Below are 461373 nucleotides of genomic sequence, written 5' to 3'. Positions count from 1 at the left end.
GCCGCCGGCAGCACGCTAGCCGATACGCTTACCTTCCTCCCCTACTAGCATGCCGCTCTTCTCTTTTGCAGAGTTGCTGCCAGCCCGGTACCGAGTGCAGCCGCAGCGACTGATAAGAAACTTACTCCCCGCGCTGCTCAGGCGACCGAAAATGCTGGCCTGGCTCTATGCTCTGCATGAACCGCTGCAGGCTACCTACTTGGCTTTCGCGGAGCACGTTCGGCGCAGTGCCACGGAGCTTAGCTACAACGGGCAGACAATGCTGCTGGAAAAAGCTTTGAATGATCGGTTTGATCCGGTTTTTCGGCGGATCCGAATCATTAACTCCGATACGGAGCTGAGCCCGATCTACCTCAACTACGTGAGCGAGTTGCAAGAAATGCCGGTGACTTACTACGTGGTGGAGGATATGCCGCTACTCAAGGTGAATAACTGGCTGGAATACGTTTCGCAAGTGGGTTTTGTGGTACAGGTGCCCCGCTCCCTGCGACCACAGGAACCGACAGTGCAGGCCAGAATAAAGCAGTTAAAAATCAGCATGATCCGTCACGCTATCACTTACATCTAAAATGAAACAATTACTTTTTGATACCGGCGGCCGGCCGATTGCGCTCGATGATTTCGATGTGCTGCAGAGCGAGGTATATACCGCCGTTACGGCCGTGCTAGCCGGAGCACCCCCAATGGCCTTGAGCGGCTTAAGTGTCACCCGCCGACCGAACAACCGTGGGGATATCACCGCTGGCTATATGTGGCTCAACGGCCGGATACAGCGCTTTGAGGGGCAAACGGATGTGCAGTTGCCAGCGGAAATTGTTTTTATCGGCAACGATGAAACTGATTATCGAGCCTACCAGACCGGCGGCAGCAAACCCTGCATGACGGAGATGCTCTACACAGCGCAGCCGCTGGGCACCTATCCGGCCAACGTGGAGAAATTGGTTGTGAGCGGCTCACCGGAGCTCACTTATGCGAAGTGGCTGGAAAGCAAACAGCGCACCTTAGGAGAAGTGCAGTGGCTAGCCTCACACAATGGTGGGCTGTATTCAGCTACTGGCCTTGGTTATGCCGATGGTCCGGCCCGGGGGTGGGCCTTGTGCAACGGCCAAAACGGCACGGCGGATCTGCGCGCCCGCTTTATTGTCGGCTTGTTTGAGGCTCACAACGACTATTCCCAAGTAGGCAAGAAAGGCGGCGCGGAGCGAGTGACGCTGAGCATAGAGCAGTTGCCGGCACACAGTCACGGCATGGAGCAAGCCGGGGAGCACACCCACGGCCTTAAAAGCCGCGGCTCTGACGGCAGCAGCCCGCTCGCTAGCCGGGGCAACAACCCTACTTCGGATCAAACCATCCAAACGGAGAAGGCCGGCAACCACACCCACGTCATCAACGAAACCGGCGGCAATCAGGAACACGAAAACCGGCCGCCTTTCTACGTGCTTGCCGCTCGGCAGTGGGTTGGATTATAAAGCCGCACTTTGTTACTAGCATAAGTAAGCTTTGCAAGGCACAACAAAGCCTCAGCAACTGCTGAGGCTTTATGCTTTTATAGACTATTTATTCCTTGATTAGTTAAATTAAGTTAGTATTCGCCTTCTTATTGTGAAGCTATGGCTATCCCACCCCTCTACGCCTTTAATCGACTAAACCTGCTAGAGCAGTTATCCATTGTTTTTACGGAAGGCACCTACTTAGCTATGCGTAGGGGAGAAAAGGAGGATAGGGTCAACCTCTACCACCTAGGCAGTTTCTTTGCCGAGGTGTATTACGACCCACAAGCCAATCACTTGCACCAATGCCGCACCTTCGTGAGCACCGCTCCACTGGAAGCCTACACCGATCAGATCCGGTTGCCGAACATATAAAAAGCCCCAACGATGCCGGGGCTTTTTCAGTGATATAATGATGCATCAAGCTGCTATACAAATTATGGGGAGGTAGGCGGTGGATTATTTCCCGACCATCTGTTAATGGCAGCGTCCACTATCTTATCAAGCTTCGAGGCCTCCTTTTTTTCCTTGTCATCTTTTTTGAAGAAGTAAGCATAGACTGCAAAAATCATGAAGGCAAACGTTCCATTGGCAGCTGCCCACTTAGTTGCTTCAAGCTCTGTGTTGCTCATGATGTACTTTTCCATAGACCGTCCAAACCAATACATTGCAAATAGGGCCAGTACAAATTGCATGAACTTGTTAAAAGCCTCTATAGCCATACTGAGTAAGATCTTATAAACCTCAAGCTTTGCCTTGGTAAGAGCCACGTTTAATGCACATTAAGCTTATAGAATTCCTCTACGTGGCACTCCTCAAGCGCAAACTCATACTTATCCTCTTCAAGTGCTTCACAATTCGAGCAATATATCACGCGTGGTAACTCTTCTCTGCTACCAGCGGTAATGATCAACCTTCCTTCATTAGGGCACTCGACACCGAAGCGCTTAACAAAAAGCCCCTTTTGCACCGCTTTCTCACAGAGATACTTTGCCACAAACTTAGGCACGCCATAGAAGCTACGGACTTGTTCCACGTAGATTCTATTGGGGTCGGTGTGCTCAAGTATGTTCAGCCGGTTCTGAACAAACCTTCCAATGAAAGACCTATCAATTATTTCTAAGAATTTCATTGATAATGTTCCAGGTTTGGTCAGGATGCTCTGGGTAGGTAGAGGTACGTAGAATACCCTTGGAAGGGTCAACCGTGAACTTGCGGCTGAACTGATCTTTATCGCTTATCGGCTGAAAGATGGTCCTGCTTAAAGGCCGAGTTATGATGTCTTTGAAATCTTCAGGCAAGTCCTGTTTTACTGTACATTGCTCGTCCATGGCTTTCGTAGTCATCGACTTGTCACCTCTATAACTGACCGAAGTGGCATCAATAGAGTTCCCATTCCAGAGAGCTTTCACCCCTTGGTTTAGGTCGCAAACGCTTATCGTGTTGCTCTGTCTAAATACGGCAAGAATATCCTGAATAAAAACATCCTCTGTATTACGCCGCTGGATTTCGATTAGCTTTTGTTGCTTAGGCACCTCCATATAAGAGGAAGCACTACGTTCTAAGATGGTCGCCTGGATTACCACATCTTTTCGATTGACAACTATTCTCGTCGGCTGGTAAAGCTGCATTGTGAATTGCTCGCCGGGAGGAAATAGAGCCAAATCGTATTCAACTACAGGCAGGCACCAGAAAATGTAGCTGTCGTCTTGTTGCAGGCTGCTTATGACCTGCATCGGTAGCGCATCGATATCGAAATTTCCGCGGTTGAATTTTGAGCCTAGTCGGAAAAAATAGTTGTGCTGCCTAGTCAGGCCGATGTTATCTACCAGGAAAGCCTTAATAGAATCGGCTGAGTATTTAGCTGCAATCTCAGGAAGCATCTCAGCTTGAATGGTGGCCTCCACCTCAAACTGACCCTTAACAACTTTTACTGGAAACAATTTGAGCAGTCGCTCATGCAACTGGGAAGCTGAATTCATAGAAGTGTGTAGTGCTAGGGCAAATGATGGTCTCCCAGAACGTTTTTGGAGAGAAGTTATCGCACTGTTGTACTGATGTTGTACCTGAATGAAAAAACCCCGCTGTAAGAGGTTGACTTATAGCGGGGTTCTTTACTTAATAAGAGGTGACGGGCGGATTCGAACCGCCGTAGGAGGTTTTGCAGACCTCTACCTAGCCACTCGGTCACGTCACCGGATTGGGGATGCAAACTTACACCTTAATCTGACTTATGCCAAACCTGAAGCGGTATTTCCCAAGTTTGACATGGTAAGGCACTGTTTTTCTGGCAGAATAAAATCTTGAAAATTTCCTTTACCTACTGCTATAGACACAAAAAAGGCCCCGGAATTCTCCGGGGCCTTTCCACTGCAAGAAGCAAGCTTAGCTTATTCTTCGTCTTTTTTGTCGGCAGCGTCATCGCTGTCGAGCAAGTGCTTGGCACGGTCTACTACGTCGCCAGCTACTTCAGTTACTTTATCGAAGGCAGCGGAGGCAGCACCAGTAACGGCAGCCAGGATACCACCTTCAGTTGCAGGAGCTTCGGCAGCGGGGGCAGCCTCAGCGGCAGGAGCAGCTTTGGAAGCTAGCTTCTGCTCGCCAACCTGACGCTCCGTACCCATCATCTTGTCGCGCAGAGCCGACAGAGCATCCAGGTCGCCGAGGGTCGACTTCTCAGCAGCAGGCTGCTTCTTGAGGTCGGTCAGCTTGCCTTCGCCTTGCGTAGCGGTTGGAGCCTGACCAGCGGGGCCTTTCTTCTTGAACTTGGCAGCACGCGTGTCTTCTTCCTGCTGTTGGTTGTAAACAGCAGTGTGCGACAATACGATGCGGCGGTCATCCTTCGAGAACTCAACCACGCGGAAGTCCAGCGACTCACCGTTCTCAGCGTTGCTACCATCTTCCTTCACCAGCGACTTCGGATACGCGAAGCCTTCGATGCCGTACGGCAACTCGAGCACAGCGCCACGGTCGTTTTTGTCGGTGATGGTCGCCTTGTGTACCGAACCAGGAGTGAATACCGTCTGGAACGTATCCCATGGGTTTTCTTCCAGTTGCTTGTGGCCTAGGGCCAAGCGACGGTTAGGCACGTCCAACTCGAGTACAAGCACGTCCAGACGGTCGCCTACTTTCACTACTTCCGAAGGATGCTTGATCTTCTTGGTCCACGACAAGTCAGATACGTGCACGAGGCCGTCAACACCTTCTTCCAGTTCTACGAACAGGCCGAAGTTGGTCAGGTTACGCACGAGGCCGTTGTGCGAGGTGCCCACAGCGTACTTGGTGGCGAAGTCGCCACGAGTCCATGGGTCTTCGCTCAGCTGCTTGATGCCGAGGCTCATCTTGCGGTCTTCCCGGTCGAGCGTCAAGATCTGCGCTTCTACTACGTCGCCCTGCTTGATGAAGTCCTGCGGGTTGCGCAGGTGCTGGCTCCAGCTCATTTCCGAAACGTGGATGAGGCCTTCCACGCCAGGGATGATTTCCATGAACGCGCCGTAGTCGGCTACGTTTACGATGCGGCCTTTCACTTTCGAGCCTACGCCCATGTCGGCAGGCAGCGAATCCCATGGGTGGGCGGTCAGCTGCTTCAGACCGAGGCTGATACGCTTCTTGGCTTCGTCGAAGTCCAATACTACGATGTTCAGCTTCTGGTCGAGCTGCAATACTTCGCTCGGGTGCGCAATGCGGCCCCACGAAATGTCGGTGATGTGCAACAGACCGTCAACGCCACCAAGGTCAATGAACACACCGAAGTTGGTCATGTTCTTGATAACGCCTTCCAGGATCTGGCCTTTCTCCAGGTTGTTGAGGATGGCTTCGCGCTGCTTCTCGAGGTCTTTCTCGATCAGGACTTTGTGCGAAACTACCACGTTGTCGAAAGCAGCGTTGATTTTCACTACTTTCACTTCCATCCGACGACCAACATAAATGTCGAAGTCACGGATAGGCTTCACGTCGATTTGCGAGCCGGGCAAGAAAGCTTCAACACCGTCCAGGTCCATGATCAGACCACCTTTGGTGCGACGCTTCACTACGCCTTCAAGAATGGTGTCATTCTCCAGCGCGTCGTAGATAGACTTCCAAGCCTGCTTGATCTTCGCCTTCTTGCGGCTCAGGATCAGCTGACCATTCAGGTCTTCTTGGTCTTCGATGAATACCTCTACCTCGTCACCGATTTTCAGGTCGGGCAGGTCGCGGAATTCAGTGATAGACACCAAACCATCGGACTTGAAGCCGATGTTCAGGATTACGTCGCGCTCGGTGATACCCACCACAACGCCTCTTACTACTTCTTCTTCCTGTACGGTAGTCAGCGTATTGCCGTACATCTGCTCCATTTCGGCACGCTGCTCGGGGGTATAGTTACCACCGAAGCCTGACGCCCCTACATTGTCCCAGTCGAAGTTATCTGCTACTTCAGCCATTTGTTGCTTGTAGCCCTGCTGTACACGTCCGGCTCAGGGCCAACTCCGGAACGCGTTTTTACTTGATACACAGCATGAAAGCGCCGGCCCGCCACCCTGACGGGGCGGCAAAGATAAGCAATTTGAAGAAGAGATGGAAAGGAGATAGTAGCTCCGGTTACAATACTTGCCAAACCTTACTTAGTGGCATGGCAAACGATGCTGTTTTTTATTTCATCTATTGTCTCCTTAATGGAAGATATGTGCTTACTTCTTCCAAAGAAAAAGTGGAATCTAGTATTATTCTTCACTATTGTAATCTGGCGAAAATACAAGCAACGCTGTATTTCATAAGCACTTATGTCTACACTGCCTTTGTTGAATCAGTATCAACGGAAAGGATTATGCACCCAGGATTTTTGTCCTTTATTGCTTCTACTTCATACTTAGGCACAAGACGGAATTCGCCTTTTGGAGCAACATCTATATGTATAAAACACCCTTCATTATCTATGCTATCCGAATCCATGTTAAGGCTCGCTCTATCCCTGCTTGTGCTTACTATTTCGTTACTCACTGTGTAACCACATTCTTGGCAATCAGATCCGAATGCCCAAAGTTTCTTCTGGTACTTCCAGCTAGCTGGCACCTGCATAGATACCCATGCTTTATCAACCTTGGGATTGCCAATAGTAACCGTCCTGTACTCCTTGTTACGGCAGCTAGTAGTGATTATAAGTAAGGATATTAAAAGGAGCCTTTGCATCACTGTAAATAGAAAAGAGGACTGCAATAACTACTGCAATCCTCTTCTAACTAAACTAATTACTTGCTCTTAAACTTGCTTACGCCCGGCCCATTTCGCGTAAGTGTGCTACGTGAGAGGCTACGGCGTAGCGCATCTTCGGGTACTCGTTGTACTCCACACCAAACTCCAGACAAGCCTGCCGGATGATTTTATTGAGGGCAGGATAGTGGATGTGAGAGATGTTAGGAAACAAGTGGTGCTCCACCTGGAAATTGAGGCCGCCTACCAACCAGCTGATGACTTTGCTATCGGTAGCGAAGTTAGCAGTGGTTTTAATTTGGTGGATAGCCCATTCATCTTCCAGCTTGTTGGTGATTTCGTGCGGGATAGGAAAGGCTGCGTGCTCGACGGTGTGCGCCAATTGAAACACGATGCTCATGGTGAATCCAACAACTGTGGCAAATACCAAGAAACCAATTATCCAGGCAACGAAGCCGACGGTATAGATGGGCAGGGCAACGAACAGGAACAAGTGCAGCGCCTTGAAACCCCAGAACACGCCTTGGTCGGAAGCCGTCATTTTCTTGATAGGCATTTCCCCGATTTTGCCTTTGAAGTACTTCTGGTAGTCCATGAAGAAAATCCAGGCAATGAAGAGCAGGGCGTAGAAAAACCAGAAGTAGAGGTGCTGGAAACGGTGGAAACGGTAGCGCGTTTGGGTGCTGCTCAGGCGCAACCATGGTTGTGCGTCGAGGTCGTCGTCTACGCCGTCCACGTTGGTGTACATGTGGTGGATGAGGTTGTGCTTCATATTCCACATGAAGCTGTTGCCGCCGAGCACATTAAGCGTGAACGAAGCAAACTGATTAACCCATTTCGACTTGCTGAACGAGCCGTGGGCGCCGTCGTGCATAACGTTGAAACCAATAGCTGACCCCACGAGGCCTAGCAGGGCGCACTCCAGAAGTGCCAGCCAAGCGGGAGGCGTCAGGAAAACCAGGTGCAGGTACACGGCCACGAACGAAACCGTGAGGATGATGGCTTTGGCAAACAAACGGGAGTCGCCGGTAGTGTCTTTGCCTGCTTCAGCGAAGTAGGCATTGGTGCGGAGTTTCAACTCCTTATGAAAGGAGCGAGAAGCCGCGAACTTAGGTGCTTGCATATGAAGTGATGATGAAGGAATCCTGCAAAGGTATGTCCCTCTAACGCTAGCTCATCCGGAATCGTCCATAAGCCCCGCATTTTGCACAATGGCAATACCCCGGCCTATGTTTTTGTTGCTCCCTACTAATCGATTTTTCTACAGCATAGCACTGATACCCAATAAGAACACACCAGCAAGGACTACCTCGCGCCCTGATTTTAACAAGAAGTACCTATGCATAGTCACCGCTATCTTATCGGCTAGCGGTGACTTACCTCTGCCCCTCCTATTGGCAAATTGGGTTTCAACAAGGGGCGCAATTGGTCTAGCGGCACAAACAGCCGAAGCTCGCCTTGAGCGTACGAAGCAATTTCATAGGGAGTGTAAATGAAAACTACGCCGCCACTCGTCAGATATAGGTTATGGCTAACAGGCATTTTCTTCACGAAAAGAAAGTCATCGAGCTTAACGGAGGCTGGTTGATGCAGCACGCGACGCACAGCTTGCTCAAGCAAAGTGCTAAGCTGGGCATCAGAATTGGGGCGAAAAATATCGGAAAAGCGTAGGGCGCGGCCGGTACGAGTATCGAAGGTAACGGCGCTGGTGCCGTAGTTGCCGTGGGCACCACCCGTGTAGCTGTACGTGAAAAACCCAAGGCTCAGCAGATTCTGCTGATTCCAGAGCACGTGCGTGGCCGCTTGGTCTTCGTAACGCAGCATGTAGTCGTACGAGGGAGCACTGCTACTGGTGTCGGGCTCCGCGGGTCTATCCTTGACAAGGTCAGCAACGCTTAGTTGGTACTCTTTTTTGAAGGCGCTAGCCTGTTGCTCCCAAAATTGCTCTACCGAGGCTGGCGCTGCTTTGGTATCCAGGGTATCGCCGCGCAGACCGCGCAGGATACCAGTGGCTAAAGCGCTGCGCGCTGATTCGGGGCCGTTGGTAGGTATTAGGGTGTGCAGGCTAGTGTGTCCGTGTGGTGACTTAGGCTGGTTAGGATACGCCGCCACCGAATCGGTGAAATAGCGCGAAATGAAGGATATACTGCCTGGCAAATCAACTTCGCGCAATTGCACGGGCTGCCCGGCTCGGTTGCCTAGGAGTTCCTTGCCATTGATATGCAGCCGCCAAATTGGCCCGTTGGAATTTTCGTCTTGCAGCTCAAGGCTTTGGTCCCGCACCACCACACTGTCCGGCGTAATAAAGGCGTCGTAGTCGGAGCCTAATTCGTAAGGTTGCCCATCAGGACCACTGTAGGAACCTACAAAGCTGGCGGCGCTGCGGCCTCCGTAGCCCGCGGGCAGCATTTGGAGGTGTAGCGTGATAGTTTCGGGGCCGAGCGTGCCGCGGTAGCACCGGTACCAAGTGCCAGGCGAATCTTTGGGTGGTACGATGGCCGCCTTCTGATCGAGTTGCGTGGCAATGCTTCCAGAATCAGTTTTGGATTGGCAGGCAGCCATCAGCACACCTAGCAGCAAGCTGGAAATACGGAGAGGTGATAAACAGCTCGTGACAGGTAAGCTCATCTGTACTGGATAAGTAGGAAAGATATGTGCAAGATATTGTTCTAAAAATACCTCAACAGCATATGCTGCGTATGTACCAACATCTTTCAGCGCTTATTTTCAAAATTCTCTCCTCATGAGCTACATCAAAGTCGGCCAAGACGCCAACGGTGAAGACATTAGATTGCATTACACCGACCAGGGCCAAGGTACGCCCGTTGTGTTGATTCATGGCTGGCCGCAAAACCACGAAGCTTGGACCTATCAACTAGGCGAGTTGCCCAAACACGGCCTACGCGTAATAGCCTATACGCGCCGTGGATTCGGAAACTCCTCGAAGCCGTTTGAGGGATACAATTATGACACGCTGGCCGACGATTTGAAAGCCGTACTTGACACGCTGGACCTGCAAAACGTAACGCTGGTAGGCTTCTCGATGGGTGGTGGCGAAGTGGCCCGCTACATGAGCCGCCACGGTGGCGCCCGCGTAGCCAAAGTGGCCTTCGTGTCGGCGGTAACGCCCTATCTGCTGAAGACCGACGACAACCCCGACGGAGTTCCGCAATCGGTGTTCGACGAGATTCAAGCCAACATCGCCAAAGACCGGTTCGACTTCCTGCAGTCGTTCAGTAAAGACTTCTACGGCGTTGGGGTCCTCAACAAGCCCGTTAGCCAAGCCGTTCTCGACTGGTCGTTTGGCATGGCTTCACTCGGCTCACACCAAGCTACTGTGGCCTGCGCCCACGCCTTTGCCGAAACTGATTTCCGTCCTGACCTGGCCACTATCAGTGTTCCGGCCCTAGTGATTCACGGCGACGAAGACAAAACGGTGCCAATCAAAAACAGCGGCGCCCGAATGACTGAACACCTGAAACAAGCGAACTACCTTGTTTACGAAGGAGCCCCCCACGGCCTCTTCATCACCAACAAAGACCAACTGAACCGCGACCTGCTGGCTTTCGTCACCGGTTCGTAGGCGCCACACCCCAGGACTGTTACTTACGATGATGGTTCTATAGCAACAAAATGCCCTTGGCTTCTCACATAAAGCCAGGGGCATTTTTGCATACCAGCTATTTTAACTGGTTTAGGTTAAGGTAGCCTGGTGTTCGTAGCTGATTTTCCAGCACAGTCAGTTGCGTAGCAGTAGCATAAGCCTTTGTGCTTGTGCTACTGCTACACAGCTAACCACTTGTCTATCTTTTCCCGTACACGTTTTATTCTAAAGTACAGGCAAAAAAAAAGCCGGTAAGCAATGCTTCCGGCTTAATTATTCAGATAGGCGTGCCAGTTATGGTCGATGGTACCGGCGCTGAGTTTGAGGAAACCAGATAAGGTCGGTTTCTTCGGTTGCTGCCGAATTGTGAGGCCGGCTTCCTGCGGGGTACGATGCCCTTTGGCATGGTTGCACCGGGAACAAGCGGTAAGCAAGTTGCCCCAACTGGAGTCGCCGCCACGGGAGCGGGGTAGTACGTGGTCAAGGGTCAAGTTTTTGGTAGAACCGCAATACTGACACTCGAAATGGTCACGCTTCATAATGTTGTGCCGGCTTAGGGCAATGCCTTTGTACGGCACGCGCACATACCGTTGAAGCCGGATGATGCTTGGCTTAGGATACGACTTGCTGACTGTGCGCAGCACGCCATTCTCTGAGTTGGCAATCATCTCAGCTTTATCCAGAAACAACAGCACAAAAGCCTTCTGCACACTGCACAGCGTAATGGCTGTGTAGTCACCATTGAGAACTAGGACTTTTTGATCCATACGCTTAACTAGAGAGTAATCATCGTGTACAGCGAAAGCTAGATGATTCTAAGCGTATTAACAATAGCCAGAAACTTTAGTTTCTAATCCATATCCTAGTTGATCGGCTGAGTTCCAAATGCTCGTTACTAATTGGTATATATCGTTTTAACGGCTCTGAAGACCCAAAAAGCCCGCAGAAATGAGCTATTCGCTTAAGATGCGCTTTATCAGGCGCAGCTTATGGGAATATTTCTGCCGGTCGCGGTTGAAAATACCGTTGTGGTCGAGGGGGTCAATGCGCACTTCGCCGCTGGCGTGGATAATTTGCTGCTCGTCGAGCAGCAGTCCTACGTGCACGATGTTGCCTTCGGCATTGTCGAAGAAGGCGAGGTCGCCGGGTTGAGTTTGGGCCACAAAGTGGACCGTTTGGCCGAGGTTGATTTGCTGGCGCGCATCACGCGGGAGTTGCACCCCAATAAGGCCGTAGAGCTGCTGCATCAAACCCGAGCAGTCGATACCGAACAGACTTTTACCGCCCCATAGGTAAGGCGCCTTTAGATAGACCAGCGCCATTTTCTGAAGTAAGCGCAGGCGACCATCAACGGAACCGTGCGGGCCGTGGCCGTTTTGCGGATTGGTAGCGGCCCCGTTGTAGAACAGCTGCCGCTCTCCGATGCGCAGGGTCATGCCGTCGAAAAAAGGCAGGCGCGAGCCGAGCTGCACCGGAATCCGGGTGGCGGGGTCACTTACCATCTGCACGACATCGAGGGTGCGTGGGTGGTCCTGGGCGTGCCAAGCGGCCAAATACTCAGGCGTTACGGGCGTGTGTTGCTTGCCATCCATCCAGCCCACGTACTGGTCGGCAGCGGTGCGAACTTGCACCCATTGGTTCTGGACCAGCAAAATAGAATAACACTCTCCGAAAATTAATTGCGTAACAATTTCGGCTTTGTCCGTAGGCTCGGCGCGTACCGGCACGACGCTCAGCGCGCAGATTCCGTGTTCCAAGGTATTGATGTGGTATAATGGCAGATCGGTGGAACGAGAGCAGTGATTTTCACAGAGCCTACCCGCAACCTGTAGTATTCAGCGCGAAGCTCCTTTTTTAAGCTGAACTCGCCAAGTATCTTCCACAAATTCACTGCTTCATAAAACTGGCCTAATACTCCCGAGCGCGGTCTAGCTCGCGTTTCTGGTCTTTCTCTTTGATGCTGTCGCGCTTATCGAACAGCTTCTTGCCTTTCGCCAACGCAATTTCCAGTTTCGCAAAGCCCCGGTCGTTGACGAACATCCGGATGGGAATGATGGTAAGGCCCTGCTCCTGGCTTTTGTTGTTGAGTTGGGTTAGCTCGCGCTTGTTGAGCAGCAGCTTGCGGGGCCGGGTGGGCTCGTGGTTGTTGTAAGTGCCGGCTGTGTATTTGGCAATAGTAAGCCCGTGCACCCACAAGCTACCGTCGGGCTGAAACACGCAGTAGCCGTCCTGAATCTGCACGCTGCCGTCCCGGATGCTTTTGATTTCAGTGCCTTGCAGCATAATACCGGCATCATACTTCGCCAGGAAAGCATATTCGTAGGAGGCGCGGCGGTTCAGGATGTTGACGCGCTTGGGGGTATCTTCTTTCTTACTCACGATGGTTCGGGTGTTATTTCGCGCAGGATTTTGCAGTGCTGGGGTGCTACTACAGCTTCTGGCGCAACTCTTGGAAACGGGCTTGCAGCTTGCCTGCATCCACAATGCGCTGACCGGTGCGGCCGGTAGCTAGTAGTCGCTCGCCTACATAGGCTTGTACGTGGCAAGTTAGTTCGGCGCCTTCCAGTCGTTCAAAAATAGCTTGAATTTCCACGGTTTCCCCTTCAAAGGCCGGCGCTCGGTGCTTGATGGTCAGCATCGTGCCGATACCCGCCTCTCCTGCTTCCAGCATCAACTCGACAAACTGTCGGCTGGCCCATTCCAGTGCTTGGCCCAAGGCAAACGTGCTCAACACCGGCTGAATCAGCTTGCCGTTAAGAACTGCAAAGTCCTGCGGCCCGACCACAAACGAATAAACCTGTATGTCGCCGGGCTGGAAAGGGTTGCGCATCGACCTTATTTAAATGAATGCTCTTTCTGATATTATTTGTCATCCATACTCCCCGCCTGTCATCCTGAGCGGAGCAAAGGACCTTATTAGGGTTGAACAAGACGTTGCTCCCCTTGCGCAGACGGGATAAGGTCCTTCGCTCCGCTCAGGATGACAGGCGGGGGAGTATTGAGGAAGCTATTGGGTGGCAACTCAGAAAGCTAAGCCAACTTCAGCCGAGGGTCGGAGCTAACTAATTGCGAGGCAAAATCGCCGGCTTGGTATTGGAAATGGGCCGTCATGGCGACCATGCCGGCATTATCGGTGCAGAACTGGAACGCGGGAATGAATACCTGCCAGTTTTGAATAGCCGCTTCGTCTTGTAGGGCTTGGCGCAGGCCGGAATTGGCAGCCACGCCGCCGGCAAGGGCTATTTGCGTAAGCTGGTGGTCGGCGGCGGCGCGGCGGAGCTGCCGCAGCAGCGTCTGGATGATGGTGTACTGGATGCTGGCGCAGAGGTCCGCTAAGTTTTCTTGGACGAACTCCGGGTTCTTGGCAGTTTGCTGACGCAAAAAGTACATAACGGCCGTTTTGAGGCCGCTGAAGCTGAAATCGTAGCCCGGCATGGCACCCACAGGGAACGGGAACCGGGTGGGGTTGCCTTCGCGGGCCAGCTTGTCGAGGTGGGGGCCGCCCGGATACGGCAGGCCGAGTTGTTTGGCGGTTTTGTCGAAGGCTTCGCCGGCTGCGTCGTCAATGGTTTGGCCGATGATTTCCATATCCATTGCGCTCCGCACAATTACGAGTTGCGTGTGGCCACCACTCACGGTAAGGCACAGAAACGGAAACGCGGGCCGTGGCTCTTCAATAAAATGCGCCAGAATATGAGCCCGCATATGGTTAACGGCAATCAGTGGCTTGCCGAGGGCCAACGCCATGGTTTTGGCAAACATGCCGCCTACCAGCAACGACCCCAACAGCCCCGGACCTTGCGTGAAAGCCACGGCGTCGAGGTCTTGTTTTTCAACGCCTGCTTTATGCAATGCGGCCGTCACGACCGGAATCAGGTGTTGCTGGTGGGCGCGCGAAGCCAGCTCGGGCACTACGCCGCCGTATTGTTCGTGTATTTGCTGGGTAGCCACCACGTTGGACCGGATTTCACCGTCTACCATTACAGCAGCGGACGTGTCGTCGCAGGAAGATTCGATGGCGAGAATAGTGGGCATGATATAGTACTGTGAACGTAGCCAGTGGGTAATAAAGGGCCGGATTTTCAAATTGCCGAAGCATGACGGCCCTAGCTTCCGGAGGCTATAGGCAGCCTCATAGACGGAATCCAAGACAAAGTTCGTTTAAAACCTTAAACCAACGCTGCTTCATCTAGTCAGAAGCTTAACCAAAGACGGCGTGGTATCGTTCTTGCGGCAGCGGTAGCCCGGCCGTATGCGCTTTTAGGTAAGCAACTACTAACCTGTATCTTCGCTCCTTCTGCTCTCTTTCAGCTGTTTCGCCCGTGCCTCGTTTCGTCTCCATCTTGCTTAAAGTGCTGCTAGTCTTGGTGCTAGTAGTGACGGTGGCAGTGGTGGGCACGTTGGTGGCATTGCGAATTCCGAGCGTGCAGACCCGGCTGGTGCAACAAGCCGCCAGCATCCTGACCGACAAGTTGGGGCAAAAAGTGATAGTGGGGCGAGTAGACGTGCGGCCGTTTTCGCGGGTGCTGCTGCAAGGCGTACGGGTGCTCGATCGGCGCGGTGGAGAGCTGTTTAATATCGGGCGTGCTGATGCTTCCATCAGTTTGTTTAGCGTTTTCGACCCCTCGCACCTGCACATCAGCAACCTCACGCTGGAAGAGCCGCGCTTCGCCCTGGTTACTTATAAAGACCAGCCCGACTCTACTACCCTCACGCAGTTCATACGCGCCGTGCGCCGCCTAGTCGGCCCTTCCGATACCACCAAGGTCAGCAAGAAGCCCTTCGACTTTAAGATTGAAACCGTTAGCCTGCGCAACGGCCGCTTCATCCTGGAAAACCAAGTCAAGCCCCGCGCCGCTTATTACGGCCGCTCGATGGATTATGCGCACATGCAGATCGACAGCATCTACGCCGATGTATCGGAAATTCAACTGCACGGCGACACTATTCATACGCAGATAGATGGTTTACGCGCGGTAGATTCGCCTTCCGGCACCCGCCTGCGGGAGCTGACGGCCAACATGACCTACACCAGCAAGTTCTGGGAATTTACGGGCTTGAATTTGCGCGTAGGCAACAGCCAGATCAGCAACTACTTGCGCTTCGAGTACAAGCGGTTCCTCAACTTCACCAGCTTCAACGACTCGGTGCGGGTGGTAGCGCGGCTGCAACCTTCGCGCCTTTACTCCGACGACATTGCCCAATTCGCGCCCCAACAATCGGTGCGCGACCTGAAAGAAACGGTGCTGATTTCGGGCGAGGCTACGGGCTACGTGCGCGACTTTCACACCAAGAACCTGGATATCCGCTACGGCAAAAACACGCACGTAGTCGGCAATATTGGGGTGGAAGGGCTGCCCAATTTCAAGGAAAGCTTCGTGGAAATGAAGCTGCAGCCATCGGTGGTTGATGGGCGCGACATCCGGCGCTATATCCCGGCTTCGGGCTGGCCGTATGTGCAGCGGCTGGGGCTAGTAAAGCTGAAAGGGCAATTCCTTGGATTCTATAACGACTTCGTAGCCAACGGTTCGTTCGACACCGCGCTAGGTTCGGTGGTATCCGATGTCAACCTGAAATTTAAGACTGACCCGCGCCTTTCTTCTTACGAAGGCGACATTCGCACCACTAATTTCCAGCTGGGCAAGCTGCTGGGGCAGGAAAAGGTGGTGCGCGACATCACCATGAATGGCCGCGTGCAAGGCGTGGGCTTCTCGCCCGAGGGTGCCCGCGTAACGGCTCGCGCCACCGTGCAGAGCATTTGGCTGAATGGCTACCGCTACCGCAACATCACCACCGACGGACGGTTTAGCCGCGAATCATTCACGGGCCGCTTGGCCGCCAACGACCCGAGCCTACAATTCGATGCCAACGGCACCGTCGACCTCAACAAAGCCACGCAAGCCTTCGACGTGCGGGCCCGCATTCGCCGCGCCGACTTGCGCGCGCTGGGCCTCACCAAACAAAGCGTAACGGTGGCCACCAACGCCGACGTGAAGTTCCGGGGGTTGCGCCTCGACGACCTGCTGGGCCGCGTCATCCTGCGCAACACGCGTTTAGGCTACGCGGGCCGCACCGTAGCTCTGGATACATTCGACGTGCTCAGCCAACGCGCAGCGGGGCAGCGCCAGCTTACGGTTCGTTCGGAAGTCCTCAACCTAACGGCGAACGGCAACTACAACTTTACCGAAGTAATTCGGAGCGCCCAAACCCTACTGACCGAGTATGCTCTGAACTTCGAGAGCGACGATGCGGCCATTGCCAACTACTACCGCCGCAAGCGCCAGCTGCCAATCCGGGAGTACGCCATTGCCTTGGACTTGTATCTTAAAAAGCCGAATCCGGCGTTGCAACTGTTCATGCCCGGCTTGCAGGTGTCGAACTACTCGCGCATCGACGGTTCGTTCCGGAACGGGCAGACTTCGATCTTCCAGCTCGGCGGCAGCTTCGATACGTTGCAGATTGACAGCATCCGCACCTACCGCACGGCCTTCGACTTCACTACCTCCAAGCTGCCTTATCAGCCCGAAGTTCTGGCGCAAGCTAGCGTAACCTCGGAGCGCCAGATACTGCCCACTTTAGGCAAGACCGAGCGGTTCTACGTGGAAGGCGTGTGGGACCAGGAGCGCATCAACTTCTCGACGGCTCTGGCCCAAACCAACACCACCAACCGGGCGCAGATCAACGGAGCGCTGTCGTTTCTGCCGAATGCGGTGCAAGTGGTGTTCCGGCAATCGGGCGTGAACTTGTTGGGCAAGGACTGGACTATTGCGCAAGACAACGCCGTGGTGATTTCCAACAAGGGCAAGGAGGTTGATATTCAGCACCTGAGCTTGAGCAACGGCCCGCAGAGCATCAGTGCCCAAGGCTTTATTTCGCAAGACCCAAGCAAAGAGCTGAAGCTGACGGTGAAGGATATGGAGTTGGAAACTCTCAATTCGCTCACCAAACAGAACATGACCGGCCGCGTAAACGCCCAAGGCACCATGAGCGGCGTCTACGGTCCGTTGGCCATCAACTCCACCCTTTCGGTTGATTCGATGAGCCTGGACAACGTGCTGATTGGGAACGTGACCGGGCAAAGCAATTGGGATAACCGCGCCAAACAGGCCCTCGTGGACTTGGATGTGCTCCGCAACGACCAGCGCGTGGTACGGGTGGCGGGTAGCATTGCGCCGAGCCAGGAAGAAGAGCAACTCAATCTAACGGCCGTACTCGATACGGCCCCCGTGAAGCTAGCCGAGCCTTTCCTCAAAACGCTGTTCCGCGACTTAGGCGGCACCGCGGTGGGCACTTTGCGCCTAGCGGGCCGCTTCAATTCGCCCCGCCTCACTGGCAGTATCGACGTTACGGAAGGGCAGCTCACGTTTATTTACTTGAACACCACCTACACCTTCTCCGACCGGATTCGGTTTACAGAAGACCGGATTGCGCTACGTGATATCAAGATGCGCGACCCGCTTGGCAACACCGGCACCATCACCGGCGACATTTTCCACGACGGGTTTAAGAATATGCGGCTGGACTTGGATGCCTCGTTCCGCAAGCTGTTGGTGCTCAACACCACCCGCAAAGACAACCAATTGTACTTCGGTACGGCCTATGCCACGGGCACGGCCCGCGTCAATGGCCCGTCGACCAACCTGGTAGTGAATGTGCAAGCCAAATCCGACCCCGGCACGCGCCTTTCCTTACCGCTCGACAACGCTGCCAAAGCCGAGCAGGCCAGCTACATCCGCTTTGTGAACCGCAACCTGCTCGACACGGCCCGCACACCCGTGCCGGTGGGTGTGCAGGATAAGATTGACTTGTCGGGCATCCGGCTGAACATGAACCTGGAAGTAACACCCGATGCCTACGTGGAAATTCTGCTTGATGAAAGCACCGGCGACGTTATTCGGGGCACCGCGGCGGGCCGATTGCGCCTCAACATCGATACCCGCGGCGACTTCAACATGAGCGGGCAAATCGAGATTGTGCGCGGGGCTTACAACTTCACGTTGCAGGGGCTCGTCAACAAGGAATTTGTGGTGCGGCCGGGCGGTACCATCGTCTGGAACGGCGACCCACTGGCCGGCGAAATGAACGTGACGGCCGCTTACACCCAACGTACTTCCCTGGCTCCTGCCCTACCCGGCAACAACGCCGTGGTGCCCGTCACGGCCGTGATGAACTTGACCGGGCCGCTGCTGCTGCCGGCTATCAAGCTGAATCTGGAGTTCAATGATATTCCCTCGTCCTTGGAAGGGGATCTGGCGCCGTTCTTATCTTCGTTGCGCAACGATGAGCAGGAACTGAACCGACAGGTCTTTAGCTTGGTGGTGTTCCGGCAATTGGCGCAAGTAGGCTCGTTGTCGTCGGTTACTTCGCTCAGGGGCCAGGACAACGCCTTGGGCAACAGCTTGGGGCAAATTATTTCCACGCAGCTCGGGGCCCTTACTTCGCAGCTTGATCCGAATTTGGAAATCAGCTTCAACTTCAATGGCCTCTCAGCCGAGCAGCTGCAGGCTTTGCAAGTGCGCCTGAGCTACTCCTTCATGAACGGCCGACTGCGCGTAACGCGGGAAGGCGGCTTCAGCAACAGCGCCGTTACAACCAGCGGGGGTACGCCTATATCAGGAGCCAACAACTCAGTTATCGGGGATTTAAGTTTGGAATACGCGCTTCGTACCGACGGCAAGTTCCGGGCGAAACTCCGGTACGAAACCACCCCGCGCGACTACAGCGACATAACTAGCCAGAACCAGGCCCGGGCTGGTATCTCTCTGCTGCACACCGAGCAGTTTGATTCGCTTAACGAGCTGTTTGCGCGCAAGCACCTGCGCCGCCGCGAAACCAACGCCCGCAAAGCCCGCGAGGTCCTTAACATTGACGACGACCCGCGGACAACATTATGAGTAATAGCTGAAAGCCGGCCAAAGCAGTAACCAAGGAAACAGCCTATCGGCGTGCTGACGTTATAATAGTATTGCCAGGCTAAGCATCTGACGTATCAAGCCAGAGGGACTAAAGCACCTCGCGTGCTGATGTTGTAATACTTACCCGTCATGCTGAGCGCAGTGCAACGAAGCCGAAGCATCTCGCTAGTGTAGTAAACCTTAACCTATGCAACGATTCGAGCGAGATGCTTCGGCTTCGTTGCACTGCGCTCAGCATGACAGTCGGCCCCACAACGTCAGCACGCGAGATGCTTCGACTCCGGCTACGCCTACGCTCAACATGACAGGTAGTATTACAACGGTAGCGCACTAGATGATCAATAAGCGCACCATGCCACCACACTGCAGGCTTATAAGCTCGACCAGACCACTCTTTACTTTGAGGGTGTTTCTGTGTTAATCATTGTTAATGGTTGATTTGCTTGAGCCTCTAATCACTCTTACGCTTACCTTTGCCTATCTATGCCCCAAACCCGTCCGACCCGTAAGAAAAAGCTTGGCAGCTATCCGCACCTGATGGTTGTGTTCAGCATTACGCTGGCGTTGCTGGTCATTGGTTTGTTTGGATTGCTCTTGATTCATGCGCACAAGCTCTCCAACCTTGTGAAGGAGAACATCGAAATGCAGGTATACCTGGAGCGCGACTTGCCGGCAACCGAACTGCTACGACTGCAACAAGACTTCTCGCGCAAGCCCTACATTGCCCTCCGCGACCAGAAACCGCAGGTGCGCTTCTTATCGAAAGAGGAAGGAGCCAAGCAGTTCATCGACCAAACCGGCGAGGATTTCAAGAACTTCCTCGGCGACAACCCGCTACGCGACGCGTACATTCTGAAAATCAAGTCCGAGTATTCGGATTCATTGCAGATGGGGCGCATCGAGCGGGAACTGAAAGCCGAGCCGGGTGTGTACGAGGTCCAGTATGTTCAAAGCCTGATTAGCTCCATCAACCAGAATGTGCGCAAGCTCAGCTTGGTGCTGCTCGGCTTTGCCGTCGTGCTTACCATTGTTGTGACGGTGCTCATCAATAACACCATCAAGCTGGCTCTATTCTCGCAACGCTTCCTTATCCGGAGCATGCAGCTGGTGGGGGCCACTTCCTTCTTTATCCAACGACCCTTTCTTCGGCGGGCTACTTGGCAAGGTTTAGCGAGTGGTATTCTGGCTTCTTTGCTTTTGCTGGCCCTGCTGCAATATGCCTACTTACAGGTGGGCGACCTACGCATTCTGCGCGACGACCGGCTCATTGGGGCGTTGCTCCTGGTGATGGTCGGCTTGGGTTGTGGCATCGGCTTCCTAAGTTCTTACCGTGCCGTGCGTAAGTACTTGGGCATGTCGCTGGACGACTTGTATTAACTGCTTGTAACCCCCACAGGACACGTTCCTTCTCGAATTTCTTAACTAGACATAATGGAACCTACTCAAGAACCTCGCTTCGCCTTCGGGACGCGCAACTACCGCCTGATGTTTCTTGGGCTGGCTGTGCTGGCCGCTGGCTTCGTTACGATGACACTGGACTCTGCCGACTATGGTGAAGGATTCCTCGGCATCACGCTAGGCCCCATCCTGCTTATTATTGGTTTCCTGATTGAGTTTTGGGCTATTATGGCGCGGCCCCACGGCTACGCTCCTGTAGCGGCCGACGCCACCACCCGCGAAACATTGGCGCAGCAGCCTGCCCCTGCCGCTCCTGCGGCCCCCGCCCCTACTGCTCCTACTTACAAGCGCCCGTAGCTTTGGGACGCGAAGCTCCAGCTTCGCGCATCGTTCACCCGTACCTCGAAGCGCTACTTTGTGGGAGGGGTGGGCACGCCCATCTTCTACGCGGCGCGAAGCTGGAGCTTCGCGCTACACCGCTTCTTTATGAATTACTGGCACGCGCTGCTACTCGCCATTGTTGAAGGCCTAACTGAATTTTTGCCGGTTTCCAGCACCGGTCACATGGTTATAGTAGCCAACCTGCTCGGTATTGGGCAGCTCCCCTTCACCGAAACGTACATCACCTCGATTCAGCTCGGCGCTATTCTGTCGGTGGTGGTGCTGTACTGGCGGCGGTTTCTGCAAAGCGTTGACTTTTACGTGAAGCTAATTGTGGCCTTTCTGCCCTTCGGTTTGTTGGGCTTTCTGCTAAAAGATGTCATCGAGGAGCTGCTGAAGAGCGTGACGGTGGTAGCGGTTTCGTTGGTAGTCGGTGGTATTGTGCTGCTGTTTGTAGACCGTTGGTTTTCGGGCCCGCGCAAGGAAGTTACTACCCCAAGCCTCATGCAAGCCCTCAAGATTGGGCTTTTCCAGTGCATTGCGCTGATACCAGGGGTGTCGCGCTCGGCGGCTACCATCATTGGCGGCTTGACCCAAGGCTTCGACCGTCGCTCGGCCGCTGACTTTTCTTTTTTGCTGGCTGTACCTACTATGTTCGTTATTACGGCATACCAGCTCTACAAAACCTACAAAGTGAGTGCGCCGGGCGCTGAAGACATCAAGCTGCTGCTGTTCGGCAACGTGGTGGCGTTTGCGGTGGGACTGCTCGCCGTGAAATCGTTCGTGAACTTTGTGTCGCGCTTTGGTTTCCGGGCCTTTGGCTTCTACCGCATTATTGTGGGCGTGGTCATTCTGGTGATGATTGGGTTGGGCATCAACCTACAGTTGATTTAAGCGAGAAGATGACAGACGCTTCCTTTCCTCCTTTCGATTTTGAAGCCGGCGAAGTTTTGCTGCTCGACAAGCCCTTAACCTGGACTTCGTTTGATGTGGTGCGCAAAGTCAAAAACACGCTCCGCATCAAGAAAATCGGGCACGCGGGCACGCTCGACCCACTGGCTACGGGACTCCTCATCTTGTGCACTGGCAAGAAAACCAAGGAAATCGACTCGATCCAAGCGCAGGAAAAAGAGTACACCGGCACCTTCCGCTTGGGCCAAACCACACCTAGCTTCGACCTGGAAACGCCCGTAGATGCCGAGTTGCCTTTCGAGCACCTTGACGAGGCGGCCATCCGGGCTGCTACGGCGTCTTTTACCGGTTTGATTGAGCAGACGCCGCCGTTGTTCTCGGCGGTGAAGGTAAACGGCGAGCGGGCCTATGAAGTAGCCCGGCGCGGCGAAGAAGCCGTTATCAAGAGCAAACAAGTCACCATCAAAGCGTTTGAAATAACCCGTTTGGAACTGCCAGAGGTAGATTTCCGAGTGGTTTGCTCGAAGGGCACCTACATCCGTAGCCTTGCCCGCGACTATGGTGCGGCGCTTGGCTGCGGAGCTCACCTCACCAAACTAGTGCGCACGCGCATCGGCGAGTATCAGTTAGCTGAGGCCCTGAACATGGACCAAATAGAAGCGTTGCGCCCGCCGCGCCCCGAAGGATCCCCCGAACGGCCACCCCGGCCGCAAAAGCAGCGGCGGCCAGAGCGCCGGGCTGGCTTGGAGTATTTCAACGCTACTAATGCAGCACCGGAGTTAGACGGTACATCGGAAAACGTTTCCGAATAAACCAGCCGACTATAGTGGGTCTGTTGGCAATATTTCAGTACAACTCCACACCAAATCGGCCGACCTACGCGGTGTCCTACTGTATGCTGCCGGATTCTAGAAGTAGTTCTGGCAGAAGGTTATGCGCTATTGAAAGCTCAGCAGCCTACTAGTCACTCAGGTTCGCTAGCTCCGCAAAGCCTATGTTGGCTGCACCCTGACAAGCGCCGCGCCGTACAGGAGAATCTGCATATTGCAGGCTGTCGGCAATAGCCAGGGCAACGTGGCTACCCGACCGTTTCCAGTAGACGTACTATTTGGTTACTTCAACTCTCAGTTATTATCAAGCAAATGCAAGTTGTTCGGGACCCGGCGCAGTTTCCACACCTTCAAGGCCAAGCGGTTGTTACGAGCGGCACATTTGATGGTGTGCACCTCGGGCACCAGCAAATCCTGCGGCGGTTGCAGGAAGTGGCACAGCAAAGCGGTGGCCCCTCGGTGGTTATAACGTATTGGCCCCACCCCCGCTTGGTGTTGGACCCGCCGCTCTCCCACCCGAACCCACAGGACCTGCATCTGCTTAGTACTCTTGAGGAGCGCATCAAAAGGCTGGAAGATTTCGGCATTGATTACCTGCTTATTATCCCCTTCACGCAAGAATTTGCCTCCTGGACTTCCGAGGAATACATCCAAAATATCCTGCTGCGCACGGTAGGTACCAGTAAGCTAGTTATTGGCTACGACCACCGTTTCGGCAAAAATCGAGAGGGCGGCTTCGACTACCTCAGCCAAAATGCCAACCGCTATGGTCTTAGCGTAGAAGAAATTCCGCGCGAAGACGTAGATGCCGTGGGCGTGAGCAGCACCCGCATCCGCCGGGCCCTCGAAAGCGGCGACATTCTGACGGCCAGCCGCTACCTCGGCTACCCCTACGAGCTAACCGGCACCGTTGTGCGTGGCCGACAGCTCGGGCGCACCATCGGTTGGCCTACGGCTAACGTGCAGGTGGAAGAGCCTTTGAAGCTGATTCCGGCCCGCGGCGTGTATGCCGTAATGGCCACCACCGCTGCCGGCACTCACCACGAAGCCATGCTCAATATTGGCGTCCGCCCGACCGTGGGCGGCGACTTAGCGCAAACTATTGAGGCGCACCTGTTGGATTTCAACGGCGACTTGTACGACCAGCAACTCACCCTTCAACTGGTAGCCCGCCTGCGCGACGAGCAGAAATTTGATGGCCTAGACGCGCTAAAAGCGCAACTGAAGCTCGACGCCGAAGATGCCCGCCGGCACTTAGTAGGCGGCTGAATCAGTTCTGTAGCTGAACAACTCATCAAGCCTGCTCTCTGGTGTTACGCTACTTGCTCGTGTTTCTGTGCTGGCTGAGTGGGACAATGGTAGTGCATGCGCAGGGAACGTTGAGCGGCACTATTCGGGATTCTCTCACGCAAAAGCCGCTGGAATTTGCAAGCGTGTTTCTGGCTAGCACCACCTACGGCGCAACCACCAACGCTAGCGGACAGTTTACGCTGGCCGGTGTACCAGCCGGGCCGTACGACCTTATTGTTTCGTATGTAGGCTACAAGCTGCTGAAGCGGACTATCACGGTGCGCAACGGCCCGCAGCCGCTGAATTTGCTGCTTACGCCTTCCAGTCAGCAGTTGCAAGGCGTAACGGTGCGGCCCAACCCTAACCGGGCAAGTGACTATCAAAAATTCGCGGAGACATTTCTGGGGCAGACCAGCTTTTCCAAGCAATGCCGCATCCGCAACCCCGATGCCGTGCTAGTTTCCTATGATACCGAAGCTAATGAACTCACGGCGTCCAGTCCTACCTTTTTGCAAGTTGACAACACGGCACTAGGCTACCGCATCAAATATTACGGCTTGGAATTCACGCTGAATTTCAAACAGCAGTTCGTGTCGTTTTACGGCTGGCCGATTTTCGAGGAAATGAAACCGCGCAACAGTCGGCAGCAGCAACGCTGGCTCGCCAACCGTGCGAAAGCCTACCAAGGCTCCCTAGTGCATTTCTTACGGAGCGTGCACACCAACCAGGTAGCAAGTCAAGGATTTCTGGTGCGGAAACTGCGCATCGTGTCCAATCCGCGCTTCGCCCGCGCCGATAGTCTCCGCAAAGCGCTGTTGCAGGCCCGGCGCAATCAGCCGTTGTCGGCACCGGAAGTAGATTCTGTTGAACGCTGGGTTAAAGTGCCCCGCAGCTTCTCGCTGCTCTACCTCACGGAGCGCCCCATCGACAGTTTGCGCCGGGTTGATGCTAGCGGACGGGTGTGGCTGTGCTTTCGAGATTATTTGCAGGTCAGCTATTTGCGCGAAAGTCCAGACCCGGCTTACCAGTTGCCCCGCCCTGTAGGTGCACCACCTGCTCCGGCCACTAAAGCAGACCGGCAGATTTCGTTGCTTTCCCTCACCAAGCATGAGGCCGAAATATTGCCCAACGGGCAGCTAGTGGAGCCGCTAGCTGTTTTCACGGACCAGTACTGGGGATTCGAGAAAATGGGTGAACTTTTGCCCATCGATTACGCGCCCCCCGTGGCCCCACCACCCCACCGATAATTCCCACTCCACGCTCCTTCCTATGATCAACAAAGTAGTTCCCGACGCCCAAACCGCCTTGCACGGCCTCACCGACGGTATGACGCTCATGCTCGGTGGCTTTGGTTTGTGCGGCATCCCCGAAAACGCCATCCAGGAAATCCTGCGCCTCGGCGTCAAAAACCTTACCTGCATCAGCAACAATGCGGGTGTCGATGATTTTGGCATCGGGCTGCTACTGCAGCAGCGGCAGGTGAAGAAAATGATTTCCAGCTACGTGGGCGAGAATGCCGAGTTCGAGCGGCAGTTGCTTAGCGGCGAGCTGGAAGTGGAATTGTTGCCGCAGGGTACGCTGGCCGAGCGCATCCGGGCCGGGGGTGCCGGTATTCCAGCCTTCTACACCCCGGCGGGCTACGGCACCGAAGTGGGTGAGGGCAAGCCAAGCCAGGAATTCTACGGCAAGATGTATTTGCTGGAAACCTGGCTGAAAGCAGACTATGCCTTCGTGAAAGCCTGGAAGGGCGACACGGCCGGTAATCTTATCTACAAAGGCACGGCCCGCAATTTCAACCCCATGATGGCGACGGCCGGCAAAATCACGGTGGCTGAGGTAGAAGAATTGGTGCCCGCTGGCGAGTTGGACCCCAACCACATTCACACGCCGGGCATCTTCGTGCAGCGCATTTTCGAGGGCAAAAACTACGAAAAGCGCATCGAGCAGCGTACCGTACGGGCTTCAACTAAGTAGTATCTCACGCAGGGTTTGCCGGGCATAAAGCATGAAGTGCTGTTTCACTTAACAGACCATTACGAGGCCTTTTGTTGCTCCTCCCGAAATCAACCTAACAGTCTACTATGAAAAAAACAGCCTTCCTCCTTCTCCTTTCCCTCACATTCAGTGGCCATTCGTACGCTCAGAAGGTAGCCCCAGCCAAACCTAAGAGCAGCAAGTCGCAGACCCTCACGGCCAAACCCGAACAGCTGCCGGGCATCGACCAACTGCTGCAGGAATACACGGCCGCTAACCGGGTTCCGGGTGCCATTGCCTTGGTAGCGCACAACGGTAAAATCATCTACCGTAAAGCCTTTGGCTACGAGGATGTAGAAGCGAAAACGCCGCTCAAGCCCGACGCTATTTTCCGGATTGCCTCGCAGACCAAGGCTATTACCAGCGTGGGCTTGATGATGCTCTACGACGAAGGGAAATTTCAGCTCGATGACCCTATTTCCAAGTATCTGCCGGCCTTCCGCAACCCCAAAGTACTGGCTACTTTCAACGAGAAAGATTCCACCTATACCACCGTTCCGGCCAAATCCGAAATAACCATCCGGCAACTGTTTACCCACACTTCAGGCATCAGCTATCCGGTAATTGGTAGCAAGGAAGCCACTGCTATTTACGCCAAAGCGAATATTCCGAGCGGCATTGGCACGCCGAGTGGCAACTTGGCTACGTCTATGAATGCGTTGGGGGCGCTGCCGCTGATGCACCAGCCGGGCGAAAAATTCACGTACGGTTTGAGCGTGGATGTGCTAGGCTACTTGATTGAAGTGCTTTCCAAGCAGCCCCTCGACCAGTATCTGCGCGCCCGTCTCTTCGATCCACTCGGCATGCGCGACACCTGGTTTTACCTGCCCGCCGAAAAGCAAAATCGTCTGGCAGCCCTTTACACCGAAGACGCCAACAAAGCTACCGTGAAGAGGGGGGTGCAGGGACGCATGACGCCCGACTACCCCAAGGCCGCGGGCACCTACTTCTCGGGCGGCGCGGGTCTTTCGTCCACTATCGACGACTACGCCGTCTTTTTGCAAATGATGCTGAACGAAGGCGAATACAACGGCCGCCGCATTCTGAAGCCCGCCACGGTGCGCCTGATGACCAGCAACCAAATCAGCGACGTCAACCAGGGCGACAATAAGTTTGGCCTCGGCTTCAGCATCACCACAACCAAAACCGCCGACACTTCCGGCCTCTCCGAGGGCTCTTTTGAGTGGGGCGGCATCTTCGGCACCACGTATTGGGTGGACCCCAAGCTGAAAATTGTGGCCTTGCTCTACACGCAGAAATACCCCAACACCACGGCCCGCGACCTAGCCGGGAAATACAAGGTGCAAGTCCGGCAGGCGGTGGTAGGCACTCCTGCTCCTGCTGCATCTGCCAAATAACCCTCTCTCCCCTCTCCCACCCATTATGTTAGACAAACACGGCATCGCCCGGCGGATTGCGCAGGAAGTGCGCGACGGATACCACGTAAACCTTGGCATTGGCATCCCGACGCTTGTGGCCAACTACATACCCGCGGGCATCAACGTGGAATTGCAGTCGGAAAACGGCTTGCTGGGCATGGGTCCCTTCCCTACCGAGGACGAAGTGGACCCCGACCTCATCAACGCGGGCAAGCAAACCGTAACCACTCTACCCGGTTCCAGCCTCTTTTCTTCCGCCGACTCGTTCGGGATGATACGCGGCGAGCATGTGGATTTGACCATCCTCGGGGCCATGGAGGTTTCCGAAAACGGCGACATTGCCAACTGGAAGATTCCCGGCAAGATGGTGAAGGGCATGGGCGGCGCCATGGACCTAGTAGCTTCGGCCAAAAACATCATTGTGGCCATGCAGCACGTAGCCAAAGACGGCAGCAGCAAGTTGCTGCCCGCCTGCACACTGCCCATTACGGGCCTGCACTGCGTCAAGAAAATAGTAACCGAGCTAGCCGTACTAGACGTGACGCCCGACGGCTTTGTGTTGCGCGAACGGGCCCCTGGTGTCAGCGTCGAGCAGATTCGGGCGGCCACAGCTGGAAAGCTGGTAGTGCCCGACGAAGTACCGGAAATGACAGGCGTGTAGCTTATCTACACCAAGTCGTTCTGCTTCATCCGGCGGCTTACCAATGGCATTTGCGTGCTGGCGTTGTAGTACTAACAACTTCAGACCGTCATACTGAGCTTGCCGAAGCATCTCGCGTGCTGACACATGAGTAGTAACCGTCATGCTGAGCGGAGTCGAAGCATCTCGCTAGTGTGGTAATATCCTTCTACCACAACGATTCGAGCGAGATGCTTCGGCTCCGCTCAGCATGACAAATGTATGACAACGTCAGCACGTGAGATGCTTCACCCTGGTTTGATGCGCTATGTGCTGCTCAGCAGGACCGTTTTACTAACAGTTGTTGAAATTTGGGCTTGCTTTTAGCTATTGCTTAGCAAGCATCATAACACCTACTTCTGTGTGCGGCGGTAGGCCTGGGCCATGATGCGCTCGGCCGCCTCGCGGGTGAAGTGCGAAAAATACTTCAGCAGCTGGGCCAATGCAGCAGGAGCCGAGAGCCCGCCCGCGTGAACAGCTTCGGCTAGGTAGTCGGCGAGCGTATCGGGGTGGCCGGTGAGGGCCGGAAACTCGTGGTTGGTTTTGTAGCGCGCCAGAATGTCAACGCGGAGCCAATCGGGCGCGCCGGGCACTTGGGTGAGCAAACGCTCTATAACGAGCTGCACCTCATCCATAAATAAGGTACGGACGAGGCCGGGCGGCGCGGGCACGGCTTGGCCGGCAGCGGCCACTACTAACACGGCCGCCGGCATGGCGGGCTGCCAGCGGTGCACGTCGGGCGGGGCGCATAACCAGGCCGTTGGGGGGAAACTTTCGGGCGAGGCCAGCAGCCGGCCCAACGTCTGGAGACGACGTTCTTCGGGCGGAAGCATAGTGCAAGGTACAACGACCTAACCGGATGGTACCTAACCTACGTAGAGGTGCTATATTCGAGTGCACCAATGCCTCATCGAAAACACTCTTCTTATGCGCCACTGCTACTCTGGTTTTCTTGCTTTGCTGCTGACAACCGCTACCCTTACGGTTCAAGCTCAAACGCCCATCATCATCGACCGCAACGACATGCCCAACGTGGGCGACTCGTTGCGCACCAGTGAAACCCTGACTCTTACGGGGCCGGCCCTTACCCAAACCGGGCCCAACCAAACCTGGAACTACAGCGGTTTGCGGCCCATCAACCAAAGCGTATCGTACTATTCTGGAGTTGGTAGTACCCCAGGTCTGCTGCCAATTGTGTTCGGCGCTTTAGGTGGCGTAAACCGGGCTACCATTGCCAATCGGCAGCCGCTGCCCGCGGTGTTGGTAGCCGCCGGCTTGCCTATCACGGAGGTGTATTCCTTTTTCAACGAGTCGGCTACCAACTACCGGCAGGTAGGCTACGGCGCAGATATTCCGTCGGTGGGTGCGTTGCCGGTTCTTTACCAGAGCCAGGCCCTGCAGGACGTGATATACCGTTTTCCGCTCGTATACCAGCAGCGGGATTCCAGTAATGCTGATTTCTCGGTAAACGTGCCTGGCACGGCCTTTCTGCGGGAACGGCAGAAGCGCGTAAACAACGCCGACGGCTGGGGCACGCTCATCACGCCGTTCGGCAGGTTCGAGGCGCTGCGTGTGGTGAGTACGCTACAAGTCCGCGACAGTGTGTCGTTGCAAGGGCAGCCCGGCCCAGCTATTCAGCGGCCGGTGATGAAACAGTATAAGTGGCTGGCCAAAAACCAGGGCATTCCGCTGCTGCAAGTGATAACGCAGCTTGCGAACGGCCAGGAAATAGTGTCGCTGGTGCAGTACCGGGACATCTATCGGCGCATATCGGTATTGAGTACCCAAACCAAGCTCCCCGAAACGGCGGTGGCAGTATATCCTAACCCTGTGGGGGAAGGAGAATCGTTGCAGCTTACTTTACCGACCTCCGGCCCTGTTTCTGTTACTGCCACCGACCTGACGGGGCGCGTGCTATTTACCTATTCTATTCCGCGCGCTGCCGGCGAAGCCACAGTACCAGCGGCGGCCTTTGGCACGTTTCGGGGGGTGGCTATGCTACGGGTGCAAACCGAAACGGGTGTAGCCATGCGCCGCGTAGTGCGGCAGTAACAGGGTGTAGCTGCCTTGCTATTTTCCTAGCATATCCACCTGTTGGTAGCTAGCAATGGCTTCTACAACACGGTGGTTATGCAAGTGCAAGTCCACACCGTCTGACCCGTCGGGCAGGTTGATAGGAATGCTATGGTACCGGCTCAAGCCAAAGAGCGCCGATTTTTCTTCTATCGGGCCTAGGGCCGACCACGGAACGAGCAATGGCGGATGGCCGAACCGAAAGAGTACCATCACCGAAAGACCAAGGCCGGTGGGTCCGCACCGGATGGTGAGTGCGCCGCGGTAGTTACCGCCAAACCCAACTGCCCCCGCTTTGCGAAGCGTCCCCGACTGCATCGGGAAGCTGGTAGCCGGAGCTTGGCTGACCGCCTCGCTTGCCCGAAAGTAATTGCTCAACCGGTTCCAGCCGTTCAACGAAACAAACCAGCTTATACCAAGCCAGAAAGCCACAAATACGAATGGCAATAAGGCTAGTGCTAAGTACTTGGAAGACGTCATATGGATAAGGGTAAGCAGACAGCAGCCTGCATTTGAAAGTAAGCTATTGTATCCTTACTAGTAGGTAGTACAGCTCGAAACAACTGTAGCCTAGCCCCTTCAGTAACTTTGCACTAACTGAGCGTTTTTGCCACCAAAGTTGTTGTAGGCCCGTATTACAAGCGCCAAGCCCAACAAGTAGGACGCTACTTTTGCATTTCATCCTGACTTTTCTCTGACCTATATGGCAACTATTTCAAACGGTAAAACCAGCGGCAGCCACGCCAAAAAAGTGCCGCACGATAAAAACTCGATAGCGGAGCTTCTGACCCCTACGGCCATTCCAGCCCACAAGCTGGTATTGCGTACGCTGCGCCGCTCCGATTTCAAAGCCATCAAAGGCATTATGGATCAAGTGTATTCCAACATGGAAGGCGCCTGGTCGGCCGATGAGTTTGGCGCGCTGATTCGCAAGTTTCCAGAAGGCCAGATTGGCATCGAAGACAACGGCCGGCTGGTAGCAGCGGCTTTGGCCATCATTGTGGACTACCAAAAGTTCGGCGACAAACACACCTACGCCAAAATCACGGGCAACGGCAAGTTCGACACCCACAACTCCGATGGCGACACGCTGTACGGCGTGGACGTGTTTGTGGACCCCGAGTACCGCAGCTTGCGCCTCGGTCGGCGCCTCTATGATGCCCGCAAAGAGCTCTGCGAGAACCTGAACCTGCGCGCCATGGTGGCTGGCGGCCGGATTCCGGGCTACGCCCAATACGCCAACGAAATGACGCCCGCTAAATACGTGGAGATGGTGCGGAACAAGGAGTTGGTCGACCCCATCCTGACCTTTCAGCTTTCCAACGAATTCTACGTCCGCAAAATCATCCGTGGCTATCTGCCTTATGATTCCGAGAGCAAGGCCTACGCCACGCTGCTGGAGTGGATCAACGTGTATTACGAAGAAGAGGAAAAGCTCATCGGCAACCAGAAAAGCAACGTCCGCATTGGCATTGTGCAGTGGCAGATGCGGGCTACTCGCAGCCTAGAAGACTTGTTGCAGCAAATCGAGTTCTTCGTGGATACGGTGAGCGGCTACAAGGCCGACTGCGTGATGTTCCCAGAGTTCTTCAACGCTCCACTGATGGCCCTCACCAACGAGGATTCGCCGGCGGTAGCTATCCGGGCTATGGCGGCCTTCACGGCGCCTATCAAAGCTAAAATGATGGAACTGGCCGTAAGCTACAACATCAACATTGTAGCGGGCTCGATGCCGGTGTACGAAGACGAGAAGCTGCACAACGTGGCCTACCTCTGCCGCCGCGACGGTACCGTGGACGAGCAGTACAAGCTACACGTTACACCCGACGAAGCCAGCTACTGGGGTATGCGCGGCGGCGACAAGCTGAAGTGCTTCGACACCGACTTCGGCAAAATCGGCATTTTGGTGTGCTACGACGTGGAGTTCCCCGAGCTAGCCCGCATGCTCAGCGACGAGGGCGTGAAGATTCTGTTCGTGCCTTTCTGGACCGACACCAAAAACGCCTACCAGCGTGTGCGAATCTGCGCGCAGGCGCGGGCCATCGAAAACGAGTGCTACGTGGCCATCACCGGCTCGGTAGGCAACTTGCCCCGGGTCGAGAACATGGACATTCAGTACTCGCAGAGCGCGGTGTTCAGCCCTTCCGACTTTGCTTTCCCGCACGATGCCATTGTGGCGGAGGCTACGCCGAACACCGAGATGACCCTGATTGCCGACCTCGACCTGGATTTGCTTAAGGACCTAAACACCTCCGGGGCCGTGCGCAACCTGCGCGACCGGCGCAAAGACCTGTACTCGCTAAGCTGGACCATTAAGAAGACCGACCGTGACGACGAGTTGCTAGCTCAAGGCACCGATGAGCGCCATCCGCGCGTAAGCAAGCGGAAGGCCATTGCCGCTGGGTAATTTTTGTGCATATTGTAGACGTACAATAAACGTCGAAATATGCAACAAGACTACCTCGATCAAGATTACTCCGATGAACCTGTTGAAAAACACTCGGTTTTTGCTGAATTGCTGAACTCGCCGCTGGCCATGCGGTCGGCCAGCACGGGTCAGCGGTTCCTCAACTACATCGTTGATCTTATTACGTTTTACGCCATCATATTTAGCCTTGGTATTGGCCTGGGTATGGTGGTGTCCATTACCGGCGATGAATCGTTGTTCGGTCTGCTGGACAGCCCATTGGCCACACTGGTTTACATTCTAATCATGCTCAGTTACTATTTCATCATGGAGTCGATGACGGGTCGTACAATGGGTAAGATTGCAACTCGTACCCGTGTGGTCATGGAAGATGGATCCAAGCTTACGACCACAGCTGCCTTCCAGCGCACCCTTAGCCGCATCATTCCGTTCGAGGCTTTCACCTTTTTCGGCGGCGGTCCTGGCTTGCACGACCGACTTGCCAAAACTCGGGTTGTGAAGGTTGACTAAGCTGTTATAAGCTAATGCATGTTATCTATTCGTGAAAAAGCCGGTTGGGAACGTTCCCAACCGGCTTTTTCATTGGGTGCCGGTCAACGATTGTCGAATCAACTTTTATTTTCAGTAAACTTCGGCCCCCAGCCCCATTGTCCACTTTTATATAATTTAATTCCCTTTCATGAAACGCATCCTCATTACCGGGGCCAATCGGGGCCTGGGTCTGGAACTCACCCGCCAGCACCTGGAGCGCGGCGACACGGTATTTGCCGCCAGCCGCCAACCCGACACCGCCACCGACCTGCACCAATTGCGCAGCCAATACGCCGACCAACTCCACCTCGTGCAGCTCGATGTAACCGACGAAGCTTCGATTGAGGCCGCCCGGCAAACGGTAGCGGGCCTTGCTGATAGCCTCGATGTGCTGGTTAATAATGCGGGTATTTTTCCGGGTGCAGGTCCCGAGGACCCCGCTAAGCAACACCTCGGCGGTTTGACGGCTGCCAACGCGCTAACCTTCCTGCACGTGAATGCTGTCGGGCCGTTGCTCGTGGCTCAGGCGTTTCTGGATCTGCTGAAGGCGGCTACTAAAGCGCGTATCATCAGCCTTTCGTCGGGCCAGGGTTCTCTCACTTGGAAGGCCTCGGGCGAGCCTTATCATTACTCGGCTAGCAAGGCGGCGCTCAACATGTACATGCGCGCATTGGCAGCTGAAGTAGGCACGTATGGTGTAATTTCGGTGCTCGTAGACCCAGGTTGGGTACAAACCGGAATGGGCGGCGATACCGCTATGCTTCCGCCCGCCGATTCGGCCCGCGGTATTATACGCCTCACCGAGCAGCTTCACGCCGAAGAGAATGGCAGCTTTGTGACTTGGCAAGGTCAGCCTGTACCGTGGTAGCGTAAGCAACAAGCAAGTAGATAATAAAAGAGCTGTTCCGAGAGGAACAGCTCTTTTTTGCGTTCTGCAGCCAGCAAAAAGCTCATGGCAATTCGGGATTTATGAAAATAAAATCAATCCACCCAATGTATAAGCAAGTCCATATCAATGATTTAATGATATTATAGAGATTAATTTATAATTAAAATCCATTTTCTTACAATCTGCTGAGTCTATATAATCGTAAGTAGTACCGTTCACCTTAAACCAAGCTCTATTTCTCCTTTTTACATCTTAATCTCATGCTTGCAAACTTTACTCGCTGGACTAGCGCCTGCAAAGGCGTAGCCCTTGGTACCTTACTAGCTGGCGTTGTTGCGCTGCCGACTGCTGCACAAACTATTTATGGCCTCAGCGGGACTGCTGCTGCCAACACACTAGTATCTTTTAGTGCTACGGCGCCCGGCACGGTTCTAAGCACGCTACCTATCACGGGTACTACACCAGGGCAAACCATCGTCGGCATGGATTTCCGTCCAAACACGGGCCAGCTCTTTGCTATGGGCTACGACGCTACCACCACCGGCGCCAACGCGCAGCTTTACACCCTTGACTTGGCAACGGGCCTGGCCACCAGCGTAGCCCCCGCCATTCGGCTAGAGCTCGGGGATGCGTCGGCCCGCATTGGGTTCGACTTCAACCCCACTGTGGACCGCATTCGGGTAGTAAGCTCTACGTCCGTTACAGCCGGCAACACAACCACTCGCAACAACTACCGCCTCAACCCTAACAACGGCGCTATTGCGGCTACCGATGTCAATCTGGCGTATGCCACCACTGACGCAAATGCTGGCGCTACGCCGGGCGTAGGCGCGGTAGCTTACACCAATTCCTACATTGGCAGCACAGCTACTGTACTCTATGATATCGACGAAACAGTTAGCCGCTTACTAACGCAAAATCCGCCGAACAACGGAACGCTGAACACGGTCGGCACCATCCCTACTTCTACTACGGGTACTGGTCAGAACACGGACTTCGACATCTATTACAACGCTACCAGCGGCGCCAACACCGCCTATCTTTCTACCTCCGTAGCTGGATTTTCTGGCTATAGCGCCACACTCTACACCTTAGACCTGGTAACAGCAGCCACCACCTCGGTGGGAGCAATTGGAGGCGGCTTGATAGATGTGCGTGACATTGCCGTACAAATAGTTCGTCCCGCCACGTTACCCGCTCTAACCGGCCAGCTAGCGTATGCATTAGCTGGCACCAACCTGATTACGTTTGACACGGCCCAGCCTAGCCTAATTCGCACCTCGTTGGGAGTTACACTCCCCACTGGCACGCCCACTACGCAAACGCTGGTTGGCCTCGACATTCGGCCGAGTACCAACACGCTGTATGCATTGGGTTACGATGCCACGGTAGCCAGTCCCGCCGCTAATGCACAGCTTTATCTGATTAACTCGACAACTGGAGCCGCCACGGCTTTTGGATCGGCCATTCGCCTGGAATTAGGTAATGGTAGCGTCGGGTTCGACTTCAACCCCGTTGCCGACCGGATTCGGGTGGTAGGCGCTAACCGCAACAACTACCGCCTCAACCCTACTAACGCTGCTGCGGTTTTGGCTGCCACTGATGCTCAGGTGGCTTACCCCAACAGTACCAACACGCCTAGCATTGGAGCGGTAGCGTACACCAATAGCTTCAATAACACCACAGCAACAACCCTTTACAACTACGACGAGGCGCTCAACCAGCTCAACACGCAGAGCACCAACATCATGGCAGGCACTGATGGTCAGCTAACCGCCGTAGGTACTTCGGGTATTACCATTAATACTACTACTCCCAACGTTGACCTGGATATTTTCAGTACGATGGCGGGCGCCAACACCGCCTACCTGGTAGCTAATACCGGCGCCTCGCCAAATACGGCTCTATACACTGTAGACCTCACCACGGGAGCAGCAACGCTAGTAGGTCCCGTCGGCAACGGTGTAGCAGCCCGTGACATTGCCATAGCTATACCGACTGGTGTGGTAAACTCGAATCGCAAGACGGAGCTGGCAACTGGTTTGTCGCTTTACCCTAACCCGCTGGCCGGTGCTGCCCGCATAACCTTCGGCTTGCCACGCGCTGCTCATGTGGAGCTGACGGTGACGGACGCACTCGGGCGCACGGTTGATACTGTAGATGCAGGCCAACGCGCAGCCGGTCAGCAGTCGGTTGAGTGGAACCGTAAAGGCCAAGCCGCTGGTATCTACTTCTTCCGTCTCAGCTTCGACGGCCAATCTGCTGGCACTCGCCAAGGTGTGCTAACGGAGTAGAAACCTAATTTCAAAGCAACAGAAAAGGCCGGTCCATGATGGACTGGCCTTTTCTGTTTTACGTGCTGCTTCAACCGTTTTGCTTAGCCTTGCATGGCGGCCAGGTGGGCGTGGTCACGCAGGATGGTGCGCAGAAAGGCCTCATCGGGCAATTCGGTGTGAACACCCGTCAAGTCTTTCACTTTGTTTGCCACTTCGTTGAGCAGCAGATAGTTCTTGTGCTCTAAGCCTTTGGAAACCAATTGGCGAATAGTAGCCACATCGTGGTCGGCGAGTTGAGCCGCCTGCGGGAAAACCACTACGTAGTCGTCGGAGGTCATGACGGGAGCTAGTGGGCCGACGCTTTGCCGCGGCCGGGTGCTAACGACTGAGGTGCCAGCGGCCAAGTCGCCGAGGCGCTGGCCCCGCCCGTTGGACGCCACCACGATAACGGCTATTAGCCCACTCATAAAGCCCGTGTCAACGATGCGCAGCACCCATCGCAGCAGGTAGTCGCCGAGGCTAGGCTGCGTACCATCTAGCCGGATGACCTTGATATGCCGTGCCTTCTTGCCCAGGCTTTGTCCGTTGAAAAACACCTCGCATACCAAATGGTAGAACACGACGGGCAGACCTACTAACAACACGAGAATCACGAGCCGCGTGTCGCCCTGTAGTTGCAGGGAGCTGAAGAGCAGAACCCAGGCGACAATCCAGGCAATGAGAATCAGGTTGTCGATAATGGCAGCCAGAATTCGTTCACCAACGCTGGCTACCTCATATTCCAGCGACACATTCTGGGTTGTTTGAACGCGAATTGTACTCATAACAATAAACAGCGAGCGACGACGTGTAAGCGCCGGAATTAATAGTTGAAAAGAATGAAGCGGAGCCGGAAAATTTGCTAATCTTCGTTGATCTGACTTATCTGCAAATTAAAGGTTGCTAGCCAATTGTTGCTTGTTAATTGGTGGTAGATACTAGCTGCTTGTTGGCCGAGTAATAACTCTCCGACAAACCATTTCTTCTACCATTACCGCCCAACAACAATCAGCCAGCAACACTTATCAATCAATTTATGCGTGAAGCGGTATTTCTGCGGCAAAACGAGGCCCGATGGAAGCAATACGAAACGTCGGCCGCTACTACTCCCGACGAGCTAGCCGCCCGGTTTGTAACCCTGACCGACGACTTGGCCTATGCCCAGACCTTTTATCCTAATTCGCCCACCACACGCTACCTCAACGACCTAACGGCCAAACAGCACCAAGTCCTCTACAAAAACAAAACCGAGCATACCAGTCGCTTCAAAGAGTTCTGGGTGCGCGAGTTGCCGCTGCTCGTAGCGCGTCATCATACCCCGCTGGCTTGGTCGCTGCTGCTCTTTACCGTGTTTACGCTGCTAGGCGCCCTATCCGCAGCCTACGACGATTCGTTTGTGCGCGTAGTGCTCGGCGACACCTACGTAAACAAAACACTGGAAAACATCGAGAAGGGCGACCCAATGGCCGTGTACAAGGGCACGAGCGAGACGCCGATGTTTTTGCTCATCACCGTCAACAACATTTACGTTTCGCTGGTAGCCTATGCTATGGGCGCTACGCTTGGGCTAGGAACGGTGTGGGCGTTGTTTCGCAATGGCCTGATGCTGGGTTCGTTTCAATACTTTTTCTACCAGAAAGGGGTGTTGCTACCTTCCCTGCTCACCATCTGGATACATGGCACGCTGGAAATATCGGCCATTGTGCTAGCCGGAGGCGCGGGTTTTGTGATGGCGCGCGGCATGCTGTTTCCCGGTACCTACTCCCGCGCCGCCGCTTTCCGGCAAGCCGCCCGCGACGGTCTGAAGCTGGCTATTGGGTTGGTGCCCATCTTCATGGTAGCCGGTTTTCTGGAAGGCTTCGTGACACGACACACTGAAATGCCCATGGCGCTTAGCTTAACTATTATTGGGCTATCAGCGAGTTTTATTGTCTGGTATTTCATCTTGTACCCCCGGTACCTAAGCCGCCGCTTGCCCGTTCCGACTGCGCCTGGGCTCCTAGGCTAGCCTATTGGCTAGTAGCCCGTTAGGCAAATCATCTTGTCTCCTATCTTAAGGAGCTTATTTGAAATAGTAGATAAAACCATTTCATAACCTTAGTGCACCTATGCAATTAAAATTTACCAAGGAAGAAGACTTTCGCCAAGAGCGTGATTTCGGCGCCAAGATTGGGGCGGCCTTCGAGTTTATAGGCGCTCATTGGCGGCCTTTAGGCAAGTGTTTGACTTACTTCGTGATACCAGCAGCATTGCTGATGGGACTAGCCATGGGAGTATCCCAAAACCAACTGCTTGGCGCTACGCCAACAGATGCTGTTGGCTCGGCCAAGCGTATGCAGGATTTCAGCAATCAATTTTCTAGCCCTTACTACTGGTTAGGAATTTTAAGCTCTGTTATCAGTTCAATACTGCTTGGGGCTACGGTGTATGGATATGTGCTGGTGCGCATGGCACTGCCTCCCGAACAAGAAGTAACACCTCGCTTAGTGGGTGAGCAAATCAGCCGCTTTGCGCTACGCATGTTTCTGTCTACTCTGGCTATGGGTATTCTAATTGCCTTAGGGTGCCTACTTCTAGTTATTCCGGGTATATACCTGGCTATCGGCTTAAGCTTTGTTTGGGCAATTCAGGTACTAGAAAACATTACCGTAAGCCAAGCAATAAGCCGTAGCATCTACTTAGTAAAAGGATACTGGTGGTCCACCTTCGGGCTGCTCTTTATCATGTCCATCATTTTAGGCTTGGTAGCCGCGATTTTTCAGGTTCCCTACATGCTTAGCATTGTCGCCAAGGTGCTACACTGGAGCTTTGTCTCTTCAGATGTGCTGATGGTGGCTAGTAGTATGCTGGCCTCTGTGGGACAAATGCTACTTTACTCGATGCTCTACGTGGCGTTGCTGTTTCAGTACTTCAACCTCGTAGAGAAGAAAGAAGGATTGGGTATGCGCAACCTTGTAGCTAGCCTCGGCAGCGGCAGGGCTCCAGTAGCGTACAACAGCACCTTCCGTCCCGACGACGAAGGCGAATACTAAGGTGTGCCACTGCAAGCTATGAGCACCTAGTTCCAAGTAGATTACATCTGTGTTTTCCGGGTGCTTCCACTGTCTTTTTACTCCTTCTATTCTGTGCGTACTCTTTTTTGTTGCTTGGTTCGGGTTCTGGCTTTGGTGCTGCTATTGAGCGCCCAACCACTCCTGGCTCAACCAGCGCGCAATGCTGCGGCTCCGCCGCGCCCTTTACCCCCCGACCAAACCAGCAACGTAATACTCCGAGCCCCACAAGCCGAGCGGCTGCGTTCTTTCCGGGAGCAGCGCGACTTTCAGTACGTGACCGTGAAAAGTGAATTGAGTGCCTGGGATATGCTGTGGATGCGGTTTTGGCGCTGGGTAGCCGAATTGCTAGAAACCCGCCCTGGCAAGGTGCTTTGGGAATACGGTATTTACGCTGCGCTTATCCTGGCCTTCGTATTCGTGGTGTTGAAGCTGATGCAAGTGGATATAACCCGTGCCTTCGGCCGCGCGCCCCAGCGTGCCCCGCTGTCTTACGACACCGAGTCAGAGGATATTCATGCGCTTGATTTTCAAACGCTACTTCAGGAGGCGGAAGCTACTGGCAACTATCGTCTGGCGGTGCGCCTTGGTTATCTGGAAGTACTCAAGCAGCTCGCCGACCAAGGACTTATCCGGTGGCAACCCGACAAAACCAACCACGACTATCTCTACGAACTGCCTGCTGGCCCGCTAGCCACCGCTTTTCGGGAGCTAACCCGGCAGTTCGACTACGTATGGTACGGGGAACACGACGACCTGACGCCCACGCACTACGCGCAAGCTCGCGCTACGCGCGAAGCCTTCCAGCAACTTCTGGCTAGTCCCCGCCGCGCTGCCTGATCTTCACTTCTATGACAACGTTCCGCTGGTATGTGTTGGGATTGGTGCTGCTGTTTGGGGCTTACGTGGCCGTGGAGTACTACCGCCCCAAACCTCTCGACTGGACCCCAACCTTTCAAAACAAAGACAAGATTCCTTACGGCACCTACGTGCTCTACGACCTGCTGCCCGACATTATGGGCGTAGAAAAGCGCGAAGTTCGGACTATTCGAGTGCCCATCTACAACCAAATTGAAGGTGAGGATGAGCCCGATACCGACCTTGTTGTCGATACGGCTGCTGTGACTGTAGCCTCCGATTCAACCACTGAGGAATACTCCGATGATGAATCAGAAGAATCGGCTTTTAGCGACACGACTACCGCTAGCAATGAAACTGCCTCTACTTCTGCTGAACCGAAAGTAGCTGCTGTAGATACAGCCGGCACCACTTCCGATGATGAAGACTACGAGGCAGGACTAGCAGAAGCAGGATATCCGAAAGCCACTTACGTTTTTGTGGATGATGCCTTCGAGTTGAGTGCTTCCGACTGCCGAGCCTTGCTGCGCCACGTAGCCCGCGGCAACGATGTATTTATTGCCGCCGAGCAATTCGACCGTCATTTCACGGATACTATTGGGTTCCGTACCGCTGCGTTTGTGCCGCGGTTACGTCCACGGAAAGGAAAAGCTACGGCCAGTACCACCTTAGTCGATTCGGTGCGCCTGCTGCTTAGCAACCCTCGGCTAGCCCGTGCGGCAGGCAATGAGTTTCGACTGCCTGCGTTGGGAGCTTCTTATCGTCTGCTGCCCGACAGCGGCATGGCAGCCACCCAATTAGCGGCTGACACGGCTGGCCGAGCCGTGCTGGTACGCGTACCGCACGGCCGCGGCCACCTCTACTTATGCACCGTTCCGCTGGCTTTCACCAATTACTTCGCCCTGCAGCCCAAGACCGGCAACTTCGCTTTCGCTTCCCTTTCCTATTTGCCGACTGGCCGCACAGTGTGGTGGGACGAATACCAGAAGCAAGGGCGCCAAGGCGAACAATCGTTGCTGCGGGTGCTGCTAGCGCATGACGCATTGCGCCGGGCCTTGTACTTGAGCTTACTAGGGGCACTGTTGTTTGTTCTGTTTGAGGCTCGTCGTCGGCAGCGCGTCATTCCTATTCTTAAGCCGCTGCCCAATACGACGCTGCTATTTACGCGCACGGTGGCGAGCCTGTATCGGCAAGGCAATAGCCATGGCGCTATTGCGGAAAAGAAAATCCAACTGTTTTTAGAGCATCTGCGCACTCGCCTTCACGAACCAAGTCTGGACCTGAACGACGATGCCGCCCGGGAGCGGCTAGCGCAGAAAACTGGCATTCCTCGCGCTGATGTCGACGCCTTAGTTAGACGCATCAACTTTTTGCTTACTGCACCTCAAGTTTCCGACGCAGATTTGCTAGCATTAAATAGAGCCCTAAATGACTTCCGAAAAGCGGCATCATAATTATTGCACTATCTACCTAAATTTAACTTTTTTGCTTTATAACTATTCCAAGTAAACGCCTAACACCTACCAATAGGCATAAATAGCAGCTTAATTAAGCAAACTATATGATATTATTTCAACTCTCTTATTTCATCCCTTACTCCGAAATTTCTTCTTGCTTCTAATGGAAAACACATTCAATACCCCAGGCGAATCTTCGGATGCAACGCCTCTGCACGCTGATTCAAGTGGAGAAATTCAGCCAACTACTACAACCACTTCTTCAGAATCAATGGCGGAGACCAGCTTAGAAAGCCTATCCAGCGCCGGAGTGGAAGGCCAAGAAAACGTGCCATCAACCGAGACGTCTGATTCAACAGCTTTTGCTTCGCGCACCAATCTAAGCCACCTAAGCCGCCATGCTGACGCTATCCGGCAGGAGTTGAGCAAGGTGATTGTGGGGCAGCAAGCCTTAGCCGAGCTACTGCTCACCGCCATCTTAGCCGATGGGCACGTGCTGCTTGAAGGAGTACCTGGCGTGGCCAAAACCCTTACGGCCAAGCTGCTGGCTCGCACGCTAGATGTGCCCTTTAGCCGCCTGCAATTCACGCCGGATCTGATGCCTTCCGACGTGTTGGGCACGTCCGTTTTCCGGCCTAACAAAGCGGATTTCGAGTTTCGCCCTGGTCCTATCTTCGCCAGCATTGTGCTCATCGACGAAATAAACCGCGCCCCCGCCAAAACGCAGTCGGCGCTGTTTGAGGTGATGGAGGAACGTCAAGTAACGCAGGATGGCACCCGCTACACCGTACCCGATCCATTTGTGGTGCTGGCCACGCAGAACCCCATCGAGCAGGAAGGCACTTACCGCTTACCCGAGGCCCAGCTCGACCGGTTCCTGTTCAAGCTGAACGTGGGGTATCCAAGCGTGGAAGAAGAAGTAAGCATCTTGCAAGGGCACCACGCGGGTTTTGGGGGCACGCCGCTGGATGCAGTGCGCGCCGTTCTGACGGCCGATGATTTGCGAGGCTTACGCGAGCAAGTGCGTCGGCAACACGTAGAGCCTAAGCTGTTGGAATACATTGCCCGTCTCGTTGGGCAGACGCGCGTCCACAAAGGGCTTTACCTAGGCGCTTCGCCCCGGGCCTCGTTGGCCCTGCTCAATGGTGCCAAAGCCCTTGCTGCCCTTCGCGGCCGCGACTTCGTCACGCCCGAAGACGTGCAGTATTTGGCCTCGCCTGTGCTGCGCCACCGCATTCAGCTCACGCCCGAGCGCGAAATGGAGGGCAGCACCGCCGACGATATTGTGAAGCAGATTCTGCAGCAAATCGAGGTACCACGCTAGGCACTGTCATTGCGTTGACGTCGCATGAACAGTAGGGCTTTACTGAACCGATGAAATCTTTCTTCCTTACCCGCCGCTTCTTTTTCGCACTGACGACCCTGGTTGTGGGGTTGGTAGTGGCGTTTTTTCTACCAGGCTGGTTGGCCCCGGTGCAGTTGGGGCTTGGGTTACTTGTGGCTCTAACCGCCTTGGATGCAGGCCTGCTGTATGCACCAGCCCGTGGCGAGGCCGGACACGTTTTTGGGCGCCGGGTGATGGGCGAAAAACTGGCCAACGGCTCAGAAAACGACATTACTATCTACCTAGAAAACTATTACCGGTTTCCAATTCATACCGAAACAATAGACGAGATTCCACATCAGTTTCAGCGGCGCGACGTGCTGTTTCGGACAGCAATAAAGGCGGGCGAAACCACTGTTATTCGCTACCAGCTCCGCCCCGTGAAGCGCGGCGAGTACGAATTTGGAGCCGTAAACGTCTACGTAGCCTCGCCCCTAGGCTTGGTGCGGCGGCGGTTTCGGTTCGATGATAGCCGGACGGTGCCAGTATACCCCTCGTTTTTGCAGATGCGACAGTACGAGCTGCTGGCCATCAGCAACCGCCTGACCGAAGTGGGTGTGAAGCGTATCCGCCGAGTAGGTCATAGTCTAGAATTCGAGCAGATTCGTCCCTACGTGGCCGGCGACGACCCGCGCAGCATCAACTGGAAAGCCACGGCCCGCCGCGCCACTACTGGCCAGGCGGCCGAAGCGTTGGTAGTGAACCATTACCAGGACGAACGTGCCCAGCAGGTGTACTGCCTCATCGACAAAGGCCGGGTGATGCGCATGCCGTTTAACGGTTTGAGCTTGCTCGACTACGCCATTAATGCCACACTTGTGGTAAGCAACATTGCCATTCTCAAACACGATAAGGCAGGTTTGCTGACATTTTCGCACCAACCCGGCACCATGCTAGCCGCCGACCGCCGGGGCGGGCACATGGGTAAGCTACTTGAGGTCTTGTACCGCCAGCGCACCAAATACCTCGAAACCGACTACGAGCGGCTGTATATTACCGTCAAAACCAACATCCGGCAACGCAGCCTGCTTATTCTGTTCACCAACTTCGAAACACTGAGCGGAATGCAGCGTCAGTTGCCCTACTTGCGCCGCTTCGCCAAAGACCACTTGCTGCTGGTGGTATTCTTCGAGAACACCGAATTGCGGGAGTTTCTGGATGCACCGGCCGAAACCACCCAGGATGTCTATAATCAGACTATTGCTGAAAAATTCGCTCAAGAGAAACGTCAAATTGTGCGGGAACTGAACCGCTACGGTATTCATTCCCTGCTTACGGCCCCACAAAACCTAACGGTAGATACAATCAACAAGTACCTAGAATTTAAGGCCCGGGGCTTGATTTAGAACTAGTAAGAAGGAGGCTTTTAATTGCCAGTGCACTATTCAAGCAAAGTAGTTACTTGTCTTCCCTTGAAGACTATTTGGTCAGATCAAGGGCAAATTCCCGCAACAAGAGGCCCGTATCTTACACAAGCTGACATAAAAGGCATTATTGAATTGCATCCTACTGCTTTTGTAGTTGCTGCTATTGGTAGAAGATTAGAATGGATTAGCCATGACAAGTGCTATTCCTTTTGGAAGCTAGAAGTTAAACAACACATAGCAGATCCTTCTACCAACATCTATCTAGAGTACTATCGAGGCGAGTACGCCTACTTAGCTAGTCAGTGGTTAGAGCCTGATTCGACTAATTTCATTTTGCTAGAGAAGATACATTAACAGCAAGATGCCTCTCACAAAGCTCAGTCGTCGAATGCCTCTAATCGGGCGTTGTCCAGGAGCAGGTTGGCGGTGGTACCGTAGTAAAGAAAGGTGATTGATATGCTGTCGAACTCCTCTTTGGGCGGACGCACATCGAAGTACAAGGTCCGTGGCCAAGCGGGCTCCAAGACGCGTTGGAAACGAATAGTACGCGCCTTCACAATGTCGTTGCCGCGCCGAAACCGTACTACGTATTGGGTCATGCGGTTCAGGTCCCATTCTTTCTGGTCGGCGCGGGCGTCGGCGTAAGCCCGCAGCCACTCAAACTGGCCCGGACGAGCCGGAATCACCCATTCAGTGCTCTGGCGGTGCGTTGAATCCAGCGCCAACGAGCAGTTGCCTAGCAAAGCCGGTGTACCACAGATACCGGGAGCAGGCTGCTCGAAATCCTGCTGCCACAGCACGCGCGTGTTGCGAGCCGTACCCGTAAACTCGGCATTGCTGTCGAGTAGCAGCACGGTTTCGGACGGCACTTGGTAGCGAAACAAAATACGCCACAGATACGCCCGAGTCATTTCGCCGGCCGCCAACAACCCGCCTTGGCCACCCGGTATCGACATCTGCGTAAGCCAGTACCCGTACGCACAGCCTACTATTGCCACAACTCCGTAGGCGGCGGCCCAACGCGGACGCGCCAACAGCCAGCGCAGAGCCGCAGCCATGGGCCAAGCCAGCACCGCGTAACTTTCAATCATAGCTCGCTGCCCTAGGCCGCCGCCGTACGTCCATTCGTTCCAGGCAAACGTGACGTATATAAACAGCACAGTGAACACGAGTATGGACCAGAAGGCCTCTGGTTGCTGACGGCGCAACGGTTGAAACCCAACCAGCGCCGTTAGCATTAGCGGCGAGTACATCAGCCAGCCACTACGGAAACTGAAAATACCGTCCCATAAATGCGGTTTCACCCAGTTGAAACCTTGCTCCTGGTAGCTGTACACTATCCAGTCGCCGCTGGCGTAGTGCCAATACAGAGGCTGAATTGATACCAGTACCCCGCCTGCTAGCACGGCCCCAAGTAGCAGGCGCCATTGCCGCTGCCAGAAGGCTAGCCGCTTGCGCAAAGCCACACCGGTTGGGTTCAAGCCCCAAAGCATAGGAAGCAATACAGCCAGAATTTCGGTAGGGCGAGTCAGCGTCATCAGGCCAATCACGGCACCAATGCTTACTGCTTTCACGAAGCTCGGGCGAGCGTAGAACGAAGGCGTAAGCAGCAACAACACCGCATACCAGCCAAACAGCCAGCTGTGCGTCATGCCTGCGTGGCCAGCACCACTGTACACAATGTAATTGGTACCGAGCAGCAGAATAAGCAAGGTGATTGCCGTGGGCCACTCGCCAAACCGGGGAAGCAGTGCCCGACGTACCAGCCAGAAACTCAGTACCGAAACCAGCAAGCTCGCCAGCTTAACGGCCAACTGATAAGGCGGCGAAAACCCGTCGGCTGGAAAGCCCAATGGCTTAGCCAAGGCATGAGCTACCAAGAAAGAAGGTAGTTCTTGTAAGGCTAACCCTGCCGGGTACTTCATCACGAAGTTTCCACTGCCTTCATGCCGAAACGCCTGATAGAAACTTGGGGTAGGCGCGTATTCTTTGAGAAGCTGGTCACGGAAATTCAGCTCGCGCAAATCGTGGTGCACGAATATGGCTGGCAAGTAGAGATAGTAGCCCGCAGCATCCCAGTTCAGCACCGGCGACGTAGGCCAAGCCTGAGGTGGCGGGTAATACCACCAAGTCATAGTCACCAACAACACTGTGCAAAACCAGCTAACTATCTGGGAAGGAGAACTCATAAACTAGAAGAAAACACCAGAACCTTACCTGAATAGCCGTATTGATGGGCTGCAAATTGGGGAAAGTTAAGTGTCGGACCAACTAGTCGATTAAAGTGTGGCCGGTTGGCTTGCCCTATCTAGGCTGTCATATTTGTGGTTGGCTAGCAGATGCCACTACTGATGAGGAACACTCGATCAGCTGGAGTCTTCACTGCAGCTAAACCATTTTAAGGAGCATGCGTCAGGCGAGAGCTTGCTTGTTGGTTTTTGAATTTTATTAACGCTGCCTGTTCGTTGCTGCTTAACTAGATGAAGCTTGGGCCTAGTCGGGAGCTACTCGGCACGAATGATGCACTGCTTGGCTTTTGATGTGGTTGCTCCCGTATCTTCCGCTGCCTTTCGATACTTGTATTGCCTATGTTCAGCCGAGTTCTTGTTGTTCTGTTTTTGTTTTGGAGTGCGGGTGCTGCAATGCCATTGCTAGCACAGAATGCTCCGGCATCTCGCAACCTGCTTCCTGTACCAACTTCAGTGAGATGGGGAGCAGGTAGCTTAAGCTGGAAAACGTACTTGCGTCCGCGGATACAGGGACCTACTGATACCGCTACGGCAGCGGCCGTGGTGCGCACCTTGTTTCGGCTGCACCGCGACGGCAGTGCGTGGCCGGTAGGCACGAATGTGGTACCTCTCCAAATTAGGTATGGCAAAGTAGGGCGACCAGAAGCTTTTGACGAGGAACGGTATAGCTTGCGCGTAACGCCAATGGGTATCTCCATCGACGCCCCTACAAGCTTGGGTGTGCTGCGGGCACTTGCAACGCTTGAGCAGCTTCCCCAAACTTCCGGACGCCACAGTGAGCTACCAGAGGTCGACATTCAGGATCAGCCCCGCTTTCCGTGGCGGGGTCTATTGATTGACGCATCGCGGCATTTTATGCCGGTGTCACTCATCAAGCGCAACTTAGATGCTATGGCCGCCGTGAAGCTGAACGTGCTGCATTGGCACCTCTCCGATGACCAAGGGTTTCGGGTGGAAAGCAAGGCGCTGCCGCGTTTGCATGAGATTAGCGGACAATACTACACGCAGGCACAAGTGCGCGAGGTGCTGGCTTACGCTGCGGCCCGTGGTATTCGCGTGTTACCAGAATTCGACGTGCCTAGCCATACCATTGCCTGGATTGCGGCCTATCCTCAATTGGCTTCCAACGATTCGATATACACCGTGTACCAGAGTTGGCGGACGGCCAATGTGGCTATGGACCCAACCAAAGAAAGCACTTACGTCCTGCTTGATACCCTGTTCAAGGAAATGACGGCCCTATTTCCTGACCCTTATTTTCATATAGGAGGCGACGAAAACGACGGCCGACAATGGCGGCGCAGTCCGCGCATCATGGAGTATGCCAAGGCAAATGGTATGCTAAAGGCCGATGGCAAAACGCTGGATAAGCACCAACTGCAAACCTACTTTAACCGCCGAGTGCTAGCTATTGTCACGAAGTACAACAAGAAGATGGTCGGCTGGGACGAAATCCTGGGCCCTGGCCTGCCTCAGAATGCCGTCATTCAAAGCTGGCGAGGCAAAAAAGGTCTTAACGATGCGGTCCTAGCGGGACACAGTGCCATCCTTTCTAATGGCTACTACATTGACCTGAACTTTACGGCTGCCACCTACTACGCCAACGACCCGTTGCCAGCCGATACCCCCTTAACGCCCGATCAACAAAAGCTGATTTTAGGTGGTGAAGCTACTATGTGGGCGGAGTTTGCCGACAGTGTGGTAATGGACTCGCGGATTTGGCCTCGCACCGCCGCCGTTGCCGAACGGCTTTGGTCGCCGGCCGCGGCCACCCAGGACGTACCGGATATGTACCGCCGCTTGGCAGCCGTTTCGACCCAATTGGCGGGATTAGGCTTGCAGCACCGTAAGGCACCCATGCAGCTTCTGTCGCAGATGGGCGGTCCTACGTATCGGGTGCCGTTGCGCACGCTGGCGGAGGTGCTGGAGCCGGTGAAGGAATACAAGCGCCATTTCCAAGGCTTCACGTACACGCCCCAGACGCCCCTGAACCGCCTGGTAGATGCCGCTCCGGCTGAATCTGACGTAGCCAGACAGTTCCAGGAGAAAGTGAGTTTTCTGCTTTCCCGTTACGCTCCTGCCAATAAATCTTCACTCAAAGAAGCTGCCACGCGCGATGCACAAACTGCTGTGCGCGACCAACTCAAGCTCTGGGAAGCAAATGATGCACGGCTGCAGCCTTTATTCACTTCCTCCCCTACCCTGCTTGAATACGCTCCGCTTTCAACCCAACTCCGCCAGCTTGCTACCTTGGGCCTGGAACGGTTGCAGCAACTGGAAAGTGGGCAGGCACCCAGCCCAACTTGGTTAGCTGCCGCCCAAAAGCAACTAGACGCCGCCAAAGCACCCGCTGGACAAGCAGAGTTAGCCGTACTACCTGCCATGCGGAAGTTGCTGCAACAAAGCCTGCTGTAATGCATCGACGGCATATTTTCCTGGTGCTCGATTTGTTGTTTGGTGAGAAGGTTGTTGCCTTGTCAGTTAATCATCCAGTATGGATTGTTGGTAGCTCAGTAAACACGCCTGTGGTTCACCAACTATGGCAACAAAGCAAGCAGAATAGGGATAGCAACCTGTCGTTAACCCTCATGAACCGCGTTGAAGGAGTTGAGATGGAGCAGCAGTTCGGGGACTTTCTCTTGACTATTGACGAGCATCATGGAGAGGCCAGCTTCAGCCGTGAGGAGGCTTATACTCAGTTGACTGTGCTAGGGCTACAGCTCACACCTGTAGTAGAGGAAGATCTAGTGGATTTCGAGTTTCAGCTTTTCAGCTTGTTACCCAATGGCTTTTCGGCCTTGAAGAAAGTCGAACCTTCTTAAAGCTGCCTTGGCACTGACCTTTAACGGCAGTACATAACTGTTACTCTACTTCACTGCTTATGCATACTAAAAAGACCCTGCAGCCTAGGCTGCAGGGTCTTTTTAGTATGCATTCAAACAGGGGTGCGGTCTACATTATTTACTTAGAACCACACGTAGCTGCTCTACCTTTCCGCCCCCAATAAGCCGGCAGAAGTAGATACCCACTGGCAGCTCACGACCGTTGAGTGGCACCGTGTATTGCTGGCCAGCACTAGTTGGGCCATCAAATACTGTGGTTACCAAGCTGCCGACGGCGTTGTACACCTGGAGCTTCATCCGTCCCGATTCAGTGGACCGGAAGCGCAACATAGTTTGCTCAGCAAAGGGGTTCGGATAGGCTTCGAACAGTGGCTGAATCGCCGAGCCACTTACAGCTAACGGAGTGCTTGTCTCGGCTTCTATGCTGCTGGTGCGTGTAGTAGTAGCGAGGGTGCTGAACGCACCGCCCCGGATGACAAGGTTGCCCCCAGCCAGCGTTTTCTGTACAGTCTGACTGCCGTTCCACTCGCTGGCAAACCAGAGGTTGCTGCTACCATCCCAGACAGTGATACCAATCTGGTCGGCAGAGCCAGGCTCGCCATCGTCGGTCATATTCAACTGGAGCGTTGCGTTACCTCCTATTGGGATAGGCAGCAACGGGTTGGTGATGTCTTGGATGCTGGCTTTGCCTCCAAACACCGCCTGACCAGTAGTAGCCGTGCTAGGCTGCACCGACAGCGTCTGCATCACGTTGCCCTTTACCTGGTACACGTGCAAGGTATTGTCTGACTGCTCGAACCGACGCACCAATATATTAACCGAGCCTTGCAGGTTCTTGCCGCTCTTATTGTACTTAATGTTGAAGCCAAAGTTGTTTTTGGTAGCTGCAGTGCCCGCTTTGAACCCGGCCGATTGTGCCAGCACGAGGTAGCCGCCGCCCGTAACGAAATCGTTGAGAGGTTTGGAGATAGTTACCACTGGGTCATCGGCGGTGCTGTTGCGCAGGTAGTAGCCATCAACCACAACGCGCACGGTGTACTGCTTGGAATCACTGGTGCCAATGTTAGGCGTCCAGGTGGCTGTGGCCGTGCCCGTCTTGAAGTCGCCGGGGGTTGCTAAGCCGAGCGTAGCGGGCAGCGTAGCTACGGGAGCTGCACTCACATCGTCGTACACTTTGAACGTAACGGTTGCATTGCGAATATCACCAGCAAAGCCGTCGTACGCGGCATCATAGTTGGCACTTCCTCCTGTAGCCGACATGGCCGTAATGTCGCGGACGGTAGCGCTGAGCGTAACAGTAGCCGTGCTAGACGAGATGCTGGCCGTGGAAGCGAACAAGCCGCCTGTATATGTGACGCGGGCATCTTCTTTGTTTACGCTGAAGGTACTGCCGGCGCTGCTACCCAAGAACTCTGGCCCGGCCGCGTAGGCAGCTTGGCTGGTATAAGAACCCGGCGCGCTGCTGGCCGTCCAGGTGTAAAGGGCTACCCCGTTGGCATTGGTGCTGGCGGTACCCACAGCGGTGCCGTTCACTGTGAAGGTGATGGTTTTACCGCTCAAACCAGTCTTGGTGGCTAGGTCGGTCAGGCGTGCTTTCAGCGTCAGTGTATCCGAGTACTGCACCGCAGACCGGGTAAGGTTAGCTAAGGCGGTAGGACGCTTCGCTACGGTTACGGTTTGGGTGGCGGTGGTCTTATTGCCAGCCGCATCGGTGGCCGTCCAGGTAACGGTGGTTACGCCCAGCGGGAATGCAGCCGGAGCATTGTTGGAAACACTCGTGCTACAGTTGTCAAGCGCAACGGCACTTCCCAGGGCCACGTTGGTAGCCGTTGTCTGGTTTAAATCAACCACAGTGCTGATGTTGGCCGGAGCAGTAATGGTGGGTGCCTGCGTATCCTGCACCGTTACGGTAGCCGAAGCCGTGTGGCTGTTGCCTTGCGCATCCGTTACCGTCAGTACAACAGTTTGTGGTCCTAGTTGGGCACAGGTGAAGCTGCTTGGGCTCACCGTCATCGACGAGATACCGCAGTTATCCGAGCTACCGTTGTTGATTGCCGCTGCCGACAAACTTGCTTGGCCTTGGCCGTCCAACTGCACTGTAGCTGGCCGAGTCCGGGCCACTGGAGCTTCGTTGTCGGTTACGGTGATGCTTTGCACGTAGGAAGTGGTATTCGAAGCCGCATCCGTTGCCGTCCAAGTGATGGTGGTGGTGCCCTTCGGGAAGGCCGCTGACAGGGCCAGATTATCACTCCGAACACCCGATACGGTTGCGTCCGTGCAGTTGTCAGTGGCAACAGGCAATACCAACGTTAGCGTGGCCGAGCACGTGCCGGCATCGGTGCCAACAGCTAGGTTGGCTGGCTTATAGCTGAATACCGGCTTTTGCGTGTCAACTACCGTTACGGTTTGGGAAGCGGTAGCTGTATTGCCGCTGCCATCGGTTGCCGTCCAGATAACGGTGGTGGTGCCTTTGGGAAAGGTAGCTGGCGCGTCGTTCGTCACTACTAGCCCCGTGCAATTGTCGGCGGCCGTAGCGGTACCTAGCCATGCACCAATTGCTGCGGTGCAGTTGTCGGTATCGGCCGCTTTCGTTACGGCTACAGGCGCCGAAATAGTAGGCTTCTGCTTATCAGTTACGGTTACGGTTTGTGTGGCTGTGGCCACGTTGCCACTACCATCCCGTACCGTCCACGTAACGATGGTCGAGCCCAGTGGGAAGCTGCCCGGTGCATTGCTGCTGACACTAGCCACGCTGCAATTATCAGCGGTTACAGGGCTGCCCAACGTTACATTGGTAGCTGCGCAGCTGTTCAAGTCGGTTGTTACCGCTACAGCAGCAGGCGCTGTAATCGTCGGATTTTGGTCGTCAGTTACCGTTACCGTCTGGCTAGCCGTAGCGGTGTTGCCGCTACCGTCCGTCACCGTCCAGACAACCGTCGTGGCACCTAGTGGAAAATTGACGGGAGCATTGTTGCTTACCGAAGCTACCGTGCAGTTATCGGCCGTCACTGGCGTACCAAGGCTCACACTTGTAGCCAGACAGCTGTTGCCGTCGGCGCTGACGGCTACGGCAGCCGGAGCCGTAATCGTTGGTTTCTCGTTGTCCGTAACGGTTACAGTTTGCGTAGCCGTAGCCGTATGTCCGGCTGCATCGGTTACCGTCCAGGTGACCGTAGTCGAGCCTAGGGGGAAGCTAGTTGGTGCGTCGCTCGTAACGCTGGCTACCGTGCAATTGTCAGCCGTAACCGGCACGCCCAAGCTCACGCCTGTAGCTGCACACGCACCAGCATCCACCGTCAGCTTTTTAGCAGCGGGCGCTGTAATTGTAGGGGCTTGATTGTCGGTAATGGTTACGGTCTGGCTGGCGGTGGCCGTGTTGCCGGCGCCGTCCGTTACTGTCCAGATTACCGTGGTGCTGCCCAGCGCGAAGTTCGCGGGGGCGTTGTTGGTGATGCTAGCTACGGTGCAGTTGTCGGCCGTAACTGGCGTGCCTAGCACTACTCCGCTGGCCGTGCAACTGTTCAAGTCCGTAAAGGCCGCCACGGCGGCGGGGGCTGTAATCGTTGGGTTTTGATTGTCAGTTACCGTTACGATTTGCGAAGCCGTGGCTGTATTACCGCTGCCATCCGTCACCGTCCAGACAACGGTTGTAGTACCTATAGGAAAACTAGCCGGGGCGTTGCTCCCCACGGAAGCTACGGTGCAGTTATCCGCCGTTACGGGTGTGCCAAGGCTCACTCTAGTTGCCTCGCAGCTGTTGCTGTCGGTGCTACCTGTTACGGCCGCCGGAGCCGTAATAGCAGGCTTTTGCGTGTCCGTGACAGTCACAGTCTGACTGGCCGTAGCGGTGTTGCCGCTGCCATCCGTCACCGTCCAGACTACTGTGGTGGATCCTAGCGGGAAGCTAGTGGGAGCGTCGCTGCTAACACTAGCCACGCTGCAATTGTCGGCGGTTACAGGGTTGCCGAGATTTACGCCGGTTGCGGCGCACGCTCCGGCATCGGTAGTTACGGCTACGGCAGCAGGGGCCGTAATCGTCGGATTTTGATTATCGGTGACGGTCACAACTTGCGTGGCAGTAGCGGTTAGTCCGGCTGCATCCGTGGCTGTCCAAGTAACGGTAGTGGCGCCCAATGGGAAGCTGGTGGGCGCGTCGTTGCTGATAAGTACCCCTGCACAATTATCGGTGGCGGTAGCCGTGCCTAAGCTGGCTGTGCTAAGCAGCCGTCCGCACGAGCCTGCGTCTGCACTTAACACGACAGCAGCTGGAGCTACAATGGCTGGCCGCTGGGTATCTGTTACCTGTACGGTAAAGGTTTTTTCATCAGTACCACAGGAATTCGTCGCCCTTGCCGTTACTGCAGTAGTTCCAATTGGAAATACATAGGGAGACGTAATAACTGCTCCATTTACGCTATACACCACCCCCGGTGTAGGCGCTCCGGTAGCAGTGGCAGCGAAAGAGACAGAAGCACCGCACTGATTAGCATCGTTGCCAACGCTGATATTGGCTGGCACCGTCACTACTGGGGGCGTGTTGATGGTTACAGTTGCCGTACCCGAGCCAGTACCAGGACAGTTGGCATCCGATACAGCTGTTAGGCTGTACGTACTAGTGGCCGTGGGCCTTACCGGCAAGCTAACCGGTGAAGCTGTAATATCCGTTACGGTTGTTAGCGTAGTGCCATTCGTGTACGTTACCGACCAGGGGGCGGTACCCGTGAGGGCCACCCTGAGCGTAGCCGAACCACCCAAACAAACAGGTCCACCCCCACTCAGCGTGGCGGTGGGTGTGGCTCGTACCGTGATAGTGGCGGTGCCCGTTACTGTGCCAGTACAGCCAGCATCCGATACCGACGTTAGACTGTACGTAGTGCTGCTAGCTGTTGGCCTAACTGTGAACGTGTATGACGAGGTGCTGATGTTGTTTATGGTTTGCTGCGTAGTGCCATTGGTATAGGTAACCGACCAGGGAGCCTTACCCGTCAGAGCTACGCTAAGCGTAGCTGAACCACCCGAGCAGATGCTGCTAGTGCCGCTAAGCGTAGCGGTAGGAAGAGCATTGAACGTTAAGGGGACACTGTTTGGACTTGTAGTTGCTCCTGTAGTATTGCCCATCCTGGTCACTACTCGAATCAGGTAGCCGGTACCGGATACTAATGTGGTGGGCAGACTAGTGGCAATAGCGTAGGGACCCGCTGCCCCATTAACAACACTAAGTTCAGTGGGGCTAGTGAAGCTACCGCTGTTGTTTGAAAGCTGAGTGACAAACTTAGTACCATTACCAAAGGAGCCTGAAGCGGCAAAGGAAACTGTAATATTTCCTCCCGCGCACGATGAGGAAAGTGTTACGGTAGGAGTAGTGAGTTGCTGCCCGTAACTTCGGGGCAATAGGGTGAGCAGGCACCCTATCAGCAGTAAGAGCCGAGTAAAGTTCTGATGCATAGGTGGGAGAATAGTGAGTGAAAGCAGTAGGTGAGAATCATGCCCCTCACCTTAATGGGCACAGACAGCTAAGACGTGTGTAATTGGGTTACTACAGGTGTATCACGCTTCATAAATGCAGGCTACACTTGTAGATAGTCATTATATAACCTCGGCAGCAGCTCGCTCTACTTCAACTTGTTAAGAGAAGCTACTGCTTACAGAAATCCATTAAAATCTGATTAAGATTATATACACGAAGCTATGCGTGTTACTACATTTTTTTACTACTCAATTTGAGTATTTATATAAAAAATTTACATATTTGATGATAATTGTAATTCAACCATAAATTGGTTCAATTCTCTACAGCTCTTCGCCCTCAAGCAAATCCCACACCTCTTGACTATTTGCCTGTGTTTCAATCTTCTACTCACACAAACACTTTAGCGCCTCGTTCTATAAAGCGCTCTAAGGTGACCACCTTTGCTCCTGCGCAGATCAACAGCACTCTAGCTTGTCAGCAACGTTACCTTCCAAGCGAGCTGGCCTCTGACTCGACCACCTTGCTAGAAACCGTTTTGGGCATGGTTGATTGTGGGGCGGCAATATTCGACAACAGCCAATCGACGTACTGTTATGCCAGCCGCAGTCTGGAACTGATGCTGGGATACCCGGCCACAACCTACTTGCAAGGCGGCCTGCCGTTTGCCTTTTCCCTTGTGCATCCCGATGATTTACCGGGCTTGATCCATATCCTGGAAAAGGAAGCGCACCTACTGGACGTGCTGTCTGCGGCGGAGCGGCTCGAACACCGCTCCAGCTATGATTACCGCCTGCGCCACGCCGGTGGGCACTACATCCGGGTGTGGCAGCGCAATCAAATTCTCAATCTAGATCAAGCTGGCAACCTGTTGCGTCGGCTTAGCCTGATTACTGATGTTTCCCACTTGAAGCGAGACGACTCGCAGATGCTTAGTCTGTATCAGGGACAAGGCACTCTTGTTAGCTATATCTATAATACTCTGGAGCGCTCCTTCAGCGCGTGCCGTTTTCTGAGCCACCGCGAGCGGGATGTATTACGGTTGCTGAGCCACGGAGGCGGCAGCCAGCAAATAGCTGACACGCTAAACATCAGCGTCCACACGGTCGAAACTCATCGGCGAAACATGCTCACCAAAAGCAATATGCGGGATACGTCCAGCCTTATTGCCTTTGTATTAGCGGCCGGCATACTGTAGCCAGGCCCATCTAGTGCGGCACCTGGTTGCTCTGCTCCTTAAAACAGTACCGACACCTGCATCCGGCCAGTATGCACTACATTCAGGCCCTTGGCTTTGCGGCCGTCGTAAGCCAAGTTGATATTCAAGCCGTTGCTAAGGCGCTGCTCCACGTTCAAATTCCAAGTGAAATTGCTGCCCGGACGTAGGGCGTTCAGGATTTCCAGGCCCACTACCGAATTAGGGTCGCCTTCAAAATTAATCCCCACGTAACGCGTGCTGGCTGTGATGGTGCGCTTGCTTACTTGGCTAACGCGGGTTTCGATACCAAGCTCATCGAAAGTGCCGCGTGCCTCCGTCTCCGGTCCGGTCGGTGCAGTGTTGTTCTTACTAGTCCGCAGATAAGTACCCGTGAAGCGCAACGTACCGTTGGGCTGATAGCTGATTTCGGGAGCCGCTTCGTAGATGAGCAGCCGGAAGTTACGGCTGTCGAGGTAATTGGAAGTGCTTTGCCGAATAGTGCGGGAGGTATTCAAACGGCCCGTAAAGGACTGCGCCAACGTCCGGCGCAACAGCAGACTTTGGGCGGCTAGATTACGGATGTCGGAGCCCTGCGAGAGTAGTACTTTCTGCTGCGTTTGCTGCACGCTTAGTTCCGCCCCAAAAATGGGATTCGACCGATTGAAATACAGCGTATTGCGCAACAGCTTGTTCAAGGAGAGCAGCAATGTGTCTTCAGTTTGAAAAGCAAACGGGTTCAGGCGCGTCGACAGGCTCTTGTCAATCGTGCGCCGGTCCAGCGTGACGGTGCTGATGGTGGAGAAGCGGGCTAGTAGCTGACGCCACCCGCCCCCGTCGCGCCACGTACGCGGAGCCGCAGTGGTCAGGCGGTAGCTAAACCGGTTGGTGAAAGCAATGATGTAGTCGTCGGTGGGCAAATACACTTTGATGTGCGTCCGATAGACGGCATCCGGCGTTTGGGCTTCCAAAAACTCGTCTCGGTCTTCGCGGCCGTTGAAGGGCGCCCTATCACCGCCATAGTAGTGGGTACCTTGGCCGTTGGGCACGGGCAGAAACGTGTAGTCGCGCCGTAGCTCGCGGCCCGTAGCCACCGAGTAGCTCAGTTCCGACCGTATCTGGTTTTGCAGCAAGCTGGCATTCCAATCAATTTTGGTTAGCACCGTGCGCTGACGGGCACTGTCGCGGGCCGCTAAGTCGCGGTAAGTGGCTAGCACGGCCAAATCCTGGCTTTTGCCGAGGCGAGTAGCCATCGTGCCTTGCCAGGTTTGGGCAATGCCCCGGCGCTGCAACTCACTCTGGTTGGTGTTAGGCGTTTGGTCGCGGCGGTATGTGTAGTCGGCGCGGAAACGAGTTTTAGCGGAATCTTGGCTCTGGATGAATAGGTTGTGCTCGTCGAAATAATTGGCCGACGACAGCAACACCGAATCGCCGGAGGGAGCGGCCACGCGGTTCTTATCGAAGCGGTAGGCGTAGCCGGGTATGATGGGGCCCCGTACGTAGCGCGCCGCCGCCTCGCCCCGCGCCCACTCCGACTTGCTGGTGCCGGCCTTGGAATTCAGCAGAAACAAACTCCCCCGTAGTTGGACGCCACCTATCTGCCGGGCCGCGTCCAGCCAGTGCTGCAAGCCGTCGGCCTCGCCCGACCGAAAGCGGCGGCTCAGTCGGTAGTTAACGGCATTGTCGGCATCCTTGGTGGCGCCCACTGCAAAGTTCAGGATGTTATCGGCCCGGGCTTCGCGGCGCGTGGCATTGCCTTGCACGGTGCTGGCTGTGCTCCAGTTGCGGTCAAACTCGATGTCGCGGTACCGGTCAATTGGCGCAAATTCCGGGCTGGTGTATTCGTAGTCGAGGGCGCTGCGGAAGCGGTAGTCTTTCAGGAAGCCCAAGCCCGGCAGTTTGCGGTCTTGTATCACGTAGCCTACCCGCATGGCGTGTCCTTTATCGGACTCTGGCGAAAAACGGTTCAGATCCAGTTCCGACGAAGCCAGATCCACAAATACCGTTGAGTTAGCATCCACTTGATAGCTCGCGCCGGCCGAAATAACCTGTTTTTGCAGGGGCGCGGGCAGCAACCGAATCGGCTGATAGTTACCGAGCTTCGGCCCCACGTACTCGTACACCCGGCCATTGGCGAAGGGGTAGGCTACACTCAACCGATAATCGCCGTTGCCCTGACCGACTTCGGTAAAGCGCACATCGTAGGCTTCACGCAGGGAGTCGGTCAGGTACGTGAATACTTCCACCTGCTGCCCGTCCACTAGCCGCACGTCGCGGGTGTATTGTACCAACTGCCGGTTGTAGTCCCCTTTCTTGCCGCCCGCTACAGCGGCCTGGGCCACGTTTTCGCTGAGGTTGCGTAGGGCTTCCCTATCTAGGCTATCGAGTACGAGGTTGGGCGAGTTATCGGGGTTATCGGCTTCGCGGTAGAAGTTGCCGTGTAATGAAAGTCGGCCTACTTGCTGGTAATGGCTGGCTGAATAGAGGGAGCGGGCGTAGTTAAAATCGGAGTATTCGAAGTCAATCTTGATGCGCGAGTTGTTGGTGATGAGGTGCTGCGGCGAAAACGTGACTTCCGCCTGGTTGTAATCGATAATGTAATCGTTGTCGAAGCCCCGGGTCATCAGCCGGCCATCAAGGTATACCCGCTCTGAATTAGCCAGCACGATGATGAACTGCTCGCCATTGGGCCCACGCAGCCGGTACGGGCCTTGCACGTTCTCGATGGGCGCTACATCGATACTGGCAAATTTGCCCTTGGCCACCCCGCCCGCCACCGTAGTCGAAGACCGAATTGGTCCGTGCCGCCCTTGCTCCACTGTGCTTGCCGTTCCCGATACCACCCCGGCTGGCTCGGTACCCGGTGGCAAAACCTGGCCTGGTGCCGTAGGAAGTATGCTGCTCGGCGCCGCAGTAGGGCTCATAGCCGGCGTTTGGCCTCCATTGGTGATAGTGGTAGTGGAATACGTACCCGGATTGATGCCGGGATAGTTAGGCAACGGCGTTAACTGGGGCGAACTGAAGCCGCTGAGTCCCACGCCCGGCTGCCCCATATTCACTTCCAGAGCAGCGCCCTGCACGTTTTTGTAGAAGCGCAGGAAGTAATCAGGCTTGTTGCGCAGCACCACGTCGCCGGCGGTCAGGTTCCAGCGCTGGCTGGTAAGCGTGATATAAATTCGGTCGAACTCCTGGAGTTGCTGCGTGTTGCCTTCGGGCTGAAACGGAACGCTTTGGTCGCTAATGGCCGCCGTCAGGTTGATATTGTCCGTAAGTTTGCCTTCGAGCTGCAAGTTGAGCGAGGAATTAACAAACACGTTCTGGGAGTTGCCGAAGCTGATGCCGCGCGCCAGATTACCGGTTTTGTTAATGCCCGGCGTGCTCAGAATCTGCTCCTTCACCGTAAAGTCCTGCGCGCCCAAGGTGCGCCGCGGAAAGTCGGTGCTGTCGAGCAAGCCCCGCGGACGACGAAACTGCGGAGCCGCCAGCCGCAACGGTAGCACCCGGTAACACACCAGCACCGAATCAAGGCCGGGCAGTACCAGGTCAGGTTGGTCGGGGTCGGGAGCGGGCACGCGGCGGGGCTGGCTGTAGCGGTACCGATCGGTACGGACATCGTAGGCCACGGCGCGCCCATTAATGCTGACCGAGGAGGGCACCACCGTTAGCGTATCAGACAGGGTAAATTCGGTGAGGTCTTGGTCGGGAGCGAGCCGCACCCATACGCACCGGCGCGTATTGGGCGGCAGCTCGGGCCGCTGTTGGGCCCAAGCGGCGGCCGTGCCAAGCATACAAGTCAGCAGCAGCCAAAAGCGCAGAAAGCGGGGCGTAAAACTGCTGATCATTGAAGGCAATTAAATACAAAGGTAGGCAGGCTCAACAACGTATAAGGCCACCATATTCGTGCCGAGCTCTACTTACCGCTTATGCACTAGCCAGCCATTCACTTAGTTACTTCACACGCTCAGCAGGCTGGGCATTATGCTGCTAACAGATAAACTTTAGATATTCTCATTGCCTTGTTTCCCTTGGCTGGCACCTCTCCGAAACTTCTTGCTTCTTATCTCTTTCCTTAGCCGGCCAGCGGCAGTTCTATGTAAAAAACGGTACCTGTACCTTCTTGCGTCTCAAACCAGATGCTGCCCCCGGCGCTTTCAATACCCCGTTTTACCACCGCTAAACCAATACCGGAGCCCTTCTCTTTTGTGGTGAAGTTGGGCACGAATATTTTTTCGCGAACATCTGCCGGAATCCCGGCTCCATTGTCTTGAATCCCAATCCGCACGCGGCCTTCCGTCTGCAGCTGCAAACAAACTTCAACAACTGGTACCCGGCCTTTGGGCACAGCCTGCAAGGCATTGATAAGCAAGTTATTGAACGTCCGCACCAACAGATTTTCGTCTGCAAACACCATAACTGGCTCCTCCCCTACTGGCATTGTGAGCGTGATGCGGACATCGGGGCGGCTTCCCTGGTGCAACTCCACGCAACGGCGGACCACCTGCACTACATTCAGCCGCGTAGGGCGCATAGCGGGCAGGTTAGTGAAATTGGAAAACGAAGTTGCAATGTCCGTCAGCACATCAATCTGCGTGATTAAAGTCTGGGACACTTTGCCTAAGAGCTCATTGATATTTGGTCGATTATCCTGGATAGCGCGCTGCAGGAACTGTAGGCTCAGCTTCATGGGCGTGAGCGGGTTCTTGATTTCGTGCGCCACCTGCCGGGCCATTTCACGCCACGCCGCTTCCTTTTCCTGCACGGCCAGTTCTTGCTTGCTTTGCTCTAGCTTCAGCAGCATGGTATTGTATTCACGCACCAGCAACCCAATTTCGTCGTTGGACTGATAATCCAACATCTCGTTTTGCCCCGTAAGCGTGGTTTGCTTTAGCTTTTCGGTCAGCAGCTTCAGTGGATTGGTTAGAACCCGGGAAGCCACAAAGGCCAGCACCAAGAACAGGATAAACATCACCGTAAACGTGTTCAGGATGATGGCAATCAAGCCCACTAGTTTGTTGTCGAGGTCTTTTTCGGAGTCGAAGAACGGAATGCCTACGTAGCCTAGTACCGCACTGGCGCGCTCGTCGGCATCGGCGGCAGCTCGTAGGGGCAGATACAGCGTGTTAAACGACAACGAACCCGCCCGCTCTTCAAGCAACACTCGGGGTTTCACTTGCTCTTTCAAGCCAGCCACGGCCTGCGGATTCATCAGTTCCCCTAGCAACCCCGATTCAAAGATGATTGGCTGGCTACTCACCAGCAGGTTACCATGCGAATCGTAGAGGTTGAGGTCGGTTTCGGTTAGTGCCGACACGTTGTCGGCCAAAGCCAAGAGGTCAGCCCGACTAGCCGAATCGGCCAAAAGACGGCTGTTTTCGAGTAGGTTGTCTTGCACAGCCCGACCACGCCGTTCGTAGGTGCGCCGCAAGTCACGCTGATACGAGTTTTTAACCTGACTGATAGTGGCTATGCTTACTACAACCAGCGGGAGCATAATACCAAGGTTCAGGAAAAGCTGAATTTTGGTGCTGAAATTCGTGCGAAATACGTCCAAGTACGCACCCTGCCCCAATAAGTAGAAACCACTGGAAATCAGCACAAAGAAGGCGTGCAGCAGAAACAGAAACGAGAAGTTGGAAAGCCAGTCAGCAAAATCATAGGTGGCAGTGGTTACTACTACCGTGCGCTGTTGCGTTTCGTCGCGCATGGCAAAGTGGTGAAACCGTCCTGCTACCAAGCCACTCTGGTACAAGCGAGGATTCTGATAGAGTTCGGGCGTTAGGCGGTTTACATAGTCATAGTCGCCTTCGCTGTACACCAGCTGGTCGTTTTCGTAGCCGGCATAGCTCAGATCGGCACCTAAGCCGGGCTGAAAAAACTTTTGATCCACCAAGAGCTCCGGCACCACGCTGTAGGTGGTGAGCTTCTTCAAAGTAAGTTCGAGTAGCACGGTAGTACTGCCCTTGGCAGTTGGAACCGTTACAAAGTCAACGTAACGGCGCGTACTAAAAGAATTGCTGCCCCGCACCAGAAACAGATTTAGCTGGTCGGTGCGGGTAGCGGAGCGCAGCAGACGGCTACGCATCTCGGGCAGCGTTTCCGCATCAGGGTCGCCTCCTATTGGTTTGCCAGCAGGATTGAAAATGGAAACGGCTATTTCGTACTTGTCGAAATAGTCCCGCAGGTAGTGCTTCACAATGCGCTGGCGCACCATTTCAGCATTCACAGTTGGGCCTGGCAACATCGTGCGTAGTATCATGGTGCGCAAAAGATGGTCCGCTGCCATTTCATGGCCTCGCTCGTTTAACAGGAACTCCCCCTCCAAATCATTCTCGACGAGCAGATTGCCCGCCAGCGTCTGCTTATTAAGCACAAGTTGCCTATCGAAGTGCTCGAATAAGGCCAACGCTCCCACCGCCGAACTGATACTGAGCATCAGAAACAAAAACAGGTAGGTTTGATACGGTATCATAGCCGCTACGCTGCGCAGACTAGTAAGCCGCAAGAAGAAGAAAAACAATACTGTAATTCCGAGCAGCACATAATCGACTTGCCCTAGCGCTATTCCTAGCGGCAGCATTATTAGCGTGCCTAAGCCTAGTGCTATTACGCCAATACGCCGCGTCTCAACTCGGACAGTAGCTTCAAATAGCTGAGCCAGCACGTAGAAGCCAGCCAAATAAGCTCCCGTATGCAGCACAATAGCCAGACACAGCAGCGCCTTGAAGCCCGAAGCGGAAATGTCCTGCGTGACATCAACAATGATTTGGGAATTGCTGAAGCAGTTGGAGTAGAACTCAAACAACAGTTCTAGCAATCCAAAAAAGCTGAATACTAGTACTGCTCCTAGCATAACCCGCGTGTGCACTTGGGTTACCCGCTCGGGCCACGTTGCCACCCTGTACCGCTGAAACAGCACCAACGCGTAACCGGCCGCAACCGTCAGCAACAGGGCGTTAATGAGCAAGTCGCCGAGCGAAGGAGAAAGCCAGGAAGCTGCGTATACCCGTGGGTTGAAAAGAGAAAGCTCGATAAAGGAAAAAGGCAGGCCAAAATGCAGCAACAAGGCTCGCAGCACTCCTAGCGGTACTACTACCGTCAGGGCGCCAGCTAGCTCGCGCCGCACCCGGAAAAGACGCCGTCCCCATATCACCCAAGCCGCTATGTACAAGCCTAGGCCCAACAACATTAAAGCGAGCGGCAGGTACTTGACCGTCACGGGGTTCGGCTGCAGGCTTTCCAACGAAAACAAATAGTTGCCTTCATTGGAATACAGCTTTGGCAAGTTAGAGCGGCCTCCATCGGCAACTAACCGCAGATTAAGCCCCCGAAATAGTGCCCTCTCAGCTCCTTCGCGCAAATAGCGGTTGCTGATTCCGTAGCTTTCCTCGAGCGGGATATAGGTAAGCACCACGTACGGCCCCGCCACGTGCCGCAATGCTAAGTAGCGGCCAAACTGCATAACCACGAGCTTTTCGTGGAAGTCCTGCTGCGCGTTCGAGCGGTTAGGGCGAACAGTATGATCGGACCAGTATAGTAGCTGAGTGCCTCTGAATATGAAGCAGGGAAAGGTCGTCTGCTCGACCAAGTTCTCGAAGTTAAGCTTGCCCTCTTGCACCTGTGCGGCCACGGCAGCAGCTTCCTGCTCAGCACCGGTTTCGGCATTCATTACCAACCGTTGCAACCGCGCCGCATCTGTACGCAGCAGCACGCCGGGTACCTGCCCATACCTATTGCCTAGGTAGGCTCCTACAAAACATAAAAGAGCGGCCAGCAGCAAAGCCAGCGGCAGAGACCGAAAAAGCTTCAAAAGAAAGAGTATAAGGCAATAGCGCGTCGCATCGCAGAAACTGGCACCCAACAAAAATGCCGCCAAATGGCGGCATTTCCTATTTTCGCTGGTAGAGCTAGCCTATGACGATGGCCTACTTACCAGAGTTGAATCATAACGAATACCGGCGAAGAAGTAAAGCATCACCACCCGTGCGTATCGGAAGAGCAAAGGCGTTAGTGCCACCACAATAGCTGCAACCGCTGTCACGTATACCCACACCGGCGGATCGTTAGCCAGATAGTATAAGAGTACACCCGTAAGAAAAACTATACCGGTGGAGAAGCCATAACTGATGTACATGGCACCCCAGTAGAAACCTACTTCTGGTTCGTAATACTGACCGCAGGCCACGCAGTCTTCATACATCTCATCAAACCTACGCAGATTCCAGGCCGAATACTTAAACAACGGCCCCTGATGGCAGCGAGGGCACTTCTGGGCTACCATTGCCAATAGCACAGAATCAACGGCCGCCATTATTTGCTAATGGCCTTATTACGAGGATGCGTGTTACGATACCAAAAATAGCCAACGGCCCCCATCAACAGATATGGAATGGCGGCCATATACAGGATGCCTTTGTTAAGGCCCGAAAAGTCATAGCCATCCTTTTCTGTACGGGATGATTCTACCTGCGTTTTGCACATTGTGCATTGGGCGCTAACTGCTAAAGGCGCCAAGGTAAACAGCAGGCCTAGCACCACTGCAAAAAACGAGTTTACTACTAGCTTTTTCATACTATTTCCAACAACAGAGAACAGGCAAAGTTTCCTTGCTTACGTGTAGTACGGTGAAATCATGAAATACACGATAACTCCCGTAACCGACACATACAGCCACACTGGAAACGTCCAGCGAGCAATTCGGCGGTGCTTCTCGAACTGCTGCGTGAGAGCGAAATAAAGCGTGAACAGCACCAAGCCCACCGTGACAATAGCTAGCGTAATGTGCGTAAGCAGCAGAAAGAAGTACACGTACCGAATAACTCCTTCCCCTCCAAACTTGGTACTAGCTTCCTGCGAGTGATACACTACGTAAGAAATCAAAAACAGGGAGCTAATCAAGAAGGCCGTACCCATCATGGCACGATGCTGCAACACTTGCTTGTTGCGAATAAAGATGTAGCCAACCACCAAGCAAATTGCCGTTAACGAATTAAGCACAGCATTTAGAGCAGGCAGGAATTTCACTTGTGCCCCCGGAATCCGGAAAGTTTCGGGGAAGTAGTAAAGCACTGCTACCACTAGCGGCACGGCGGCAGCCAATATGCCTAAGGTTACCTTGTACTTGGTGTAGTCGCCGGGTTCGAGAGTCGGCTTACTGATTGTGGTCATAAGTGTAGAGCAGCACGTTGATTTCCGTCATGAGGCGGTCCACATCTTTGGCTTTGGTACCATCATAGATGCCGCGCACGCGCTTATCACGGTCTACGAGGTACAAGTTTCGGCTGTGCACGATACCAGGGGCTACACCACTGGGAGCAGGCAACCGAAACTCCTCGGTAACTAACCGATAAATAGCAGATTTGTCACCAGTAAGGAAAAACCACTTTCCGGCAATAGCTCCGAATTGTTCGGCGTAGCGTCCTAGCACCGCCACCGAATCGTGGGCGGGGTCCACCGTATAAGAAACCAATTTTACGCGCGGTTCGTGCCGAAACTTCTCTTGTATCCGCGCCATTTGACTGTTCATCTGCGGACAAGCACCAGGGCAAGTGCTGTAAAAGAAATTAGCCACATACAGGCCATCGGCTAAATCCTTTTGCGAAACCAAGCGGCCAGATTGCGAGGCCAATTGAAAATCAGCTACCCTATGAAAAACAGTATCGCGCCGCCACTTTCCTTCTACCAGTGTCGAATCGACCCGGTCAGGCAGGAAAGTGGGCAGCGCGTAACGGTTGGCTCCAAACGTGTAGAGAAACACGAAAGCCAGTACTGGGACCAACAACATAAGGCCCAACAACAGGACGTGTTTGGGCCTCATGTAGTTAGTTGAATGCGTTCTGAATAGCTTGGCCGCTGTATGTTCCTTCGGAAACTAAAGCAATCAGCAACCATATGAGAAGCGCCATCGGAATCAGAATAGTCCAGATGAGCGCTTTCACTTCATGCTTTAAGTGCATGAACTCGGCTACAATAAAGAAGGCCTTAAAGATGGTCAGGATGATGAAGATCGAATTGCGAAGCGTACTCGGATCCATTAAGAATACGAATACGAACTCCAGCGCGGTAATACCTACCAAAACAAAAAAGGTCTTCCAGATCCAGCCTACGTTAGGCTTTGGAATCTCCCCAGCTGGTACCGGTTCGGTGTTTGCGTGATTAGCCATTCCTTTGAGCAGTAACTGAGTGATTAAGTAACTGAGTGGGTTTGATCCCAGCCGAATAACTTGGTCAATTACTCAGCTACTCTGTTACTCTTGATAATTAAACGAGGTAGAAGAAGGTGAAAACAAACACCCACACAAGGTCTACAAAGTGCCAGTACAGGCCTACTTTCTCCACCATCTCGTAGTGGCCACGGTTGTGGAAGGTATCGTTTGTAGTAGCGATAAAGCAGTAAACCAAGAGACAAACTCCCGAGAATACGTGCGTACCGTGGAAGCCTGTAATGAAGAAGAACAGGTCAGCAAACAACACTGGACCATACTGGTTCTGCGCTAGGTTGGCCCCATGAAACACAGATCCATCCGCCATCAGCGTACCTTCTGGTGTACCATGGATAAAGTGACTCCACTCCCAAGCCTGTGAGCCAAGGAAAGTAGCGCCAAAGAGGATAGTCCACAGCAACCACTTTTGCACGTCCTGCTTGTCCATACGGTGGCCAGCTTCTACAGCCAACACCATGGTCACGGAACTGAAGATGAGAATCATCGTCATCAATGCCACGAAGCCCAGCGGCACGTTGGCGTGCCCCATACCAGGGAAGGCATTGAATACCTGATCCGGAACAGGCCAATAAGCCGTCGAGAACTTGAATGCTTTACCAGCGGCAGCGTCGAAAGCAGGGTAACGATGGCGAATCAGGCCGTACGTGGTCAGAAAAGCAGCGAACGTGAAAGCGTCCGACAGCAGGAAGAACCACATCATCAGCTTACCATAGCTGGCTTTGAAGGGTTCGTTGCCACCGTCCCAGTTGCCGCTCCGCGGCCGGTCGGTAGCGGAAGAAGCAGTGGTTTGGGGCTGCGTCGTGATAATGGTGGACATAGCGTGCGGGGTAAGACGAAACTAGTGGTTCAAAAGTAGGAACAAATACAAGTACAACCAAAGCCCGCCGAGGAAGTGCCAATAGATGGTCACGTTGCCAATAGAGAGCATCTGCCGCGAATGCACTTGATAGTTAAAGCTTTTGCGTAGTACGCGGAGCAAAAAAATCAACCCCGTAATCAAGTGAAAAGCGTGGACTCCCATCAGCACATACAGGAACGAACCCGACGGATTAGCATCAACGCCACCGAAGTGAATCTTGTTGCGCACCAATTCGCCCCACACGCTCCATTGACCTAGCAAGAATACGAGGCCAAGCACGAAAGTGATTAGAATACCAGTTTGTACACGGCGTAATTCGTCTTTGCGCGCCGATGCGTAAGCCCATTGAATGCTGGCACTACTTAAGAGAATGATGATACTGGTATACAGCAAACCATGAGGTAAATCAAACTCCAACCAGTTGCCTTCTTCACGCCGCACAATGTAGGCGCTGGTATAAGCAGCAAATATCATTGTGCTGCTTACCATCATGAGCCAGAGTAGCACACGCAACGGATGGGTTCCGATGGCGGGCTCTCGGTCTTTAAGAATCTCTAATTCTGATGAATGCATGGCAGAAAATTATATGTTTTTGAGCGACGCTCAGCTTATATGAAACACGTGCGGCAGAAATGTAGTTTGCATTTTCCTCACATTGCTACTGTTTTTTATCGGCTTACATCTTGTCAAGAACCAGCGCGATTTGTACAATGGGCAAGTACAGGAAAGAGCCAAACATAATTCGCATGGCCGCTTTTTTCGTACAAGTGCGCATCAAGTAAAGCGTCTGCATCAAAAACAACACACCGCACAGGACAGCAATCAAAGCTGAGGTTTTGCCCGCCATATTAAACTGCAGAGGCAACAAGCTCAGTGGGATAAGCAGTAGTGTGTAGGTCATGATTTGGAAGGCCGTACGCAAGTCCTTCCGCCCCGGAGACGGAAGCATCTTGAATCCAGCGGCTTTGTAATCGTCATCGAGTACCCAGGCAATAGCCCAAAAGTGGGGGAATTGCCACATGAACTGAATGCCAAACAACACCCATGCTTCAGGCCCTAAAACGCCCGTAGCAGCCACATAGCCAATCAGCGGGGGCATACCTCCTGGAATAGCTCCCACTGCCACACATATCGGCGAAATGGTCTTCAGAGGCGTGTAGATGAATCCGTAGAGGATAAGCGAAATCAATGACAGTGCCGCTGCTAGCGGGTTGAAGTAGTAAGTCAGTATGCCTAACCCCAATACACCCATTAATATCGTGAACACCCATGCCTCAGTAACACTCAAGACTCCTTGAGGCAGCGGACGTTTTGCTGTCCGCTTCATCAGTTTATCGAGGTCTATCTCGTAAATCTGATTTATAGTGTTGGCTGCTCCCGTTACGGCTAGCCCGCCTATCATTACGAGCAAAGCTTTACCCCAATCGAAAGCTTGGACTCCGAGAAGGTACCCGATAGCACTTGAAAATGCTACCGTCAGCGCCAACCGGAATTTTATTAACTGAAAATATGCCCTGGCTTTGGTCATCAGTGGGTAAAACAACGCAACCGGCGGATAGACTCCGAACCGGGCCGCAAAGTTACGCAACAACACTTGCATAAACGGCCTGCGGTTGCGTTTTAGCTTGACGAGCGTAACGGATAATTGTCAAGAACTGTGCACCAAACAGAATAGTAGCTACTGTGAGGTGTACGGGCTGTACAGTGGCTGGCAAGGCTAAGTAGGCAAGCGTTACGCCAGCTATTATCTCCAGCCCTAGTAATCCCATCGTCACAGTAGCTAAGCGCTGCAAGTGTGCATTTCGAGTTTGATAGAGCTGGTACCCCACGTATACGTTGAGAACAAGCAATAGCAGCGAAAAGGAACGGTGCACTTTGAAGATGTTACCTAATTGTTCTACCCAATTAGCTCGATTCAGATAATTGGCAGCTGTAGCCACAACATCTACCTGTTCTCGGACTTGCGTGCCTAGTACTATCTGTCCGAAGGTTAGAAAAGTAGTTATCCACAGCAGTGGAATCAGCTTGCGAGAAACTGCTCTCTGTCCTAGCACAGGGGCAACTTGCCCCTGCTGCGAACGGTCAACAGCATAAATCAGCATAGCTACAATTAGCAAGGCCAAAGCCATGTGTACCGTCACGAGTTCCGGTAGGAGATTAGTAGAAACTACTAAAGATCCTAACCACCCTTGGAAGCCCGTAAGCAGAAAGGAAGCAAAAGCCAGCCAAAATACAGCTCGGTCACGCCGCCAGTAAGGCAGGGCAAGTATTACGGTCAAAAAAATGAATACTCCAATAAGAGCACCAAGCAACCGATTCACATATTCTATCCACGTTTTGGTGGCATTGAAGTCTGTCTCAATAAACTGAGTAGGATGCGCGAATATTTGGCTTGCGACCTGCTTGAAGCCAAGGCGTTCTAGTGTTTTAGCCAGTTTCTGGTTTTTTGCTACTCGTTGCGCGGTATAAATTTCCTTATAACCAGCAGGCAATTCGTTCGCCTGTGTTGGCGGAACCCATGTACCAAAACACTTCGGCCAATCAGGGCAACCCATACCTGATCCAGTGCTTCGAACTATGCCTCCTACTAGAATCAGAAGATAGACAGATATCACCGTCAGGATGCCAAAAAACCGAAAGCGGCGTACAAAAGCAGGTTGAGTCATTTAAGATTTCTTGTTGCTAAAGTTGACATAGAAGTAACAGTTGAAACCAGCTTTTGGTGTCCAGCTTCCTGCTTACAGTTATACAAATCTTTGTGCTTAGGCCAGATAAAATAAAAACGGGCCGCCGTAAGTACAGCGGCCCGTTTCGGGAGTATTGCCATCAGGCAATTATTCGTTTTCGTTCTCGTAAGGCAAGTTCGAAGACTGCGTTTTCGAGTAAGGCACGTTCTGCGGGATGAAATCCTGCTCAGCGCCTGGCTTGCTATAATCGTAAGGCCAACGGTATACAGCAGGAATCTCACCAGGCCAGTTGCCGTGACCAGGTACTACAGGCGTAGTCCACTCCAGCGTAGTCGAACGCCATGGGTTTTCCGTAGCGCGACGACCACGGAAGATGCTGTAGAAGAAGTTGAAGACGAAGATGAACTGCGCGAAGAATGCTAGGATAGCAGCAATGGAAATAAACTTGTTGAGGTCAGCAAACTGGCTGAACATCTCAAACCCGGTCCAAGCATAGTAGCGGCGGGGGAAACCAGCAATACCGACGTAGTGCATTGGCAAGAATACCAGGTAAACGCCGAGGAAGGTGAGCCAGAAGTGAATATAACCAAGCTTCTCATCCATCATACGGCCGAACATCTTTGGGAACCAGTGGTACACACCAGCAAATAGACCAAAGAATGCAGAGCTACCCATTACCAAGTGGAAGTGCGCCACCACAAAGTATGTGTTGTGCATCTGAATATCCAAGGCAGCATTACCAAGGATAATACCCGTTAGGCCACCCGAAATGAACAGCGACACGAAACCGATAGAGAACAGCATAGCGGACGTAAAGCGGATGTTACCGCGCCACAATGTTGCCAACCAGTTGAAAGTCTTTACCGCTGAAGGAACGGCGATGATAAGCGTCAAGAACATGAATACCGAACCCAGGAATGGGTTCATGCCCGTTACGAACATGTGGTGAGCCCACACAACGAACGATAGCAAAGAGATACCAAGCAGTGAGCCAATCATGGCACGGTAACCGAAGATAGGCTTACGAGAATTCGTAGCTAGAATCTCTGAAACCATACCCATAGCGGGCATAATCACGATGTATACCTCAGGGTGACCTAGGAACCAGAACAAGTGCTGGAACAAGATCGGAGAACCACCGGTGTTGGGCAGTGCCTGTCCGGCAATGTAGATGTCAGACAAGAAGAAGCTCGTGCCGAAGCTACGGTCGAAAATCAGCAGCAATGCCGCCGAGAAGAGTACCGGGAAAGCAAGCAGACCTAGGATAGCCGTCAGGAAGAATGCCCAGATGGTCAGGGGCAGTTTGCTCATGCTCATGCCCCGGGTGCGCAGGTTGATAACGGTAGTGATATAGTTAACACCACCCAACAGTTGCGATACAATGAACAAAGCCATCGACACCAGCCACATGGTCATGCCCATGCCTGAACCAGGAATAGCCTGTGGCAAGGCGCTCAGCGGAGGATAAATAGTCCAACCAGCAGCAGCAGGGCCCGTCTCTAAGAAGATCGAGAGGAACATGATAACGCTCGACGTAAAGAAGAACCAGTACGAGAGCATATTCATGAAGCCTGAGGCCATATCACGGGCACCAACTTGCAGCGGAATCAGGAAGTTAGAGAATGTACCTGACAGGCCCGCCGTCAGCACGAAGAACACCATGATAGTGCCGTGCATTGTAACCAGCGAAAGATAGAATTCAGGATTCAGCTTACCAGCTTCTACCCATTTGCCTAGCACCGGTGTCAGCCATGCCATTGTTGACTCTGGCCAGCCGAGTTGAAGACGGAATATGCTAGACAGTGTACCACCTAGAATTGCCCAGAAGATACCCGTAATCAGGAACTGCTTGGCGATAACCTTGTGGTCGGTACTGAAAACATATTTAAATAGCCAATGCTGATCGTGGTGATGATCATCATGCAGCTCATGCTCATGGTGCGTGGTATTCGGCTCGGTTACCCCGATACCTCCTTGCACCTGCGCTTGATTAGGAAGATTAGCAGCCATATATGGAGCGTGCAATTAACTGAGTGAAATTATAGCGAGGCTTTGGTAGCAGGCGTAGCAACCGCAGCAGCGGCTTCTTTTACAACCAGCTTCTCTTCCTTCTGTTTGAAAGAAGCCAAGACATCAGGGTTCTGTTCAGAGAATGACTTCTGCTGAGCATACCAAGCCACATAATCGTCTGGCTCGTCTACTACAATGGTAAATTTCATTGCAAAGTGCCCGCGGCCACAAATCTGGTTGCAAGCAAGCTCATAGTTGAACTTGGAATTGCCTAGCTGTGCACGCATCTCGTCAGTTGACTTAGTAGGCGTGAACCAGAACTTAGTTGGCATGCCTGGTACAGCATACATCTGCACCCGGAAGTGCGGCATGTACACAGCGTGCAATACATCGCGCGAACGAATCTTCAGCAGTACAGGGTGGCCTTTAGGCACGTGGATCTCACCAGGAACGAAGTCATCTAGGCCAGCTTTATCTGACAAATCAAAGCCAAATTCGTTGGTAGCATCAATTAGACGGTAGTTAACTACCCCTAGCTTCATATCACGACCAGGATAACGAACCAGCCAGTTGAACTGCTTGCCCATTACCTCCAGCACAACAGCATCTTTAGGTGCAGGACCGGTAATGCGGGTCCACTCCTTCCAGCCAGCGAATACCAGTGCAGCCATTACAATGGCGGGAATGACCGTCCAGATAATCTCGATTTTGTTGTTGTGTGGGAAGAAATAAGCCCGACGGCCTTCCTGATGCTGATACTTGTAAGAGTATACGAACAGCAAGATTTGAGTCAGTACAAACACTATCCCGATGATGATCATCGTGATCCAGAACATCCGCTCAGTTGCGTGGCCATGCACGGAAGCAATAGGCGGGTTCATTTTGTCGTAATTGTCACCGAACGACCAGGCGAAGGCAGCACCGCCTACAACCATGAAAACAAGCATCAGTATTCCGTTTACACGGTTACTAGTGCCGAACTCACGAGCCGAGCTACCAGAAAAAATTGACGTTAGAATCTGGAGTCGGAACAGCAGGCCGAAAACGACCAACAACAACGCCAGCACCAACAAAATACCAAGAGCAGTCATTCTGTAGAAATTAGAAGAGGAAACTTAGAGCTTAGAGCTTGCCAACCTAGACTAAACAAATAATCTAAACTTTAAGCTCCACAATCTCAGCTCTAAAAATTAAGTGGTATGATGAACGCTTTCGTCCAAGAATGGATGATGTACCGGAACCAACGAAGCCTGAGAAAGGCGTTTGGTCATCAAGAGCAGGAAGCTTCCTAAGAATACAAGTGCAACTCCGAACTCTATTACAAACCCATTATTAGCTTGCATAGTTGCTGGCATGATCATTAAATAGAAATCAAACCAGTGACCTATTAGGATGGCAATGCAAACGATCTTCAACATGATCATTTGACGCTTTGCATCCCGTGTCATTAAGACTAAGAAAGGGAAAGCAAAATTGATGAGTAGGTTGAAGAAGAACAACCAAGTGTACTGACCATTAAACCCACCGAGGCGCTGATTGAAGTACACTGCTTCTTCAGGCAAGTTTGCATACCATATCAGCATGAACTGCGAGAACCACACGTAGGTCCAGAAGATGCTGAAGCCAAACATGAACTTGCCTAAGTCATGTAGATGTCCGGCTTGGATAAACCGCAAATAGCCAGCTTGCTTAAGCAGAATAACGCACAGCGTAGTGGCAGCAATGCCTGATACCCACCATGAAGCAAATACATACCAGCCGAACATAGTAGAGAACCAGTGTGTGTCAATAGACATTACCCAATCCCAAGCTGACATTGACGACGTAACAGCAAACAGAACTAGAAAGAGCGCCGACGTGGTGATGCTTTTGTGGAAATATTCAGTACCACCATTCAGGTCCTCTTGTAGCGATAACGTCCGCAGCTTGTTAGTAAATACCACCCATATTGTGATATAAGAGATAGTACGGATCAAGTAGAAAGGAACACTCAGGAAACCTGATTTACCGGCAATAATAGGGTCGAAATTGGCGCTACCCTTGGTCATAATGCCGGGCAGCGTCCAATGGAAAATGTCATTGTTGATGAGGTTCAACCCGAAAAGAAGCACCAAAATTACGCCTCCAGGTAGAACCCAAGCACTCAGTGCCTCATTAACACGCTTGATCAAAACAGACCAGCCAGCGTAGGCTACGTATTGTATAGCCATGAACACAGTGCCAATCACCGATACCCCAGTGAAGAACACGTTGTTGTGCCACAAGCTAACGAGAAGGCGCTTCATCCATATTGGGCTACCATGATGAGCAGTGCCCTCATGACCAGCACTTGTAGCGCCATGCGCGGCAGCAGCCCCTTCATGAGCTGATTCACCGCCACCCATGGCAGCTAGGATTAGCCCTATTACTAGCAAAACGACGCCAGCAATAATTATAGTAATGAATCTCTTGCGGGTGTTCGACGAAACCTCTAGGTATTCTGCCGTTACGCTTTCTTGATGCGTCAGAGTTGCCATTAATTCTGCGGTTTAGCCGTTTCGCTTGGAAGATTGGTTCCGTTTCTTGCTTCTACGCCGCCCTGTCCGGGTGTTACAGACTCCTTATCAGCTTGCGCCTCTTGAACTGGAGCTTGGTTTTGACCATCAGTTGATTCTGAAGTCAATCCAGAATCTTGGCCTTTAGCTTTCAGAAAGTCAGCCATTCCATCAGGGCCCTTACCTTGCTGCAACATGCGTACATACATGGCAATTCTCCAGCGCTCATCAGGAGCTACCTGCGAGCCATGCGGCATCATCCGGCCTTTGCCCCATTGAATTACATGGTAGATATGCCCGTCGTTCATGTTCTTGTAAGCCCCAGCCGAGTAAGCTGGTACACCTTTGAACTTAGCAGCAACAGGTCCTTGGCCATCGCCTTGTTCACCATGGCAATGTTGGCAGTTACGCGTATAGAGCGTTTGGCCTTCCAGTAGATTCTCTTTGGTGTAAGAGAAAGGGTTTTTCAGGGTCCGCTCAGCAATACCTACACTATCCTTCGGGATGTGCGAGTAATAGTTAAGCTTACCTAGTGGAACAGTGCCAACTACCGGGGTACGCTCGTTAAGCCCCATAGGGTTAACGGTGTTGGTGTTCATCTGCTTCAGCGGCTCATACGGAATTGGGTAATACATTTCCGGAGCATACTCGAGGCCGGGATCATCAGCACGGTTACACCCGGTAGAGAACACCGAAGCAAACACTATAGCCGACGCTTGCAGACCTAATTTCAGCGAATGCGTCATTAGAATTTAGACATTTCTTTTTCATTCACTTCTGAGGCACCATTGGCGCGCAGCAGTTGTGTCAGACGGTTCAAGTCAGTTTTCTCATTCATTTCAATGGCCATCACAAACTTGTCATCAGTAGCCCGTACATCCAAGACTGGCGTTTTCCAGCGAGGATAGAGATTACTAATGGTATAGAAAGTGATAACCATCCCGTGACAGGTGAAAAACACTGTTAACTCAAAAGCCACAGGAATGAAGGCAGGCAATGCAATGTGAGGCTTACCACCAATAATCATTGGCCAGTCAAAACCTAACATGTAGATCTGCATCCATAAGGCAAAAGACAAACCTGTCATGCCCAAGAAGAATGCAGCAATCGGTAACCGAGAGCGTTCTATTCCCAATGCATCATCGATGCCGTGCACAGGGAAAGGAGAAAATACCTCGTAGATTTTCACGCCCGCTTCACGGACGTTTTCAATAGCGTGCAATAGCACGTCCTCGTCTTCAAAGATGCCGAGGGCAAAGCGCTTACTCATGCTTGTTGTAGTTTACGGGTGCCGAAGCTGGAACACCGTGAGTGGCAGGTTGGTGAGCTTGTTCGCTGTGACCGTGGATACCGGTATAAGTCGGACCATTGTCTACAGTATATTTCAGGATGGTCTTCACTTCTGCCATGTTTACTACAGGGAAGAACTTAGCAAAGAGCAGGAACAGCGTGAAGAACAAGCCAAGCGTACCTACATAAATACCGATGTCAATAATGCTAGGCGAGAACATTACCCAGCTGGAGGGCAAGTAGTCACGGTGAAGCGAAGTCACGATGATTACAAAGCGCTCAAACCACATACCGATGTTCACAATAATGGACAACACGAACGTAGCAGGAATGCTGTAGCGAATGCGACGAATCCACACCAACTGAGGCGAGATTACGTTACAGGTCATCATCGACCAGTAAGCCCACCAGTAAGGACCAGTAGCGCGGTTGATGAAGGCGTATTGCTCGAACTCAACTTGAGAATACCAAGCAATAAAGAACTCTGTGATATAAGCTACACCTACAATAGAGCCGGTTACCATCATGATTTTGTTCATGAGGGCAATGTGTTCCAGCGTGATGTAATCTTCCAATTTAAACACCACCCGTGTGATGAGCATCAGGGTGAGTACCATCGCGAAGCCAGAGAAGATAGCACCAGCTACGAAATAAGGAGGGAAGATAGTCGTGTGCCAGCCAGGTACTACTGAGGTAGCAAAGTCCATCGATACAATGGTGTGTACCGATAGTACTAGCGGAGTAGAAACACCAGCCAAAATCAAGGATACTGTTTCGTAACGCGACCAATGCTTGGCCGAGCCCTTCCAGCCGAAGCTCAACAACGAGTAGGCTACTTTAGCAATAGGACCTTTAGCCCGGTCGCGAATGGTAGCGAAGTCAGGTACCAGACCCGTGTACCAGAACACCAGCGACACAGTAAAATAGGTCGAGATGGCGAATACGTCCCAAAGCAGTGGGGAGTTGAAATTCACCCACAGTGAACCAAAGGTGTTTTGGAAAGGGAATACCCAGTAAGCTAACCATGGACGTCCCATGTGAAGCACAGGGAACATAGCCGCGCATATTACGGCGAAGATGGTCATTGCTTCGGCCGCGCGGTTGATAGAAGAACGCCACTTCTGACGGAACAGCAACAATACAGCTGAGATTAGGGTACCAGCGTGACCGATACCAACCCACCACACGAAGTTGGTGATGTCCCAGGCCCAGCCTACTGTTTTGTTAAGACCCCATTCTCCGATACCATACCAAAGCGTGCGGTAGACAGAGTAAAGAAAGACCCCGAGGAAAAAGAGCGCCACGCTTAAGGCAGCCATCCAACGGATGTTGGGTTTAGCTTCTACCTGGCGGCAAATATCTTGTGTGACGTCATGGTACGTTTTCCCCCCGGTTACGAGCGGCTCCCGTACAGGCGATACGTGCTGCATATATTTGTTGGTTTAGTAGGGTTTAGGAACTCGGGAACTGGACTTCTTCTCTGAGCCTAATTTGAAATCCGAGGTCCAAGTCCCTGAGACCCCAAATCTAGCTTAGGCGTTGAATTCCGACTTATCTCTGTTGCGGATCTTAGTCAGGTACGTGATGTTTGGCTGAGTGTTGATAGAATCAATCACTTTGAAGGCCCGCTCACCATCTTCCCGACGCCAGATTTGCGCAACGCGAGTGTTTGGATCGCGCAAATCACCGAATGTAATAGCTTGTGTAGGGCAAGACTGAGCGCAAGCAGTTACTACTTCCCCGTCCTTAGGACGACGCTTTTGCTTTTTAGCTTCCAGCTTAGCAAGCTGAATACGCTGCACGCAGAAGCTGCACTTTTCCATCACACCACGAGCCCGTACCGTCACGTCTGGATTCAGGACCATACGGCCTAAATCCGAGAACATGTGGTTGTTTACATCTTCGAACTTCTCGTTTGAGTAGTACGAGAACCAGTTGAAGCGACGAACCTTATAAGGGCAGTTGTTAGCGCAATAACGAGTTCCTACGCAACGGTTGTAGGTCATCTGGTTGAGACCTTCCGAGCTATGCGTTGTAGCAAGTACGGGGCACACCGTTTCGCATGGGGCGTGGTTGCAATGCTGGCAAAGCATCGGCTGGAAGATAACCGACGGATTTTCGGAAGGGTCTTCCATGGCAGCATAGGTATCTAGCTTGCCTTTGGTTTCGAAGTCTTCCTTGTGGGCATCAGAGCTATAGTAACGGTCGATACGCAACCAGTGCATTTCACGACGGTTAATTACCTCCTGCTTGCCTACTACTGCAACGTTGTTTTCTACCTGACATCCAATCACGCACGAACCGCAGCCGATGCATGAGTTGAGGTCGATAGCCATGCCCCAGTGGTGATTCTTGTACTCGTAATCTTGCCACAGCGAAACCTTGTTCGGCTTCTGAGGTCCTTCTGGAGTGGAAATAGTTTCGTATTCCGTTACCTCCTTAGGATTCTTGATGTACTGAGCTAGAGTAGCCTCTTGCACCACAGCCTTACGGTCCATGATGGTGTGGTGAGTCTGTGTTTGAGCGATTGGAGCAGTTGCACCCGTTTTCTCAAGCTTCACTTCACCTATATAAACAAGGCCATTGTCGCGGCCTACTGTTACGAACGGATAAGCGTTTTCACCAACGTTATCCCCTACCCGACCAGACTTTTTACGACCGTAACCGATAGCAATGCTGACAGTACCTTTGGCTTGGCCAGGCTGGATCAGAACGGGAAGTTCGATTGACTTTCCATTTGAAGTAACCTTGAGCACATCGTTTTGCTCCCACTTATTGGCTAAGGCCATCTCGCGAGGAACAGCCACATAGTTGCCCCAAGTGGCTTTCGATACTGGATCGGGTAGCTCTTGCAGCCAAGGGTTGTTGGCCTCGCAGCTACCAGGGCCAATACCCACTTTTTCGTACAAACACAACTCCACGCCGTTTGGCTTGGGAGCAGCTGTGATGGCTGCAATTGCTTGGTTAACGTCAATAGCTGGCGCTAGCTGAGGCTGCACTGCAGCAGAGAGTGTACCTGTTGCTACACCATCATGAACCGCTTTGTCCCAACCTTTCTGGAAATCACCAGTCAAGACACCACGCCAAGAGTTACGCAGGTAGTTATAATATGTCTGCGGGTTTCCAGCCCATGCAAGTAAGCTATCCTGCGCTTGGCGAGTGCCAAACAAAGGAGAAATAGCTGGCTGTGCTAAGCTTAAGTATCCACGTCTTGGCTCGTAGTCGTTCCACGACTCCAAGTAGTTATGATCTGGACAAGCATAAACGCACAAGGAGCCAGTTTCATCTAACCGGTCATTAAGCGAGATGCTTACTGGCACTTTAGCAATGCCGCTCTTTACTTTCTCAGCTAAAGGATGATCGTAAGCAGGGTTAGCATTGTAAAAGATTACTGCTCCTACAGTGCCTGCGTTCATGTCATTGACAAGACGCAACAGACGGGCATCATCCCCTTGACGAACCAACGAAGGATTTGTCAGGTCTATAGACGTGCCAACATTTCCTAGATTCTGGTTGATAGCAGCTACGAGTGTTTGAATAGCTACATCATTTGAACCGGAAACCACTAGGCTACGGCCACGGGCGGCCTTCAACTCAGCAGCAGCTTGCTTCAGTTGTTTATTGGTGGTATTGCTGCTACCACCAACTATCTCGTTGTAAAGTGCCAAAGTAGTGGCACCCATTTCAGAAGGCTTGATCGGCACGCGGATGTCAGCATTGGCACCCGTCAGCGTCATCATCGTTTCGAACTGATAGTGACGCGACATGCGACGTCTCTCGCTCGAAACTTTGCGGTTGGTAATATACTGAGGAGCAAATTCCACTGGAGAAATCCAGGTTCCTAGGAAGTCAGCCCCTAAGCTTACAATCACGTCTGCTTTGCTGAAATCAAAAGCGGGTAATACGCCTCCGTTTGCACGTAGCAATGCTGATTGCGAATTAGCATCATACATTACGTGCTCAGTATTTGGATAGCGAGCAGCAAAATCAGCAATAACTTTTTTGGTAGTTGGGCTGATAATGGTTGGCGAAACAATAGCAATCCGGCCCCTGGCAGCAGCCAGCTTAGTCCGGATTTCTTGGTCTACCTGGTCTTTCTCAGCAACTCGGCCCTTGATAGCGAAGTTCTGTAGACGTGCTTTATCATACAGGCTCAGTACAGATGCTTGTGCACGTGCCGACAAACCACCACGGGTAACCGGCGACTCTGGGTTGCCTTCCAACTTGATTGGACGACCTTCGCGGGTCTTCACCAAGACGCTGTTGTAGTCGGTACCGTTGAAGTAGGTAGAAGCGTAGAAGTTTGCAATACCTGGATCTACTTCCTCGGGCTTGTTCAGATAAGGAATAGCCTTCCGAACAGGAGCTTCGCAGCTAGCCAGTGTAGCAGCCGCAATGCCAAAGCCCATCAGCTTAAGAAAGTCGCGGCGTGGCGCTACGGATGCATCCGAAGAGGCATGTGATTCTTTTACGGGCAGGAAATCCGCGAATTCGCTAAACGCGTTCTTCACGAATTCCGGCGAGTTCTCTAATTCCTCAATTCCCTTCCAGTACTTGGGCGATTCTTGCATTTGTTATGGGGACTTAGGGTCTTGGGCGAGTAGAGCGCAAATACCGCTCTGTGTTTGATCCCAAGTTTTAAGGCTTATTGTAAGAGCTTTCGTTTAATGAGCCAGCTAGACTAGTAAATGATTATTCACTTAGTCTAGCTGGCCATACCAACTTTAGTAGTGGCACTTCGAGCATTCCGTACCACCATTCGATGATACAGTGAAAGGTGCGCCCCCATTGGCTTGGTCGTGCAACTTCACCAAATTGTTATAGTACGCGTTGCCTTTGGTGTTGAGAGGCGTTTCGCGGTGGCAGTTAATGCACCATCCCATTGTCAGCGGCGAGTATTGATATACTACTTGCATATTCTGGATAGGACCGTGGCAGGTTTGGCACTGAATTCCGCCTACTTGCGTGTGCTGCGAGTGGTTGAAGTAAGCCAAGTCGGGCAGGTTGTGTACACGTACCCACTGAATAGGCTGCTTGCGCTCAATGGCCCGGTAGATCTTCTTAATTTCCTGCGATTCAGTTTTGATCTGCGAGTGGCAGTTCATACAGATGTTGGCCGACGGAATGTTAGCCGACTTGCTCTTGTACACCGAAGTATGGCAGTAAGCGCAGTTGATCTGGTGCTCGCCTGCGTGAAGTTTGTGCGAGAAAGCAATTGGCTGCGTGGGCTGGTAGCCCTGCATCAAGCCAATACCCATGGCACCCTGCACAGACTCATATAATAAGACGAGTGTGAATACCACCCCGGCCCCGATGCGGATGGCCGAAGACTTGTAAAGCTTGCTCCAATCGAAGCGCTGCTCAAGGATCTCAACGTCACGACCGTCCAAGTCTTTGCGACCGCGCAACACATCTTTCATGATGTTTGCGATGATGACGAGCGTTACAACGAGTACAATCAGTACGACTACCAATACAATTAGCAGGATGTCAGCATACTGACCGGCACCAGCGCCTTCACCACCTTCACCAAGTTTAGTATCAGCAGCTGGATTGTCCTTGTTTGTTCCAGCTCCACCACCTGTAGCGGATGCTCCACTACCCTCTTGGGAAGTTACCCAAGCAATGATGGAGGTGATTTCCTGATCCGACAGTTGGAAGCTAGGCATTTGCTGCTTCTGGTACTGGTTGAACAGCTTCACAGCATAGTCGTCGCCGCTGGCTACTACTTTGCTAGAATTCTTGATCCATGGAATCAACCATGAAATCGGACGGCGCTTGGTGATACCTGCAAGCGCTGGACCTACTACCACATCGTTTACAGCGTGGCACTGAGCGCAGTTGCCTTTGAACAGCGCATCGCCAGCTGCAATAGCAGCAGCGTCGCCGCCGCCAGCACCAGGAGTTGCCCCGGCAGCAGGTGCTGCCGCAGCAGCAGGTGAGCCGGCATCTGCACTGCCGGGAGTTACTCCATCTTTACTAACGGCTGGGGCCGCCCCTACTTCACCACCCTGCGCCGAGGAGTTGTTTACGGCAGCAAAGGTCAGAAATAGAGCTAGAAAGAGGTGAGGAATGGAACGAAAGCGAATGCTATTCATAGCACAATTTTACTATAAGGAAAGAAACGCGAGGGGGTGCTTCAAGGCCACAAATGTAGGTCAGGAATCGTAGAGAACAAACCCAATTAGGCTAATTCTCGCCTACCTAACCTTGCTTAGAAGCATTCTAAAAAGCATTTATAACACCTTATTACTATAGGTGTCCTCAAGCGGTCCATCTCCGGCCTCCCTCATACTACCAGCCACAGCCGCTTGTCTTTTAGCTAACCTATTTTGTATCGGGAAGGTTTGCTTCCTGATGCCCAAATTGTTAACAACTAATTTCAAGTAAATATTTTGTGATGGATGGTAAGAGCCATAATGGAAAAGTCGTATCTTTGCCGGCTCATTAATTTTTTCACAATTCAAATTCTACCCCGTCGTAATGGAAGTAAGAAATTACGAGACGGTCTTCATTTTGACCCCCGTGCTAAACGAGGGCCAGGTGCAAGAGACGGTCGAGAAGTTCTCGCAGGTGCTTAAGGAAAATGGCGCCGACATCATCAACTCTGAAGCTTGGGGCCTAAAAAAATTGGCATATCCTATTCAGAAAAAAAATACGGGCTACTACTTCCTCGTGGAGTTTACTGGCTCGGGTAACATCGTGGACACGCTGGAACTAGCCTTCCGCCGGGACGAGCGGGTAATCCGCTTCCTGACTACCGTTTTGGACAAGCATGCTGTAGCCTACAGCCAGCGCCGCCGCAACGGAGAGATGAACCAGCAGAAAGCCCAGAAACAATCGGAAGCTGTAGCCCAGTAATTTAAACAATGAGCCTCGCCAACGAACGTATCCACAAGCAGGATACCCGCAAAAAGTACTGCCGCTTCAAGAAGAACGGCATCAAGTATGTTGACTACAAGGACCCGAACTTCCTGCTGAAGTTCGTGAACGAGCAGGGCCGCATTCTGCCCCGCCGTATCACAGGCACCAGCCTGAAGTTCCAGCGCAAAGTGGCCCAAGCCGTAGCAAAAGCTCGTCACTTGGCTCTCATGCCTTACGTAACTGACTCTTTGAAATAGATGATTGCTAGTTGTTGAATGCTGCTTGTCAAATGGTCGTCTTATCGGCACCATTATCAATCAACATTTCAACAATTGACAATCAACAATTAAAAAATCATGGAAGTAATCCTGAAAGACGACGTAAAGGGCCTGGGCTACAAGAACGACACCGTGAAGGTGAAGCCAGGTTACGGTCGCAACTATCTGCTCCCGCAAGGTTTGGCCATTTTGGCTGATAAGACCAACAAGAAAATTGTTGCTGAGAACATCCGTCAGGCTGCTCACAAAGCCGATAAGGTTAAGAGTGATGCGCAAGCCATTGCCAATAAGATCGGTGACGTGGTGCTCGATATTCCTGCCAAGGTGGGTGAGAGCGGCAAAATCTTTGGTCGCGTAACTACGCTTCAGCTTGCTGAGGCTTTGAAAGCTAAAGGTATTGAAGTTGAGCGCAAGCGCCTTTCGTTCGACCAAGAGCCCGGTTCGGTTGGTGAGTACACCGCAACTGTGGATCTGCACCGCGAAGTGAAGCACAAAGTGCGTTTCAATGTAGTAGCTGAGTAAGCTGCTTCTTGTTAAAAGAAAGCCCGACTGTCTCGACAGCCGGGCTTTTTTGATTAAGTAATTCTGGTGACAGCTTCTAGTATTGAAGTAATTGCTTGGCTTCTTATATAACTATTGGGTAGCTTAAATACCAGAGCAGCACTCTTTGTAATGTGTTTGAGGAAGCTACTTTTTGGCTGAACGCACGATGTTGAGTAGGTTGCCTGTCCGTTGGCTGTTTTTTGCCGTATCTGTTTGGAATGTTCCGCACTGAATTACCTCTTATTCCCGCTCCGCACCAACTGCCTCTTTCGGCACGCGTGCTAACTATTGGCTCCTGCTTTTCCGACACTATAGGAAGTCGATTAGCAGAAACCAAAGTACATACGCTAGTTAATCCGTTTGGTACCTTATTTAATCCTGTGACAGCCTGCAAACTGCTCCGTGCAGCGGCCGGTGAGGAAATGGATTGGCAGCAGCACTTAGTGGAAGCACGTGGACGCTGGCAGAGTTATGATTTTCATGCTAACGTCGGAGCTGATTCGCCGGTAGAACTTCTACAAACCATCCAGCAAACTTCGCGGGACACAGGCGTATTTCTGGTCACGGCCGATGTGGTGGTGCTAACGCTAGGCACAGCCTGGGCTTATCGGCTAAAAGAAACGGACGAGTTGGTAAGCAATTGCCATAAAGTACCCGCCGAGAAGTTTAACAAGGAACTGCTGACTCCTGACGAAATTATCAACGCGGTGGCAGAAACGCACGCGTATTTGCGTTTGCGAAATCCTAAGCTGCGCTTTGTATTAACTGTAAGCCCGGTACGTCATCTAAAAGACACGTTGCCACTCAATGCTGTAAGTAAATCAGTATTGCGGGTAGCTTGTCATTACTTAAGTGAATTACTACCAGATGTATCATACTTCCCGGCCTACGAACTCCTGTTAGATGATTTGCGCGACTACCGCTTTTACGCGGCAGATATGCTGCATCCTTCTGTGGTAGCGGAGGATTACATATGGGAACGTTTTGCACGTACCTACTTCGACGTAGAGTTTGGCCGGTTCCGCAAGGAGTGGGAGTCGGTGCGCCAAGCAATACATCATCGGCCACTATACTCAGGTGCTCCCGAGCATCGCCAGTTTCTGGTTAATACGTTGGAGCGTCTCGAGAAACTTTCTAGGCAGGCAGACATGCGCATGGAGATTCTGGAAATTCGCAAGCAGATACAGAATTTGCCGGTGCCTAAGCCAACGCCAGTGCCTGAACCGGAACCCGAAGATGACGAAGAGCGCATTGATATAGGTGATGAAACGCCCGCTATACCACTTGTGCCGGCAGAGCACACCACTCTGATTGAAGCAATCAGTGACGCGGTTGAAGTGGAAACGGAAGAAACAGAAGAGTTTAGTGAAGCCGAAGCCATGGCGGAAACCATGGAAGAAGTGCCGCAGCCTAAGAAGAAGCGCCGTAACCGTGGTGGTGCAAAGCGCAACAAGAAGAAGCACGCTGCTCGCCTAGCTGAGGAAGCGGCTGCACTAGCTGCTGGAACCACAATCTTAGTTAGTGAAGCAACTATAGTAGCTGAATCGGAAATAAAAGTTGAGGAGCTGGCAGCGGAAGAGACAAATACATCTTCGGTGGTTGCCGTAACTCTCGACCCTGATGCGCCTCTGCAAACGGCTTTGGAACGGCGTAAGCGTGCCTCACGCCGCGGTAGAGGACGCGGCAAGCACTTAACCGAAGTAGTCTCTGAAGCAACAGGTATCCCAACTGATCCTAGCGCACTAGCTCCAGATGCCGTTGAGACACCCAATGTGGCCGATGCTACTTCAGAATCTACAACGGAGGCAGCCTTACCTGATTCTGCGCCACCGATAACGGACCAACCAAGCACCGTTGAACCGACAACTTCTGTAATAACTTCCGGTTTGCAACGGCCAGTTCGTACGGGCCGCTCTGCCAGCGAAGTGAGAGCTGCCGCCCTACGCAAATCACGTCGGCCTGATTCGAGAATCAAAACGTTGTACGCTACCCCACCGGAGACGCCGCCAGGTCCTGTGTCCCCAATTGAGGCAACTTCAGCTGAAGCACCTATTAGCCCCGACGCAGCCCCAGCTTTACCGGTTTCCACTGCCGCCGAAGCCTCAACCCAGTCACAACCTATAGTATCTTCGACAGAGCCACCAGTACCGGTCAAACCGCCAGTTGTCGATGCCATTCCGCCAGTGAAAGGAACGGGAGCGTCCGGCCGATTAAGTGCTTCGGGACATGCTACGCTCAATCGTGAGCCAGTTAGCAAGAACCAAACTCCTCCCCCACCGATTGCTGAAGTCGAAACCCCAGTTGAACCAACAATTGCAAGTCCGGCACCTGAAGTGGCAGCACCAGCAGAAACAGCGCCTGCTCCCACACAAACTAATGAGGAGGTTGCAGCTGCACCAATTGCTGAAGTTGCCCCAGCTGAAACTTCAGCAGAACCTGTTCCGGCCGCATCAGCACCAAAGAAGTCGCGACGTAAACCAGCTAATTCGAAAGCGAAGCAAGAGGATGCTCCCGCTGAGCAATCTGCAACAGCAGAAGTATCTCCGACAGCATCAAACAAGCCTGCTCCGAAGGCTAAGAATAAGAAAGGAGTCGCCGAAAAGTCTGCTTCTGCTAGTCCAGCACCGGAGGATGTCCCAACTCAGCGCCGACGCAAGCCGGCGGCCAAGTCGGTGGCTGCTCCAGAGACTCCCGCGGCTGCGCCTAAACGGCCTGCCCGGACGTCGCGCCGTAAACCTGCAACTCCCGACGAAACGCCAGACGCCTCTTAAATACCACTGAATTTTAAAACCCGGTCCTACTCGACCGGGTTTTGTCTTTCCAACCCCTCCCTGTTATGAGTGCTTCCAAGCAACCTGCTTCCACCAACCGCCTTGCGCAAGAATCTAGCCCTTATCTATTACAACATGCTCACAATCCGGTAGACTGGTATCCGTGGGGCGAAGAAGCGTTGAGTCGAGCTCGAGCTGAACAGAAGCCTATTCTGGTCAGTATTGGCTACGCAGCTTGCCACTGGTGCCATGTAATGGAGCGCGAATCGTTCGAGGATGTGAATATTGCGGCCGTGATGAACCAGCATTTTGTATGCATCAAGGTGGATCGGGAGGAGAGACCGGACGTAGATCAAGTGTATATGGAGGCCTTGCAGGCTATGGGCGTGCAGGGCGGTTGGCCGCTGAACGTTTTTCTGAACCCAGAGGCCAAGCCGTTTTACGGCGGCACCTACTTCTCACCAGGCAACTGGCAACAACTGTTAACTAGCATTGGCCAGGCCTACCAAAACGAAGACCGAAAGCAACTAGACGCTTCAGCCGAGCAATTTGCGCAAGTGTTGCAAGCCAGCGAACTAGAGAAATACCGTATTCCAGCCGCCACAGAAGGTTTCTCGGAAGACGAGTTTAAGTTACTGGTGTATAATCTGGCGGCTAAGTTTGATCGGGAACTGGGTGGCATGAACCGCTCCCCCAAGTTTCCCATGCCAAGCATCTGGCGTTTTTTGCTGCGCACCTATCAACTTAGTGGTAGCCGCCGCGTGTTGGCACAAATCAACCTTACGCTGCGTGAAATGGCCTGGGGCGGCCTCTACGACCAAGTAGGCGGTGGGTTTGCCCGCTATTCTACCGATGCTAAATGGCTGGTGCCGCACTTCGAAAAGATGCTTTACGACAACGGCCAATTGGTAAGCTTGTACGCCGAAGCCTACCAAGTAACCCAAGACAACCTGTACCGGGAGGTTGTGTATGATACTATCAGCTTTCTGGAGCGCGAGCTGACAAGTTCGGAAGGCGGCTTTTTCTCTTCTCTTGATGCCGACAGCGAAGGCGAGGAAGGTAAATTCTACGTTTTTACTAGAGAAGAATTGCGCGATATTCTGGACGATGAAGAACCCTTAGCTGCCAAGTACTACAACTGCACTGCGTTAGGAAATTGGGAGCATGGGCGTAACATTTTGCATCGCCGCGCCTTCAACAACGATTTCGCCGAGGCGCATCAGCTTACCCCCGAGGTATTGAACGAGTTGGTAAAAGGCTGGAAACAGAAGCTGCTGGCCGCCCGCAACCAGCGTGTTCGGCCTGGTCTTGATGATAAGATTCTGACTGGATGGAACGCGTTGATGCTACAGGGCTTGCTGGATGCTTACCGGGCCTTTGCCGAGCCTGAGTTTCTGGCGCTGGCCCTCTGGAATGCACAGTTCATTGAAAACAAGTTGCGCAACGGGGCCGGCCTCTACCGCAACTACAAGAATGGGCGCGCCTCCATCAGTGCTTTCCTGGAAGACTACGCACTGGTTATTCAAGCCTACATCAGCCTCTACGAAGCTACTTTTCAAGAGAGTTGGCTACACGAGGCAGAAGACCTGACGGAATACGTGCTAGCCCATTTTTTTGACCCGACAAAAGAACAATTCTTTTACACCGACGATACCGGCGAGAAACTCATTGCTCGCAAGAAAGAGTTGTTCGACAACGTAATTCCGGCTTCCAACTCGGTTATGGCACACAACCTGCACCGGTTGGGTCTTCACCTCGAAAACAGCCGCTACGCCGATCTAGCCACCGCCATGCTACGCCGCATTCAGGCGCTGGTAGTACAGGAGCCCCAACACCTTACGAACTGGGCCGCGCTGTATGCCACGCATTTGAAACCAACTGCCGAAATTGCTATTGTAGGGCCTGATGCGGCGGTCTTGCGTGAGGAGTTAAGCCGTAAATATCTCCCAAATGCCGTGCTTGCGGGCACGAAAAGCATTAGCGAGTTGCCCTTGCTTCAAGGCCGGGAGGCACGTGAGGGCAAGACCACAATTTACGTCTGCTTCAACCATGCCTGTCAGCAACCTGTGCACACGGTAGCCGAGGCCCTTACCCAGATGTAGGCAGCTGCTCGCACAGCTGGTTTCGGTGTTGGCTATATAGCTGCCTCACCCAACGATTTTATCGGAGGGGGCACAGTGCAAGCACCACCTTGCTATCTTTACCTTCCGCTTTCAGATTGATTTTCCTTTGAGTCTTACGTTCGACTTTGTTCAGCCGCAGCCAGAACCCGCTGCCGACCGTGTCACGCTGTTTGCCGACGTGATTCTGCCGTTGCCGCTGCCCAAGCTCTACACTTACCGCGTCCCCTACGAACTCAACGACCAAGTGGTGATTGGTGGGCGCGTAATTGTGCAGTTTGGGGCCAAACGTACGCTAAGCTGCATTGTAGCGGCCGTGCACGAAACGCCGCCCAAGGAATACCAAGCAAAATACATTCTGGAGTTTATCGATGATGCGCCCGTCGTCACGCAGCCGCAGTTGCAGCTCTTCCGCTGGCTAGCCGACTACTACATGTGCACGCTAGGCGAGGTAATAAATGCAGCGCTGCCATCGGCTTTGAAGCTTAGTTCCGAGTCACGGGTACAGCTCCATCCGGCTTTTGTGCGCGAGGAAAATCCCTATCCGCTCAGCGAGCAGGAAGAGAAGATTGTCGAGACGCTGAGCACTGGTGAGGATGGCAAATCGTTGACTTTTACGGAAGTCGGTGAGTTGCTCGGTATTGCTTCGTTCCATAAAGTTATCAAGAGCTTGATGCAGAAAGATGTGGTCTTTCTCTTCGAGCACATGGCCGATAAGTACGCGCCGAAAGTGGTAAAAAAGGTGCGGCTGGCGCATCACTTTGTGGCCGAAGCAGCGCTAGAGGGCCTATTTGCGCAACTCGCAGCGCGGCCCAAGCAACTCGACGTGCTGATGCGCTACCTTCAGAAGGTACCCGTCTATCAGAACGAATTCACCAACCAAAGTGGCATCGAGAAGGCCTACCTCACGTCGGCCCCCCACCTCTCCCCTTCTGCCGTCAATACGCTCATCAAAAACGGCGTATTAGAGCAGTTCGACGTGATTGTGTCGCGCTTTCCGCTCGATGATGCCACGCAAGCCAACATGCATTTCACCTTAAGCGAGGCCCAAACCGAGGCCCGCGACGAGGTCATGCGCCTTTTTAATACCAAAGACATTGTGCTGCTGCACGGCGTAACGGGTGCGGGTAAAACAGAAATCTATATCGATCTTATCCGCGATGCGCTGGATGGCGGTGGGCAAGTACTGTATCTGCTGCCCGAAATTGCGCTTACTGCCCAAATCGTAACCCGTTTGATGCGGGTGTTTGGCTCGCGTTTGGGCGTGTACCACTCCAAGTTCTCCGACAACGAGCGAGTAGAAGTATGGAATGGAGTGCTGTCGGGACGGTTTCAGGTGGTGATAGGCGTGCGCTCAGCAGTGTTTCTGCCGTTCGACAATCTGGCTTTAGTGATTGTGGACGAAGAACACGAGTCGAGCTATAAGCAGTACGACCCAGCCCCGCGCTACAATGCCCGTGAGGTAGCCTTGATGATGGCCAACTTCCAAGGTGCCAAAACGCTGCTCGGTTCTGCTACGCCTGCCGTCGAAACATTCTACCAAACGCGTACCGGCCGCTATGGCCTAGTTTCGCTTACCAAACGGTTTGGTGAGGCTGGTTTGCCGGAAATTGAGTTGGTAGACACGCGCAAGAGCCGGGAGGCGAAGAAGATGCTCAACCACTTCACGCCGGAGCTGCTGACCGCTATGGAGACTAAGCTTAGTCTCAAGGAACAAGTGATTCTGTTCCAGAACCGGCGTGGCTACTCTCCCTTTATCAACTGCCTAGATTGTGGCTGGATTCCGAAGTGCATGAATTGCGCCGTGAGCCTCAGCTACCACAAACACGCTCATGAGCTACGCTGCCACTATTGCGGCTACCACGACCGGATGCCCGTAGAGTGCCCTGCTTGTGGCTCACGCAACATCAAACCCGTTGGGTTTGGCACCGAGAAGATAGAGGATGACCTCAAGGTGATGTTGCCTGCCGCCAACGTGCAGCGCATGGACCTTGACACTACCCGGGCCAAAAACTCTTATCAGCAAATCATCGGCGACTTCGAACAGCAGAAGACCAACATCTTGGTAGGCACTCAAATGGTGACAAAGGGCTTGGATTTCGCCAATGTGAGCCTGGTAGGAATTATCAACGCCGATAGCATCATTCATTACCCCGACTTCCGGGCGCACGAACGGGCCTTCCAGATGTTTGTGCAGGTTAGTGGTAGGGCCGGCCGGAAAGGCAAGAAAGGCAAAGTCATTATCCAGACCGCCGATCCGCAGCAAATTATCTTCGACAAGGTCATTCGCAACGACTATCTGGAATTTTACGATTACGAAATCACCCAGCGACGCGAGCATGGCTACCCGCCATTCATGCGCGTCATTCGGCTAATTGTAAAGCACGCAGACCAATTGCTCTGTGAGCGGGCCGCCATCCTATTGACTGGCGAGTTGGTAGCCCGCTTGGGCCGCGAGGCCGTGCTAGGTCCCGAAGCGCCGTATATATTCCGTATCCGGAACTTCTACCTGCAAGAAATTACGATCAAGCTCAGCCGCGAGCATACGGTTCTTAAAGCGGCAAAAGCTGATATTCTAGCGGCTATCAACGTGGTAAAGGATGAAAAAGACTACAAGCAAGCCCGCTTTGTAGCCGATGTAGACCCAATGTAGTGTAGGTTAAAAATTAACAGCAAAAAGCCCCGACTGCTTCTGCAATCGGGGCTTTTTGCGAATAGAAATGTTACGACTATAGCTCGTCGAGCAAGTACAAAATGATCAGTACTATACCGATGATGGCAACAATAGCACCTAAAACGTAGATCAAACCTATACCGGTTGCAGCACCAAGAATCTCGATCAGCAAACCTGCCAAAAGTAAAATAACACCTTGGCGAAGTTTGCCTTCAAGCCGGTTTGCACCAGCGGCTTCCGTGTGCTTTTTGATTTTAACTTTTGTGGTAGCCTTGTCTACCTGCTTCAGCATCTTGGCAACGGCTAAGCGTTGCACCAAATTTGGCTTGCGTGGTGCCGTTGTAGCAACCGTTTTCGCTGCTTTTGCCTTGGCTGGTGCTGCTGCAACAGAAGCATTCGTGCGGGTAGTTGCAGGAGCAGTTGCGGCTGGCGCCGCTGCTACAGAACTTTTTGCTGGTGCTTCAACCACTGGCGCCTCGGTAGCTGCTACTTTTTCGCTTGCAGTTGCTGGTGCTGGAACGGTTTTCGTTGTTCCGTAAGTAGCGTGGTAAGGCGTTGTCTTGGGCAACATAGCATACTCAGCGCGATTGCAACTGCTGATACTCAGCGCTACAGCGGCAATAGCCGTCAATTTGGGTAGGATGTTGAAAAGGTGCTTCATAGGAAAGAAAGATTGGTTGAAGGGTTGAAGAACGCAATTATTACGCATCAGACGGAAAACAGACGAAAAAAATAACACGAATGTTACTTCGTTCTAACGGCACCAAGGTTTGAGGCGATGCACTAAAGCTGGTCGAACGCTTCCGCTGGTTAGGATGTTTACTTGAACACGATTTACTTGCACTCGTGCTTATGTCTCATTCCTCTTTCTTCCGGACGGTTACTCTATCCGTCTTTCTGCTACCGGCAGCTTGCACTCAAACTCCGATGGAAAGCTCCGCGGATATGGTTGCAGAACATCGTGTTTCCGTTGAACAAGCCGACCAAGCTGAGGCGCCAGCTGACACTAGTGGCTACCGCTCGGCCCCGCCCCAAGACCCCAATGGCATTGGTAAATATTATCAAGGCCGCCAAATTGCGCACGTCATGGGCCATGAGGGTGCCGAATGGTTGGAGCGCGGCGACCGGCAGGAAGAAGAACGAACCGATGTATTGCTACGCGAGCTAAAGCTGAAACCAACCGACGTAGTAGCCGATATTGGTGCTGGTACGGGCTACTTCAGTTTCCGCATCAGTCCTTTGGTGCCGCAGGGCAAGGTGTTAGCGGTGGATATACAGCCTGAGATGATTAAATACCTCAGCGACCACAAAGCAACCAACAAAGCGCAGAATGTCCAGCCAATTTTGGGTACGGTCCAAAACCCTAACCTCCCGGTTGGGAGCGTCGATATGGTGCTTATTGTGGATGCCTACCATGAATTTGACCATCCACGGGAAATGATGCGCGCAATTCGCAACTCATTGCGGCCCAGCGGCCGGGTGGCACTGGTAGAGTACCGTGGCGAGGATCCAAACGTGCCAATCAAGCGCATTCACAAAATGACTGAAGCTCAGGCCCGCAAGGAAATGGAGGCAATAGGGATGGTTTTTGTGGAAAACATCAAGAGCTTACCACAGCAGCATCTGTTGATTTTCCGAAAATCGTAGTAGGCTTGGCGCCCTCCTTGGTGACCTCAATTGCATCAAGAATTAGTGCTTGAATACGGTCTGCCACCTAGCAGACCGTATTTGTTTCGGGGTATCACGAAGAATCTGCGGCCTCTGACTGATCCGGCTGGTTTCGTAATCTACCTTTGTGGTTATGCCGATTTCCGTTTCTGACCCACGCCAGCTTTCCATCCACGATTACACGTACACACTGCCCGCAGAGCGCATTGCGCCCGAGCCCCTACCCAATCGGGACCAGTCGCGGCTACTCGTGTACCGCAGCGGCGACATTACCGACCAAAGCTTCCGCAGCTTGCCCGAAGAGTTACCTGCGGACACGCTGTTGGTGTTCAATGATACCAAGGTGGTGCAGGCTCGACTGTTTTGCCGCAAACCGAGCGGTGGCCAAATCGAGCTGTTTTGTTTAGAACCGGTAGCGCCGCATAGCGCCATCGAGCTAGCCATGCAGCAAACCGAGGAGTGCGTTTGGAAGTGCTTGGTCGGAAACGGTAAGCGCTGGAAAAGTGGGCTTGTTTCGCTCGACTTCACTGCCCAAGGCCAAGCAGCCACGCTCACGGCCGAACGCCTGGAAGCTGCCGAAGGCTATTCTCTCATCAAGTTTAGGTGGAGCCCCGCCAGCCTTCCGTTTGCTGAGGTACTACGCGGTGCCGGCCATTTGCCACTCCCTCCCTACCTCAATCGGGAGGACACGGAGGCGGATGCAGTCCGCTACCAAACCGTATATGCCACACACGAGGGCGCCGTGGCGGCTCCTACGGCTGGCCTGCACTTCTCGGAAGCGGTAGTTGCCGACATTGCTACCCGAGGCATTACCACTGCTCGTGTAACTCTCCATGTAGGCGCAGGCACTTTCCAGCCCGTGAAAGCCACCCACATGGCCGACCACGCTATGCACGGCGAACCATTTGTGGTGCAGGCCGAGGTGCTGCGTCAGTTGCTAACTCACCGTCCACGGCCGCTAATTGCAGTGGGTACCACCAGTTTGCGCACGCTCGAAAGCTTGTATTGGCTCGGGGTGCAGGCATCCGGTGGCAACTTAACGCTTGATACCTTACCCCATGTAACTCAGTGGGAACCCTACACGCCCGGCTCCGACCTTCCTACTGACGATGCCTTGCAGGCTCTTCTCCAATATTTGGAAGCACAGCAATTAGATGCGTTGCACGCCACCACGCAACTGCTAATTGCTCCCGGCTATCAATTTCGGATGATACAGGGCTTGGTAACCAACTTCCACCAGCCCGAAAGCACGCTGCTTCTACTAGTGGCCGCGCTGCTCGGCTCCGACTGGCGGCGCGTGTACGATCATGCCCTAGCGAATGGGTACCGGTTCTTAAGCTACGGCGATAGTTCGCTGCTGCTACCAAGTGCGCAATAGCTACCTATTATGTTGAGAAATAAATTCGCTAGCGCCTATTTTCTCATGCTTTCTTCATGGGTGTGAGGCTAGATTTCTTTTGTCAATTTCGACATTCTCATCTAACCTCATTCCCAGAAACCATGAAAAAGGTAAGCTTGCTCCTCGTTGCTGTAGCCTGCGCCGCTACCGCATTCGCTCAGAACGAAGTGAAAACCACTTCGAAGAATGAAGCCACTGGAGCTAAAACTGAGAAGAAGACGGAGATGCGTGAAAACGGCACCGCCAAAACCACTATCGTGCACAAAACTGGCCGCACCACTGCCGGCGAGAAAGTGCATAAAGCCCACATGAAAGCGAAGAAAGCCGCCTAGTAACTGTTAGACGCACAGCCTGCAAACCCCTTGGACGTTCCAGCCCAAGGGGTTTTGGTTGAAAAAATGGGCTATTGCAACCTATTTCACTGGACTCGTATAAGGACCGGAGTTCAATTTCCTAACTCCTCCCTAAATCATGAAAAAGATCCTAATGTTGCTCGCGGCTGTAGCTTTCTCAACCGCAGCTTTCGCTCAGGGCGATAAAGTAGTAGTGAAAGACGACGCCACTGGTGCTAAAACCACCGCCACAGTGCGCGACAACGGTACGGTAAAAACTGAGTCTCGCACGGGCCGCACCAAAGCCGGCGAGAAGGTGCACAACACCAAAGAAGACGTGAAAGAAGCTGGTCAGAAAACTGGGACCGTCGTAAAGAAAGGCGCTCAAAAGACTGGCAAGGCCGTGAAAAAAGGCGCTAAAGCTGTAAAAAACAAAGCAGAGGACGTAGTTGACTAGCACTAAAACGCTGCTGGATGCCGGGTTACCCGGATTTCAGCAGGAATCAACATCTGCGACATATAACAAAAAGGCTTGCCAACTGGCAAGCCTTTTTGTTTCACTCAAGAACAAGGAATTCCATCAAAAAAACGTAGCCTACTGACCTACAAAGAACAGCGCGTTGCCAAATAGTAGCTTACCGCCCTGCCAGAATCCGCGGAACAGTGGGTTATCGGCTAAGTAAATAACTTGGCCGCGGCCCATGTCTTGAGCACCAAGCACAAACGTGTCGGTGAGTTTGCGGCGCGCTTTGCGTCCCGCAAAGCCAGCAGCGTAATTGTCACGCTTCAGTACGCCTACATTCCAGCCGCCTTCTCCTAGAAAGCGGTAGTTGAGGGTGTCGCGCACCAACGCATAATAGGTGGAGCCGTAGCCGAAAGCCAACGGGTGGGTGTTGTCGAGCTGCACACGGTAGACGCTGCCTTGCACCCGCTCCCCTATTTGCTCCCGTTCGGCGCTGGCATACGGGCGCAGCAAGCGGTAAGGACTGACCTTCTTGTTGGCAGCCGAATCGGCGGGCTTGGCTTTCAGCAGGAAGTCTTTCTTGCCTGATAGAAAAGCCGCTGCCCCTTCCAGCGCAATAAGCCGGCCACCGCTCCGCACCCAGGCTTTCAAGGCTTCGAGGCTCCGCTCGGGGTAAATATCCTCGTAGTTGCCGTCGGGCAGAATCAGTACATCGAACTTGCTCAGCGGCACCGAGCCAAGATAGTCAACCCCGAGCACGGTAACGGGGTAGCCAATTTGCTGTTCGAAAAAGTGCCACACTTCCCCAAATGCTGAAGGTGAAACGCCTTCCCCTGTAACTACTGCAATGTTGGGTTTGCCGATGCTGCGGACATAGCCGGAACCCAAATCTGCCCCGGAAGTCGAGAAACCGGACTTCACCGCCTGCACCAGCACCCCAACGGAATCGGCTTGGGCGCGAATTAGTTGGTCGAAGCGGGCACCGAGGGACTCATTGCCGGTGCGCGTAATAACGAGCGTTCCTGGCTGATACTTCTGTCCTTCCGACTCGAAGGCTCGGCTGGCCACGCGCACCTTCACCCGCTGCTGCAACAGCCGGCTCAGAAAGCGTACGTCCTGCAAATTGTTCCAGCGTGCTACATACGCGTAGGGCTTGTCGATTGCTGTTTGGTTGGTGACAACCGGGCTTTGCTTGCCTGCCGCTGGTGCATTATCGGCTGTTATTCTCTCTCTGAGAGCATACGCTTTCAGGCCAAACGAATACGGTAAGGCCCACGCCGTGATGTCGTAGGTAAGAGAATCTTCCAGCGCCGGACGAGGCTCGAATAGCACCTTTACCAGCGTCGACTTCGGCTGGTACATGCTGACCACTATGTCCTTGGCTTCTACCTGCACACCTTCTTCCTTGCCCGAGGCATAGTTGAAGCCACGGGTGCGCAAACGGCGCGGCGCATAGCCGTACTGAATCTGCTGGCGCTGCAAGTAGTCAGTGAAAGCTCGCAATTGACCAGGGTCGCCAGCTCCTGCCACCACAAACGCCTTGTAAGAGCCACGGGGTTTAGTGCGGGCGTTGTCGAAATACTTTTGGTACTCGCTTATCAGTTCATCGTGCCGCTCGGCAGCAGCCCGGATGGTAGCCAGGCTGGTGGCGTGGTGGTGCGAAATACGCTGAGCTAGCGTCAGAGTATCGCCGTCGGATTTGGCGTACTGAATACCCGCCCGGCCCGAACCTCCCTGCTCGTAGGTCATGCCAATAGCCCCGTTGAACGACGGATAGGTGTCGCCGTAGCTCGGGTAGAACAGGTCGTAGGTTTCGCGAGTGAAATAGAGCCAGTTGTTTTTGTCGAACACCTGCCGGTTGTAGTCGCCGATGGTGTTTTGAAACTTGCGCTGGAAATCGGTGATGTCCTCGTGATAAGGCTTGGCCGCGGGCGAGAAATAGTACGGGTCGTCGGGGCCCATTTCGTGGAAGTCGGCATGAACCTGGGGCAGCCACTGGTTGTAGAGCGTGAGTCGCTGCCGGCTTTCTTGCTGGGTTTGCCACGCCCAGTCGCGGTTCAAATCGAAGTAGTAGTGGTTGTAGCGGCCACCGGGCCAAGGCTCGTGGTGTTCCCAGGCGTAGGGCGAGGCATTGGGCATAGAGGCGCGGGTGCGGTTGTACCACTGCACGTACCGCTCCCGCCCATCCGGGTTCACGCAGGGGTCGAGCAGCACAACTGTGTTTTGCAACCATTCCTGGGTTTGCTTGTCCTGCGGATTAGCCAGATCGTATAGTACCTGCATCACGGCCTCCGACGACACGGCTTCATTGCCATGAATGTTGTAGCTAAGCCACACGATGGCGGGCTGCTGCCGTTGCTTGGCGCCGCTTTCAAGGCCCGCAAGGCGTAGGTTGTTGCGCCGGATTTCATCGAGGCGGCTTAGGTTTTCGGGCGTGGCCACTTGCACTACTTCCAGCCGGCGGTTTTCGTAGGTCTGCCCGTAATCTTGGCGTTTCATCCGTCCTGGTGAGTGAGCCACTACATGGTCGACGTAGCGCAGCAACTCGGAATGGGGGGTGAAGCGGTTGCCAAGCGGATAGCCTAAGAACTGACTAGGGGTGAGGAGCGGCCCGGCTTCGTTGGCAGTGGCTGATACTTGCTGTGCAACACCTGGTAAATAAGCTAGCGGCAGCAGCAAAAGCAGCAATACTTTCCAAAAACGACTGCCTGCAACCGGCCAATAACATTCAAGCATTAGTGAAGGGTAAGGTGAAAAAATTGGAACAAGCCAAGAAATACGCGATGCAAATAAGGCATATCAAGCCTAAAACAGCGTATAAAAAGCCCGCTAGTCTAAACCGGCGGGCTTTTGTAACTACCAGACTAGCTGGTCTTGCCTTAGAAACGCGGTACGTTGCTGTAATCAAACATGGTATCCTCCTCTTCTTTTTCACGCACTTGATACAGTACGCTTTCGGCTACGCCGCGTCCAAACAAGCTTACGCCTGCATTGAGCACACACAAAGCAACGGTACCAGCTACCACCCAATTGGTCGTAGGTTCACCGCGCTGCTGTTTGGCGGACGCCCATTGCACCAAGCAGGAGCCCAAGCCGATGACCATTAGCCCACTTGGGGCAAACAACAACCATTTTTTCTTGTGGGTCATGATAGAAAAAGAATAGAATAGGTGAGAGTGCAGGGAGAAACCTTCGTCAAGACAATAGGCGAAGATAGCCCAGAACTGCTTCTGCACCGCATCGGCATCCGTTGTTTCCAGTTGTACCTTTGCCGTACGGAGTTATAGCTTTCTCCGTCTAGTCCTGATTTCCTGCCAATATATGTCTACGACCGTTATTGGTCGACCGATTTGCCTCTTTTTTCTCTTGCATGTCTGCTTACCAAGAACTGCTGCGCACTGCCTTTAGCCGCGTGCCCGAACCCGGCCGCTACCTTTCTGCCGCCACCCTAGCTGCCTACACTGATTTCGAGCGTGCTAGCAAGCCAGACCTGCCCTTCCGCTTCGAGCGGGTGCGCTTAGGCGTAGCCATGAGCTTGCTGCAAGTACTGGCCGACCTCGGTGACCATGAAGAAAGCCGGCAGGTTTTGGCGGTGCTGCACCGGGCCCTTAGCGCCCGCTCAACTTCCGAAATCGACACAATTATTCAGAAAGACGCCAAGCTTTTCGATAAGTTCTACACTAATCTCTATGTCAACGAGGAAGGCGAGCAGTTGCTTCACCTCTTCGAGCGCACCCTCGATGCTGATACCAAGCCTCTCATGGATGGGGTTATTCACGAAGCTTTAGGGTTAATTCCCGAGCTAGACTTCGACCACGATGATGAGGACGAAGAGTAAATTTTGCAAGTAGACACCTTCCCAAAAAGCCAGCTTTCACCTCCCACGGAAGCTGGCTTTTTCGTTTGCTTGGGAGCAAGAATAGCTATTAAAGCAGTGCTTTTTTTGTGGCTTTTGATGTTGTGTTTATATACCTATAAGCTGCGCACTGGCTCGACCGCCGCTGCCTGCTATGGCCTACTTTTCTTATCTATATGACGCTCCTTTTTTTGGGCCTGCTGCTACTGCTGGTGGGCTTTAATGCTAGCAAAATTTCTCTGTCGCTGGAACGGTTGCGGGGCGTATTGTTGCTAGGTGGCACCCTGCTGGCCGTGCTTGGGTTGGCGTTGAGCGCTGTGGTACAAATCGAGCCCGGTGAGGTCGGGGTGCAAACGCTATTTGGTAGCATTCAGCCGCGCATTCTGACTAGCGGCTTGAACGTGGTCAATCCTTTGGTCAACGTAACGGAATTCGACACCCGCACCCAGAACTACACCATGTCGGCCCAGCACGACGAAGGTCAGCAAGCCGGCGACGATGCTATCCGTGTGCTTTCCGCCGACGGCCTGGAGGTTGTTATCGACTTGACGGTGCTTTACCGCGTGCGGCCCGACAAAGCCCCGCAGATTCTGAGCACCATTGGTGAGCAGTATCAGGATGCCATTGTCCGCCCTATCACCCGAACCCGTATCCGCGACAACGCCGTTTACTACGATGCTGTGGCGCTGTATTCTACTCGCCGCGACGAGTTTCAGACGCGCATTTTTAGCAGCATCGAGAAAGACTTCAAACAGCGGGGTTTAGAGCTCGAGCAACTTCTGATTCGTAACATTCAACTTCCCGCTTCCGTCAAGCGCAGTATCGAAAGCAAAATTTCGGCCGAGCAGGAAGCGCAAAAGATGCAGTTTGTGCTGCAGAAAGAGCGCCAGGAAGCTGACCGCAAGCGGGTCGAGGCGCAAGGCATTGCCGATTACCAGAAAATCATCAACGCCGAGCTAAGCGACAAGCTTTTGCAATACGAATCCATCAAGGCAAACCAAGCTATTGCCACCTCGGCTAACAGCAAGGTCATCATCATGGGTCAGAGCCGCGGTGCCTCGCCACAGGTGCTGCTAAGCGACAAGTAAAACCTCCACTTCTATAACAGAAAAGCCGCTCCATATACTGGAGCGGCTTTTTTATTGTGCATTAGCCGAAGCTTAATAACCAGGGTTCTGTACTAGGTCAGCGTTTAAATCTGTCTCCCGCTTCGGAATGGGAAGCACTAGAATGTCGCTGGTGATAGAAATCTCTCTCGACGGGGCACTTGAAGTTGCAGGTACAACAAGGTTGGTGCCTGTGCGCTTCAGATCATGAATACGGAAACCTTCGAAAGCTAGCTCCAACTGCCGCTCGCGCAAGATAGCATTGAGAGAAAGAGTAGCTTCCGTGAGAGGCGTTGCACCTGAACGGGTCCGTACACGATTAACGTCTGCTAGCGCAACAGCAAGGTCGCCGGCACGGAATGCCGTTTCGGAGCGAATTAGGTACATCTCGGCTAGTCGAATAATAGGAATATTCTGCCCGTATGCGACCCACTTACCTGAACGTAGTTGCCCATTAGGGCTGTTGTTACCTGTCCCGACATAGATAAGCTGGGAAGTTCCGCGGGCATCAGTAGCCTCGTATTGATTGGCAAAAGCAGTCAACACCTGAACATCACCGCGGCCTTGTTGTCCAATACTCGAAAAGAGTGTGGCCAAGCCCGTGTTGGAAGTACCTGCGTTGTTTTGGTCATTTTGCTGAATCTCCAGCAGAGTTTCCGAAGTGTTCCGACCCGTGAAAACTGATTGCAGCGTTGGCGAAAGCGTCTTGCCGCTACCAGTAATCACGTCGTTGGCCTGCGCTCTAGCCGCTGTGAAATTGCTTTGCTGCAAGTACACTCGGGCTAGCAATGCTTTGGCGGTGAAGCGTGACGCGCGGGTTCCGTTGGAAGCGGGCAGAAGCGTGGCGGCTTGCGTCAGGTCGGTAATTACCTGCGTGTACACTTCCTCCACGGTAGCGCGCTTGCCTAGCACCGAGGCCTCCTGTATGGTTTTAACTGGCACCAAGCTAATTGGCACTCCCAATTGGGCGTTGGTCGCACCGGGGATGTACTGCTTGCTGTACAAACGCACCAGCTCGAAATACATAGCCGCGCGGATAAAGCGGGCTTCCCCCTCATACTGCTTTTTCAGGTTTTCGGTGGCAACTACTGGCAGCGCATCAATCACCAAATTGGCTTGGTTGATGGCTTGGTAGGCAGCTTGCCAAATACTCGATGCTGTGCTGTTTTCGGAATTGGTAGTCCGGCGAGCTAGTTGGCGGAAGTTGGTAAAAGTACCTTGGAAGTTGATGTACCCATCGGCAGCCAAAAGCTCAGGCGCCAGAATCAGGTTGGTGCCATACAAGTTGGAACCACCGATAGATGAGTACAAACCAACTACGGCGCTGGTTACGTTGGCCTCCGAGGCGAGGGCCGTGCTGGCATCAATAGACTGGTATGGGTTGATGTCAAGCTTGTCGTCGCAGGCAGTAAGCCCTAAGCTCAAGCTTAGAACAGCAACCGCCGCTGACCGAAAAAATATCGTCTTCATTGGAAATGTCATTGAAATTAGAAGCCCACGTTGACGCCTACCAGGAAGGTTTTAGCCAGTGGCGGGGTGTAGAAGTCGTGGCCGATTAAGAAGTTGGCAGCACCAGCTGTAGCAGTAGGTCCACTAAAAGCAGCGGTATTTACTTCCGGATCATACCCTTCGTAGTTGGTGATGGTGGCTAGGTTCTGAGCCGACACATACACGCGAGCATTCTGCATAAAGCCTCGCTTCACCAGAGCCTGCGGCAAATTGTAGCCGAGGGTGATGTTCTTCAGCCGCAGGAACGACCCATCCGTTACCCAGCGCGACGATTGTACGGTGCCATTGGCGGCATACAAACGAGCTTGAGGCACATCGGTGATGTCGCCTGGCTTTTGCCACCGCTTTAGCTGATCAACCGTTTGGTTATCGAAATAATCAGCGTTTACGGATTGGTAGATACCAGCCGCATTGTAGATGTCGTTGCCGTACACGAACTGGCCCAGCACGCTCAGATCAAATCCTTTCCAGGAGAACGTATTGGTAATACCACCCGTGTATTTGGGCGTTGGATTACCTACTTTTTGCAAAGCAGCCTCCGCCGCCACATTGGTTGTTGTGCCTTCTGCATTGTAATACAGCGCATCGCCATTGTCAGGATCTACCCCTGCGTACTTCCGACCATAGAACACGCCAATAGGCTCTCCTTGACGCACACTACCTAAGTATTGGCTCTGAATAGGAGCCGCCAAAGAGGTAATCTTGTTGCGGTTGAAGGAGATGTTGAAGTTAGTGCTCCACTTAAACTCCTTGTCGAAGTTGCGGGTGTTCAGAGAGATTTCTAAACCCCGGTTCTGTAAGGAGCCTACGTTCTCGGTAACGCTAGAGTAGCCGTTGCTATAAGCTAGTGGGCGGCTGAGCAGCAGGTCAGAAGTCTTTTTGTTGTAGACATCAACCTCACCTGAAATCCGGTTTTCGAAAATACCGAACTCCAAACCAATGTCTGCTTGGGCTGTGCTTTCCCAGCTTAGTGCAGGGTTACCCACAACGGTGCTTGGGCGAATACCTGCTTGGTCAGCGTATGGCACGGCTGAAAACAAGGCCCGAGAAGCGAAGTTTCCAATCTCAGCATTACCTGTTAAGCCATAGCTAGCGCGCAACTTCAGTAGGTTGATGATGGAGTTACTCTTTAAGAAACCTTCTTCTGATAGTACCCAACCCACTGAGCCAGCACCGAACGTGCCGTATTTGTTGTTGCTACCAAAGCGTGATGATCCGTCGCGGCGCACACTACCCGATAGCAGATACTTGCCTTGATAATCGTAGTTAAGGCGACCAAAGAAAGAAACGAACGAGAAGCCTTCTTGCTCAGATGCCGAACCTGCCGTCTTGATAGCCGCACTGGCTACTTTAGTAAACTCCGAATTCGGGAAGCCACGGCCTTCAGCCGATGTCCCTTGCGTATCGGAGCGCTGGAAAGAGAAACCGGCCAGTGCTTCAATTCTATGATCTTCGTTGATCGTGTGATTGTAGACCGCCGTGTTGTTGGTGGTGTAGTTGATCACCTGCACTTGGTTGCTGTAACCATAGCCTGTATTTCCACCATCCTGCGTACCAGCCGCGCGGTACAAGTTCTCGTTCAAGTTCAGAAAGTCCGCTCCTACCTCTGTACGCAGCGTCAGATCTTTAATCGGCTGATACGATAGGTTGATGTTGCTGAAAGAACGGTACGTGCCAGCCCGGTTTTGACCACGGGCTAGGTCAATCAGGTTGTTGTAATAGAGTGTGTTCCGGTTTAGCTCACCAGTGGTAGGATCGTATTTAGGCTGAATGGGTGGCAATGCATTCAGCTGTACCGGGTTGGAGAAGGCGTTATCGTTGGGCGTCCGGTCATTAACCGAGCGCGTCAGCGACAAGTTGAGTCCTACCCGCAACTTATCGGTGATGGAGTGGTCGAGGTTGATGCGCGCACTACCCCGGCGGTACCGGTTGCCGATGATAATACCGGTTTGGTCGTTGTACGTCGTGCTCAAGTAGAAGCGGGTTTTGGCGTCGCCTCCGCTTACGTTTACGTCGTACTGCGTTACTTTACCGCGCCGGAAAGGCTCGTCAGACCAGCTCTGATCAACATCGGAATTGATGTCGAGGCCAGCAGCTTCAAACTCCTCTCCTATTTCGTAGCCTTCGTTTGCAGCTGCTTCCGTAAATAGCTCTTTGTACTGCGCTGCATTCAAAAACTTACGGCGTCTAGTAGTTTCGCTGGTACCCACGTAGTAGCCTACGTTCACCCGCGACTGGCCAGCGCGTCCTTGCTTGGTGGTCACGAGCACCACACCATTAGAAGCCCGCGAGCCATAGATGGCCGACGAGGCGGCATCCTTTAGAATCGTGATGGATTCAATGTCGTTCGGGTTGAGGTCGGCCAGCGGGTTCAGGGGTTCAGTGTCAGAACCTACATCCTGCGAGGTAACCGGAATACCATCGATTACATACAGAGGCTGGTTGGAAGCCGTAACCGACGAAGAGCCACGAACTCGAATCTGCACTCCAGCCCCAAGTTTGCCACTGCTCTGATTGATTTGTACACCCGGCGTACGGCCCTGTATAGCTTGCTCGAAACTAACAACAGGTACGTTTTCTACATCTTTGCTGCTCAGCTGCGTTACGGAACCCGTAACCTCGGACTTCGCCTGCGAGCCATAACCAATAACTACTGCCTCGCCGAGCGCGACGGCATCTTCCTTGAGCGTCACGCCGACCGTTGTGCGGTCGCCTACTACTACGTTTTGCGTGGTGTAGCCTACAGAGCTAACTACCAGTGTGGCTCCGGGCTGTACAGTCAGGGAGTAAGAACCATCACCACCAGTGCTGGTGCCATTGGTAGTGCCTTTCTCCAGTACAGTTACCCCTGGAATTCCTGAACCGTCGGCGCCAGTTATCCGGCCGGTAATAGCACGGGTCTGGGCCCAAGCTGGTGCGGCCGCTGCAACGGCGCATACCAACGGGATGAATAATTTTTTCTTCATTCAATCTAGCCTCTTGTGGCTTTTTAAAGTGAGTGAGGGTTGCAAAAAAGAAGGTGAGTTGTCGAGTAAAGGCAATGAATTCGAAGGAAGCGGTTTGCAAATTAAGGCCTAAGCATGAAAAAACATCACTCCACTATAAAATACCTATGGAGTAAACACACTATAATCCTTTTTAGAGCTAAAAGGCCTATTTTCAATAAAGTCTAGAATTGGGTTTGCTTGTTCGTCATGCCTACCTTTACTGGCATCATCGAAGCCTCTACAGTTAAGCAGTGGAATCTGCTGTGCACCGTCCTCCTCTTTCTCCCGTGAATGTCTAACCCCATCCAGTACCTGACCACAGCGGCCGAGGTGCAACAAGCCGCCGACATTCTGCGGACTGCCCCCCGTATTGCCATCGATTTGGAGTTCGATGATATGCGGCACCGTTACGGCCGCAACCTGGCCCTAATCCAGATTTTTGACGGGCAGACGCCTTACCTGATTGACCCGCTGCCGCTCACCAATCCAGCGCAAGATCTGGAACCTCTCTTTGCCATTTTGCGCGACCCGGCAGTAGAAAAGGTGTTCCACAGCTGTAAGTCCGATATCCTTCTGCTTGACGAGGTGTATGGGGTGCACGTCCGCCACATCACCGATACCAGCGTGCAGTACACCTTGCTAGCGGAAGCCGATAACAACATCTCCCTGGGCCGCCTGATCCAAGCCGAGCTTGGCATCGAGGTCGATAAAGGCGAACAGAAATCCAACTGGCTGAAGCGTCCTCTTACCGAAGCGCAAATGCAGTATGCCGCCAACGACGTACTGTACTTGTTTGAACTGGCTGATCGGCTGCGCGACAAACTAGCAGCGCTTGGCCGTACGCATTGGGCCGAAGAGGAAAATGCAGCTTTGGAGGATGTACGCTATTCCCGCGACGAGCGGCCCTACCTGCGCATGGCCGGCAAATACCGCATTTTGCCCCAAGAGTTGCCCCTGTTCCGCGACCTGTATCTGCTCCGTGACCAAGTGGCCCGGCAACTAGACCGGCCGCCTTATATGGTATTCGCCAACGAGCGGCTGCCCGAACTGGTCCGGGACTTGCCGCGCAACCTCAATGCTTGGAAAGCGGCCCGTGGCTTGCACCCTGAGCTCAAGCGCGCGCCCTATCTCGACCAATTAGCTGCTCTTTCCGCTGAGGACTTCGTTCCGGCTCCTGAGCCAACTGTGCCCGCCGAGCAGCGCCGTTTTCCTTTCCGCCGCCGCTTATCCGGCGAAAAGGCTGCCCGTGCCGACGCCCGTGAGCAACTACTGACGCAGCTGAAAACGCACATCACCTCCGATATCAACGGCTTCGTAGCCAATTTGGTCCTCTCGAACCGCTTGGTAGCTGATATAGTAGAGCTAGGTGCCGAGCAAGTGCTTCGCCCCTGGCAGAAAACCATCCTTCGCGAGACTGCTCAGCGCCATAACCTCGACTATGAGTCGGTAGCTCAGCCTTTTTAACTCAAAGAAGAAGTTAGACTGACTAGTTTGTAGAAAACACAAAAGCGGCTGGCCAAATGGCTAGCCGCTTTTGCTTTCTATACTGCGCTTCCGGCTTACTCACGTCTCGTCAATCCGAGACAAGCCAACCGTTTCAACTAAGCGTGTAAAAACTATTACTGTGCTTTCGGGGCGCTATTTCTTAGTATGGTCGGCAGAGTAGTTTAAGTCTAGCAGAATACGCAATGGCAGATTCCACACGCATTTGCCTGCGGAGCATGGAAGTAGACACGAGTTGCTTGGAATTAGCAAAATAACGACGCATGGAAACATCGTTGACCAATAGTAATTGAGCGAATTCTCGCCAGCACTATAGAATACGCCTATCCCTCTTTATTTGCAGGGCTTCAATTTTGTCCAAAAGAAACTCTTCAAAATTCTGTTCTTTGCAGGTAAGCAATTGTGTGCTTCTATATCCGTTGCTAGTTGCTCATAATTCCTGCTCCTACTCCCACCCCGAAGCATGTCTTCGTGCTCTATCGCCTATGCTAAGCCACGGTCAAGTTGTCCGATTGATATTTGGATTGAAATTGCGCGAACTACGCCAGGAACGTGGTTTCACTCCAGCTGAATTAGCTCGTGCCTGCGACGTTTCGGTTTCTTATTTAAATGAGATTGAAAAAGGCAAAAAGTACCCCAAAGCCGACAAAATTTTAAGCCTTAGCAAGGTACTAGGCGTCAGCTACGACCAGCTCACTTCCCTAACCCTAAGCCGGCGGCTGGAGCCTATCTCTGAGTTGCTGCAATCGGAAGTACTTAAGGAATTTCCGCTGGAGATGTTTGGGCTAGACCCAGTGCGCATTGTGGAGCTGATTGCGGATGCGCCTGCCAAGATGAATGCCTTCATCAGCACGCTTTTCGAGATTGGTCGTAACTACGAAATGCGACAGGAGAATTTCTTTTTAGCGGCCTTGCGCTCCTACCAGGAGATGCACGACAACTACTTCGAGGACTTGGAGCAGGACGTACGCACCTTCTGCGTTGAGGAAAAGCTAACCACCACAGCCCCCTTCGATACCACCCAACTAGAACGGGTGCTGGTTGAAAAGTACGGCTACAAGCTTAACCGCACCCGGCTTGCCGACTACGCCTCGCTGGGGCGGCTCCGTTCTGTGTTTCAGCCTAAAACGCGCTGCCTGCTGTTACGACCGGGCCTGTCGAAAGCGCAAGAAGCTTTTGTTCTAGGCCGCGAGGTGGCCTTCAACTACCTCGGCCTGAAAGAGCGGCCCTACGTGAATGCCACGTTTCCGGTGCGCTCTTTCGAAGAAGTGCTCAACAACTTCAAGGCTTCCTACTTTGCCGGAGCGCTTTTGATGGAAGAAGAAAGTCTGGTGCGCGACTTGCATCAGTTCTTTGAGTTGCCGAAGTGGCAGCCCGACAGCCTGCAATCCTTGCTCACGCGCTACGATGTGTCGCCGGAGATGTTTATGCAGCGCCTCACCAACTTGCTGCCGCGGCACTTCAACTTGCAGAGCCTGTTTTTCCTGCGTTTTGACCAAGTGCACGCCATGGACGACGGCTACAAACTAAGCAAGGAGTTGCACCTGTCGCGCCTGCACAATCCGCACGGCAACGAGCTACACGAGCACTACTGCCGCCGTTGGGTGTCGATTAGGCTAGTGCAGGAAGCACGGCTGCGGGCGCTTACCGAAGCGCCCGCCTTTGTGCTAGGTGCCCAACGCTCCTGTTATCCCAACAAAGACGAGTACCTGTGCTTGACGCTAGCCCGTGCGGCCGGCCCTACTGAACCAGCCGTGAGCGTAACCGTAGGGCTGCTGTGCGATGATGTCCTACGTCAGAAAATTCAGTTCATTGATGACCCCGCCATCATCCAGAAAACCGTAAACGAAACCTGTGAGCGGTGCCAAATTCCAAACTGCGAAGTTCGAGCTGCCGAGCCAGTGGAATTAGAACGCCGGGCTCGTCGGCGCGAAACCGAAGCCGCCATTGACGCATTGGTTAACGCGGACAGATAAGAATCCAAGTACTTAGTGCCTACTGCCTGGCCTTCTGTGCTGCTTATGGCTTAACTAATAACCTAGGCCTGCATCAGATATTAATTCAGGCATCTTTTTAGCCTACTGGCTATAAAGCTTACGAGTCGGGCTGGCGCTACTTGTCTTCACAACACAGTTATTGCCTCAGCAAAAGCCACAAACAAGTATACCGGAACTGTGCAGACTATTTTTGGGTATAGCCACCCACGCTAGCATCCGTTTCCATCACCAGAATCAATTCCTTTTGCCTAGTACGAACGCCACTAACACCCCGCGCCGCTTGCTTTGGTATGTGCTGCTACTTGCTTTGCTGATAGGTGGCAGCCTATTCTACGCTGCTTGGCGGATGCTTTGGGAGCCCAATATGGCCGTTTCGCCCTACGGTGCAGCTTACCTCTATATCCGAACGGGCACGGGCTATGAGGCTGTACTGGATTCGCTGCGACGTCATGAGCTATTGCGCAACCTAAGCACGTTCGAGTGGCTGGCTGAGCAACGAGGTTACCCCCGGCTGGTACGCCCCGGCCGCTACCGCCTCAACCCAACGTATGGCAACGATGACTTGCTGGATATGCTGCTCCAGGGCAAGCAAGACACCCTCGACTTCACCCTCAATGCCTTCAAGTACAAGCCGCAGCTAACCCGGCAAATCAGCCGACAGCTCGAAGCCGATTCTACGGAACTGCGGAAGCTGCTGAACGATAACACGTTTTTGACTCGCCGCTACCATCTCGACACCACCACCGTGCTGACTTTGTTCTTGCCCGGCCCGTACCGCTTTTTCTGGAACACCTCGGCCCATCAATTCCTGGATTCGGCAGCGGCCATGCATCGTCGGTTCTGGACCAGCCAGCGCCAGCAGCGGGCTGATTCGCTCGGCCTTTCGCCGATGCAGGTACACGTGCTGGCTAGTATCGTGCAGCGCGAAACGGCTATGAAGGAAGATAAACCGGTTATTGCCGGCGTGTACCTGAACCGGCTGCGCCGTGGCATGCGCCTGCAAGCCGATCCTACGTTGCTGTGGGCCATCGGCAACTTTGGGGTGAAGCGGGTGCTCAACAAAGACAAGCTTGTAGACTCGCCTTACAACACTTATAAGCACAAAGGCCTTCCCCCAGGTCCTATTACTTCCGCGAATCGTCAAAGCTTAGACGCAGTGCTAAAGCCCGCTGCCCACGAATACGTATTCTTTTGCGCCCGCCCCGACGGCAGCGGTTATTCTGATTTTGCCGAAACCTTCACCGAACACAAGAAAAACGCCCGCCGCTACCAGCACCGCCTAGACAGTTTAGGAATAAAGCGGTAGGTGATGAAGCTGCGTTTTAAGTGCGTAGTGACGCTGTTAGATACCTGGACTCATAACTTCGCTTGTCACTGCAGCCGATACAAGCGAAGTTGAACAGAATCTTGGCAAGCAGCGCGTTGTAAGGCTAGTGTTTGCACGTAGCCAAGCCCAGTGTACTCGGAATGTTCGAGGAACAGCAACGGCGAGGTAAGCAGCGGCTCCGATAACGCCACCAAGGGTGGCTGATGGCGGAGAGAATCGAAGTTGGGCGAGTTGGTGACGCGCCAATAGGAATCGAGGAGTACGTACGTGAACTGCTGCCTTCGCCACATGGGTAGCTCCTTCTCATTTGTCACCAATGCTACCGTATCAGTGGCTGCTAAGAACGGCCGCAGACCAATGCCGAGGGAACTAGCTACGCGCACTGATCCGGGCGAGCGAGCATGCAGTAACCGGGCCATGGCACCATAGTGGGTTGACGTATAAGCGTAGATTTCACGTTGTATCCGGAACAAGTTGAAGGCTGAGGCTGCTAGCAGCACGCCCGTCAAAAGCCCTATTGTAGCCGGTGTGCTTAGCTGCATACTTTGTATCAGCCGACGCAGCAACAGAAACGTTAGAATATAGAACAGTGGATACACTAGCAACAGGCCGCGCGGTGCCTTCAGCAGCAATGACATACCCACCAGAAAACACGCTGCCCATATTCCCAAGTACGTCGGCAGACTGATAGGAGGCTTCCACCAGGGCTGGCATTGTAGCCAGTGCCGTATGCCCAATACTACTCCACCAGCCAAGCCTGGCAGCAACAGCGGCGACTCGAAGTCCCAGAGGTAACGCAGGTAGTACAGCCCGTCGAAGCGCAAGTGCCCGGTACGACCAGCAGCATTAGTTGCCCCCGGAAACACTAGGTTGTAGTACACAGCCGGCCAACGATACCAAGGCAAGCCCCCCACCGCGCCTAGCAAGCCTAGTACTAGATAAGGCACAAGTAGAATCAGTGAAACACGCCACAGCGCAGCAGGGCGCCATAATAAGCTTTGGCCGTACAGCAGTTCCAACAACACCAGAATCGGCAGTGTAAGCAGAAACTTGTAGTTGACGCTCAGGCCGAGCGCCAGCCAACCTGCTGTCTGCATCAATACCTGTACACTTGGCTGTTGCAACCGTCGGTAGTGAGTTTGCAGCAAACCTACAAACACCAGCAGGCTCATCGAGCCCATTGTAAAGTCGCGGCCCGAAAACGTAAGAAATACCGAAGTGCCCGTGAAAACAAGCAGCAGTGCTGTTTCAACTGCTGTTAAGCGCTGCTGCCTTCCCACAAGGTGTACTAGCCACACTAGCGCTGCTATGGCTAGCATAGCGTTCAGATGCTGGTATACGCGGTAATCGGTGGTGAACCACGCTACAGGCGCTAGTAGCAAGGAAAAAGCGGGGCTGCCGTGGTGAAACAAGTTGCGCAAGTTGCCCTGCGCCACCTCTTGCACGATCTGCCAGTTGCGCACCGAATCGTAATCGGGCAATGCTGCCTCGGTTAGCCCGTATAGCCGCACCGCTACCACCACTGACACCGCCAGAACGGAAGGCAGCAGCACCTTATGTGAAGTAGACAAGGAAATACTGGAGCGCAAAACAGTCAGCTACGAATGAAGCCGCAAGATGCTAGTTTTGCCCGTGAGGTAGATGGCCCACAGCCTGTATCGTTCGCGCATCTGCCACTAAAAAGAGCTGCGGAAGTTCGAGCAAGCAGTTCTCGTCACTATTGCCCACTTACGTAGCTGCTTTATGCGCACCGTCATACAGCGTGTCCGGCACGCTAGCGTCACTGTTGAAGGGCGCATTACAGGTAAAATTGACGCTGGCTTGCTGGTACTGGCTGGCTTCGCTCCCGACGATACACCCGCCGCACTCGATTGGATGGCGCGCAAACTAGTGCAGTTGCGCATTTTCTCGGATGAAGCCGGCAAGATGAACCTTTCGGTACAAGACATTGGGGGACAACTGCTGGTGGTTAGCCAATTCACACTACTAGCCGATGCTCGCAAAGGCAACCGTCCAAGCTACATTGGCGCTGCACCGCCGCCCATTGCCATACCGCTGTACGAGCAATTCGTGCAGCGCTTGGAGCAGCTTCTAGGGCAACCTGTTGCCACCGGTGAGTTTGGCGCCGACATGCAAGTGAAACTGCTCAACGACGGTCCCGTGACCATTGTGCTGGATTCGCCAGAAAAGTGAGGTTACGCAAACCAAGGCCAGCAACTCCGCCTTTTACAACTACTCCCCTCACAACCGCACTTTCCCATGACTATCGAAGAAGCACAGCAAACTGTTGACACCTGGATTCAAACCACTGGTATCCGCTATTTCAACGAGCTAACCAATATGGCTATGCTCACCGAGGAAGTAGGCGAAGTGGCTCGCATCATTGCCCGGCAGTATGGCGAGCAGTCTTTCAAAGAATCCGACAAAGACAAAGTATTGGCCGACGAGCTAGCCGATGTACTATTCGTCGTCATATGCCTGGCCAACCAAACCGGCGTAAACCTCACCGAAGCGTTGCAGCGCAACTTAGAAAAGAAAACCCTCCGCGATGCCGACCGTCACCGCAACAACGAAAAGCTGAAATAAACGAGACTAGTCCATATAAAAAGCGAGGGTGCATTAATCGATGCACCCTCGCTTTTTATATAGACTAGTCTTCAACGCTGCACGGATTGTAAAGCGGCTACAATACGGCCTTCACTATACACCGGCACCACATCGTACTCATCTTGGCGCACACAAAACTCCATGTCCTTATGTGCTTCCAGGTTATTGAGCCGCCGAACATGGGCCGATTTGAGCAGGTAAGTAGCCACGTCGGGTTGCGCCGCCTGCCATAAGTCGAGGGCGGCCAGCGTAGCATCAGAATCCGTGGTATTGAACTCGGCTGCTAAATGATAAGCCAACGCACCACCAAACAGCGTGTCTTCCAAGCAGAAGTTACCTTTCCAGCCTGCACATACCACTACCACGTCTTTCTGCTGACGACGCACGAAATCGGCAACGGCGCTCAGGTTTAGAAAAGCGCCTACTACTACCGTGTCGGCGGTTTGAGACAGGTGTAAGGCGCGGGTGCCATTGGTGGTGGTAATGGCTACGGCCCGGTCGCGCACCGTCACAACTCCATCTAAGTAGCCGAACGGGGAGTTGCCAAGATCCACGCCTTCCATCTGGCGGCCGTCGCGCTCGGCGGCGGTCAGGTAGCCTTTCGCGGCCATAGCTTGGCACTCGGCTACCTCGCTTACCGGCACCAGATGCGTGACGCCTTGCGCAAGCGCCGTTACAATAGAGGAAGTAGCCCGCAACACATCCACTACCACCGCCACCCGACCACGCAGGTCGTAAAGCGTTAGTAGTTCAGGCGAAAAGCAAATATCAAGGGTAGGCATAACTGCTTCAATCAACAGGAACGTCGTGCCGCGCTTGCCGAACCCACTTGGCAGCCATAACCGCTTCTGGGTACGGCACTACCAAAGCGCTTCAGCAAGCGCAACACGACGACCTTTTTTTACTATTTTTTACTATCTAAAGACCAAAACCACTATGCCTCTTCCTCGGTGCCGGGCACAAAAGGCAACTTAACCACCGTGGCTGGATGGTTCTTGCCGCGCACCTGAACAAAGATTTTGCTGCCGGGCGCGCTAAATTGGGTTTGCACGTAGCCGAGGCCGATGCCTTTGCTGAGCGAAGGCGACTGAGTACCGCTCGTTACCTCCCCTATCTTCTCGCCGGCCTCATTTACTAGCTCGTAGTGCCCCCGCGGAATACCCGGGCCATCCATCAAGAAGCCCACCAGCTTGCGGGCAACGCCCGTTTCTTTCTGCGTTTTCAGCTTATCGGCATTGGTGAAGTCCTTGGTGAACTTGGTAATCCAGCCCAAGCCAGCTTCCAGCGGCGAAGTTTCGTCGTTGATATCGTTGCCGTAGAGGCAGTAGCCCATTTCCAGGCGCAGCGTGTCGCGGGCGCCGAGGCCGATGGGCTTCAGGCCGTAGGGCTGGCCAGCTTCCATCACCTTGTCCCATACCTGCCGGGCGTGCTCGTTGGGTACGTACAACTCGAATCCGCCCGCGCCGGTGTAGCCGGTAGCCGAAATAATAACGTTGGGCGCTCCAGCAAACGTGCCTTGCACAAACGAGTAGTACGGAATAGAGCTTAAGTCGGCATCTGTCAGCCCTTGGAGCGCGGCAACGGCTTTGGGGCCCTGCACGGCAAACAAGCTGATTTCGTCTGATACGTTTTCCATTTCCGCCCCGGCGGTGTTGTGCTGCTGAATCCAGCTCCAATCCTTGTCGATGTTGGAGGCATTCACCACCAGGAGGTAGTCTTCCTCGGCTAGCTTGTACACCAACAGGTCGTCCACAATGCCACCTTCTTCGTTGGGCAGGCACGAATACTGGGCTTTGCCGGGCGCCAGCTTGCTGGCGTCGTTGCTGGTTACGCGCTGAATCAGGTCGAGGGCCTGGGGTCCGCGCACCCGAAACTCGCCCATGTGCGAAACGTCGAAAATACCCACCGCGCGGCGCACTGTGCGGTGCTCATCGAGGTCGGAGGAGTAGCGCACGGGCATATTGTAGCCAGCAAAAGGCACCATCTTGGCACCTAGTTGCTGGTGTACGTCGTTCAGGACTACGGTTTTAAGGTCTTCGGCCATTTGTATAGGTTCTTGTTTCGAGGTTTAAGTGCAGTTCCGACGCAGAAAAATTTCCAGATAGTTGTCACACGAGCATCGTAGGTTTTTGGGCACGGTAGAACAACGCGTTGTACTAGGCGGCGAAATTAGCTAATTCTAACGGGCAGGCGGCTACTGTTATCTTTACAAGGAAGCTGAACATTTGCTTTGCAGATAATGTATAGTCAGCTTCGTAGTTTCCTTTCTTTTACTCCTGATTTTGCGCTTGCTTTCAAGCGCTTTTTGCAATGACCGACGAACTGAAGCAAGACTTTGAATCGGGGATGGTGAAGCATTTGCTGTTCAAGTCCAAGCTTCGGTCCTATCTATATGGCAGCAAGATCAACCAGGGCCCTATTCGCGACCCTATGCAATGCGCTTTGGGTCACTGGATTCAAGACCGAGCATTAGGCGCTTACGCTCACTTGGCTGAGTCGCGCGAGCTGGACCGCCTGCATAGGCAAATTCATCACGAAGCTAACCGCCTCATGGATATGCACGACCGTGGCCAAACCGAGCAAGCACTGTCCGGCTTGGGTGCCGTAGAGAAGCTCGCCGACCATATCACCGCCCTGATGCGAACTATGGAGCAGAAGCTGCGTACGGGCCTCTAATTGCCTTTGTCTTTTCGGCTTACCGTTTCCTTCGCCGCCCCGCCTGCATGAAGCTGAAGCTTTCCACCAAACTCTTTGCTGGCTTTCTAGTCGTTTTGTTGCTGTTTGTGGGAGTGGTAATCGTCAATTATCAACTCTCGCGCAAAGTGTTGCGCAATGCCCGCCAAGTGCAGGCCTCGCAGCGCGTCTTCGCCGATGCTTCCATGCTCATGCGCAACATCGTCGACATGGAGACTGGTTTTCGCGGCTATCTGCTTATTGGGAAAGAGGAAGTACTGGAGCCTTACCACCAAGGGGAACGGTACATGCTGAGAAATTTCTCGCAGCTACTCAGCGAGCTAGACCCGGAAAGTCCGCAATACGCTCGTATAGTGCGGGCTCAGAAAATGTTTCGGGAGTGGCTCAACTACTCGCATCTGCTCATAAGTGAGAAGCGCGAAGCGCAACGCCGCTTTGCTGGCCAGGAAGGGCTCGTGGGAGTGGAGCATCGCAAGCTGGCGGAAAGCTTGGAAGGCAAGCTCATGATGGACCAGATTCGGGTATTATTCGCCGGCTTCGATCAGGAAGAGCGTAAGCAACGCATCAAGCAGGGCACTAGGCTGCAAGAGAGCATCACTGAAACCCGGTTTATTTCGGTAGGCATTACGCTGCTCGCCATCTTACTTGGCTTGCTGTGGGCCACCTACATCATCCGGCTTATCGGCCACCGGATTCATACCATGGTCAAGCTTTCTTCGCGCATTGCCGCGGGCCAGTACCGCACCAACATTCGAGATTCGGAGGGCGACGAGCTAAGCGAGCTAACTGCTTCGCTCAACCAGATGGCCATGACCATCGACAACAACATCACGCAGCTGGAACGCCGCAACCAGGAGTTAGACCAATTCGCCTACGTTGTGTCGCACGACTTGAAAGCGCCCCTGCGCGGCATTGAAAGTGCTTCGCGCTGGATTGAGGAGGATATGGGGCAGGATATTCCTGCGCATATCCGGGAGTTTCTGGTGCTGATGCGGGTGCGTGTGAAGCGCATGGAGCAGCTCATTATGGGCATTCTGGATTTGGCCCGCGTGGGCCGCTCGCCCCAAGCCGATGAGCCAGTCTTCGTGCGGCAGCTATTACGCGAAATTATTGATTCCTTGAGCCTACCCGAAGGCTTCAAAGTAGAGTTGCCGTTTTATCTACCCACACTGGTCACCAACCGGGTACAGCTGCAACAGGTATTTACCAACCTTATCAGCAACGCTGCTAAATACCACGACCATCCCGAATCAGGCACCGTGTACATTGCTTGCAGCGAAGACCCGCAGTTTTACACATTTTCGGTAACCGACGACGGCCCCGGCATCCACCCCGACTATCACGAACGAATCTTCGTCATCTTCCAAACCCTCACAGAGCGCGATACCCTCGAAAGCACGGGTGTTGGCTTGGCCATTGTGAAGAAAATAGTGGAACGACAAGGCGGGTCCATTCAGGTTGATTCGAAGGAAGGTGAAGGCGCAACATTCCGGTTCACGTGGCCCCGCCAAAGCCGAACAAGCGCTGAAATCCGAGCTAATAGCACAATATCAACACTAAATTAAGCCTCAACCGTATAGTCGGTAGCCTACGGGTACATTTAGCTCTATTTCTCACCTAACCGACACCTGCTATGCCTAGTATTCTTTTGGTCGAAGACGACCAGATGGACATCATGAACGTGCAGCGCGAATTGCGCAAGAACAATATTGACTTACCTCTTAATATTGCCCGTAACGGTCGTGAGGCACTCAATATGCTGCGTGGCGAAGGTGGTCAGGAGAAGATAGAATTACCTCGCGTGGTGATGCTCGACATCAATATGCCGCGCATGAATGGTCTGGAGCTCCTAGAACAACTCCGCTCCGATCCTGAATTTGTTGGTCTCAACGTGTTCATCATGACCACCTCGGACCTTGATACCGACCGGCTCAAAGCTAAAAACCTAGCCGTTAGCGGCTACATTATAAAGCCTTTAAACTTCGACAAATTTGGCGAAGGTGGCTCAACCGTCGACGGCTTCAGCTTATTCCTAGACTTGCTGATGCTGAAGGATAATCACTGATTTGAACTACTGATGCTTCTGTTGAGGCTTCGATTTAATAAGAAGAAGCCCGTCATGCATAAGCAAGCTTAGCACGACGGGCTTTTTTAAGTCAATACTTCGCTATTACAGCAACCGAAAGCCCATTCGGTGGTGTTCTGTTGTGCCGTGCGCGCGGATAGCAGCCCGGTGCTGAAGCGTTGGGTAGCCCGCATTTTGCTCCCATCCATATTCTGGATGTAGTTCAGCCAACTCTGTCATTCGCTCGTCGCGAAACGTTTTGGCTAGTATAGAAGCCGCTGCAATGTGCCGGTAACGAGCATCTCCTTTGATAAGGCAAGTGTGCTCTATTGTGCTATAAGGTCGGAAACGGTTGCCATCAACGGCTAGATGAGTAGGCTGCACCGACAAAGCCGCAACGGCACGGTGCATAGCCAAGTAGCTAGCTTGGGCAATGTTGATGCTGGAAATTTCGTCGGGCGAGGCTTCGGCAACCGCCCACGCTACAGCTTCTCGGCATATATCAACTCGCAACTCGCTGCGGCGACGGGCGCTGAGCTGCTTGGAATCATTGAGATACTTAGGGCTAAAATCAGGCGGCAGAATAACGGCGGCGGCAAAAACTGGCCCGGCTAGGCAGCCCCGGCCGGCTTCGTCAAGGCCGGCTTCGAGCGGATGACCGGTATGGGAGGCAAGTAACATCCTGCAAAGGTAAAGCAGCTTAAGCAGCACATTATCAAAAAAGGCATCTCCGGGAGCCGTAGCGGCCGGAGATGCCTTTTTCAGGAAGTGTTAAGCGTTATAAGTATTGAGGCTACTTGTGGCTGCCAGCCGTGGAGCCCGTGGTAGGAGGATTCTCGCCACGGCGTAAGCCTTGCTTGTCGCGTGGTCCCTCATCAATTTCATCGTCTTCGTCGCTCGTGACGTATTCGTTGCTAATCGGGCCAAGACCACCCGTATTGGTGCTTAGTTCCGACTCCGCTTGTGCATGCTTAAGGTTGAATAATGGGTCGCCAGGTTCCTGCTGATTTTCCTGATTTTTTGACTTATTAGCCATAAACAACAAAATGCCAACCGGAATGTGAACGGTCGGCTCTTGCTTGGTACGGCGACACGGTACAGCAGGTTGATGTAGAATCTTGGCCTAAGGAAGCGCTTCTGCTGTATAGCTTGAGAGCGACATTAGTGCGTTTTTAGCTCTACAAAAGCTTCTTTCTAGGTACCGGGTTTTGGCGCCTTCCCCGTGCTTTTATTTGCTGCTACAGGTCAGTATACGAGAACCCCTCGACGCAAATAGAACTGAACTTCACAGCACAGAGGGAAAATAAAAGGGGCTGCCGCCTTCCAACGCAACAGCCCCTTTAATATAATTGCGTCGGATGATCATAAAAATCATCCACCCTACTCCTAGGACCATTCCGACGCTGCGCGAGCGAAGCCTTCCTTTCCACAAATACCCACCCGCGCTATAATTGAGTATGACAAAACTACTTACTCTCAATCGGTTATCTACATACTTTTTGGTCAATTGGCCGATTTACCCGGTCAACTAGTGATTCTGCCCGACGGACACCAAAAACAGAGTATGGCCTTACCTTTAGCCTGAATTTCAATCTTTCTATCATCCTACTATGTCTTCCTCTAAACCTCAACTAGACGAAAACCACAATCCTTGGCAAGTTCTTAGCACTGAAGTAAAATATCACAATCCCTGGATAAGTGTCCGTGAAGACCAAGTCGTAAACCCGGGGGGAGGCCGAGGAATTTATGGCGTTGTCTCGATGAAAAACAAAGCATTAGGCATTGTGCCTGTAGATGCTGAGGGCAACACGTGGTTAGTAGGTCAATATCGTTATCCGCTCAACGAGTACAGCTGGGAAATTCCGATGGGCGGTGGTCCGGTAGAACTGGACATACTAGAATCGGCGCAACGTGAGTTACGAGAAGAAACGGGCTTGCTGGCTCGTCGCTGGACCAACATTGCTCGTTTACACACCTCAAACTCTGTTACCGATGAAGAAGGCTTTGTATTTCTGGCCGAGGACTTAGAGCACGGCGAGGTAGAACCAGAAGAAACCGAAGACCTTCGAATTTGGAAGCTCCCGCTAACCGAAGCTGTGCGGATGGTAATGAACAATCAGATAACGGATGCAGTAAGTGTAGCGGGTTTGTTGAAAGCAGAAAAGGTGCTTGCCAGTCGAGTGAGTTAGTAGCAGATGAGCTAGCCTGTGAATAATGCTGTAGTACAGGCTCTGCTTATACGGGTGGCATAATGCCGCATTCAAGCGTTCTGTTCAACAACGTCAGACAACTTCCTAACTTTGCTATATGCGGCACCTTTTGCGCTACATCGGCCATCGACTCTACACCACTTGGGCGACCTTCTGGTTTGTAACGCCGTTTGTAGTCACGTATCCGGTACAATGGGCCCTGAGCCAGAAGCCAGAGTGGCACCGTTATCTGCACAGCCTCAACCGCGGGTGGAGTAGGCTTTTCATCCGGATGTGGGGGATGCCAGTGGATATAGTGCGGAAAAACCCTCTACCTGCTGGCCAGCCCTGCGTGTATGTAGCTAACCATAGTTCTTACATCGATATTCCGTTGCTATTCAAAACCATACCTGGCTGGTTGAATATCATGGGAAAAAAATCGTTGGCTGAAGTACCCGTGTGGGGCCCAATTTTCGGCCGAGGCTATATTGTTGTCGACCGGGACAATGCCATGAGCCGGGGTCGGGCCATGGTGCAGGCTCGCCGCTCTTTGGAAGCTGGACGCTCTGTAATCATTTTCCCAGAGGGCTCTATCTCCAAAAAGCCCGGTGAGCAGTTGGAAGAGTTCAAGGACGGTGCTTTTCAGTTGGCTATTGCAGCCGGTGTGCCTTTGGTCCCGATTACGATGACGCTGAACCACCGTTTCATGCCGGATGTTGGAGGGTTGCGCGTGCGGTACTCACCGCTGCAAATCATCTTACACGAGCCAATTTCTACTACTGGCCTTACGGCAGCTGATGCTCCCGCTCTCAAGAATCGCACTGCCGACATTATTGCCAGTGCTTTTCGGCCGGACGCAGCGGGCATTCCGGAGCGGAGCACTTGGCGCCGCAATACGTTGCCTAGTGTTGCTTCCAAACAAGCTCCAGAAACCTCATCCGAAAAATCTTCTGAGTTGGCTTTACCCAATTCATAAATCTCAACTTATAATTTACCACTCTCTTGAGCACTGACCTCACCACCTTGCGCCAGCTAGCGCACCTCTCCCGCTTAGAACTCGACGAATCGAAAGAGCAGGAGATGCTAGGAGCCCTCAACGAAATCCTGGATTGGGTGGACCAACTGCGTCAACTTGATACCAGCAACGTGGAACCCCTGGTGCATCTGTCGCACGAAATCAACGTGCTCCGGCCTGACGAAGCCCATAACACAGTAAGCCACCAAGATGGCTTGCGTAACGCGCCGCGTAAGGATTCGGATTATTTCCGCGTACCTAAAGTGCTGGACTAACTGCTGGTGCCCACGACTTCTGCTTCCCACGCCACTTCCTGGCGTAGTCCGTTTCTGCTAGGCCTGCTGGTGCTGGCTATTGGGGCTATTCTTTTAGCCATCTATCATTACTTCACTGGCGACGATGCTGCCTTGCCGGTGCAAGCAGTAGCGCAACTCAAGCCTGTGCCCACCACCTTGACAGAGGTGCGCGTGGGCCTCGCCGAATTGCCGCTCCGGGTAAACAGCTACTTGCTTACCCAAACCCACGACATGGTAGGGCCTTACGTCCGTCCGGAGGCAGCGTGGGCGCTGTTGGGCTTGTTTGCAGCGTCGTTAGCTGCTTTTCTGGCCGTAGTCAGTACGCTGGAAAGACCCGCCTTTGTGGCGAGCATGGCAGGAGTTATTTTCCTGCTGATGTCGCTCAATGCCGACTTATTGGGTGTTTTCAATTCACAGGAACAATACTTTCTGATCCTGGCACTGGCGGCGCTAGGTTTGCCAGCCTACGCCTTCCATGCCTTCTGGACGGAGGTGCCGCTAGGCCGCCGCCTGCTTGTTTTCGGGGTGCTGGTTGCGGGCTTGAGCGCCCTACTTCTAGCTCGCTCCAATTTTTCGTCTGACGAAACTGCGTTGCACCTCACCAGCTTTGCTACCCTTGGTGGTGCTGTAATAGTAGGTTTATTAGTGTTGTGGGTAGCATTTGAGAATATTCAGGGGCTGCTGTGGTTCAACACGCAAGCTGAAAATCCTGCCAGCCGCTTCGGATTGCTCCCATTTGTGGCTTCAAGTGTGCTTTACCTAGGCATCTTGGGCATGTACTTGTGGAATGGTGGGGAGTTACTTATTCTGCCAGGTGTACGGTTCGACCCCTTGGTACTACTACTACCGGCTGTAGTGATTGGGCGGTTGGGTTTGCAACGCCGAGCCGCTTCCTACGGCGACTTGGTTCCTTACTGGCCCGCAGCAGCGCACCTCTATCTAATTTTCGTGACGTTAGCGGCCGGCTTTCTAGGGTATGCCTTTGCCACCGCTAACGACCCGCTGTTGTTAGCCGCCCGCCAGTTCACAGCCTTAACGCTGCTAATTGGTGGAACAGCGTTTCTGTTGTATGTACTGGTCAACTTTGGGCCGCTTATCCGGCAGCGGTTGCGCGTATACCGCGTAGTGTACGAGCCACGCCGCCTACCTTTATACGCCGCGTATGTGCTAACTATTGCTGGCTTGGCGGCCTTAGAGTTTCGCTACAACTTCGAGACACTACACCAAGTACAGGCCGGCTACTACAACAACCTCGGCGACCTAACGCGTCTGCAAAGTGAGCTAGATCCTAAAGGCGACGCATTAGCCTTGCTAGCCGAACGGTATTACGCCGAGAGCGACGTGCTCGACGAACACAACCACAAAGCCAGCCTTGGCCGTGCTGCGTTGTATCGGTATCGGCTTCAGCGCCAAAACGAAATCAATATTTTGCGCCGCGCCCTCAGCCGCCGCTCCTCCGAGAAGGTGTCGTTACGCCTGGCAGCTCTTTACAATGAGCCCACTGACTTCTTTGACCGGCTGGCTGCCTTGCGGGAAGGCTTGAAAAGTACGCCAGCCAGCGCCAGCCTCAACAATGACCTCGCCCAGCTCTATACCCGCTCCACCCTCACCGACTCGGTGATGTGGTACTTAACCCGGGCCGAAGCCGCCGCTCCCAACAGTCCGGTAGTACAAGCCAATCGGCTGGCTTATCTGTTGCAGCTCGAGCAGTTTGGCGAAGCGCAGAAACTTGTGCAACAGGAAAACAAGGCGACGGATGCGGCTTGGCAAAGCAACGTATTGCTACTAAGCCAACTGCACCCCAGCAATACGCAATCCGTACCAGCGTTGACGCCCGACGCCGCAGCCAATCTAACTGTACCAGAATTTGCCCGGCTTTACCACGCCACCTTGCGCCAAGTACAGCAGCAGGACACAAGTTACCTAAAGCCTCTTTCCCAGTTGGCACAACGGCCTAGTAATAGCGCTTACTTCGAGCAGCTCACCTTTTTGAAGGCGCTTGTGCAACACTATGGTGGCCGGGCAGTATCTGCCCAAGCCACTTTACTGCCGCTTGCGGTAGGTGCTACTCCTAGCGCGGCCTACTACCAAAACGTACAAGGTTTGTGGTTACTTGAGCAACGAGCTTATGGCTCGGCCGCTACTCGCCTTGCAGAAGCTGGCCGCAACGGATACGCCGAAGCCCGCTTGAATCGGGTCTATGCGTTGGCCCTAAATCAGCAGCTAGATTCAGCACGCGCAGTAGCCCAGGCAGTCGTTCAAGGACCAGATTCCAGCCTGCATCAGCCAGCTCATGGGTTACAGCAGCTACTATCGTTAAATTTTAATTCACAATATGCTACTGCTTCTGATTCCGTAAAAACACAATTCGTTGTATTGCGTGGCAACTCGCCTTATCTTGATACTTTACTACATTATATCGTTAATATAACAAATCCGCGGTACCGTGAAGTAGCTTTGTTGGAGCAGTTGCCTCGTGCGCTGCAGAAGGGCCAGTTGGCCACGGTTCAGCAACTCTTAACGCGCTTCCATCCTGAGCCAACACAGGATAAGACGGCCACCGCTTCCGCTTGGAATGTAGTACGGGGCGAGTTGCTGCTGCGCCAGAAAAAAGCCGCTGAATTGAATCAGTTAGCTGAAAAAGGCTTTTTCCTGCCGATTGATCAACCCAAGCGCCTATACTATCGGGCGGCGGTAGCTGTGTTAGAAAACCAACCGAAACTAGCTCAACAGCTATTCACACAGCTCGTGCGAGAGGCTCCGTTTGAAGAGGCAGGAATCCTCGCCGCAGCCGACTTTTACACCCAGCAGCGCGACTATCAGACAGCGTATTCAACTTTGCAAAGTGCAGTTGAATATAACCCTGAGTCTATTTCTTTACTTAAGGCGTATACGTTAGCTGCTATTCCGATGGGGTTGACAGAGTATGCTACGACCTCCCTCGACAAGCTTCGTACATTGCTTTCACCCCCCGAATACGCTACCTTTCGTACCACTTATGGCGCCCGCCGTGCAACTCAGGACTCGGTGGTCGCTCCCTGGAACTAACCCGGCCGGCTATGCTGCACCCCGTTATCGAAACCCATAACATCTCAAAGATGTATCGTATGGGTACTGAGGAAATTCACGCTTTGCGCTCAGTTACCATCACCATTCAACGTGGTGAGTACGTTGCCTTCATGGGCCCCTCTGGCTCTGGTAAATCTACACTGATGAATATCGTTGGCTGCCTCGATACCCCAACCAACGGTAATTACATACTCAACGGCAAAGACGTAAGCCGTATGAGCGATAATCAGCTAGCTGATGTTCGGAACAAAGAGATTGGCTTCGTTTTCCAGACGTTCAACTTGCTGCCTCGCGCTACCTCGCTCGACAATGTGGCCCTTCCCCTCATTTATGCTGGCTACAGCAAGCCCGACCGGGAAGAGAAAGCCATGCAAGCCCTGCGGAGCGTAGGCCTCGACACCCGTGCCAAACACCGGCCCAACGAGTTGTCGGGTGGCCAGCGCCAGCGCGTAGCTATAGCCCGTGCCCTCGTCAACGACCCTAGTATTATCCTCGCCGACGAGCCTACTGGTAACCTCGACTCGAAGACCAGCTATGAAATCATGGACCTCTTCGAGGCGTTGTATGCCAAGGGCAACACCATTATTATGGTAACGCACGAAGAAGATATTGCCCGCTATGCGCACCGTATTGTGCGCTTGCGCGATGGCCTTGTCGAGTCCGACCAAATAAATACTGACGTAGCCTTGCACCATGAGCAGGCCGCCAAGCAACTATAGCTCAGCACTATTGCCTTTGCTTACCGAGAGTAAGCCGCTCGTCATTCTGACCAAGAAAAGACCTTTTTGTTGTTGGTGTGTTACCTTCCTTTACTTAGCACACTGACGAAGAAAAGGTTTTTCTTTGTTGGCATGACGTTTCCATTTTGGTCGCAAGCGCGGGTTTGAAACGCAATGTTATCTGTGTGGCAATAGCGCTAACTTTTCTTTCATGAAGATCTACACCAAAACCGGCGACCAAGGCCTTACCTCTCTCATAGGCGGGACCCGGGTACCCAAATCCAGTCTACGCATTGACTGCTACGGCACCGTGGATGAACTCAACTCTTATATCGGTTTGCTTCGCGACCAAGATGTAAATGCTACCCGTCGCAGCTTGCTGAAGGAGATTCAGGACCGGCTATTCACTATCGGGGCTTCACTGGCCTCCGACCCTGAGAAGTCGAAAATGAAAATACCCGACCTGCATGACACCGATGTGACGCTGCTAGAGGAGGAAATGGACCGTATGAATGCACAACTGCCGGAACTACGGGTGTTCGTTTTACCGGGCGGTCATCAGTCGGTGTCGTTTGCGCACGTAGCGCGGTGCGTATGCCGCCGCGCCGAGCGGTTGGTGATTCACCTGCGCGAAGATTCGTTTGTGGCCGACTTAGTTGTGATGTACCTGAACCGCTTATCCGACTACCTATTTGTTCTCAGCCGGCAGATGGCCCACGACCTCGGAGCCGAGGAAGTAACTTGGCTGCCTAGAATGTAAATAGTTGCTTTTTAATTTTCGTTCTGTAGGTTCGTAGCAACTAAACGATAACCAGAAACCGGAAACGAGAACTTCATTTACCTCGTTTCAATCGTACCCTAGCTGCCTCACGCAGCCCCCGCTCCCCTCCTACCAAATTCCCATTCCTATCCCTTTTTCTTTGATTTTCATGCTCGACACCCTCACCATCCGGACTCAGCGCACCACGGCCTCACGCCTGCAACAGCTGGACCCCGAACGCCTAGAGTTCGGTAAGACCTTTTCCGACCACATGTTCGTGGCGGATTACCGCGACGGGGAGTGGCAGGACGCGCAAATTGTGCCTTACGGCGATATGCCCGTAAGTCCAGCTAACTCGGCTCTGCACTACGGTCAGTCTATTTTTGAAGGCATGAAGGCCTACAAAAATGCTGATGGTGACATTGCTCTTTTTCGGCCCTACGACAACTTCCGCCGCCTCAATGCTTCGGCCGAGCGGATGTGCATGCCGCTAGTGCCCGAAGAGTTGTTTATGCAAGGTCTAAGTCAGCTTATCCGAGTTGACAACGCTTGGGTACCTGACGCACCGGGTAGTGCCCTCTACATCCGTCCGTTCATGTTTGCCACCGACGGTTTCCTGGGTGTGCGTCCTTCCGAATCGTATCGGCTTGTTATTATCACCTGCCCGGTGGGCCTATACTACAATAAGCCGCTGCGAGTGCGTTTCGAGGAGCGGTATGTACGCTCCGCAGAAGGTGGCGCCGGTTATGCCAAAAACGCGGGCAACTACGGCGCGGCTATGTATCCTACCAAACTAGCGCAGCAGGAAGGCTACAACCAACTCATCTGGACCGATGCTTCCGAGCACCGCTATGTAGAAGAATCAGGAACGATGAACGCTATTTTTGTGGTTGATGGCAAGGTGATAACGCCAGCCCTGAGCACCTCTATTCTGGATGGGGTAACCCGCCGCAGCGTACTTGACTTGGCCCACGATTGGGGCATGCAAGTAGAAGAGCGTAAAGTATCGGCGGTTGAACTCATGGATGCCTTAGCGGCCGGCAAGCTAGAAGAAGCATTTGGAGTAGGCACTGCTGCTACCATTGCGCCTATTGCCGTTGTTGGGTATCAAGGCCAAGACTATGAGTTGCCAACCCCCGGTACCAACAGCTTTTCAACCCGTGCCACGGCGGCCTTACATGCTATCCGCACAGGGCAAGCACCCGATACCCACAACTGGATGGTAGCTGTGTAGTTTTTGCAAGCTACTCACTGCAGGGAAGGACCTCTTACGGATAACCTAGTAGCCTTTTTATGAGGTTACGACGCTATCCATAGGAGGTCCTTCCTCGTGATCAAGCTAACGCTACTAGCCTTTTTTCAGCCTAAGCCACTAATCCGGCTACCTTTGTTTTTCTCTCATACCCATTCACACATACTATATTCCCGATGACCCAAGATCAGGTAAAGGAATTGAAGGGCCGCGCCGAGGCCCTGAGGAGGTACCTTTGACTACGATAATCGCAAAGCTCAAGTAGTAGCTACCGAGGTGCAAACCACTGCCCCCGGCTTCTGGGACGATTCCAAAGCCGCCGAAGCTACCTTACGCGAAGTTAAAGCCATCAAGACCTGGACCGACGACTACGAAGCCGTGCAGCAAGCCGTAGCCGATACCGAGGTGCTTTTCGACTTCTACAAGGAAGGTGAAGTACCCGAAGCAGAAATGCAAGCGGACTACGACGCCACCGTCAAGAAAATAGAGCAGTTGGAGTTCAAGCGTATGCTCTCCGACGAAGAAGACCAACTGTCGGCCATTATTGACATCAACCCAGGTGCTGGCGGCACCGAAAGCCAGGATTGGGCCGAAATGCTGATGCGTATGTACATCATGTGGGCGGAAAGCCATGGGTTTGGTGTACGTCAAATCAGCTATCAGCCTGGCGAAGGTGCTGGTATCAAATCCGCATCCTTGGAAATAGATGGTGATTTTGCCTATGGCTACCTCAAAAGTGAAATCGGCGTACACCGCTTAGTGCGCATCTCTCCCTTTGACAGCAGCGGCCGGCGCCACACTTCGTTCGCCTCGGTATTTGCTTATCCTGTCATTGATGATACCATCAACATCGAAATCAATCCTGCTGATATCAGCTGGGACACCTTTCGGGCGGGCGGTGCCGGTGGACAGAACGTGAACAAGGTGGAAACGGCCGTACGACTTACGCACGCGCCTTCCGGTATCATCATCGCCGTGCAGATTGAGCGTAGCCAGCTTATGAACAAAGAACACGCGCTACGCATGCTTAAATCGCGCCTCTATCAAATCGAGATGGACAAGCGCCACGCCGAGCGCGACAAAGTAGAAGCCAGCAAGAAGCGTATCGACTTCGGTTCTCAAATCCGTAACTACGTGCTCCATCCCTACAAACTCGTCAAAGACCTGCGTACGAGCATCGAGCGCACCGACGTGCAGAATGTGCTAGACGGAGATTTAGACGAGTATATCAAGGGGTACCTGATGCAGAGTTAGCGCATTTATTGATTCACAGCACCTAGCTGAATAATCACCAACAAAAAAGGCTGCCAAAATTGGCAGCCTTTTTTATTCAATAACATTTGCAGTTAACGCTTGTCCCAGAACAACTTGGTCGTTACCACATCTCCTCCAATGGCAGAAGAAGCTACGTTGTAGTTTGTACCATTGACGTTTTGTTCAGCAATTGGATAAGGAAAACGCAATGGAATTTCCGTCAGAGAACGAGTAGATCTTGTCAGCTTAGGCGAATCTAGTCTTCTCCACTCCTTGAACGATTCCGTAGGCTGATTATATAGAGCAATCCACTTCTGGTACCCTATTTTCTCCCGGAAGTCAGCACCTGGTGCAGTAGCGTACGCCACGCCCGGATTAGCTAGATAAGCCGTTGCTTCTGTTGCTGCATTCACTACGTCTGCAGGTGTGTTTGAAGGCCCTGCATAGCTGGCCCACTCAAGAATAGACGCCCTGATAGCTGCATTGTAATGCGATTCAGTTGAGCCTGTTACGGCATACCCTCTTGCCGCGGCCTCAGCCAACATGAACTCAACCTGCGCATACGATATAACCACACCCGGTAAGGTCTGCTCACGAAGCTCGTCGCTAGCCTCCGAATTGGTGTTCTTGTTGTTGGTTGAGCCAGGTATACCTCCAGCGTAAGTTCCCGCCTGGTTTTCGTTAAAGTAGTCATCCAAACGTGGATCAACTATTCCTTGTACGGGGCCTTCTGTACCCTTCAACCGGTTGATGAAAGTGTTAGCACCAACAAAGTCACGCCGCCCACTTCTAACCAAATCCTCAAACAAAGGATTCGTGTTAGGGAACGTACCATTGTACGTCAAATCAATATTATCGGCATTGGAAGTAAGCACATTACCAGCAGCAGCCGCTACCATTGTTCTGGCTTTAGCATCATCAACATCAGCAATAGTAAGTGCCATTCGCAGCTTCATAGAGTTAGCGAACTTCACCCACAAGCCCACATTCCCGTCATTAATCAAATCGAAGCTAGGCGACGAATCACCCAAGCCTGCATTTACCTTAAACTTAGGAATGACAGCATCCAGCCGCGTGATAAGATCGTTGTAGATCGTAGCTTGGTCGTCGTAGGCTGGTAGAGGAGTGTTGATATCTAAAGCTTGTGAATACGGTATGTTACCAAACACTTCTACTAATGTAGTCCAAGTGTAAATTTCCAATACCTCAGCGCAAGCCAATTGGTTTGCCTTAACGTCAGGTGCTAGGTCTGGATCGGCATTAATTACCGTCTTAGCCTCGCGCAAGTCGCGTAGTACATCTCGGTACAAAGCATTCCAGTACAGCCCGTTGATATTACGTGTGTTAATATCATAACGGCTCTCCGTTGGGTAGTCAGTTGCAGCCCAATACTGCACATAGTAACGGAAAGGGTTCAGGTTGGTATTCGCACTATTAATAGTACGAACTAGGTTACGCTCTGCATTAGAAATGAACGACACACCAGGGGCCGTACCAACAGCAGCTCTTTTTGGGTCAACATTATATTCTTCCAGCGAATCCACGCAGGAAGTTGTCAGCGCAACAGCTGACAAAGCAATCAAGATTGATTTTTTCATTGTTGTTTAGAAGCTAAGTCTAACGTTAGCACCAATAGTGCGAACAGAAGGATAGGCGCCAGTCGAGTATCCCTGACCAAAGTTGCCAATGCTGAGTGCATCTTCTGGATCTGCGTCAGGCAGATTCTTATGAATGATCCACAAGTTGCGGGCAACTAACGACAAGTCAATTCCTTTCACCCCTACTCCTCCTACTTTAGACAGAACAGACTTCGGCAAGGAATACGTTAAGGCTACTTCTCTTAGCTTGGCAAAACCAGCATCGTACACAAATGCAGCTGCTGGATTATAAGTAATACCGTAGGCAGTTGATCCGCTTTCGGTGCTGTTGTCAGCACGTACCGTGTTAGGAGTTCCATCTGATTGTACACCGGGGAAAAGTACTCCTCCACCGTCAGCAATCGAATTACGCGACGGGTTTCCTAACTCGTTGAGACCAGCTGTTTCATCAGGCAGGCCACTATCGAGGCCATAAGCCCGGTCAAGCGAATACACCTGGCCACCCTTACGAATATCTACCAAGAAGTACAGAGAAAGCCCTTTGTAGTTGAACGTATTCGAAATACCTCCCGTCCAATCCGGATTCGGATCAGCAATTTCTTCGTTGGCGGTTGGACTCAGCGCATAGTATCCACTGGTACGTACTACCTTCTGTCCGTTCAGGTAAACGAAATTGTTTCCTCTGATAATTCCAAAAGGTTTGCCTACTGTTGCATTTGACGAGACACCGCCCTGGTATGAAGCTAGTTGTATACTCCTTACAAGTTCATCGCCTTCCCCATAGAGGGAAAGAACTTTATTCTTGTTTTTAGTCCAGTTAGCGTTAACCGTCCAACTAAAATTGTCGGATTTGAACGGCGTCACAAACGCTGTCAATTCAATACCTCTGTTGCGAACTTCACCTGAGTTAATGAAACGTGCGTTGTAGCCAGTAGCCGTTGACACGTTTACTGGAATGATCTGATCGATAGTATTTTGCTGGTAAATCGTGGCATCAAAGCCTAAGCGACTCTGCAAAAAGGCCATTTCTACACCAGCTTCGGCACTTTTCGTGCGCTCGGGCTTTAATTGGTTGTTGTTCTTCGTACCTACAACTGAGAACAAAGGCACCAAGCCGAAAGCTGCTGGTTTATCATACACATCATTTACGCTTTGGATAGGAGCTCCTTGTCCTACCTCAGCATAGTTGATTCGCGCCTTACCATAAGAAATCCAGTCGTACTCTTTCAGTACTTCAGAGAAAACAAAGCTGGTTGCTACCGAGGGGTAGATAAAGGCATTGTTGTCTTTAGGCAGCGTAGTGGATTTGTCTCTTCTAGCAGTCAGGTCCAAAAACAACATGTCCCTAAAGCCAAAGGTAGCGCTAGCAAACAAACCGTCTACCCCGCGTTGCTGAGCTACTTCATCAACACCAGGAGTTGGGGCAGTTAATGGCTCAACGCTATTGCTTAAAGTGTAAAGCCCTGGCACTACAAGCCCACCGTTGGTTGCCGACCTAATAAACTCAAACTGTTCCCGACGGATGTTGGCACCAGCCAAGCCTTTGAAACTAACAGCGTCTGTGATGTTTGCCGAGAAGTTACCTATCAAGTCAAGGTTAAGCTCACGGCCCGTACGGTTGTAACGAGTGTAGCTTGGTACACCTACCGATGTTACTGCATAACGTTCGTCCTGCCCTTCATCGTACGAATCAAGCGTTGCACGTCCTAATACGTTAAACCAATCGGCGAATTTGTAAGTAGCCGCAATGTTGCCGAAGGTCCGATAGCGAGAATCTGTTTCGTAGCTCTGCTCACGGGTGAAGTACGGGTTGTTCCAATAGGCACCAGTGGCACCAGGTGTTGCGCTACCTAAATTCCATGTAGCATTTCGCCGCTGGTAATTATAAGCATCCTCCAGATCCTTAATATCAACGTTCGTTTGCCACCATTGCCGGAAGTTAGTCATCAAGTTGTCGCTATTGGCACCGCTATAACCCGTAGCGTAACGACCTCTGCCACTAACCTGCGAGAAATTGACCGAAGCACTAGTGGTCAAGCGTGGCGTCAAATTCAGCGAGCCAGCAAAGTTTACAATGTTCTTGTTTACCTCGCTGTTCGGCAAAATGCCTTTGTCTCGAACACTGTTATATCCGAGTTTGAAATAGCCGTTGTCATTACCGCCATCAATGGCAATGCTGTTGTTTAGCGTTGTAGCCGTTTTGAAAAATTCCGATGGGTCATTTTGCGCAGCAACCCAAGGGGTAGCTTTTCCAAAATTGGGGTTACCAGGGGTGAAAGCAGTCCACTGATAGACAGACCGGCTTGGGTCAAAGCGAGGTCCGTTAGAGGCATCGGCTGCTAGCTGTGCAAGATCAAAAGTGCTGCCATTAACATCGTACTCATCGAAATAGGTGCCATATCCAGCACCATATTCCTTTTGGTACTTAATAAACGTGCTTTTATCAATGCGTCCACCAGTGATACCCGCATTGATAGTTACTCCTAAGCCTTTTCTTCCTTTTTTGGTAGTAATAAGAATTACACCGTTAGAAGCCCGCTCACCATATAGAGCAGTAGCTGCGGCACCCTTCAAAATGGTAGTTGTAGCAATGTCATCAGGGTTGAGGTCCGATGCAGCATTGCCATAGTCATAGCCCCCACCCCCTGTCTGCTGAGTAGCAGTATTGGTGTTGTTGTTGCTGATAGGAACCCCATCAATTACGTACAAAGGCTGGTTATTACCAAACAACGATTTAGTACCCCGGATGGTCACGTTAGTGGATCCACCAAGTGTATTGCTTTGCCGAATGTTAACACCCGCCACCTTACCTGATAAGCCATTAACCGGGTTAGGGTTACGAGCCACCGTAATGCTCTGGCCTTCCACCTGTGTTGCAGAATAAGGCAACGAGTTGCGGGTTCTTTCTACACCTAAAGCAGTTACAACAACTTCGCTAAGTTGCTTGGTATCCGTCCCAAGTCCAACATCTACCGTAGATGCTGTACCTATAGGACGCTCAACACTCGTATATCCGATAAAGCTGAATGTAAGAGTTGTAGCAGTTGCTGGAACGCTCAAAGTGTAGGATCCATCAGCACTTGTGGAAGCGCCAATTGAAGTACCTTTAACAAGTACAGTTACGCCTGGAAGGCCCTGACCAGTAGCTGTATCTGTTACGCGGCCCGTGATATTGCGATTTTGTGCCGCTGCCTGCTGCATCAAGACAGGCGACACTAAAAGCGCACTCAGGAGAAGTTTTCTCATAAAGGTGAGCGTTAGGTGAGTAGAGGTGAATAATTTAAGAAAGTTTATCCCAAACTTAACAAATAATTTGGTTGCTCCCATGCTAAATCCTACTTAAATCAATCCTATCTCTTAATCATACCTACTTATAATCTATTGTAATTCATAGAAATCCACTTACCTGTTATTGCAATAAACTTAATTATTTTAGTAAAAATTTGAAATTAGTACAACTATAGCACTTCATGCATACATAATCTTCAAGAAACATGCCTATAGATTAACACTCTCCAATATCCACAATAAATTGCTTTAAGTCAGCCTTACATATTCTTATGCTAATAGACTTAACACTATGTCGAACTATGTAGGCTAAATAAGCCTAGAATTTATATAAATTATACAATGCTTATACATTAAGATTAAAATCTCTACACAAAGAATTGTATGTAATAATATATACGACTTTAAAGTGCCATGTAATTTCCTTAATATATCTGACAACAAAGCTTAGTCCATAATTAGTATAAATTTATACTAATTATAATTAAAAGTGGTTTAATCTTATGATTAACAAGACAACCCTATTTACTAAGAATAATACAAATCACCCTGAATTTTAATTTATCGGCTACACCTGAATAGAGTACACTTTAATACTATTTTACTTAGTTATTCTAATTTACGTCATATGCTGTTGAAACACAAGCAAGTAATTTATTAAAAACTACTTTGTTACTATTATTTTCAATGGCCTGGAATTCATCCTAATATGGACCACAATACTAGTTGTAACATGTAATTGTATTGCACTTTAACAATATATCAGTAATTGTTTTACCATATTGATTATTAGTATATTTATAATATAGTCATTATATTTTACCCTGGTATTTTATAATAATATATACAATAACATAAAGGTTTAATAAACTTTACAATTATGCTTTCAACTGATATTTTTATTTGAAATAATGATTGTAAATTGGGGTTTAGATTCTTCCCAACAGTTGGTAAAATCGGTCTTTTTTCCTTTTCACTCACACTTTAATACATGAACAAAACCCTACTCATGAGTCCAGTACTCATGGTCAGCCTGTTGCAGCAGGTGTCTGCTCAGGACCGGAGTATTTCTGGAAAAGTCACCGATCGTCAGACTGGTGAAGGGCTACCAGGCGTAACGGTATTGCTAAAGGGCACTACTAACGGCATTTCCACTAATTCTGATGGTTCATACAATTTAAATAATGTACCAGCAAGTGGGGGCACTCTAGTTTTTAGTTCTGTAGGCTACGTTTCTGTTGAGCGTCCTATAGGCTCAGAAAACACGCTTAGTATTGCTTTGGCCACAGACTCCAAGCAATTAAGCGAGGTAGTAGTAACTGCACTCGGTATTGAGAAGGATACGCGCTCTTTAGGCTATGCAACGCAAGAAATCAAGTCAGAGCAAATTTCTCAAAAATCGGAACCCAACGTTCTGAATGCTTTACAAGGTAAAGTATCTGGTGTTACTATCACCAACTCAAGTGGCTTACCAGGAGCTTCTACCAACATCAACATACGAGGGATTACTTCCCTTCAAGGCAGCAACCAACCACTATTTGTTGTTGACGGCATTCCTATTAGCAACAACCTCGACCGCACAAATGGTGGCTCTCTTGGAACGTTAGGTGGTGCACAAACTGCCAACCGCGCAGTTGATATTGACCCTGAAACTATCGAGAGTATCAACATCTTGAAAGGGCCAGCAGCAGCCGCTCTGTATGGTTCGCGAGCCGCAGCAGGGGCAGTTATCATAACGACTAAGTCAGGACGTAGTGCAAACAAGAAGCTAGAAGTTACGGTAACATCTGGCCTAGCCTTGCAGCAAGTTTATGGCATTCCTGATTTTCAGAATGACTATGGCCAGGGTTTAAACGGTATCAACCAGACACAGCTACCAGGCGCCAATGGTCTTCCTTTACTGGGTGATATAAACACAGGTAGCACAGCTTCTTGGGGACCTCGTTTTGGCAGCACGCCTACCATAGAAAATGGTTTGCTCCTTAATGATCGTACCTTACTACCTTATCAAGCTTATAAAGACAATATCAAGGACTTTTACCGCACTGGTCGATTGCTTACCAATGGCGTCAATCTCCGCGGTGGTACTGCTGAGCAAAACTTCGTTCTTGGCGTCAATCATACTGACCAGAAGGGTATTGCAGAATTCAATGAGTTGGAACGCCTCAATATTAATTTAGGAGGTAATACAACATTAATTAATAAGCTCAAGGCTGGTGCTTCAATGAATTTTGCTAGCTCGGATCAGCTGGGCTCAGCAATTGGCAATGGAAGTAGCGCGTTTGGCACTTTGGTTAACGTCCCACGCAGCTATAATCTACAAGGCTTACCTTATAAGAATCCTATTACGGGACGTAGTGTTTTCTTCTCTGGTACTGATAACCCGCTTTGGAACCGGGAATTCGTTCAAACAACTTCGAAACTCACTCGTTTTTTCGGTTCGGCCAATGTGAGCTATGACATCACCCCGTGGTTGAATGTGCTTTATCGTGGGGGTTTAGATACTTATACAGACCGTCGTAAAGGCATCTTTACACCGGGAGCTGCTCGCGTACCGTCGGGGCAGGTGCTCGATGAAGTATACTATCGGAGCGAGTTTACCGGTGACTTCATTGCAACTTTAAAGAAAGATAATATTCTTACAGAAGGCTTGAACGCAAGCTTGTTACTTGGCCAGCAAGTAAATTCTCGCCGCTTTCAACGTATATCATCTCAAGCTGATAACCTGCTCGTCTCGGGCTTTCCGAATTCCTCGGTTGCCTCAGTTTACTCGAATGGAACGGGTGAGGAAACTTCCCTTCGTCGTTTGCTAGGATATTATACCTCTTTGGATTTATCCTACAACAACTACTTGTTCTTGACCTTAACTGGCCGCGTTGACGAGTCGTCTACGCTTCCTAAGAAGAACAATACATTCTTTTACCCTTCTGCAAGTGCTGCCTTTGTATTTACGGATGCGCTTGGGATAGAGTCTGACTTGCTTTCCTATGGCAAAATAAAAGGTGCTGCAGCTCAAGTAGGACGGGATACAGATCCTTATAACTTAAACACCACCTACGCAGTAACGCTCCTAGGCAACAACGTTGCTAGCTTGAACTTTCCCTTAAATGGATTAGGAGGCTTCACTTTGAGCAACACTCAAGGTAATCCAAATCTTAAGCCTGAGTTTACACGCTCATTTGAAGGTGGTCTTAACTTAGGCTTGTTCGCTAATCGCCTGAGTATTGATGCTACATATTTCTACCAGACGAGCCGCGACCAGATTATTCCATTGACGACGCCAGCTTCAACAGGCTTCCTTCAGCGCACAGCCAACGCTGGCCGGTTGGATAACAAAGGCATTGAAGGATTAGTCACCCTTGCTGCAGTAAAGGGCGGTGATTTCACTTGGGATGTTACGCTGAACTATACGCGTATTCGCAACAAGGTTGTCTCGCTGATTGAGGGAGTTGAACGCTCTTCAATCAATGGTAATGCTTTCACTGGTACTATTCCGTCTTTCGTCGTTGGCCAACCCTATGGTGTTATTGTAGGTGGTAAAAAACCAACGTCTCCCGACGGACAATATATTATCAACCCACTTACAGGTCTTTTTGCGCCTGATGTAGCTGGCCAGATAATCGCTAATCCAAACTTCGATTGGCAAGCAGGTCTGAATAATACCTTCAGCTACAAAGGTATAGGTTTGTCGTTCTTGATTGACACCAACCAAGGTGGAGACGTTGTTTCGTTTACAAACAACTTCTACAAGAACAATGGTGCACTAAAAGAAACAGGTGTAGACCGTGAGCTTCCACGGGTTATTCCAGGGGTTATTGAAACATCTAATCCTGACGGAACCAAGTCGTATCGTCCCAATAACATTCAGGTAAGCGCACAAGATTACTGGCGGTCTTTCGGTTTGCAAAGCGACTTAGGAGTGTACGACGCAACGGTATACCGCCTGCGGGAGGTAACGTTGGGTTACACAATTCCTAAACCTGTGTTGGAACGTCTGCCTTTCGGTGGGGTTACTATTTCGCTTTCAGGACGCAACCTATTTTACTACGCACCTAATGCAAACTTCGACCCTGAGTTGAACACGCAGGGCGCTGGTAACATTCGTGGCTTGGATATACAGGGCCCACCAAATGCTCGCACCTATGGTGTAAACCTTCGCTTTACTCTGTAACACTTTTGATAGAAATGAAATACCCTTCTTTTACTCGCTACATTGTAGCAGGAGTTCTGGTCTTTGCTGCTGCTAGCTGCGATAAAGACAAGTTCTTTGGTGATAATCTTAGCCCAAATAACCCCGCCACGGTGCCTCCAGGGGTGCTACTCGCCTCAATAGAGGCAAACACTGCCTTCACTTTTGGTAACACAATTGGCCGGGTAACAGAATCCTTCGTGCAGCATTATGCAGGAGCTGAAGGTATACAAGCCCCTGCTTACGACCGGTATTCAATTCGGGGGGAATTTGACAACGAATGGCAGTTCAACTTGTATGCTGGCTCCCTTGCCGATGCCCAAAATATCATTGACAATACAGCTACCACAGGACCTGTATTCACAGGCATTGCCAAACTTCTGAAAGCCTACAACTTCGGTTTAGTAACCGATTTGTGGGGTGATGTGCCATACTCGCAAGCACTTAAGATTACAGCTTTTGATAAGCCTCGTTTTGACAAGCAAGAAGACATCTACAAAGGGAATTCCAGCCTTGAAATTCAGAGCTTGTTTGACCTAGTACGAGAAGGCTTAGCTGATCTAGAGCAGCCTCCAGGATTAATTGTTCCAACTGCTTCAGACGATCCCATCTATGGAGGTAATGTAACTAAGTGGAAAAAGTTTGGTAATACACTTCTTCTGAAATTTGCTCTTCAAATAAGCAAGAAGGAGCCTGCATTGGCTGCATCCGTTATTAAAGAGGTTCTAGACAAAGGCGCTGGCCTCTATATATCGGACAACGCGGATGATTTTCAACTAGCCTTTGGCACTACTGTAGGAAATACGAATCCGTTTTACTCCTACAATATTACCAACCGTCCTAATGACCAAATAGCTAGTCAGCGCTTTATCGATAGCCTAAATCTGCGCAAGGATCCCCGTTTGCCGCGTTTTTATACCAACTCGCCTGCCAATGCCTTAGCAACCACAACAGACTTTGGCACTTTTACTGGTTTTAACAACGGTGGAAACGGAACTCCAGCAGCTGTAGCAAACCGGTCACGTTACAATACCTATATTCTAGGTGCTAGCGGTGAAGCTCCAGTTCGAATGCTAACTAACTTCCAAACCAAATTTATCTTGGCTGAAGCTGCATTGGTTCTTGGTACTGCTGGTGACCCACAAGCGCTGTTTACACAAGGTATCACTGCATCCATGACTAAAGCAGGAGTGGCAACAACTGATATAGCTGCTTATTTAAGCAATCCGGCTAACGCCCGTTGGGTAACTTTGCCTGGTACAGATGTTCAGAAGCGACAAAATAGAATCCTCACTCAAAAATGGATTTCTTTGCTAGGCAATGGTTACGAATCATGGAATGATTATCGCCGTACTGGTTTCCCACGTTTAGCCCCCGTGGAGAATCCTAGCTCCGACAGTCCAGTTATTCCACGCCGTTTCTTCTATACTCTCACCGAAGCGTCCTCTAACGCCACTCAAATTCCGTCGCCACAGCCGAATATTACCGCGGATGTATGGTGGGCGAGTAAATAAAGTGAGGTTGAGCTTTAAACTGCATTTGTCATGAAAAAGAATATAATTCGCTTTGTTACCCTCCTTCTATTGTCGATAGGCACCTTCTCTTGTGAGAAGGACTATGGCAATAAACTTGGGCCTCTTGAAGATAGTGTTGCTGATATTCCGGTGACTGTATCTAATGCCGCTTACTTTGAGCGAGTACCAATTATCACAACTTCAGTGGCTGCTGGTGGGCGGTTCGATATCACCCTACAAATTCCGGCTGGAAAAGGAAATATCAGGGAGATTACCCGAGTAGCAACTGGTACTACTCTTGCCAATTTAAATTCTTCAGCTCCATTTTCGCTGAATTTTAATACCACCACCCAAACAGCTAGCCCTATTGTAGGCAACGGGAGTAACGAAATTACTTTCTCTACATCACTAGCCGCTTACTCAGCTTACCGTACACGTTTAGCTACAGTTCCTAACTATTCTGCAGGTGTAAATTCAGCAGGCCCAGCTGCTACAGTTGCAATGTTGGGTACTGCACCAAACCAAGTTGTTGACGAGCGTACTCCAACCATTCTGCGGTATTGGTTTCTCATTACTTTGGAAGATGGAACCGAGATTGTCACCACAGAAGTGCGTGTTCGAATTCTGCCCTAGTTGAAGAAGCTTGTTTAGCAAAAAACCCTAATCATATCGATTAGGGTTTTTTGTTATTTCGAATCTGTTAACCTTAGCACTACCTCTTCTCCTTTCTCAGTGGGCTTCTGCAACCAGCTTATTATATTCTCTGCCGCTACCTTAGGCTCTACCAACTTCCCTTGCGCGTGCAAGTGAACGAATTTTGAAGCTTCACTAAAGCTACTTACATCCGCTTCCCGGATGTGCTCCTGCATGGCCGTATCTAGGACACCCGGCGATAAGCTGCGCAAGCGGATTCCGGAACCACGCAATTCTTGCTCTTTTTGAGCGGTGCGAGTGAGGGCGTCGAGGGCAGCTTTAGAAGCGCTGTAGGCTCCCCAGCCATCGACGGCGCGTTGGGCAGCACCGCTGCTGATATTTAGAATGGTGCGCTGAATGCTGGTTTGTGGGCTGTAGGCACTCAGAAACATATTCATCAGCATCGCCGGCGCAATTACATTGACGCTGAAGACAAACTCAAAATGCTCGCTCTTATGCTCGCCTAAGTAACCAATGTCGCCTAGAACTGCGGCGTTGTTGATCAAGGTGATGCTGCTAGCATTGGGGCAGGTTGGAAATACTTTGTGCAGATTGTTTTCAACTGCCGTAATATCTGATAGATCTAAGGGTTGGTGCTGGTACCGCTCGTGCTGGATGGTGGCGTGGCGCGAAACGCCTAGTACGTGCGTATCGGGTTGGCGTAAAACAGTTTCAGCTAGGGCCTTGCCAAGGCCACGGCTCGCTCCAGTAATGATGTAGTAGTGCATCCGTGAGAAAGGTAAAACAGGTGATGCCGCTCAACGGCAAGAAGAAGCCCCGCACTAGATACGCGGAGAGTCAACTTGCTGTTGAGCGGCATCACTTCTTTTACTACTTCAGCAGAAAAGCCTCAGAGAATGTATTGCGATACATCGCGGTTGCGGACCATACTTTGCAGGCGTTCATCTACCAGCTCGCGGGTAATAAGAATGCGGGCATTGGGACCAATAAGGTCGGGAACGTCGAAGAGGATGTCATTGAGCAAGCGGCTCATAACAGTATGCAGACGACGTGCTCCAATGTTCTCGACTTCTGCATTTACTTCGAAAGCTATTTCTGCCAGACGCTCTAGTGCGGAATCTTCGAAAGTCAAAAACACATCCTCGGCTTGCAACAAGGCTTCGTATTGCTTGGTGAGAGCATTTTTTGGGTCTTTGAGGATGCGGAAGAAATCATCCTTAGTCAGGCTTTGCAGTTCCACCCGGATGGGGAAACGCCCTTGCAGTTCGGGAATCAGATCAGAAGGCTTAGCGACGTGGAAGGCCCCGGCCGCAATGAACAAGATGTGGTCGGTGTTGATGATGCCGTATTTGGTGCTTACAGCCGATCCTTCAACTATGGGCAGTAGATCACGCTGTACCCCTTCACGACTTACATCGGGACCTCCGCCGCCTTTGCCGCTGCGGCTAGCCACTTTGTCAATTTCGTCGATGAAGATAATACCGGCGTTTTCGGCTTGGCGGATAGCTTCATCCTTTACCTCATCCATGTCGATGAGTTTGGCTGCTTCCTCATCGAGCAAGATCTTACGGGCCTCGGCAATGGTGACTTTTCGCTTACGGGTTTTCTTGGGCAGCATAGAACCCAGCATATCCTGCAAGCCAGCCAGAGAGGCTTCATCCATGCCAGGGGCACCACCTACTACGCCAATACCAGGAGTACCACCTTGCTGCACCTTGATTTCGATTTTACGGTCATCAAGCTCGCCATTGCGGATTTTCTCGCGAAACTTCTCGCGGGTGCGCTCATTCAATTCGTAATCGGAGTCGGGAACGGTGGTACTATCGGTTAAGCCACCGAATCCAACAGAGGTTTTGCTTACGGCACCGGCGCTACTTACTGGTGGAATAAGAGCATCCAGAATTAAGTCCTCAACGGCTTGCGCAGCCTGCACTTTCACAGCTTCCTTACGGCGCTGCTTTACTTGGTTCACTGATTGCTCCACTAGGTCGCGCACCATGCTCTCTACGTCCCGGCCCACATAGCCTACCTCCGTAAACTTTGAGGCTTCGACTTTGGTGAAAGGAGCGTCGGCAATGGCTGCTAGACGGCGGGCAATTTCTGTTTTGCCGACACCGGTAGAACCTATCATTAGGATGTTGTTGGGCACTATTTCGCGCTGCATGTCCGTGGGGGCATGCAAGCGGCGCCAGCGGTTACGAAGGGCAATAGCTACATGGCGTTTGGCTTCGTGCTGACCAATAATGTATTTATCAAGCTCGGCCACAATCTGAGCCGGGGTAAGAAAGCTGCTGGAATCAAGCATATCAAAAGAGCTTCAACAAAAAAATAGAACAGCGCTCTGCTTAGCTTAGTGCAGAACAGAACACTGGACTTGCAAAACAAAATACAGAGTCAAAACTACTGTGGACTACTGCGTTTTGGTGAACAGCGTGTTCAGGTTGCGGGCTACGGTGAAGTAATTAGCGGCCCCGCTAGCGTGTAGCCCGGCGCGGGTATAATCGAGTTGAAACTGACTAATACGTAACATCACGCCAAAAGAGACACCTGCCCCGCCGCTTGTATTGTCTAACCGCAATTCTCGGCGCTGCAAGTGGTTATAACCTACGCGCACATTCAGATTCTTACCAAGTATCAGTTCCCCTCCAACGGCAAAATGACGGGCAATTTTGTCGCCGAGCGTTTTTTTCTTTTTGACTTCCTCACCGCTCTCGTCGAGCTGACCGCGCTGGTTAGGGTCGAGGTAGACAATGTCGAGCTGCTGGAGGTGATGAGCCGTTAGAGAGAACCGTAGCGGCATGTGCTCAGGCTTAATAGAAGTCCCGATTTGCACATCGAGCGGCATAGGCTCCCGACCAGCGCCAGCATAGGGCTTAAGCTGGTAGCCGACATTGCGCGCCGTTAAGCCTACTGTAAAGTCCTGCTCAGGGTGCTTAAATACAGCTCCCACATCGGCCAATGCTGCCACCGAGTGGTTACCAGCAATGCCGGATATAGCCAACCGAGCCGTTCCAGCCACTGTGAAATTACCTTGCGTGTAAGAATCGGCTACGCTCAGAGCATACTCATTCACTGAGAACTCGCCGAGGGCGTTGCCGGCCGCATCGTACTGCTGGAAACTACCATAGCTCAGGTAACTCAACCCCACACCAAAACGTCCAGCTTTCTCGGTATTGAAAGCATAAGCGGCGGTGCTTTGCTTGATGTCGGCCAGATAGTCAACGAAGCTTAATGCTAGCCGACCATCCATTTCGGAGTTGAGCAGGGCCGGGTTGCTCAGGAACATGGTGGGGTCGGAGTCGCGCGACGATACGTTAACTCCACCTAAGGCGGCGGTTTTGGCACCAGGCGGCAGGTTCAGAAACGAGAAGGCCTGCTGGCCCCCAATCTGAGCCGTTGCGGCCGGGGCAAAACCCATTCCTAATCCCACAGATAAAATAGCAATAGCTCGGCAGTGTAGCAGTCGAATCATAAGAGCAAGATAGCGCGTTTGGGAGGCATTCCAGGGCTAAGACGCTTCTTGGGGTGTTTTATTGCACGCTCCAAACAAGATGCTCGTGCTGGTTTCTGCTAGGTGTACATCGGGTACATCAGCCAGAAACCAGCAAAGCATTTACTGCACTTCCACGCTCGATACTGGAGCGGCTACAGGCTCATCACGAACTACCAATTTCAGCGGGTGCTCGACCAGTTCATCCAGCAAGGCAACTTTTAGCACCTCGTCTACCCGGTCGGCATAGTGCACGGTTACTTCCTTGAGATATTCGGCCGGGATTTCCAGAATGTCCTTACGGTTCTTGCTGCACAAAATAATGTCGCGAATACCAGCACGTTTGGCGGCCAGAATCTTTTCCTTGATGCCACCTACAGGCAGCACCTTGCCCCGCAGCGTGATTTCACCGGTCATGGCCAAGTGGCTGCGGACTTTGCGCTGCGTGAACACCGAGGCAATGCTGGTAAAAATAGCAATACCGGCACTCGGGCCATCTTTCGGCACGGCCCCTTCAGGGAAGTGAATGTGCAAGTCGTATTGATCGAAGAGACGGTAATCAATACCCAGTTCCTCGGCTCGGCTGCGCAAATAGCTGAGCGCCGTAATAGCCGACTCCTTCATAACATCCCCGAGTTGCCCCGACAGCGTCAATTTGCCTCTACCCCGGCTCAGCAGGCTTTCGATAAACAGAATGTCACCGCCTACCGATGTCCAGGCCAAGCCCGTGACGACACCAGCCGTATCATTGTCCTGATAAATATCCCGGTCGAAGATGGCGGGCCCAAGTATTCGCTCAATATCCTTGGGCTCTAGCGCGGCTGGGAAAGCTTCGTTCATAGCCTTGCTCTTGGCGATGTTGCGCACTACCGCGCCGAGCTTGCGCTCCAAGCTACGCACCCCCGATTCGCGCGTGTAGTCGTCGATTACGCGCTGCAACGCCGCCGTGGTTATGGCTACATCTTTGGTGCTAAGGCCGTGGTCGGTGAGCAGTTTGGGCCACAGGTGCTTCTTAGCTATCTGGCTTTTCTCTTCCAGCGTATAGCCCGTCAGGTCGATGATTTCCATCCGGTCACGCAGGGCAGGCTGAATGGTATCGAGCGAGTTGGCGGTGGCAATGAACAGCACCCGGCTCAAGTCGTACTCCACTTCCAGGTAGTTGTCGGTGAAGGTGGAATTCTGCTCGGGGTCTAGTACTTCCAGCAGCGCCGACGAAGGGTCGCCGCGGAAATCGGAAGCTAGCTTATCGATTTCATCGAGTACGATGACGGGGTTGGAAGCGCCGGCTTTCTTGATCTGCGAAATGATACGGCCGGGCATAGCGCCCACGTAGGTTTTGCGGTGCCCACGGATTTCGGCCTCGTCGCGCACACCACCTAGGCTCATACGCACGTATTTGCGACCCAAGGCTTTTGCAATAGAGCGCCCCAAGCTGGTTTTGCCTACGCCAGGAGGGCCATATAAACACAGAATCGGCGCCTTCAGGTCCTGCTTCAGCTTAAGCACAGCTAGGTACTCGACTATGCGCTCCTTCACCTTCTCCATGCCGTAGTGGTCGGCATCCAGAATCTTGCGGGTGCGCTTGAGATTAAAGTTGTCTTTGGTTTGCTCGCCCCACGGCAAGTCCAGCAGAAACTCCACGTAATTAACCGTGAGCGGGTATTCGGCAGCCTGCGGGTTTACGCGGCTCAGCTTATCTAGCTCCTTATTGAAGTGCTTGGCAACAGACTCAGGCCATTGCTTCTGCTTGGCCCGCTGCCGAAACTTGTCTACGTCTTGGTCGGGACCTTCCGAGCCACCTAGCTCGTCTTGAAGCACTTTAATTTGCTGACGCAGGAAATAGTCGCGCTGCTGCTGGTCGATGTCGGTGTGGACCTTGCTCTGGATTTCGTGCTTGATTTCCAAGTGCTGAATCTCCTTCATCATCATTTCCAACAGCAAGGTGCCACGCTCCACTCCATCGTTGATTTCAAGCAGCTTCTGCTTCTGCCCTACTTCCACATTGATGTTAGAGCTCAGGAAATGCGTGAGAAAGGCCGGCGACTCGATGTTGTCGAGCGCAACCTGGGCCTCCTGCGGAATCTCGGGGTTGAGACGTAGCATCTTGGCAGCGGCATCTTTCAAGGACGCTACCAAGCCCTTCACTTCCTTGGTGTTCTTGGTTGGAAAAGTCTCCGAGAAATAATTGACCCGGGCCGTGAGGTAAGGCGTAGCTTGGGTTTGCTCTTCGATATGAAAGCGGCTTTGCCCCTGAATGATGATGGTAGTATTGCCATCGGGCAACACCAGCAGCTTCAGAATCCGGGCCATGGTACCCACCTCGTACAAGTCGGTGAGGCCAGGGTCGTCCTGCTGATTGTTTTTCTGAGCCACCACGCCCACGAGCTTGTCGCCGCGGTAGGCTTTGCGCACCAAACGCACACTTTTTTTGCGTGTAACCGTAACGGGCAGTACTACTCCCGGAAATAGCACGGTATTGCGTACGGGCAACAAAGGCAGCGTAGAGGGGGCCTCCTGCACCTCGAGAGGATTCTCAGGATCGGTTGCCACAATGGATACTACTTCAGCAGGGTTATCGGCCATCAATAAAAAAGACGAAGAAAAAGCGGGGGGAATAGCGGACATAGCAACGTAAAAGAACGAAGAGCAGAAGGCGGTGCCAGAATGACAGGAATATGGTGGGCAACCTCGCTCTTACGCAGGCGAACTTCCGAAGATACTAGTTTGACAAGTGTTGTGCCATGCTGCGCTGGTTAGGCGTTGGCAGGTGTCCCATCAAATAGCTTACCATATACCCGTCACTCCGGCAGATTGGTGACGTTACCATTTGCCAACAAGAATAAGAACGCGAGTACCTGAAAATTCCTATTTTTGAGCTTTACCGCGCCACGCCGTCTGGCTCCGGCGCAATTTATCATTATGCTTCGCTCTCTACGTACATTTTTATTGTTGTTGCTGATTGGATTGCCGGGTGTACTGTGGGCACAAAAAAACACCGCGCCTCTCCGCCAGCGGAAACTTTCGGACCGCACAGCGCGGCAGATTCGGCTGCGGGCCGATGCTACTCCAGTCTTTCCCAATATCAACCGTATTCCCTATTATGAGAACAAGAAGGAACTGCGTGCTATTCAGAAAGCAGAAAAGCGGCGTAATCTAGCGCAAGCTCGCGTATTGTTGGACGCCTACGTGCGCAAGTTCGGCATCGAAAATTTTGCTAAGGACACTCCCCTGCTCTGGCGCTTGGCCCAACTCTGGGAAAAAGCGGGTAAAGAAGAACTAGCTAAGGCCTACTTCCGCCTTGCCCTTAAGCATCACCGCCAAGACATCAAAAAAATTCAGCTCTACTACGACTCACTAGAGCAAAAAACGGCCGACCTGTACGTGCCGTTGAAAACGTATTACGACTTGGTGGAATACCGCAAGGGAATCGTCGCGTTTCGGCCGCCCAAAGGAGTGTACACTAACATGGGCGACGCTATTAATTCGCAAGCCGAGGACTATGGTCCTACCTTGAACTCGACGGCGGGCATGATGCTGTTTTCCTCGAAGCGAAAGATGCGCGGCATCCATGGCGTAATCGACGAAGACTTGTACGTGTCGCGCAAGGACGGCGAAATGTGGACCGAGGCCGAACCGCTGCCCAAACCTATCAACTCGCTTTATAACGAGGGTTCGGCCTGCTTCACCAAGGATGGCAAGACCATTTATTTTGCCCGCTGCGAGTGCCCAAGCTGCCATGGCAACTGTGACTTATTTACTTCTACCTTCAAGGATGGGCAGTGGACTGTACCTAAGAGTTTGGGAGCCCAAGTAAATTCAACGGCGTGGGATTCGCAGCCGACCCTTTCCCTCAACGAAGACACGCTGTACTTCGCCTCCGACCGGCTCGGGGGCTTCGGCTTATCAGATATCTGGTACACCTACAAAAACAAAAACAACCAGTGGGTGAAAGCTGAGAACATGGGCCCTGTGGTGAATACGCGGGAAAGTGAAGTTAGCCCGTTCTACCACCCTCTCTATAATGTGCTGTACTTCTCGTCGCGGGGGCAGTTGCTCAACTACGGCGACTTCGATATCTATAAGACGTACCGCGTGCAGGGCCGGTGGCAAGAGCCCAAGAACATCGGTCCACTCGTGAATGGCAAGGGGTCGGAATACTACTTCACCATCGACTCCGACTCGCAGAACCTGTACTATGCCCGCTCCGAGGAAAAGGACATGAAGAACTTGGACCTCTACTCCTTCCCCCTACCCATGGAGGCCCAACCGCTGGCCACCACGCACATCGAAGGCACCTTGGTTGATTCTGTTTCGCAGAAACCTCTGAACGGCATCGTCACCATCATCGATACCGATGATGGCATCGAGGTAGCCGCTAAGTACCTGCGGCCCGACGGCACCTTCGACTTCGATCTGATTGAGGGCTCGCACTACGTAATGCTGATTCAGAGCCCCGATTTTTTCAGCGTCGAGAAAAAGTTTGAATTGAAAGGCGACACCGTGCTGAAGCTCATGACGAACTCCATCGACTACGGCTTGCCTTTGATTTTCAAAAACATCGAGTTCGACCAAGACAAGGCAGGCATCCGGCCAGCCATGCACCCTACTCTCGACCGTATTGCCCTGTTCATGGTCGACCACCCGGAGTTCCGCCTCAACATTTCCGGCCACACCGATTCGAAAGGCGACCCGGACTTCAACGAGAAACTTTCGCAAGACCGAGCCGAAGCTATTCGGCGCTACATCGAGCAAAAAGGCAAGCTACAACCCAACCGCATCGAGAACCAGGGTTTTGGCAGTACGAAACCGTTGAGGGAAGAAGTGACGGAAGAAGACGCTAAAACCAACCGCAGGGTGGAATTCCGATTGATAAAACCAGATGCCGACAAGAAGGAAGCCGGCGGAGCGGATTGGAAATAAGAAGCGGTACTAAGCTACCGTTTAATGGCAGCTGCGAACAAATAAAAAGAGCCTCTACGTGCTGTAGAGGCTCTTTTTATTTGTTCGCAGACAGGGTATACCCTTTCTACCAAGTAATTTTTTGCTCCTGTTCTCCCTCCCGGAAAAGCACACTTTGCTTCTTTCCACTAGCCTCCAGATTCACAATGTTCATTTGGTCGGGGAAAGCAGAGAGCAGCAAGGAATGGCGCAAGTTGACACTAGTAACCGGCTTAGCCAATTTCACAGTGCAATACAGCCAGTGGGCATCATTTTCTTTTTGCATGCCCAGCAACTGTAATGGCAGTGCCTCTCCTGGCTTGGTTCCAAATACCACTGATTTGCGCAGCAAGTCAGTAGTTAGCTGCGTCACCAGCGGCTTGGGCGACTGATCGAGGTCAATAGAAGCGGAACGACCAGCCGAGAGGGCAGTTTCAAAATCGTCGGTGAATACTTTAAGAGCTATTTCAAGCTGTTGCTTTTGCGCATTGTAGCGCACATCCATAATACTAGCGTGGTAAGCATGCGCCCACGCCGTTAGGGTAGCAGCTAGCAATAACGGAAGCAGGAGCAGTTTGCGGAGCATGAGCGAGAACGGAAGGACAGGTGAACAACCTATTCTACTTCAGAAATACTTTAATCAGCGGCTTGAAGAGAACAAACACCATCAATGCCATAATCATGAGCGTACCCACCTTCTGCGCATTCTCCAGGAACTTGTCGGAAGGCTTACGACCAGCTATCATTTCGTAGAGCAGGAATAGTACGTGACCACCGTCGAGAGCTGGAATGGGAAGCAAGTTCATGAAAGCCAGCACCATGGAGAGGGAGCCGGTAAGCACCCAGAAACGCAGCCAGTCCCATTGCCCACCGTACTGCTGGGCAATTTCCACCGGGCCACCTAGCGAGTCGACAGCGGAGGCTTGACCTTTGAAAATCTTGGTAATGGCTTTTGCCTGCACCGCAATAATGCCGAAGGCATTTTTGATACCGAGCGGCACCGATTCCAACAAGCTGAAGTGGCGCGTGCTATAATGCAGCAACGGCTTCGGCTCGAAGCCCATTTTGCCAGCTGAGGTCACTTTCACAGTAAGGGTTTGCGGCTGGCCGTCGCGCACGATACCCACAGCAGTGGGTTTGCCTGCCTGCGCCAGCAAAGCCTTTTGCAGCTCATCGAAATACTGAATAGGCTGCTCCCCTATACGCACTAGCTTATCCCCAGCCTTCAGACCAGCATCGGCGGCAGGCTGCCCGGATACTACACGGCCCACTACAAATGGTACGCGAGGAGCAACAAATAAACTGTCGCCATTTGCGGTGAGCTTGTCCATAAAGCGGGACGGCAGGTTCAGATCAAGCAGCTTGCCGTCACGCTCAATGGTATAGAAGCTGTTGTCGCCGAGTAGGAAGTCAGGCGAACGTACTTCATCAAACTCTGTGAATGGGCGCCCATTGATTTTCACAATTTTGTCGCCGGTGCGGAAGCCAATTTCGCGGCCGAGGCCGTTGGGCACTATGCCATACCGAGCTTCTGCTGCTGGCAAATAGCTTTCCCCCTGGATATAAGTAAGGAGGGTGAAGACCACAATGCCTGTAATGACATTCATGATGATGCCGCCCAGCATTACAATCAGGCGCTGCCAGGCTGGCTTAGCACGGAATTCGTCGGGCTGCGGCTCGGCTGCCAAAGATTCGGCATCCTGAGTTTCATCGATCATGCCATGAATAGCCACATAGCCCCCCAAGGGGAACCAGCCAATGCCATATTCGGTGCCGCCTACTTTCTTTTTAAGCAAGGCGAAGTTGAGCACATTGGGTAGTGGAAACAGGAAGTCAAAGAAGATGTAAAACTTATCGACGCGAATCTTAAAGTATTTGGCTGCGGCAAAGTGTCCGAACTCATGCAGGCCTACCAAAAGGGAAAGGCCCAGCAACAAGTTGCCGATCATGATAAGGGTTTCCAAGAGGGATTAGGTAATTAGGTGATGAAATGACAGTCTGTTCAGACGGCAGGACAGGTGACAAGGTAATAGATGACGTGTACCGGTATGGAAGCAAGACAACAACAAGAACGCTCCATGCTTGTCACTCTTCACTTAACTACTCGTCAGCTTTTTTCTTGTAACACCTAATACCGCGCCAGCCGTTCCTGCGCTATGCGGCGTGCCTCCTTGTCAGTCTGCACGTAATCGTCGAGCGATGGTTGTGCAAGGTACGAAACGCGCGAAAGGCAGTCCTCTACCAATTCCGACATTTGCAGAAAGCCCACCTCATCGCGCAGAAAAGCCGCAACCGCTATTTCGTTGGCGGCATTTAGCACGCAGGGCGAATTGCCGGCGCGGCCCATGGCGTCGAAGGCGAGGGCCAGATTGCGGAAGGCCGTTTTGTCGGGTTGCTCGAAGGTGAGCTGTGGGTAATCAAGAAAGGAGAAGCGCGGAAAGCTAGCTGGCAGGCGGTGCGGATAGCCTAGTGCGTATTGAATAGGCAGCTTCATGTCGGGAAGGCCGAGCTGCGCTTTTAGGGAGCCGTCTTCGAACTGCACCAGGGAATGAATGATGCTTTGCGGATGCACCACCACATCAATCTGGTCGTCGCGGAGACCAAACAGCCACTTGGCCTCTATTACTTCTAGCCCCTTGTTCATAAGGGAAGCCGAATCGATAGTGATTTTGGCTCCCATATCCCAGTTGGGATGCTTGAGTGCCTGCGCTTTCGTGACAGAGGCTAACTGGTCTCGGGTGCGGCCCCGGAAAGGACCACCCGAAGCTGTCAGGATTATCTTTTCAATGGGGTTACGCTCCTCGCCTACCAAGCACTGAAAAATGGCCGAGTGCTCGGAGTCAACTGGATATAGCCCCACGTTGTATTCTCGCACTAGCTGCGTAATTAGCTGGCCGGCCACAACCAGGGTTTCCTTATTAGCCAGCGCTATGTCTTTGCCGGCTCGGATAGCAGCCACTGTAGGCAGCAATCCGGCATAACCCACCATAGCCGTCAGTACAATATCGGAATCAGGCCGGCCGGCTACTTCGGTGAGAGCAGCAGCGCCAGCCAGCACTTCGGTTTCGGACTGTCCAGCGAGGGCCGTTTTAACAGCCGCATACTTAGTTTCGTCGCCGATTACAACGGCCGCGGGCCGAAATTCGCGGGCCTGTTGAATCAGCAATTCGGCGTTGGAATGAGCCGATAGAACTGCAATAGTAAAGCGAGTGGAATTGGCGCGAACTACGTCCAAGGCTTGAGTACCAATAGAGCCAGTAGAGCCGAGCAGGGTGATGCGTTTGGGAAAGACAGAAGGCATTGATGAGGAAGCTTGCACAGCGAAGGTACGGCAATCCTGTTGGGCCTGCTACTGGTAGCTGATTGAGCTATTGAGTACCACCTCTCTTTATTGCCATTCGCTCCTACTCGAAGCGGTTATTTGCGTTTATTACTTAGCTGTGCTGTGAACAGGTTAGGCCTTGTACAGTAACCAGCAAGCTGACGCAACTCACTACCCAATTCTTTTCGCGTTTTTATTCCACTTGCTGTATTTGCACCTTCTTTCCATTGAATACTACATCCTCCCCTGCACGCTTGCCAGTAAGGGCAGCGGCCACAGGCGCAGCCGCCGATACGGCGAAGTAGTCTTGCCCATCAACTGTAAGCTTTCCGGCGCTAATACTGATATAGAAGCATCCCATGCTGGTGTCCACTAGCGCGCCAGGGCGCACAGCATCGGAAACTACCTCGGGGTTGATGCGTGCTAGCTCTCCTTGCAGCTGGAGGGCCTGCTGAAGCTGCACTGCATTGCGGTTACGTTCTTCCTGGGCCATAGCGCGACCCGTCTCGTACTTGTCGCCGGCACTGCTCTTTGTTTCGGAGTTGGCTGACTCTTGTGCTGTGAGCATAGCCGCTTGCGCTGCCTCAATACGCTCCGCCACGAAGGCAGCGCAAGCAGCGTGAAGCAACGGTTTAATTGTGGATGAAGGTTGTGTCATCAAATATTAGGTAAGAAAGCGTATGCCTACCATACATAGGTACCAGACCAACTTGTTGCATCAAGGTTGAGCTAGTAGGAAACTAGGTGGCAAGCCGACATTCAATTAAACAAGCATAAATAATAGCCTTCTACTTATTGTTGGCCGCTCTGATTGCTGGAAGTAATGCGGCCATCTATAAGGGTAAGCTACCTGTTATCTGCACGAAAACTACATTGCATTTCGCCTCTCCAACATAATGTTATGAGTTGGATATTCATGCAGGCTTGTTGGCTCATTGACACTCTATCGCGCCTCTGAATAAGCGGCTACACACTATCAGTATATCACAATTGCTTTTAAGGTAGCACCCCTACAAAGCCGCATATTTATACGCAATGTTATTTATAACTATTACCAGCAGAAGCCAGATTACAGCCACCTGTATAAATAAAAGAGCCATTAGGAACCTTGCAGATAATAACAGTTATAAAGCTTTTGGTAGCAAGCAAAACAGGATTGTATATTTATAGCTTTATTGAATTATACAATGTCGATTGTTACTACTCCCATTGCTTCTAAAGAAGCTTTGGCATTGCGTCTTCTCACGCAAAATCCTAACCCCGTACTACAGCTTTCTTTTTCGGCTGATGTAGTATACGCTAATCCTGCTGCTGAAAGACTATTGCAATTGATAGCAACTACAGAGGGCACTTGTCCTCGCCAATGGCTGCTTTCCTTAGCACGGCACACTACTGCCAATTCGGCGCAAGATGTAGCGGTTGCAGGGCACTATTACTCACTGACGGTAGTACCAAGCAGCCAGTCCTACTCTTTATATCTCACCGATATTACCGACCGATACAAGGCCGAGCAAAGCCAGCTAGCAGAGCGTGATTTTTTTGAAACGGTGCTTCAGAACTTGCCAACAGGAGTGGCAATTTTTGATCTACACCACCGCTACCAATACGTCAACTTGACGGCAGTACGCAACGACCAGATTCGCGAGTGGATCATTGGCAAAGACAACTTCGAGTACTGCGCCCATTTCAACCATCCACGAACGATGGCTCTGCAACGCGAAGCGAAGTTCAGGCAGGCAATGGAGGAAGGTATAGAGGTGACGTGGGAAGAAACCTTTGAAGGCTCGGCAGGCACCCGCCACTGGCTTCGGCTATTTCAACCCGTGTTCGGCTCCGATGGTAAGCTGCGCCTGATGGTCGGTTCTAGCGCCGATATCACCGACCGCTACTTAGCCGAGCAAGCCATACACCAAGCTCGGCGCGAAGCTGAGGCGGCGGTGCAAGTCCGGGAAACTTTCTTGGCCAATATGAGCCATGAGATTCGCACACCCATGAATGGCGTGCTTGGTATGGCAGGCCTGCTGGCCCGAACTAAACTAGATGCGCAGCAACAGGAGTACCTAACCATTATCCGCAACTCGGGCAACCACCTGCTTGGCGTTTTGAACGATGTGTTGGATATGGCCAAGATTACAGCTGGCAAGCTAGAATTAGAGCACATCCCTTTCGACTTGGTCGATACAATTCGCAACACCACCCAGATTCAGGCATTCAGAGCCACTGAAAAGAGCATCGGCTTTGAACTCACCCTTCCCACCGAACCGCTTCCACTTGTACTCGGCGACCCGCATCGGCTAAGTCAGGTCTTGCTTAATCTGCTCAGCAATGCCATCAAGTTTACCGAACACGGCTATGTGGCGCTACATTGCTATGTACAGGCAGAAGCTGACACTACGCTCACGTTTAATTTTCGAGTTACTGATACCGGCCTGGGCGTAGCAGTAGAAAAGCAAGAAGCAATTTTTGAAAGTTTTGCCCAAGCTTACTCCGACACCACTCGACATTTTGGCGGCACAGGATTAGGCTTAGCCATCAGCAGCCGATTGGTGCAGCAGCTTGGTGGCCACTTGGTGTTGTGCAGCCAGCCCGGCCAAGGCAGTACGTTCAGCTTTACGCTGCCTTTTTCGTTGGCTGGGCCCGAGGTACAGCTTGTAGAAGAACTGGCAGCTGTTCAGCAAGTGGCAGAGTCGGTGCGAGGCTGGCGGGTCCTGCTGGTGGAAGATAACGATGTAAACCGCCAATTGGCGCAATTAGTACTCGAGCAATTCGGCGTAGTGGTTGATGCTGCTCCTGACGGCATGACTGCGTTGAACTTCTTTCAACACACCTTCTATGATGTGGTGCTTATGGATATTCAAATGCCCGATATGAGTGGGTTGGACGTAACAGCGGCTATGCGCCGCCATCCTGAGCCGCTCCGCTCCCGTACCCCCATCATTGCCCTCACAGCTAATGCCTTCCGAACCGACAACGAGAAGTATTTAGCAGCAGGCATGGACGACTGCTTGGCCAAGCCCTTCGACGAAGCGGCCCTGTTGACCAAAATGCTAGCCGTGCGTAAGACGCCACCTTTAGTTGCTACCCCGCTTTTCAACTTAAGCGGACTTTATGAAATGGGGCATGGCAAACTAGATTTCGTGCAGCGAATTCTCGAGCTCTTTATCACCAGCACGCCCATTATAATAGCCAAACTTGAGAAAGCCCACGAAACCGCCGATTGGGTGGCCGTTGCTGCGTGTGCTCACCAACTCAAACCTACTCTAAAGCTATTCCAAGTAGAGAGGCTATTGAAAGTTATCCAAGAATTGGAAGATCCTACCACTCAGGATACGTCCCGCTATGCAGCCACTCAACTCCTCCTTGCCACTCTCCCGGAGCTTCTAGCTCAACTCCGTCAGCACACCGACCTACTGTTCCCGGTCACGACAGTACCTCCAAGTTTTAACTAGCACCGACTAGCTTATCGTACCGACGAATAGGGCCTCGTCCGCAACCGTTCGGCCACGCGCTGTACGGCTTGCGCAAAACGGGCATAATCGAATGGTTTGATTAAGTAATCGGCCACTCCTAACTCGAAGGCGTCCCAAGCGCAGTTTTCGTAAGCAGTAGTCAATACCACTTGAGGAGGCTCAGGTAACAGGCGCAGCATGTCTAACCCATTGAGGTCGGGCATTTCTACGTCTAGAAACAACACGTCAACGCGCCGCTCAGTGCTAAAAAAGTCTAACCCTTCTATACTTCCCGAAAGTGAAGCCACTAATTGTAAGGAGCCACTAAGCCGGATATAATGCTCGAGAGTAAAGCGGTTTATTTCATCATCATCCAATACGGCGCAGGTTAGAGCGGGTAGTGGAGCAGTGTATTTGTGCGTCATTTAACGAGGATATTCTTCTGTGAAAAGAGCAGTTAAGAGAACGGTATTAATCAGCAAAAACAGGTGTGTAATCTGTTCACAGTATTCCTTGTACAAAGATAGGATAATGAAAAGATTATTTACTTTTTATCAGACCAGACTTATCCAGTAAATATTTATGCTTTAAGAGGACATACGCACCAACAATGCGCATCAGATTCAGTGAACTGTCACTTTTTGTTTTTACGCTCGACTAGCTGAGCGCATCAAATGCTGCTAGCACCTGTGTCACCCATTCCTTGTCGTTCGGCTGAATAACCAACACCCGGAATTGGTGCCGCTCCCCTTCTAGACGAACACCTTCTGAATCATCCAGCAGTAAGTCGATACCGAAGCTTGGCGGGTGTTTGGTACAGTTGGCAGCGGCTTCCCGGTTGTGGCGCGGTTGGTTTACTACCCCGTCTAAATAGATGCCGTGCAGCCAGAACAGCTTGCGTATGTACCAGGTGCTCCGGTACGAGGTAGTGTACACCCACACCTGCCATTGGCGCTGACGGCAATACTCTGCCAGCGCCACAATGCCTTCGCGCAGCGGTTCCCCACCTAATAGTTTCGCCCATAGGCGACGCCGAGGCTGTTCCAACGGGAAATCATAGCCACAACGAATCAAGGTATTGTCAAGGTCGAAGGCAATGCGCATGCGATATAAACAGAGGAACGCTGTTTAGAGCATTAACTTGTTTTGGCCTCCCACACTAGCTCGGGGCGAACAGCAACATCCCAATTCAAAAGCATCTGCCCTAAACGGTTGATGGCAGCAACCTCCGCCAGAATAGAAAAGGAAATATAATACCGGTCAGGGTCAGGAGCGCGGTTGTCAAAAACCACTTGTATTGCGGAATGACCACTGGCATCAAAGCAATAGACCGTAAGACCGAAATAAGGATTGTGTAGACTACTACTGTCCTCAAAGACTACCCGATCTGCTACAGTAACCGGGAAAGCAAGCAGCCTCCGCCCAAATTCTTTCCAGGTAGTTAGGTTCCCCAGAATGTAGGTATGCACTTTCTACTGTTCTCCATGAACAGCTACATCGAACGTACAGTGTGTATCGTAGTCTACGGTAGCGCTAAACCTTATTTCTCCGTTTGCCACTGCTATTATTGCGACTATTGAAGCTATTTAGAGAATTCTGCGGTGTGCTCTACACTATTTCTTAAAACAGCTTTACTAAGGCATCACTGCCGTTCCTATTACTAACCAGCTTTGTGTAACCCATCGGCGACTGTTCGGTCGTTGCTGAGGCGCGGCACTTTGTTTTGGCCGCCGAGTTTGCCTAGGCTTTTCATGTAACGCTGAAAGGCGCCCACTGGCAGCGGCGTCAGTTGCAACGGTGCTAAGATGTTGCCGGTAAGCAAATCGTCGTAGTAGACATTGCGGCGGCGCAGGCCCGCTTCCAACGCCGCAGAAAAAGCTGCAACATCGTGCGGAGGCCGCGCAAACTCGATCAGCCACTCGTGGCGCGACGGGATGGCGGGGTCGTCGCTGACGCGGGGTGCCACGGTGAATTCCACCACTTCCACCTCCGGGTGCTGCTGCATGGCCTCGCGCAGTGTTTGCTCTACTTCCTCTCCGATAACATGCTCGCCGAAAGCCGACAAAAAGTGCTTGATCCGTCCGCTCACTACCACCCGAAACGGATATTTCTGCACAAAGCGCACCGTATCGCCGAGGCTGTAACCCCACAGGCCGGCATTGGAATTGAGAACTAACGCGTACTGCTTGTTTAACTCTACGTCGGCCAGGGAAAGGCGGGGCGGATTGGGCTCGAAGAACTGTTCGGCCGGAATGAACTCGTAATAGATGCCCGCGTCAAGTAGCAGCAATAGCCCAGGGTTGCCAGGTTCGTCCTGGAAAGCCAAAAAGCCCTCGGAGGCCGGAAACAGCTCGATGCTATCCACCGGCCGCCCGATGGTATCGAATAACTTTTTACGGTACGGCTCGAAGTTGACGCCGCCGTACACGAACAGATTAAAGTCAGGAAATACCTCTCCTACCGGCCGACCCGTGCGCGCCACAATGCGGTCGAAGTACATCTGCACCCACGGCGGAATCCCCGAAATCAGGGTCATAGGTGCCGCTAGCGTCTCGTCTACAATGCGCGCCAGCTTGGTTTCCCAATCGTCGATGACATTGGTAGCGTAGCTCGGCAGTTGATTGCGGCGCAGGTAGGCCGGCACGTGGTGGTTGACGATACCCGACAGGCGCCCCGTTGGGATACCGCCGACTTCTTCTAGCTCCGGACTCCCTGACAGGAAAATCAGCTTGCCGTCCAAGAAAGTACTTTTACCGGTGCGGCGCACGTAGTGCAACAGGGCATCGCGGGCGCCATTGATATGGTTGGGAATACTGTCTTTGGTAAGCGGAATGTACTTGGCCCCGGAGGTGGTACCGCTGGTTTTAGCCAGATACAGCGGCCGACCTGGCCAGAGTACATTCGCCTCCCCGTGCTTCACCCGCTCGAAATATGGCGCAAGGCCCTCGTAGTCACGCACGGGCACCTGCAGGGCCAAGTCCTGCGCCGACTGGATAGCGCCGAAGTCATGCTCTTTACCGAAAGCAGTGCCGCTAGCTTTTGCCACAATGCTGTGAAGCACCCGCTGCTGCGTGCCAATGGGGTCCTGCTGCCAACGCGCGTATTGGTTGGTAATGTAAGTGGCTAGCGGGCGGCTCAAGGCAGATTTCAGGCCCATTGAAACAGAATGTAGGGATGAGCAGAATGTTGAGTAGCTGAGAAGGAACTGCTAGCCACCGTTCAAAGATAAGGCAAGCTGAAAACTACCCTTTATGCTAGCGCTTATCTATCCTTCGATTTCAGTGTATACCTTCACGACTTCATTTCACCATTCATCAATCCACACATATGATCAATCAACGCGGAAACGCTGTTTGGAACGGCGACATCAAAGGCAGCGGCAATATCACTACCCAGAGCGGAACAGTTTCGGCTCCATACTCGGTAGGCGCCCGCTTTGAAGGTCAAAAAGGCACCAACCCAGAAGAGCTTATTGGCGCGGCCCATGCCGGTTGCTACACCATGTTCCTAACCAGCATCTTAACCAAAGACGGCAAGCAGGTGCAGCAGATCCGTACGGAGTCGAAGGTGACGCTAGACACTTCAGGCGAGGTTCCGAAAATCGTCAAGATTACGCTGACCACCGAAGGGGAAGTCGAGGGTGTTTCGCAGGAAGAATTTCAGCAGTACGCTGAAAAAGCCAAGGCTAATTGCCCTGTTTCGCAGGTTCTGAGTGCCGTTCCGGAAATGGAGCTAGCTTCTGCTACGTTGAAATAACAAAGTAGCGTACCGACACTTCGCCTATCGAGCGGAAAAAGGAATCCCTAGTAAGTAATTCAACGTTCTTACTTAGGTTCGTCTTTTGTCGGGCCGACAACGCTAACTGAGTGCCTTCTAAAACCGGCTGCGCTCCGTGCGTTGCCGGTTTTTCGCTTTCTTTGCCCTTTGTTGCGACCATTTACGCCGCTATGCCTACAGCTTCTACCCGCATTCGTCTCCAACCCGCCAACACTTCCCGCATTCCGTTTTGGGGACAATTATCCTTCGGTCTCATTTGGGTGGCGTATACTCTCACTCTAATCGTCACCGACAGCGGCCTGAACGACATGCATTTTCTGCATTATGTGTTCCTGATTTTCAGCTTGGTGTACATCGGCTACGTGCTTGTACACAACGCCCCCGTGTTTGGTACACAGAGCTATCTGGAATTTACGCCGGGCTACATCGTGCACAAGAATGGCCTATTTCGGCCTAAGCAAGTGTTTGCGGCCGAGGCTATCAACCGCTTGGAGTTAATGCTACAGCAAGTTCGGGTTCATACCAAGGAAGACGGCACCTATACCCTAAGTCTTCGAGAAGTACGGGGCCGCAAACGCAAGCGCCAATTGCGGGAACAGCTCCGCAGCTTTGCTGCCCAATATCAAATTCCGCTGCACGACGCACAGCCGAATCTATAAGACAGACTACTCTTAGGTTTCAGCTCCCAATAAAAAAGAAGGCACTCCATTCGGAGTGCCTTCTTTTTTATTGGGAGGTAGCTAGTACTGGCTATTTGCCAGCAAACTTCTTGCGCAACTCAGCTATCTGATTGCGGAAACTCTTATCGGAATCGATGAGGTCCGAAACGGTCTGCACGGAGTGAATGACGGTGCTGTGGTCGCGGCCGCCGAAGTGATGCCCGATGCTCTTGAGCGAGTGACTGGTGTGTTCTTTGGCAAAATACATGGCCACTTGCCGCGCGGTTACAACTTCCTTTTTGCGGGTTTTGGCTTTCAGCAAATCCAGCGGCACACTGAAGTACTCGGCGCAGGTTTTCTGGATGAAGTCGATGTTTACTTCAGCCTCCACTTCCTCGATGATGTGGCGGAGGGCTTGCTTGGCCATCTCCAAGTCGATTTCGCGGCGGTTGAGGCTACTTTGTGCCACCAGCGAAATCAGCACGCCTTCCAGCTCGCGGACGTTCGTATTGACCGAATGCGCCAAGTATTCCACCACCTGCGGCGGGATGTCGATGCCATCCTGCTGCATTTTGTTTTGAATGATGGCCATGCGCGTCTCGAAGTCGGGGCTTTGCAGGTCGGCGGTGAGGCCCCACTTGAAGCGGGAAAGCAGCCGGTCTTCCAATCCTACCAAGTCGCGCGGGGGCCGGTCGGAAGTCATGACAATCTGCTTGCCGGCCTGGTGCAGGTGATTGAAGATGTGGAAGAACATCTCCTGCGTTTTGTCTTTGCCCGACAAAAACTGCACGTCGTCCAGAATCAGGATGTCAACCAGCAGGTAAAAATTGGCGAAATCCTGCACGGCGTTAGCGCGCAAGCTTTCGATAAACTGGTTGGTGAATTTCTCGGCCGACACATACAGCACGAATTTGTCGGAGTTGCTGGCCTTGATGTGGTTGCCAATGGCTTGCACCAGATGGGTCTTGCCTAAGCCTACGCCGCCATAGATCATGAGCGGGTTGAAGCTAGTAGTGCCCGGCTTGTTGGCCACGGCCAAACCCGCTGAGCGTGACAAGCGGTTGCAGTCACCCTCGATATAGTTCTCGAAAGTATAACTACCGTTGAGCTGCGAGTGCAGATAGTGCCGGTCCACAGCCTTGCTGGCTTCGAAGGGGTTGCGCAGCGTGGTTTGGGTGACCGGTGCCGCCGCTGCGGCCGCTACATTACGCACCGAAGACGACATAGGGCTAGCAGCCAAGGCCGCGGCAGGCGTAGCTACGGGTGCGGGGCCAGCCACCTTGCGAGTAGTAGGCAGGTTGAGGGTGCGGGGCTGGTTCTGGCTGTTGCCCTGGTCCACTACAATGCTATACTCCAGACGCCCATCCGGGCCTAGCTCCTGGTGAATAGCCCGCTTCAGCTCCTCGACGTAATGCTCCTCTAAGAACTCATAGAAATAGGTGCTCGGTACCTGAATGATGAGCACGTTGTTCTGTAACGCAACCGGAACAATGGGTAGAAACCACGTTCGGAAGCTCTGCTCACCAATGGTAGCTTGGATGACGCGAAGGCAGTTGGCCCAGACTGTATGGCAATCCTTCAGCATCAAGTAGTTACGGCAAAAGCAGCAGGTGCGTGAGTGAAATAGAAGAGGCGCGAATGGGCCCCAGAGAGGCCCATTTTTTTTAGAGGGAGACAAAAATGTGGAAAAGTCAGGAGAGAAAAAACCGTTTTTCCACTTGCATTTGTCGAGGTTTTATCAGGCAGCTTGCACGGGCACCACAGAAGCCATGGCAACGCTCGGCCGGCGGGTGCCGCGCTCAAACGTATAGTCGAGGCGGCCCAGGTTGATGCCGGACCATCCTACTTGGTTGATGAGCGTTTGGTGGCCATTGGGTCCTGCTACAACGTCAGGTTTGTCGAGAAACGTATGGGTGTGGCCACCTAAAATCAGGTCGATGCCAGGGGCACCGGCGGCTAGCTTGAAGTCGTCGACTTTGGAGCCCTGGTATTTGTAGCCGAGGTGCGAGAGACAGATAACTAAATCGCACTTTTCGGGGCCGCGCAGTTTGGCTACCATCTCCTTGGCCGTGGCTATGGGGTCGAGGTATTTGGTGGCGCCAAAGTTTTTATCGGCTACTAGGCCGGCCAACTCTATGCCAAGCCCGAACACGCCAATACGGTGCCCGGCCTTCTCGAACACTTTGTAGGGCTGGAAGCGGCCCGCTAAGACGGTGCCCGTAAAATCGTAATTGGAAATCAGGAAAGGGAAAGTGGCGTTGGGTAGCTGCTTCTGCAATCCTTCGAGGCCGTTGTCGAAATCGTGGTTGCCGAGGGTGCTGGCATCGTACTTCATTTCGCTCATGAGCTTATACTCCAGCTCTCCCATGAAGAAGTTAAAATACGGCGTCCCCTGCCAGATGTCGCCGGAGTCGAGGAGGAGCACGTGTGGCTCTTGCTCCCGCACCTGCTTGATGAGCGTGGCCCGGTGGGCCATGCCGCCCATGCCCGCGTACTGCGCAGCATTATCCGGGAACGGCTCGATGCGGGAGTGCATATCGTTGGTGTGCAGGATTACCAGCCGGTTGGCTTTGGTATCGGCTGCGGCTGCCGGTACGCTTAGGCCTAGCAAGCCCATTCCTGCGGCACCTACTCCTGTATGTTTAAGAAATTCGCGACGATTCACTTCGTTTGGTGTAAGTGAGTTGGTATGAAGGAAGTGGAGCTAGCTACTATGCGTAGCAGAGAAGGGTAAGCATCGAACGTAGTCAAGTAATTACTCAACTAGTCGATTTCACTCGGCCTTCCACCTTTGCTTCCACGGGCTTGCCCTGCTTGGTTAGCTCCCGGATCTGGTCGGCAATAGCATTGCGCAGCAGTACACCCGTACCACGGGGCTTAATAGACTTGAAGAACACCATATTGTCGCCACCACCGGCTAGGTAGTCACTGATGGCAATGGTGTAGACGCGGTTCTGAGCGGGGTTGAACGGCTGGTTGCCGATGCGAATGTCGGTGGCTTTGCCATCGGGGCTAACGGTGTACGTCGCGCCAGAGAAGGCCATTTTCACGTGCGCCCCATAGTCGAAGAGCTGTTGCACCACGGCAGCGGGAGCATCTAGCACCACCAATTCGTTTTCGAACGGCATTAGCTCGAACACCGAGCCTAGCGTTACTTGCCCGGCTGGCAATGGGGCCCGCAGGCCCCCGTTGGACATCACGCCTAGATCAATGGGCTGATTTAGCTCACGGCTGGCGCGGGTCCGCTGCAAGTCCGCCACGAAATTAGCTAGCGGCGACTCCCCATTGCTCTTCACCAAGGCACTAGGAGCCGTTCCGATAACCGCCGCCATTTGCTCGGTCACGCGCTGGCGGTAGGGCGCAATAGTGGCCACTGCCGTAGGGTCGTCGGCGAGGGTTTTGCCAACGGGTTGGGCCGTAACGGGCTGCAACGTTGGCTTAGCCACATAGGCAGCCCGCTGGCAGCCCGACGAAAGCGCTAGGGCGGCTAGCAGGCTCAGTGCTGCTGTGCGAGAGAAGAGAAAATGCATCGGAGGTGTGAAGAAGAGGACTGCGGACCACAAAGATACAGCCGCCGCACGGGAGTTGTTCGGATGCTATGTATTTGTAAATCCTAAAGCCGCGAACGAAGGGGACCGGGCTTCGGTTCACGGTGGCTGGTAGAAAACAGCTGCTAGCGAGTCAGATCGTAGCTTAGAAGCACGTACAATCGGTTGACGCGACTACCAAAACCGAGGATGTCGCTAAACCCATCCGAACGCTCGTACCGCACCGAAGCGGCCACATTGCGCTTATCGGGACGGGCAGTAGTCAGACCGACTCCCCCAACCAGTCCCTGCTCGAACCGACGAGACTCAACTACCGGTGTCCAGGGCGCGGGAGGAATTGTTCCCGTTGTTGGCGGATACACATTGCGGGCTTCGTTATCGGCTTTCAATAGATGGTTGAAGCTGTACCCGACTTGCAGAAACGGTTGAATTCTGCCTCTGGGATAGGTGTAGCAAACCAATACAGGAACCCGAATACCTGTCAACTTAGCCCGATACTCACGGCCAAATCCTGTTGCATTGCGATACTTAGGCTCATAGCGTTGGCTCTCATATAGCGTTTCGACTCGCGCCGAAAGTGTTCGGTTAAACCCTATAAGACGCAGATTGAATGCTACTCCTAGTACTGGTTGAATAGCGCTATTACCTCTGAACGTTATCGTTTTACCCGGGTAGTTTTCGTTTAAAACTAGTTGACTTGTCTCGCCCCCAACCACAAAGCCAAGCTGCACTCGGTTTTGGTGGCTCTTACTGGCAGGGGTAGCCGATGGTGCGCCCACACAATCGTTGTAGCGGCGCACAAAACTGGCCAGTTCGTTTAAGCCATAGCGTATGGAGTTGATTGAGGGCTGAAGCACCAAACACTGCTTGGTAGCAGCCGCTAATACGTACCGAAACTCGTCTGACTTTCTTTGGTAAGTGACTCCATTCTCCACTACTCGCCGGGTGCTTTGCAGCAGTTCTTGCACTGGTGCATCTGCGGTAAGCAAATAGTAGTGGTCTTTATCGGCTTGGTCGCGCAGGTATAGCAAGCTAGCTGACCCACGCACAATCACCTCTAGAAAAGAGGGCCGCTTGATGGTGTCGGCTGGGGCATCCAGCAAGGATGGACGTCCCACGGAATCTGCTAACAGCACGGTTTCTGTTTGGTAGACCCGGTCGCCGTTGAACCCGTAACCCCGCAATTGCCGCGGTTGGTATTCCGTAATGGGGGCTCCTTCCGATGCTCTAAAGCGGGCCAAACGGGCGTTGCGCTGTGCTCCTCGAGAATCTACTTCGCCACGCAGTGTATCACCGGAAAGCGGTAATACGTAACCAGGTCGAAAGTTAGTTTGGGCAAGCGCTACGGTGCAGCTCAAAAGCAAGGGCAGTAATAGGAGTAATTTTCTTGGCATTTGTAAGCAACTAGAAATAAAACAACAAGGGCAGAATAATCTTATCCGTTAAAAGCCGGCAAATATAGCCGAACCCTTCTTGTCTCTCCAACTCCCGTATCTGTCCTCGAACCGGTATCTTTAGCCCGCTTCTGCGCTGTTTCTCTTCCCCACCTGAGTTTCGTTATGCCTGACACGCCGCGCCCCGCGTCTGTTTCCTTTTCTGAATTTGAACCTGTAAGCACAGAAGCCTGGCAGGCTCGTATTGCGCGCGACCTAAAGGGCGCGGACCCAGCCCTGCTGCGCTGGCAGACGCCAGACGGCTTCACGCTAGAGCCTTTCTACCACCGCGAAGCCCTGGAGGCGTTGCCCGAACCTGCTGCCCCTCAACTGCGCCCTGGTGCTCTAGGCAATAGCTGGCGCAACGTGCCTACCTACGCGGTGCCAACAGGCGAGCGAGGCCACGCCACCATTCAGCGAGCAGCCGAAGCACTAACCAGAGGCGCAGACGGAGCCCACTTTGTAGTAGCCGATGCCACAACTTTCGATGTGGAGTTTTTGCATGCCCATCTGCCGCTAGACACCACTTATATTGGATACTCGCTTACTGCCGCGCCAGCAGCTTTTGTGCAACGGTTGCTAGCCACAGGCACCACCGAGCTACAGGGATTCTTGCAGCATGACCCCATCAGCAACCATTTGCCCAATGTGAAGGGTCAACTCCAGGAACTGCGGGAGTTGCTTACGCTTACCCAACGCATGCCGAATTTTCGGGCTCTGACGGTGCATGCCGCTTTTTTCGGCAACCGGGGAGCCACTGTTACGCAACAAGTGGCTTTCGCACTAGCCACTGCGGCGGCGTATCTAAGCGAGTTGCCTACCGAGACACTTTCCGTTGCCGACGTAGCAGCAGCTATGCGAGTGCACGTTGCTATCAACCCCAACTACTTTTTTGAAATTGCGAAGCTGCGGGCGTTGCGCCGGCTCTGGGCTACGCTGCTGCACGCCTACGGGCTGCCACCCGAAACAGCTCAGGTGCCAATTTGGGCCGAAACTTCGTCGTGGAGCCAAACCACGCTTGATGCGCACACCAACTTGCTGCGCGTGACGACCGAGGCCATGAGTGCCGTGCTCGGCGGCGCCGACGTGCTCAGCGTCCGCCCCTTCGATTGTCTGTTTCACGACCCCAATGAATTCTCGGACCGGCTGGCGCGCAACCTGTCGGTGTTGCTGCGCGAGGAAGTAGGCTTGGGACAAGTGCAAGACGCGGCTGCCGGTTCTTACTATCTGGAAACCCTCACCGATACCTTGGCCCGCGGAGCCTGGACTTTGTTTCAGAAGATTGAAGGTAAAGGTGGGCTGCCAGGGGCAATTGGCATGGTGATGCAGGAATTGCACGAGGCCGCGCAAGCGCAGTTCCGGCGCATTGCCACCGGCGAGCAAGTGGTGGTAGGTACCAACCGGTTTCAGAACACGCGCGAGCATTTCGACTTCAACCCAAAACGCCTGTTGCGCAGCCGCGAATTCGACTCGACGCGTGCTACCTACCCTTCAGAGGTGCTACGGTTAGCTACCAGCCTGCACTTCGAGCGCCGGGAGAAAAAGCGGAAGCGGGCGGCGGTAGTACTCCTTGGCTCGCACACCAACCAGCTGATTGAAGAGTCGTTTCTGCGGCTGCTGTCCGACCAAGAGCAACCTACTCTGCATGAGTCGCACCCGGTGGGGACGTTGTCGGTGCTGTTTTCTTCTACCGAGGAAGCCACGTTGATGTACGCCACGCCCGAGCAGTTCGGCCGATTTGCGCGCTACATCTACCGAATTGCGGACGACGACTCAACCTTTGTGCCCCCAGTCCTAATTACTGCCGACCTGGCTACCCTACAGGAAGCCGTACGGGTGTTTGGCTTTCAGGAATTCACCGTGCAAGGCTACAGCACCGAGGATGTACTAGCCCGGTTGCAAGGAAAATAACCTACCAGACAACCATATAAAATGTTGTTTCCAGCCTTGCTTCCTCTCGTCCCCTCTTATCTGTCATCCTGAGCTTGCGAAGGACCTTCTCACAGTTGAACGTCAGCAGTTGCAACTACTCGTTCAGCAGGCATAAGGTCCTTCGGCTACCGCCTCAGGATGACAAATAAGAGGGGATAATACATAAGGGCTGATAATGATAAAGGAAAACTGTCTTCTTACCGCAAAAGATGAAACCCGACTTTTCGAGTATTCCTTATAATGCCGCACAACTGCCAGCTGTACCACCGGCTGAAGCTGCTACCAACGTCACGCCCGAAGGCATCGAGCTGAAAAGCTACTATACGGCCGAGGACGTAGCTGGCTTCGAGCACCTCGGGTTTGGGGCGGGTCAGGCGCCGTATTTGCGGGGCCCCTATGCTACTATGTATGTGCAGAACCCCTGGACCGTGCGGCAGTACGCGGGGTTCAGCACCGCCGAAGAAAGCAACGCTTTTTACCGCCGCAACCTCGCGGGCGGGCAGAAAGGCCTTTCGGTGGCGTTTGACTTGGCCACGCACCGCGGCTACGACTCCGACCATCCCCGCGTGGTAGGCGACGTGGGCAAGGCCGGCGTGGCTATCGACTCGGTGGAGGACATGAAGATTCTCTTCGACCAGATTCCGCTGGATCAGATGTCGGTGAGCATGACCATGAACGGGGCGGTGCTGCCCATCATGGCTTTCTATATAGTAGCGGCCGAGGAACAGGGCGTGAGCCCCGACAAGCTGGCGGGCACCATTCAGAACGACATTCTGAAGGAGTTCATGGTGCGCAACACCTACATCTACCCGCCGCAGCCGAGCATGCGCATCATTGCCGACATTTTCGCCTACACGGCGCAGCACATGCCCAAGTTCAACTCCATCAGCATTTCGGGCTACCATATGCAGGAGGCCGGTGCCACCGCCGACCTAGAGCTGGCCTACACCCTGGCTGACGGGCTGGAGTACGTGCGGGCGGGCTTGGCGGCGGGCATGACCATCGACCAGTTTGCCCCGCGGCTGTCGTTCTTCTGGGCCATTGGCATGAACCACTTCATGGAAATTGCCAAGCTCCGGGCTGGCCGGTTGCTGTGGGCCAAGCTGCTCAAGCAGTTCGAGCCGCAGAACCCCAAGAGCTTGGCGTTGCGCACGCACTGCCAGACTTCGGGTTACTCGCTCACCGAGCAGGACCCGTTCAACAACGTGGCCCGCACCGCCATTGAGGCGCTGGCCGCCGCGCTGGGCGGCACCCAAAGTCTGCACACCAACGCCCTCGACGAGGCCATTGCCTTGCCCACGGACTTCTCGGCCCGCATTGCCCGCAACACCCAGCTCTACCTCCAGCACGAAACCGACATCACCCGCGTAGTGGACCCCTGGGGCGGCTCCTACTACGTGGAAACCCTCACCCACGAGCTAGCCAACAAAGCCTGGGCGCTGATTCAGGAAGTGGAAGAACTGGGCGGCATGGCCAAGGCCATTGAAACCGGCTTACCCAAACTGCGCATCGAGGAAGCTTCGGCCCGCAAGCAGGCCCGCATCGACTCGGGCAAGGACGTGATTGTGGGTGTGAACCGCTACCGCCTCACCAACGAGCAGCAGGCCCAGGAGACGCAAATCGAAATCCTGGACATCGACAACGCCGCCGTACGGGAGTCGCAGATTGCCCGCCTCAATACCATCAAAGCGGAGCGCGACACCAAAGCGGTGCAGCAGGCCCTAGCTGCCCTCACGGAAGCCGCCCGCTCTGGCGACGACAACCTGTTAGCTCTAGCAGTGCAGGCCGCCCGGCTGCGTGCTACCCTCGGCGAAATTTCGGATGCGCTGGAAGTGGTATATGGCCGCCACCAAGCCACCATCCGCACGGTATCGGGCGTTTACTCGCAGGAAATGGACTACGACGCAGAATTTGCCAAAGCCCGCCAAGCGGCCGACAACTTTGCCGCCAATGAAGGCCGCCGCCCCCGCATGATGGTAGCCAAAATGGGCCAGGATGGCCACGACCGGGGCTCGAAAATCATTGCCACGTCCTTCGCCGACGTGGGCTTCGACGTGGACATTGCCCCCCTCTTCCAAACCCCCGCCGAGGTAGCCCGCCAAGCGGCCGAAAACGACGTGCACGTGGTGGGCGTGAGCAGCCTCGCCGCCGGCCACAAAACCCTGATTCCGCAGCTCATCCAGGAGCTACAGCAGCTCGGCCGCGAAGACATCCTCGTTATTGCCGGCGGCGTCATCCCTGCCCAAGACTACCAATTCCTCTACGATGCTGGCGTAGCCGGGGTGTACGGACCCGGAACGGTCATAGCCGTAGCAGCACAGGAGATATTGGAGAAGTTGGGGGAGTAAGCAACTTTTGAAATATTTCAACAACTAGAATTTACACACATGGTCACTGAAATTAGTAACTTCAAGTCGTGTACTTCTAACATATAGAAGCAAAAGGGCCCGTTACTAACGGGCCCTTTTGCTTTTACATAGTGGTACGCTTGGTTCAGCCTTCACTTACAGAATACATAGTTGCTGCTTATGCTTTTAAAGTGTTATCCATTCGCCATCAGCGGGCACGTGTACTCGATTTGTTAAGTTGTTTTGCTCTACTAGTTTTTGGATGGTGGCGCGGTCTTCGGTACAGTGGTTGACGGTTTCGGTATGGACGGCGTACACCGTGGCTTGCGGCGCATAGTGGGCTACTTTCACTACCTCAACGGCTGTCATAGTAATGGGGTCTCCTACCAGGAACTGGGCGGCACCGGCATTCAGCACGATGGCAGTGGGCTGGTATTGGTCGAGGGCAGCGCTTACCTCTTCGCACCAGATGGTGTCGCCGGCAATGTAGAGGCGCACTTGCTCGGCCTCCACGACAAAGCCCGAAACCGTACCCATTTGCTGCCCGATTTCGCCGGTGCCGTGCTGGCCGCCGGTGCGGTATAGCTGGATGCCTTCCCAATCGAGCTGCTTTTCAATTGGCTGCACGTTTGTAAAGCCTTGGGCTCGGAGCGTTTCCGTATCGGCGGGCTGCGACAGGATGGGCAAGTGTTTGGCGAGGAGTTCTAGCGTGGTAGCATCCCAGTGGTCGGGGTGCGTGTGGGTGAGCAGCACGGCATCGAGCGAGGTCAGCAGCTGGGGTAGCTCATCGGAGGCGAAAGACAGGTCTACCAGCGGGATGCGCCGGTCGTTGCCGGCGGACATGGGCACTGGGTCGTACTGGAACCGGGGCGCCAGCATAGGATCTACCAGGATGGTTTTGCCGGCCACCTTCAGCAGCAGCGTGGCATGACGAATTAATTGAACTTGCATCGGAAAAGCGGGTTAAGCACTACCTTGACTGGACGCCGCCGTCGTTCATGACAGCTAGCATCCTGCGGGGCCAAAAGTACCCCTACCCCACTCCGGGCTCAAGAAGGTTACCAATTGGTTACCTGTTCACCTTTTCGTTTCCCACTCATGCGCCATACCTACCACGACATCGAATGCTGCGCCGCCAAAGTGGCTCTCGACCAGATTTCCGGCAAATGGAAGCCCATTATCATCTTTCACTTGTCGTCGGGCCCGCTGCGGTTCACCGAGCTGTGGCGAGAGATTCCGCGCGTGTCGAAGAAGGTGCTGTTGGAACACTTGCGCCAGTTGGAAGCGGCCACCTTGGTGGAGCGCACCGTACACAACGGCTTTCCACCCGAAGTTACCTACCACCTTTCCAGCAAAGGCCAAGAGCTAGCCCCCATTCTTCAGCAACTGGAGCAATGGGCCCTAACCCACATAGAAGGCGTGGTGCAGATTTCCTGATCGTACTGCTGGTTACGTATAAAATGGTGCCAGCAATACACTAATGGCTTTTAAGTTGGTGCCCCTCTTCCGGAGGATGTCGTGCATGAAGCGAGGTGAGCCGGGGGTGGGGTGCGCAACGTAACTATACACAAATTAAAAAATCCACTTTAGGCGCCCTTGCAAGCGTACCAACCAATTCAGATTTCATGCGCATCGACGAAATAGACCAAGAAGACGCCGACATCGACTGGTTTGCTACTGATGGGAACGGCCACGTTATCCACGTAGCATCGGGCGGCGGTATACTGCCGGAGTCGGTGGCGGCTTCGCAGGAGGTGCTGCTGGAACTGCACCAGTATTTCCTGATGCTGCCGGAACTTGAGGTGGCGGAGGTAGTGAGTGGCGCGGAAGAAGCGAGCAGCTACCGGAGCGTTGGACGCTATGCCCGACGGGGGCTGTTCTCGTTCGAGAAAACCCACCTGCACGAGCGGGCCGATACGCGCTACCACTTGGTGGCTCGGCCGCTTCGGCCGCTCCTAGTGGCCGAGCTGCCCAAAAACATAGCGCAGCTACTAACTCGAACTCTATTGCCGGGGATAGTGGCAGAACTAGTACAACTAGATAGCGCCACCATCTTATAAACCATACGCCAGCCCGCCCTACAGCGGGCTGGTTTCGTTTGAGCCTGTTGCGGTAGCAAACTGCTTTAACTAGAGTCCTGCTAGCACACCACAAGAAGAGAAGCGCTAATTAGGTAATGGCAACTGCTTTAAGAACAGTGGCAACAAAGGAATATGTCCCTTCGCAGCTGACGACTATTCTCGTACCGCCATCCGGTTCAACTTGTCTGTTCGCCATGAACTCAATGGCTTTTGCTGGAACCGCCACTTACTAGGCAGCGGCTGCTGTAACCATACAAGCCACCCGGTTTGCTGACGCGTTACGGTTGGTTACGTGCATGTAGTGTAGGAAGTGAAAAGGCCAAGGTGTAATGATGTCTTTGCCTATTCCGTTATTTATACTAATTCCAAATAGCTATTGAATTGTTCAGCTAAATGATAGTACTTTGTGCTATCAAGAACAATTCTATATAAGCATGAACAAGTCTTTTTCACTGCGTTGTGGTTTTTGGCTGTGGCTGCTGTTACTGGCAGTCAACTTACATGCTGCCAGCGGGGATTTCGGTACGATAACGGGCCAAGTCCGGCGTAGCGACGGTCAGCCAGCTGGTTTTGTCACGGTGGCCTTGCAAGGCACCAACCAGGGCACCACCGCTGACGAACAAGGCCGCTACCGCCTGGAACGGGTACCAGCAGGCACGTATACGCTGGTAGTGCAAGGTGTGGGCTACACGCCCTACGAGCAGACGGTGGAAGTGAAAGCCGGGCAAAATGCCCCCGTTGCTATACAGCTGGCTGCAAGTGCTACCAACCTAAACGAAGTGACGGTATTAGGCCGCAGCTACACGGCCTATCAGCGCGACGCCACCAACATTGCTACCCGCTCCGAAACCCCCTTGCGCGATATTCCGCAGAGTGTGCAGGTGCTGCCCGAAGCCGTGTTGCGCGACCAGCAGGTACAACTGCTGCAAGAAAGCATCCGCAACTTTGCCGGTATCAACCAGTTTGGGGGCTACAACGACTTTACTATGCGCGGCTTCCGGTCCACGACCGGCAATTTCGCTTACAACGGCCAGCGCCTAGGCGGCTCTTCGTACACGCCCCAGCCTACCTACAATTTAGAAAGCGTAGAGGCTATTAAAGGCCCCGCCTCGGTGCTTTATGGCTTTGCTGCTCCGGGAGGCATCATCAACCAAACCACCAAGCTGCCCGAGGCCACAGCCCGCCGCGAAGTACGCCTTACTTATGGCAGCTACAACCAGCTGCGCGGCGTGGCCGACGCTACCGGCCCGCTAAGTCCGGACGGTAAGTGGCTGTACCGAGTGGTGGCGGGTGCCGAGCGTACCGACCACCAAATGCGCGACTGGAAAACCCGCAACGTCTTTATCAATCCGTCCTTCACGTTTCGTCCCAAGGACGGTACAACGCTTACCCTGACCACTTCCTACTTTCTGCAAAACGAAGATGGCGGCACCTGGTACAACCGGGGCATCATGGCCGTGGAAGGCGACGTGAGCGTGCTGCCGCGCGACTGGAGCCACCACGACTCCAACGACAAAGGGTCTGACCGCATTGCCAATGTGCAGCTGCTAGGCCAGCACCGCCTCTCCGACAAGCTTTCGGTGAACGTGCTGGGCCGCTACAGCTACTATCACTCCATTCAGCAGTACCACCACATCAACCGCCGCAGCTACAACCCGGCCACGCAAACCATCGGCCGCCACTTCCGCGACTTCGACAACGTGACGCAGGATGCTTTCGTGAACGGCTACCTCACTTGGAAGCCGACCACCGGGCCAGTGGAGCACACCATTCTGGCGGGCGTAGACTACGGCCACTCTGCCAACGGCTACGACTATGCGCAGAGCTACGACGGCGTGCCGGGCCTCAACATCTTCAACCCTCAATACGGCCAAACCGACCGCCGGGCCTACCGCGGAGAAGGCTACAATGCCCGCTACGACAACCCCACCAACTTCATTGGGGGCTACGTGCAGGACCAACTCACGCTCACGCCTCAGCTCAAAGCGGTGTTGGGTTTGCGCTACGACTATTACCGCACCACCAGCCTCGACCAGGACCGCACCGAGCAGGTTTCCGACCCCGCGGCAACCGTAGTGCTGACGCGGGACACGTCGTCGGCCTCGGCCTTGGTGCCCCGCGCCGGGCTGGTGTACCAGCCCCTGCCCGAGTTGAGCTTGTACGGCTCTTACAGCCAGAGCTTCGAGCCCCAATATTCCAACCTGCCCCGCGCCGGTGGCCCCTTCGACCCCGAAACCGGCCGGCAATGGGAAGTAGGAGCCCGTACCGAGTTGCTGGGCCGCCGCTTGGTGGGTTCGTTGGCGTTTTACCGCATCCGTAAGGTGAACATTCTTACCACTGACCCCACCGACCCAGACGGGCAACGGCAGATTGCCGGCAACGAAGCGACCAGCAAAGGCGTGGAAGTATCGGTAACGGGCCGCGTGCTGCCCGGCCTGAACTTACTTGCTAATTACGCTTACAACGAAGCGCGCATCACCAAAAACGGCAACCCCGACCAGCCTTATGGCTCGCCCTGGTTCGAGAATGCGCCCAACCACACCGGCAACGCATGGGCGGTGTACACGCTACAGCGCGGCACGCTGACCGGCCTTGGCTTCGGGGGGGGCGCCTACCACGTGGGCAAGCGCTACAGCTTCGACTCTGGCTTCTCGATTCCGGCCTACACCACCTTCGACGCGGTGCTGAACTACCAGCGCCAGAACGTGTCGTTGGCCTTGAACCTGTACAACCTCGCCGACACCCGCTATTACTCGGGCGTCTTTTTCCGGGACATCGTGTGGGTGGGCAACGGCCGCTCATTTCGCCTGACAGCCGGCTACACGTTCTAACTGCTGTTGCATGGCTCGCTCTGCTCTTACCCGCCGCCTGTTTGCGCTGCACAGTTGGCTGGGCCTGCTGACGGGAGGGCTGTTACTGGTGGTGAGTTTGAGCGGGGTAGCCCTGCTTTTCGAGCCCGAACTCGACCACACCCTAAACCCGCACCTGCTGACAGTAGCCGCGCCGCCTGGCGCCCGACCTTCTTTGGACGGGGTGCTGACGGCGGCGCGGCAACGGTTTCCCCAGCCGGCTTACCTGCGCCTGCGGCGTATTTCCGCTACTCCCACAGATGCCATCGAGGTCAGCGTTGACCAGCCCGACCACACCTGGACGCTGGCTTACTTCGACCCATACACAGCTCGCTATCTAGGTCAGCGCAATGCGCGGGCGCATTTCTTCGGCTGGCTGCTAGGCCTGCATTACAGCCTGCTGGCGGGCAAAGCTGGCGAGTTAGTGGTGGCGCTGCTGGGGCTGGCCTTAGTACTGAGTGTGCTCACGGGGGCAGTGGTATACCGCAAGCACCTAACTACCGGTATTGCTGCTCCGGCAGCGCCTCAACTGGAAAAACTGGCGCACCGCTTCCTCTGGTTTGCACCGAATAGTTGGCGTTTGGAGCCTGGTGTTCAACTTGGTGCTGGCAGGAAGTGGCGCGTGGATGCTGCGCGCGGCGTTTCAGCCTAGCACTTACCAGGCTGAAACGGAAGTATCCTTGCAAATTCAGCCAGCTGTAGAAGTGCCGCTCGATACGCTGGCGCGCCGGGCAACACAGGCTGTGCCAGGTTTCGAGCTGCAAGGCATGGCACTACCCAAATCCCCTGCCGATACGGTGGTCCGGGCCCTGGGGCGCCTCACCAGCAGCCCGCTTTACGGGAATTTCAGTGAAACCATAGAGCTGTCAGCGCGGACTGGCCGGGTCCTCGCGGCCCCCGACGTGCGCCAGGCCTCCTTAGGCGAGCGGGCTGAGCTGGTGGCTTTCACCCTGCACTTCGGCCAGTTTGGCGGGTGGCTGGTGAAGGTTTTCTGGGCGCTGGGTGGCCTCTCCCCCGCCTTACTTAGCCTCACGGGCTTTCTACTTTGGTGGCGCCGCCAACCGGCCATCAAACCAACGAGTCAGCGCCCTTCGCAAATCACTCCGCCAACAACTAATGGCATGCGGCCGGTTAGGTAGTAAGCACTGTGCTCTACAGAGTGGGTGTTTGGCGGCGAAGTGAATAACCCTAGTACAGTCTTTCCTGGCACAGCATGCCGCAGCTACCCTAGTTGCCGGCGGGCCAACTGCTTTCCACCACTTCCGCTTGAATTGGCCGGAAAGAAACCTGCTTCTGTACATCGACCAGCTCGGTAGCGCCGGCTTTGCCCCGCAGTTGGTGGCTGCCAAGCAGGGTGAAATGGTATTCCGGATACGCTCCTATCTGCTGATAAAGGCTAGCCGAAATCAGGAACTTGCTACCCAGCGCATTGCATTGCGCCTGAATGCGAGCCGTGGTGTTGAGCACGTCGCCGTGGTAGACTAGCTCGCGGTGCGCCGTGCCAACCAGCACCGTAGTGACGCGCCCACCGTGGGCGCCGGCCTTGAACTCGGGCACCACCCCGTATTTGCGCAAGTAGTGGCCGCGGCGCTCTTCAATGCGGTGCTGCATTTTGAAAAAGCAGTGCAGGCAGTTCGCATGTGCCACACCCAGCTTGGAAGGCCACGTCACCACTACTTCGTCGCCGACGTATTGGTACACCTCGCCCCGGGTAGCCTCAATAGCCACGCTAACATCGGAAAAGAAGTCGCGCACAAAGCGGCTGTATTGGTCGTTGCCGAGGGTTTCGGCCAGGCGGGTTGAGCCTTTCAAGTCCACGAACAGGAAGATGCGGTCTTCGGTAACGGGCTGCTGATAGTGGCCTGCTAGCAGCTGCATCAGGCGGCGGCGGTCCATGCGCAACAGCAACTGGCGCAACAGCGTTGTCACGAATCCCCCAAACAAGTAAATCATGAATACTCGCAGCGCGTTCTGCACTGGGCCGGGAGTCTTGCCCGTGGGCGGTATCCAGAGCTGCGGCAAATCGAGTACGTGAGCCACCCACATAATAGCCCCATAGAGCACGCTCAGCAACAGCAAATGGGCCAAGCCTTGCAGCAGCGTAGCCAGATGCAGCTTCAGGCGCTGCACCAGAGCCGGAAACACCACCACCTCCAACACGCCCAGGATCAGCCCAATAGGGAGGCCAACCAGTGCCAGGAGCAACAGTGCCTGCCGCGGCACCCACAGCAGCAGGGCCATGGCTTCGAGTACCCCAACAAATACCACCCCAATACTTCCAACCGTTTGGAAGACATGGCGTCGCGTGGCCCAAAAACGGGCTCTACGTGCGGCAGAAGCACTGACAGTAGACATAAGCGCACTAAGTTAACCTACAGCGGAGCAGCCGCCACCGCTATGTATCAAGACGAAATTATACCTCAAATACTTGGTATATCAATAAGTGTAGATATAAAAGCAAACAACCCGCCTCATCCGAACGCGGACAAAGCGGGTTGCTACACGAGAAGAACGGCAGCTTAGCTGCGGCGGCCAAAGTCGCGACGGTCGTTGCCGCGCTGGTTGTTCTGGCGGTCGAACATCTGGCGCTGGCGCTCTTGGCGCTTGGCTTCAAGCTGAGCGTATTGCTTCTTCGACAAGGCATCTTTGAGCTTTTTGTCGGTGCTCTCGTGGATGCGTTTGGCTTCGGCTCGCAGTTGGCTGCGGTCGTTGCCGGAGCGGCTACGCAGGGCTTGCATCTGCTGCTGTTGCTCCTGAAAGATCTTCTCGACTTTCGACTTTTGCTTGCTGCTCAAACCAAGTTCTTTGGTCATGGCCTCGATGCGGCGCTGCTGGAATTGGGCACCACGCTCCCCTTTTCCATGCCGATGGTCTTTGTCTTTGTCGTGGTCACGGTCCTGACGCTGCTCCTGGCCAACGGCGGCCGTAGTAGCGGCGAAGGAACTGCTGCCGAAAGAAGCACCAAGGCTGAGAAGAAGGGCGAAACTAAAAAGTTGCTTTTTCATGATGGAGTGGAGTTGAAGTCTGTTTCGAAGGTGTGCTGAACGTTGCGTTCTGAGCTCCTTCATTCAAACCCAATGCCTGTTTGCGCCAAGGTGGGCCACGTTCCATCAAAAGCCCGAAAGAATCGACCAACTACTTAGTTCATTCGACCTTTCGACCTGAGCATAGTGGCCGAAAACAGCGCAGTAGTTTATACAAGATGCAGACCACACAGCTTTCCACCTACGCATGCCTATTTAGGAGGAGCCCAAGCAACCCATAAGGTGACACACGCTAGTAAACAGAACGCCCGCGCCACTCCAACAAGAGCGACGCGGGCGTTGCTGACTTTTCAGCCCTCCCGTTAGGGAATAACTGTGCTACCTGTGGTCGAGAGTGGAATTGTTTCGTGGTGCGTGGCGAGAGTACCGTGGTCTTCGATGTGGGGCGTGGTAAGCCTGGCACTGCTTGTAGAGATGGTGCTAGCTAGCGTGGTGTTACTGGTTGTCGTGCTGTCGGTCGTTACGGCGGCTATCTTCGTCTTGTTGGCGTCGCGCTTGCCAAGCAGCCACCAGGTAGCAGCGGCCGTGGCGGCAGCCAGCAAGGTATTTTTCAGCACGGGGTTGCTGTTGGCGCGGGTGTAGAGGCTGGTTTTCATAACGTAGCCGGGATGGTCGCCGTGTACGTGGCCATCGTCGCCAGCGTGGTGCAGGGCGCCTTGGGGGTTACGGGGCAGTTCGTCGCGCTTTTGCTCTTTGAACATCATTCCCTCGCTCATCTTGTCCATGGCCCGGGGCGCGTGCTTGTTGAAGGAGCTCATCACCTTTCCACCCCCACCGATGTAGATGTCGCGCTCGGGATGCTCGGCGGCGTACAGAATGGCGTTGGCTACTTCTTCCGGCTCGTAAACGGGCGGCGGCAGCTTGGGCTCCTTGTCCATGTAGTTGCGGGCGTGCTGCGGGAAAGGCGTATTAATGGCGGCTGGCTTGATAAGGGTTACCGAAATGGGGGCACCTTCTTCTTCCAGTTCCAGACGCAGCGCATCGGTGAAGCCTTTGATGGCGTGCTTGCTGGCACAGTACATGCCTTGCAGCGGAAAAGCCACATCGGAGGCCACACTGCCCACGTTGATGATGGCGCCGCCGCGCTGCTTGAGGTGCCGGGCGGCAGCCAACGAGCCGTAGTTCATGCCCCAGAAATTGGTTTCAAACAAGCGGCGGTTGTCTTCGTCGCTTACTTCTTCCAAGCGGCCCCAAATAGAAATGCCGGCGTCGTTGACCCAGGTATCGAAGCCACCGAAATGCTGAATGGCCGTTTCAGCAATCCGCTCAATGTCTTCGCGGATGGCCACGTCGGCGGCTACGGCTACTACGCGCGCGCCTTGCTCCTGGAGTTGCTGCTCGATGTGGTGTAGCTCGGTTTCGTTGCGGGCAGCCAGCACAAGCTGTGCGCCTTTTTTGGCGGCCATTCTGGCCGTAGCCAGCCCGATGCCACTACTGGCGCCGGTAATGACAATGGTTTGTTGCTTTAGGGGCTTGAGGTTGGGGGTCATTCGTTTGTTTGTTTACATCGTGAAACCACACATTCCGTTCACAGCTCCGTTACCATACCTACAGGCTAGTGCTGAAGCGGAGTTGACGGGCTACTGTTGCCGTAGCCAATCAAGAAAATTACATACGCAGACCCGGCGACGAAGATATGGCCCAGTTAAGCGTAACAGCTGAGCTTCAGTTATTTGCCAAGCACCTTCATCAGCCACCACCGTTGCTGATATCTTGGTTTCGCCTTTGCTTTCTTCAGAACATTTCCCTTGAAATCCACTTCTGCATCCATCCGCCGTTGGAGGCTGTAGCGCGAAGCTTGTGCTTCGCGTTTTGTGGAACCAGGTTGTGGCCGGGGCCTGACTCAGATCGGGCAATGGCACGCGAAGCACAAGCTTCGCACTACAGCCTCCAACGGCGGATGGATGCTCTGCGTGCAACCTTTGGAGTGCTAGCTACCTACTATTGCGTAGCAAAACCCACTCCGACTACTCGGTAGGCTTCCATCAAAACACTCCTTTTATGCCGTCACAGCCGGAATCACCGCTGCATTTCGTTCGCCCGACTGTCGTTCTTTTCGATTTAGATGATACCCTCTTCGACCACGCCAACACTGCGCGGGCAGCTTTGGCTGTCTCTACAGCAGGCCTACCCGAGTTTCAGGGTGTGGACCTAGAGCAACTGTATCAGCAGTACAGCGAGATACTCGAGGAAATGCATCCGCAGGTGCTGGCGGGGCGCTATAGCTATGAAGAGGCGCGCCGCCTGCGTTTTCAACGGCTGCTCGCGCCGTATGGGTTAGGTGCCTCCAATGCGGAAGCCGAGCAGTTTGCGCACCGTCACTACGGCCACTACCAAAGCCTGCGCCGGCCAGTGCCGGGAGCCTTACCACTGCTGGAGGCCCTGAAACCACACTTCCGAGTTGGGATAGTTACCAACAACCGCACTTCGGAGCAAAAGGAAAAACTGGCGCAGCTCGGCATGACCCACCTGATAGACGCCCTCATCACGTCGGAAGACGTGGGGGCCACCAAGCCCAACCCTCGCATTTATCAGGTAGCGCTGGAGCGCCTACAGGGTAGCCCCGCCGAAGCCGTAATGGTGGGCGACAATTGGCTGGCCGACGTAGTGGGGGCGCTGGATATGGGTATTCGCCCGGTGTGGCTGAACCGCTTCGGCGGCACCCGCGCCCTACCCCACGTCGACGAAATTACCAGCCTTGAACCCCTGTCCGAAGTTCTGTTGAAGATTACGGGGCCGGTGCCCTTGCCCATCGGTGAAGATGCCGACTTCGTCAACAAAGGGTAGCTCTTGGTACAAGCATAGTCTGCGCATCGAGCAAGCAAAAAGATACGCCACATTTGCTTGCCTTACGTATCCTAAGTGTCCTTTCTAAACCCTTTCTCATGAGCAGAGACACTTTTTCCAGTGGCCCCTCGGGCGTATACACCCAAATAAAGCAAGACGGGCAATTCGTAACGGTTGTGAAGCTGCAAGACGGGCTGCCGAACGCTACACCCGAACTGCGGCAGCAACTCATGCAGCAGCTAAATCTGACACCCAACGACTTGCTGCTCGTGCTGCGCTCTGATGGCAGCGAGCCAGACCAGGGCACGGCACAGGACCTCTACGATCAATACCTCTCCACTAATACTGCCGCCGTGGCCGACGTAACGTGGCAGCCTATACCCTAGGCTTCAACTAGCATTACGCAACAACATAAACAGCCCGGTCCGGCAAGTTGCCGGACCGGGCTGTTTGATTTTAAGAGGCTAGGCCTTGGCTCGCCAGTTGTTCTTGGCGGCATCCTCGTCTTCGCAGGGAAGGTTAGAGGAATGGGTTTGAAAGAAAAGCACGTTTTGCGGAATAAAGTCGTCTTTGGCGCGGGCTTGCAGTGAATGTAGTCGAGCTAAAGCATAAGCCCACCGACCTCCCAAATTGGGGCCGGTGGGCTTATGCTTTAACTGTGTCAGGTGTGGCTTGCCGTTTATACTGCCGGTGCGGTACGGTTGCCCCGCAGCATCCGGTCGATGCTCCAAACACCGGGGCCGTGCGCCCAGATGTAGAGAAACACAAAGCAGTACACCACCGCTGGCTCGCCCTGGTTGATGATGGGCAGGAGCCCCTTGGGGGCGTGCGCCATAAAATACGCCACGGCCATGGTGCCACTGGCAATAAAGGCCGCAAAGCGTGTTAGCAAGCCAATAGCAATCAATATACCACCGGCAAACTCGATGATACCGGCCACTCCTATCAGCGAGGCCAACTCCATGGGTGGCTTGTCGCCGGGAACCCCAAACAACTTTTGGCTGCCGTGCATAGCAAAAAGGACTCCCACCACAATGCGTAGCAGGGCAAAAGCATAGGGAGCGAAGCGGGCTACGGAGTCGTTCATAACTACAATCAGCTAGGGTGTTCTTAGATGCTACATGTCGTGTTTATTCTTGAGGCAGTAGACCAAGGGCTACTTCGTTGCCTTGCTGAATAGCCAAGTCGCGGGCCGTGAGGCCGCGCACGTCGCGCAGGGAAGCATCGGCGCCGGCTTGCAGTAATACGGGCACAATGTTGTGGCGGCCGAACAGTGTGGCAAACATGAGGGCCGTGCCATCGTTGCCGTTGCGGGCGTTGAGGTCGGCACCGTGCTCGATGAGCAGCTGCGCTATTTCGGGAAAGCCTTTGAAGCTGACGCCCATCAGGGCGGTGTTGCCGCTGGCATCGTGCACGTTGGGGTTGGCGCCAGCTTCGAGCAGCAGGCGGGTGGCTTCGAGGTGGCCGTCGTAGGCAGCAATAATGAGGGCAGTGAAGCCTTTGCCATCCTGCGTGTTTACGTCGACGCCTTCGGCCAGCATGGCTTTAAGAGCATCTACATTGCCTTTGCGGGCGGCGTCAAACAGCAGGTCTTCGGGACGGGAGGAAGTGAAATCCATGTACGAGCGGAAAAGTTTCTATCAATAGTTGGCGATAATACGATAACCATTGAAAATTGATTGTTTCCCTGGCTTTGTGGCACCTCCGTGGAAAAAGAACCCTGCTACCAGACAAATGCGCAGTTTATGCGTTTAGCAGGTGGTTTATTTTAACACCCATTTCCACATGGATCTGCAACTCACCAACAAAGTAGCGTTAGTTACTGGCTCTACGGCCGGTATCGGGCTAGCCATTGCGCGCCGCCTGGCAGCCGAAGGTGCCGAAATCATCTTGACGGGCCGCACCGAAGCACGCTTGCAAGAAGCCAAGGCCACTATTCTGGCCGAAACACCGGGCGCCACCGTGCGCGGCGTCGCCGTCGATTTCAGCCGCTCCGAGCAAATTGATTACCTGCTCATTCAAGTACCTACCGTGGACATTCTGGTCAACAACGTAGGCATCTTCGAGCCCAAGCCATTCGCTGAAATACCTGACGAAGACTGGCTCCGCTTCTTTGAAGTAAACGTGCTAAGCGGCGTGCGGCTTTCGCGCCAGTATTTCCCCCAGATGCTCGACAAGAAGTGGGGCCGCATCCTGTTCATCTCCAGCGAATCGGGCCTACAGATTCCGGAAGAAATGATTCATTACGGCACCACCAAAACGGCACAGCTAGCCGTGGCCCGCGGACTGGCAGAACTCACCAAAGGCACCGCCGTGACCGTCAACTCGGTATTGCCGGGCCCTACGGCCTCCGAGGGAGTAGAAGAGTTTATTCAGAAAATGTCGGCCGAAGGCAAGAGCAAAGAGGAAGCAGAGCGCGAGTTTTTCCAGAATGCTCGCCCCTCTTCCTTACTCCAACGTTTCGCCACCACCGACGAAGTAGCGAATATGGTAGCCTACCTCGCCAGCCCCTTGGCGTCTGCCACCAACGGTGCCTCTGTCCGGGTAGATGGCGGCGTAATTCGCAGCATTGGCTAAGCTTGCCCTCACACTATTTAGTTTATCCTGCCGTCTTGCTGAACGAAGGAAACGCACCAAAGCCGTAGTATGGTCATGCTGAGCGGAGTCGAAGCATCTCGCTAGTGTGATAAACCCTCTTAGCAGTGCAACGAGTCGAGCGAGATGCTTCGGCTGCGCTCAGCATGACAATAGTATCACAACATCGGCACGCGAGATGCTTCGGCTGCGCTCAGCATGACCGATATAGTTTGGCTACGTCAGCATACGAGACATTTCGGCTTCGTTGCATCCTTGGCTTGATGCGCCACCTGCGCAGCAAGACCGGTAGGATAAACAATGGCACACGCCAGATGCTTCGACTAACAGACGCCATATCAAGCCTGGCGTTTTAGTTGGGTTGCCATGACGGTGCGTGGAATACTTCGATTCCGGTTAGCCTGACGAGAATAGGTTAAAGAGCTTCTGCAGATCAATAAATAAGAATCAGCACCACGGCTACTATCCACAGCAGCATGCCCACTACCGCGGTATTGACGCGTACTTCAGCCGGACGCTTGGGCAAGACTCCTACCACGGCCACCCCCATCAGCACGAAGGGCAACAAAGCCATGGGACCACTGTAAACACCGCCGCCGTAAGGCTCGAAGGGTTCGGGACCATCAGGGGAAGCAGGCGAACTAACTTTGCGGACCACCCGGAGCAGCGGCGTTCGCCACACCGTTACGAACTGGCCTTCGCGGGCCCGGTGGCCAATGGCGCTAGGCAACCGAAACTTGGTGTTGGGCGTGAAGACGTCGTAAGCCATTTGAGGGTTGGCGGCCGATACACTGATCGAAACTATTTGGCGCTCTAGCACCGGCTCGTTGGCATACTCGCGCAGGGGCAGCACCCAATCGAGGGCTAGGAGCAAGCAAAACGCGAGTAGCGCCCAGTTCACCCACCGGGCCTTGGGGGCAGCCCGCGCCAACAGTACTTTAGTTGGATCAGGAGGGCGGACGGGCAGCGCAAACGATTCGGGCTCCTGCTGCATCAGCCGGTCGTAGGCCCAGCGCCGGCGCGGGTCGGCCAGAATCTGGTAGCCTGCATAGGCCGCTTGGAGTCGGTCGTTGAGGGCTGGATCAACGGTGGCCCGACGGTACATGCGGGCGTGCATCTGCCGGTACGCCCGCTCAATTTCAGCTACGGTAGCTGTGTTCGGAACGCCCAGGATATAATAGTAATTCTGCATAAAGTGTAGCTATCCTTCCGAAGTCATAAAGTAAGATGAAACCCTCTCAATGGCAACACTTTATTCGGGCGTTGCGGTTTCTACAATCTTCTTTTTAAAGCTTCAAGAAAGGCCACACACAAAGCGCCCAAACTACCGAGCAGCTAGCCTAGTAGCATCGTGGCTAAGCAGTATCTCTATACTGCATATAATCTAGCCACTACTCCATTAGCCTTTCCAGATACGCTCTTTGGTCCAGCGACCATCTACCCTTAGCAGTGGAGTTCGTGGTTCTAGAACCAAAGAACCGACGCGCATTACCGAATCGAAGCAAGCTACCCTCTACCCTACTGCGCGTAGTAGCTTTCGGCGCAGCCAAGGCCAGTGGGCAGCCCGCACCACTAAGTCTACCAGCCAGGCCTTACTGGCCATAAAACGCATAAATCGGTAGCGCTGAGCCAATTCTCGCCCAATCCACCGCTCTACTTGCTGCGCGTAAGCAGCCAGGAATGCAGCATCAAAGCGCTGAGCCTCGAAGCACGCCTGCACCTGGGCTGCGGCCAATATGCCACTATGTACCGCTTTGTCGATGCCGTGTCCTTGCAACGGATCGATGAGGGCGGCGGCATCGCCGCATAGCAGTGTGCGGTGGCCGTGCACGGGGCGGTTGCTACCGCCCAACGGGAGCCCAAAACCCGTAATAGGTGTGAGAGCCTCGGCCTGGGCAAAGCGTGGCGCTAGGTGCGGATGATTGGCTAGTAGCTCGCTCAGTTCGTGTTTTAGGTTGAGGCGCCGGGCGGCCACTTCCTCCGACAGCACTCCGAAACCTACATTGTACACGCCACCGCCCACCGGGAACACCCAACAGTACCCGGCCCGGTATTCGCGCAAAAAGTAGAAATCCGAAGTGTCTTCGGGGGCATCAGCAACGGCTTTGTAGTAGGCTCGTACGGCGGCGCAATGGTAAGCCCGGTCGAGAGAAGCGTGCGGCATGAGGGAACGAGCCACCACGGAGTTGGCCCCGTCGCAGCCGATGACGAGGGCTGCCCGGAGTGGCGGTTGGGCTGCATCGGCCGACGTTAGCGTGACACCGTGTTTGTCGGTTTGCAGGCTGCGAACAGTGTAGTTTTCCAGTATTTCCGTGTTGGTGTGTCGGCGCACCAGGGTTAACAGGGCTGCATCGAAGTGCAGACGTGGACTGTTGAATGCGGGATTGTGCCAGGCAATACGCAGTTCCTCGCCGCTCGGCGCCAGCAGACGGCTGTGCGTGGTTGGTGCCTGGTGCGAAGCCAGCAGTGTGCGCAGCTCGGTGACGTAACCGGGGTCGAGACGCGCGAGGTGCTTGAGGGTTGGACTGGGTATGGCGTCGCCGCAGATTTTGTCGCGCGGAAATTGTGCTTTGTCTACCAGGGCTACACGCTTGCCGCTGTGGCGTAGGGCCAGCGCGCAAGCGGTGCCCGCTGGCCCGGCTCCTACAATAACTACGTCGTATTCGGTGGTAACGGGCACGGGCGAAGGTACTGCGCCGTTGCGGCTTGTTGCTTGACTCAGGTTAAGAGCGGAACGGGGCTTTGTCTGGTTTCACTTGAGCGTTAGCCGTCAATTGCTTCCTGCAAAAACTCGCAGAAAGGCTGCATGGCACGGAAAACGGTAGGCACGTAGGTATCGAGGTCGAGCTTGCGGGCGGTAGCGTCGGGTACAGAATGGCTTACAATAAAGCTTTTGTGCTTTAGTAGCTCGATTTCGGGGTGGTCGGTTGGGTAGCCAGCGGGAGCCTTTTTCAGCTTTTCACCTTCTACCCCGGCAAAATATTGACGGAACTCCGGTGCTTGCAGCAACTTGTAAAGCGCAGCGCTGTTGTAGTCGATTTCCTGGCGGATACGGGCCAGTTGCTCCTTGTCGGGCTCGTACATTCCGCCTGCCAACAAGGTTTGCCCGTTGGGGCCTAGCTGTACGTAGTAGCCGGGGCTGTTGCTTTTTTTGCCGCCGCCAGAGAAATAGGCGCTGAAATGCGTTTTGTAGGGTCGCTTGTTGCGGGAAAAGCGCACGTCGCGGTAGATGCGGAAGATGCACTGCTTGGGTTCCAAACCCACCAATGCCGGGTCGTGCGCGGCCATTTGCTTCAACCAGCGCCCTACGGCTGCTTCAAATTCCGGCCGCAGTTTGTCGTAGGTGGCTTTGTGGTCCTGAAACCAGTCCCGCTCGTTGTGCTGCGTGAGTTCGGCAAGAAAATCGTAGAGTTGAGGCGTGTTCATGAAAAGTAGTTGGCGGCCATTAGCAAACGAAAAAGGGCCGCGAGTATAAGGCAAAACCAAACATTCCAACCGTTACTGCCGCTTGGCTTGCCGCATTTCTTGCTGCCGCATCGGCATCACATCAATGGTTGAAAACAGGGATGCTGGCGCTACAGGCTCGGTTTCGCGGCGCTTGGCGCCGCCATCCTTGCCGATAAGCAACGCCGTGAAACCGGTAGTTGAAACCCGGAGGTTTTCAGTGAGGTACTTTTTGTCAGCAGGCGAGAGTTGATTGAATAGCACTTCCTGCACCAGCAAGTCGCGGGCATCGAGGTCGGCGCGGGCGGGGGCCAGCAGTTGGCGTTGGCGCAGCAGATCGGCATCCGTGGCTGTGGGCGCGCAAAGTAGCAGCACTCGTTTTTGCCACCGGCTGGCTTTCAGCAGCGTAGTCAGGGAGCTTTTAGGCGAAGTGGTGGTTTGCCCTTTCGCTACAGCAGCGCACAGAAAAACGCCCCCAAGTACAAGCAGCCAGCCAAAAGAAGTGAAGCGCATGGTGACGTGGAAAAGCCAGTGAAGTAGGTATCTAACGTGAAACAGGCCCTAAAGGCTGAGGTTTGCTACTAAGCCTCTCGAAGCCAAGCAGGCACAAGAGGTTAATCAGGGCGCCACTACTTTCAACGCAGTTCCCCTTTTTACGCTGGCGGCAACACTGCTTCCAGCCACTCGAACACCGCTTGGTAAGCGGCAGCCCGCACCGCCGGAGCCGACAGAAACAAGTCGTGGATGCCACCTTCTATGGCTTTCACCGTCACCTTGCTGCCGAGCCGCGGACTTAGCTGGCGGATGTGTGCTACATCGAGCACGATATCAGAACGGTGAAAATCATTAGACCATTTGCGGCCGTAGGCGGTGCGGTCGGAGTGCAGCACCAGTACCGGTAGTTGCAGGTTGAGGCCGCGCCGTATCTGCCGGTGACCGAGCCGGATGGCGCGCAGCCAGCCCGCATTGATTGTGAATACCCGGTTGGGTTTCCATGCCAAGTCGTAGTCCCACTGGCCGCGGTAGGCCCGGTGCAGGCTTTGGCCGTAGGTATCGGAGAGGCTGGCGGGCAGCTTCAAATCGGGCAGAAAGGCGCCGAGGCTAGTTACCAGCGGCACACTCAGCTTTCGATACCAAGGCTGAAACAAGTCGAAAAACGGGCTATTCAAGACCAGCGCCGCCAGGTCAGCCGTTGGGCGGGCCTTGGCATAAAGCGAGATAATCAACCCACCCGTAGAATGGCCGCTGAGCACCATAGTGCTGCTGCCCTCAGCCCGAATAACGGCTAAAGCCGCGTCGAGGTCGTCGTAATATTCAGCTAGGTCCCGGACGTTGTTGGGGCGCTGGTGTCGTAAGATGGCCCGGCCATACTTGCGCAAGTCAAGGGCATAAAAGCGGAAGCCGTGCGCGGCATACTCGGTGGCCATGTCGCGCTGGAAAAAGTAGTCGTTGAAGCCGTGGACGTAGAGGACTGCGCGCGTGGCGGCTGGCGGCTTACGGTAGCGCACAAGTGTAGCCCGCACCGGGCCCTCGTAGTCGGCAGACTGCGGCAGATGGCGCAACTCGAAATCGGGGCCTAGCGGGTCAGGTAAGTAGGTGTCAGGGTCGGGGTCAGGAGAGGAAGCCATGGTAAAGAATACGGAAATAACTGGAAAAAGCTTAGGCAAGACCCGCCGTATCTGTTCACACAACCACCCTTCTTGTTCAGCTAGAGGATGCCGTTACCAGCGGGCAGTACTCTACGCTGCGGGCCCGCTTGGTCTTGCTTTCGATTAGCATCTAGTAGAAAATTGCTGCTCCTTCTTCCGCACTGCCGCGCATACTATTAAAACAATAACTTTCTCATTTTCAATAGCCCATCAATTACAAAGCTTGATTATATACTTCCTGCTATACTAAGGTGCGCTTATAGTCCGTTGAAGACGCAAAAGAAGCTGGCCGACATTTTGCACTGTCTGCTGACGAGCTTCAACTACTCCCCTCTTCATGCGACTCCTTGCCCTGCTGGCGGCGGCCTTGCTGCTAACTTTGTGTGCCCGTTCTGCTGCGCCCCTCATGATGACCGTCGAACCCGATCCGGCATTTCGTGCCCAACAACAGCAGTACCCGCGCGTGCGCGATGCGTATGCCCTGCACGAAGCCAATCTGCACGCGCTGCTACGGCGCAATGGCATTCAGCCAGGACGGCTGGAGCTGTACCTTCGGGCATTCAAGGTGGGTCGGCGGCTAGAAGCGTGGGGCCGCGAACAAGGCACCGGCGAGTTTGTGCTGTTGCGTACGTATCCCTTGGCTGGCACTTCTGGCGCGCTCGGTCCCAAGCGTAAAGCCGGCGACAAGCAAGTGCCGGAAGGCTTCTACGTCATCAACCGCTTCAACCCCGCCAGTAAATACCACTTGTCGCTAGGCCTCGACTACCCCAACACCGCCGACTTGCGCCACGCCGCCCCCGACCCTGGCGGCGACATTTTCATTCACGGCTCCAACGTCACGGTTGGCTGCTTGCCCATCACCGATGCGGGCATCCGGGAGCTGTACGTGTTGGCTACGGAAGCCCGTAGTGCCGGCCAAACCGACATTGCCGTGCACATTTTCCCGTTTGAAATGACTGCCGAAAACCTGGCCCGTCGGGTAGCTAGCCCGCATCTTGGCTTCTGGCAGGGTTTGGTGGCCGGCTATCAGTATTTCGAAGATCATCATCAGCTTCCGGCAATGCATGTAGATGCCCGCGGTGCATACGCAGTGGAGTAGTACGTAGCATCGAGAAAGAGCTTAGCGCTACTGCCTATCTTGCCGCCATGCCCGCTATTCTCACCCCCGACGATTTTCCTATTCCTAAGAACCTTCGCGACTCGGCAGTACTGGTGCCCATTTTTCAGGATGCTGCCGGGGAGCTACACGTAGTAATGGTCCGCCGCAGTAGCTATGGCATTCATGGCGGCCAATTGGCTTTTCCGGGCGGCAAGCACGAGCCCACCGACGCGTCGTTGCTGGCCACGGCCCTGCGCGAGGCCGAGGAAGAGGTTGGGCTGGCACCTGCCAATGTAGAAGTTTTGGCCGCGCTGCCAACCGTAGATGTACCTAGCGGCTTCCGAATTGCGCCGTTCCTAGGCTTGATTAAGCGGCCAGAAGTGTGGCAGTGGCAACAGCGCGAGGTAGATGAAGTGCTGGAAATTCCGCTTCGGCACCTCGCCGACCCTACCCAGCACATCGAAGAAGTTTGGCAGCTCCCCGGGTGGCCCGACCAGCGGCGCGTGGCGTTCTACCGCGTTGCGGGTGGCTACAAGCTTTGGGGGGCCAGCTACCGCATCATCACGCCTCTCATTCAGCCGCTGCTTAATGGCGACTATGTGAAGTAGATGCTTGCAGGTTCCGGCCGCACTATTCCCCCAGACGGAATAGCCCGGCTGTCCTTTCCCAAACTTCCACCGCACCATAATCTGGCACGAAATTGCGTTACTGTGCCGGTATTATCTTTCGACCATGAAACGACTTCTTTTCCTGCTTTTCGCGCTGGTGCCAACGGCTGTTTGGGCTCAGGGCGAGCAAAGCCTCTGGTATTTCGGGCAGCAAGCCGGGTTGAGCTTTCCGGTAGGAGGCGGTGCCCCCACGCCGCTGCTCAACAGCAAAATGACCACCTACGAGGGCTCCGCAGTGGCTACGAATGCTCAAGGCCAGCTGCTGTTTTATACCAATGGCGAGAATATCTTCAACCGCCAGCATACCGTCATGCCCAACGGCCGCAACCTAACGGGCTCTAGCGCCAGCACCCAAAGTGCCCTCATCGTGCCCGACCCTGGTAGCGGCAACGTGTTCTATGTGTTTACTGTGGGCGCCCAAGGCGGCAAGGAAGGCTTGCGCTACTCGGTAGTTGACATGACCCGCGACAACGGCCTCGGCGACGTGCCCCGCGCCAACATCCTGCTTATTTCGCCGGTGGCGGAAAAGCTGAGCGCCGTGCGTCACCAAAATGGCCGCGACGTGTGGGTAGTGGCCCACCGCTGGAACTCCAATGCTTTCGTGAGCTACCTCGTTACGGCCGATGGCGTGCAGGGCAAGCCTATCTTGAGCAATGTAGGTGGGATGCACGCCGGCCCCGGCCGCAATGCCATTGGGGCTATGAAGTTCTCGCCCGATGGCCGCAAAATAGCCGTGGCCGTGTGGCGCGAAGCCAACCGCTACGAGGTATTCGACTTCGACCGCAACACGGGCTTGGTGAAGAACCCCAAGGTTTTCTCGCCTTACCCAGAAGCCTACGGCATTGAATTCTCGCCCGATGGCACCAAGCTTTACGGTTCAAGCAACGGCGAAGGCGGCGGCCAAGCCCAGATATTCCAGTTCGACCTGAAAACCGGTAAAGCAGCCGTTATCGGCAAATCGGCCAACCGCAAAGTAGGCCAACTCCAGCGCGCCCCCGACGGCAAAATCTACGTGGCCCGCGAAGACAACCCCTTCCTCGGCCTCATCACCAACCCCAACGGCGACGCCGCTACCGCTAAGTACGTGGACGACGGCCTCAAGCTCGGCGGCCGCCGCGGCAAACTTGGCCTCCCCAACTTTATTACCGAACCCGGAAAATAAGTGAGTGTAGAGTTATCTTCTACAGCTCAAGACGGTTTATCTAACTAAGCTTTACTGAAAAGCCAAAGCCCTTGCTAATGATACCATCAGCAAGGGCTTTTTGCGCTATACCCGTTATGGCAAAGCTGTTTTACAAATTCTAGGATCTACTGCGTCTTACCGCCAAACTTAAAGCGCAGGAACCCGGCGGCCACAGATATATATGGGTCTTTATTGGCAAAAAGTCCGGCTATGTCGCGGGTGCTGATGCCGCCTTCATAAACGCTGGTAGCAACAGTCAGGCCTAGCGGAATACCGATACCGTAGCCCGCCCCGCCCGATACGCCGCTACTCAGGCGCAGCCAGCTTACGGGCTTGTAGTCGAGGCCCGCGCCAACGAAGGGCGACGTGATGTTGCCCGCCACGTTGTTGAGGGGGAGCGTCACGTCGAGGCCGGTTTCGAAAAACTCGCTGATACGGAAGCCGGCACCCAACCGCATTTTGGTTGGCAGTTTAGCTTTGCGGTCCTGACCGGTCTGGTACTGAAATAGGCTGTCGGTGCCAGAGGCGAAGATTTCAGCGGCTTCCTTGAAAAAGTCGTAGCTCCCCACGCCGGCCGATTTGAGACGCTTCAGCTTCTGGTCGTTGGCCGTAAGCAAGTTGCCTTCCCAGGTCATGTTGCCCATATCCGTAACGGCCGCACCCAACCGCACGATCTTGCCCACTTCCGCCGACAAACCCAGGTCGAAGCCGTTGCCGTGGCCCACGGGTTGCAAGCCGTTGGTGCGGGCTTCGAAGTTGAAATTCGGGTCGGAGGTCAAACTGCCGTAGTTGATATCGAACACCGCCGACAAGGAGCTATACGCCTGCAAGTCCCCGGGCTTCACGCGCACGTCTATGACACCAACCCCTTGGATATAACGGTAGCCTGCCCCAGCAGACAACTGAAACAAAGGCAAATCGACAATGCGCTTACCCCAGGCAATGTTGAACTCATTGAGGGCAGAAAATTGAAGCTTCGTACCATCCAACGCCTCCGATACCAACGGAATGTTGCTGGCACTGGCCGTAGCATAGATAGGAGCATCCCTACCCAGAAACAGCAATTCCGCTGCGTTTCTGTTTAGCTCGACGTGGCCAACGGACCGCACCCGGTTGCTGATGGCAATGCCTCCCAAAGCTGGTATCTGCACGGCTAAGCCCAGCGTTGTTGCGTCGGCATTCAGGTTGAGGGCATTATCGGAGGTGAAGCCGCGGGCTAGCTCCTGCTTCTGGGCCGGCGTTAGCTCGTCGTTGGTGTTGTACACAAAATTGCGCAACTGGTCACGCGTGAGCGACTTCGAGCTTATTCCGGCCCCGAATTCCCCAATGGTAAACGCGAACCGGGCCCCACCTACCCGTCCAAGGTTGGCGGGGTTGATACCAATGGCTTGGTAGTCGGTAGCAAAAGTAGTGGCTACCCCGCCGCGGCCGGTTGCCGTGAAATTGCTTATCTCGTTTTGGGCCTGTACCGAAACCGTAGTTCCTAGTAGAAGGGCCGCCAGTGTGAAGGAGCGAAGCTTATTCACGGCGACGTGCATTTGCGTAAAGTTTGCCATAGCGGAAAAGAACAACCGATTTCTTCAAATGTACTATTATGAGCTAGTTTGCAAGCGTATTACGCTGATACCATTGTTTTATTCCTGCTGAAGCTCCTCTCCGTTCTACGTCTTGATGGCCAAGCGCTTTTCCGTTTCCGAGTACACCAACGGCGTCCTGAGTGGCAACCGTGTCATGCTGAGCCGTGCCATTACACTAGTGGAAAGCACGTTACCTACCGACCAAGCACTGGCCCAGCAGGTCCTCGACGCCGTGCTGCCCCACGCGGGCCGCTCGGTGCGGGTAGGAATTACGGGCGTGCCGGGAGTGGGCAAAAGCACGTTTATTGAGGCGTTGGGCTTGCACCTGGTGAACACCCAAGGCCGCCGGCTGGCCGTGCTGGCCGTCGACCCCAGCAGCCAGCGCAGCGGCGGCAGCATCCTCGGCGACAAAACCCGCATGAATTTGCTGGCTGCGCACCCGCAGGCTTTTATCCGCCCTTCGCCGGCTGGGCGCAGCTTAGGCGGCGTTACGCGGGCCACGCGCGAAGCCATGGCCCTCTGCGAAGCTGCTGGCCACGACGTCATCTTTGTGGAAACCGTAGGCGTTGGCCAGAGCGAAACCGCCGTGCACAGCATGGTTGATTTTTTTCTGCTCCTGATGCTGGCCGGGGCCGGCGACGAGCTGCAAGGCATCAAGAAAGGCATCATGGAAATGGCCGATGCCGTCACCATCACCAAAGCCGACGGCGACAACGAACTAGCTTCCCGCCGGGCCCGCCGCGAATACCAAAACGCCCTTCACCTCTTCCCGCTGGCTCCTAGCGCCTGGTCGCCCGTCGTCACCACTAGCTCGGCCCTGACGGGCGCGGGGGTGCCCGAAGTGTGGGGCATTGTGGAGCAGTACGTGCAGCAAACGCAAACTAGCGGCTACTTCCAGCAGCGCCGGCAGGAGCAAAACCTGCATTGGCTCCACGAAACCATTCGGGAAACCCTCGAAACTCGGTTTTTTGCCCGCCCCGAAGTGCAGCAGCACTTACCCGCCGTGCAGCAGCGCGTACTAAACGGCCAGCAGTCCGCCTTCGGGGCTGCCGCCGAGTTGTTGGGGTTATAGCGTGCTAAGGGCGCGGCCCTAGCAAGTCCCACTTGTTGCCGTAAAGGTCCTGGAACACGGCCACGCTGCCGTAGCTTTCGTGGCGCGGCTCTTCCAGAAACTGCACGCCCCGCGCTTGCATAGCCGCATGATCGGCGGCAAAGTCGGTGGTGTGCAAGAACAGAATCACCCGGCCTCCTGCCTGGTTTCCGATGTGTTGGGCCTGCTCTTCGGTAGCGGCTTGGGCCAGTAGCAGGTGGGTAGCGGCACCGGCGGGCGCCACTACCACCCACCGTTTCCCATTGCCTTGGTTGGTGTCTTCTAGCAGTTCAAACCCTAGTACGTTGGTGTAGTAGGCTATTGCTTCGTCGTAATTACGCACGAGCAGCGTCAAGGCTCCGATGTGTTGGCTCATAGCACGCAAAGGTAGAAGCTGGCGCGCAACGCACACCCCTACCCTTTCTTCGGCCGCAACGCCAGGTAATCGAGGTAGTACAGCACCTTAATGGACACCGAGTTGTTGTGCGGCGTGTTGATGGTGTTGCTTAGGTTGTTGAAGTAAAGCGGTGTCGCCTCGTTGCCAGAGCGGTAGTCGTAGTCGGGGTTGTTGGCGTTTTTCCACACCACGCTGATTTGCGAACCCGGCGCAAACCACCACGAATACACTGCATCGATGTTGAAGGCGTTGTAGGTGTTGTCGCGGTTGCGGCGGTAATCGACCAGTTCCTCGTTGCCGCCGGGCGTGAGGCGGGCAAAATCCTGGTAGAGCACGTTGCTGGTGTAGTGCCGGGTGCGGAACGTGAACGACATGCGGTTGGAGAAGGTGTACGCCATCGACAGCACGTTGGAAACCGTCACCACGTTGCGGCGCCCCAAAATCACCTGGCCAATGAATTCCTGGTCAAGTGGTTCGCCTTCGTCCATGCCGCCGTTTACGTAGCCAATCTGGTTGAGCTTGTAGTCCCACTCGATATTATAGCGGAAGTTGAGCTTGTTGTTGACGCGGTAGCGCGGCGACACTGCAAGACCGTAGCCCATCCGGCGTGGGCGCGGCAGCCGGTCGTCTTCGGCGTAGGTACGAATACCGCCATTCACATCCCAAGCCAGTTTCTTGCGGTAATCCGTCGACATAAAGCCTCCCACGTTGACGCTGCTCGGCACCCGCACATAATACTCGCCGAGCGGGAACACCCGCGGCTCGTAGAAGTCGTTTTTCGTGGGGTCGATATTTATGTTGAAGCCGGTGGTGATGAAGCTCTTGGTGAACGTGGTTTGCGCGCCGCCCGAAATGCTAACGTCTTGGTAGCGCGTGGGTTTATAGAGCAACGACTGCGTGATTTCGCTCCAGGTGTAAAGGTTATTCACCTTCCAAAACGGCTTGTACTTGTTGTAGTTGGCGTAGATGTTCTGGGAGATATTGTTGTTGCCGAACAAAATACCCAGGTCGTTGGGGTTGTAGCGGTCCGACTCGATGCCGTGGTTGAAGCCCCAGGTGAAGGCACCGCTGATTTTGCCGAAGCCTATCTGGTACTTGTAGCCATCTTGGTCGTCGATTTCCTTTTCCGAACCGAACACCTTTCCCCGGCGGCGCGAGTACACAATGCGGCCATCCAGCGCGTACGAGTTTTTCTTGTTGGCGAAGCGAAACAGCCCGCCCGTCACGTTGGCGTCGTAGGTGCTGCCCGCGCGGGTCACGTTGGTATTGATGAGGCTGACGTAGGAGTTGTTTTTCAGACTCTGGTCGAGCACCGCAATGCTGTAGTTGCTGAACGGCTGCGTTTTCACCGACCGTTCTTCCCCGGTTTCGGTGTTACGAATGGTGGCGTACACGTCGTTGCTGAGGGCGTTGAACAACCCCACGCCCAAGCCTTTGCTGGTGCGGCCCGATATTTTGGTGGCATTGAGCAGGCGCGTTTCCGCAGGGTTTTTCACCAGCTTCTCGTCTTCGCCCACGGCTACTTCATAGAACCCAATGGGCGTGGCCCCTACCCGCCGCGAGTAAAACAGGTTGCCTTTGTTGAATAGCTCGGTGCCTTCGGTGAAGAACTGGCGGTTTTCGTTGAACTGCACCTCAAACGGCGACAGGTTGAGTACTTGGTTGTCGCTCTGTACCTGCCCAAAATCGGGTACTAGAGTTGCATCGAGGGTGAAGCTTTCGTTGATACCCCACTTGATGTCGGCGCCGCCGTTGAAGCTGGTCGTAGTGCGGCGCGTGCCTTCCGCGTTCAGCGGGTTGTGGTTCACGTAGCTCGACACATAGGGTGTAAGAGAAAGGCGCAGCGGCGGCTTGATGTCGCGCACGCCCCTCAGCTCGCCCCACTGGTTCACGAAGCCATCCACGGCGGGCCGCACTTCGTTCCAGAAGAAGTCTTGGTTTTCGCGCTTGCGCCGCCGCATGAAGTTAAGACCCCACAGTTGCTCGGTGGTGGCGCTGAAACGAATAGCCGAGTACGGAATGCGCATTTCGGCAACCCAATCGGTGCCTTTGATAGCGGTACGAGAATCCCATACGGCGTTCCAGGCAAAATCTTCGCCGCCGGCTGGCGAGTAGCGGCAGTCCATCTGCACGCCGCCCGTTGTTACGAAGAACCCATAGCCGTTGAGCTTATCGTGGTAGGTATCGAGGAAGATGGCTATGAAGTCGGTATTGCCAAAGTCGTCGCGCGCGGATAGCTCCTGCGGAATGGAATCGGCATTCACGTCGTGCATGATGGCCCCGACGTAGAGGTTGGCGTCGTCGTAGAGGATGCGTACTTCTGTGGGATGTTTTTCGTGCGGACCAGGGTTGGGGCGATTCTGAATGAAGTCGGTGGCCGGGGTGGCCTGTTGCCAAACAGCTTCATCGAGCAAGCCATCGAGCTTGATACTTTCGGTGATGCGCACGGCTTGCAACTGGCGCTTGGGCGCTGGCACTTTGGCGTCAATGGCTTCTGTGGCCTTCGCAGTAGCAGGTTGCTGAGCAAGCCCCGAGTTGGCCAGCAGCATACTGCTCAGCCAAAAAATAAAGACAAAGCAGTGGCGCATCACGACAAAATGGCGAGATAGGAGTGTTTCAAAATGGTAGATTTTCTAAGCCAGTCAACAAGGGCTGGCACCCGGAGTCAGAAGTGAAAAAGCACGTACTCTACTGCCCTATAAAATGAGTATCCTTAATATTTGATGCCATAGATGCAAACGATGGCACAACCGTTGCCTCGCCTACTTATTTGTTGCTCAAAGGTGCCCCTGAATACAAGCCTCGGCGACGCCTACACTCCTCTTTTTGCAATTGGTTACAAGAGGTTCCAACTATTTTTTCGCACTGAACGCTGCTCGCAAAAAAAAGCCGGCCGCTGTTGCAGCAGCGACCGGCGCGGCGATTCACTCACTCACCGTTATGTCAATAGTTGAAGAAGATTTGCTGTTTTTGGAATCCGTAGAGTGCCCTAGCAGCTTGCGGTACTTGTTAGCAAGGGCATCGGGCTGCTTTGCACCGTTTACTGTCAGGCCTTTGCTGTTAAGCTGAAGCGAGAAACTTTTTTCATCCTTGTCCAGCAGGCCATCCTGCCGCAACTCCTCGCGAATCCGGTCGGAATCAATTTGTGGAGGGCGTGGCGCCGCCGGTACGCGAGGCACGGCTGGCGTGCGTGGCGTGATGGGCGTGCGCGGCACGGCTGGTGTACGGGGTACAGCCGGCGTGCGCGGCACGGGAGGCAGCGGCGGGGCCGGAACGGGCGGCATGTCGCTGTAAGCAAAAGTGTTGTTGCTGTTGCTATGCTGCTGAATGTTCATCGAACCAGTAGCACTTAGTTTCCGGCCCATGCGGTCCTCGTACAGCTTCAAATACTTATCCCGCATAGCATCCGACTGCTTGTTGCCATTTGCCGACATGCTTTTTTGGCTTAGAGAAAAGCTGAAGTTGTTAGGGTCCCGGATCAAGCCATCTTTCACTAGCTCACCCGTCAGGGCTTTGTACCAAGCGGCTTGCTCTTTGTCGCGCTTGGCTTGTTCCTTATCGCGCTGCGCCTGTTCCCGGTCGCGACGAACTTGGTCTTGGTCGCGGCGGGCCTGTTCGGCATCACGGTGGGTTTGCTCCCGGTCGCGGTGAGCCTGCTCTTGGTCACGCTTAGCTTGTTCCATGTCGCGGCGAATTTGGTCTTGGTCCTCCTCGACTTGCGCCATCTCTTCGGTGTGCTCCATGCGCAGTTCCTGCAAGTTCTCTTGTAACTGCTGCCGCTCTAGCTGGTTGAGGTTCTGCTTGGACAGTTGCTCTTTCAGTGACTTCTCGGCTGTTTCAAATGACTTTTGCAAAGCTTGGGTGTGCTCACGCAAATCCTGCTCCATCTCCACATATGCCCCTGATTGTGTCAGCGCTAGCTTCGACAGTTCTTCGGCGTCGGCAGCACTTGGTGCTTGGCCTGCTAGCGCCGCCGCTGCCATGCGGTTCGAGAGCGTAGCCATGCGGTCTGATTGATCTTGCTGACCATTTGCTTGGGCTTTGGCGGCGGCGTTAGCTTTCTCCGTTTTGGCCAGTGCCTCGCGATAAGCGGGCAATTCGGCGGCAGGCAGCTTTTTCCCGTCTACGTACACCTCGGAAATAGCACCACTCTCGTCTTTCACTACCACTGTCAGGCCTTTGATTTCGTTGAGGCGGGCCTTGCCAGATTTGGTGAGCAGCTTCGGGTTGGTTTGGGCGTACACCACAACGGTATCATCTACCGCCTTGGTATTGCCGGGCTCATAGCCTGCGTCTTGCGCCTGGCCTTGCAGCTCAACGACGCCTTCGGCTTCTGGCGCATCTTTCACTGCTTCCGCTTCGGCAACCTCGCTATTCACTTCGGGAGACGTAGTCTCGGCCGCTAGAGTAGCGGGGCGGCTAAATGAGGCAGCACTCAACGAAAGCACCGTGCTTACGGTAAGCAACCCAACACTCAATAGCACCACGCAGGCCGCCCAAAAACCATCGGAGAAGGTAGGAGCCGCTGCCCGGTGCTGCACCAGCCGGCGTACGCGGCTTAGCAAGGAACCTGGCTGCCCGGCCGCGGCCATGGCCAGTTCGGGCGTCCGGCTAGCAGGAGCGTGCTGCAAAGCGGCCAGCGAGGCCAACGCCTGTGCCAGCACCAGCGAGTCGCCACAGAGTTCGGTGGCAATGTCGTCGCAGCAGTTTTCGCGCTCGGTCCGCAAACAGCCCGACAGGAACCACACGGCCGGATGATAGAAGAACAGGATTTCGGCTACAGATTGCAGCAGGTTGAACAAATAGTCGCGGCGCATAACGTGAGCCAGCTCGTGGGCCAGAATAGCCTCCAACTCACTTCCTGATAAACCTGAAGCGGCGCTCATAGGAAGTAGCACCACCGGTTTCAACCAACCAATCACCAGGGGGCCCGGTACGAGCCCGGAGGCCAGAATTTGCACGGGCCGGCGTAGGTTGGTGCGGGCGGCCAGCGCGTCGAGGCGCGTCTGCCACTGCTCGGGCAAGGCGGCCACGCGGTAGCGCCGCAGCCGCTGCACATAAGCCAAACCGCCTAAGAAGCGTAGCGTCATCGCCAGCATTCCGAGCAGCCAGGCTACTACCACGAACGGCATGTTACGCTCCAGGTAGAGTTGCCCTTGCGTTAGAAGCTGTTGCAGGCGGCTCGGCTCCTCAGTGGTCACCACCTCGTTGGCAGTGGCTACTACCCCTTCTGGCACCGTCCCGATAGCGCTTTTCGTTGTAGCTACTCCCTCCCCTATCTCAGCAGACAGTACAACTGGTGCTTCGGTTAGTTGAAGCGAAGTATCGGCAGGTTTGAAGGCGAAGTAGTAATAGCCAAACGTGAGGCCGCTCAGGGCCAGCAGTGTAAGCATGGCGCCAGCTGCTACCCGGTAGCGTAAGGCGGCAGCGTGGCGGTGCAGCAGCATAAGCAGCGTGGCGGCCGTAAGAGCCACGAGGGCACCCTGCCAAACTGAGTGCAGCAACGTCCAACCCAAAGCGCGAATCAGCGCCGGCGACCCAAATTGTTCAAGCAGGCTCATCGTTCTGGGGTTTAGAGGTGGAGTTGCCGTTGCGCTGTTCTTCAATTTGGTTGAGCAAGCTTCTGATTTGCGCTAGCTCGTCGGCAGAGGTTGGGTGGTTGCCCAAGGCCTGCATCACCATCTTCATGGCCGAACCGCCGAAAGCGGAATCCACAAACCGGTCGAGCAGCAGGCCCTGCGTTTCCTCTTCCCGAACGGCCGCCCGGTAGACGTGCGTTTTCGAGTCGTCTTCGCGGAGCACCAAGCCCTTGTCGAGCATGAGTTGCAGCAGCTTCAGGGTGGTGGTGTAGCCCACCTCGCGCCGCTGGTTGAGTTGGTCGTTGGTGAACCGAACCGTGCTAGGGCCATGCTGCCACAGCACCTGGAGAATCTCCAGTTCCGATTCGGTCGGTTTAGGGATGGGGGTCTTGCTCATTTCTCCGGCTGTTTAAGTTCTACGAATTGGTTCGTACATCAAACATATACGAAAGTCGTCGTAGATACAAACCTAATGTACGAAATATTTCGTGCAATAGAATTCGGAGCGTGCATTTATGCTGAAAGGAGCAATGAAACGAACTTTAGGGGTAGTGCTTTAACTCTGTCAGGCCAGAGCACTACCCCACCTGTCGACTAGTCGCCGCCGTTGGCGCGCCGCAGCGTGATACCGCCGTTGGTGGTTACCGCCGAAACGAGGGCGCCGCCTTGTCCTAGCTTGGTATCCAGTCCGCGGCCTATCTTGCCAGTTACAGTGATAGGGTAATCCGTGCTGAGGCCACCGTGCACCGTTTGCGTTTTCAGCTGTGCCGAGTACGACTCCGGGATGCGCCACGTGATGCCGCCGTTCGTGGTGGTCACGTCCAAGCCTTTGCCTTCCCATTTGTTGCCGGAAAGACGCACACTTACGCCGCCGTTCTTGGTGGAGCCGTGCACATCGCCACCCAAGTTAGCCAGGGAAATCCCGCCATTATAAGCCTCGAACGTGATAGGCGCCTGTACGCCGTCGATGCTGATGCCGCCATTGTAGGTAGTCAGGGCCAGCGCCGTTTTGCGGGGCACAAATACCTCGTAGCTCACCGACCAGTTATCGTCGCCCGAGCCGGCTTCAGCTCTCAATGTGTTACCACTGCTCTTGATTTGCACATCCTTCACTTGGGCTTGAGCATCTGAGGATCTACCCCAGCTTTGCACCCGAGCCCGCACCCGGACATCGGCGCCATCCCAACCACGAACGGTAATACCCCCGTTGCGGCGGCCATCGATAGTTAGCGTCTGACCAGCGCCGGGAGCCGCCATTGTCAGGTCGCGGATTTCGCAGATGTTCTGGCGCCGGCCATCCGACCAGTTGTCTTCGCAAGTGGATTTGAAGGCCGGGGCGGCCGACGTTTGGGCAACTGCTTGCAGAGCGCCTAGCGCCAACAACGCGGAGGTAAGTAATGCTTTCATGTTCAATTCGCGCTTTGTAGTGGAAAAGAAGGAATGTATTTATTGGGATAACCGGCAGCTGACTTTTGCCGCCTATTGTTTGGGCTTGCGGAAGAAAACGTCGCCGCTGATGGATTCCAGCTTCAGCAGTGGGCCGTTGCCGCTGGCTAGTGCGCCCCGCAGCTGGTAGCCCACAATGGGGTTTTCTTTGCGGTTCTCGAAGGCAACTTCCTGGTCGGTGTATACTTCTCCGCTGATGGTTTTCAGGGCTACAGCAGCACCCTTAGCCGGTGGCCAGCTTACATCCACGAAGCCACTGATCGACTTAGCTTCCAGCGGCCCGGTCAGGCCCACCACGTCGATGTTGCCGCTGATGGTGCTTACACGCACATCGGCGCCAGCAGGCAGCGTTATTTCGTAGTTGATGGTGGTGCATACGCCTGCGCCTTTGGCAGGGCCCTTATCCCAGGAGCCGAAGTAATTGGTAGTCGTTTTGTTGGGTGGACAGTCGCCGGGCTGCGCAGCACGTAGGGCTTCTTTGTCGAGGTCGGCCGTTACGGTTACGGTGCTCTCGGTTTCGCTCAACGAGAGTAGCAGCGCATCGTTGAGCTTGTTCTCATTGATGTTGACGGTAGCCCGCAGGTGCAGCTGCCCATCAGTGGCCGGCCGAATACGAATAACGTCGCCGAACTTCAGGTTCAGCACCACCTGCTGCCCCGCCGCTACCGCAGCTTTTTTCTCGATGACTTTCTGCGCAGAGGCAGACCCAGCCACCAACCCGACCAGCAGGAAAAGAAATAGAAACCGATGCATGATGTAGCGTTTAAGTAGATGGGAAATTGACTAGCACACAGCCTGATTAGGCTTCGACAAGCAGACGCCAGGCCCGGCATCTGGCTGTCGCCTTACTTGGCCTTGCGGACGAAAATGTCGCCGCTGATGGTTTTCAACGACAGGGTAGCCCCGCCGCCCCCGTTGATGTTGCCGCTGATGGTTTGGCCTCCTATCCGGCTCATGTTGCCGGGTCCTTTGCCAAGGTTCAATTCGAAGTCTGTATAGATTTCACCGGAAATAGAGCGCAGAGCTAAGTTGGCTTTGCTGGCCGCAGGCATAGTAATGTCCAGGTTGCCGCTGACCAAGGAAATCGAGCTAGGCTCTTGCCGCATTCCATTGAAGCTGATGGTTACGTCGCCGCTCACGCTGTTGGCCACCACCGGCCCCGACACGTTCACCAGCTTCATGTCGCCGCTTTTCAGCGTGGCCTCAATGCTGCCTTCCACGTCGCGGATGACTAGGTCGCCGCTGTTCCAGTTGGTTTGGGTGAAGACCAGTGCCGTGCGGTGCGGCACCCGAATGCTGTAGGTAGCACCCTGCCGGGAGGCATTCACTACGCGTAGGGTATTGCCGGAGCCAGGCGTCACGGCCAGCCCGAGCTGTGTGTTGTCGACGGCCGAGTTATAAACGGGGCGCAGTCCTTGGGCTTGCTTGGGCGGAGCCTCGTAGCCGTTGCCCCGGATGATGAGTTCGTCGCCGTCGTAGCCTTCCACGGTTACGTCGTTGCCTTGCATTTCCAGCACCACTTTGCGGTCTTGGCGGCTATTGAATTTCGCTTTGAATTCCTGTGCCTGCAGACTAGCACTAGCCGTGAGCAGGGTAACAAAGGTGAGTACTACGATCTTTTTCATGGGTAAAAACGGTGAGTCAAGAGAGGAAGAAAAGAGCTGTTTCGGCACTGCGCACAGCAGGTGCGGGCAGAGGCTGAGGGCACATCCGGATGCACCCTTAGACCTATGTTGCCGGCCGCAACAACCTTAGATGAGTTGGCCTAGGCCACTGGCGGCTTGCTGGCGCACTGCGGGCAGCGCGTCGGATTGCCGTGAGAGCCGCTCCAAGGTTGGCACGGCCCGCTTGTCGCGCAGGGCCACCAGCAACTCAATCAGGGTGATTTGAACATTAGGGTCGTTTTGGTTGGGCAAGGCCTGCACCAGCGCCGGGCCTACTCGGGGGTCGGCGCGAAGGCGGTAGAGGGCTTCGCACGCTGCCAGCCGCACGTTCGGGCTAGGATCGGCATTCAGCGTATTGATAAGCACTTGAATGGCAGGGTCGCCGGGCTGCACCGAGGCAGGCGCCTCTGCCACCAGCTGAATGCGGCGGCTAGCCGTGGCTGGTTGGCTGCTAGCGGCCGTTAGGGTGGCGGCTAGTGTTTCGCCGGGAGCGGGCTGCTGTGAGGCTAATTCTGGCGAAATGCCAGGGCGCAACATCAGGCCAAACAAGGCACCTACCGCAAGTAGGGCAATGCTGGCGGCTATGCGGAGCCAGCGGGCCGTGGGTGTGGGGGCCCAAAAGGCTACCACTTTGGCTTCGGGCGCTTCTGTTGGCTGCGGAGCAACGGCTTTGGGTAGGGCCATCTTCTCCTCAGCCAGTTGGGCGAGAAAGTTGTCGCGGAGTGCCAGCGGCGGCATCGGAAATACTTGGTCGTCGATGCAGGCTAGTAACTCCCGCAGTTCCCGCAGATGGGCGCGGCACGCCTGGCAAGCGGGCAAGTGGGCCTCCACCTGCGCCATTTCCGTGGCCGTTAGGTCCTTTTCTACGTAGCCAGCCAGCAAGGGCGCAATGGCATCGCAGTCAGGAGTGGGAGATGTATGATCAAGAAACTCGTCCATGGTATGTAGTCGGGCTAGGCCCGCGGTTTTCAGCTGAAGTATATTTTGCGCAACGCTTCTAAGGCGCGGTGGGCTTTGACGCGGGCCGCACCAGCGGTACAGCCCAACATTTCTCCTATTTCGGTGTAGTCGAAGCCCTGAAAGCGGTGCAACACTAGGATTTCGCGCTGCTCGGCCGGCAGCAGGTTTAGTGCTTCCTGCAAGGCCTGCTTCTGGTCAGTGGACTGACAATCGGCTTGGGCAATGCGGCTGTGACCAACGGTGCGCTCTACTCCGTCGATGTCGGCGGTGGGTTGCTGACGACGGCTTTTCTGCCAGTGGTCGGCGTGCACGTGGCGGGCTAGTTGGTAGAGCCAAGCCCGCACCGGTTGGCCGGTTTGGTAGCTTGCCCGGTACTTCATGGCCCGGTAGAACACGTTCTGCGTAAGGTCCTGCCCTACTTCCGCATCGCCACCGCTTAGCCGACACAGAAAGCCAAACAGCGGCCCTTGGTAACGCTCAAACAACGGCACCATTTGGTCCAGGTTGTCGGCCTTCACCTGAGCCATCAGCTCTTCGTCGCTTGTAGCAACTACCTGCATTCTAAGTCGAAAGAAACGTGGATGATTGATTTTGCACCGATTACCGGCGGCTCGCCTATTCGTTACAGCCGGTATCATTTATTTTTTCAGAAGTAAGAATACAGCTTTCGCAGAACAGCTAATACTCTGTCGGTCAAGCACAAAAAAACCAGCCTGTGAGAGCTGGTATTTCTGCGTTCGAAGCTGATTGTATTGCAATCATGCGTTGCAACTCTTCCATCGTGCTGTCATTACTGCCACAATCAGAGCGTTATACTAAAGCGTGCTGCTTTTGCCAAAGTAACCGTCATGCTGAGCTTGCCGAAGCATCTCGCGTGCTGACGTTGTACAGATGACGTTACCAAAGTACTTGTCATGCTGAGCGCAGCCGAAGCATCTCGCTCGACTCGTTGCAATGGCAAAAGGGTGTACCACACTAGCGAGATGCTTCGACTGCGCTCAGCATGACACTACAGTATTAACATGGTTGGCATGGCGGGCAAGCAGGTATCTAGGTATTCCTTAATTAATCGCCGCGCTGGCGGTCTAGGGTTACGCGGGCGCGGTGACAAATACCGCCTAGGGGCGGGTTGAATTTCGAGACGCTGACTTGCACGGCTTCGATGTAGGGAAACTCTTCCATCACCCGATCTATGACGCGGTAGCCTAAGTGTTCCAGCAACCGGGCAGGAGCCAGCATTTCTTCAGCTACCACCCGGTAGAGCACTTCGTAGTTTACCGTCTCGTGCAGCCGGTCGGAGGCGCCAGCCGCGTGCAGATCCGTGGTGATGTAAAGGTCAACGCCGTACTTATTCCCGATTTTCTGCTCCTCGTCGTAGTAGCCGTGGAATGCAAAAAACTCCATTCCCTCCAGTGCAATCTGGCCCATGCGGTGAAATTGTGAGATTGTGAAATAGTGTAATAGCAGGCTGATGGCACCGCCTTACAAAGCAACAAAAAAGCCTGCCGTTCAAGGCAGGCTTTTCGCTGTGAGGCACACTAGCCCATGAGGTAACTCACGGCTTGCTTATATCTCGTCGAAGAAAGACTTCTCGGTTGATGCCACGGCAGCAGCCATGCCAGGATGCGTAGAGGGCTCAGGCTGCGTGATTTCGGGGTGGCTAGGGCCAATGGGCTGAATGTCGGGAGCGGTGGGCTCTACGCGTGGCTCGCCGGGTTGAGGCACCGTGGAAGGCTCGGGCTGATAGATACGGGAAGGATCTACCCGACCCGGATTTTCGCTTGGCGAAGGATTAGGCTGAATATCGGGGCCAGGGGTTTGGGCTGGAGCACCCGGATCGGGCTGCTGGCCGGGCTTGGGGTTATAGGCTTGCGGTTCTGTGCGGGCAACAGATGAGCCGTTGAAGGAAGCACCTGAAGCACCCGCTATAGCAGCAGAAGAAGTGGCAGAAGAACTAACGTACATAGGAGCGTCGGACGGGGCTGAGTGGTCTGCAGCATCTATCCGGTTCACTTTTACGCTAGCTGCACGGGAAAGGATGGCCGCCGTACTGGCTTTCGGTTGGGCCCGCGCTTTTTCCACCTTGGCCAGCACATCAGAAGCCATATGGTGCAAGTCACGAACCAAGGTTTCGAGATGCGCTTCTAAGCGTTGGCATTCCTGGCCGAGGCCGTTTACTTCCTTCTTCATTTCGGCAATCGTCTTCTCCGACTGCTGATAGGCTTCCTCTACCACAGCGCGGGCTTTCTGGCGCGCATCGGACAATAGCTGCTCGGCTTTCAGCTGAGCTTCCCGAATGCGTAGCTCGGCGTCGCGCTGGGCTTGCTCGGTGATGCTATTACCCGTGTCTTCGGCGGTTTTGAGGGTGCGGTAGAGGCTGGTTTCCACCTCGCGCATCTTGCTTACGTCTTGGGTAGCGTGGTCGAGCTTCACGCGCAACTCACGGTTTTCGTCGCCCATCCGCTCCCACTGCTGCGAGAGGGTGAGCAGAAACGCCTGCACTTCGTCTTTATCTAGTCCCCGAAAAGCTTTTTCAAAAGTCTTCTGGCGAATGTCGAGGGCGGTAATTTTCATGACTTTGGTATTGAGTACTAAGTAGTGAGTAACGAGCAGGTGGCCGTAATTAAGATAAGACATTCTGCGGGCCTGCTGAAAGCTGGACCTTCAAACGTCGTTTTCGCCACTCTGAACCGACTACTCAGTACTAACCTGCCACACGGCAAGGCTGCGGTCGTCGCTACACGAAACTAGCCGATTCTGCGTTCCCGGCCAAAACAACTTGTTTACGGAAGTGCCGTGCCCGGCGTGCCGCGCCCGGTCCACCACCCGCAGCAAAGCCAGCGTATCAGCATCCCATAGCTTGATGCTCTTGTCCATGCTACAGGTAGCCAGCAGCCGCCCGTCCGGCGAAAACGCCAGGTGGTTGATGGTGAACATATGCGCCACGATGGTTTGATGCTCAATATAATTGGCGGCCACGTTCCACACGCGCAAATGAGCATCGCGCCCCGCCGTGAGCAGGTAGCGGCCATCGGGCGAGTAAGCAGCAGTGAAGACGGAGTTAGTGCTACCACTAATCGTGTGTTTCACAGCCAAGGTATCGGCGTCCAGAACGCGGACGAGCCAGTCGGAGCCCCCTACCGCTAGCTCACCCCGCTCCTCATGCAGCGCGAGGCAGCGTAAGCTTTTATCCGACAGGCGCAGCAAGGATTCCACTTTGAAGTCAGCGGCCCGTAGCACGGCCAGCGTTCCGTCGCCAAGAGCCACGTAGAGGCGCTGCCGAGCTTGGGAATACGCCATGTCGAAGATGGCCATCGGCGGCAAGGCGGTAGCAAAGGCTAGCTTCTTCTCGTCTAGCGCTATGGCTTGCACACCTTGAAAGTTGTGACCGAGCACCAGCAGATTGCGCTGTGGCAGGTGTAGCAGGGCATACACCGAGTTTTCCACCTTTGCTATTAGCTCACCATCCTGCTCGGTGTCAGCAGCATTCCAAGCAGCCACCATTCCATCGGCCCCGCTGGAGTAGAAGGTAGAGGCGCCTGCCGTACCGGCTAAGGTATACACACAGTCGCGGTGCCCGGTGAGGGCGGCGAGTTTCTGAACTTCGGGACGGTGCATGAGTGCCATGCCGCGAAGTTAGCCTCTCCTTGCCATTGCAAGGAGCAGAAACTAAACAAGACCGGAGTGCCAAGCCTGTGCATCGCGAATTGCTGAACGAAACTGTGTTGCCTGACAGCTGTTGCCACGGCACAGTTTCATTCGTTCGACCGTGCGCGAAGCTGGCAATTTGCGCTCCAGCTTACGGACTTGTTTTTCTACGGCAGTTACCTTCGTTGCTATGCCACTACACTCCCTTACGCCCCTCTCCGACCAAAGCCTGCTAGGTTTGTGGCAACTGGAAGAGCCTGCTGAAGCTTTGCTGCACGCCTTACCAGAGCCCAGGCAGTACGCCGCCATCCAGCCCGCGGGCCGCGACGAGACGCGCAGCACGCAATGGTTAGCCGGACGGGCGTTGGCGCACGAGGTGCTACGAGAGTTTACTTCGGACTCCGCTATTCTTCTTAACGATGCGAATGGCCGGCCATTCTTCGAGCAATTGCCCGCATTCGCCGTTTCTTTGTCGCACTCAGGCCAGTGGGTGGCCTGTGTGGTAGCTACCCAAGGGCATGTTGGCACAGATGTTGAACTAGTACGCGACAAAGCGCAAAAGTTGGCGCCGCGGTTTCTATCGGAAGCCGAACGGGCCGACGCTGGCGACGAAACAGCGAAGCACAGTCTCTATTGGAGTGCCAAAGAGACGATTTATAAGCTGCACAGTCGCCGGGGCTTGGTGTTCAAAGAGCAGATTCTGCTCGACCCGTTCAAGCTGCGGGAGGCCGGTGTACTGACGGGACACCTGCTCCTAGAAAACTCTCGCAGCGAACACCAAATTCATTATCAGCGCCTCACTCCCGATTACGTGCTAACTTACGCACACAGTGAAATTGTGAAGTGGTGAAGTCGAGTTTTGATGTTCTGCTTTCTTTTACCAGAATATCAAACTCAATTTTCACCTGAACAGCAAGCGCACAATTTTACTTTTCACCATCTCACTCCTTCTCATGTCCTTTCGCCGAGTTTCTATAATTGCTGCTGCGGCCCTGCTGTTTTGTACAGTTGCTGTAGGTGTAGCCCGCGCCCAAGGCGACCGTACAGTTAGCGACTTCAGCTTGAAAAACGGCGCCAACGCAGAAGTAGCGTTGCGTAGCTACGCAGGCAATAAGGCGGTTGTGGTTGTATTCGTTAACCCGAATTGCGCTTTTACACGGCTTTATCAGGCACGCCTTGCGGCACTAAGTTCAAAGTACAGTGGCAATGGAGTGCAGTTTCTATTCATTGAAGCGCCTATTAACCTCGATGCCAGCGCCGAAGCAGGAGCCAAGGCAGCGGGTGCCGATTTGCCTTTGCTCAGTGACGAAGGCCAAAAAGTAAGCACATTGCTAGGAGCTTCTAAAACACCCGAAGCAGTGGTATTGCAACCAGTAGGCAGTGGCTTTGCCGTGCGCTATAAAGGGGCAATTGATGATAACCCACAGATGGAGGGCTTTGCGAAGGAACACTACCTCCAGCAAGTCCTTGACAACCTCCTCGCCGGACGCCCCGCGGGTGTTCCAGACAAACGCGCCGCCGGCTGCCTGATCAAGCGTAACTAACATTCAGCTCAGGTTCTGAAAAGCAAAAGCCCTTGGCCAAGTAGTTGGTCAAGGGCTTTTGCTTTTCAGAACCTGAGGATACTTAACGGAAAACTGTGTGCCTGATTTGCGGAGGCGCATTTACTCCTCGCTCTGTGACTCGTCAGGGGCAGCTGATTGCTCTTCCGTAAGGATAGCCAACAGCTTGTTGACTTCGGCAGCTTTGGCAGGCTCCTGTAGCTTTTCGAAACTCAATTGCAAGTTGCGCAAAGCCCGACGCACTATATCGATGTGCGAGCAGGGCTCATAGAAAATGTCGTTGGGCGTGAGGTTGAGCTGCGCTACGTAATGCTCGATGTCGGTGCGCGACAACACGAGGCCACGGTTGTAGCAGTTGATGTAGAACGGCTCCACGTCGAGGTTGTCGAGGCGGTAGGTGAGCACGAATAGATTGGGCAAATTCACGCCGTAGATAGGCAGATTCAGCCGCTGCGCCACCAGCAAATAAATAACACAAAGCGTGAGCGGGTTGCCGCGCCGAGTTTCCAACACCCGCTGCAACATGGAGTTGGCTGGCGAATGAAAGTTTTGGGTGTTAGCCGCAAACTTATGCGTCTTGAACAGCACATAGTTCAAGGCCTGCACCTGGTCGGCGGGGTGCATTTCGGGTTTGAGCAAGGTCCAAACCTCGAAGCGCAATTGCTCGATAGCGCGGTTGAGCACCTGCAAGTCGGCATCGGGATACTGGTACGAATTCAGCAGCCACATCCCTTCAATCAGGTTCTCGCTGCCGGAGTCGCGCCATACGCGTAGGCGCTGCTGCAAGCCTTCGAACTGCAACCTGTGTATCAGGTCTTCCAGCCGCTGCTGCTGCTGCGAATCAAGGGTTTCTTCCCATGACTCCTCTAGAAAGGGAATCAGGCTTTCCCCAAGCGTTTGAATTTTCTCCTGAATCTGCGGCGCAACTTCGGGGTCGTCGAGCAGGGAGATAAGTGCCTTAATTTCTTTGTTGGTCATGTAGCAATAAGGGGTGCCAAAAGGCAGAAGCGGCAGAAGTAACAAATTAAAGCATCCGACACGGTATCACCGCGGTCAGCTGCCTGGGTTTAACAGTACCCAAGGGGTGGATTGTTCAATTTAAAATAGGTTTACGACATATCGAAAAAAGTGGCACAGAGCTTCCGCATTGTAGGCCCTAAGGCACTCTATATGTGCGAATTTGGTAATGAGGTATTGCTTGCATCAGGCCTCACGCACCCTCAGCCCAACAGATACAAAAGGCTTGCTGTGCTTGCCGCAAGAGGATGCAGCAGGCACAGCAAGCCTTTGTGTAAGTACAATAGATTTTACAAGGCGAGCTAACAAACTGCCTTACTTGTGACGTTTGTTGTGGCTACGACTTACCTCAGACAACAAGATCAGTGAGTAATGCGAGTTGCAGCCCGCACTACCCCTGAATAGCTAGTAGGCTTGTTTCCTATAGCACCTACCAGCTGTTGCTCACTCTCCTATTTAGCCAAGGCACGCAATGCCGCACCGGAAAGTTGCACCTGGGCACTGTCGCTGAACTGCCAGCGTAGTCCGGGCAGCGCCACGTCGTTTGCCACTAACTTGCTTCGTTCTCTCACTCGCACATCCGTAGCACCTAGCAGGTTGTCGGCGCTCAAATCCAGTTCGGCGGTACTACCCGCCGTATTGCCTACTACTGCGCGCAATTGGCCGAGGTGGTTTCCAGCTAGCACCACGTGCGAAGTATGGTTTTGCATCACCCGTAAACTGTCTTGCGTGAAGCCTTTTATCAATAGCAGGGTCCCGTTTACATCGTTTTGCTGCTTGGTGGTTTGGGTGCTGCCAGCCCGCGTGTAGATGGTGCTAGCCGTCAGCAGGTTGAGGCGTGGGCAGCGCACAATAACAGCGTCGCCTTGACCCAGATACTCTTCTTTTTCGGGGTAGTTCAGCGCGAGCGTGAGTTGGCTGTTCTGTTGCTTCACCTGCACATATTGGGCAGCGTCCTTATTTATGTAAACTGCAAAAGGGCCGGATTCCACGCGTACACGCATCGCACCAGCCGCGGGCACATCCAGAATGTTGAAGTTGCGCAACGGCAACGCTTTGTAGTTGCTTAGCGGGTCTTTGAAGGCTCCGCGCTGGTACTCGGCCCGTAGGGCGGCATTGTAGGTGGTGAGCGAACCTACCAACAGTACGCCAGCGGCAGTTAGAAACTTAAGGCTGTTTTTCATGAGTGCAGAGTGGAAGCGGGTTCAGGATGTTCGGCCAGAAATTGGGTGTAGCGCTCTTGCACTTCAAGCAGGTCCACGCCTAGCAGCCGAATAGTGCGAAAGAAAGTAGGCAGCTCCTGCTGCAAAAAACGAGCTTTGCGCTGCTCCTGCACGCGCTGCGGCCCGTCGGGCGACACAAAAAAGCCGATGCCACGCTTGTTGTAAATCACTTGTTGGTTTTGGAGGTGCTCGTACGTGCGCATCACCGTATTAGGGTTCACCTGCAAGTCGCCAGCTAATTCCCGGACCGACGGAATTTTGTCGTCGGGCGGCCATTGCCCCCGCAGAATATGCTCGCTCACATACCCGGCTATTTGCAGGTAGATGGCTTCGTTTTCGTTGAAATCCATACAATTAATAAGCTTCCGCTAGGCTATAGTTGCTTTTCGGTTAGGCGGGCGTAGGCACCTGCCCACAGCAATAAGGCTAACACCAGCGGTAGCAACACAAACAGTGCAGGGTGGGTAGTTGGCAGCGCCAAGCTGAACAGTTGGCCGCCTTCGGCTATTCTCACACTGCTAAACGGCAGCGTTGGTGCAATGCCTGGCGTCAGCAGTCGCTTCAGCACTTGGAAATTTAGTAGCGTCAGCGCTCCACCCAACCCAAACACGACAAAAGCCATTCTGATGACGTGCTGCCGCTTGAAATAGATGGCGCACCACAGCGCCGCCGCATGCAGCACGGCGTAGCGCAGCAATGCTTGCACTAGGTAGTGCGGCTCTTCGGAAAAACTAAGTAATTGACGAGGGTAGCCAGCGGCTCCTAATTGCAGTGTCAGGGCGTCCACAGCTAAAAAAACAACTGTGTACACCACCATAAATACCGGCAGTGAATACAGCCATACCACCAGGTACTTTTCGAGGTGCGAGGCTGGCAGCAGCAACGCCGGAGCTGCCCGGCTCTGGTCACCTATGGCCGCGAACACCGCGGCCGTAAACATGGCGCCGGCCGACAGCAGTCCATATTCAAACAAAACCAGCTGCACAGCCGGGTGCAGCGGCCGGCCGCCTAAGTAGGTCACTCCGCCTAACACCGCAACCACTCCCCCTACCAGCACGGCCACTCCCATCAAATAAGCGCGCAGGTGCTCGGCGGTATGCCTGCGCAACAAGCGCGAGAAGCGCGAAAAATCAAAGTGCTGGTTCATGGGAAGGCTGCAATAAATGGTTGGCTAGGGCAGTATTGTCGCTGATTAGAGCGTTGAAAAGCAATTCTAAATCAACCCGGCTTGGCAGCCCGTCGGGGTTGGGCCAGATGCCATGCTGCCCGCGTACGGAGGATTCTACATAAATCGGGCTGTCAGCTTCGTTAGGGCGGGCTATGCCGAAGCGTAAGCGTTCCGCTAATTCGTCAATGCTATGGTTGAGCACAATCTGGTGGTTGTGTACCACCACTACGGTATCAATTAGGGCGTCGAGGTCGCGCACTTGGTGGGTCGAGATTATCACGCACCGCTCTTCTCCTAATGTCGAAGCCACAATTTTGCGGAACTGCGCTTTCGAGGGTATATCGAGGCCGTTAGTAGGCTCATCGAGTACCAACAGGCTAGTATTGGAAGCTAGAGCAAAGGCAATCATAAATTTTTTCTGCTGCCCGTACGATAACGCATGCAATCGGCTTTGGGCTGGCACCTCTAGTTCGCGTAGGCAAGTATCTAGCTGAGCCCGATTGAAACGTGGATAGAACGGTGCCGTGCTGCCCACAAATTGCTCGATTGTTAGGGCAGGTACATATACTTCTTCAGGCAAGAAGAAAAGGTCCGATAACACGTCGGGCCGACGCTCAGCCGACGGCTGCCCATGTACGGTGCACGTTCCCGACCACGGAAAAGCCAGCCCCACCATACACTTCAGTAGCGTAGACTTGCCCGCGCCGTTTTTGCCTAAGAGCCCATAAATGTGCCCACGCTTAAGGCTTAGGCTCAGTTCCTCGAAGAGTGGTGCTCGGCGAGAGTACCCAAATCGGAGGTTCTGGATAGTAACCATACGCTTATTGTTTTAGTGTACTATGTATCTAATACACCATAAACGTACAGCCTATATCTTGAATTGCAAATTTTATTTGCGCTTTCCGATTTTAACTATTGAGGGCACATATCAACAGAGGCCCTCACGACGTTCTCTATAGCTCAACAAGCAGGAGCAACACCGCACATCATTGCAACCACATGCGCTTGCTGTCTATTTTCCTATCCGGCATGCCGAAGTCTGCTGGAAGTTTCTGCTGCTCATTTATGAACGCAGCCCCCGTATTCAAGCTCAGTGCTGAATATGGGGGCAGCGTAGAAGCTAGCCAATGATGTTCCGGCTAGAGCTAGACAAATACATGCAGTTGTTTCCGGATAGACCTGCGTGGCAATGGAGAGCTGCTAGAAGCATTTGCGCAAACAGCTTCTAGCTTTAGCTGATTAGCCTAACAAGCCGGCAAGTCCCTTCACATTCAGCCGGGCAAACTTCTTCACCCGTTCAAACTTAGCCGCCACTTCTGCCAGTTCCTCATCCTCAGGCAGCTTAGTAGGAACGTGCGTTTTCAGTAGCTCGAATATGGAAGCCGCTATATCCATATAGCCGAGGATCAACAGATACAACTGCTTCTTTTGGTCTTCGGAATAGCCTTTGGTTCGAATGGCTTTTACCAGCGTGTCAAGCTGTGTGGTTTCGTCGCTGTAGAGGTCACGAAGAGCATTGCGGGATTTAGAAAAGTCATCTTGCTGCTCCTGAGTTGCTGCGTGCAAAGCAAAAGGGAATTCATCGACAAAGGCGGTAGCCGCTGAGAAGCTTTTCTCAGCATTGTACACAGCCGCTAAATGCTTCTGCAAGCTAGTCCACAGGCCAGTTCGGGCTTTTTCGAAAGCGGCGGTATTCTGATCGGTCACGTTTGGTTGGCATCAGGATGGGTGGCAAAGGTACAAGGCAAGTCTTGCCAAACGCCAATGGCCTGCCGCGCTAGGTTGTGTGGGCAGGCCGAAGAACTACTAAAACGTTGTTTATGCGGTTGCTTGTGCAATGGGTAGTATCTTATCTATCGCCACTCAAATTTGAAATCAAACCTGAATCACGCCCACATTATATGCCTTTTCAATCGGGGCATGATTAGCCATGGAGATACCTTGCGAAATGACCTTGCGGGTTTCCAGCGGATCAATAATGGCATCCACCCAAAGTCGAGCGGCGGCATAGTAGGGCGAGAGTTGTTCGTCGTAGCGGGCTTTGATGCGGTCCAGCAGTTCTTTCTCGGCTTCTGGCGTGATGACCTCTCCTTTGGCTTTAAGCGAGGCTACCTGAATCTGAAGCAGTGTGTTGGCGGCGGCGGCTCCGCTCATTACGGCTAGTTGGGCGGTGGGCCAGGCCACAATGAGCCGCGGGTCGTACGCCTTGCCGCACATGGCGTAGTTGCCGGCCCCGTAGCTGTTCCCAATTATCACCGAAAACTTAGGCACCACCGAATTACTCATGGCATTCACCATCTTGGCGCCGTCCTTGATGATGCCGCCGTGTTCGGATTGCGAGCCAACCATAAAGCCCGACACGTCGTGTAGGAACACCAGCGGGATGCGCTTCTGATTGCAGTTCATGATGAAGCGCGCTGCCTTATCAGCCGAGTCGGAGTAAATAACGCCGCCCATCTGCATGGCGCCTTTTTTGGTCTTCACGATTTTGCGTTGGTTGGCTACAATGCCCACGGCCCATCCATCAATGCGTGCCAGCCCGCAAAGTAGCGTCTGGCCGTAGAGGTCTTTGTAGGGCTCAAACTCGGAATCGTCAACCAGCCGCCGGATGATGTCCATCATGTCGTAAGGCTTCACCCGGTCGGCGGGTAGCAAGCCGTAGATTTCCTCGGGCTTCTCTTTAGGTGGTGCGGGAGTCTTGCGCGAGAAGCCCGCCGTAGCGTGTCCGCCCATCTTGTCGAAGATGTTGCGGATGTGGTCGAGGCACTCCTCATCATTAGCGAACTTGTAATCCGTGACGCCCGAAATTTCGGAGTGAGTGGTTGCGCCGCCTAGAGTTTCGTTGTCGATGGTTTCGCCGATAGCCGACTTCACCAGATACGAGCCCGCCAGGAATACCGAGCCGGTGCCGTCCACAATCATGGCCTCGTCGCTCATAATGGGCAGGTACGCCCCACCGGCCACGCACGGCCCCATAATGGCGGCCAGCTGCACGATGCCCATACTGCTCATTACGGCGTTGTTGCGAAAGATGCGGCCGAAGTGCTCTTTATCAGGGAAGATTTCGTCCTGCATGGGCAGGTACACCCCCGCCGAATCGACGAGGTAGATGATTGGTAACTTGTTTTCGATGCTGATTTCCTGAGCCCGCAGGTTTTTCTTGGCCGTAATCGGAAACCAAGCTCCTGCTTTCACGGTGGCATCATTGGCTACGACCACGCACTGCCGACCCTGCACGTATCCTACTACCACGACCACTCCGCCACTCGGGCAGCCGCCTTCTTCCTGGTACATTCCCTCCCCCGCAAAAGCTCCTATTTCGATGGTTTCTGAATCTTTGTCGAGCAGGTAGTCAATTCGCTCCCGGGCAGTGAGCTTGCCTTTGGCTTTGTGGGCAGCAATGCGTTTCTCGCCGCCACCAAGTTGTACCTTCTTTAAGCGTTGGCTGAGTTGAAAATTTAGTTGTTTGAGTAGGTCGTCGTTTTTGTTGAATTCGAGGTTCATGCGGGTGGGAATGGGTAGGTTGTGAAGTGGCACTAGAGTAATGAGCTTATTGCTTTGCTTACGCGGCAAAAAAATGCAGGCGCATTACTCTATTGCTTCCTTACCAAAGGGTAGGAAACAAGAAATCCGCCTGTTGGGGCGGATTTCAAAGGTAGAGAATGTGGGTCGGTTCTGCGCCGCTTTAGGCCTATGGTTACTTCTGCACAGCCGAGTCAGAAGGTTGTAGAGTAGGTGTAGAAGTAACCTTCTTGGTTTCCACTTCCACTTCTCCATTATGCTTCTTTTCAACTTCTTTCTTCACCTTTTCCTTGCCGCCACCAAACACCGAGAAGTGAACGTAGCGCTTAGGATTAGCTTGGAAGTCAGAAAGCAGCGAGTTGGTGCTGGCAGCCGTGGCGTTAAGGTTATTGTAGAGCGAGTCGTCGTTCATAAGCTTGCCCAACGAACCTTTCTGGTCGTTCAACGACCGGTTCAAGGTGGTCATTGTTCCTTGCGCCTCCGTCATAGTGGCGTTCAGCTTGCGCATGGCGGGCCCAACGGGTGCCCCTTTGAGCGAATCGCTGAGCTGGCTGAAGTTGGCGGCAATCCGGTCGAACTTTTTGGTGGTCACGGCCAGGTCGGAAGTCAGCTTGGCCATGTTGCTCGTAATCTGGTTGATGTTGCGTTGGTTCATCACCAGCAGGTTGCGGAGGGCCTCAGTGCTGCCCTGTGCATTCAGCAGCGTAGCCTGCAAACTCACACGAGCATCCTTGTTCAAGAAGCTGTTCACTTTAGTCAGCGTCGAATCGACGGTGCCGAGGACCGGTAGGGCCTTGGCCTGGAACGCGTCTGTGATGCTGGCTACGGTATAAGACTTCAGCTCTTCGCCGCCATCGTACACCTTGGAATTTTTGCCGAGGAACAGCGTAATGGTCTTAGAGCCCAGCAACGAGCCGCTTAGGCTAGCCACTGTCGAGTCTCCGACGGTGATACCTTTCTGCAGTTCCACGGCTACTTTGATTCGGTTGGCTTGCTCAGGCATTAGCCGCATTTCCTTGACCTGCCCTACTTTGATACCGTTCAGTATCACCGGATTGCCTACCGTAAGACCATCTACGTTGTCGTAGGTGGCATAGTAGGTGCGGTCGGAGGAGAGCAAATTGGCCCCTTTTAGGAAATTGAATCCTAAAATCAGGGCCGCTAGAGCCACAATGCCCAATAGGGCCACTTTTATTTCTTTCGCCACGATAGTCTATCGTTAGTGATATGCAGAGAGAACTGGCCACGACAGGTGTAAAAACGGCTATTCCCCGTTCATCACCTCCAGTTCATTTTTGTAGTCGCGGAAGGCCCGGTAGATACCTGAAGCCATATACGCTTGGCCGGCTTTATCGTTCAGATACTTCTCTTCAGTTCGGTTGGTAAGAAAGCCCGCTTCGATGAGAACGGAAGGCATAGTTGATTTCCAAAGCACCAGAAATCCCGCTTGTTTCACACCCCGCGAAGGACGTTTAATAGTCGTACGGAATTGGCGGTCAACTTTCTGCGCAAACCGGATACTATTTACGATGTGCGCGCTCTGATAGAGGGAGAATAGAATATGGCTTTGAGGAGAAGTAGGGTCAAAGCCGTTGTAACGCTCTTTATAGTTGTCTTCTTGCAGAATAACGGCGTTTTCCCGCTTGGCCACTGACAGGTTAGCATCCGTTTTGTGCGGGCCCATGGTCCAGACTTCAGTACCGTAGGCAGAAGGCGCAGCGGCGTTGCAATGCACGGAGATAAACAGGTCGGCGTTGTTTTTATTGGCAATGCCCGCCCGGTCGGCTAACTCTACAAATACATTGGTTTTGCGAGTGTACACCACTTTCACACCAGGCATGCTATCTTGAATCAGGCGCCCAAGCTCCAACACGATTTTCAACGCCACATCGGCTTCCCGGGCACTTACGCCCGCGCAACCACGGTCTTTTCCGCCGTGGCCAGCGTCGAGAACCACTGTCCGCAACCGGTACCCCGTGGGCATGGTAGGCAAGACAGGCCGAGGCTCCGGAGCCTCGGGCGCTACTGCGGCCGGCGAGCCGGAAAAACACAACATGCCAACTAGGCACAAGGCGACAATATTCCGCACAGTTTTCGTTAGTGAAGAGCAGCGACCCGCTACCTTTGCAAACCGCCACAAAATAAACGAATAAAATCACGTGGCCGTACTCGAGCCTTTGTCCGACACAAGTATTATTTTCTTTATCAGGCCACTATGCCGGATTATCCGGCTCCTGGTACTATGGATTATTCTAGGGTTCCTAGCATTTCCTGCCTTGGCCCAAACGCCCACTCGACGCCCCGGCGCCGATGTACGCTCCGACGTGCGTACCCCGCCGCCCGTGCTGCGTCCTGATACCATTCGGACGACGCGCCGGGCCGGTACTAACGTTGCCACTGACACAGCCGGAATAGTCCGCCGGTCAGGTACCGATTCGTTGCAGCTCTCGACTGGCTCCAAGCGCAAAGGCGACGTGGAAACGACTGTGAAGTATGCAGCCAAGGACTCTATCCGCTTCAACGTGCAAGAGAAAAAGGCCACGCTCTATGACAAGGCCAACGTCGACTATGGCGAAGTATCCTTGAAAGCAGCCGTAATTACGGTAGACTACAGCAAGAACCTAATCAATGCTGAAGGAGCACCTGATTCCACCGGCAAGGTGCAGGACAGGCCCATTTTCAAGAACGGGGCAGAGAACTATCAGGCAGGGCGTATTAACTACAACTTTAAAACCAAGAAGGGTAAGATTGCCGAAGCCGTGACGCAACAAGGCGAAGGCTACGTGCACGCTGATGTCATCAAGAAAAACCAGTACAACGAAATCTTTGGCCGCAACGGGCGCTACACCACGTGTAACCTAGAGCATCCGCACTTCTTCATCAATGCCTCTAAGATGAAGATGATTCCGGGTGAGAAAGTGGTAACGGGACCGTTCAACCTCGTTATCAGCGATATTCCGTTGCCGTTGGGCTTGCCCTTCGGCTATTTCCCCTCTCCTAGTAAGAGCCGGGCCTCGGGCCTTATAATTCCCACCTTCGGTACTTCCACCGATCGGGGCTTTTACCTACGCAACGGCGGCTACTATTGGGCCGCCAGCGACAATATTGGCCTGCGCCTCACGGGCGACGTTTACTCAGGTGCTGGCGAGAAGTTTGGGGGCTGGCGCGGCACGTCTGAAATGCAGTATATCAAGCGTTACAGATACAGTGGCTTGCTCAGCTTCGAGTTTTCGTCGCGCCCTGCCGAGCAACTTTCCTCTGATGAAGGGGTTAACACGAATCCATTTTTCCGCCGGCCTCGCAAGCCACAAACCTTCTGGTTAACCTGGAGCCATGCGCCCACGCCCCGTCCGGGTGGCGGCCGTTTCTCAGCCAGTGTACGGGCGGGTAGCTCCGACTTCAACCAGCAAAACGCATTCGACCCCACGCGTTACCTGGCGCCAGCGTTTAACTCAACTGTTAGTTATAGCAAGCAGTTACGCAACGCTCCAATCAACTACGCCATCAACGCAAGTCAGAGCCAAAACGTCCAGACGGGTACTATGGACTTCACCCTGCCTGATATTACGGTCGGTGTAGCCCGGCAATATCCTTATCAGTGGTTAGGCCTATCACCTACCGGCAAATTTTACGAGCAATTCGCTTTTTCCTACACGTTGAATGCTCAAAACCGTCTTACCAATACACAGCCAGCCCGGACACTCGGCGGTGGCATTCCATTGCTTGGCGGCGCTAGCACAAGTTCGGTTTTCCCTATTCAACTCAAGAATATTGATAGGTTACTTAGCAATGCGCAAACTAGCATCCTGCACCAGTTTCAAATTTCGCTTGGCAGCTATAATATCCTGAAGTTTATCAACCTCGCTCCATCGGTCAATTACAATCAAGCTTGGTACCTTAAGAAACTTAGCTATAGATATGACTCTGTAGCTCAAGCAGTCCGAATTGACACACTGAGACAATTCACCACTGTAGGCGATTTCTCTAGTGGATTCGGAGTGAACTTTGGCACTAATATCTATGGGTTGTTTCAAATAAAGGGCAAAAAAATAGAGGCAATCCGGCACAAGGTTACGCCGAACATCAGCATCAATTATGTACCGGGAAGAAAAGGCGGCAGTTCCGCGCAAATAATTAAAGGCCTCCCTTATTATGGTGTAGCCCGCAATACGCCTGATAACAGACTACCCGTTGGAGCAAGACGAGATTCAATTACTGGCTTTATATATGATGAGCGTTTTTACTCTTATTATCAAGGGTTCACAGGCGCGCCTTCTAGTGTCGGCTCCGATGCAGCAGGCACAATAGGGTTTTCTTTGCAGAACGCTGTGGAAATGAAAGTGCGTGATAACAATGACACGACGGGTACCACACCATTCAAAAAAGTTAGCTTGATTGATGGGTTGGACTTAAACTTCAGCTACAATTTTCTTGCTCCTCGTAACGTCCCTCGGCTTTCACCTATCAGTACTACGTTCCGAACTCAGGTGGCACGCAAGCTTAACCTTTTGGTGAATGCTACTTTCGAGCCTTATCAGCGCGATTCATCTGGCACTATCATCAACAGGTACCTCTTCGATCAAAAGGGTAATCGTCGGTTAGCTCGCCTTGCTAGTAGCAGTTTGTCACTGAACTATCAGTTCAACCCGAGCCAAAAGCCAGGACGTAAATCCAACATTCGCCGTGATGTAGCGCCCGCCAACGACCCAGCCCTGGGCGGCCCAATTCCAATCAACCCGTATGAGGATTATGTGGACTTCGAATTGCCTTGGGAATTGAACTCCGGCTTCACGGCCAATTACACCGATCCGGGTCCGCGTCCTAGCCGCGGCACCTACATTCGCCCTCGCTCACTCGCTTCCGCATCGCTGAATTTAAGCGGCTCGGTGAAACTCACAGCAAATACGCGGGTAGGCTACACCACCAACTACGACTTTATCAACCAGACCTCGGCTTTCACCTCGCTCGATATTTTCCGCGACTTGCACTGCTGGCAGATTACGGGCACATGGCGGCCGTTCAAGGGTCCTGCTCAAGGCTACTTCGTGACGATTGCCGCTAAATCGTCGCTACTACAGGACCTGAAGCTGAACCGCAACCGCACTTTCCTCAACCGCTAGTAAATGCGGCTGAGAGCGAATTGATACAAGAAAGGATAGAGTACTTATAGTGGGGCACTGATGCCAGGGGCGGGAAATGCTAGAATTTCGACACTTTTGTCCGGAATTTCAGTCCCTGCATCAGCTACCTCTAATCATTCTCAAATGTCGCAGCACAAAGAAGTCAAACTCGTGACCACGCACCAGTTGCTGGCCATGAAACGGCGGGGCGAAAAAATTTCTATGCTCACGGCCTACGACTTTTCGATGGCGACTATCCTAGACGGCGCGGGCATCGACGTGCTTTTAGTTGGCGATTCGGCGTCCAACGTCATGGCTGGCCACGAAACCACCCTGCCCATTACGCTCGACCAGATGATCTATCACGCTTCGTCGGTGGTGCGCGCCGTGAAGCGGGCTTTCGTAGTCGTTGATATGCCGTTTGGCTCCTACCAAGGAAATTCTTCGGAAGCACTGCGTTCTGCTATCCGCATCATGAAAGAATCGGGCGGGCATGGCATCAAGGTGGAAGGCGGCGCCGAAATCAAGGATTCTATTACCCGGATTCTAACTGCCGGTATTCCAGTAATGGGGCACCTTGGCCTCACCCCGCAGAGTATCTATAAGTTTGGCACCTATACCGTGCGGGCCAAGGAAGACGCGGAAGCGCAGAAGCTTATTGAAGATGCCGTTTTGCTGGAAGAGCTTGGGTGCTTTGCCGTAGTATTGGAAAAAATTCCGTCGGCATTAGCCAAGCAGGTAGCCGAGAAGCTCACGATTCCCGTAATTGGCATCGGGGCCGGCCCCGATGTGGATGGACAAGTCTTGGTTGTGCATGACATGCTAGGCATTACCAAAGAGTTTAAACCGCGTTTTCTGCGTCGCTACGCCGACTTAGGTGACATCATGCACAATGCAGTGCAGCGTTATATCGAGGATGTAAAAAGCCGGGACTTTCCTAGCGCCGAAGAAGCTTATTAATTGCGACAACCATCTATATCAATGAGTAGCAAGCATCTATCGATTGATATATTCCGTGCAAACATGCGCCGAAATTTGGCTGTTGCTCACTGTTCAATGCTGATTATTTACTAGTGAATCGTCCGAACCTGTGGTCGGAACGGAAGGAAATTCTGTTCGAAGACAATCATCTGCTCGTTATTAACAAGCCAGCCGGTCTGCTCGTGCAGGGCGACGCTACTGGCGACGAACCTCTTTCTGCAAAGGCCGAAGAGTACTTGCGCTTCAAGTACAAAAAGCCAGGTGCCGCCTTCATTGGAGTGGCGCACCGCATTGACCGCCCCGTGAGTGGCATTGTGATACTGGCCAAGACCAGTAAAGCTCTGAGTAGGCTGAATGAAATGTTTCGCGACAACAAGATTCACAAAACCTACTGGGCCCTAACCGGCAAATGCCCCGAGCCTACGAGTGGGCACCTCACGCATTGGCTCGTGAAAGATCCTATTCGGAATACCACCAAAGCCTATACCGAGCGCCACGGGCAAGGCCAAAAGTCTGACCTCGACTATACCGTTCTAGGGCAAGCAGGCACCCGCTACTTAGTAAAAGTAAACCCCGTTACCGGCCGGCCGCATCAAATTCGGGTGCAGCTCTCTACAGGATTGGGCACGCCTATAGTTGGTGATGTAAAGTATGGGTTCTTGGCCCCGTTACCTGATGTGAGCATTGCGCTGCACGCTCGGCAACTAGAACTACAACACCCGGTTACCAAAGAAGATATGACCTTTGTGGCCCCGTTGCCCGACATGCCCCACTGGGAAGCTGCAACTGCGTACTACTAAACTTCTTTTTTCCAGTTCCTAATAAGTGCTGCATATCAATGTGGTTGGCCCAAGCAAGGCTAGAAAGCTATAGCGTTTGAAACTTTGCACGGTTTAGCTGCAAATAAAACCCTAACAACATTTTGGCCTTTCCATCCCGGAAATTGCACTCAGCAGATACTGGCCGTAGTTTTGTAAAAGCGCTTCTGAACTAAAGCATTGCATTTGGGCTTTGCCACCTGAAGCGCCTGCTCCCGACTTCGACCTTCACATATTTCTACTATGGCAATTCTCGTCTTTTTTGTTGCCCATTACTACTTGTCGCTGTTTACGCAGACGTTCTATCTGCACCGCTACGCAGCGCACAAAATGTTCACCATGAACAAGTTTTGGGAGCGGTTTTTCTTCTTGTTCACATACATCTGCCAAGGCTCTTCGTTCTTGTCGCCGCGGGCTTATGCGCTGTTGCACCGCATGCACCACGCCTACTCCGACACCGAGATGGACCCCCACTCGCCGTTGTTTTCTTCTAACGCCTTCTCGATGATGTGGAAGACCAAGAACATTTACAACGATGTGTTGAACCGCAACTACGCTGCCGCCGAGCGTTTCGAGGGCGATTATCCGGAATGGAAGTTGATCGAGAACCTAGGCGACAAGTGGTTTTCGCGCTTGGGCTGGGGCACCGCTTACGTGCTGTTCTATATCAACTTTGCTACGGCGTGGTGGCAGTATCTGCTGCTACCGATTCACTTTCTGATGGGTCCAATTCATGGAGCTATTGTGAACTGGGGCGGCCATAAGTACGGCTACCAAAACTTCGACAACCACGACCACTCGAAAAACACGCTGGCGCTAGACTTCCTGGCCTTCGGTGAGTTGTTCCAGAACAACCACCATAAGTTGCCCATGCGTGTAAATTTCGGTGTGAAGTGGTGGGAGTTTGATCCTACGTACATGTTCATCTGGACTATGGACAAAGCAGGCATCATCAAAATCAAGCGTAAGCAGAAAGCGCAAAAGATGCGGGTAGCTGCCTAAGTCTCTTGTTAAGTATAAGCTCATATTTTAGAATCCCTTGGCGCCCCGGTGTCAAGGGATTCAGCTTTATAGACGAGAGCGAAGCCAAAAATCTGGTCGTTTTACCTGCTAACAGGCGACGCTTCGGCACAGGTACAGAGTTAATTCAGAGGCGGGCTTTCACGGTGTGAAAACTGTGCTTACCTTTGCACCTCATTTTTCAATCAGACGCACGAGTTGCGTCGCTTAACCAACCCGGTTTATGGCAGTTAAAATCCGCCTCGCCCGTCGTGGCCGCAAAAAGGCCGCTCAATTCGACATCGTTGTTGCTGACTCTCGCTCCCCGCGTGACGGCCGCTTTATCGAGAAACTTGGCACCTACGACCCCAACACGAACCCTGCTTCTATCAATTTTGATGGTGATAAGGCTTTCGATTGGATCATGAAGGGTGCACAACCTACCGACACTGTTCGGGCTATGCTCTCTTACCGTGGTGTGCTCTACCGCAAGCACTTGCAACTAGGTGTTATCAAAGGCGCTATTTCGCAGGAAGTAGCCGACCAGCGCTACACCCAGTGGAAAGAGCAGAAAGACGCTAAGATCGAAACCAAGCGTACTTCGCTCGGCACCGCGAAAGATGATGCTCGCGTAGCTCGTCTGGCTGCTGAAACCAAAGTGAAAGAAGCTCGTGCTGAGGCGCTGCGCAAGAAAAACACGCCAGCTCCTGTTGAAGCTCCTGCTGCCGAAGGTGAAACCACCGACGCTGCAGCTTCAGCCGAAACCACTGAGGAAGCCGGCGCTTAAGCTTTTTGCTGGTAATCGAGGGAGAGGTGATTAGGAATTGAGTGATTGGAATGCGCCGGCTTCTGATTGCTCGCTCCTAGTCACCTCTCCTCATTTCTCCGAAACCTCTACCTTATGACCCTCGACGACTGCTATTTGCTTGGCTCCATCGGCAAGCCCCACGGCCTGAAAGGGTTTGTCATGGCTTTTCTGGATGTAGATGACCTCGATGCTTACCGCAAAGTGAAATCGGTATTGCTGGAAATGCCTACCGCTCCCGGCAAGCTGACCGCCTATGATGTGGAAAAGCTGCAGCCCCAGGCTGAAAACCGGGTTTTGCTAAAGCTAAAAGGAATCGAGCGGATAGAAGACGCCGAGCCCCTGCGCAACGCCAAGCTTTACCGCCCACTCGAAGCGTTGCCTCAATTGGAAGAAGATCAATTTTACTTCCATGATGTTATTGGCTTCACGGTAGTAGACGAACAGTTAGGTGAGCTAGGTGTAGTAGAAACCTTCTACGAGCTACCCCAACAGGACTTGCTGGCCATGCGCTACAAGGGGCAGGAAGTTTTGATTCCGGTGGTAGACGAGTTGATTTCTCGCGCCGACCAAGAGGGCAAGAAACTATATGTGCAGCTTCCTGAGGGCTTGCTCGACGTGTATCTCACGCCACCTTCCCGTGAGCGGGACGAGCCCGACGAATTCGACGAACCATAGTTTACTCCCATCCCGCTTGCTATGCGTATCGACATCGTGACGTGCCAGCCCGATTTGCTGGTTAGCCCCTTTGCACACTCTATTGTGAAGCGTGCGCAGGATAAAGGGCTAGCCAAAATTCATCTGCACGATCTGCGCCGCTACGCTATCAACAAGCACGGACAAATCGATGATTATGTGTTCGGCGGCGGGGCCGGCATGGTATTGCGTGTGGAGCCTATTGCAGCCTGCTTCGATGAGCTCCTAGCCCAACGCAGCTACGACGCTGTCATTTACATGACCCCCGACGGAGAGACCTTGCGGCAGCCGCTAGTCAACCGCTTGTCGTTGGCTGGCAATTTGCTGATCCTTTGTGGTCACTATAAAGGCGTAGACGAGCGAATCCGGCAAGCCTATATCACCCACGAAATTAGCGTTGGGGACTATGTCTTGAGCGGTGGCGAGCTGGGCGCAGCGGTGCTGGTTGATGCTGTGGTGCGCCTATTACCAGGTGTTCTCGGCAACGAGGAATCAGCACTGAGTGACTCGTTTCAAGACAACCTGCTGGCACCGCCGGTGTATACCCGTCCGGCAGAATGGCGTGGGCAGGAAGTACCCGGGATTTTGCTTTCCGGCAACACTCCCCAAATAGATATCTGGCGGCACGACCAAGCACTGGAACGAACTCGGCAGCGCCGTCCAGACCTTCTACAAGAGTAAAATAGTGGCTTTATGAAATAGCGTATTTGCTGCTCTGCTAACGCAGTTCAAATAAACTATGCCGATTGAGTGGCAAACTCACAATTTCATGAAGTTGCAGTTTCACAATTTCAAAACAAAGCGCTATATTTGCGCCTCCTTACCGAAACCATAGACGGCGCGGCCGTCCTTTCAAAGTTTTTTCAGCCATGAGCGTACTACTCGATTTTATTCAGCAGGAATCCCAGGAGCGCCGCGCCAGCTTCCCTAGTTTTGCTGCCGGCGACACCATCAACGTCCACGTAAAGATCCGCGAGGGCAACAAGGAGCGCATTCAGCAGTTCCAAGGTGTTGTTATTCAGCGCAAGAACCCTAACTCCAACGGTGAGACCTTTACCGTTCGTAAGATTTCCAACCAGATCGGTACCGAGCGTATCTTCCCTCTCCTGTCGCCTAACATCGACAAGATCGAGGTAATCCGTCGCGGTAAGGTACGTCGGGCTCGTCTGTTCTATCTGCGTGGCCTGTCGGGCAAAGCTGCTCGTATCAAAGAGAAGCGCTTGAACATAGCAGAGAAAGTAACTGCTTAAGCTCGATAGCAATCAATAAAAAGCCGGCCTGCTCCTCATCGAGCAGGCCGGCTTTTTTATTGATTATCTCAAATCACTCTAGCGACTAGAGGAATCCTGCTGCAAGTCTTCTTCAGCTGAAGTTTGTGGGCTTTGCACTTGCTTGGCAGCTTTCAGTAATGTCTCGCCTAGCTTAGTAACTCGCTCTGAAGTATTCGGGTTATCAGCAAAAATAGCAGCCTTGATGGTATTTTCGCCGAGACGTCCTAGGAGTTGGCCTACCAACTTGGAGTCGATAGATCCGCCACCGAAGTGAGCCTTTAGCGCTTGCAAATCAACCACTATCTGGTGCAGTTCGGGATTGTTAACGTCTTTTACATCTTCTATCCAGCGTTGCAGTGCGTTGTCGAGGCCGGCGCGATTCGCTTCTTCGAATAAATCACCGCTCAGGATTTTGCTGGTACCGTCGAGGTGGTTCTGGTGCTGGGTGTCGTCTTTGGGCTGTTTGTGGAAGGACATAGCGATGTGATTGGGCCGCCGAAGCGGAGTTGGAAAGTACTGCCTGTGCAAACGGTGGGCACTTGGCAAAGGTTGTAGCGCAGCCATACGCAACAGATAGTTACTTTCGTTTCAGTATCGTCCCGTTCCTTGTTGCCTCGTATGAAAAAACTTATAGTCGGCTTCTGGCTGATTGCGCTGCCCTTGCTGACGTTTTCGCAGCCCACAGCCAAACCTGTGGCCCCTGCCGCCTATTGGCAGCAACAGGTCAATTATTCGATTGATGTTACACTGGATGACAAGCAGCACGTGCTTACGGGCCGCGAAGAGTTGGTATATACCAACAACTCGCCCTCAGCATTACCTTTCATCTGGTTTCATTTGTGGCCTAATGCTTACCGTGACGATAACACTGCATTTGCTCGGCAGCAACTCCGCAATCAAAGCCGCAAATTTCATTTTTCCACTGCCCAGCAACGTGGTTTTATCGACCAGCTTGATTTTCAAGTAAACGGCCAGCCTGCCAAGTTGGAGTATGACCCCGAAAGCCCGGACATGGCCAAGCTATTGCTGCCACAGCGGCTAGCTCCCGGCGCCAGCGTCACAATTACCACGCCCTTTCGGGTAAAAATTCCTGATTCCTTCTCGCGCTTTGGCCACGTAGACCAGAGCTACCAGATTACGCAGTGGTATCCCAAACCAGCTGTCTACGACCGGAAAGGCTGGCATCCCATGCCTTATCTCGACCAAGGCGAATTTTACTCGGAGTTTGGTTCGTTTGATGTTCGGATTACGCTTCCCGCCAATTACACGGTGGGCGCTACCGGCGTGCTGCAGAACCCCGAGGAGCAGACTCGCCTCGACCAATTGGCAGCGGCCACAGCACTCAAGAAAACTGCCGCTGACTTCGGCGACGACCTAGACTTTCCAGCTTCTGCTACTGAAACTAAAACGCTACGCTACGTGCAAGACCGTGTGCATGATTTTGCCTGGTTTGCAGATAAGCGATTCAACGTGCTGAAAAGTGGCGTGACACTGCCCTCGGGTCGACAGGTGGCCACGTGGGTGCTGTTCACCAACAAGGAAGCTACCAAGTGGCAAAAAGGCCTGCAGGACGTCGACTCGGCCGTGGTGTACTACTCGCGCTGGGTAGGTGAATACCCCTACAGTGCGGCTACGGCTGTAGATGGCGCCCTGAGTGCCGGTTCGGGCATGGAGTATCCTATGGTAACCGTCACGCAGCCAGAAGCTATTGTGCATGAGGTGGGTCACAATTGGTTCTACGGCATTCTGGCTTCCAACGAGCGAGATTTTGGCTGGATGGACGAAGGCGTGAATTCTTATGTAGAGAACCGAGTGGCCGAATTGCATGGCGAAAGTGGAGGCATTTTGGCAGGGTTGCCCACCACGGGTACGGGAGCCCGACTCTTAAGTACCGATGGCCTCCCTAACGCAGCACTCAGCCAGATTCCTTACCAAGCAGTAGCTAGTCGAGGCCTTGACCAGCCAATAAGTAACATCACTTCTGCTGATTACGGTAAGCTAAACTATGCCATCATCATGTACAGTAAAACAGCCTCTCTGCTGAAATACTTTGCAGCTTACTTGGGGCAAGAGAAGTTCGATGCTGCCATGCAGGCCTACTACGAGCAGTGGCAATTTCGCCATCCTTACCCTGAGGATATGCAGGCTGTATTCGAGCAAACGACCGGGCAGAAGCTTGCCTGGTTTTTTGGGCCTATGCTTACTGGCACCTACCGCTATAACGCCGTAATAGCCAAGTCGAAGGAAGAAAAAGGGCAGCGCAAAGTATTGATTCGCAACGACTCTCCTACCCCGTTTCCGTTCCCAGTAGCTACGCTCGATGCGCAAGGCAAAGTGCTAGAAACGCAATGGACCAAGCCCTTTACCAACACCGATGAAGACGACAGCGCCGTATTGCGGTTTCGGGAGGAAGGAGTTGCTGCCATTGTTGCCGATCCGGAGTACCTCACCCCCCAGCTGAACCGCCGCGACGACCACCTTCGAACTACCGGTCTTCTGCGTGCCTTAGAGCCCGTGAAGCTACGCCCCGCGATAAGTCCCGAGCGTTGGGATCGGGCGGCGATTAACTGGTTACCGGTATTCGGGGCTAATACATCAGACAAGTTTATGCTGGGTGCTGCTTTCTACAACAGCCCTATCAACGTCAAAAAGTTCAGCTACCTAGCTATGCCTATGTACAGCTTCAACCGTAAAGAGCTGAACGGTATTGGAGTTCTGAACCTGAATATTTTGCCGGTTCAGTTCACGCGCCGGGCAGTGCTAGGTGTGGTAGTACAGCGCTTCGAACGCTACCGCAAAGTGGAACCTAGCTTGACGCTGCAGTTGCCCCACACGGCTTTCGACAAGCCGCAGCACACGGTGAAGCTGGCCAACACGGCCATTTATACCCAGGACAACCGCGTTACGGCGAGTATACAGTCGCTGGAGTATGGCGTAGGCATCAGCAATGCTATTCGGCGTTGGAATGGGCATATCGAACTCAACTACTTCACTCCTGACCTTTCAGAAGACAACGAGCGAACGGTAGCAGCCTTAGTGCGGGCTGAAGTAAAGCATACACGTTACTACTCTCCGAAGAAAACTTTCTCAGTGCGCCTGTTTGGAGGCAGCTTCTTGCAAAAGGCGAACGAAACGCCCTTTGCTATGGGCTTGAGCGGCAGCTTCGATTATCGGCGCCAAACTATGTTCCTTGACCGGCAGCAGATGTCACCCAGCTTAGCAGCCCAAGAACATCAGTTTGATGACAGAGACGGTGCTTTCAAAGCGAATGTGCCCGTTGCAAGTCGTCGTTGGCTTACCACGCTCAATCTGCAGGCTGATCTGCCCGTGACCCCGTTCGGGCTCTTCGCCGATTTTGGAGCCACCAAGGAGAAAAACCAAGTAGTAGCAGACCGCAACCCGCAGCGCTTGTATTATGATGCTGGTATAAGCTTGCCAATTTTGAATCGGGCTTTGAGTTTTTACTTTCCAGTGGCAGGCTCTCAATATAGCAACGGCTTCCCGGCCAACCGCAAGGACTTCACTAACCAGATTCGCTTCGTACTGCGTCTCGATCAACTAAACCCTTTTCGGTTACTTGATGAGCAACTAGCGCAGTAGCGTATTCCTCTTGTTTCACTTGTCTAGCATGCGCTATACCGCTGGCCTCTTTAAAGCGGCGTTGCTTAGTGGTTTCTTTGCCAGCTGCACTCCCCACTATGAGGACTTACCCACCTTCTCGGCGGAGCGGAAGCTGTTGCAAGTGGTAGTAGAAATGCCAGCCGGTACCAACCACGCTCGCCGCTACGACCCCACCAGCCACGAATTCGTGCCAGTCCGCCGGGCCGGCCTCGAACTAGTTGCTGAGTTTTTACCGTGTCCCGGCAACCAGGGCTTCATACCAGGCACACGCTTGGGTGCAGCTGCTAATCCATTAGCGGCACTTGTGCTTATTGAAACCCAACCAACTGGTACGGTACTGGAAGTATTACCCATAGGATTGCTTACGCTCGACGACAATGGGATACTGAAGCCGATAGTGCTGGCGGTACCAGCCCGGCCTAGCCAGCAGATATTGCCTGATGTAGTTTCGTGGCATGACCTAACCAGCCGCTACCCTGGCGCTCAGGAGGTTATTCGTCAATGGTTTCTGCATCAAGGGCGTCTTGGCGAAATACGTGTTGTGAGTTGGAAGGACGAAAAGGCTGCCGAACAGCAAGTGAAAGAAGCTATGAATTAAACCGTAGTTGGCATTGAAGGAGAGCTTCTTTTAAAAATTAGCACTTATTAAGCTATTAAATGAGCGGCCTTTCTTCTGTTAGCATACTACGGCCACTGATTGAATAGTACTAAATGTGAGGCTCACTAAAATCCCCTCGGAGGCATTGTAGTAAAACAAGAGAGCCGCTCCCATGGAAGCGGCTCTCTGGATAATATTAAGTACAATTTGATGGTAGGCCAGCAGTTCTCTTGTTGTTACTACTCAATCTTGTTCATGCGCTCTTTTACAGCCTCGAGTGCTACGCGCATATTCACAATGTCGGCGCGAGCAGCTTCTTGCTCTTTGAGGTTCAAGTCTACTTGGTTGTTGTATTGTAGCAGTTCAGCGGCGTTCTGAGCCAATTGCTGCTGGATTTCAACTTTCTTCAACTTGTTCTTCTCGATGTCTTTCTTGATGGCGTCAGACTTCTGAATTACTGCCATGTGGTTGTTCTGCGACGATACCAACGACTTCTCAGCTTCAGCTACTTGAACAGCAAGGTCTTCGCGGTACAGCATCCGAGCGAAATCTTTCAGGTACTTCTCGCTAGCTTTCCACTGCACAGGAGTGGCATCTTTGCTCAGGTAAGCGTTACCCAAGTCAACAGACCACCAAACTGATGTACCGGTTGGAGTAGCATCTACTTTGCTGATTACGCGAATAGGGGTTTTCGAAATGTCTTCGATAACAACACCTTCTAGCTGGTAAATACCTTTATCGGCTTTTACTTTATTGCCAAACTGCGCATCAAGCTGCTTCTTCCAGGATTCATCAACGCGCTTGCTGTCCAACTGAATGGTTACGCGCTGGCCTTTACGGGGAATCCCTTTGATAGCCATATCCGTTTCATCAACGGGTGATTTCTGTGCGTAGCCAGTCGCCGTCAGCACAAAAAACAACAGGGAGAGGAGTACGCCTTTTTTCATGTGAATGAGGTAATTAGTGGTACGTGAGTCTCGTTTAAGTCCGATTTTTATATTTCGACTCTTCAAATTTAACTACTCCTAATACATCTCACTACGCTCTGGAATGTTTTTTTTCGCCTAAATGATCTTTTATTAAATAGGTTATATCACATGTTGCTAAACTGACAAAAATGCTATTTATGGAGCCCCATTTACCTCATCTTGTAAGAGCATAAATCACAAAACAAAATCAACCCCTCACGGTTTCTCTCTCCTATGCCTGTAACTGTCTGCCGAAAGGAACACTTCAATGCCGCACATCGTCTGCACAATCCAGCTTGGAGCGACGAGCAGAACCAACGTGTGTTTGGCAAATGCAACAACCCCCACTACCACGGTCATAACTACGAGCTTATCGTACGCCTGACCGGGGAAACCAACCCGGAAACCGGCTACGTGTACGACATGAAGCGGTTAAGTGACCTCATTAAACGCGAGATTCTCGATACCTTTGATCATCGGAACCTGAATCTGGACACAGAGGAATTCCGTGAACTCAATCCAACTGCCGAGAACATTGCGGTTGTTATCTGGAACCGGTTGCGTACGCACTTAGATCCGCAGCTGAGCCTCTCGGTTACTTTGTATGAGACCGAGCGAAACTTTGTAGAATATCATGGATAAATCCGTGCCTACCCCGGCTGGGGGCACCCCACCCGTCGATACCCACCTGTCGGCCGATTTACGCACTCCTCTTCGCCCCGATGCCTTTGCCCTTACTGACGAGGAAAAGATAGCAGGCATAACCGAGCACTTTCGCGAAATCATGCACCTGCTAGGCCTCGACTTGACGGACGATAGCTTAGCTGGTACGCCGCGCCGCGTGGCTAAGATGTACGTGCAAGAGTGGTTTCGCGGCCTTTCGCCCGAACATCGGCCTGAGGTGCGGCTTTTCGACAACCGCTACCAATATGGCCAGATGCTGGTGGAGCGCGATATCACACTTTTCTCGTGCTGCGAGCATCACTTCGTTCCTATTATCGGCAAGGCCCACGTAGCGTATTTGCCCGGCGAGCATGTGGTAGGTTTAAGTAAGCTTAACCGCGTAGTGCAGTACTACGCCCGCCGGCCACAGGTGCAGGAGCGTCTAACTCGCCAGATTGCGGAAGAGCTAAAGCAAGCCCTCCATACTGATAACGTGGCCGTACTTATTGAGGCCGACCATTTGTGCGTGATGAGCCGAGGTGTAAACGACACGAGCAGTTCCACGCTTACAGCTGAGTATGGTGGTGTTTTTGGTGAAGATGCAGCCCTACGAGCCGAGTTTTTGCGTTTGATTGGCAAATGAGTTTTTAAGGCAGATTGCAGGTTTTTCTGGTTTTAGTTATAGGTTGCCGTAGTTTTTCAATCCAGGCCCTAAAAGCTGCTTTTTGCGCTACAACTACACACCTACAATAAGCTCCCTACGCCATGTCTCGTAAAGTCCTCATCAGCGGTGGTACTGGTATGATTGGCACCCGTCTTGCCGAGATGCTTATTGATGCGGGCTACGAGGTAGCCTTGCTTAGCCGGCAGCCTAGTACTGGCCACTACCGCAGCTTTCGCTGGGATCTGCGAGCAGGCACTATCGACGAAGCCGCTATACCATACGCTGATTACGTCATTAATTTGGCGGGTTCTAGCGTTTCGGATGGCAAATGGACGGAAGAGCGAAAGCACGAAATTCTCACGAGCCGCTTGGGCGGGACCGCCTTGTTGGCGCGTGAACTGGCGAAAGACGGGCACCATGTACGAGCGTTTATTTCAGCTTCGGCCATTGGTATATATGGAGACAGTGGCGACCAAGTGGTGAACGAAGAAACGTCTCCGGCGTCGGCCACCGACTTTCTGGTGGATGTTTCGCAGCGCTGGGAGTTAGCGGCTCACGATGTAGAGCGCCTCGGTATCCGCACCATTATCACTCGTATTGGCATTGTGCTGAGCCCGGAGGGAGGGGCGCTGGTGCCACTGGCGCGCACGGTGAAGATGATGGCAGGGGCTCCACTTGGCACAGGTCGGCAGTACATGTCCTGGATTCACCTCGACGATCTGTGCCGCCTGCTAATGCAGATGCTGGAAGAACCGCAGTGGCACGGCACTTACAATGCAGTGGCGCCCAACCCTGTTACCAACAAAGAATTCACTGAAACCTTGGCCAGTGTGCTGCACCGCCCGTTGGTGCTGCCGAAGGTGCCAGAGTTTGCCTTGAATTTAATGATGGGCGAGATGAGCGAAATTGTGTTGGCCAGCCAACGCGTCAGCGCCGAGAAAGTACTCCGCCAGGGCTTCACGTTCGAGTACCCCCACCTGAAGCCGGCATTGGAGTCGTTCTATGAAGAGGAGTAGCGGTAGCTAATGCGCACGTTACTTCGAGCACTGCTGTGTTTGCCTTTGCTCTATCTGCTGTACCTGAACTACCGGCTGTATTATCAGCCGCAGATAGAACCAGTTGCGGGCAGACCACTTAATCAGGATTTGCTGGGCCAGCTACGCTTCCTGAAAACCCCCATGCACCAAGGAGCCGGGGAGGATATGCAAGAGCTATATCCGGAAGGCTTCGTGTATCTCAACGCCCTCTATGGTCTGAGCTGGGTGGAACTGGCGGGCGGCCTGCCCGATAGTTCAATGTTACGTCATGAGGCGTTAGGAGAAACCGCCTGGGCCATGCGAGCTATTCTGTCACCAGCTGGGCGCGCCATATTTGAGCAGGATCTGCCACTGCCCTACGGTGCTTATTATCGAGGTTGGTCTACCTATGTGTTGGGCCGCTACCTGGCTGCGCAAACTTCCGCTGAGCGGACTGCCGCCGACGTCAAGCTGTTCAAGCAGAATTGCACGCAGATAGCGCAGGCTTTGGCTGTAAGCTCTACTCCCTACCTCGAGTCGTACCCGGGTGCGGCATGGCCTGCCGATGGAATGATGTGCCTGGCGGCCCTGGCGTGCCACGACCGAGTACTACCGCCACAGTATCAAGCAACTATTCGGCAGTGGCTAACCGTCGTGGACACACGCCTCGACTCGTTGGGCATGATTCCGCACAAAACAGATGCGCGCACGGGCAAGGTGCAACAAGCAGCTCTTGGCGCGTCGCAAAGCCAACTACTCAATTTTCTGTACGAAATAGACTCCACCTACGCCCGGCGGCACTTCCGGCTGTATCGGCACCATTTTCTTACCTCTCGTTTTGGTTTGCCAGGCATGCGCGAATCGGCACAGGAAGCCGACAATGCGGAGCATATCGACTCAGGGCCAGTGCTACTCGACGTGGGTGGAGCGGCATCTATTGTAGGCCGACGCGTTATGCAGCGCTATGGCGACACGGTCACTGCCGTTGGCTTACGCAATAGTATAGAGGCTTTTGGTATGCCTTTTCAAATCAGTGGCCAGAAACGCTACCTTTTCGGCCAGTTACCTATTGCGGATGCCTTCATTGCTTGGAGCAATTCCCTTGAAGTAAATCGGACTATGGGTACTTCTCCTTGGTGGCGCATCCGTTTCCAAGGGCTTTCTGCGCTTCTGGCGACCGGGCTGCTGACTGCGTTATATATGCTTCGCCGCAGGCCAGTTAGCAAGTGAAGCCTCAAGTGGTTTTACTAGTTGAGTTGAAGGCAAATTAGCTGCTTTGCAACCCTATAGTAGCAGTCAGGCTCGTGCTATTATGAAATACGCTCTACTTCTCTCAACCGCCGCGCTCCTAGCCGCGGTTACCTCCTGCCAACCTGAGAAAAATGCTCCCGAACCTGCTTCTCAGCCAGCAGCCTGTGCGCTCGTACCCGATGCAGGCCTGTGCTACGCAGCCTTTGTGCGCTACTATTATGACCCTAAAGACAAAAAGTGCAAGCCATTTACTTGGGGTGGCTGCGGTGGCGTAGTGCCGTTTACTACCCTGCAGGAGTGCCAGGACTGTGGCTGTAAGTAACCGAATTTACAGGCTATCAGGCACGGGCACGGCGCCACTGTTGAGGTTCTCCAGCAGGTTGTCAACTACAATGGTATCGACGGCTTCTGCCTGACGACGGCGCGGTTGCTCGGAAACGCACTGGTAGCGGCGCGTGATTTTGCCGGGATACTTGGGGAATGGGCCCATGGTAATGCCGAGGTCGGAATCTTCGTACACTTTTTCCATGTATTTGCCGAAGATAGGCAGCGCCGTACGGCCACCTTCGCCCTGCTGAGAACCTTGGAAGTGAATGCTTCGGTCCTCCCCTCCTACCCAAACACCAGTAACCAAGTCTTTGGTAACGCCCATGTACCAACCATCGGAATAGTTGGAGGTGGTGCCGGTTTTACCCCCAATTTGGTTGTTCTTCTTCCACAGCTCATACTCCCACAGCGCCTGCGAGGTACCACCAGGCTCGTCCATGCCGCCGCGCAGCATGTAGAGCATCAGCCATGCCGTTTCGGGTGAGATGGCGCGCCGCTGCTTAGGGTCGAATTGCTTGATGACGTTGCCGTTGCGGTCCTCGATGCGCGTAACAATCATCGGGTCCGATTGGAAGCCTTGGTTGACGAAGGTGCTGTAAGCATTCACCATTTCGTACACGCTCACGTCGCCGCCCGAACCGAGGCCGATGCTAGGCACCGGCAGCAGAGGGCTTTTGATACCTACTTTGTGGGCATACTTGGCCACGTTGTCCCACCCAACCCGCTCGGTAAGTTGCGCGGTAACCGAGTTCACGGAGCGGGCCATGGCTTGGCGCAGCGTCATGTTAATGCCCGTGTATTCGCGCGTTACGTTGTCGGGCTTCCACTCCATGTCCTTGCCGTTCTCGACATAGTTGATGGTCACCCGCTCGTCCCGGATTCGGTCGCAGGGCGCATAGCCATTGTCGATGGCCGTGAGGTAAACGAACGGTTTAAAGGTGGAACCCGCTTGGCGCTTGCCTTGCTTGACGTGGTCGTACTGGAAGAACCGGTAGTTGAGGCCGCCCACCCACGCCTTAATTTGGCCAGTGAAGGGGTCCATGGTCATCATGCCGGCGTGCAGGAAATGCTTGTAGTACGCCAGCGAATCAAGCGGGGAAAGAAGCAGCGTGGTGTCCCCGTCGCCTTTCCAGGTGAATACTTTGGTGGGATGCTTGCGATGCAGCGCCGAGTCGAGGAGAGCGGGCTGGCCTTTGTAGCGCTCGGCCAATTCCTTGTACTGCTCGGTCCGCTTCATTTGGGTTTCAATGAAGTTGGGAATTTCATTGCCTTCCTCATCCACCCACGGGTTCTTATCCCGGTTTTTCCAAAACCTATCGAACTGCTGTTGCAGCCGTTTCATGCGGTCCTGCACCGATTCCTCGGCGTACTGCTGCATCCGCGAATCAATAGTGGTGTAGATTTTCAGCCCGTCGCGATACATGTCGTAGCCGTTCTTCTCGCACCACTCATTCACGAACTGGCTGACAGCCCCCCGGAAATACGTGGGCGGCCCATCGATGTGCTGCTCGAATTGATACTTGAGTACAATAGGCTGCTGCTGAAGCGCGGCAACTTCGGCGGCGGGCAGTACACCAGCTTGCCCCATACGCGTAAGCACTAGGTTGCGGCGTTTGCGGGCCGCATCGGGATGGAAGCGTGGATTGTAGGCGGTTGGGTTGTTGAGCATGCCAACCAGTGTGGCCGCTTGCTCAGCCGTGAGGCTGTCGGGGGAAGTGCTGAAGAAGGTTTTGGCCGCTACCTTAATGCCGTACGCTTTCGAGCCGTATTCTACCGTGTTGAAATACATCCGCAGAATCTCTTCTTTGGTATAGCGGCGCTCCAATTCCACGGCCGTAAGCCACTCCTTGGTTTTGCTGATCAGCGTGCTTACCCCCGGGATGTAGCCCAAGCCCCCACGGGTTTCGCCCCGACGGGTTTTATAGAGGTTTTTGGCAAGCTGCTGGGTGATGGTAGAGCCGCCACCGCTGCGGTTGCCGGTTGCTACCCCGGCCGCGGCGCGGCCCAACGCGGTTAGGTCGATGCCGGAATGCTCGTAAAAGCGGACGTCTTCGGTGGCAATAAGGGCCTTGATAAGGAGAGGCGAAATCTTGTTCAGCGTTACCGGCACGCGGTTTTCGCGGAAATATTTGCCGATCAGTACGCCATCGGCAGTATAGATTTCCGAGGGCTGCTCCACCTTGGGGTCTTCTAGTTCTTCTAGGCTCGGCGACTTGCCGAAGAGGAACATGAAGTTCATGCTCACCAAAATAGGATAGAGCAAAAACGTGCCGACGCCCAACACAAATAGGGCCCAAAAGGCACGCGTAACACGGTTCGACCAAGGCCGGCGCGGTCGGGTTGTGGGGTTTGTTTTCGGCAGTTCTGGAGCGGACATTCAGAGCAGATTGGGCGGCGGCGTCCTGGGGTGACAGGTCAAGAAGTGGTAAATATACCAGTTAGGCGCGGGCCGGCCTGCCGTTTTTGTTGTTTTGCCATATTACTCAACCCGTTATCAAATGCTATAGTTCTGGCAAGCAGACTTTTACCATTCTAGCATTCGGTCTGGTTTCTATACAGCTTCCAACGAAACCATAGCCTCGCGCAGTGTGCTAGCGCGCCATACATATTCTAGAATTCTCAATCCCACATCAACACCCAAAGTAGAAGCATCCACGCTGCTACTATACCTATTGCAGTGGCTCCAATAGCTGCCAGGTGCCACAGCAAGCGCCAACCGGGATGCTGCATATGCATGGCCACTTGCCACAGCCATATAATACCTATTGGCGGCAAGGCCACAAGGCAAAGCATAACTATCCAGTCGGCTACCGTTGTGGCGCCAGGCGTATGTGGGAACAGCTCTTTTTCCAACTTGATGCTCATAATAGCACCCACCAGCAGTGCGAGTACCCACCACAAAGAAGTAGGCAATTGGCGCAAGGCGCGAGCGGCAAAGGCTTGAAGTTCACTCATTATATGCTGATAGGAATAAACATGAGATGATAAACCCTCTTACTCGACACCACCTGATCCGCCGACGCCAGCGCCGCTGAACAGCATAATTACACCTGCGACCAGAACAAGAGAAGCTAAGTGAAACAGCACGCTCAACAGTAGCACAAAGCCGCGCTTGAGTTCTTCCTGCTTACTAAGGCGGGGACTTTGCCACATGGGCCTTGTTACCCACCACAGCACTACCCCATTACCGAGTGGCAATGCCACTTGTAGCCACGTGAATAACTCGTCGAACCCGCCGGTATGTAGCTGTGGCCAAAATTGCGGCAGCATCCACCACACCCACAGCACGGCGCACACGGCTATAAGAATGGCTAACGCCCGCCCGCTTGAGGGCAAATCCATTGTTACGCGTTGGTGGCTAACTATAGTTTTCGACTCGATTTCCATAACAGAAAGTCTTTGATTGCGGGTAAAACTTGGCAGCATGCTGGTTGCTGAAATCGTGTTTTAACCAAAGAAGCTGTCGCCGTCGGTCCGAGGCGGGAAGTCCATGGGCACGAATAGCAGGAACAGTAGTATCAGCACCGGTATAAGCACCTGGGCCACGCCAAACAGCAGAAACACCAGCCCCGACAGCTTTAGCAGACGTCGTTTTCCATTATTATTCTCAAGTTGCTTGCCAGCGCGCCAGAGTAGTCGCCACGCCAGGAACGTGAAGAGCACCTGACAACTTATCCCTATTGCACCAATCAAGTAGCTTCCTAACGGGAAATAGCGCCACAGGCTAAACAGGCATAAGCTACTTAGCCAGCTTAGCCCACCCAATGCCACAACCCATCGAAAGAGCCGCTCGGTACGGGTAACTTCGGGTGGAGACAGAACCTCATGCAAGCTCATGCGTATTGCTCAGCTTTTATTGCCTGGTAGAACCCAATTTCTTGGCGCAGTGCTTCCACGTTCTGCGAAGCGTATTTTGTCAGAGACCAGTGCAGAACACAACTAGTACGACGGCCCCGCCGGAAGTGGGTTCTGAGTTGGGGCCACAACTCAGGCGTTAGCAGAGCAAAAGCCAGAAAGCCGATACACGTTATAGAATAGTCGCCGTTGCCAAGCATAAAGGCCCTGAGCAATAACTCGTCTTCAGGGGTCATATTGTAGTCGAGCAGCACATGCTTGAGGTCATGGTTTTCGTAGTGCGGAATCAGCTGCAACTTGTGCTGGTGCAGAATATCGGCCACTCCACGACCCAAGGTGCCAGAAGGTAAGCTCTGCAAGTACTCTGATTGATTTTGGATATTCTGCGCACCATAGACCCGCCAGAAAATCGGAATCAGAAAAGAAGTTTTGGCGTGCTCAATGGTCTTGCGAGCAAAGCGCTGGTATAGGTTCAATCGGGCAGGTTGCAGAATAGCGTTCATAGAAGTGACATTTTGAAAATGTGAAGTGAGAAGGCCGGCTACTTGCCGAGTAGCGCCTCAAACCCCTGTGGCGACCAAAGCATCATCAGGAAAAACACGGCGCCTAGCAGCAACAGCAGCAGTAGGCTGCTGACGGGCAGCACGGCCGTCAGCAGGCGTTGGCGGCGCGAAATAGGGTCGGCGGCACGTTCCTGCCATGTAAGCAAGGTGGCTAGCGCCGCTACGTCGCCGACACAAACAAGCAGCCCCACAATGGTGAGGGAGAATTGGATAAGCATTGTAGAAGGAATGATTAAGGTAAGTTCCTAGCTGAACCACATTTCAATGCCAGTATCTATCCGGCGAGAACAGTAGCAACAGCAGCCACAACAGAAGCACTACTGAACAGAGTGCTTGAAAAAAGAACAGCACAATCCACCAGAAAAGGGCTACTATTCCAACCCCTTTTAGAAGATCTGGCTTCGCGTAGAGCAAGCCTAAGCCCTTGTCTACTACATGCTTCCAGATTAGGCCGTGAATGACCAAGGAACTGATGAAAAAGAAGACTTCCTTGAATGCGTTGCTTGACGCGGCCGCCGGCAATTGATAGAACAGGCCGTATAGAATGCACAGCCACCCAGACGCGCAACTGACTAGCCAGCATCCACTCGAAACCAACCACTGATTCAGACTTAGTGGTTTTCCGAATGGACTACTCATGACCGTTCAACTCCTGGTAGGCCTGCCAGTCGGCGTAGGTGTAGCTGGGCCAGTGGCGCGCAGCTTGCAGCGCCTTGAACTCTCGTAGCCGCTGCTGAAGTTCTTGGGTAGCATCAATAGGTTCGAGTTTGGTCCAGGCACCGCTGTAGGTTTCGTGTACCAACTGGCGCTTCGGCAGTACATCTTGGTTGGCGGCCAATATGGGAAGCACTCGGTCGGGCATATCAAGTAGGAAACCGTAGTCGAGCACCTGCAACTCCGGGCGCAGGTTGTAGCGCGCAATCCAGATTTCCCAGTTGCCGCAAGCCAACCCCACCATAAGCGCGTAGGCGGCCAGGGCGTTGAGGCGCACCAAGGAGTACGTGGAGCGCCGCTGCCAGATTTTGAGCAACACGGTGACTAAGCCAAATAAGGTCAGCAGCAGGAAACCATACACGCCAATGCGCTTATAGGCCAAGCCCGTGTATAGAATGTAATAGTAATTGCGCAGTCCTACTGACACGGCCAGCACCACGTTTTGCAATACCCACACCGTAGCAAGCCAGCGCAACACCGGCAGACCTTTCTGGTAGAAGTTGAGGTTGCGGCGGAAAAACCACAGCACAATGCCCATGGCCACCAGAATACTCAAAATCAGCACGTAGGTACCCTCGTGCACGAACTGCGTGAGGTTGAAGTTGGAGGTAGGCTTAAAGCCGAACCAGATCCAGTTGATGTCGATAACGTTGACGACCAGCAGCAGCATGTTCACCAGACTCAGCAAACTCAGGGCAACGAGATACTCTTTGCGCAAGTCGAGGGCCCGGAAACTCTGGGGCCGGAAGTCGGGGCGGCGCACGGCGAATGAGGCCACCCGGTCCCGCTGCCGCACAATAAATTCCCCTAGGCGCGACTCTTGGTCAATGAAGTAATGCACAGGTACTAGCACCAGTGCGGCCCCGGTCAGGACTAGCCCCATTAGGAAGAACAAAATGTGCAGGATAGAAATGTCCTCGAACAAACTGGCCAGCCACTCCCCTATCGTGTCCAGCACATGGCTAACCAGGTCGCTATACACCGGGTTGGCTATTACAAACAAGATGTGGAATACAGCCAAGGCCAAGAGCGGCACCCCAAGCAGACGACCATAGAACCAAGTGCGTCCCATTTGGCTGCCCATGTTGTTGGGCAGGCGCATCAAGCTTGCCAGCTTGGGTACCACCTGTAAAGCACTGTTGAGCGCCGTCAGCAGGGCGTTACTTACCAGCTTCAGGTGAGGTTGGTTGACGTAGCCGAGCCATACTGCCAAGGAAGCCACACACGCCAACTGAGCTGCTCCCGACCCGTACCACGCCACCATCACCGCACTTAGTAGCGTCCCGAGCAATGTCAGTCGGAAGTAGCCAGAGCGCCACTGAGGCGCGTGCCGGGGCAGAGTGAGCAGTACAGCAACTACTACAAACAGCGTGTAGAGCAGCATGTTGAGGGCAGCCCGCTCGCGCCAGAACAGCAAATCAAATACGATGGCTCCGACTGGCAACGCCACTTTCTGCAATGTTGTGAGGGTCAGACGTGGCGCTGAGGAGGCCCCGAGCTGGGCGCTCGGTAAAGGCAAAGAGGTATCCATAGGTGGTTGCAGTTAAGCGTATTTCAGTAAGTGTATTTATGATTAAAAAGTACTTTGTATTTCAAAGTTTATGCGCAAAAAAATAGGTGCTACCCGCGCAAGAGTTTTTCCAAGGCCGCTAAGTGGTCTTGAAAAGCCTGTTTGCCTTCCGACGACGCGGTATAGGTTGTGTTGGGCTTCTTGCCTACAAATTGCTTGGCCACCTGCACGTAGCCCGCTTTTTCCAGCGCCGACACGTGACTGGCCAAGTTGCCATCGGTCAGGTCGAGTGCTTCTTTGAGTTCCGTAAAGCTTACGCCGTCGTTGGCCATGAGCACGGCCATTACGCCCAGCCGTACGCGGTGGTCAAATGCTTTATTGAGCGTATGAATTAGGTGTTTCAACGGCTTGCGGCTACCCTACTCTGTGTTTTACTTACGGCCCTCTCCCAATCAGGACAAGAATTCATTTGTATGAAGGCCTTACTACGCTTCGGAGGCAGTTTTTGGTGGCTTTAAGGAGCAACTAGTATGCTACTGATGTTATTGCCGCTCATACCGGTTGTACATCAGCAGCCCGTACCCAATGTGCCCTAGCCCGAATCCAAGGGCAAAGAACAGCAATCCGGACCCAGGCAGCAAAACAGATATCAACCCGAGCGCTATTTGCGTGAGCCCTAGCAACCTAATTTCGTCTAGCGTGTACTTGCTGGCATTGAGGAGCGCCAAACCGTAGAATAGCAGCAGCCCCGGCACCACCAAGCTTACGGCGCCGCGCAGAAACAGCGCTAGGCAGAACAAACCGCCCGCCACCAGCGGGATTATCAAGCTGATGGCTAGTCGACGCCCCAAGGCACTCCAAAGGGGTTGGTTGGCTTTACGAGCACGGCGGGCGGTGAAGAAAGTGGCTACGGCCAGCGCCGCGGCTATCATACCTCCCGATAATAGCAGCAGAAACGGCAGCACAAGTTCCCGCTCGCTCGGCGTGCTTTGGAGCAACCGCATGTAGCCTAGGTAGCCGTACTCCCGATTCAGGTACCAGTGCCCTAAACCAGAACCAGCTAAGGCCACGACACCGGCCCCAACCCCGGAAAGGCCACTTAACGAGATGAAGCGTGACGAACGCTCCATGATGGAGCGAATCTCAGTAAGTTGGGCTAACGGGTCAACGGCAGGCTTTGTCATATTTAAAAGCACTTTGTATTGCAAAGCACAACAATCTTCTTAGACTTTACAAGTAGTTCTATACTTTTTTTCTACTGCATATAGTGACCACCCTTAGATCCTGAAATCGGGTGCCAGAACTATGGCTTTCTATAAGAGCATTTTGCACCACGGCTAGCCTTGTTGCATGCTTCTTTAGCGAGGCTCCAGCTGATGGGCATGGTAAGCTGTACATGCGTCTATGTGCATCAACTAACGAGTAAGCCACCTCAAATCGGGAAAATCTTTGGTTGTAGCGCGCCAAAATGGAAGCCTGTTTTCCCAAACAAGTTCGGTTTCAAGCAACCTGGAGCAAAGCCCTAGACCGTAAATACTCGCTGATTTGCCTCCCCTGTCAACTCACTTATGTGCTTGCTAGCACTGTTACATACCCTACTCTACTACCAGTTCTTTACTTCTATGCTAAAATCGTATTCCTCGGTCCAATCCACTATCGCCCGGACGCTGATATTGTGGCTACTCAGCAACCTCGGCGGCACATTGTTGCTAGGTATTGGGTTTGCTCTCACGCACCGGCTCAACGACAGCACCATTGCCGTAGCGGCTGGACTGCTCGCAGCTATAATAACCTTACCTCTGGTGCCATTGGCTATGCCGTTTTTCGCGGTCCTGGGAAAGATTTGTGCGGCTTGGCCGCGTCGCTCGATGGCTTTGGTTGGGGTGTTGCTATTTTTTCTGCTGGCCAACGAGGTATTGCATCTGCTGCTGCCTTTTGCCACTTTCTTTGGGCTGCTGGAAATGTCGTTTCCGTATTTGGTGGCGGGGGTGCTGACGGTGCTTTGGCTCTATAGCCCAGGTGGCCAAACTTCGACTGCTGCTTTGCTGACGAAAAAACGTACTGGGCGTACCGGGCACATGCGCCTTAGCGAATAGCCGTTTACAGCTGTTTATGCGTACTTAGGCAGGTGAAAATTCGCCTCCAGCTATTCGAATTCGAAGATTTGCCTTGGTTTCCGCGCGTCATCCGGGCGGGAATGATGGACTACCTACGCTTCATGATTTCGCTGCTAGGCACCTATCAGCCCATAGTGCCGCGGCTACGTGATGCCATGACGCAAGCTGGAACATCGGACCTCTTAGAGCTAGGGGCCGGTGCTGGTGGGGGCACCGAAGGGGTTTTGCGCCGCCTGCACACAATAGGCTTGCCCACGGCTCGCATCACCCTCACCGACTTGTACCCGCAGCCCGCCGCGTGGCAGTTGCTAGCCGCCCGCACCCCCGGTCTAGCCTACGAGGCTTCTCCCGTTGATGCCACGGCCGTCCCGCCAACTCTTGCCGGGTTTCGCGCCATATTCTCGGCTTTTCACCATTTCCCGCCACCGTTGGCCGAGGCAATACTCGCTGATGCCGTTCGACAGAAGGCAGGTATTGGCGTGTTTGAAGGGGCTGGAAAACACTGGCTGGAAATCTTCTTGGCCTGGACCGTGCTGCCCGTAGCGCAGTTGCTGTTCACTCCTTTCATGCAGCCGTTTCGCCTAAGTAGATTGTTTTTCACGTATCTGGTGCCGCTCATTCCGCTCTTCACCATCTGGGACGGCACAGTTTCTATTCTGCGGATGTACCCGCCAGCGCAGCTTCTGGCCCTAGCTCACCGTGCCGATCCACAGGGCACTTTCAAGTGGCAGGCCGGCAAGGTGCGGCATTGGTGGGGGCCCGAGGTAACTTACCTGATTGGGGTGCCGCGCGCTAGGCGCTAAGACAACTGCCAACCGGGCAATGGTCTGCTGGGTGCTATGGATAAGCTCTTTCCAGCGATTGCGCCCGGCTGTGTTCTGAGCCTAACCCGTACCTTGTCCTCGACTAGAAAAAAGCGAACCGAAACCCGCAATTGTAAAATGTCTTACCGTCGCGCGCTTTTGCTGCTGCGCATTCCATTTTCTGTTTACCTGATGCCGGTGTACTGGTTTGGGCTTAGCGCCCTGCGCCAGCCCCTGAGCGTAAGCCGGGCGGTAGGCGTGTTTGTAGTACTGCACTTATTGGCGTATCCGGCTTCCAATGGCTACAACTCCTACTACGACCGAGACGAAGGCAGCATCGGGGGCCTTAAGCATCCTCCCAAAGTCTCGCAGGAATTGCTGCACTTGGTGTATCTGTTCGATGCGTTGGCCGTAATTAGCGCGGTGCTGCTAAGCCCATTGTTTGGGCTGATGGTAACCGTGTACCTGCTAGTATCGAAGGCGTATAGCTACGAGGGTATTCGGCTCAAAAAGTATCCGCTGCTGAGCACGGCGGTGGTCGTAGTGTTCCAGGGAGCTTTCACGTTTCTGATGACCCAAGTAGGCGTCGGCGCTACGGAGTCTGCTCTTCTCGATAAAACGAACCTGCTGCTAGCCACTGTCAGCAGCTTGTTTTTGTGCGGCTCCTATCCGCTCACGCAGGTCTACCAACACCAGGAAGACGCGCGCCGCGGCGACCAAACCCTGAGCTTACGGCTCGGCATCCGGGGTACCTTTGTGTTTGCCGCCGTTGGGTTGTTGGCAGGCGCAGCTTTGCTGGCATACACGCTCTGGCTTCGCGGCGAGTCCCGCCACCTCCTGATTTTTCTGGTGGCTACGGGTCCAGTAGTAGCGTTGTTTGGGCAATGGGCTTATGCCGTTTGGCGAAATCCTGCGGCGGCCGATTTCGAGCACACGATGCGCATGAACCAAGTTTCGTCGTTGTGTATGAGTTTAGCGTTTGCCCTGATGCTGTGGTGGTAACTGTGTGCTAGCCGTAACCCTGTAACTAAACAGTACCTCCCAAAACCGCGTATTGTCGGCACTTACCATTGTATCTATGACCATGCGCTCCACCTTATTGCTTTTTCTGCTCGGATTCGTTGCTGCCTGTTCCACCCCCGATACACGGCAGGCCTCTACCACCACATCCACGGCCGACACTGCAACTCAGTTAGAGCCGATGGATACGACGCGTGCCACAGCCGCCAACGCGCAGTCCGACACCTTAAAGACAGTAACTAAGCGTCACATTTTCTCTGCTCCTGGTTCCCCCGACGAGTTCCGGCTGGTAATGCGCGGCAAGGATGCACTAACCGGTGAGGCCACTTTCACTATCACCGATAGCAATGGGCAGGTCATCTTCCGCGAAATGCTAGCCGCAGAAGCTTTGGAAGCGGCCATGGTGTACGAAATGAAAACTCCTACTGCATCCGCCGCCGAGCGCGAAGCCTACATTCGTCGCCGCATGGATGAGTTTTTCAGCGATAAGAATTTTAGCACCCCTGCTCTTACAGCCAAGGACTCCTACCCAACGGATGGCACCATCGACCGCGCTACCTGGGACGACCTACTTAAGCGACCAGACGCTGTTAGCTTCACGTATTTGGTTGGCAAAGAAGACCGTCGTCGCATTGCCTGGGCTCCGCGCACCAAGCAAGTAGTACATCTACCCGGCGGCGGTAGCTAATAGTATAAAAGTTCGGCTGCGAGCAGACCTTCAAAAGCTCGGACACTATATCAACTAGCTTTATTCGCGCCTACTGGTTTTATGAATCAAGTGGTATGCGATAGAGTCATAGTCGTCGATAAGTAACAATATCACCTTCAAGACTAACAGAGCGTGAAACTCGTCCAACCTGCATGCGAGCTAGGCGCAGCCCTGTTTAGTCTGCTCGTTGACGGGCTGGCAGCACTGTCTTTATTTCCAACGCTGTAATGCTGTAGATAAGCGCGTTAAATACGTGCTTGGCTTCATCGTGCCAACAGAAAATGTCGGTTCGTGGACATCCCATAACCTACTTCGCTTGATTTGCATGTTACTGTAGTAGATGCAACTAAAGCCCAAAAAGGGAAATCATTGGTAAGCCAAATAGGCGTTCTTATATTGCCAAGCCAAGCTAAAAGCTTTTAGCAATTATAACACCTATTTGCAAAGAAACCGGACAGCTTGCTAATGAATAATGATCTGATAATGAGTAAAATAACTATCAATCTTTACCCGTTACTACTATGCAACAGTGCCGCAATAACTTCTTAGCTATTTAAAAATTTAGTAAGCAAACAAGTAACATCAGTCCAATAAGAAGGTATTCACTACGCCTTCTATTCACAATCACTAGAACGAATTAGCCGACACCTCATCGTTTAGACACTTTACGGAGGTGAATGGCCTTCAGCCCTAGAGCCGACAACATGAGAGAGTATACTACCGCAGCCTCAGTGCTACCTACAAAGCAACAAACGCTTGTTGCACCGAGTGAGCAGACAGCACCCCACTTCAACAAAAGCCAGAATCTGTGGGGGTTAGACCTAGGCGGCACCAAGATTGAAGGAGTGATTTTGCGGTCGGCAGCGGAACCAGAGGTGTTGTTTCGTGACCGAGTGCCTACCGAAGCTAGCCAAGGATATGAACACATGCTTCGGCAAGTGCAGTTGCTGGTCGAGCGGATGGAAAAGGAAGCAGGCTACCGGCCCGACAAGATCGGTATTGGCACCCCAGGAACCATGATTCCGAAATCGGGGCTGATGAAGAACTGTAACACGACGGCCCTGAATGGGCGCCCTTTGAAAGCAGACCTGGAGCAGTTACTAAACCAGCAGGTAGTTATTGCCAACGATGCAAACTGTTTTGCTTTATCTGAAACCCGCTTGGGCGTAGTGAAAGAGCAGTTTCCTGAAGCAAGAGTGGTGTTTGGTATCATTCTGGGCACTGGTGTGGGGGGCGGGCTCATTGTGAATGGGCAAGTAATTGAAGGCTTCCACGGCATTGCCGGGGAATGGGGCCACAACTATTTGGGCGAAACAGAAGGCAAAACCTGCTTTTGCGGTAAAACAGGCTGCATCGAAAGTATATTGGCAGGTCCGGCCTTGGAGCGCTTCTACACTGAAAAGAGTGGTGAGAAGTTGCCCCTCAAGGATATCATGCAGCGGGCTAGCGCGGGCACTGATCCGGCTGCGGTGCAGACGCTGGACCGGCTAACACACTATTTTGGCTTGGCCTTGAGCACCCTCGTAAACATACTCGACCCGGAGGTAATTGTGATTGGGGGCGGGGTCGGCAACATTCCAGAACTTTATACCACTGGCGTCGCTAATATCAAGCAGTACATCATTGATCAGCAGTTTGCGGCCCCCGTCGTGAAGCCTATGCTAGGCGACAGCGCTGGCGTATTTGGTGCCGCGTATTTGGTTGCCTAACAATTTCACGCCAAAAACTCCCATTATTACATAAGCTAGCAGCCAGGTATTTTTTACCGAGCATCAGAGTTCTGAGGGCCATAAGTGATATAAAAGCTTCTAAGACATAAAATTACTGTGAGGGCATTATTCCTACTGCTTGAAGACCCTTGCCGTAATTGTTTTACTTTTGAAGATTATCACTCAGCCGTCCTAACATGAGCAGTAAGGTGAAGAAGCGGACTTTGATCCACGATATTGCCCGCCACCTAGATGTGTCCATTGCAACAGTTTCATTAGTACTCAACGGAAAAGCCAAGCAGAGCCGTATTAGCGACGCGTTAGCGCAACGGGTGCTAGCTTACGTCGAGGAAGTGGGCTATAAGCCCAATCATTTGGCCAAAAGCCTGCGCACCGGCAAAACGCACGTAATTGGCTTGGTGGTGGAAGATATTTCCAATCCCTTCTTTGCTACTGTTGCTTGGCTGATCGAGAAGCAAGCTTTCGAGCGGGGGTATCGAATCATTTATTGCAGCACCGATAACGATACCACCAAGGCCAAAGAACTGATTTCTATGTTCCAAGACCGGCACGTTGATGGGTACATCATAGTGCCGTCTGAAGGCCTTGAGGATCAAATAAGCACTATCCTGCACGAGAACATTCCGGTCGTGCTCTTCGACCGGTACCTGCCCGAATTGACTACCAATTACATTGTAGTAGATGGAGCTAAAGGCATGTATGAGGCCACGCAACACTTGCTTGAACAAGGCTTTAATAATATCGCCTTTGTTACGACTGGCTCCACACAGACACAGATGGAAGCGCGCTTGGAGGGTTACGTGCAAGCCTTGCAAGAACATGGCCGCCCCCAACGCATAAAGCGGGTAGACACCACACACCCCGAAAACATCTTAGAGGAAATCCACAGCTTCATTCGCGAAAATCGGGATTGTGACGCTATTATCTTTTCCACTAACTACCTGAGCATCTACGGGCTCGAAGTTATTACACAGCAGAAGCTGCGAATTCCCGAAGACTTGGCTATTGTTTCCTACGACGACCACGACCTGTTTCGCCTCTATACGCCAGCCATCACGGTTATTGCGCAGCCGGTGGAAAACATTGCCAAGAACGTCATCGACATTCTCTTGAACGAGCTTAAACATCACAACGACAGGCAGACGACCACGCAGCAAACTGTTGTGCTGCCCACTTCCTTGATTGTTCGTCAATCATCTGTCCGTAGTGAAGTTCAATTGCCCGAAGCCACCAAATAGCGCTGTTTTCTTTTAGGCAGTCGAGCGTACAAAGGAGCGGGTTATAACTGAATTTGCTCCAGCGCCTGCCGCAAAGAGTCAGCAAATACATCGTAGGGCTGATAGCCGCGGGTCAGTACATAGCCTTGGCTGCCTACGCGTAAAATTACGGTTGGAAAACCCTGAACGCCGATTTTAGTTACCGCCGCAAATTCCTGCCGAGTGGCCGTTGCGGTTTCGGGCAATGCTAGGCGGCGTAAGAATTCCGCGCCATCTACGCCATTGGCTATTGCCAACGGCACATAGGTTTGAGGCTCGTTCAGGTCGGCACCGTCGTGGAAATGCGCATACTGCACGGCGTGTGCAAAGTTGGCCGTATTGGCTTGGTTGAGCTGGCGAAAGGCAGTTATGGCCCAACTCGGCGGCTCGGAATCCTGCACGTAGCTTCCCTCCTCCCCTAAGGCTCGGAAAGCCTCACCAAATTCTACTCCCGTTACTTTTTCCACTTGCTGCAACGAGCCGCTGATATAGCTCCACGCGTTGCCAATTGGCTCTACTTGCTCGCCTGTTACCATACCGCCGCACAGCACCGATACGTCTACCTGATCGGCAAACTCTTGCTGTACTCGCTTTAGCACCGGGCTCATGCCGTAGCACCAGCCACACAAGGGGTCGAAAATATAAAGCAGTTCGGGACGGTCGGGAGCAGCAGGTTGTAGCATGGCAGAAAAAGGAACAGAAAGCAGTAAAAACGTCGTGGTGAGCTTGCCGAAGTATCTTGTTAGTGCATTACCCTTTATCTAGAAAAGGCTGTGATACCAACAAAATACTTCGGCAAGCTCACCACGACGCGTCAAACGAGAATACGCAACGGGCTTTAGCCGTTCATCGATACCAAGAACTCCAAGTTGTCTCGGGTACCCTTCATGCGGTCCTTCAAGAACTCCATTGCTTCTGAAGGGGTCATGTCGGCCATAAACTTACGAAGCACCCAAATACGGCTTAGCTCGTCCTTGCTCATCAGCAAGTCTTCGCGGCGGGTACCTGATGCGGGTACGTCGATAGCTGGGAAGATGCGTTTGTTGGCCAGCTTACGGTCCAACTGCAGTTCCATGTTGCCGGTGCCCTTGAACTCCTCGAAAATAACCTCGTCCATTTTAGAGCCGGTTTCGATGAGCGCCGTAGCAATGATGGTTAATGAACCGCCATCTTCCACGTTCCGAGCCGCTCCGAAGAAGCGCTTCGGCTTGTGCAAGGCATTGGCGTCCACACCACCCGACAGGATCTTACCAGAAGCAGGCTGCACAGCGTTATAAGCACGAGCCAAACGGGTGATGGAGTCGAGCAGAATCACAACGTCATGGCCGCATTCCACCAAGCGCTTGGCTTTGTCTAGCGCAATGCTGGTGATTTTCACGTGTCGGTCAGGAGTCTCGTCGAAGGTGGAGCTAAGTACTTCGGCTTTCACCGAGCGAGTCATGTCCGTTACTTCTTCGGGGCGCTCATCGATCAGTAAGATCATGAGGTACACCTCAGGGTGGTTTTCAGAAATAGCATTTGCAATTTCCTGCAACAACACCGTCTTACCCGTTTTGGGCTGGGCCACAATCAAACCACGCTGCCCTTTGCCGATGGGGGCGAACAAGTCAAGAATCCGAGTGCTGTAAAGACCGGACTTGGTAGTTAGCTTCAGGCGCTCCTCGGGAAACAAAGGCGTGAGGCTATTGAAGGGCACCCGGTCGCGGGCTTCTTCCATAGCGCGGCCGTTGATGCTGTCCACTCCTACTAAGGCGTAGTATTTTTCGCCTTCGCGGGGTGGCCGAATCGTGCATTTTACGGTATCACCGGCTTTCAACGAGAATTGCTTCACTTGTGCCGGCGCCACATAAATGTCGTCGGGCGAGGCCATGTAGTTGTAGAACGGGCTGCGCAGGAAGCCATAACCGCCATCGGGCATCATTTCCAAGGTACCTTCACCCGAAATAGTAATGTCGAAATCGTTGCGCGGGCGGGGCTGTTGCTGCTGACTGTTGCTTTCAAGGCGAGCTTGGCCGTTTGCCTCCTGGCGCTGCTGACGCTGCAATTCGCGCGCTGCGTACCGGTCTTCGCGGCGCTGCTCCCGGTCCGGGCGACCTTGCAGGTCGCGGGGTGCCTGCGGGTCGCGGGGCAAACGGTTTTGGTCGCGTTGTGGCTGGTCACCGGTGCGAGGCTCGTTCCGATAGTCGCGCATGTCGCGGACGCCATCGGCACTGCGGCCGTCACCGTTGCGTGCTACGTCGGGCGATACTGCGGGACGAGCTTCGCGGGGCTGGTCGCCGCGCAGGTCACGTGGGGTTTGGTTTTGGTCTCGGTCGCCACGGAACTCGCGCTCACGGGGCTGGTCGCGCGGCGGGCGCTGCGTATTACCGTTCTGCTCAGGCCGGAAGATACGAGGTGCTGGTGGTGCTACAGGTGCTGGCGCATCCGTAGTAGCAACGGCTGTTGTATCAGGAGCATCCGGTGCAACTTCGGCCGCGGCTGGTGGCAAGAAGGGGGCCCTTTCTACGGCAGCCTCCAAGGTGGGGGCGTCAGCAGCGGGTGCATCAACTGTCTCAACTGGCGCTTCGGGAGCAGCGGGGCGGTTGCCGCGGTTATTGGCTTCGCGCGGGCGACGCTCTGGCCGTTGGAATGCCTTGATTGGACGCTCAGCTGGTGTTTCGGGGGCTGGCGCGGCCACTTCCGTTGGTGCTACTGCGGCTGGTGCATCAGGGGCTGCTACGGCAGCAGGCGCTTCTGGCTCAGGGCGAGCTTCTACGGCTACTGGTGCCTCGACTGCAGGCGCTTCGGCGGGGGCTGGCGCAGCTTCTGCTACTGGCGCTAGAGCCGGGGCAGCCTTCGTGCGGGCTGGCCGAGCCGGAGCTGCTGCTCGAGCAGGGGCGGCAGTGCGAGCTGGAGCCGTTGCGCGAGCGGGGGCAGCAGAGCGCACAGCAGCCACCACTTGGTTGGCTACTTCAGGGGTTGCAACAACTGGTTCGTCGGCAACTGCTACATCAGAGAATGGCTGCTCTGAACGGGCCTTGCCATTGCCGCTGGGCTTAATTTTAGGGGGGAGCTTATCGGCGGGAATAACGGCTTGCTGATCGAGAATCTTATAGATGAGATCCTGCTTGCTGAGCTTTTTAAAATTACCGACGTTGAGTTCTTCTGCAATTTCCTTTAAGTCGGAAAGCAGCCGGTCCTTCAACTCTTCAATAGTGTACATAGAGGCAATGAGGGGAGAAAAAAATCAAAAGCGGAGCACGCCAACAGTGGTACATTGCCAACAACATCGGGCAATACCTCGGAGCCGCAGGGCGGCATACAGCACGGAGATTTCAGGACGAAACGGAGGGAGTGTAACGGGAGTAGCGCTGGAAAATAACCGCGGGCCGGATGTTATAAAACTACCGAGAACCCGACATCAGCTGCCGACTTGTTAGCGCAATGTTAATCTAATACAGATGAACTGCCAAATCGGAACGCATATTTTGCAGAATAAGCTCCTTTACGCAGAAAAATTAGTCATGGATGCTGATATCGTTGAAATTTAGATGGATGGCAGAAGTAAACTAGCTCAGCGCTACCGCAACGCAGCCTTTAGAGCCACCACCCATAGCGTTGAAAATTCCTAGAGCACGGATAAAAACCGGTTTGCATTAAGGCCAGCCTCTTATTTGCGGTGCTCTGGCAGCTTACCTATTCCTGCCCCGGGCTGCTAGCTTCTCTGTCTACGCAGCTTAGTGGGCGATTGGTTGACTGAATTTAGCGTAATCTACACGAAGCATTTAATCTGCGAAATCTAGGGTCTATTTTTACGCCGATCTTCATCCGTGTTTTCTGCCTTATGCTGCAAGTTTCCGTTCTCAGAGAGCACCCCGAACAGGTGCTGGCCGGCTTGGCCAAGAAACATTACAAAACGGCGGAAGCTGACGTCCAAGCGATACTCAGCCTCGACCAGCGCCGCAAAGACCTGCAAACTGCCCATGATGCGGCGCAGGCCGAAGCCAACGAGTTGGCCCGTCAGATTGGCGGCTTAATGAAAGCTGGCGACAAAGCCGGTGCAGAAGTTCTAAAAGTGCGCACCGCCGAACTCAAGCAGCAAACCAAATCCCACGCCGACGAGCTGGCGCAAGTTGAAATTGCGTTGCAGCAAACGCTCTATAAGCTTCCCAATCTGCCCCACAGCAGCGTGCCCGAGGGTCGCTCTGCCCAAGACAATGAAGTGGTACGCGAGGTAGGCGAAATCCCCCAACTGCACGCTACGGCCCAGCCGCATTGGGACCTAATCAAGAAGCACGACATCATTGATTTCGAGTTGGGCAACAAGATTACGGGGGCTGGTTTCCCGGTCTATAAAAAGCAAGGCGCCCGCCTACAACGTGCCCTCATCAACTTTTTCCTGGACGAAGCCCGCGCTGCCGGCTACGATGAAGTGCAGCCCCCGATTCTGGTGAACGAGGCTTCAGGCTACGGCACCGGCCAATTGCCGGACAAGGAAGGACAGATGTACCACGACGAGCGGGACAACCTCTACCTTATTCCAACGGCCGAAGTACCAATAACCAACCTCTACCGCGACGAAATTGTGGCGGTAGACAAGTTACCGGTCCGGAATGTAGGCTACACACCTTGCTTCCGCCGTGAGGCGGGCTCGTGGGGTGCCGATGTGCGCGGCCTCAACCGCCTGCACCAGTTCGACAAGGTGGAAATCGTACAGATTGCCTTGCCCGAGCAGAGCTACACCATCCTCGAAGAAATGGTAGCGCACATCGAAGGCTTGCTGCAGAAGCTCGGCCTCCCCTACCGCGTGCTGCGCCTCTGCGGCGGCGACATGGGCTTCACTTCGGCCCTTACCTACGACTTGGAAGTGTGGAGCGCCGCCCAAGGCCGGTGGCTGGAAGTTAGCTCGGCCAGCAACTTCGAAACCTACCAGGCAAACCGCCTTAAGCTGCGCTACCGGCCCGAAGAAGGCGGCAAAACCCAACTTCTACACACGCTCAATGGCTCGGCGTTGGCCCTGCCCCGCATTGTGGCTGCCCTGTTAGAAAACAACCAACTAGAGGATGGCAGCATTCATTTGCCCGAGGTGCTGCATTCCTACTGCGGGTTCAGCAAGATCGGGTAGTAAGTCTTACTATGAAGCAAATAAGAAAGACCGCTCCACATATTAGGGCGGTCTTTCTTATGTAGATGGTGGTTGACCACGACGAAATGCGTACCTACTGCCGAGCTAGAGCTTATTTAGTATGAGTTGCCTTACCCTCTCTTTTCATTTACCCTAGCGTACTATTTGCTATGCTTAGCCCCACTACCGTCCCCGATGCCGACTATTTGCAACAGGAAATTGAGACTGCACTGAGGGAACCCGATCCTATATTAGCCAACTTGCTAATTACACGTTGTCACTACTTACTGTCACAAGCTATCCTAGCAGCGCTAGGGCCAGATGCCGGAGCCAATTTCCATAGTTGGGCAGTTTGGGGCTCTCGCAAGGCTGGTATCACCATTCGACAGGAAGATTTAGATGATGCTCGGCGGGATGGTACCATTGTCGGTGGCATTGTAGGAGGCCTGGTAGGTAGTGGATGCGGATGGCTATTGGGATGGCCTCTGGTTTGGCTGCCCGCTGGGGCACTGTTAGGCGTCGGTTGCGGTATTGCTGTGGGGCGACTAATTATCAGTCTTAGTCGGCGACGCTCGGCCAGCCTTATTCTTGCCGGCAACCGGACGGTTCTAGAAGATATTGGCTTGCAAACAGTCCGTTTCCTGAATTGGCTAAAACAAGCAGAGCCTACACAACCTACGGCAATTACTGAGTTTTTAGCGGACCTTCGCCCCGGGCCAGTGGGCCAGCAGAATCAAGAATTACTGCGGCAGGCATTTTCACATTACTACAATGCCCGGATAGCTACCAATGTAACTGAGAAGCAGCAGGCTACTTACTTCGGCAACTGCTTTGCCGTGTGGCATGAACATGTGCGGCTTGAACCCTACATTCACGGAGCCATGCCCTTTATTATCCGTCGGTGTGTGACGAAAAGGCTGCTACAATTTGATATTGGCACGCTCAAACTGGCTGTGGCTCAAGATGTACCGGGTCCAACTATGCCCACTGAGTTGGATGCCCTACCATCGTCGCAAGCGCAGGCCGCCCTAGCGCTACTCCGCATAGGCAGCGGCACATACACTGCGGGCGGGCCCTCTTTTACTAGCACAGCGGCCAGCGATTGGACACGAATTGAAGAGCGAATGCGCTATGCATTTGCATTGTTTCGGGCTTTTCACACAGAACCCCAAGTGCTTTCAACACCAAATGATTCTACTAGGCTAGCAGCACTTACGGAGGGTCGGCGGCTCCATGGCTAATACTCTGCCATCTGGTCGTCTACATAGCACCAGGCCCACTGCTCGCCGGGCTCGGCGGAGATGATGACGGGGTGCTGAGTGGCACGGAAATGCTTAGTAGCGTGCTTGTTTTTGGACTGGTCGCAGCAGCCCACGTGGCCACACTCCTGACAAACCCGCAGGTGTACCCACGTATCCCCGAGGGCTATGCACTCCGGACAAGCGTATTCAGCGGCGGGAATGAGGGTTTCAAGAGCCGACAAGTGTGTGCAAATAGCCATGGCGTAGTAAGTTAGTTGACGAGTGGTTGGTTGGCAGGTACTAGGTTGGTGACGATGCGCAGGCCGCTCATCAGGGTTTTCTGCACCGGGCACTTTTGCGAAACAAGTTCTAACCGCTGGCGCTGCTCCTCGGTGAGCGGCCCTATCAGGTGTAGCTCTTTCTGTACTTCTTCGAGCATCTCGCCAGGCATTTCGCACTTGTCGCAATCTTGGCGGTGGACACGCTGATGGCGCAAACGCACTTCAATGGCTTCGAGAGGCCACTTTTTTTGGGTGGCGTAGAGACGCAAAGTAATGGCCGTGCAGGCGCCTAATGCGGAGAGCAGCAAGTCGTAGGGTGTGGGCCCAAGGTCTTGACCACCAACGGCCACAGGTTCGTCTATAAACCAAGTATGGCGACCAGCTTGCACATCAGCTAGCAACGCCTCGGGGCCTACTTTCACTAGCACTGACTTATCGAGAGTATCTGTCATAGGGGGTGGGGCTAGAAGCAGAGTAGTGTAGCTAGGTAAGACGATAGTTGGCCGTAGTTGTAGTGAGTTCCCACACAGCGCTGTTATGGCCGCACTCAAAAGGTACAATATCCTTTTGTGTTTGCCGCTTTACAAGCCTTTCGTGCCTTAACAGACAAGGGCTGCCTAGTCGTGTGACGCAGGCAGCCCTTGTGTGAATAGCGGTCAGGCTTTCGGAATAAATCAGGACTTAGGCGTGTAAGGGAACTTCTTGGAAGCATTGCGCATCAGCGCATCTACTACTGTTTCGGATGAGCTGAAAACCGATCCAGCAGCCACGTAATCATATTTCCAGAGCAGCTTGCCCGCATCCGACTCATGAATATTTACCGTGATATTAGCTTGATTCGTAGCCCCCCAGGCACCAGCAATCAAACCTACAGCCACAGCTGCGCCGTCGCTCATTGGTTTGCTGGTCCGCACGCTGGTAGTTAGCACGGCATCAACACCCAATATCTTAGCCAATTCCTGAGGCGTACGGCTACGCAGTTCGGCAACTGGAATTTGACTTTCCCGCAAACGAGCGTTGGTTTGCATTACATCCTGAAACTGGACAGTATAACCACGCTGCTGACTCCGGCGAAGAAGCCAAGCATAGATTTTTTCCTGGAAGTCCATCCCGCTTTTGTTTTCCATTTCCCGTTGCTGTTCAGGAGTGGTGTTTTTGGCTTGATTGGGGCGGAGCTGCATAGTCACGAATGCAGGTAGAATAGCTACTGTTTTGTGCTTAGGAGCATAAGAACGAAAGTCTTGTGCCAGATAAATACTTGGTCCGCAAGCCGTAAGTAATAGTGTAAAAAGGACTATGCATAGAGAGCCCAGAGTAGAAACGCGCATTAATTAGAAGTTGAAAAGGGAGAGTGGAAATAAGATTATACCTGACCAATTGGCAGCAAGTATAGTGAAATTGAACTTAATTTTTCACTCTTTTCCTTCTCGATTCACAACCTTTAACGTCCGTCCTGCGTTTGAGGCAAATCCAAATCAAATCTGATATCGCGCATGCAGCGAAAGTGACCTTGTGGGCACTTTTCGTAGCCGATTTTAGAGCATGGCCGACATGGCAGTCCTTGTACTTCTAGTACTCTGAACTCGGTGCGGTAGGGATACATACCAAATTCCGGCACCGTATTGCCCCACACACTGAATATTTCTTTGTGGAAGGCCGCTGCAATGTGCATGAGGCCCGTATCGTGGCTGACCACAAACCGCGCCTGTCGCACCAGCGAAGCGGATTGGTTGAGAGAATACCGGCCGCAGGCGTTGTAAATGGTGGTTTGCTGCGGCTTGCCGGAGATACTAGGAAAGTAGTAAGGACTATCTGGAATGCGCGCTGGGGCGGGTGGCGAGGTGGCTGCTTGCTTTTCAAAAGCCAGCTCCACAATATGGCCGTTGCTTTCATCCTCGCGGCCACCGAGCAGCACCACAGGGCACCGCAATTGGCCGCACAGCTCGATGATGCGCTCCACAGGCAGGCGTTTGGTGGCGTGCTGGGCCCCGATAGCAAAGGCTACATACCCTTGTTGGAAGCCCGCAGGCAACGTCGTTAGATCAACTTCGTCGGCTTTCGGAATAAAATAGTCTAGGCCTTTGCCATCGTTCTTTACGCCTAGCTGCGCAGCCGCGGCCAAATACCGGTCCACAATATGGACGCGGGGCATAGTGCTGATTTTAAACTGCACGAGCAGCCACTTCCGCAGGTTCAGCTTATCGAAGCTAGCCGACTTCACGCCTAGCATAGCTTTCAGCATGGTGGTGCGCAGATTGTGGTGCAAGTCGACCACGAAATCGAACCGCTCTTTTTTCAACTCGGCTACTAGCTCCTTCAAAGAACCCGTGAGGTAGTGCACCTTATCGATATAAGGGTTGGGCTCGATAAAACTCCGATGGGCGGGCTTGGTACAGAAATGCACAATGGCTCCCGGTACTTGTTGCTTCACGGCCCGGATAACGGGGGTCGTTAGCACAATATCACCAATGGAAGAAAAGCGCAGAATCAGAATTTTCATGTGCAGAAAACAGCAGAGCCGGTGGAAACAAGCAGAAGCGAAGAATGGGAGCAGACACAACAACAGGCTGCTCTGTCTGCTCCCATTCTTCGCTCTAGCTAGTAGCCTTTTAAACTAAATCAACCAAACAAGGACTCCTTGAATTCCAGAGGGGGCTTAATGTCGGCTTTGCGCTTGGCGAAGTAATCGGCTATTTCGCTTGCCGATTTGGCGTTGAAGGTCATGTCTTTGGTAAGCCCGCCTTTCCGCCCCATGAATACCCCGTAACGCATATCGGCATACCCGTTGGTATGGTGCGCATCGGGGTTGATGCTGAGCTGCACTCCTTGTTCTAGCGCGTAGTGCACCCACCGCCAGTCTAAATCGAGGCGCCAGGGGTTGGCGTTGATTTCAATGATAACCTGATGTTTGGCGCAGGCATCGATGATAGCTTTGTGGTCGAGGGGGTAACCTTCCCGACGCAACAACAGGCGGCCCGTGGGGTGCCCGAGCATGGTGCAATACGGGTTTTCGATGGCCCTTAGCACGCGTGTGGTGGCTTTGCGCTCGTCCATGCGCAGGTTGCTGTGCACCGAGGCTACAATAAAGTCGAAGGATTCGAGCACGGCCGGCGGGTAGTCGAGCGCGCCGTCGGAGAGAATGTCTGACTCGATGCCTTTGAAAATGCGGAACGGTGCCAGCTCTTGGTTTAGCTCATCGATTTCGCGTTGCTGCTGGCGCACCCGCTCCACGCTTAGCCCGTTGGCGTAGTGCGCAGCCTGCGAATGGTCGCAGATGCCGAGGTACTCGTAGCCTTGGCCTTGCAGGAACGTGGCCATTTCGCGCAGGCTGTGGTTACCGTCGGAGTAGTTGCTGTGGTTGTGCAGCGAGCCGCGCAGGTCCGAGTCTTCGAGCAGTTTGGGCAGTTGATGCGCTTTGGCCAAAGCTAGCTCACCTAAGCCTTCGCGCATTTCGGGCTCCACGTATTGCAGGCCGGCCTTCTCGTATATGGCGGCTTCCTGGTAAAACCGCTCTCGTTTCAGCAACTGCCGCAGCGTGGCGGGCTGCCCGGCTGGCGTATCGGTCAGCGGTTCGGAGAGGTGGTTTTCGGCGGCCGACTGCAAGAAAACTTGGTTGGTGTAATCCTCTTTGCTTACCAGCAGTACTTCCACCTTCACGCCCGACGCTGAGGCCGTGCCCCGCCATGCAAACGGGCCTGAGCGGTGCGGGTCGGCGGTGAGGCCTTCGAGCTGGCTGAGTAAGGCGTGGGCTTTGGTGGGTTGCGCAGTGGCAGCTACCAGCGCCACCGTTTCAATGGTTTCAAGCCGACGACGCACCTCTCCTACCACGGCCACTTGCTCGGTAAACAAGGCTTCCTGCAAACGCTCCCGGATGTCGTTGGCTAACTCCTCGGCTTGCGGATAAAGCAGCTTACCGCTGCTTTGGGCCGAGAATTCCAGGGCTTCGAGAATGGTTTGCTGCGTTTTCTGTCCGAAGCCTTTCAGCTTGCTTACCTGGTCGTTTTCGGCGGCTTCGCGCAGCTGCTGCGGGCTTTCAATGCCAAGTTCCTTCCACAGGGCCCGTATCTTTTTGGGTCCGATACCTTTCACCTTCAGCAGTTCTACCACCCCGGGTGGTGTGGCCGCCAGTAGGCGCGTCAGTTCTTCGAAGGTGCCGGTATCCAGCATTTCGGCCACGCGGGCGGCGGCGGTTTTGCTGAGGCCCGTGCGGTCGGGGAGGCCGTGGCGTTCTACATCGGCCACCGGGAAGCTCAGCGCTTCAAGGGCACTTGCTGTACCTTCGTAAGCCCGGATTTTAAAAGGATTTTCGTCGTGCAGTTCCAGCAGTTGGGCGGCCAGCCGGAAAGCACGCGTGAGGGCGCGGTTGTCCATAGCAACAAAGGTAGTTTCTAGTGGCTGATTGTTGATTGGGGATGCATACTGATTGGTTGCTGCCAGGCAGCGGAAGCGGAAGCAAGGCCTGCCGTTGCTGATTTCTTTACCTTCGTTGGTTGGTAATTAGTAGCAAGCCATGCTACTTCAACGCAGGATACATATCCTGGATGACGTTGAAGTACGAATAGCCCAGATTCTTCTGCCGTTTTAGACGCGCAGCAGCGGAAGCACGTTCAATATGAAACTGAAATCGAGGAACTATAAACTTCCCAGAAACATGCGCCTGTTCACCTTACTGGCTTCTTTAAGTGTATTACTCTTGGCGGCTACTTGCCAACCTGGCGCCGAAAACGCCATTCAAATGAAGCAACTGGAACGCACTTGGCTCCACGCCCACGAAGAAGACCAAGGCGACGTGCGAATTTACCGCCCCAACACGTACGCGTTTCCGCCTTCGCGGGGCCGTACCGGTTTTTCCTTCGACCACAACGGAATGTTTACCCAACTCGACATTGCCCCCACCGACGGCCTGGAAGGTCGTAAAGGCAAATGGACTGCCGAAAACGACCACACGCTGCGCATTTCCTTGGACGACAAGAAAGACCCGGACTATAAGCTGGAAATCGTGTCGGTGGATAAAGACGTGCTAAAAGTGCGCCGCATCGAACAGTAGTGCCCTGCAACCTTGCTTGCCCGAAAGGACTCCTGCACACACAGGAGTCCTTTCTTTTTGTGCAAGCCCTCTTCTTATGCGCTACCCTTACCTTCTCTCGCTCTTCCTGTCACTCACCCTACTCTTCACCAATTGCAAGAAGGATGATGCCGCCTTACCTGATAATTTAATAGGTCGCACTTGGCTGCTGTCATACGAGGAAAGCAAAGACGGCGTGGAAGTTTACCGGCCCGCAACCTATGCGTTTCCACCCTCTCGCGGCCGCACGGGCTTTTCTTTCGACTTTAATGGAGAGTTCACGCAGCTTGCTATTGCCCCCACTGATGGCCACGAGGTTCATAAAGGCAAGTGGACCCCTATAACCGACGACTTATTCTACATTTCTTTCGAGGATAACAAAAGATCAAATTATAAATTACATATAATTTCTTTGGATAATGACGTTTTACAAGTGAAAGACTTCTAAACAGTCGCTAAAAAGCGGCAGCCTTTCTAGCTGCTGAGTCTCACGTTTTTTGTTCTTTATTACTCCGTCCTACTATGCGCCTCGCACACCTACTTGCCCCTTATTTCCTTGTTCTTCTCTTCCTTAGCAGCTGCAAAAAGGACAGTGACGTAACGGCGCCCGACGCTCTGTTTGGCAAGAGCTGGTACAACACGCGGCAGCAGGATGCAGCAGGAGCATATGTCTATCAGCCAGAAGGTTCGTTTGAACCCATTGGCTGGGGCATCGATGGTTTCCGGCTCGAGAAGGACGGCCGCTTTCTGCAGTACACCCAAGGCCCTGCTGATGAGCTGCTAACCATTGCTGGCACTTGGACTACGGAAGACAACAACACGTTTCGCATTCAGCCCGACGACAGCCGCTATTCGGCGTTTAGTCTGCTGATTTACTCGGTGCAAGCCAACTCATTGAAGGCGCGCAGAACCCCATAAGAGCCCTCTCGTTTCAACTCAAGCGCATTCCGTTGTAGCTTGCGCCGTATGAACTATTGGCTTGTTAAATCAGAACCCGCTGCTTACTCTTGGGCGGATTTCACCCGCGACGGCGGCACCGACTGGACCGGCGTCCGCAACTTTCAGGCGCGCAACTTCCTGCAACAAATGCAGCCCCGCGACTTGGTCCTTTACTACCACAGCGTAACCGATAAAGAGGTGGTAGGCATAGCCGAAGTAGCCCACTCAGCCGCTCCCGATGCTACCGCCGAAGCGGGTAGTGCCTGGGTAGCAGTGCATCTCAAACCCCATCAGCCCCTGACGCAACCCGTTACGCTGGCAGCCATCAAGCAAGATCAGCGCCTCGGGCAAATTGCTTTGCTGCGCCAGTCGCGGCTGTCGGTAATGCCGCTGAAAGCAGAGGAATTTGATGCTATTCTGGAATTAGGAGAAGTAGCGAAATAACAGGCAGAAACATGCAAACAGAGAACCTGACAGCTTATCGGTACCACTAAGAGGTCAACCTTTTCTCTCACAAGTTCTCTGTCCCGCTATTTACCTTACCTACTACTTCACCTAATTCACTACTTCCCGTATCTTACCTAGGCGTAGATGCCGAAGCGGGCATCTGGCTTTGGTTATGAAATACGTATACTCTTACCTCTGCATTTTACTTGGTGTTGGTTTCGCTCAGCTAGGGCTGGCGCAACCAGCCCCCCCGACGCCCGTGCAGGGCTTGCGGCTGGAACTACCACTAGAAACGTACTCCAGCGACGTGCACGTGCTGCCTATGCCCCAAGACAGCAGCCTAATCTTGCTGGTAGACAAAGACCCGCTATCCGGTCGCAAAAACACGAGTTACGAAGTCCAGAAATACAATTTCCGCCTACAACCTAAGTGGCTGAAGGTGATGGAGGTACCACGGGAGTTCGAGTTTCGGCAGATTTGCGGAGAAGGCACAAATGCATATGCCCTGTTTCAGTCTGAATCGGTGGAGAACCGCTTGTATGTGGCGGCCATCGATGGGGCCTCGGGTCAGGTGCGCACCTACACGTTTGACACCAAGCTCGCCCGCAGCGTTTACGACCTGAAGGCACTAGACGGCAACCTCTTTGTATCGGTGCTGGTTGACAATCACCTGACGATTTTGCTGCTGGATTTGGCCGCCAACAAATACCAGTTTTTGCCTTCGGTGTATGAGCCGCTGCCCGCGCAGCTGTCATTTCTGGCCGATTCGGCGGCCCGCCGCGCCGAGTTCGTGCTAAGCCAAACCAACGGATTCAAGACCCGGCTGCAACTCAAGCAACTCTCGGCCCAAGGCAAGCTGCTACGCTCGGAGTTTGTGCAAGCGGAAAGTGAGCGAGGCCTTATTTCGGCCCAAATCAGCCCTGCCAGCGACTCGGCCAGCGGGCGGCTATTGGCTGGCACCTACACCCTGCGCGACGCCCGGTATTCGCAAGGTTTGTTTGCTGCCGACCTTTCGGCTGGCGTGACGCCTACTGGCTCACGCCGCTCGTTGCGGTTCTATGATTTTGCTAATCTCAAGCACTTCTTCGACTTCATGAGCCCCTCCCGGGCGGCCCGGCTCCGCCAACGTAGCGAGAGGTACCGAGCCACCGACCGGGTCCTGCGGCTACGCTACCGCACCCTGATTCATGACTTGATTCCGTTTCAGGATGGCTACGTGATGGTGGCCGAGGTGTACTATCCGCAGTACCGCCAAAATGCCTACAGCCCTTTCGGGGGCGCTTATCTGCCGTATAGCCCTTACCGCTACGGAGGCTACAATACATCTAACTGGTATGGGGGCAGCCGGCAAGCCGAGGGGTATCGTATCACGCATGCGCTGGTCTGCGGCTTCGATAAACGCGGCAACCTGCTATGGGATAATACTTTTGTCTTGAAAGACGTGTACAGCAACAGTCTCACCGAGACGGTACGCCTGCGCCCCCTCCCCGACGGTCAGCGCGTGGCCATAGCCTACCTCGACGAAGACAAATTCAACTACAAAGTCATCGACCACACCAATCCTTCGCCCAACGATTTGCACGTGGAGTTGCAAACGACGGCCTTGCCTACCGTGAAGGAAAAAGCGACTAGTACCAGTCAGGAAGGGCTGACTGCATGGTACGGCAGCCGGTTTCTGGCCTTTGGCTACCAGAATATCCGCACCGAAAAAGCGCCTAACCGGGAAGTGTTTTTTGTGAACGTTATTGGGTTCGAATGAGCCTAGTATCAGCGTATACTTGATTGGCCTGTTTGCTGGCACTTTCGCTTGGCTTCTTCGTATAAGCCATCATTCACTTTTTCTTTACCCTATGAAATTACGCTCACTGACTTGGCTGCCCTTGGTGGTGCTGCTACTGATGGCAGGCTGCCGCGCTGCTGGTCCCGGTAAGCCGGCTCGTACGGTGTCTGAGTTCTTCAACAAATACGAGTCGCGCTCCGGCTTCAAAACCACCGACTGGACCGCTGGCTTAACAACCCGGCTGCTACTGGGGCGCCTGGGTAGTCTTGGGGGCGGCTCTGACCTTACACAAGCACTGGCGGCTGTGCGCAGCTTCAAGGTGCTCACTTTTGCCCCAACCAGCAACAGCGCCCAGAAACTAGTAGCCGATGGCCTTGTAAACGAAGTCAATGGCCTGCTGGCCAACGAAAAGTATACTCCTCTCACTACCTCACCCGGCAGCAACGTCCGCTACGCCACCCGCAAGCAAGGCGACCGAATCAGTGAAGTGGTAGCTACCAGCAACGTATCGGGCGTACCGGAGTCGTTTTTGCTTATGTCTATCGGCGGCAACTTCACCCAAGCTCAACTCGACCAACTTATCAAAGTGCTGCCCAATGTGGCGGACATGGCCAACTAACACGCCTAGCATTCTACAGCAATAAAGGCAAAACGGCCGCTCCTCATATGGGGCGGCCGTTTTTTGCTTTCTAAGCACTACAGGCTGGCGTCATGTCATCCTACTCGCTGTATTATCAAGTGTTGGTGCGTGGCGCAGCATCACGCTTTGCTTCTTGACCTGATACAATGACGATATATCAAGCATTGTAGCAATTCGGCGTTCTACTAGTGCGTATGAAACAATAAAGGCCTGCTCTTACGTGAGCAGGCCTTTTGCAATAGTAACGCGGGCTTGAACCGCATCAACACTTTACTTTTTACGCGGAGCAGCTTTCCGAACGGGAGCCTTGCGGACTGGTGCTTTCTTCACTGGCGCTTTGGGCGCAGCCTTTACGGGAGCTGCCGGAATTTCTGGAGCCGGGCCATATTTAGTTTCGGCCGGGTTTGGGTCGTCGGGCAGATACACGTCGAATTCTACTCGGCGGTTGATGGCACGGCCAGCCTCTGTTGCGTTGTCGGCAATGGGCTTGCTTTCCCCGTAGCCATGCGACACAATCCGGCTGGTTGGCATGCCTTTGCTGAGCATGTACGTCCGGGCTGAAGCCGCCCGCTCGTCCGACAGACGCAGGTTGTACGCGTCGTCGCCCTTGTTGTCGGCGTGGGCCGAAATACCCAGGTTGTAGTCGGGGTAAGCGTTGAGCAGCTCCACCAAGCCATCAAGCGTAGGGTACGACGATGGTTTTAGTGTGGCCTTGTTGAACTCGAACTGGATAAACTTGGTGGCTTCCTGAAGCTTCTTCTTTTCTTCCACCTTCATTTCGGGGCAACCACGGTTAGAGGACGGACCCGCACGGTCGGGGCAACGGTCTTGGAAGTCGGGCACACCGTCGCTGTCACGGTCGAGTGGGCAGCCGCTGGCGTCAACGGCAACGCTGGCTGGCGTATCAGGGCACTTGTCGGCGGAGTCGATTACACCGTCGCCATCGGCATCGGGGCAGCCCTGCAATTCGGCTTTGCCGGGCGTGTCGGGGCACTTGTCGTCGCTGTCGCGCACACCGTCACCGTCTTTGTCGGGGCAGCCTTCCAGCGTAGTCAAGCCGGCTTCGTTTGGGCACTTATCCTGGTAATCCGGTACACCATCCTTGTCACCATCGAGGGGGCAACCGGTGAGGTCAACGGCTACGCCAGTGGGAGTGCCAGGGCATTTGTCTTTGCGGTCGGGTACGCCGTCACCGTCTTCGTCTTTAGCTTTACCAAAGCCGATGGTCAGGCCCGCAGTATGCTGCAAGTACCGGTCATCGAATTTGTCTTCGTCGCGGCTGGGTACGCCGTCAATATTGGCGCTAAAAGGCACCACCTGCGCCGTTTGCACAAAAATGCCCACGGCATCACTGATGCGGAAATTAATACCTGCGGCGCCCTTCAGCGAAAAATACCGTCTGTCGCTGTTAAGCACTTGGTTGTTGTAGCCACCTTCCAAGCTGGTGAGAGTCAGGCCCGGCGCCAATGACAAATACGGCTGAATAACGGCATCCTCTTTCAAGGCCCAACCATTATTGAGCTTGAACTTAAGTGGTAGGGCAATATTCACGATGTTGTTCGTGAAGTAGGTCGGGCCGCCGAGCGCTTCACTCTTAAGCTCGGCATAATCAGCTTGCAAGCCTAAATCGAAGCCGGGCGCGATGTAACGGTTAATCGAGATGCCGGGGCCATAGAAGTTGCGGGACCATTTCCAGAAGTCGGAGCCGTAGTTGCCTTTGTACTGGTAAGCGCTGCCGTAAAGGCTGATGGCCGTTTTGTGGTCGGCGCTTTGGGCCTGCGCTTTCGGGGCCGCCGCCAGCAGCGTAAGCCCTAGCAAAGCGCCAGCAGGTAAGAGGTTTCTCATGGTAAAGTGAAGTTAGGAGGGACAGATCGGAGCGTTACTGTTGGGCTTCCGAAACAGCCTCCTATACCTACCTAGCTTATCTAAGGTTGTACTTCACCCTATAAGTTTTTTACAAAAATCTAATTTTAATCATACGTTTCCTTCTATCTTAAGCTAACTACTTGCCTTACAAGAGGATTTGCTATACAGCAGAGCTCATTTGAAAAACAAAGTTTCTTTAGGCAGTGAGCAGCGCTAAGAACCTATAAAACAAAAAAGCGGCAGACCGGATGGCCTGCCGCTTTTTTCAAGGATACTCGCTCCAGCCTTATTGGGCCTGAGTTGGGATGAAGAATTCGAACTTGAATTCTACACGACGGTTTTGCGACATGTTTTTCTTCGACGTGTTCGGAGCGGCTGGCTCGCTTTCGCCGCGGCCTTCCGTTACTACACGAGTTGGATCAACTTGCTTACCGGTGAAGTAGCGCTTCACAGAGGCGGCACGACGCTCCGACAGAGCTTGGTTGTACTCGTCGGTGCCACGGCTGTCAGCGTGGCCGATTACGCGGATGCTGTACTCTGGGTGATCTTTCAGTGCCTGGATCATCTTGTTCAGCTTCGGATACGAGCTGGTCGTGATAACCGTGCTGTTGGTCTGGAAGCGGATTGGCTGCTCCAGTTTCTGCACTGCTGGGTCGATGGTCAATGGGCAACCATTAGCATCTACACGAGTACCGGCTGGCGTGTTCGGGCAGGTATCTTGTGCATCTGGAACACCGTCGCCGTCGGCATCAACTACGAGTGGGCAACCCGTGGCATCTACTTGCGTGCCAGCTGGGGTATCAGGGCACTTGTCGTTTTTGTCGGCTACACCGTCGCCGTCAGCATCTGGGCAGCCTTTGAGGGCAGCAGTACCAGCTTGGTCTGGGCACTCGTCTTCCGAGTCACGTACACCGTCGCCGTCTTTGTCAGGGCAGCCTTCCAGAGCAGCAGTACCGGCTTCAGTTGGGCACTTGTCTTGGTAGTCTGGAACACCGTCTTTGTCACCGTCGAGGGGGCAACCGGTTTCGTCAACGGCTACACCAGCTGGCGTAGCAGGGCACTTATCTTTACGGTCCGGCACGCCGTCACCGTCTTCGTCTTTAGCCTTGCCAAAGCCGATGGTCAGACCTACCGAGTGCTGTAGGTAGCGGTCGTCGAAGCTGTCTTCGTCGCGGGTTGGAACGCCGTCAAGGTTGGCACCGAAAGGTACCACCTGCGCCGTCTGCACAAACAGGCCGATTGCGGGGCTAACCTGGAAGTTGATACCAGCTGCACCTTTCAGCGAGAAGTGGCGGTCATCACCATTGAGTACTTGGCCAGCATAAGCGCCTTCCAAGCTGGTGAGGGTCAGGCCTGGCGCAATCGACAAATACGGCTGAACTACAGCGTCTTCTTTGAAGGCCAGCTTCAGTTTGATAGGCAGGGCGATGTTCACGATGTTGTTCGTGAAGTAGGTCGGGCCGCCAAGCGCCTCGCTCTTGAGCTCGGCATAGTCCGCTTGCAAGCCGATGTCTAAGCCGCGAGTGATGTAGCGGTTGATGGAAATGCCAGGGCCGTAGAAGTTACGGTCCCACTTCCAGAAGTCGGAGCCGTAGTTGCCTTTGTACTGGTAGGCGCTGCCGTAAAGGCTGATGGCCGTTTTGCGGTCGGCGCTTTGGGCCTGCGCTTTCGGGGCCGCCGCCAGCAGCGTGAGTCCCAGCGCTGTGCTGATGGTAAGCAGGTGTCTCATAGGTGAGAGTTATTAGTGAACGGACTATTCCGGGGAGTCGGGGGCGACTTGGTACCAGAAACTGCCTACTATACTTCTCCCCATTTAGGAAAGTTGTACGACCATGGGTTTATGCACTACTTGGGGAACCTTTTTGCTTTGTTTTAGCACACTATTTCCGGGTATCTTACAACGGGCTTTCACCACTGATTTTCAGCCTTCCAACGCACCTGAGGCCTATTTTGGCACTTTGAAAACCTGAACATTCAGATGTATTTTTTTTCCTTAATAAATCCATAAAAAAAAGCCATTCAGTACTACCGAATGGCTTTCCAAATCAGGCTTTAAGAAGATCCCTTAACGAGCCTCACGCATCAGGCGCTCAATATCGTCGGCTTCCAGCGGGATGTTCTTCATCAAGTCGTCGTTGCCGTTGGCCGTAATAAGGATGTCGTTTTCGAGGCGTACACCTAAGCCTTCTTCTCTGATGTAGATACCTGGCTCGCAGGTGTACACCATGCCTGGCTCGAACACGCGGTACTTCGCTCCCACGTCGTGCACGTCGAGGCCCAGGTAGTGGGAGGTGCCGTGCATGAAGTACTTCTTATAAAGCGGGGCGGCCGGATCTTGGTTTTTCACGTCGTTGGCATCGAGCAGGTCCAGCTTAATAAGCTCTTGCTCCATGGTGCGGCCCACTGCGGCATGGTACTCCTCGATGTTGTTGCCGGGAATCAGTTGCGAAGTGGCATATTTCATTACCCGCAATACTGACTCGTACACGTCGCGCTGGCGCTTGGTAAAGGTGCCGTTCACGGGGATAGAGCGCGATAGGTCGGCGGCGTAGTTAGCGAATTCGGCTCCAAAGTCGAGCAGCATCACGTCGCCGTCCTGGCACTCTCGGTCGTTGCTGACGTAGTGCAGGATGCAGGCGTTGGCCCCGGAAGCAATGATGCTGCCGTAGGCTGGCCCGCGGGAACCGTGGCGCAGGAACTCGTGGAAAATCTCGGCTTCAATCTCGTATTCCATCACGCCGGGCTTCACAAAGCCGAGCAAGCGGCGGAATGCCTTTTCGGTGATGTCGGCGGCGCGCTGCATCAGCCGGATTTCTTCGGCGCTCTTGATGGCCCGGAGTTGGTGGAGCAGTGGCGCGGCGCGGCGGTAGGTGTGCAGCGGATACGTCTCCTTGATTTTTTTGATGAAACGAGCGTCCCGGGTTTCCACTTCCACTACGGCCCGAATGTGCTCATTGCTGTTCAGAAACACGTTTTCGGCTTCGTTCATGAGGGCTGGCAGCACCGAATTGAACGACTCCAGCCACATAATAGTGGGCACTCCCGATTGGGCGCGGGCCTGGTCTTTGGTAAGTTTGTAGCCTTCCCAAACCAATATGTGCTCACTGGTTTCCTTGAGAAAAAGGATTTCGCGGTACTGCGGCAGCACCGCATCGGGGAAGAGCACAAGAATGCTTTCCTCTTGGTCGACGCCCGACAGGTAGAACAGGTCGTTGTTCTGGCGGAAAGCCATAGTGCCGTCGGCGTTGGTCGGCATAATGTCGTTGGACTGGAAAATAGCCAACGAAGCGGGCGGCAGTAGCTTGGTGAAGTTGTGCCGATTCTGGATGAAAAGCTCGGGGGAAATCGAACCGTAGCGCATAAGCAGAACGTGAAGGGAAAGAAACGACGCACCCACGGCGCATCCGCTGCAAGTTAGAATTTTGGTTGGTCTGCCAGTTTATTTCCTAGTCTTGGTGCTTCGTTCTAGCAGCGCCAGTGTGGGGCTGCCTCTGGTGGTGCTAGCAACTTTTACGGCTGCGCGCTTGTACTTTTACCGACCTTTTGCTTTTCCAGTGTTCGTATGCCCACTGCCACGCCCGGTGTTGTTCTGCTTGTTCAAACTGCCTTCATCGGCGACGTAATTCTGGCCTCTGCTCTGCTGGAGTACCTGCACCAAACCGAGCCCGATACGCCCGTCGATTTTTTGGTGCGCAAAGGCAACGAAAGCTTATTGCAGCAGCACCCGCACGTGCGCCACGTACTGATTTGGGACAAGAAGCACAGCAAATATCAGGGCCTCTGGCGCCTGCTTCAGCAGGTTAGGGCCGCTCGCTACGCCCGCGTGATTACGCTGCAGCGCTTTGCTTCCACTGGTTTCTTAACCGCTTTTTCGGGTGCACCCGAGCGTATTGGCTTCCAGAAAAACCCGTTTGCCTTTGGCTTTACGCGGGCATTACCGCACATTATTGGCGGTGGCGTGCACGAGGTAACGCGCAACCTGCGTCTGCTCGACCCCGCGTACCGGGGCCCCATTGTACCACCCCGGCTGTACCCCTCTCCTGCCGACGAAGCGGCGGCTGCGCCCTATACCACGCACGGCCCGTACCTGTGCATTGCGCCTACCTCGGTATGGTTCACCAAGCAGTTTCCGCAAGAGCAGTGGCTGAAGCTGCTGGCGGCGCTGCCAGCGCACTACCGGGTGTATTTGCTCGGTGGCCCTCCTGATGTGGAAGCCTGTGAGGAATTGTTGCGCCTCAGCAACCGACCCAATATGGTGAACTTGGCCGGTAAGTTGTCCTTGCTGGCTTCTGCGGCCCTCATGCGCGGGGCTGTCCTCAACTATGTGAACGATTCGGCACCCATGCACCTGTGCTCGGCGGTGGGTGCCCCTACCTGCGCGGTGTACTGCTCTACCGTACCCGATTTTGGGTTTGGCCCCTTGAGCCCGTTTGCGCGGGTGGTGGAAATTCCGGGCGGTTTGGAATGTCGGCCGTGCGGACTACATGGTTACCAGAAATGTCCGCTCAACCACTTCAACTGCGCCCACGGCATCGAAACAACGCAGTTGCTGGCCGTGCTGGCAGAGGCTGAGCTGCACGCAGCCGGCAGCCGCCAGGTTGGGACGTCGGCTGAGGGAGGCACTGGCAATCTGGCGCTTTCATGAGTAGCGCCTTGCCCTCAACTTTTTAGTGGCTGGCAGGGTATTTCCGCTTACCACGCAGCACACGTACTTTACAGCCTCTTTCCGGCAGTACCTTTGCATTTCTTGGAAACCGAATGGCCTAGCTAGATGGTTATACAAGACCGGCGCTCATACCCGAGTGCCGACGTTCCTAAGCCCTTATCTTGATGTCTGATTACGACCTATACGAGCTGCCCAACGGCATTCGAGTTTTGCACAAGCAGGTTATTCACACCAAAATTGCGCATCTCGGCTTTCTGCTCGACATCGGTTCCCGCGACGAAAAGCCGGCCCAGCAGGGCTTGGCGCATTTCTGGGAGCACATGGCTTTCAAAGGCACTGAAAAGCGCAAAAGCTTCCACATCCTTAATCGCCTAGAAACTGTGGGAGGTGAGCTGAATGCCTACACCACCAAAGAGAAAATCTGTTTCTACGCGTCCTTGCTTAGCACGCACTTCGAGCGCGCCTTCGAGCTCCTCACCGACCTTACCTTCAACTCAGTATTTCCGGAAAAGGAAATCGAGAAAGAGCGGGGCGTGATTCTGGAAGAAATGTCCATGTACCAGGACGCGCCTGAAGATGCCATTATCGACGATTTCGATGACGTAGTATTTGGCGGCCACTCCTTGGGTCACAACATTCTGGGCACACGCGAAAGTGTCAGCAGCTTCCAGCAGGCTGATTTCCGTCAGTTCCTGGCCGAAAACGTCCGCACCGACCGGCTGGTTTTCAGTTCGGTCAGTAACCTGCCGTTTAAGGAAGTGAAGCGGCTGGCCGACAAGTTTCTGGCGCCGCTGCCGGCCCGGCTAGGAGACCGACCACGCACTGCGTTCGACGGCAATTTGCGGGTAGAGAAGCTGGAGCGCAAGCCGATTTCGCAGGCCCATTGCCTGATAGGCGGTCCGGCCTACGCCATCAACGACCCGCGTCGGATTCCGTTTTTCATGCTCAGCAACATCCTCGGTGGGCCGGGCATGAACTCCCGCCTCAACCTGGGTATCCGGGAGAAGTATGGCTTGGTCTACAGCATCGATGCCACGTACTCGCCCTATACCGACACTGGGTTATTTGGCATCTACTTCGGCACCGAGAAAAAGCAGGTAAACCGCACGATTACGCTAGTGCAAAAGGAATTGAAGCGCCTTCGCGAACAAGCCCTGGGCACGGCACAGCTGCACACCTCCAAGGAGCAGTTGATGGGCCAAATGGCCATGGCCGAGGAAAGCAACGGCGGCATGATGCAACTGCTAGCCAAAAGCACCCTTGACATCGGCCGCGTCGAATCCATCAACGAAATTTTTGACCGGGTCCGCGCTGTCACGTCGTCGGAGCTGCTGGAATTGGCCAACGATATTTTGCGTGAAGACAACCTGAGCGTACTTCAGTACGTGCCAGAGTAGAGAGCAACGGAGTAGCTGAATAACTAAGTAATCGTTTGGTTGGCAGTACGGCTTGCTTACTCAGCCACTCCTGTCAGAACCAATACTTCATTATCCAGCTACTCCGTTAGTTTTATGCGCATTTTTGGGCACGTAGGCACCTATCGACCAGGCGACCTTTTTGCTAACCGGCTGGAATTGAGCTTGACCGGGCTGCACAAGCCGCGGCGGGCAGGCGTAAGCGGCAGCCAAGCCGAGGGAGCCGACTCTATTGTGCTGGCCGGCGCTTACGAGGATGATGCGTTCAGCGAAGACGAAATCATCTATTCCGGCAGCGGCGGGCGCGACTTACAAACCGGCAAGCAAGTCACCGACCAGGAAATGATAGGCCGGAACTTAGCGTTGCGGCGCAGCCAGGAAACCGGCCTACCTGTGCGTGTTTTCCAACGGGTAGCCCACGAGGACGGCGAGAAGTTTCGCTACGAAGGCCTCTACCGCATCATCAGCTATCAGTTTGCACGCGGCAAGTCCGGTTTTCAGGTGCTACTGTTCCGGCTAGTGCCTATCACTACTTAGGTGTACTCCGCAATTAGCTGCTTATGCATGGGAATGAGCAGCTATTACCTCCCATTAGTACTACTAAGCTAGTGACACTTCTTAGTTGGTTGTGCATCTGGCAAGGAGGGGCTGAGGGGGTGGTTGACCAGCCCTTGAACATTTTTACCCTGAACGTCATGCTGAGCGCAGCCGAAGCATCTCGCTAGTGTGGTATACCCTTTTGCCATTGCAACGATTCGAGCGAGATGCTTCGGCTCCGCTCAGCATGACAGATAGTTTAGCAACGAGTGGTCATCCACCCCTAACTCCTCCTTGCTAGATGGTCAACAGCAGCTGACGGAAACTGGCTGCTTAGCGCATCTAGCAGTTCGAAGGAGTAGAATTACACTACACCATTACTTTTGCCTGATGCCTGACGACGAAATACAACGCTACGCCGACCAACACACCAGCCCCGAATCAAAGTTGCTAGCGCAACTCAACCGCGAGACGCACGTGCAATTGCTACACGCGCGGATGCTTTCGGGGCACGCGCAGGGGCGGTTGCTGAGCATGATTAGCCACATGGTGCGGCCGCGGAGGGTGCTGGAACTGGGCACGTTTACGGGCTACGCGGCTTTGTGCTTAGCCGAGGGCTTAGCGCCCGATGGCGAGTTGCACACCATCGAGTTCAATCCTGAGCTGGAGGACCGCATACGCCGTTATATAGCCGCTGCGGGCTTAGCAGAGCGTGTGCATTTGCACATCGGGATGGCAGCTCACGTAGTACCGACGCTAGCAGGCCCCTGGGATTTGGTGTTTATTGATGCAGATAAAATCAACAATGACACCTACTACGAACTGGTGCTGCCGCAGGTAACGACAGGGGGATTCGTGCTCATCGACAACGTACTTTGGGGAGGTAAAGTGCTGGATTCTTACCCTTTGAAACCTTCTGATAAAGACACCCACGCCGTCCGGGCCTTCAATGACAAAGTACAGGCCGACCCTCGGGTTGAAAATGTGTTTTTGCCGTTGCGGGATGGGCTTCTGTTAGTCAGGAAGCTTTGATGCTACTCAGTTAAATTTTTAACTACTAGATCAGACGCTGGTAGGCAACTAAAGGTAATTTGGCCTCGGATGCAGACAAATTAGAGGAGGAACCCTGCACACCAAGAGGATATTTATAAAATCTATTGAATAAGTGATTAAACGTTGGAGAATGGTTTGCGTCTATGCCAGAGCGAACCTTTACTCCTGACTGATGCATCATCGTTTTCTACTTATAGTTTTACTGTTATTCACAGGCTTAGGAGCTGCCCAAGCGCAAACTAGCGCCATTAGCGGGCGTATTGTAGATGCATCTAATCAGGCGCCGCTTATTGGGGCCAACGTGCTGCTACGCGGCCTAACCGCCGATTCGTTGAAGAATGGCGCGGCAGCCGACGTAAATGGCAACTTCACCGTGTCGGGCTTGGCGCCGGGCCGCTATCAGCTAACAATATCGTTTCTGGGCTACCAGACCTTGCAGCGCCAACTCACGCTTACTACTCAGCCGCTTGCTCTAGGTGTGCTAGCACTTGGCACGGGCGGAGTGGCGCTAAAAGGTGTAGAAGTGGTAGGCAAAGCGGCGGCTGCCGTTCAGAAAGGTGATACGTCGCAGTTTAACGCGGGCTCGTTCAAGACCAACCCTGATGCTAACGCCCAAGACCTTATCACCAAAATGCCGGGCGTGACCGTGGACCCTACGTCGGGCAAAGTACAGGCGCAGGGCGAACAGGTGCAGCGCGTGCTAGTGGATGGGAAAGAATTTTTCGGCAACGACCCCGACGCTGTACTGAAGAATATTCCAGCCGAGGTTATCGACAAGATTCAGGTGTATGACCGGGCTTCCGACCAAGCTCAGTTCACTGGCTTCGACGACGGTAACCAGCAGAAAACCATCAACATCGTCACCAAGCCACAGTTTCGGAACGGGCAATTTGGCCGGGTACTGGCCGGCTATGGCCCTAAGGACGACCGATACCGGCTGAGCGGCAACCTCAACTCATTCAAGGGCAAACAACGCATGTCGATTGTGGCCCAGAGCAACAACATCAATGAGCAGAACTTCGGCACCGAAGATTTGCTGGGTGTGGTAGGGAGTTCGGGTGGCGGTGGTGGCGGCCGTGGAGGCCGCGGCGGCGGGGGCGGCAACCAAGGCGGAGGTGGCAATAATGTAGGCGACTTTTTAGTGAATCAGTCGGGTGGTATTTCCAAAACCCATGCTATTGGCTTGAACTACTCTAATTCCTGGGGCCGCAAAACCGACATTACGAGCAGTTACTTTTTCAACCTCAGCGACAACACGGCCTCGACCAACCTACTCCGGCGCTACGTGGCCCCCGTGGACCGTCCGCTCGACCAACGCTACAACGAAAACTCGCTTTCCACGAGCCGCAACATCAATAACCGTTTCAACCTGCGCCTGGAGCACCGCATCGACTCGGCAAACTCTATTATCTGGCAGCCGCGCCTCTCGGTGCAGCGCAATACCGGCAACAGCTTGTTGGACGGACGCACGTTTCAGGTCAACGAAGGCGAACCTGAATTCACGCAGGGCAGCAACAATAGCAGCTACCGCTCGGCCCTGACCGGCATTACGGCAGCCAACCAACTCTTATTTCGGCACCGCTTCGCCAAGCGTGGCCGCACGATTTCGTTGGGTGTAAACACCACCTACAACACCAAAGACGGCGACAATACCTTGCTCTCCACCACCGAATCCACCCGCGACTCGGTAATGAGCACTACTTCGCTAAACCAGTTTTCCAAGCTCGATCAAAGCGGCTGGGCCTGGAACGGCAACCTCAACTACACCGAGCCCATCAGCCAGTACAGCCAGCTGCAGGCCGAGTACCGGGTTTCCTACACACCCAACCAATCCGACAAGCGCACCTTCGACTATGTACCCGGGGAGGAGGCCTATACTTCACTGAACGACACGCTCAGCAGCGTATTCAAGAGCCGGTACTTGACCAATGCCGGGGGCCTAACGTACCGCTACCAAAATAAGGAGTTGCAATGGAACGTGGGCGCCACCGTGCAGCACGCCCAACTCCGCAGCGACCAAGAATTTCCGCGGCCCGCTCTGACGGAACGCTCCTTCCTGAACGTGCTGCCCAATGCCATGCTGCGCTACAACTTTTCGCGGCAGCAAAACCTACGGTTTTTTTACCGCGTGAATACCAACGCGCCCGGTATCAGCCAGCTACAGGAAGTGGTAAACAATTCTAACCCGTTGCAGCTCACTACCGGCAACCCTAACCTGCGCCAGGCCACGCAGCACAACTTCAATATTCGCTATTCATCGGCAGTGCCAGAGAAGTCTACTTCGTTTTTTGTGGCCCTCAACGGCTCGCTCACCAACAACTACATCACCAACAGCACCATCTACGCCACCGACGAGCCCCTGACGGTAGGCGGCGTCGTGATTCCAGTGGGCGGCCAGCTGACCCGGCCCGTCAACCTGGATCAGCAGTACTCGCTGCGTTCGTTTGCCAACTACAGTTTGCCGCTGTCGTTTATTAAATCCAACCTCAACCTGAATGCCAACATCGGCTATTCGCAGACGCCGGGTTTGGTGTTTGAGGAGCTGAACTACAGTCGCACGCCTTCCGGTGGCCTCGGGGTGGTGCTAAGCAGCAACATCAGCCCCGAACTAGACTTCACAATTTCGTCGAACTCCAGCCAGAATTACGTGCGCAACAGCTTGCAGCAGCAACTCAACCGCCAGTACTTCCGGCAAAACACGTCGTTGCGCTTCTCCTGGATCATTGTCAAAGGGTTGACGGTGCAGTCCGACGTGAACCACCAATACTACAACGGTCTTTCGGCTGGTTACAACCAAAGCTTTGTGCTGTGGAATGCCTCTATCGGCAAAAAATTTATGGCCAAGCAGCAGGCGGAAATCAAGGTGTACGCCTTCGATTTGTTGGGCCAGAACAATAGCATTCAGGTAAACAACACCTCTGCTTACACTGAAGATGTGCGCACCAACATCTTGCAGCGCTATCTGATGCTAATGTTCACGTACAACATCCGCAGCTTTGCCGGCAACGGCCGCTCCGACGCCTTACCTGGCGACGCCCCCACGGACCGGCAGCGCCCACCGGGTGGTTTCCGACCGGAAGGTGGCTTCCGGCGCGAAGGCGGCGGAGGTGGCTTTGGCCCTCCCGGTGGTGGTATGTAGCTTCAAAGGGTCCGGCTGTAAAGTCGGACCTTTTTTATTGGCCTTTCGCAGCTGTGCTTCAGAACTTGCAAGCTGCCGGCTCCCAAAGAGGTGGTGACAGGTAGCGCAACAAGGCTATTGCCGAGGTAACGTGACTACCACCCATTTCAGCGTACCCTCCGCCAACCGAAAACTACATCGAATACTGCCTGTCGGGAATACAACAAAAGATTGTTTGCTGTCGTTGGCCATCTGCGTTAGAGCTGTGTGTAGTGCCCTTTGGCATCTGCTTTCAGACTACTGGCAATAGGCTTTTTCCGGGTACTGGACCTCACTTCCCCCATTTTTTTAGCTTCTTTGTAGTGTTGGAGCCTGGGTGAGCAACCGTAGCGCAGCCAGGGCTTCGTGTTTGCCTCCTTATGAAACGACTTCTTTTCACGCTGCTTTGCTGCTGGCCACTGTTGGCCGGCGCCCAGAGCGTATCAGTGCCGACCGAATTAGATTTTGCGGGTTTACACCTCCGCCTCACCGATGGTGGGCGCAAAGTAATACAGCAGAAAGTGGATGCCTTACGCAGCCACCCCACCTCGTTTCAGGGCCGCGTAAATCTGGCCGATGCCTACTTCCCTATTATCGACCGAGTGTTGCAGGAAGAAGCCGTACCCCTGGATTTTCGCTACCTAGCCGTACAGGAAAGCGGATTGCAAGGCGACGCCCAGAGCATTCATGATGCGGTGGGCTATTGGCAGTTCAAGCGCGAAACTGCGCAGGATTACGGCCTCCTCATGAACGATGTAGTAGATGAGCGCAAGCACATTGTGGCCTCTACCCACGCGGCGGCTAAGTATCTGAAGCGCAACAACAATACGCTCCATAATTGGGTGGACGCGCTGCTAAGCTACAACCTTGGCTCTGGGGGCGTGAAGCCCTACACCCTACCCACCGATTTCGACGCTACCGAGTTGGAAATCACCGAGCAGACGCACCCGTACATCCTCACCACGCTGGCGCACAAGCTGGCCTACGAACCGGCTGTGGGCCACAATCCTAAGCCCCCGCTGGCCTTCCAGGAATTTCCCGCACCCGCTGGTTTCACGTTGGTCAACATTGCCCAGACCCTGCAAACCGACCCCGCCGAAATGGCCCGCCACAACCGCTGGCTGCTTACTACCACAGTACCTAGCGACAAGATTTACACCATCTTGGTGCCGGTTGTAGATGAAATTCAGCGCACCGCCATTGCCGCCCAGCAGAAAAATGCCACCTCCGGCCAACTGCTCAACAAGCCCCAAACCGACCCTCAAAATGCTGATTATGTGCGCGTGAATGGCATCCGGGCGCTGATAGCACTGCCCGGCGACACCAAGGAAAGCTTGGCACAACGGGCGGGCCTGAAGATGCGCAAGTTCATGCAGTACAACGACATGTTTGCTTTCGACAACATCGTGCCCGGCCAGCCCTATTTCGTGCAAAAAAAGCGCGACAAAGCGGCCAGCGAGTACCACGTGGCTCAACCCGGCGAGAGTGTAGCCACCGTGTCGCAGAAGTACGGGATTCGGACCAAGGCGATTCTTAACAAAAACCGGATGGCCCGCAACGAGGAGCTGCGCGCGGGCCGCATTCTGTGGCTGCAGCACACGCGCCCACGGGACGTAGCCATTGAATATGCCGACAGCAAAAACGCCACGGCGCTAGCTGCTTTCGAGCGTCCTGCCACTTCTTCAGCTACTGCAAAACCGCAGCCCGCCAGCTCTACGGCTCCTCAACCCGCTCCTAAAAAGCGCCGCATCGACGAAACTGAGCCTTACCGCGGCAAAACGGCCGACGCTACTCGCGTGCTGGAAGATGCCCCAGAGGCCACCGATACCACGGCCACCACGCAAGGCCTCGTAACCCAGCCCGACAGTGCCACCGATGCTACCACCGAAAACTTGAACGAGCTGTCACCGGCCTCGGCACACGCTGACACTACGGCCACTCCGGCACCAGTTCCCGCTGCTCCAGCCGCGCCCCGTACCGTATACAGCGGCCAACCTGCGCAGAAAGCAACGCCAGCTCCAGTTCCCGTTGCTGAAGAACCAACCGTCGATACGGCAGCAGTAGTCGTTGAAACAGTTCCGGAGCCAGCCAAGCCGCTTGCCAAGCCCACATCCTCGGTACCTGCGCCTAACAAAACCACACCGGCCCCGGCAGCAACGAAGCCTTCCGCTACCACAACGGCAACCAAGCCCGCTACGCCTGCCCCTGCTCCAGTTGCCACCGAGCCGGCTGTTGCGCCTGCTGCCGTAGTAGTGGAGCGCATACCAGCCAATGGGCTGCACGTGGTGCAAGCCAAAGAAGGAATCTATTCGGTGGCCCGGCGCTACGGCTTGCGCCCCGCCGATCTGATGGCGTGGAACAACCTGCCGCCCAACTCCCCGCTGCAGTTAGGACAAGCCCTGCGCCTCACGGCCCCGCAGGCCGCGGCCACAGTGCCAGTAGTACCGGCTCCGGCTCCAACTGCTACTCCTAAGCCGAGCAGCACAGCGCCAATTGCCAAGCCCACGGCCACAGCGCCACCCGTTGTGGCCGCCGAACCTGCTGTGGTGCGGCATACGGTTGCTGCCGGCGAGTCCATGTATGCGGTTTCGCGCAAGTACGAGGTTACCATCAAGCAGATAATGGAGTGGAACAACAAGCCCGATTTCAACGTCCGCCCCGGCGATGTATTGATCATCAAGCCAGCCAAAAAGCCACAAACCAAGTAGTGTCCAACAACAAAAAGGAGCCCGCGGTAGCAGCGGGCTCCTTTTTGTTTCCAGACGAGTGCTTGCTTAACAGAAAGCCTGCGTCATGTTTATATCGGCACATCAGGCGGCCACTCGTTCTGGCTCGGCTACTGCTACTATGCGCTTCGTGCGCAATTTGAGCATGGCAATGATTTCGGCGTCGGAGGTGTAGCGGTTGCCTAGGTTCACAAAATGCCGGGCCAGCAAATCGTAGCGGCGGGTCATGAGGTAAGCGAAGATGTGCAGGAAGTGGATGCCGTCGAATACAATAGCATCGTTCTGCGCATATTGGTCTACGTTTTTTAAGAAATGCGCGGGGTGCTCAGTCCAGTGCAAAGCCGGCTTGAGGTGGTGGCTGATGTGGTAGCCATCGTTCCAGCACTTATGGTTGTACTTGGTATTGATGCAAGTCACGCTGTTGGTGTAGCAGTTGCCGGGGTCAGTGGCATCAATAAACGAATGCTGACTCCAGTTGCCGAGCATCATTACCACCCGCGCCACTATCACCGGCAAAATCAGCACCACAAACGTAGCCGGCAGGTTCACGAACGCTAACACGATACAGGCTACGATATAGACGATTTCGCCCCGGAGCAACCGGTGCCGAAACTTGCTTTTTTGGTTGCGCGTGAAATACTGCGCCAACCGCGGAATTCCTACTAAGAAGAAGCCCCCTAAGTAACGAGCGAAACTGGCTATCGAGTCGCGCTGATAGTCCATGGTCGAGCTTTCGTCATGCTCCGTATTATTTTCGGGATGGTGCATGCCCAGATGGTGGGTGAAGTACGTTTCCGGCGTTTGCCCAAACAGTGGCCCAATCACCCACGGAATGTAGTGGTTGAGCTTGGCGTACTTCTTTTTAAACAGAATACGGTGACTGGTGCAGTGCAGCATCAACCCGAATGGCCCTTTGAAGTAAAACGTGGTCAGAAACATGTACACGCTTAAAGCGCCCCACCACACCCGATTGTCGATACTAGGCCAGAACAGCACGGCGGCCAGGGGTAGAAGCGTGCAGGATATTTCCAGAATGAGGTAGACAAACGGCAAGTCGCGCTTGTCTTGAATGAACTGTAGCAGGAACCGGCCAAAACGAGAGACGGGAGCCGTCTGGTCATAGACCGGATCGGTGGGGGCAACCAAATGCTTCATTGAGTGAATACTGACCGGTCATTTCGGTCGGACGGTGATACGAAAGCTAGATAGTGGCCACAGATACAGAAATGCTAGTTAGAAACCTAGTAGTTTCCAGACATAGCCAATAATTGATAATTCAAATTGATACAAATAGAAGCGGCATGTTTTAACGCCGCTGACTGCCCTGTAAATAGGGACGAGGTCTGCAAGGTAACCAGATTGCAGTGGATGAGTTCCATTTGTTTCACAAAGCCCCTATCAACCTCTACAGTTGATGGCACCATACCAAGCCTCTTAGCAAATGTTAAGAATGACTCAGAAAAGACAACTTTGGGTTGCGCGTGTTCTTGGAATTAGCCCTCGTTCTAACAGAAAGGAGTTTAAAAGCTAATTCGTCACCAACCTAGTCTTCAACCGCGACCTTGGGTGGACGGGAGCCTATGGTAAACCGAAGCCGTCTGCCCTACACTAGGCCATACAAAGACTCTCTCCGCCCATATTATGCCTCAGGATACGGCGGCAATGCTACTACCTACAGCTTGCTGTCCTAAATTATCCAGGATGCCCTTTTGAGTCATCAACGTCGGTACGCCGACACGTTTAGGTTTGAGCGGAAGGGCCGTCATCAGCTGCCTTCAAGAAAAGAACCAGTTACTTTCCAAGCTACAAAGCGCGAATAAGCACCGCATTTGGTAGCTTGACTATTTTTATGTCTTTATGCAACGTCGAGCAAGCGAAATGTATCATCAACTTATCAATTCTGATTATCATATTTACTATATAATATGTACCTATATAATTTATTCATTTTCCATTAGCTTACTTCCCTAGCTGTCCAATTAATGGTTATATCCCCCTTCCAGTTTGTCCTGACAACCTATATGTAATGCTATGCTCGTCGCCTGAGACGTGCGTTGAGTTGTGGTAAGCTATTCTCGTTATTCAGGCACTCAGCCTTGCTCAACTTTACAAGGTTGAAAGCATAGGTTTCGGAATACTTAGCTTGTACTAATAGTCCTTTCCTAACTTCCAATTGACTTTTTATGCATACATGTACTCTCCGTTGGTCAACTTTAGCGGCTGCTCTTGCTGGTTTGTTTGTTGCCAATCAGGCGGCAGCTCAGGCTCCCGTATTCTCTAACATCTCGCCGGCGCCGCATAGCTTCAAGCAGCCAGTCACTACTCCTGTTTCAGCTACCCTGACGCCAGCCGCTACAGCCAGCCTAAAAGTATACAGCTCACAGGCAGGCGGCTTGCGAAGCGGAGCTACGATTACAAACAACAACGCCATTTCATTTTTGCCTACTACCCCTTTTAAAGCGGGCGAAACATTGTCAGCTACGCTCACGAGCCCAAATGGGGCCAAATATGCGTGGCAGTTTACAGCAGCCGTTGCGGGCGGCAGCGGGCGGTTTGAGGCCGGAGAAGCCACATCGATAAATACGCAGCTCTATTCCCAGGACTACCTGACGCTTGTCGACGTAGACGGCGACTCGGATTTGGATGTATTAGTCCCTTACTACCTAAATCGGTATGCATTGGGTTTGTTGCGCAATGACGGTACCGGTAAGCTCGCTCCTCTGGTTGATCTTAATGTGGCTACCCAGCGCTTCAGGCCGGGCGACATTGATGGCGACGGCGACTTAGACCTTGTGTATGCCAGCATAAGCAATGGCCTAGGGGTGTTGCGCAACAACGGCACGGGTACCTTTAGTCTAGCATCAGGCACTATTAGTACCAGTAGCGAAGTAGGTTCGCTCGCGCTGGGCGACGTGGATGGCGACGGCGACTTAGACCTCGTATTTTCGGAAGCAGCGAGTAAAACACTCCAAGTCCGCCTGAACAACGGCACTGGATCGTTCACGGGAACCAGTCAGGTTAGCATCTCGTCTAATGCAATGCGCATAGAGCTTACAGACCTTGATAACGATGGTGACTTAGATGCACTAACTGGCTACGGCGGTACAGCAACCGGCCCCCTAAACATTCGTCTGAACAACGGTCAAGGACAGTTTTCTGGCACCACCGAATTGCCGGTGGGAGGTTACCGAGGCACCATTGGCCTAGCCGATTTTGATGATGATGGCGACGTAGATATTGCCGTTCCGCTTTTTCAACCTGATGGAAAACTTAGTCTATGGCGCAACAACGGAAACGGCACCTTTGTGAAGGGACCGGACTTATTGATTGGGAATGGCCCACAAGTAGTAGAGATAGGCGATGTTGATGGAGACAAAGACCTGGATATCATTACTGACGCCCGAGGAAATAGCTCCTCTATAAATACTATCAATCTGAACTTAAACGACGGTACAGGCAATTTTGTCCGTCAAGCAGATATTTCTACCAGTCCAATTCCTCTAGATCTTACCCTCGGTGACATGGACAACGATGGCGACTTGGATGTAGTAGTGTATAGCCTTAGTGGTAGCAGCAACAATCCGATGGGCCAGATAACCGTGCATCGCAACGCAGCCACTATTCTAGCCACTGCGCAAACTTCGCTCAAGGTTCCAACTGTTGGTGCCTGGCCAAATCCACTAGAGCATGGTGCCGAGCTTCACTTCGAAATACCAACGGAAGCCAATGGTGGCAAAGCGACGCTATACAGTGCCCTTGGTCGTCTTGAACGCGAGCTAACTTTCCAAGGTCAAACCTCAATGCTGCCTACTGCTGGCTTGGCACCAGGAATTTACTTGCTAACCGTGACACCAACAGGACAACGTAGCATTACAAAACGTGTGATGTTACACTAGTAGCTAGCAGTTTCAGTGTACTTGGCCTTGTAGTTAGCTAATTACCTTAAAGATCATCAGAAAAAAGGATGGCTTTTCGAGCCATCCTTTTTTGTTCTTGATACACAGAAACATCCGGTTCGGCAACTTTCCTTTCCCAATCAGCGGCGGTAACTTTACTTAACCCTAGGTGCTTTCTGCCCTTATATCCGCTTGCCCATGCCTGTTTTCTCGCACCTGCACTCCCACACCCAGTATTCCCTTCTCGATGGCCAGGCCAGCATTGGCGCCCTCATGAAAAAGGCGCAGGCCGATGGCATGCCCGCAGTGGCCCTCACCGACCACGGCAACATGTTCGGGGCGTTCAACTTCGTGGCCGAAGCCAACAAGTACAACGTGAAACCGATTGTAGGCTGCGAGTTCTATATGGTGGAAGACCGGCACAAAAAGACCTTCAGCCGTGAGAAAGGCGAGCGGGACAAGCGCTACCACCAATTGCTGCTAGCCAAAGACCAAGCCGGCTACCACAACCTCGCCAAGCTCTGCTCACTCAGCTTCATCGAGGGCGTGTATTCCAAGTTCCCCCGCATCGACAAGGAAGTGCTGCTTAAGTACCACGAAGGCCTAATTGCTACCTCGTGCTGCATTGGCGCCGAGATTCCGCAGGCTATTTTGTTCGAGGGAGAGGCCAAAGCTGAAGAGCTACTCAAATGGTGGCTCGACGTGTTTGAGGACGACTACTACATCGAGATTCAGCGGCACGGACTGATGAACTTCGACGGCACCGGCAAAAGCCAGGAAGACGTGAATCAGGTGCTGCTTGGCCTGGCCAAGAAATACAACGTCAAAGTCATCTGCACCAACGACTCGCACTACGTCGACCAAACCGACTTTGCGCCGCACGACATTTTGCTTTGCGTGAATACCGGTGAAGAGCACAGCATCCCGGTTGGTGACTTCCAGACGCAATATTTCCGTTTGATTTCGCAGGATAACAAAGTGCACTACGACCACCTCGACAACTTGCGCCCCCTCGCGGGCCAGGATGCCGTGATGCGTCGTCAACTGCAGCGCATCGACGAGGAGGCGCAAGGTCCGCGGCCCCGCTCCCGTTTCGGCTTCGCCAACGACCAGTTCTACTTCAAGACGCAGGAGGAGATGAACACGTTGTTTGCCGACGTGCCGGAAAGTGTGGACAACACCAACGAAATTATTGATAAGATCACGCCGCCTAAGCTGCAGCGCGACATTCTGCTCCCCAACTTCCCGCTGCCGCCCGAGCACCCCACCGCCGACGCCTTCCTGCGCCACCTCACCTTCAAAGGTGCCTTCGAAGGCCCGCGTCCGCGCTACTCCGAGCGCACACCCGAAATCGAGGAGCGGTTGGATTACGAGCTGCGCATCATCGAGACGATGGGTTTTGCGGGTTACTTCCTAATTACGCAGGACTTCATCAACCACGGCCGCAACATTGGCGTGGCCGTAGGGCCGGGCCGGGGCTCGGCGGCTGGTTCGGCGGTGGCCTATTGCATCGGTATCACCAACATCGACCCCATCAAGTACTCGTTGCTGTTCGAGCGTTTCCTGAACCCGGAGCGCGTGTCTATGCCTGATATTGATATCGACTTCGACGACGTAAACCGTCAGAAAGTCATCGACTACGTGGTGGATAAGTACGGCAAAACGCAGGTGGCCCAGATTATCACCTTCGGTACCATGGCCGCCAAGTCCAGCATCAAAGACGTGGCGCGGGCCATGGATTTGCCGCTGCCCGTCGCCAACGACCTCGTGAAAATGGTGCCTGACCAAGTGGGTACCACACTGCAAAAGGCCTTTGCCGAAAACCAGGAGCTTGACATGATTCGGCGCGACGATGCGTCCGACAACTTGCGCGGCCAGATTCTGCGCCTCGCCGAGAAGTTGGAAGGTTCTGTCCGCAACACGGGTATCCATGCCGCCGGCGTTATCATTGCCCCCGACGACATCACCAAGTACATTCCCGTTTCCACCTCCAAAGATTCGGACCTGCTCGTCACGCAGTTCGATGGCAAGGTGATTGAGAGTGCCGGGATGCTCAAGATGGACTTCTTGGGCCTGAAAACGCTCACGATTATCGTGGACGCCATCAACCTGATCGAGCAAAACCACGGCGTTAAAATCGACATCGACGAAATTCCGATTGACGACCAGAAAACCTACGAGCTCTACCAGCGTGGCGACACCATCGGGACGTTCCAGTTTGAATCGGAGGGTATGCGCATGTACCTCAAGGACCTCAAGCCCACCAACATCGAGGACCTGATTGCTATGAACGCCTTGTACCGGCCCGGCCCGATGCAGTTCATCCCGAACTTCATCAACCGCAAGCACGGCAAGGAGCCCGTTGATTACCCACACGAGTTGCTCGAGCCCATCCTGAACTACTCGCAGGGCATCATGGTGTACCAGGAGCAGATCATGCAGACGGCTCAGATTCTGGCCGGCTACTCGCTCGGCGGCGCCGACTTGCTGCGCCGCGCCATGGGTAAGAAAGACATGAAGAAGATGGCCCTGGAACGGGAGAAATTCTGCAAAGGTGCCGCCGAACTGCACGGCATCAAGGAGAAGAAAGCCAACGAGGTGTTCGACGTGATGGAAAAGTTTGCGGCCTACGGCTTCAACCGCTCCCACTCCGCCGCCTATTCGGTGGTAGCCTACCAAACCGGCTACCTCAAGGCCCACTACCCCGCCGAGTACATGGCTGCCGTACTCACCAACAACATGGGCGACATCAAGAAGGTGACGTTCTTTATCGAGGAAGCTCGCAAGCAAGGCGTAGCCGTACTCGGCCCCGACGTCAACGAATCCATCCTGAAGTTCAACGTGAACAAGCAAGGTCAGATTCGCTTCGGCATGGCGGCCGTGAAAGGTGCTGGCGAAGCCGCAGTGGAGGAGATTGTACAGGAACGCACCAAAAAGGGCCCGTACGCCGATATTTTCGACTTTGCACGCCGTGTGAACTTGCGGGCTGTGAACAAGAAAACGTTCGAAAGCATGGCCCAGGCGGGCGCCTTCGACTCGTTTGAGCGCTACCACCGTCGCCAGTATATCGAGGCCCTAAGCGGCGACCAGAACGTCATCGAGAAGGCCATGAAAGTGGGGCAGCAGCACCAGGCTGCAAAGGAGTCAGCCCAACAGAGTTTGTTCGGCGGGGGTGGCGACATGATGGCCATTCCGATGCCCAAAATCCAGGATATGGAGCTGTGGAGCCCCACCGAGAAGCTGCGCCGCGAGAAGGAAGTGGTAGGTTTCTACCTCTCCGGCCACCCGCTCGACGACTTCAAACTGGAAATTGATTCGTACTGCACCTGCGGCCTCGACAAGATTGAGAACTACAAGAACCGTGACATTTCCGTAGCCGGCCTGATTTCCAACGTTCAGTTCAAAACCACCAAAACTGGTCATCCCTTTGTCAGCTTCAACGTGGAAGACTACGAATCGAGCTTGAACCTAGCCTTGTTCCGCGACGACTACACCCGGTTCTCGGCCCTCATCAACCCCCGCAACTACGATAAGGAGCAGGTTCCGCCCATGTTCATCCGCGGCAAGTACCAGCAGCGCTTCCGCGACTCCGACCAGTTCGAGTTCAAAATTATGACCATGGAGCCGCTGTTTCACGTGGCCGAGAAGCTCTCCAACGGCGTGCGGGTGCAGCTTGACCTACGCACCATTACCGAGCCGTTTATGGACCGGTTTATGGCTGCCGTCGAGGAAAGCCAGGGTAACAAGAAGTTGGAAATCAAATTCGCAGAGCCCCACGAGCACCTCGCCGTGGATACCTACTCTCGCCGCTACCGCATCGAGCCAAAAGCCTTCATTGCCCGGATGCGGGAAATGGAAATCGACGCCTGCCAGCTGATTTAAGCGGCACATTATAATCTTCCACACGCCAAACGCGGCTTGCTTAGCTATATCCTAAGTAGGCCATGTTTGGCGTGTAAATTAGGCCCGTAGCTATCGTTATCTTGCTTCTGCTTTATCATTATCTACTGCTTATTATATGATTTCATTTCTACGTTTCTGGTTTCTTGTTACCACCTTACTGTTCAGCTTAGCGGCCCGTCGGGCCGAGGCGCAAGTGTATTATCTGGACCTGAGTCGGCAGGAGTTGATTTTGCCTAACCGCACTGTGCATGTAGAGCAGGTGGTAGACGGTCGGCCAGGGCGCCCCACTATTGGTTTAGTACACCGAGGCCTCGATAATCGGCCGGCGGCAGTACTTTTCCGCAACGGGTTGGAAGCGGAGTTAAGCTCCTTTTTGCAAAAAAAGCTACCTGCGAGGCCCACCGACCACCCAATTGTGCTGTGCTTGCGGCAATTGCGAGTCAGTGAGCAACTCAACAGCGTAACAGAAGTTGCTAATGCCGATTTGGCAGCCGACATATATACTCATTTGCCTGATGGGTACCACTTTATGCGCAGTACAGGGGCTCGCACTTCCAAACGAGCCCTAGAAACGACATCGGCGCACTCGGTACACGTGGCGCTGCTGTTGCAGCAATGTCTAGAGCAACTCACTGATGCCGACTGGACCCAAGCTCAGACCGCACCTGCCCGCACCTTGCAGCAACTTCCCAATGATGTGCCAACTACCGGCCCGACGACGGGTAACAAATCCAGGTTGCCAGCAATCCTTCGGGAAGCGCCACGTCGAGGGGTGTATTTCACTTTCGAGCAGTTCTTGGCCAATCGACCTGATACCGTAACAACCTTTCGCTTGGATACCCTTTCGCTTAGGAAATGGGGAGGCAATGCTGGCAAAGTATTGTGGTGGGGCGTAACGCGCATTCAGCCAACGGTTGTCGAGTATCAGGGGCAGCGGCAGCCGTTAACCATAACGGCTTGGGGGTGTTCAGATGGGCAGCGACTCTATGTACAGTATGAGAAGCATTTTTATCCCTTGATGCGTCAGGCCAACTTTTTCACATTTGTGGCCGAAAAGCCTTTGGATATAGAGTATATGCGAGCCGCAAACCGCGCCCAAGTCAAAGCGGGTGTGATTGGGGTGGCTACCGTGCAAGCTCGAGACCACACGGGCGAACCAACACCATACGCTGTGGATATGCGCACTGGCCAATCAGCGCCCTTTCCTGATCCGCTACGTGTCCGTCCAGCTCAAGTAGACACAGCTTACCTCTACTTGTACCGCCAAGCCGACACCTTGCTGGAACCTGTGGCTGTATTTTTGGAGGGCAAAGAAGTAGGGAAACTGCGCCCCAACGAATATCTAGAGCTACCGTGGCCACATTATGCCCGCATGATGCGCCTTTGCATTGGACTACCCAAATCAGTGCCTTGTCAATTGCTGGTACCTGATGTAGCTAAAGCCAATTATCTACGCATTTCTCCTGTTTCAGCTTCTCCCTCCGAACCTTGGCAATGGGTGTCGAGTATGCAAGGCGAAGCCGATCTTGATGCGTTGGATAAATTGCGAGCTATTAGTAAGTAGCCTGTAAGGGCAACCACACATTGTATTGAGCACTAGTGGCAGGCCAGAATTCAGCTTTACCTACTGTTTAAAATATACTTTCAAATTTTATTGAAAGTTTGAAATACTCCTATACATTTACGCCATGCAACTCGAAGAAGCCAAGCGCAGGTTTATTGAAGGCTGGGGCACCCTGGGCTCAGCCTGGGGCGTGAGCCGGACCATGGCGCAGGTGCACGCGTTGCTACTAATATCGGCGGGGGCGCTGAGCACCGAGGACATTATGGAGCAGTTGCAGATTTCCAGAGGCAACGTGAACCTGAACGTGCGGGCCCTCATGGATTGGGGCTTGGTGCGTAAGGAACTGCGCCCCGGCGAGCGGCGGGAGTTTTTTTCGGGCGAGAAGGACATCCATAAAGTAGCCACCCTGATTATGAAAGAGCGTCGCCGCCGGGAGTTGGAGCCCATCATGCGCGTGCTCAGCGAAATCAAGCAAGTGGAACCCTCCCCTACCGTATCAGAAGCTGAAGCCAAGGCCTTTTCCGAAACTATTGGCAACATCCAAAACTTCGCTGACCTCGCCGACCGTACAGCCGCTACCATTATTAAGGCTGATGAGAACTGGTTTCTGAGCACGTTTATGAAACTGATGCGGCCCGGGTAGCCTTTTTTTTGCAGCAATGTTTCAATAATTTTTGAAATTTCTATAAACACGCAAGCATCGCAGTTCCATGCCTTCGGCTCTCGGTTTCCTTATTCGCCTTAAAGATTTTCTGATTATGTACAGCTTCCCTGAAAACCAACCGAAAATTGTTATTGCTGGCGGCAACGGATTTTTAGGGCAGCATCTGGTTGCTCACTTTCAGGAGTTAGGCTACCGAGTGGTCGTTATGGGCCGGAGTGTTACTGGCCAACGAAACCAAGTGCAGTGGGATGCCCATAGTATGGGCCCGTGGGCAGCAGAACTGGAAGGTGCGGCAGCTTTGATCAATATGGCAGGGCGCTCCGTAGACTGCCGCTACACCAAGGCAAACAGGCAGGAAATCCTAGCTAGCCGAGTTGATAGTACCCGAGTTCTGGGAGAAGCCGTTGCTACTTGCACTAACCCGCCACGGGTGTGGCTGAATGCCTCAACAGCTACTATCTATGCTCACTCCGACGGCTGGCAGCGGGCCAATACTGAAACGAATGGGAAGATCGGCACTGGCTTTTCAGTGGATGTTGCAAAAGCCTGGGAAGCAGCTTTCTGGGCTCGTGAAACTCCTAATACGCGCCGAGTTGCGCTCCGTACCTCCATCGTGCTAGCCCCTGGCGGTGGCGCCTTTCCAGTGGTGACAAAATTGGCAAAGCGCGGACTCTGTACCCCGCAGGGCAACGGCTACCAATGGATTAGCTGGCTCCACATCAAAGACTTTTGCCGGGCTGTAGAATTTTTAATCAACGAAACCGAGCAAGTGGGCACTTTCAATATCTGTGCTCCTACACCGCTCACCAACCGCGACTTCAACGCCCTATTGACTCGAGAGTTGCGCCCGTTGCTCCGCATTCCACAACCTGTGTGGCTGCTAGAGTTAGGCGCCTTCGTGCTACGTACCGAAACCGAATTGATTCTGAAAAGCCGCAAAGTGGTGCCGCAACGGCTGCTGGACCTTGGCTTCCGATTCCGCTACCCTACCTGTGAACGTGCTGTAGCGGATCTGCTACACTAGGTGTAACCCTTTTGCTTTGATTTAACGCGCTTATTTCCTTTTTCTCATCCTTCATTACTTGAAAATCATGAACTACCTCTTGCTGGTTTACGGGGTTTATCTGCCCGTCACGGTGCTGCTCACAGTATGGGTGGCGCGCACACTATTCACAAACGGCCGCACTTTCTTGGTCGATATTTTTCATGGCAACGAGCAACTAGCCGACTCGGTCAATAAGCTCCTTCTCACGGGGTTTTACCTTATCAACATCGGCTACGCCACCCTTATGCTTCGCAGCGACTATGCCGTAGAAAACTACCAACAGACTGTGGAAACGCTAAGTATCAAGCTTGGCACCATCATCTTGATACTCGGCGGGATGCACTTCTTTAACCTCTACGTGTTCTACAAACTCCGCAGTAGGGCTAAAAACGAAACCCGTGACTTAGATTTTATAGTCAACAAGTAATAATTCTTTCCCCTCCAATGAGTGGTCTAAGCGCGGCTTCTTCATTTGAGGATTTGTTTAATTGAGAATAAACTATCTGCCAACCTGTCCGAACTGAACTTTCCGGCGCGGGTCTTGTTGAACACGCAATCTGCTACCTTGCGGCCCGCTTGACCGTAAAGAGCGTACACATTTCAACCAACCCCCTTTTGTTATGGGACACAAAGCCATCGAGATTACCGATGCTAACTTCGACGAAATCATCAACTCCGATAAGCCCGTGCTCGTGGACTTCTGGGCCGAATGGTGTGGCCCTTGCCGCATGGTAGGTCCGGTAGTAGAAGAGCTAGCCGGCGAATATGAAGGCAAGGTCGTGATTGGCAAAGTTGACGTGGATGCCAACCCACAAACTTCTGCCAAGTTTGGCATCCGCAGCATTCCAACGCTGCTGGTGTTCAAGAACGGCCAAGTTGTAGATAAGCAAGTGGGTGCTGTACCTAAGCACGTACTCGCTGGCAAGCTAGACGCTCAGGTAACTGCCTAGTTTGCACAAGTATTGAGCTTACAATAAAGCCCGCTCTTTCGGAAAGAGCGGGCTTTTTGGCTTGTAGCTTAGGCAATATCTGCTATTGCGTCATGACTTCATACTGCCTTAGAACTTGTTGCTCTAGGCAGGCAACTAGTATAGCTCATCAGGATTGGCGGCGCGAGCTTCGGTCGGCGGTATTTGCGGCGGCCGCACCCCACTCAGCAACGAAAAGCCAGGCGAGAAATGGATAGGCACCGTGAACGTCATGGCGGTTGGTATGTTGTACTCCCGACCCGGCTGGAAAGCGGGCAAGCTTGCTACAACCCGCATAGCCTCTTGGTCGGCTTCTGGGGCCAAACCTCTTACTACTTCCACTTGCCCCACCCGGCCATCCTCACCCACGGTATAGCGGACGTACACATTTCCAGTAATGCCTTTACGACGAGTGGTCTTTGGGTACGTTGTGTTCCGAGCCACGAAATTTAGCAAGGCCTCTTCTCCCCCTGGAAACTCCGGCAGCTGGCGTTTATGCAGCTTACCTACGTAGGGTGAAGCATCCTCATTGAAAAAAGCCAGTGCCGGACCTTTTTCCCGGCTCAGCAGTTCAATGGCGCTCAGCTGACCAGTATCGTAATAGTATCGCCATTCTCCGGTAGGCTTACCGGCTGTATAGGTACCCTTCGAGCGTTTCTGCCCGTTTCGGTGCACACTGATCCAAGATCCTACGCGTTGGCCTTGCTCGTACTCGCCACGCTGGCTTACGCGGCCATCCTCGTACCACGATACATATACCCCATCGGCCTCGTCAGTTCGATAGTGCACCTGTGCTGCCTTGCTACCGTTGGGATGATACCAGGTTAGCAACCCATTGCGAACCGGTGGATCAATAGAAGACAGGGTGCCGCGTAGCAATAGCACGCCCGTAAGCGAGTATTCGCGCATGGCGTATGTACCCAACAACTCGTTCTTATGATCTATTAGCCGGTAATGAGTAGCACTATCCGGCACGGCCTCTTCATCTCGCTCGTTCAGATAAATAGCGGGCATACTCTGCGCAGATAGATCTGCTGACGAAGTCAGGAGTAAGCCGCAGAATACGGCGAGATAGGCTTTCATAAAGGGATACGCTATATGGGAGTCTGGAAATATACTACCCTATAAGCAGTTACCCAAGCACTTCGCAGATTGTTAAGACAAAATCCAATTATAGTACTATACCAGGCCAAGGGCTATACCAACTACAGCAATATGGTATCATTCTGAATGGAATAGCCCTGTTTTATTCCCAAAACGAGTTATTCATAAACTGACTTTTCTCAAGAAGGGAGAAGTTGAATCGGACGGTTTAAAGTCTCCTCGAGTGATATTAAGGTTTCAGTCCGTTCGATGCCTTCGATGAGTTGCATCCGGTCGTGTAGCACGTCGCGCAAATGCTGTGTGTCACGGCACACAATGCGAGCAAAGATGCCGTAAGCGCCCGTAGTGAAATGAATACTTACCACTTCCGGAATCTCACGTAGTTGCTCTGCTACACTTCCGTAGACTGAACTTTTCAATAAATAGATTCCTAAAAAAGCGTTTACCCCGTAGCCTAGCTTCTGATAATCAATTTGAAGTGTCGCACCCTTTACTATGCCTAATTCCTCTAGTCGAGCCATGCGCACGTGCACCGTGCCCCCTGATACGTGAACTTTACGAGCAATCTCGGTATAGGGCATTTTGGCATCCTGCATCAGTAAATCCAGGATCTTGCGGTCAGTGTCGTCAAGTTCGTAATTCTTGGCCATTTTAAGGGAGCTTGATTATATATATTTAAATCAGAACGGGTATCAACAAGAAATATTGTAAATTTTTAGGCAGATACCTGCTAAATTTTTACAATTCGATTCAACTTACTACATTTGTCATAATCTAATGCATTCGGCAATAGATTCTTTTTGTAGAATGATGAAACTGGCAGACATGCCCTCCTCTCTCGGGGGTGGTGATTCGGGAAAAACTGGTCCGGCGGCCGGCTAACTGCACCTTGGAGGTTCGAATCCTTCTTCTACAGCAATTGGGTGAAGTATTGTGAGGAGGGAAAACCGGGACGTATCTGGGTGGGTGCGTTCCTTTTCAAGAGGCGGCATCTGGGTGGGTGCCGCCTTTTTCTTTGTATTTGTTTCCATAAAAATGGAGGATTTGCCGCTTCACAGACACCCTATTTGAAAATAGGCTGCAAAGAAACGCAATTCTTGCGGCAGAGACTATGTTATCTTTCAATAAAGAGGGGGCTTCGCGATAAAACTCGCAAAGCCCCCTCTTTATTACTGTTCAAACATATAAGCCTTAGCCGGAGCTTATGCTCTGAAAAGCACTGGATGGCTAAGACTTTTGATTTCGACGAATAGGGCTCATAGCTCTATACCTTAACGAGTTGCTACGGGCTGCCCTTGCTGCCGATAAGTAGCTAGGCCAGCATCCAAAAACTTTACAAATGCCTCGGCATCGGGTTCGTAAGCTATTGGTGTCGCAAGTGTGTGTTGCAGGTCTGCAGGGGCATTGGGGTCGAGCAGCACATAGAAGGGCTGAGCATTAACGTTAAAGCCTGTCAACTGAAGGTCAGCATTCTTCTTGCCGAGCGTGGTTTTTAGTTTGCCATCGTGCTTGGAAGTATAGTGCTCAGCAACTGGCAGGTCAGCCTTATCATCGACATACAGTGCTACCACCACATAGTCTTCGCGTAGCCGCTTCAGCACTTGCGGATTGCTCCATACAGTAGCTTCCATTTTGCGACAGTTCACGCAGGCGTGCCCCGTAAAGTCAATAAAGATGGGCTTATTCTGGGCACGGGCGCAACGCTTGGCTTGCTCTAAATCGAAATAGCCTTGCAGGCCGTGGGGCAATTCCAGAAACTCGGCGTAACGCGGTGTTTCGCACAAGGCATTGGGTGTAGCCACGGCTGCGGTGGTGGGCAGGCTAGTGGCGGCCAGTGTAAAGTCGCGGCTGGTTTGGGGGGGTAAGTAGCCAGCTAATAGTGGCAGTGGAGCGCCAAATAGGCCAGGTATCAGGTAGGTCATGAAGCTAAAGGCCAACACCGCCATCAGCAGCCGGCCTACGCTCAAGTGAGGTAGATCGGAGTCATGAGAAAGTTTGAAGCGCCCGAGCAGATAGAAGCCTAACAGGCCGGAAAGTGCAATCCAGAGCACGAGATAGATGTCGCGCGGTAGTAGGTTCCAGTGATAGGCCAGATCCGCCATGCTCAAGAATTTGAGGGCCAGCATCAGTTCCACAAAGCCTAGCACTACTTTTACTGTATTCAGCCAACCGCCCGAACGAGGCAAACTCTTCAGCCAAGCCGGAAAAATGGCAAATAGCGTGAACGGCAACGCAAAGGCCAAAGAAAAACCTAACATCCCGATTATAGGAGTAAGGCGTTGGCCTTGGGCAGCCATCGTGAGGATGGTAGCCACGATAGGCCCAGTGCACGAGAAGGACACCAAAACCAGCGTGAGGGCCATGAAGAACACGCCGCCCCAGCCACCTTTGTCGGCTTGTGCATCAATCTTGTTGACCATGCCATGGGGCAGTGTTATCTCAAAAAGCCCCAGAAAGGATAAGCCAAACGCGACGAACACAACAAAGAAAATCAGGTTGGGCAGCCAGTGCGTGCTAATTAGGTTCAGCCCATCGGCTCCCAATAGCACCGTGACCAGCAATCCGACCACTACATAAATGAATATGATAGACAGGCCATACACGGTAGCCTTGAGAATACCACGCGGCCGACTATCAGAGCCGCTTGTGAAAAACGACACGGTCATCGGAATCAGCGGAAACACACACGGGGTGATAAGCGCGCCGAGGCCGAAAAGAAAGGCGCCGAAAGCAAAAGCCAGTAGGCCATCTTTGCCAGGATCTACGTCTTGCGGCGCAGACGGCGCTGATGCTACGGGAGCAACGGCGGCTTGTTCAGGCGCGGAACTAGCATCTGAAGGAGTAACAACAGGTGGTGTGCTGGTAGCCGCTAAAGCGTTGGTAGCACTGTCGGTAGCGCCAGAAGGAACTGCTGCGGTAGTTGGTGCATTAGGTGCCACTACGGCGCCTGTAGGGGAACCTGTTTGAGGCGCTTTGCCGGGCGTTGCAGCCGGAGCAGCGGTACCCGTCACGGTCAAAGGGCCGAACTTCAAGGTTTCTTCGCCAGGAATGCAACGACCATCAATATCGGTGCAGGTTTGATACTCGACATCGGCTTGCACGGTAAGCGCGCCGGGCTGTAGCACCCGAATGCGCTGCCGTATCTGGCCGGTTTTCTCGAAGTAGGTGATGTCGCCTTTAAAGACGTCATCGAATTTCTTTTTCGAGCTAATGGACTTCGGTTTCCCTACCAGCTCGTAAGCCGGGCTCTTGGTGAAGGTAAAGGTGAAGGCCGTGGGACCCAAATCAGGGTCGAAGTCGGTGGCGTAGAGGTGCCATTTGTCGTCGATAGTAGCATTGACGATGAGGTCCACTTCCTCGCCAACCTTAGCCGCGGGCTGACTAAGCGCAGTGGAAAGCTTGGTAGGTGTTAACACCTGCGCGGCGGCTCCCAAAGCTGCAAACAGCACCAAGAGCAAAGCGAGAAATACAGTTTTAGAGCGAAGCATCAGGTAGGGGAAAGCAACAAAAATATTCCAACCACAAAGGTCGGCAGAAAGGGAACACTTGTACAGCATTAGCGGTTTCCTTTGATTCCCATGGCAAGATAGATTCAGCAATCCGGTTCTGAATGAAACTCTACCGAACCGCTTGACGGGAATCCCGTACTTTTGTAATTACATAGGAAGCCAGGCCGGTCGAGCCATGCTTCCACATCTATGGCTTTAAACATATTTCTTACCGTTCTTCTGGTTTTGTTGAACGGATTTTTTGTGGCAGCAGAGTTTGCCTTTGTGAAGGTTCGCCTTTCGCAAATAGAATTGAAAGCGCAGAGCGGCAACCGCATAGCACGGCTCGTACAGAGCATGCTACACGACCTAAATTATTATTTGTCGGCTACCCAGCTAGGTATCACGGTAGCGTCGCTGTTGCTTGGTTGGGTCGGGGAAAAAGTGGTGGTTGAGATTGTGCTGGCTATAGTGCATGGCTTGGGTTATAACATGGATCAGGCCGCAGCGCACGGCGTGGCCGTTTTTACGTCCTTCACGCTCATCACGACCATGCACATTGTGCTAGGTGAGCAGGCTCCCAAGGTTTTGGCTATTCAGAAGCCTGAATCCACGGCGATGGCAATAGCCATACCCCTGCGGGGCTTTGCCTTTATTACGTTTCCCTTCATCTGGATGCTAGACAGGTTGTCAAACTTGGTATTGCGGATGTTTGGGGTAGGCTCGGTGCACGAGGCAGAGGTGCATACCTCGGAAGAATTACGCCTGCTGCTCGACCAGAGCAAGCAAAGCGGCGAAATTCAGGAATCAGAGCACGAGCTGCTGGAAAACGTGTTCGAGTTCAACGACCGGATGGTGAAGCAGATTATGGTGCCCCGTACCAAGCTCTCGGCCATCGACGTGCATACTCCCCAGGATGGCATTCTGGAGACGGTCTACAACGAAGGCTTTTCCCGAATCCCGGTTTACGAAGGCAACATCGACAACATCGTAGGAATACTTTACGTGAAGGATTTGCTGCAAATCATTCGTCGTAATGAGCCTATCGTATTAGCTAAGATCATGCGCCCGGCCTATTTCGTGCCGGAAACCAAGAAAATCAACCGTTTGCTGCGCCAGTTTCAACGCAAGCACACCCACATGGCCATTGTGAGCGACGAGTTTGGTGGGGTATCTGGTATCGTCACCATCGAGGACATCATGGAGGAACTGGTAGGCGAAATCCAGGACGAATACGATAATGAGGTGCCTGTGGTAGAAAAGGTTTCAGAAACCGAATACCGCGTCAACACCTCCACGGCCATTCCCGACGCCAACGAGTACCTCCCCTACCCACTCCCGGAAGGCGACGATTACGAAACTGTCGGCGGTTTGCTCAACGTTATTTATGGCAATATTCCCGAAGTAGGTGATGTAGCTGTGCTCGATAATTACGAGTTCCGAGTATTGAAACGCTCCGGCCGCTCCGTAGAGCTGGTGCAACTCCGCGTAACTACTTCTGCCGAGCGCGAAGAAGAAGCCAACGAGGCTCTGAATCTTTAAGCCTGCTTGTACCAGACTACCATAACAAAGAGGCCCTGCACAGCATGCGGGGCCTCTTTGTTATGGTAATTGCTACTTCAACCAACTAGCGTACAGCACATAGTTATCGGCCGTACGCCTCAAGTTTGCGCGCTGCTCCTCGGTAACGGGCTTGATGCGGCGGGCCGGAATGCCGGCGTAGAGGTAGCCAGGTTCGCATTGTGTATTCTCTAGTACCACGGCTCCGGCCGCAATGATGCAGCCAGTGCCTACTACGGCATGGTCCATCACAATGGCGCCCATACCAATCAGTACATCGTCCTCGATGGTGCAGCCATGCGCAATAGCTTTATGGCCAATACTAACCCGGGAACCGATAGTAAGGGGCGCTTTCTGGTAAGTGCAATGCAGCACGGCTCCATCCTGAATGTTGGTTTGGTCACCAATGCGGATGCGGTGCACGTCGCCCCTAATTACGGCGTTGAACCACACCGTACAATCCTGACCAAGCACTACGTCGCCAATAAGGGTGGCATTGTCGGCAACGTAACAGTTGGCTCCTAGCTGTGGCAGGATGCCATGAACGGGAAGAATGAGAGCGGGCATGTAGTAAGGAAATGTTGAACTAATGAATCTGGTGCGCGAGCAACGTGAGGTGCAAGTATGACAGCAAGGTATTAACTGGCTATGCCGAACGGAGCGGGACGAGCAAGCTGCGGACTGCTTGGGGCTTAAACTCCATGTTGCGCCTTTATGCAGACTTTTCTATTTTATGCGTTACTAACTGGCTACCTGTCACTAACGCAGCTCTTTCTACTCCATGGCACAGCCTTTACTTCCCATCGATCAGGAAACTCGCCAGTGGGCTACATTTCTGCATCTGTCGCTGCTGGCGGGGCTGCTAGTTCCAGGAGCGGGCTTTGTCTTGCCCATCGTGCTATGGCAGATCAAAAAGAACGAACTCCCTGGTATTGATGCCCACGGAAAAGTAGTGGCCAATTGGATAATCAGCGCCCTGATCTACGGGGCAATCAGTGGGATGTTGGTGTTTGTATTGGTTGGCTTTCCGTTGCTTGGCATTCTTGGGCTGTTAACTCTACTATTCCCCATCATTGGAGCCATCAAAGCCAACGAAGGCGAGCTTTGGATCTATCCGCTGTCGATCCGCGTCTTTTCCTGAAGCTGCTTGAGGTTAGCTTGCCCTGCACATGATCCTAGATTAACTCAGTAATTTCTTGCACGCTTAAACGCGTCGCATTTCACCGATTCAGCGCGCCAGCATCCGCTTCCAAGTGCCTTTAATGATGTTGTATTTCAAAGTACTGGGTAATGCCTGCCAGAAATATTTGCTTGTCTCAACGGCGAAGCTAGGCTGCATATAGCAGTTGATTGTACAGCCTTCGCACTGTGGCAAGCGGCCTTCAAGAGCAGCCAAGCTTTGCACCGCCGGCGACTGGTAGAGGCTCAATAGGTTGCCTTCAATCGGGAATTTCTGCTCGCCCAAATGGTAACAAGGCAGCACCAGTTCGTTGGACGGCGAAATAACCAACGTGGTGCTGGCAGCTCGGCATACCGGCGCCGCAACGTGGTTGCCTCCGTCCCGGCGCAATTGGATGAAGGCTTCGTTGAGGTACACGCCCTTGCGCCGCCCAAACGCCGATAGATAATCTAGTTCTTCGGCGCTAAGTTGTTCGCCGGTTGCTACGCTGTTATACTCGAAGGCCGGGTTCAAAATCAGCATCAGCTGATTGGGCTGCGCGATGTCCCGGTACACTGCTTCCAAGTCTGCGAGGTTTTCGCGAAAAACCGTGAACAAGATGTCAGGCCGCTCGCCTAGCTCTCGCGCCACCCGAATGCTTTCCAACACAAAATCAAAGCAGGCCACGCCGCGGCCTCGGTCGTGTACTTCCTTCTCGGAAGCATCAAGCGAGAAGTGCAGCATGTCTACTTTCCCGCGTAGCTTTTCTGCATACTTAGGGTAGAGTAGGCAGTTGGTGGTGAGCGTCGTAATGAAGCCCATGTCGTGTGCTAGTGCCACAAACTCATGGATCTGACGATGCAGCAGCGGCTCGCCACCTGTAAAGTCCACCACCGACACACCGAGTTGCTTCAGGTCGCGCAGGTTACGCTCTACATCAGCGAGTTGAATGTAGGGTGATGGCTTCTCCCAGATGTCGCAGAACGAGCACCGCGCATTGCACCGATAGGTGACGTAGTAATTGCACAGAACCGGATGACGAACGAGACGCATATTCTTAGCTGCCGGCTTCTGCTCTGATACCAGTCGACATACCTGCAAACTACAAGCTTTTTCACGACCGAAGACTGAGGCAGAATTTGAACAACGAGCCGTTGGAAGTAATGACCTATCTGCTAGAGGCTTATTAATGCGGTAGCGCACCCCAAGCTTTGTCCCACTTGATGGGCGTAGCGGCAATGGCTTCGGCCGTGGCCGGGCCGTAGTGTTCGAGGTAGTAGTTGCAGAAGGTTTTTAGTGGGCATTTGGCGCAGTCGGGCTTAGCGAAAAGGCAAATGCGTTGCCCGTGCCAGTAGTTATGCTTATGAAAATTCAGCAGCACCAGCGGGTCTTTTGGCAATTGCTCTAGCAACACCTGATGCGCCTTATCGGCCGAAGCCTTAGGCCCAATCATGCCCACGCGCTGCGCAATGCGGTGCACGTGAGTATCAACGGGCAGCACAGGTTTATGGAAGTTAAACAGCAGTACCAAGGAAGCCGTTTTCAAACCAATACCGGGCATATCAGTCAGCCAGGTCATGCCCTGTTCCACTGGCCAATCAGCCAGAAAATCGAGGTGAAAGTCGCCGCCGGTCTGGGCCTGAATGCGGCGTAGCACTTCCTGAATACGAGGTGCTTGGGTATCGGGCCAGCGGGTGGTACGGATGGCGTGCGCCAGGTCGGCGGTAGGAGCCGCCAGCACCCCAGCCCAGTCACCGAAAGCTTCAAGCATTCGGTCGTAGGCTAGTTCCTCGTCGGCATGGGTAGTGCGGTGCGACAGAATAGTGGAAATCAACTCCCGCATGGGCGTACGGCGCGGTTGATCCAGCGTCAAAGGATCGAAGAAGGTATTCAGGATGAGGTGGTTTTCCCAGGTTTTTACAGCAGGCGGCGAGGCGTAATCCATTTAACAGCTACTATTTATTGTTTAACAATCTGCCATTGGTACTAAACAGTACGGCCCCGCCACCAAGTAGGTAGCGGGGCCGTACTGTTTAGAATAGCTGACGATCAACAGGTAAACACTAACTGTTGCTTATCAAGCGATTAGATAGTGCCTTTCTCGGCAGCCTTCTTCAGTTTATCGTTGGCGAAGATGGCAACTTCTACCCGACGGTTAGCAATGCGGCCAGCCTCTGTGGAGTTGTCGGCAATTGGCTGCTTCGAGCCGTAGCCCGTTACGGTGAAGCGCGAAGCATCAACACCCTGCTGCTGCGTGTAGTTGGCTACTGCCTGTGCACGACGCTGCGAAAGAGGATCGTTGATAGCGTCGGTACCGGTGTTGTCGGTGTGGCCTTCTACGATAACGTTGGTGTCACCGTACTTGATGAGGGTTTGAGCCAACTCTTTGATGTTCTCTTGAGCAGCAGAAGTTAGAGCAGCCGAATTCTTGGCGAAGAGCAAGCCCGAGTCGAAGGTGATTTTGATGCCTTCGCCCACGCGCTCCACTTTAGCGCCAGCCATTTCCTTCTTCAGTTCAGCAGCCTGCTTGTCCATCCGGCGGCCAATCAGAGCGCCACCGGCACCACCTACAGCAGCACCAATGATGGCACCTTTAGCAGTACCGCTTTTGCCACCAATTACGCGGCCCAATACGCCACCAGCGGCAGCGCCGCCCAGACCACCGATAATACCGCCTTTAGCAGTTTTGCTCCAAGGCTTCTTGGTGGTAGTGGTTTCAGTAGTCGTTTGTGCTTGCACAGTGCTGGTACCTACCATCAGCAGAGCCAGCAACATAAGGAAAAAGGAACGTAAGTTTTTCATGATAAAAAGGTTAAAGGAGTTTCGGAATTAGGAAATGAGAACGGAAATGAAAAGTGTTAAATCGGCCCGAAGATAATAAGTAGAATCAACCAACGGGCCGACTACCAATTTCTTTGCAACCACCTTGCCAAAATTTCAAAAAACTCCTGCAAACAACTAAAAAGCCCCTAAAAAGCGCCTCCTGTGTTACTTTCGAAGATTTATTTAAGTTACAAAAACGCCTCGTGTCAGATTTTGGTATATTATTTCTTAGAAAATAAACTCACACAAAATTAGCTAACAAAGAATGATTATTATTTTTTTATAACATAGTACTATTTACAAGCCAATATTATTGTAGCTGATTTAATTTATTAGATTATAAACCGCAACAGATATTCTAGAGTGTGTATTTGCTACGCCACGTTATCGAAATATGGGCATATCATACGCACTGCATTTCTTGGCGCGTTGGGCTACGCAAAGCAGCATGTGTCTTGAGCTCGTCTGAATGCCTAGGCGACACTAGACACAAGCTCACATCTAAAAAAGTGAAGCAGTACCGATGCATAGTTGCCCCCGACTGCTTCAACCTGCTACCACAAAAAAGACCGCACCATTAGTGCGGTCTTTTGCTTTGCGTTAACAAAGAAGGGGTTATAGCGTGCCTTTTTCAGCAGCCTTTTTCATCTTCTCGTTAGCGTAGATAGCAATTTCTACCCGACGGTTAGCTTGCCGGCCAGCCTCAGTAGTGTTATCGGCAATCGGCTGCGACGAACCATAGCCCTGCGTAGTAATGCGCGAAGCATCTACGCCTTGCTGGGTGGTATAGTCGGCTACGGCCTGGGCACGACGCTGCGAGAGAGGATTATTGATGGCATCCGAACCGGTGTTGTCGGTGTGGCCCTCAACCAAAACGTTGGTATCAGGATATTTCTGGAGAACAGCAGCCATCTTCTGGATTTCCGTTTGCGAAGCGGAGCGGAGAGTAGAGCTGTTGGTGTCGAAGAGGATGCCCGAGTCGAAGGTAATCTTGATGCCTTCGCCTACGCGCTCCACACGAGCGTTCTGCATGTCGCGCTGCAGCTCTTCGGCTTGCTTGTCCATTTTGCGGCCAATCAGAGCGCCGCCTGAACCACCTACAGCAGCTCCAATGATGGCGCCAGCCGCAGTACCGCTTTTGCCACCAATTACGCGGCCCAATACGCCGCCAACTACAGCACCACCGCCGGCACCGAGCAAGCCTCCTTTAGCCGTTTTGCTCATGCCCGTCTTGCGAGGGCCGGTACCGTTGCCAGTCGGAGCATCCGGAATGTTGGGGTTGCGAGTGGTAGCGCACGAGCCAAGAAGCAGCGTCAGCGCCATAAACAAAGACAAAAGTGACTTAGGGGTTTTCATCGAAGTGAACTTGGTGGAATGGTGAGAGTGAGGGTAACGAGCGTGCTTACTGTACTTGCTGAAAAAATGTTTGCTAAGGCAGCTGCTCGGGCCAAAGTCAAGGTGGTTCTTATTGGCCCATAAACAAGCAAACCTGCCTAACCCGCGCTAGTGCGGGTCGGGCAGGTCTTTCCAAGAAGCGTGCCGGCTTTTAAACCTGTTGTGCAGACTTCGTACTGGCTTTCGATGTCACCTCGGTCGGACGCAGCATAGCAAGCAGGTCGGTGAGGCGGGATTTCAGTTCTTTGCGGTCGACAATAAAATCGAGGAAGCCGTGCTCCAGCACAAACTCGGCGCTCTGAAATCCTTTGGGCAAGTCTTTGCCAATGGTTTCCTTGATAACGCGCGGACCAGCAAATCCAATAAGGGCGCCTGGCTCTGCAATATTAAAGTCGCCGAGCATGGCAAAAGAGGCCGTAACCCCCCCGGTAGTGGGGTCAGTGAGCAAGGAAATATAAGGTAGCCCCGCTTCGGAAAGCAACGCAAGCTTGGCCGACGTTTTAGCCATTTGCATCAGCGAGAAACCGGCTTCCATCATGCGGGCTCCACCCGAGCGCGAAATCATGAGGAAAGGCAACCGATGTTGCCGGGCATAATCGATGGCGCGGGCAATTTTTTCGCCTACCACGGAGCCCATAGAGCCCCCAATGAAGCGAAAATCCATGGCTGCTACCACCAGTTCCAAGCCGTTGAGCTGGCCGTGGGCGGTGCGGACAGCATCGGTCAGGCCCGTTACTTTTTCGGTGGCCGACAAGCGCTGGGGATACGCCTTGGTATCCACAAAATGCAGGGGGTCAGCGGAATGCATTTCAGCATCTAGCTCTACAAACTGGCCCCCGTCAAAAAGAAATTCGAAATATTCGGCGGCGTCGATCCGCTCGTGGTGGTTGCAATTGCCGCAAGTGTAGAGCAGGCGCTTGTGCTCGGCCATGGTAGCCACCGTTTTACACTCGGGGCACTTGTGCCACAAGCCGTCCGGGGTTTCCTTTTTCTCTTCCGTCGGCGTGACGATACCTTTCTCTACGCGCTTAAACCAAGACATTTTTTGGTATTGAGTATGGGTACTGAGTATGAGACAATAGTTGGGGCCGCAGCACTTCACTCGGTGAGTGCCGGGCATTCTGCGGCAAAGATGCAGGAACTAATCAGTAGTATCTCACTACTTGTTACTGGTTGCTTTCCATTTTGTACCTAAGCCAACGCAATGGCACCATTCGGCGGCATATCTGATCTAGATGTTTTTTACGGACTTACACCTTTAGTGATAAGAACTTGGAAAGCTTGCAACCAAAAATTAGGCTCTGTTGGCCTGCTCGTTCAACATAGCGGTTTTGCTGGATGCTTCTCGTTGACCTTTGCTTGTGCTTTTACCACTTGAATTTAAGAGGCTAATCAGGCCCATATAAAGTTGGCTAGCCAGTGGCGGATCAGACCGGTGGGCTTTTCGTTGGCAAGGTTTCGTGCTTGGCGGTGGCACACGACGTGCAGCATTAAATATGACTTGAACGAGCTGCGGCAAAACAAGATCAAATATAGCTTGAAAACCCGTCGATTGTCGGGCTGCGTTGTAACATCAACCAGTCCCTGAGTACCTTGCCGCGGGAAAATTCCTCTGGTGTACGCCACCCATTAACCTTCGATTTTCACCTTCGTCTTTTCTGTGAAAAATTCTTCTACTAGTCTACTAGCTTTTGCTCTGACTGCTGCCACCCTGCTACCTGGCTGCGTACCCTCTAAGCGCTACGAAGACCTCAAAGCCCGCCAAGCCTCTACGGAGCAAAGCAAAGCCGACGCCGAGCGCCAGCATCGCCTCGCAGTGGCCGAACTCAAAAAAGCTACCGAGGAGATAAACCAGTTGCACCTCGACAACAAACGCCTCACCGACGACTCTACCCAGACCGGCAACGCCCTGCGCCGAACCCGCCAACTTTACGCTCAACTCACCGACAGCTACGACAAGCTACTCAAAAACAGCGACCGGGAGCTAGCCAACAAATCGTCGGACTACAATAAGGTGGCCCAGGACTTGGCTCGCCGCGAAGCTGAGCTTGGTGAGCTAGACACTTCGCTAAAGAAGAACCGGGCAGCTATGGACAAGCTGAGTGCCGACCTGCAAACTCGTGAAGCCCGCCTGACCGAGTTGGAAAAGGCGTTAGCTGAAAAAGATAAAGCCGTAAACGACCTGCGAGCCAGCGTAGCCAATGCCCTCCGCGGCTTCCAAGGCACCGATTTGCAGGTGAAGATGAAGGATGGTAAAGTATACGTTTCGCTCTCCGAGCAGCTGCTCTTCAAAACCGGCTCCACCAAAGTGGACCCTAAAGGCCAGGAGGCCCTCAAGCAACTGGCTGTTGCGCTCAAGGCCCAACCCGACGTGAACGTGGTAGTGGAAGGCCACACCGACAACGTGCCCTTCAGCCGCCCCACGGCTGCCATGCAAGACAACTGGGACCTGAGCGTACTACGCGCCACAGAAATTGCCCGGCTACTAACCACGGGCGGCATACCAGCTGCCCGCGTTACCGCTTCGGGCCGCTCGCAGTACGTACCGGTAGCCGCCAACGATACGCCCGCCAATAAGGCGCTGAACCGCCGTACCGAAATCATTCTCACGCCCAAGCTCAACGAGTTGCTCAAGATCTTGGACAGTAACTCTGCAACTCCAGCTGCCGGCAAATAAGGCGCTGGCGTTTATAACCGCTTCTCTACCTTTTTAGTATAGTATATTCAAGGCCAACCTTTTACGGTTGGCCTTGCTCTTTATTACGCCTTCATAGTTCTGTCTAGTCTATATTCTTCTCAAACTTATGCCTACCTCTTTACTCACCCGTTCAGTACTTGCCGTACTCCTCATGTTGGGGGCTTGGCTACCAGTTCACGCCACGCACGTTTTAGGTGGCGAACTGACGTACACGTATATCGAGGGTTCTGCTTCGCAGTACAAAATTCTGGGCCGCATCTACGCCCGCGACCCCGCTACTGGTGTACCGGACCAGCCTTTTATGCAATTAGATTGTAGTCTAAATGGATGTTCGCTAACTACTCCAGGTAGCTTCTCGGTGCGAGTAAACCGCGTGCGACCTTCCTCCAAACGATTGGGTTGTGCTGGCTCAGCAGTTTTCTTGATAGGAGAATATGAAGCTATAGTTACGCTCCCTCCAGGTCAATGGAAAATCAGCAGTGTGTTTACAACTCGTGGCGGCACCAGTAATCTGACTAATCCATCAGGCAATGATTTGTACCTGAGCGCTTTCCTTGATAATAGCAGCGGCTCACACAACTCTTCGCCCAGATTCACCTCATTCACTTTACCCTATAATCTAGCCGTCAATCAACCCTATAGATACAGCTTCAGTGCTTTCGAGCCCGACGGCGACTCGCTTGTATACCGGGCGGTACAACCGGCTACTAGCTCTGCAATAGCAGCGTCAAGCTGTGGTACGCCAATTCAATATACATCTTACCCGGCGGGCCAATTTCAGGACCCAACTACTGGACAGATGGTTTCTTATCCGGCCGGTCAGTTCACCGTAGCTTTTCCGCTTTTGTCGTTTCAGACAGTTAATGCTGTGGCCGTTCCTCAGTTTAATCTAAATGCTACCACTGGCGAGTTGCTTACAACACCAGTTACGCAAGTAGGAGATTTCTCGGTGCCCGTACAAATAGACGAGTATCGCCGCCTCAATGGTGCCTGGACCTTGATAGGGCAGGTTACGCGTGACGTTCCCTACGGTGTGCGCAACCCCAGCACCAACCGCAACCCTACTATTAGCAGCCTAAAAGTAGCGGGCGCCGCAGCTACTCAACCCATTGACCAACCCGTTGCGGTACGACCCGGCCAATCGGTATCGTTGACGCTTACCGCCACCGACCCCGATGCAGGCCAGATGGTACAGTTGAGCAGTGATGTAGCGGCGGTTGTGCCAGGTGCATCTTTTCAAGCGCAAGGCACAAATCAGGGGGTGCTTACGTGGCAAGTACCGGCTGCCCTGCCGCTAGGCCGATACACAGTTGCCGTAACGGTAGCCGACAATAATTGCCCCCTGAACGGCCATGAGGTACGCACCATCACCTTTCTGGTATCCAACCAAATACTGGCTACGCATAGCAGCCGCCCAAGGGTGCTTTCAGCCTACCCCGTCCCCTTCCACGACCGGGTGCAGTTCCAGTTGCCTACTGCAGCAGTTCAATCAGTAACCATCACCGACAACCTAGGCCGCCTGGTTACGACGCTCAAGAGCCGCCCCGATGGGAGTGTAGAATGGCTTCCGAGCACTGAGGTAGTTGTGGGCACGTACTTCGCCCGGCCCACCGATGGCAGTTATGTTTGCCGCCTGCTCCGTCAATAAGGCAAGTATTTAACTCAACGTAGTCCCAACACAAAGGCCGACTCCTTATAGGAATCGGCCTTTGTGTTAGCGAAAGAAATAACGCGCTACTTGGTGGTTGGCAGCGTTAGGCTTAGACGGGCGAAATAGAAGCCCCCGTTGTAGCCGAACTGGTTGGGATTGTAGATGGTCCGGCCGCGGTTGGTGTTGTCGAGACTGGAGTTGTAGCTCAGCAGCGGATCGACAGAGAAGTTGTTGGGGTTGTTGCGGGGGTTGACTCTGTACTTGTCGGGATATACATCGAAGAGGTTGTTGGCCCCCACCGTCAGCCCAATTTCCTTGAGGAGTTGCACACTTACGGTCAGGTCGGTAACCCACTTAGCCCGGAAGGTCTGGTCGATGGAAGAATACAGGAACGTGTCGCCGGCAGGGCTGCCTAAGCGGGCATCTTTGTATTCTACCGCGCCAAAACGCACAGTGCGTACTTCTACCCCAAAAATTCCCACTGCATAGTTTGCCGTCAAGTTGATTTTGCTGCGGGGCTGCGCTGTCTCCAAACGGCCCCGCTGCTGCCGGTCGAACAAGGTGTTTTGCAGGTTGATGGCGCCTGGGGTGGGGTCATTGTCGATGGTGGAAGAGCTGCGGACCCGTTGCACTTCGGTTTTGTTGAAGTTGGCGGCCACCGTCAATCCTAAGCGGCCGGGACCGAGGGGCAGCCGCTCGTTGGCGACAATGTCGATGCCGCGGGTGCGGGTGTCTACGGCATTGGCAAAAAACTGCACCTGGCTCACTGGTAAAGTACCTAATATGGTGTTTACGGTGGGATTGGTGCGGCTGAATTGCGACGACAGCACAATCCGGTCGTCGATGTCAATCTGGTAAGCATCCACGGTCAGCGTAAAGCTTTCCAAGGCCCGCGCCGTCACCCCGATGCTGTAGTTCACCGACTTTTCTTGCTTCAAAGCCGGAATGCCAAAGCCTTGTTGCCCTGTTCCGGTTGCGCTAAAGCTGTTGCGAACAATGGGGTTGTCGTTGTTCACGGTCAGTACCTGCTGCGCGTTGCCTTGCACGAATTGGGTGCTGGTGTTGGTGAAGTAGCGCTGTTGCAGCGAAGGGGCCCGGAAACCATTGCCGACGGTACCCCGCACGGCCAACTGCTCCAAGATGCTGTAGCGGGCCGAAACTTTACCGCTCACGTTGGAGCCAAAGTCGCTGTAGCGCTCGGCGCGGCCGGCTATTCCTACCAGCAGCTTCTCGGTCAAGTCGCTTTCCAAGTCGATGTAGCCAGCCACGTTGTTGCGCGAGCGGTCCACCTCATCGGAAGGCTGATAGCCTGGAAATACCTGCGCTCCGGCAGCCGCTGGGGTACCCGTGGAGGTCGACGTGACGTTTACGCGGCGGCCGCCGTAGATATACGAGCCTACATCACCTGCCTGAATTTGGTAGTTGTCGTTGCGATATTCGCCGCCAAAAGCCACGTTCAGAGTACTCAAAGCGGCTACGTCGGTGAAACGCCGTGAGAAGTTCAGGTTGGTGGTATTTTGGCGGAACGCTATGGTGCCCGCGTAAAAAGTAGTGGGCGTATAGCCTATCAGCGAGGCATTGAGGGTGTTGCTGATGTCGAAGCGGATTTCGTTGCGGCCGAAGGTGTTACTCAAATCCACATCAAAGCCCCCCACCGTAGCCCGCAAGCCGGCAATAACCGACTGGTCGTCGATGCGGGTGTTGATGAAGGGCAGAAAGCCATTGGGATACAGGTTTAGGTCGACTTGCGTTACCTGATTGGGCAGGCGGTAGAAACCAGCAGCTTTGCCGGTACGGTGCGTAGCGCCGGCCGTCACGTACGCTTCCAGCCCAATGGCCGGCAGCAGCTTGTAGCCGGCATTCAGGAAGCCTCCAATGTTGCGCGACTCTGACTGGCCCAGGCGCAGATTGCGGCGGTTGTAGCCGTTTTCCGCTACTAGCCGGTCATCTTCCGCTTTCAGCGCGCGGCGTTCCTCCTCGGTATCGGCGGCAGTACCGCCAGGGTAGTTGCCGCTGTTGCCGCCTAGGTAGATAAGAGGTGCCGTATCAACACCAGAGCGGTTGGTGTAGCCGCGGTTGCTGAACTGCCCGCTCAGATCCACAAAGCCGCGCCCAGCTAGGCCAATACCCACATTGGCGTCGGCCTGGTAGAGGCGGCCGTCGCCCTCGTACGTTTCGCCTACGGTGCTGGTGGCCTGAATGCCCGTTGTGTCGTCTTTGAGTTGAATGTTGATTACACCGGCAATGGCATCGGAGCCGTACTGAGCTGCCGCTCCATCGCGCAGCACTTCAATGCGCTTGATCGAAGCATTAGGTATTACGTTCAGGTCGGTACCAACTGAGCCGCGGCCGACCGTGCCGTTGATGTTGACCAGAGCCGAGCTGTGCCGCCGCTTGCCATTGACGAGTACCAGCACCTGATCGGGCCCAAGCCCACGCAACGACGCTGGGTCTACGTGGTCGGTGCCATCGGAAATAGCCTGCCGCGACGACTGAAACGACGGCGCTACGTAGGTCATGATCTGGGCAACGTCGGTTTGGGCGAAGGCTTTTATCTCGCGGGCCGAAATAACATCGACTGGCGAAGTGGTGAGAATGTTGGAGCGGCCTTCGGTGGCACGCGAACCGGTTACAACTACCTCGTTCAGGTCAGTGGCGGCATCGGCGAGGCGCACGTCAATGGTAGTGCGTCCATTGACGGGTATCTGCTGGCTGGCTGAACCCACGGCCGAAAATACCAGCGTTGCGGTGCCCGGCACCTCGATGCGGTAGCGGCCGTCGCCGTCGGTGGAGGTGCCGTTGGTCGTGCCTTGCTGTAGCACCGTCACGCCGGGCTGAGGACCACCTGTTCCGCTTACCCGACCGGTCACGGTGATATTCTGGGCGAAGCTTGAAACCAGTAGAAACAGGGAAAACCCTAGAAATAGGAATAGCTTTTTACTCATACAAACGGTGGTAAGATGGGAGGTTTGGGGAGGTCCAAGGAGAATCTGTCAACCGCACTTTTTGCAATCAGCTTCCTTTCCAAGACCCCTGCTATTATCTAATATAGACACAGGATTTTAATACTTCTTGCAATCCTCTTATATATCAATAAAAAACTGCTAGCACAGCTAGGGTAGCACCCGTCTGCTCCACTCAATTGCTTGCTTGCGTTGCTCTAACAACCTAGTGAATAGCAACCAGCAGCTTGCATCTAACCTATTGTTGCACAACGACAACCACGCACAAGTAAGCATTGTACTACCCAAAGCCCATGTCTACCTACCACTTGCTGGCCAACTATCAAATCCGCTTAGCGCCACCATTGCCCTGGTAGCGGCCCATCTGCTACGGTAATGCGCTGGCCGGGAGCGGGCAGCAAGAGCGGTACCTCCGGACTAGCGGCGGCTACCAACCGGTCGGCGGGTTCATGCCAGCTGTGAAAAGCTAAGTTGAAGGTAGCCCAGTGCAGGGGCAGCAACGCTCCGCCACCTAGGGCCCGATGCGCTACTAGTGCCTTATCAGGTCCCATGTGAATGGCCGACCATTGCTCGTCGTAAGCGCCTATTTCCAGCATCACTAGGTCGAAGGGGCCATAGGCTGCCCCTATTTCGCGGAAGCCGGTTTCAAAAGGCCCCGAATCGCCTCCGAAAAAAGCCCGGTGCTTGGGGCCAAGCAGGCACCATGACGCCCACAGCGTAGTGTCGCGGGTGAGGCCCCGGCCGGAGAAGTGCCGGGCAGGTGTTGCAACCAGCGTGTGCTCTTGGCCAACGGCTATTTCCTGCCACCAGTCCAGCTCGTGAATCTGCGAGCTAGCTACTCCCCAACGACGCAGGTGACCTCCAACACCCAACGGACAGAAGAACGGTACGCCCGTGGTAGCTAGCTCCCGGATGGCGTCTTTGTCGAGATGGTCGTAGTGGTCGTGGGAAATAACAACTCCATCAAGCGGTGGTAGTGCCGAGAGTGGCAGCGGAGGCGCAAAGAAACGTTTTGGTCCTATAGCCACCGGCGAGGCCCGCAGCCGCCATACCGGGTCGGTAAGGAACCGTTTCCCGTCAAGTTCAATAAGAGTGCTCGAGTGTCCAAACCAAGTTACACGCAATGCCTCGGTTGGCACAGGCTCAGCCAAACGGGCGGCATCGGTCCGGAATGGCCCTAGCGGCCGGCGTGGTACTCGCTCCTCTTTGCCAAGGAATTGCCGCCGCAGCATCAAGCCATAGTCCGAGGACATGGTGGTGGGCATGCTGTTTAGATATTTTTTGCCGTTGAAGCTAGACGGGGTTTTCATGCGCAGTACGAAGATTAGGCTGTTGCATAGCATAAACGCTTACCCCGTGTATTTACCTTAACAGCAGCATAGCCTTTGGCATGACAGGCAGTTCTGCATTCAAACCTGACTAGGTTGAATGCAGGTTCTGGCACGCTACCGTCTGCTCTATCTCAACATTCCTTGCACTACGGGTAGTGCTTGCAGGGACCATTGCTGCATGTGCTTACCAGAGTAGTGCAGCTTGTCAGAAGTGTACTGAGTGGCATCGTTGCCGGCCGAACGAGTGATGCCTGTTATGTCCACGTAGGCAATACCAGCCTGCCGGCATTCAGCCTGAGCTACAGCATTGAACTGGTCTATTTCCTGGCTAATCTTAGCTTGGTCGTAGCCTAGGGCATAAGGCGAGCGGCCCCAATCCGGAATTGATAGCACTAGTACCCGCCCGGGGCGGTTGCCCGCAAATTGAATAGCTTTTTGCAGCAGTTGCCGAAACTCTAGCCGGTAATTGGCTACTGGCAGCCCCCGATATTGGTTGTTGACGCCAATTAGCAAAGACACCAGGCTGTAGGTCTTTTGATTGCCCGACGCCTGAATGGCTGCTTGCAGTTCCGAGGTTGTCCAGCCGGTATGGGCAATTATGTCGGGGGCAGCTACCCCTTCTGGCTTTGCGAGCCGGGCTAGCTGCACGCTCCAGCGGTCTGCTTCCGGCACCCCTTCCCCAATAGTGTAGGAGTCGCCGAGCGAAAGAAAAGTGTTGGTAGTACCAGTGGCAGGCCCGGTTGGGGGTGTCGTGTAAGGTTGGGGGTCGTTAGCTGGCTTCGCGCAGCTAGCTCCTATCCACAACAAAAGCAATAATGCACGCACCATTATCAGACGCTAGATTTAGAAGCCGCATATACGCCAAGCCAGCCCACTCAGATTGACGAAGTTCTGGCAACGTACACTTAGCTCCTCCTCGGCCTCAGCGCTACTGCCCCAGTGCTGTGCCTCTACCGTACCCGATAGGTTAAACCCAAGCGCAGCAGACGGGAATACGCTTCCTCGTAGCTACCATCCAAACCATTTGCATAATTGATGAGGCCGTATGAATAGCCCGCTGTTACACCAATTTTCTCGTACCAAGCCGTTACCTCCGCGTGCAAACGAACATCGCCCCGGCGCCGAATGACTTCACTTCGGTTGATTTTCCAAGTGGTGCCGTTGTTGTACTCAAAGCTGCCGCTTCCCTTTTGTCTCACTCCGAAGACATACGCTGCCTCCGGCCCAGCTAGCAGGTCTAGGTTCACTGTTCTCACTTGAAATCGATGCCCTGCTCCTAGGAATGCCGTCAGATTTTGGGTAATTATGGCAATGGTACCGTCAGCCGGATACCAGCTTCTAAACGAACTAAACGGGCTAGAAGAGTAATCCACTTGGTTGACTGCTGCCCGGCTGCGCATCCGGTCATAGCCTATGTCCAAAGCAAGCAGTCCATTGTGTGGGCCAACGTGTTGCATGCGCCCTCCTACCGTGAATCCTGTACCTACTTTCCGGCCATACGAATTGGATGCGAAGCCATTAGGACCCGTGCTTAAATAGTCGTTGTAATAGCTGACGGTGGAAACAGAGGCCGCGCCCTGGCCACTAAACCGAAATAGCCCAAAGTCGGCTCGACCGCTGTATTCTGTGTGCTGCGCAGCCACAGGCCCCACCAAACCCATCAGCAGTGAAACTAGTAAGCGTTGCTTCATAAAGAAAAGAACTCAGATGGCTAGATATAACAGAGGACTCTCTTGTAGGAGAGTCCTCTGTTATAAAAGGTTGCATCTACGTGCCATTGCTGGCACCTATACTATTACGGCTATGCGCTACAGCTATTAGCCGAAAGCTTGCCGCAGGTCTTCGATTAAGTCTTCAATATCTTCAATACCCACGCTCAAGCGAATCAACGAATCGGAAAGGCCCGCTTTGCGGCGCTCCTCAACTGGAATGCTGGCATGCGTCATGCTGGCCGGGTGCCCTGAAAGGCTTTCCACTCCACCTAGGCTTTCAGCAAGAGTAAACAACTCTAGCTTTTCGAGTACAGCCACAGCATCTTCCATTTTGTCGCCTTTGAGCACAAAGGAAATCATGCCTCCGAAGTCATTCATCTGACGAGCAGCCACCTCATGATTAGGATGGTCAGTGAAGCCGGGCCAAAACACCTTTTCCACCTTCGGATGCGCCTTCAGGTATTCGGCTACTGCGCGGCCATTTTCGCAGTGACGCTGCATACGGATGTGCAGTGTTTTCAGGCCCCGTAGCACCAGGAAACAGTCTTGAGGACCAGGCGTGCCACCACAGGCGTTCTGCAGGAAACGTAGCCGCTCGTGCAACTCATCCTCATTTACTACAATAGCGCCCATTACCACGTCGGAGTGGCCGCCCATGTACTTGGTTAGGGAGTGCATCACCATATCGGCGCCTAGGTCCAGCGGAGTTTGCAGGTAAGGAGTCGAGAAGGTATTATCAACTACGAGCAGTGCCCCTGCCTTCTTTGCGACTGCAGCCGCGGCCGCAATGTCAATCACGTTGAGCAGCGGGTTGGTAGGTGTTTCCACCCAGATCAAGCGGGTACGCTCCGTCACGGCAGCTTCCACTGCTTGCATGTCGTGCATGGGCACGAAGTTGAACTTGATGCCGTAGTTAGCAAACACTTTGGTGAAGATGCGGTAGGAACCGCCGTACAAATCGTTGGTGCTGATTACCTCGTCGCCGGGCTGCAGCAGCTTCACAATAGCGTCGACGGCGGCCATACCCGAAGCAAAGGCAAGACCATGCTTACCGTTTTCGAGGGCAGCTACCGCGTTTTGAAGCTGGGTGCGAGTGGGATTGTGCGTGCGGGAATACTCGTAGCCTTTATGGTCGCCGGGTGAGCGTTGCACATAGGTTGAGGTCTGGTAAATGGGCGTCATGATGGCCCCCGTTTCGGGGTCAGGATGCACACCGGCATGAATGGCTTTGGTTCCGAATTTCATGAAGGAGCTTCTAGTTATAGAGAAAGGGTGAGAGGAGCGGCAAAGGTAGAAAGGTAGAAATCTTTCGCGCGGCCCTTACAACAAAGCAGGGCGAGCATATGGCGCATTACCGCAATATTTATTTTCAGCAATACGCTCATTTACACCTAAGCTCAACAGGTATATTCCTATATTGTCGGTAAAATTTTATTTACTTTTTCGTCCTATACATTGAAAAAACTATTACTCCTCCTTGCCTGTGCTTGCGTACCCGCCTTTGGCTTTGCCAGCGACCCGCCCGCCGATTCTGTTGCTCGCTACAAAGCTGTGGTAGACTCGATGCAGGCCACTCTGCACTACGAAACTGGCCGTGTTACCTTGCCCGAAGGCGTTGGCGAAATCACGGTACCCAATGGCTTCCGCTACCTTGATGCTGAGCAAAGCACCCGCGTGCTCACTAAGTTTTGGGGCAACCCAAACGGTGAATCCTTAGGAATGCTGTTTCCAGCTACGAAAGGTCCTCTTGATGAAGGTGGCTGGGCTTTCGTGGTGGAATACGAAAAGATGGGCTATGTGAAAGACGATGACGCCGAAGACATCAACTATGATGATCTACTCAAGGAAATGCAGTCTGACACCAAAGAAACCAACAAGGAACGCGCAGAAGCCGGTTACGAACCTGTGGAGTTGATAGGCTGGGCCGCAAAGCCCTACTACGATAAGAACCTAAATGTGCTGCACTGGGCCAAAGTGCTAAAGTTTGGAAATGCTACCGAAAACACACTCAACTACAACGTCCGCGTGCTAGGCCGCAAAGGCGTGTTGAATTTAAATGCCGTTGGATCGGTAGGCCAGCTGGCAGAAGTGCGAGGCACTATTCCTGCAGTTATTAAAAGTGTTTCATTCAGCAAAGGTCTACAGTATGCCGACTTTAACCCCGAGTTAGACGAGGTAGCAGCCTACGGTATTGGTGGACTGGTGGCAGGCAAAGTGCTAGCGAAGGTTGGCTTCTTTGCCGTGATTCTAAAATTCTGGAAAGTGCTAATTGCGCTGGTGGCCGCTGGCTGGACAGCTATCCGCCGCTTTTTTGGCGCTAAAGCAACCGACGAGCCTGCCGTAGTTGGAGGCTCTACCCCAGAGTCGGAGCCTGAAGCGTAGCCTTCCGCTCCGTTATTACGTTCTTACCTTCGGGCCGGCCACACAAAGCCGGCCCGATTGCTTTCTATGCCTATGGCTTTTCTCCGCGAACTTTTTCAAAAGAACGCCTCCACCCTGCTTTCCATGTTTCTGCTGGTGGCGCTGCCCGTGGTGGGCAGTTCCTCGCTTAGCTACGTACTCTACCGCAACCAAGCACTGCTTGAACATCTCACCTTAGGCCAAAGCCTGATTTACTTCGGCATCATTGCCTTCACAATGGCCTTTGCCATCACGCCCACTACGTTTGTGGCTCTGGTCACAGGCTTTTATCTAGGTTGGGCGGGGCTACCGGGTATGGTGCTGGCCTATGCCCTCGCGGCCCTCGTGGGCTACCAAATAGCTACCTCCCTCGACCATGGTAAGATGCTTCAGTTTTTGCACCACTTCCCCAAGGCCGAAGCTGTCATGCGCGAACTAAAGCACGACAGCTGGCAGCTCATCATCCTGACGCGCATTTCGCCGGTACTTCCCTTCGCCCTGATGACTTTCGTGCTGGCCGTAATGCGCGTAGACCGTCGGCGCTTCTTACTGGCCTCGGTGATAGGCATGCTACCACGAAGCTTATTTTTTTATTGGCTTGGCACGAAAGCACAGGATGTATTCTCGCTTTTGAAAGACCCCGATACCGGCACGGCTGGCAAATTGCTTGTCATTGGGCTCGTGGCCGTGTCGTTGTTTGGTCTCTATTTTCTCTTCAACCGAGCTCTAAAACGTGCCCTAAGTGGTAGTGCAAACAAAAAGCAGTGAAAAATTTAAAACTGACTTTCAAGAGCTTGCAGCTTCGCGAGCAATATTTTCACTCTAAATATGCCAGTAGGCTTGCCGAACTAAAATTTAAGCCGTTATCTTTGTGCTCCGCAAAGGAAAAGGGTTGTGTAGCTCAATTGGATAGAGCATCTGACTACGAATCAGAAGGTTTAAGGTTCGACTCCTTACACGACCACAAGAAACCCTCTCAGTAAGTTACTGAGAGGGTTTTTGCTTTTACACGGAATACTCTTCAATACCTATCTGCGTTAACAACTCTAAGAAGCTCGAGTGTCTTTGGGCAAAAGGTTGACTTAGTTACTAGATAGATAACGTTAGACCGAGCTGGACTTTCATAATGAAATGTTCGGCTCGGTCCTTTTTTTGCAGCAGCTTCAATGAGTAACACATCTGAACACTGCGTTGCAGACCTGCACTATTACTCTTATCGAAAGCATCGATAACTAGATAGCTTGCGCTAACTAGCGCCCAAAGAAGATTCTCTTAAATAACAATTGACCTATGAAATCAATAATTATTGCCTCCTGGCTGCTGCTCTCCTCTGTTGGCCTGTATGCTCAAACCTCTGCCAGTCCTACCCTGCCGGTTGACACGGAAACCAAACGAGTGACTTATACTGGAGTTGTTGCTGTGGATGGGGTAAGTCAAAACGAACTATATACCCGTGCCAAACTATGGCTCTTCCTAACATTTGACGAGGCCAAGGATGTTGTCAAAGTGGATGAGAAAGATGCTGGTTTACTAATTATCCGCGCTTACACTGACCTACCTGTTCGGTCTTCACAGTCAGATTTCGAACCTACAAACCGTGAAGTAGGCTATACGATGATGTTGAATTTCAAGGACGGACGCTATAAGTACACCCTCACTAATTATAATTTGGTAGTTGAGGGCAGAACTATCCCAATCGAGAAAGAAATAACTGCACAGTTAAGCAAGCCTAAGGATAAAGGTGTTTTTGCTGCACAACAATATGCAGAAAAGGTTGGCATTTATGCGAAATCACTTGCACAAAGCCTCGATGTCACCCTCCACAAACCTGTTTCCGGCGAAAATGACTGGTAATGATGCATCAACTTGTATGGCCTCTTAACTGTAGCAATGCACTAGCAAATACAGTTGTTGATCCTACTTACACCGCAAAGCCAGCAGCTACCCCTGCCCTACTAGTAGAGGCGTTTGATTTGGTATCCTTTTGAGAAAGGCCGCATTGCTAACGCCTTTACCTACGCCTCGTCTTTAGAATTTGATAACAGCCTCGTTACGAGTTGTAACGAGGCTATATACTCCTTACTTCCAACACTGTTGCTGGCAATTGAAGCCTTGGTATGCACCGAGGCTTTTGCCTTAAAGACAGTAGCGTTTAAGCGGGTACTTGAGTAGTCTGAATTGCTACTTCAACCTCACAATGTTCGTCAAGGGAAAGAACTGTTTCTTGCTTTCTCAGCATGACAGCCCACACAGCAGCCGGTAGCCAACCAACAATCGTTGCTTGCAGAAAAGCACACAGAATACCCCTGAATAGATGACCAGCTAGCAACATGCTGAGACCGGGTAAAAGCAAAGCTAAAAGCATAACAAGCTAGGTAGACACTATTTTGCATGCAACCTACATAATTATATTACAACGGTAAAATACAAAGTAAAGATTAAGGATTAAGCCCGCGCAGAACAAGGTATTCTTCTACTTGCACTAAGAAAGCAACTTGGCTTGGTGGGCAGCGCTGATAATGGCTGGCGCATTCTTGATAGTTGCCAGTACCACCTCTTTAGCGGCTTGCTTTAGTTCGTCTTTGCTTATATCTCTGGTTTCCTCTAGCACCAAGTCGCCCATCGTTTTGAAAGCCAATGTCAAGGCTTTGCGTTTCGGTCTTTCTTCCCTCAGTTGCTCGTAAACCAAAGCAATCTGAGCGTTGATCTTGAGCCGACGGGTATGAAAAACCGAATCATTAACTACTACAGGCTGTATGGTTTCCAGCAGTTTCACTAATGGCAGCAGTTTGGTTGCTGTCGAAACTATAGCGCCATCTAGCCGGTGGCGTTTACTGTTGCCTGGCACCTCATTCACTCCAACAGAACCGGCTGTGTTGGAGTTGATGCTATTGCCAGGATGAGCACAGCCTTGCTCTGCTGGCACTTCATCTACATTTAAACCCATGTCATAAATATATGCAATACCTTCTCGTACTAAGTACTTGTAAAGTATTGCATTACTTATCTAAATACAACTCCACAGAGCAGTATACAGGGTTTCAACATGTAATTCTCGTTAGGCACTGAGAGTCTAAAATAGCTTTCAGTGCCTATAAGCTATAAGTATAGCTAAGTTTCAACCAGTCGTACAGGTTCTTTAGTTGTCAGCTACTTCAAAGGTGGGAACAGGCGCCGACCCAAGGCTAATCACTGTGCTTGAATCGGAGACGTAGGTTCCGGCGGGAGCGGGCACATGCGCCACCACTCCATCGGCTGGGGCCTGAACAAACACGAAAGTTACTTGCTTGGGCGCGCTTGCCATCTTTTGCCGGGCAGTTTCCAGTTGCTTGCGAGTCTGTTCTAACGCTTGCGCTGAAACCTGCTTGGGGTTGGCGCCAAGCAGCTGGCTGTACTGCTGCTTAGCTTGCTGAAACTCTTGTTCGGCTTGCTGCTGGCCTACCGTATGAAGTGGTACCAGAAGTTTGGCCAGTACCTGCCCACGCTTCACTCGACTGCCGCTTTGCACATACACTTCCCATACCCGGCCGGTGGCAGCGGCAGGCAAGTGACGTACTGGGCCAGTAAACGAAGGCGAAGCCAGCACTTTTTCCTCGCTAGCAATACGAGGACACCCCTGCGACAGAATAGCTCCAGCTGCCAGAATAACGCCAAGTAGAGAAATAAGGAATAGAGTCTTGGTTTTCATAATATGGAGACAGAGACATGAGTGCCGGAAACTCTCCCGTTGCTTGTCAGCAACCTGCGCTCCAAGGGGTAGACGGATCAACAACCGAAACCTTGCTTTTTTTGAATACTTTTTTTTCTCGGATGCAGCCTGCAAGTTTTGACGCTTACAGCAGGAGCAGCTAAAAGCACAAATCCTTGTGAGAACTCACAGGCTAGTTAAATAGTAGTTACTTAATTGTTCATCAACAATATAGTGCGCGCTAGAGCGTAATGTACTCAACTGCTAACTCCCCTGTTTTGAAGCTTGACTGCATCGGGTAGGTGACCATGAAATGCGCTCAGGCAACGTGTCTCACAGCAGATATGTACAACTTCCAAATGTTGCGCTTTACCTTTGGGCTATGAACCGCAAACAACTTATTGCTCAGGCAGCCTTGCAACTGTTCGCGGAGAGAGGATTTGAGAATACCTCCACAGCGCTAATTGCAAAAGCTGCTGAGGTATCAGAAGCTCTTATATTCAAGCATTTTGGCAACAAAGACCATTTGCTCGACTATATTATCCGGAGCGGCTACAAGCGCATAATCGAGCAAAACCGTGGACGGCTGCCCGAAAATGCGCCATTAGAGCTGATTTATAGGATTATTGACCTGCCGTATACTTTGGTGCAGGAAGAGCCTGCCTTTTGGAAACTGCAAAACCGGCTTGTCGACGTGCCAGTGGCGCGTACGCAGCACGAGCGGTTTTTGCAGCCGTTACCGGGCTTGCTTACTACGGCCTTCCAGCAGCTAGGCTATCAGCAACCCGACAAGGAAGCGCGCCTGTTAATGTTGCTTGTGGAAGTACTCTGGAAGAGTCTAGCTACGCAAGATCCCGCCGATATTCCTGAAATGCTGGCCTTCATCAAAACGAAGTATAGTTCTCAGGCTTAAGCCAGTTCCTTACTCATCGATGACAGCTTAGTGTGAGCTTTCATTCGTGAGCTATTCAAGCATTGCAATTGTGTATAGCACAATTTGTCCTACCTCTTTGAATGCAAAGCATTTGAAGTAGGAAAAGCATGTATTCATGCTTTCCGTATTACGGACATTCAAATAAGATAATGCTAGTCCCGTCTGTGAACATACTGTTCACATGGGATACTCATCCCCAATACTAGCTATAACCCAGCAATAAATAATTATATATATGCTTACAATCTAAGCTTAAATAAGTATTTTAGCAGGCCGTATTTCTAGGCCGCCAAACATCTTATAAGTTACTGATTATCTTATTTATATATCATTTTATATCTAATAAAGACAAGCTAACAACAGTAGCTTGGCGTGAATTAAACTAGGCTCATTTCTGTTATTTATACAAATATTCTACAAAATTAATGAGGTTGGTGGCTTTCCGTTTAGAATACCAGATTACGGTAGATGAAGACCGTAACCAGGTAATCTATGAGCGGTTTGAAGAGTTAAGCTTAGCCACCGATGTACCTTTTCACCTGAGTGATTGGCAACGAGCTTTATCGTTTATGAAGCCCAACTTTACGGTACTCTATGACGTGCGCCGCAGAGTAGGACCTAATGTGCGGCTGATGCCTCAGTACCTACGCTTGCATCTGCTTTGGCTGAACGCCCAGGTTGGGGTGGTAGCGGAAGTTCACCCAACGGTTTTCAACATGCATCAAATCAGTAAGAAACTGCGGGAACAAACGAAGCTGCCGGTGCGGCTATTCACTGACCGCACCGCAGCCGAGGCCTTTCTCCACGATTTCCGTTTGGGATTGGCGGCCTGACCGATAAAGCCCGTGCGGGGTTGGGCCGGGCTGCCTATCTTTGCAGCCGTATATACAGTTAGACCCAACGTTTTGGGAGCTTTCTGTGTTTACATACGGGGCCTCGGCCGCCGTTTGTTTGTTCTCACTTTTCGCTGATGAATTCCATTTCCACCGATATCTGTATTATCGGAGCCGGTCCTGTGGGACTGTTCGCCGTATTTGAAGCTGGATTGTTGAAGTTGCGCTGCCACGTAGTAGACGCATTACCCCAAGTAGGCGGGCAACTTTCCGAGATTTACCCAAAGAAGCCCATCTACGACATCCCTGGGTTTCCTGATATTCTGGCTGGTGATTTGGTACGTAACCTCATGCGCCAGATCGAGCCCTTCCACCCTACCTTCACCCTCGGCGAGCGAGTTGAGCGTTTTGCCAAGCTCGAAGATGGCTCGTTTCAGCTCTTCACTACCGACGGCACCGAGATTATGTGTAAGGCCATTGCTATTGCAGGTGGCCTAGGTTCGTTTGAGCCACGCAAGCCTGCCATCGAGAGCCTCGAAAACTACGAGAGCGGCAAAGGCGTGTACTACATGGTGCGCGACCCCGAGACATTCCGCGACCAACGCCTCGTCATTGCGGGCGGTGGCGACTCTGCTCTTGACTGGACTATCTTCCTGGCCGATGTAGCCAAGGAAGTGACGCTTGTACACCGCGGCACCACTTTCCGCGGCGCCGCCGATTCGGCGGAGAAAGTGAAGGCTCTGCACGAAGCGGGCCGGGCCCGGTTGGTACTGAGCAGCAACGTAACGCACGTGCACGGCAATGGCAAGCTCAATGCCGTAACCATCACCGCCAACGACGGTACCGCCGAAACACTGGATGTAGATTCGTTTATTCCGCTGTTCGGCCTCACGCCTAAACTCGGTCCGATCGAGGATTGGGGCTTGGAGCTAGAAGACAACGCAGTGAAAGTGAACACCGTCGATTACTCGACGTCGGTGCCGGGCATCTTCGCTATCGGGGACATCAACACATATCCGGGCAAGCTGAAGCTGATCTTGTGCGGATTCCACGAGGCGGCTCTTATGTGCCAGGGCGCTTTCAAGTACATCAACCCCGACAAGAAGTACGTGCTTAAGTACACCACCGTCAACGGGGTGCCAACGCTGTAATCAGTCGCCAGCCGTGAGTTGTAAGTTGCCAGTTCGTTCACCGGGCTATTTTCGCAACCTACAACTCACGGCTGGCAATTGACAACTGAAAATATATGACCGACGAAGTACGCGTTTACGTGGAGGAGCCCACCGGGCAACGCACGGAAGTGGTAGGACCTACTGATATGGGCCTGAACTTGATGGAACTGTTGAAAGCCAGCGGCTACGACATTCAAGCTACCTGCGGTGGTATGGCCTTGTGCGGCACCTGCCACATTGAAGTGCTAGGTGGTCCCGACCTCGACGAGCCCGGCGACGATGAAATGGCGATGCTGGAAAGCTTGCCCATCTTAAGTCCCGGTAGCCGCCTTTCCTGTCAGATTCGTATTACCGAGCGCCTTGAGGGCCTGGTGCTACGCCTGATGCCACAGACCGCCTAACCCGCCGTAGCGCACACGCGTCCGCTACCCGTTCGACTTTGTTGCTCGTACTTAACTTACCGCAGCCTAGTAGGCTGCGGTTTTTTGTTGTACCTGCTGCTGTAATCCAGAACGAACGGCTGCCGCTATGCTAAGCGCTTTCACGTAGCAGGCTGGTGGTTTTGCTGCTTGCCCGGTGTTGCTTGGCATACTCGGAAGGCGACATGCTGTAGGTTTTTTGGAACATCTTCCGGAAGTTCTTGCTGTCGTCGATACCCACTTGGGCGGCCACTTCGGTGATGCGCAATTGCGTATCGGCTAGCAGTTGAGCAGCGCGCTTCATGCGCACATCCCGGATAAACTCGACCACCGATTGGCCAGTAATACTCTTGAGGCGGCGGTAAAACACCGACTGGCTCATGCCTATTTCCCGTACCAACAGAGGCACGGTAAATTCCGAGTCTTCGAGGTGCGACTCTACAATGCGCAACACAGTTTCCAAGAACACCTTATCGGCATCGGGCATGCTTATTTCGGAAGGCTGAAGTAGGGCCTGCCGCTGGTAGTAGTCGCGCAGTTTGTGCCGGTTGTGTAGCAGCGACGCCACCTTTGCTTGCAAGAGCTTCGGGTTGAAAGGCTTGCTGCAATAGTCATCGGCGCCGGTTTCTAGGCCTTCCTGCTCGTGCATGGCTGCTGTGCGCGCTGTGAGCAGCAAAACCGGAATGTGCATGGTTTTGGGACTTTGCTTGATTTTCTGGCACAGTTCCAACCCATTACTGCGCGGCATCATAATGTCGCTGATAATTAGGTCGGGAAGCAGAGCCACGGCCTTTTTCCAGCCTTCCGCGCCATCCGCGGCTACGGCCACGCAAAACGCGGGTTCGAATAGCTGCCGTAGGTACTCGCGCATTTCCTCGTTGTCTTCCACCACTAGTAGTTGCCCCGCGCCATCTGGCAATGCCACCGTAGGCGTGAAAACAGCGGCGTCTTCTACTTCCGAATAGACCACGGGCACAAACGCCGCTTCCTCCGAGGAGGGCAACGTCTCGGCAACCAAATCGGCTTCCGCCAAATGCCCGCTATCGAATGGCAACCGCACCGTGAAGGTAGTACCTACTCCTACTTGGCTTTGCACGCTCACTTCGCCGGCGTGCCGCTCCACCAACTGCTTCACCAACGACAAACCTATGCCGGTGCCTACCATGCGCAAGGTGTCGGTGTGAGACGCTTGGTAGTACACGTCGAAGATGCGGTCTAGGTCGGTGGGCTTCATGCCGACGCCCCAATCTCGCACCTCAATTTCCAGGTAGTTGTCTTGCAGCATTTGCTGTTGCACTAGGCCTTCATGCTCAGGATTCCCGACGGCAGTTACCCGAAGCTGGATTTTGCCGCCTTCCTTGGTGTATTTGAAAGCGTTGGCCAGCAGGTTGGTTAGCACGATTTCCAGCTGCCGGGAATCGAAGTATAAGGGTACGGCCTCGGAAGGAGCTATTAGCGTGTACTCTAGCTGCCGCTCTTCGGCCTTGAGTTTGAAAATGAGGAAGATTTCTGTCAGGAACCCCACCACATCGTGGCGGCTGGCGCGTAGCGGAATGTGGCCCGATTCCACCTTACGGAAATCTAGCAGCTGGTTGACCAACCCTAAGAGCTTGCGCGTCTGCCGGTGCATGAGCAACACTTTGTCTTTCAGCCCCCCCAATTGTCCGGCCACGTTCATAAGCTCTTCCATAGGCGCCAAGATCAGGGAAAGCGGCGTCCGCAGCTCGTGGGAGACGTTGGTAAAGAAATCTAGCTTCAGGGCTAGCACTTCCTTTTCCTTGGCGACTTGAAAGCGGTCCAGCGCCAGTTGGTTTTGGGCAGCCTGCTGCTGTATTTCCATGCGGCGGTAGAACGCCAATGCCAGCAATACGCCAGCAGCGTATAGCGCGTAGGCCCACCACGTACGCCACCGCGGCGGCAACACGGTTAGGTGCAAGGTGGCTGGCTGCTTCGACCAGATACCGTCGCCGTTGCTGGCTTTCACCCGCAGCGTATAGTCGCCGGAGGGCAGGTTGGCGAAGCTGGCCGTGCGCTGGCCGGGCGGAATCTGAATCCAACGGTCGTTGTAGCCTTCCAGTAGGTAGGCGTAGCGGTTCTTACCCGGATTAGCGTAGTTTAAGCCCGTAAAATCAAGCGCGAAATCATTCTCGGCATCTTTAATCTCAATGTTTTGGAGCCGCGCTATGGTTTGAGGTAGCAGCACCCGGTCGTTGATTACCTCCCCTACTACCACCGGCCGGCCCGCCAAGCGTAAGCCCGTAATGCGAACATCGGGCGGAAAAGGATTGGGTAGAATAGCTTCGGGCTTGAAGTAACTGACGCCGTTGATGCCCCCGAAATACATGGTGCCATTGCGGCTCCGATACGCCGACCCGACCTTGAAAGAGTAGTTCTGCAAGCCATCGGCAGCATCGTAGTGCAAATATTTCCGAGTAGTTGGGTTGAAGCAATAAAGCCCGCCGCCCCCAATCCAGAGGTTGCCTTTCTCGTCAGCCAACAGGCTTTCGATGTCGGTTTCGGGTAGCCACTGGCTATAGCGCCGGATAGTTTCGTGGCCTTGGGCATCGGTACGGAGTTGGTGCAGCCCGCCTCCTATGGTACCAATCCAGAGTGTGCCTTGTCGGTCGAGCAGCAGCGGGCAGGCGTAGCTCACTTGCAGGCTATTGCTGTCTTGGCTGTTGTACTGAAATTGCCGCAGCACCGCCACAGAATCAGACAACAAGCGCAGTTTCAGCAGACCAGCATTGCGGGTGCTGGCCCACAGCACATCCTGCTGACGGTCATAGAGCAAGTAAGTGAACCTCTCAGTAGGCAACTCGGAATTTTGGGGGCGGTAGGCTTTCAGGAAATGGCCTTCCCTATCGAACTGCAATAGGCCCTGCGTGAGCGTAGCCACCCAAATGTTGCCGTATCGGTCTTCGATAATGCCCTCTACCGACGTCTCGGCCAGATTTAACTGGTTGGGCAGCGTGGTGTAGGCGCGCGTGACTTCGCGCCCATCCTGGCGCTGCAGCGTTATCAACCCATTGTAGTGCGTGCCTAACCACAGCAACCCATTAGAAGCCTGAAAAATGGTCGATATGTCTACGCCTTGCGTATTGGCAGGGGCTTTGCCGGTCAGGTAGTTACGGTAGGACTTCTGGGTTAAATCGTAGCAGGAAAGGCCGTTGCGAGTACCAAGCCAGAGCAGGTTGCGCGCTTCTTCCTTGTAGATGGCATTAACAAAGTTGTTGGGCAGCGTCGGGGTCTTGGTAATCTGCTGACTGAGGTGCCCGAATGGCTTTTGCCGCAAATCCACCCGATTCAACCCTCCGGCCGAAGCAGCCAGCCACAGAATCTGGTTTTTATCCTCGAAAATCTGATGAACCCGCTCGGAGTTGATGCCATAAGACTCGCCCGGCTCTGGCAGAAACGTGGCCGCCTCGTGGGGCTGAAGCGGGATGCTATGTCCGGTTGCGAACGCCGCCTCCCACAGATGCAACCCGTAATTGGTGCCCACCCACAGCCGCCGAAACGAATCGAGGTAGAGCGTTTGAGCATCCTGAAAATCCGCGGACAACGGCTGTGCAGTTCCTAGCTGCCCGGTTTGCCGATCCTGACTAGCCACCCAAAAAACTTGCTGGCCAGTACTCACCCATAAGTCGCCCTGCTGATCGAGGTGAAGCTGGCGGACAGTAGTGGCAGGAAAGGTGGTAGGTTGGGCAGCCAGCTCGGTGGTGACTGTGCGCGGTACCTGCACCACCTGAAGCCCACTGCCAGCCGTACCAACCCAAACTTTTCCGACAGGATCGGCGACTAAACTAGCAACCTCGTAGTCCAGCATCTGCTGTTTAAAGAGCCGTACTTTACGCACGGCTATGGGTTGGTCGTGCTTGTTTAGCGTGAGGTGAAACAGGCCTGCATTGCGCGTACCTATCCACAGGCTGCCCCGAGCATCTGAAGTCAGGGCGGTTACTTCGGTTTGAGACAGTTGCCGGGCCAGTTGCCGGGCTGCCGGTGGCAAGTGGTTTTCGCTTAGCCCGATAAACTTGTCGGTACCGGCATCGTAGCAACTGACACCGGTGTTTTGAGTACCTACCCAGAGCCGACCGTTGGCGCCCACGTGCAGCATTCGGATGCGGTTGCCCGATAAGCCGTTCAACGGGTTTACGGGCAGGAAATACGTTTTGAGTTCGTAGCCGTCGTAGCGGTTAAGGCCTTTATTGGTGCCCACCCACACAAACCCCTCTTTGTCTTCGGCTACCGTGATGGCGTCGCTGTGCGACAAGCCTTCCGTGATGGTGACGTGCTCGAAGCGCAATTCGTTTAGGCTGCCTTGGGCGTGTCCACGCTGGCTGGCTACGCTTAGCAGCCAGAGCAGGAAGAAAAAAGCATAAGTAAACTTCCAATTCATAGCTCGTTGCATGAAGCGGTTAGCACGACAAGCGCCCTGCGGGCGTCCAACGAGACAGCAAAGAGGCAACGGTCAGCTTCCTCACCAACTGAGCAACTACAGCTACCGAAAGCAGAGCTTCAAAACGTTGATTATTGGGCATTTACAAGTCGATAGATCCGAACAGCTCGAAAGAAAGGGGGTATTGCAAAGCCTAATTTATCCCCTTTTTTGACTTAAAATACCCCTGTCCATCGGATTCAAGGACGATACTTTTGAATAATTCAAAGTGCCGCCTTGAAACTACAAGTGTTTCTAGCCGCCTTTTCGACTTCTTAACGCCAACGATTGCGGCCAATCTGGCAATCGTTTGTGAAGGCTGCTGGCCTCTCGCTAGTTCCTACTTCCAGTAAGACCCCACATTCAAATTCCCTTTTTTATGAAAGTTAAATGGCTACTCCTAGGTGGGCTGTTTTGGTCGGTTCGGCCAGTTCATGCGCAACCTTTATTCCGACTAGTCGGAGCAGACACCGAGCCGGCAACGTCGAGCCATCAGTTGCTGGCTGACACCGACGACACCAACCTGCCACCGGCCACTACTATCTCGGGCCGCATCACCGACGACAAGGGCGAAGGCCTCCCGGGTGCCTCGGTATTGGTAAAAGGCACGACGGTCGGGACGGCCACTGATGCGCAGGGCAGATTCACGCTGACGGTGCCCGACGGCAATACCAACGGCACGTTGGTCGTATCGTTTCTAGGCTATTTGTCGCAGGAAGTAGCCATTGGCGGCCGCACCGAAATCAACGTGATACTGCGGTCCGATGCCAAGTCGCTGGACGAGGTGGTAGTGGTGGGTTACGGCACGCAGAAGCGGGAAGACGTGACGGGCTCGGTGGCCTCGGTGCCCACGGACCGCCTAGAGAAAATCCCGGTTTCGAACGTGGGACAAGCCTTGCAAGGCGCCGTAGCGGGCGTCACCATCACGGCGCCGTCGAGCGTACCGGGCAGCCAGCCCAACATTCAGATCCGGGGCGTACGCTCGATTACGGCCGGTACCAACCCTTATTTGGTGGTAGACGGCGTACCGTTTCCAGGCAACCTCAACGACATCAACCCCAACGACATTGCCTCCATCGAGATTCTGAAAGATGCCTCCTCGACGGCCATCTATGGTACGCGGGGTTCCAACGGGGTTATTCTGGTGACTACAAAGCGCGGCAAATCCGGCAAGCCTCAGATTCGGTACAACGGCTACGGTGGGCCAGAGTACATGGTCAACAACCTGCACCCGCTCGACGGACCAGCGTTTTCCGAGAAATGGCAGGAGTTTACCCGGCAGCGCGGCATCAACCTGACGCCGGTGCCCAACATCGGGGAGGTGGAAAACTACAATGCCGGCCGCACCACCGACTGGATGGACTTGATTCACCAGCAAGGCTCCATCCAAGACCACAACGCCTCCATTTCGGGGGGCACCGAGGACGTGAAATACTTCGTGTCGGGCGACTATTTCAAGCAGCGGGGTATTATCAAAGGCTACCAGTTTCAGCGCATCAGTTTGCGCTCGAACATTGATGCCACGCTAACCCCTTGGCTGCACGTCGGAACCTCGTCTTTCTACTCCACCTCCAACGACGACGGCGGCCGTGCCGACTTGAGTTTGGCCCAGGTGCTGAGCCCGTATGCCACGCCCTTCAACCCCGATGGCACCTACACCATTTTCCCCCAACCACCCGAGCAATTAGTTAAAAACGCTCTGCTCGGTCTGACCACTCAGCGCGAGGACCGCGTCAACCAGCTCACTGGCACGGGCTACGCCGAGGTAGAACCGACCTTTGTGGAAGGCCTTAAGTACCGGGTGAATGCCACCTATTCGTACCGGCCCGGCCGCTACGCCAACTACACGGGTCGGCCGTTCGGCGACCTGCGCGGCACTGCTCAGCTCATCAACGATGAGCGCCAGAACTACACGGTGGAAAACTTGCTGTTCTACAACAAGACCCTTGGCAAACACCACTTCGACGTAACGGCCCTCTACAGCGCTCAGGAGAACAAGTACTTCACAACTAGCGAAACGGCTACTGGCTTTATCAACGACCGAATCGGCTTTAATAGCATCGGCTCGGGCTCTAATGCCCCGGTTATCAGTTCGTTTAGTGAGCGCCGGACGCTGGTCTCGCAGATGGGGCGCATCAACTACAACTACGACAGCCGCTACTTGCTCACGGTCACGGCCCGGCGCGACGGCTCGTCGGTATTCGGGGTCGATGCCAGCAAGTACGCCACCTTCCCCTCAGTCGCTTTGGGTTGGAACGTGGCCAACGAGTCCTTCTTGAAGGACCAGGAGACCGTGAACTTGCTGAAGCTGCGCTTTTCGTATGGCACAACGGGCAACGAAGGCATTAACCCCTACCAGACCATTACGGGCAATGCACTGCTCCAATACGCCTATGGCGGCGTGGCGGCCACGGGCTTGCGGGCCGACCGCATCGGTAACTCCCGGCTGAAGTGGGAGCAAACCACCAGTACCAACTACGCCGTGGACTTTGGCCTCCTAAAAAACCGCCTCACGGGTACCGTGGAGTACTACAATGCCGAAACCGAGGACCTGCTCCTGAACCGCCAGATTCCGATTATCTCGGGCTACAGCACCATTCTCGACAACGTGGGGTCGGTGCGTAACCGAGGGATAGAGTTAAGTTTGACTACGGCCAACGTGCAGACGCCCGATTTCACGTGGGAAACCACGCTGAACGCCTCGGGTAACCGCAACAAGCTGCTGAGCTTGGGCTACACCGACGCCGATGACATCGGCAACCGCCTCTTCATCGGTCGGTCGTTGGGGGCCGTGTACGATTACGTAAAAACCGGTGTGTGGCAACAGGGCGAAGACCCTACCGGCAAAGACGCTGGTGCCAAGCCCGGCGACCTGAAGTTTGAAGACCTCAACGGCGACGGCCAAATCACGAGCCTCGACCGCAAGTACCTCGGCACGACCTTCCCGAAATGGCAAGGCGGTATTACGAACACCTTTTCGTACAAGGGGTTTAGTTTGCGCGTGTTCATCCGGACGGTTCAAGGCGTACTCAAGAACAACAATAACCTAAACTTCCTGGACTTGGGTGGGCGCCTGAACATTCCGCAGGAGGTAGGCTACTGGACGCCTCAAAACCAGAGCCAAGACCGACCCGGCCTGAGCTACATCAATCCCCGCGGCTACGGCTTCCCCACCAACGGCAGCTTCACGCGCCTTCAGGACGTGACGCTTAACTATACTTTCCCGGCCCCTTTGCTGGAAAAGCTTAAGCTTGGCACGCTATCGGTGTATGTGAGCGGGCGTAACCTCTATACCTGGACCGACTGGGTGGGCTGGGACCCCGAGCAGACCTACACCCTCGGCAACGGCACCGGCAACATCGACAACCCGGTCAGCCTGCTTACTTCGTCCACCAATTTCAGCCCCACCACCAGCGTCAACAGCGGCACGGCGGGCCAGAACCCCAACTTCCCCACCGTGCGGACGTTCGTGTTCGGCCTCAACATCGGTTTGCGCTAACCCTCCCACCCCGATTTATCACTCTGACATATGAAACGTTTTGCGTTAGCATTTACGGCTTTGCTGGTCACGTCCCAGCTCATTAGCTCTTGTAAAGATGATTACTTGGATGAAGCTCCCGCCTCGCTTTATACTCCCCAAGTGGTGCTCGTAGACTCGCTGGGCTTTGAAGCGGCCATGGCGGGTTTGCAGTCGGTGGTGCGTGAGCAGTACACCCGCTCCGACGAGCAAGGCTTGCTTGGCATGATGCAGCTCGGCACCGACGTAGCCATTCCGGGACAGGTGCAGGGCGCCGAGATACCCTATTACAATTACACGCTGCTCAACTCGCAAGACCGGGCCGCGGAAGTGATGTGGAGCTGGGCGTACCGCACCATCAACAACGCCAACCAGATTATCCAGGGCACGGCCACGGCACCTGCTACGCTACGGCAGGGCTACAAAAACCGTATCAGCGCCGAGGCCCGCTTCTTCCGGGCCTACGCCTACGATTTTCTGGCTACGCTCTGGGGCGACGTGCCGCTGATTGACGTGCCCGTTACATCGCCGCGCACCGACTTCACCCGCACCCCCGTGGCTACGGTCAACGACTTCATTGTCGAAGACTTGAAAACCGCTATTCCGAGTTTGCTTCTGGCCAACAGAGTCGCGTCGGGCCGCATCACGCAGGCTGCGGCTCAGCAGCTACTGGGCCAAGTGTATCTGCGCATGAACCAGCCCGCCCTAGCAGAAACGCAGTTGCAAGCCGTTATTTCGAGTGGGCAGTACCGGCTTGTTTCGGCTCGCTACGGCGTGCGTTCCATGCAGCCCGGCGACTATTTCGCCGATATGTTTATCATTGGCAATCAGCGCCGTAGCCAAGGCAATACCGAAGTTATCTGGGGAATTGAGCAGCAGTTGTTGGTGCCCGGCGCTACCACCAATGCGCAGCAACGGCGCATGTGGGTGCCGGCGTACTACAACATCAAGGGCATGGCGCTGGCCGACTCGCTCGGGGGCCGTGGCCTGGGCCGTTTGCGCCTCAGCAACTGGGTGGACTACCGACTGTACACTACCCCCGACATGCGCAACTCGAAATACAACCTCAAGCGGCGCTTCTACTACAATGACCCTACCCAAACCGCTACTTTCGGCAAGCGCGTGACCGGTTTGACGGGCTCTGACACCATCTACAACATCACGCCCTACACCACCAAGTGGAATCAGTTCGACCCTGCCGATACCTTTGGCTTCGGCACCATCAAGGACATCACCATGATGCGTCTGGGCGAAACCTACTTGCTGCTGGCCGAGGCGCAGTTCAAGCAAGGCAAGCTGACCGAAGCCGCAGCCAGCATCAACGCGCTACGGACTCGCGCGCAAGCGCCCCAAGTAACGGCCAGCCAAATGACGCTGAACTTCATTCTCGATGAGCGCGCCCGCGAACTAATTGGGGAAGAACAACGCCGTCTGACGCTGGTACGCACCGGCACCTTGGTAGAGCGCACATTGCGCTTGAACGGCGCATCAGTGACGAATTTGACCGCAAAAAATCTGCTGTTGCCCATTCCGCAGACGTCCATCGACCTGAACAATGGCCTGCTGACCCAAAACACTGGCTATTGATACCGCTAACAGTTGGATAGCGTATTCGTCAGCTTACCGGATACGCCAGCTTTTATTTATCGAGATGCAGGGAGGCGAGCAGCCGTACCTGCGTCTCGATAACCGGCGTCTCACCTGCATCGTAAGTCAAGCGGCCGCTCCAACATCTGCCTTGTCCGGTCGGCACTTCCACACGAGTACGTAACATTGCAGTGCATTTTCGAGGCGAGGTAGCGCCTTCCCTGGCCCTATGCCAAGCTGGGAGAATGCGCATGTTGTTTTGAACCTGCTATCAACCAAACTTTTTGTAATGACTATTTCTACTACCTGGCGCTTGTTTCGGGTCGGTCTGCTGGGCCTAATGCTTGGCGGAACTCACTTAGTTGATGCCGGAACCGAGGCGCCCGCACCGAAAGCGGACGACAAGCGTTTTTTCCAGCCCAAGTTCATCAAAAAGCAACTGCTGAAAGCCACCCAGTGGCAACTGGCGCACCCCAAGCACAGCGGCACCGACTGGACCAACGGCGCTTTCTACTCGGGCGTGTTTGCGGCCTACGAAACCACCAAGTCCAAGCTGATTCTGGATTCGCTGATGGCTATGGGCGAGCGAAACAAGTGGCGCCCCGGTCCGCGCTACGACCACGCCGACGATATTGCCATCTGCCAGACCTACCTCAACCTCTACCGCCTCAAGAAAGACCAGCGTATGATTCAAGCCACCATTGATACGGTGGCCAAGCTGCGCCGCGTGACCGGGCGCGAGGTGCGCGAGCACGGCCTGACCTGGTGGTGGTGCGACGCACTGTTTATGGGCCCGCCGGTGCTAGCCAAGCTGGGGGCCATCCAGAAAGACCCCTCGTACCTGACCTTCAACGACTCGCTCTACCAACAGACGTACCGGCACCTCTACAACCACCAAGAGCACCTCTTCGCCCGCGACGCTGGCTACTTGTGGAGCGAATCTGGGGAAGGCAAAAAGGAAAGCAATGGCAAGCGTATCTTCTGGAGCCGGGGCAACGGCTGGGTGATGGGCGGCCTGGTGCAACTGCTCAATGAGCTACCCCAGACCCACCCCACTCGTCCCTTCTACACCACCATCTTTAAGGAGATGAGCGCCCGCCTGCTAAGCCTACAGCAACCCGACGGCCTCTGGCGCTCGAGCTTGCTCGACCCGCAGGCTTATCCCGGTGGGGAAGCGTCGGGCTCAGGTTTTGATTGCTATGCCCTGGCCTGGGGCATCAACCAGGGCCTGCTGGACAAAGCAACCTACCAGCCAGCCGTGCAAAAGGCTTGGGTAGCCCTGAACGGTCTGGTCTCGGAAGATGGCCGTGTGGGCTGGGTGCAGCCCATTGGTGCCGACCCGCGCCGCGACTTCTCGGCGGAGAGTTGGGAAGTGTATGGCACCGGTGCCTTCCTACTGGCTGGCTCCGAAGTTATCAAACTCAAGTAGCGCATAACGGGTACCGAGCCGGAGCTCACCCCCGGTGGGTCCTGGCTCCTTACTTTCTTACACCAAGTCGGACTCAATGAATTATCATTCCTCGAAATCAAGGATATTCTGTGTACTGCTGGCGCTGCTAAGCTTCAGTTGGGGCCAGACGTTTGCTCAAACAGCCAGCCTGATTACCAACATCGACCACCGGGCTACCACTAGCCTGAACGGTAAGTGGAAAATCATCGTCGACCCCTACGAAACCGGCTTCTACAGCTACCGCATGACCGAAGATCCGAACGGTTTCTTTAAGGACCGCAAGGCCAAGGATGCCACGGAGCTAGTGGAATACAACTTCGATACGTCCGACGAGCTGTATGTGCCTTCTGACTGGAACTCGCAGCGTGAGGATCTGAAGCTCTACGAAGGCACCATCTGGTACAAGAAGGCCTTCGACTACACCAAGAAAGCTGCCACCAACCGCGTGTTCGTGCACTTTGGCGCCGTCAACTACGATGCGCATGTGTACCTCAACGGCAAGAAGATTGGCCGCCACGTAGGCGGCTTCACGCCGTTCAACATGGAAGTCACGGACTTGCTACAGGAGAAAGGCAACTTTCTGGTAGTGAAGGCCGACGACAAGCGCCTGAAGGAAGCCGTGCCCACGCCCAACACCGACTGGTGGAACTACGGCGGCATCACGCGCGACGTGAAGCTGGTGGAAGTGCCCGCCACCTTTGTGGAAGACTACACCGTACAACTCGCCAAAGGCAGCCTCAACAAGCTGGATGTGTGGGTGAAAACCAACGGCACTAGCCCCCAACCCGTCACGGTCAGCATCCCGGAAGCTAAAGTGAAGCTCACCGGCACTCCCGATGCCAGCGGCATGGTGAAGCTGACGAGCAACGCCAAGCTGAAACTATGGTCGCCGGAAAGCCCAAAGCTGTACAAGGTGCAGATTACGAGCGGCAGCGAAACCGTGGAAGATGAAATCGGCTTCCGCAGCATCGAAACCAAAGGCGCTGATATTTTGCTCAACAAAAAGCCGGTGCTGCTCAAAGGCATCTGCATTCACGAGGAAATGCCGACCCGCGGTGCCCGGGCCTACAGCATGGAAGACGCGCAAACCTTACTTGGTTGGGCCAAGGAACTAGGTTGCAACTACGTGCGCCTGGCGCACTACCCGCACAACGAAAACATGACCCGCCTAGCTGACAAAATGGGCCTCATGGTGTGGTCGGAAATTCCGGTGTACTGGACCATCGATTGGGCCAATCCGGCTACGCTCGCTAATGCCAAGCAGCAGCTTACGGAGATGATTACGCGGGATAAAAATAAGGCGTCGGTGGTGCTTTGGTCGATGGCCAACGAAACGCCGCTCAGCGACAGCCGCCTGAACTTCTTGAAGAGCCAGATCGAAACGGCCCGCCAGTTCGACAACACCCGCCTCATTACGGCCGCGCTGGAAGTGCACAACGCCACCGAAAACACCATGATGATCGACGACCCGCTGGGCCAGTACCTCGACGTGCTGGGCTGCAACGAGTACATCGGGTGGTACAGCCGCAAGATTGAGGACTGCGACAACATAACCTGGAAAACTACTTACGACAAGCCCCTTGTCATCAGCGAAACCGGCGCCGACTGCGTGGCGGGTATGCACGGCGCAGCCACGGCCCGCTTCACGGAGGAGTTCCAAGACAACTTCTACCAGCACCAACTGGCCATGATCAAGCGCATTCCCTTCCTGCGTGGCGTCACCCCCTGGATATTAGCCGATTTCCGCTCGCCCCGCCGCCCACTACCCGGCATCCAAGACTATTGGAACCGCAAAGGCCTGATTTCCGACCGTGGCGAACGAAAAAAGGCGTTCTACACCCTCCAGAAGTTCTATGCAGACTGGAAGCTGAAGTAGACATGGCTATAGTCTGAAGCCTCCGACTATGCTGTGTTGACAACAAGCAAAGTAACTGTCATGCTGAGCTTGCCGAAGCATCTCGCTCGACTCGTTGAGTTTAGTACCACAACATCAGCACGCGAGATGCTTCGGTCCCTGGCTTGATGCGCCACATGCTCAGCATGACGGCCTGGATGATGGCGTGAATAGGTAAAATCACTCATTTATGGCTACTACAACCACATTCTGGTTGCCTTGAAAAACCAATTTAAACGTACTCAAAAACAGAAGCGGCAACCCATTCGGGTTGCCGCTTCTGTTTGTTCTATATGCGTTCTGCTAGCGACGACGGGTGCTGCGTCTCTTAGCAGTGGATTTGCTTTTGCTACCCGAGGAACGGTGTACCGTTTTTTTGCGGCTGGCGTGGCTGCGTGAGGAACTGCGGTGGTAGGTACGACGTGTGGCGGCTGCTTTAGGAGCGGCAAGCACTTCCGGAACCTTGGTTTCTTCCGTCAGCTCAGGAGTATGTGCCAGCATCTCGGTGGCGGTTTGCGTAGCCGCAGCTTCCTGCTCCGCAACGTGTTTGAGAGCCGCCGCCTGCTTGCGACGTACAGGCATTAGAAAGTCGCGCTCGGCACGCTCTTGAACTGAAAGATTCTCCTCGCCGGGAAGGGTAGTCGGCGTGATAGAAGCTGCATTTTTGTCGCTTTGGGCTAGTACCGGAGCGCTGCTGAGCAGCAAACCAACCAGCCCTATCATCAGTCGTATCTTCATATGCGGTTGTCTAATGAGGGGGCAAAGTTACCGCCGAAGATGGGCAAAATCAACGTTGCACACAAAGTTACTAGTTGGGATTCTCTATATAGTGTTTATAAACACCCCAACGAATTACCTCTGACTAACACGCACTTAGGAGGTTACAGGTTATTTAGCAATGTTTACAAACCTAGTTTTATAAGGCAGCGCTTTACCCTTTTCAGGATCTACAAGCCATGCCAAGTTGCCGCAATTGAGGCGGCCGCTAGCCCCACCCGCAAGGCGTACACAAGGCTATGGCTGGGGGGCAATCTGCACCCGGCTACCGGCAGAATGGGCCGTAAACTCCGGGGCGTAGAGACATTGAATTTGGCTAAGGCCGCCGGAAAAATCGCCGCTTTGGGTGGCGCGCAGGCGGTACTCGAATGTGTGCGTGCCTTTGGGGAAGTAGCTAATAAAAAAGTTGGTGGCCGCATCGCGCGGGCTTTCGTAGTAGCCAAGGCCGGACTGGTAGCGGTAGCTGGAAGTCTGGCCGATGAGTTCGAGGCCGGCGGCGCGCTGGTCTTTGAGATGCACGTACTCTAGGTCTCGCTCGGAGCGCAACACCAGGCGCACCACTAGCACGTCGCCTACGCGCAGCGGTGAGGTAGCCGTGAGGCGCTCCAGTATGGGCCCGCCAGTGGTGCGCTGCTCGCGGTAGAGCTGCCGCTCTAGCTGCAGCGGCGTGGCAGCAGGCGTGATTTTATCGAGTTGCTCGAAGTATTGCCAGTACATAGCGCCCCACGCCACGCCAGCATCGGTTTTCTTGACTACCACTTTACCCTGCGTCGGCTTGATTTCCGCCACCGGGAACGTGGTTTTAAAGTAGCCCGTACCAGCTTGCTGGCTGCCTGGCACTACCGCCTTCCCTCCTATCGTCACTTGAATAGGCTGGGTGGGCTGCAGCCAGTCGGAGCCGCGCAGCAGCAGGGCGTAGCAGGCATCGGCGGTGGCGCGGGTGCTGGTCCAGTTCTGGGTTTGCTTCTGCTTGAGCAGCCACAGTTTCATTTCATCCACCCCTTTCTGGTCGTTGCGCACCTCGTCGAAGGCTTCGATAAGAGTGGCTTGCGTTTCGGTGGGCGCCTCGCGCCAGTAGTAGCCACCGCGCACCTCTTTCCAGTACATGCCGAGTTCTTCGCTGTGCAAGGCGTTTTCGGTGAGGGCCACAAAGATGTCTTTCACGGCCGTGGGCTGCACTTTTTGGCGGTGTAGGGCCAGCGCAATCTGCGCCTGAAGGTAGCGTGTCTCGCTTTTCCAGAACGTAGCGGCCTGCTGCTGGTAGTAGGTTAAAGCCGGCTGCGTGGCCCGTTCCACCGACTGCGTGGTCCAGAAGCTGCGGGCATACAGCGCCTGAATCTGCAGGTCGGACACGTGGTTTTGCTTCAAGTCCACATCATTCTGGCGGCGCAGTTCGTCGTAGTCGCGCTGGAGCCGGCCGTCGAGGTAGGCTAGTGCTTGGTTGACAACACGCCGGGCTTGGGGGTTTTGCTGGATGTTCAATGCCCCCAGCTTTTGCAGCTTGCCAAAGCCAGCCACAATAAGCTGAGTGATGTACCGATCGTCGGGCATCCGCTCGAACCAAGGGAAAGCGCCGTTTGGCTGCTGCATCTTGGCTAGCTTGGTAAGAGCACGGGTGGTTTCGGCTTGCAAACGAGTTTCGTCGAACAACTCGGTGAGGCGGCGCATCCGCTCGGTGTCGGACTGCGCGTCGCGCACCCACGGTGTTTCCTGAAGCAGCAGGTTTTTTAGCTCCTGATTCTGCTCCAGTTTGCTGGTAAGGGCCACTTTGTCGCCGGCCTGGGCGGCACGGTTCCACTCGGCTAGCACGGTTTTGAACCGCGGATTACTAGCCAGAATCTTAGCGGCAAGCAGGTTGGCGTATAGGCGGCTGAACACCTGCTCGGAGCACTCATAGGGGTACTCCATCAGGTACGGCAGGGCCTGCACGGCGTACCAAGCGGGGTTTTGCGTCATTTCCAGCGTGAGCGAGTAGTTGCGGCGCGTGGGCGACGTGGTGCTAGTCAGCTTTTTGAGCTCGAACTCCCGCGTAGCTGGTCCTACAATTGGCAAGGGCAAGCTCTCGGTTACGAGCAGGCGGTTGGGCAGCACCGGCAACGTGTTTTCTTCGCCGTCTTGTACAGTGGGCAGTGGCGCGTTGCCGGTTGTCGGTTTATTCTGCCGGCGCTGTTTCTTTGATTTCTTTTCCTCGCCTGGCAACTGGCCACTAGCTACCACGCGGTAGGTTATGGCTTCGAGCGGCACTTGGCCCTCAGCGGTTTCGGGGATGGCAAGGCTCCAGCCGATGGCGCTGCTTTGGTTGGCTTTCAACTCGAACTTCAGCTGGGCTGGGCTCTTCAGCACCTTGCTGTCGAGGGGCTGCTGGGTACGGGCGTCGAGCAAGAAAAGCTGAGCCGTGCCGCGCAAAGGCTGGTCGGTGAGGTTGCTAAGCTTGGCGGTGAGCATAAGCTGGTCGCCTTCGCGGAAGAAGCGCGGGGCATTGGGTGTCACTTGCAACTGCTTTTGCGTAACCAGTTCGCGGCGCAGCAGGCCGGAGTGCAGCTGCTGATCGTGAGCCAGGGCCAGCAGTTGCCAGCGCGTTACGGCTTCGGGCATCTGAAACTCCAGTATGGTTTCGCCTTGGGCGTTGGTGCGCAGGTCGGGTAGCCAGAAGGCCGTCTCGCGGAAGTCTTTGCGGGCTTGGACGCCGGAGAGGTTGGGCTGGGGGGCAGATTTCGGGGTTCCATACCCCACGGTTACCATTTCGTTGAGATGCTCTGGATTGGCTGCCACGTCCCGTGCTATAGCTGCTGCAACTGGATCTGGCGCCGCTCTAGCAACAGAGCCCCGAATGACAACTCGGGGGCTACCAGCAGGGGGATTGGAATACACTTTATTTTCCACCACTTCCTGTACCACGCTTTGTCCTACCTCAGTGCCATAAAGGCCTGCCGATACATCACTTCCAACGTCCTGCCCTTTATACCCCCACATATTTAAGTGAGGATAAGCCAAGCTTCTCCTCCGGTACAGAAACGACGAGGTTTCGCTACGCAAGCTATTCGACTCGCGCGTCCCAAACCGATTGTTCCAAGCCAGCGCAGGAGGGTAATACGAACTTGGGAAGGCAAGCTCAGCGAAATCATGCGGGCGAAATGCGTCCAACGACTTATCGTACAAAGAGGCCAGCAGTTCAGCTTTGGCCGATTTACCGCTAGTTTGGTGAATGGTAACGCGCCAGGTTTCTTTCTGGCCGGGCTGCAGCTTATCGCGGAAAGTAGCAATGCTGAGCACAAGTGGGGCGGGCGGCGTGGCTACCTGTACGTTGGCTAGGTGGGTGTACAGGCGATTGTCGCGCACTTGCGTGAGATGAACGTAAAGCTGAGCTCCCTCGAGCGTAGCGGGGGCTAGAATTTCCACCGTGCGCTGCTCTCCAGCTTGCAGCGTTAGCCACTCGTGGCGCAGCGTTTCGCCTTTAGCCTCCACTTCCAGCAGCAGACGCGCCCCGTCCTCAGAACTACCCACCAGGAAGCGTGCGACCTTGCCGGGCGCCACGCTGTCTTGTAAGCTCACAAACCAGTTGGGCGTGGGTACAGGCAACGTAGAAGCCGTGGCCGTGTAGAGCGTGAACCGTTGCTCCGTTTTGGCAGCTGGCACTCCGGCTTCGGCCGGGGCGGTGGCTTCCAGTAAATAGCGGCCGGGTGCCTGCTGCTCTACTGGCGCAGATAAATCCGCCAACAGCGGCGACTTCTCGGTATTGAACTCTTGCGTCAGCACGAGCGTGCGGACCCAGGTGCTGTCGTTGTCTTCGTTGGCGTACGCATCGAGCGGGAACTGGCGTTTGAACTCCTCACGGCTCAAGGCTTCGCGCTCTGGCCGGTCCCACATGCGGGGCCGCAGGGAGCGGGCAGGCGGTGCAAGGCGGTAGAGGCGCAGTTGGCCGCGGGCGGGGCGGGCCTCGCCGGTGGCGTTGGTGCTGAAGAGCTGGAGAGGTGGAAGTTGCTCGCGGTTTAGCTGCTCGGGCACATCGAGGCGCAACGTTAGGACCTGGCTGCCGAGGTTGATAAGCTGCTGGCCGGTGCGGGTTTCACCGGCGGCATCGGTTACGTCGGCCGTCACCTCGAACACGTAGCCGGGACTCCAAGGACTACGTTTAGCTTGGCCTTGCGCTTCTCCTTTTGCAGTGAATTTCACTTCGAACCCGCCGGCCGAATCTGTTTGGGCGGTGCCGTTGATAATTTCCACCTCCCCGCCTTGGTTGGGAATGTATCTGTTGTAGGCACGCCCGAACATCGGCCAGAAGGCTCGGCGGGTCACGCGGTACTGCACCCGCGCCCCATCAACAGGTTGCCCGGCATAGGCTGTGGCTTTGCCGCGCACCACTACTTCTTTCCCTAATACGGGTGTTCCCGCCACCGGCTCAAAGGTTACCTGGAACGTAGGCCGCTTGTAGTCTTCCACCGCGAAGTGCGCCTCGCCGTAGTCCACGTGCAAGCTCATTTCCCCGTTCAGCAAACTGGTGGGCAACACCACCGAACCATGGAAGCTGCCATAGTCGGAGGTGGTGAAGGACAGCGTTTGCACGGTTTGGTTGTTCACATCTACGAGGCGCACCGTGACGGGCTGCTTGGTGAGCAGCCTCGATTTACCGGTCAGGGTTTCAGTGAGTATGCCTTTAAAGTAGAGCGTCTGGCCGGGACGGTAGATAGCGCGGTCGGTGTAGAGAAAGGTGTGGCGCTGCGGCAACTCGGCGGAGCGCGGCTGCCGCGGGCCATAGTAGCCGCCATCCTGAACCAGCAGCGAATCAGCTCCCCGAGAGAATAGGACGGCCCGCAGAACTGTATTGTTCTCGACGAGCTGCGCCACAGGAATTTGCACTTGGCCTTCGGCGGTGCTGGTTTGCGCATCGCCGCGCCGCTGCTTGTAGCTTTTCGCTTTCTGGTCGTAGTACTGAAGCAGTGGCAGCGCTTGTACCCCGGCCAGTGGCTGGCCGCTTTGCCGATGCAGTACCAGCATTTCCGCGCCATTTTGCTTAACAGAGCTGCGGCGTAATTCGCTTAGCTCACTCACCGAAAGTCGCGCGTACGCCGTGGTTACGCCTTCCTGCTTTTTGGTAGGATTTTCGTCTGTTGAGCTCAGCACAACAAGGTAGTGCCCCACCGGAAGGGCGGGGCCGCTGTGCTGCACAGTGTGGTTTTTGTAGTCGGCGGGGCCGGGCATGGTAAGCACCCACGTAGCGGCGGGCTTGGCCGTTAGCGCGCGGGCATACGCTGTCAGCAGGTCGGATTCCTGATAATAGTTGCCTTGGCTAAGCCGCCGTATTTCCTGCGCTATTGTCACTCGGTACGCCTTGGCGTATAGCTGGGCCGCGTTGCGCACGTTCAGCCTCATGAGCCACGGCTGCTGCGGTAGCACCACCTCTTCGGTTGTGAAGCGTAGCTCTGCTGCCTCGAGGCGCTGCCGCAATACACGCGCCTGCTGCGCCCCGTACGAATCGGGAAAACGCTTTTCGGCTTGCAGCGTTATTTCGCGGGCTTTGGCAGGCTCGGTTTCGCTGAAATGATTGGCCAACTCCAATAAAACCTCCGTGCTTGTTGGCAACGCCTTGTACACCTCAGCGGTGCGTGCCAGCGCTGCTTGGTACAGACTATCCTTGTTGGCCAGCGTAGTATACTGCTGCACAAACCGTAGCCGCTTCAAGTCCACATCGGCTAGGGCAGCTAAGTTCTTGCTGTCTGTGAGTCGAAACGTGGTGAGTTGCTGCAACACCCGCAGTGCGTAGAATTGGCCATTCAGGGAATCTGCTTTGGGAGCTTGCAGCGGCAAGCGGGCAAAGTCGGCGGCGGAACCAAACAACACGGGGCTCTTCAACTCGAACTGATCGGCAGGGCGCGTGACGTAGAACTCGTCGTTTTGCAAGTTATCCACCACGCGGTGTGCCAGCAGGTCATAGAGCGTAGGACGCAGTGCCCGGCCCTCCGTGTTGCCGCCCCGGATGGCGTACCCGAGCGTCTTGAGTTGCAATTGCTGCTGGCGCCGGAGCTCGTCGGCAACTGATGCTTGATAGTGCTGCACGATGGCGCTGCCGAAGTGGGCGGCATCCCAAGTGCGTACGTCGGCGGCGCTGGCGTCGGTTGGGTTGGTCACCGCCTGGGTGGTTCGGTTGTGCAACTGGTAGCGGTGCCGGTTGTAGTAAGTGGTATAGAGTTGAGCCAGCAAGCTGTGCAGAATGGGCTTGGCCGGAAACTTGGCAGTTTTCAGGTCGGCTTCCACTAAAGCAATGGCCTTCTCATCGGCTTCTTCCTCTTTGGCGTCCAGCAGACGCAGCTTGTAGAGCAATGCCCGCAGGTACTCCGGCGCATCTTGGCGCTGGCGGGCCTGCTGGTAGAGTGGTTCCAGCAGCTTGGCCGCCGATGTGCTTTGGTCTTTAGAGAGCAGCTGGTCGATCCTCTTCCAGGCGGCCGCATTGCCCCCACTGCCAGGCGGCGTGGGCGCCGAAGAGCCGGCAGTGAACAGCATAAGCAAGGCGAATAAGCTAACTAGGAAGAAACGCATAGGATGAAGTTGAATAGCCAGGCGAAGTTGATAAAATACTGATGCCCGGCCGAGCTCTATTCCACACGGTACTGCACAAAAAATATTGCTAGCAAATGCTAATCACCTTGAAAAGTAGGGACCTGCATGGTCTGCCAACCTCGGCAGCAATATTTTGCTCTGATACTTATCCTGCCAGCCTGCTATAGCGCTCTATGCTTTGAGAAATTCTTTTAGCCACATCAAGGAGTGATTGTTGCAACAACACGTGGAATTCGTCAACGTGACTTTTATCGGAAGCTTTATGAAGTATACTTTTGGCTATTATCCCGTTGATGGACAATAATTTTCGCTTCCTCATTCTACCTAACTTATATGAATCACTTTATTACCAGAGGCTTATTGGCCTCTACCCTGCTATTTGCAGCCAATGCAGCGCAAGCGCAAATCACAATTGGTGCGCGCGTGGGTGCCAATCTGGCCAACGCACGCATTACTACAAATTCTTCGTTTGTTGTTGACACGGATACAAAAGCCAAAGTAGGAGCACAAGCCGGACTCACGCTGAATGCGCAGTTTGGCAAGCTAGCCGTGCAGCCGTCTGTGCTATTTTCGCAAAAAGGATTTCAACTAACCCAAGCTGGAACCGCGACGCTAAATGGAGTCACGACTACCTTTTTAAACAAGAGTGACGCAGCACTAAACTACCTCGAGGTTCCAGTAAACCTAGTGTATACTTTCGGCGACGAGCAGGGCTTTCAGATTTTCGCTGGGCCTTATGTAGGTGTCGGTTTGAGCGGAAAGGACAAGCGAGATGGTCGATCAATAGTAACTATGCAGAGTGGAGCTGTAACTGATTATTCCACAAGCGAAACATACGATGTGCGTTTCGGCGACGGCCGCAAGGAGAACAGCATATACTATCGCACCATCAACGTAGGCCTGAATGGCGGCATCGGCTATAGAGTTGGGGCCTTACAAGCTCAAGTAGGGTACGTATACGGCCTCTCGAATATGCTGCCTTCGTATTACGGTGACACGGTAACGGGAAAGGACCGCACCGTTCAATTGTCGTTGGTTTACTTTTTCGGTACACACAAATAGGACAAGAGCATGCCTTAAAGCTTAAAGCAGGGCCTCACTTCCTGATGGGGTAAAGCCCTGCTTTCAGCAATGTACCTTACTTCAAGTTTCCTGGCTTTCCGTCCAGCACCCGCTCGGCCTGGGCTACGTGGCGCTTCAAGTGCTCGACCAGCATTTCGGCCACGTCGGGCAGGCGCGGGTACAAAAGCGGAATGATGGGATTGGGAATCCGGATGGCGTTGGCGTTGACGCGGCGAGCTTGTTTTAAAAGAACCTCCAGCTCATCGAGTTGCCGACTAAACACTTCTACTACCGTGCGGGGCAGGCGCGCACCAGTCGGGGCGTATTGCTGGGGCGCTTTCATGGCTTTTTGGCTTGGGGGCGTGCGCATGGCCTCGGTCATTTTGCGACCGATAAAGCCGTGCTTCACGGTTTCGGCGGGCTTGCTGCCGCGTTCCTGCGCTTGGTGTATCTTGTGCGTAATGGTAGGCAAATAGTGGCCGCCCACAATGTTGAGATGCTCCAGGCATTGCCCAACGCTCCATTTGCCTGGGCCCGGCCGACGATTAAGCTGCTCTTCGGTGAGGGGGCGAAACCGTCGCTGCGCTATGTCGCGCAGCCGAGCAAGGTCGGCAATTAGAATATCGAAGAAGTCAACGGTACGAATAGGTGTCTGACTCATACGAGCGTAAGCAAATGGAAAGGGGCAGCAAACCAGTATGTAATGATACGGGCCACAATCGGCATCGGCAATGCTAGTAGCGGGCCAGAACGGAATCCTCTTAAAATCCCGGTATCTTGCCATCATGCGCGCTTTTCAAATTTTCACTTTCAGCCTGCTCCTTCTGCTGCTCCGAAGCGGCCTAGCACTGGCGCAGGCCGTGCCGAACCCTGGCGAAAACATTGCCTCCCTCGTTACCTTCGGCGCGCAAGCCGATAAAAGCTGGGGCGACGACGACTTTACTCAGACCTTCTTTTTTCTGGTGCCGAAGCAGAACCGGCAACCTGTCTACATCCGCGTTTTCGACCCCGAGTGTGGAGGCCAGCTCGACGAAATGCGCTTCAACTGGAACACCACTACCGAGTTCAGCTTGTACGGAGGCACTGGCGCCCATTCTGGACCCGATGCCCGCGCCACCGAGCCTAAAGGCACTTTTCGGTCGGGTACCCTGCTGAAGCAAGTGAAGTTTGGGGTCGACAAAAACTACGACAACAAGTGGTACACGTTCGGCCCGCTCAACCCACTGGAAGGCGAGCTAGTCCCCGAGTTTGACGGCTACGTATTCAAGATCATTGTGCAGGGCAAGTCCGGCGACGATGGCAACCTGTATCGGTACTTCTTGAGCACTAGCCCCACGCAGAACATAGCCGTGGAAGGCGGCAACGCTTTCACCTACGAGTACGCGTTTCGCTTGGTACCGCAGCGGCGCGCCATTACCCACCTCTACCCCTTCGTCAACGACCGGGTAGTGAGCATCCGCCAAAGTAATTTCGACCTGGATGGCGACGTGAGCATCAAGATATTCAGCGTGGCCAAAAACGGGCACCCAGCCGAAGTCAGCCAAGACAACGTGTGGGCCCGGAGCGTGCACCCCATCAGCGACAAAGAACACGGTCTTTCGCTGGACATGCGCCTCACGTCGCTCACCAAAGAGGGCAACGACCTAGTTTTTTATGTCACGGACCAATATGATGTGGCCTTGCCCTTCTTCGCCATTCCTTTAGGTGGCCCACCCCGCTACCGGTATGAGGTAGACGTGAAAATCAGAAAGTAAGAACGCCGTTAACTTTATTACCAGATCTACTTCTAACTAGCTGATTGCTACCCCTTATCTAGTTTACTTATTGAATCTCTAGTATGATAAACCCTAGACGTTGGATTCGTCGTTATTTCGGGTTTTCACGCCGCGAAACATCAGGCTTTGTGCTGTTGCTAGGCTTGTTGCTAGCCTGCTTGCTGCTACCGCCACTACTGCGTCCTCGCTTAACCACCTACGATCCTACTGCCGACCAGCAACAGCTAGACGCCCTGGCAGCTGAACTAACTGCGCAACGGGAAGTTAAGCCGACTTATGCCAGCCGCTACCCCCAACGAACCTACCCGACGCGGGTGCGGGTGCCTCAAGTTCCGCTTGCCCCTTTCAACCCCAATAGCTTTACGAGCACAGATTGGCAAGCGCGGGGCTTGCCGCAGTGGTTGGCCGATCGGCTTGTGAAGTACCGCGACGTAGTAGGTGGCTTCCGGGCCAAAGAGCAAATCCGCAAAGCCTATGGCCTCTCCGATACCACCTACGCTCGCCTAGCTCCTTACATGCAGTTGCCCGAACAGCTACCGCCCCGCGAAGCACGTGCCTATGCTAGCCGGTATCCTACTTCCGCCACAAGTGCTATGGGTGCTGCGGCTCCGTCTACCAGCAAGTTTGCCCGCAAGCCGCGCAACTTGCAACCGTTTGACCTCAACTCCGCCGATACCACGCAGCTCATGCAAATCCGAGGAATTGGGCGCGGTCTTTCGGCCCGGGTGGTGGAGTATCGGCAGCGGCTAGGAGGTTTCCGGGACGAAGGGCAGCTAGCGGAAATCTACAGCTTGCGCGATGCGCCCGACCTGGTGGACAGCTTGCGCAAGTACACCTTTGTGCGCCCTGGCTTTGTGCCTAGCTCGCTCGATGTAAACAACGCCCCGTTCGAAGTACTTCAGGCGCATCCTTATATGGGCAAGCGCTTGGCACGGGTGGTAGTGGCCTACCGGCAGCAGCACGGCCCCTTCCACCAGCCCGCCGACCTGCGCCAAATCCGCATTCTTGATGAAGCCGCATTTGCCAAGCTTCAACCCTATGTGGTAATTAAGTAAGCAGGGTTTCTTGGTCTACTTGCAAGCACAGTGGAGCCTTTGTGGAAGCTCCAATTGGGGAAGCTGGAAACTAAAGTGTGCCACTTAGCGGATGGCTTCGTATACACCAGCGTTTACGGCCGCCTTGCTTTTTCACTTTACCACCCAAAAATGTTCTTTTTGCTGCGCGATAAGCTATTCCCGGTCTTGGTATTTCTGCAATCCGTTATCTGCGGGTGCGCACAAGACGAAGGACGTGGCGACTTCTCTCGGGTACGGCAAGATTATGTGGTGCGGCAGATAGGCAAAATGTCGAAGACCATACTGGTGGAAAGCTCAGGCTTCGCGGTAGCTGATGAATACGGCGACTTGTGGACGCACGGCGACGGTGGCACAACTGCGGCCCTATACAAAGTCACGCCCCAAGGCGACTTGCTGCAAACCCTCGATTTGAGCCCCCTTGTCAACATTGATTGGGAAGACCTAACGCGCGACGACGAAGGCCGCATCTACATCGGCGACTTCGGCAACAACCAGAACAAGCGCCGTAACCTCGCCATCTACCGGTTGAGTGGCAAGGGTTTGCGCCAGATTGATACCATCCGCTTCCGTTACCCCGACCAGCGCACCTTTCCACCTCGTAAAGCGGAGCGCAACTTCGATTGCGAGGCTTTTTTCTACCGCCAAGACAGTCTTTACTTATTCACCAAGAACCGGGGCAAAGGCAACTGGGTGAAGATGTACGCGCTGCCCGCCCGCCCCGGCTACCACGTAGCCACTCTGCTCGACAGCATCAAAATCAACACCTGGATAACGGCCGCTGCCCTCAGCCCCGACAGCCGCACGGTGGCACTGCTCGGCTACGGCCACATCTACTTGCTGGACCGCCAACCCGGCCGCCGTCTCTTCGATGGTCCCAAAAGCTGCTTGCCCATTCCTAGCTCCGGCCAAACCGAAGCCCTTGCCTTCCTCGACAACAACACCTTTGTTTTCAGCAACGAGAAAGGCCGCATATATCAAGCCACCAAAAAGACTGCCCTTCCGACAACGAAAAAGGAATCCAAATAAGGCTACCGGATCAGGATAGCTTCACTTGGATTCCTCTTGCTACTAACGCGTGCCGGATGCTGAAAGAGCAGATGTTGCGCTTAGCTACTCTGCCTTAGGATCGGTGTTTTGGGGACTTGACTGGCCGGGCGCATCCGTCTTGGGGCCAGTAGGGTCGTTGTACGAGCCGCCGCGGCTGCCAATGCCCGTGCTGGTGTTACCTTGCTCGCTTTGGTGGCCATCCGTGCGCACATAACCCGTCCGCGACTCGTCCGCGTCGCGGGCTTCATCGTTTTTGGTGTGCTCGTTGGCGCCTGCTACGGCCGGTTGGTTGGGCACGGGCGCCGGCTTGGCCTGGAAGCCACCTGGAGCGGCGGCAGTTTCTTTGGAGTCGGCCGGGAGGTAGTCTTCTTCTTGGTTACGCTCGCCGGTTAAGTTTGCGCCGCCATTGCCCGCTGCCGCACTTCCTACCAAAGACGAACGACCATAGTCTTCGCTGTAGCCACCGCCAGTGTGCTGTGGGGCGTCGTTGTCGTTGGCGTAGTCGGGCGAGACAGTGGAGCCGTTGGGAGGAGTGCCAGGCTGGGTCCCGAACGAGCTAGAACTGCGGTTGGTGGGGGTGCTGGCTTCGGAGCCGGTGTTGTTTTCGGGCTTGCCCCCGTCGTAGCTGCCGCGGGTAGCCGGGGCAGGGTTTAGCGCGCCGCCGTACACTTCGTCGGCACGGTACTGGTTGCCGTAGCCACCTTGGGTGTGGCCATGGCCGTGGGGTCCGAACTCACCGCGGCCGGGGCTGGCCTGCTGGTTTTCGGTACGGTCTTCGTCGTCGTAGGCCTCGGTGATGCTGTTGGTAGCCTCGCTACCCGGCACCTCGTGGGGGTCGAACGTGTGTGCTGCGGGCGTGGAATTAACAGCTGGAGTGGCGTGGTCAGGATTCGGATTGGCTTGGGGTTCCATAAGCAAAAGTGCAGGAGGTGAACCGACAATTGCCGCTACAGGGGCAGTAAGGTCGGGTAGTTACTGCTACGCTTCTGCTGTTGCTGGGGTTGGAATTGGAGCACTTGCGTTGGGTGAGTTCCAAAATACCCCTTAGATTTACCCACATCTTTTTACCCTTTCCACTACCAAATCAACCTTATTACCCTTATGAAAACCGGGAAAGTGAAGTTTTTCAATGAAGCCAAGGGGTTCGGCTTCATTATTCAGGATGAAAACAGCCAGGATATTTTTGTGCACCAGACGGGCTTAATTCACGAAATTCGCGAGAATGACCGGGTTTCGTTTGAGGTTATCGAAGGCAAAAAAGGCCTGAACGCGGTTAAAGTAGAGCGTATCGCAGTATAGCTACTGTAGGCTTCCCACTATGAAAGACGCCCCGGTTTCCAAACCAGGGCGTCTTTGTTTTTTAGGAAAACCAGCAAGAAACTGCCCGTTGAACGGCCTATGTGAGTCGGCTGCTTAGTGGCTATTAAGATAGGTCTTTGTCATTCCGCCCCAGAAGGAATCTGAATACTTTACTCAACAGATTTACTCAGATTCATCCTGCGCCGGAATGACAAAGACTATTTAGTAGTGGTTTTAGCTACTCGTACGCCCACCGCCATCAGGCCGGGCAGTTGGTTTTGGCGCATGTACTGCTCCAGCACAATCTTGTAAGTGCCTGACCGCTGAAACTTCTGGTTGGGCAGCGCCAGAAACTGATGGTCGTAGATGTCGCCGGTGCCTTTGCCGCGGGGCTCACCGGTTTGCGGGTCCATCAGTAGCATCTGGTGCAGCAACTGCGACACTTGCTTGTTGGCTGGATCGGTGAGGGTGTGCTTCACATACAGATTGTAGTACCCATAGGACGACGCGTTTCGGATGTTGAAATACACATCGTAACGCTGAGTGGTATCCGCAATATCGAAGGTGAAAGCTGGCTTCTGCTTCACCGACCAAGTGTAGTTATCGAAATCGATGTTCTTCTCATACACCTGGTTCGGGTCGCAGGCAGTCAACAGCACACTCAAAAACAGCCCGAGGGCCGGCAACAAACGAAACGTACGCATAGGTAGTAAAGGCAACTTAGGAAGCAGCAGGAGAGGCAGAAGGCGAACCGGGGGCACCTCCTTCAGGTCGGCGCCCACCGCCCCGGCGGCCCGAACGGCCTCCTTCACGTGGCGGACGACTGGCGTTGCCTTCGGCGCCGCTTGCGCGGTTGGCACCACCCTCCCCTGCTCCGGGCGCAGCAGTTCCCCGGTTACCGCGCCGTTCCCCACCTTGGCGCGGTGGGCGAGGCTCGGTGTTACTGGCAGGTTTGTTGCCCTCAACTGGTGAGGTCCGTTTGCCTTCGGCAGTACGCGGCTGACCTTCGCCACGGGTTCCGTCGGCGGAGTTGTTGGAGCGGTTGCGGTTGTTGCGCCGGTTTAGGGGCCGGGCAGCAGCCCCCCGCGGACGGCGAGGTTCTTCGCCAGCCGCGGGGGGCTCGGGTGCTACCACCGCAGCGGGCGCAGGGGCAGCGGGTGCTGCCGGGCGAGCAGTGCTCGTTGGGCGGTTGCCTCCCTCACGGGGAGCAACTGAGGCTACTGTGGCATCCTCGGTTTTGTTTTTCTTTTTGCCCCGCTTGCTGCGCTTGCTCGATTTGATTTTGTCGTCGAGGCGCTCCAACGAGCCTTCGACAATGGCCGTTACTTCGGGCGCTTTCTCTTCTTCGCGCACGGGTACCAGCAGCGTTTCCACTTTCTCGCCGCGCTTATTCATTTCCAGTACCTCGCGCACCCGTTCGGTGGGCAGTACCACCCAGTTGTTGTCGCCCCGCACGGCAAACCACATCTTCTTTTTGAAAATGTCGGTCTTTTGCAGCACGTAGTCACCCTTCTCGGTTTGCAGCGGGCGCTGCACTTGCGGAATATCCTTTAGTGCATCGAGGTAGGTATCGAGCTCGTAGTTAAGGCAGCACTTGAGGCGGCCACATTGGCCGGAAAGCTTGGCCGGGTTCAGGCTGAGGTTTTGGTAGCGGGCCGCAGTGGTGCTCACGCTTTTGAAATCGGTCAGCCAAGTAGAGCAGCAAAGCTCGCGGCCGCACACCCCAATACCGCCCAAGCGGCCGGCCTCGTGGCGCAACGAAATTTGGCGCATCTCCACCCGCACCCGAAACTCGTCGGCGAGGCGCTTGATAAGGTCGCGAAAGTCCACCCGGTCCTCAGCTGAATAGAAGAACGTGGCGCGGGTGCGGTCGGCCTGGTATTCCACATCGGAAAGCTTCATGCGCAGGCGCAGTTCATCGACCACGGTACGGGCCCGGAACATAGTGCCCGTTTCCAGGTCGCGCACGGCATTCCAGCGCTCTATGTCTTGCTCGGTAGCCACCCGCAGAATCGTATGGATGTCCTTGGAGTCGAGGGGAACCTTCTTTTTCTTCATTTGCAAGCGCACTAGCTCGCCCTTGAGCGAAACGTGGCCCAAATGCCAGCCATTGCCACCGGCTTCCACCACCACTGCGTCGCCGGTGACTAGTGGTAAGTGATGGGTATTGCGGTAAAAGTCCTTGCGTCCGCCCTTGAAGCGGATTTCGACGATATCAAAGCCTTTGAAGTCGCTAGGGGTGTCCAGGTCCTGGAGCCAGTCGAACACATTGAGGCGGGTACAGCCGCTGCTACAGCTGCCTTTCGAGCCACAGCCCGAGGTAGTAGTAGAGCAGCCACCGCCAGTAGAACAGGAAGTACAAGCCACTGCGAAAGATCTATATAGTGAAGCAGCGTCGAGCGCCGCGAAAATTCAGTTTCTACAAAGATACATAATTCAAAACCGGGGTTCATGGTGCCCAGTTTAACTCTAATTTCTTGCTGAAATAACGGCTACTAGAGCTTAACGCATCAGTTTACGGGCTCAACTAACGCATTAGATAGAACGGTAAACTCGCCCAATAGTCGCGAACAACTGCTTCTAGCTAAACGCAAAAAAGCCTGCTAGATGCAGGCTTTTGTATCCATAGAGAAGGTGAAACGGGTTTAGGGCGTCAACACTACTTTCAGGCAGTTGTCTTTCTTGTTGCGGAAGATGTCGTAGCCGTGAGCAGCCTCTGACAGTGGCAACCGGTGCGAGATGATGTCGTCGAGCACCACTTTGCCTTCTATCACATACTGCAAGAGCTTGTCGATGTGCTTTTGCGCGGGGGCTTGGCCACCACGAATCGTGATGCCTTTGTCGAAGAACTGATGGATGGGAAAATTGTCGTAGGGCGAGCTATACACGCCTAACACCGTCACGACACCACCGCGGCGCACAGCGCTCATGCAGGCCTCCAGTACTTTCGGTGAGCCTTTTTCGAGGTTGACAACGGCTTTGGCTCGGTCGAGCAGGTTACGGTCGGGCTCGAAGCCTACGCATTCCACGCACACGTCGGCGCCCCGGCCTTCACTCATATCCCGGATTTGCTGTATTACATCCTTGGCGTTTTCCCACAGAATGATTTCCGAGTTGGTAACGCGCTTGGCTTTATCGAGGCGGTATTGCTGCGTATCAACAAGCACTACGCGGGCCGCCCCGCGCAGCCACGCCGACTTGGCAGCCATAATACCCACCGGCCCCGACCCAAAAATTGCAACGAACTCGCCACCTTTCACGTCGGCCCAATCAATGCCAGAATAGCCCGTGGGGAAAATATCCGTCAGGAACAGTGCCTGCTCATCGGTCAGAGAATCTGGGATGACACGCGGGCCAAAGTCGGCGTAGGGTACGCGCACAAACTCGGCTTGGCCGCCATTGTAGCCTCCGTAAATATCGGTGTACCCGAAAAGGGCGCCCCCTTTTTCAGTCATCAGGCCGCCTTCAGGGCCGTAATGGTCGGGGTTAGAGTTTTCGCAGTGCCCCGGCAACTCGTGGTTACAGAAATAGCAGGTGCCGCACGCAATAGGAAACGGTACCACTACCCGGTCACCGACCTTAAGCTTGTTACCAACTCCTTTGCCTACTTCCTCTACTATGCCCATAAACTCGTGCCCTAGCACCATAGGACGAGGCTGCGGGATGCTGCCGTTGTAAATGTGCAGGTCGGAGCCGCAGATAGCCGTGCTCGTGACGCGAATAATAGCGTCGCGGGCGTTTTCAATTTTAGGATCATCTACGGTGTCGACGCGGACGTCTTTCATCCCATGATACACGAGTGCTTTCATAGCTAGGTCAGGTTTTGGATGTGGAGGAGGGCAGAACGGCCGAAGCCGGCACAAGGCTAACGGTTGCGCTTACGGCGGAGTTACTTCTCAGCTCCTTCCTTTTCCCAACTACAACCTGCAAAGCAGTGACATCACCCAACCAGCAATTACACAACCAGTTAGTTATCAACACGATGCACGGCGCGCGCATTGCTAGGTGCTTGAATATCAGCACTAGAAATGCCAGAATCTAGTAGGTACTCCTCACACCAACAGCGTACAGCGAGTACATCATTCACGCTCAGCTTGTTGATGTGGAAAACTGCGACGCCCTATCTAGCGTGGCCGTGTACCACACAAGAAGGCACCACGGTTATGCTTCAGCAGGCTTAAGTGCCAAGCTTTTAGAGTTTATAGACTTGGATGCCCGCTAGCGTAAAAACGTAGGCGTAGCTCTCCCCTAGCAGCACTTGCCGCACGTCGGTGGCTGGTACCGGTAAGGGTACGGCGCGTTGTGTGAGGTTATAGAGGTGGAAAAGCTGTACGGTTCCATCGGCCAGGAAGTACAATTCGTCGCCCCGAAAACCGACAGTAGTAAGGTTAAGGAACGGCAGCTTTTTGCGGTAGTTTCCGAGGTTGTCAAACACATAAATCCCGTTCACCCGGTCAACCAAATACAGGTTGTTCTGGTACTCGCGCAGGAAGCGAAAATCGGGGCGGGAGCGGCCAATAAGCAAATCTAGGGGTGTATTGCGGGTATTGCGCGGCTGCGCAGGGTCGAACTGGCGCAACGTCAAATCCGACTCATTTAGCAGCCATATACGGTCGTCGGGAGCTAGCGTGGTGGCGCGGGCAGTGCCTTCCAGCAAATCCAACAGGTTAAGCTGGCTTATGGGAGCAGCAAACCGGTCGAGCATTAGCAGTTCCTGCCGGTCGTCGTAGAACACCAAAATTTTTGTGGTATTCCAGGCTTCAATCTGGGCCACGTGGCCGGGCTGCGGCGGCGAGTACGTGTTCAGAGCCTGCCCATCAGGACCGTATTGATGGACGTTATTTTGGGCGTCGGCCACATACAACGTACCGCGCCGATCCAAGGAAGCCGCACCGGGTCGTGGCAAAGCAATGCTACGCACCAGCGTCCAGACTGAGCTAGCCGGAGCTGCTTCCGTGGACTTTACTACCGAGGAAGGCGCTTGGACAGGCGCGGGCTGTTGGCTCGGAGGCGCCACCGATGCCGGATTGGGCACAGTAGTTTGAGCAAGAGTTGGTAAAACGCTTAAAGCGGTAAGCAGCAAGATTACGCACAGTCTCTTCTGCCCCCGCAGCCTACTGCTTACTCTCGAAATGCTCCAGAACCAGGTCGGTACCATCATACACGCCATACGAGCAATAATTGACCCATTCGCCGAGGTTCATGTACCGGCTACCTGGCGCTACTGTTACGTCTATTGGCAGATGGCGGTGCCCAAATACGTAATAGTCGTGGTGGAAGAGCTTTTCTAGTTCACGGCAGTAAATGAGTAGCCATTCCTCGTCACCGTAGTATTTTTCGTCTTCCTTGGTGTTCTGAATTCGGCTACGACGGCTCCAGCCGTTCGCCAAGCCAATACCAAAGTTGGGATGCAACCGCGCAAATAGCCATTGCGCAATCGGCGAAGCGAAAATACGCTTCAGTACTTTATAGGTATGGTCCTTCGGCCCAAGTCCGTCGCCGTGCCCAATATGAAACTCTCGTCCCCCGATTTGTTGGCTAACTGGATGACGAAGAATAGGAATGCCTAGCTCTACGGTGAAGTAGTCGAACATCCACATGTCGTGGTTGCCGGTGAAAAACGTAATTGGCACCCCAGCATCTGTAAGCTCGGCGAGTTTGCCTTGTAGGCGAATGAAACCACGCGGAATGGCATGCCGGTACTCAAACCAGAAGTCGAAAATGTCGCCGAGCAAGTAGATGGCAGCGGCATCGGGCGCGACAGAATCTAGCCAGCGCACAATGCGTCGCTCTCGCGCCAGCGAACTGGCGGCGTCGGGCACTCCAAGGTGGAAATCGGAAGCAAAATATACGCGCTGGCCAGGGGGCAACGTCAAATCAGGCAGGCGAGGTGGCGGCTTCGTCATCCAGTAAAAACAGAGCAAGGCTGCGCGGGCCGTGGGCACCGAGCACAAGAGTCTTTTCAATATCAGCCGTGCGGCTGGGGCCCGTAGTAAGCGAAATCATGGAAGGCAGATGCTCGGGGCCGTATTTCTGCTGCAGGTTACGCAGTGCGTCGCTGATATCGGCCACCACTTGGGAAGTACGCGCCACCACCAAGTGCTGATCGGGATAGATACTGAGGCGACGCCCACTGCTCGTAGCTGCCGAGACCAGCACGCTGCCCGTACGGGCTATCAACGCTTCGCAGGTAGTTAGCCCCGCGTCAGCGTGCGCCACAAAGTTGCCTTCATCCTGGTTGAAAACGAGGCCACCAGCGTGCAGCATCTTTTTCAACTCTGGCTCCCACACATACAGGTGCTCAAGCTCTTTTTCCTTTTTGTAAGTGAAAAGCTGATCGTAGAAATGCTCCTCTGATTCGCAGAAATACAGTTGCCCGCCCACGCGCACAAAGCTTTCGGCAAAAGCAACGGCTAGGTCGCCGGGCGCTCGGGGGTGTAAGGGAGCCGTGAAGTCGGGAGCAGGCTTAGAGGGAGTAGGCTGCTGGAGGGATTCGCGGATACGGCGCAGAATAATATCGCGGGAGGATTCAGGCATAGCTCAAAGGTAATAAGCTCTAAGGTAGAAGCCGCCTACTACACGGCAAAACCCTCACTCTATTCAGTGAGAAGATTACTCCTTGATGGAGCAGCACTGACCCGGACTGGCACCACTGCGGTACAGTCCTTTCGATTGCTCGGAAGTATTCTTAGCTGAAGCATTTCACTAGGCCTACATAATCAGGTCATCTTATGGAAATAGTCTTAAAACATAATCGAATATAACATTAGCACAACTTGATATAATACAGCAGTATTTGTTTTTCTCTCACTATATTATATCCTATATTACATTACTTATCAAACCGTGTTTAATTGGCATTAATAGCTTAATTTTACGCTTGAAAGGAATTACCATGAAAAAAGAATACAAATTTATACAGCTAATATCTACAACTTATAACTTTCACTTAGCTGGCAGAGCAGCTTGGCTGTCACTCGTTTTCTTTATAATAGCCTTCGATAGTTTTGCGCAGTCACCAGATACAACGTTGGTGAATGGTATGCGCAACATCACTCTGGAAAACGTAGATGTAGCGCCCTCCATTGTCGATACCAAAAGTTGGCTTCTACTCAACCAGGACATCCAGATAGAGCTGGATGGGGCTGTTCATAATCTCTACAATTCCAAGCACGATCAGGCCGAAAAGCAGTTTCGGTCTCTGCGTCGGCGCTATCCACAACATCCCATGCCCTACTTCTTGATGGGCCTGAGCACATGGTGGAAAATCATGCCGAGCAACGTCACTAATACTATCTACGACAAGACGTTTTTTGCTTACATGGACACAGCCATTACCAAGGGGGAGCGGCTGTACGATATCGACAACAAAAATTACGAAGCCTGCTTTTTTCTTGCTGCTGCCTATGGGTTTGATGCCCGCCTGCACGCCGAGCGTCACGATCTGCGCAAGGCAACCGTCAGCAGCAAACGCGCCCTCGACTATCTCGATAAGAGCAAAGAAGCCAACGGTTTGAGCCCCGAGTTTCTGCTTGGGCAGGGGCTATTTAATTACTACGCTGCCTGGATTTCCGACGAGCACCCGTGGTTGCGCCCTATCTTACTGCTGTTTCCTAAGGGCAACCGGCAGCTGGGGCTGCAACAAATCAAGAATGTGGCCGCCAATGGAATGTACACTGGCCCTGAAGCCAAGTTTTTCTTGATGAAAATCTTAGGCAGCGAGCAGGAAAACAATTCTGCTGGAGCCTTACAAGTAGCTCGGCAACTAGCCGCTACCTACCCCGACAATGGTTACTTTGAACGCTACTACGCTATGCTCTGCTTCAACAACGGCGAGCACCGCAAGTGTGAACAAGTTAGCTTGGACATCCTGGATAAGCTGAACCGAGGCATGCCTGGCTACGAAGGATTTAGTGGTCGATACGCTACCTATTACTTAGGGTGGCTGAATCAGAACAAGTATAAGAACGCCGCAAAGGCCAAGGACTACTTTCAGCGATGTGTGGTTTTTTCGGAAGCTACGGGCCAAACTGGCGTTGGCTATTATGTACATGCCAACTACAACTTAGCCAAGATTGCCGATGAAGAGAATAACGTGGGGGCTGCTCGACGCTACTACCAGGTTGTACTAGAAAAGGCAGAGCGTAAATCAGATATCTATTACGAAGCCAAAGACTATCTCAAAACCCGCAAATTGATGAAGGCCAATGCTAGTCCGCAAGGCCCGGCCTACTCCTCGGACTACAAAGGCAAAAAGACTAATGCTAAGGCGCGCTTATCGTCCCTTGATGTAAAGTCCAGCCAATAGAGCTGTTTACACACTAGTATAAAGCACCATCACTACAAGCAGTGAAGCTGGCCAGGTGGCACCACTAATTTAGGTGCTGTTATCTGACCAGCTTATTCATCTATAATCCCAAATCAACCGCATTTGCAGATTAGGAATACTGCTACATATAGCTTCAGGTTAAGAATAGCTATCTGCAAGGATAGCATTCAATGGAAACACATGACAACAATAGGTTTGTAGCTTAAGTCTGGATGGTGATAAAGCAAAAGAGCCAGCCCTTACGGACTGGCTCTTTTGTCTTGCTAAGGCGAAACCTTACATTGGAGTTACTACACTACCACCGGAGCCGGCAGACGAGCTAGCATTACCGTTAGGCAAGTCAGCGTCTACACCTGGTAGGTTCAGATCCGGCAAGTCGTCGCTAAGAGGAACACCAGGATGCTCCTGTTTCCGCTCGCTAAGCGTTTCGCTACGGTCGGTACCAGCCATGTGTGCTTGGTAATTAGTTTGTACGCCATGAGGACGCTTACCAACCAAGCGCTCCAAGTCGTCTTGTAGCAGCACTTCCTTATCAAGGAGCTCTTTCGCTATTACTTCCAACTCGTGCCGACGCTCAGTCAGCAGTTCCTTGGTGCGGACGTAGGCGTTTTCGATGATGTTGCGCACTTCTTCGTCTATCATCTGCGAAGTAGATTCTGAATAAGGCTTCGAGAAGCCATACTCGTTCTGCCCTTTCGAATCGTAGTACGAAACGTTGCCCAACTTGGCGTTCATGCCATACATCGTCACGATGGAGTAAGCCATTTTGGTGATGCGCTCCAAGTCAGACAATGCACCGGTCGATATCTTACCGAACACAATTTCTTCGGCAGCACGACCGCCAAGCGTCATGCACATTTCGTCGGTGAGCTGCTCGGTGTTGTAGAGGAACTGCTCGCGGGGCAAGTATTGCGCATAACCCAAAGCAGCTACCCCACGGGGCACAATGCTTACTTTCACCAATGGATCGGCATGCTCTAAGAACCAGCCGGCAATGGCGTGACCAGCTTCGTGGTAAGCTACAATGCGCTTCTCATCGGGGCTAATGATCTTGTTCTTCTTCTCCAAGCCTCCAATAACACGGTCAACCGCGTCGGTGAAGTCTTGCATCGTAATCATCTTCTTGTCGCGGCGGGCAGCAATGAGGGCGGCCTCGTTGCAGACGTTGGCAATTTCAGCACCAGCAAAGCCAGGAGTTTGCGCAGCCAAACGGCGTGCTTCTACATCGGGGGCTAGCGTCAACGGCTTCAAGTGCACCTGGAAAATCTCGGTACGGCCATTGATGTCTGGCTTATCGATGCTGATCTGACGGTCGAAACGACCGGGACGCAACAAGGCAGAGTCGAGTGTATCCGGACGGTTGGTAGCAGCCAGGATGATAACGCCTGAGTCGGTGCCGAAGCCGTCCATTTCCACAAGCAGCGAGTTCAGCGTGTTTTCACGCTCATCGTTGCCACCGGGCATGTTGCCGCGCGAACGGCTACGACCTACGGCGTCAATCTCGTCAATGAAGATGATACAAGGAGCCTTGGACTTCGCTTGCTTGAACAAGTCACGAACCCGAGCAGCACCTACCCCCACGAACATCTCTACGAAGTCGGAACCCGAAAGAGAGAAGAATGGCACATCTGCTTCGCCGGCTACAGCTTTAGCCAGCAACGTTTTACCAGTACCGGGAGGGCCTACCAGCAAGGCTCCTTTCGGAATCTTACCACCGAGGATAGTGAATTTCGAAGGGTTCTTGAGAAACTCTACGATTTCCTGTACTTCCTCTTTCGCTTCCTCCAGACCTGCTACGTCTTTAAAGGTGATTTTCACTTTGTCGCCGCCTTCAAACAAAGCAGCACGGCTCTTGCCGATGTTGAAAATCTGCCCACCAGCTCCGGCACCACCGCTCATGCGGCGCATCAGGAACCAGAAGCCTACAAAGAGCAGGATAGTGAAGCCCCAAGTAGTTACAAGGTCGCCATAGCCGGTGCGCGTGTCGAACGTAATGCCGATACGCTGGTCAAGGGGCACGTTAGCCTGTAGCTTCTCGAAATCTTCTTTGAAGGTTTTCCCATCAACTACGCGGAAGCTGAACTGTGGGCTGGCCTCGAAGGTGAGAGGACCGCGGCGGCTCAGCAACGGCTTGTACTTGTCGGTGCGGAGCGCTTCGTTTTTCAACGAAACTTCTACCACCGAACGGTCGGTGAGCAGCCGTACATCTCGCACGTCGCCGGCGGTGTACATCTGCTCGAATTTCTGCTGGTTTATTTCAACTGTGTTGCCGCTCTGGTTGAAGAACAGCCATGCACACAGAAACAAAACCAGCCCAGCGAGTAGCCAGAGTTGCATACCGGGTTTGGGAGCCGGACTAGGCAACATGGGCTTTTTCTTTTTGGGCGTGTTATCTGACATGTATATGAATTAGCTAAGGCAAAAATTCAAAAGCGGAACACTCCGCTACTGCGTTTGTTCCCGTTGCTAGACGAAAACAACGACATTTTACTTTATCGAGCGGATACAGTTTCCTCTTCTATATAGCGGATTTCTGCATCCCCCCACAACTCTTCCAGGGCGTAGAACTGTCGCCGGTCGCGCAGGAACACGTGAACTACTACGTCCACATAGTCGAGCAGCACCCATTCGCGGTTCATTCGGCCCTCGGTCTGCCAGGGGTTTTGGCCCGTAAGTTTTTCTACTTCTTCCTCCACCGAACGCGCAATGGCGTCGATTTGGGTATCTGATGAAGCCGAGCAGACAATGAAATAATCTGCCACAGCATTTTTTAACTCTTTGAGATTCATCACGACGATATCCAGGCCCTTTTTCTCCTGCATACCACGTACTACTACCTCTGCCAACTTGTCCGAATCCTGCCGAACCAGGGTACTTTTCATGGGGTATTATTAGGTTTGATCTTCACAAAGTACGAAAAACACGTGGAGGCTCTTTCCCCCCAAACGTTATTCACGGGTCAACAAGTGGTTTCGTTGCCCGAATGTGCCTCCACAAATACGGAAGCACAGGATCTTATTCACAGAAACCGCGCCACCGACGGCTGCGTGGTAATAACCGACAAACAGACTGCCGGTCGGGGCCAACGTGGCAACCGCTGGGAAGCGGCCCCCGGCGAAAACCTAACGCTGTCGGTGGTGTGGCGCCCTACCTTCTTGCCCGCTCCCGACCAGTTTTTGCTTAGCCAAGCAGTAGCGCTGGCTGTACATGACTGGGCGGCAACTTTACTTGGCCCCGACCCCGCGCTTCGGGTGAAGTGGCCAAACGATATTTTTTTTGGTAACCGCAAGCTAGGAGGCATCCTGATTGAAAACACGCTTAGCGGCACAATGATTCAGCATAGTATCGTAGGAATTGGAATGAATATCAATCAGCGCGAATTTCAGGTGCCTACTGCCACCTCATTTAGTGCGCTGACGGGTCGTGCCTATGAACTGGCGCCGCTGGCCAGCCGGTTGCTTGAACACTTGGAGCGACGCTATTTGCAGCTGCGCGCTGGCCGCCTCGCCGCTATCCGGCACGACTACCGACAAGTGCTTTACCGTTACCAGCAACCGCATGTGTATGAGGTAGATGGCCAGCAAATCACCGGCGAAATTGTGGACGTTGATGAGGCTGGGCGCCTTGCGTTGTCGGTTAGCGGCCAGATTCGCCACTTCGACTTAAAACAGATTCGCTACATCTTATAATATCGGCCATTGGTCGATACAAAGAAGCGAAATGTATATCTTTTTATGAATATGCTTAGCTATAAGCAACCTTTACCTGTTGCTAAACGAGTAAAGTATAGAGCTTGTAAAATAATTGCTTTAAACCGAACGCAACCTTTTCGCTCTAAGCGTCATCTGTACAACGGTAAACATACTATTGTAGAGTTAGGCATGGTGCTTGTTTTAAGCAACAAAAGTGCTTTTGCTTTCAATGCAATAGGGTTTGCACTAAATAAATAAAAAGACCTATATTTGAAAACCTGACACACCGACAGATTTTCAACAAAGCATTACCACATGAAAATTTCTACTCGCTTAGTTGGATTGATGAGCCTTATGCTGGCTTCGTTTTCAACTTATGCAGCCACGGTTGTTGTGATGGTGGGCACCACAGTTGGAGGCAATCCAAATAACTTTTCGCCAAAGAACATTACCATCCGTCCTGGTGATGAGGTTCGTTGGGAATGGGCTTCGGGCACCCACCCGAGCGTGGCTGACGATGGAACATCTTTTGCAGCTTTCAATGTAAGCGCAAACACACCTGCCACGCGTGGTCCCTTCAATACATTGGGCACCATCACTTATCACTGCCAGCCTCATTCATTTCAAGCTACTCCTGGTGGTCCATGGGAAGGAATGGTCGGCAGTATTACGGTTACTAATACCCCGCAAGCTTCGCTTAATGCCAAGGCGGCAGGAGTTGCGCTGAGCGTGTACCCTAATCCGAGCAAAGGATTGGTGGTTGTAACGCTGAATCAGAAAGTAGGGCCTGAATACAAGCTGCGTTTGTCTAATGTGTTGGGCCGCGAAATTCGTTCGTTTGCCTTGCGCTCAGAAGCTTCTAACACGGGAATGCCACTCAACTTGTCGGATTTACCAGCGGGTATGTATTTCTACAGCCTTGTTCTAAACGACAAAGTCGTATCTACCAAGAGGTTTGTATTGCAGAACTAACCTGCTTGTTCATACTTGTCCTTTCAAGGAAGCGGCCACAGATGTTGGCCGCTTTTTTTGTGGGCGTTACCTAGCAAGTGCAGTTTTAGCTAGTAAACAGAGCACTGCACGGCGGGATTTATTGTCTACTTTTGGCGTTCTACAACTTTCCACTCTTGCTTAAAAGCCCGCGTCAGGCGACGACGGCCGGGGCCTGCCCCATCTACTAATTACCGTATGCGCTCATACAAAAGCCTGAATAACTTGGTCGGTTGGCTGGTGTTTGCCATTGCTACCGTTGTTTACTTCATCACCTTGGAGCCCACGGCTTCATTCTGGGACTGCGGCGAGTTTATTGCCTGCTCTTACAAGCTACTGGTTCCTCACCCTCCTGGAGCCCCGCTGTTTCTGCTGCTTGGCCGGTTGTTTTCGCTGCTTTCTTTCGGCGACGTAACCAAGGTGTCGGTGCTGATCAATGCGCTATCGGGGTTGAGTAGCTCGTTCACAGTACTTTTCTTGTTCTGGACTATCACCATCTTGGCCAAGAAGTTGGTACTGCACCATTCAGGAGCAGTAGGTCACTCGGTACCCGGTGCACCTGAACCTACCTTCGGCCAAACCCTCCTGATTCTGGGTTCGGGCGTGGTAGGAGCCTTATCTTTTGCCTTTTCTGATTCGTTCTGGTTCAATGCGGTTGAAGGCGAGGTGTACGCTATGTCGTCGTTGTTTACGGCGGCTGTCGTTTGGATTATGTTGAAGTGGGAAAACCGTGCCCACGAATCAGACTCTGATAAGTGGCTGATTTTGATTGCCTACGTAATTGGCCTCTCTATTGGGGTCCACTTGCTGAACTTGCTGGCCGTACCGGCACTGGCTTTCATCTACTACTATCGCCGTACCCAAAACCCTACTACCATGGGAGGCATCATCACGTTGGTATTAAGCCTCGTGCTGGTCGGTTTGGTGATGGTAGGCATTATTCCCGGTCTGCCTTCGTTGGCGGGCGGGTTCGAGGTATTCTTCGTAAACAGTGTGGGGCTGCCCTTCAACTCGGGCATTGTTATTTTCCTGTTGCTGTTTGTTGGCTTGTTGGTGTTAGGCTTCCGCTATTCTGTTCAGAAGCGCAACCGTCTGCTCAACACGGCTATGTTGAGCTTGGTGTTCATTCTGATTGGTTATTCCAGCTACCTCATCGTTCCAATTCGGAGCAGCTACCACCCTACCATCAACGAAAACAACCCCGAGGATGTGCTCAGCTTTGTGAGCTACCTCAAGCGTGAGCAATACGGCGACCGGCCGCTGCTCTACGGTCCGCAATTCAACGCCCGCCCCATCCGCTACGATGAAGGAGCTCCGCGTTATGTGCGGGAAGGCAACAAATATGTAGTAGCCGAAAAGCGGCAAGTTGTGGTGTATGATGATGCCGACAAAATGCTGCTGCCCCGCATCTACAGCCCGCAGCCCGAGCACATCTACAACTATCAGAAATGGGTGGACATTCAGGAAGGCGTGAAGCCTACCATGGGTCAAAACCTTTCGTTCTTGTTCCGCTACCAAATGGGCCACCAGTTCTGGCGCTATTTCCTCTGGAACTACGTGGGCCGGGAAAGCGACATCCAGCAGTCTGGCGGGTTGTGGCCTTGGCAGGCCAGCAATAGTGGGGTGCCAGAGCGTATGGCTGACAGCAAAGCTCGCAACAACTTCTTTGCTATTCCGCTCATTCTGGGTTTGATCGGCTTGTTCTACCAGTCGCGCCGTGATTCGCGCAATGCCTTAATTGTGGGGCTGCTGTTCGTGTTTACGGGTTTGGCCATTGTGGTTTACCTCAACCAGCCGCCCATTGAGCCGCGCGAACGGGATTACACCTTCACCGGGGCCACGTACGCCTATGCCATCTGGATAGGGTTGAGCGTGCTAGGCTTAGCCGAGTTGTTGCGTTCGGTGCTGAAAGCTGACTCGGGCCGGGCTGTGGTTGCCACTGTGATAGGCCTATTAGCGCCGGCTCTGCTATTGGGCCAAGGCTGGAACGACCACGACCGGTCGGGCCGCTATAACTCCGTGGATTCTGCGAAAAACCTGTTGAATTCGCTGCAGCCGAATGCTATCCTGTTCACCAACGGCGACAACGACACGTTCCCGCTCTGGTACGCACAGGAAGTAGAAGGCGTACGCACCGATGTGCGCGTGGCCGTGCTGAGCTACCTGAACACCGACTGGTATATCCAGCAGATGAAAAACCGCTCGTACAAGTCGCAGCCGCTGCCTATTTCCATGCCTGCCGACCGCTACAAGCAAGGCACCAACGACTACCTGCCCTACGCCGAGAATCCGGCCGTAAAGCAAATCAACCTGAAGGAATTCATTGGGCTTGTGCGCGAGAACAGCGACTTGCTAAAAGTGTCGTACGACGAGAGCGGCCCATCCATGATGTCGTTCCCGAGCCCCAACTTCTACCTCGACGTGGACACAACGGCGGTAGAGCAATTGGGCATTGTGCCAAAAGACCGCCGCAAGCAGCTTGTGACGCGCATGGAATGGAACATGGGCAAAGGCGCCATTGAGAAGAAGAACCTGGTTATTCTAGACATGCTGGCCTCCAACAACTGGAAGCGGCCCATCTATTTCTCCAGCACCGTAGCAGGCGGCGACTTCATGAACATGCAGCCCTACTTCCAGCTAGAGGGCATGGCCTACCGAGTGCTGCCGATCAAGGACCCCAACTACCAGCCCCGTGGCGACGAAGGCTATGTAGCAAAGGATTTGATGTATGAGAGCTTAATGAAAAAGTTCGCCTACCGCGGCCTCAATGACCCAGGCGTGTTCTACGACGAAAACAACTTGCGCTTTCCAGCCAACTACCGCGACAAGTTCGCACGCCTGGCCAACGCGTATCTAGCTGAAGGCAATAAGGCGAAAGCCAAAGAAGTGCTTGACAAGTGCTTTGCCGCTATGCCCGATGCCAGCATTCCGTACGACTATTATGCGCCGCAGTTTGTACCAGCGCTGGTAGCAGTGGGCGAACAAAGCCGTGCCAACGACATCATGGATAAGATGATCAGCCGTGCGCAGGTAGCCCTCCCCTTCTACCAGACGCACAACCCGGCGCTGTTCGATATGGAAAATCAAACCTATTTGCTGAGCGTGCAAAGCGTGTACCGCGCCGCCGAAGAAATTGGCGACAAAGGCCGCGCCAGCAAGGCACTGGAGTTACTAAATCAGTATTATCCGCGGCAGTAGCAGTAAATAGTAACCAGCGGTAACGCGAAGTTCCACTTCGTGAGCGTTCAACGGATCCATTGTTGGGTTGTCGTTTTACGTTCACGGAGTGGAACTTCGCGTTACAGCCTTTATGCCGTTTTTCATGAGAGCTTATTTGCTGTTGTTGCTTTTACTGGTGGAGTTTTTGCCTGCCAATGCCCAAAAGCGAGAATTCTCCGACCAGTACCGCATCGACCGGCGCGTGCAGCTTGACACGCGCCGGGAGGGCGACAGTTTGCGGATTTATCTGCGTTTCCCCAATGGCAATGCCGTTCGTCAGGGCCAACCGCTGCGCATCTCGGCTTGGCCGACGTATGACGCGCGCCGCCCGCTCTGGACCGATACAGTTCGCCACTTTGCCCGGCGCATTCGCCTTGATGGAGCAGCGGCCCGCGTGGACTTCTGCTTGCCTATTTCCCGATTGACGAGCGGCACAGTGCTCAGTATGGCCTGCGCCCCTGCCGCCGAAGCTGCCACCGGCGACGCCGCTTGGTTACCTCTGACTACCCCCTTGCTTTCGCGGCCTTATCTGCTCACCGATACCTTAGGCACGCCCCTGATGCGCCGCTCGGTGCGAGCCGGTGAGGTGTTTTATGTGGACCGTTATGGTCAGGACTTACCGGTGTTGGTGCGCCGTTACGCAGCTCCTTTTGTGCCTTCATTGCCACCCCATGCCAACCCGGCCCGCCAGTCGTCGGCTCCCCCTACGCTCTCCGTCAGCGATTCGCTAGCGTTTGCGGCGGGTTTGCCTGTGATGCTGTCAGAGGCAGGACTCTACACCGTGCGACTAGCTGGCGAGAAAGGGCTGATGGGTGTCTTGGTTACCGATGAAGATTATCCAGACCTCACCACGGCCGATGAGCTAATTCAACCCTTAGTTTATCTGACCACCTCAGTGGAGCGCAAGAAGCTCTACGACGCACCCAATCCCAAGCGGGCCGTGGATCAGTTCTGGTTGAATGCTGCCGCCGGACAACAAGCCATAGCTCGGCAGGCCATCCGAACGTATTACGGCCGGGCCAAGGCGGCTAACCAATTGTTTGTCGCACACAAAGCGGGCTGGATGACCGACCGAGGCATGCTGTACATAGCACTGGGCCCACCCGATGCCGTGTACCGTACGGCCCAGGAGGAACGCTGGGTATACCATGGCATCGACAATGGGGCATCTTCTACTTATACGTTCCGGTGGAAACCCAGTACCTTTGCGCCCGAACACTATGAATTGGTGCGCCAGCCTGAGTACGAACGACTTTGGTATGCCGCCGTGGAGCAATGGAGAAAAGCAACGACGACCGCCCTCGGCCGCTAAAGGAGCGCCGCACTTACTACGATTCGGAAAACCGTCCGGTGCCCCGTACCCCGCGACGGGATACAGGCCGCCCCGGATCCAATGACGAAGCCCCAAGTGGCTATCGTCGCCCCGAAAGCCGGCCAGTCGGCAACGACAGCCGCCCAGAAGGCCCACGCAACAGCGAAGGCCGTTCCTTCGATAAAGAAAAACCGCGCTATACCAATCGACCCGCTGCTGCCGACCGCAGCATCGACATGCTGTTTGGCTTGCGCCCTATCATGGAAGCCCTGAGTGCTGGCCGGACGCTGGAAAAAATCTTTCTGTTGCGGGGTACTAAGAACAGCCTTACACAGGAAATCAACGACCTGGCCCGGCAGCAGGGTATTCCGGTGTCGTCGGTGCCGGTGGAAAAGCTCGATGGCCTGACTCGCAAAAACCACCAAGGCGCAGTTGCCTTCGTGTCCCCCATCGACTACATGCCGCTCGACAGCATTCTGGCCGGGCTGTATGAGGAAGGTAAAGTGCCGTTCCTGCTGATTCTGGATCGGGTGACGGACGTGCGCAACTTCGGCGCCATTGCCCGCAACGCCGAGTGTATGGGCGTAAACGCCATTGTAGTACCCGCCCGGGGCGCGGCCCAAATCAATGGCGACGCTGTGAAAACGTCCGCGGGTGCCTTGAACCTCGTGCCCGTGTGTCGCGAAGCTAACTTGAAAGATACTATCACGTTCCTACGGGAATCGGGTGTTCAGATTGTAGCGTGTACCGAGAAAGCCGATGCCAGCCTAGAAGCCGGCACTGTGGACCTCACCGGGCCCGTAGCCGTACTTATGGGTTCCGAAGAAGACGGTATTTCCCCCGAGTACCTCCGCCTCTCCGACCACCGTCTGCGCATTCCTATGACCGGCCAGATTGGCTCGCTCAACGTTTCGGTTGCCAGCGGCATCATGCTATTTGAGGTGCTGCGGCAGCGGTTAATAAAAAGCTAGCTGTCTTTTCTAAGCATCAATAGAGATTTTACTAAATGAAATAAGCCCTTGCTGTTTGCACAGCAAGGGCTTATTTCATTCTAAATAGTTGGATTAACTAGTTGTACCCTACTCCCTTCTTAGCTTTCACGTCAGCTACGAACTCCTTCACGCGTTGCTCCTCGGTGCGCTTGCAGATAAGGAGTACGTTATCGTACTCGGCAATGATATACCCATCAAGGCCTTGCACAACCACTAGGCGCTCTGATGGGGTTTTGATAACGCACTCCGTGGTATCGTACAGAATGGCGTCGCCATCGATAACGTTGTTGTTTTCGTCGCGGCGGCCCATGCGGTGCAGCGAATCCCAAGTACCAAGGTCACTCCAACCGAAATCAGCGGGCAGCACGAACACGTTGTCAGCCTTCTCCATGATGCCGTAGTCGATGCTGATGTTGCGGCAGCGGGAATAAGCTTCAGTGATAAAATCTTCTTCTTGCGCAGTACCTAGCTGCTCTTGGCCATCGTCGAATACCTCGGCAATGTCGCTCAGATACTGGTGGAACGCCTGCACGATAACGTCAGCACGCCACACAAACAGGCCCGAATTCCAGAGGAAGTCGCCGCTTTGCAGGAACATTTGCGCCAGTTCCAAATTCGGCTTCTCTGTGAATGTTTTAACCTTCTTCAACCCGTTGGGCAGGCTGCTGGCTTCCTCGTCGATGTATTGGATGTAGCCATAGCCCGTGTCGGGGCGGGAAGGCTGAATGCCAAGCGTGATAAGCACCTCGTGCGTGCGTGCCACATCAACGGCCTGACTGATAATGTGCCGGAACTCTTCTTCGCGCAATACGGCATGATCAGCGGGCGACACGACAATAACGGCTTGCGGATCGCGCTTGGCAATGCAGTAGCTGGCGTAGGCAATGCAAGGGGCCGTGTTGCGCCCGATAGGTTCTCCCAGGATTTGGTCGGCAGGCAGATCGGGCAGATGCTGCTGTACTAGCTCCTTATAGTCTCTATTGGTAACGACGAATACATTCTCGGGTGGACAGATACCCGCAAACCGGTCTACGGTCAGTTGGAGCATTGAGCGGCCCACGCCTAGTACATCATGGAATTGTTTGGGATGGTTGGTACGGCTAAAGGGCCAAAAGCGGCTACCAATGCCGCCCGCCATCACGACGAGATAGGTGTGTTGCGTCATAAATCAGAAACTGCTGTTGCAGCTAAGGTGTTGGAAGTATGCAAATATCTAACTTTAAAAGGAACCGTGAAGAGGTATCCTATAAGACCAGGTAGTGAAGGCACTCAATAGTACCTCATCTTCGTTTAAACTAGCCCTTCACGTAGCAAATCGTGCAGGTGAATGAACCCGCAAAACTGCCCCTGCTCCGTTACAATAAGCTGCGTGATGTTGCGCTCCTGCATTCGGGCCAGGGCCTCTACAGCGAAATCATCTACATCAACGGATACTGGGTTGGGGGTAAGAATATCACTGGCCCGCACATCCTCTAGGCGGCCAGCAAACGCGCTGAGCATCCGGCGCAAGTCACCATCCGTGATAATGCCCCGAAGCTGCCCGGCCGCGTCGAGCACGGCAGTGGCACCAAGCCGCTTGCCCGATATTTCAAGGATAATTTCTTTGAGCGGCGCGCTTTCCAGCACTTGAGGCTGCTGGTTCTGGCGGCTCAAATCGCCCACCTTTAAATAAAGCTGCTTGCCGAGGGTGCCACCGGGGTGCAAGCGAGCAAAATCCTGCCGCGTAAAGTCCCGGCTTTCCAGTAAGCACACGGCAAGGGCGTCGCCGAGGGCCAAGGCTGCGGTGGTGCTCGTAGTAGGCGCTAGGTTGTGCGGGCAGGCTTCGCGCGTGACGGGGGCATGCAGGATGTAGTCGGCGTGCAAGGCCAGATAGGAATCGGCATTGCTAACGAGAGCCGCCATGGGCACGCCTTTGCGCTTAAGCAGCGGCACCAGCACTTTTATTTCGGGTGTGTCGCCGCTTTTGCTGATGGCCACCACAAAATCCTCGGGCTGTATCATGCCCAAGTCTCCGTGGATGGCGTCGGCGGCGTGCATAAATAAAGCGGGAGTACCTGTGGAGTTGAGGGTGGCCACAATCTTACTGGCTATGTGCGCGCTCTTGCCGATGCCCGTAACCACTACTCTGCCTTGCAAAGCAAGTATTGCTCCCACACATAATGCAAAATCAGGCGTCTGTTCAATAGCCTCAGCTACGCCCATGATTGCTTCCGCTTCACTGAGCAGCACTTTTTTTGCAATGGAATGAAGTTCGTTTTGCGGTTTCAATCTAAATTTGATTAGGTATTGAGTATTGAAGGCGAGACCGAGCGCGGTTTTATCTTACTCTTCAGTATCTCTTACCGAATACTTCAAAATTCCTTAGATTGAGATAAGCAACCTGCTATGTGGTTACTGCTTATCTGAATCTTCCAACCGAGCAAGTGAGAATGTCAATGCCAGCCGTGAACAATGTAATCAGCCAAGGAGCTGATTTGAAGGGCAAGTTAAAGGAAGTTTTTGGGTACGGGCAGTTCCGCGGTACGCAGGAGGCCATCATCCAGAACGTTATTGAGGGGCATAATACCTTCGTTATTATGCCTACCGGAGCCGGTAAAAGCCTTTGCTACCAGCTACCGGCACTCGTACTGCCCGGCACGGCCATTGTCATTTCCCCACTCATCGCCCTGATGAAAAATCAGGTAGACCAGCTCAACGCTTTCGGCGTGAATGCCCAGTTTCTGAACTCGACCTTAACCAAGGCCGAAATGAACCGGGTAAAGAAAGATGTTATTAGCGGCGACGTGAAGCTGCTCTACGTAGCGCCCGAGTCGCTGACCAAAGATGAAACCATTGATTTTCTGCAGAAGGCTACCGTTTCGTTTGTAGCCATCGACGAGGCACACTGTATCTCGGAGTGGGGCCACGATTTCCGCCCCGAGTATCGCCGGATTCGCGGCATCATCGACAACATTGGGCAGGTGCCAATTATTGCCCTCACGGCCACGGCCACGCCCAAAGTACAGCTCGACATCCAGAAAAACCTGCAGATGGACGACGCCAGCGTTTTCAAGACGTCGTTCAACCGCACCAACCTTTACTACGAAGTTCGGCCTAAGCACAATACCAAGAAGCAGCTGATTCAGTATGTGAAGCAGCGCAAAGGCTTGGCAGGCATTATCTACTGCCTCAGCCGCAAGAAGGTAGAAGAAATTGCTGAGCTACTGAAAGTCAACGATGTACGGGCTCTGCCCTACCACGCCGGCCTCGACCCGCACGTGCGCATGGCCAACCAGGATGCCTTCCTCAACGAGGACTGCGACGTGATTGTGGCCACGATTGCCTTTGGTATGGGCATCGACAAACCCGACGTGCGCTTCGTAATTCACTACGATACCCCGAAGAGCATTGAGGGCTACTACCAAGAAACGGGCCGCGGCGGCCGCGACGGCCTCGACGGTGACTGCCTGATGTTCTACAGCTACGATGACATCGTGAAGCTGGAGAAATTCAACAAAGACAAACCCGTAACGGAGCGCGACAACAGCAAACTGCTGCTCCAAGAAATGGCCAACTACGCCGATTCGGCGGTGTGCCGGCGCAAGCAGCTGCTGCACTACTTCGGCGAGCATTTCGAGAAAGACTGCGGCTTCTGCGACAACTGCAAACACCCAAAGGAGCGGTTTGAAGCGCAACACGAGGTGGAGCTGGCCCTGAAAGCGGTAGTCCAAACCGAACAGCGGTTCGGCCTCGACCACATTGGCACCGTGCTGATGGGCATGAACAACGCGCACGTGGAAAGTTACGGCCACAACGGCTTGCCTATCTATGGCCAAGGCAAAGACCATGATGCCCAATATTGGCACTCGCTGTTGCGTCAGTGCTTGATTTTTGGTTTGTTAGAGAAGGACATTGAAAATTTTGGTGTTGTAAAAATCTCCGACAAGGGTATGGACTTCATTGAAAATCCTCATTCAATAAAGCTCACGAAAGACCACGACTACGACGAAGAAGTAAAAGAAGAGCAGGAGCAGGAAGAGGTACAGCAAGCCGCTGGCCACGACGAAAACCTGTTCGAGATGCTGAAGGCACTACGCAAGAAGATGGCCAAGGAAAAGGAGTTGCCTCCTTACGTTCTTTTCCAAGACCCGTCGCTGAAGGAAATGGCCACCACGTTCCCGACCAAGCTCGAGGAATTGGCGCACGTGGGAGGCGTAGGCCAAGGCAAGGCGCAGAAGTTTGGTCCTCCTTTCCTGGCGCTCATCAAGAAGTACGTCGAGGAAAACGACATCATGACGGCTTCCGACGTGGTGGTGAAATCGGCTGTCAACAAGTCGAAAATCAAGATTTACATCATTCAGCAGATCGACAAGAAGATGGACCTGGAGGAAATTGCTTCCTCAAAGGGCATCGACATGCGCGAGTTGATGGAGGAAATCGAGCACATCTGCTACTCCGGCACCAAGCTCAACCTCGACTACTATATTAACGGCATCCTGGACGAAGAGCGCCAAGAGGAAATCTACGACTACTTCATGTCGGCCAACACCGACAACATTGCCGTGGCCCTCAAAGAGCTAGGCACCGACGACTACACCGAAGAGGACTTGCGCTTAATGCGCATTAAGTTCTTGAGCGAGGTAGCCAACTAGTGCCTCTAATTTGTAGGTGACGCTATGTGCGTGTTGGTTTTGAAACCGATTCTTAACAAAAAAGCCGCTTCCTTACGGGAGCGGCTTTTTTGTTGGGTCTTATGCTATCCTGCGTCAGCTGAGGATGATTATGTTACACTTTCTAGGTGATAAGTACTGCAAACCAGCTACCTTCAAAGCCTCTCTTTTCAACCTCATCCTTCAATGTCCATTCATACTTCTTTTACATCCGTGCGGGCAGGCCTGACACTGGTGGTTAGCTCCCTAGCCGTGCTCAGCGTGGCGGCAGCTTCCAATCCGCTAACGCCGGCGTTCAACCAGCCTATTGCCTTTGCCAAAGTCACGAAGGCGGATGTGCAGCAGGCGACAGCTACAGTTATTGCAGGTACCAAAGCTTCGCTAAATACGATCTACAATGTACCGGCCGGCAAGCGCACGTTTGCCAACACGATGGTGGCCTTCGATAATCTCAGCGACGATATCGACCGGGTAGCGGGTCCCATCAGCATTCTGTTTAATGCTAGCCCCGACTCCACCATCCGCAACCAGGCCCAGAAAAGTCTGGCCCAAATCAGCAAATATGGCAACGAGTTGGCGTTAGACGAGAAGCTATACCGGGCGGTAAAAGACTACTCGAAAACCAAGGAAGCCCAGACCCTAACCGGTGCGCACAAGAAGTTTCTGACCGAAACCATCGAGGAGTACGAGCGCAACGGCTTTGCTCTCACGCCCGAGAAACGCAAGGAACTGCAACAGCTCAACGACAAGATTGGCGACTTAAGCATTGCATTCGGAGCCAATATTGCCAAGGACCAAAGCTTCCTGATGGTGAGCGAAGCCGACATGAAGGGCCTGCCCGACGACTTCAAGAAAAGCCGCCCTAAGGTCGGCGACGCCTACCGCATTGGGGTGGACGGCCCGACATACAGCACGTTTATGAAGTACGCCGAGTCGGAGGCCATGCGCAAACAGCTCTACACGCTGTATAACAATCGGGCTGCCGACACCAACCTGGAGGTGCTGAAACAGATACTAATTGAACGTCAGAAGAAGGCACAATTGCTAGGTTACAAAACCTACGCCGCCTATCAAACCAGCAGCCGCATGGCCAAAACGCCCGAAACGGTGTGGGCTTTTGAAACCAAGTTGGTAGACCGGGTGAAGCAGAAAAGCCAGCAGGACTTAGAAGAACTGCTAGTAGTGAAGCGCGCCTACCTGAAAGACCCAAGTGTGAAGACCATTGCGCCCTGGGAAAGCAGCTTTTACAGCAATCTGCTGATGAAAGACAAATACCAGCTTGATGCCGAGAAAGTAAAGGAGTACTTCGAAGTGAACCACGTGGTAGATGGCTTGTTCCAGACCACGCAGCAGTTATTCGGCTTGAAATTCAACGAGGTGAAGGAGCCTTCGGTGTGGCACAAGGATGCGCGTATGTTTGAGGTGCAGCGCGACGGCAAGCTCATCGGCCGTTTCTACATCGACCTGTTTCCGCGTGAAAACAAATACACCCACGCCGCGTGCTTTGGCATAGAATCGGGTAAGGCAACGGCCAAGGGCTATCAACTGCCCACAGCGGCGCTGCTTTGCAATTTCAACGCGCCCACGCCCGGTAAGCCGGCCCTGATGAGCCACAGCCAAGTGGTTACCTTCTTCCACGAGTTCGGCCACGTGATGCACAACATGGTAACCACGGCCGAGCTGTCAAGCCAATCGGGTACCAGCGTGAAGCGCGACTTTGTGGAAGCTCCTTCGCAGATTCTGGAGAACTGGGCCTGGAACTACGATGCTCTCAAGACCTTCGCTAAGCATTACCAGACTGGAGAGGTATTACCCAAACCGCTGTATGACAAGATGTGGGCCGCTCGCAACGTCGGCTCGGGCATTGGCGCCTCACAGCAGATTCTGTACGGCACCCTTGACATGACCTTGCACGACAAGTTCGACCCGAATGGCACCGAAACAACCACCGAAGTGCTAAAGAAGCTGCAAAACCAGCTTACTCCCTTCGCCTACCTCGATGGCACCAATATGCAGGCTGCGTTTGGCCACTTAACGGGCTACGCCGCGGGCTACTACGGCTACTTGTGGTCGAAAGTGTATGCCGAGGACATGTTCTCAGTGTTCGAGAAGAACGGCGTGATGGACCAGAAGACCGGCCTCCGCTACCGCGACATGATTTTGGCCAAAGGCGGCACCGACGACGAATACACCCTCGTGAAGAACTTCCTCGGCCGCGAGCCGAACCAAGAAGCATTCTTCAAATCGTTGGGATTGTAGGTATTACTGATCGTCGGCCTTTTGGATGAGTGCCAACCAACTAAAAACAAAACGGCTTGTAGCATCTGCTACAAGCCGTTTTGTTTTTGGGCTAGCGCCAAAAACTAGCAATACTCTTCGAAAGCGCCTTGCAAGTTGTTGACGATGCGCATCATGTCGTTGCCTTCGATGTGGTAACGCTCAATCATGTGCACCAGCTCGCCGTCTTTGAAGAGGGCAATAGCAGGGCTGCTAGGAGGATAAGGCAATAAATGCTCGCGGACCTTCGCCACGGCTTCGGTCTCCATGCCGGCAAATACCGTCACAAGCTTAGTGGGCTTCTTTTCGGAGCTGGCAACGGCCAGTTTCAGGGCGGGGCGGGCTTTGCCAGCAGCACAGCCACACACCGAGTTAACGGCTACCAATACGGTACCGCTTTGCTCGTTGAGGACGGCGTCCACTTCTTCGGGGGTCATGAGTTGCTCGAAACCGGCCTCCACGAGGTCCTGACGAATCGGTGCTACCATGTATTCGGGGTACGTAGCCATAGGTAAAAGCTAGGCGTTGGGGTGAGAGGTGAAAAAACAACGAGCCATAGTGGGTCGTTGGTGTTGCAAAAATACGCAAACATCAGCGGCTTATAGGAAGTTTGATTTATAGCTGATCTTCTGCTGGAAAGCCTAGTACTGGCGCGTTTCAATGCTTTAAAAATGCTGTTGAAACCATGAGCTCAATATTGCCCCTAGTGAGTTGTATTAGCTTGTGCGTTCACAACCTAGAGGGTATAGTTCTTCGTAACCTCAGCAACATAGCCGCTACTATAGAGTACATGTTCTGTTCACACCTATGACCTACACTGAATTCAACGCTTCCCTCACCCAACAAACACCGCCAACTGGCTTATCGCCACTACTACAGGCGCTGTGGTATGCCGGCCGCGACGAGTGGTCAAATGCTCATGACATAGCGCAGGAGCACGAAGGCGAACCACTTTATGATTGGCTGCATGCCTTGCTGCACCGGCAGGAGGGCGACGCCAGCAACGCGGCCTATTGGTATCGTCGTGCCGGCCAGCCAGTTTTCCACGGCACGATCCGGCACGAGTGGGAAACGTTGACTCGTACGCAGTTACCAGCTTAACTAATTCCCAAAGGCTGCTACTTCATCTAAGTAAAGTTATAACAATCAATAAATTATCGATGCATTTAATCGTGTTTGCGCAATAAAAATTATATTTATCCAGTCAAAGCAAATTGCCTGGATGTGATGTGGAAATATTTATTCTTAACGGCTACCCTCGGTCTTACTAGTCTCGCAACGCAGGCACAGGTAGATTCGGTACGGGCCTCTACCCTGCCGCCCGCCCAACAAGCGGAGAAGCTCTATAACAGCGGCGTGTTGAAATTCAACCAGAAAAGCTACCGTGCGGCACTACAGGATTTCGACCGGGCATTGGCCCTGCGCCCTGATTTCGCCAAGGCTTTCTACAACCGCGCTACTACGCGCTACGAGTTAAAAGATTACCAGCCAGCCGTGCAGGACTACGACGAGGCGCTGAAGCTTGAGCCCACGAGCGGCACTGCCTACTTCGGGCGGGCGCAGGCCCGCGAGGCGCTAAAGCAAGCTGCAGAGGCAGAGCAGGACTATACTAAAGCAGTGGAAGTCAATGCGGCTTACGCTCCTGCTTGGTATTACCGGGGCGCTCTACGCTTCGAAAAAGCTGAATACGCCGCTGCCAAAGCCGATTTCGATCAAGCCATCAAGGCCGACCCGAATTACGCCTACGCTTGGCACGACCGGGGCAGCGCGCAGCGCCAGCTCAACAACTACCCCGCCGCCATTCAGGACTACACGAAAGCGCTGGCCCTGCAACCCGAACTGCTGCCAGCCCTACTGAACCGCGCCGGCACCAAGCGCAAAGCTGGCGACCTGAAAGGTGCCTTGCAGGACTACGCCGATTATCTTCAGAAAAAGCAGGACAACCCTACCGCCTACACCAACCGCGGCGCTACGCGCTACGAGTCGGGCGACTACAAAGGAGCCGTCGAGGACTTTGGCCGCGCCGTGGCTCTTGATGGCACTTACGCTTTTGCCTGGAACAACCGCGCCGCTTCCTACCTCAAACTCGAAGACTACAAGAAAGCGGAAGCCGACGCCAGCAAAGCCATTGCCCTGAATCCGCAGTATGCCGAAGCGTATCTGAACCGTGGTCATGCCCGTGAAATGCTTCGCAACACCGATGGCGCCTGCCAGGATTGGCGCAAAGCAGCCGAATTAGGCTTGGAAATAGGCACCAATTATGCCGCCAACTCCGGCTGCGGCGAAAGTAAATAAAGAGTAACTGAGTAGCGGAGCAACTGAGCAAGAACAACTCTGCGGCTCCTGCGGGGACTGCACTAGCTCGACCAGCCTCGCCTAATTCTGCGCTTTACCTGCGAAAAAATGCACAAGTATTTACTAGCCTTCTTGCTGTTTTCCACTGCCGCGCACGCTCAAAGTGTAGAATTCAGCAAAGAGAGATTCGGCAATAATAAAGACGGCCTGAAGGCTGCGCTCAAGGAAATTAAGTCGGGGGATGAGTGGTACCTCTCGGACCCGCCGCGTTATGAGCAGGCCCTCCCGCATTACCTCGAAGCGCAAAAGCTTAATTCCGAAAACGCGGAGCTCAACCTCAAAATCGGGGATTGTTATCTGCATTCCGGCTTTAAGCCGCGCGCCCTAAATTTTCTGCAGAAAGCGTATCAGCTCAATTCGGGGGTTGACCCTCGCATTCATTACTTGCTGGGCCGAGGCTTGCACCTGAATGGCAAGTGGAAAGAGGCCATAGCCGAATACAAGCAGGCCACGCCTGCTACTGGCACCAAAAACACGGCGGCCTTCACGCAAGACATTCAGAAGAAAATTCTGGAGTGTGAAAACGGCCGGAAGATGGTGGAAAAGCCCGTGCGTGTGTTTATCGACAACGCAGGCCCCGGCGTCAACTCCCCCTATCCCGATTACGGCCCGGTTATTTCCGCCGATGAATCGGTGATATTGTTTACCTCGCGGCGGCAGGGCTCGACGGGAGGAGAAAAAGACCCGGAGTCGGGAGGCTTTTTCGAGGACGTCTACCAAAGTAGCCGCGAAGGCGACACCTGGGGCACCGCTCGCAACCTTGGCGAAACGGTAAACTCTGCCGGTCATGATGCTACCGTAGGTCTTTCCCCCGATGCGCAACGGATGCTGGTGTACGTGGAAGACAACGGCGGCGACCTGAACGAGGCCAACTTGCGCGGTGCTACCTGGGCTAAGCCGCAGCGCCTCGGCAACCGCATCAACAGCAAAGCCCATGAATCGTCGGCTGCTTACACGCCCGACGGCAAGAGTTTGCTGCTCGTATCGGACAAACCCGGCGGCATAGGCGGGCGCGACATATACAAAGTTGAAATAGATGGCCGTGGCGCAGCCGTGAACCTAGGGCCCACCATCAATACGCCGTATGGTGAGGAAGGGGTGTTCCTTCACCCCGATGGTAAGACGATGTATTTTTCTTCGGAAGGCCATAGCTCTATGGGTGGCTACGACATCTTCAAGTCTACCTTCCAGAACGGGAAGTGGAGCACGCCTGAGAACTTGGGGTGGCCGATCAACACTCCCGACGACGACGTATTTTTTGTTATTTCTGCTTCGGGCCGACATGGCTATTACTCGTCGTTCCGCGACGACGGCTTGGGCTCAAAGGATATCTACCAGATTACATTCCTCGGGCCTGAGAAGCCGCCAATGCTCAGTCAGGAAGACCAGATGCTAGCCTCTCGGGCTTTGCCAGTGAAGGAGACGCTGCTAGCTCCGCCGGTGCCAGTCGCCACGGCGCAAGTTACTATTCTGAAAGGCACTGTAACCGACGACGCTACCAAGCAGCCCTTGGAAGCCACTATCGACGTAATAGACAACTCTCTGAACCAAACCATTGCCTCGTTCCGGTCGAATGCGCAATCGGGACGCTACTTGGTGTCATTACCGTCGGGCGTTAACTATGGCATTGTAGTGAAGCAGGAGGGCTACCTCTTCCATTCGGAAAACTTTGACTTGCCAGCCGGGGCCGCTTATTCAGAAGTTGTCAAGGATATTCCGCTCAAGAAGCTAGATGTGGGGGTGAAAGTTGTGCTCAACAATATCTTCTTCGATTTCGACAAAGCGACGCTGCGCAAAGAAAGTACGGGGGAACTGGTGCGGCTACAAACTTTGCTTTCAGAAACACCCGCCCTGCGCCTGGAAATATCCGGCCACACCGACAACGTGGGCAATGCGAACTATAACAAGGATCTGAGCCAGCGCCGCGCCAAATCAGTGGTTGACTACTTGGTTGGGAAAGGGATTAGCAAAGACCGACTTACGTTTGCCGGTTACGGCGACACCCAACCTGTAGCGCCTAACACCACCAAAGCGAATCGTCAGCAGAACCGTCGCACTGAGTTCAAAGTGACGGGTAAGTAGTCGTCAGGCAGTAGGGGCAGTTCAACGAGGTTTTAGCTACGTTGCAGGAGTAGCACGACTATTCTGTTGAACAGCCTCTTAACTTGCTATGATTGATGGGGACGGTAGTGCCCTCTGTGCTACATGATTGTCTTGTTGTTCCGCCGTTTGCTTTTGCTGTTCCTCTTGATCCTAGGGGTTCAGGTAGCAGCGCAACCCAATTCGGCGCCACGCTATTTTGTCCGGCAATTTGGTGCTGCTGACGGGCTGCCCCAACCCTTCATTTACGCCCTAGCGCAGGACCACGCCGGCTATCTTTGGATTGGCACGGCAGAGGGTTTGGTTCGGTATGATGGGACGGAGTTTGTCGCTTTCACTACCAAAGACGGACTAGCCGAAGACTTCGTGACGACGCTCTTCGTGCATCCACGCACCGGTCAGTTGTGGGTGGGGCACTACCAAGGTGGCGTATCGCGCTGGGACGGTCAACACTTCCAACGTGGAACGGAGGCAGCTTCTCGTCCGCCTGGTTTCCGGGCAGTATCAGGCATTCCGCCCACCGATACCACTTACGCCAACGCCGATTTGGCTGCTGCCTCGGTGCCAGCAGCGCAGCGCTTTGCTACGCTACATCAGGTGCTGCCGCCGGGTACCGTTCCGCAATGCGTATTGGCCGACCGGGAACACAACGTGTGGATAGGCACGGCCGGTCAGGGGTTGTGGCGATGGTCGGATCGTCACGTGACGTTTTACCCTTCTTCAGAAGGCCAGAAGTCGGAAGTGGGCGCTTTGCATAGCGGAGCCAGCGCAACCGGTATGCTAACGACAGGGCAATTCTTTACCCTCGATCCTGCTCCTGAGCGGCTTTCTCCCTTCGTTGTTTATCCCGAAAAGCTGCCGTTCTCTCCTAGCGTTTTGCTACAGGCAAAAAGCTTACGCGCCGCATCAACCGAAACGTTTTTTTGGGTCGGTACATCCGGTCATGGGCTCTGGCAAATCCAGAAGCCAGCATCTACGTCTCATTCACCAACTAAGCACCGAGTAAGGCGTTTGCCAGCTACGCTTTCCATTACGGCTCTAAGTCAGCACCCCAATGGTGACTTATGGGTCGGTACTGCACTGGATGGCGTTTATCGTTTGCCCGCTGACTCCACTCAGTCAGTCGAACATTTCACCACTGCGAACGGGCTGCTGCACAACACGATCTACGCGCTTACCACAGATTCGCTAGGTCACGTTTGGATAGGCACGCATGATACTGGTTTGGCCGTGTGGCAAGGCAAAAGCTTCCGCTACTACCGGTTCCGCTCGGGTGCTCTGGATGTATCGTCATTACTCACTGATGCCAAAGGCCGGGTCTGGATTGGTACCGAAGGCAGCGGTGTTTTCTGTTACGAAAACAACAAGCTGCGCCCCTACAGCACCCCTGACGGGCTCCTTTCGCCTTACTGCTATAGTTTGCTTTCGGTACGATGGGGCAACGACAGCCGTACCGTTTCTCAGCGTGAGCAAGTGTTGGTAGTACACCGCAATGGCCTTACCTTAAACGACGGCAACCAGCGCTTTTCACTGGCGGCATTGCCGGGCAATCCGTTGGTGCAGGACTTACTGCCCGAGGCGGCCGTGGCTTGGAACGACTACTGCGTATGGCTTCGTACGCGCACGGGGCTGATCTGTCTGCGCACCAATGCGCCAAGCTTGTTGCCCGGTGCCAGTAAGCCCACCCCCACTCTTCTCACCAGCGAAGTAGACGGTGCTGCTGCACCACCCTATCAACTAAAGGAATTATCGGCCACTCAGCATCAAGTAAATTTTACATTCCGAGGGGTAAGTCTATTGCCTGGTCAGGCCGGTCTGCAATACCAATACCGCTTACTTGGCTATCAGGATCAATGGAGCCACCCTACAGTGGTGGGCGAAGCACAATTTCCGCTGCTCGGGGCGGGCAGCTACATCTTTGAAGTACGTGCCCGGTTGGGCGAGCAAGGCAAGTGGTCGAAACCCGTGGCTACTTCGTTTAGCGTTGCTACCCCATTCTGGCAGACTTGGTGGTTTGCAACAATTAGCCTAGTGCTGGCAGGCGCCGGAATTTTCGCCTTCATCCGAACTCGGGAAGCTACGCTACGTCGGCAGAAGTTTCAGTTGGAAACGACAGTGCGCGAACGCACGCAGGAACTACGCCAGCAGAAGGCGCATATCGAGGACATGAACGCCGAATTAGTAGTAGCCCGCGACGTAGCCGAAGCATCGCGCCGGGCAAAAGCGCAGTTTCTGGCTAACATGAGCCACGAAATCAGGACGCCGATGAATGCCGTCATTGGTCTCACTCACCTGCTGCGCCAAACGCCCGTCAATCCCGAGCAGAACGAATACCTAGAAGCCGTACAGTCATCGTCGCAGAACCTGCTGGTTATTATCAACGACATTCTCGATAGTTCTAAAATCGAAGCGGGCAAGCTGAGTTTAGAGCACTCGCCCTTCCGCCTGCCCGAACTGTTGCGGCGCGTTGCCAGCATGTTTCAGTTTGCCACAGAAGCCAAGCACTTATACTTCAAGTTAGAAATAGATCCTGCTGTACCTGCCGCTGTGTTCGGCGATTCGGTTCGTCTAAACCAAGTGCTCGTCAACCTGGTCGGCAACGCTGTGAAGTTCACCACGGTGGGGGGCGTAACGGTACGCGTATATCCAGCTACTGATGCAGCAAACCAGCAGGTAGTGCGCTTTGTGGTGCAGGACACCGGCATTGGAATTCCAGCCAGCAAGCTAGACGCTATTTTCGAAGATTTCTCGCAGGCCAACACCAGTACCACGCGGCAATTTGGTGGTACCGGTCTTGGGCTAAGCATTGCCCGTAATTTGGTGGAACTGCACGGCGGCAAACTTTGGGTAGAAAGTGAGGAAGGGCAAGGCTCCGCGTTTTCGTTTGAGATTCCCTATCTCACGGCCGATCCTGCCGAAGTGCCATCGGAAGCAACCTTGGCAGTTGGTCGTTTTGAGCCAGCGCTGCGGGTGCTGGTAGCCGAGGACAACGACCTCAACCAGCTAGTCGCCCGCAAAACCTTGGAAGCCTGGAACGTGCAAGTCACTATTGCTGCCAATGGCCGCTTAGCCGTGGAAGCCGCCGAGCAGGCTACTTTCGATGCCGTGTTGATGGACGTGCAAATGCCCGAAATGGATGGCTACGAGGCGGCTCGTCAGTTGCGGGCGCGTTTTCCGGATGCCGCTCAGCTGCCCATTATCGGCCTTACCGCTTCCGCCTTGCCCGAAGACCGTGCTTTAGCACTGGAAGCCGGCATGAACGACACGCTGGCCAAACCCTTCGATCCGGCCCTCCTGTATGCTCGTCTCGCCCACTTTACCGGTCGCACTACTCTTCCTCCGCAAAACTCAGTAACAGTAATTGAAACTACTGTTGCAGCTTCTACTGAAAAAAATGAGCTTGCGCCCGATTGGACACTACTAGAAGAATTGGCTGGCGGCAACGAAGCCTTTATTCATCAGATAGTCAACACTTTCCTTAAGCAGGCTCCGCAACTACAGCAACATTTGGAAGTTGAGTTTGCTGCCGCTAATCTAGAGGCCTTGGCCCGCACCGCACACAAGCTAAAAGGACAAGCCGCTTATTTTGGCGTTGAGAATCTCTATTCTGCTTTAGAGAGGCTGGAGCAGCAGGCGCGTCAGGAAACAGATAAAGACACTATTGCTCCTATTATTCAGGAAGTTGAGGAGAACTTACAACAACTTTACCCGCAACTTCAAGAACGGCTAACTGCTTAAACCTCTTTACAAAGGATAGTAAGCCTGCTTTTTTTCAATGGATAGTATACCTTTGAAAGTATGCCCTCTACTCCCTCCCCTCTGCGTTGTTTGGTTGTTGACGATGACCCGCTTTCTGTGCAAGTAGTTGAAAACTGCATTGCCAGCACTCCTTTCCTAACATCTATTGGCAGTTGTGAAAGTGCAGTAGCCGCAGCCGAAGTTCTGCGCACGCAAGAGGTCGACCTTCTGTTTCTGGATGTGGAAATGCCCCTCATGTCGGGTATCGATCTGCTCAATACGCTTCAAAATCCGCCACTCGTTGTACTAATTACCAGCAGCAAGCAATACGCTGTTGAAGCTTTTGAGCACCATGTCGTTGATTATCTAGTGAAGCCGGTCAGCTACGCGCGCTTCCTGAAAGCTGCTCAACGCGCCCTGGAAGCAACCCAAGCACGTCCGGCCGAAGCAGCGGTTCCCGCCGACGCCGACTTTACTTTCATGAAAGTCGATACTAAGTTGGTGAAGGTGCTCTTCGATGAAGTCCGCTATGTGGAGGCCCTCGGCGACTACGTGCACATTGTCACGGGCCAAAGCAAGCTTATCGTATACAGCACCATGAAAGCCGTAGAGGAGAAGTTTCCTGATACACTGTTCGTGCGAGTGCATCGCTCTTTCATTGTCAATCTCAAACGGGTGCAAGCCATAGAGGACAACAATATCATTATTGACAGCAAGCACATTCCCATCGGTCAAACGTATATGCGGGAAGTGTTTCAGCGTCTCAACAAGTTTTAGATAGTGTCTTGTTCTTCTTACAGTTACAGACGTGTATGGAGTGAAAGGTTACGTTAGATTTCTGCCGCTGATTTTTGGCATAGTGGTTCTGCTGCTAAGCATCCGACAGGAAGCGCGGGCACAAGTAGCCGGTGATACCGTCAGCGCAATGTGTCCGCCACCGCGTGTAGTTGAACTTTGTGTGGACTTAGACGCAAGCGCGTCGGTAGATGCAGCAGCTGGGCCGCTTACCTTCCGCTGGCAGATGGGCGATGGGACCACCCTCACTGGCCCCATTGTGTCGCACTGCTACACTGACCGCCGTCGTTATACCGTCCAACTAGATGTGGTAGATGATAAGACAGGTGAGGTTCGAGAAGCTGAAAAAGTCATACCTGTCGATTTCACTCAAGAAATTGTCCTCAACTTTACTACCGGTGCCGATACAGTCCGCGTTGGACAGCCTGTTACCTTCGATGCGGTGGATTCGCAGCTACCTCTATGCGAGAATGTCGTGGTGCTTTGGGATTTTCGGGATGGAATAGTTAGCAACGGCCGACGCGTTCAGCACGCGTTCCGGCGTCCTGGCCAATACGCCGTCAGGATGGCGTTGCGTGGCAATGGCCCCAACGACTGCCCAAACAGCCATTGTGTGGGCCGTATTGTTACGGTACTCCCCGCTAAGATTCCGTAGCCACACAATTGCAATTCAAGGATAGTTATCCGTTTGCAAAAACTGTTGCTAACAGTCATCTCAAACCAGAGACACCGAATTAGCCTTTAAGAAACTCCAAAAGCCACTGTGGTCATGCCAGTTAATTTAGCTTAGACCAAGTGTCGGCTCTCCTCTTGCACTAGAGCTGCTGTAGCTTTTAAAATATCTAATGTTAGCGCCCACAGATTCTCGTAAGGCACAATTTCGATTTCCGAAAATGCCTCACCAGGTGGTGGAGCTGCTTGCATCCTTTTCAAGAGGGGCTCGGCTAACCGTTGGGTTTCAAGAGGGTCGAAATCGGACTTTACCGTAATAGCTAGCAATCGGAAAAATAGCTGACTACGTAAGGCTCCGGCCTCCCGCAAATGCCGCTGCTGATACTTACGCAGGCTTTCTAAGCGCAACAGTACCCCATCTAAGTCGCGCTGCCGCAAATAGTACAGAAACTGCAGAATCAATACCGCTACGTTGTAGCCTTGTTTATCACGGCTGTGTGTTGGCACCGTCTGAATAAACGTATTGAAGCTGCGAATACGTAAGGGAGAAGCCTCCGGCCGAATAAACTGCAGGTACACTTCGTACAGGTTCCAGCGCTCCTGAGCAGCATGCCGCTGCTTAGTAAAATACAAGCTTTTTCTGGCTGTTTGCAGCAATTCATGCGCCTGCCCATACTGGCCTGCGTGCAAAGCCAACAACATATATATCTCGAGGAAATACAGCCAGTTATTGGAAGAGTAATGAAAATCCCTCGCGTATTCCTCTGCTAGTTTCAATCCCTTTGCAGCTTGCCTGCTGCGTAAGTGTGCGTACACACTCATGTAATTATTGAAGCGCTTGTCGAATCGAATACGATTGATTTTACCTTCTCCCCAATTTTTGACAGATTCGGCAGTCAACCAGATAAGTTTCTGGTAATTACCGATCAGCTCCTCACGTGCTATTTGCGTGCGATAGAAGTAGAAGAAAGTAATAAACGTGCCTGCTTTTTTATGTAGTTCTTCGAGTTGCTTTAAATGCACTTCAATCTTTCCTAGCATACTGCGCCGTGCTCGTACAGTGTATGCCATCATTGCCTTGACCTCCCAAAAGATTGTGGCAGCTTCTTCTTCCAATACCAGCTTCTGCTGGTTAGCAGCTAATTTTTTGTTGTTGCTCCTAAACTTGGCTGGCTGCTGCATATCAGCATAGATGCTCCGCAATAATTGCCCACACATTACAGCATAATGTGTAAATTCCATGCTTTCAGCTAAGCGCAATGCTTTACGGCCAAGGCGCTCCGCATTGTAGTATTCTCCTTCCCTGTAGAGCGTACTAACTTGATAATATAAGTTCAGGCATTGCTGCTCATACCTGCGTGACAGCTCGTGACGAGGGTCGGTTTCATCAAGGAAAAACAAGTGGTTTAGCATCTTCTGCTGCACCCGTGACTTCAGCTTACGAAAAGCAGTTTTACTAGTAGCATCTGTTTTGCCATACAGCGCCTTGACAATCTGCTGCTGAGACTTGCCTTGTTCATCAACTAGAAAATTAAGCAGAGCCATTTCTTTGTTAGAAGTAGGCTTAGCTGTAAAGTCTAGCAGTGGCAACACTTTTTGGCGGCGATCTGTCACAATTCGAGCCAAATTATTCAACCCATCCATCATAAAATGTGCCCTCAGTATTGAAAATGCCTAAGCGGAGTAGCAAAACTACAAGTAAACCGTAGTCACAATTAACAGCATTTTTTCCTTTACAAATATCATATCCTGCTCTAACCTTTGCACCAGATAAAGTGTGTGTTTTTGGTAGATGTGATGTCACATTCTGAAGTATTATATTCACCTAATTCATAAATTTCATGAGGTGAGAAGCATAGATTAGCTAGAGAGCAAGAGAGGCGGTTAGAATAATTAAAGTTTATATAGATAACATACAAATCACTTTTATACTCTACCTTTCCTTTACGGGAGACTAGGCGTGATACACCTTTGTGTCATTCAACCACTTGACACAACTAATCTCCTACTACTATGCTTTCTTTCATCGCTCTCGCTCTGTTGCAGATTGCTTCTCCTGCTACGACTGCTACTTCAGTTAGCTCAACAGGTGTTCAAACAGCTAGCTTCACTGCTAATGCCGAGCATGGAAGTGGCGGTTGGTCGGGTCTAGCTGCAGCCGAGCACGGTAGCGGCGGCTGGTCGGGCTTTGCCTCGGCAGCTCACGGTAGCGGTGGCTGGTCGGGCCTCACCCTAGCGGACCACGGCAGTGGGGGTTGGTCAGGATTCGCTGCTGTTTACCATGGCAGCGGCGGTTGGTCAGGGTTTGCTGCAGCCGACCATGGCAGCGGTGGCTGGTCTGGCCGTGCACTGGCCGCGCACGGCAGCGGCGGCTGGTCGGGCTTTGCCTCGGCAGCTCACGGTAGCGGTGGCTGGTCGGGCTTTGCTTCAGCTGCTCATGGCAGTGGTGGCTGGTCGGGTCTAGCTGCAGCCGAGCACGGTAGCGGTGGCTGGTCGGGCTTTGCCTCGGCAGCTCACGGTAGCGGTGGCTGGTCGGGCCTCACCCTAGCGGACCACGGCAGTGGGGGTTGGTCAGGATTCGCTGCTGTTTACCATGGCAGCGGCGGTTGGTCAGGGTTTGCTGCAGCCGACCATGGCAGCGGTGGCTGGTCTGGCCGTGCACTGGCCGCGCACGGCAGCGGCGGCTGGTCGGGCTTTGCCTCGGCAGCTCACGGTAGCGGTGGCTGGTCGGGCTTTGCTTCAGCTGCTCATGGCAGTGGTGGCTGGTCAGGATTCGCTGCAGCTGATCACGGTAGCGGCGGCTGGTCAGGTAAACCAGTTTGCGCGTAGCAACCAAGTAGAGAAGTTCGCGCCAGGAATCTTGGCTATCTTGCTGGCTGATCTCGCTAGGCGCTGGTAACTGATGACGCGATACCTACAGAACGTTTTTATATTCCTTCTGCTCAGTAGCTGCGGAGTTGCCGGTTGCACTTCTTCTCTCAAGTCGGAGGCTGTCCGAATTCGATGGTCTACTGACCCGCAAACCTTGGACCCATTGGTGGCTAGCATACCACAGGCTCAAGAAGTTATTAACCTGCTGCATTGCAGCTTGCTTGTAGGTGACCGTAACCAGCGAATCTCCCCGTGGTTGGCCCAAGCCTTGCCTATTGTAAGTAGGCGCGACTCGCTAACTCTGCTTACATACAGCTTGCGGCCAGAAGCTACCTGGGATAATGGCCAGCCCGTATTGGCTCATGACGTAGCCTTCACGCTGAAACTTCTGAATTGCCCAGGGCTGCCTACTGAGTTCGCACGTACCCAATACGGATTCGTTACCGACATAGAGTTAGATGTCAAAGACCCGCGGCGCTTTACGTTGGTATGTCGCACTGCCGCTAGCGGTATCATTTTTTCCTCTGGTGATTTCGCTATCCTACCAGAGTATGCGGTAGATCCGCAGAAGTATTTGCGGGCAGTGTCTCTGTCTCTGCTTCAAACCGATACTGTAGCTGCTTTACGCCAGTACCCTGGCGTGCGTAGCTTCGCACGCCACTACCGCCAAAGCAATTATGGCCAACACCCAGAGCGTCTGCCGGGTTGTGGTCCTTACACCTTGAAGGCATGGGCAAAGGGCCGCTACCTACGGCTACAGCGGAAAGCTAAATGGTGGGCTACAAAACTTACGCCTTCTCCAGCATGGTTGCAAGCTCATGCTTCCCGCCTCGATTATCAAATTATACCCGATAACGCACAGGCCCTACTGGCAATACGTCGTGGCGACATAGACCTCTACCCAATGCCCGCTGCCCGCGACTTCGATCAGTTGCGGCATTCGGCCGATACAACCAAGCTAGCCTTCTATACCACTGATTCCTACGAGATGGTATCAGTTGGCTTCAATACGCAGCGCCCTTTCTTGCGTGATGCTCTCACACGCCGGGCGCTTAGCTTGCTCTTTGACGTACCAGGATTAATACAAGCCACCCAACCCGGGTTGGCTTATCGTAGCGTTGGAATTATCAGGCCTAACGACAAACCTGCTTACAACGACAGTTTATCGTTGGCACCTTTCGACTTACGTCAAGCAGCTAATCTGTTGCGTCAAGCGGGCTGGCAACGCAACTCTGACGGCAGGTGGGTTCGCGGTGCTACAGAAACGCTAGCCTTCAGCATTAGCTATCAAGCCAACGCGCCCGACCACGAGGCAGTAGCCCGTCAGTTTCAAGCCGCTGCAACTCAGCTAGGCATCCCAGTGAAGTTGAACCCTGCTGAAGAACAATTGTATCGGCAACAGCTCATTCAAGGTGATACTGATTTGCACGTTCGTACCACTCGTGGCAATCCGTTCACATATAACTTTATGACAATACTGCATTCCCGTAGTATTGGCCTCAACAATTTCACGCAGTATAGGTCGAAAGTAGCGGACCGATTGATGGAAGCTATTATGCTGGAGCAAAATGAGTCTCGGCGCGTTAAGTTGCTACGGCGGTTTCAGCAACAAATCCAACAAGATTCGCCCCTAGTTGTGCTGTTCTTTATCCGCAACCGGCTAATTGCTTCCAAGCGGCTACGCGGGGTGCAGCCACTTAGAGTTCGGCCTGGCTATGATGCACTTAACCTATCGGTAGCTTTGTTGGGTAAGTAAATAGATGGCGCGCATGATTTTGCGACTGTTGCGGTGGGCATTTACGGTATGGGCACTCGCCTCACTGCTCTTCTTGTTAACTAGCCTGCTGCCTAATGAGCAGCAATTACTAATTCGCCTCTCGGAAACAGCAACCGGAAGCAGAATGCCGTCGTCGGAGCAAGCAGCCGTAGCTCAGCAAGCTGTCAAACAACGGTTAGGGCTGACAGATCCCGTATTCTATCTGTCACCAGCTACTACTAATTCTTCGTTTGGTTGGCGTTGGCAGTGGAATGGCACACATAACCAGTACCATCGATGGCTAAGTGCTTTGCTGCGCGGCAATCTGGGCAAATCTTATCGGACCGGAGAAACCGTTGGTATCACGATTATTGAAGCTATAGCCGTAACAGTGCCACTTACCTACCTGGCAACATTGTGTATTGTTGGTATCTCCATACCGCTAGGAGTTTGGCTAGGGGCACGTTCTAGCTCGCACTGGCTTTATACCGCGCTTTATATGCTAGATGCATTACCACTTTTTGTGGTAGCGCTGCTGTTGTTGTTACTACTCGCCAACCCAGATTACTTTTCTTTTTTTCCAGCGTTTGGCCTTGGCTTCGAGGAAGATGACAGCAGTGGCGCTAGCACACTTCTACGTTACCCTTCATTCATCGTACTTCCACTTAGTAGCCTTGTCTTAAGCGGCCTCACGGAACCTACCCTCCAGTTAGCTGACGCATTGCGCCACGAAGCGCAGCTCGACTACATGCTAACCGCACAAGCCAAAGGGTTGACGAGAAAACAGGCGCTGTGGCGGCATGGATTGCGCAATGCCTTACTGCCAACTCTGACTCTTTTTACGGAGTTGCTTCCCAATTTGCTGGCTGGATCAGTAGTAGTGGAATTTGTATTTGCGTTGCCTGGCCTAGGACGATTAGTAGCCGATGCCGCGGCCGCTCGTGATTATCCTATGCTGCTAGGCGGTGTTTTGTTCGTGCTTGTAGCGCGCCAGCTTACACTCTCTGTAGCCGATTGGCTTTATCAGCTCGCCGACCCGCGCTTACGCATTTCTGCCTCATGATGAGCAGGCTTCATTGGATAAAAGAATGGAGCTGGCAGCAAAAACTGGCTGTCGTCTGGCTTTCCGTGCTATGCTTTGCCGCGGTATTTGCTGATTTGCTACCAGAGTCTTTGCTGATGCCGAGTCTACGGAATAGCAATTTACCTCCCCTCACGCCTGGCTATTGGCTAGGCACCGATCAATTAGGACACGATGTAGCAGCGGCGTTGATTTACGGTGCACGAACTGCACTGTTAGTGAGCTTGCCAGCCGCCGGATTAGCAATTGGTTTGGGTACGGGCGTTGGGTTACTGGTGGGTTATTGGGGCAATACCCAGCTGCGGTTTGCACTAGCTTATTGGGTGGCTAGTAGCTGTGCTATCGTAGCTTTTGCCTTATATGGAACTCGTCAACCAGGAACCACAGCAGTCTGGTGGCCGCTCTTTTTAACAGGGGCAGCTGTTTTGCTCGGCAAAATCTTGCTTCGCTTTCCATTTATGCAGCGCTTGGTAGCGGTGCCGCTAGACTGGCTGATGCAAGCCGCTATAGCCTTGTTGGCAGCTATTCCTCGGCTGTTACTTATCCTAACTGTAGCAGCAGCCTTCGAAGTGACTTCGGTAAGCTTGGTATTGTTACTGGGCTGTACCTCCTGGACGCAATCCGGGCGGCTGGTACGGGCTGAGGTTCGCCGCGTACAGCAGCTGTCATACTTCGAAGCTGCTCGTGCCGCGGGCTTACCTACATGGCACCTAATGCGCTACCACTTATTGCCCAATATCTTACGACCCATTATGACTACCCTGCCGCTTAGCATAGCGGCTTTCATTGTATTGGAAACCACCCTTTCTTTTCTAGGAGTAGGCTTGCCCGCAGAAACTCCAAGCTGGGGCAGACTACTGGCACTCAGCCGCTTTGCTTCCTCTTCTTGGTGGCTTTTTGTATTTCCTATCCTATGCCTTTTAGCGACCACCCTTTCGCTTCGGCAGCTACTGCTCATCAACAAACGCTAGGGCTTTAGCTTGTTCAATGTCACAAATCATGCATCTTTTTACGCGAGATTCGTCACATGATAATGAGCTTCTACTTTATAGTCTCTTATTTATCAAGCAAATACAAAGATTCAACCAATATAATTGTGCTGCTAAGTCACAATTATATTGGCATAAGCACTAGTCACAAATAGTAGCGCTATTTCCTTTACTTCACTTGCGCATGAGCCTAGTTTTGTAATGTGCTTAAGGATAAAACAGCACAGAAAAGCCACTTCTTCTCGCTGTTTGCCTTAGGTACTAATGGCGTCACTATTACTCAAGCGTCGGCAGGGACACGCATTGCGCTACTTGCTTCTGGAGACGGCTGCTCGGCAACGAGTTGCTTCTACCACATTCGGATTTCAAACAATTGATGGGGAAATCGTCCCCTTCGTAACTGGTGAGCTAGCGCTACGTGCTGGAGAAGCAATGTTAGTCGGCGGCCTTTTTGTAGGAACAGTGTTATTGGAATCTAGATAAAGGTGATTTTTATTACGGCTTTCTCTGCTAAGGGAGCGAGAAAGTCAGTGAACAATGTTGCAATAGGTGTGTGAAAACCCCGCTGGCTCTGCTTGCGGGGTTTTTGCGTTTAAAATATGCGTGTCAAGGTAGCATAATATTGTTTAGACCTGAAACACAGTATCATAAAATATTATGGCATTGACTCCCTACTCAGTCTGACGTGCTAGCAAGGCAATACCGTTTTGGAAATCGTGAGGTTGGTAGCCAAATTCCTGCTGCGCTTTCCTGATGATAAAACCTGTACGTGGTGGTCGTTTGGCCGGCTGCGAGAAGGTGCTGCTATCCACCCTTGTAATAAGAGACTTGTCGAGCTGAAAGTAGTCGGCTACTTGCAGTGCCATTTGGTAGGGCGTAAAAAGCTCGCTGCTGCTGATGTGGTAGATACCTGAAGCATTGTGCTTAGCAGCAAGCCAGCAGCCCTGCGCTAGATCCTCGGCCAGAGTAGGCGTTCGGAATTGGTCGTCGACAACTTTTATGGGTTTGTTGGCACGCAGAGAGTCGCGTACCCATAGCACAATGTTGGTGCGCCCATATTCGTGTGCGGTGCCATATACCAGAACGGTACGCACAATGGCCCATGGGGCTTGGCTGGCCTGCACAATTCGCTCGGCAGCAAGTTTGCTCTCTCCATAAAAATTGATGGGAGCCGGTATTGCGTCTTCAGCTAAAGGCCCTTCTTCGCCACTGAAAATAAAATCGGTGCTGACGTGGGTGAGATGAACCCTGTGTGCGGCACAAGTTGCCGCTACGTACTCAACGGCCGTTACATTTTGCTGCCAGCAAGCCTCCTGATTCAGTTCGCATTCATCTACATTCGTCATGGCGGCCGTGTGGATTAGATGCGTAGGCTGCTCCTGCGTTAGTACCTCTTCTACCTGCTGCTGATTGGTTACGTCCAGCGGTACAAAGCGCACATCTGGATAGAGACCAGCAAGTTTGTTGTGGCCACGAGAAGTTGCTATAAGCTCAACCTCGGGCTGTTGCCGCAACAGCGCAACCAGTTTCTGGCCTAACAAGCCGTTGGACCCCGTAATCAGAATGCGCATAACTGTATTACTAGATGGTTACGACTTTACTGGTATTGGTACCCGTACAGCTCCGTGATTTTCTTTTTCTTGACCTTCTCGACTTTCATTGTCATTTTGATGTCGGTGAGAGGCCGGTCTCGTTCATTTTTGGGTTGTGCGGCAATCTTATCCAGCACATCGAGGCCGCTGATTACTTGGCCATACACCGTGTACTGCCCGTCGAGGTGAGGCGTGCCTTGGTGATTTTGCACGAGGAAGAACTGCGAGGAACTACTGGCCCGCTCCGGATTTACAAAGTCGCCTTGGCGGGCGGCCGATACGGCGCCGAATTTGTGCTTGAACTCGGGACGGATTTCGGCCGGAATGGTAGGAGCATCGGGCTGGCCCATGCCGTCGTTGTCAGGGTCAGAATCTTTAGAGTTGGCGTCGCCTCCCTGAATCATAAAGTTTGGGATGACACGGTGAAAGGTGGTGCCGTTGTAGAAGCCGCTTTCGGCTAGCTTCAGGAAATTGGCTTTGTGCTTGGGCGTAGCATCAAAGAGGATGAGTTTGATGTCGCCAAGCGAGGTACTGATAGTAACTAATTGGTCTTTCTTGCTGAATTTGGGGCGTTTGGCAGCGTGCAGATTCGGAGCCAGTAGCAATAAGAGAACAGCGCACAGCAATGCCGAAAAACGAGAAGCTAGATTCATAGTGTGGTAAACGCGAGGAGTTAGTGCGGCGAAATTAAGCTGTTTCGGTGGGTGGCGCCAGAAATTCAGTGTGGAGCAGCTTATACGAGGCGGCTATGTATAGTTGCTCGCTGCCTCCTTTCAAGTTGAAGCGCAAAATTTATCCATCAATTCCCGTCGAAACTGTGGAGTTATCGTATGGTGCGCCATCGGCTATACTCAACGCTTTCGACTTTCATGAACGACACGCTTACCCTTTCAGCAGCACCACAGTCGCATTGGTTTCCGAAGCTACTGCTAGTCCTGTACGCCATAGAATTTATTGCGCTAGGCATCAACCCGGTGGAGCGCGGAACTTGGTGGGCCGAAAACGTGCCTATTTTCCTGATTGTGGTGGCGCTGGTGGTATTGTACCTGCGCGGGGTCCGGTTCTCGAACTTAGCGTACGCTTTGATGAGTGTGCTTGTATTCATGCACACTGTGGGTGGGCATTACACGTTCGAAAAAGTACCTTTTGATTGGTTTAACACCCTATTTGGGTTTAAGCGCAACATGTACGACCGAGTAGCCCACTTTTCGGTGGGCTTCTACGCCTATGCTGTTATCGAGCTGACTGACCACTACGGCACCATTCGCAACCGGGCTATTAGCTACCTGTTTCCGCTCTGCGTTATCGGGACGGTAGCCATGGCTTACGAGCTAATTGAGTGGGTGTACGCCGAAGTAGCCGGTGGCGACGCCGGTGCAGCTTTCCTTGGCAGCCAAGGCGACATTTGGGACGCGCAAAAAGATATGCTGGCCGATACGAGCGGTGCTGTTTTTGCTCTTCTTCTTTATGCTTTGTTCCATCGGCGAAAAGACATATCCGCTTAGTTTTTAGCAAGTTGTTAGGAAGAGGCTTTTACTAAGTCGCTTAAAAGAGAGCCCCTCGTGCCAGCTAGTGCGGCATGAGGGGCTCTCTTCTGAACATTCCTTTTATATGATCTACGCTACAGTGCGAGCCTGACGAATGCTTTCAAGAATCTGTTGGCCGCCACGGGCTAGTATTTTCTCGGCCACTTGTACACCAAGCGCGTCAGCATCGGCTGTGGGAGCTGACTGCACCTCTTCGAGCAGCTGCTCACCGTCGAGGCTGATGAGGCCGCCATGGAGCTGAACGGTGCCAGCAGTGGTGAGCGTTGCCAAGGCGAAAGATGGGATACTACAGCCGCCTTCCATAGTCCGCAGAAATGCCCGCTCCGCTGCTAGGCAGATATGGGTGGGGCCATGGTCGAGAATCCGTTGAAGCTCCAGTTTTAGCTCGGGCTCCATGTTGCGGGCGCACTCAATAGCTACGCTGCCTTGACCGGTAGCGGGCACAAACTGCGTTTCGGGTAGGGTATGACGGATGAGAGCATCATATTCCATGCGGTGTACACCCGCATACGCCAGTACCAGTGCGTCGTATTGCCCTTCTTCCAGCTTGCGGAGGCGGGTTTGGAGGTTGCCGCGGGCCTCAGCGGTGGTTGCGTTAGGCAGAAACCGTTTCAGCATGGCCTTCCGGCGGGTACTACTCGTGCCCAACACCAAACCCGGTTTGTGGAGGTCTAAATCGGTTTGAAAGCTAACTACCACATCGTTCACTTGCTCGCGCTCCATGAATGCCAGCAGTTCCAAGTCGGCGGGGATGCTGCTTTGTACATCTTTGGCGCTATGGACTGCTATATCAACGTGGCCGGTGCGCAAACCGACTTCCAGTTCTTCGGTGAACACCCCTTTCGCTCCAATCTTGTCGAGGGAACGGTCCAGCACCATGTCGCCGGTGGTCGTGATAACAACTATTTCGGTCATGATGCCGGCCTGCTCCAAGCAAGCGGCTACGTGGTTGGCTTGCCACAGAGCCAGTCTGCTGCCTCGGGTGCCAATGCGAACGGTCTTTTTCAAGGGTACGAATCCAGTAGTTAAAAAATACACCGGGGCTACAACCGTAGCGTCAGGTTATTCAACTTGCCAATTGTCTTGAACAGCAAACTTGGAAATAGATTCCTTTGCCGTTCCAGATTTGGTGAAGCTGTTTCAATCTCCGACTTTGTGGCTTGCAAAGATACAGCTACCTATCTGCAGCTACTAACTATAGCCTGTTTAGCACTAACTATAGCTTTTTAGCAAGATGTATTTATTGCGTTTCTAGCCTTTAGGCCGCGTTTTTCAACAGTTCAGCCACCCGTAACGACACATCCACGAACACCATGCGCGGGTTAGCATTGCGCTCTATATGGTAATGCGCATCGTTTAGCTCACGGGTAAGGGGGTCAGCGTTTCGGGGCGTGACGAAGCGGCTGAACCCATTGACAAACTGCTGCTCTGCAGCAGGCAAGTGAGGCACCAGCTGTGGGTCGAGACCGTAAAGCAGCACTTTGCGCAAAAGCACCAATGCGAACTGCATAAACTCCTTTTGGTTTTCGCGGCCTAGTTTCTGAAAGTCGTCGCTGGTGGTCAGCATTTCGCTCACGTTGTTGCTGTAGCAGAGGCGCATCCATCTCACAAACAGCGTGAAATAATCGTGGTCGGCAGTGGCTGCGTTTTGAGCGGCTAAGGCGGCACCGGGGTTGCCTTCCGACAGTTGCGCTAACTGCCGTGCTTTCACCTCTGGCACCTCGTGCGCCGTGTGCAGCCAATCGGTTAGCTCGTTTTCCGAAAGTGGGCGCACAACCACGGGCTGTACTCGACTAATGATGGTGGGCAGCAACTGCTCGGGCGCATAACTCACCAACAAGAACACGGTAGCCGGTGGCGGCTCTTCTAGCAGCTTCAGCACCGCGTTTGCAGCCGCAGGGTGCATCAGTTCTGGCAGCCAGATAACAACAATCTTGAACTTCGCTTCGAAAGCCTTTAGCGACACCAACTTCAACAGTTGCAGGCTTTCCTCTTTGGAGATGCTGCCTTGCTTGTTTTCAGCCCCAATGTGCTGCATCCAGTCGTTGAGACCTTGGTAGGGATTGGCGAGCACGAAACTGCGCCATTCAGCCATGAACTTGCTGCTAACAGCATCTTTGGCTACGGCCTTGGTGGTCGTGACGGGTACGATGAAATTCAGGTCAGGATGTACCAGCTTGTCAATTTTCTGGCAGCTCGGGCAGTGCCCACACGAATCCTCATCTTCAGCGCCGCGCTGCTCACAGTTCAGGAACGTGCTATACGCCAGGGCCAAAGCCAACGCGCCTGATCCTTCGGCCCCACGGAACAGCTGCGCGTGCGCCACGTGGTTGCGCCGCACCGACTGCACCAATACTTGCTTGACCTGTTGCTGACCGGGTATATCAGAAAAGCGCATACGTTGTTGAATGACGAACAAAGAAAGGAAAATGCGCACTAGACAGGGCAACGACTTTGGTGGAAATCATTGCCCTGTTAGTTTCTTATTCCTCGTTTCTAACTGCTTTCTCCCACACCCGGTCTTTAGCCGTAGCCTCGAATACGTGTTGCATAATAGACTGCTCCACGGCATCGTACTCAAGCTGCCGACGGGCCATGACACGCTCTGCTACCTCCGTTACCTTCGGCAGCTTAAAGGTTTCGAAGCCAGCGGCCCCGCCCCAGCTGAAGCTCGGAATAAAGGTACGCGGGAAGCCCGCCCCGAAAATATTGGCTGCCACCCCCACTACCGTACCCGTATTAAACATGGTATTAATACCACATTTGCTGTGGTCACCCATCATGAGGCCACAAAATTGCTGGCCGGTATTCACGAAGCGGCCCGCTGCGTGGCTCCAGATTTTGACGGGCGCATAGTTGTTTTTCAGGTTCGAAGTATTGGTATCGGCGCCTAGATTGCACCACTCGCCGATAACGGAGTTGCCCAGGTAGCCTTCGTGGCCCTTGTTGCTATAGGCGAAGAAAATGCTGTTGGCAACTTCGCCCCCCACTTTGCAATAGGGACCTACGCAGTTGTCGCCGCGCATTTTAGCGCCAGGGTTGATGTGAGATTGTTCACCTAGCGCGAATGGGCCTCTGATGATGGCTCCCTCATGAATTTGCGAATCCTTGCCTAAATAAATCGGGCCATTCTCGGCATTTAGAATAGCCGCCCGAATCTTGACCCCAGGCTCGATAAAGATATTTTCCGGAGCATACACAATGGTGTGCGCATCCCCCACCGGCTCCGACTGCCGACCTTTGGTTAGCAAGTCGAAGTCGCGGCGAATTTCGGCGCCGTTATACAGAAAGAGGTGCCATACCTGCTCAATGATGGTAACTGGCTCCACGACTTCATGTGTTTTCTGAAATCCGTCCTGAATTAGCTCTGCCACCTGCGACGCATCGGCTAAGTGAGCTGCTACCAATAGTTGGCCGCTGTATAGCGCCTCCCCAGCTTGCAAGCGCTGCACTTGCTGCACCAGCGTGTCGTCGGGGCAAATGGCGCCGTTGATTACCAGGGCTGGCCCTTGGGTGGGGCCAGCTGGGTATTTCGCTTGCAAATAAAATTCTGTGAGATAGCCAATAGGTAACTGCAACCGATGCTGCCATTTTTCAGCCAGCGTGAGAATACCGCAGCGCAGGCCCGCTATGGGCCGCGTAAACGTGAAAGGCAGCAAGTGCGGCCGGATGGCCGGATCGTCGAAAAGCAGAACGTGCATTATGGGAATTCCTGATTTTAATAGCAAAATGTAGCGCTAAGGATCGGCTTTAGGCCGTTACGCGTAGCAAACCTTGATTCGGGTGCAAATAAAAACTCCTGCCAGACAAAGCCGGCAGGAGTTATAGTAAGACCACCCATTCGGGCCAGCAGACTGGCAGCGCCGAAACAAGCAGTTATTTTTTCTGGTAGCGATTGCGGAATTTCTCTACGCGGCCAGCCGTGTCGAGAAGCACGTTTTTACCGGTGTAGAAAGGGTGCGACTCGCTGCTTACCTCCACCTTGATGACGGGGTAGGTCTTGCCGTCTTCCATCGTGACGGTCTCGTTGGAGTTCATCGTCGAGCGAGTGACGAATTTAAATCCGCTCGAAGTGTCCTGAAACACGACTTCGCGATACTCGGGGTGAATGTTCTTTTTCATGGTCGAAATGCCGTTTGTACCTGGTTGCCTGCCGATTTTGCGGAAGGGACTGCAAAAGTACAAGTTACGCTCAACTTTCAAAAGCTCTATGTGTCTTTTCTGCGTTTGCTGACGCTAGAAGCACATGCTATTGTAAATTCTTTATTTTTGACGTCGTTACTTATGCTATTTACTGCTTATTGATCTTCACTTTATTGTTTGCCCATGCTCCAAAAAGCTAGTGTTTCGCTGTTTTTACTTGTGCTGTTGGGGGTTTCACTGGCTTTTGGCGCAACCGTAACGCTCTTCCAAGCCAACTACGACAACTCCACTGTGCATGTGGTTCGGGAGGTAGCCAACGAAAGCGGCGTGCAGAATTATGACCTTTACCGCAAAGCCAACAACGAACCGACTTTCACTAAGCTTATTACCATCTCACCGTCCGGACAATCTCGCTATCAATATGTTGATGCCGCCGTGTACCGCGGATCAGCCAACAGTTTTGGCAGTTTGGGCAGCCCCTTCACTTACCGGCTCATGGTGCGCACCACTACCGATGACCAAAGCTACAACAGCACGCCAGGCCAGACACCAAGTGCCATTCAACGCTCTTGGGGAAGCATCAAATCGATGTTTCGGTAACGGGATGATTGGCTGAAATGCTCGATGAATGTTTATTCTTGCTCTCTAATAGCCGGCTCGTCCGGCTTTTTTGTGCTTTGGTTCTTCTTTAGCACCTCACTCAACAATTCAACTCATGCGTCTTTGCTTTGCTTCAAACAACTCACACAAGCTTGATGAAATACGGCCTCTGCTACCGGCAGGCACGGAATTGTTGAGTTTAGCTGACATCGGCTGCCAGGAGGAGTTGCCCGAAACGCAGGACACGCTGGCCGGTAATGCCCGGCAGAAGGCGCTTTATGTATGGGAGCATTATGGGGTTCCGTGCTTCGCCGACGATACTGGCTTGGAAGTTACAGCCTTGCACGGGGCACCCGGTGTGTATTCGGCCCGCTATGCTGGCCCGCAACGGTTAGCGGCCGACAACGTGGCGAAGCTGCTGCAAGAATTGCAAGGTCATTCCGACCGTTCGGCGCAGTTCAAGACCGTAGTCGCGCTGGTATTGCCGGACGGCACCGTGCACGAGTTTGCGGGGGTAGTGGACGGAAGTATCACGGAAAGCCCGAGCGGCGGCGGCGGCTTCGGCTACGACCCGGTGTTTCGCCCCCTGGAAAGTGACGGCCGGACGTTTGCCGAAATGACCACCGACGAAAAGAATCAGATAAGCCACCGTGCACGCGCAGTGGCGGGCCTAGTAGCCTTTTTAAACCAAGCAACTTTTTGAGCGAAACGGCAGAGCAGAAGATTGATTAACAGCCGTTTTACCAAGCGCAAGTCTTATACTTGAACAGGCTTTGTGGAAGACCGATAACCCTTGTTGAGGAGGCTGAGCGGAAAATTATCCGTCTTAGAGAGTAAGCTGCTGAGTCCTCAAGGCTCGAATTCATTACTTTTGCAGGGTTGGCCCCGCCGGTACGGGCCACTTATTCGCCTCATGCAACATCCTTTCATCGTCGGCATCACGGGCGGTAGCGCCTCGGGCAAGACCACTTTTCTGCGCCGGCTGCTGGCCTCGTTTCCCGAAGAGGAAATCTGCCTGATTTCGCAGGACAACTATTACCATCCGCGCGAAAGCCAGCAGGTTGATGCGCAAGGCGTCACCAATTTCGACCTTCCTTCCAGCATCGACTCGACCGCCTACGCGGCGGATGTGCTACGCATTAGCCAAGGCCTGCCTGTGCGCCGGCTAGAGTATACCTTCAATAACCCCAACGCTACGCCCAAGGAGCTGGTGTTTCAGCCCGCCCCCATTGTGGTAGTGGAGGGCATCTTTGTTTTCTACTTCGAGGAAGTAGCGAAACTGCTCGACCTCAAGGTGTACATTGATGCCGAGGAGCACGTGAAACTGCAGCGCCGGATCGTGCGCGACCGGGACGAGCGGGGCTACGACCTAGAGGATGTGCTGTACCGCTACACCAACCACGTAGCGCCCACCTACGAGAAATACATTAAGCCCTTCAAGCAAGATGCCGACATCGTCATCCCTAACAACCGGCACTTCGACCGGGGCTTGGAGGTGCTGGTGTCGTTCCTACAGTCGAAGATTACAAAGTAGTTTTCCGGCCGGCAGTCTTTGTGCGTTTTCAGAAAAACCACAAAGGATGCTTTGGGTCAATGCGCTTTTGCTGGCTTAGGTGTTGAGCGGCAGTACCTACCTGTTCGGCAGAATGTGCGTTTATCAGTAGTAGCGGACCGTTGAGACCTATAGTAGACAGCACAAAACTCTTCTCGGGCCGCAACCGGTGTGGGCGTAAGGCAGGCAACTGCTGACGGAGATAGGCAAGAGTCTCGGCGTGGTGGTTGGTTATGATGATAACGGGTGTATAGCTACCCGTTTGCGCAACTTTCAGTGCGGCCTCGCCCTTCATTATAGGAGCGGCGGTCATACTTAAAGTACTGTTGAAGGTCTCCCGGAAAGGAATCAGCGTTAGGTCAGGGTCGTCGGAATCGGTCCAGTAGAGCACCCGCCGAAAGAGGTTGGTATAATCGATAGTGGCAGTGGGAAAAGTAGCATCGAACGTCGCAATGGCACTAGCAGCAAATAGGCTGTCGATGGCACGCCCAGTGTCGATATAGCGCTCAACCAGCGGGTACATGGCCTTGGCGTACCGGTTGATGTAGTCGTCGTTGTACCAGTTATCAGTTTCTGTCTGGCCGGTTTGCTGCTTGTAAATCCACTCGCCAGCGGCTGTAGCCAAGCCTTCTTCCATCAGGTAGTAAGCGTATTTGCGGTTCGGGGATTTGTTGTTGGCGTACCACCTGTCGAGGTTTTGCTGCAAAGCAAGCCGCTGCTGCACGGACAGCGAATGGCTCATTTCGTGAAACATGAGGGCACTGGCAAACACAAAGTCGCGGGAGGCGGGGTAGCAGCTCAGCAGCACAGTATTGTTGGCCACAGTGGCCCGGGTGGAAAAGAAGCGCCCTTGGCCGGGCAGAGGATTGAGCATGATGCGATACGGCAGTTCATCGGGCCAGACACTGCCGTAGAAGGTGCGCAACCGGACGAAATGCTGCAGTAGCTTTTTGTCTCGCAGGAAGTCGGCGTAGGCTGTCTTCACCTTTTGGAGCTCTGCCTGGTATGGCTGCCACAGCAAAGCCTCGAAAGCCGGATCTAATTGCTGCTGCACTTGGCGTAGGTCTTCCAACACCTCGTTTGGCAAAATGCCTACTGCGCGGCGCTGCAGGTCGGCAAGACTTTCTGCCTCGGCACTAGCCGTCAGATAAAGCCCCCAACTATTGCCCAAGCTACCTAGCCGCTCCGATGGATAACCGGTTCGTGTGTACGTAACGTCTTTGTCGAGTTGATTGTAGCGCCGTAGAGTTTGCTGTACGGCGGGGGTGTTAAAAGCACTTTGCTCGAATGCCTTGCGCGTAGCAGCGTCGCCGTCGCCTGCAATAGATTCTACAAACCGTACCAAACAGTGCGTGCGGTTCACTTCTACCGTGGCCTCAATGGCGGAGCTAGACTGCGCAACACCCCAAAATGTTGTTAGAAGCAGCGCAAGTAGAAATAAGGCTTTTCTCATACTAGTAAGTAGACCAATAGGAACTCGGCTATATATTTTCTCTGAAAAGGATTATTTCTGCGTGAATTTGCGAGGAGTTAGTCAGTTATGCTTTACATGCCTTGTTGATTTGGTTATATTTGTATCCCTGAGGTTGACTATGCTGCTGCTTATTACCAAATTTTTGCCTCGCTTGCGTTTTGCGCTGCTCACAGCCACTGTGCTGTTTGTGCTGTCGCTCAACCACCAAGCCGTTGCCACCTTCCGGGTGCCAGCGGGCAAAACTACGCGCATCGGTCAGCCAGCCAAAGTAACCGTGGTGAAGCAGAAAGTGACGCTGGAAGCCATTGGCTCGGTGGATTTGCATACAGTGCCACAGGCCGATGCTTGGCTTCCGGGTCCGGCACCCTATAGCTGGCTGCCCGCCGTGCGCCGGGCACTGGCAGCGCCACGCCCTCTCCTAGGTATTCGTCCGGCTGCGGTGTTCCGCGCCCGGCTTTTAGTGGCGGCTCTCTCGCCGCAGGCTCCCTAGCGCCGCTTGGTTTGAGCGGCCGGCCGTGGTTGATACCGTGGTGGCTATCCGTTTGTCTTGCTGCTTTGCTGGCACTTTATACTTATCCGGCGGAGCGTTTGAGTGGCAGGACCATCCTTTCCAAGCTTCAACACTTACTATTTTTCAATGCGTAATAAAGGATTAATCATTGGGTTGACGGTTATCGTGTCGGCCCTGTGTATCTACTTTCTGACCTTCACGTTCATTTCGCGGCGGGTACAGAATGATGCCGTGGTGTACGCCACCAAGAACGGCCAAGTGAACCAGCAGCTCCGTCAGCACTACCTGGATTCGGTGTGGCGCGCCCCCGTTACCAGCCTGCTCGGCGTTGACTATACCTATCGGGATGTACGCTCTTCGGAGCTAGGCTTGGGTCTCGACTTGAAAGGCGGCATGCACGTAACACTGGAAGTATCGCCGGTGGAAATTGTGCGCGCCATGAGCGGCAACTCCAAAGACCCTAAGTTCAACCGGGCCATTGAGCAGGCGCAGGTCGCTCAAAAGGCAAATCCTTCCACGCCGTTCACCGCGCTGTTTGCACAAGCCTACCGCGACGTAGCGCCCGGCGACAACTTGGCCCGCATTTTCGCTAACACCACTAACAAGAGCCGCGGCATCGACATCAACTCCACCAACGAGAAAGTGCTTGGCGCTATCGACAAGGAAGTGGAAGAGGCCATCGACCGTTCGTTCAACATTCTGCGCACGCGTATCGACAAGTTCGGTACCAGCCAGCCTAGCATCCAGCGCGTGAAAGGCACGGGCCGCATTCAGGTGGAACTTCCCGGCGTAGACAACCCGGACCGTGTGCGCAAACTGCTACAAGGCCAAGCCAAGCTGGAGTTCTGGGAAGTATGGCGCCAGGATGAGTTCGGCCCTTACCTCCAGCAACTCGACCAAGCCCTGATTGCCAAAGAGAAAACAGCAGCTGCACCGGCTACGGCCGCTGCTGGTACTACCGCTACCGATACGGCCGCCGCTAAAGGCGATTCTACTTCGTTGGCTAGCCAGCTGGCTAACAAGAAAGCCGCTGCTACTGCCAAAGCTGATTCGGCAAAGCCACAGCAAAACTCGGTATTGGCCCGTCTGTTCACGATGCCAATTCCCGGCCAGCTGGGCGTAAACCTGCGCGACACGGCTCGGATGAACGCCATCCTCCGTTCGCAGGAAGCCCGCGCCATTCTGCCCCCCAACCTGACGATGCTTTGGAGTGTGAAGCCTGAGGTTATCGAAGGACAAGAGTACTTGAAGCTGAATGCCATCCGCAAAACCCCAGGCACCGAAGCCCCACTAGGCGGTGAGGTGGTAGCGGATGCTCGCCAGGACTACGACCAAGGTGGCCGCCCCGAAGTGAGCATGGCCATGAACCCTTCGGGTGCTAAGCGCTGGCAGAAAATGACGGGCGCCAACATCGGCCGTCAGGTGGGTATCGTGCTCGACGATTATGTGTACTCTGACCCAGTGGTGCAGTCGGAAATTGCTGGCGGCAACACCAGCATCTCGGGTAACTTCTCGATTGAAGAAGCTCAAGACCTTTCCAACGTACTGAAAGCCGGTAAGCTGCCCGCTCCTACGCGCATTGTGGAAGAAGCGGTAGTTGGTCCGTCGCTCGGTCAAGAAGCCATCAACCAGGGCTTGTATTCTTCGCTGGCTGGTCTGGTAATTATCATGGCGTTTATGGCACTCTACTACGGCCGTGCTGGTCTGGTAGCCGACGCCGCGTTGCTGTTCAACAGCTTCCTGATTCTCGGCGTACTGGCGCAGTTCTCGTTCGCTCTTACATTGCCCGGTATTGCCGGTTTGATTCTGGTATTTGCCTCGTCGGTAGATGCTAACGTACTGATCTTCGAGCGGATTCGGGAAGAATTAGACCACGGCCTGACCTTGCACGACGCCATTGCCAAAGGCTACTCGCGCGCTTTCTCAGCCATCTTCGACTCCAACGTTACCACGCTCATCATCGCCCTGATTCTGTTTATCTTCGGAACGGGTCCGGTGCAGAACTTCGCCGTAACGCTGCTGATTGGTATTTTTACCTCGTTCCTGTCGGCCGTGTACATCTCGCGCCTGATCATTGAGTGGCTGGTGAAAGGCAAGACCGTTAGCAAGATTACGTTCTCGACCTTCCTTTCGCGAAAGCTGTTCACCAACCTGAACTTCGACATCGTGGGCAAGCGCAAGATTGCCTATGCTTTCTCCACCGTCTTCATTGTGATCGGCTTCGTGCTGATGGCCGTGCAGGGTGGCCCGAACCTGGGCGTTGACTTCCGTGGTGGCCGCGCCTACGTAGTTGATTTTGCTAAGCCTGAAGTAGCTTCCGATGTACGCGAAGCCGTGACCGAAGCCTTCCAAGGCGCCGGTACCGAAGTTAAGACGTTCGGTCAGCCAACTCGCTTGCGCATCACCACCGGCTACCTCGCCGATGACGAAAGCGTAGCTGCCGACAAGAAAGTGGAAGCCACGTTGATGGCCGGCCTCAAGAAGTATGGCGCCGACAACCCACAAATTAAGAGCACGTCGAAAGTAGGCGCTACCATTGCCGACGACATCAAGCGCACTTCGGTACTGAGCTTGGGTCTGACGCTGCTTGGCATCTTTGTCTACGTATTGTTCCGCTTCGAAAAGTGGCAGTACTCGATGGCGGCAGTAGTCGCTCTGTTCCACGATGCGCTGCTGGTTATTGCCTGCTTCCCTATTGCGCGCCTGTTCGGGCTGAACTACGAAATGGACCAGATTTTCGTGGCGGCGGTGCTGACCATCATTGGTTTCTCGATGAACGACACTGTGGTTATCTACGACCGTATTCGGGAATATCTGCGGGAGAACCCCAAGCTAACGTTCGCTCAGGTGGTGAACCCGGCTCTGAACAGCACGTTCTCGCGCACCATGATTACGTTCACCACCTTGTTCTTGGTGGTGCTGGTACTCTACATCTTCGGTGGTGAGACGCTTCGCTCGTTCTCGTTTGCTATGCTGGTAGGTATCATCTTCGGTACGTATTCGTCGCTGTTCATTGCTACGCCGATCATCCTCGATACCTACGGTCGCAAAGAAGCGCGCGAGCGAGGTACCGACCTCTCTACCAAAATTGCTGATGACGTCGACGCGCCTAAGCTGTCGAAGGCTACGGTATAAGGATAGAGCTTGTTTTTTACAGAAGAGCCCGACCAATTGGTCGGGCTCTTTTTGTTTTCAAGCTAGCTTCCTTAAGTGCCATAAGGGCTGCTCTTCCCTTATTTACAGATAGTTGAGAGGCCGTGCTTAGAGATGCAGATAGATTTTAACTATATTTTCTATTCCTCAAGCAACCATTTTCCGGTTCCCTACGAGTGGCCTAATGAATCTTCTCCCCCGCTATTGTGGCTAGCCTCGAACTAGATTCTGCGCTGCTTACCGAAATCCTGACCGGCTGTCAAAAGCAGGAGCAGGCTAGTCAGCGGCGGCTGTACATGCTCTACTATAGCTACGGGCTAAGTGTTTGCTTGCGCTACCTCCACGACCGGGATGTGGCCTTGGAAGCCGTGAACGATGGCTTCATGAAAGTTTTTCAGGAGTTGCCGCGCTTCGATACCACACGTCACACCGACGTGGCGGGCTCTTTGCGCGGTTGGATACGCAAGATCATGGTGCATACGGCCATTGATCGGTTCCGAGCCAATTCTCGTCACGCCTTCCAAGCGGATTTGGACACGGTAGCCGGGTCGCACGCTGATGGCGGCCATTCTCCGCTCGACAATCTGTCTTTCGAAGAATTGCTGCAGTTAATTGGACAGCTCACGCCAGCTTACCGGGCGGTGTTCAATATGTACGTCATTGATGGTTATACCCACGAAGAAATTGCCACGCAACTGGGCATTTCGGTGGGGGCCTCTAAGTCAAACCTTTTCAAAGCGCGGGAGCATTTAAAAACCCTTCTTAAAAAAAATAAACACCATGCCTACGCCAAATATGTCGGATGAAGAGCTGGACGAGCTAGTCCGGCGCAGCGCCGAGGCGTATCCCGAGGAAATTCCTCTGGGCGGCTGGTTACGCATGGAAGACAAGCTAAATAAGGCCGCAACCGACCAGTTGGTGCGCCAGAAAGTAGTGCGTCTTTTCATGCTTGAGGTAGCACTAGTGGCCTTGTTGCTGCTTTTGTGGCAAGGCTACCGGATGGCAACCACGGGCACTGAAGTAGCGCAGCAGCCAGCTCGCACAAGTGTGCCTGTCACTAAAAAGGCAATAACCGCCGCTACTCCCACCGCTCCGGCACCAACTACTACCCCGCCAAAACCTTCGGCTGGCGCCTCGCCTCTAGCGCTAATAGCGCCTAAGGCATTTACCAGCGAAGCAGCAGATAAGCCAACTTTAGCTTCCGCTACTACATTAACTGCTGCTTCCTCTCGCCGTGAAGCAGTAGTACGTGGTCGGGCTAGCACATCTACCATGTTGCTTGTAGGTGCAGTATCAACGCAGAAACGCCGGTTGCTACCCGTAGCCGATGAAACACAACGGAGCCTGACAAACCATACGGCTTCCTCGCTGCGCACTGAGGCTGGAGAAGCAGATAATCATATTACTTCAAATAAGAATACTGCCGAAGCCAACCCACTGCTTTCCAAGGAGGTAGCAACTGCTCCTACTACTACACCTGCAACGCCCCAACGACCAGAACTAGCGCAGCAGCCAACGGTGCCTGCTGCGGTTGCCCCTACCCTACCAGCACAGGACACACTAGCGCAGAAACCAGCCGTCCCAACGCCGGCGCCTGACTCGACAGAAAAGAAGCGCCCGGAACGGCCGCGGCCTGCGCATCGGTTAGTGGTCGGAGTGATGGTGGCGCCTTCGTTTAGCGCGGTCCGGCGCCTGGAAACTGCTCGTTTCGGCAACGACCTGGGTGTGACGCTCGAATACCGCCTGACGTCGCGGCTACGAGTGCGGGCTTCTGTAATCAGGAGCGTAAAGCAATATGGAGCAGCTAGTTCCGACTATACCATACCCGCCTCCTGGCCTTGGCGGCAAGGCGACTACGTAGTAAACGCCAACTGCCGGATGACGGAAATTCCTCTAAATCTGCGCTATGATGCTGTCATTCGACCGAAATACACTGTATTCACCAGCGTAGGACTTTCGTCGTTGCTAATGCGCTACGAGTGCTACGACTACGATTACCAAGTGAATGGTCAACCTCGAACGGCTGTTGCGGAAGTGTACAATGGCACTAACCATGCATTTGGCCTGCTCAACTTATCGGGGGGCGTGGAGCGCCCGCTCGGGAGCCGTTGGGCAGTGCAGGCCGAGCCGTTTCTGCAGTTGCCGCTAGGTGGGGTGGGCGCCGGAAAAGTACGTTTAACCAGTGCGGGAGCCGCTTTTTCTGTGAAATACGGGCTGTTGCGCTAACTATTTCTCTTCTTCAGTATAGCCTACGGGCGCTGATTGCTTTGCTTTTTCTGGTCCTGCTCGCGACGGGACCCTTGTTTCAGGCTGGACTTGTAGTACGCCATTGCCGGGCCCGGTGTGTGCGCTGCGTAGCCATCAAGCTAGCCTGACTTTCCCTTCTTGTTCCACTTTTTTTCTAAGAAATCATGCTTAGACAGCTTCTCTATGCCCTGCGCGGCCGCTTTGTTCTAGCGTGGCCGGCCGTGGCGCTACTCATCACTGGGCTCGTGTTTGTGGTCGGCAGCTGTAGCGACGACGATGACAAAACCCCTGTTCCCACCGTCAAGCTCGTCGACAACGCTACGCTTGGTCCTTACATGGTCGATGCGCAAGGCAACACCATTTATTACTTCACGCGCGACCTGGCAGGCACCAACACCTGCACGGGCGGTTGCGCCGCTGTTTGGCCTATTTTCTACGAGCCCAACTTGGTGCTAGGCGAGGGACTAAAAGCCGAGGATTTTGGCACCATCACCACAGCTGATGGCCAGCCCCAAACCACCTACAAAGGCTGGCCGATGTATTACTACTCTCCTGCTGACGCCGCCGGGCAGAATGTGCGCGAGAAAGCCGGCGAGGTGAAGGGCGAAAACGTGGGCGGCGTGTGGTTTGTAATGAAGCCCGACTATTCAGTGCTGCTGGCCCGCACGAGCGTCGTCAACAGAACCACCAATCAGAGTACCCTCAAGAATTTCCTGATTGACAGCCAGGGGCGTACCCTCTACACATTCAGCCGCGACCAAACGGCCCCTACCACCCAGCCGACCAACTGTAGTGGCAACTGCATTGCCACGTGGCCAGTGTACCTGGAACCAGGCCGTACGCTGCCTTCCAGCCTCAAAAGCAGCGACTTTGGCGTCATCACGCGGCCCGATGGCCCCAACGGCACAACACGCCAACAGACCACCTACAAGGGTTTGCCGCTCTACTACTACACTCCCGACGGCGCACAGCGCAACAAGGTGGAAGGCGACGGGGTCGGCAATGTTTGGGCGGTAGCGGCGCCGTAATGCCGTGGCCTAGGTAGGTCCGCTTGGCTACTTATTTGATTCATCACCACATCCATTTGTTTTATGCACAATAAACTTATGCTTCTGCTGGGGGCAGGCATTCTGCTCACCGCCTGTGCTTCCGAAAACGGGGAAGACCAAACGCCCGACGAGATACCGGCGCCCACCTGTAACACGGCGGATGTCACGTACGCTTTGACCGTAGCGCCGCTGCTTCAGAAGAATTGCACCTCTTGCCACAACGCCAACTTTGCGAGCGGCGGGGTGAACCTAAGCACGTATGCCACGGTCCGGACGGTAGCTCTCAACGGCCGGCTCGTAGGCTCGGTCAACCACGAGCCTGGCTACTCGCCCATGCCCAAAGGCGGGGCCAAGCTAGCCGAGTGCGACATTACGCAGTTGCGCAAGTGGGTAACCGACGGAGCGGCTAATAACTGACACTTGGCTCTTATTCCTCCCAACATGAAGCCGCAAGTATTATTTATCGTGCTCTTGCTTGGTGGCCTGACGGCGCTACCCGGTCTGGCACAAAGCAAGTTTCTGACGCGCACGGGCAGCATCAGTTTCTTTTCGGCCACCCCCATCGAGGACATTGAGGCCCGCAACGAGCAAGTGGGCGCCGCCGTGGATGTGCAGTCGGGGCAAATTGCCTTTACGGTACCTATGAAGGGGTTCCAGTTTCCCAGGTCGCTGATGCAGGAGCACTTCAACGAAAACTACGTGGAATCTGACAAGTACCCAAAAGCCACCTTCTCCGGAACCCTTGTCAACTGGACACCCGCCGCGCTGCCCACTACGGGCCCGCAAACCGTGCAGGTGGAAGGCGACCTTACCATTCATGGCGTGACCAAGCGGGTGCGCGTACCGGGCACGCTGGAAAAGCAGGGCAACCGCCTGCTGGTCAAGTCGAAGTTTGCCGTGGCCCCGGCCGATTACAACATTGAAATCCCGGCGCTCGTGCGCAACCAGATTGCCAAGTCGGTGGACGTAACCGTGAATCTAGCCTGTAATCCAGCTCCCTAACCTTTTCCTCTATGATTTCAATCTCAACTCTTTGGCGAGTGGCTGGCGGGCTGGCTGCCGTATTGCTATTAACCCCCGTCCATACGCAAGCGCAGGATTTGCTGAACCAACTGGAAAGCCAAAGCACTGATAGTTTGCGCCGCGAGTACGTGACGGCCACCTTCAAGGGCACGCGGGTCATCAATGGTCATTCCATTGAAACGCCGGGCAAGGGCAGTTTGGTGTTCCTGATTTCGCACCGCTTCGGCACCCTGAACAGCGGGGCCTACGAGTTTTTCGGGCTCGACCAGGCCACCATACGGCTGGGGCTCGAATACGGACTTACCAACAACCTGGCCGTGGGTGTGGGGCGCAGCTCGCTGGAAAAGACCTACGATGGATTTGTGAAGTACAAGGCAGTGCGCCAAAGCAGTGGTCCGCGTGCTATGCCCATATCGGTAACGCTCTTGGCAACTTCAGCGGTCAGCACCCTAAAGTTTGAACCACAGCCCGAACGCTCTACCACCTCGCGCTTCACCTACACGTACCAAGCCCTGCTAGCGCGCAAATTCAGCTCGAACCTGTCGGTGCAGCTCATGCCTACGCTGGTTCACCGCAACTACGTGGCCCTGCGCCGCGACGAGAACGATGTGTACGCTATTGGAGCGGCGGCGCGACAGAAATTAACCAAGCGCTTAGCACTCACCGCGGAATACTATTACCTGCTGCCCGGCGCCACCGCCGACGATTACCGCAATTCTCTAGCTGTCGGGTTTGATATTGAAACGGGTGGGCACGTATTTCAGCTGCACTTCACCAATTCACAAGGCATGATAGAGAAATTCTTCGTTCCTCAAACCACGGGCAATTTCTTCGACGGAGATATTTACTTCGGATTTAATATTTCTCGTGCTTTCCAGCTAAGAAATTAGAAGAATTTATTTTCCCTTCACGAAATATATCACCACACTTTTCTATTCACTCACAGTCATGAAAAAGCCGCGCCTACTAGGTGCGGCCTTTTTGTATTTGAAAGTAAATCGGCAAACTATTGCTCGACTAATTATTTACGCTCGCCTATTCTTTTTGCGGGTACTCCCGCCCAAATTTCGTTAGCCCCAACTGACTTAGTTACTACTGCGCCGGCGGCAATTATGGCACCCTCGCCAATTGTTACCCCTTTCAGCACTACCACATTTACTCCCAACCATACATTGGGTTCTATGCTGATAGCTTCCTTAGGACCGACCTGCGTCCTCATCAATTCATGGAGGGCAGTACCATGGTTATGGTCTATAAACCGGCAGCCCGAGGCAATAAGCGCATCGTTACCAATAGTAATCCCCTCGCTGATATTGAATTCGCAGCCGGACCCAATAAAAACGTTATTACCAATTTTTATAGCCGATCCGGGCTGCCAAATACCGTCGTATTTAAAATATATATCGTGCTCTAATTTGCAGTTAACACCAAGCGTTACTTGGTGGGGCCATGTGATGTGTAAGCGCGGAAGCTCCGTGCCTTTTCCTACTTTCATTCCTTGCAAACCCAACCATAGTTTTCTAAAAAAATGTAGAAACCGCGCGTAATATCTTTGTCTAAGAACAAAAGAACCGTGCTGAATTAAATAACTCATTTTAAACCTGGTTGAACTTGGCAAGCTGCATTGAGCTCGAAATATAGGGCAAAAAAATGCCTCTACTTGAAAGTAGAGGCATTGTTCAAAAAGCTAGCAAGATTCATTCCCGGGCTTCCATGGGCAAAAGCGCTGGAAGCGTAAGGCAAAGAGCCGCCGGCTAAAGTTAGATGGTAACGCCTTCGGCTACCACTTCTTTCACCTCGGGTACCATCCGCTTGAGCAGGTTCTCGATGCCTGACTTCAGCGTAACGGTAGCCGATGGGCAACCCGAGCAGGAGCCTTGCAGATTCACGGTCACGATGCCGTCCTGGTAGCTCTTGAAGGTGATGTTACCGCCGTCTTGCTCTACAGCAGGGCGCACGTAGTTGTCAAGTAGGTCGATAATTTTTTGGCTGGTTTGCTGATCGGCTTCCGACGAGTCGCCGGTAGCGGCAGCTTGCTGAGCGGCTTTTTGCTCGGCAGCCGGATCAACGATGAACACGGGGCCAGCTGCCTCGATGTACGACTTGAGGAAGGTGCGCAGCTCGGGGATGAGCTGGGCCCACTGCAAATCTGTAACCTTGGTGATGGTCACGAAATTTTGCGCAATGAACACGCGGCCTACATAATCGAAGTTGAATAGCTCCTGGGCCAGCGGCGAATTAGCGGCGGCTTCCAGATTGGGGTAGTCCACGCTCACGCCGTCAGCAAGCAGCTGGGCGTTGAGCACGAACTTCATGGATTCGGGGTTGGGGCTGGCTTCGGCGTAGATTGAAACCGGCGCAGCGGGGGCAGTGAGTTGTTCAGCCATGTTTGAAAGACTTGGAGACAAGCGGGAGAAAGTCAGCCGGTTTCGGTACCGGTCTGTCCTATAAAACCGCGCAAGGCGCGATTAGTTGCAAAGATAGAGAAGTCAACGATGATAAGATAGCGAAGGGCAACCCATCAGGCGTTGGCCCCCGTATCTTGCCAGTATGCTTGCCCGTCTTACTGCCGCTTTATTTCGCCCCATTGATATTGCCTGGCTAGTGGTAGCTCGTATGGGTATTGGTGTTTTACTGGCTCTGGAAATGGCCGGTAGCCTGGCCCTCGGCTACACCCGCGAGTACATAGAGCCACAGGTACATTTCTCTTACCTGTTTTTTGATTGGCTGCCGCACTGGTCGCCGCCCATAATCATTGCTATTCACCTGGGGGCTATAGCAGCAGGGGTAGCTGTAGCGGCCGGCTGGCACTTCCGCTTGGCGGCCCTGCTCCTGACGCTTTGCTATACGCTGCTGTTTCTGGCCGAGGAAACCCGCTTTATCAACCACTTCTACCTCTACTGCTTGGTGGCAGGCATGCTCGGATTGACGCCGGCACACCGCGCCGCCTCGGCCGATGTTCGCGCGGGCCGCGTCCCACCGTCGGCCACTACTCCCGCCTGGACGCGCTACTTGTTGCTGTTTCAGATGTGTGTGGTCTACTTCTATGCCGGCTTGGCCAAGCTCAACGCCGATTGGTTTATGGCGCGCCCCCTGATAGTGTGGCTGGCCCCCAAGGCCAATTATCCTATTATTGGGCCCATACTCGGAAGCAGCATCACGCCTTGGGTAATGAGCTACGCAGGTGTGGCCTTTGACTTGCTGGTAGCGCCTCTGCTTCTATGGCGCCTAACCCGGCCGTGGGCTTTTGCAGCGGCCGCGTTTTTCCACATTTCCAACGTCCTTGTTTTCGGCTTGGGTACGTTCCCGTGGTTTTCGCTGTTCATAACGGCCGCCTTGTTTTTTCCGCCTTCCTGGCCGCGGCACACACCCGGCTTGCGCCGCTGGATAGCCACTCGTGTGCCTCTGTCGGCGCCAGCCGCCGCGCTTGCCCCTGCTACCCAACCACGCTATGCGCCCGTTTTGCTGACCGCCCTTGGCGTGTATGCGGTGGTGCAGGTGCTAGTGCCGCTCCGGCATTTCCTGTACCGGGGTGATGTGCACTGGACCGAAGAAGGTCACCATTTTGCCTGGCACATGATGCTACGCAGCAAGACCGGCTCTATTACCTACCGGGTGGTGCTGCCCGATGGCCGCACCGAAATAGTAGCCCCCACGACTTATCTGACGCCCCGCCAATACAGCAAGCTAATCGGGCAGCCCGACTGTATTTTGCAATTCGCGCATTTTCTGGCCGACCAGTACGCCCAGCGTGGCCTTGGCCCGGTGGCAGTCTACGCAGATTCTTACGTGCAGCTCAACCGGCGCCCTGTTCGTCCTATTGTAGCGCCCACCGTCAACCTGGCAGCGCAGCCGCGCACCCTTCAACCTTATAGCTGGATAACCCCCGAACCGCCGTTGGAGGAGTAATTGAATAACGGAGTAAGGGTAAAGGACTTTAGACCCTGAAAGCCGCGGTGCATCGAGCTAACAACGGCACCACGCACTAGCGCCTTACTCCGCTACTCGTTTACTCGGTTACTCTATTTGCCCGGGCCCGCAACAGCATATCGGCCAGCACGAGGCTGGTCATGGCATCAACGATAGGCACAGCGCGCGGCAGCACGCAAGGGTCGTGGCGGCCCCGGCCAGCCAGCGTGATTTCCTCGTTCTGGTCATTGAGGGTTTGCTGAGGCTGCAAGATGGTGGCAACGGGCTTGAACGCAACGCGGAAATAAATATCCTGTCCGTTGCTAATGCCGCCCTGAATGCCGCCCGAGTGGTTGGTGCGAGTGCGCACTGCGCCAGCTTCGTCGGTGTAGAAGGTGTCGTTGTGCTCGGAACCAAACAGCAGCGTGCCCGCGAAACCGGACCCGTACTCGAAGCCTTTCACGGCGTTGATACCCAACATGGCCCGCCCAAGCTCGGAATGCAACTTATCGAACACTGGCTCCCCGAGGCCCGCTGGCACCCCGGTGACAACCCCTGTTACGAGGCCACCCACCGTATCGTGCCGGTCGCGGGTTTGGCGGATAAGGTCGGCCATGCGCTCGGCGGTTTCAGGGTGCGGGCAGCGGACGGGGTTGCTGTCGATAAGGGCCAGGTCGAGCTGTTCGTAGCCGACCGGCACTTGCACTGCTCCTACCTGCGACACGTAGCTTCGTACCACGATGCCGTAGTGTGCTAAAAATTTGTCGGCTATGGCGCCGGCTGCTACGCGGGCCGCCGTTTCGCGGGCCGAACTGCGGCCACCGCCGCGGTAGTCGCGGCGGCCGTATTTCTGGTCGTAGGTGTAGTCGGCATGTGAGGGGCGGTAGGCATGCTCGATGTGCGAGTAGTCGTGGCTGGCCTGATCCTGGTTGCGGATAAAGAGGCTAATGGGTGTGCCCGTGGTGTAGCCCCCGAAAATACCCGACTGAATTTCCACTTGGTCGGCTTCCTTGCGGGGCGTGGTCAGGTCGCTTTGGCCGGGCCGGCGCCGGTCCAGCGCCGCCTGAATATCGGTGGCTTCTACCGCCAGCCCTGCCGGGCAGCCATCCACTATCACGCCAATGCCCGGCCCATGCGACTCGCCGAAAGTGGTAATGCGAAACAGCGTACCGAAGGAATTAGACATGAGGCGCTAGTGAATTGGTGTAACGGTGAGTTGCTATTTGGAAAGGCAAAGCTACCAGAACATCTATTCACAAGTTCACCATCTCACAATTTCACTTCTTCCGCCACCAGCCCCAGACCGCCACCCCGAGCAGGACGACCAAGATATAGTTGGCGTAGCGGCGCACATCGTCGTAGGCGTCTAGTGGCTGTAGGGTGTTGTTAGCGTCGAAAAGCACGTTCTGGTAGAACGGGTCGTCGGAGGGGGCACGGAAAGTGCTGGCATTGCGCACTGGCCCCCGAACAACGGGTGTCAATTCCGCATGCAGCGTATCATAGCGGCCAATAGTAGGATCGAAGAACACTAGGTTCAACAAGCTGTCGAGCTGCAATCTGCCGGGCTGGCGAGCTACCAACCGATATGTAAACACCTTACGCCCGCCTACTCGGCCGCCTTGCCGAGTTAGCTCTTGCTGCACATCGGGGCCGTACACTTCCAGGCCCGGCTTAGGCGGCACAACCGGCGCACTAACCGCCGCCAGATTGCCTTCGCCTTCCACCCCGAAACTGTAGGTAAAGGCTTGCCCGGTCCGAAACGTGGTTTGGTTGACGGCTTCGCGCAGTTGGTAATGGCCCACGGGTACCAAGTCGCGCAGCGGATGGGGCGGCAGCGGTTTCACCCGAATGGTGCGGGTGGTAGTAAGGTAGGTTTTGTAGCCTTCGAGGCGGTTGTCGAGACCCTCGGCGGGATTTTTTGCCAGTCGGTATTTCACCATGCGTAGCGCCACAACCGGAAACACCAGAGGCTCGGCGTTGAGCGGATAATATTCGGCTTCGTAGAGGCGGTAGCGCAAAAAGGGCTTGCCGCCCATCGTCACCGACTCCGGCACTATTTCTTGCTCGTTGAAGGGCTCTTCCCAAGCCGTGTGTTGCCGCAACTGCTGCAAGATGTCAGGAAGCTGGCCGGCGAAATTGTAGAAGTCGAGTAAGCCTTGGTCGGCAGGCGTAAGATAGAAGTACAGTCCTATGTGCACGCCTTCGCCTACAAAAACGCTGGTTTTGTCGGGCACCAAGGCCAGAAACGCATTGTCTTTCGGCTCTACATATTCTTGCGGCTTTGGTTTGCCAAACAGGTTATCAAGCAAGCCGATGCCTTGCAAACCGCCACCTGCTGGCGGCGCTGTGCCGGCTCCGGCCGTTGGCGCGGGTCCTACCCGCACCGTCAGCCCGTTGGAGCGCACTGTCAGCCCGTTGACGGTCATCGTGAATGGCTTTACCACAACCTCGCCCTCGGCGTAGGCCGCGTAGCGTTGAGTGATGGTCAGTTCGGTGGTGGTTTGGCCTTCTACTATCCGGGTGGTTGTGGTGCTCGACTTACCGCTTTTCTTGAAGCCTTCCAGATCGGGGAAGGCGGAGTAACGCTCTAGGGCTGCCCCACGCAGATGAAAGCTGATAGTGAAATACTCGGTAACTGGCAGCACTGCCGGCCCTAATTCCAGCTCTGCTTGTGCCCCTGGCGCTGCCACCGGCGGCTTGGCGGGCTGCTGCGCCCAACTTGACGGCGGCACAACCCAGCAACAAGCAAAAAAAAATAAGCTAAAAAGTAGACGCAGCATAAAGCGGGTGGTAGCAATTCAAAGCTACGCAAAAAGCCTTTTCCAAGCCGAAAACGCGTTTTTGGAAACCGCTTCTGCCAATCAGCAAGCTCAACTATGGCACGGTTGAGGTTCCTCGTTCAACAAGCCCGGCAATAAAATTCTGGCTATGGGCAATCCGCACTCGCTCGGGCCGCGTAAGTGCCTTCCAAATACCACATAGTCTTTCCCGAAATTTTACAATACACAGCCCCAAAAGAGCTGTGCAGGGAGCTTTGTTTGCCAAAATTTTCCTTTACCCAAATCATTCCATCACATGTCCAACAATCTCAAAAAGGGCGGCGACGAGGCAGAGTTTGCCAAGCCGCTTTACGTTCCCATCAAGCGTCGCTCGTTCTTCATGTATGCTGGTGCTACTGCCGGTGCTACTGCTCTGCTCCTGTCTGGCTGCGATGATGACGACAATGGTGGCGGTGGTATGCCCGCTGGCACTGTTAGTCTGGGTTCTGGTGATGTAGGCGTACTGAACTACGCCTATGCTCTAGAGCAATTAGAGGCCGCTTTCTACGCCCAGATTGTTGCTACCCCTTACGCTAGCATGCCCGCCGACGAAAAGGCTGCGCTAACCGCCATTGCTAAACACGAAGAAATTCACCGCGAATTCTTCAAAGCAGCTATTACTGCCGTTGCTCCTTCCATGGTTATCCCAGGTCTGACTCCTGATTTCTCGAAAATCAACTTTAACGATCGGGCTTCGGTGCTAGGTGCTGCCAAAACCTTCGAAGATTTGGGTGTAGGTGCTTACAACGGCGCTGGCAAACTCATCAAGGACAAGGGCTACCTGCTGCTAGCCGGCAAGATTGTGTCTGTGGAAGCCCGCCACGCGGCCTATATCCGCGACCTAATTACGCCCGGCAGTTTCGCGGGCAACGATGTAGTTAACGCGGCCGGCCTCGATCAGGCCCTCGATGTACCAACCGTGCTGACAGCAGCACAAACCTACATCAAGGAAAAAATCAACGGCGACAACGTCGGCAAGTAATCCACCTTCTCACAACTGACTTCTCTTTCCTATGAACCTGTTTAATATAATTTCCGAGTTGGAAAAGGTGGATCCTGAAATCATGGACCGCCTCACGCATCGCCGTAGCGCCTTCACTGCACTAGGCAACTTCGGCAAAAAGCTGGCTCTAGCTTCTGCTCCTATTGCCATTGGTTCGGCCTTCAACAAGGCTGTAGGCCAGAACACTCTGAACAACGTAAATGAAGTATTCAACTATGCGCTGCTTCTGGAGCGCTTGGAATACAGTTTTTATGATCAGGCACTGAAAGCAGCTACCCTGACGGCTCCCCTCACCGGTGTTGCTAGAACGGCCATTGAGACTATTCGCGGCCACGAGCTAGCGCACGTGAATTTGTTGACTGCTGCACTTGGTACCAATGCAGCCCCTGCTCCAGCCAACGGCTTTGATTTCGGTACGGCCTTCGCCACTTACGCCTCTTTCCTGACGTTCGCACAGGCATTTGAAGACACTGGCGTACGAGCCTACAAAGGTCAGGCGGGCAATATTGATCCTACGCTGAACCCAATGGTTGGTGGCAATGCTGTCAATTTACTGCAAACCGCACTACAGATTCACTCGGTAGAAGCTCGTCACGCCGCACACATTCGCGTTATGCGCCGGGGTGCTACTGCTGGCAACCAGACGAACATTTTTCCTTGGGTAATCAATGCTGAACCTAACGGGGCTCCTGCACCAGTATATGGCGCCGGCAACCCAGTAGCTACCTTCCCTGCTGAAAGCAACTTAATGCAAGGTGGTCTTACGCTTACCTCAGTAGGTGGCAAAACCTATACTGCTGAAGATGTAAGCGCGGCTTTCGACGAGGCTCTTGATAGCACGACTGTTACCAACATTGCTAGTTCGGTAGTGAAGTTCTAAGTTTACAGCAACTTATTAGCTTTAAAAAAGGCGTCTCCAGAATTGGAGACGCCTTTTTCATGCAACCTAAATGCTTGTTAGAGCATCCCACTATAAGGAGTTACCTTTGCCTACTTCCAAGCCGAGTTTGCTGCGGCGTTGCTTTGTGATTATCTGCTTATGTCAACCTTTTTTCTAGCGCGTGCTATGCAGCGGCGTTCTTTCTTTCGGGCAGCTGGTGCTACCCTCGCCACCTCGACACTCGTGCTGGCGGGCTGTAAAGATGATGAGGAACCGGCTACTCCCGTTGTGAATAATGTAATAGCTTTTAACGGCTTCGATACCACTACTCGCCAGCCTATCGACGATGGGGTCCTCAACTATGCCTATCTGCTGGAGCAACTAGAAGCAGCTTTCTATCAGAAAGTGGTGGCTTCTCCTCCTGCCGATTTATTGCCGGGCGAATTAGCTTACCTCACCGATTTGCGTGACCATGAGCTTATTCACCGCGAGTATCTCAAGGCTCTTTTAGGTAGCAAAGCTTACGATGTTAGCCTTGCTGCACCATTGGAATTTAACTTTTCTTCTCTCACGCTTACCACCCGCGTAGGAGTTTGGACGGCAGCCCGGCAACTCGAAGACATTGGCGTAGCAGCTTATAATGGAGCCGGAAAGCTGCTGGTCGTGACGTCTAACTTGCTGGCTTTAGGCAAGCTTGCTTCGGTAGAAGCCCGGCACGCCGCTTTGGTCCACGAGATATTGCAGTCCGATTCTTTCGCGTCTACGGTAGGTGCCGATGGCCTCGACGATGCCAAAACACCGACTGAAGTTATCGAGCTGATCAAGTCCTTTTTGCCCGTTGAAGTATCTGTAGCGGCCTTGCCGACCACCTAAGGCTGTATACCGCCATGAATATTCTGAAGCTTGTGGCCGATTTGGCCGCCACTACCCCCAACCAGTTCGAGCAACCTGCTGACCGTCGCGATGCACTTACTAGTCTAGGCCGTTTCGGGGCAAAGACATTGGCTGCTGCCCTTCCCTTGGGCTTAGGCAGCGTACCTGCTCTAGCCCGCGACACGCGCACTATCCTGGATTCGCTGTTGCTCGCCCTTCGGCTGGAGCGTTTGCAAAACGCTTTCTATACGCAAGCGCTGACCGCTCCCGCTAGCTTCTTTCCTGCCGATACCAGCATTCGGGCCTCGATTGTGAAGATGCAGGCACACCAACAGCAGCATGCAGCCCTGTTGGTCCGTCTCATTAGCACGTCCAATGGCGACGTACCTGCCCAGCCTCGCTACGATTTTACGGGCAGCAAAAACAACACCCAGGCAGCTCTCTTCCCAAGCGTATTCACCAACTTCGACGACTTTCTAACGTTAGCCCAGCTACTCGAAGACACTAGTGTGCGGGCTTACAAGGCCATGGTAGAGTTTCTGGTGCAGGATAACTACATTCTGCAAACTGCCTTACAGATCCATTCCACGGAAAGCCGGCATGCTACTCGCATCCGCATGATACGGCGGCAGCGTGGAGCCACAGTCAAGCCGTGGCCTAGCCCAGCTGATGCCGACATTACGGTAGCCAACAAGACAGCTGTTGTGTACGCTACTGAGCATGCTACCACGCAACTGTTAGCCGACTACACCTCGGTGCCTTTCCGGTTGCTGCCTATCGGGTCCGGCGCCAATATTCTAACCGAAAGTGTACCCGAAGCCTTCGACGAACCCCTGGCGGCCGATAGTGTGGAAGGGCTACTAAACCTGTTCACTTTGTAAGCAAATCCGCCTGTTTTAAGGCAGCAAAGCCGCTTTGTTAATTTTTCTAGAAAAAAAGGAACTCAAAGGGGTTCCTTTTTTTTATGGTCAGCGACTGGAATATAGTTGAATACCCCTATTAATAAGTAACTCATCGTCCAAATCTTACACCGCTTAATGCAAGGAGTTTTACTATATTTCCTACTGTAAGCTCTCCTCGAAATACGTTGCTCTACTCGGTCGAAACGCATCCTTTTTTCAGCGTTTCGTATACATGCTCACCGACCCAAAATTCTCACCCACAACCAAAAAGTAAATAAGCTTACTCCTATGTTGGAATATGCAAAAACCATTCTGCTCAAAGTGAGCTTTGATAAAATCCTATTCGAGAAAGAGCTCCGCAAAGCTCTTCGTATGTTGGTACCCACTGAGCTAGCCCAATTCCGAGTGTGGTGCTACGAGCAGTTCTCCCGTATCTACCACCGTATCCTCAACCGCGTGTTTGCTCAGCCAGCCCTTTAAGCTAGCTTCTACTATTGAGGGCCCCTTTCCAGCAAGCTCCAGTTTCACCTGGTAAGCTTGCTGGAAAGGGGCCCTTCTTTATTGCATTGTGCGCTTATTCCTCGCCCGTTACAAAGCGAATATTCCGTTGCAGTCCAGCATACCCCGTCCGCTTCACTGCTGACTGCCGAAATAGCTCTGAAAACAGCTCGTGCGTAATCTCTTGCCAGTCGGTGGGGCGCAAATCTTTCAGGCCAGGATGCGGCGCGAACTGAGGTTCCTGGTGAGGCTTAGCAAAGCGGTTCCAGGGGCATACATCCTGGCAGATATCGCAGCCAAAAACCCAGTTGCCAAACTTGCCCTCAACCTCCCGCGGAATCTGGTCTTTCAGTTCGATGGTGAAGTAGCTAATGCACTTACTACCATCTACTACGTACGGCTCGGTGATGGCGCCTGTAGGACAAGCATCCACGCATTTGGTGCAGGTGCCGCAATAGTCCTTGATGGGCCCATCATACTCTAGCTCCACGTCCACAATCAGCTCGGCAATGAAGTAGAACGAGCCCGCGCCCGGCGTAATCAAGTTGGCATTTTTTCCCATCCAGCCGGCCCCGCTCCGCTTAGCCCAGGCCTTGTCCATCACCGGTGCCGAATCCACGAATACCCGGCCGCCTACCTCCCCTATTTCCTCTTGCATGGCTGCCAGCAACGTTTTCAGCTTGTCTTTGATGACGAAGTGATAATCGCGGCCGTAAGCGTACTTGCTGACTTTGAGCGTACCGTCAGGCTGCTGGCTTTCTTCAGGCGGGTAATAGTTTAGCAGCAGCGAAATCACCGACTTGGCGCCGTCCACGAGCAGGCGCGGGTCGAGGCGCTTGTCGAAGTGGTTAGCCATGTAACCCATCTGGCCGTGCATATTGCGGTTCAACCAGCTTTCAAGGCGCGGCGCTTCTTCCTCCAGAAACTCAGCCTTGGAAATACCACAGTACATAAAGCCCAGCTCTGCCGCGCGTTGCTTGATAAAGGCAGTATAGTGAGCGGTGGGGAGCATTTGTGACTGAGAACCTAATGAGTGAATAAACCTGAAGAGAACAATAGAAAAGCGTATCTGAAAGTTCAGATACGCTTCGCCACTTTAAGATCTGTATGCTATTGTGTGCTATTTCACTTCGTAGTATCCTCTACTACTATTCCATACAAGATTATCCTTGTTTTTATTCCAGAAATCATTCCACCACTTTGCATCCTTGCCTTTATCAAATTTTTCATCACCTATCAATATAGACAAATATGCAAAAGAGTATCTATCAGGGTCACAATACATAGCTGATGATGTTTCATCCTTAGGCATTTGATCTAAGTGATAGGTATTGCTTAAACACTTTTTCATTATTTCTTTTTTATTTGGGTTGTCATTTAAAGACATAACTATAGCACGAAACGCATCCAAACTACTAACTTCTGGTATTTTAGCATTAGGCTGACTAGCATAAGATATTTCCTTTACCTCTTTATTAGATAAATAGTCTATCCACTTACTTTTTAATTCAACAAGATCTTTAGTTGTTGAATTATTGGTTACGTATCCGAATTTTTTACCTGTCAAGTTCTGTAAGATTTCATTTGCTCTGCCAGATACTTTAAATAGGTCGTTGTGTACAATCAAACCCTTACCTTCGAACAGTAGGTCATTAGAGGCCACTCTGTTCCATATAATCAAGCGACTAGTGCCAATCAATTTTGTTTCCTGGTTATCCGTAATTTGATCAGCTATTTTTCTAAGATACGTTATGTCTTTACTATAATTATTGACAGATGCATTAAGCGTTAAAAATACGTCACACCAACTGGCATCATTTACATTCTTGTGAACTAATTGCTCAGCAGAAAACCGCTGAGCTAAATCATATTTCTCTTTAGTTAAACCTTCTATATTTTGCTGACTCCAAGAGACTAATACATTTTGGCAAAGCGACTTGTCAAAGACAAACAATAGCAATATTACAAGTATGTTTTTCATCTATTTTGTAATGTTATTAGCATACAGAATTAATTAAAAGTAAAGCGTCAGAAAGCAGCTCAAGATACTGCCTTCTGACGCTTTTATGTATCGCTGAAGCGAGAACTTAACTAAATAACTCTCCAGTGTTGCCGCGCAGGTGCTGGGGCATAAGCTTGCCGAGGTGCTGATAGGCGTGCTCGGTGGCTTCGCGGCCACGGCTGGTGCGCTTGATGTAGCCTTCCTGAATCAGGAAGGGCTCGTACACTTCCTCGATGGTTTCGGCTTCCTCGCCGCAGGCCGTAGCAATGGTGCTGAGGCCTACCGGACCACCTTTGAACTTGTCGATGATGGTGGTAAGGATGCGCTTGTCCATGTCGTCGAGGCCGCGGGCGTCTACGTCGAGGGCGTTCAGGGCAAACTGAGCTATTTCCACCGTGATGGTGCCGTTGCCCTTGATTTGGGCGAAGTCGCGGGTGCGGCGCAGCAAGTTGTTGGCGATACGTGGCGTACCGCGCGAGCGGCGAGCAATTTCGTAAGCAGCATCCTCGTGAATGGGCGTGCCCAGGATTTCGGCCGAACGCTGCACAATGCTGGTCAACAGCTTGGAGTCGTAATACTCCAGGCGCGAGCTGATGCCAAAACGGGCCCGCAGCGGCGAGGTGAGCATACCGGAGCGAGTGGTAGCGCCAATCAGCGTGAAGGGCGACAACGTAATCTGCACCGAGCGCGCATTCGGACCCGAATCGAGCATAATGTCGATGCGGTAGTCCTCCATGGCGGAGTACAGGTATTCTTCCACCACGGGGTTGAGGCGGTGAATCTCGTCGATGAACAGTACGTCGTGCGGCTCCAAGTTGGTGAGCAAGCCAGCCAGGTCGGAAGGCTTGTCGAGCACCGGGCCGCTGGTCATCTTGATGCCGGATTCTAGCTCGTTGGCGATGATGTGAGAAAGGGTGGTTTTACCTAAACCGGGAGGCCCGTGCAGGAGCACGTGGTCGAGGGCGTCGCCGCGGCGTTTGGCAGCGGCCACAAATACCTTCAGGTTCTCGACTACCTTATCCTGTCCCGCAAAATCGTCGAACGAAAGCGGGCGGAGGGCCTTGTCAATGTCCTTTTCGGAGGCATCCATATGGTCTTTGCCGCCGGTGAGATAAGATTCGCGCATAGCAGCCGAATGGAAAGGTTGATGTTGGAAAGGTAACACCTATGCCCAATAAATCATCCCTTTTTTAGCAAAAAACATTCAGAGAAGCAGATAAACTAATCTGATTAGCAAATAAAAGCTAAATCCCTCCTGATGGGCTACTAAAGCTCATTTTTAGTTGTTGCGCACTAGCCTTACCTCACTTCACACAACAGCTGGCTGGTCTGGCCATTGTGTTAGTGAATTTGGCTTTGTTGAATCCCTAAACGGGTGGCGCCGTAACTTGCAGCTTCCATTGCTTTTGCTGCCGCATGCCTTCTTCCGCTTCCAACAACTGGCTTCAGACGCTTCCTGCCGACTTTTACGACCAACTAGCGCATTGCCTCTCCCTGCATGGTATGGCTTGCCTGGAACTACTTAGTCGCTCACAAGATGCTTCGATTCGCCAACTCGTCACGCTCACTGGCTTGACCACCGAGCAGGTTACCAAGCTCAACACAATTGCCAGCCACGAGCAATTACTGCAAACGCTCGAAAGTCAGCCCCGCCCGTTGTACGACTTACTTTTGCTAGGTCGCCTTGCGCTTGATACCAGCTTGGCAGAGCCCGTCATGGCGTATGTGCGGCGCCAAATGAGTATTGGCATTGCGCAGATGCAGCAATTGAAAACTTACTGCCAGGAGCTGAGCGGCGCATTTTTGGCTACGCTCGAGCAACAACTGCCTGCGGAGATGCTGCTAGGTTTGCACCGGCTGCGGGTCGAAGAGGTGTTTCAGGCGTACGTTGCGGCTCATCCGGCGCCGGCGCCCATGGCGGCTACCATCCGGTTTTCGGAGGCGCAGTTGCAAATGGTGCGTTTGGCGCTGCTCCTGGTCCACTCCTTGCCCGAAGCCGGCGACCATGCGTTTCTGCGCGCGGTGGCCGCAATGCCCAACTTGCAACCTGCGGCCCTAGAGCCCATGATTGAGCGCCTAGGCAAACTACAAGCCGCCGAAGAACTGCCATTGAGCCTTGCAGAACTGGTGCAGCTCTATCAGGCCATGCAGGTGTGCGGCATGGTGTTCGTGTCGGAAGTGCTGGAGCGCTTGGGGCTGGAAGGTCTGTTTCCGGCGCGGCCCGCCGAAGAAGTTTCCGCGCCAGTGCCGAGCCATCGGCAGGCGGTGGGTGAGATGGTGAGCGGCTTCACGCGGTGGGTGCAGCATACGTTTCCGCAGGAGCCTGCTTTGCTAGCGGCCCGGCAGCAAGTGCTGGCCTTGGCTGATTGGCTGTAGGGCCTTTTAGTTATGTCTGTCATTCCGAGGCACGAGGAATCCGAGCTAGATAGTTGAACGTGCTTCCTCAGATTCCTCGTGCCTCGGAATGACAGTTGTAGTTACTGCCGCTTGTTAGGTAGCAATAGCACTTCAATTTCTAGGTGCAGCCATTCTTCTTCCCAGGCTTTGTGATTGAGGCGGGCTTCGAGCGGAAACCCAGCGTCTAGCAGACGAGCTACAGTTTCATTGCGGCCCTCGGGCAGATAGCCCAGCCATATTGGGTCAGAGTCGGCGGTTAGGACGCGCACTGCCCAATCGTCGTAGGTGCTGTCGGCCTCACGCGCTAGTACCAGGCGCTGCCCAATTTGCAGCTGCGGTTCAAATTTGGGCAGGCCGGGTCGGTGGGTGGTACCAGCCACTAAGCATTCAAGCAAAACAAGAGCGGAAGAGTCGGGAGCGGCCATAGAAACAAGACTGGTGAGGACGTAAAGTAAAGAAGTAGCCTTGAGCTTCGTAACAGCTTCCTAAAAATCTTCGGCCAGCCCGGTTACCACTTTCGTATTTTATTTGCTGCAGCTAGGGCTGCGCTATTCAGTTCCTAGCCTATTCAGCGGCGCCATCATGCCATTATGTACAGCAAAACAGAAGTTTCACAAATTCGCCAAGCCTTCTGGACTACGTTCGGACAGTATATGGCCCCGGTGCCATCGGCTGAAGGAGTCCCGACCAACTGGATTAACTACAAGACTGGTCTCAAGCACGTGTATTTTCGGCTGCATGCCGATGGACGCCGCGCATCGATTGGCATCGAGCTAACGCACCCGGATGCCGGAATTCGGGAATTGTTTTTCGAGCAATTTCGGGAGCTTCAAGCCATGCTGCACGAGACGCTAGGCGAGACTTGGCAGTGGGAAGCGGATACGGAAGACGCCAACGGCCAATCCATTAGCCGCATCTACCAGGAGCTACAGCCCGTCAACTTATTCAACCGCGACGACTGGTCTAAGCTTATCTCTTTTTTCAAGCCGCGCTTGGTCGCGCTCGACGAGTTCTGGAGCACAGCGCAGTACGCGTTTGATGAGCTTCGGTAGTTCTGCTACAGCCCCATAAAAAAGACGGCATCCTGATGAATGCCGTCTTTCCAGTCTTCATACCCTAGACTTTGGGGTGATTCTTAGGATTGGTTGCCGCTCTTGCTGCCTTGGCTGCCATCTCCGCCGTGGTCACCGCGTGGGCCTTTGCTGGTGTGCGATGTTTGCGCGCTAGGAGTACGTAAGTGCGGCTCCCGGCTTTGCCCTGCGCCCGTCGTGCCGCCTTGGTCGGCATTGGGAGTAGAGCTGGCCTTCACTTCGTCGAGGTTGTGGTAACGGCCGCCGTTGTTGCCGCCGTCGCCACTTATGGTAGTGGCAATGCCGTCCGTAGAACCGGTTTCGGCTTGGCTATCGGGCGTGAAGCTGCCGTCGCCGGAACGGGTACGGTCGTGGTGCTGCAGGTTTGGGTCGGGGCCTCCTTGGCCCATTTCGTTACCTTCCTTGCGGTACTGTTCTTTGTCATGCTCGCGGCGCTCCTGCCGACGCGACTCGGCATTTTCATGCGGCTGATTATTTTCCATAGTGTTGAGGTAGATTGGTGGATATCAAGTTTATACGAATCTTGATATCAGTTGGCCACATTCAAATGCGCTTGGATGTGCACTCTGTCTTTCCAACCTCAGCAGCAGGTACGGCCACGGTTCAGTCTACCCCTAGGTCATTGGTAAAGCTGTCCGTTAACTGAATTTCCGGCACCGGTACGCTTAAGCATTCACTAATAAGGCCCACTGCTGCCTGTTGCACATCGTAGTACGAAAGCCAAGGCAGCACAAAAACCGTTTTATAATTCGCTGCTAGCAACCAGCCAATTAAGTCCTTAAAGGTGGTTGATACCTGCTGTGGCTTCTGCCTTCTGTTGCTGCCGAAAAAGCGAAATGGTACACCTAGCCCTCCAACCGGCCAGGTGTAAAGCAACGTAGGCACTTCAAGCCCAAGACCTGTTTCTAACTGCCGCTGGAAGAAAGCCGCGTCCCAATCAGCGAACTTCACTATCTCCCTCAACGGCGTAGCAGCCGTAATAATCATTTGCTGCGGAAGCAATTGTTTCAGGTAACAGCATACGTTGTCGTGCATGGCTTGGTAAACCGAAGAAGCCGCTGTGTCCGGGGCTATTTGTAGGTGCGCAGCCACACAAGCCACCATTGCACCGACCGTACCTATCTGCTCGGCTTCTGCATCCTTGATTTCGATATTGAAATATCGCTCGACGGTGTATATAAGCTCTACTGAATCGAGGCCCAATGTTTAGCAGCTATAAATCCTTGTGAAAAAATGAGCCTCTTAACTGATATTGTTAAGTACCTAGATGGCATCATCCTTGACTCTTATCGACTGTAATATTTGCTGCAACTCAGTTCCAAGCAACTTCAGAATAGCTACACCTCAACTTTTATTACTTAGTACATGCTAAAATTCTTCCTTGCTGCCGCTTTGCTATTACAAACTGGGCTTTCTTACGGTCAACAGAAAGATTCTGAACCTGGTTACTTGATGCTAGTACGAGAAGTGGATTATACAACAGGTGGGCAGCCTAAGCCGTCGTTGACAGTTATTGAACCTGACGGAACAATCACCACCGAAGAACTGCCAGTTATTAAGTACAATTTTTCTAAGGGTCAGATAAATACCACAGTAAAAAACACGTCGGCTGATTCTACTTCTGTACGCATACGTCGAGCCAGATTCGGGCGCAATTTCATTTACCAGGCAGAGGTAAGAAAGCTTAACGAGTTGAGCAATCAAGGATGGGTATTAGTAAATACCACTCAGCAGGGTATGTCTGTTCAGTATTTATTTCGCAAAGATCAACAGCCAACAAAATAAGCACCTTCTAAAAAGGAATAGCCACTCTGGTTTTGCCAGAGTGGCTATTCCTTTTTAGAAGGCTAAGCACAGAATAATATTCTAAAGCTTCTGAATACTTACGTCTTATAGTATTTAGCGCTACCGGCATAATGATTAGGTAGACGAATAAGAAATCTATTGCAGCCAAATAAGCAATGCTTTATTAGAGTTTGCAGACCGGCTAATAAATTCTCGCAGTTGCTCGAAGCCGTCTGCTAGCCAACTTCTATTTTCTGCCGAGTCCTCGTCATTCCAGACTTCGGGGTAGATTTCTTGTTTCGACAAATTCTCAGCGTTGTATCGGTTCTTGAATTCCGCTACTTCTATTGCTGCCAAAGCATGCGCAAAAGCTGCTACCTCCGGTTGCCTCAGAATTCTGGCCGGACCATACCCAACATCATGATCTTCGTTACCAACCTCTTGCCCGCCGCGCACAAGAAAACACAGCGGCTCCTCCCCTTCCCATACAGTATTGGTTAGTAGAAAATGGATTCCATGCCAGGTCTTATCTAGATCTAGCTCTTCGTCGGTTAACACTTCCTCGTCAACAAAGTCAAATACGTCATCTGGATTTTTCAGCAAACTTTTCGCTTGTTTTTCATCGATCTGACGAAGGACGCTACACATACTCATAGTGGACGCAGGTAAGCTTTAAGGATAATTGATTGGACCACTAATAAAGCGAAAGAGCAGCCAACCCGGTTAAGGGCAGGCTGCTCTTATCTATTGCAGGAAACTATTGCTTTACTTGAACGCCTGGATGCCGGTAATGTCCGCGCCTGTGATGAGCAGGTGGATATCGTGGGTGCCTTCGTAGGTGATGACGGATTCTAGATTCATCATGTGGCGCATGATGGGGTATTCGCCGGTGATGCCCATACCGCCGTGAATCTGGCGGGCTTCGCGGGCTACGTGCAGAGCCATATCCACGGAGTTGCGCTTGGCCATGCTGATTTGGGCGCTGGTGGCTTTGCCTTCATTTTTGAGCGTGCCGAGGCGCCAAGCCATTAGCTGCGCCTTGGTAATTTCAGTAAGCATCTCGGCCAGCTTCTTCTGCTGCAATTGGAAACCGCCGATGGGCTTGCCAAACTGCGTGCGCTCCAGCGAGTACTTCAGGGCCGACTCGTAGCAGTCGATGGCGGCGCCGATGGCACCCCAGGCAATACCGAAACGGGCGGAGTCGAGGCAGGACAAGGGTCCTTTGAGGCCGTCGATGTTGGGTAGCACGTTCTCTTTGGGGATGCGCACATCTTCGAACACCAACTCGCCGGTGGTACTAGCGCGCAGGCTCCACTTATTGTGAATTTCGGGAGTGGAAAAGCCTTCCATGCCGCGCTCTACTATCACGCCGCGTACCCGGCCGTTGTCGTCCTTGGCCCATACAATGGCCACTTGCGCTTCGGGCGAATTACTGATCCAGAGCTTGGCACCGTTTAGCAGGTAGTAGTCGCCTTTGTCTTCGAGCCGCGTGACCATGCCGCCGGGATTGGAGCCGTGGTCGGGCTCGGTGAGGCCGAAGCAGCCGAGCCACTCGCCCGAGGCCAGCTTGGGCAGATACTTACGGCGCTGCTCCTCGGAGCCATAGGCGTAAATCGGGAACATCACCAACGAGCCCTGTACCGAAGCCGTGGAACGCATACCCGAGTCGCCCCGCTCGATTTCCTGCATGATTAGGCCGTAGCTGATGTAGTCGAGGCCGCCGCCACCGTACTCCGTAGGGATGGTAGGACCGAAGGCCCCCACGTCGCCGAACTTCTTGACAATCTCGGAGGGAAAGTGCGCGTCCTGCGCCCACTTCTCGATGTTGGGGCTGATTTCCTTTTTTACAAAGTCGCGGATGCTCTGCCGAATGAGCAGGTGCTCTTCGGTGAGCAGGCCGTCGAGGTCGAAGTAATCGGTGAAGCCAGCAGCGTTGGTGGAGCCGTGGGGTTTGGCGGCTTTGGCCTGGGGAGAGAGGACGTCAGCTTGCGAAGACATGGCAGAGGGTTGGGTGGGGATATACACTCAAAGATAGGGGTTTCAGCATGCAGAACAGGCGACTTCGAGGTATGGTTCGGGCCTGAAGGCGGCGCCACGCACGAGGACGCCACTGAAATTTCCGTGCCCTTCTCTTTCCAATAATTGGTTTCCTCCGTAGAGCTACCCATCCTCCAATCGACTTCTGTACTCGCACCCTATGAGCCACGAGAAAAAACTCAACGAATTAGAAGCCACGGCTATCTGCGGCAACGACATTTCGTCGTCGTGCCTGTACGTGTCGGCGCTTTCTATTGCGTATGCCGGTCAGTATGCGTGGGCGGCACTGCTGGTAGTTGGGGCCGTGCTGTTTCTGTTTCGCCGCATCTATGGGGAAGTAGTTGGCGCGCTGCCGCTTAACGGCGGAGCGTACAACGTGCTGCTTAACACCACCAGCAAGCGCAATGCGGCCGTAGCGGCCTGCCTTACCATCTTGTCGTACATGGCTACGGCGGTTATTTCGGCTTCGGAAGCCATGCACTACCTGCATACGCTCTGGCACGGACTGCCCATTATTCTGGCTACGATACTGCTGCTCGGATTATTTCTACTGCTCACCATTCTGGGCATTTCCGAATCGGCAGTGGTGGCGGTGGGCATCTTCTTGCTGCACATCTTTTCGCTTACTCTGCTGGTTGGCGTCACGGGATGGTATTTGTTTACCCACGGCATCGATACGCTGGTAGCCAACTGGCACATGCCATTGAAAACCAGCTTGGTTTCGGCGCTATTCCTTGGATTTAGCGCCGCCATGCTCGGCATTTCGGGGTTCGAAAGCTCGGCCAACTTCGTGGAAGAGCAAGCTCAAGGCGTGTTCCAGAAAACCTTGCGCAACATGTGGGTAGTCGTGACGGTGTTCAACCCGTTGCTGGCCTTTCTGGCGGTGGCAGCCTTGCCCCTCGTGGAAGTAGGGCAGCACACCGAAACCTTGCTCTCGCATTTAGGCAGCAAAACGGGTGGCCCCTGGCTTGCTACGCTGATTTCGGTGGATGCAGTGGCTGTGCTGAGCGGCGCGGTGCTTACGTCGTTTGTGGGCGTGAGCGGCTTGATGAAGCGTATGGCCCTGGACCGAATTCTGCCACAGTTTTTCCTCAAGGAAAACGGCCGCAAAAGCAACTACCTGATTCTTATCACCTTTTTCCTGCTGTGCCTTTCGGTGCTGCTCATCACCAATGGCGAGCTAGGCCCGCTAGCTGGGGTGTACACCATCTCATTTTTGTCGGTAATGGCCTTTTTCGCGCTTGGCAACTTCCTGCTTAAGAGCAAGCGCCCCAAACTGCCCCGGCCTGTGTACGCCAGCGTCGTTACGGTTTCGCTGGCGCTGCTGGGCGTTCTGGCAGCTCTCTACGGCAACATCCGCATCCGGCCCGATTACTTGGTGGTGTTCTTGCAATACTTTCTCCCCTCCATGCTGGTGGTATCGGCCATGCTCAACCGGACGGCTATTTTAAATTTGGTGCTGGCCGCTGCCAAGTCGTTTGCCGAGCACTCCCCCCGCATTTCGCACCTCACCCAAGCCACTATTCGGCGCCAGCTAGAGGAACTCCACAAGCAGGAATTCGTCTTTTTCACCAAGGGCGACAACGTGTCCAACCTCAACAAAGTCATGGCCTACGTGGTGGAAAACGAGTTTACCAACCGCCTAAAGATTGTAACGCTGCTGAAAGAAGGCGAAACCTATCCGCAGGACCTAGTGACCGATATTCACGTGCTCGACCGTGCCTACGAGCAGATTGAAGTGGATTTTGTTACCATCAACGACACCTTTGGCCCCGAGCTCATCGACCGGCTCTCCAAAGAGTGGCAGATACCCAAAAACTTCATGTTCATTGGCTCCCCGGGCAACCAATTTCCCTACCAGGTTTCCGAGCTAGGCGGCGTTCGACTAATTATCTGAGCACACATTTCAGCTAAAAAGCAAAACGCTCTGCGCTGCTTCTTACGGCAACGCAGAGCGTTTTTGCGTGGGCTTGGTTTCCTAGAACTTCACGCCCACCGACGCGAGGAAGTTGCGCGTAGCTTGCGGAAAATACCAGTTGAACGTTTGCTGGCGCCCGTTGGCATCGGGGTAGCCATACGTATAGCCGTTGGCCACGTACTCGCGGTTGAGCACGTTGTTTACGAGCAAGCCCAACTCGATTTCCTTTACGAACACCGGCCGAATGGTGTAGCGCACCCGAAAATCCAGCACCTGGTACGGCTTAATGCTGCGCTCCAAGCTAGCGGAGTTGTCGAGGTACTGGCGGCTGACGGTTTTATAGAGCAGCGCTAGCCGCAAGTTCTTCACTGGCTGCCCTTCCAGCGTGTGCGCCGACACCGCCGCTGGCGAGTAAGAAATAGTCGTGGTCCGTGGCTGCGCGTCTACAACGGGGGTGTAGTTTTCGTCATAAATGACGTTGCGGTAGTCGAGGATGCGGTTGCGGCTAAGCGTGAGGGTACTGCTCAAGCTGATCTTATCGTCGGCGGAGGCAAAGCCGGTTAGCTCCACGCCCGTCCGGTAGCTGCGGGCTACGTTGGTGCGCAGGGCCGTGCCTACGTCATTTAACTGGCCGGTAGCTACCAGCTGGTCGCGGTAGTTCATGTAGAAGTAGTTGGCTTCGAACCGCAACGCGGTTTTGGGCCCCAATAGGCTAGCATCCGAACGAGTAAAGCGGTAGCCGCCTTCGAAATCTTCGAGGCGCTCCGCCTTGGCGCTTTGGTCGCCGGCGGGGCGGTCGGTGAAGTCGGAGCGGACGGGCTCCCGCTGGCCTATGGCAAAGCTGGCGTAGACTTGCTGCCCTTCTGCCAGCGCATAGGTAGCACCGACTTTGGGATTGAAAAAGGTGTAGCGGGCGCGCGTGGTTACGTCGTTTTGGTCGTCTTCTACGCCATCAATATCGTACTCGATGTGCCGCACTTGCAGGTCGCCGTACACGCCGAGCTTGGGCAGTACCTGCCAAGTGGCGCGGGCGTAGGCGTTGTAGTCGGTTTTGGTGGCGTCGTTGAAGTAGTAGCGCTGACCGATGGTGCTATTGGAAGCATACTGCGCCCAAATTATTTCGCCGTAGTGGTCGTTGGTGAAGCGGTTCCAGGCGCCGCCTACTGTGGCCTGAAAACGGTCGTTGTCGCGAGGTTGGTAGTTGAGGGCAAAGGCGCCCCCGTAGAAATAGTTATCGAGCCACTTGCGGTCCACCAAGTTGGTCCGGGTGATGGTGTCGCCGCCGATAACCACGTTCTGTAGGTTGTAGGCCGAGAAACGCCGGTTGGCACGGTAGCTTTCATAGTAACCAAAGCCGCGCGTGAGGTGCAGTGCGGCCCCAATATTCCAATCCTGACCTAATCCCTGCGTGAGGTGCAGCTGGTAGTGGTTTTGCTGGTAGTTGTCGGTCTGGTTGTCATAGGTGTAGTAGCTGTAGCGGCGACCTTCTTGCACCACCCGCGCCGCATCCGCCTCCGAAAGTTCGCCGTTGTCGATGTACTGTTGCAGCAGTGCGCGGTTGCCGGTAATGGCTGGTTCGGGCACCCCGTTCCAGGCCTGGTAGGTTTTCTCACGCCCCGAAAACGTGATGAACTTCAGCAGCGTGTTCTTGGCCTGGTAGCCCGCCGCAAAGTAGTACGATTTCAAATCCGAGGAAGCCCGGTTCATGTAGCCATCGGTGGCAATGCGCGACAAGCGCCCATCGACCATGAAGTGCCCGCCGAGCAGCCCGGTCCCGAACTGCACATTGTTTTTCCAGGTGTTGAAGGAGCCGTAGGTGTTCTGCGACTCGGCGTAGCCCTCTCGGCGGTTGTCCAGCGTCGAGATGTTGATGCTGGCCCCGAAGGCAGCCCCACCGTTTTGGCTGGTGCCCACGCCGCGCTGCACCTGCAAGCTGCTTACCGACGACGCCAGATCGGGCAGGTTCACCAGAAACGACCCGTGCGACTCGGCATCGTTGAGCGGCACCCCGTTAATGGTCATGTTGATGCCCGTGTTGCTCGTACCCCGAATCCGAATATCGGTGTAGCCCACACCGGCGCCGGCATCGGAGTTTACCACCACCGAGGGCGTCTGGTCGAGTAAGTAGGGTAAATCTTGGCCGAAGTTGCGCTTGGCTAATTCCTCCCGGCTTACGTTGGTGTAGGCTGTGGCCGTGCGGTTGTTGGCGCGGGAAGCGGTTACGAGGGCCTCGCCGGTAAGCACGCCGCCCGGCTGCAGGGTGGCGTTGAGGCGCTGCTCAGTGGCCTGCCCTTGCAGGCGTCGCACCAGGGGCTCGTAGCCCAGAAACGAAATGCGTAGCTCGTGCGCGCCAGCGGGCACGGCTGACAAGGAAAAAGCCCCGGCAGCATCGGTGACGGCACTAGCCGCGCCGTCGAGCAGGATGGTAGCACCGGGCAAAGCAGTACCCGTGCGGGCATCGGTTACGGTACCCGACACAGGGCCCTGCGCCCACGCCGTGGAAGAAAGCAGGGGCAGCGCCAGTAGCGCAGTCCCGGAAAGCAGTAAACTTTTCAAAAATGAAAGCTGGAAAAGTGGAACGGACCCAGCGCCAGGGGTCGGCGCATCGGTAGTGTCGTTCGCGGATCGTCTGTTCCCTTCGCCGGCATTACCCGGATCAGGTTCAATGGGTATGATCTCAGCCTCGGCCTTATTGGCGTGGGGCACCCCTAAACTTATGCTGCAAAGGTAACCCCTTTCCGCCCTTTGTTGCGAGCCAACTAGAGAATCTATATCCTTTCGCTGAAAAGATTGTACTTAGGGCAAGTGCTGTGTTTAGAGCGATAATCAAGAAGAAGTATTCGGCAGGTCTTTACTTTCGATTGATAATCAATTACCTTAGGAAGGCTTTCCATTGATCAAACCTGGGTGATAAGAAAACAACAACAGCCATGGGGCCGTTATTTACTTGGCACCCACCGCTAGTCTGCTCGTTCGTCCTTTCATCCTACCTCCGACCATGACCCCCCTCGTGTACCTACTTGTCGTTCTAGCTATTACCATCTATTTCCTGCTGATTCCACGGCGGCGCTACCCCAATCCGCCCCAGCCCGACAGCGACGACGACGGAGGAGAACCGCTCGATGATGGCCTCCCCGATTTGGACCTCCCACCCGGCATTACCCGCCCCATCAACGATTGGGAACCGGACTACAACCGGCGACCGCAAAGACCTGTGCGCCCCACTGCGCCACACCTCTCCTAGCTTTTAGCATTACCCTACGGAAAAACGTCAACACTACACCACACCAAACGACCCTTCCAGCGCTGCTTTCTGTTGTTACTCGTGGCTGAAACAACAGAAACAGATCCTAGAAGGGTCGTTGCTATTTACTCTGAGTTGAGGTTGAGCTAGCAGCTAGTGCTGAAATGGCTTCCGCGCAGCAAGTGACGTAGGTTGAGGGTAGTTGAGCAGCCGTTTCTTCTGGTACCAACTCCATCTGTCATCCTGAGCTTGCGAAGGACCTTATGTCTACAGAACGGCTTTCCTACCAACGATTTGTTCTAGCGTGAGAAGGACCTTCGCAAGCTCAGGATGACAGATGGAGTTGGTGACAACTGAAAGTCTACTGTAGCCTATGCTCTACTTTTTATCTATAGCTCGCGGCCCATTCGCACATAAGGAATTGGCCCTTTGTAGAATACCGGACCTTCCGGTAGCAGCCCGAAACGCGCATAGAATTCAGCACTGTCTTGGCGGGCGTCGCACCACATGTGGGTAGCACCGTGGCGGCGCGCTTCGACCATGACGTGTTGCAGCAGGACGCTGCCGATGCCCTGCCGTTGGTAGCTAGGGTGCGTAGCAAATTTGCGAAAACGAGCTTCGGCGCCTTCTACGAAAAGCGAAATAACGGCTAGTAGCTCATCCCCGACGAAAGCTCCGAAATGCAGGCCCGCGTCATCGTTTTCCACTTTCACGTAGTCTAGCGGCTTATCGGGCCACAGCACTTGGTGGCGGAGCGCGTACGTGTTGGTGGGACTGATGGCGCGGATGTCAACGGCAGGCATAACAGCGGGCACTATTCGGCAGTGATGCTATAGGAAGCCACAAACTCCTGGCCCGGCTGTAGCGTCAAGATGCCTTCCTTGTCGGCCAGTTCGCCGGAGTCGCCGACGGAGCTGGCTATGCCGTGCCAGGGCTCGATGCACACGAAACGGGCACCGGGGCCTTTGGTCCAGAGGCCGAGGTAGGGAAAGCCGTCGAAGCGGACGCGCACGGCGCGGTCGGAGCGGCGGCTGCGAAGCGTTACGTGCGTGAAGTCGAAGTTCTTCAGAACCAGCGCATCTTGCTCGAATAGCTCGTAGCGTAGCGGCAAGGTGGTTTCCTGGTTTAAGATGGGCTCCGTCTGGCCGTTGAGTAGGCCACCTTCCAGCAAGTGCCGCTCGAACGTAACGGGGTGGTCGAACACGAATTCGTAGTCCTCGAACTGCTCGTCGGCAAGCAGCGGGCAGCGGAACGCGGGGTGTGCGCCAATGCCGAATAGCAATTCACCGGTACCGATGTTAGTTACCTCCCACCCAATAGTAAGCATGGGGCCCGCCAGCCGGTAGCTAATCAGCAAGCTGAAATCGAAAGGAAACAGGGCCCGTGTCGTTTCATTGGTGCGTAGTTCCAAAACTAGTTCGGCCGGCATCTGGCGAACGAGCATGAACTCTTGGTCGCGCGCAAAGCCATGCTGCGTGAGGCGGTAGCTCTGGCCCTGGTAGGTGTAGGTATCGTTCGGCAAGCGCCCCACAATAGGGAAAAGCACCGGCGCATGGCGGGCCCACACGGCGGGGTCGGCCTCCCATATGTACTCCAGGTTATCCAGGTCTTTGCGAATGAAACTGCTCAATTCAGCGCCGCTAGCCTGTATGGTCACGCGGGCCTGCTCGTTTTCGAGGGTGTAGGTCATGGAGAGTATAGATGATGAACTAACGATAATAGGCAGCGAACAGGAAAAAGGTTGTGCAGAAGCCAACCAAGCTTTCATAAACTCGTCCTGCCTGATCTGGCGCACTCTTGCCACAGCGCCTCACGCGCTGACATCAAAGAAAGTAACTGTCATGCTGAGCGCAGTGCAACGAAGCCGAAGCATCTCGCGTGCTGATGCAGGAAGTAGTATATACCACACTAGCGAGATGCTTCGACTCCGCTCAGCATGACAGTTAGTTTGGCAACTGCATTGAGGTTTGGCTGCCTAACAACTCATCTACGAGCGAGCGGGCTTGCTCGTAACGCTGCTCTAGCGCCCCGCTGACTACGGCAAAGTTTGCGTGCTGGTCTAGTAAGGCTTGCTGATAGACCTGAAAGAAGTGCTGGCGCAAGTGCGGATGCTCGCGCAAGGGGTCAGGTTCCCACGGCAAATCCACGTTTAACAGCAGCACCAAGTCGTAGTGTTGCTGGCTGATGCGCTGCAAAATCCAGTCGGGGCATTGTCCGAAAGCGTGTTCGGCCCACACCTTTATCACCAGCAAATCGGTGTCGCAGAAGAAAACGGGCTGGCCTTGCGCTTGAGCTTCAGCCGCTGCTAGCTCTTCCTCGCGAAGCTGGCCGCAGGCTATTTCCTCTAGGTCAGGCAAGGTATAGCTAGGGCCTTTGTCCTCTAAATAGGCGCGGGCATACTCGGGCGCCCACGTAGTATGATAGTGCGCCGCCAGTTGCCGACTAAGCGTAGTCTTGCCCGTAGATTCAGGCCCCGTAATGGCGACGCGCCGCATGGTTTTCAACAAGAAGTAGGGAGTTTAAGGCGAACAGCAAGCTTTTTATTTCACTTCCTGAATTTGTAGCTGCTCTTTGCGCATGGCCCGGCGCCATTCGAGGTAGCCATATACGGCCAGGCCGAGGTAGAGCGCATAGAGGGCACTTGTGGGATAAAGCTGTTTGTACCACAAAATGGGCACGTAGATAATGTCCACCAGAATCCAGAGCCACCAATTCTCTAGGCGTTTGCGCATGAGCAGGTATTGCGCCGCCATGCTGACAGCCGTAGTAAAACTGTCCCAATGCGGCACGGTAGCGTCGGTGTTATGGTCTAAATAATAGCCAAACCCAACCGTAAACCCCACCACAAACAGCGCACAGGCTACCCACTCTCTACGCCGCGTGTGCGACACCGGCAATTCGGTTTTGCCGCGCCCGCCGTAGAGCCACTCGTACCAGCCGTATACACTCAGCGCGATAAACATTACCTGAAGCATAGAGTCGGAGTACAGCCCGGCCCGCAGGTAAACTATGATGTAGAGGCCGCAGCTCACAATGGCTACAGGAAAATTCCAGAGCGACTCGCGGGCTGCTAGCCATACGCAGGCAAACCCAGTTAGCACGGCCACCCACTCCAAGGGACTATTGCCGACGGCGGCAGTCCAAAACTCGTACAACGACTGCACCAAAACGAAAAGCTAAAAGGCCAAAATCACTCTTTCTGCTACTTCTAACCAGCTTACAGGAAGAAGCCAAAGCTAACGAGCCACCACCTAATTTTGTGCTTTCTTCTTTTTCTCTTGCTTTTCCTGCCGCCATGCTCCCCGAACTCACACCCGAAGAACTGAACCGGCGCCTTTCCGCCGGCGAAGACATTCAGCTTATTGATGTGCGGCAGCCCGAAGAATACGAGTACTGCCGCATCGAAGGCAGCCACCTGATTCCGCTCGGCGACTTGCCTCAGCGAGTGGACGAGCTAGACGAAACGCGCCCTATCGTGCTGATTTGCCACCACGGGGTGCGCTCCATGCAAGCGCTGGCCTACCTGCAGCACCGCCACGACAAAACCAACCTGCTGAACCTGCGCGGCGGTATTCACGCCTGGAGCTTGCGCGTGGACCCATCGGTGGCAGTGTATTAATTGGCTGACTTCATGGCCCGCAGATAGCGCAGAAGTTTAGGCAGAAGGTGCTGTGTTCAGCGACTTCTGCCTAAACTGCCGCGCTTTCTGTGGAAACAGACGTCTAAACGAAACTGAACGTGCATTTCCCCGACCTTCCCATAACCGCCGCGTTACCAGACCTGCTCACGGCGTTGGCTGCGCACGAGCGGGTGGTGCTACAGGCGCCGCCGGGCGCCGGCAAAACCACCGTAGTGCCGCTGGCCTTGCTGGAAGCTGCCTGGCGCGACGGAGGCCGGATTTTGGTGTTGGAGCCTCGGCAACTAGCTGCTCGTGCGGCTGCTACTCGGCTGGCTAAGCTGCTAGGCGAAACGGTAGGCGAAACAGTAGGTTACCGGGTCCGACTGGAAAGCAAAGTATCGGCCCGCACCAGCATCGAGGTTATCACCGAAGGCATCTTGACGCGCCTGATTCAGGACGATCCGGCGTTGGAAGGAGTGGCGGCCGTGGTGTTCGACGAATTTCATGAACGCAGTCTGCGCGCTGATCTTGGGCTAGCTCTCACGCTGGATGTACAAGCCGTGCTGCGGCCCGAACTACGGATTCTGGTGATGAGCGCCACGCTGGAAGCCGAACGGTTAGGAACCTGGTTGCAGGCACCTGTAGTTAGCAGCGCCGGCTTTTTGTTTCCGGTCGAGACGCACTATCTGAGTCCGCGCCAAGCAGCCGTGGGCGGCACCCGGCCCGCCGAAAGATTAGCCACTCTGGTACCAACCGCCGTACGAGAAGCTCTCCGCACGCACGCCGAAGGCGACATCCTGGTGTTTCTGCCCGGCCTTGCCGACCTGCGCCGGGTAGCCGATAAGCTGGAGCCGGCCCTACCCGAAACCACGCGCCTGCACCTGCTGCACGGCGAGTTGCCGCTCGAACAGCAGGATGCTGCCCTGCGGCCGGCTCCGGCGGGTCAGCGCAAAATCGTACTCAGCACCGCCATTGCCGAAACCAGCCTTACCATTGAGGGCGTGCAGGTAGTAATTGATGGTGGGTTTGCACGAGTCCCACGCTTTCAAGCTCGCACAGGCTTCACTACCCTGGAAACCGTGCCCGTCAGCCAAGCTGCCGCCGACCAGCGCCGGGGCCGCGCGGGCCGTTTAGGCCCCGGCACTTGCTACCGCCTCTGGACCACTGCTGAGCACGACGCCCTGCCCGCGCACCTACCTCCCGAAATCCTCACCGCCGACCTTAGCGGCTTGGCCCTGGAACTGGCACTGTGGGGTGCTACTCCTAGCGGATTGCGTTGGCTCGATGCCCCCCCTACTCCGGCTCTCGCTTTGGCCAACGACCTACTGCGCCGCTTAGGAGCCGTGGAAGCCAACAGGGAGAAGGGTGAACAGTTAGCAGCAGGTGATGATGACTCTGCTCCTGTAACCTTGGCCGCTACCGCACCGTCTGCGCCCATCAAACCCACGACGCACGGCCGGGCGTTGGCGCGGCTAGGGTTGGCACCACGGCTAGGGCACTTGGTGGTGCGCGGCCAAGAGCTAGGACATGGCCCCGCCGCTGCCGCCTTAGCGGCGTTGCTTTCCGAACGTGACGTGCTACGGGCCGCTGATGCGCACCCTACCCCACCTGATCTGCGGCTGCGCTTTGAAACCATTGCGCATGGTCGTCCGGCCCTACCTGGTTTGCTGGTGCAGCACAACACGCTGCACCGCGTCCGGGATGCGGCCCGCAACCTGCGCCAGCGTTGCGGCATTCGGGATACGGCCACCTCTGCCGATGCCGATGCCGCGGGCCTACTCACGGCACTCGCCTACCCCGACCGAATTGCGCAACGTGAAACCGCCGACCGGGTACGCTTAGCCACTGGCCAGCGCGTACTGTTGCCTGCGGAGTTTTTCGGCCGCGACGACCAATTTATGGCCGTTGCGTACCTGGAGGGGCCGCCCCACCAATTGCGCGCTGCTCTGGCTGCGCCCGTGAGCCGCCCGGAGTTAGAGCAACTCTTTGCCGACCAGATTGAGGCCCGCGACGAGGTGCGGTGGGATGCCGCCACGGGCCGCGTGCTGGCCCGCCGCCTCCGCCGGCTAGGTGCCTTGGTGCTTTCCGACACCCAACTTGCCCAACCCGACCCCGAGCTACTAGCACAGGCGCTGCTAGAAGCCTTGCGCAGCGCCGGTGTTGCCCGGCTGCCGTGGAGCGAGTCGGCAGTGGCGCTACGGCAGCGCCTGGCCTTTCTGCACCACCACTTCCCCAACGACTGGCCCGATGTTTCGGATGAGGCTTTAGCCGCGGAGCTAGACGAGTGGTTGGAGCCTCATTTAGTGGGATTGAAGAGCATGAACGAAGTAAGCCGGCTCGACTGGAACGAGTTGCTGCTGCAACGCTTGCCCGGTGACTGGACCCAACGGCAAGAGCTAGACCGCCTTGCTCCTTCTCACCTCGCCGTGCCAAGCGGCTCCCGCGTTGCCCTAGACTACACCGACCCCACTACCCCGGTGTTGGCCGTGAAGCTGCAAGAAGTGTTTGGCTTGCTCGATACGCCGTTTGTGGCCGGTGGCCGGGTACCGCTTACCCTGCACCTACTATCTCCTGGAGGCCGGCCAGCGCAAGTCACCCGCGACTTGCGCAGCTTTTGGCAGACGGGCTACTTTGAGGTGCGCAAAGACTTGCGCGGCCGTTACCCCAAGCACCCCTGGCCCGACGACCCGCTTACCGCTATTCCAACCAAGCTCACCAAAAAGCGCTTTGAAGCCGGTCAGTAGTATCGAGGCAGCTGTAGACTGACAACACGAGCTAGCTCCTGCTATCATAACAGCAGGCAGTAGTACTGCTATGCTCAGGCTAACAAAGCACGAATACTCAAGCAATGCGCACCATATCGTAGGCTGTATTTCGCATAGAACACAACAAGCTTTTACTGCTGGGCTTTCAGCTGAACGGTACTTTTTCCACAAAATATCCGATTATAGCAGCAAGCACAAAATCACATAACCTATTGATTGGCAGATAGCAAAATATAGTAGGTAACATTGGGATAACATTGCTAATGATTTCATAATATAGGTTTATGAAATCATTTTTACCCTCTCCTAGCACACTATCACTGGTTTTGCTGCTGTTGAGTTTGGCGGGCGGGGCGCAGGCACAAACGCATAGACTAACAGCTACTCCGCCGCCCTATCGGCGCTTTAATTCGTGGCTGATGGTTAACAGTGATGCTCGCATCAACGATAAGTGGGGCTTGCACACCGAAGCTCAATTGCGCCAAGTGAAAGGTCCAAACGCACCGCAACAGAAGTTTTTGCGGATTGGCGCCAACTACTATGCGGCCAATATTCTTGTGCTCTCGGGCGGCTACGCTTATACCATGTCGTTTCCTGAGGGCAACGATTCGGAACTAGGGAGCCTACCCGAACACCGCAGCTATCAGCAACTTTTGCTCCGCTTCGACAGCAGCCGGGTTCAGACGCAGCATCGGTACCGCTTGGAACAGCGCTGGGTACGCCGCCCCGGCAGTGGGCAATTCACCTACCTCAACCGCTTCCGCTACCAACTGCGCCTCACGTTGCCTTTAAGCTCGCAAAAGAAAGTTCTGCCCGGCACCCCCTACCTCACGGGCTACGACGAACTGTTTATTGGCTTCGGCCGCAACTCCGACGGCAATATTTTCAGCCAGAACCGCGCGTGCTTAGCCTTGGGGTATCAAATCAACCGTGCTACTTCCATTGAAGTTGGCTACCTCAATCAAATGGCGCCGCAAGAGGAAATGGCTTCCCTGGACGCTAGCCATATCCTGCACCTGGGCCTCAACTTCAACCCTGACTTTCGCAAAGGCAGAATCACGTCTCAAGGGAATTAAGTCCAGACGTAGCACTAGCCTGAAATTTGGTCGTCTTCCAGGTTCGAGCGGTTCTGACCGGGAGTGGGCGTGTAATGACGGTGTAGCCAACGGCTCAGGCCCCCAAGGCCAGGAAAGAGTACCCGCTCGGTGATGTTAGCTTGGTCGAGCTTGTCTCTGATTTCCCACTTGAGCCGGGCCGGAATGATGATGCGGAAATACAGCTCGGGGTGCTGCTCTAGCCACTCGTGCAACGTAGCCCGGGCCGTATTCATCAACGAAAACAGCGCGTATTGATGCACAATGCGAGCATCGAGTGACGGGGGCTCCAGAAACAGCAGAAACTGTTCGTCGCGTAATAGCTCCAACTCCCGCAGGTTGGTACAGAGGGGTTCTAGCAGTTCCGGCGTGAATACATTGGAGCCTTCGGCCCGCAAGGCTTCGCGCAGGCTTGGCGGTAAGGATTCGGCAGCCAGTACGTAGTTGATGGCCCAAATAACTCCATCATCACCGTAAGCCTCTAAGTCGTCGGTGGCAAAGTGCAGGGCGACATAGGGTGAATACGTCCAGTCGAGGAGGCGGGTGGGGAGGCCGTGGTGTTGCGCTAAAGCCAACCAGTTCCAGACCGAAGCGCCGGGCTGGCTGAAGTCGCGGCCGTATTTGCGGAAGTTGCGCAGCAGGTGGTTTTCTAACTGCTGGTATTCGCCACCGAGGCGCTGCAAGCTGGTGGTGAGCAGCCAGTTGGAAGAGCGCAGCCCGCGGTACACAAACGGCGAGCGAAAACGACCAATGCGCGGGTCCCAGGTGTCGCGAAAGAGTGCCTCTTGCAAGTCGGTCCAGGAAGTGACGTGTATATCGTTGGCGGAAAGCGACACAGAAAATAGCGTTTGATGGAAAGTGCTAGTGATTCCGAAGATACGGCTGGCGCCGAAGGAGCAGACAGAAATAGGCGAGTTCTATGACAACTTTCATTGCGCCTGTGCCTAGCAAAAAGAAAACCCGTCGATTATCCTGTGCTTATGCGCAAGACAATTGACGGGCTTCTGTTACCTTTTATTCGGCTCTATTCTCCTTCCGGAAAATCAGCGGCGTCGCCGATGGCGGCTACGCTTTCAAGTTCTTGCAGCAAGTTGGTGAACTTGTCGCGCGCGCCCTTCACAGCCGCTTTGCCGAGCGGCAAGTGCAGCGGTGGGTTCTCTTGGCGCACCAAGTCGAACATAGCTTTGGCAGCGCGCTGTGGGTCGCCGGGCTGCTTGCCGCTGTAGCTCTGAATGCCTTTCAGGTTCTCGCCTACGGTGGCGCGGTAGTCTTCGATGGCCGTATCGACGAAGCTGGCGGAACGGCCAGCCCAGTCGGTGCGGAAGCCGCTAGGCTCGATATTAGTCACGTGAATACCGAGCGGCTTCACTTGCTGAGCCAGGCTCTCGCCAATAGCTTCGAGGGCAAACTTGCTGGCGTTGTAAACCCCAACACCCGGGAAAGTTTTCAAGCCGCCAATACTGGTGATGTTAAGGACATGGCCACTTTTCCGCTCCCGTAGGTGCGGTAGCACCGCCCGCAGCACGTGCAACGGCCCGAACACGTTTACATCGAACTGGCGCTGTACTTCCTGCGCCGAAATTTCTTCGATGCTGCCCATAGAGCCATAACCCGCGTTGTTCACTACCACGTCGATGTGGCCGAGGACTTGAATGGCGTCGGCTATGGCCTGTTTCACTTGCTGCTCGTCGGTCACTTCACACACCAAGCCGCGGCCGTTTTCGCCGGCTTTCTGCGTGAATTCGTCGGCTTGCTCTTGCTTGCGAAAAGTAGCGGCTACTTTGTCGCCTTTGCTGAGGCAATATTCGGCTAACTCTTTGCCGAACCCGGTACTTACGCCGGTGATAAACCAGTTTTTGTTGTCTGTTGCCATGGTTGATAACTAAAGGGAGACGCTAAGCCATGAAGGCTACGGCGGCCTTTTCAACTCCTAAATGGCAACTGAGGTTTTAATTGCAGCAATAAATGCTGCCCATTACTACTTAGTTGGCACCCTGAATGCGCTGCATAGTTTGGCTTTCACTTGCCATGGCAGAACCACTTTTGCTGGTTCAACCAACTAAAAAAGAACCGTTCATGCTGCGTTCATCTGCGTGAGCTGATATTCATGGCACGCAATGCCACTAATACCTGGAACGAAGCCGGTAAAACCTATTAAAAATGCTTCGGGCTAAAAGTAGGTTTTGGTAAATGCAGGAAGTTGGCTTCTTGGCATTGCCTTGAAGTATACTACTGCCGAACACATGCAGCAAAAGTGCGCCCTAAATAGCTTCAACTTCTTTAGGCGGCACTAAAAGCGCCATTAGAAGCAGTTCTGATCAGAAATAGGTATCCTGTCCTGTTCTTCCCTCTCTCCCTTGGAAAAGCTCTGGCGTATCGTCGGAGCTTTTTTATTTCCGTGCAAAATACTTCACTTGGGAAGCCTAATCCTTACTAAAACAACCATTTGATAATCCGCATTCCAACTTTTCGCCGTAGCTTTGACCGGCAATAAGAGAAACCTAACTTCCTTGTTGCCATGGCCGATTACGCCACCTCCAATTCCAAAATTGCCTTCGAGGCGCTCACCTACGACGACGTCCTGCTGCTTCCCGCATACTCGGAAGTACTGCCCCGCGACACCGATCCTAGCGCCCAGCTCACCCGCAACATTCGCCTGAAGCTCCCCTTCGTTTCGGCCGCTATGGATACCGTTACGGAGTCGGAAATGGCTATTGCGCTGGCGCAGGAAGGCGGTATCGGTATCATCCACAAAAACATGAGCATCAAGGCGCAAGCCGAACTGGTGCGCCGTGTGAAGCGCTCGGAAAGCGGGATGATTCTGGACCCATTTGTGCTCCAGGAAGCTGCTACCCTCGCCGACGCCAAAAAGCTAATGCGCGACAATAACATCGGCGGTATTCCTATCGTCAACGAGCAGCGCCAACTCAAAGGCATTTTAACCAACCGCGACCTGCGCTTCGAGAAGGACATGAACCGTCACGTAACGGAAGTCATGACCCATGCGCCTCTCGTAACGGCCAAGGCCGGCACCGAACTAGCCGACGCCGAGGACATTCTGCAAGAATCGAAAGTAGAGAAGCTACCTGTTGTTGATACCGACGGCCGCTTAGTAGGGCTCATTACCTACAAAGACATTCGCAAGCGCCGCCGCACGCCTAATGCCTGCAAAGATGAATACGGCCGCTTGCGCGTAGGCGCCGCCGTTGGCGTAACCCCCGATTTGCTGGACCGGGTAGCAGCGCTAGTGGAAGCCGGCGTGGACGTAGTAAGCGTCGATACTGCCCATGGCCATAGCAAAGGCGTGCTCGATGCCGTGCGTAACCTCAAACAGAAATTTCCGAAGCTGGAAGTAATTGCTGGCAACGTGGCTACTGCCGAAGGGGCCCGTGCTCTGGCCGATGCTGGCGCCGACGCCGTGAAAGTCGGGGTGGGGCCAGGTTCCATCTGCACCACGCGCATCATTGCCGGTATTGGTGTACCGCAGCTTTCGGCGGTACTCGAAGCCGCCCGCGGCCTCGAAGGCACCGGCGTTCCGCTTATTGCGGATGGCGGCATCAAGTTTTCGGGAGACGTGGTGAAAGCGCTGGCAGCTGGGGCCAGCACCATTATGATTGGCTCGTTGCTGGCTGGTACCGAGGAAGCTCCCGGCGAGGTGACTCTCTTTGAAGGTCGCAAATTCAAGAGCTACCGCGGTATGGGCTCGGTGGAAGCCATGGAAGACGGTTCGAAAGACCGGTACTTCCAGGACGCCGAAGATGACGTGAAGAAGTTGGTACCCGAAGGCATTGTAGGCCGCGTAGCCTACCGAGGACTGGCCTCCGAAGTACTGTTCCAATTGGCTGGTGGCCTTCGGGCCGGCATGGGCTACTGCGGTGCCGCTACTATTGAAGCACTACAGCAAGCGCGCTTTGTGCGCATCACGGGGGCGGGCCTCCGTGAGTCGCACCCGCACGATGTTCAGATTACGCAAGAAGCTCCTAACTACAGCACCAAATAAGCAATAGCTCGGGATGATATAGCAGCGGGCCGGCTCCTTATGAGCTGGCCCGTTTGTTTGTGTAAGAAGTTGATTAGCTCTATAAATATATACTTGGCTTGCCTAGGAGGATTCAGGCGGTTGCTGTATTTTCAATGGGTAGCTGCAATCCTCTTTTTCTAAACCCAAGCTAGCATAAGCGTAGCTTTCAGTATGCGCGTTTTCAGCTCATCTTATTTATATATTCATCACGAGCCCAAGCTTCATTCGTTGGAGCTAGAGTGGCGGGGTCGTACGCAAGGAGATGAGCTACGGGTTGGCGTGTGCAAGGGCCTCGAGTTTGCGCAGCAACACCAGATTCGGGCCTGGATTGCCAACATGACCCACATGCATGTTATCTGCCCCGAAGATCAGGCATGGCTTAAAGTGGAATGGCTACCACGGCTTCGTCCGCTAGGTATCGAGTTTCTTGCCGTAGTCATTTCAACTGATGCGCTCAACCGCTTGTGTGTTCACAATATCATGTGTGAAAGCGAACAGGATGGCCACGCCCCGCTTGAAACAGTTTACTTCAGTTCGGCGCAGGACGCCCGCGACTGGGTACGCCAAGCTTGCGAAGGTTCTTCGCTGCCTTGGATTGAGCGCCGGCGCTAGCGCAAAACAGTTTCCCCTACTTCTAGCTTTCCTATTTAGTGCAGTCAACAACCTAGGTGGTTGCTGGCTTTTATTTTTTTAAGAAAAACTTTACTTCAACTTGGTTGAACCGCGCAGGCAACAATATTCCTGCCGCACTTATATCTTAGCGGTCCGTTTTTGCTCGAGCCTGCCACTTTTCTTATTAGGCTGGCTCTGTTTCATACTCTATGCCCTTTCGCCAGAAGCTGAAAGCTATTACTTTTCCTCTCACCGTCCTTAGCTGGCTGTTGCTGCTACTAAGTACGCTAAGCAATACCAATGGCCGCGCTGCCGAGTGGCTGGGTGGCCCTTGGCCCGAATGGGTAACGTTGACTGCGCAGGCTGCTTTTGCCGCTGGCGCCTTTATCTACCAACGTGGCCGCCCCGACCCTTTGCACGGCAACGACTTTGTTGGCTTGCTTCGGCGCTTGTTGCTGGGGCCGGGTATGTTGGCTACTGCCTGCGTGGGCTTGCACCTGCTCGAACGGTTGGTACAGGTGAAGTTCCCCACCGATGACCAAACGTTTTTTGCCTGCGTTTACACCGTCAATCTGGCCTTGTTTGTTGTCTTCCTGGCGTATACCAATTACTCTTGGCGCAGCTTGGTGCTTTTTCGGGCCTCACCGCGAGTGCAGCGCCAATGGGTATGGTTCGAGGTGCTGTTGGGCTTTACGTTGCTTTTCCGCTTGCTCGATTGGGTTCCACCTCACCCCTTCGATTACCTGATAGTAGGTGGATTAGGCATATTTGGGGTATATCTGAGCGGTAATCAGCAGTGGGTGGCTTACCTCAATCGTCGGCAGAAATGGGAAGCTGTATTGCTGCAAATAGCCATTATGCTGGCCTTAGCGGTGTTTGTGGCTTACTTCCTGCGCATTCGCAACGACCTTAAGCTAGTAGCCCCCGCGCCGCAGCACGCCTTCTTGCTCCTTAACGCTTTCTTTGGAACCTTCTATGCCTTCATGGGGCTGATGGTTACCATCTTCAACCTGCCCACGGCCGGCGTATTCGAGCAAAAGCGCGAAGAGATTTTGAGTATGCAGCGCCTGACGCAGCTTATTCAAAAAGGCCAGAATGAAGAAGAAGTGTATGCCATGCTGTTCGACTCGGCCGTTCAAACGATGGATGCCGATGCGGCTTGGCTTACGCTCGAAGACAATGAAGGCGCCACCACTGTGCAGCACTACCGGGTGTCGCAAGGGCAGGCCGACGAAGTGCAGCGCTTGTTGCAAGAGTACAAGCTGAACCACACCGAATACCTCAACAACGATTTAGCTAGTACCGACGGTTTTCGGGAGCTGCATCTGCCTTACAATTCACTCATTGTGATGCCATTACGCTCGGCCAAGCGTAGATACGGGGCGCTCTACATGCTCAAAGAGCACCGCTTTGGTTTCGACCGCGAAAACCTGAGTATTCTTCAAACCTTCGCCAGCCAAACGGTACTTAGCATCGAGAACTTACAGCTAGTACACATTTCGCTGGAAAACCAGCGAGTGCAGGAAGAGTTGAAAATTGCCTCGGCGGTGCAAGACAGCCTTATTCCGAAGGACCTGCCCATTGACAGCTGGTTTGATATCAGTTCTTACGCCGCCTCCGCTCGGGAGGTAGGAGGCGACTTCTATGACTTTCTGCACTTGCCAGGCCGCCAGCTGGCCATTCTTATCGGCGACGTGTCGGGCAAAGGAGTAACGGCGGCCTTCCACGTGGCGCAGATGAAAGGCATTTTTCATGCTCTGATGCAGGAAAACCATTTGGCCCGCTCAGAGCGCGAGAAGTTTCCGGTACCTAGTCGCTTCATGACGCAAGCCAACACGGCGCTGTCTCGGTGCTTGGAGCGGTCTGCCTTCGTTACGGCCTCGCTTTATATTATTGACTATGAAAACGCAGGGTTTGTATTTGCGCGGGCTGGGCACTGCCATACGCTCTACTACCACTCTATAAAGGAGGAGGTTTCCTACTTCCAAACTGCTGGTTTAGGCTTGGGCATCATCCGCAACGATTCGTACGAGAAACATATCAAGAATCAGTTCTACGACTACAATCCGGGCGATGTGATGGTGATTTACACCGACGGAATTGTGGAAGCGCGCAATGCTGACCAGGAAGAATACGGCGAGCAGCGCCTACTCGACATGCTGGAACAGACCTTCTCGCTGGAAGCCGACGAAATCAAGGAGCAGATTTTAAATGACCTAGCGCAGTTCAGTGCGGGCCAGCCCATGCACGACGACCAAACATTGCTAGTCGTCAAGTTCAAATCCTCTCAACCTGATACCTTGAACTGACGTACCCTGACCTTATGAAAATAACTCAACATTCTTCCGCCGGTACGCTTACTCTAATCCTTGACGGTGAGCTAGACGCAAGCTCCTCGGTATTGCTGGATACAGAGTTGGCTAAGCCCGAAACACTTCAGTTTCAGAAGGTGCTTATCAACTGCAAGCAGCTGAACTACATTTCTTCGGCTGGCCTTGGAGTTTTCATTTCTCACTTACAGCAATTTCAGGATGCAGGTGTGAAGCTGGTATTCTTCAACATGCAGGATAAAGTGTACAACGTATTTGAAATTCTTGGCCTCGACACCCTGATGACCATTGTGCCATCGGAAGAAGAGGCTACTGCCGTATAAACTTATTTTTGAACGATCAGCAGGGATGAAAAACGCACTTCGGATCAGTTGTAGCCGAGGCAACCTGAAGGCTGTCCGCGACTTTGTTGCGGCTTCCCTGCTAGATTGTAACCTATCGACTCTACAACTCAATCAAATTGTACTCGCTGTAGATGAGGTAGTTGCCAACCTTATTATCCACGCCAACGGCGAGGATGAGTCGCAATACCTGGACCTTGCAATAGATATCGAGGACCACTTATTCGCTATCGAGATATTCGATAATGCTGCTACCTACTACCGGCCCTCCACTTACCACGAGCCCGACTTATCGGAATTTATTCGGTTAGGTAAAAGAGGTGGGGTAGGTATGACTTTGGTCAACCGGATTATGGACCGCGTGGAATTTAGCAGCAATGGCAGCCGGAACGTTTGTCGGCTGTATAAGCATCTCACCCCTTTCACCGAATCAAATTCAGCAGGGCAGTAAGTGCGCCTAGCAACTATCCGAGCGGGTGAGGTGTTGAGTTTTCGCGCCTACAAGCTGAGATAGGAAAGAAGGCGAGTGAGGAGGTATAACGCAACGAGACCTGCCAAGAATAAGCACTCTGCGCTGGCTCCCGCGCTATGGCTTTAACAAGAAGCTACTGCACTAGCCAACTACCTTGCTTAGCGAGTGGGCGAAAAAAATTACGTAAAATTGCAACAGGCAGTTCGCTACGCCCAGTCGACTTTGGGGAGCAATTGCTGCGTATTGCAGTTTCTTATACTTTATATGCACAAACGCATTTTGTACGCCGGCACCGTTGCCGTCGCGCTATTAGCCGCCTGCCAGGCGACCAAACCCACTACCACCGCCAAACAACCTGTTGTTGAAACGCTTGGCACTACGCCGGTGCCAGCGGGGGAGTTTGCCTACGTTTATCGCAAAAACAACAGTTCGGCTCCCGAATACGGCACGCGTGCTAGCGTCTCTGAGTATTTGGACCTCTACACCAACTTCAAGCTGAAGGTGCTGGAAGCCGAGCAGCGCGGCCTCGATACCACCCAGGCTTTTAAGCGCGAGCTAGACGGCTACAAGCAGCAGCTAGCACAACCATACCTCACCGAGAAAAGCGTAACCGACCAGTTGGTACGGGAGGCATACGAGCGGATGAGCAAAGAAGTAAATGCCTCACACATTCTGGTGCGCTTACCCGCCGAGCCCACTCCCGCAGATACTCTGGCCGCTTACCAGAAAGCCACGGCGCTGCGCCAGCGCGTGAGCAGCAATGCCAACTTCGAGCAGGTAGCCCGTGAAGTCAGTGAAGACCCCTCGGCCCGCGAAAACGGCGGCCGCCTCGGCTACTTCACGGCCATGCAAATGGTATATCCCTTTGAAACGGCTGCCTTCAAAACCCCGGTAGGTCAAATTTCGCAGCCGGTGCGGACGCGCTTCGGGTATCACCTGATTAAGGTGAACGATGTGCGGCCTGCGCAAGGCGAAATCAAAGTGGCTCACTTGATGATTCGGGCGACGCCCGGCATGCCAAAAGCCGACTCGGTAACGGCGAAAAAGAAGATCGACGAGCTCTACAGCCGCCTCACGCAGCGCAAAGAGAACTGGGAAAAGCTGGTTGCGCAGTTTTCGGAAGACGCCGGCTCGGCTGCCAACAGTGGCGAGTTGCCTCCCTTCGGTACAGGCCGCATGATTCCCTCATTTGAAGAAGTAGCTTTCAAGCTCCAGTCGCCGGGACAAATTTCGGCGCCCGTCCAGACGCCTTATGGCTGGCACATCATCAAGCTGATTGAGAAGCAGCCGGTGCCGACATTTGAAGCTATGGAGCCCACGCTGAAAAGCAAAGTGGCCAAAGACTCGCGCTCCGAGCTAAACAAGGCCGCCTTCTTAAAGCGCGTACGCACCGAAAACCAGTTCACTGAAAACCAAGCTGGCAAAGACTACGCTTTCACCAAAGCCGATACTGCGCTGGTGAATGGCCGCTTCAAGTACACGGCCCCTGCTGCGGCTACTACCACTGGCAAAGCCAGCAAAAGCGCCAAGAAGGTGGAAGGCGATGCGCAAACCTTGTTCAGCATCAAGGACAAAAACTATACAGTAGCTGATTTCCTGACTTACGTTCAGAAAAGCCAACGGCCTCGGCCCGGTGCTGAGCCGCGTTTCGTGGCCCAGCAGCTCTATGATCAATATGTAGAGCAGAGCTTGACGGACTTCGAGAAGAGCAACCTCGAAAACAAGTATGAAGACTACCGCATGCTGGTAAAAGAGTACCGCGACGGTATTCTGTTGTTCCAGCTCATGGACGAGAAAGTATGGAGCAAGGCCATCGAGGACACTGTGGGCTTGCAGAAATACTTCACCGAAAACCAAAGCAAGTACCAGTGGGAAAACCGCGTGCAGGGCACGGTTATTAGCGCCGCCTCGCCAGCTCTGCTAACCCAGGCCCGGCAGCAGCTCAAGCTCGGCCGCTACGCCGTGCCGCGCTTGGCGCCTCAACCCATCGGCTTCACTGGCAACACCGACAAGCTCGCCAAAAACGCAAGCTTAGCACTCGATGGCTTGGCTAGTGCTATGCAGGCCGACACGGCGCTGAGTGTAACGGTAACGGGCCGCTTTAAAAAAGGCGAGGCGGCCGGTATTGCACGCCGACGCGCCGCTGCCGTTGTCACTTACCTTACCAGCAAAGGCGTGGCAGCCAACCGGATCAAACAAACCACGCAGGCAAATGCAGCGGCCAGCAACACGGCGGTTGCCAATGTATTCAGCTCGACTACTACGGCCCTGGAAGAGCAGCTTAACGCCCAAAATCCGCTGTCGGTCCAGATTATGCAGAAGGCCTTTGCCAAAGGCGACAACAAGGTGGTTGACGAGCTGATGAGCCGCGGTCCTGGCTCGTACGATGTGCAGAAAGATGGCCGCTATTACACGGTTGTTATCGACAAGGTACTGCCCGCTGGTCCCAAAACGCTGGCCGAGGCACGCGGCCTTGCCACTTCCGATTACCAGAACTACTTGGAAAAAGAGTGGATAACACAACTCCGCACCAAATACCCAGTGCAAATCAACCAACCGGAAGTAGACAAGTTGGTGACCAAGTAACCCCATGCTTTTTCAAACAAGCCCCGGTTTCGGCCGGGGCTTTTTGTTTCATAGTGTTTGAGCTGTCTACTTCTCAGAGAACCTAAAACATATAGTGGAGTTCCTAGCTGTAAAATGCTCTTCACTTTCCGAAAACGGCAGCTTGCTTGAAGCTATACAAGTCCTCTGAAGTGTTACTTAGGAAGGCATGCAACGCAGACGCAACTTCTAGTCTCTTTGAATCGAACCCGGTTGCCGGCTGGTTTTTGTCGGAGAAAGGATTTATGTTGAAATTTACGCGTGGCTTTCTGCGTTCTGTAAGCTGCCTGGTTCGGTAGTATTGTTGCTCGGTACCGAACGTATCCCTTGAATCAACCCATGACTCATTCTATTGATGTATTGAAACGGGCAGCCCTGCTGACCGTATTGCTGCTGGCTGGCACCTTTTCGGCCAGCTACGCCCAGTTGGGTGTAGGCCGTCCTGTTGGCCAAACCATTGTTGACGGCATCATTGCCAAAATCGACAACCAGATAGTACTACGCTCCGACTTGGAGACCATCATGGCCCAGGAGAAGGCGCGGGCCGAGGGCAAACCTCTTCCGCCGGATATGCAGTGCCGCGTGCTGCAAAGCTTGGCCCTAAACAAACTGCTGCTAGCCAAAGCCGAAACCGACTCGGTAGTGGTGGAAGATTCGCAGGTGAAAGGCGAGCTAGACCGCCGCATGAACTACTTTGCTCAGCAGATTGGCTCGGAGAAGAAGCTGGAAGAGTACTACAACAAGCCTATCAAGCAGCTAAAAGAGGACTTGCGGCCCCAGGTGAAAGAGCAGCTGATTCAGCAGAAGATGCAGGAGCAGATTTCCGGCAAAGTGACCGTAACACCCCGCGAAGTGCGTCAGTTTTTCAACCGCATTCCCAAGGACAGCCTCCCCTACTACTCCACCGAAGTGGAAGTAGGCCAGATCATCAAGTTTGCTAAGGTGAATACTACGGCCAAGCAGGCGGCCCAGGCCAAACTCAACGATTTGCGGGCTCGCATTCTGGCCGGCGAAAGCTTCGAGACGTTGGCCAAGCAGTTTTCCGAAGATCCCGGCTCTGGAGCACAAGGTGGCTACCTAGGCTTCTTTGGGCGCAAAGAGCTGGTACCGGAGTATGAAGCGGCCGCATTGCGCCTAGAGCCAGGTGGTTTGTCGCCGGTAGTGGAGTCGCAGTTCGGTTTTCACCTAATTCAGCTGATTGAGCGCAAAGGCGACAAGTACAGCACCCGCCACATCCTGATCAAGCCAACTACCGGCAGCACCGACGTCAACGAAGCCGCTAAGGAACTAACCACGCTGCGCCGCCGCATATTGGCCGACAGTATCACGTTTGCCAAAGCCGCCAAAGACAACTCCGATGACAAGCAGTCGGGCGCAAACGGCGGCCTGCTTCAGAACCGCGAAGACGGCAGCTCGTATTTGCCGCTCGACAAGCTGGACCCCGCCATTTTCTTCACCATCGATACGATGAAAGTAGGCCACGTAACGCCGCCCATGCCCTACCGCACCGACGACGGTAAGGATGCTATGCGTATCATTTGGCTGAAATCGAACACGCCGCCGCACCAAGCCAACTTCAAAGACGACTACCAAAAGCTAGCCCAGGCCGCTTTATCGGAAAAGAAAAACAAGGCGCTGGATGAGTGGTTTGAGAAGAACCGTGGCAGCGTCTTTATCGAAGTCGACCCGCAGTACAGTGGCTGCAAGCTGCTCAATACGGTAAATTAATTGCTGATTGTTGAATGGTTGATTGTTGCTTTGCCGAAGCGGTATGAGCGACAATCAACTTTTTTTGCAACGGTTAACAAGCAGTAATCAGCCTCTAATACTTATAGAATGCGCACATTTTCTTCTGATAAAGAAGCCGCCGATGCCCTGGCGCAGTCGTACCAGACGCTACGTAAGGAAATCGGCAAAGTGATTATTGGTCAGGACGAGGTAGTACGACTGGTGCTTACTGCCGTGTTTTCGCAGGGGCATTGCTTGTTGGTAGGGGTGCCAGGCTTAGCCAAAACGCTGCTCATTCAAACCATTGCCGACTCGCTGGACCTCTCGTTCAATCGGGTGCAATTCACCCCCGACTTGATGCCTTCCGACATCGTCGGCTCCGAGACGCTCACCCAGCAGCGCGACTTCCAGTTTGTACAGGGCCCTATCTTCGCCAACATCGTGTTGGCCGACGAAATCAACCGCACACCACCTAAAACTCAGGCGGCCCTGCTTGAATCGATGCAGGAATACGCCGTGACGGTGGCCGGCCGGCGCTACCCGCTGGAGCGCCCGTTCTTTGTACTGGCTACGCAGAACCCCATCGAGCAAGAAGGCACCTATCCCCTACCTGAAGCCCAGCTCGACCGGTTTATGTTCAACATCGAGTTGGGCTACCCGAGCTACGAGGCGGAATTGCAGATCGTGAAGAACACCACTTCTGACACCAAGCCCACGGTTAGCAAAGTTTTGCACGCCGATGAAATTCAGGCCTTTCAGCATTTGGTGCGCCGCGTGCCCGTAGCCGACAACGTGGTGGAATACGCTGTAGGTTTGGTACATAAAACCCGCCCTAATACCGGCCGAGGCGCGGCCCGTGCCACGCAGCTGCTGGAGTGGGGTGCCGGACCGCGCGCTTCGCAGCACCTTATTGTAGGAGCTAAGTGCAATGCTTTGCTCAATGGCAAGTACTCGCCCGACATCGAGGACGTAAAAGCCGTAGCCCTGCCCATTCTGCGGCACCGTTTGGTCCGTAACTTCAAGGCTGAAGCCGAGAACATATCGGTGGAGCAAATCGTGAAAGAGCTGCTGTAAAAGCTTGACTCTGCATCTGCCAACCAGCTCTCTATCCAAGAAAACTTAGAAATACCTCCATGGAAGTTTCCGCTTACTACCAGCAATTCGAGCGCAACATCTTTATCATACTTGATGCCTTGGCTGCTGGCCTCGACTTGCGCACTACTGCTCTGAATACCTCATTGCCACTAGAGGTGTATGTGCTGTGTGAAGTGCTCAACCAAGGCGGCGGCCAGTTTCGCTTAACCACCGAAGGCTTGGAGCGGCTGCGCGAGTTTCAGGCGCAGTATCAGCAGCGTGAAGCGGAAACCGAAGCCATCATGCGTCGGATTCTGGAAGACAAGCGCGCCATGATGCGCACCCCAGAAGGCCGTGTTCTAGTCAAAGAGATGTTGATTCGTCGCCTTGAGTTTTTCAACGAAGCAGCGCGGCAAGTGAACGTGATGCGGATTCAACAGTCGTTGGGAAGCCCACCGCAGTACCGTTCTGGCATTGGTGCTGCTCTGCAAAAAGCCGAGGTGCACAAGTAAGGCGTCCTCATAGCGTAGCGGCTTAGGCAACTTCTACAGTTACCACAAACAAACGCGGCTAGCCATAATGGCTAGCCGCGTTTGTTTTATAAGTATCATCAACGGTGGCTTAGGGCTAGTTCACCATAGTGCCAGCCGCTTCCTCCCTGATTTTGGTGTTACCGTCCTTGGCGTGCTTCAGGTTCAATTCGCCTTCTGGCTCGCGGCGCAAGTGGCTAGGCACGTCAGCGCCAGGAGTGCCTTTGGAATTGGTGATACCGCCATCCACGAAGTAGAGGGCCCCAGTTACGTAACTGGCTTCATCGGAGGCCAAGAATAGATACACGTTGGCTACTTCTTCGGGGGTGCCGCGACGGCCGAGCGGTGGTCCATCCACGTTTTGCTTTTCCATTTTGGCGCTCATCGGGCCCGTTTCCTTATGCGTCCAGGCCGTGTCGACGGGGCCAGGGCAGACGCAGTTAGCGCGGACGCCATACTTGGCTTGCTCCGTGGACACGCCCTTCATAAAGGCGTGGTTGAAAGCCTTGGTGCCGCCGTAGGGCGTGTTTTCGGCAATACCCATCCAGCCCGCTTCCGAACCAGCCGTTACGATGTTGCCGTGCGTTTTCTGCAAGTATGGCAGCGCGGCACGCGTCATCATGAAGGTGGAGTAGATGTTGTTTTTAATCATGTATTCGAAGGCATCTACCGGATACTTATCCAGTTCGGAGATGGCCGGAAACACGCCCGCGTTGTTGATTAGGATATCGAGCTTGCCGAAGTCTTCAATAGCGAGTTGCACGCATTCTTCAGCGTTTTTTTCGTGCGAAATATCCCCGAGGTATCCTACGGCAGCCCCGCCCCGCATTTGGATTTCGTCCACCACTTTGCGTACCGGGTCACTTTCCAAGCCTACCACGACTACGGCAGCTCCTTCATTGGCAAATTTCTTACAAATGGCTTCACCAATGCCCGCGCCTCCGCCCGTGACAATGGCTACCTTTCCTTCAAGTCGTCTCATAGCTAAGTTGTAAATGGAATTGAGCGAGTAAAACAGATCTGCCACTACTGCCTGCTTGGGCGAGTGGTACCTGTCCCTGAAACTAACGACATCAGCAACCCAGAGTTACTACCACGCATTCAGCTACCCCTTTTTTCGCCCCTATTGCGTTGCTGCGCGTAGGTACTTGCATTGTATTCCCCAAATCATACACGCCGCTTTGCCTCCGCCGCTCACGCCCCTTACCACCACCCGCCTCACGCTTCGCCCCTACCAACCCGCCGACGAAGCCGACTTCTTTGCTGTGCTCGACCAGAACCGCCGCCGGCTAGAACCCGCGTTTCCGGCCCGCGTGGCCGCGGTGCAAACGCTGGCCGACGCTACCCGTACCATCTCCCAATTCGCGCAAGACTGGCGTACCGGTCGTCTCTACGTGTTCGGGATTTGGCACCGCGAAACGGCCACCTACCTCGGCGACATTAGCTTGCGGCCTAGTTGGCAAACCCCTCTAACCGCTGAAGTTGGCTATTATCTAGCGGCCCACGCCGAAGGCCATGGCTACGCGCGTGAGGCGCTGGCTGCAACTGTGCAATTTGGCTTTGGTGAGCACCTAAAAGCGCACTATTTAACCCTGCGCTGCCGCCGCAACAACCCGCGTAGCTTGGCCGTGGCTGAAGCGGTAGGGTTTCGCCCTATTACAACCACTCGCCGACGCTTATGGCCCCTACGCGGCAAGGAATCAGAAATTATGCACTACCGACTCGACCCGCCGTCTTAACAGTTTGGGCCGAACTACTTACTTGCTCAGTTTTACTACCGGATGTGGCTGTACCATTGCTTACTCGCTTTGCCGAAGCGTACCGAGCAAAAACTCATAGTTGAAGTTCAAGTAAGCGCCGAAAGAAAACTCTATCTGCTTGTTCTGCAAATCGTAAAAAGGCTCGAAACGCGTACTCAACGTAACGTTGCCCGGCAAATGGTAGTCTTTAAGAAAGCGCAGAATCAGCAATTGCCGCTGACGCTCTGTGTAGTTAGGGTTATTGACGGTACTCGAAATAGATTGGTAGAGCTTGCCGCCTTGTGGCGCCACAAATCCATTGCCCGACCAATAACTAACCATTACCGTGGAAAGGCGCGTGTCTACACTGGCATTAAGATATAAGCCGGTGCCGCGCTTGTAGGGCAATACTTCTTCGAAGGAGTAATCGGTAAAGTGCGTCACGTAGCCATCGAGGTACACTGCGGTAGCAAACTTGGAGTTCAGCTTGCGCCGTACTCGCAGCCCGGTAGCAAAGTTGAACAGCGTTTGCAGCGGAGTATCGATAGTATCAAGTTGGCCGCCGTGGTGAATTGCTAGGAACTGCATCGGTACTATGCCCAAGCGCCAGCCCGCCGAATCCTGATACGCCGTAACCTCCGACGTAAGCCCGCCGGCCACTTCCTCCTGAAAATTGCTATACCGATACTGTTGCCGCTGCCAATCCACCCAGGCGTCGAGTTGCACACGCGAAGTCTGCAGCCGATACTGCATGCCTTCTTCAAGTCTGTTGAGCATCACCCGCTCGAAGTCAAATAGCGGCTCTATGTAGCCGTGGTTCAACTGTCCTTCAATATTGCCGAACAACAAACTGTGTGGGCCGTTCTGATACTTGGCGGTGAACAGTGGCCGCACCTGTCGAAGCCGAGGCGTACCGTAGTCCTTATAAAGAAAAATACCAGCCTCTAACCGCAGATTACCGCTCGGAAAGTAAACCAGACGGGGGGCAAGCTGTGTTCCGTAGAGGGTTTTGCCTTCGTTTATCTTGTTGAAATACTCGTTGTCTTTGGAGAACAAAAACCCTTGCACTGCCACCCGGAGCTGCCCACTATTCTCGGGTTTCACAGGTAATCGGTATAAAAATGCCTGGTTATTCAGTTGCCCCAAAGCAGTATTCATGCCTCCCAACCAGCCTACCAACGTCAGTATCAAGGCGGTAGAAAAACAGGTATTTCCTAAAATTCTTAGCACAGAAAAATTTCCCTAAATTCAACGAAAATTTTTAGCATTGCGGGGACAAAATATAGGTCAGTGACGTTAACACTAGCCTACCCCAAACAGAGTAGCTTGGCACGTTGCAAAGCCACTTCTGGGTTGCGCAGGCAACCTAAAACGCCTACATTCACCAAACCTAAGCATTTCCCCCAAACCCTATTCTAATGGCTGCTACTACTGACAAAGCCGATAAGGTTGCTAATCCTCAAACCGAGAAGTTGAAAGCTCTTCAGCTCACGCTGGACAAGCTTGACAAGAACTACGGTAAAGGAACGGTCATGAAGCTGAGCGACAACAAAGTTGTCGATATTCCGGCTATCAGCACCGGCTCGTTAGGCCTCGACATTGCGCTGGGCATCGGGGGTCTGCCCCGTGGCCGTGTGGTTGAGATCTATGGTCCGGAATCTTCGGGTAAAACCACGCTTACACTACATGCTATTGCCGAAGCTCAGAAGAAAGGTGGCATGGCTGCCTTCATCGACGCCGAGCACGCCTTCGACCGCACCTACGCTGAGAAGCTAGGCATCGACACTGAAAACCTGCTCATCGCACAGCCCGACAACGGCGAACAAGCCCTTGAAATAGCCGACCAGCTGATTTCTTCGGGTGCTATTGACATCATTGTTATCGACTCCGTGGCCGCCCTCGTACCGAAAGGTGAATTGGAAGGCGACATGGGTGACTCGAAAGTGGGCTTGCACGCCCGCCTCATGAGCCAGGCCTTGCGTAAGCTGACCGGTACGATCAACAAGACCAACTGCTTGTGCATCTTCATCAACCAGCTCCGTGAAAAGATCGGTGTGATGTTCGGCTCGCCCGAAACTACCACTGGTGGTAACGCGCTGAAGTTCTATGCTTCGGTTCGCCTCGACATCCGTCGCATCGGCCAGATCAAGGAAGATAAAGACAACGTAACCGGTAACCGCACCAAGGTGAAGGTTGTGAAAAACAAAGTGGCGCCACCGTTCAAAGTGGTGGAGTTCGACATCATCTACGGCGAGGGCATCTCGAAAGTAGGTGAAATCCTTGACCTAGGCGTCGACATGGGCATCATTGCCAAGTCGGGTTCTTGGTTCTCTTACAACGGCGACCGTCTCGGCCAAGGTCGTGAGGGCGTGAAAACCATCTTGCAGGACAACCCTGAGCTTGCTGACAAAATCGAAGCGCAGATCCGCAACTTGGTGAAAGGTGAGCCCGAAGTAGCAATGGCCGCCATCCCGGTAGATACTACCGTTGAGGATGACGACACGCTGTAAGCGCTTCGCGTTGAGATAAGATTAAGAGGTAATAAAGTCCCGCTGGCATTCCGGCGGGACTTTTTGCGTTATCGCCTTGCCACTAAGAGCGGATGTTTCGTAAGTGGAATACCGGATTTAAAGAAAACCAGTTGGTTGTAAATCAACCGTTCTGGCCCGTCGAGACATTGCGTTATATTTGCTGGCACCTCTTTTGTCTGAGGTACCCAGGAGCCTATTTTTCCTGCTTACAACTCTATGAACCGCCGTTGGCTATTATCTTTTTTCATTCTTCTACCGCTGGTGGGCCTGCTGGCCTTCCAGCCTTCTGGTGGTCTTCGGTCCGTACCTAACACTAGCTTCACGAAAGGTGAGGTGTTGCAATACAAGGTGCACTACGGCCTCATCAATGCGGCCGAAGCAACTATCGAAGTGGATAATGACTTGCACCGCGTCAACGACCGAGCTTGCTACCGGGCTACGGTCACGGGCAAAACGACAGGCTCGTTCGACGTCTTTCTGCGCATTCGTGATACGTGGCGCAGCTACATCGACACGACCAGTATTGTACCCCAGCGCTTCTTCCGCAACATCGAGGAAAACAACTACCGTCGGCGCGAAACGGTTGATTTCGACCATTTCAACGACATGGCCCAGATGGAGCGTCACGGCAAAGACAAAAACAAGATCAAGCGCGGCAGCTACAAAGTGCCCGACAACGTGCAGGACATTGTTAGTGGCTTCTACTTTTTGCGCACGCTCAATTATGACCAGCGCCACATTGGTGAAGTGATTCGCGTGCAAGGCTTCTTCGATGAGAATGTCTTCTCGATGGATGTAGTCTACAAAGGCCGCGAAACAGTGGAAACCAAAGCCGGCACTATTCGGGCCATTAAGCTGGTCCCGAGGATGCCGAGCAACAAGCTGTTCAAAGGGGAAAACGCTATTTCGGTTTACCTCTCCGACGACCGAAACAAGATTCCAGTTCTTATCCAAGCTGAAATGTTTGTTGGGGCAGTCAAGGTGGATATGTTCAAGTACCAAGGCTTGAAAACCCGACTCAACCTAGTAGCACGCAATTAGCGACTTGTAAAGCGGCCCCAACAGGAGCCGCTTTTTTTATGGCCTACTCGCGCTAATCGAAACGACGGTTAACGAAAAGGTAACATGTTAGACTCAGGCGTGGCGGTACTTTTGCCAGCGCTTTCTTTTTTACTTCAAACACCTCGTACCGTGCAAGCACCCGCTAATCCCAATGCGTACAAGATTTTGGTAGTCGATGATGATCCTGATATTGTGGAGCTACTCGAGTACAACCTGCGCAAGGAAGGCTACTCGGTAGCATCGGCGTCCGACGGTCGCCGGGCACTGGAAATTGCTCCCCAGTTTGCGCCCGACATCATCTTGCTCGATGTGATGATGCCCAACCTCGATGGCATTGCTACCTGCCGCCATTTGCGCGAACAGCCCAAGTTTAAGGATACCTATATCATCTTCCTCACGGCACGTGCCGAGGAATTTTCGGAAGTAGCCGCCTTCG

377 protein-coding genes, 2 tRNA genes and 1 riboswitch (2 of these 380 cut by a window edge) are annotated in these 461373 nt (G+C 53.7%); of the genes, 200 read left to right on the top strand and 179 right to left on the bottom strand.

From position 1 onward, the window contains the following. The 4 genes from P1X16_RS19515 to P1X16_RS19500 all read left to right on the top strand — a co-directional run. Positions 1 to 48, top strand: partial view of a hypothetical protein gene (locus P1X16_RS19515; protein WP_277232516.1) — the 3' portion only. 774 nt of this gene lie to the left of the window's left edge; only the last 48 of its 822 coding nucleotides appear in the window; its start codon lies off the left edge, out of view; the stop codon is at positions 46 to 48. A 1-nt stretch (position 49) separates the two neighbouring features. Further along, on the top strand, positions 50 to 568 hold the full coding sequence (locus tag P1X16_RS19510) for a hypothetical protein (protein ID WP_277232515.1): 519 nt from the start codon (positions 50 to 52) through the stop codon (positions 566 to 568). Position 569: 1 nt separating this feature from the next. Then, entirely contained in the window at positions 570 to 1469 is a 900-nt protein-coding gene (locus P1X16_RS19505) for a hypothetical protein (protein ID WP_277232512.1), read from the top strand. 141 nt (positions 1470 to 1610) lie between these two features. Beyond that, positions 1611 to 1865: a hypothetical protein gene (locus P1X16_RS19500; protein ID WP_277232509.1), complete on the top strand. Its 255-nt coding sequence runs from the start codon at positions 1611 to 1613 to the stop codon at positions 1863 to 1865. Positions 1866 to 1927: 62 nt separating this feature from the next. Here P1X16_RS19500 and P1X16_RS19495 read toward each other — a convergent pair whose 3' ends face one another. From P1X16_RS19495 to P1X16_RS19470, 6 genes are all read right to left on the bottom strand, one after another. Next, positions 1928 to 2260: a hypothetical protein gene (locus P1X16_RS19495; protein ID WP_277232507.1), complete on the bottom strand. Its 333-nt coding sequence runs from the start codon at positions 2258 to 2260 to the stop codon at positions 1928 to 1930. 339 nt (positions 2261 to 2599) lie between these two features. Then, a complete protein-coding gene (locus P1X16_RS19490; RefSeq protein WP_277232505.1) occupies positions 2600 to 3472 on the bottom strand; it encodes a hypothetical protein in 873 nt (290 codons plus the stop codon). 144 nt (positions 3473 to 3616) lie between these two features. After that, positions 3617 to 3687: transfer RNA gene (locus tag P1X16_RS19485), tRNA-Cys, on the bottom strand. Between the two features lie 193 nt (positions 3688 to 3880). Next, a complete protein-coding gene (gene rpsA, locus P1X16_RS19480; protein ID WP_277232502.1) occupies positions 3881 to 5914 on the bottom strand; it encodes a 30S ribosomal protein S1 in 2034 nt (677 codons plus the stop codon). A gap of 824 nt (positions 5915 to 6738) precedes the next feature. Continuing rightward, positions 6739 to 7803: an acyl-CoA desaturase gene (locus P1X16_RS19475; protein ID WP_277232499.1), complete on the bottom strand. Its 1065-nt coding sequence runs from the start codon at positions 7801 to 7803 to the stop codon at positions 6739 to 6741. 242 nt (positions 7804 to 8045) lie between these two features. After that, positions 8046 to 9308: a DUF3298 and DUF4163 domain-containing protein gene (locus tag P1X16_RS19470; protein WP_277232496.1), complete on the bottom strand. Its 1263-nt coding sequence runs from the start codon at positions 9306 to 9308 to the stop codon at positions 8046 to 8048. Positions 9309 to 9423: 115 nt separating this feature from the next. Between P1X16_RS19470 and P1X16_RS19465 the strand changes: the two genes are divergently transcribed. Next, the gene (locus P1X16_RS19465) at positions 9424 to 10263 is read left to right on the top strand and encodes an alpha/beta hydrolase (RefSeq protein ID WP_277232493.1); all 840 of its coding nucleotides are present in this window, start codon (positions 9424 to 9426) and stop codon (positions 10261 to 10263) included. Between the two features lie 290 nt (positions 10264 to 10553). Here the strand turns inward: P1X16_RS19465 and P1X16_RS19460 are convergent, their stop codons facing one another. From P1X16_RS19460 to tsaD, 5 genes are all read right to left on the bottom strand, one after another. Continuing rightward, positions 10554 to 11051 (bottom strand): HNH endonuclease, encoded by a 498-nt coding sequence (locus P1X16_RS19460; RefSeq protein ID WP_277232491.1) that lies wholly within the window; start codon positions 11049 to 11051, stop codon positions 10554 to 10556. Between the two features lie 186 nt (positions 11052 to 11237). Continuing rightward, positions 11238 to 12041, bottom strand: coding sequence for a C40 family peptidase (locus P1X16_RS19455; RefSeq protein ID WP_277232488.1), 804 nt, complete (start codon positions 12039 to 12041; stop codon positions 11238 to 11240). A gap of 151 nt (positions 12042 to 12192) precedes the next feature. After that, the gene (smpB, locus tag P1X16_RS19450; RefSeq protein WP_277232988.1) at positions 12193 to 12666 is read right to left on the bottom strand and encodes an SsrA-binding protein SmpB; all 474 of its coding nucleotides are present in this window, start codon (positions 12664 to 12666) and stop codon (positions 12193 to 12195) included. A 46-nt stretch (positions 12667 to 12712) separates the two neighbouring features. Continuing rightward, the gene (locus P1X16_RS19445; RefSeq protein ID WP_277232485.1) at positions 12713 to 13114 is read right to left on the bottom strand and encodes a hotdog domain-containing protein; all 402 of its coding nucleotides are present in this window, start codon (positions 13112 to 13114) and stop codon (positions 12713 to 12715) included. A gap of 200 nt (positions 13115 to 13314) precedes the next feature. Next, entirely contained in the window at positions 13315 to 14319 is a 1005-nt protein-coding gene (gene tsaD / locus P1X16_RS19440; protein WP_277232482.1) for a tRNA (adenosine(37)-N6)-threonylcarbamoyltransferase complex transferase subunit TsaD, read from the bottom strand. A gap of 287 nt (positions 14320 to 14606) precedes the next feature. Between tsaD and P1X16_RS19435 the strand changes: the two genes are divergently transcribed. From P1X16_RS19435 to P1X16_RS19390, 10 genes are all read left to right on the top strand, one after another. Further along, positions 14607 to 19178 (top strand): translocation/assembly module TamB domain-containing protein, encoded by a 4572-nt coding sequence (locus P1X16_RS19435; protein ID WP_277232480.1) that lies wholly within the window; start codon positions 14607 to 14609, stop codon positions 19176 to 19178. A gap of 504 nt (positions 19179 to 19682) precedes the next feature. Then, positions 19683 to 20576, top strand: a complete 894-nt coding sequence (locus tag P1X16_RS19430; RefSeq protein ID WP_277232477.1) for a permease-like cell division protein FtsX — start codon at positions 19683 to 19685, stop codon at positions 20574 to 20576. Positions 20577 to 20630: 54 nt separating this feature from the next. Then, complete coding sequence (locus P1X16_RS19425) at positions 20631 to 20954, top strand: DUF3098 domain-containing protein (RefSeq protein ID WP_245119220.1); 324 nt, start codon at positions 20631 to 20633, stop codon at positions 20952 to 20954. A gap of 129 nt (positions 20955 to 21083) precedes the next feature. Then, positions 21084 to 21872 (top strand): undecaprenyl-diphosphate phosphatase, encoded by a 789-nt coding sequence (locus P1X16_RS19420; protein ID WP_277232472.1) that lies wholly within the window; start codon positions 21084 to 21086, stop codon positions 21870 to 21872. A gap of 8 nt (positions 21873 to 21880) precedes the next feature. Further along, complete coding sequence (truB, locus tag P1X16_RS19415) at positions 21881 to 22702, top strand: tRNA pseudouridine(55) synthase TruB (protein WP_277232469.1); 822 nt, start codon at positions 21881 to 21883, stop codon at positions 22700 to 22702. 330 nt (positions 22703 to 23032) lie between these two features. Next, positions 23033 to 23989, top strand: coding sequence for a bifunctional riboflavin kinase/FAD synthetase (locus P1X16_RS19410; protein ID WP_277232466.1), 957 nt, complete (start codon positions 23033 to 23035; stop codon positions 23987 to 23989). A 41-nt stretch (positions 23990 to 24030) separates the two neighbouring features. Continuing rightward, positions 24031 to 25257 (top strand): carboxypeptidase-like regulatory domain-containing protein, encoded by a 1227-nt coding sequence (locus P1X16_RS19405; RefSeq protein WP_277232462.1) that lies wholly within the window; start codon positions 24031 to 24033, stop codon positions 25255 to 25257. Between the two features lie 22 nt (positions 25258 to 25279). Continuing rightward, positions 25280 to 25984, top strand: a complete 705-nt coding sequence (locus P1X16_RS19400) for a CoA transferase subunit A (RefSeq protein ID WP_245119223.1) — start codon at positions 25280 to 25282, stop codon at positions 25982 to 25984. Between the two features lie 107 nt (positions 25985 to 26091). Next, complete coding sequence (locus P1X16_RS19395) at positions 26092 to 27402, top strand: serine hydrolase domain-containing protein (RefSeq protein WP_277232458.1); 1311 nt, start codon at positions 26092 to 26094, stop codon at positions 27400 to 27402. Between the two features lie 25 nt (positions 27403 to 27427). Beyond that, positions 27428 to 28084 (top strand): CoA transferase subunit B, encoded by a 657-nt coding sequence (locus tag P1X16_RS19390; RefSeq protein ID WP_277232455.1) that lies wholly within the window; start codon positions 27428 to 27430, stop codon positions 28082 to 28084. A 371-nt stretch (positions 28085 to 28455) separates the two neighbouring features. Here the strand turns inward: P1X16_RS19390 and P1X16_RS19385 are convergent, their stop codons facing one another. Further along, positions 28456 to 28935 carry a hypothetical protein gene (locus P1X16_RS19385; protein WP_277232454.1) on the bottom strand — a complete coding sequence of 160 codons (480 nt, stop codon included), beginning with the start codon at positions 28933 to 28935 and terminating at the stop codon, positions 28456 to 28458. Between the two features lie 94 nt (positions 28936 to 29029). On the opposite strand from P1X16_RS19385, the gene P1X16_RS19380 reads away from it, so the two are divergent. Continuing rightward, positions 29030 to 30154: a T9SS type A sorting domain-containing protein gene (locus P1X16_RS19380; RefSeq protein ID WP_277232452.1), complete on the top strand. Its 1125-nt coding sequence runs from the start codon at positions 29030 to 29032 to the stop codon at positions 30152 to 30154. Between the two features lie 18 nt (positions 30155 to 30172). Here P1X16_RS19380 and P1X16_RS19375 read toward each other — a convergent pair whose 3' ends face one another. Then, positions 30173 to 30655, bottom strand: coding sequence for a hypothetical protein (locus tag P1X16_RS19375; RefSeq protein WP_277232449.1), 483 nt, complete (start codon positions 30653 to 30655; stop codon positions 30173 to 30175). A gap of 223 nt (positions 30656 to 30878) precedes the next feature. Between P1X16_RS19375 and P1X16_RS19370 the strand changes: the two genes are divergently transcribed. From P1X16_RS19370 to P1X16_RS19355, 4 genes are all read left to right on the top strand, one after another. Beyond that, positions 30879 to 32582 (top strand): bifunctional GNAT family N-acetyltransferase/carbon-nitrogen hydrolase family protein, encoded by a 1704-nt coding sequence (locus P1X16_RS19370; protein ID WP_277232446.1) that lies wholly within the window; start codon positions 30879 to 30881, stop codon positions 32580 to 32582. Between the two features lie 39 nt (positions 32583 to 32621). Beyond that, positions 32622 to 33113, top strand: a complete 492-nt coding sequence (locus P1X16_RS19365; RefSeq protein ID WP_277232443.1) for an RDD family protein — start codon at positions 32622 to 32624, stop codon at positions 33111 to 33113. A gap of 169 nt (positions 33114 to 33282) precedes the next feature. Then, positions 33283 to 34002, top strand: a complete 720-nt coding sequence (locus P1X16_RS19360; protein ID WP_277232441.1) for an SDR family oxidoreductase — start codon at positions 33283 to 33285, stop codon at positions 34000 to 34002. A gap of 281 nt (positions 34003 to 34283) precedes the next feature. Further along, positions 34284 to 36317: a DUF4394 domain-containing protein gene (locus P1X16_RS19355; protein ID WP_277232438.1), complete on the top strand. Its 2034-nt coding sequence runs from the start codon at positions 34284 to 34286 to the stop codon at positions 36315 to 36317. Positions 36318 to 36400: 83 nt separating this feature from the next. Here P1X16_RS19355 and P1X16_RS19350 read toward each other — a convergent pair whose 3' ends face one another. Next, positions 36401 to 37123: an RDD family protein gene (locus tag P1X16_RS19350; RefSeq protein WP_277232434.1), complete on the bottom strand. Its 723-nt coding sequence runs from the start codon at positions 37121 to 37123 to the stop codon at positions 36401 to 36403. Between the two features lie 251 nt (positions 37124 to 37374). Between P1X16_RS19350 and P1X16_RS19345 the strand changes: the two genes are divergently transcribed. From P1X16_RS19345 to P1X16_RS19320, 6 genes are all read left to right on the top strand, one after another. After that, positions 37375 to 38346, top strand: coding sequence for a stage II sporulation protein M (locus tag P1X16_RS19345; protein ID WP_277232431.1), 972 nt, complete (start codon positions 37375 to 37377; stop codon positions 38344 to 38346). A gap of 100 nt (positions 38347 to 38446) precedes the next feature. Then, positions 38447 to 39370 (top strand): hypothetical protein, encoded by a 924-nt coding sequence (locus P1X16_RS19340; RefSeq protein WP_277232426.1) that lies wholly within the window; start codon positions 38447 to 38449, stop codon positions 39368 to 39370. A 93-nt stretch (positions 39371 to 39463) separates the two neighbouring features. After that, positions 39464 to 40228 (top strand): DUF4129 domain-containing protein, encoded by a 765-nt coding sequence (locus tag P1X16_RS19335; protein WP_277232422.1) that lies wholly within the window; start codon positions 39464 to 39466, stop codon positions 40226 to 40228. Between the two features lie 11 nt (positions 40229 to 40239). Then, entirely contained in the window at positions 40240 to 41700 is a 1461-nt protein-coding gene (locus P1X16_RS19330; RefSeq protein WP_277232419.1) for a DUF4350 domain-containing protein, read from the top strand. 166 nt (positions 41701 to 41866) lie between these two features. Beyond that, complete coding sequence (locus P1X16_RS19325; protein ID WP_277232417.1) at positions 41867 to 43027, top strand: MoxR family ATPase; 1161 nt, start codon at positions 41867 to 41869, stop codon at positions 43025 to 43027. Between the two features lie 50 nt (positions 43028 to 43077). Next, positions 43078 to 44433, top strand: a complete 1356-nt coding sequence (locus tag P1X16_RS19320) for a DUF58 domain-containing protein (RefSeq protein WP_277232415.1) — start codon at positions 43078 to 43080, stop codon at positions 44431 to 44433. Positions 44434 to 44831: 398 nt separating this feature from the next. On the opposite strand, the gene P1X16_RS19315 is transcribed toward P1X16_RS19320, so the two are convergent. After that, positions 44832 to 46643: a hypothetical protein gene (locus P1X16_RS19315; RefSeq protein ID WP_277232413.1), complete on the bottom strand. Its 1812-nt coding sequence runs from the start codon at positions 46641 to 46643 to the stop codon at positions 44832 to 44834. A gap of 399 nt (positions 46644 to 47042) precedes the next feature. Here P1X16_RS19315 and P1X16_RS19310 point away from each other — a divergent pair, with 399 nt between their 5' ends. Together P1X16_RS19310 and P1X16_RS19305 are read left to right on the top strand one after the other, a co-directional pair. Beyond that, positions 47043 to 49118 (top strand): family 20 glycosylhydrolase, encoded by a 2076-nt coding sequence (locus P1X16_RS19310; protein ID WP_346771257.1) that lies wholly within the window; start codon positions 47043 to 47045, stop codon positions 49116 to 49118. Continuing rightward, positions 49118 to 49525 carry a hypothetical protein gene (locus P1X16_RS19305; protein WP_277232407.1) on the top strand — a complete coding sequence of 136 codons (408 nt, stop codon included), beginning with the start codon at positions 49118 to 49120 and terminating at the stop codon, positions 49523 to 49525. Before P1X16_RS19310 ends, P1X16_RS19305 begins: the two co-directional genes overlap by 1 nt. Positions 49526 to 49660: 135 nt before the next feature. Here P1X16_RS19305 and P1X16_RS19300 read toward each other — a convergent pair whose 3' ends face one another. Next, positions 49661 to 54991: an HYR domain-containing protein gene (locus tag P1X16_RS19300; protein WP_277232404.1), complete on the bottom strand. Its 5331-nt coding sequence runs from the start codon at positions 54989 to 54991 to the stop codon at positions 49661 to 49663. Between the two features lie 455 nt (positions 54992 to 55446). On the opposite strand from P1X16_RS19300, the gene P1X16_RS19295 reads away from it, so the two are divergent. Then, positions 55447 to 56211 carry a LuxR C-terminal-related transcriptional regulator gene (locus P1X16_RS19295; protein ID WP_277232401.1) on the top strand — a complete coding sequence of 255 codons (765 nt, stop codon included), beginning with the start codon at positions 55447 to 55449 and terminating at the stop codon, positions 56209 to 56211. A gap of 38 nt (positions 56212 to 56249) precedes the next feature. Here the strand turns inward: P1X16_RS19295 and P1X16_RS19290 are convergent, their stop codons facing one another. From P1X16_RS19290 to P1X16_RS19200, 19 genes are all read right to left on the bottom strand, one after another. After that, on the bottom strand, positions 56250 to 60050 hold the full coding sequence (locus tag P1X16_RS19290) for a hypothetical protein (RefSeq protein ID WP_277232399.1): 3801 nt from the start codon (positions 60048 to 60050) through the stop codon (positions 56250 to 56252). 227 nt (positions 60051 to 60277) lie between these two features. Then, entirely contained in the window at positions 60278 to 64015 is a 3738-nt protein-coding gene (locus P1X16_RS19285) for a HAMP domain-containing sensor histidine kinase (RefSeq protein WP_277232398.1), read from the bottom strand. A gap of 102 nt (positions 64016 to 64117) precedes the next feature. Next, on the bottom strand, positions 64118 to 64405 hold the full coding sequence (locus P1X16_RS19280) for a DUF983 domain-containing protein (RefSeq protein ID WP_277232396.1): 288 nt from the start codon (positions 64403 to 64405) through the stop codon (positions 64118 to 64120). Between the two features lie 110 nt (positions 64406 to 64515). Beyond that, positions 64516 to 64776 (bottom strand): hypothetical protein, encoded by a 261-nt coding sequence (locus tag P1X16_RS19275; RefSeq protein WP_277232395.1) that lies wholly within the window; start codon positions 64774 to 64776, stop codon positions 64516 to 64518. 39 nt (positions 64777 to 64815) lie between these two features. Next, entirely contained in the window at positions 64816 to 65373 is a 558-nt protein-coding gene (locus P1X16_RS19270; RefSeq protein WP_277232394.1) for a DUF420 domain-containing protein, read from the bottom strand. Then, positions 65357 to 65989: an SCO family protein gene (locus tag P1X16_RS19265; RefSeq protein ID WP_277232392.1), complete on the bottom strand. Its 633-nt coding sequence runs from the start codon at positions 65987 to 65989 to the stop codon at positions 65357 to 65359. Before P1X16_RS19265 ends, P1X16_RS19270 begins: the two co-directional genes overlap by 17 nt. 37 nt (positions 65990 to 66026) lie before the next feature. Continuing rightward, positions 66027 to 66368: a cytochrome C oxidase subunit IV family protein gene (locus tag P1X16_RS19260; protein ID WP_277232389.1), complete on the bottom strand. Its 342-nt coding sequence runs from the start codon at positions 66366 to 66368 to the stop codon at positions 66027 to 66029. 97 nt (positions 66369 to 66465) lie between these two features. Continuing rightward, complete coding sequence (locus P1X16_RS19255) at positions 66466 to 67245, bottom strand: cytochrome c oxidase subunit 3 (RefSeq protein WP_277232384.1); 780 nt, start codon at positions 67243 to 67245, stop codon at positions 66466 to 66468. Between the two features lie 21 nt (positions 67246 to 67266). Then, positions 67267 to 67860: a cytochrome c oxidase subunit 3 gene (locus P1X16_RS19250; protein WP_277232381.1), complete on the bottom strand. Its 594-nt coding sequence runs from the start codon at positions 67858 to 67860 to the stop codon at positions 67267 to 67269. Between the two features lie 103 nt (positions 67861 to 67963). Then, positions 67964 to 68815 (bottom strand): heme o synthase, encoded by an 852-nt coding sequence (gene cyoE / locus P1X16_RS19245; protein WP_277232985.1) that lies wholly within the window; start codon positions 68813 to 68815, stop codon positions 67964 to 67966. A 52-nt stretch (positions 68816 to 68867) separates the two neighbouring features. Next, entirely contained in the window at positions 68868 to 69953 is a 1086-nt protein-coding gene (locus P1X16_RS19240; protein ID WP_277232378.1) for a COX15/CtaA family protein, read from the bottom strand. 168 nt (positions 69954 to 70121) lie between these two features. After that, positions 70122 to 71984: a cbb3-type cytochrome c oxidase subunit I gene (locus P1X16_RS19235; protein ID WP_277232375.1), complete on the bottom strand. Its 1863-nt coding sequence runs from the start codon at positions 71982 to 71984 to the stop codon at positions 70122 to 70124. Positions 71985 to 72013: 29 nt separating this feature from the next. Then, on the bottom strand, positions 72014 to 73075 hold the full coding sequence (locus tag P1X16_RS19230; protein WP_277232371.1) for a cytochrome c oxidase subunit II: 1062 nt from the start codon (positions 73073 to 73075) through the stop codon (positions 72014 to 72016). Between the two features lie 99 nt (positions 73076 to 73174). Then, positions 73175 to 74500, bottom strand: a complete 1326-nt coding sequence (locus P1X16_RS19225; protein ID WP_277232369.1) for a quinol:cytochrome C oxidoreductase — start codon at positions 74498 to 74500, stop codon at positions 73175 to 73177. Then, entirely contained in the window at positions 74500 to 75264 is a 765-nt protein-coding gene (locus tag P1X16_RS19220; RefSeq protein WP_277232367.1) for a cytochrome c, read from the bottom strand. The genes P1X16_RS19225 and P1X16_RS19220 overlap by 1 nt, the downstream gene beginning before the upstream one ends. Continuing rightward, positions 75264 to 75788, bottom strand: coding sequence for a DUF3341 domain-containing protein (locus tag P1X16_RS19215; RefSeq protein ID WP_277232364.1), 525 nt, complete (start codon positions 75786 to 75788; stop codon positions 75264 to 75266). The genes P1X16_RS19220 and P1X16_RS19215 overlap by 1 nt, the downstream gene beginning before the upstream one ends. Further along, positions 75781 to 77238: an NrfD/PsrC family molybdoenzyme membrane anchor subunit gene (gene nrfD, locus P1X16_RS19210; RefSeq protein ID WP_277232362.1), complete on the bottom strand. Its 1458-nt coding sequence runs from the start codon at positions 77236 to 77238 to the stop codon at positions 75781 to 75783. Before nrfD ends, P1X16_RS19215 begins: the two co-directional genes overlap by 8 nt. A gap of 102 nt (positions 77239 to 77340) precedes the next feature. After that, entirely contained in the window at positions 77341 to 80379 is a 3039-nt protein-coding gene (locus P1X16_RS19205) for a TAT-variant-translocated molybdopterin oxidoreductase (protein WP_277232359.1), read from the bottom strand. Positions 80380 to 80532: 153 nt separating this feature from the next. Then, positions 80533 to 81906: a c-type cytochrome gene (locus P1X16_RS19200; protein ID WP_277232355.1), complete on the bottom strand. Its 1374-nt coding sequence runs from the start codon at positions 81904 to 81906 to the stop codon at positions 80533 to 80535. 385 nt (positions 81907 to 82291) lie between these two features. Here P1X16_RS19200 and rpsF point away from each other — a divergent pair, with 385 nt between their 5' ends. The 6 genes from rpsF (at position 82292) to priA (ending at position 91037) form a co-directional block, all read left to right on the top strand. Next, on the top strand, positions 82292 to 82669 hold the full coding sequence (rpsF, locus tag P1X16_RS19195; protein WP_245119263.1) for a 30S ribosomal protein S6: 378 nt from the start codon (positions 82292 to 82294) through the stop codon (positions 82667 to 82669). An 8-nt stretch (positions 82670 to 82677) separates the two neighbouring features. Further along, entirely contained in the window at positions 82678 to 82929 is a 252-nt protein-coding gene (rpsR, locus tag P1X16_RS19190; protein ID WP_022822548.1) for a 30S ribosomal protein S18, read from the top strand. A 99-nt stretch (positions 82930 to 83028) separates the two neighbouring features. Continuing rightward, positions 83029 to 83472, top strand: a complete 444-nt coding sequence (gene rplI, locus P1X16_RS19185) for a 50S ribosomal protein L9 (RefSeq protein WP_277232349.1) — start codon at positions 83029 to 83031, stop codon at positions 83470 to 83472. 239 nt (positions 83473 to 83711) lie between these two features. Beyond that, positions 83712 to 86264: a GSCFA domain-containing protein gene (locus P1X16_RS19180; RefSeq protein WP_277232344.1), complete on the top strand. Its 2553-nt coding sequence runs from the start codon at positions 83712 to 83714 to the stop codon at positions 86262 to 86264. Between the two features lie 65 nt (positions 86265 to 86329). Next, positions 86330 to 88366: a thioredoxin domain-containing protein gene (locus P1X16_RS19175; RefSeq protein WP_277232341.1), complete on the top strand. Its 2037-nt coding sequence runs from the start codon at positions 86330 to 86332 to the stop codon at positions 88364 to 88366. A 127-nt stretch (positions 88367 to 88493) separates the two neighbouring features. Continuing rightward, the gene (gene priA / locus P1X16_RS19170; RefSeq protein WP_277232339.1) at positions 88494 to 91037 is read left to right on the top strand and encodes a primosomal protein N'; all 2544 of its coding nucleotides are present in this window, start codon (positions 88494 to 88496) and stop codon (positions 91035 to 91037) included. 76 nt (positions 91038 to 91113) lie between these two features. Here priA and P1X16_RS19165 read toward each other — a convergent pair whose 3' ends face one another. Further along, the gene (locus tag P1X16_RS19165; RefSeq protein ID WP_277232337.1) at positions 91114 to 91719 is read right to left on the bottom strand and encodes a hypothetical protein; all 606 of its coding nucleotides are present in this window, start codon (positions 91717 to 91719) and stop codon (positions 91114 to 91116) included. Positions 91720 to 92003: 284 nt separating this feature from the next. On the opposite strand from P1X16_RS19165, the gene P1X16_RS19160 reads away from it, so the two are divergent. From P1X16_RS19160 to P1X16_RS19145, 4 genes are all read left to right on the top strand, one after another. Further along, on the top strand, positions 92004 to 92705 hold the full coding sequence (locus P1X16_RS19160) for a class I SAM-dependent methyltransferase (RefSeq protein WP_277232334.1): 702 nt from the start codon (positions 92004 to 92006) through the stop codon (positions 92703 to 92705). A 154-nt stretch (positions 92706 to 92859) separates the two neighbouring features. Beyond that, entirely contained in the window at positions 92860 to 94104 is a 1245-nt protein-coding gene (locus P1X16_RS19155) for an S-adenosylmethionine:tRNA ribosyltransferase-isomerase (RefSeq protein WP_277232331.1), read from the top strand. A 122-nt stretch (positions 94105 to 94226) separates the two neighbouring features. Beyond that, positions 94227 to 94457 (top strand): hypothetical protein, encoded by a 231-nt coding sequence (locus tag P1X16_RS19150; RefSeq protein WP_277232329.1) that lies wholly within the window; start codon positions 94227 to 94229, stop codon positions 94455 to 94457. 139 nt (positions 94458 to 94596) lie between these two features. Further along, positions 94597 to 94914, top strand: coding sequence for a hypothetical protein (locus P1X16_RS19145; RefSeq protein WP_277232326.1), 318 nt, complete (start codon positions 94597 to 94599; stop codon positions 94912 to 94914). Between the two features lie 138 nt (positions 94915 to 95052). On the opposite strand, the gene P1X16_RS19140 is transcribed toward P1X16_RS19145, so the two are convergent. Continuing rightward, a complete protein-coding gene (locus tag P1X16_RS19140; RefSeq protein WP_277232323.1) occupies positions 95053 to 97656 on the bottom strand; it encodes a M14 family metallopeptidase in 2604 nt (867 codons plus the stop codon). 143 nt (positions 97657 to 97799) lie between these two features. Continuing rightward, positions 97800 to 98069, bottom strand: a complete 270-nt coding sequence (locus P1X16_RS19135) for a hypothetical protein (RefSeq protein ID WP_277232320.1) — start codon at positions 98067 to 98069, stop codon at positions 97800 to 97802. A gap of 221 nt (positions 98070 to 98290) precedes the next feature. Between P1X16_RS19135 and P1X16_RS19130 the strand changes: the two genes are divergently transcribed. Further along, the gene (locus P1X16_RS19130) at positions 98291 to 98758 is read left to right on the top strand and encodes a hypothetical protein (RefSeq protein ID WP_277232318.1); all 468 of its coding nucleotides are present in this window, start codon (positions 98291 to 98293) and stop codon (positions 98756 to 98758) included. 194 nt (positions 98759 to 98952) lie between these two features. After that, the gene (locus P1X16_RS19125; protein WP_277232316.1) at positions 98953 to 99864 is read left to right on the top strand and encodes a prohibitin family protein; all 912 of its coding nucleotides are present in this window, start codon (positions 98953 to 98955) and stop codon (positions 99862 to 99864) included. A 72-nt stretch (positions 99865 to 99936) separates the two neighbouring features. Here the strand turns inward: P1X16_RS19125 and P1X16_RS19120 are convergent, their stop codons facing one another. Both P1X16_RS19120 and P1X16_RS19115 read right to left on the bottom strand, forming a co-directional pair. Beyond that, positions 99937 to 101352, bottom strand: a complete 1416-nt coding sequence (locus P1X16_RS19120; RefSeq protein WP_277232314.1) for a RagB/SusD family nutrient uptake outer membrane protein — start codon at positions 101350 to 101352, stop codon at positions 99937 to 99939. A 17-nt stretch (positions 101353 to 101369) separates the two neighbouring features. Then, complete coding sequence (locus P1X16_RS19115) at positions 101370 to 104357, bottom strand: TonB-dependent receptor (protein WP_277232311.1); 2988 nt, start codon at positions 104355 to 104357, stop codon at positions 101370 to 101372. 312 nt (positions 104358 to 104669) lie between these two features. On the opposite strand from P1X16_RS19115, the gene P1X16_RS19110 reads away from it, so the two are divergent. The 3 genes from P1X16_RS19110 (at position 104670) to mltG (ending at position 109184) form a co-directional block, all read left to right on the top strand. Then, the gene (locus P1X16_RS19110; protein WP_277232308.1) at positions 104670 to 105842 is read left to right on the top strand and encodes an HRDC domain-containing protein; all 1173 of its coding nucleotides are present in this window, start codon (positions 104670 to 104672) and stop codon (positions 105840 to 105842) included. Positions 105843 to 106405: 563 nt separating this feature from the next. Beyond that, positions 106406 to 107857, top strand: a complete 1452-nt coding sequence (locus P1X16_RS19105) for an XRE family transcriptional regulator (RefSeq protein ID WP_277232305.1) — start codon at positions 106406 to 106408, stop codon at positions 107855 to 107857. A 265-nt stretch (positions 107858 to 108122) separates the two neighbouring features. After that, positions 108123 to 109184 (top strand): endolytic transglycosylase MltG, encoded by a 1062-nt coding sequence (gene mltG, locus P1X16_RS19100; RefSeq protein WP_277232302.1) that lies wholly within the window; start codon positions 108123 to 108125, stop codon positions 109182 to 109184. A 65-nt stretch (positions 109185 to 109249) separates the two neighbouring features. Here the strand turns inward: mltG and P1X16_RS19095 are convergent, their stop codons facing one another. Next, complete coding sequence (locus P1X16_RS19095; RefSeq protein WP_277232299.1) at positions 109250 to 110776, bottom strand: hypothetical protein; 1527 nt, start codon at positions 110774 to 110776, stop codon at positions 109250 to 109252. Between the two features lie 172 nt (positions 110777 to 110948). Here P1X16_RS19095 and dtd point away from each other — a divergent pair, with 172 nt between their 5' ends. Further along, the gene (gene dtd / locus P1X16_RS19090) at positions 110949 to 111398 is read left to right on the top strand and encodes a D-aminoacyl-tRNA deacylase (RefSeq protein WP_277232297.1); all 450 of its coding nucleotides are present in this window, start codon (positions 110949 to 110951) and stop codon (positions 111396 to 111398) included. 66 nt (positions 111399 to 111464) lie between these two features. Next, the gene (locus P1X16_RS19085; protein ID WP_277232294.1) at positions 111465 to 111791 is read left to right on the top strand and encodes a nucleotide pyrophosphohydrolase; all 327 of its coding nucleotides are present in this window, start codon (positions 111465 to 111467) and stop codon (positions 111789 to 111791) included. Between the two features lie 71 nt (positions 111792 to 111862). On the opposite strand, the gene P1X16_RS19080 is transcribed toward P1X16_RS19085, so the two are convergent. Both P1X16_RS19080 and gcvT read right to left on the bottom strand, forming a co-directional pair. After that, positions 111863 to 112594, bottom strand: a complete 732-nt coding sequence (locus tag P1X16_RS19080) for a 2-phosphosulfolactate phosphatase (protein ID WP_277232291.1) — start codon at positions 112592 to 112594, stop codon at positions 111863 to 111865. 152 nt (positions 112595 to 112746) lie between these two features. Then, positions 112747 to 113856, bottom strand: coding sequence for a glycine cleavage system aminomethyltransferase GcvT (gene gcvT, locus P1X16_RS19075; RefSeq protein WP_277232289.1), 1110 nt, complete (start codon positions 113854 to 113856; stop codon positions 112747 to 112749). Between the two features lie 266 nt (positions 113857 to 114122). Between gcvT and P1X16_RS19070 the strand changes: the two genes are divergently transcribed. From P1X16_RS19070 to P1X16_RS19060, 3 genes are all read left to right on the top strand, one after another. Then, complete coding sequence (locus P1X16_RS19070; RefSeq protein ID WP_277232286.1) at positions 114123 to 114488, top strand: CZB domain-containing protein; 366 nt, start codon at positions 114123 to 114125, stop codon at positions 114486 to 114488. Between the two features lie 47 nt (positions 114489 to 114535). Next, positions 114536 to 116071 (top strand): ATP-binding protein, encoded by a 1536-nt coding sequence (locus P1X16_RS19065; RefSeq protein WP_277232282.1) that lies wholly within the window; start codon positions 114536 to 114538, stop codon positions 116069 to 116071. Between the two features lie 68 nt (positions 116072 to 116139). After that, on the top strand, positions 116140 to 116571 hold the full coding sequence (locus P1X16_RS19060; RefSeq protein WP_277232276.1) for a response regulator: 432 nt from the start codon (positions 116140 to 116142) through the stop codon (positions 116569 to 116571). Between the two features lie 105 nt (positions 116572 to 116676). Here P1X16_RS19060 and P1X16_RS19055 read toward each other — a convergent pair whose 3' ends face one another. Both P1X16_RS19055 and P1X16_RS19050 read right to left on the bottom strand, forming a co-directional pair. Further along, positions 116677 to 117252 carry a ribonuclease HII gene (locus P1X16_RS19055; protein WP_277232273.1) on the bottom strand — a complete coding sequence of 192 codons (576 nt, stop codon included), beginning with the start codon at positions 117250 to 117252 and terminating at the stop codon, positions 116677 to 116679. A gap of 112 nt (positions 117253 to 117364) precedes the next feature. Beyond that, entirely contained in the window at positions 117365 to 117607 is a 243-nt protein-coding gene (locus tag P1X16_RS19050) for a hypothetical protein (RefSeq protein WP_277232271.1), read from the bottom strand. 574 nt (positions 117608 to 118181) lie between these two features. Here P1X16_RS19050 and P1X16_RS19045 point away from each other — a divergent pair. From P1X16_RS19045 to prfB, 8 genes are all read left to right on the top strand, one after another. Further along, positions 118182 to 118760 carry an NUDIX hydrolase gene (locus tag P1X16_RS19045; protein WP_277232268.1) on the top strand — a complete coding sequence of 193 codons (579 nt, stop codon included), beginning with the start codon at positions 118182 to 118184 and terminating at the stop codon, positions 118758 to 118760. Positions 118761 to 118878: 118 nt separating this feature from the next. Further along, positions 118879 to 119736, top strand: a complete 858-nt coding sequence (locus P1X16_RS19040; protein WP_277232265.1) for a lysophospholipid acyltransferase family protein — start codon at positions 118879 to 118881, stop codon at positions 119734 to 119736. 26 nt (positions 119737 to 119762) lie between these two features. Further along, positions 119763 to 120050: an Asp-tRNA(Asn)/Glu-tRNA(Gln) amidotransferase subunit GatC gene (gene gatC / locus P1X16_RS19035; protein ID WP_277232263.1), complete on the top strand. Its 288-nt coding sequence runs from the start codon at positions 119763 to 119765 to the stop codon at positions 120048 to 120050. Positions 120051 to 120056: 6 nt separating this feature from the next. Next, positions 120057 to 123119, top strand: coding sequence for a hypothetical protein (locus P1X16_RS19030; protein WP_277232261.1), 3063 nt, complete (start codon positions 120057 to 120059; stop codon positions 123117 to 123119). 11 nt (positions 123120 to 123130) lie between these two features. Further along, a complete protein-coding gene (locus P1X16_RS19025) occupies positions 123131 to 123859 on the top strand; it encodes an ABC transporter ATP-binding protein (RefSeq protein ID WP_277232259.1) in 729 nt (242 codons plus the stop codon). 211 nt (positions 123860 to 124070) lie between these two features. Beyond that, positions 124071 to 124619, top strand: coding sequence for a cob(I)yrinic acid a,c-diamide adenosyltransferase (locus tag P1X16_RS19020; protein WP_277232258.1), 549 nt, complete (start codon positions 124071 to 124073; stop codon positions 124617 to 124619). Between the two features lie 169 nt (positions 124620 to 124788). Then, the gene (locus P1X16_RS19015) at positions 124789 to 125853 is read left to right on the top strand and encodes a branched-chain amino acid aminotransferase (protein WP_277232256.1); all 1065 of its coding nucleotides are present in this window, start codon (positions 124789 to 124791) and stop codon (positions 125851 to 125853) included. 194 nt (positions 125854 to 126047) lie between these two features. Further along, positions 126048 to 127125, top strand: a protein-coding gene (gene prfB / locus P1X16_RS19010) for a peptide chain release factor 2 (protein WP_277232254.1) whose coding sequence is annotated in 2 segments (ribosomal slippage) — positions 126048 to 126107 and positions 126109 to 127125 — 1077 coding nt in all. Because the reading frame shifts where the segments join, the coding sequence is not laid out codon by codon here. Positions 127126 to 127217: 92 nt separating this feature from the next. Here the strand turns inward: prfB and P1X16_RS19005 are convergent. Both P1X16_RS19005 and P1X16_RS19000 read right to left on the bottom strand, forming a co-directional pair. Continuing rightward, positions 127218 to 128723 (bottom strand): SusD/RagB family nutrient-binding outer membrane lipoprotein, encoded by a 1506-nt coding sequence (locus tag P1X16_RS19005; protein ID WP_277232252.1) that lies wholly within the window; start codon positions 128721 to 128723, stop codon positions 127218 to 127220. A 6-nt stretch (positions 128724 to 128729) separates the two neighbouring features. Further along, entirely contained in the window at positions 128730 to 131969 is a 3240-nt protein-coding gene (locus P1X16_RS19000) for a SusC/RagA family TonB-linked outer membrane protein (protein ID WP_277232249.1), read from the bottom strand. 1033 nt (positions 131970 to 133002) lie between these two features. Here P1X16_RS19000 and P1X16_RS18995 point away from each other — a divergent pair. Genes P1X16_RS18995 through P1X16_RS18985 form a run of 3 tightly spaced genes read left to right on the top strand, consistent with a single transcriptional unit; the run spans position 133003 to position 138347 of the window. Next, positions 133003 to 136182 carry a SusC/RagA family TonB-linked outer membrane protein gene (locus P1X16_RS18995; protein ID WP_277232247.1) on the top strand — a complete coding sequence of 1060 codons (3180 nt, stop codon included), beginning with the start codon at positions 133003 to 133005 and terminating at the stop codon, positions 136180 to 136182. Positions 136183 to 136196: 14 nt separating this feature from the next. After that, a complete protein-coding gene (locus P1X16_RS18990) occupies positions 136197 to 137714 on the top strand; it encodes a SusD/RagB family nutrient-binding outer membrane lipoprotein (RefSeq protein ID WP_277232245.1) in 1518 nt (505 codons plus the stop codon). 30 nt (positions 137715 to 137744) lie between these two features. Then, positions 137745 to 138347, top strand: coding sequence for a hypothetical protein (locus tag P1X16_RS18985; protein ID WP_277232242.1), 603 nt, complete (start codon positions 137745 to 137747; stop codon positions 138345 to 138347). Positions 138348 to 138400: 53 nt separating this feature from the next. Here the strand turns inward: P1X16_RS18985 and P1X16_RS18980 are convergent, their stop codons facing one another. The 4 genes from P1X16_RS18980 to lon all read right to left on the bottom strand — a co-directional run bounded on the left by P1X16_RS18980 (position 138401) and on the right by lon (position 144483). Then, complete coding sequence (locus tag P1X16_RS18980) at positions 138401 to 139135, bottom strand: SDR family NAD(P)-dependent oxidoreductase (protein WP_277232240.1); 735 nt, start codon at positions 139133 to 139135, stop codon at positions 138401 to 138403. A gap of 122 nt (positions 139136 to 139257) precedes the next feature. Continuing rightward, positions 139258 to 140673 (bottom strand): ATP-dependent protease ATPase subunit HslU, encoded by a 1416-nt coding sequence (gene hslU, locus P1X16_RS18975; RefSeq protein WP_277232237.1) that lies wholly within the window; start codon positions 140671 to 140673, stop codon positions 139258 to 139260. Positions 140674 to 140778: 105 nt separating this feature from the next. Continuing rightward, the gene (gene porQ, locus P1X16_RS18970; protein ID WP_277232234.1) at positions 140779 to 141840 is read right to left on the bottom strand and encodes a type IX secretion system protein PorQ; all 1062 of its coding nucleotides are present in this window, start codon (positions 141838 to 141840) and stop codon (positions 140779 to 140781) included. A 141-nt stretch (positions 141841 to 141981) separates the two neighbouring features. Next, positions 141982 to 144483: an endopeptidase La gene (lon, locus tag P1X16_RS18965; RefSeq protein ID WP_277232232.1), complete on the bottom strand. Its 2502-nt coding sequence runs from the start codon at positions 144481 to 144483 to the stop codon at positions 141982 to 141984. Positions 144484 to 144777: 294 nt separating this feature from the next. Here lon and P1X16_RS18960 point away from each other — a divergent pair, with 294 nt between their 5' ends. Next, the gene (locus P1X16_RS18960) at positions 144778 to 146778 is read left to right on the top strand and encodes an OmpA family protein (RefSeq protein ID WP_277232229.1); all 2001 of its coding nucleotides are present in this window, start codon (positions 144778 to 144780) and stop codon (positions 146776 to 146778) included. Positions 146779 to 146884: 106 nt separating this feature from the next. Here P1X16_RS18960 and P1X16_RS18955 read toward each other — a convergent pair whose 3' ends face one another. The 4 genes from P1X16_RS18955 to P1X16_RS18940 all read right to left on the bottom strand — a co-directional run bounded on the left by P1X16_RS18955 (position 146885) and on the right by P1X16_RS18940 (position 150776). Beyond that, a complete protein-coding gene (locus tag P1X16_RS18955; protein WP_277232226.1) occupies positions 146885 to 147382 on the bottom strand; it encodes a DUF6702 family protein in 498 nt (165 codons plus the stop codon). A gap of 34 nt (positions 147383 to 147416) precedes the next feature. Continuing rightward, positions 147417 to 148760 (bottom strand): RIP metalloprotease RseP, encoded by a 1344-nt coding sequence (rseP, locus tag P1X16_RS18950; RefSeq protein WP_277232223.1) that lies wholly within the window; start codon positions 148758 to 148760, stop codon positions 147417 to 147419. A 164-nt stretch (positions 148761 to 148924) separates the two neighbouring features. Further along, positions 148925 to 150097 carry a 1-deoxy-D-xylulose-5-phosphate reductoisomerase gene (locus tag P1X16_RS18945; protein WP_277232221.1) on the bottom strand — a complete coding sequence of 391 codons (1173 nt, stop codon included), beginning with the start codon at positions 150095 to 150097 and terminating at the stop codon, positions 148925 to 148927. A 214-nt stretch (positions 150098 to 150311) separates the two neighbouring features. Then, positions 150312 to 150776: a 3-oxoacyl-ACP synthase gene (locus tag P1X16_RS18940; protein WP_277232218.1), complete on the bottom strand. Its 465-nt coding sequence runs from the start codon at positions 150774 to 150776 to the stop codon at positions 150312 to 150314. 529 nt (positions 150777 to 151305) lie between these two features. Here P1X16_RS18940 and P1X16_RS18935 point away from each other — a divergent pair. Next, on the top strand, positions 151306 to 153567 hold the full coding sequence (locus P1X16_RS18935) for a PAS domain-containing hybrid sensor histidine kinase/response regulator (RefSeq protein WP_277232215.1): 2262 nt from the start codon (positions 151306 to 151308) through the stop codon (positions 153565 to 153567). A gap of 11 nt (positions 153568 to 153578) precedes the next feature. Here P1X16_RS18935 and P1X16_RS18930 read toward each other — a convergent pair whose 3' ends face one another. The 3 genes from P1X16_RS18930 to P1X16_RS18920 form a co-directional block, all read right to left on the bottom strand. Beyond that, complete coding sequence (locus tag P1X16_RS18930; RefSeq protein WP_277232212.1) at positions 153579 to 153992, bottom strand: response regulator; 414 nt, start codon at positions 153990 to 153992, stop codon at positions 153579 to 153581. Positions 153993 to 154224: 232 nt separating this feature from the next. Next, positions 154225 to 154671: a hypothetical protein gene (locus P1X16_RS18925; protein WP_277232209.1), complete on the bottom strand. Its 447-nt coding sequence runs from the start codon at positions 154669 to 154671 to the stop codon at positions 154225 to 154227. Between the two features lie 556 nt (positions 154672 to 155227). Then, positions 155228 to 156724, bottom strand: a complete 1497-nt coding sequence (locus tag P1X16_RS18920) for a GH3 auxin-responsive promoter family protein (protein ID WP_277232206.1) — start codon at positions 156722 to 156724, stop codon at positions 155228 to 155230. Positions 156725 to 156894: 170 nt separating this feature from the next. On the opposite strand from P1X16_RS18920, the gene P1X16_RS18915 reads away from it, so the two are divergent. Both P1X16_RS18915 and P1X16_RS18910 read left to right on the top strand, forming a co-directional pair. Beyond that, the gene (locus P1X16_RS18915; protein WP_277232203.1) at positions 156895 to 157323 is read left to right on the top strand and encodes an OsmC family peroxiredoxin; all 429 of its coding nucleotides are present in this window, start codon (positions 156895 to 156897) and stop codon (positions 157321 to 157323) included. A gap of 191 nt (positions 157324 to 157514) precedes the next feature. Then, the gene (locus tag P1X16_RS18910; protein ID WP_277232201.1) at positions 157515 to 158003 is read left to right on the top strand and encodes a hypothetical protein; all 489 of its coding nucleotides are present in this window, start codon (positions 157515 to 157517) and stop codon (positions 158001 to 158003) included. A 91-nt stretch (positions 158004 to 158094) separates the two neighbouring features. Here the strand turns inward: P1X16_RS18910 and dnaA are convergent, their stop codons facing one another. The 4 genes from dnaA to P1X16_RS18890 form a co-directional block, all read right to left on the bottom strand. Further along, positions 158095 to 159588, bottom strand: a complete 1494-nt coding sequence (gene dnaA / locus P1X16_RS18905; protein WP_277232198.1) for a chromosomal replication initiator protein DnaA — start codon at positions 159586 to 159588, stop codon at positions 158095 to 158097. Positions 159589 to 159741: 153 nt separating this feature from the next. Beyond that, positions 159742 to 160668, bottom strand: a complete 927-nt coding sequence (locus tag P1X16_RS18900) for a metallophosphoesterase (protein WP_277232196.1) — start codon at positions 160666 to 160668, stop codon at positions 159742 to 159744. Between the two features lie 94 nt (positions 160669 to 160762). Then, entirely contained in the window at positions 160763 to 161533 is a 771-nt protein-coding gene (locus tag P1X16_RS18895) for a 5'-nucleotidase C-terminal domain-containing protein (RefSeq protein ID WP_277232192.1), read from the bottom strand. 143 nt (positions 161534 to 161676) lie between these two features. Next, complete coding sequence (locus P1X16_RS18890) at positions 161677 to 162909, bottom strand: hypothetical protein (protein WP_277232190.1); 1233 nt, start codon at positions 162907 to 162909, stop codon at positions 161677 to 161679. Positions 162910 to 163110: 201 nt separating this feature from the next. Here P1X16_RS18890 and P1X16_RS18885 point away from each other — a divergent pair, with 201 nt between their 5' ends. Together P1X16_RS18885 and scpA are read left to right on the top strand one after the other, a co-directional pair. After that, entirely contained in the window at positions 163111 to 164895 is a 1785-nt protein-coding gene (locus P1X16_RS18885) for a methylmalonyl-CoA mutase family protein (protein WP_277232188.1), read from the top strand. A 230-nt stretch (positions 164896 to 165125) separates the two neighbouring features. Beyond that, positions 165126 to 167264: a methylmalonyl-CoA mutase gene (gene scpA, locus P1X16_RS18880; protein WP_277232187.1), complete on the top strand. Its 2139-nt coding sequence runs from the start codon at positions 165126 to 165128 to the stop codon at positions 167262 to 167264. A 186-nt stretch (positions 167265 to 167450) separates the two neighbouring features. On the opposite strand, the gene P1X16_RS18875 is transcribed toward scpA, so the two are convergent. Further along, entirely contained in the window at positions 167451 to 168215 is a 765-nt protein-coding gene (locus P1X16_RS18875; RefSeq protein WP_277232185.1) for an MBL fold metallo-hydrolase, read from the bottom strand. A 147-nt stretch (positions 168216 to 168362) separates the two neighbouring features. Here P1X16_RS18875 and P1X16_RS18870 point away from each other — a divergent pair, with 147 nt between their 5' ends. The 5 genes from P1X16_RS18870 (at position 168363) to P1X16_RS18850 (ending at position 173333) form a co-directional block, all read left to right on the top strand. After that, the gene (locus P1X16_RS18870) at positions 168363 to 168701 is read left to right on the top strand and encodes a helix-turn-helix domain-containing protein (protein ID WP_277232182.1); all 339 of its coding nucleotides are present in this window, start codon (positions 168363 to 168365) and stop codon (positions 168699 to 168701) included. A gap of 188 nt (positions 168702 to 168889) precedes the next feature. Next, positions 168890 to 169324, top strand: a complete 435-nt coding sequence (locus P1X16_RS18865) for a hypothetical protein (protein WP_277232179.1) — start codon at positions 168890 to 168892, stop codon at positions 169322 to 169324. Positions 169325 to 169779: 455 nt separating this feature from the next. Continuing rightward, positions 169780 to 172176 (top strand): TonB-dependent receptor, encoded by a 2397-nt coding sequence (locus tag P1X16_RS18860; protein WP_277232176.1) that lies wholly within the window; start codon positions 169780 to 169782, stop codon positions 172174 to 172176. A 10-nt stretch (positions 172177 to 172186) separates the two neighbouring features. After that, entirely contained in the window at positions 172187 to 172846 is a 660-nt protein-coding gene (locus P1X16_RS18855; RefSeq protein WP_277232173.1) for a PepSY domain-containing protein, read from the top strand. Next, positions 172755 to 173333: a PepSY-associated TM helix domain-containing protein gene (locus P1X16_RS18850; protein ID WP_277232171.1), complete on the top strand. Its 579-nt coding sequence runs from the start codon at positions 172755 to 172757 to the stop codon at positions 173331 to 173333. Before P1X16_RS18855 ends, P1X16_RS18850 begins: the two co-directional genes overlap by 92 nt. An 88-nt stretch (positions 173334 to 173421) precedes the next feature. Here P1X16_RS18850 and P1X16_RS18845 read toward each other — a convergent pair whose 3' ends face one another. The 3 genes from P1X16_RS18845 to P1X16_RS18835 all read right to left on the bottom strand — a co-directional run bounded on the left by P1X16_RS18845 (position 173422) and on the right by P1X16_RS18835 (position 176728). After that, positions 173422 to 174549 (bottom strand): adenylate/guanylate cyclase domain-containing protein, encoded by a 1128-nt coding sequence (locus P1X16_RS18845; protein ID WP_277232168.1) that lies wholly within the window; start codon positions 174547 to 174549, stop codon positions 173422 to 173424. 164 nt (positions 174550 to 174713) lie between these two features. Further along, the gene (locus tag P1X16_RS18840) at positions 174714 to 175199 is read right to left on the bottom strand and encodes a hypothetical protein (protein ID WP_277232166.1); all 486 of its coding nucleotides are present in this window, start codon (positions 175197 to 175199) and stop codon (positions 174714 to 174716) included. A 341-nt stretch (positions 175200 to 175540) separates the two neighbouring features. After that, the gene (locus tag P1X16_RS18835; protein WP_277232162.1) at positions 175541 to 176728 is read right to left on the bottom strand and encodes an SDR family oxidoreductase; all 1188 of its coding nucleotides are present in this window, start codon (positions 176726 to 176728) and stop codon (positions 175541 to 175543) included. A 511-nt stretch (positions 176729 to 177239) separates the two neighbouring features. On the opposite strand from P1X16_RS18835, the gene P1X16_RS18830 reads away from it, so the two are divergent. Together P1X16_RS18830 and P1X16_RS18825 are read left to right on the top strand one after the other, a co-directional pair. Then, on the top strand, positions 177240 to 178025 hold the full coding sequence (locus P1X16_RS18830) for an HAD family hydrolase (protein WP_277232159.1): 786 nt from the start codon (positions 177240 to 177242) through the stop codon (positions 178023 to 178025). Positions 178026 to 178123: 98 nt separating this feature from the next. Beyond that, positions 178124 to 178411: a hypothetical protein gene (locus P1X16_RS18825; protein WP_277232157.1), complete on the top strand. Its 288-nt coding sequence runs from the start codon at positions 178124 to 178126 to the stop codon at positions 178409 to 178411. A 293-nt stretch (positions 178412 to 178704) separates the two neighbouring features. Here P1X16_RS18825 and P1X16_RS18820 read toward each other — a convergent pair whose 3' ends face one another. After that, positions 178705 to 179112, bottom strand: coding sequence for a DoxX family protein (locus tag P1X16_RS18820; protein ID WP_277232153.1), 408 nt, complete (start codon positions 179110 to 179112; stop codon positions 178705 to 178707). 43 nt (positions 179113 to 179155) lie between these two features. After that, the gene (locus P1X16_RS18815; RefSeq protein ID WP_277232150.1) at positions 179156 to 179644 is read right to left on the bottom strand and encodes an ankyrin repeat domain-containing protein; all 489 of its coding nucleotides are present in this window, start codon (positions 179642 to 179644) and stop codon (positions 179156 to 179158) included. Between the two features lie 166 nt (positions 179645 to 179810). Here P1X16_RS18815 and P1X16_RS18810 point away from each other — a divergent pair, with 166 nt between their 5' ends. Then, positions 179811 to 180602 (top strand): SDR family oxidoreductase, encoded by a 792-nt coding sequence (locus P1X16_RS18810; RefSeq protein WP_277232146.1) that lies wholly within the window; start codon positions 179811 to 179813, stop codon positions 180600 to 180602. Between the two features lie 451 nt (positions 180603 to 181053). Here the strand turns inward: P1X16_RS18810 and P1X16_RS18805 are convergent, their stop codons facing one another. From P1X16_RS18805 to P1X16_RS18785, 5 genes are all read right to left on the bottom strand, one after another. After that, complete coding sequence (locus P1X16_RS18805) at positions 181054 to 181812, bottom strand: J domain-containing protein (RefSeq protein WP_277232144.1); 759 nt, start codon at positions 181810 to 181812, stop codon at positions 181054 to 181056. A gap of 321 nt (positions 181813 to 182133) precedes the next feature. After that, positions 182134 to 183300 (bottom strand): NAD(P)/FAD-dependent oxidoreductase, encoded by a 1167-nt coding sequence (locus P1X16_RS18800; RefSeq protein ID WP_277232142.1) that lies wholly within the window; start codon positions 183298 to 183300, stop codon positions 182134 to 182136. Positions 183301 to 183383: 83 nt separating this feature from the next. After that, positions 183384 to 184046 carry a DUF2461 domain-containing protein gene (locus P1X16_RS18795; RefSeq protein WP_277232139.1) on the bottom strand — a complete coding sequence of 221 codons (663 nt, stop codon included), beginning with the start codon at positions 184044 to 184046 and terminating at the stop codon, positions 183384 to 183386. A gap of 72 nt (positions 184047 to 184118) precedes the next feature. After that, complete coding sequence (locus P1X16_RS18790; RefSeq protein WP_277232137.1) at positions 184119 to 184577, bottom strand: DUF4174 domain-containing protein; 459 nt, start codon at positions 184575 to 184577, stop codon at positions 184119 to 184121. Between the two features lie 140 nt (positions 184578 to 184717). Continuing rightward, positions 184718 to 185692 (bottom strand): alpha/beta hydrolase, encoded by a 975-nt coding sequence (locus P1X16_RS18785; RefSeq protein ID WP_277232134.1) that lies wholly within the window; start codon positions 185690 to 185692, stop codon positions 184718 to 184720. Positions 185693 to 186050: 358 nt separating this feature from the next. On the opposite strand from P1X16_RS18785, the gene P1X16_RS18780 reads away from it, so the two are divergent. The 3 genes from P1X16_RS18780 (at position 186051) to P1X16_RS18770 (ending at position 188642) form a co-directional block, all read left to right on the top strand. Continuing rightward, complete coding sequence (locus P1X16_RS18780) at positions 186051 to 186812, top strand: L,D-transpeptidase family protein (protein WP_277232131.1); 762 nt, start codon at positions 186051 to 186053, stop codon at positions 186810 to 186812. A 47-nt stretch (positions 186813 to 186859) separates the two neighbouring features. Continuing rightward, positions 186860 to 187420, top strand: coding sequence for a CoA pyrophosphatase (locus P1X16_RS18775; RefSeq protein ID WP_277232128.1), 561 nt, complete (start codon positions 186860 to 186862; stop codon positions 187418 to 187420). A gap of 124 nt (positions 187421 to 187544) precedes the next feature. After that, positions 187545 to 188642, top strand: a complete 1098-nt coding sequence (locus P1X16_RS18770; RefSeq protein ID WP_277232125.1) for a hypothetical protein — start codon at positions 187545 to 187547, stop codon at positions 188640 to 188642. 146 nt (positions 188643 to 188788) lie between these two features. Here the strand turns inward: P1X16_RS18770 and P1X16_RS18765 are convergent, their stop codons facing one another. Next, positions 188789 to 190219, bottom strand: coding sequence for a DUF5723 family protein (locus P1X16_RS18765; protein ID WP_277232122.1), 1431 nt, complete (start codon positions 190217 to 190219; stop codon positions 188789 to 188791). A 115-nt stretch (positions 190220 to 190334) separates the two neighbouring features. Here P1X16_RS18765 and meaB point away from each other — a divergent pair, with 115 nt between their 5' ends. Then, complete coding sequence (meaB, locus tag P1X16_RS18760; RefSeq protein WP_277232119.1) at positions 190335 to 191312, top strand: methylmalonyl Co-A mutase-associated GTPase MeaB; 978 nt, start codon at positions 190335 to 190337, stop codon at positions 191310 to 191312. 4 nt (positions 191313 to 191316) lie between these two features. Here meaB and P1X16_RS18755 read toward each other — a convergent pair whose 3' ends face one another. The 12 genes from P1X16_RS18755 to P1X16_RS18700 all read right to left on the bottom strand — a co-directional run bounded on the left by P1X16_RS18755 (position 191317) and on the right by P1X16_RS18700 (position 205003). Next, positions 191317 to 191706, bottom strand: coding sequence for a VOC family protein (locus P1X16_RS18755; RefSeq protein ID WP_277232116.1), 390 nt, complete (start codon positions 191704 to 191706; stop codon positions 191317 to 191319). Between the two features lie 38 nt (positions 191707 to 191744). Next, a complete protein-coding gene (locus P1X16_RS18750) occupies positions 191745 to 194276 on the bottom strand; it encodes a DUF5916 domain-containing protein (protein ID WP_277232113.1) in 2532 nt (843 codons plus the stop codon). Between the two features lie 375 nt (positions 194277 to 194651). Continuing rightward, positions 194652 to 197288 (bottom strand): M56 family metallopeptidase, encoded by a 2637-nt coding sequence (locus tag P1X16_RS18745; RefSeq protein ID WP_277232109.1) that lies wholly within the window; start codon positions 197286 to 197288, stop codon positions 194652 to 194654. Next, complete coding sequence (locus P1X16_RS18740; RefSeq protein ID WP_245119353.1) at positions 197275 to 197703, bottom strand: BlaI/MecI/CopY family transcriptional regulator; 429 nt, start codon at positions 197701 to 197703, stop codon at positions 197275 to 197277. The genes P1X16_RS18745 and P1X16_RS18740 overlap by 14 nt, the downstream gene beginning before the upstream one ends. A gap of 197 nt (positions 197704 to 197900) precedes the next feature. Next, positions 197901 to 198713, bottom strand: a complete 813-nt coding sequence (locus tag P1X16_RS18735) for a DUF4097 family beta strand repeat-containing protein (RefSeq protein WP_277232106.1) — start codon at positions 198711 to 198713, stop codon at positions 197901 to 197903. A 72-nt stretch (positions 198714 to 198785) separates the two neighbouring features. Next, a complete protein-coding gene (locus tag P1X16_RS18730) occupies positions 198786 to 199505 on the bottom strand; it encodes a hypothetical protein (protein WP_277232104.1) in 720 nt (239 codons plus the stop codon). A 92-nt stretch (positions 199506 to 199597) separates the two neighbouring features. Next, positions 199598 to 200377 carry a DUF4097 family beta strand repeat-containing protein gene (locus P1X16_RS18725; RefSeq protein ID WP_277232101.1) on the bottom strand — a complete coding sequence of 260 codons (780 nt, stop codon included), beginning with the start codon at positions 200375 to 200377 and terminating at the stop codon, positions 199598 to 199600. A 126-nt stretch (positions 200378 to 200503) separates the two neighbouring features. Beyond that, entirely contained in the window at positions 200504 to 201355 is an 852-nt protein-coding gene (locus P1X16_RS18720) for a HEAT repeat domain-containing protein (protein WP_277232098.1), read from the bottom strand. 29 nt (positions 201356 to 201384) lie between these two features. Next, positions 201385 to 201936 carry an RNA polymerase sigma factor gene (locus tag P1X16_RS18715; RefSeq protein ID WP_245119360.1) on the bottom strand — a complete coding sequence of 184 codons (552 nt, stop codon included), beginning with the start codon at positions 201934 to 201936 and terminating at the stop codon, positions 201385 to 201387. A gap of 505 nt (positions 201937 to 202441) precedes the next feature. Continuing rightward, complete coding sequence (folB, locus tag P1X16_RS18710; protein WP_245119361.1) at positions 202442 to 202804, bottom strand: dihydroneopterin aldolase; 363 nt, start codon at positions 202802 to 202804, stop codon at positions 202442 to 202444. 138 nt (positions 202805 to 202942) lie between these two features. Then, complete coding sequence (locus tag P1X16_RS18705) at positions 202943 to 204013, bottom strand: DivIVA domain-containing protein (RefSeq protein WP_277232093.1); 1071 nt, start codon at positions 204011 to 204013, stop codon at positions 202943 to 202945. A 57-nt stretch (positions 204014 to 204070) separates the two neighbouring features. Further along, positions 204071 to 205003: a cytochrome D1 domain-containing protein gene (locus tag P1X16_RS18700; RefSeq protein ID WP_277232091.1), complete on the bottom strand. Its 933-nt coding sequence runs from the start codon at positions 205001 to 205003 to the stop codon at positions 204071 to 204073. 211 nt (positions 205004 to 205214) lie between these two features. On the opposite strand from P1X16_RS18700, the gene P1X16_RS18695 reads away from it, so the two are divergent. Both P1X16_RS18695 and P1X16_RS18690 read left to right on the top strand, forming a co-directional pair. Continuing rightward, positions 205215 to 205874 carry a 4'-phosphopantetheinyl transferase superfamily protein gene (locus P1X16_RS18695; protein WP_277232088.1) on the top strand — a complete coding sequence of 220 codons (660 nt, stop codon included), beginning with the start codon at positions 205215 to 205217 and terminating at the stop codon, positions 205872 to 205874. Between the two features lie 103 nt (positions 205875 to 205977). Continuing rightward, positions 205978 to 206568, top strand: a complete 591-nt coding sequence (locus P1X16_RS18690; RefSeq protein ID WP_277232085.1) for a redoxin domain-containing protein — start codon at positions 205978 to 205980, stop codon at positions 206566 to 206568. A gap of 120 nt (positions 206569 to 206688) precedes the next feature. Here the strand turns inward: P1X16_RS18690 and P1X16_RS18685 are convergent, their stop codons facing one another. From P1X16_RS18685 to P1X16_RS18645, 9 genes are all read right to left on the bottom strand, one after another. Continuing rightward, positions 206689 to 207564: a transglutaminase-like domain-containing protein gene (locus P1X16_RS18685; RefSeq protein WP_277232082.1), complete on the bottom strand. Its 876-nt coding sequence runs from the start codon at positions 207562 to 207564 to the stop codon at positions 206689 to 206691. A 491-nt stretch (positions 207565 to 208055) separates the two neighbouring features. Further along, complete coding sequence (locus P1X16_RS18680) at positions 208056 to 208787, bottom strand: hypothetical protein (RefSeq protein WP_277232080.1); 732 nt, start codon at positions 208785 to 208787, stop codon at positions 208056 to 208058. After that, positions 208784 to 209176 carry a GntR family transcriptional regulator gene (locus P1X16_RS18675; protein WP_277232077.1) on the bottom strand — a complete coding sequence of 131 codons (393 nt, stop codon included), beginning with the start codon at positions 209174 to 209176 and terminating at the stop codon, positions 208784 to 208786. Before P1X16_RS18675 ends, P1X16_RS18680 begins: the two co-directional genes overlap by 4 nt. A 23-nt stretch (positions 209177 to 209199) precedes the next feature. Continuing rightward, a complete protein-coding gene (locus tag P1X16_RS18670) occupies positions 209200 to 209973 on the bottom strand; it encodes a hypothetical protein (RefSeq protein ID WP_277232074.1) in 774 nt (257 codons plus the stop codon). After that, complete coding sequence (locus tag P1X16_RS18665; protein WP_277232073.1) at positions 209957 to 210811, bottom strand: ABC transporter ATP-binding protein; 855 nt, start codon at positions 210809 to 210811, stop codon at positions 209957 to 209959. Before P1X16_RS18665 ends, P1X16_RS18670 begins: the two co-directional genes overlap by 17 nt. Before the next feature lie 422 nt (positions 210812 to 211233). Continuing rightward, positions 211234 to 211701 (bottom strand): hypothetical protein, encoded by a 468-nt coding sequence (locus P1X16_RS18660; RefSeq protein ID WP_277232072.1) that lies wholly within the window; start codon positions 211699 to 211701, stop codon positions 211234 to 211236. Between the two features lie 168 nt (positions 211702 to 211869). Then, a complete protein-coding gene (locus tag P1X16_RS18655) occupies positions 211870 to 213498 on the bottom strand; it encodes an acyl-CoA carboxylase subunit beta (protein WP_277232070.1) in 1629 nt (542 codons plus the stop codon). 193 nt (positions 213499 to 213691) lie between these two features. Next, positions 213692 to 214723, bottom strand: coding sequence for an MlaD family protein (locus P1X16_RS18650; RefSeq protein WP_277232067.1), 1032 nt, complete (start codon positions 214721 to 214723; stop codon positions 213692 to 213694). 57 nt (positions 214724 to 214780) lie between these two features. Further along, a complete protein-coding gene (locus P1X16_RS18645) occupies positions 214781 to 215500 on the bottom strand; it encodes an N-acetylmuramoyl-L-alanine amidase (protein ID WP_245119373.1) in 720 nt (239 codons plus the stop codon). 292 nt (positions 215501 to 215792) lie between these two features. Here P1X16_RS18645 and P1X16_RS18640 point away from each other — a divergent pair, with 292 nt between their 5' ends. From P1X16_RS18640 to rplS, 8 genes are all read left to right on the top strand, one after another. Continuing rightward, positions 215793 to 218636, top strand: a complete 2844-nt coding sequence (locus tag P1X16_RS18640; protein ID WP_277232064.1) for a putative LPS assembly protein LptD — start codon at positions 215793 to 215795, stop codon at positions 218634 to 218636. A 144-nt stretch (positions 218637 to 218780) separates the two neighbouring features. Then, complete coding sequence (gene panB / locus P1X16_RS18635) at positions 218781 to 219596, top strand: 3-methyl-2-oxobutanoate hydroxymethyltransferase (RefSeq protein ID WP_277232062.1); 816 nt, start codon at positions 218781 to 218783, stop codon at positions 219594 to 219596. Between the two features lie 113 nt (positions 219597 to 219709). Next, positions 219710 to 220417 (top strand): RluA family pseudouridine synthase, encoded by a 708-nt coding sequence (locus P1X16_RS18630; RefSeq protein ID WP_277232059.1) that lies wholly within the window; start codon positions 219710 to 219712, stop codon positions 220415 to 220417. A gap of 261 nt (positions 220418 to 220678) precedes the next feature. Next, on the top strand, positions 220679 to 221437 hold the full coding sequence (locus P1X16_RS18625; RefSeq protein ID WP_277232056.1) for an acyl-CoA desaturase: 759 nt from the start codon (positions 220679 to 220681) through the stop codon (positions 221435 to 221437). Positions 221438 to 221678: 241 nt separating this feature from the next. Beyond that, positions 221679 to 222221, top strand: coding sequence for a 30S ribosomal protein S16 (locus P1X16_RS18620; RefSeq protein WP_277232053.1), 543 nt, complete (start codon positions 221679 to 221681; stop codon positions 222219 to 222221). A 114-nt stretch (positions 222222 to 222335) separates the two neighbouring features. Continuing rightward, positions 222336 to 222917: a ribosome maturation factor RimM gene (gene rimM / locus P1X16_RS18615; protein ID WP_277232051.1), complete on the top strand. Its 582-nt coding sequence runs from the start codon at positions 222336 to 222338 to the stop codon at positions 222915 to 222917. A 21-nt stretch (positions 222918 to 222938) separates the two neighbouring features. Beyond that, positions 222939 to 223616 carry a tRNA (guanosine(37)-N1)-methyltransferase TrmD gene (gene trmD / locus P1X16_RS18610; RefSeq protein WP_277232048.1) on the top strand — a complete coding sequence of 226 codons (678 nt, stop codon included), beginning with the start codon at positions 222939 to 222941 and terminating at the stop codon, positions 223614 to 223616. Positions 223617 to 223804: 188 nt separating this feature from the next. Further along, positions 223805 to 224185 (top strand): 50S ribosomal protein L19, encoded by a 381-nt coding sequence (gene rplS / locus P1X16_RS18605; RefSeq protein WP_277232047.1) that lies wholly within the window; start codon positions 223805 to 223807, stop codon positions 224183 to 224185. A 78-nt stretch (positions 224186 to 224263) separates the two neighbouring features. Here the strand turns inward: rplS and P1X16_RS18600 are convergent, their stop codons facing one another. Then, a complete protein-coding gene (locus P1X16_RS18600; RefSeq protein ID WP_277232044.1) occupies positions 224264 to 224683 on the bottom strand; it encodes a hypothetical protein in 420 nt (139 codons plus the stop codon). A gap of 141 nt (positions 224684 to 224824) precedes the next feature. On the opposite strand from P1X16_RS18600, the gene P1X16_RS18595 reads away from it, so the two are divergent. Further along, the gene (locus P1X16_RS18595) at positions 224825 to 227806 is read left to right on the top strand and encodes a M1 family metallopeptidase (protein ID WP_277232041.1); all 2982 of its coding nucleotides are present in this window, start codon (positions 224825 to 224827) and stop codon (positions 227804 to 227806) included. Between the two features lie 28 nt (positions 227807 to 227834). Continuing rightward, positions 227835 to 228425 (top strand): inorganic diphosphatase, encoded by a 591-nt coding sequence (locus P1X16_RS18590; protein ID WP_277232039.1) that lies wholly within the window; start codon positions 227835 to 227837, stop codon positions 228423 to 228425. A 239-nt stretch (positions 228426 to 228664) separates the two neighbouring features. Here the strand turns inward: P1X16_RS18590 and P1X16_RS18585 are convergent, their stop codons facing one another. After that, a complete protein-coding gene (locus tag P1X16_RS18585; protein ID WP_277232036.1) occupies positions 228665 to 229372 on the bottom strand; it encodes a DNA repair ATPase in 708 nt (235 codons plus the stop codon). Positions 229373 to 229627: 255 nt separating this feature from the next. Here P1X16_RS18585 and P1X16_RS18580 point away from each other — a divergent pair, with 255 nt between their 5' ends. The 5 genes from P1X16_RS18580 to P1X16_RS18560 all read left to right on the top strand — a co-directional run bounded on the left by P1X16_RS18580 (position 229628) and on the right by P1X16_RS18560 (position 233309). Then, the gene (locus tag P1X16_RS18580) at positions 229628 to 230035 is read left to right on the top strand and encodes a 6-carboxytetrahydropterin synthase (protein ID WP_277232033.1); all 408 of its coding nucleotides are present in this window, start codon (positions 229628 to 229630) and stop codon (positions 230033 to 230035) included. After that, the gene (gene folE, locus P1X16_RS18575; RefSeq protein WP_277232032.1) at positions 230028 to 230699 is read left to right on the top strand and encodes a GTP cyclohydrolase I FolE; all 672 of its coding nucleotides are present in this window, start codon (positions 230028 to 230030) and stop codon (positions 230697 to 230699) included. Before P1X16_RS18580 ends, folE begins: the two co-directional genes overlap by 8 nt. A gap of 122 nt (positions 230700 to 230821) precedes the next feature. Beyond that, on the top strand, positions 230822 to 231736 hold the full coding sequence (locus P1X16_RS18570; protein WP_277232030.1) for a TIGR01777 family oxidoreductase: 915 nt from the start codon (positions 230822 to 230824) through the stop codon (positions 231734 to 231736). A gap of 9 nt (positions 231737 to 231745) precedes the next feature. Beyond that, positions 231746 to 232966: a hypothetical protein gene (locus P1X16_RS18565; RefSeq protein WP_277232027.1), complete on the top strand. Its 1221-nt coding sequence runs from the start codon at positions 231746 to 231748 to the stop codon at positions 232964 to 232966. An 82-nt stretch (positions 232967 to 233048) separates the two neighbouring features. Next, positions 233049 to 233309: a BPTI/Kunitz domain-containing protein gene (locus P1X16_RS18560; RefSeq protein ID WP_277232025.1), complete on the top strand. Its 261-nt coding sequence runs from the start codon at positions 233049 to 233051 to the stop codon at positions 233307 to 233309. A 6-nt stretch (positions 233310 to 233315) separates the two neighbouring features. On the opposite strand, the gene P1X16_RS18555 is transcribed toward P1X16_RS18560, so the two are convergent. The 9 genes from P1X16_RS18555 to P1X16_RS18515 all read right to left on the bottom strand — a co-directional run bounded on the left by P1X16_RS18555 (position 233316) and on the right by P1X16_RS18515 (position 241140). After that, on the bottom strand, positions 233316 to 235691 hold the full coding sequence (locus P1X16_RS18555; RefSeq protein ID WP_277232022.1) for a transglycosylase domain-containing protein: 2376 nt from the start codon (positions 235689 to 235691) through the stop codon (positions 233316 to 233318). 242 nt (positions 235692 to 235933) lie between these two features. Next, on the bottom strand, positions 235934 to 236269 hold the full coding sequence (locus tag P1X16_RS18550; RefSeq protein WP_277232018.1) for a hypothetical protein: 336 nt from the start codon (positions 236267 to 236269) through the stop codon (positions 235934 to 235936). Between the two features lie 39 nt (positions 236270 to 236308). Further along, positions 236309 to 236656 carry a hypothetical protein gene (locus P1X16_RS18545; RefSeq protein WP_277232014.1) on the bottom strand — a complete coding sequence of 116 codons (348 nt, stop codon included), beginning with the start codon at positions 236654 to 236656 and terminating at the stop codon, positions 236309 to 236311. A gap of 105 nt (positions 236657 to 236761) precedes the next feature. Then, positions 236762 to 236977 carry a hypothetical protein gene (locus P1X16_RS18540; RefSeq protein WP_277232011.1) on the bottom strand — a complete coding sequence of 72 codons (216 nt, stop codon included), beginning with the start codon at positions 236975 to 236977 and terminating at the stop codon, positions 236762 to 236764. A gap of 170 nt (positions 236978 to 237147) precedes the next feature. Then, positions 237148 to 237672: a hypothetical protein gene (locus P1X16_RS18535; protein ID WP_277232008.1), complete on the bottom strand. Its 525-nt coding sequence runs from the start codon at positions 237670 to 237672 to the stop codon at positions 237148 to 237150. Between the two features lie 38 nt (positions 237673 to 237710). Continuing rightward, entirely contained in the window at positions 237711 to 237950 is a 240-nt protein-coding gene (locus P1X16_RS18530) for a hypothetical protein (protein WP_277232005.1), read from the bottom strand. 413 nt (positions 237951 to 238363) lie between these two features. After that, positions 238364 to 239977 (bottom strand): DUF4173 domain-containing protein, encoded by a 1614-nt coding sequence (locus P1X16_RS18525; protein WP_277232002.1) that lies wholly within the window; start codon positions 239975 to 239977, stop codon positions 238364 to 238366. Between the two features lie 89 nt (positions 239978 to 240066). After that, positions 240067 to 240360 (bottom strand): transcriptional regulator, encoded by a 294-nt coding sequence (locus P1X16_RS18520; protein WP_245119400.1) that lies wholly within the window; start codon positions 240358 to 240360, stop codon positions 240067 to 240069. Between the two features lie 138 nt (positions 240361 to 240498). Next, entirely contained in the window at positions 240499 to 241140 is a 642-nt protein-coding gene (locus P1X16_RS18515) for a hypothetical protein (RefSeq protein WP_277231999.1), read from the bottom strand. A 438-nt stretch (positions 241141 to 241578) separates the two neighbouring features. Here P1X16_RS18515 and P1X16_RS18510 point away from each other — a divergent pair, with 438 nt between their 5' ends. The 6 genes from P1X16_RS18510 (at position 241579) to P1X16_RS18485 (ending at position 247573) form a co-directional block, all read left to right on the top strand. Then, positions 241579 to 242052 (top strand): hypothetical protein, encoded by a 474-nt coding sequence (locus tag P1X16_RS18510; protein WP_277231996.1) that lies wholly within the window; start codon positions 241579 to 241581, stop codon positions 242050 to 242052. Between the two features lie 32 nt (positions 242053 to 242084). Next, positions 242085 to 242876 (top strand): class I SAM-dependent methyltransferase, encoded by a 792-nt coding sequence (locus tag P1X16_RS18505; RefSeq protein WP_277231993.1) that lies wholly within the window; start codon positions 242085 to 242087, stop codon positions 242874 to 242876. A gap of 138 nt (positions 242877 to 243014) precedes the next feature. Beyond that, positions 243015 to 243878 carry a UbiA family prenyltransferase gene (locus tag P1X16_RS18500; protein ID WP_277231990.1) on the top strand — a complete coding sequence of 288 codons (864 nt, stop codon included), beginning with the start codon at positions 243015 to 243017 and terminating at the stop codon, positions 243876 to 243878. An 82-nt stretch (positions 243879 to 243960) separates the two neighbouring features. Next, complete coding sequence (locus tag P1X16_RS18495; RefSeq protein ID WP_277231987.1) at positions 243961 to 244584, top strand: hypothetical protein; 624 nt, start codon at positions 243961 to 243963, stop codon at positions 244582 to 244584. 725 nt (positions 244585 to 245309) lie between these two features. Next, positions 245310 to 246314: an ROK family protein gene (locus P1X16_RS18490; RefSeq protein ID WP_277231983.1), complete on the top strand. Its 1005-nt coding sequence runs from the start codon at positions 245310 to 245312 to the stop codon at positions 246312 to 246314. Between the two features lie 197 nt (positions 246315 to 246511). Then, positions 246512 to 247573, top strand: coding sequence for a substrate-binding domain-containing protein (locus tag P1X16_RS18485; protein ID WP_277231980.1), 1062 nt, complete (start codon positions 246512 to 246514; stop codon positions 247571 to 247573). Positions 247574 to 247614: 41 nt separating this feature from the next. Here the strand turns inward: P1X16_RS18485 and P1X16_RS18480 are convergent, their stop codons facing one another. Both P1X16_RS18480 and rho read right to left on the bottom strand, forming a co-directional pair. After that, entirely contained in the window at positions 247615 to 248274 is a 660-nt protein-coding gene (locus tag P1X16_RS18480; RefSeq protein WP_277231977.1) for a DsbA family protein, read from the bottom strand. A 155-nt stretch (positions 248275 to 248429) separates the two neighbouring features. Continuing rightward, positions 248430 to 250793, bottom strand: coding sequence for a transcription termination factor Rho (gene rho / locus P1X16_RS18475; RefSeq protein ID WP_277231975.1), 2364 nt, complete (start codon positions 250791 to 250793; stop codon positions 248430 to 248432). 621 nt (positions 250794 to 251414) lie between these two features. Between rho and serS the strand changes: the two genes are divergently transcribed. Then, the gene (gene serS, locus P1X16_RS18470; protein WP_277231972.1) at positions 251415 to 252695 is read left to right on the top strand and encodes a serine--tRNA ligase; all 1281 of its coding nucleotides are present in this window, start codon (positions 251415 to 251417) and stop codon (positions 252693 to 252695) included. A gap of 1237 nt (positions 252696 to 253932) precedes the next feature. Here serS and P1X16_RS18465 read toward each other — a convergent pair. From P1X16_RS18465 to P1X16_RS18445, 5 genes are all read right to left on the bottom strand, one after another. After that, positions 253933 to 254196, bottom strand: coding sequence for a UBP-type zinc finger domain-containing protein (locus tag P1X16_RS18465; RefSeq protein ID WP_277231970.1), 264 nt, complete (start codon positions 254194 to 254196; stop codon positions 253933 to 253935). 11 nt (positions 254197 to 254207) lie between these two features. Beyond that, positions 254208 to 254669: an OsmC family protein gene (locus P1X16_RS18460; protein WP_277231967.1), complete on the bottom strand. Its 462-nt coding sequence runs from the start codon at positions 254667 to 254669 to the stop codon at positions 254208 to 254210. 222 nt (positions 254670 to 254891) lie between these two features. Further along, positions 254892 to 255398 (bottom strand): hypothetical protein, encoded by a 507-nt coding sequence (locus P1X16_RS18455; RefSeq protein WP_277231963.1) that lies wholly within the window; start codon positions 255396 to 255398, stop codon positions 254892 to 254894. 260 nt (positions 255399 to 255658) lie between these two features. Then, positions 255659 to 256717 carry a glycosyltransferase family 9 protein gene (locus tag P1X16_RS18450; RefSeq protein WP_277231960.1) on the bottom strand — a complete coding sequence of 353 codons (1059 nt, stop codon included), beginning with the start codon at positions 256715 to 256717 and terminating at the stop codon, positions 255659 to 255661. A 119-nt stretch (positions 256718 to 256836) separates the two neighbouring features. Then, on the bottom strand, positions 256837 to 258588 hold the full coding sequence (locus tag P1X16_RS18445; protein ID WP_277231957.1) for a DNA polymerase/3'-5' exonuclease PolX: 1752 nt from the start codon (positions 258586 to 258588) through the stop codon (positions 256837 to 256839). A gap of 280 nt (positions 258589 to 258868) precedes the next feature. Between P1X16_RS18445 and P1X16_RS18440 the strand changes: the two genes are divergently transcribed. The 6 genes from P1X16_RS18440 (at position 258869) to P1X16_RS18415 (ending at position 263067) form a co-directional block, all read left to right on the top strand. Further along, positions 258869 to 259264 (top strand): hypothetical protein, encoded by a 396-nt coding sequence (locus P1X16_RS18440; protein ID WP_277231954.1) that lies wholly within the window; start codon positions 258869 to 258871, stop codon positions 259262 to 259264. Between the two features lie 76 nt (positions 259265 to 259340). Continuing rightward, positions 259341 to 259730, top strand: coding sequence for a hypothetical protein (locus P1X16_RS18435; RefSeq protein ID WP_277231951.1), 390 nt, complete (start codon positions 259341 to 259343; stop codon positions 259728 to 259730). A gap of 74 nt (positions 259731 to 259804) precedes the next feature. Beyond that, positions 259805 to 260200 (top strand): hypothetical protein, encoded by a 396-nt coding sequence (locus tag P1X16_RS18430; protein ID WP_277231948.1) that lies wholly within the window; start codon positions 259805 to 259807, stop codon positions 260198 to 260200. A gap of 48 nt (positions 260201 to 260248) precedes the next feature. Beyond that, positions 260249 to 260665 (top strand): EVE domain-containing protein, encoded by a 417-nt coding sequence (locus P1X16_RS18425; RefSeq protein ID WP_277231945.1) that lies wholly within the window; start codon positions 260249 to 260251, stop codon positions 260663 to 260665. A gap of 175 nt (positions 260666 to 260840) precedes the next feature. Continuing rightward, positions 260841 to 262427 (top strand): hypothetical protein, encoded by a 1587-nt coding sequence (locus P1X16_RS18420; protein WP_277231943.1) that lies wholly within the window; start codon positions 260841 to 260843, stop codon positions 262425 to 262427. 91 nt (positions 262428 to 262518) lie between these two features. After that, a complete protein-coding gene (locus tag P1X16_RS18415; protein ID WP_277231940.1) occupies positions 262519 to 263067 on the top strand; it encodes a DUF4252 domain-containing protein in 549 nt (182 codons plus the stop codon). A gap of 291 nt (positions 263068 to 263358) precedes the next feature. Here the strand turns inward: P1X16_RS18415 and P1X16_RS18410 are convergent, their stop codons facing one another. The 3 genes from P1X16_RS18410 to P1X16_RS18400 form a co-directional block, all read right to left on the bottom strand. Beyond that, entirely contained in the window at positions 263359 to 264933 is a 1575-nt protein-coding gene (locus tag P1X16_RS18410) for an OmpA family protein (protein ID WP_277231937.1), read from the bottom strand. Positions 264934 to 265240: 307 nt separating this feature from the next. Continuing rightward, positions 265241 to 266683, bottom strand: coding sequence for an OmpA family protein (locus P1X16_RS18405; protein ID WP_277231934.1), 1443 nt, complete (start codon positions 266681 to 266683; stop codon positions 265241 to 265243). 336 nt (positions 266684 to 267019) lie between these two features. Continuing rightward, positions 267020 to 268315: an aminopeptidase P N-terminal domain-containing protein gene (locus P1X16_RS18400; protein ID WP_277231931.1), complete on the bottom strand. Its 1296-nt coding sequence runs from the start codon at positions 268313 to 268315 to the stop codon at positions 267020 to 267022. A 201-nt stretch (positions 268316 to 268516) separates the two neighbouring features. Here P1X16_RS18400 and P1X16_RS18395 point away from each other — a divergent pair, with 201 nt between their 5' ends. From P1X16_RS18395 to P1X16_RS18370, 6 genes are all read left to right on the top strand, one after another. Beyond that, positions 268517 to 269599, top strand: a complete 1083-nt coding sequence (locus P1X16_RS18395) for a glycosyltransferase family 9 protein (protein ID WP_277231927.1) — start codon at positions 268517 to 268519, stop codon at positions 269597 to 269599. Between the two features lie 185 nt (positions 269600 to 269784). After that, the gene (locus P1X16_RS18390) at positions 269785 to 271017 is read left to right on the top strand and encodes a pitrilysin family protein (RefSeq protein WP_277231924.1); all 1233 of its coding nucleotides are present in this window, start codon (positions 269785 to 269787) and stop codon (positions 271015 to 271017) included. Positions 271018 to 271131: 114 nt separating this feature from the next. Continuing rightward, the gene (locus P1X16_RS18385) at positions 271132 to 271572 is read left to right on the top strand and encodes a YDG/SRA domain-containing protein (RefSeq protein WP_277231921.1); all 441 of its coding nucleotides are present in this window, start codon (positions 271132 to 271134) and stop codon (positions 271570 to 271572) included. Positions 271573 to 271962: 390 nt separating this feature from the next. Beyond that, on the top strand, positions 271963 to 272604 hold the full coding sequence (locus P1X16_RS18380) for an O-methyltransferase (RefSeq protein WP_277231918.1): 642 nt from the start codon (positions 271963 to 271965) through the stop codon (positions 272602 to 272604). Positions 272605 to 272797: 193 nt separating this feature from the next. Next, positions 272798 to 275764: a TonB-dependent receptor gene (locus P1X16_RS18375; protein ID WP_277231915.1), complete on the top strand. Its 2967-nt coding sequence runs from the start codon at positions 272798 to 272800 to the stop codon at positions 275762 to 275764. Between the two features lie 398 nt (positions 275765 to 276162). Further along, a complete protein-coding gene (locus P1X16_RS18370; RefSeq protein WP_277231912.1) occupies positions 276163 to 278490 on the top strand; it encodes a LysM peptidoglycan-binding domain-containing protein in 2328 nt (775 codons plus the stop codon). Positions 278491 to 278592: 102 nt separating this feature from the next. Here the strand turns inward: P1X16_RS18370 and P1X16_RS18365 are convergent, their stop codons facing one another. Then, entirely contained in the window at positions 278593 to 279663 is a 1071-nt protein-coding gene (locus tag P1X16_RS18365) for a fatty acid desaturase (protein ID WP_277231909.1), read from the bottom strand. A 1028-nt stretch (positions 279664 to 280691) separates the two neighbouring features. On the opposite strand from P1X16_RS18365, the gene P1X16_RS18360 reads away from it, so the two are divergent. The 7 genes from P1X16_RS18360 to trxA all read left to right on the top strand — a co-directional run bounded on the left by P1X16_RS18360 (position 280692) and on the right by trxA (position 290530). Beyond that, a complete protein-coding gene (locus P1X16_RS18360; RefSeq protein WP_277231907.1) occupies positions 280692 to 282404 on the top strand; it encodes a T9SS type A sorting domain-containing protein in 1713 nt (570 codons plus the stop codon). A gap of 198 nt (positions 282405 to 282602) precedes the next feature. After that, positions 282603 to 286286: a DNA polymerase III subunit alpha gene (gene dnaE / locus P1X16_RS18355; RefSeq protein WP_277231905.1), complete on the top strand. Its 3684-nt coding sequence runs from the start codon at positions 282603 to 282605 to the stop codon at positions 286284 to 286286. Between the two features lie 136 nt (positions 286287 to 286422). Next, the gene (locus tag P1X16_RS18350) at positions 286423 to 287871 is read left to right on the top strand and encodes a hypothetical protein (RefSeq protein WP_277231902.1); all 1449 of its coding nucleotides are present in this window, start codon (positions 286423 to 286425) and stop codon (positions 287869 to 287871) included. Between the two features lie 124 nt (positions 287872 to 287995). Beyond that, positions 287996 to 288514, top strand: a complete 519-nt coding sequence (locus P1X16_RS18345; RefSeq protein WP_277231899.1) for a MarR family transcriptional regulator — start codon at positions 287996 to 287998, stop codon at positions 288512 to 288514. A 67-nt stretch (positions 288515 to 288581) separates the two neighbouring features. Then, positions 288582 to 289559 (top strand): TIGR01777 family oxidoreductase, encoded by a 978-nt coding sequence (locus P1X16_RS18340; protein ID WP_277231896.1) that lies wholly within the window; start codon positions 288582 to 288584, stop codon positions 289557 to 289559. 67 nt (positions 289560 to 289626) lie between these two features. Next, positions 289627 to 290007 carry a hypothetical protein gene (locus tag P1X16_RS18335; protein ID WP_277231893.1) on the top strand — a complete coding sequence of 127 codons (381 nt, stop codon included), beginning with the start codon at positions 289627 to 289629 and terminating at the stop codon, positions 290005 to 290007. A 193-nt stretch (positions 290008 to 290200) separates the two neighbouring features. After that, complete coding sequence (gene trxA, locus P1X16_RS18330) at positions 290201 to 290530, top strand: thioredoxin (RefSeq protein ID WP_022822371.1); 330 nt, start codon at positions 290201 to 290203, stop codon at positions 290528 to 290530. Between the two features lie 135 nt (positions 290531 to 290665). Here trxA and P1X16_RS18325 read toward each other — a convergent pair whose 3' ends face one another. From P1X16_RS18325 to P1X16_RS18315, 3 genes are all read right to left on the bottom strand, one after another. Beyond that, positions 290666 to 291562: an energy transducer TonB gene (locus P1X16_RS18325; protein WP_277231890.1), complete on the bottom strand. Its 897-nt coding sequence runs from the start codon at positions 291560 to 291562 to the stop codon at positions 290666 to 290668. Positions 291563 to 291831: 269 nt separating this feature from the next. Beyond that, positions 291832 to 292302, bottom strand: a complete 471-nt coding sequence (locus P1X16_RS18320; RefSeq protein ID WP_245119441.1) for an AsnC family transcriptional regulator — start codon at positions 292300 to 292302, stop codon at positions 291832 to 291834. Between the two features lie 621 nt (positions 292303 to 292923). Then, positions 292924 to 295140, bottom strand: coding sequence for a cytochrome c biogenesis protein CcdA (locus P1X16_RS18315; RefSeq protein ID WP_277231886.1), 2217 nt, complete (start codon positions 295138 to 295140; stop codon positions 292924 to 292926). A 210-nt stretch (positions 295141 to 295350) separates the two neighbouring features. On the opposite strand from P1X16_RS18315, the gene P1X16_RS18310 reads away from it, so the two are divergent. Beyond that, complete coding sequence (locus P1X16_RS18310; protein WP_277231883.1) at positions 295351 to 296682, top strand: hemolysin family protein; 1332 nt, start codon at positions 295351 to 295353, stop codon at positions 296680 to 296682. A 72-nt stretch (positions 296683 to 296754) separates the two neighbouring features. On the opposite strand, the gene P1X16_RS18305 is transcribed toward P1X16_RS18310, so the two are convergent. Next, positions 296755 to 297267, bottom strand: coding sequence for a gamma carbonic anhydrase family protein (locus tag P1X16_RS18305; RefSeq protein ID WP_277231879.1), 513 nt, complete (start codon positions 297265 to 297267; stop codon positions 296755 to 296757). A gap of 214 nt (positions 297268 to 297481) precedes the next feature. On the opposite strand from P1X16_RS18305, the gene P1X16_RS18300 reads away from it, so the two are divergent. Then, positions 297482 to 297841, top strand: a complete 360-nt coding sequence (locus P1X16_RS18300) for a DUF4870 domain-containing protein (protein ID WP_277231877.1) — start codon at positions 297482 to 297484, stop codon at positions 297839 to 297841. Between the two features lie 87 nt (positions 297842 to 297928). Here P1X16_RS18300 and P1X16_RS18295 read toward each other — a convergent pair whose 3' ends face one another. The 5 genes from P1X16_RS18295 to accD form a co-directional block, all read right to left on the bottom strand. Continuing rightward, positions 297929 to 298912, bottom strand: a complete 984-nt coding sequence (locus P1X16_RS18295; protein ID WP_277231874.1) for a radical SAM protein — start codon at positions 298910 to 298912, stop codon at positions 297929 to 297931. Positions 298913 to 299045: 133 nt separating this feature from the next. After that, complete coding sequence (locus P1X16_RS18290) at positions 299046 to 299804, bottom strand: endonuclease III (RefSeq protein WP_277231871.1); 759 nt, start codon at positions 299802 to 299804, stop codon at positions 299046 to 299048. 140 nt (positions 299805 to 299944) lie between these two features. Beyond that, complete coding sequence (locus tag P1X16_RS18285; RefSeq protein ID WP_277231867.1) at positions 299945 to 300661, bottom strand: OmpA family protein; 717 nt, start codon at positions 300659 to 300661, stop codon at positions 299945 to 299947. Positions 300662 to 301297: 636 nt separating this feature from the next. Next, positions 301298 to 302038, bottom strand: coding sequence for an OmpA family protein (locus tag P1X16_RS18280; protein ID WP_277231864.1), 741 nt, complete (start codon positions 302036 to 302038; stop codon positions 301298 to 301300). Positions 302039 to 302228: 190 nt separating this feature from the next. After that, complete coding sequence (accD, locus tag P1X16_RS18275) at positions 302229 to 303119, bottom strand: acetyl-CoA carboxylase, carboxyltransferase subunit beta (RefSeq protein ID WP_277231861.1); 891 nt, start codon at positions 303117 to 303119, stop codon at positions 302229 to 302231. 618 nt (positions 303120 to 303737) lie between these two features. Between accD and P1X16_RS18270 the strand changes: the two genes are divergently transcribed. Next, positions 303738 to 304754, top strand: coding sequence for an OmpA family protein (locus P1X16_RS18270; RefSeq protein WP_277231858.1), 1017 nt, complete (start codon positions 303738 to 303740; stop codon positions 304752 to 304754). Positions 304755 to 304881: 127 nt separating this feature from the next. Further along, positions 304882 to 306423, top strand: coding sequence for a hypothetical protein (locus P1X16_RS18265; protein WP_277231855.1), 1542 nt, complete (start codon positions 304882 to 304884; stop codon positions 306421 to 306423). Positions 306424 to 306509: 86 nt separating this feature from the next. Here P1X16_RS18265 and P1X16_RS18260 read toward each other — a convergent pair whose 3' ends face one another. The 5 genes from P1X16_RS18260 to P1X16_RS18240 form a co-directional block, all read right to left on the bottom strand. Further along, complete coding sequence (locus P1X16_RS18260) at positions 306510 to 309371, bottom strand: TonB-dependent receptor (RefSeq protein ID WP_277231852.1); 2862 nt, start codon at positions 309369 to 309371, stop codon at positions 306510 to 306512. Between the two features lie 350 nt (positions 309372 to 309721). Further along, positions 309722 to 310699, bottom strand: coding sequence for an MBL fold metallo-hydrolase (locus P1X16_RS18255; protein WP_277231849.1), 978 nt, complete (start codon positions 310697 to 310699; stop codon positions 309722 to 309724). Between the two features lie 147 nt (positions 310700 to 310846). Continuing rightward, entirely contained in the window at positions 310847 to 311548 is a 702-nt protein-coding gene (locus tag P1X16_RS18250; protein ID WP_277231846.1) for a GDSL-type esterase/lipase family protein, read from the bottom strand. Between the two features lie 122 nt (positions 311549 to 311670). Continuing rightward, positions 311671 to 312411, bottom strand: a complete 741-nt coding sequence (locus P1X16_RS18245) for a hypothetical protein (RefSeq protein ID WP_277231842.1) — start codon at positions 312409 to 312411, stop codon at positions 311671 to 311673. Between the two features lie 126 nt (positions 312412 to 312537). After that, positions 312538 to 313677, bottom strand: a complete 1140-nt coding sequence (locus P1X16_RS18240) for a cystathionine gamma-synthase (RefSeq protein ID WP_277231839.1) — start codon at positions 313675 to 313677, stop codon at positions 312538 to 312540. Positions 313678 to 313887: 210 nt separating this feature from the next. Here P1X16_RS18240 and P1X16_RS18235 point away from each other — a divergent pair, with 210 nt between their 5' ends. The 4 genes from P1X16_RS18235 (at position 313888) to P1X16_RS18220 (ending at position 316686) form a co-directional block, all read left to right on the top strand. After that, positions 313888 to 314814 (top strand): DUF2167 domain-containing protein, encoded by a 927-nt coding sequence (locus P1X16_RS18235; protein WP_277231836.1) that lies wholly within the window; start codon positions 313888 to 313890, stop codon positions 314812 to 314814. A 72-nt stretch (positions 314815 to 314886) separates the two neighbouring features. Further along, positions 314887 to 315600, top strand: a complete 714-nt coding sequence (locus P1X16_RS18230) for a VTT domain-containing protein (RefSeq protein WP_277231834.1) — start codon at positions 314887 to 314889, stop codon at positions 315598 to 315600. A 122-nt stretch (positions 315601 to 315722) separates the two neighbouring features. Then, a tRNA-Arg gene (locus tag P1X16_RS18225) sits at positions 315723 to 315796 on the top strand. A gap of 326 nt (positions 315797 to 316122) precedes the next feature. Then, positions 316123 to 316686 (top strand): DUF4468 domain-containing protein, encoded by a 564-nt coding sequence (locus P1X16_RS18220; RefSeq protein ID WP_277231831.1) that lies wholly within the window; start codon positions 316123 to 316125, stop codon positions 316684 to 316686. A gap of 628 nt (positions 316687 to 317314) precedes the next feature. Here the strand turns inward: P1X16_RS18220 and P1X16_RS18215 are convergent. Both P1X16_RS18215 and P1X16_RS18210 read right to left on the bottom strand, forming a co-directional pair. Further along, positions 317315 to 317779, bottom strand: coding sequence for a hypothetical protein (locus P1X16_RS18215; RefSeq protein ID WP_277231828.1), 465 nt, complete (start codon positions 317777 to 317779; stop codon positions 317315 to 317317). A 192-nt stretch (positions 317780 to 317971) separates the two neighbouring features. Further along, positions 317972 to 318520 (bottom strand): efflux RND transporter periplasmic adaptor subunit, encoded by a 549-nt coding sequence (locus P1X16_RS18210; RefSeq protein WP_277231825.1) that lies wholly within the window; start codon positions 318518 to 318520, stop codon positions 317972 to 317974. A gap of 382 nt (positions 318521 to 318902) precedes the next feature. Between P1X16_RS18210 and P1X16_RS18205 the strand changes: the two genes are divergently transcribed. From P1X16_RS18205 to P1X16_RS18190, 4 genes are all read left to right on the top strand, one after another. Next, a complete protein-coding gene (locus tag P1X16_RS18205) occupies positions 318903 to 319433 on the top strand; it encodes a TetR/AcrR family transcriptional regulator (RefSeq protein WP_277231822.1) in 531 nt (176 codons plus the stop codon). A 455-nt stretch (positions 319434 to 319888) separates the two neighbouring features. Then, entirely contained in the window at positions 319889 to 320287 is a 399-nt protein-coding gene (locus tag P1X16_RS18200; RefSeq protein WP_277231819.1) for a hypothetical protein, read from the top strand. Positions 320288 to 320424: 137 nt separating this feature from the next. Continuing rightward, on the top strand, positions 320425 to 321438 hold the full coding sequence (locus tag P1X16_RS18195) for an NAD(P)/FAD-dependent oxidoreductase (protein ID WP_277231816.1): 1014 nt from the start codon (positions 320425 to 320427) through the stop codon (positions 321436 to 321438). Between the two features lie 95 nt (positions 321439 to 321533). Continuing rightward, on the top strand, positions 321534 to 321860 hold the full coding sequence (locus P1X16_RS18190; RefSeq protein ID WP_277231813.1) for a 2Fe-2S iron-sulfur cluster-binding protein: 327 nt from the start codon (positions 321534 to 321536) through the stop codon (positions 321858 to 321860). A gap of 130 nt (positions 321861 to 321990) precedes the next feature. Here P1X16_RS18190 and P1X16_RS18185 read toward each other — a convergent pair whose 3' ends face one another. After that, positions 321991 to 326271, bottom strand: a complete 4281-nt coding sequence (locus P1X16_RS18185) for a hybrid sensor histidine kinase/response regulator transcription factor (protein WP_277231809.1) — start codon at positions 326269 to 326271, stop codon at positions 321991 to 321993. A gap of 418 nt (positions 326272 to 326689) precedes the next feature. Between P1X16_RS18185 and P1X16_RS18180 the strand changes: the two genes are divergently transcribed. Continuing rightward, positions 326690 to 329809 carry a TonB-dependent receptor gene (locus P1X16_RS18180; protein ID WP_277231803.1) on the top strand — a complete coding sequence of 1040 codons (3120 nt, stop codon included), beginning with the start codon at positions 326690 to 326692 and terminating at the stop codon, positions 329807 to 329809. A gap of 30 nt (positions 329810 to 329839) precedes the next feature. After that, on the top strand, positions 329840 to 331414 hold the full coding sequence (locus P1X16_RS18175; RefSeq protein WP_277231797.1) for a RagB/SusD family nutrient uptake outer membrane protein: 1575 nt from the start codon (positions 329840 to 329842) through the stop codon (positions 331412 to 331414). 52 nt (positions 331415 to 331466) lie between these two features. Here the strand turns inward: P1X16_RS18175 and P1X16_RS18170 are convergent, their stop codons facing one another. Further along, on the bottom strand, positions 331467 to 331601 hold the full coding sequence (locus P1X16_RS18170; RefSeq protein ID WP_277231794.1) for a hypothetical protein: 135 nt from the start codon (positions 331599 to 331601) through the stop codon (positions 331467 to 331469). 102 nt (positions 331602 to 331703) lie between these two features. Here P1X16_RS18170 and P1X16_RS18165 point away from each other — a divergent pair, with 102 nt between their 5' ends. Both P1X16_RS18165 and P1X16_RS18160 read left to right on the top strand, forming a co-directional pair. After that, positions 331704 to 332843: a glycoside hydrolase family 88 protein gene (locus P1X16_RS18165; protein ID WP_277231792.1), complete on the top strand. Its 1140-nt coding sequence runs from the start codon at positions 331704 to 331706 to the stop codon at positions 332841 to 332843. Between the two features lie 76 nt (positions 332844 to 332919). Then, a complete protein-coding gene (locus P1X16_RS18160) occupies positions 332920 to 334740 on the top strand; it encodes a glycoside hydrolase family 2 TIM barrel-domain containing protein (RefSeq protein ID WP_277231788.1) in 1821 nt (606 codons plus the stop codon). A gap of 321 nt (positions 334741 to 335061) precedes the next feature. On the opposite strand, the gene P1X16_RS18155 is transcribed toward P1X16_RS18160, so the two are convergent. Both P1X16_RS18155 and P1X16_RS18150 read right to left on the bottom strand, forming a co-directional pair. Then, the gene (locus tag P1X16_RS18155) at positions 335062 to 335496 is read right to left on the bottom strand and encodes a hypothetical protein (RefSeq protein WP_277231785.1); all 435 of its coding nucleotides are present in this window, start codon (positions 335494 to 335496) and stop codon (positions 335062 to 335064) included. A gap of 276 nt (positions 335497 to 335772) precedes the next feature. Then, positions 335773 to 342069: an alpha-2-macroglobulin family protein gene (locus P1X16_RS18150; protein ID WP_277231781.1), complete on the bottom strand. Its 6297-nt coding sequence runs from the start codon at positions 342067 to 342069 to the stop codon at positions 335773 to 335775. A gap of 354 nt (positions 342070 to 342423) precedes the next feature. Here P1X16_RS18150 and P1X16_RS18145 point away from each other — a divergent pair, with 354 nt between their 5' ends. Then, entirely contained in the window at positions 342424 to 343152 is a 729-nt protein-coding gene (locus tag P1X16_RS18145) for a porin family protein (protein WP_277231780.1), read from the top strand. Positions 343153 to 343228: 76 nt separating this feature from the next. Here P1X16_RS18145 and P1X16_RS18140 read toward each other — a convergent pair whose 3' ends face one another. Further along, entirely contained in the window at positions 343229 to 343813 is a 585-nt protein-coding gene (locus P1X16_RS18140; protein WP_277231778.1) for a DinB family protein, read from the bottom strand. A 124-nt stretch (positions 343814 to 343937) separates the two neighbouring features. Here P1X16_RS18140 and P1X16_RS18135 point away from each other — a divergent pair, with 124 nt between their 5' ends. From P1X16_RS18135 to P1X16_RS18125, 3 genes are all read left to right on the top strand, one after another. Continuing rightward, positions 343938 to 344906 (top strand): hypothetical protein, encoded by a 969-nt coding sequence (locus P1X16_RS18135; protein ID WP_277231776.1) that lies wholly within the window; start codon positions 343938 to 343940, stop codon positions 344904 to 344906. Positions 344907 to 344989: 83 nt separating this feature from the next. Then, on the top strand, positions 344990 to 345982 hold the full coding sequence (locus P1X16_RS18130) for a helix-hairpin-helix domain-containing protein (protein WP_277231774.1): 993 nt from the start codon (positions 344990 to 344992) through the stop codon (positions 345980 to 345982). A gap of 150 nt (positions 345983 to 346132) precedes the next feature. After that, positions 346133 to 347029: a hypothetical protein gene (locus tag P1X16_RS18125; protein ID WP_277231772.1), complete on the top strand. Its 897-nt coding sequence runs from the start codon at positions 346133 to 346135 to the stop codon at positions 347027 to 347029. Positions 347030 to 347113: 84 nt separating this feature from the next. On the opposite strand, the gene P1X16_RS18120 is transcribed toward P1X16_RS18125, so the two are convergent. After that, a complete protein-coding gene (locus P1X16_RS18120) occupies positions 347114 to 347962 on the bottom strand; it encodes a hypothetical protein (RefSeq protein WP_277231771.1) in 849 nt (282 codons plus the stop codon). 189 nt (positions 347963 to 348151) lie between these two features. Here P1X16_RS18120 and P1X16_RS18115 point away from each other — a divergent pair, with 189 nt between their 5' ends. Beyond that, complete coding sequence (locus P1X16_RS18115) at positions 348152 to 348349, top strand: cold shock domain-containing protein (protein ID WP_245119486.1); 198 nt, start codon at positions 348152 to 348154, stop codon at positions 348347 to 348349. Between the two features lie 218 nt (positions 348350 to 348567). Here the strand turns inward: P1X16_RS18115 and P1X16_RS18110 are convergent, their stop codons facing one another. The 6 genes from P1X16_RS18110 to P1X16_RS18085 all read right to left on the bottom strand — a co-directional run bounded on the left by P1X16_RS18110 (position 348568) and on the right by P1X16_RS18085 (position 354886). After that, positions 348568 to 349053, bottom strand: coding sequence for a gliding motility lipoprotein GldH (locus P1X16_RS18110; RefSeq protein ID WP_277231768.1), 486 nt, complete (start codon positions 349051 to 349053; stop codon positions 348568 to 348570). A 16-nt stretch (positions 349054 to 349069) separates the two neighbouring features. After that, positions 349070 to 350617: a regulatory iron-sulfur-containing complex subunit RicT gene (gene ricT / locus P1X16_RS18105; RefSeq protein WP_277231766.1), complete on the bottom strand. Its 1548-nt coding sequence runs from the start codon at positions 350615 to 350617 to the stop codon at positions 349070 to 349072. Positions 350618 to 350994: 377 nt separating this feature from the next. After that, the gene (locus tag P1X16_RS18100; protein WP_277231765.1) at positions 350995 to 352158 is read right to left on the bottom strand and encodes a zinc-dependent alcohol dehydrogenase; all 1164 of its coding nucleotides are present in this window, start codon (positions 352156 to 352158) and stop codon (positions 350995 to 350997) included. 383 nt (positions 352159 to 352541) lie between these two features. Continuing rightward, positions 352542 to 353384: a hypothetical protein gene (locus P1X16_RS18095; RefSeq protein WP_277231764.1), complete on the bottom strand. Its 843-nt coding sequence runs from the start codon at positions 353382 to 353384 to the stop codon at positions 352542 to 352544. 79 nt (positions 353385 to 353463) lie between these two features. Continuing rightward, positions 353464 to 354255, bottom strand: a complete 792-nt coding sequence (locus P1X16_RS18090) for a UDP-2,3-diacylglucosamine diphosphatase (RefSeq protein WP_277231762.1) — start codon at positions 354253 to 354255, stop codon at positions 353464 to 353466. Continuing rightward, the gene (locus P1X16_RS18085; protein ID WP_277231761.1) at positions 354227 to 354886 is read right to left on the bottom strand and encodes an LUD domain-containing protein; all 660 of its coding nucleotides are present in this window, start codon (positions 354884 to 354886) and stop codon (positions 354227 to 354229) included. Before P1X16_RS18085 ends, P1X16_RS18090 begins: the two co-directional genes overlap by 29 nt. A gap of 505 nt (positions 354887 to 355391) precedes the next feature. On the opposite strand from P1X16_RS18085, the gene P1X16_RS18080 reads away from it, so the two are divergent. Beyond that, positions 355392 to 356657 carry a tol-pal system protein YbgF gene (locus tag P1X16_RS18080; protein ID WP_277231760.1) on the top strand — a complete coding sequence of 422 codons (1266 nt, stop codon included), beginning with the start codon at positions 355392 to 355394 and terminating at the stop codon, positions 356655 to 356657. Between the two features lie 297 nt (positions 356658 to 356954). Here P1X16_RS18080 and ftsH read toward each other — a convergent pair whose 3' ends face one another. Beyond that, entirely contained in the window at positions 356955 to 359078 is a 2124-nt protein-coding gene (gene ftsH, locus P1X16_RS18075; protein ID WP_277231758.1) for an ATP-dependent zinc metalloprotease FtsH, read from the bottom strand. A gap of 92 nt (positions 359079 to 359170) precedes the next feature. Further along, on the bottom strand, positions 359171 to 359560 hold the full coding sequence (rsfS, locus tag P1X16_RS18070; protein WP_277231756.1) for a ribosome silencing factor: 390 nt from the start codon (positions 359558 to 359560) through the stop codon (positions 359171 to 359173). 42 nt (positions 359561 to 359602) lie between these two features. Between rsfS and P1X16_RS18065 the strand changes: the two genes are divergently transcribed. The 5 genes from P1X16_RS18065 to rlmB all read left to right on the top strand — a co-directional run bounded on the left by P1X16_RS18065 (position 359603) and on the right by rlmB (position 366862). Further along, positions 359603 to 360367, top strand: coding sequence for a biotin--[acetyl-CoA-carboxylase] ligase (locus P1X16_RS18065; RefSeq protein ID WP_277231753.1), 765 nt, complete (start codon positions 359603 to 359605; stop codon positions 360365 to 360367). Between the two features lie 318 nt (positions 360368 to 360685). After that, a complete protein-coding gene (locus P1X16_RS18060) occupies positions 360686 to 361342 on the top strand; it encodes a T9SS type A sorting domain-containing protein (protein WP_277231751.1) in 657 nt (218 codons plus the stop codon). A gap of 216 nt (positions 361343 to 361558) precedes the next feature. Next, entirely contained in the window at positions 361559 to 364558 is a 3000-nt protein-coding gene (locus P1X16_RS18055) for a DUF2723 domain-containing protein (RefSeq protein WP_277231749.1), read from the top strand. A gap of 124 nt (positions 364559 to 364682) precedes the next feature. Further along, the gene (locus P1X16_RS18050; protein WP_277231747.1) at positions 364683 to 365891 is read left to right on the top strand and encodes a GWxTD domain-containing protein; all 1209 of its coding nucleotides are present in this window, start codon (positions 364683 to 364685) and stop codon (positions 365889 to 365891) included. Continuing rightward, positions 365855 to 366862 carry a 23S rRNA (guanosine(2251)-2'-O)-methyltransferase RlmB gene (gene rlmB / locus P1X16_RS18045; protein WP_346771256.1) on the top strand — a complete coding sequence of 336 codons (1008 nt, stop codon included), beginning with the start codon at positions 365855 to 365857 and terminating at the stop codon, positions 366860 to 366862. The genes P1X16_RS18050 and rlmB overlap by 37 nt, the downstream gene beginning before the upstream one ends. 97 nt (positions 366863 to 366959) lie before the next feature. Here rlmB and P1X16_RS18040 read toward each other — a convergent pair whose 3' ends face one another. Both P1X16_RS18040 and P1X16_RS18035 read right to left on the bottom strand, forming a co-directional pair. Further along, positions 366960 to 368048, bottom strand: coding sequence for a mannose-1-phosphate guanylyltransferase (locus P1X16_RS18040; protein ID WP_277231745.1), 1089 nt, complete (start codon positions 368046 to 368048; stop codon positions 366960 to 366962). A 125-nt stretch (positions 368049 to 368173) separates the two neighbouring features. After that, positions 368174 to 369085, bottom strand: a complete 912-nt coding sequence (locus tag P1X16_RS18035) for a KpsF/GutQ family sugar-phosphate isomerase (protein ID WP_277232979.1) — start codon at positions 369083 to 369085, stop codon at positions 368174 to 368176. A gap of 242 nt (positions 369086 to 369327) precedes the next feature. Here P1X16_RS18035 and recQ point away from each other — a divergent pair, with 242 nt between their 5' ends. Then, on the top strand, positions 369328 to 371514 hold the full coding sequence (gene recQ / locus P1X16_RS18030) for a DNA helicase RecQ (RefSeq protein WP_277231743.1): 2187 nt from the start codon (positions 369328 to 369330) through the stop codon (positions 371512 to 371514). A 204-nt stretch (positions 371515 to 371718) separates the two neighbouring features. Then, positions 371719 to 373791, top strand: coding sequence for a M3 family metallopeptidase (locus P1X16_RS18025; RefSeq protein ID WP_277231741.1), 2073 nt, complete (start codon positions 371719 to 371721; stop codon positions 373789 to 373791). A 104-nt stretch (positions 373792 to 373895) separates the two neighbouring features. Here P1X16_RS18025 and P1X16_RS18020 read toward each other — a convergent pair whose 3' ends face one another. Further along, positions 373896 to 374318, bottom strand: a complete 423-nt coding sequence (locus tag P1X16_RS18020) for a BrxA/BrxB family bacilliredoxin (RefSeq protein WP_277231739.1) — start codon at positions 374316 to 374318, stop codon at positions 373896 to 373898. A 298-nt stretch (positions 374319 to 374616) separates the two neighbouring features. Here P1X16_RS18020 and P1X16_RS18015 point away from each other — a divergent pair, with 298 nt between their 5' ends. From P1X16_RS18015 to P1X16_RS17990, 6 genes are all read left to right on the top strand, one after another. Then, a complete protein-coding gene (locus tag P1X16_RS18015; protein ID WP_277231738.1) occupies positions 374617 to 374910 on the top strand; it encodes a hypothetical protein in 294 nt (97 codons plus the stop codon). Positions 374911 to 375036: 126 nt separating this feature from the next. Continuing rightward, positions 375037 to 376104: a tetratricopeptide repeat protein gene (locus tag P1X16_RS18010; RefSeq protein WP_277231737.1), complete on the top strand. Its 1068-nt coding sequence runs from the start codon at positions 375037 to 375039 to the stop codon at positions 376102 to 376104. A gap of 108 nt (positions 376105 to 376212) precedes the next feature. Next, positions 376213 to 378246, top strand: coding sequence for an OmpA family protein (locus tag P1X16_RS18005; protein WP_277231736.1), 2034 nt, complete (start codon positions 376213 to 376215; stop codon positions 378244 to 378246). Positions 378247 to 378411: 165 nt separating this feature from the next. Then, complete coding sequence (locus P1X16_RS18000) at positions 378412 to 382002, top strand: hybrid sensor histidine kinase/response regulator (RefSeq protein WP_277231734.1); 3591 nt, start codon at positions 378412 to 378414, stop codon at positions 382000 to 382002. 60 nt (positions 382003 to 382062) lie between these two features. Further along, positions 382063 to 382779 carry a LytTR family DNA-binding domain-containing protein gene (locus P1X16_RS17995; protein ID WP_277231731.1) on the top strand — a complete coding sequence of 239 codons (717 nt, stop codon included), beginning with the start codon at positions 382063 to 382065 and terminating at the stop codon, positions 382777 to 382779. 181 nt (positions 382780 to 382960) lie between these two features. Further along, a complete protein-coding gene (locus P1X16_RS17990) occupies positions 382961 to 383452 on the top strand; it encodes a PKD domain-containing protein (RefSeq protein ID WP_346771255.1) in 492 nt (163 codons plus the stop codon). 131 nt (positions 383453 to 383583) lie between these two features. Here the strand turns inward: P1X16_RS17990 and P1X16_RS17985 are convergent, their stop codons facing one another. Next, complete coding sequence (locus P1X16_RS17985; protein WP_277231730.1) at positions 383584 to 385116, bottom strand: hypothetical protein; 1533 nt, start codon at positions 385114 to 385116, stop codon at positions 383584 to 383586. 634 nt (positions 385117 to 385750) lie between these two features. On the opposite strand from P1X16_RS17985, the gene P1X16_RS17980 reads away from it, so the two are divergent. The 5 genes from P1X16_RS17980 (at position 385751) to P1X16_RS17960 (ending at position 390148) form a co-directional block, all read left to right on the top strand. Then, positions 385751 to 385933, top strand: a complete 183-nt coding sequence (locus P1X16_RS17980; protein WP_277231729.1) for a hypothetical protein — start codon at positions 385751 to 385753, stop codon at positions 385931 to 385933. A 129-nt stretch (positions 385934 to 386062) separates the two neighbouring features. Then, positions 386063 to 386368, top strand: a complete 306-nt coding sequence (locus P1X16_RS17975) for a hypothetical protein (RefSeq protein ID WP_277231725.1) — start codon at positions 386063 to 386065, stop codon at positions 386366 to 386368. 3 nt (positions 386369 to 386371) lie between these two features. Then, positions 386372 to 388096, top strand: a complete 1725-nt coding sequence (locus tag P1X16_RS17970; protein ID WP_277231722.1) for an ABC transporter substrate-binding protein — start codon at positions 386372 to 386374, stop codon at positions 388094 to 388096. A gap of 4 nt (positions 388097 to 388100) precedes the next feature. Further along, positions 388101 to 389159 carry an ABC transporter permease gene (locus P1X16_RS17965; protein WP_346771254.1) on the top strand — a complete coding sequence of 353 codons (1059 nt, stop codon included), beginning with the start codon at positions 388101 to 388103 and terminating at the stop codon, positions 389157 to 389159. Positions 389160 to 389617: 458 nt separating this feature from the next. Then, positions 389618 to 390148: an ABC transporter permease subunit gene (locus P1X16_RS17960; RefSeq protein WP_277231717.1), complete on the top strand. Its 531-nt coding sequence runs from the start codon at positions 389618 to 389620 to the stop codon at positions 390146 to 390148. 689 nt (positions 390149 to 390837) lie between these two features. Here P1X16_RS17960 and P1X16_RS17955 read toward each other — a convergent pair. Both P1X16_RS17955 and P1X16_RS17950 read right to left on the bottom strand, forming a co-directional pair. Then, positions 390838 to 391737, bottom strand: a complete 900-nt coding sequence (locus P1X16_RS17955) for an SDR family oxidoreductase (protein ID WP_277231715.1) — start codon at positions 391735 to 391737, stop codon at positions 390838 to 390840. A 26-nt stretch (positions 391738 to 391763) separates the two neighbouring features. Continuing rightward, complete coding sequence (locus tag P1X16_RS17950; RefSeq protein WP_277231712.1) at positions 391764 to 392411, bottom strand: peptidylprolyl isomerase; 648 nt, start codon at positions 392409 to 392411, stop codon at positions 391764 to 391766. A 216-nt stretch (positions 392412 to 392627) separates the two neighbouring features. Here P1X16_RS17950 and P1X16_RS17945 point away from each other — a divergent pair, with 216 nt between their 5' ends. After that, complete coding sequence (locus P1X16_RS17945) at positions 392628 to 393263, top strand: DUF2238 domain-containing protein (RefSeq protein WP_277231710.1); 636 nt, start codon at positions 392628 to 392630, stop codon at positions 393261 to 393263. A gap of 111 nt (positions 393264 to 393374) precedes the next feature. Here P1X16_RS17945 and hemC read toward each other — a convergent pair whose 3' ends face one another. From hemC to P1X16_RS17925, 4 genes are all read right to left on the bottom strand, one after another. Then, positions 393375 to 394313 carry a hydroxymethylbilane synthase gene (gene hemC / locus P1X16_RS17940; RefSeq protein WP_277231708.1) on the bottom strand — a complete coding sequence of 313 codons (939 nt, stop codon included), beginning with the start codon at positions 394311 to 394313 and terminating at the stop codon, positions 393375 to 393377. A 250-nt stretch (positions 394314 to 394563) separates the two neighbouring features. Further along, the gene (locus P1X16_RS17935; RefSeq protein ID WP_277231706.1) at positions 394564 to 395703 is read right to left on the bottom strand and encodes a DNA polymerase III subunit delta; all 1140 of its coding nucleotides are present in this window, start codon (positions 395701 to 395703) and stop codon (positions 394564 to 394566) included. Between the two features lie 85 nt (positions 395704 to 395788). Continuing rightward, the gene (locus tag P1X16_RS17930) at positions 395789 to 397006 is read right to left on the bottom strand and encodes a GlmU family protein (protein WP_277231705.1); all 1218 of its coding nucleotides are present in this window, start codon (positions 397004 to 397006) and stop codon (positions 395789 to 395791) included. Between the two features lie 175 nt (positions 397007 to 397181). Next, positions 397182 to 397427: a type B 50S ribosomal protein L31 gene (locus tag P1X16_RS17925; protein ID WP_277231703.1), complete on the bottom strand. Its 246-nt coding sequence runs from the start codon at positions 397425 to 397427 to the stop codon at positions 397182 to 397184. Positions 397428 to 397631: 204 nt separating this feature from the next. Here P1X16_RS17925 and P1X16_RS17920 point away from each other — a divergent pair, with 204 nt between their 5' ends. The 3 genes from P1X16_RS17920 (at position 397632) to P1X16_RS17910 (ending at position 399582) form a co-directional block, all read left to right on the top strand. Then, on the top strand, positions 397632 to 398048 hold the full coding sequence (locus tag P1X16_RS17920; protein ID WP_277231701.1) for a hypothetical protein: 417 nt from the start codon (positions 397632 to 397634) through the stop codon (positions 398046 to 398048). 115 nt (positions 398049 to 398163) lie between these two features. Continuing rightward, positions 398164 to 398751 (top strand): RdgB/HAM1 family non-canonical purine NTP pyrophosphatase, encoded by a 588-nt coding sequence (gene rdgB, locus P1X16_RS17915; RefSeq protein ID WP_277231698.1) that lies wholly within the window; start codon positions 398164 to 398166, stop codon positions 398749 to 398751. 210 nt (positions 398752 to 398961) lie between these two features. Further along, a complete protein-coding gene (locus P1X16_RS17910; RefSeq protein WP_277231697.1) occupies positions 398962 to 399582 on the top strand; it encodes a uridine-cytidine kinase in 621 nt (206 codons plus the stop codon). A 28-nt stretch (positions 399583 to 399610) separates the two neighbouring features. On the opposite strand, the gene P1X16_RS17905 is transcribed toward P1X16_RS17910, so the two are convergent. Then, on the bottom strand, positions 399611 to 401053 hold the full coding sequence (locus tag P1X16_RS17905) for a hypothetical protein (RefSeq protein WP_277231696.1): 1443 nt from the start codon (positions 401051 to 401053) through the stop codon (positions 399611 to 399613). A gap of 139 nt (positions 401054 to 401192) precedes the next feature. On the opposite strand from P1X16_RS17905, the gene P1X16_RS17900 reads away from it, so the two are divergent. The 8 genes from P1X16_RS17900 to P1X16_RS17865 all read left to right on the top strand — a co-directional run bounded on the left by P1X16_RS17900 (position 401193) and on the right by P1X16_RS17865 (position 409947). Then, a complete protein-coding gene (locus P1X16_RS17900) occupies positions 401193 to 401564 on the top strand; it encodes a hypothetical protein (RefSeq protein ID WP_277231695.1) in 372 nt (123 codons plus the stop codon). A gap of 147 nt (positions 401565 to 401711) precedes the next feature. Beyond that, complete coding sequence (secDF, locus tag P1X16_RS17895; protein ID WP_277231693.1) at positions 401712 to 404720, top strand: protein translocase subunit SecDF; 3009 nt, start codon at positions 401712 to 401714, stop codon at positions 404718 to 404720. Positions 404721 to 404944: 224 nt separating this feature from the next. Next, positions 404945 to 405544 carry an RNA polymerase sigma factor gene (locus tag P1X16_RS17890; protein WP_277231692.1) on the top strand — a complete coding sequence of 200 codons (600 nt, stop codon included), beginning with the start codon at positions 404945 to 404947 and terminating at the stop codon, positions 405542 to 405544. Continuing rightward, on the top strand, positions 405519 to 406964 hold the full coding sequence (locus tag P1X16_RS17885) for a hypothetical protein (protein ID WP_277231691.1): 1446 nt from the start codon (positions 405519 to 405521) through the stop codon (positions 406962 to 406964). The genes P1X16_RS17890 and P1X16_RS17885 overlap by 26 nt, the downstream gene beginning before the upstream one ends. 185 nt (positions 406965 to 407149) lie before the next feature. Then, positions 407150 to 408013 carry a hypothetical protein gene (locus tag P1X16_RS17880; RefSeq protein WP_277231689.1) on the top strand — a complete coding sequence of 288 codons (864 nt, stop codon included), beginning with the start codon at positions 407150 to 407152 and terminating at the stop codon, positions 408011 to 408013. Between the two features lie 63 nt (positions 408014 to 408076). Next, positions 408077 to 408451, top strand: a complete 375-nt coding sequence (locus P1X16_RS17875) for a hypothetical protein (RefSeq protein ID WP_277231687.1) — start codon at positions 408077 to 408079, stop codon at positions 408449 to 408451. 24 nt (positions 408452 to 408475) lie between these two features. Next, positions 408476 to 409036, top strand: coding sequence for a YceI family protein (locus P1X16_RS17870; RefSeq protein WP_277231686.1), 561 nt, complete (start codon positions 408476 to 408478; stop codon positions 409034 to 409036). An 11-nt stretch (positions 409037 to 409047) separates the two neighbouring features. Further along, the gene (locus tag P1X16_RS17865) at positions 409048 to 409947 is read left to right on the top strand and encodes a DUF5777 family beta-barrel protein (RefSeq protein WP_277231683.1); all 900 of its coding nucleotides are present in this window, start codon (positions 409048 to 409050) and stop codon (positions 409945 to 409947) included. Between the two features lie 131 nt (positions 409948 to 410078). On the opposite strand, the gene P1X16_RS17860 is transcribed toward P1X16_RS17865, so the two are convergent. Beyond that, positions 410079 to 410651 carry an acyltransferase gene (locus P1X16_RS17860; RefSeq protein WP_277231681.1) on the bottom strand — a complete coding sequence of 191 codons (573 nt, stop codon included), beginning with the start codon at positions 410649 to 410651 and terminating at the stop codon, positions 410079 to 410081. 166 nt (positions 410652 to 410817) lie between these two features. Then, positions 410818 to 411444 (bottom strand): NifU family protein, encoded by a 627-nt coding sequence (locus P1X16_RS17855; protein ID WP_277231680.1) that lies wholly within the window; start codon positions 411442 to 411444, stop codon positions 410818 to 410820. A gap of 163 nt (positions 411445 to 411607) precedes the next feature. On the opposite strand from P1X16_RS17855, the gene P1X16_RS17850 reads away from it, so the two are divergent. Then, positions 411608 to 412966 (top strand): HTTM domain-containing protein, encoded by a 1359-nt coding sequence (locus P1X16_RS17850; protein ID WP_277231678.1) that lies wholly within the window; start codon positions 411608 to 411610, stop codon positions 412964 to 412966. A 100-nt stretch (positions 412967 to 413066) separates the two neighbouring features. On the opposite strand, the gene aroC is transcribed toward P1X16_RS17850, so the two are convergent. Together aroC and P1X16_RS17840 are read right to left on the bottom strand one after the other, a co-directional pair. Next, entirely contained in the window at positions 413067 to 414152 is a 1086-nt protein-coding gene (gene aroC, locus P1X16_RS17845; protein WP_277231677.1) for a chorismate synthase, read from the bottom strand. A gap of 91 nt (positions 414153 to 414243) precedes the next feature. Further along, on the bottom strand, positions 414244 to 415698 hold the full coding sequence (locus P1X16_RS17840; RefSeq protein ID WP_277231675.1) for a BatD family protein: 1455 nt from the start codon (positions 415696 to 415698) through the stop codon (positions 414244 to 414246). 343 nt (positions 415699 to 416041) lie between these two features. Between P1X16_RS17840 and P1X16_RS17835 the strand changes: the two genes are divergently transcribed. The 5 genes from P1X16_RS17835 to P1X16_RS17815 all read left to right on the top strand — a co-directional run bounded on the left by P1X16_RS17835 (position 416042) and on the right by P1X16_RS17815 (position 419923). After that, a complete protein-coding gene (locus P1X16_RS17835; RefSeq protein WP_277231673.1) occupies positions 416042 to 416767 on the top strand; it encodes a ferritin-like domain-containing protein in 726 nt (241 codons plus the stop codon). A 31-nt stretch (positions 416768 to 416798) separates the two neighbouring features. After that, the gene (locus P1X16_RS17830; protein ID WP_277231671.1) at positions 416799 to 417668 is read left to right on the top strand and encodes a ferritin-like domain-containing protein; all 870 of its coding nucleotides are present in this window, start codon (positions 416799 to 416801) and stop codon (positions 417666 to 417668) included. 159 nt (positions 417669 to 417827) lie between these two features. Further along, positions 417828 to 418541, top strand: a complete 714-nt coding sequence (locus tag P1X16_RS17825; protein WP_277231670.1) for a ferritin-like domain-containing protein — start codon at positions 417828 to 417830, stop codon at positions 418539 to 418541. A 14-nt stretch (positions 418542 to 418555) separates the two neighbouring features. After that, positions 418556 to 419422, top strand: coding sequence for a ferritin-like domain-containing protein (locus P1X16_RS17820; protein ID WP_277231668.1), 867 nt, complete (start codon positions 418556 to 418558; stop codon positions 419420 to 419422). 309 nt (positions 419423 to 419731) lie between these two features. Then, complete coding sequence (locus P1X16_RS17815) at positions 419732 to 419923, top strand: hypothetical protein (protein ID WP_277231666.1); 192 nt, start codon at positions 419732 to 419734, stop codon at positions 419921 to 419923. A 94-nt stretch (positions 419924 to 420017) separates the two neighbouring features. On the opposite strand, the gene queG is transcribed toward P1X16_RS17815, so the two are convergent. From queG to ruvB, 3 genes are all read right to left on the bottom strand, one after another. Then, positions 420018 to 420953, bottom strand: coding sequence for a tRNA epoxyqueuosine(34) reductase QueG (gene queG / locus P1X16_RS17810; RefSeq protein WP_277231664.1), 936 nt, complete (start codon positions 420951 to 420953; stop codon positions 420018 to 420020). A gap of 108 nt (positions 420954 to 421061) precedes the next feature. After that, entirely contained in the window at positions 421062 to 421922 is an 861-nt protein-coding gene (locus P1X16_RS17805; protein ID WP_277231662.1) for a hypothetical protein, read from the bottom strand. Positions 421923 to 422028: 106 nt separating this feature from the next. Further along, positions 422029 to 423069, bottom strand: a complete 1041-nt coding sequence (gene ruvB / locus P1X16_RS17800; protein WP_277231660.1) for a Holliday junction branch migration DNA helicase RuvB — start codon at positions 423067 to 423069, stop codon at positions 422029 to 422031. A gap of 290 nt (positions 423070 to 423359) precedes the next feature. Here ruvB and P1X16_RS17795 point away from each other — a divergent pair, with 290 nt between their 5' ends. Continuing rightward, positions 423360 to 424319, top strand: a complete 960-nt coding sequence (locus P1X16_RS17795) for a hypothetical protein (RefSeq protein WP_277231658.1) — start codon at positions 423360 to 423362, stop codon at positions 424317 to 424319. A gap of 101 nt (positions 424320 to 424420) precedes the next feature. On the opposite strand, the gene P1X16_RS17790 is transcribed toward P1X16_RS17795, so the two are convergent. After that, entirely contained in the window at positions 424421 to 424765 is a 345-nt protein-coding gene (locus P1X16_RS17790) for an HIRAN domain-containing protein (protein WP_277231657.1), read from the bottom strand. A 165-nt stretch (positions 424766 to 424930) separates the two neighbouring features. On the opposite strand from P1X16_RS17790, the gene P1X16_RS17785 reads away from it, so the two are divergent. Continuing rightward, positions 424931 to 425392, top strand: a complete 462-nt coding sequence (locus P1X16_RS17785) for a DUF4268 domain-containing protein (protein ID WP_277231655.1) — start codon at positions 424931 to 424933, stop codon at positions 425390 to 425392. 83 nt (positions 425393 to 425475) lie between these two features. Here the strand turns inward: P1X16_RS17785 and P1X16_RS17780 are convergent, their stop codons facing one another. Both P1X16_RS17780 and P1X16_RS17775 read right to left on the bottom strand, forming a co-directional pair. After that, positions 425476 to 425913, bottom strand: coding sequence for a hypothetical protein (locus P1X16_RS17780; protein ID WP_277231653.1), 438 nt, complete (start codon positions 425911 to 425913; stop codon positions 425476 to 425478). A 121-nt stretch (positions 425914 to 426034) separates the two neighbouring features. Beyond that, positions 426035 to 426634 (bottom strand): hypothetical protein, encoded by a 600-nt coding sequence (locus P1X16_RS17775; protein ID WP_277231651.1) that lies wholly within the window; start codon positions 426632 to 426634, stop codon positions 426035 to 426037. A gap of 162 nt (positions 426635 to 426796) precedes the next feature. On the opposite strand from P1X16_RS17775, the gene P1X16_RS17770 reads away from it, so the two are divergent. Then, positions 426797 to 427216: a hypothetical protein gene (locus P1X16_RS17770; RefSeq protein WP_277231650.1), complete on the top strand. Its 420-nt coding sequence runs from the start codon at positions 426797 to 426799 to the stop codon at positions 427214 to 427216. Between the two features lie 156 nt (positions 427217 to 427372). On the opposite strand, the gene P1X16_RS17765 is transcribed toward P1X16_RS17770, so the two are convergent. Together P1X16_RS17765 and P1X16_RS17760 are read right to left on the bottom strand one after the other, a co-directional pair. Beyond that, positions 427373 to 427864, bottom strand: a complete 492-nt coding sequence (locus tag P1X16_RS17765; protein WP_277231648.1) for a YfbM family protein — start codon at positions 427862 to 427864, stop codon at positions 427373 to 427375. Between the two features lie 117 nt (positions 427865 to 427981). Continuing rightward, a complete protein-coding gene (locus tag P1X16_RS17760) occupies positions 427982 to 429214 on the bottom strand; it encodes an acyl-CoA dehydrogenase family protein (protein WP_277231646.1) in 1233 nt (410 codons plus the stop codon). Positions 429215 to 429413: 199 nt separating this feature from the next. Here P1X16_RS17760 and P1X16_RS17755 point away from each other — a divergent pair, with 199 nt between their 5' ends. Next, positions 429414 to 431150 (top strand): APC family permease, encoded by a 1737-nt coding sequence (locus P1X16_RS17755; protein ID WP_277231645.1) that lies wholly within the window; start codon positions 429414 to 429416, stop codon positions 431148 to 431150. Between the two features lie 81 nt (positions 431151 to 431231). Here P1X16_RS17755 and P1X16_RS17750 read toward each other — a convergent pair whose 3' ends face one another. Continuing rightward, entirely contained in the window at positions 431232 to 433727 is a 2496-nt protein-coding gene (locus P1X16_RS17750) for a TonB-dependent receptor (RefSeq protein WP_277231643.1), read from the bottom strand. 60 nt (positions 433728 to 433787) lie between these two features. Beyond that, positions 433788 to 433891, bottom strand: a riboswitch (TPP riboswitch). 278 nt (positions 433892 to 434169) lie between these two features. On the opposite strand from P1X16_RS17750, the gene P1X16_RS17745 reads away from it, so the two are divergent. Then, on the top strand, positions 434170 to 434415 hold the full coding sequence (locus P1X16_RS17745; RefSeq protein WP_277231641.1) for a hypothetical protein: 246 nt from the start codon (positions 434170 to 434172) through the stop codon (positions 434413 to 434415). A 389-nt stretch (positions 434416 to 434804) separates the two neighbouring features. Here the strand turns inward: P1X16_RS17745 and P1X16_RS17740 are convergent, their stop codons facing one another. The 4 genes from P1X16_RS17740 to pnuC all read right to left on the bottom strand — a co-directional run bounded on the left by P1X16_RS17740 (position 434805) and on the right by pnuC (position 437579). Next, entirely contained in the window at positions 434805 to 435218 is a 414-nt protein-coding gene (locus P1X16_RS17740) for a GNAT family N-acetyltransferase (protein ID WP_277231640.1), read from the bottom strand. An 11-nt stretch (positions 435219 to 435229) separates the two neighbouring features. Further along, entirely contained in the window at positions 435230 to 436105 is an 876-nt protein-coding gene (locus P1X16_RS17735) for an aldose 1-epimerase family protein (protein WP_277231638.1), read from the bottom strand. A gap of 253 nt (positions 436106 to 436358) precedes the next feature. Further along, a complete protein-coding gene (locus P1X16_RS17730) occupies positions 436359 to 436922 on the bottom strand; it encodes an ATP-binding protein (protein ID WP_277231636.1) in 564 nt (187 codons plus the stop codon). A gap of 33 nt (positions 436923 to 436955) precedes the next feature. Beyond that, entirely contained in the window at positions 436956 to 437579 is a 624-nt protein-coding gene (pnuC, locus tag P1X16_RS17725) for a nicotinamide riboside transporter PnuC (protein WP_277232974.1), read from the bottom strand. Positions 437580 to 437710: 131 nt separating this feature from the next. Here pnuC and P1X16_RS17720 point away from each other — a divergent pair, with 131 nt between their 5' ends. The 3 genes from P1X16_RS17720 to P1X16_RS17710 all read left to right on the top strand — a co-directional run bounded on the left by P1X16_RS17720 (position 437711) and on the right by P1X16_RS17710 (position 441875). Beyond that, positions 437711 to 438034: a rhodanese-like domain-containing protein gene (locus P1X16_RS17720; protein ID WP_277231635.1), complete on the top strand. Its 324-nt coding sequence runs from the start codon at positions 437711 to 437713 to the stop codon at positions 438032 to 438034. Positions 438035 to 438153: 119 nt separating this feature from the next. Further along, the gene (hrpB, locus tag P1X16_RS17715; RefSeq protein ID WP_277231633.1) at positions 438154 to 440778 is read left to right on the top strand and encodes an ATP-dependent helicase HrpB; all 2625 of its coding nucleotides are present in this window, start codon (positions 438154 to 438156) and stop codon (positions 440776 to 440778) included. A 305-nt stretch (positions 440779 to 441083) separates the two neighbouring features. Further along, positions 441084 to 441875: a DUF2490 domain-containing protein gene (locus tag P1X16_RS17710; RefSeq protein ID WP_277231630.1), complete on the top strand. Its 792-nt coding sequence runs from the start codon at positions 441084 to 441086 to the stop codon at positions 441873 to 441875. 14 nt (positions 441876 to 441889) lie between these two features. Here the strand turns inward: P1X16_RS17710 and P1X16_RS17705 are convergent, their stop codons facing one another. Further along, on the bottom strand, positions 441890 to 442729 hold the full coding sequence (locus P1X16_RS17705; protein ID WP_277231629.1) for an FRG domain-containing protein: 840 nt from the start codon (positions 442727 to 442729) through the stop codon (positions 441890 to 441892). A 188-nt stretch (positions 442730 to 442917) separates the two neighbouring features. Beyond that, positions 442918 to 443766: an oxidoreductase gene (locus P1X16_RS17700; protein ID WP_277231628.1), complete on the bottom strand. Its 849-nt coding sequence runs from the start codon at positions 443764 to 443766 to the stop codon at positions 442918 to 442920. A 645-nt stretch (positions 443767 to 444411) separates the two neighbouring features. On the opposite strand from P1X16_RS17700, the gene guaB reads away from it, so the two are divergent. From guaB to P1X16_RS17655, 9 genes are all read left to right on the top strand, one after another. After that, positions 444412 to 445893 carry an IMP dehydrogenase gene (gene guaB / locus P1X16_RS17695; protein ID WP_277231626.1) on the top strand — a complete coding sequence of 494 codons (1482 nt, stop codon included), beginning with the start codon at positions 444412 to 444414 and terminating at the stop codon, positions 445891 to 445893. A gap of 192 nt (positions 445894 to 446085) precedes the next feature. After that, positions 446086 to 446526, top strand: coding sequence for a hypothetical protein (locus tag P1X16_RS17690; RefSeq protein WP_277231624.1), 441 nt, complete (start codon positions 446086 to 446088; stop codon positions 446524 to 446526). Positions 446527 to 446735: 209 nt separating this feature from the next. Beyond that, the gene (locus P1X16_RS17685) at positions 446736 to 448835 is read left to right on the top strand and encodes a SpoIIE family protein phosphatase (RefSeq protein WP_277231622.1); all 2100 of its coding nucleotides are present in this window, start codon (positions 446736 to 446738) and stop codon (positions 448833 to 448835) included. 14 nt (positions 448836 to 448849) lie between these two features. Then, the gene (locus P1X16_RS17680) at positions 448850 to 449179 is read left to right on the top strand and encodes an STAS domain-containing protein (RefSeq protein WP_277231620.1); all 330 of its coding nucleotides are present in this window, start codon (positions 448850 to 448852) and stop codon (positions 449177 to 449179) included. A gap of 25 nt (positions 449180 to 449204) precedes the next feature. After that, a complete protein-coding gene (locus P1X16_RS17675) occupies positions 449205 to 449648 on the top strand; it encodes an ATP-binding protein (RefSeq protein ID WP_277231618.1) in 444 nt (147 codons plus the stop codon). Between the two features lie 285 nt (positions 449649 to 449933). Next, on the top strand, positions 449934 to 452255 hold the full coding sequence (locus P1X16_RS17670) for a peptidylprolyl isomerase (RefSeq protein WP_277231615.1): 2322 nt from the start codon (positions 449934 to 449936) through the stop codon (positions 452253 to 452255). Between the two features lie 357 nt (positions 452256 to 452612). Then, positions 452613 to 454001, top strand: coding sequence for a peptidylprolyl isomerase (locus P1X16_RS17665; protein ID WP_277231613.1), 1389 nt, complete (start codon positions 452613 to 452615; stop codon positions 453999 to 454001). 108 nt (positions 454002 to 454109) lie between these two features. Beyond that, positions 454110 to 455075, top strand: a complete 966-nt coding sequence (locus P1X16_RS17660) for a MoxR family ATPase (RefSeq protein WP_277231612.1) — start codon at positions 454110 to 454112, stop codon at positions 455073 to 455075. Positions 455076 to 455134: 59 nt separating this feature from the next. Beyond that, the gene (locus P1X16_RS17655) at positions 455135 to 455587 is read left to right on the top strand and encodes a hypothetical protein (RefSeq protein ID WP_277231610.1); all 453 of its coding nucleotides are present in this window, start codon (positions 455135 to 455137) and stop codon (positions 455585 to 455587) included. Between the two features lie 115 nt (positions 455588 to 455702). Here P1X16_RS17655 and P1X16_RS17650 read toward each other — a convergent pair whose 3' ends face one another. Beyond that, on the bottom strand, positions 455703 to 456587 hold the full coding sequence (locus tag P1X16_RS17650) for an SDR family oxidoreductase (RefSeq protein ID WP_277231608.1): 885 nt from the start codon (positions 456585 to 456587) through the stop codon (positions 455703 to 455705). A 199-nt stretch (positions 456588 to 456786) separates the two neighbouring features. Between P1X16_RS17650 and P1X16_RS17645 the strand changes: the two genes are divergently transcribed. Beyond that, positions 456787 to 457344, top strand: a complete 558-nt coding sequence (locus tag P1X16_RS17645; protein ID WP_277231606.1) for a GNAT family N-acetyltransferase — start codon at positions 456787 to 456789, stop codon at positions 457342 to 457344. Positions 457345 to 457404: 60 nt separating this feature from the next. Here the strand turns inward: P1X16_RS17645 and P1X16_RS17640 are convergent, their stop codons facing one another. Then, entirely contained in the window at positions 457405 to 458448 is a 1044-nt protein-coding gene (locus P1X16_RS17640; protein WP_277231604.1) for a hypothetical protein, read from the bottom strand. Between the two features lie 314 nt (positions 458449 to 458762). Here P1X16_RS17640 and recA point away from each other — a divergent pair, with 314 nt between their 5' ends. The 3 genes from recA to P1X16_RS17625 all read left to right on the top strand — a co-directional run. After that, positions 458763 to 459854 (top strand): recombinase RecA, encoded by a 1092-nt coding sequence (gene recA / locus P1X16_RS17635; RefSeq protein ID WP_277231601.1) that lies wholly within the window; start codon positions 458763 to 458765, stop codon positions 459852 to 459854. 237 nt (positions 459855 to 460091) lie between these two features. Further along, on the top strand, positions 460092 to 460916 hold the full coding sequence (locus P1X16_RS17630) for a DUF3108 domain-containing protein (protein WP_277231598.1): 825 nt from the start codon (positions 460092 to 460094) through the stop codon (positions 460914 to 460916). A gap of 150 nt (positions 460917 to 461066) precedes the next feature. Next, a protein-coding gene (locus tag P1X16_RS17625) for a response regulator transcription factor (protein WP_277231596.1) crosses the window boundary here: on the top strand, positions 461067 to 461373 show its start. 392 nt of this gene lie beyond the right edge of the window; 307 of the gene's 699 nt are visible here — the first part of the coding sequence; it begins with the start codon at positions 461067 to 461069; the stop codon falls past the right edge of the window.

It is taken from the genome of Hymenobacter sp. YC55, from assembly GCF_029433095.1.
GTDB lineage: Bacteria > Bacteroidota > Bacteroidia > Cytophagales > Hymenobacteraceae > Hymenobacter.
This window is presented reverse-complemented; position numbering and strand designations above follow the sequence as displayed.

Excerpts from the sequence above, each read along its gene's own strand:
- P1X16_RS19510 (WP_277232515.1), top strand. The coding sequence starts at position 50 with ATGCCGCTCTTCTCTTTTGCAGAGTTGCTGCCAGCCCGGTACCGAGTG.
- P1X16_RS19505 (WP_277232512.1), top strand. The coding sequence starts at position 570 with ATGAAACAATTACTTTTTGATACCGGCGGCCGGCCGATTGCGCTCGAT.
- P1X16_RS19500 (WP_277232509.1), top strand. The coding sequence starts at position 1,611 with ATGGCTATCCCACCCCTCTACGCCTTTAATCGACTAAACCTGCTAGAG.
- P1X16_RS19490 (WP_277232505.1), bottom strand. The coding sequence starts at position 3,472 with ATGAATTCAGCTTCCCAGTTGCATGAGCGACTGCTCAAATTGTTTCCA.
- rpsA (WP_277232502.1), bottom strand. The coding sequence starts at position 5,914 with ATGGCTGAAGTAGCAGATAACTTCGACTGGGACAATGTAGGGGCGTCA.
- P1X16_RS19475 (WP_277232499.1), bottom strand. The coding sequence starts at position 7,803 with ATGCAAGCACCTAAGTTCGCGGCTTCTCGCTCCTTTCATAAGGAGTTG.
- P1X16_RS19470 (WP_277232496.1), bottom strand. The coding sequence starts at position 9,308 with ATGAGCTTACCTGTCACGAGCTGTTTATCACCTCTCCGTATTTCCAGC.
- P1X16_RS19465 (WP_277232493.1), top strand. The coding sequence starts at position 9,424 with ATGAGCTACATCAAAGTCGGCCAAGACGCCAACGGTGAAGACATTAGA.
- P1X16_RS19460 (WP_277232491.1), bottom strand. The coding sequence starts at position 11,051 with ATGGATCAAAAAGTCCTAGTTCTCAATGGTGACTACACAGCCATTACG.
- P1X16_RS19445 (WP_277232485.1), bottom strand. The coding sequence starts at position 13,114 with ATGCGCAACCCTTTCCAGCCCGGCGACATACAGGTTTATTCGTTTGTG.
- tsaD (WP_277232482.1), bottom strand. The coding sequence starts at position 14,319 with ATGCCCACTATTCTCGCCATCGAATCTTCCTGCGACGACACGTCCGCT.
- P1X16_RS19430 (WP_277232477.1), top strand. The coding sequence starts at position 19,683 with ATGCCCCAAACCCGTCCGACCCGTAAGAAAAAGCTTGGCAGCTATCCG.
- P1X16_RS19425 (WP_245119220.1), top strand. The coding sequence starts at position 20,631 with ATGGAACCTACTCAAGAACCTCGCTTCGCCTTCGGGACGCGCAACTAC.
- P1X16_RS19420 (WP_277232472.1), top strand. The coding sequence starts at position 21,084 with ATGAATTACTGGCACGCGCTGCTACTCGCCATTGTTGAAGGCCTAACT.
- truB (WP_277232469.1), top strand. The coding sequence starts at position 21,881 with ATGACAGACGCTTCCTTTCCTCCTTTCGATTTTGAAGCCGGCGAAGTT.
- P1X16_RS19410 (WP_277232466.1), top strand. The coding sequence starts at position 23,033 with ATGCAAGTTGTTCGGGACCCGGCGCAGTTTCCACACCTTCAAGGCCAA.
- P1X16_RS19400 (WP_245119223.1), top strand. The coding sequence starts at position 25,280 with ATGATCAACAAAGTAGTTCCCGACGCCCAAACCGCCTTGCACGGCCTC.
- P1X16_RS19395 (WP_277232458.1), top strand. The coding sequence starts at position 26,092 with ATGAAAAAAACAGCCTTCCTCCTTCTCCTTTCCCTCACATTCAGTGGC.
- P1X16_RS19390 (WP_277232455.1), top strand. The coding sequence starts at position 27,428 with ATGTTAGACAAACACGGCATCGCCCGGCGGATTGCGCAGGAAGTGCGC.
- P1X16_RS19385 (WP_277232454.1), bottom strand. The coding sequence starts at position 28,935 with ATGCTTCCGCCCGAAGAACGTCGTCTCCAGACGTTGGGCCGGCTGCTG.
- P1X16_RS19380 (WP_277232452.1), top strand. The coding sequence starts at position 29,030 with ATGCGCCACTGCTACTCTGGTTTTCTTGCTTTGCTGCTGACAACCGCT.
- P1X16_RS19375 (WP_277232449.1), bottom strand. The coding sequence starts at position 30,655 with ATGACGTCTTCCAAGTACTTAGCACTAGCCTTATTGCCATTCGTATTT.
- P1X16_RS19370 (WP_277232446.1), top strand. The coding sequence starts at position 30,879 with ATGGCAACTATTTCAAACGGTAAAACCAGCGGCAGCCACGCCAAAAAA.
- P1X16_RS19365 (WP_277232443.1), top strand. The coding sequence starts at position 32,622 with ATGCAACAAGACTACCTCGATCAAGATTACTCCGATGAACCTGTTGAA.
- P1X16_RS19360 (WP_277232441.1), top strand. The coding sequence starts at position 33,283 with ATGAAACGCATCCTCATTACCGGGGCCAATCGGGGCCTGGGTCTGGAA.
- P1X16_RS19355 (WP_277232438.1), top strand. The coding sequence starts at position 34,284 with ATGCTTGCAAACTTTACTCGCTGGACTAGCGCCTGCAAAGGCGTAGCC.
- P1X16_RS19350 (WP_277232434.1), bottom strand. The coding sequence starts at position 37,123 with ATGAGTACAATTCGCGTTCAAACAACCCAGAATGTGTCGCTGGAATAT.
- P1X16_RS19345 (WP_277232431.1), top strand. The coding sequence starts at position 37,375 with ATGCGTGAAGCGGTATTTCTGCGGCAAAACGAGGCCCGATGGAAGCAA.
- P1X16_RS19340 (WP_277232426.1), top strand. The coding sequence starts at position 38,447 with ATGCAATTAAAATTTACCAAGGAAGAAGACTTTCGCCAAGAGCGTGAT.
- P1X16_RS19330 (WP_277232419.1), top strand. The coding sequence starts at position 40,240 with ATGACAACGTTCCGCTGGTATGTGTTGGGATTGGTGCTGCTGTTTGGG.
- P1X16_RS19325 (WP_277232417.1), top strand. The coding sequence starts at position 41,867 with ATGGAAAACACATTCAATACCCCAGGCGAATCTTCGGATGCAACGCCT.
- P1X16_RS19320 (WP_277232415.1), top strand. The coding sequence starts at position 43,078 with ATGAAATCTTTCTTCCTTACCCGCCGCTTCTTTTTCGCACTGACGACC.
- P1X16_RS19315 (WP_277232413.1), bottom strand. The coding sequence starts at position 46,643 with ATGAGTTCTCCTTCCCAGATAGTTAGCTGGTTTTGCACAGTGTTGTTG.
- P1X16_RS19310 (WP_346771257.1), top strand. The coding sequence starts at position 47,043 with ATGTTCAGCCGAGTTCTTGTTGTTCTGTTTTTGTTTTGGAGTGCGGGT.
- P1X16_RS19305 (WP_277232407.1), top strand. The coding sequence starts at position 49,118 with ATGCATCGACGGCATATTTTCCTGGTGCTCGATTTGTTGTTTGGTGAG.
- P1X16_RS19300 (WP_277232404.1), bottom strand. The coding sequence starts at position 54,991 with ATGCATCAGAACTTTACTCGGCTCTTACTGCTGATAGGGTGCCTGCTC.
- P1X16_RS19290 (WP_277232399.1), bottom strand. The coding sequence starts at position 60,050 with ATGATCAGCAGTTTTACGCCCCGCTTTCTGCGCTTTTGGCTGCTGCTG.
- P1X16_RS19280 (WP_277232396.1), bottom strand. The coding sequence starts at position 64,405 with ATGTATGAAGACTGCGTGGCCTGCGGTCAGTATTACGAACCAGAAGTA.
- P1X16_RS19275 (WP_277232395.1), bottom strand. The coding sequence starts at position 64,776 with ATGAAAAAGCTAGTAGTAAACTCGTTTTTTGCAGTGGTGCTAGGCCTG.
- P1X16_RS19270 (WP_277232394.1), bottom strand. The coding sequence starts at position 65,373 with ATGACCACAATCAGTAAGCCGACTCTCGAACCCGGCGACTACACCAAG.
- P1X16_RS19265 (WP_277232392.1), bottom strand. The coding sequence starts at position 65,989 with ATGTTGTTGGTCCCAGTACTGGCTTTCGTGTTTCTCTACACGTTTGGA.
- P1X16_RS19260 (WP_277232389.1), bottom strand. The coding sequence starts at position 66,368 with ATGGCTAATCACGCAAACACCGAACCGGTACCAGCTGGGGAGATTCCA.
- P1X16_RS19255 (WP_277232384.1), bottom strand. The coding sequence starts at position 67,245 with ATGTCCACCATTATCACGACGCAGCCCCAAACCACTGCTTCTTCCGCT.
- P1X16_RS19250 (WP_277232381.1), bottom strand. The coding sequence starts at position 67,860 with ATGCATTCATCAGAATTAGAGATTCTTAAAGACCGAGAGCCCGCCATC.
- cyoE (WP_277232985.1), bottom strand. The coding sequence starts at position 68,815 with ATGACCAAAGCCAGGGCATATTTTCAGTTAATAAAATTCCGGTTGGCG.
- P1X16_RS19240 (WP_277232378.1), bottom strand. The coding sequence starts at position 69,953 with ATGACTCAACCTGCTTTTGTACGCCGCTTTCGGTTTTTTGGCATCCTG.
- P1X16_RS19235 (WP_277232375.1), bottom strand. The coding sequence starts at position 71,984 with ATGGCTGCTAATCTTCCTAATCAAGCGCAGGTGCAAGGAGGTATCGGG.
- P1X16_RS19230 (WP_277232371.1), bottom strand. The coding sequence starts at position 73,075 with ATGACTGCTCTTGGTATTTTGTTGGTGCTGGCGTTGTTGTTGGTCGTT.
- P1X16_RS19225 (WP_277232369.1), bottom strand. The coding sequence starts at position 74,500 with ATGGCAACTCTGACGCATCAAGAAAGCGTAACGGCAGAATACCTAGAG.
- P1X16_RS19220 (WP_277232367.1), bottom strand. The coding sequence starts at position 75,264 with ATGACGCATTCGCTGAAATTAGGTCTGCAAGCGTCGGCTATAGTGTTT.
- P1X16_RS19215 (WP_277232364.1), bottom strand. The coding sequence starts at position 75,788 with ATGAGTAAGCGCTTTGCCCTCGGCATCTTTGAAGACGAGGACGTGCTA.
- nrfD (WP_277232362.1), bottom strand. The coding sequence starts at position 77,238 with ATGCAGCACGTATCGCCTGTACGGGAGCCGCTCGTAACCGGGGGGAAA.
- P1X16_RS19205 (WP_277232359.1), bottom strand. The coding sequence starts at position 80,379 with ATGCAAGAATCGCCCAAGTACTGGAAGGGAATTGAGGAATTAGAGAAC.
- P1X16_RS19200 (WP_277232355.1), bottom strand. The coding sequence starts at position 81,906 with ATGAATAGCATTCGCTTTCGTTCCATTCCTCACCTCTTTCTAGCTCTA.
- rpsF (WP_245119263.1), top strand. The coding sequence starts at position 82,292 with ATGGAAGTAAGAAATTACGAGACGGTCTTCATTTTGACCCCCGTGCTA.
- rpsR (WP_022822548.1), top strand. The coding sequence starts at position 82,678 with ATGAGCCTCGCCAACGAACGTATCCACAAGCAGGATACCCGCAAAAAG.
- rplI (WP_277232349.1), top strand. The coding sequence starts at position 83,029 with ATGGAAGTAATCCTGAAAGACGACGTAAAGGGCCTGGGCTACAAGAAC.
- P1X16_RS19180 (WP_277232344.1), top strand. The coding sequence starts at position 83,712 with ATGTTCCGCACTGAATTACCTCTTATTCCCGCTCCGCACCAACTGCCT.
- P1X16_RS19175 (WP_277232341.1), top strand. The coding sequence starts at position 86,330 with ATGAGTGCTTCCAAGCAACCTGCTTCCACCAACCGCCTTGCGCAAGAA.
- P1X16_RS19165 (WP_277232337.1), bottom strand. The coding sequence starts at position 91,719 with ATGAAGCACCTTTTCAACATCCTACCCAAATTGACGGCTATTGCCGCT.
- P1X16_RS19160 (WP_277232334.1), top strand. The coding sequence starts at position 92,004 with ATGGTTGCAGAACATCGTGTTTCCGTTGAACAAGCCGACCAAGCTGAG.
- P1X16_RS19155 (WP_277232331.1), top strand. The coding sequence starts at position 92,860 with ATGCCGATTTCCGTTTCTGACCCACGCCAGCTTTCCATCCACGATTAC.
- P1X16_RS19150 (WP_277232329.1), top strand. The coding sequence starts at position 94,227 with ATGAAAAAGGTAAGCTTGCTCCTCGTTGCTGTAGCCTGCGCCGCTACC.
- P1X16_RS19145 (WP_277232326.1), top strand. The coding sequence starts at position 94,597 with ATGAAAAAGATCCTAATGTTGCTCGCGGCTGTAGCTTTCTCAACCGCA.
- P1X16_RS19140 (WP_277232323.1), bottom strand. The coding sequence starts at position 97,656 with ATGCTTGAATGTTATTGGCCGGTTGCAGGCAGTCGTTTTTGGAAAGTA.
- P1X16_RS19135 (WP_277232320.1), bottom strand. The coding sequence starts at position 98,069 with ATGACCCACAAGAAAAAATGGTTGTTGTTTGCCCCAAGTGGGCTAATG.
- P1X16_RS19130 (WP_277232318.1), top strand. The coding sequence starts at position 98,291 with ATGTCTGCTTACCAAGAACTGCTGCGCACTGCCTTTAGCCGCGTGCCC.
- P1X16_RS19125 (WP_277232316.1), top strand. The coding sequence starts at position 98,953 with ATGACGCTCCTTTTTTTGGGCCTGCTGCTACTGCTGGTGGGCTTTAAT.
- P1X16_RS19120 (WP_277232314.1), bottom strand. The coding sequence starts at position 101,352 with ATGAAGACGATATTTTTTCGGTCAGCGGCGGTTGCTGTTCTAAGCTTG.
- P1X16_RS19115 (WP_277232311.1), bottom strand. The coding sequence starts at position 104,357 with ATGAAGAAAAAATTATTCATCCCGTTGGTATGCGCCGTTGCAGCGGCC.
- P1X16_RS19110 (WP_277232308.1), top strand. The coding sequence starts at position 104,670 with ATGTCTAACCCCATCCAGTACCTGACCACAGCGGCCGAGGTGCAACAA.
- dtd (WP_277232297.1), top strand. The coding sequence starts at position 110,949 with ATGCGCACCGTCATACAGCGTGTCCGGCACGCTAGCGTCACTGTTGAA.
- P1X16_RS19085 (WP_277232294.1), top strand. The coding sequence starts at position 111,465 with ATGACTATCGAAGAAGCACAGCAAACTGTTGACACCTGGATTCAAACC.
- P1X16_RS19080 (WP_277232291.1), bottom strand. The coding sequence starts at position 112,594 with ATGCCTACCCTTGATATTTGCTTTTCGCCTGAACTACTAACGCTTTAC.
- gcvT (WP_277232289.1), bottom strand. The coding sequence starts at position 113,856 with ATGGCCGAAGACCTTAAAACCGTAGTCCTGAACGACGTACACCAGCAA.
- P1X16_RS19070 (WP_277232286.1), top strand. The coding sequence starts at position 114,123 with ATGACCGACGAACTGAAGCAAGACTTTGAATCGGGGATGGTGAAGCAT.
- P1X16_RS19065 (WP_277232282.1), top strand. The coding sequence starts at position 114,536 with ATGAAGCTGAAGCTTTCCACCAAACTCTTTGCTGGCTTTCTAGTCGTT.
- P1X16_RS19060 (WP_277232276.1), top strand. The coding sequence starts at position 116,140 with ATGCCTAGTATTCTTTTGGTCGAAGACGACCAGATGGACATCATGAAC.
- P1X16_RS19055 (WP_277232273.1), bottom strand. The coding sequence starts at position 117,252 with ATGTTACTTGCCTCCCATACCGGTCATCCGCTCGAAGCCGGCCTTGAC.
- P1X16_RS19050 (WP_277232271.1), bottom strand. The coding sequence starts at position 117,607 with ATGGCTAATAAGTCAAAAAATCAGGAAAATCAGCAGGAACCTGGCGAC.
- P1X16_RS19045 (WP_277232268.1), top strand. The coding sequence starts at position 118,182 with ATGTCTTCCTCTAAACCTCAACTAGACGAAAACCACAATCCTTGGCAA.
- P1X16_RS19040 (WP_277232265.1), top strand. The coding sequence starts at position 118,879 with ATGCGGCACCTTTTGCGCTACATCGGCCATCGACTCTACACCACTTGG.
- P1X16_RS19025 (WP_277232259.1), top strand. The coding sequence starts at position 123,131 with ATGCTGCACCCCGTTATCGAAACCCATAACATCTCAAAGATGTATCGT.
- P1X16_RS19020 (WP_277232258.1), top strand. The coding sequence starts at position 124,071 with ATGAAGATCTACACCAAAACCGGCGACCAAGGCCTTACCTCTCTCATA.
- P1X16_RS19015 (WP_277232256.1), top strand. The coding sequence starts at position 124,789 with ATGCTCGACACCCTCACCATCCGGACTCAGCGCACCACGGCCTCACGC.
- P1X16_RS19005 (WP_277232252.1), bottom strand. The coding sequence starts at position 128,723 with ATGAAAAAATCAATCTTGATTGCTTTGTCAGCTGTTGCGCTGACAACT.
- P1X16_RS19000 (WP_277232249.1), bottom strand. The coding sequence starts at position 131,969 with ATGAGAAAACTTCTCCTGAGTGCGCTTTTAGTGTCGCCTGTCTTGATG.
- P1X16_RS18995 (WP_277232247.1), top strand. The coding sequence starts at position 133,003 with ATGAACAAAACCCTACTCATGAGTCCAGTACTCATGGTCAGCCTGTTG.
- P1X16_RS18990 (WP_277232245.1), top strand. The coding sequence starts at position 136,197 with ATGAAATACCCTTCTTTTACTCGCTACATTGTAGCAGGAGTTCTGGTC.
- P1X16_RS18985 (WP_277232242.1), top strand. The coding sequence starts at position 137,745 with ATGAAAAAGAATATAATTCGCTTTGTTACCCTCCTTCTATTGTCGATA.
- P1X16_RS18980 (WP_277232240.1), bottom strand. The coding sequence starts at position 139,135 with ATGCACTACTACATCATTACTGGAGCGAGCCGTGGCCTTGGCAAGGCC.
- hslU (WP_277232237.1), bottom strand. The coding sequence starts at position 140,673 with ATGCTTGATTCCAGCAGCTTTCTTACCCCGGCTCAGATTGTGGCCGAG.
- porQ (WP_277232234.1), bottom strand. The coding sequence starts at position 141,840 with ATGATTCGACTGCTACACTGCCGAGCTATTGCTATTTTATCTGTGGGA.
- lon (WP_277232232.1), bottom strand. The coding sequence starts at position 144,483 with ATGTCCGCTATTCCCCCCGCTTTTTCTTCGTCTTTTTTATTGATGGCC.
- P1X16_RS18960 (WP_277232229.1), top strand. The coding sequence starts at position 144,778 with ATGCTTCGCTCTCTACGTACATTTTTATTGTTGTTGCTGATTGGATTG.
- P1X16_RS18955 (WP_277232226.1), bottom strand. The coding sequence starts at position 147,382 with ATGCTCCGCAAACTGCTCCTGCTTCCGTTATTGCTAGCTGCTACCCTA.
- P1X16_RS18945 (WP_277232221.1), bottom strand. The coding sequence starts at position 150,097 with ATGCCTTCTGTCTTTCCCAAACGCATCACCCTGCTCGGCTCTACTGGC.
- P1X16_RS18940 (WP_277232218.1), bottom strand. The coding sequence starts at position 150,776 with ATGACACAACCTTCATCCACAATTAAACCGTTGCTTCACGCTGCTTGC.
- P1X16_RS18935 (WP_277232215.1), top strand. The coding sequence starts at position 151,306 with ATGTCGATTGTTACTACTCCCATTGCTTCTAAAGAAGCTTTGGCATTG.
- P1X16_RS18930 (WP_277232212.1), bottom strand. The coding sequence starts at position 153,992 with ATGACGCACAAATACACTGCTCCACTACCCGCTCTAACCTGCGCCGTA.
- P1X16_RS18925 (WP_277232209.1), bottom strand. The coding sequence starts at position 154,671 with ATGCGCATTGCCTTCGACCTTGACAATACCTTGATTCGTTGTGGCTAT.
- P1X16_RS18920 (WP_277232206.1), bottom strand. The coding sequence starts at position 156,724 with ATGGGCCTGAAATCTGCCTTGAGCCGCCCGCTAGCCACTTACATTACC.
- P1X16_RS18915 (WP_277232203.1), top strand. The coding sequence starts at position 156,895 with ATGATCAATCAACGCGGAAACGCTGTTTGGAACGGCGACATCAAAGGC.
- P1X16_RS18910 (WP_277232201.1), top strand. The coding sequence starts at position 157,515 with ATGCCTACAGCTTCTACCCGCATTCGTCTCCAACCCGCCAACACTTCC.
- dnaA (WP_277232198.1), bottom strand. The coding sequence starts at position 159,588 with ATGCTGAAGGATTGCCATACAGTCTGGGCCAACTGCCTTCGCGTCATC.
- P1X16_RS18895 (WP_277232192.1), bottom strand. The coding sequence starts at position 161,533 with ATGCATTTTCTCTTCTCTCGCACAGCAGCACTGAGCCTGCTAGCCGCC.
- P1X16_RS18885 (WP_277232188.1), top strand. The coding sequence starts at position 163,111 with ATGCCTGACACGCCGCGCCCCGCGTCTGTTTCCTTTTCTGAATTTGAA.
- scpA (WP_277232187.1), top strand. The coding sequence starts at position 165,126 with ATGAAACCCGACTTTTCGAGTATTCCTTATAATGCCGCACAACTGCCA.
- P1X16_RS18875 (WP_277232185.1), bottom strand. The coding sequence starts at position 168,215 with ATGCAAGTTCAATTAATTCGTCATGCCACGCTGCTGCTGAAGGTGGCC.
- P1X16_RS18870 (WP_277232182.1), top strand. The coding sequence starts at position 168,363 with ATGCGCCATACCTACCACGACATCGAATGCTGCGCCGCCAAAGTGGCT.
- P1X16_RS18865 (WP_277232179.1), top strand. The coding sequence starts at position 168,890 with ATGCGCATCGACGAAATAGACCAAGAAGACGCCGACATCGACTGGTTT.
- P1X16_RS18860 (WP_277232176.1), top strand. The coding sequence starts at position 169,780 with ATGAACAAGTCTTTTTCACTGCGTTGTGGTTTTTGGCTGTGGCTGCTG.
- P1X16_RS18855 (WP_277232173.1), top strand. The coding sequence starts at position 172,187 with ATGGCTCGCTCTGCTCTTACCCGCCGCCTGTTTGCGCTGCACAGTTGG.
- P1X16_RS18845 (WP_277232168.1), bottom strand. The coding sequence starts at position 174,549 with ATGTCTACTGTCAGTGCTTCTGCCGCACGTAGAGCCCGTTTTTGGGCC.
- P1X16_RS18840 (WP_277232166.1), bottom strand. The coding sequence starts at position 175,199 with ATGAAAAAGCAACTTTTTAGTTTCGCCCTTCTTCTCAGCCTTGGTGCT.
- P1X16_RS18835 (WP_277232162.1), bottom strand. The coding sequence starts at position 176,728 with ATGACCCCCAACCTCAAGCCCCTAAAGCAACAAACCATTGTCATTACC.
- P1X16_RS18830 (WP_277232159.1), top strand. The coding sequence starts at position 177,240 with ATGCCGTCACAGCCGGAATCACCGCTGCATTTCGTTCGCCCGACTGTC.
- P1X16_RS18825 (WP_277232157.1), top strand. The coding sequence starts at position 178,124 with ATGAGCAGAGACACTTTTTCCAGTGGCCCCTCGGGCGTATACACCCAA.
- P1X16_RS18820 (WP_277232153.1), bottom strand. The coding sequence starts at position 179,112 with ATGAACGACTCCGTAGCCCGCTTCGCTCCCTATGCTTTTGCCCTGCTA.
- P1X16_RS18815 (WP_277232150.1), bottom strand. The coding sequence starts at position 179,644 with ATGGATTTCACTTCCTCCCGTCCCGAAGACCTGCTGTTTGACGCCGCC.
- P1X16_RS18810 (WP_277232146.1), top strand. The coding sequence starts at position 179,811 with ATGGATCTGCAACTCACCAACAAAGTAGCGTTAGTTACTGGCTCTACG.
- P1X16_RS18805 (WP_277232144.1), bottom strand. The coding sequence starts at position 181,812 with ATGCAGAATTACTATTATATCCTGGGCGTTCCGAACACAGCTACCGTA.
- P1X16_RS18795 (WP_277232139.1), bottom strand. The coding sequence starts at position 184,046 with ATGAACACGCCTCAACTCTACGATTTTCTTGCCGAACTCACGCAGCAC.
- P1X16_RS18790 (WP_277232137.1), bottom strand. The coding sequence starts at position 184,577 with ATGCGCTTCACTTCTTTTGGCTGGCTGCTTGTACTTGGGGGCGTTTTT.
- P1X16_RS18785 (WP_277232134.1), bottom strand. The coding sequence starts at position 185,692 with ATGGCTTCCTCTCCTGACCCCGACCCTGACACCTACTTACCTGACCCG.
- P1X16_RS18780 (WP_277232131.1), top strand. The coding sequence starts at position 186,051 with ATGCGACTCCTTGCCCTGCTGGCGGCGGCCTTGCTGCTAACTTTGTGT.
- P1X16_RS18775 (WP_277232128.1), top strand. The coding sequence starts at position 186,860 with ATGCCCGCTATTCTCACCCCCGACGATTTTCCTATTCCTAAGAACCTT.
- P1X16_RS18770 (WP_277232125.1), top strand. The coding sequence starts at position 187,545 with ATGAAACGACTTCTTTTCCTGCTTTTCGCGCTGGTGCCAACGGCTGTT.
- P1X16_RS18765 (WP_277232122.1), bottom strand. The coding sequence starts at position 190,219 with ATGGCAAACTTTACGCAAATGCACGTCGCCGTGAATAAGCTTCGCTCC.
- meaB (WP_277232119.1), top strand. The coding sequence starts at position 190,335 with ATGGCCAAGCGCTTTTCCGTTTCCGAGTACACCAACGGCGTCCTGAGT.
- P1X16_RS18755 (WP_277232116.1), bottom strand. The coding sequence starts at position 191,706 with ATGAGCCAACACATCGGAGCCTTGACGCTGCTCGTGCGTAATTACGAC.
- P1X16_RS18750 (WP_277232113.1), bottom strand. The coding sequence starts at position 194,276 with ATGCTGCTGGCCAACTCGGGGCTTGCTCAGCAACCTGCTACTGCGAAG.
- P1X16_RS18745 (WP_277232109.1), bottom strand. The coding sequence starts at position 197,288 with ATGAGCCTGCTTGAACAATTTGGGTCGCCGGCGCTGATTCGCGCTTTG.
- P1X16_RS18740 (WP_245119353.1), bottom strand. The coding sequence starts at position 197,703 with ATGAGCAAGACCCCCATCCCTAAACCGACCGAATCGGAACTGGAGATT.
- P1X16_RS18735 (WP_277232106.1), bottom strand. The coding sequence starts at position 198,713 with ATGAAAGCATTACTTACCTCCGCGTTGTTGGCGCTAGGCGCTCTGCAA.
- P1X16_RS18730 (WP_277232104.1), bottom strand. The coding sequence starts at position 199,505 with ATGCATCGGTTTCTATTTCTTTTCCTGCTGGTCGGGTTGGTGGCTGGG.
- P1X16_RS18725 (WP_277232101.1), bottom strand. The coding sequence starts at position 200,377 with ATGAAAAAGATCGTAGTACTCACCTTTGTTACCCTGCTCACGGCTAGT.
- P1X16_RS18720 (WP_277232098.1), bottom strand. The coding sequence starts at position 201,355 with ATGGACGAGTTTCTTGATCATACATCTCCCACTCCTGACTGCGATGCC.
- P1X16_RS18715 (WP_245119360.1), bottom strand. The coding sequence starts at position 201,936 with ATGCAGGTAGTTGCTACAAGCGACGAAGAGCTGATGGCTCAGGTGAAG.
- folB (WP_245119361.1), bottom strand. The coding sequence starts at position 202,804 with ATGGGCCAGATTGCACTGGAGGGAATGGAGTTTTTTGCATTCCACGGC.
- P1X16_RS18705 (WP_277232093.1), bottom strand. The coding sequence starts at position 204,013 with ATGTCTTATCTTAATTACGGCCACCTGCTCGTTACTCACTACTTAGTA.
- P1X16_RS18700 (WP_277232091.1), bottom strand. The coding sequence starts at position 205,003 with ATGGCACTCATGCACCGTCCCGAAGTTCAGAAACTCGCCGCCCTCACC.
- P1X16_RS18695 (WP_277232088.1), top strand. The coding sequence starts at position 205,215 with ATGCCACTACACTCCCTTACGCCCCTCTCCGACCAAAGCCTGCTAGGT.
- P1X16_RS18690 (WP_277232085.1), top strand. The coding sequence starts at position 205,978 with ATGTCCTTTCGCCGAGTTTCTATAATTGCTGCTGCGGCCCTGCTGTTT.
- P1X16_RS18685 (WP_277232082.1), bottom strand. The coding sequence starts at position 207,564 with ATGACCAACAAAGAAATTAAGGCACTTATCTCCCTGCTCGACGACCCC.
- P1X16_RS18680 (WP_277232080.1), bottom strand. The coding sequence starts at position 208,787 with ATGAAAAACAGCCTTAAGTTTCTAACTGCCGCTGGCGTACTGTTGGTA.
- P1X16_RS18675 (WP_277232077.1), bottom strand. The coding sequence starts at position 209,176 with ATGGATTTCAACGAAAACGAAGCCATCTACCTGCAAATAGCCGGGTAT.
- P1X16_RS18670 (WP_277232074.1), bottom strand. The coding sequence starts at position 209,973 with ATGAACCAGCACTTTGATTTTTCGCGCTTCTCGCGCTTGTTGCGCAGG.
- P1X16_RS18665 (WP_277232073.1), bottom strand. The coding sequence starts at position 210,811 with ATGGTTACTATCCAGAACCTCCGATTTGGGTACTCTCGCCGAGCACCA.
- P1X16_RS18655 (WP_277232070.1), bottom strand. The coding sequence starts at position 213,498 with ATGAACCTCGAATTCAACAAAAACGACGACCTACTCAAACAACTAAAT.
- P1X16_RS18645 (WP_245119373.1), bottom strand. The coding sequence starts at position 215,500 with ATGCCCACGGGGTACCGGTTGCGGACAGTGGTTCTCGACGCTGGCCAC.
- panB (WP_277232062.1), top strand. The coding sequence starts at position 218,781 with ATGTCGCAGCACAAAGAAGTCAAACTCGTGACCACGCACCAGTTGCTG.
- P1X16_RS18625 (WP_277232056.1), top strand. The coding sequence starts at position 220,679 with ATGGCAATTCTCGTCTTTTTTGTTGCCCATTACTACTTGTCGCTGTTT.
- P1X16_RS18620 (WP_277232053.1), top strand. The coding sequence starts at position 221,679 with ATGGCAGTTAAAATCCGCCTCGCCCGTCGTGGCCGCAAAAAGGCCGCT.
- rimM (WP_277232051.1), top strand. The coding sequence starts at position 222,336 with ATGACCCTCGACGACTGCTATTTGCTTGGCTCCATCGGCAAGCCCCAC.
- trmD (WP_277232048.1), top strand. The coding sequence starts at position 222,939 with ATGCGTATCGACATCGTGACGTGCCAGCCCGATTTGCTGGTTAGCCCC.
- rplS (WP_277232047.1), top strand. The coding sequence starts at position 223,805 with ATGAGCGTACTACTCGATTTTATTCAGCAGGAATCCCAGGAGCGCCGC.
- P1X16_RS18600 (WP_277232044.1), bottom strand. The coding sequence starts at position 224,683 with ATGTCCTTCCACAAACAGCCCAAAGACGACACCCAGCACCAGAACCAC.
- P1X16_RS18595 (WP_277232041.1), top strand. The coding sequence starts at position 224,825 with ATGAAAAAACTTATAGTCGGCTTCTGGCTGATTGCGCTGCCCTTGCTG.
- P1X16_RS18590 (WP_277232039.1), top strand. The coding sequence starts at position 227,835 with ATGCGCTATACCGCTGGCCTCTTTAAAGCGGCGTTGCTTAGTGGTTTC.
- P1X16_RS18585 (WP_277232036.1), bottom strand. The coding sequence starts at position 229,372 with ATGAAAAAAGGCGTACTCCTCTCCCTGTTGTTTTTTGTGCTGACGGCG.
- P1X16_RS18580 (WP_277232033.1), top strand. The coding sequence starts at position 229,628 with ATGCCTGTAACTGTCTGCCGAAAGGAACACTTCAATGCCGCACATCGT.
- folE (WP_277232032.1), top strand. The coding sequence starts at position 230,028 with ATGGATAAATCCGTGCCTACCCCGGCTGGGGGCACCCCACCCGTCGAT.
- P1X16_RS18570 (WP_277232030.1), top strand. The coding sequence starts at position 230,822 with ATGTCTCGTAAAGTCCTCATCAGCGGTGGTACTGGTATGATTGGCACC.
- P1X16_RS18565 (WP_277232027.1), top strand. The coding sequence starts at position 231,746 with ATGCGCACGTTACTTCGAGCACTGCTGTGTTTGCCTTTGCTCTATCTG.
- P1X16_RS18560 (WP_277232025.1), top strand. The coding sequence starts at position 233,049 with ATGAAATACGCTCTACTTCTCTCAACCGCCGCGCTCCTAGCCGCGGTT.
- P1X16_RS18555 (WP_277232022.1), bottom strand. The coding sequence starts at position 235,691 with ATGTCCGCTCCAGAACTGCCGAAAACAAACCCCACAACCCGACCGCGC.
- P1X16_RS18550 (WP_277232018.1), bottom strand. The coding sequence starts at position 236,269 with ATGAGTGAACTTCAAGCCTTTGCCGCTCGCGCCTTGCGCCAATTGCCT.
- P1X16_RS18545 (WP_277232014.1), bottom strand. The coding sequence starts at position 236,656 with ATGGATTTGCCCTCAAGCGGGCGGGCGTTAGCCATTCTTATAGCCGTG.
- P1X16_RS18535 (WP_277232008.1), bottom strand. The coding sequence starts at position 237,672 with ATGAACGCTATTCTGCAACCTGCCCGATTGAACCTATACCAGCGCTTT.
- P1X16_RS18530 (WP_277232005.1), bottom strand. The coding sequence starts at position 237,950 with ATGCTTATCCAATTCTCCCTCACCATTGTGGGGCTGCTTGTTTGTGTC.
- P1X16_RS18525 (WP_277232002.1), bottom strand. The coding sequence starts at position 239,977 with ATGGATACCTCTTTGCCTTTACCGAGCGCCCAGCTCGGGGCCTCCTCA.
- P1X16_RS18515 (WP_277231999.1), bottom strand. The coding sequence starts at position 241,140 with ATGACAAAGCCTGCCGTTGACCCGTTAGCCCAACTTACTGAGATTCGC.
- P1X16_RS18510 (WP_277231996.1), top strand. The coding sequence starts at position 241,579 with ATGCTAAAATCGTATTCCTCGGTCCAATCCACTATCGCCCGGACGCTG.
- P1X16_RS18500 (WP_277231990.1), top strand. The coding sequence starts at position 243,015 with ATGTCTTACCGTCGCGCGCTTTTGCTGCTGCGCATTCCATTTTCTGTT.
- P1X16_RS18495 (WP_277231987.1), top strand. The coding sequence starts at position 243,961 with ATGCGCTCCACCTTATTGCTTTTTCTGCTCGGATTCGTTGCTGCCTGT.
- P1X16_RS18490 (WP_277231983.1), top strand. The coding sequence starts at position 245,310 with ATGAGAGAGTATACTACCGCAGCCTCAGTGCTACCTACAAAGCAACAA.
- P1X16_RS18485 (WP_277231980.1), top strand. The coding sequence starts at position 246,512 with ATGAGCAGTAAGGTGAAGAAGCGGACTTTGATCCACGATATTGCCCGC.
- P1X16_RS18480 (WP_277231977.1), bottom strand. The coding sequence starts at position 248,274 with ATGCTACAACCTGCTGCTCCCGACCGTCCCGAACTGCTTTATATTTTC.
- rho (WP_277231975.1), bottom strand. The coding sequence starts at position 250,793 with ATGTACACTATTGAAGAGTTGAAGGACCGGCTGCTTTCCGACTTAAAG.
- serS (WP_277231972.1), top strand. The coding sequence starts at position 251,415 with ATGCTGCAAGTTTCCGTTCTCAGAGAGCACCCCGAACAGGTGCTGGCC.
- P1X16_RS18465 (WP_277231970.1), bottom strand. The coding sequence starts at position 254,196 with ATGGCTATTTGCACACACTTGTCGGCTCTTGAAACCCTCATTCCCGCC.
- P1X16_RS18460 (WP_277231967.1), bottom strand. The coding sequence starts at position 254,669 with ATGACAGATACTCTCGATAAGTCAGTGCTAGTGAAAGTAGGCCCCGAG.
- P1X16_RS18455 (WP_277231963.1), bottom strand. The coding sequence starts at position 255,398 with ATGCAGCTCCGCCCCAATCAAGCCAAAAACACCACTCCTGAACAGCAA.
- P1X16_RS18450 (WP_277231960.1), bottom strand. The coding sequence starts at position 256,717 with ATGAAAATTCTGATTCTGCGCTTTTCTTCCATTGGTGATATTGTGCTA.
- P1X16_RS18445 (WP_277231957.1), bottom strand. The coding sequence starts at position 258,588 with ATGGACAACCGCGCCCTCACGCGTGCTTTCCGGCTGGCCGCCCAACTG.
- P1X16_RS18440 (WP_277231954.1), top strand. The coding sequence starts at position 258,869 with ATGCGCCTGTTCACCTTACTGGCTTCTTTAAGTGTATTACTCTTGGCG.
- P1X16_RS18435 (WP_277231951.1), top strand. The coding sequence starts at position 259,341 with ATGCGCTACCCTTACCTTCTCTCGCTCTTCCTGTCACTCACCCTACTC.
- P1X16_RS18430 (WP_277231948.1), top strand. The coding sequence starts at position 259,805 with ATGCGCCTCGCACACCTACTTGCCCCTTATTTCCTTGTTCTTCTCTTC.
- P1X16_RS18425 (WP_277231945.1), top strand. The coding sequence starts at position 260,249 with ATGAACTATTGGCTTGTTAAATCAGAACCCGCTGCTTACTCTTGGGCG.
- P1X16_RS18420 (WP_277231943.1), top strand. The coding sequence starts at position 260,841 with ATGAAATACGTATACTCTTACCTCTGCATTTTACTTGGTGTTGGTTTC.
- P1X16_RS18415 (WP_277231940.1), top strand. The coding sequence starts at position 262,519 with ATGAAATTACGCTCACTGACTTGGCTGCCCTTGGTGGTGCTGCTACTG.
- P1X16_RS18410 (WP_277231937.1), bottom strand. The coding sequence starts at position 264,933 with ATGAGAAACCTCTTACCTGCTGGCGCTTTGCTAGGGCTTACGCTGCTG.
- P1X16_RS18405 (WP_277231934.1), bottom strand. The coding sequence starts at position 266,683 with ATGAGACACCTGCTTACCATCAGCACAGCGCTGGGACTCACGCTGCTG.
- P1X16_RS18400 (WP_277231931.1), bottom strand. The coding sequence starts at position 268,315 with ATGCGCTACGGTTCGATTTCCCCCGAGCTTTTCATCCAGAATCGGCAC.
- P1X16_RS18395 (WP_277231927.1), top strand. The coding sequence starts at position 268,517 with ATGCCCACTGCCACGCCCGGTGTTGTTCTGCTTGTTCAAACTGCCTTC.
- P1X16_RS18390 (WP_277231924.1), top strand. The coding sequence starts at position 269,785 with ATGTCTGATTACGACCTATACGAGCTGCCCAACGGCATTCGAGTTTTG.
- P1X16_RS18385 (WP_277231921.1), top strand. The coding sequence starts at position 271,132 with ATGCGCATTTTTGGGCACGTAGGCACCTATCGACCAGGCGACCTTTTT.
- P1X16_RS18380 (WP_277231918.1), top strand. The coding sequence starts at position 271,963 with ATGCCTGACGACGAAATACAACGCTACGCCGACCAACACACCAGCCCC.
- P1X16_RS18375 (WP_277231915.1), top strand. The coding sequence starts at position 272,798 with ATGCATCATCGTTTTCTACTTATAGTTTTACTGTTATTCACAGGCTTA.
- P1X16_RS18370 (WP_277231912.1), top strand. The coding sequence starts at position 276,163 with ATGAAACGACTTCTTTTCACGCTGCTTTGCTGCTGGCCACTGTTGGCC.
- P1X16_RS18365 (WP_277231909.1), bottom strand. The coding sequence starts at position 279,663 with ATGAAGCATTTGGTTGCCCCCACCGATCCGGTCTATGACCAGACGGCT.
- P1X16_RS18360 (WP_277231907.1), top strand. The coding sequence starts at position 280,692 with ATGCATACATGTACTCTCCGTTGGTCAACTTTAGCGGCTGCTCTTGCT.
- dnaE (WP_277231905.1), top strand. The coding sequence starts at position 282,603 with ATGCCTGTTTTCTCGCACCTGCACTCCCACACCCAGTATTCCCTTCTC.
- P1X16_RS18350 (WP_277231902.1), top strand. The coding sequence starts at position 286,423 with ATGATTTCATTTCTACGTTTCTGGTTTCTTGTTACCACCTTACTGTTC.
- P1X16_RS18345 (WP_277231899.1), top strand. The coding sequence starts at position 287,996 with ATGCAACTCGAAGAAGCCAAGCGCAGGTTTATTGAAGGCTGGGGCACC.
- P1X16_RS18340 (WP_277231896.1), top strand. The coding sequence starts at position 288,582 with ATGCCTTCGGCTCTCGGTTTCCTTATTCGCCTTAAAGATTTTCTGATT.
- P1X16_RS18335 (WP_277231893.1), top strand. The coding sequence starts at position 289,627 with ATGAACTACCTCTTGCTGGTTTACGGGGTTTATCTGCCCGTCACGGTG.
- trxA (WP_022822371.1), top strand. The coding sequence starts at position 290,201 with ATGGGACACAAAGCCATCGAGATTACCGATGCTAACTTCGACGAAATC.
- P1X16_RS18325 (WP_277231890.1), bottom strand. The coding sequence starts at position 291,562 with ATGCCCGCTATTTATCTGAACGAGCGAGATGAAGAGGCCGTGCCGGAT.
- P1X16_RS18320 (WP_245119441.1), bottom strand. The coding sequence starts at position 292,302 with ATGGCCAAGAATTACGAACTTGACGACACTGACCGCAAGATCCTGGAT.
- P1X16_RS18315 (WP_277231886.1), bottom strand. The coding sequence starts at position 295,140 with ATGCTTCGCTCTAAAACTGTATTTCTCGCTTTGCTCTTGGTGCTGTTT.
- P1X16_RS18310 (WP_277231883.1), top strand. The coding sequence starts at position 295,351 with ATGGCTTTAAACATATTTCTTACCGTTCTTCTGGTTTTGTTGAACGGA.
- P1X16_RS18305 (WP_277231879.1), bottom strand. The coding sequence starts at position 297,267 with ATGCCCGCTCTCATTCTTCCCGTTCATGGCATCCTGCCACAGCTAGGA.
- P1X16_RS18300 (WP_277231877.1), top strand. The coding sequence starts at position 297,482 with ATGGCACAGCCTTTACTTCCCATCGATCAGGAAACTCGCCAGTGGGCT.
- P1X16_RS18295 (WP_277231874.1), bottom strand. The coding sequence starts at position 298,912 with ATGCGTCTCGTTCGTCATCCGGTTCTGTGCAATTACTACGTCACCTAT.
- P1X16_RS18290 (WP_277231871.1), bottom strand. The coding sequence starts at position 299,804 with ATGGATTACGCCTCGCCGCCTGCTGTAAAAACCTGGGAAAACCACCTC.
- P1X16_RS18285 (WP_277231867.1), bottom strand. The coding sequence starts at position 300,661 with ATGAAAAACTTACGTTCCTTTTTCCTTATGTTGCTGGCTCTGCTGATG.
- P1X16_RS18280 (WP_277231864.1), bottom strand. The coding sequence starts at position 302,038 with ATGAAAACCCCTAAGTCACTTTTGTCTTTGTTTATGGCGCTGACGCTG.
- accD (WP_277231861.1), bottom strand. The coding sequence starts at position 303,119 with ATGTCTTGGTTTAAGCGCGTAGAGAAAGGTATCGTCACGCCGACGGAA.
- P1X16_RS18265 (WP_277231855.1), top strand. The coding sequence starts at position 304,882 with ATGCCTACCTCTTTACTCACCCGTTCAGTACTTGCCGTACTCCTCATG.
- P1X16_RS18260 (WP_277231852.1), bottom strand. The coding sequence starts at position 309,371 with ATGAGTAAAAAGCTATTCCTATTTCTAGGGTTTTCCCTGTTTCTACTG.
- P1X16_RS18255 (WP_277231849.1), bottom strand. The coding sequence starts at position 310,699 with ATGAAAACCCCGTCTAGCTTCAACGGCAAAAAATATCTAAACAGCATG.
- P1X16_RS18250 (WP_277231846.1), bottom strand. The coding sequence starts at position 311,548 with ATGGTGCGTGCATTATTGCTTTTGTTGTGGATAGGAGCTAGCTGCGCG.
- P1X16_RS18245 (WP_277231842.1), bottom strand. The coding sequence starts at position 312,411 with ATGAAGCAACGCTTACTAGTTTCACTGCTGATGGGTTTGGTGGGGCCT.
- P1X16_RS18240 (WP_277231839.1), bottom strand. The coding sequence starts at position 313,677 with ATGAAATTCGGAACCAAAGCCATTCATGCCGGTGTGCATCCTGACCCC.
- P1X16_RS18230 (WP_277231834.1), top strand. The coding sequence starts at position 314,887 with ATGGCTTTTCTCCGCGAACTTTTTCAAAAGAACGCCTCCACCCTGCTT.
- P1X16_RS18220 (WP_277231831.1), top strand. The coding sequence starts at position 316,123 with ATGAAATCAATAATTATTGCCTCCTGGCTGCTGCTCTCCTCTGTTGGC.
- P1X16_RS18215 (WP_277231828.1), bottom strand. The coding sequence starts at position 317,779 with ATGGGTTTAAATGTAGATGAAGTGCCAGCAGAGCAAGGCTGTGCTCAT.
- P1X16_RS18210 (WP_277231825.1), bottom strand. The coding sequence starts at position 318,520 with ATGAAAACCAAGACTCTATTCCTTATTTCTCTACTTGGCGTTATTCTG.
- P1X16_RS18205 (WP_277231822.1), top strand. The coding sequence starts at position 318,903 with ATGAACCGCAAACAACTTATTGCTCAGGCAGCCTTGCAACTGTTCGCG.
- P1X16_RS18195 (WP_277231816.1), top strand. The coding sequence starts at position 320,425 with ATGAATTCCATTTCCACCGATATCTGTATTATCGGAGCCGGTCCTGTG.
- P1X16_RS18190 (WP_277231813.1), top strand. The coding sequence starts at position 321,534 with ATGACCGACGAAGTACGCGTTTACGTGGAGGAGCCCACCGGGCAACGC.
- P1X16_RS18185 (WP_277231809.1), bottom strand. The coding sequence starts at position 326,271 with ATGAATTGGAAGTTTACTTATGCTTTTTTCTTCCTGCTCTGGCTGCTA.
- P1X16_RS18180 (WP_277231803.1), top strand. The coding sequence starts at position 326,690 with ATGAAAGTTAAATGGCTACTCCTAGGTGGGCTGTTTTGGTCGGTTCGG.
- P1X16_RS18175 (WP_277231797.1), top strand. The coding sequence starts at position 329,840 with ATGAAACGTTTTGCGTTAGCATTTACGGCTTTGCTGGTCACGTCCCAG.
- P1X16_RS18170 (WP_277231794.1), bottom strand. The coding sequence starts at position 331,601 with ATGTTACGTACTCGTGTGGAAGTGCCGACCGGACAAGGCAGATGTTGG.
- P1X16_RS18165 (WP_277231792.1), top strand. The coding sequence starts at position 331,704 with ATGACTATTTCTACTACCTGGCGCTTGTTTCGGGTCGGTCTGCTGGGC.
- P1X16_RS18160 (WP_277231788.1), top strand. The coding sequence starts at position 332,920 with ATGAATTATCATTCCTCGAAATCAAGGATATTCTGTGTACTGCTGGCG.
- P1X16_RS18155 (WP_277231785.1), bottom strand. The coding sequence starts at position 335,496 with ATGAAGATACGACTGATGATAGGGCTGGTTGGTTTGCTGCTCAGCAGC.
- P1X16_RS18150 (WP_277231781.1), bottom strand. The coding sequence starts at position 342,069 with ATGCGTTTCTTCCTAGTTAGCTTATTCGCCTTGCTTATGCTGTTCACT.
- P1X16_RS18145 (WP_277231780.1), top strand. The coding sequence starts at position 342,424 with ATGAATCACTTTATTACCAGAGGCTTATTGGCCTCTACCCTGCTATTT.
- P1X16_RS18140 (WP_277231778.1), bottom strand. The coding sequence starts at position 343,813 with ATGAGTCAGACACCTATTCGTACCGTTGACTTCTTCGATATTCTAATT.
- P1X16_RS18135 (WP_277231776.1), top strand. The coding sequence starts at position 343,938 with ATGCGCGCTTTTCAAATTTTCACTTTCAGCCTGCTCCTTCTGCTGCTC.
- P1X16_RS18130 (WP_277231774.1), top strand. The coding sequence starts at position 344,990 with ATGATAAACCCTAGACGTTGGATTCGTCGTTATTTCGGGTTTTCACGC.
- P1X16_RS18125 (WP_277231772.1), top strand. The coding sequence starts at position 346,133 with ATGTTCTTTTTGCTGCGCGATAAGCTATTCCCGGTCTTGGTATTTCTG.
- P1X16_RS18120 (WP_277231771.1), bottom strand. The coding sequence starts at position 347,962 with ATGGAACCCCAAGCCAATCCGAATCCTGACCACGCCACTCCAGCTGTT.
- P1X16_RS18115 (WP_245119486.1), top strand. The coding sequence starts at position 348,152 with ATGAAAACCGGGAAAGTGAAGTTTTTCAATGAAGCCAAGGGGTTCGGC.
- P1X16_RS18110 (WP_277231768.1), bottom strand. The coding sequence starts at position 349,053 with ATGCGTACGTTTCGTTTGTTGCCGGCCCTCGGGCTGTTTTTGAGTGTG.
- P1X16_RS18100 (WP_277231765.1), bottom strand. The coding sequence starts at position 352,158 with ATGAAAGCACTCGTGTATCATGGGATGAAAGACGTCCGCGTCGACACC.
- P1X16_RS18090 (WP_277231762.1), bottom strand. The coding sequence starts at position 354,255 with ATGACGAAGCCGCCACCTCGCCTGCCTGATTTGACGTTGCCCCCTGGC.
- P1X16_RS18085 (WP_277231761.1), bottom strand. The coding sequence starts at position 354,886 with ATGCCTGAATCCTCCCGCGATATTATTCTGCGCCGTATCCGCGAATCC.
- P1X16_RS18080 (WP_277231760.1), top strand. The coding sequence starts at position 355,392 with ATGCGCAACATCACTCTGGAAAACGTAGATGTAGCGCCCTCCATTGTC.
- ftsH (WP_277231758.1), bottom strand. The coding sequence starts at position 359,078 with ATGTCAGATAACACGCCCAAAAAGAAAAAGCCCATGTTGCCTAGTCCG.
- rsfS (WP_277231756.1), bottom strand. The coding sequence starts at position 359,560 with ATGAAAAGTACCCTGGTTCGGCAGGATTCGGACAAGTTGGCAGAGGTA.
- P1X16_RS18060 (WP_277231751.1), top strand. The coding sequence starts at position 360,686 with ATGAAAATTTCTACTCGCTTAGTTGGATTGATGAGCCTTATGCTGGCT.
- P1X16_RS18055 (WP_277231749.1), top strand. The coding sequence starts at position 361,559 with ATGCGCTCATACAAAAGCCTGAATAACTTGGTCGGTTGGCTGGTGTTT.
- P1X16_RS18050 (WP_277231747.1), top strand. The coding sequence starts at position 364,683 with ATGAGAGCTTATTTGCTGTTGTTGCTTTTACTGGTGGAGTTTTTGCCT.
- rlmB (WP_346771256.1), top strand. The coding sequence starts at position 365,855 with ATGGAGAAAAGCAACGACGACCGCCCTCGGCCGCTAAAGGAGCGCCGC.
- P1X16_RS18040 (WP_277231745.1), bottom strand. The coding sequence starts at position 368,048 with ATGACGCAACACACCTATCTCGTCGTGATGGCGGGCGGCATTGGTAGC.
- P1X16_RS18035 (WP_277232979.1), bottom strand. The coding sequence starts at position 369,085 with ATGGGCGTAGCTGAGGCTATTGAACAGACGCCTGATTTTGCATTATGT.
- P1X16_RS18025 (WP_277231741.1), top strand. The coding sequence starts at position 371,719 with ATGTCCATTCATACTTCTTTTACATCCGTGCGGGCAGGCCTGACACTG.
- P1X16_RS18020 (WP_277231739.1), bottom strand. The coding sequence starts at position 374,318 with ATGGCTACGTACCCCGAATACATGGTAGCACCGATTCGTCAGGACCTC.
- P1X16_RS18015 (WP_277231738.1), top strand. The coding sequence starts at position 374,617 with ATGACCTACACTGAATTCAACGCTTCCCTCACCCAACAAACACCGCCA.
- P1X16_RS18010 (WP_277231737.1), top strand. The coding sequence starts at position 375,037 with ATGTGGAAATATTTATTCTTAACGGCTACCCTCGGTCTTACTAGTCTC.
- P1X16_RS18005 (WP_277231736.1), top strand. The coding sequence starts at position 376,213 with ATGCACAAGTATTTACTAGCCTTCTTGCTGTTTTCCACTGCCGCGCAC.
- P1X16_RS17995 (WP_277231731.1), top strand. The coding sequence starts at position 382,063 with ATGCCCTCTACTCCCTCCCCTCTGCGTTGTTTGGTTGTTGACGATGAC.
- P1X16_RS17985 (WP_277231730.1), bottom strand. The coding sequence starts at position 385,116 with ATGATGGATGGGTTGAATAATTTGGCTCGAATTGTGACAGATCGCCGC.
- P1X16_RS17980 (WP_277231729.1), top strand. The coding sequence starts at position 385,751 with ATGGCAGCGGCGGTTGGTCAGGGTTTGCTGCAGCCGACCATGGCAGCG.
- P1X16_RS17975 (WP_277231725.1), top strand. The coding sequence starts at position 386,063 with ATGGCAGCGGCGGTTGGTCAGGGTTTGCTGCAGCCGACCATGGCAGCG.
- P1X16_RS17970 (WP_277231722.1), top strand. The coding sequence starts at position 386,372 with ATGACGCGATACCTACAGAACGTTTTTATATTCCTTCTGCTCAGTAGC.
- P1X16_RS17965 (WP_346771254.1), top strand. The coding sequence starts at position 388,101 with ATGGCGCGCATGATTTTGCGACTGTTGCGGTGGGCATTTACGGTATGG.
- P1X16_RS17955 (WP_277231715.1), bottom strand. The coding sequence starts at position 391,737 with ATGCGCATTCTGATTACGGGGTCCAACGGCTTGTTAGGCCAGAAACTG.
- P1X16_RS17950 (WP_277231712.1), bottom strand. The coding sequence starts at position 392,411 with ATGAATCTAGCTTCTCGTTTTTCGGCATTGCTGTGCGCTGTTCTCTTA.
- P1X16_RS17945 (WP_277231710.1), top strand. The coding sequence starts at position 392,628 with ATGAACGACACGCTTACCCTTTCAGCAGCACCACAGTCGCATTGGTTT.
- P1X16_RS17935 (WP_277231706.1), bottom strand. The coding sequence starts at position 395,703 with ATGCGCTTTTCTGATATACCCGGTCAGCAACAGGTCAAGCAAGTATTG.
- P1X16_RS17930 (WP_277231705.1), bottom strand. The coding sequence starts at position 397,006 with ATGCACGTTCTGCTTTTCGACGATCCGGCCATCCGGCCGCACTTGCTG.
- P1X16_RS17925 (WP_277231703.1), bottom strand. The coding sequence starts at position 397,427 with ATGAAAAAGAACATTCACCCCGAGTATCGCGAAGTCGTGTTTCAGGAC.
- P1X16_RS17920 (WP_277231701.1), top strand. The coding sequence starts at position 397,632 with ATGCTCCAAAAAGCTAGTGTTTCGCTGTTTTTACTTGTGCTGTTGGGG.
- rdgB (WP_277231698.1), top strand. The coding sequence starts at position 398,164 with ATGCGTCTTTGCTTTGCTTCAAACAACTCACACAAGCTTGATGAAATA.
- P1X16_RS17910 (WP_277231697.1), top strand. The coding sequence starts at position 398,962 with ATGCAACATCCTTTCATCGTCGGCATCACGGGCGGTAGCGCCTCGGGC.
- P1X16_RS17905 (WP_277231696.1), bottom strand. The coding sequence starts at position 401,053 with ATGAGAAAAGCCTTATTTCTACTTGCGCTGCTTCTAACAACATTTTGG.
- P1X16_RS17900 (WP_277231695.1), top strand. The coding sequence starts at position 401,193 with ATGCTGCTGCTTATTACCAAATTTTTGCCTCGCTTGCGTTTTGCGCTG.
- secDF (WP_277231693.1), top strand. The coding sequence starts at position 401,712 with ATGCGTAATAAAGGATTAATCATTGGGTTGACGGTTATCGTGTCGGCC.
- P1X16_RS17885 (WP_277231691.1), top strand. The coding sequence starts at position 405,519 with ATGCCTACGCCAAATATGTCGGATGAAGAGCTGGACGAGCTAGTCCGG.
- P1X16_RS17880 (WP_277231689.1), top strand. The coding sequence starts at position 407,150 with ATGCTTAGACAGCTTCTCTATGCCCTGCGCGGCCGCTTTGTTCTAGCG.
- P1X16_RS17875 (WP_277231687.1), top strand. The coding sequence starts at position 408,077 with ATGCACAATAAACTTATGCTTCTGCTGGGGGCAGGCATTCTGCTCACC.
- P1X16_RS17870 (WP_277231686.1), top strand. The coding sequence starts at position 408,476 with ATGAAGCCGCAAGTATTATTTATCGTGCTCTTGCTTGGTGGCCTGACG.
- P1X16_RS17865 (WP_277231683.1), top strand. The coding sequence starts at position 409,048 with ATGATTTCAATCTCAACTCTTTGGCGAGTGGCTGGCGGGCTGGCTGCC.
- P1X16_RS17860 (WP_277231681.1), bottom strand. The coding sequence starts at position 410,651 with ATGAGTTATTTAATTCAGCACGGTTCTTTTGTTCTTAGACAAAGATAT.
- P1X16_RS17855 (WP_277231680.1), bottom strand. The coding sequence starts at position 411,444 with ATGGCTGAACAACTCACTGCCCCCGCTGCGCCGGTTTCAATCTACGCC.
- P1X16_RS17850 (WP_277231678.1), top strand. The coding sequence starts at position 411,608 with ATGCTTGCCCGTCTTACTGCCGCTTTATTTCGCCCCATTGATATTGCC.
- aroC (WP_277231677.1), bottom strand. The coding sequence starts at position 414,152 with ATGTCTAATTCCTTCGGTACGCTGTTTCGCATTACCACTTTCGGCGAG.
- P1X16_RS17835 (WP_277231673.1), top strand. The coding sequence starts at position 416,042 with ATGTCCAACAATCTCAAAAAGGGCGGCGACGAGGCAGAGTTTGCCAAG.
- P1X16_RS17830 (WP_277231671.1), top strand. The coding sequence starts at position 416,799 with ATGAACCTGTTTAATATAATTTCCGAGTTGGAAAAGGTGGATCCTGAA.
- P1X16_RS17825 (WP_277231670.1), top strand. The coding sequence starts at position 417,828 with ATGTCAACCTTTTTTCTAGCGCGTGCTATGCAGCGGCGTTCTTTCTTT.
- P1X16_RS17820 (WP_277231668.1), top strand. The coding sequence starts at position 418,556 with ATGAATATTCTGAAGCTTGTGGCCGATTTGGCCGCCACTACCCCCAAC.
- P1X16_RS17815 (WP_277231666.1), top strand. The coding sequence starts at position 419,732 with ATGTTGGAATATGCAAAAACCATTCTGCTCAAAGTGAGCTTTGATAAA.
- queG (WP_277231664.1), bottom strand. The coding sequence starts at position 420,953 with ATGCTCCCCACCGCTCACTATACTGCCTTTATCAAGCAACGCGCGGCA.
- P1X16_RS17805 (WP_277231662.1), bottom strand. The coding sequence starts at position 421,922 with ATGAAAAACATACTTGTAATATTGCTATTGTTTGTCTTTGACAAGTCG.
- ruvB (WP_277231660.1), bottom strand. The coding sequence starts at position 423,069 with ATGCGCGAATCTTATCTCACCGGCGGCAAAGACCATATGGATGCCTCC.
- P1X16_RS17795 (WP_277231658.1), top strand. The coding sequence starts at position 423,360 with ATGCCTTCTTCCGCTTCCAACAACTGGCTTCAGACGCTTCCTGCCGAC.
- P1X16_RS17790 (WP_277231657.1), bottom strand. The coding sequence starts at position 424,765 with ATGGCCGCTCCCGACTCTTCCGCTCTTGTTTTGCTTGAATGCTTAGTG.
- P1X16_RS17785 (WP_277231655.1), top strand. The coding sequence starts at position 424,931 with ATGTACAGCAAAACAGAAGTTTCACAAATTCGCCAAGCCTTCTGGACT.
- P1X16_RS17780 (WP_277231653.1), bottom strand. The coding sequence starts at position 425,913 with ATGGAAAATAATCAGCCGCATGAAAATGCCGAGTCGCGTCGGCAGGAG.
- P1X16_RS17770 (WP_277231650.1), top strand. The coding sequence starts at position 426,797 with ATGCTAAAATTCTTCCTTGCTGCCGCTTTGCTATTACAAACTGGGCTT.
- P1X16_RS17765 (WP_277231648.1), bottom strand. The coding sequence starts at position 427,864 with ATGTGTAGCGTCCTTCGTCAGATCGATGAAAAACAAGCGAAAAGTTTG.
- P1X16_RS17760 (WP_277231646.1), bottom strand. The coding sequence starts at position 429,214 with ATGTCTTCGCAAGCTGACGTCCTCTCTCCCCAGGCCAAAGCCGCCAAA.
- P1X16_RS17755 (WP_277231645.1), top strand. The coding sequence starts at position 429,414 with ATGAGCCACGAGAAAAAACTCAACGAATTAGAAGCCACGGCTATCTGC.
- P1X16_RS17745 (WP_277231641.1), top strand. The coding sequence starts at position 434,170 with ATGACCCCCCTCGTGTACCTACTTGTCGTTCTAGCTATTACCATCTAT.
- P1X16_RS17740 (WP_277231640.1), bottom strand. The coding sequence starts at position 435,218 with ATGCCTGCCGTTGACATCCGCGCCATCAGTCCCACCAACACGTACGCG.
- P1X16_RS17735 (WP_277231638.1), bottom strand. The coding sequence starts at position 436,105 with ATGACCTACACCCTCGAAAACGAGCAGGCCCGCGTGACCATACAGGCT.
- P1X16_RS17720 (WP_277231635.1), top strand. The coding sequence starts at position 437,711 with ATGCTCCCCGAACTCACACCCGAAGAACTGAACCGGCGCCTTTCCGCC.
- P1X16_RS17710 (WP_277231630.1), top strand. The coding sequence starts at position 441,084 with ATGAAATCATTTTTACCCTCTCCTAGCACACTATCACTGGTTTTGCTG.
- P1X16_RS17700 (WP_277231628.1), bottom strand. The coding sequence starts at position 443,766 with ATGGCAACAGACAACAAAAACTGGTTTATCACCGGCGTAAGTACCGGG.
- guaB (WP_277231626.1), top strand. The coding sequence starts at position 444,412 with ATGGCCGATTACGCCACCTCCAATTCCAAAATTGCCTTCGAGGCGCTC.
- P1X16_RS17690 (WP_277231624.1), top strand. The coding sequence starts at position 446,086 with ATGCGCGTTTTCAGCTCATCTTATTTATATATTCATCACGAGCCCAAG.
- P1X16_RS17685 (WP_277231622.1), top strand. The coding sequence starts at position 446,736 with ATGCCCTTTCGCCAGAAGCTGAAAGCTATTACTTTTCCTCTCACCGTC.
- P1X16_RS17680 (WP_277231620.1), top strand. The coding sequence starts at position 448,850 with ATGAAAATAACTCAACATTCTTCCGCCGGTACGCTTACTCTAATCCTT.
- P1X16_RS17675 (WP_277231618.1), top strand. The coding sequence starts at position 449,205 with ATGAAAAACGCACTTCGGATCAGTTGTAGCCGAGGCAACCTGAAGGCT.
- P1X16_RS17670 (WP_277231615.1), top strand. The coding sequence starts at position 449,934 with ATGCACAAACGCATTTTGTACGCCGGCACCGTTGCCGTCGCGCTATTA.
- P1X16_RS17665 (WP_277231613.1), top strand. The coding sequence starts at position 452,613 with ATGACTCATTCTATTGATGTATTGAAACGGGCAGCCCTGCTGACCGTA.
- P1X16_RS17660 (WP_277231612.1), top strand. The coding sequence starts at position 454,110 with ATGCGCACATTTTCTTCTGATAAAGAAGCCGCCGATGCCCTGGCGCAG.
- P1X16_RS17655 (WP_277231610.1), top strand. The coding sequence starts at position 455,135 with ATGGAAGTTTCCGCTTACTACCAGCAATTCGAGCGCAACATCTTTATC.
- P1X16_RS17650 (WP_277231608.1), bottom strand. The coding sequence starts at position 456,587 with ATGAGACGACTTGAAGGAAAGGTAGCCATTGTCACGGGCGGAGGCGCG.
- recA (WP_277231601.1), top strand. The coding sequence starts at position 458,763 with ATGGCTGCTACTACTGACAAAGCCGATAAGGTTGCTAATCCTCAAACC.
- P1X16_RS17630 (WP_277231598.1), top strand. The coding sequence starts at position 460,092 with ATGAACCGCCGTTGGCTATTATCTTTTTTCATTCTTCTACCGCTGGTG.